Consider the following 461,373-nt stretch of genomic DNA (forward strand, 5'->3'; position numbering starts at 1 on the left):
TGTCAAAATAGCTCTTGTTAATCTACTCTTTGCAGAAGGGCGTAACTTCGAAGCAAAAAAACTAGCTGATAAAATATATGAAGGAAATTTGGATGTTGAAAACGCAAAAAGTTTAGTTGCTTTTGCGCTAGGTTACAAAGAAATTGATTATGCATACTTTCTTTCGAAAAATGCGAGACGCAAATTCCCAAAAAGTATGTTTTTTGATACAGTTCTTGCTGATATTTGTGTTCAAAAACATACATGGCCTCTTGCAGATAAATACTACAAAACGGCTTTAAAGAAAATAATTGATGACAATACAAAAGCAAAAATTTTAATACGCTTGTCGCAAACATCAATGATGCGTAGAAGAGAAAAAGAGGCAGTACTTTTTATAAAACAAGCTTTAGAAATAGACCCATTTGATTTAACTTTTCATCTCGCTTTAGCTAGAGTCTATCTACGCCAACGTAATTTTGAAGAGGCTATACGGAAATACCAAAGTATTCGAAAACTCGTTAGAGAAAAACAAAAACAGCAACAACTTGAATTGCAAATTCTCAATGTTTACACAATGATGAAAGATTGGGAAAGTGTGTACCAAAAATCAAAAGAGTTAATGCAAAAGTTTCCCGGTTTAATCGCAGCACAAGTTACTCATGCTATTGCACACCATCAGCTAGGAAAATCGGAACAAGCTATGATTATGTATAGAAAGCTTGTCGACAAAGCTAATAAAGGAAACAAGGGCATTATCGCTAACAATTTAGCTTCTTTACTTGCTGACAATAAATTAGAATTAAATTATGCTGAGAAGCTTGCAAATTTAGCATTTAGCGAATTAAAAATACCTCATGCTTTAGATACACTGGCTTGGGTATATTATCAACAAGATCGATATAAAGAGAGTAAACAGCTGTTAAAAAAGATATTGCATCTTCTACCTCAGAGCGCATATGTGAATTACCACTACGCTTTACATTTAGTTCGTGAGAACAAAAATGATGAAGCAAAAAAATACTTTACAAGAACGCTAGAGAGAAGCGATGATTCGTTTCAACATTACCAAGAGTGCAGAAACTATCTGGAAAAACTGTAATGTTTTGGAGCCAGCTAAACTCAGAAAACGGAACCTCGTAAAAAGATTAAGGTGTAACCGTATCTTAGAGTTGTTGTCTTTTACTATGGAGACGTAGTTACTGAATCCACTAGATTTTATGTGCAAGCCAGGGTGCCAAAAACTAATTTTTGGCACCCTGGCTTGACTTTAAAAATAAAAACACGATCACATTTTAGAATAGAGATTTTTGCCATCTAGACCAGGTAATTTAAATACCCAAGATAGCATTAATTTAATAATTCTAAGCATTATTCTATTAAATCGCATAAAAATTGTTTGTGGTGATCAATAGCATAAGGATGTTTATTTTTGATATCTCGAAAAAGCCTATCCCCTTTCTTTTTTTCGAAAGTTTTTTTATAGTACAGAGCAAGAATATATTTTGCGTAAGCACCTACTTGTACTCCATCCCCATAGTAACAGTCATTGTAATTTTCTATAGCTTTTAAAAGATACTCTTCTCTTTTTTTTCCTTGGCTCATTTGCGCAAGATATAAAATAGCGCAACCTGCTCGATTGGATTTAGTGTATTTTTTTAAAAGTTGTTTCAAGTTACCATTTGCTTGTTCATTGCGTCGATTCTGATTTGCTTTTTGATAAAGATTTTCAATTTCTTGAAGTTTTTCTGCTGAGTACAGAAGTAAATCTTGACGCATACGTTCTTTTGCCTTGAATTGTTGTTCGCTTATTTTCTGATTACGGACAGCATACCTTGTAACTTGCTCTTCAAGCTTTTTGACTCGCTCTTCAAGCACCTTTACTTTCTTGTCTTGTTTCAGATCTGAATTCCCTTCATCTGCGAAAAGGCAGATACTTGAAATTATAAATCCTAACAATAAAAAATGTGTTTTGTTCATTTTTCTAGAAACTATATAATCAATATTCATAATACGCACTACTCTCCTTTGTAAAAAGCTTTTCTTTTGAGAAAAACTTAGTGTTAAAGATGTTAAAAATATTTTTCGTTGACGTAGAGACGTAAACTCTATCAAAATTCGAGCGTAATCTTTACAGCGATTATCGAAGTATTCAATAGCTAGATCGTCACAAATAAACTCTCTTTCTTGAGAAATTTTTTGATTGATATACCAAACTAATGGATGAAAAAAATAAATTAGCTGAGCTATAGATTGCAACCAAACTATTAACAGATCTTTACGTTTTATATGGGCTAATTCGTGTAGCACAACAGGAGTTAATTTACTTAAGGACCACTCTTGAATTATGTAGTCAGGTAATATAATACGAGGAGATAGAATTCCTACAACGCAAGGACTATCTACAAACTGGTTTTTACTTGACAGAATTCTAATTGGTTTACTTATTCTCATTTTTTGACAGTAATGATTTAGTAATTCATTAAGGTCTTCTCTCTGGCATAATGAACACGAATATATTGCTTTCATTTTGGTAATTACTCTTGTAATGACTAAAGTAATTAAGATTAAAACGATAATCAACCAAATGTAAATTATCGAATTTTCCCTTGATTTCTGAGCTTTCTGAGTTTTATCAGAAAAAAATAAAAACTTTTCTTCTTCTTCTTTACTTAAATTGTCATTGATTTTTTCTTGTATGTCTGCTCTAAATGTTTCTGGAAAAATAGATAAAGAATTTTCTGGAAAAACTTGGTTTATGCTATTAGAAATCGCAACATCAGGAATAAATAGTCGAAGTAATATTACAAACCATAACCAATATCTAAATTTTGCTGAATTCTTGTTAGAAAAATAGCAAATCAATAAAACTAATGCAGAAAAAACAAGAATCTGGCAACTGGTCAACCATAAGTGTTCAAAGATATAAAAAATCAAGTCACTCTCCATTATTTTATTGGTCGTATTCTTCAATTAGTTTTTTTAAAGATTCTAAATCTTCGGAGGGAATTTTTCGATCTTTGGCAAAATACAAAAAAATAGGCATGAAATTATGGTCCAAGATTGTATTCATAAAGTTTTTTATTGCACTTTCTGTTACAGATTTATTTGAAGTACATGGAGTATAAAGGCACAAATTACCAAGTTTTTCAAATTCAAGATATTCTTTCTTGACCAATCTATCCAGCATCGTTTTTACCGTTGTATATTCCCACTTTTTCTTTTTTACCACTTTCTGATAGATATCTCGAGCGGTAGACTTACCTGATATCCAGCAAGCTTTCATGATTAACCACTCGCTATCTGATAGCTTTTGTAATTCATTATTCATATTTACACCTAGAGTTGTTACAAGAGAGTAAAATTATAAATGTTACTTGTTACACATGTAGTAGGTTGTTACATATGTAGTATACTGCTACATTTGTAGTAGTCAAGAAAAAAATTTTATTATGCACATAAATAGACAATGACACTCTTAGAATTTGGTAGACTTTTTAAGTCACTTAAAAAATTCTTCCGTCGAGAATTCGCTTTAGAAATTTAGTGTCGAAATCTTGGTGATTCTTACTACCAAGACGTACGATTACTAGATTTTTAGATGGGATAACATAACAACGATTTCCTAAATGTCCAGCGGCAACAAAAATGTCTTTTGAACCTCGCGGATAAATCGCTGGACCAAACAAAGCGTTTGTTCGCATTCGAAAGAAAAAGCCTAAATGCTTACGATATTTAGCAGGAACTTCGCGGTTGAGCCAAAAACCAAAACCGAAAACTGGCATCACGGGAGTGGGGATGGTACATTGTTTAAGAATTCCTTTGGGGATAACTTGTTTGTTTTTCCATTTGCCGTCATCGCGCATTAAAATACCAAATTTTGCCCATTCTCTCGCTGTTGTCCAACACCCAAAAGGTAAAGCTGGATTACCTTGTGAATCTTTGTACCATCCTGAATAGCGAAATCCAATAGGGGTAAATATTTTTTTCTCCATGTAAGCAAGAGGATTCTGTTGCAGTTTTTTTCGCAAAAAAGCACCTAATACAAGATGGTGGACTCCACCATAAACAAAACGACTACCTGGCTCGTAAATAGCTGGTAATTCTATAGCCGCTTTATATATATCTTTGATTGTTTGTTTTTCTTTCATCATATCTTTAGTTAAGCCAAAGTTGTTTTTCAAACCACTAGTAAAATTCATCAAATGTCGCACTGTAATTTTAGCTTTTAATGAATCGTTTTTGAACTCGGATATTGTGTCTGCAATTTTTTCATCAATACTAATGATACCATCGTTTACAGCACACATTCCCATAGCGCCAGTAAAACCCTTTGTGCCACTCCAAATATGAAGTGGAACTTCAGCAGCATGCCCATTTTGATATTCCTCAAAAACAATGTTGTAACCTTGAATGACAATAAGAGCTTTACCCGCACGTTTTTTAGAAAACTTGGCCGCTAATTGATAATTTTGCAACTGTGCGCTTGTTGGGTATATGTTTTTGCTAAAGGTATTATCGATAGGAATTGTCTTATCAAAACTTCTCATCTGTGCTTGGCAGTTTATTAAAAAGATAATTGTAATAAAAATGCAAATTTGACGAATGAACATGATGTGTCCTTAAAAATTGTAAAAGCGTTCATGTCGATTGATTCGATGATCGACATGAACGCTTTATGTGATTATTACGATATACTGAGATGTTGCTTTTTTAAATTCTTTGTAAGAAGAGAAATATCTTTTACAAACTTTCAACAAACTGCAATATGTCTTGAACTACTTTTTGACGGTTGCTTTCAAAAAAGTTGATTTGGGTAATGGAAAGTTTACTTTTCACTTTATCACGTATTTTATGTGCTTTTGTCAATAAAGAAAGAAGCAGCGGTTGAATTTGATGTTTTTCTTCTTCTAGAATAGCTTTAATTTGTTGTTGTTGGTCAACAGTTAACTGCAAATACTCGAAGCGATAAGGCATAATATTTTCAATAACAAATATGTGCAAATTCTCTAGGTTTTGTGAAATATTTTGCGTTTCTCCACTCCAAATTTTGTGTATAAGTTGTAAAAATTCTACACGATGCTCTTTACTAAATCTTTGTAATAACATTGCAATTTTTTCGCCTTTTGGACGCAAAATAAGTTGGTCTTTGAATTCTAGAGACTGCAAAAGTTGTTGATGTGTCAAAACACCGCGACAACTTTTACGTACACGAATGATATTTGAGCGGAGTTCATCTACCATTGAACGAATTTCTTTACGGTGCCCTTTTAGAAGAACACCTATTTTTAACCTTTGGCGAAAACTCAGGCGCGGCGCATCTTCAAAATAGGTTTTCACTTTGTCTTTAAGAACAGTTATTTTGTCAAAAAGAGATTGCTTTTGTTCGTCGGCAGCGATATAAGAAAGGCTAAAAAAGATAAAAAGAATAGTTAGTTTCTTCATTTTATTGCTCCTTGTTTGTGGGCTGTCGCCCTATATAAAGACGCTCTAATTTCCAGATTAGAGAGTCGTAATTTTGGATTGTAATTTTTTGTTGTTTAAGACTTGTGAGAAGTTGATAGCGTAAGTCTTTAATCTTTTTCATGTACTGAACATTCTTTTGAAAAGATTTAGCTATTATTAAACGTGAATTATGATCTGTGCCAATATTATTAATAGCACGCGAAAATAAAAAATTTACTTTATCCAAACTATTATCTTTTAGTAGTCGAGCAAAAACATTTGTGGGTGTTGTGCGAATATAGACGCGAGAGTTAAAAATCAGTCGTACTCGTAGTAACGGAATAAATTTTGATTCTAACAACTGTTCCGCCTCATCAATGTTTTTAGCTATTTGTTTCATTTCAACAGTAAAACTCTCTCCATATTGGTTGAGTTTTTGATTGACAAATGCTAGTTTGTCAACGTTACCTATTTCTTCGTATATGAGCGCTTCTATTTTTTGCGGAAATTTGACATTTTTATATAAAGTAAATATGTATATCGCGATAAAGCATAATAACGCGCTTGCTGCTACTGCATAAAACGTTGGTATTTTTTTTGATATTGTAGGTGGTGAAGGAACGTAACTTAAAAGATTATTTGTTAGGTTTTGTCCTGTCTCTTGTTCTTCTTTTGATTGATCTAAAAATACCCTACATTTTACACATTTTTGTAAATGTGGTTTCCAAAACTCAACTGTTTCTTCATCAGGCTCGATGAGAATTGTTGCAATTTGTGCACGAAATTTTTTGCATATCTCAGACATTATTTTTCCAATACTAGACCACTAATTTTACGGCGTGCTTCAAAAATACGCCACTTCACAGTACCAACCGATGCATTTTGTAATACAGCAATTTCCTTAATTGACAATTTTTCTAAAGAAAAAAGCAATAAAGCCTCTTTTTGATCTACATTTAATGTTTTGATTGCCTCAAATGTTTTATGTAATTGCTCTCGGATAATTATTTGATATTCAGGCGCTTCACTATGACTGTTTTCAACGAGAGAAACAACGGAACGTTGTTTTCGTTTACGAAAAAATTTCTTACGCTGGCGATGAAAAACGCCGCATGCCCATGCCCACTTATTTTCAGCTGCTTCCCATTTTTTACGCTTTTTCTCTAGAGCATAAAATACTTCCTGGGTTAAATCCCATGCGTCATGGTAATTGCCGAGCATTAAAAAAGCCATACGATAGATATTGTCATATATTTCGTTTTCTTGCAAAATAGCCGCCTTTAAACATTTTTATGAGGTCACTTATGATAGTTTTAAAACATGTTATCCTTTATATGTGTCGCTAGAGCAAAAAAGGTTGGGTTTTTTTTGTTAAATAAAGAAAATTTTTTGTGGTATATTGGGAAAGTCGACATTTATCGTCCTTATAATTTGGCTCTTTTAGAGAGTAAGGCGTGTCATTAATTAAAACATTATGCCTAGCTTTGTTACTTTCTTTTTACAGAACACAGTTCTCAAAGTGCCTCGCTATTCCCTAAAATATTTCATATTATACAAAACTTAAATATCGACATTGCAGAACAAAGATTTGTAAAAAGTCGTTATTTTTTGAGTAAATAAAAGGATCTTGTATGAATAAAGTTATAGATAATGAAAAAAAACAAAACTTAGCTTCCGAGGAAGAAGCGCGAAATGTAGCGGAAGCTGCGCGCGAAAAAAAATGGACTAAAGGTACATTTCTTCGTGAAATTTTTTTAGGTAAACTGCGTTTAAGCTTACTAGAGGAAGCGCTAGACGAAATAAAAGAGCCTCGGGCTGAATATAGTAAATTTTACGATGAAATGCGCTCTTTGTTGGAAGACAAAATAGATTCAGATGCCATAGATCGCGATGCCAAGGTACCGCAAGAAATACTCGAAAAACTTGCGGAGTTGGGCGCATTCGGAATGAAAATAAAAAAAGAATATGGTGGTCTAGGTTTTACCCAAACAGAGTACAACGCGATTTTAGAACTTGTGGGTAGCCAAGACAGTAGTTTAGGGGCCTTGTTGTCTGCACACCAATCAATAGGAGTTCCGCAACCTCTACAACTTTTTGGAACAAAAGAGCAAAAAGAAAAATATTTACCGCAAATTGCTAAGGGTAAAGTTACAGCCTTTGCTCTTACTGAGTCGTATGTGGGGTCTGATCCTGCAAATCTACAAACAACAGTAGAAGAAACAGAAGATGGTTATACTTTAAATGGCGAAAAACTGTGGTGTACTAATGGTACGATTGCCGATTATATTGTAGTTATGGCACGTCATAAAGACAAATCTCTGAGTGCCTTTGTTGTTGAAATGGATTGGGAAGGTGTCAAAATTGAACATCGTTGTCAATTTATGGGGCTTAGAGGTATTGAAAACGGAGTTATTAGTTTCAAAGATGTTAAAGTGCCTAAAGAAAATCTGTTATGGAAAAAGGGCTCTGGTCTTAAACTAGCCCTCATTACTTTGAATACAGGTCGACTGTCGATACCTGCTATTTGTACGGGTACAGCGAAAAGTTGTTTAAAAATTTCTCGTCGCTGGGGTAAAGAACGATTTCAATGGGGACAGCCTATTGGACAGCACGAAGTCATTGGACATAAAATTGCTTCTATGGCTGCAAATACATTTGCAATGGAAGCTGTTAGTAAAGTATCAACATACATGATGGAACATGGTTATGATGTACGCTTAGAAAGCTCTGTAGCCAAAATGTATAATACGGAAATGGGATGGCGTATAGTCGATGATACTATGCAAATTCGCGGTGGTAGAGGTTATGAGACAACAGAATCCTTAGCTGCGCGTAAAGAATCTCCATGGCCAGTAGAAAGAATGATGCGCGATTATCGTATCAATTTGGTTTTTGAAGGCTCAAGTGAAATTATGCGCCTTTTTATTGCACGAGAAGCTGTAGATAAACACCTTTCTGTGGCTGGATCTTTTATTGATAAAAAGGTTAGTATACTCAATAAAATTTTTGCACTGCCAAAAATTGGGATGTTTTACGCTTGGTGGTACCCTACTCGCTGGCTAGGATGGTCACTGTGGCCTAAATATTCTAGATTTGGAAAATTAGCAAAACACATGCGCTATGTTGAACGCACTACACGTAAACTAGCGCGCTCTATCTTTCATGGTATGATGATTCACCAAGCGAAATTAGAAAAAAAACAAGCCTTCTTGTTTCGCATTGTAGAAATGGGATCCGAACTTTTTGCAATGAGTGCAACTATTGTTTATGCACAAAAACAAGGCAATAAAAACGCGGAAAAATTAGCCGATGCTTTTTGCAACGAAGCTAAGCAACGTATTAAAAGTAATTTTAAGGCGTTATGGGGTAATGATGATGCCGCTAGATATAGCCTTGCGCGCGAAATATTGGACGAGAATTATACTTGGTTAGAAGAAGCTACGACTAAGTTGAAAGATAAGTGATTGCCTAAGATAGTGATAAAAGTATAGAAAATAAGCCATAGAGATCATTAAACAAGCTAAGAATATGTCAATTATTTTGCATTAATGCACGAAGTTTGCTTATTAATTTTTACTTTTTTACGTTCTCTGTGGTTTAATTTTAAAGGTTGATTACTAGCTAGTAACCAAAGCGATTAATTGGTGATTGAAATTACCAGAGCTGCCAATTGTTATTAAAAACTTCAAAAGTCCAAATTAATTTAGGTGAGAAATGGCGTATTATATAGACAATTTACTCAAAAATAATCAGCGGTGTGTCTTAGGGAACTATTTAATTCAAGAGCAAATAGGGCGAGGTGGTATGGGAATGGTATACAAAGCTATACACATTCCAAGTAAACAGCAATGTGCAATTAAAACTTTAAAGCCTGGTATGGGAGAAATAACTGTTCAAAGGTTCCAACGTGAAGCGTTCTCCAGTAAGGATTTAGATCATAATCACATTATTGAAGTGTATGATTTTTGCAAAATCAATAACATCTACTTTATCGCTATGGAGTACGTTGTCGGGGAAACTTTAGACAAGTGGATAGAAAAAAATCCATCGTTATCTACGCGACTTACGATGTTAAAAAAAATAACTTTGGCACTTGGTTACTCTCACTCTAAAAATCTAATTCATCGTGATATAAAACCAATGAATATTATGATACGCGAAAACGAAGAGCCCTGTCTGATGGACTTTGGACTAGTAAAAGATGTCAACCAGAAGGAAAAGGACAAATTGACTGCAACTGGCGTAGTAATGGGCACACCAAAGTATATGTCCCCAGAACAAATACGAGCGCAAAATGTAGATAATCGCACGGATATATATTCCCTTGGAGTTATTTTATATGAAATGATTACAAATGCAACGCCCTTTGATGGAAGTTTAGTTGAGATATTGTACGCGAAATCAATGAATCTATTGCTTGATAGTAAAAATATGGATAAAGATCTTTACTTTATTTGTTCCAAAGCGATGGCTTTTCGGCGCAATCGTCGTTATAGTAGTGTTAAAGATTTTGTTGAAGATATAGAGCGCTACCAAAATAGCGAAGCGATTGTAAATCAAAAAAGAGCAAGTTTTCCTTTAAAAAAAGTAGTCCACTTTACGCTAATATTTACAGGCTGCATTGTCTGTTTTTTACTTTTTTTTACGCAAACAAATAACTCTTTGTCTACAGAAATAGAGAGTTCTTCGCCTGAAAAAATAGAACAAACTACCAAATCGCAGAAAAACGAAAAAATCTTATCGACTAAAGATATAGACAAAAACTTACATCGATTGTCACGCCAAGTTCAAAGCAGTGATAATGTAACGCATATAAAAAAGTTGGTTATTTTAAGTGATTCATTGACAAAAGCAATAACGCTTTATGTAAAAAACTTTCCAAAAATGAATTCACTTCAACAAAATAAATTGAGAAATCAATTTGAAATTATTCCTGTACGTATAGCTTCGACTATGCGAGTTACTCCCTATTTGACAAAAGAGGAAGGAAGTTGGCAAAAGATATTTGTGAGCCTAGATGAAATTTTTCCTATTAGCGAAAACCTGTTAGTCAATACAAAGTTTCCGATGAAGTATTTAAAGTTATTAATGAGAATTTATATCGAACGTAAAAATGACATGTTTGAAAGCATTTTGTTAAGAGCAGTAAAAGTTGTGCCTAAAGGTGCAGGGGATAAGGATCTTTATCTTCAAGCGTATTATTTTGCACAGAAGAAGATTCAGCAGCAAGAAGTACGTAGTAATGCGCTTGAGTTTTTTGTTCACAGTTATTTTATGTTGCATGCAAGTAAACTTGTTTTAAGTGAGCATCAAAAGCAAGCTGATTTTATATGGAATCAATGTCTGAAATTCCTATTAAAAATACAGCGCTTTCAGTGGCATCAAATAGCGTTTGATCTTATAAGAAACAAACCTCCAGGTAAAAATTTTCAACAGGGAAGTTACTTGCACGCTTTAGTATTTTTTCAAGAAATACTTACATTTATTAATTCTTTGCCTACTAAAGTAATTGTTGCTTATAAGATTATACACTTTTTTTTATTAGAAAAAGTTGCGGATTATGGTTACTCTTTACAAAATGTAGTTGTCCCCCAGAATATTTTTATGGCACAACAATTCAAAACCGCAAAAGGAAATCGCCGATTTGTTAGTATATGTTGGTCTTTACGAGATAATACTTCGCGTATACTTACAAGCGTGAAAAAACTAGAAAAATGGATTGTAAATAAACAAGTAGCACAATATCTTTTCAAAAGAAGCAAAGCCTCTCTCATCTGGCATCAAAAATGGTTATCTGTTTATTATGGCCAAATAAGTGAAAATAAGAACCCTAATGCCTTGCAAAAAAAAATGATGGCTGTTATAAATCGAGTTAATGGCGCAAATCAGCAATTCTTGTGGTTAAAAAACTACACTTCGTATTACTTGAAAACCAATTAAAGGAGCTAACGTGAGCAGTGATTTTACAACAAATCGTATCTCTGAAAACGACGCTTTGTTAAAAATTACCCAAAACTTTTACAAAGCAATAGAAATAGCTATAGTCGATAATTTTCCAGGGCAAAAAAGCGATTACACTACCTTGAAAATTATTCGTAACGATTGCGAACTACCTTTATGGCAAGTAATAGAAAAGCACCTAGCTTCTTTTATTGCTAGTTGGGATGAATGGCAACAGGTATTACAACCACCAAAAGAAGATAAAGAAGAAGACCATGATGAAGATACAGTGCAAATACCAAAAAAGTTCAAATATTTCGATGAAAAAATTATGGAAACGGTTGTTCAAATACAATCGTATTTAAAAGACATGATTCGCGAAGCGATTATTGCTAGTTTAGAACGTTTTGAAAATCACGAGCCATATGCAAATGCTTGCAAAGAGTTTCGTAGTCACTTAAACATTGACAAGTTAGAGGAAAATCCAGAAGCTTTACCTTTTTTTGATATATGGCATCCCACACGCTTACAAGAAAATATTACTAATGAAGTGTTGCTTAAAATAGAAAAAGAACTCCACTCTATTGTCAGTGTACGTTTTCCATACAATCCTCAAAAAGATTGTTTTTGGAACCTATCGTTAGTAATTCGATTGCAAATTCAAATATTAAAGACGTTGCGTGAAAAAATATTTGGAGTTATTGCGATTGCCGAAGAAAGTTTTCAAGAATTCTTTACTGAAGTGCTCCTTGATGGAGAACTACTTCCTTTAATACGCAATAGCTTAAACAACTACAATTTTATTTCTAGCATTTCGCGGAAATAGTAATCGTAATTAGAATGTTTTATTTTACATCCCTAAATTATTCTTGCGAAAAAAAGAGATGATAGATAAAATAAATACATTTTCCTAAACTTACATTTATAAAGAATATAGCTAGAGGGCCATAAATCATGCCTGATTTAAGATTCTACCCTGATCAAAAAAATGTAATGCTCAATCCTACAGATCCTCAAGGAGATCTCACTTATTTCTTAGAGGGATTTGAAGGGGAGGTCGAGCAAAACGAAATGACCTTAAAGTATGCTTTTCCTGCGAGACTTGATAGCGCATCTCCAGATGTGAAAAATAAAGTTCGCAAAATTCTGATTGATGTACTTGATATTTCTAATTTTAGTGTCGAGTCTGATAATGGTAGAGCAGCTATTAAGGTACCAACTAGACAACTTACAGATGAGTCATTACTTCCAGACGAAGAATCTGTAAAAGTACCTATTCTAGTTAAATTGGTGAAATCTGCAACCGCTGATAGTGAGCAAGCTGAATTTAAATGTCAGCAAGAGCTTGTTCTTGTTATTGAGCGAGATCACTCAGAAGATCCAGGAGACGTTACCTTTGACGATGAAGAAGGCCAAGAAGAAAGTTACGAAGATACAGATTCTTCTTATGAACAAGATGATGAAACAGAAGATGGTCTAGAAGATACAGACGAAAATGAAGACGAAGAGGAAGAAGAAGTAAAAGAAGAGGAACGTTCCGAAGCAGGTCTCTACAGTGGTCTAGTCGCTATTGACTATGGAACAACTAACTCCGCGATTGTTGTTCGTGATCCAAGATTTGCTGCAGAAGAGGTAAGAGGTCAACTAAGCACAGAACAATGGGAGTCTCTGTGTGAGTGGGTTGATACTTGGTTGTCAACACACCTATCAAAAATTGAAACTACAGATACCGATTTGTTCGTTGAAAATTTAACGCGTATAGTTCCTAATGCAGACTTACCAACATGCGGAACACCTGAAGACGAAATTCGCCGTTCTTTGGTTAAAATTGATGATGGCATTCGCGAACAGATACTTCGCGAAACTATTTGTCGTTTGTCAAATTTTTCACAAGAAGGTACAAATGCAAAAATACTAAAAGAAATCGCACCAGAGGTTATGCTCGGTTTCGAATCCGTTATTGACTCAAAGAGTTTAGAGTCTCAAAGATATTTCGTTTTAGAGTTGGATGAGAACGCTGGACCAGGTCCTATCCCAAGTGCTTTACAAGTTGTTTCTGCACCAAGCACTGAAGATTTAAACTTACTCATGGAAGAAACGAAAATCGACATGGGGGCAAGGGTAGGACTTTTATTGCGTAGCGCAGCAAGTGGTGGAGCAGACATACGTCAATTTGTAATATCCATTAAGCGCTACTTCGGTCGCGACGAGGTAATCGAAGTTGTTCCTGCTGACAACACTACTCCTATTCAGTTTCCTGCGGATACGCTTTGTCGTTTAGCTTACCGAGAATTACTAACTCGTGCAGTAGGTGATATACATCGACGTTCGGAAAACGGGCAATTTCAAGATGCCGACTGGCCTTGTTCATTAGTCGCAACATTTCCAACATCTTATCCCGCATCTCTACGCCGTAGTTTGAAAGAAATTCTAACCGATTTAAACATCAAAGAAATTGATACACGTTTTGATGAAGCGACTGCTGCTGCGATTTACTACATTTGGCGCGAAGTAGGTTCTGACCCTGTTTGTGGTATGAATGGGTTAATGGCTCGCTGTCGCAAAGATCCAAATGGACGTTCTTATCAAAATATATTACTATATGACCTTGGTGGTGGTACAACTGACATAGCTTTGATTCAACTTCTATATGAAGAGTTACCTATTTTCGAAGAAGGTGAAGACAGAGGGAACGGTGGGCGCTATTTCCGCATTACACCACGATTGTTAGGAACAACAGGTCACCGTTATATTGGTGGAGACCTTATTACTTTATGGTTATTCCGCCTCATTAAAGCAAAACTTGCCGATTGTTTACTTAGTATAATTACTGAGAAAAATATTGAACCACCAATGGATAGTGAACTTAGTCAACTACTTCTCAACCTCTCAGATCAACTTGTTGAAGAAGGTGCTGATGACGAAGCTCCAACACATTATCGTCGTGGAGCACTATTAGAGTGGACATTGCAGCCGATGCAGCAAATGCGTACTTACAACCACTTAAATGAAACGATTATTGATCCACTTGTACCTACTCGCTTTGCAAACGATTCAAGTAGAATACCTAACTTTTTTACTCTGTGGGAAACAACAGAAGAACTCAAGAAAACTCTTGGTACACCTGTTGTTACTGATTCTGGTAGCGGTCTAGCTATGGACTGGCCTGAAGAAACAGAGATAGATAGTGGGCAACTCTTTAATCTAGTGCAAACAGCACATCCATGGTTAACGGACTCTGGAATGGTACAACAAGATGATTTACGTCTAAGTGTTACCCAAGAAGAAATGACTCTCATCGCGAAAGATCCAATTAAGCAATCCTTAAGTTTAGCGGTAAGTTTATCTAAAGCACGTCTTTTAACGCAAGATCATCGCGATCGTATTGACCGCTTAATTCTTTCTGGACAGTCTTGTAATATGAAGGCCATTCAAGAAGTTGCAATGGATGTATTTCGCGAAAGCGATGGCGTTTTTGATTATGACCCAGCAAATGTTCGTTTTGATCGCGACTCTGCGAAAACATCTGTGGCACTAGGAGCTTGTATTGGTCGATACCTCGAATCTGTACGTATTGATCCGTGGAATCCTAAAACGAGAGAGATGTTACGCGATGGTTATGATCAGATTGAGCTAGTGATTGAAAATCTCTTTACATATTTATCTTGCCGTCTAGCGTATGATTCACTTGTAGCGATGGTAACGATTTTTGACCAAGGTCATGAACTCAACTTACGTTCTTTCACAGATCGTCGACCTGTGGCGCGCACATCAATCAATCATTTACGTCCGGTTCAGGAAAAATTCTGGATATACCGTATTGACTTTGAAGGTGCAGAACCTCAGTATTTAGGTTTGATAAACGCTGAATTAGTTGCAAAAGAATATGGTTTTGATGACTTCCGTAAATTCCGCGAAGAGTATCTTGTTGGCTTTGAGGCTGATGCAGAACTTTTTGTAAGAGCATTTTTCTTACCAAAAGGCCTTAAAACAATCAAATCGGATAATTTTGTTGATGCAGAAAACGGTGGTGAATACCCAGAACTTATCACAAGTGATGGCTCTTTTTCTGTTGAAAACAATACAATTCAAGATGAAGAACCTCAAGAAGAAATTCAGGAAGACATCGAAGAAGAAACATTTGAAGACGAAGAAGAATACATGCCTGCTGGCGATGAAGACGAATATATGCCTGTTGGTGATGAAGAAGATGGAGATCAAGAAGAAATTGGTTTAGAGGATGATTTTGCAGAAGATGAATCAACAGATGAATCAGAAGATGAAGAGGTAGAAAGCGAAGAAGAAGTACCAGCAAAACGCAAACCTCGTAGTTATCGTGAAGCAGAAGAAGAAGAAGGTCCTAAATATTCTCTGGCACAAACTGTTACTTCTCAAGAAATTTTCGATCGCCGCGCGACTATTGTCGCTGGACAACGTCTACAATTTCAAGTTGAGTATCCTGAAGGCACATTTAAATGTGCAATTAGTGAACCGCTTCCTATTCGTGAAAAATACGAATTTTATGTTGAACAACCAACAGAAAACGGACCATTCGATCAGAATCAACCAGTTGACGAAAATACTGCAGCACGATTTAATCTAGACGAGGAAGAAACTGACGAAGCAACACTTGTTTGCGATGAAAGAGGAAAACTACGTATGCTAACCGGCGCTCTATATGACATAGAGATTTGGGCAGACATCGAGTATGTACCTCAAAAAATGGATATCCACTACGATCCATTCTGTGGTCATCACTAAGTAAAACAGGGCTACTTTGTAGCCCTGCTTTACATTCGTTTTTAACTAGGGCACGTTCACCGGATAGAGGGCATGTAGTATTCCCAAAGAGGTCACGCCTCTTAAAGCGATCATTTGCCAAATGTAATATTTGCCCAAATTTTACGAACTATAAGGAAACCTCCTATAGTATTTAGAGCGTAATGACATAAAAAATGTCGACGCGTTCTAATTATGAAAGGCAAACCAATTGACACCTCCACACACACCATTTGAAGATTTAATTAAAAATCTTCTTAAAGATCAAAAAACAAACAGAAAAAGCGTTTTAATTCACTCTCTTAACTTATTGCGAGAAGTATGTACTCTACACGAAGAAGACAACTCTAAATTCGCAAATGAAGCAATACAGGCAATTCGCACGATTGACAATATTCTGGTGGCAACTACAGAAGTACAAATAGATGCTATTTCTATCAAACATGCGAAGGAAATCGAAATTCCACAAAATATTTCCGTAGACACAATTACTCTTTCAGAAAGTGCTATCACTTTTTACGAAGAAAGCGATGAAGATTTTTTACAGAGTGCCTCGCAGGAATCCCAAGTTACTAAAGCTATCGAAAATACAGGTGAAATAGAAATAGACAGTTGGCCTCAAGACAATGGGCAATTGGGAGGAATGGATCACACCGAAGAAACATTGCTTGAAACGCAAGATACAATAGAGATTGAATCAAAAAACTCCTACGAGTATTTGTCAGAAAGATGGAACAAGAAAGTAGATAAATGGTTTTTTATTCACTTGAGCGAAAAAGAAGAGATTGAACAACAGTTAACAAGTTTTGTACTACGTGCTACAGACGTACGCAGTAATTTAGCTAGTGCTTCTTTGAGTATCAAATCTCTTAAAGAAAAACTTCGTCGTTTTGATCGCTATTGGAAAATGTTACAGGAACAAGCTTATCAAGATAGCTACGAAATTTTTCCACAAAAGTATGGACGCATACCTGAAGCACAAGGAAAAGTTATTTACTCATTTCGCCCTAAAGCAAAGTCGCGAGAAAACATACTTATTCGCCCTGGCTTGCGCAAAGATGACAGAGAAATTGTAACGCCAATTACTCTTGTAACACTACCAAAAGAGGGCGATTTACCTGAAGATTATCAAGACCAAGATCTACCACCTCACTGGTGTGGAATTCTTGGGGAGGTAGATATACTTCTTAGTTATCTCGATATTCAGCAGAATGTATATTGCTCTATTGAAACAGTCAATAAGGGCAGTGTTCAACCTCTACAGAGCTGTCGCGAAAACGTTATTACCGAAATAAAAAGACGTCGGGAAGCATTAAAGAATGCTATACGTTCTGAAGAGACAATTTATCGAATAGCAACAAATTATTGGCGTATAGAGGAATGCTTTTGGAGTATTTTCCACGATGATGGTCGTCCAAAAGGCTATTCTTTTTTTGATAGACTACGTCGAAGATTACAAAGCTGGCGTGCATATATACGTAAAGAAAATAATATTTTTGTTCGCGATTTTTCCGCAAATAACGACACACTTACCAGCATCAACAAATATGTAGGAAATGTTATTTTTCAAAATAAAAGAGATGTAGCTCCAGGAACTGTACTTCGCGAAATACGCCCTGCGGTAATTGTGAAAGTAAATAAAGTAACAAGACTCCTCAAGGGAAGGGTTGTATCTACGTAATGACTACGCGTAAAACATACACAACTATTGCACTGCTCTTTACTGCAATGTTTGTGTTTTCAACAATCAAAGTAATGCGAAAAGTAACAGATACCAAAAAGAACAATCGCACCGCATTTGTTCGTTGGTCTGTTTTTTGCAAAAAACTAGATAATAAACAAGCATTATATCATCCGTATCATATTCGCGAAAAACTAGAGATAAAAAGTGAATATCCCAATTTACCAATGATGCTACTGATTTTAAAACCATTTTATAAAATGAACAAAATACTTGGTTCATTATCGTGGATGATATTTAAGTTGCTGTGGGCCATTTTGATTGTGTATGTTGCTCTTCTCTACGCAGAAAAAATTCCAAACTGGGCAAAAATTCTCGCTGTAGCACTGACATTTCGCATTTTTAGTAGCGATATGATCCACGGCAATGTAAACCTCTTTATTGGTGGACTAATTGCGCTGTCTCTACTATGTTTTTACCATGGTAAAGACGCATATTGTGGATTAATAATTGGCTTGGCAAGTGTGTTAAAAATAACTCCACTACTATTTATTCCTTATTTTATAGTAAAAAAGAAGTGGCGGTGTGCTGCGTTTGCAATGATAGGTATCTTTTTATTTTTGTTTGTCGTCCCAAGTCTATTTCTTGGTTGGGAGTATAATAATGAACTTATTGTTGGTTGGGGAGAGCAAATGTTGGCTCCTTTTGTATCCGGCGAAGTCCAACAAATGCAAATCAACCATAACAACCAATCGCTTACAGGTGTTTTTCAGCGGCTATTTACCGATAGCATTGCAATTGAAAGAGGAATGCACAAGATTAATGTACTTTCTGTAAGTCACGCGCAAGTTTCTTTACTTGTTAAAATAGTATGTGTGTTGTTGTTTAGTCTAATTTGTATGTATGCACGTTCCACTAAAGAGCAAAGCCATATTGATTACTTGGGGGAATTTGCTTTAGTATTTTTAGCAATGCTCCTTATGTCAGAAAGAACATGGAAACATCATCAAATCTTATTAATATTTCCTCATGTATTTTTGCTGTCGCACTTTTTCTACAGCAATCGAAAAAAAATACTCTATTTACTTGTTAGTAGCTTTGTCTTACATACCCTTAGTGGTTCATTTCCTTGGGGGAAAACATTAAGTTCATTCTTAGAAGCATATGGTGCTCATTTTTGGGCAAATATAATACTTTTTACTACATGTTCTATGGCTTTAAGGAAAAAAAATGGCTCTGATCAATTGTGATGAATGCAAGGCCCAAATTTCTAGCCACGCAGACGCCTGTCCCCACTGTGGTTATCCAATGAAAAAAAATCAAAACATTAACAATAGTTATAGTAACGACAAGAAAATGGGTGGTTTTGTTTTGTTTTTGTTAACATCTGTTTTTATTATTGCTTTTTCTGCATTGGGTGGATATGGAGCAATTTTTGTGGTTGCAGAGCTAAAAATGAAAGAAATTGGTCTATTAGGAAATTTAGCTCTTATTCCTGCTGGAGCGGTATTTGGCGGTTTCTTAGGTTTCCAAATATCAAAAATTCTGTTTTCGCGTAAAAGGTAGACGAGTGAAGCCAACGCGAAGACCACTCATTCCAATATCAATAATCGCTTTTTTCTATCCTTTCGCAATTATCTCTTTAGGTTGCTGATAATCGCAACATCACTTGAAAATATTATTGCAAGGAGTAGGGCTTGGAATGATGTTGTTACTACTTTATATTTTTTGCCCGTTGTTCTGGAAAAAAAACCAGCAAAGTGATGGTACTTTGTAAAGCAAAAATCCAGGTATGAGGAACTAGGTAAGCAAAGGATAGAAACGTGACTAAAGCTACAAAGATAGAAACTTTTACTGTGGTACAGAAATTTAAAGCAAAAGCAAGGGTAATTTCGATGCAAATAACGAGAATTGATAGTATTTGGCAAATTTGTTTGTTTTCTAAAAAAGATAATAACCACGTTGGGTAATTTCGCCAGCCGATATTCTCAATTTGCCAAAATAAATTATGAAGACTTTCGCCACTGATAAATTGAGCGTTTATTTTGTGCAACCCGGTAAAGAGTAACATCAAAGAAAATTGCCAGCGAATGAGATCTAAATTCCAATATAATTGGGGTTTCTCGCAATTTTTGGGAACAGATAGCCCCACCACAAAAACTTCTATAGCTAATAACAAGCGATGATTTAAAAAACTCACAAGATTGTCAAAAAATAACAGCAATGCCAAAAGTACTGTTGTTAATTGGATCTTTATCCTCAAAAAATAACAGCAAATAAGAGAAATCTCAATCGTTACAACTAGCCAATATAAATTTGTTGATACAGACAAATATTGGCGCCAAGGAAAAAACTCACCGCTGTATATTTTTCCCTGACCTGCAACTATGTCATCGATCAGTTGGCAAACAATCACAACTCCCAATAAGTAGTAAAAACAGAAGTAACAACGATCTGAACGCTTGCGAAAATCTAATACCACTGAATTTCTTGTTTGTTGATCCGAAAATGATGTTCGTTCCATCGGTCAAACTTCCATATCTTAATTTTTCCTTGAAGAGGCAGTCGTTGCGGGTTTTTTGTTGCCCACCATTTTGCGATTTTAGTTACTACAGAACATTGATTAATAGAATAAGCACGATGAGGAAGATAATCACGAATATTTATTTTTTGTCCGTTGCAATCTACAAGTAAATACTCGTAGCGATCCACATTTTTAAACATTTTCCACGCAGGCATATCTCTTACAGCTACGCCAGAAAGACAGTGGATTATAGAGAAAGTCATTATAATAATACAAATAAATTGGTTATTCTCTGTCACTGTGTAATCCTAGAAGTTATTTTCTTTGTTATGGGCCTGTACTCAAAGAGTGCGGATCAAACAAATATATCAACGTGAATAAAAAAGGAAGCGCTCCTCCAATGCAAAATAAAATAGATATGAAAACAATGGAAAATTGATAACCTTTGCTTATATTGCCTCCTTTTTTACTAAAAAGGATAACTAGGGAAATAATCCCAATAGGAAAGAAAAATGCTGTTGATGAGAACATTAAGTACATTATAATTGTTTTAAAAAAACTATAATCATTAGACGCGCTTATAAAAGCAATAGAAATAGCGAAAAAGAATACCCAACAATAGAATTTAACAACGCCATTTTTTCCTTCATTTTTTGGCAAATTCAAGCTATCAAAAAGTTGTCGAGAACAAAGAATAAGAGAATAAAAACAATAGATCCAGATAATGATTTTTAACGCCTCTTCTGAAAAAGTGTTACGATATCTCATCGTAATTTGCATTGGTATACAAAAAACTGCGATTATAAAAAAGCGATTCAATAATAAGGATTCTCTTTCCATTAGGAAATTGCCTTTCTAAGATACTTGCCTGGTATCGCTGGTTTAAGACCAAGATCTAGATTGTCAATGTGCGCTATTTCTTCTATTCAATTAAAATATTACCGCATATTTGAATGTATGTCTATGGACGATGGAGTCTTCACGAAATTAGAAATTAAGAAAGTCGCAAAAAGTTTTTAAGAGCACGCAGCTTGTCTTTGAGTGTCATAGCGGCGTTGAGCCTTCGGTTACATAGCTACAGTTATGTACCTCTCAGGCTGTCCTTCTTTAATACTCAAATTCTACGCTGACTTGAAACGTGCTCAAAAACTTTTTGCGACTCACTTAAAAGAACAAAACTTGAGCGAGTAATATTTTTAGTAATTTGCTTAATGCTTTAATAGGTCCTTCAAATTTGCAAAATTTTGATGTTGTGCATGTTGTTGTAATTTTTGCCAAGTAGCCGTGTAATTTTTTTTGTCTTCTAGGGACTTGTAGCAAATGGCTTGCAAACTTAGTATATGAAAATTAATCTCGGTTTTTTGAGGAATAAAAGCGTATTGTTGCCAGGTTTTCATAATTGCATTTGCATAATCTTGAAGTTGTTTTTGGTATTTCAATTGTTTATTGTGATAAACCAACTTGTATAAATGAGTTAATTTTTGGGCGTGGTCTAAGAAAAATTCGTGAATAAGTTTCTCGAAATAACCTTGGTCGTCTTTTTGTAAGTATTTTAGAAAAGGTTGTTTGTTTATTTTTGCGTACAAGCAAACAGTATAAGCAGCTAAAGATCTTTTTTTAGTGATATTATCTTTGTCGAGATAGAATAATAAATAAGCAAACTTAGAACGCAAAGTCCATGCTTTTTCAGGACATTTTTCAAGTGACTCGACTAATTCTTTACACAAAAATAATCTCTCGGCTGTACTCATTGTTTTTTGAGAAGACAAATTTTCTGAAAATTCTTGGTATTGCTGTTGGTATGTCAGTATTTGTTGTAGTAAAGAACTATATTCTTTTAGGGTTTCTCCACTATATACATCGCGAAAAAAAACTTTTCCCGAGTTTGTCATCATCATTACCGTTGGAACTTCATTGATTTTGAATATAGAAAACCATTTCGTAAATTTTTGCTGTTGCTTTTGACTTTGTGCTAAACGTGGATCAAGAGCGCACAATACGCTTTTTGTTGAAAATACTTTTACAAAGCGATCGCGTTTGACCACCTTGTTTTTAAATTCAGAGCACAAACGGCAATTGTTCTCGTCAGCAAAGTACAGTAATACATACTTGTTCTGCTCTTGTGCTTTTTGCAAAGCAGCGTCTAAATTGTTTTGCCAATTTTCAGCAAAAATACCACAGATCAAAAGCCATAATATAATGTATCTCATAATGTTTCCCGCCGCTCATATTAAAGTGACATTTTTCATAACCTCTTGATACACGTCAGCTCTCTTTAGGGAGAGCTGACGATTAGTCAGTGTGAGGACCGCATATCAAAGAATATATATGTTTTAGAGTTAGCTAAATATTAATGTACTTATGTTTATTCTTTAGTTTTAACTCAAATCTTGCTTTTCATACAATGCTTTATAGGTTGGACTTATATCGATAATTTCTTGGTGTGATCCGAAAGCTTCTATTTTTCCACGATTGAGAACCATTATTTTATCGGCTTTCTCGATAGTAGCAAAACGGTGTGCGATTATTATTGCGGTACAATTTTCTAAATAACTATCTAGTGCTTCTTTGATATAGTGTTCGCTATCTACATCTAAATTCGCTGTCGCTTCATCTAAAATAAGAATATCGGCGTGGCGTGCTATAGCTCTTGCTAATGAAACACGTTGTTCTTGTCCACCTGATAATCCCACTCCGCCTTTACCATATAAAGTATGGTATCCATTTTCCAGTTTTCCAATGAATTCATTTACATGGGTTAACTCCCCTGCTTTTTCAATTTCTTGTTCGTCAGCATTTGTTCCGCATTTGATGTTGTTTAAAATGCTGTCATTGAAAAGAATTGCTCTTTGAGTTACCAAAGAGAAATGGCTACGCAAACTTTTTAAAGTTACATCGTCTATTTTTTGACCATCGACAAGTATAGTACCGTTTGTTGGATCAAAAAATCGCAGAAGTAGCGAAATCAAAGTACTTTTTCCTGCACCATTTTTACCAACAATGGCAATGATTTCACCTTTGTTAATAGAAAAAGATATATCGTCAAGAACTTTTGCATGAGTTTCATAGGCGAAGCTTACATTGCGAAATTCGATTTTTTCTTGGAATTTAGTGATTTCAGTGGCATCAACTTTTTCTTTTACTTCAAACTCATGGTCCATAAATTCAAAAACGCGTTCGCCTGCAGCAATACAGCCATTAATTCGATTGTTTACGTCCGCTAACTTGCGCACAGGATCAAAAATAGCTCCTAAAGCACCGTAGAACAATAAAAAGTCTCCAGAGCTCATATCGCCACTTAACACCATTCTTGCCGAAAAGATGAGTAGTACTATCGCGGCAAGAGTGACAAAAACTTCCATAAGAGGGCTGGTAATTGCTTCTACTTTTGCCAGTTTTAACTTGTAGCGAAATAATCGTTCATTCTCTGCTTCAAATTTAGCAATTCGGTCTTCTTCCATTTGATAAGACTTTATAAGTTTTAAAGCTCTGAAACTTTCCATAATTACTTCTAGTATATCTGCTGATTGTTGTAATTGCTTTTTGGCTCGCTTTTTAACACGTCGCCCAATACTGCGAATAAAAAAATAAGCCACTGGAAAAACTAAAAATATCATCAAAGTGAGTTGCCATTGTAACCACATGCAAATAGCAAGAGAACTTAATGCTTTTAAAGGCTCGCGCATTGCTTTACCAAAAATACTTTTAATGCCTTTTTTCATTGCTTTGGCGTCTGTTGTAAATCGCGAGGACATTTGTTCTAGACCTGTTTTATCAAAAAAACGCACCGAATGATGAATAACCTTGCGATACATTTCGTTTCCTATATCAAGCACTACCTTATCGCTAATATAACATGCTACATAGTCGTGAAAAAACCGCAAAATGCCTTTCATAATAGTTAAGATAGCAACGCAGGCCATTATGAGATACAACGTTGTGTATTTACTGGTAAAAACATGTGCTTTTAAATAAATAGCTACAGACTTTCCTGTGTCTCCAAAAAGCTCTAACTTGTCGTAAATAGTCGCTGTACCATTTTCTTCAAATAAGATATCTCCGAGAGGATTGAGTAGGGCAAGAGAGCCAAACTGTACAATCGAGATTAACACCGACATAACAAAGCAAAGTATCGCTATTTTTAAATATGGTCGCACGTACTTAATAATCCGAATATATATGCCAAAATTCATAGATTCCGATGATTTCATAAACAACCTTCTATAAGAGTCTTATTTAATTTGCTAGAAAATAATGTATTTGGCGTGTAAAATACTATAAAACATAATAAAAAGCAAGCGATAATATAAGGGATGTGGCCCCGTTTAGCCATTGTGGAGGCATCATGGTAAAATCGATTATTATACTGTTATTTATCTTTTTATCTTTATTTTCTAGCGGCTGTGTTACAACAACTTTACTTAGTGTTACAGATCCTCGTCCAGAGACATTCCACAAATATACATCTGCGTGGATAGGACAAGACGAATTAATTATGGCCTACGAAACAGATCGCGGAAACAGATGGACAACTTTCGATTTGAATCAGAATAGGTATACAAATACTTTTTCCGGTTTGATTCCAACTGAAGAAAAACAGTCCAAAAGAAATATTCCGATTACTGTAAGTAGTAGTCAGCATAAATTTACATACCATCGCAGTCGCTTTGAACGTGATTTGGAAGGTGTAAATCAGCTAGGAAAAATCTTTCTTATTGGTGATCCACAGCACTATCATAATACACAACATGAAATACAAATCATTATTGAACCAGTAGGAAATAGTTTTAGACACCAGGACCAAAATATTCCGACCCCAAAAATGTTAGACTACCGACCTGGCTGGACATATCCTGCACGAATAGTTGGGCTTCCTCTTGCGTTTTGTATTGACGTAGTGACAATTCCTTTATGGTTTGTCTCTTATACGTATGTGTCTATTCGCTTTTAATATTTAGAACCTTGCAATGGTTTAAGATAGGAATGATATGTTAACTGCTGAACAAAAAAAATTCGTTTTGTTTTGCATTGAAAATAGCTTTTTTAGTAGAAAAGATGCACAGCAATTACAAGAAAATATAACGCAATACCCGCAAGCTTCTTTTGCTCAAATTCTTGCACAAACACTGTCGTGTTCTATGCCACAAATCCAAAAAATGCGCGAAGCTTATCTCGAACAGGACCACTCTCATAAAAACACCATGCCAATGTACCTTATGAATGATTACAAATGGGCCCAAGAGGTTTTTGGCCGCGGACTCACCGATTTAAAAAATATAAACTCTATACTTTCAGAAAAATATCAAAATAATGACGAGCGCGATTTTCTACAAATTCTTTTGGCGCACCGCGTTATAAACACAAAAAACTTTTTGCTTATTCAAAAAGAAGTGTCTACTGACAAATGGAAGGGCACGCCTTCTGAGTTAGAAATACGTTCGAAAGATCACTCTTACTTTTTCGAACGCAAATCGACAGCAAAAGTACTTGGTCAGTATAAAATCATTCGCGAGTTAGGTCGCGGTGGTATGGGGGTTGTATATGAAGGATATGATAGTAAATTAGATCGAACAGTTGCTATAAAAACAATGATTTCCAATTTAGCTGGAGAAGAACAAAAAGAGCGTTTCTTACGAGAAGCAAAATTGATTGCCTCTTTGAAGCATCCAGGTATTACTCAAATATATGAAATTGGAGTTGAAGAAGATGTTATCTTTTTTGCGATGGACTATATTGAAGGACTATCACTACTTGAGTATATCGAGGTAATGCAGTTAGATATTCGCCAAAAAATAGAATTAATCGTTCGAATAACAGATGCTCTTGCTTTTGCGCACCAGCAAGGAGTTATTCACCGCGACATAAAACCAGAGAATATATTGATTGACTCAAATGGCAAGCCGTATTTAATGGATTTTGGCTTAGCAAAACGTACAAAAGGTAGTGAAGTTCTTACAATGTCAGGAGCCACACTTGGTACTCCTCAATACATGTCGCCAGAACAAGTGGAAGGCAAAAAAAATAAAATAAAAAAGACCTCCGATATTTTTTCCTTTGGCATTGTTTTATATGAAGTATTAGTTGGTAAACCTCCCTTCACAGCAACAAATATCCAAGCAATTTTTGCTGCTATTGCTGTAAAAGATCCTATTGCGCCACGCAAATTAATTACTGATCTTCCTAAAGATTTAGAAACAATATGTATGAAGTGTTTACAAAAATCACCAAGTAAACGCTATCCCAATGCAAAAGCGCTTTACAACGATTTGCAGAATTTTCTTCAGGGACAACATATCAAAGCAAAACCGATCAGTATAAGTGCAAAAGCCGTGCGTTGGGTCCAACGAAATAAATCAATATTTAGTTTAGTTTGTGTGTTAATGGCTTCTATAATTATTTTATCTTATCAGTTTATATTTGCCCCAGGAACTTTATATTTATCTCTTAAAGGCGGAGGCCAGAATTTTTCTCCGAATGTTTTTATTGATGGAGAATATTTTCCTGCTCAAAAAGCATATTCATTGGCGAACGGTTATCATGAAGTGATGATTAAACATCCAAATTACCAAACACTCCAATTTACAATTAAAGTAGCTCCTGGAGAAGAAATAAACGTTGAAAAACAACTAAGTCGCGTGCAAGGAAAAATAACCTTAGAATCATCGGTAAGTGGTGTACAAGTCACATGCATTCATCAGAAAACCCAGGAGAAATTTAGTTTCTTTGCTCCCGTTTATAAGTATGAAATACCAAAAGGTAACTATCTCTTTATTTTCCAAAAAGATAATTATTTCACTCAAAAACGGAACTTACGCATTTCTCCAGATGAAAAATTAAACATAGAAATTGATTTACAACCAATGCTTGTGTGGAAAAAAGAGTTTACAGAAAAAGTACATGATGTAGTAGCTGCAGATATTGATAATAACAATCGTACAGAATTGTATGTAACGAAAGATGAAGGTAGTATTACTAGCTATGATATATTTTCACATGAAGAAATGTGGTCTTACAAAACTAAAATGCGTAGTGTTACAAGAGTTGATTTTCACGATATTAACAAAGATGGTCTTCTTGACATTATGTATATTGCGAAAAATGATTTTACGGTTCTCGATGGTAAAACCTTTGAAGAAGTATTTGTTGAGTCTTCGTGGTGGGGAGGGCTCTACGGATTTTACGATGAAAATAAAGACGGTTATGATGACATCATATTAGCGAATCACTATCACGGTATTCGTTGTATTGATTCGCAAAGCGGTAAAGAGCTGTGGAGAGTACAAATCCCAAAAATAAATGGTGGACTTATTTCGCGATTACATTTTATAAACAAACATTCATTTGTTTATAGGACAGCAAAACAAGTATTTGTATTTGACCTTCTTCGAAAAAAATCACGAAAAATACTCGATGCTGAAAATACTTCTTTTCTTGTTAATAAAATTGGAAATAAGAATCTGATACTAAGCAATGAAAAAGGAGTTTTTTCGGTAAATCCAGTTTCATTTTCAATAAAATGGATATGGAAAAATACTAGTAATCTTATCCCGCAGTTACAACTTTGTGATATTGATCAAGATGGAGAAATCGAAATATTAATAGCGGTAGATTTTTTGTATTGTGTTAATCCTCAAAGTGGTGATATTAAGTGGAAGTCACCGCAAAATTATGCCTTAAAACGTAAATTTCCGCCTGTTGTCGTCGACTTAGATAAAGACAAAAAGAATGAAATTATTTTAGCAGGAGATAATAAGGTTCTTATTCTTGATGATAAAGGGAAAAAACTTAACGAATTAAAATTTTCAAATAAATTGCGAAAAGTAGAGACCGCCGATGTTAGTGGTGATGGTTTTCTTGAAATTATATGTTTGCTTGAAAAAAATATTTATGCAATGAAGCCGATTAAAACCTATAAAAAAACTTACAATAAAGACCTATTTCTTCGACAAGGTGGATTAATTACTACCCAAGTAAATCAAGACAAAATTCACGATATAATTTTGTCAAATAATTTGGGTGATATTTATTGTTTAGATGGAAATAATTTTCAAAAGATTTGGCACAAAAAATTAGCAGAGCGTACACCAATATATTTGCAAAATTCTACAGTTAAAAAACAAATCGTTTTTGCTCACAAAGAAAAAATTTCGTTTTATGATCTACAGGGGAATTTTCAAAAAAACTTAGAGCTTTCACCATATACGCAGAGCACGGAATTACAATTTGTTGATTTAAACAATGATCAAATTCCTGAAATATTATATCCATTTAACGGAAATATATATTGTTTTAGTGATGGTAAATTACAATGGAAAAAACCGTTTCCTCTAAGCCATGGTGTATTAGAATTTTTAGATATCAATGGAGATAACGTAAAAGATATTATCGCTGTCAGCGAGTCTAAAGATAAATTGGGTTACTCATTTGTGGTATGCTTTGAAGGAGGGTCTGGTAGAGTATTGTGGCAAGCACCATTGTTAAGGCCAGGAGGAGATCGTTTAGGTGCTGTTGTTGCTCAAGGAAGTTCTGGTCCTTTACTATTTATTTGTCAACATGCAGGTGCAATTTCTCATATAGATTACCGTAGTGGGAGAGTTATTTGGCAAAAGCAATTGACAATGTCTAGTATAATAAACCATGTACAAGTTGGTAATTTTGATGGTGAGCGAGGAGATGAAGTTATTGCTTTTGGTGATGATGCTGAAATTGTTTCTTTAGATGTAAGAAGTGGTAAGCAAAACTGGATGATATTTAGCGAAAAGAGTTTCCATAATCGCAGTTTTAATAGTTTTATTCTTGATATAGACAAAGATGGTTCTCGTGACTTAGTTACAACGATAAACTTCTCTAAATTTCACATCTTTAATTTAAAAACAGGTAAACATTTGTGGAGCACTAACGAAGCTACTATTCAAGGGAGATCTCATTTTGTAAAAAACGAGCAAAATTATGATTTTATTGCAATGACAGCAAATTCTCAGATTATTAAAATAGAGTCAATAGAGGAATATTTGCAGCGTTCGTTCCAAAAAAATGTGATTTATTCGAAGTACCAAACTCATCATGCAATAGATAGTTCTTACAAAGAGCATAATGATCTTGTGCGAATTGTAGACTCAGTAAAAAACGCCCAATATAATTATGCGTCAAGTCAAATTAAAGCGTATAAAGAAAAATACCCTCGAACATTTCATGCAAAGTTTTTGCAATTAATAATGTCACTAAACGGAGAGTTGCCAGATGCATCCTCGATGGCGGAACAATTGTTAAAAAGATCTGTTTGGGATTTTGAATATTGTTGGCAACAGTATGCAGATTTGATTACAGCAGAAGGTTCAGGACGTTTACACCATCTTTTGTCCGTAATTGCTCCAAGACAAAACTATGCAAAAAAATTAGTGCGTTCTTATGAAAATGCCATTTTTATAAATAGTCGACGACAACAACAAGATCTTCTTGCTCTTTCACTAAAATACGGTAGCAAAAAGATAGATCCAGACTATGAACAAAGAAGGAAAAAATACTTGAGTGAAGTTCGCGTGAAAATAGAAAGAAATTTTACTTTGTATCGTAGACACAAAGGTTATCATATTTTAGAGAGAGCTTTTACCATTCTTCACGAAGATAAAGATCTATATCTCGAAAAAATATATTTGGCACTAGATAGACGTAATTATGTAGAAGTATCTAAGGCTGCAAACAAAATTCTAAAGCAACATCCGCAAAACATAACTGCCCACACTTCATATGTAATAAGTGAAATATTGCAACAACGTTACTCTCGAGCTTTAAAGCATTTGGAGTCTAAAAAAGCAGTATTTGCAAAGCAAAAACAAAAACATGTACGATACATACATCAATTTCTAACACTAATAGCAAAACGCGATAAAAAAACCGCAGCAAAGCTTTTTAAAGAAAAGCTTGATAAGTTAAAAGTCCAAAAAGTATGGCACTATTCTTTGCCCCATCTTTTTTATCGGTAAAAGTGGTTTGGCGATATAAAATTTTCGGAGTAAATTGCAATGATAGAAGTTAAAGCTTTTTATTATTTCCACACTTATGAAGGTCTTATGTTTGGAATTCCTGGACCAGAAGAAAACAAAAAGAAGTTGGAATCGGCAAAAACTCATTTTATAAATATGTGGGGAGAAAAACCGGTGCGTCTTTTGAATCCCGACTGGGAGGCAGCTAGACTACTTCCTAATATTCCTGAAAAAAAAAGAAGAGAAGCGTTTCTTGAGTCTTTGTTACCTGATATGATGTGCTATCTATACCTAAAAATAAATGATAACAAAGGAATAGAGTCTGAATTAGTAGTTGTATGGTGGGATAATCCAGAAGAGTTTTTCAAAAAACCTTTAATTGAGATATTTAATAAGAGAATAGCTGACTTTCAGTCATCAAATAATCAAACCCTACCAATTATTACAGCACAAGAAAGAAAAGCAAGATGGACGAAAAAGGGATTATGTCGAAGCCTGAAGTTCGAAATCCAGTCTTATGATCACAATCTTCGATTAACACGATTTTATTATGAACAAGCTTGTGAGATGACAGAAGAAGAAGCACTTGGCAGAGCTCGTATATTTTTTTCAGGTAATGCACCGTGTTATATTATTCCACAAGAAAAGAAGTTTTCTAATTTTCCTGCACATTCTCGAATTGTTTGTTTTGTAGAGCTAGAATCGTATCATCCTGTAAGAGGAGAAGACAATGATTATTGTTCTTGGCTGGTAGTAATTTGGTTTGCACAAAAAGCTCTTTTAAACGAGTCTATGCCAAAAATTTTAGCGTATAGTTTTCCTGACCTACCTTGGGAAACAGAAGCGCATAATTTTCTATTATAAAGATTAGGAATTAAAACGTGTTATCAATAAAATCTAAATGATAACACGTCTAACTATTACTTACTGCTTTTCATTTTTCGCAGCTTGGCTTTTTTTAGCAAGTGCTTTTACATCCTCTGGTTTTTGTGGTTGTGGTAGAGGCTTTTCTGAATATAGATGTCCTTCTTTGCGGTAGTACAAAGTAAAACCAATCAAAAGACCTAAAGAAAAGTGGTCGTTTCCACCGTACACACCAAGAGAAGGAAATTGAAAAGTCATTCCTCTTTCGTATGTTTGTACACCTTTTCCTTGTAGTCGCATGAAACCTACATCCAATAATTGGTGATCAGGAGAAGCGAAAGCGCCCCCTCCCCATGGTACATTATTCGGTTTACGGTCAGACACAAAGTGAGCATTACATCCAATAGTAAAAGCTAACAAAACGCATAATAGTAATGATCTTTTCATAATAAAACTCCTCTATTTTTTCTTAAATGCAGCAATCGCATTTTTTGTAAAATCAGACAGCACTAATTTGCCACTTATTTCTGCTCTTTGTTCTAATAGTTCGGTCCAGTTTTCAGTACCTTGCCATAGAATTTTTTTCAATTCGCGCATAGCTTCTGGACTTTTTTGAGCAAGGCTTTTAGAAAATTTATCTACTTCTTGGTCTAGTAATTCTACATTTTCAAATGTTTTAGCATAAAGACCGCGCTGCTTTGCCCAAGAAGCATCGCGCCAATCAGCGTCGATTGATAATTCGCTAAAAGCACTTGTTCCCACTTTTCTTTCAACGCAAGGTCCAACGACAAATGGACCAATGCCTATAGCAAGCTCGCTTAGCTTTATTGCCGCGCCAGTTGTAGCCATCGCATAGTCGGCAGCAGCAATAACTCCAACGCCACCACCTACAGCTTTCCCTTGAACGCGAACAATGGTGAATTTCGGACAATTTTTCATGGCTAAGATAACAAGTGCAAAGCCCATAAAAAAATGTTTGCCACTCTCAAAGTTTTCAATCGCGACGAGTTCATCAAACGATGCTCCTGCACAAAAGGGACCATTTTCACCACTCTCAAGAACAACGACATTCACATCATCGTTATTCGCAACTTCATTGATTTTTTCTGCGATATTTCTTAATAATTCACCAGGAAGTGAATTTTTTTTGGGGTGGAAAAAACGCACTCGCGCTACATGGTCAGCAATATTGACCTCTACTTTACCACTCATTGTTTCTCCTAACTCTTTTCACGACGCTCTACCAAAGTTAAAATGGTGTACACTGCAACCATCACTTCTTCTTGGTTAAAAACTTCGACATCCCAATGTACAACCCCTTGCAGTTTTTCATCTTCTCTTTTTTCTTTTTCTGTTTTCTGTTTGCAAGTAAGTTTTACATATATAGTGTCCCCTGGATACACAGGCTCTGTAAATCGCAAGCCTTCTAGACCATAATTGGCAATTACTGGCCCTGGCGCTGGGTGGACAAACAAACCCGCTGCCGCAGATAGAACAAAATACCCATGTGCTACGCGTTTTTCGAAAAAAGAATCCTTTGCTGCTATATCATCAGTATGCGCATAAAAATAGTCGCCGCTAATTCCAGCAAAATTTACGACATCTGCTTCAGTAACAGTGCGACGGTGAGTGGTAAAAGATTCGCCTATTTCTAACTCGTCAAAGAATTTTTGAAATGGATGAATTCTATCTGTTGTTCTCTTTGCACCGCGTAACCATTCATTACATATCTTGCTTAGCGTTGTAGGAGAACCTTGGATTGCTGTGCGTTGCATATAATGCATGACACCGCGAATTCCTCCCATCTCTTCTCCACCACCTGCTCGTCCTGGTCCACCGTGGACAAGATGTGGTAGTGGTGAGCCGTGTCCTGTTGATTCTTTTGCGCATTCATTGTTAATAATAACAAGTCGTCCGTGGTAAGGTGCGACCCCAAAAACGATTTCTTTTGCTACGTTATCATCTGCGGTAAATAATGAACCGACGAGACTTCCTTTTCCCATACGTGCTAATTCAATAGCGTCGGAATTCGATTTGTAAGGAATAACGGTGCTTACTGGGCCAAAAGCTTCTACATCGTGAACTGAAGTATTTGCAAACCCATCTTTACAAAGAAGTAATGTTGGAGGAAAAAACGCCCCTTTATCTTTATCTCCTTGTACCTCAAATTCACCACCGCCATAAACAATTTCGCATTCTTTTTGTAAGGTCGCAACACGCTCAGTCACTTCCTCTACTTGATCGGCTCCAGCGAGAGGTCCCATTCTTACCCCCTCAATTGTAGGGTCGCCAATAGTTGTTTTGGCTAAAGATTCTTTCAAAGCTGTTAATACAGCGTCTACTTGATTTTCGGGAACGATTACGCGGCGAATAGCTGTACACTTCTGACCTGCCTTTACTGTCATTTCACGAGTTACTTCTTTAATGAACAACTTAAACTCTGGCAGATCAGGAGTTACGTCCGAACCTAAAATACAGCAATTTAAAGAATCGGCTTCCATATTAAAGCGAATGGAGTTTTCAACAATCTTTGGATGCGATTTTAGCATTTGGCCAGTAGTCGCAGAACCAGTAAAAGTAACGACATCTTGCTCCATTAAATGTTCAAAAAGATCTCCTGTACGGCCACAAATTAATTGTAGCGCTCCTTCAGGAAGTATATTTGACTCAATCATAATTTTTACCATGCGTTCAGTCAAATACGCTGTTAAACTTGCAGGCTTCACTATTGCTGGTACTCCAGCTAAAAAATTTGCCGCTAGTTTCTCTAACATTCCCCAACAAGGAAAGTTAAAAGCGTTTATATGAAGAGCTAATCCTTCAAGAGGCACGCAAATATGATGTCCAACAAAAGTTCCGTTAGGCGAAACTACTTCCATATTCCCATCGACATAAAATTTTTCATCCGGTAATTCTCGTCGTCCTTTACTTGCATATGTAAAAAACGTAGAGATTCCCCCTTCAATATCAATCCATGAATCGCGACGCGTTGCTCCAGTAGCAAAAGACGTTTCATATAGCTCGTCCTTGCGTTCCATTAAGTATAGAGCCATGCTTTTTAGCATGCGACCACGTTCGTGGAAAGTCATGTTCCGTAAATGCTTGCCACCAATATTCCGTGCATATTCTGCCATTGCTGCAAAATTGAGTCCTTCACTGGTGATTTCGGCGATTTTTTCTCCGCTGACAGCGTGGAATAAATCCTTGGCATTTCCTTGACTACAATACCATTTTCCTTCAGCGTAACTTTCTAATCTCATATTTTTTCCTTTACACTGCTCTTATAATATAATTTTATTATTATGCTATTTAATCTACTATCCGTCTATAAAATTTTATGAGTTTACAAATGAAAAATATAAACTATACACTGAGAAAAATACACTATTGGGGAGCTATCATTGCTGCTATTCCCATTGTTATTGTGATTATAACAGGGATTCTTTTACAAGTAAAAAAACAGTCGACGTGGGTACAACCAAAAACAATAAAAGGTTCAGGTACAGAGCCTCAGCTTTCTTTTGCACAAATTTTAGAAATCGTAGAAAAAACTGATGCCAAAATAAACTCTTGGCAAGATGTGGATCGCCTTGAGGTGCGTCCTGGAAAAGGCGTTATTAAAATACGTGGGAAGAACAGATGGGAAGTTCAAATAGACGCGAGCACTGGTACCGTTTTGCAAATAGCTTACAGACGTTCTGATTTAATTGAAAGTGTTCACGACGGTTCATTTTTTCATAGTGAAGCAAAATTGTGGTTATTTCTACCTAGTGCTATAGTATTACTTATTTTGTGGGTCACAGGAATGTATCTTTTCTTTTTGCCGATTTGGCGACGTTCTCGTAAAAAGCGTAAAAATAAAAAAGCTTAGTATTTTACTTACGCGGTTTTCACGAGATGCAAAAGCTATTTACTCATTTTTCCACTCGATAAATAGTTTTTTGCCTTTGTCGTCTTGCCACTCATAATTTTGTTGCTTAGCCATCGCAGAGATAATCTTTATGTAGTTATTTGTAGAAGTGAATATAACAAATCCATCTTCTAATAGTCCAATCCCCTCTTCTCCTTCTTTAGCATAAGGAATAAAAACAACAAAGCAACCAGTCACCTTTTTTTTCTCTGCTCCATGAGCTGCTATTCCAAAGAGTCCTTCTTGACCAGGATACCACATTAAAGCATAGTCTGCTTCAGGAACAGTATGAGTGTTTATCGAAAAAGTTTTTGGCTCACTACTCTCTATTTCTAAAAGTTCTGGTAGTCCTTTGGTGGGCATTGAAGTTGTGAATTTGAGGTACAATTCTTTGTCATCTTTAAAAAGAGCTGTTGTCGTACCATCTAAGAATCGAACTGTCGACCTCATCATCGGTTCTTCGTCTTTATAAGCGACTTCCGTACGATCGCGATCATTCCAATCAATCGTTGGGTAGTGACGATATAATTCTCCTAAGCGGTTTAGGATTCTTTGCGAACCATATAATAAAGCATTGTTGTACTCATTTTCTGTTAGTAATATTGCACATAAATTATCTTTGTGAGTTGAATAGGTTAACCCCATCCAATCTTCTCTTCCCAAAAAGCCTTTTGTTGGAAAAACAGATATGTTGCGCGCTATAACTTGCTCTTCGTTTGCAATACTTTTGTACAACCATTTTATCATGTCGATAATCTCTGAAGGAACATTATCACTGGTTTCGGTAATCTCCATGCGCAAAATAAAATCAATTTCTCGATGATTATATTTTGCAAGACCTTGGGTTGAAAACTCCCAAGACCAACGATCGTATATTTTGGTTAGATCCAAAAGAATGCGAAAATTACTATCGTCTATTTGAATTCTTGCTGGAAAAACAGTGTCTTTATTGAAGCACTGTGAAGGAATGAAATTTTGCAAAAAATGCGCAAATAAGAAGAAATTTTCTGCGCGAGTAGATATTTTAAACTTGTGATTATTTTGTGTATGGAGAGTAATTCCTATATCGCTTTTTTCAACAGAAGCAATTTCTTTCCAAGGAAAAACAATACTATTTTTAGCTGAACGCTTTATACCGTCTTTACTCAAAATGATGCCACTATTGCGCATAAACAAGTATTCCATGGATAAACGAATTGCTGCAATGGCAAAAGTAATTAGCTTTATTATATTTACGGTATTTACCGCATTTGACCCATCGAGTAACTTTGCAATTCCAAGTAATACGAAAACAGTAGCGCAGAAGGCTAGTAATCCAACTGCAAGGCGCCATTTATGATCTTCAGAAAAAGAGACTGCTTTATTTTGCTCTATCTCTGTGGTGCACCGAGAGAGGATTGCGTGGCCAGTTTCTGAAATTAAATCATTCCATAAATGTTGAATATCTTTTATGGAATGAATTTTATAAAGAATACCGTTGTGTAATTTAAGAGTGATACGGCTATGTTTTTTGGTTTTGTTTAGATGGAAGCTCATTGACTTTATGTCAGTGTACTTAAATTCTTGGCTTTGCTTATAATTTCCTATTTTAAGTGTTGTTGAATCTATAGTGATAAAAAAAGTTGTGCGCTTTCGATAATACCGAAAACACCCATAAATAATTGCCAAAAATAAGATAGCGCTTACTATGTTTAGTATTAGTGACATAGTTTTTGAAAGCTCACCAAACCATTTTTCTATTCCGCTTAAGGTTAGACCAATAGCTATTAGTAATAGAACTGAAAGCGCGCATCCATACACAATGCAGGCAATACATCCACTACTCTTACTCTCAGTAGACATCCGGTATTCTTTAAGTTGCATTTCTGTTCCTTTATACAATTTGTAAATTTAAATCTATACCTATTCTGGTCCGTCCCAACTTCCTTTTTGTTTTGGACCTGCAGGGCCTCCTGTGACAATGGTGTTCCACATCTCTTTTAAAACAGGAGCAACCAAATCAATTGTCCATCTCGGTAGCGTAGGAAAACTTTTGTATAGTAGTTCTTTACTGTACGGAAGGCGCGGCATTCCCCAATCGTAAGGAAAATCTAACCACTGTGGCGGGGAAACATATGATTGAAGTTCATCCCAAGTTCCGATAATTTTTAATTGACCGGTAGCGTCCCATAGAGGACCTTTGTCTGTTTTATTTACAAGTCCAACATTGAGAAAAGCATCTTTGTTTAACCCTATTTTTGGGTAGCTTGCATGACCGTGTTTAGATGAGTAAACAATCGGGTGGCCATTTTTCCATTTGATTTTACTAAGATCAAAAATCCATTCTCCGCCTCCGTGTTGCGAGAAATAAATAGCTTGGACATCACGGGTTACATTGTCAACTCTTACAGTGATATGCTCCCAATCTCCTTCGTGAGCTCCAAAAAGAGAAACGGGAACTATTTCGCCGAAAATAACAAGAGTTCCACTTCCATTGTAAGGATAAAAAAACCAGTACTGAATGTCGGTATAGTCTTGGTAGGCGTTAATTCTTTTAGCGTTTACATACATTGTTGCGGTATGGATATCACCTCTTTTAGCTTCAGTACCTTTTATACTTGGATAATACAAAGCACCTTTTTGAGGAGATTTTATTTTGTAAACTTCTTCTTTAGTATGAGGAGGTTTAGCTACAATAACTTCTTCGCCGCTTTGTTTTTTTACAAGTGAAACTCTGTCTAGTAGCCACTCCACTGATGAAGGGTGAAAACGATCTTCAGAACTCATGTAAACATAAGGAAAGTAACGATCTACCACATCATTTAGTTCTTGCCATGACCAAGATGTTTGTTCAATGGGCTGCAGTAATTCTTCTGACTCGCTAGCAAAAACCGGAGACTCGAAGCGATATATCTTACCACAGGAACTTATTCCCCAAACTTTGCCATTTGAAACAGAAAGTTGACTAAGAGCAGGAGGAAATACTTGTACCCAACTACCGTTTTGTAGACGAAATACATTGTTTTCTACGTCTAAAGCCCATAAATTAGACATATCATCGACAATTATATCCCTAAAATCAGCTCTACTGCGTTGCCACTGACCGTTCGTGAAGAAAGAACTATTGTTTGGTGCGGATGCCCATACAAAGCCGTCGCGTCCCACAGAAACAGACGACACTTCAATAGGATGTTCTATCCATAATTTTTGTAAAGGGTCCCACTCAATAATAGTATTTTGTGCGGAAATTCCCCATATGTGTTTTTTGCTTCCAACGGCAATAAAAATGACTTCGTAATCTGCCATAATATGCCATTTTTTATTGCGCCACCTGTAGGCACGATTATCTTCGCTAATAGCGCAAACAGTGTTGTCTGCACTTGTCGCTACTTGCACAAAAGAGCCTTTTACACGCACCCATTTATCTGCCCAGTAATAAACGTGATTTTTGTAATCTACGCTCCATGCGGTCTTTCCCGACGAAACTTGTTTAAACTTGCCTGAAACTCTTTGTAAATTAGAAATATCATCTGCAAAAATAAATGATGCGAATAAAACAACGAACCATAGTATATTTTTCATTAACCTCTCCCTATCAAAATAAATGATATATTCTTACTCCTTGCTCCTCTAAAAAAGGATCAAGTCTTTTTGCTAATTGCGGTAAGTTATGGCTAGGAACTTGAGGGTATAGGTGGTGTTCTAAGTGATAAGTCAGTCCAAGAAATAGTTCTGAGATAAACCAACCGCGTACTGTTCTACTTTGGTGGATTGAATGGTCTCCAAAATCTTTGTGTAACCAGTACACATTCAACATTGGATATACCCAGCTGCCTACAATTGCCATTGTCGCATAAAAAAGTGGTGCAGGTGTCCACGGTAGAACGAGAATAGAAATAGCAACAAATGCAAAAGGCCATAGCCCTTCTATAATTATCCAGCGCTTTTCTGCAGAGCCTTTTTCGCTATTTTTAAAAGCCCACAACCACAAACGTGGTATAAAAACTGGACCGTGAAGTAAGCTTCCCCAAAAACCTATGTGTGCTGGAGTTCCTTCTAAGTCATCGTGAGCTGGAAAGTTACGGTGATGATAGTGATGAGTTTTACGATATGCATGTCCGCTTTCTAGCAAGATAGATCCCATAATAAAAAGTAGCCACTCCGTTTGCTTTCTAGATAGACCTATGCTATTATGGACAATATCATGTGTCGCTGTTACCACAGATACAAAGATAAGAAATATCAGAAAAGGAAGAGCGTACCACCACTCTAAATAAGCAGCAACAACAAAAACGGCCAATGCTATAAATGGGCGGATGACAATAAGATATTTTTCGAATGACGATGTCTTAAGTAAGTCCTTACCTAAAGTCTCTAGTTTTGGGATTTCAGGATGTGCGTTATTTGTCATATTGTAACTCCGTGCAAAATATGTAGAAAATTATGGTAAAGATGAATGTGACACGCCCTAAACATCATAAAAATAAAAACAAAAAAAAGCTACTGAAAACATAGCATATTGACAAAATAAAGGACAAATTTATGGATTATTACACCATTTACTTATGGGGAGGTGCTGTCGTATTTTTATATGTTACGACAATATGGACTATAAGCCTTCTCAAAAAAGACGCTAGTATCATTGATATATTTTGGGGAATGGGCTTTGTTGTTTTAGCATTTTTTTACCACTTATTTGGCAACTCGTCGTGGCAAGCAAATGCAATTATACTATTGTTGGTATCTGTGTGGGGTTTAAGGTTATCCATATATCTGGCATCTCGAAACTTAGGGAAGCCAGAAGACTATCGTTATCAAGTTTGGCGCAAAAACCACGGTAAAAATTGGTGGTGGAAAAGTTTCTATCGCGTTTTTATGTTGCAAGGAGTGGTAATGTGGATTGTGTCTGCACCTTTGTTATCTGCGTTATATGGTGTAAAAGAAGCATTTACTTGGAATATTTTCGCGATACTTGCTATTGTTTTTTGGACAATAGGCATTGCTTTTGAAGCTGGCGGAGATTGGCAACTAACAAAATTTAAAAAGAACCCAGAAAACAAAGGTAAAGTACTCGATAGTGGTTTTTGGAAATTGACACGTCACCCTAATTACTTTGGTGATGCAATGGTATGGTGGGCTTTTTATTTTTTAGCATGCGCAAATGGAGGATACGCTTGTATTGCTAGCACTCTAATCATGAACTTCTTTTTAATCCGCATTTCAGGTGTTGCTTTATTAGAAAAAAACCTAGTAAAAACAAAGCCACAGTATCAAGATTATATAGAAAAAACCAACGCTTTCCTTCCGTGGTTTCCCAAAAAATAGGAGAATATTATGAAAACTATAGTACTTGTTTTAATTGCATTTTGTATTATTGCAGCTCCCACACACAGTTTAACAGAAGAGTTTACTGTTGATTCTAGTAAATCATTATTGTCTGTTCTTGTACAAAAAGCAGGCGTTGCTTCTTATCTTGCTCACAATCACTTAGTATATGCTTATAAATTTGATACAACATTAAATTATGACCACCGTGACCAAAACCAAACTACTTTTTCTACAAAAATAAAAACCAACAATCTTTATGCGGATTATCAACCACTTTCAGAGAAATGGTACCCTACATTCAAAAAGCTTGGTATTCTTTCTGAAAAATTCACAAAATTATCGGACTCTGACCGAAAAAAAGTACGCATCAACATGCAATCGTCTTCGCAATTAGATTCGAAAAACCATTCTCACATCAGTGCAAAAGTAGTTGAAATAAAGAACAAAGAAACAAAAATAGGTGAAGTTACTTTCACGAAAATGGTAAAGTTATCTTTGACAATAAAAGGCAAAACCATCACTAAAGAGATTCCTGGGAATATGATACTGAAGGACAATGTGTTGTCTGTAAAAGTTTTAGGAAAATATAAATTTAGTGAATTTGGTATTACACCTTACTCTGCTCTTCTCGGAGCTATTCGCAATAAAGATGATTTTCACCTTTACGTAAGTTTACATGCAAAGGGAAATAGTAAGAAATAAGTCGTTGACGTTTGTGATTTGCAACCGCAACATATAACTTTGTGGTTGCAAATTTATCAAACTATTGAAGAAAGAAGAAAAATGAAGAAGATAGGTTTTGTACTTGGTATTTTTTTATTTGCAATTCTTTTATACTGGTCGTATTCTTTTGAAATACCGCCTGAAGGCAGCAAAGCACTTTCTCCGCAAATGATAAAGGTTCTAGCTGTTGCGGTTCTTATGGCTTGTTGGTGGGTGAGTGAAGCAATTCCTATTCCTGCAACATCGTTAATACCTCTTGCAGCTTTTCCACTCCTTGACATCATGGGAACAAAACAAATTGGTCCTGCCTACGGAGATCGTATGGTACTTCTTTTGATGGGTGGCTTTTTTATTGCAACGGTGATAGAGAAAGTTAATTTACATAGGCGAATTGCCCTTAACGTTATTTGTCGCGTGGGAACAAATCCGCGGCAACTTCTTCTTGGGTTTATGATCGCAACAGCTGCCTTGTCGATGTGGATTTCTAATACGGCAACAACCTTAATGATGCTGCCAATTGCTTTGGCAGTTGTAACGCAACTCGAAAAGAAATTCGAACACACTAGTTTAGCAGCGGCTTTTTTATTATCTATTGCATATGCTGCTAGTATTGGTGGGGTAGGTACTCCCATTGGAACACCACCTAATCTAATTATGATGCAAAATTACGAAAAAACCCGTCGCGATTTTTTGCAAATTCGTCCAAAAAATATTATTAATGCCTCTGAATTTCTAAATGGTTTGCAAAAAGACACCGATCCAGCGATAGTCAAATTGCGCGAAAGTCTCACTGCAAAAACACAGACGAATTTACAACAGAATGATCTGCAAGAAAAGCTCGTTTTGTCTATTCTCGTCGACATAAACAAAGTTCTTGCTGCTGAACCTTTGGTATCAAAAGAACAACTTTCATTGTCCGAACAAAAACAATTAGCTGTGTACCTACAAAATGACGCACTTAAGTTTAATCGTTTACTATTAGAAACGCGATATCCTCAGTTTCTCCGTCCTCATAGACAAGTAAAAGAAATCTCATTTGCGAGTTGGATGGCAGTCGGTATTCCTACTGTTATTATTCTCCTTTTTATCATGTGGCTTTATATGATCTACATGTTTAAATTACCTAAATCTAGTGATAAAAGTAGCGAAGAAGTTCTACAAAAAGAAATACAAGACTTAGGAGGGATGAGCCGCGATGAAAAGGCAACAGCTGTTTTATTCCTAATTACATCACTGCTGTGGATTTTCCGCAAAAATATCGATTTGGGATTTGTGGTGATTCCAGGATGGTCTTCTTTCTTTGGTTTACCAAAGTGTGATGACACTACGGTTGCCATTTTTATGGCACTTGTAATGTTTAGTTTTCCAATGGAAAATGGTAAAAAATTACTCGATTGGCCTACAGCTAAAAAAATTCCATGGGGAATGCTACTACTTTTTGGCGGAGGAATAGCTCTCGCAAGAGCTTTCGATCACACGGGTTTATCTCAGTGGTTAGGAGAAAATTTACAACAAATAACCGTACTACCCACAATTGTCGTGATGCTTATTTTGTGTACATTTATGACGTTCCTCACCGAAGTGACTTCAAACACAGCGGTCACTAATGTGATTATGCCTATTCTTGGTATAACAGCTGTTTCTATAGATGCTAACCCAGCCCTACTAATGATGCCAGCAGCGATTTCAGCCTCGTTTGCCTTTATGTTACCGGTGGCAACGGCTCCGAATGCAATTATGTATGGTTCAGAGCGCTTTTCTATAGCAACTATGGCCAAAACAGGGTTCATGTTAAATGTGATAGGTATATTCGTAGTAACCACTTTATGTTACCTATTAGGAACAATATTTATTTTTTAAATTTAACGCTACTTGTGGGTCACAAAATTACAAGTAGCAAATAGGGATGCGGCACAGAATAATATACCAAATTATTCTTTGTCACATCCCTTAATGGAAAGCATCATGAAAAAAATTAGTTTGTTTTTTAAAGCAATCTTGGAAAAATTGAAACGCAGCGATTGGGGAAAAGAAGGTCATTTACTTCTCATCAACCCTACGCAATCTAAGTATATGAAAAAAACCCCAACTGTTATTGTTTATCTACCTCCTGATTACTACTTGGGGATACGTCGTTATCCTGTTCTCTATGCTCACGATGGTCAAAATCTTTTTGATGAAAAAACATCTTTTGTTGGCGAATGGTATCTCGACGACAATGCTAACGCTCTTATCAAACAAAAACTTTCGAATGGTGTAATTATCGTTGGGGTATACAACACTGGAGAACAACGAGTTTATGATTACACTCCAACACCAAGTAACTGCAAATATGGCAATAACGAAGGTGGAAGTTTACGCGCTTACGGGGATTTTATTGTTCGTGAGTTAAAACCATCTATTGATCGCAAATTTCGAACCTTACGCTCGCGAGAAAATACTGGACTTATGGGATCTTCTCTTGGCGGACTTGCTTCTTTTTATCTGTTAGGTTGGTATCCACAAGTTTTTTCGAAAGCCGCTTGTCTTTCTCCTTCTTTTTGGTGGGATCATGTCCGTGTTACTAGTGACATAGAAAGCAAAGATTTACAATTTGCGGACGATTGCAAAATATATCTAGATGGAGGTTGGTTAGAAGGCGATGACGAGGGAAACATGGTATGGTTTATGCGCAAAGTATACCACAAGCTAAAGGAACAAGGGCTACAGGATTTTAAGAACATTTTCTATCATGAAGATCCTCACGGAATGCACAATGAGTCAGCGTGGGCACGGCGTGGAAAAATGCCGCTTTTATTTTTATATGGAAAATTTTGCCAAAAAATAGACGAGATCTCTTATGTCGCAAACCCCAAGAACGATATGCATATTATTCCTCTTGCTAAACTTGCAGGTGATATGATTTTTACACCTTTAAGCGCGGAAATCAAAACCGATAACGATAGTGTAGCTATTATCGATAACAGCACTATACAAATAAAACAAAATGATCGCAGTTTTAAAATTCGCATCACATATCAAAATAAAACAGCCATTATTTAAACAGTATTAATTTTAGAGGTGAAAAATGAAAAAAGTTTTTCAAGCGAAATCGATTCCTGATTTCTTGAAAAAAAAGCAAACTCTCATTAAAAACACAAAACAACAAGTGGTTGAAAGTCCTTATTTGATTCGCAATTTTTTCGCAAATGTTAAAGATCAACCTCTATACTACTTATGCGAATACTTATTATCTCATGCTAATGAAAATGAATACTTGAATGTGTTGTATTTTCTTGATGGGTGTGAGCCTCTACAAATTAAATCTAATCCATACATTCAAGAAAGTTTTCAGCAAACAACGCTTCATTATTTAAATATTTTGCCAAATAGCGCTATATGGAAATCGAGTTTTTTAAAGCGTAATATACATTCGAGCGCTACGTTGATAAATGCTATACAAAAGGCACTGGTGAATAAAGACTTTGAAGAAAACTTTATTGGTGATGCTCTTAAAAGTAATAGTGATTTTGTGATAGAGTATGCTTTATGGTTAGCATTTCGAGCAAATTTATTACCACTATCACTAAAGCAAAAAATTTTAGATATACAGGGTGAATACTTCGAAAATGTTCAACAAAAAATCAGCGCCATTTACGAAGCAGATTTGCTTAAAATAGAAGACCTTTATTCTAGCAACGAGATGGAGGATTATTTATTATCTCTCTATCACTTGTTTGGTAATGAACATACAATAAGTTGGCCATTAGTTCTAGATGAAATTCTTGAAAATAGCACTTATAAAGACTATTTTTTGCACTTAATTGCTAATGTTTTTTCTTGTTCCGTAAATGATCACACAAGAGTTCCTGAGCTTCTTAAAAGTTCTGACCTAGATATCAAAATACTCGGTATACACAAGGCCATCAATAACATTTCTCCTGCTTACACAGAAGCGATACTTGAAAATTTAACAAAAAAATTCTTGGTAGATCCTGGCGAAACTTTTTACCAAAATTTACTATATTTATTATTTAAGATAGGTGATAAACAAGAATTTACCATTAAAGTACTTATTGATTTACTTAACAACAAAAAAATTAATGGTAAAACAAAGCGCTGGTTAATGTCCACAATCGCAGAATTGGGTGCGGAATACAGTATCTCATTTATAGCTCTGCAAGAACAGTCTGTGACTAGAAATGAAACATCACTATATGCGCTCGACACCTTAGGGCAACTTATAGCGAAATACCCTAAAAAATACACTTATTTGTTAAAGATCTTTCCACAAGCGCAAAATCGTGACCGGTTGATTACTTGGATTTTACAGATTAAAAGCTCTGACATTGATTTTATCACTGAGCTCTTAATATACGATAATAAAGAACTTTTTTTCTTTGCTAGCCAGAGAATTTTAGTCTTAGAAAAGATCCCTACCGTTTTAGAGCAATTATTCCTGCAAAAACTAAACAAGTTTATTCAAATATATAACGGTGAACAAATTCGCATTATTTTAAAAGTTGTTTCCCATCATAAAATGTCTCTTAGTGATGAAAATATTAACAATTTATTATTGCTTTTTATGTTCAAAATAAATCCAGGCGATTGGATTCTCTATACTTTTGCTGCAACTAATTCTGTAATAGCATTTGAAAAACTTTATTTATTACACGATGAGTCAGAAAAAATAATGACTTATTTGCTCAATATAAAGCTACCTATTCTTGTAAATGACTTTCTTCGTATAAAAAATGAATTGTCACCACAATTACAGTCTATTGTCAAAAAGAATCTCCAAAATAATAGAGAATACTATTTAGATAAAATAAACAATGCCGATAAACATCTGTATACAGCAGAACATTTGATCACTTGTTTTCAAATGTTAAATGCGCCTATTGAATTAGTAAATGCTATACCCAATTTTTCAGTTGATGACCAAGTAAAGGCAATTAAAGCTCTCTCTCGTTTACCTATTGTTGACGAAGTATCGAAAATCGATAATATTCTTATCAAACATGCCTGTTCTCTACGAGAAGCGTATGAAATTTTATCTGTCATGGCTACCACTCCACAAGAGTCTGTAACAGCAATACTCCAACAACAAATATGTTGTTTGTTGGCTGAGAAAAGTGATATGCCTCAAGATATGCCTAACTGGTTGTTGCAGCAAAATCTCAGCGTTGAACGAAATCAAAAGGATAGTGTGGTCCACATTTCGCAAAAAATTACCTTTGAACAACCCGAATTTTTAGATCAACCTTTATTTTTAGCTCCAGAGTTTACGCCAGAAAAAATATGTCCGCAATTTACTGTTTTTGCATCCGTTCCTTATCCATTTTTACCAGAAAACAAGTGGATTCAGTTACACGAAAAGCTCAACATTTGTTCCCTTAAGGAACCACTTATTTTTGAAGTAGATAAAATACGTGGCAAGTTACAAGTGGAAAAATTTTTCGAAGCAACTGGCATTCTAATTCGTTTTCGTCGTTATTATACGTATTCATATGATTTTGAAAAACTTCCTGGGCGCGAAAATCGTTTGGAATTTATCGCTATCGATATACGCGGAGAAGAAACAAACACCGATTTAGAAAACTGGTTAGAGAATCACATCGATGATCAAATTGCGCGTCTTGGTAATTTTTTCTTTGTTATTCATTTTTATGATATAGAAAATTTCTCGTATGACTTTACGACAAAGTTAGCTCCAGAATACTGTTTGATGATAGCTGCTGATAAAAAAATTCGCCAAAAATATTCGCGATTCACATTTTTCGATAATGAAGAAGAAGCTTTTATTTACGGTAAAAATTCGAAATTGAGTATACATGATAAACGTTCTGTTTATGACTCTATAAAACCTAAACCTGAGCCTGAATCTAAAACAGATTGGATGAAAATGGAGCGAGAACGTGGGATTTCTGCTCCAAGTCTTGGTCTTCCAAAAAGTACTCCGCTTGGATTTTCCGAAGATTCGAAAAAGAAATCTCCACGTAAACAAAAGCCAATATTTAAAAAATTTGCTTCGCAACTAAAAGCACCATCGACTCCTCCTGTACTACCGTCTCCTCCTGCACCACCACCTCCTCCTGCATCACCGTCTTCTTCTGCACCTCCTCCTCCAAAAGCAGTACCATCACGAGAGCCATTTCTAAAAATGCCGGCTTCAGGAGGGATGGCACCGGAAAGTATTGGTAGTATGAACTTAAGTTTCGCTGGTGAAACGGTAGTTCCTGCTCAACGCGAACCTCAACTCAAAAAACCGAAACCGTCGTTAGGAAAAAAGGAAAACAAAATCTCTAGAGATATATCTCAAGAGATAGAACTTAAAACAGAGGAAGTTTCAAAAGAACAGAAAAGAGCGCGAGGTAAAAAGAAAGAAGAATTGCCCATTTCTTCTGTTCCTGTGCAAATAGATACTCCACCATGGTTTGAAAAATGGTTAAGTGATGACGCTGGGCATCCTGGCCCTGTTGAAAGACTCATTGCTCAGTCAACTACAGTTATGAAGTCCATACAGCAGACTATAGGTCTAAGATTTATCATGCTCGCACATTTTGGTGATGTTGTTATTGAAGCAATAACAAGCTATGTACGTGGTGTTTTTGAAACGTGGAAAAACTACAAAACGATGCAGAAGCGTTTACAAATGAAAAATGTAGCACAACAAATTACCGTTATTGAAGAAGATATATGTAAAGCCCGCGAACAATTTAGCCGTGCCTTTTATTTAGTGGGATACAATGTATACGATAGCTCAAATATCGAAAGTACTTTTGCTTTAAAATTAGTTGTTGAGTTGCGTGGTCACCTTGATCAAATGAAGCGTGACCTGGCATTTGTAAATGCCGAAGAGATTCAAAAAAATGTTCAAAATAGCATCATTGATTTTTTCAAAAGTTTTATTCCAAATCCCGTAGAAATTCTTTTACCAATAAAAGACTCTATACTAATAGCTTTTTTCATGAAATATAGTCGCAGCGAAATAGAAAAAATGTATGTAGACATGTTTGTTTCGTACCAGATTTTGCTATTGTGTTTGGTCGAAAAAAACAATTTGCAAAATACGCAAACATTTGAATTACAAAAATATGAAAAGCAACTAGCACAAAACGTAGGCCAAGGCTATACTCCAGAAAATACAGAAGATATTAAGTTATGCATTAGCGAATGCCGCGAAAAAATACAAAAACTCATTCAAATGTCGTGTAACTGCCATTACTTAATTTCTGTAAAAAAATGGAGTAAAAAAGATTTGCTTCTAGAGTATAAGAAATATCAACAGCAAGAGATTATCAATCCGATAATTTTCTTAGAAATGGAAGTTTGGACGCGTAAACTCGCTCAGGAATACATCAAGCGCAAAAACATTAAAATCTCTACACAAGACAAACAACAGCAAATTATAGAACGAAAGCATTTTATGCGTCGTTACAAAATAGCAAAAACACTGCATGAGCAATTCTTACAATAAGAAAGACTTGTTTAGGTGATAACTCTGTAAAGATATAGCATAACCCAAGTTGCGACCTACAAAAGTTATCGTACAGTTTGGTATAATTACTCTTATAAATTCGATGTGCGCAGTTCGAATCTCGCGAGACGCAGTCGTGGCACATGGCACGAAGTAAGGGTAATGCAATGAATTTTAATCATGAAAAATTAGATGTATATCAAGTATCACTAGAATATACAAAAGAAACATTTAATGTGATGGAGAAAATGCCATCAGGTTACAGTTAATATAGCAGAAGGCAATGCCAAATTTAGCAAAAAAGAGAAAGCAAGGTTTTTCTCTATAGAAGAGCATCAGCAAATGAATGTAGTGCAGTATTCGATGTTGCTAAGATAGCCCAAATAATAGACTCAAAAGAAAAAGAGAAAATCAAAAAACTACTCTATAGAATAATTTGTATGCTTTCAAAGTTAATAGTCTAATTTTCGCACATGGAATATCGATCCACGACCACGAACCTCAAAATCGAATTGCACACATCGTTTTTTTATACTGTTATAACGACTCTTCTCTTAAAGTAGGAAAAACAAGAAGGAGAAAGTCATGGAAAAAGAAATTATAATTGTTTTCTGTATATGTGATGAGATAACACAAGCACTCAAGATTGTAGAATATCCTCAAGTTAAAATGACTAATTCAGAAATTATGACAACATTAGGGCGTGTCATCATTCAATACAGATAAAAATATAACGGATTCATTTAATGATACGCCAGTAGTATTGAGCCCGAGCCCGTTTGCGAGCCCGCGCCCGAAAACTTTTTGAGAGCGACAGAAAGTGATTTATTGGTTCAATACTAGTTTTTTGCGATGGAAAAAGAAACTTTGCTTCTTTGATAAATTGTTAGTGAAAGTTTCGGAAACGGGCTCGCAAATGGGCTCGGGCTCGAAAAAAAACACAATATTTTGAATGATGGCACGCCCTAGAACACCGAATAGTTTTATCTGGGTTTGAAGACAATTGATACGCTATGCCACTCCTAGTTGCCCAGAAATTAATACTTTTTAAAATATCTGAGCTTATGAATTCTAAATAAAATCCAAAATTTTAAAAATGTAGTATTTATAAGCACTTGGTGTCTTTCGCTGCTCTGATACTGAAACAAAAGTATTCAGTGTTCTAGTTATATTTTATTTTATTTTTAATCCTTGTAAGTTTTTCTAGTACCGAGTTAACAATGTTTGGCAATTACACACGGAAGTAAGAAAGTTTATGAAAGAAGATAAAGAAATTTTAATGTGGTCTATTCGTCCCTGGGAATTATTTGAAAAAACAAATAAGAAACAAGAAGGCGAATTCAATACAACGCATAATTATGAACAGTTCCAAAAACAAATAGATAATTGGAATAGCGAAATAGAATTTGTCGATCTACAAACATACATATCTAAATCTAAGGGAAAAGTTACGAATTCTGAAACCGTAGATTTAAGAATCTCTTCAGGTGTAAATCAAGGTTTATTTGATCCAAGTATTTTTGGAGAGAGTCGCAAGCAGTGTTTACAGTGCAAAAAATTACTGACTAAAATTGAAAAGTGCAGTTTTTGTCAACACCATGAGATTCTTTTTTATACGCAAAAAGATTATTTGGGTTACATTAAACTATCAACTCCTGTTGTACATCCGTGGTTTTTTGGTACGATTAGTACTTTTTTAGGTAATTTAGAGAAACTTCGCCAACTTCTCTATTACCAAATATATCTTGTTCCGCAATCTGGAGATTTTAGATTTGATTTAGAACATTCTATTTCTTTTTCTGAATATGTCGATTCAAAAAATTCCACAGCTATTTCTGGTGCACATGCTATCAAAAAATTATTACAAAATCTATCCATAGAAAAAATAGGTAACGATCCAATTCTTATTGAAAAATATCAACTATATCAAAAGTATTTTGGGTATTTGATATCTGATGTATTACCCGTTATTCCTACGCGATTTCGCCCTGTAAAATATATTTTTCGCGATAACTCTTGTGGTGAGCAGGATGCAGGAGGAATTAACGGTCTTTATCGACGTGTTATCAATCGTAACAAACGCTTAAATAGATTAAACGAGCTTCAAGCTCCAAAAATTATAATAATTAATGAAGAGAGGATGTTACAAGAAGCTGTTGATGATTTATTTGCAAACACAAAAAATCGAACATACCGCCTCTCAAGAGGAAACAGAAAAATGGAAAGCTTTGTTGATGTACTTCCACCTTTACACAAACTATCAAATGATATAGGGGCAATTTTCATAGAGTCAAAGGATAGTTTCTAAGTGCTAACTCGATTATTAGAAAAACTTAAAAGCATTAAAGGATAAAGAGCGTATAGGTTTAATATCACGCTACTTACTAAGAGTAATTACCTTCACCAAATTCATAAGGAAACCAGCTATGACATGGGTAAGTTATCCTGACATAAAAAAAATTTCAGAGAATAAGCGGTACCTTGCAGAAGCTCGCTCTCCAGATAATAAAACGATCAACAATCAAAATAATTCTCCTCCAAACAAAAATTTATTTGGTTACCAATATCAGCTGGAGCAAAAATGTTTTCGTTAACAACTTATCGATACTAAAACGAAAGACATTCTTTGGGAGAAATGGGAAGAAAAACGCGATCTTTCGCCGAAAGATCTTTTTGTTTCTAATCAAGGATGGGTTGTAGTTTATAAAGAATATTGTATATTGTTTATTTCTCCTAAAGGAAAATACTCATGTACAGTTTTTATCTCGCAGGGAGATCAAATATCAGAAATTTCTGACAATAAAGCAGGCGTAATTTCTGTTAGTAGCAAACATATAACTCACAGTACTGCTGGAATGCACTGGCGACGAGGAACATTAGAGTATTTCGTTTCTATTGATAATAGACCTCATTTTGTATGTTTTACAGGTTGGGGACAAAGAATCATGATCAATTTAGAAATGAATGCATTAGCAACAGTTACCAATAGCACTATTACTTCTTGCCTTCAGAAAGAGCAAAAAATAGTACTTTCTTATATAAAAAAATACTCAAAAAAGATAATTCCATATGATGTTATAACTAAGCCAGCAGCCTTTCCAGATTTATGTGCTGCTATAAAGTAGCAAAAAAACTACACAAAAAATTTTTGCAATAAGAAGCCTCATTTTGAAAATAATAAAAGGGCAATCGCTAAAGAATATAAAAAGTAAAACTCGATATGAAGGATGTAGTTTCTATTGCGATTGGGGATATAAAATAACTCAATCTTCTTTTTATAACTGCAGTTTTAGAGTCGGAGTTATTTTTTTAAACTTATCAAATTGTAATTTTGAAAACTGTAACTTCTCTGAAGAATTTGTGCTAATTTTAGAGTTAAGCTCATGGGGAAAGCGACTTCCTGATATATTTAATATTTCCAAACTTACTCATCTTAGTTTAGAAAATAATAAGCTCACAAAATTACCACCTGAAATAGAAAAGCTTTCGCAACTTGATTGTCTCCAATTAAGCAAAAACAAGCTATCAGAGTTATCTTCTGAAATTGGACGACTTATAAATCTTACTCATCTTGATTTAGAAGACAACGAATTTATAAAATTACCTTCTGAGATAACGGAACTTGAAAATCTTACTCATCTCTACTTAAGCAAAAACAAACTATCAGAATTAACTCCTGAAGTCGGACGACTTGTAAATCTTACTCATCTTGATTTAGAAGATAACGAACTTGAAGAATTACCTCCTGAGATATGGGAACTTTCGACATTGACCTTACTTGACTTACATGAGAACAGATTGCCAGAGATACCTCCTGAAATTGGGCGACTTGTAAATCTTACTTATCTTGATTTAGAAGATAATGAACTTGAAGAATTACCTCCTGAAATTGGAAAGCTTGTAAATCTTACTCATCTTGATTTAGGAATGAATTATTTAGAATATCTTCCATTTGGGCATTTTCCAAAGCTGACTAAATTGATTTTGAATTGTAATTATTTCTCAAGCTTAAAACGAATAAATTTGCCTATAAGTCTTATTGAGTTAGATTTGAGTAGCAATATGTTATTAGAATTAGAAGGAGTAGATCAGCTTTCCAGTTTAAAAAAACTCGATTTAAGCCATAACGACCTAACTGAAATTCCCGTGAATATAGGAAAACTCCAAAATCTTACCACATTGAACTTAGAATGTTGCGGTTTAACAAAGCTCCCTATTGAAATTAAACAACTTTCATTTCTTTCGCAGCTAAATTTAAAAGAAAACAAAATAGATCGAAAAACGCGAAAAAAAATTAAACATTGGCTGCCGACTACAAAAGTGATTTTTTAATAAGAACCTGTGATCATCCAAGGTATTACTTATTTTCAAATTCGACTCCAAGCCTAATTCTATCTAGATTCAACGCTTGGTGGTCTCCTTGCCCTGACACTCAAATTCTACACTGACTTGAAACGTGCTCAAAAACTTTTTGCGACTCACTTAACTCTCACAAAACATAAATATTTTTTTTAAAGTACCACTTTTAAAAGAACGACGGGATATGTCTGTAAGTATAACATTCGTTAATTTTACCAATTTCTAAACGGTAAAGTGGCACATCTTTTATATAAAACTTTATGTTTTAATTTGTAGAGAAGGGATTCTATTGTGATTGTCGATTTGAAAAGGTTAGTAAGAACAAAGTGTTTAATTCTTGTATTTATTGTGTCTACGATTTTCTGTGGTTGTGGAACATTAATAAATATATCATCACCAGTAAAATCAGAAAGCGGATGGCATAGAGTTATAGAGGATGGTGAGTTTAAAACTGCTATTCCACAACGGACAGGTTTTTGGTTAACAAGTTATTATGGAGGAGCTAGATTTGATGTTTCCATAACTAGGTTAGCGCCGTGGGCTATTCCTTTATGTATAATTGATCTACCTCTTTCTTTGGTTTTTGATACAGTTACTTTACCAGTTGTTGCCTTGAAAAAATATCAGGAAAACGCATGGCAAAAATCGCGAAAAAGCACAACTATCGCTACTAATGAAAATCAGCTTAGCTATGAAGTAGAGATAGATGATATTTTTGAAGAGAGTGACTTTGGTTTATCATATAGCGAAAATGGAAAGAAAAAAGTATATGATACCAAAGCCACTATTCTTGACAAAAGAACAGTAGAGTATCACCTAGAAGATGGCTTGTTACATATTACTTTTCCTTTTTCTTTGGATAAAGGAAGTTCGATAACAATTGATTACCTAGCATTTACAAAGAATAAATGAATTATATATTCTAGTGGAAATGTAAAATTTATTTCCACTAATATTGATTGAAAATACGATGAAATTAACTCAAGCAATTTATGATTACAAGCCGTGTCTAGTGCTTTTTTTAAAAAAAATAATCTAGGATATTAATTTAAATCTTCGTGTTTTTAACTAAGAGATGCGGCGGATAGCTTTCTGCGGATTCTTGAAAGCAGGACTAATTTTTTTACTTGTTTTACTAAGTGATTAGGTTCAATTGGTTTTGTAATATAGCCTTCGCAACCAGCATCGTAGGCTTTTTCCTTGAAGTCTTTCGTGGTGAAGGCACTACATGCAATAATTGTAATATCTCTTGTCTCAGGACTCTCTTTTAGCATCTTTGTGGCTTTAAAGCCGTCTACTTGTGGCATGGCTAAGTCCATCAAAATAACATCTGGCTTTATTTTTTGAGCTGTTTCTATACCACTGTGTCCAGAACTTTCTTTATACACTGTATATCCGTTGTTGTTAAAAATACTAGCCACAAGGTCTAAGTTCATTGGATGATCATCTACGACTAATATCGACTTTACATCTCCTAGACACACGCTGTCTAAACAAGATTTCAATTTGTCTTGAAAGTTTTCTTCTAGAGGATCTTTTTTTATAAGAGCTTTTGTTCCTTCTTGTAGTAATTCTTTCTCCTCTTTTGATAAATCTTTCGAAGTACATACAATAATCGGAATTTTTGACCAAGTGCTGTGTCGTTGGATATTGCTTAAAAACTCAAAGCCATTCATCTTTGGCATTAATAGGTCGAGTATAATTGTTTGTGGAAGTGGTTGCGTTTCTAGAAAATGTAGCGCCTCTTTTCCGTTATTTGTTACATATGGAGAGTAACCAGCGGAACCAAGCACTTTTTGATACAATTCGCACTGTGCAGGTTGATCTTCAACAATAAGAACGTTTTCTTTTTTGTGTTTCGATATTCTAAGCATAACTTCAATGAGTTGCTCTAAATCAAAAGGTTTTGTTAAGTATTCGAGAGTGTTCATTGAAATCCCTGAGTTTGCTATATCAGCAGAACAAACGATAATCGGGACTTTTTTTAGTTGAGGGTGGGTTTTTAATTGCGAAACCTTTGTAAATACACCATTATTTGGTCCAATAACAATAGCCCACACAATTTTCTGTTGCGCAAAAACCGTACACTCTTCTATAGAATTTAAGGGACATACTTCCAGCGGTAAGTCTTGTAGATATTTTTGGAGTTCGGCAACTGTTTTTGAATCTGTTAGACATAGCACTGAAGCTTTAATATTTTCCTCAGATATATCACTTGGTTGTTGTGCGAAGCTCAACTTCGCTTTTTCGAGAGTAATTTTTTGAGAATTAGATTGTTCAAAAGGGATTATCAAGAAAAAAGATGTTCCTTTACCTTCTTTACTTTCTAAATCAATTTTAATTCCCAGCATTTCACATAAACTTTTTGTAATTGCTAGGCCTAAGCCTGTACCACCAAATCGTTTTTGAATAGAGCTATCAACTTGTTTAAACGATTCAAAAATCGATGCTATTTTTTCTTCTGGTATTCCACAACCTGTGTCTTTGATTTGTATACAAAGAGCCTGATCTTCAGTCAAAACTTTTATAGAGAGTTCTATGTAACCTTTCTGTGTAAATTTAACAGCATTTGATAGCAAGTTGACTAGTATTTGTTTTACTTTTGTAAAATCACTTTTAATGAATGGCAAATCTTCTATATTTTTCCTGAACTCAATAGATTGACCAAGAAGTAGTCCTTCCGTCGTGATAATACACTCATCAATTACCTCTCTAAAACTAAAATTTTCAATTAAAAGATTTAATTTTCCTGCTTCTATCTTCGAAAAATCCAGAATATCATTGATGAGGTGTAATAGAGTACGTGCTGCCTGCTCCACTCTTCCTAAGCTTTTTTGGTGTACATCAGCCACTTTTCCATTAAGTGCTTTTGAAGTCAAAGAAGTGTAACCAATAATTGCGTTAATAGGTGTTCGTAATTCATGACTCATGTTTGCTAAAAACTCACTTTTATGGCGCGAAGCTTCTTTTAATTTTGCGTTTGCTTCGCTTAATACAATACTCTGACTTCGCAATTCAACAACAATATAAACGACATATGCAAACAATGCTATACACAGTAAGTAGAGGGCTACTTGATATTTATATTTACTTTGCTGTTGAAAGTTGTAGTATTTTGAGTATTCTTCGGAAAACTTATCTAAGCGCTGTTTCAGTATGAAATCTGTTAATTTTGAAACTACTTTGTCAATCAATTCTTTATTACTTACAATAACATTTGCATGTAGTAAAACAATTTTGAGATCGCGGTTATCTTTTTTTTGTAGTTGTTGTATGGACTGAGTCACTTTTGATTTTAGAAATTTTTCTCCGGTAGAATTATAAAGTAATGTTAAACGCAAAAGTTGATTGAGTTCCTTTTGTAAGTTAGAATTTTTTGTAATTAATCTTGTTGTTATAAGTGGAAAATAAGAAACCGAATTGTTAAAAAACGAGTTTGTGGTTTTGAATTCCTCTATTAAAATTTCTTTGTCACTAATGCTTTTTTTGTATTTTTCCCAATACTTACTATAACGGACATTCTTATGTAGTTCGCGATCTAATTTTTTGTGGATTCTTTTTAATTCATTCCAGTTTCTAGGAAGTGAATCATAATTACTCACAAGGCCGTATCTAAGTTTTGTGATGGCGTCATTGACAAGAATATCTAAGTTTTTTGACTGACGTACCAAATACAATGTTTCATTGTGTACTTCTAAATCAGCTCCTCTTGTTTTATAAAACAGAAATAGTAGTACAATAACAAAACTGATTACTTTTACTCCTTGCTTTAAGTTTTTGATTTTCACAAACACTCCTTTTATTTAGAAAGTTTTTTTATGTAATCGGCGGTGCGTTTACGAAATTCATCATCTTTATCACTGTAAGGATTTTTTTCTTTAAAAAAAGAAGCAAATCGTTTCCAAGCTTTTAGCTTTAGAGCTTTAGGAATATTGCGTTTCTGATATTTGTGTACTTTGGTAAATGCGCTATCCATCGCTTGTTGCTTCTTGTCCCAATGGTGTTTTTTTTCTATTAGTATTTGCAAATTTCTGCACTGTTCTTGTGCTTGCTTTCGCATTTGATTGTCTTGTTTTGTTTCTGGTATATCATCTTTAAAAAAACTTAGAAATCTCTCCCAAGCTTTTAGTTTTAACTCATCTTTGATCTTGCGTTTTTGAAAGTTTTGTATTTTGGCAAATCCAGCGCGCATTTTTTGAATTTTTTCTTCCCGCATTTCATACAGTTGTGCTTCTTTTTCAAGATCATCAATCGAAAACTCTTGTAATATTTCTTTTTCTGGGTATTTGTTTTGTTGTAAAATTTCAAGGTTAATGATTTTCTGTGGTGTTGTATTTTCTTGGTTACTGAGAAATTTAGGCTCTAGTGAGTTTCCATGTAATTCACCAACTAGCGAATGAAGAAATTTTACAATAAGTTCAGCGTCATTATCTGGTACTTCAAGTCCTAATTGGTATTTTCCCATAAGCTGTACGGCTTTTTTTAGGCTTTTTATAGAACCATCATGAAAATACGGAGCTGTTAAAGCAGCTGTTCTTAGTGAAGGTACTTTAAATTTATAGCGGTCTCTTTCCCTTTTCGTTACATTAAATAAACCATAATCTACTTTAGATACAGGGGTTTTTCTATCTTCAAAGTAATTGGCCATCTTTCCCATAGCTTGAAACATATTTCCACCAACATTTATTCCTTGATGGCATACGGAACAACCATAATCTTTAAAGAGACGGTAGCCTTCTTTCTCTTGGACGGTTATGGCGTCGTTGTTACCTCTGAGATATTGATCAAAACGCGAGTTTGGTGTGGACAAAGAACGTTCATATTCCGCAATAGCATCTGAAATATTCGAAATCTGAATACTATCTTGGTATACTTCTTGGAAGTCCTTTACATATGTCTCATCATTTTTTAACTTTTCTACAACCTCTGGCCAAGTTGATCCCATTTCTTTGGGGTTAGTAAGAGGGCCTCCTACTTGCTGTTCTAAAGTTTCTGCACGTCCATCCCAAAATTGTTTAAAGTTAAAACCACTATTGAACACTGTCGATGTATTAATATTCCCTTTTTCACCTTCAATGTTCGTAAAATACTGTTGCGCATCTGCTCCTCCTTTTTCAAAATTGTGGCATGTGCCGCAGGACATTTTGTTCCCTTTTGAAAGTTTTTTTTCGAAAAATAACCTTTTTCCAAGGAGAGCTTTTTTTTTATTTATTTGTATGTTAGGAATAGGTTGTATCGGTTCATTGATCATTGGTCCTAAATAATTAGACCTTACAACCCTTTGTTGTTCTTTTATTTGTTTTTGTGGAAAAGTCTTCCATGCTAAAACACTAATTATTGTCATCATTGCTATAATCCACACCGCAACAAAGTGGCTTTTTTTCATGTATTTTCTCCGTTTTTTAGCCAGAAATCAATTGCTATAGAACCACTTCCAAAGGAAATGATTGCAAGAAGCCCCGATAAAATACCTATATCTCTTAGGGCTGTAGGATCTGTAAAGCCTAAAAAAAATACGATGCTAATGAGTATAGAGGAACCAATTACTGCACTTGTACGCGTTAGAAGGCCTAAAATTAGATGAACTCCAACCATAAATTCAACAACCCCCTGAATCCATAGAAATTGCTGGTATGTTAAATTTGCGATTGTTAAATATTGCGATATTTCTTTTGATAAGAAAATTAGCCAGTTATTTGGTCGAACTAACTTATCAAAACCAAAAATTATAAAAATAGAACCTATTCCTAACCTGAGGATAAGAACTGACACATCTGTTTTTTGATTTTTTAAATAAACCCACATAACGAACAAAACCACCAATGAATAAATACGAGTAGAAAGCAAAATTAAATACTTATAATTAGAGCGCATCGGCATTTGAAAAATAACTAAAACAATATAACTTAGCGAGTAAAAATATAGACTACGATCCTTGCTTTAATCTTATTACTCTCTGTATCTCAAAACCGGAACTCATTTTTAAATTTTTCTGATTTGTCTAAGAAGAATCTGTTTTTTAATAAAAATATCGTTTACTTTCCTTACTTTACCATCTTGTAATACACTAGTGGCTTTTTTCACTACTCATGCCAGTGTCTTCCACGACAACCTGTGCAAAATTTTTCAACATTGATTTTCACATTGGCTATATTACTTCGGTTATTATGGTTTTCGTATTGTGGCCTTGGGAGCTATTTTCATGTATAAAAGAAGGATAACATTTTCCAAGAATGGAGTAGATTTTACAGCTCGTTGATCTTTACACAAGCACTTTAAGAAAATAGTATTGGTTTTTGGTGTCTTTTGCTTGTCTAACATTACTAAGTACTATGTTGGCTTCGCTTGATGATTATACTCGTGGGATTAGCGAAATCGTTGGACAGGTTTTTGGGATTAATATAACTAAAGCTCGCAGAGTAGTTTTCCTTGTTGTAACCATTGGGGACTGATAATGACATCACAACTTAAAAATATGATTACTATTATAGGTATTGCGACAACAATATGATTTCTTATGGCACGAATTATTGGTTATATGAATTTACGGCAGTAAATATTGCAAAATCTCTTGAAAAACAGAAATTTAAATGCAGTATTTGGCATATAGTGGTTTGATATTTTTGAGTATTTTTGGGTTTACTTTTATTATTTGATAATTAGGATATTTTGATATTTAGAAATTATACAATATTATTATATTAATAATCTAGGGTTTTTTACATAGTAAAGGAATAAAATGAAGACAGTGGTTATTACAGGAGAAAGTCGAGGTATCGGTAAAAAAAACGGCCCTAGAATTGTAAAAAAAGGTTATCAAATAGTTGTTGATTATCTTGTAAACAAGCTAGAGGTAGAAGAAGTAGTAACGAAAATTAAGTTGACGTTCGCGGTTGTATTTGTGTAGAGCTTATTTAGTAGGCAATCGGCTATAAATGCTATTTTTCAAGAGTTTTTCTATTTTCTACAGATGGTAATGTGCTATCGAAGCCAAGTCTTTAATGGTAATAATAAAAGAGACTTGGATTGTATTTTTATTTAAACTAGTACAAGATATATACACAATTAGACTTCTAACAAAAAAATATCATTTTATGTATATATCTCGATAACTTTATTTTAGTATACCTAAAACATCTTTTTACTACTTTGCACCGGCATTTCGCAATAAATTTACAATGTACGTATTTTTGCTTCTAATGGCGTAAAAAAGCGAAGAATGTCCATCTTTGTCTACTGCATTTATGTCAATGCCTCCTTTAAAAAGCATATCTATAATTGCCAAATTCCCGTCTTGTACAGCTAACATCAAAAGAGACTTTCCGTCAGGGGATTTTACATTTACATCCGCATTTTTGCGAACGAGTTCTTTGGTAATTCGTTCATGTCCTTTAGATACAGCAATAGTAAGTGCGGTGCTACCTTGTCTATTTTTGACATGAACATCTTCACCATGCTCAACTAAATACTTTACCCTTCTTAGATCTCCTCTGTCTGCTGCTAGCATAAGAGGTGTTGAAGAACCAACGCTTTTATTTTTAAATAAGTCACTCATTTCTGGGAAACTAGACGCATAGTATAGTGCTGTTTTTCTTTTTTTATCCACAGCATAAATATCAGCTTGATTTTCTATTAAAATACGTCCTATATTTGTATAGTTTTTTTGTGCAGCAAGCATTAAAGCTGTTTTCCCATCTTTATTTTTAAGATTAATAGCAGCTCCAGCTTTGGCAAGAAATTTAACGGTTTCCAAGTGTTTTTTATTTACCGCTTTCATTAAAGCTGTTTCCCCGAAGTTATCTTGTAAATCTACATCACATCCTTTGTTAATTAGCAATTTAATAACTTCATCAAAACCTTTTTGCGACGCAACCATCAAAGGAGTTTTTCCATTTTGTCCTCTAATATTCACATCGACATTTGTATCCATAAAAGATTGAATCTTTTTTATATCTCCATTCTCAATACTACTCCATAAATCAGCGAAAATAATATTCGAAACAATAAGTAACAATAAAAATATGCGAAATATATACATAATTAAATTCCTTAATAAGAAAATGTCATTTTACGTATAATCCCGGGCACTTTTTATTTTTGGTACATACATTTTTAAATAAAGTAAGATAAAATTTCTATGAATGATGAGTTAGCTATTTACTTGAGATTTATAAAATCATTATAATTTATTTTCATAACTCTTTACAATTTTAGGAATAATTTATGTCTATTCGAATCGGAGACTACGAAGTTTTTGATTGTGACTATAGAGTTAATAACGTGTTTCAAGCTATTAGCGTTGAAGATGAGCATTTGTACGCTATGAAAATTTTTCCACACAAGCGACTACCTAAATCTGAAACAATATTGTGTTTTCAACAGCAGGCAGAGAAATTAATACCGATGCAGCATAAAAATATTATTCGAATTTATGATCACGGAACGTTTAAAAACACTTTATACTATGTGATGGAATATATCGAAGGTACTACTTTGACAAAAAGTATTTATTCGCGAGGACACTTTGAGGAAAAGCAAGCGTTACGTATTGCATTGCAAATAGTAAGCGCTGTACAGTATATGTCGCAGAGAGGTTTTGTTTGTTACGATATAACACCAAGCAATATAATGATTACTAAGAATAATAGTAAAATTTTTAATTTGATTAAAGTAAATCAAAAGGATCATCTAGTGACAGCTTTTGAGGAAGAGTGTGAAGGCGAAATGAAGGAACGCAATAATATTTTTACAATAGGTATGATTTTGTATTATATGTTGACAGCGACATTTACGTCTATTAAAGAAGGTTCTGTTGAATTACTTTCAAATATGAAAGAAAAAAATCCACGAGTTTCAGAGTTGACATGTGAGATAGTAACACGTATGGCGACGGTAGGAAAAAAAGTTCATTATCCAAATTACGCTACTATAATAAATGATTTGCTATTAGCCGTAACTGATGATAAGGAGTAGTATAGTTGTGGGAGAAAGATTTTCGGCTACATCGGAACCTACAAATTACTAAAAGTGAAAGTTGGATTGGTGGTAGAAATGTGACCTTTTTTCATAAAGGAAACTTTCTACCTAAAACTAACACGTTTGTTTTCGACTTAACGCCTTTTTTAGACGATCGTAAGAGTTTTACAATTTCTACACAGAGACATTTTAGATCCATCTGAACTATAGGACTACTGTGATTTTTTTATAGAATTTATTTTTTAGTATTTTTGATTTCCACTCCCATTCATCCCGACAAAATGTATTAAAAGATTGCGAATCTAATTTTATTTCGTTTTTTACACACATGTTAAACATGTCTATAACTCTCTCATACTCTTTTTCGTAAGATATTGGACATTCTTCCCAAAGTTCTGTTAGCTCTGCGGGATAGGAGAAACACTCTTCAGCTTTGATTTTTGAAACAGTTGTAGCCAATTCTTTTTGCCAAAAAGATATTGCTTCATCAAACTCTTTTTTGTGTTTTTTGCAGTTACTTTGTAATCTTTCAATTAAATCTGTTCTTTTGACTGTGATTTCTACGTCAATTTCGTCATTATATTTACCATACATAGCCATGTTTGATTCCTTTGGTTAAATTGATTGATTTTCTTGTTTTTGAGGAACGTTTTATAAAAACGTTTCGATTGATTTTCTCGTTTTTATAAAACATTTTATAAAATGAAAGGTTCGATTTTTCTTGAAAATAACTAGATAAAAATTATTTTACAAAAGAGAATGTAGAGTAGAAAATCAGAGAGCTTACACCAAAACAATTGAAAATTCATTTTGGATGTTAGTAATATTTGGTACATACAATTATGTTTTGTACTGTTGTTAACATAGTTATCTACACAAACAATTCTTAGATTAGAAAGTCTATTTTGAAAATAGTCAAAGGTCAGTCGCTAAAAAAAATTGAAAGTAAAACGCGGTACGAAGGATGTAGCTTTTATTGCGCGCAGGCAAAGAAAGTAAGTAATTCTTCTTTTGATCACTGTAGTTTTCGAACGGGCATTACTTTTTTTAATCCGCGCAATTGTAAATTTGAAAATTGTAATTTTTCTGAGAAGTTTGGGCTGACTTTGAGGTTAAGACCAAGACAACAATTGCCGCTTGATATATCCGAGTTTTCAGAGTTAACTCATCTTGACTTAATGCACAACAAATTAAACAAATTGCCTATTAAAATAGAAAGATTTTCGAATCTTGTTCAGCTTGACTTATGTGACAATGAGCTCACAGAGTTGCCGTCGGAGATAGGACAACTTTCAAACCTTACTCATCTCAATTTGGGAAATAATAGACTTAAAACATTACCTTCTGAGATAGGACAGCTTTTGAATCTTACCTATCTTGATTTAGGATTGAATAAAATTAAAGTATTGCCTCCTGAAATAGGGCAATTTCCAAATCTTACTTATCTTGATTTGGGGTTCAACAATTTTGAAAATTTACCTCCTGAAATAGGGAAACTTTCAAATCTTACTCATCTCGATCTAGAAGATAATGAACTTGAAATGTTACCTCCTGAAATAGGTGAGCTTTCAAACCTTACTCATCTCAATCTAGGTATGAATTATTTAGACAGTTTGCCCGTAAATCAACTTACGAAACTTGTGCAACTAAACTGTTGTTGTAATTATTTGTCGGAATTACAGGGAATAAGTCAACTTACAAGTCTTATTGAATTAGATTTGAGCTCTAATTTTCTATCGCAGTTACAGGGAATAGATCAATTGTCAAATTTACAAAAACTCAATTTAAGTTCTAATAAATTAGAAGTGGTTCCAACGGAAGTGAACAAACTTTCAAATCTCACAGAACTAGATCTAAGTTCTAATGATGGAATCGAATTTTCTGCTGACATAGGCAAGCTACAAAATCTTACGATATTATATTTAGAATGCTGTGGTATAACACAATTACCCACCAAAATAAAACAACTTTCCTTACTTCGCGAATTAAGTTTGAAACAAAATAAAATAGGTGGAAAAATGCGAAAGAAGATTAAATTTTTGTTACCTAATACAAAAGTGCTTTTCGATAAGACTTTTTTTGAATTGTTTACTTCAGAAGAGTAATTATAATTTAAATCTTCTACGTAAATTTAATTATTAAGATTGGGACTTAGATGGGAAAATGTTACTGGAATGCTCTTCTCACTTATTTCCAAAAATTCCAAGAAGAAACACCAAGTGTAGATTTTCTATGGAACAAAAAAAATAAGCAGTTAGTTATACAGAAACAAAAAGGAAGAGAAAATAAGGTTATATTTCAAGCTACACCAAAAGAGATATTTGTGATTTTAAAAGGCGACAAAACAAGATTTTCTTCTTGGTTTTCAGCGTATAAGGCTGTAAACAGAGCTTTTGATTATTGTTATTATAATGTTTGGAGCGGAGGTGAGTGCTTATCGCCTCCAAAACTTGGTAAATACCAGATTTCTGTTTGTCACATTGAAACAAATACAGGTACTGTGCTTACTCTTTGTAATGATTATCATTTGGGTTGGGGAGAAGTTTTTTATATTTGCGAAAATCAAAAGCAAGCGGAAGAATACGCTGCACTACGTCTCCAACAAAGTGATCACATATCTTTTGTTTTACACGATGCTGGAGGAAATGCCATCAAAGAAGTAGGTCCGTTTTAAATAAATCGTTAGAAATACATAATACCAATATTATTTATTTGCCAGAAAAAAGAGGACATTAACAATAAAACACATAGAAGAATGTAAAAAATCCACGATTGGTACTTTATATAAAGATAATGTAAGCCTCCTGCCGTGACCCAATAGATGAAAAATAAAACAAGGGAATAACGCATAGTATTTTTAGATACAATACCCAATAATTGATAAAAAGATAGCGGTAAAGATATTATAGATAAAAGAGGAGTTATTATTAAAAGATCAAATCGCATCGTTTTCCATTTTAGATAAAATGTCACTATTGAAATTAGCAGACATATTGACCACAATCCAATAATTAGAGCAATGCTTTTATGTTTTGATTGCTGCATCTATATCTCCCTATTTATCGTTAGTAAAATCTTGTTTATTTAAACATTTTAGAATATTTTGCGAAAAATGCTTGTGTGACTCTTGGGTGTATTTTACTTGTGTGTATACTTGAGCTAAATTGTCTACTCCAGATTCTTCAATCATTTTTCTGAGTTCTGGTACTGACATGTAACGATCCCAACCTTTTTGTTCGCGATCTTTATAAATATTGAGAATGTCTTCATCACTATATTTAGTATATACTTCTTTATGTACCAAACCTTCTAAAGGTAAACGGTCGCGGAGTTGTGGATTTTCGTCAGGATAGCCCATAACATAACCTGCAACGGGAACTACATTGGGAGGTAGTTCCAGAATTTGAGCGATAGTATCGCAACTAGCCAAAGTTGTTCCCATATAACAAATCCCTAACCCTTTTGCTTCTGCAGCAAGCGCGACGTTTTGCGAAGCAAGTGTCGCATCTATCGCTCCGATCATAAAGCTCATCAGATTGTCAAAATTATCGGGTGCTTCGCGGAGTTTTACCCAGCGACGCATACGGTGAAAGTCACTGCAAAAAGTAAAGAGTAGCGGTGCTTCTAAGAGCATTTCTTGTTCAAAGTGTGCTTTAAATAAACGTTTGCGAATTTCTAAATCACTAGTTATTACCACTGACCATGTTTGCATATTTCCAGAACTCGATGCACGTAATCCAGCATTTAAGATTTTTTCCAATAAATCATCAGCAACAGGTGCGCTTTTATATTTACGGATGGATCTGTGGTTCTCTATAATTTGAAAAATATCAATCACAATTTGTCTCCTAAGAGTCCCTAAGTTATCATTTCGTAGCGAAGTTGATCTAACCACGACTCGATCTCTGGTGTCAGTTTAATTTGAGGAAAAGTAATTTCTTTTTTGGTTTCACCACAAAGTCCAGCAACCATTTCATCTTTAGAAAAGCAAAAATAGACATAGGTGTGTTTTTTTGAAAGTCCGTGATGCAAAGCACGAGAAAGCATTAATGTCCACATTGATTGCCCTGCTCTTAGATATTTGTGATACCCCTTTGTGCGCATCTCATTCATAAAACTAACTACTTCATTATAACAAGGGTGTGATCGATATAAATCTTCTACCCAATTCCAACTATGAACAAATTGCTCTTCTAATCCTTTGAGTTTATCTAGTTTTCCACTGCGCCCTGCGCGGGCATGTAGCTTTTCGTGTAGCTTTTTAACATAGTCCATTTTTTTTCTCTCGCTTTGTGCTAATTGAAAAATATCTAGGGCGTGTCATCATTCAAAATATTGTGTGTTTTTTCGAGCCCGAGCCCGTTTGCGAAACTTTCACTAACAATTTATCAAAGAAGCAAAGTTTCTTTTTCCATCGCAAAAAACTAGTATTGAACCAATAAATCACTTTCTGTCGCTCTCAAAAAGTTTTCGGGCGCGGGCTTGCAAACGGGCTCGGGCTCAATACTACTGGCGTATCATTAAATGAATCCGTTATATTTTTATCTGTATTGAATGATGACACGCCCTAATATAACGATAAGTCATTTAAAAATAAATTGTTAGGCGCCAGAAGGTGAATCTTTACTAAGGTTCACCTCCTGTTTAAAGTAACAAGATGATACTATTGGAACCAAGCTAAAGTTTCGTTAGCTAATCACAATGTGTTCTATCCTGCGGCTAATATCATGAGTTGCCCACAAAGCCACGCACAGTAAGTACCAAGTGCATATCCTAGGACGGCAAGCAATACTCCTACAGGAGCTAATGCTGGATCTACAGCTGAGGCAACAATAGGAGCAGAGGCGGCACCACCAATATTTGCTTGGCTTCCGACAGCAGTAAAAAAGAAAGGGGCGCGAATTAAGTAAGATGTTACAAGAAGTAGAACAATGTGAAAAAAGATTAGTACAAATCCAAGAAAAAATAAATCGGGGTTGCGGAATATTGCAAATAAATCCATTTTCATACCAATTGTCGCAACAAGGACGTACAAGAATACCGATCCTATTTTCGATGCACCAACGCCTTCTAGTTTTCTTGCTTTGGTAAAAGAGAAAATAAGACCGCCTGTTGTGGCAAGTAGTATTGTCCAGAAAAATTCACTTCCTAGATTGATATCAGCTAAAAATTTTACATTATTTTTAATATAAGGTGCGCAAAAATCAGCAGCAAAATGAGATATGGAGGTAATTCCAAAGGCTATACCAACTACGACCATAAAATCGGTTAAAGTTGGTATACGCGAATTTTGTGCGTGAAATTCCTTCATTTGGTCGCGAATGGTTTCAATAGCGGTATTGTCAGCTTTTAGTTTTTTATCCAAGCGTTTGTAATTTGCTGCTCCTAAAAGAAGTAGTGCCATCCATACGTTAGCAACAAGAATGTCAACGGTAGTCATTGCTGAAAAAATTTCATTGTCAACGCGAAAAGTTTCTTTCATTGCTGTTTGGTTGGCTCCTCCACCTATCCAACTTCCAACGAGTGTTGTCATACCGCGAGCAATGTCTTTTGGTTGTATGTCTCTATAAACGTATATGCTTTCGTTTTCTTTTACAACGAGATATGGTCCAACGACAATACGCAAAGTACCTTCTTCTTCGTTGAAGATATCGTAGTTATTGATTTTTATGCCGTGATCTTCTAGCCGTGAAACAAGGGTTTTTCTATCTTCGTAGAAGTCAATTTCTTCTTTTAATTCAATGGTGAAGTTTTTATCAAGAGTTGAGACATATAAAGTAGATTTCTCTTGTTTTATAGCACATTTTTCTTCGGTAATTCGCCAGCTATTTTCATCGATTTTAACAATACGTGCATTTTGGCTAATAGGTCGACGATTTTCGCTAAAAAGTTTGCATAATTCTGGTGAAGGGGAGGAGGTTGTCAACTCGCTTTTTAGCTCGGAAGGCAAACTAAAGGCGTATAACTGTTCTAGTGTTTGAGGAGAAGTAAAACCTATTACCATTATTGTTAACGGTCCTCCTACCACAATACTAAAGGTGGCAACGAAAAACATAATGAGTGCTTTAGGTCCTAGTTGCAGTGTGCTTTTGAGATCTATACTGAGTGTAAGAAGCACCAAACTTGCTGGTAACAAGTAACGCGAGGCTACATAATATAAGTTGGAATCAGATATGTCGACAATTCCTGTTGTTGTCAATATGGAAGGGATAAAATAGCAAAGTAACAAACTTGGCACGTAGGTATAAAACTTTTTCCAGAAACTATTTTTACTTTGGGCAGTATAAAAGATAACAGCAAGTATCACCATTAACATTCCAAATATAACATCATCATTTGCGATGGGAAACATCATAAACTCCAATTCTGTTGTATATTTTCTCTAAGGGCCTAGACTAAAATTAATTTTTTGACATATTTTACAGGTATTTTAATAGCTAGAACATGTCATATATTTAGTAAAATCAATCTCGCTACCAGTCACTTTTAAAAAAAATTATAAATTTTTCTATTTTTAGATGACTATGGTTACGGCTACAGTTGCCATTACGGCTAGGGTCACGGTCATGGTTACTAACTTATGAAATTAAATCTTTGATTAATAGACTCCTTAAATAATGCGCACTGAGAAAATTTTATTTGCATAGATATATATTTTTTATAACATATATAAGTGAATTAAAACGTGTTATCAAATTAAATTTATAGCACTAAATAACTTGGGTGCTACGCAGTTGAAGTCTAGATTTTCAGAAATAAGACTATTTCTATCGTGCTATGCTCCCTAATTTTAGGCATACTCATGCCCTAAACGTACTACGCCTACCGCGATCAAAAGACCTAAGCTCAGCCACATTATAAAATCTTCACTTGTTTCGAACTATGGAATCAGATAACATCGTTTAGAAAGTTTTTAGAGCCCTAAGACTATATTTTTTTTTTGCAAAATTCAAAAAGAAAATGATATTAAGAGCCAAGTGATTGTAAAATATACCACTGGATTATGATTATGAGATGGTTAAAAATATGAATGAGAATACTGAACTTGCTAAAGAATTTAAAAATGCTTTCGAAACTCTAAGTAAAGAAATAGGGAAAGTAATTGTTGGTCACAATGAAATCGTTGAAAATGTATTGATATGTCTTTTTGCTGGTGGAAATGTTTTACTTGAAGGTGTTCCTGGGCTTGGAAAGACAATGCTTGTTCGTACTTTGTCCGAAGTTCTAGATCTACCTTTTTCCCGTATACAGTTTACCCCTGATTTAATGCCTGCTGATATAGTTGGAACAAATTTAATAACAGAAGAACGTCAGTTTAAATTTCAGCCAGGTCCTATCTTCTCTAACATTGTTCTTGCCGATGAAATAAACCGCGCAACCCCGAAAACTCAATCGGCTTTACTCGAATGTATGCAAGAAAAAAGCGTAACTGTAGGTGGAACAATTCATCAACTAGACAGACCTTTCTTCGTTTTAGGGACACAAAACCCTCTAGAAATGGAAGGTACATATCCTCTTCCAGAAGCGCAGCTTGATCGATTTTTATTCAAACTTCTCGTTTCTTTTCCTTCACGAGAAGATTTAAATGAAATTTTATTGCGCACTACCGAAAAAGTAGAAATTACTCCAAAAAAAATTGCGACAAAAGAAGATATTTTAAAGTGGATGAATGTTGTTAGAGATGTTTATATTGCTCCGCATGTAAGAGATTACGCTTCACGGTTACTACTTGCAACACATCCTGGCTCTGACTATGCAAGTGAAAAAACCAATCGTTTTGTGCGATTTGGTTCCTCTCCTCGTGGTGGACAAGCATTAATTCGTTCAGCCAAAATCAAGGCTTTAATTCAAGGACGGTACAATGCTAGTTTTGATGATGTTGCACAAAGCGCTGTTCCTGCTTTACGTCATCGCATGATTTTGAATTTTGAGGGTGAGGCAGAAAGAATTTCTACAGATATAATTGTTGAAGATATTTTACAACATGTAAAAAGAGATGAAAGCTCGAATAAAAAATGAGCGACAAACTTTTAGATCCAGATTTTATGAGAACTTTAGAAAATATGTCTTTTGTCTCACGTAAAATATTCCGCGGTCTTCTTAAAGGAGAGCGGCGTAGCAAAAAAAAAGGTATTTCGATTGAGTTTGCTGATTATCGCGAGTATGTACCAGGTGATGATTTACGTTTTCTAGACTGGAATATTCTTGGACGCCTAAATAAACTTTTATTGCGTTTGTTTCAAGAAGAAGAGGATTTAAATCTTTATTTCTTAATCGACAATTCTAATTCTATGAATTTTGGTTCACCAACTAAATATCTATATGCTAAAAAAATAGCCGCAGCACTTGGTTACATTGCTCTTAACAATCTAGACCGTATTGCCGTTGGAATTTTTGATAACGAATTAAAACATATATATCCTCTTTCTAGAGGAAAAAAGCATATTTGGAAATTGATGAATTTTTTAGAAAACGCTCCACAAGGAGGTGAAACCGATATGCATAATGCATTTAAGGCTTTTCCTATACGTTTTCGCCACAGTGGTATTGTGGTTATTATTTCTGATTTTCTTGATGTGCAAGGTTTAGAAAAAGCATATAAGTTCTTTTCTCCTAGAAATTATGAAGTGATTGCAATACAAGTTCTTGCACAGGAAGAAATAGAACCAACTTTGACAGGCGATATAAAACTTGTAGATTCAGAAAATAATATGACTACTGATTTAAGCATAAGCGCAGACTTGTTACAACGATATCAATTTATTTTAAGTGGCTTTATGCAGCAATTATCAGATTACTGTAGTCGTAATGGTGTATTTTATTTATATACATCGAACCAAGCACCTATAGAAGATTTGCTACTCAGGTATTTAAAGAAGCTGGGCATTGTAAAGTAGGGGCTCCAAATGGAGTGGTTAAAAAAATTAGAAAAAGAGTGTAGTGAGCTCCAAATACAAATAAATCAATTGTATTCTGCTATTGATAAGTTATTGAATAATGGCGCACCGCAAAAAGAAGTTGATAAATTGCAGGGGTTATTTACGGGTTTTATTAGCCTAATTCAAGTAACTTCTTGGGAGATAAAAGGATGGCGTAAATTAATTGATAATGAATACAGTGAAGCTGCAAATTTCTTTTACAAAGGTCTCAATCGCATATACTCAATACAAAATCGCCAAATTCGTCATCAAAAAGAAATGAGTATTTGTTTAGGACTTAGTAAGTGTCATATTATTACAAAAGGTTATGGATCAAAAGAAGTTGAAAAAATTTTTCAACGGATTCTACTTATTGCCAATAATAAGTTAGGGGGAAAATTCTTAGCTCTACGCGGCCTATGGTCTTATCATGTATTTAGATCACAATTAAATGATGGGTACAAAATTTCAAAGCAATTATTTGAAATTGCAACTAAACAAAATCATCCACTTTTAATAATTGAATCACATATGGCTCAAGCGCTTCCTTTATTTTTTATGACTGCCTGGAAACAGGCGAAGCTTCATTTAGAAAAAGCATTGCAGATTTGTATGCGTAACAAAAAGGCAATGCCTAAAGATTTTTCTCTTGAGAATCCTTTGTTATTAATTTTTGGGCTAACGGGGTTTAGCTCCGCATACCACGGTTACCTGGATAAAGCTTTAAAACAAATTGAATTTTCTTATGCATTTGCCAAGCAAATTACAACGCCATATAATGTATCATTGGCTTTGTTTTTCATGGCGCGCATTCATCAAATAAGACGTGATATTCCCAAGACGATAGAGTTTGCTGCAAGAGGTGTCAAATGGTCAAAAAAATACAACATTACTTTGTGGCAGAATATTTCTCAAGTCATTTTGGGGTGGGCTCTTATTCAAAATAAAAACCAAGAACAAGGTTTGCAACTCATTGAAAATTCACTAATAACTCTAGAAGATTTCCATGTTAATCTTTACAAACCTTTTTTATTGTGTATATTAGCAGAAAGCTACCATAAGATGGGACTTTCTGAAGAAGCTTATGGCACTATAGAACAAGCATGTACTTTAATAGAACAAGGAAGCCAGCAAGTATATAAAGTTGAAGCTTTGCACCTAAAGGGAGAAATCTTACTTAATTACAGCGATAAAACAAACGAAGCACTTAATTGCTTTTATGAATCGCGAAAACTTGCCATTGAGAGTGAAATGCGTTTACTTGAACTTCGTTCTTTATCTAGTTTGACAAGACACACTCCTCATGACCAATCAATAAAACTTAAAAAAGAATTACATCGACTGTATATGTCATTTAATGAAGGGTTTGAAACTCTTCATCTAAGAGAAGCGAAAACTTTAATTGACTAGGATCAAATTAGAAGGAAGACAAATGTCTACACGCCCTAGTCCTTAAAGTAATCTAGTATCGTTAAAATAATTCTAGATTTATTGTTAAGGTTTTACGACAGCTCTTCGAAACACCCCTAACAGAATTAGCTTAAATGAGTATATTTCTAAAGTTAGTTATCTTTCTATGTATTTTCACATCTTGTAAAGGAAACAAAGTGGAAGATATTTATGACGATGAAAAAGGCCTACGTATTCAAATTACAAAAAAATGTATCAATGAATCGGAGGCTCTTTTTTTTGAAGTAACAGGTTCTATCGATACACATACGTGCAGTATTCACTTGTTAGATAATGTTATCACTCAAAAAGTGCAGGAAACAGCGGTAAAACACGTTGTTTTTGATTTAGAAAATTTACATCACATCAACTCAACAGGTATTGGATTTCTCATAAAATTTGCTGACGATTTTAGTAAGCAAAATCAAGGTAAAATTTATGTGGTAAATGCCGATGATGAAAAACAACAACTTTTTGATATGCTTGGTTTATGGCCACTTTTTGTAAAAGTTGATAATGGCACAGATATAGCTAGCTATATCTCGTAATTTTACTTTACTCGAAAATACCATGAAATAGAGGTACTAAAAGTGGAAGAATTTGTTGAACTAGAGCATTTTGAATTAGATGCACTTTCTATTCAAATGTTACCCTACGAATTTTGTGTTGATAATCGTGTAGTTATCCTCAATCGTGTTAATAAAAACTCTACAGAGCCAATTACTCTTGGAATTATTGATCATCAAAACGAAGAATTGATTACTCAAATCAAGTCTATGTTAAAACGATCAGTGGAAGTTGTTAGACTCAATGCGTATGAAATTCAAAAAGCAGTGGACATCGGTTATAATATTTACAAAAAAGAAGATTTTGATTACACACTGACTTTAAATGCTATTTCAACAATATCTTACGATCCTGAGGCACCTATAAGTAAAACAATTAACGAAATCTTAGGTAAAGCTGTTTCCTTAAAAGCAAGTGATATTCACATTGAAAGTTATGCTGATGATGTGGATGTTCGTTTTCGTATTGATGGCATACTACACCAGATTAATCACCCCTTAAGTAAAGCAAACATTCGCTCTGCAATTTCGAGACTGCGAATACTCGCGAATTTGGATGTTACCGAATATCGTCACGCTCAAGACGGTAGAATAAATTCTGTATATGAAACAGAAGAAGGTAAACGAGTAGTTGATTTTCGCGTTTCAATAGTACCAGGCCCTTTTGGACTAGATGTTGTTTTGCGTATCTTGGACAGTTCTCAAGCAATTGTGGGTCTTGAGAAACTAGGATTTCCGAAAGACCAAAAGAAAAAATTTGAAGATTTGGTGAGCAGCCCTGAAGGATTGATCCTTGTTGCAGGACCTACTGGTTGTGGAAAGACAACTACTTTATATTCCGCTTTACATCATATCAACACCGATGAAAATAAAGTTCTTACTGTAGAAGATCCCATTGAATATATTTTTGCAAAAACTAACCAAAAGCAAATTACCCCTGATATGGGATTTGCTGATTATGTTCGCTGCTTTTTACGCCAAAACCCCGATGCAATTATGATTGGTGAAATTCGAGACCAAGAAACAGCGGAAGTGGCTTTTCGTGCTGCACAAACAGGTCATTTAGTACTTAGCACTATTCATGCTGTTGATAGTGTAAGAGGGCTTTCTCGGCTTAGGAGCTTGAAAGTAGATTCTAGTATTGTATCTACTTGTTTACTCGCAATTTTGTCGCAGCGACTAGTTCGCAAACTGTGTCCGACTTGTAAAGAATTAAATACTCCAAAAGAATTACATATCCAAAAATTTAATCTACCGGAAAATGAGCAATTTTATCAAGCGGTAGGATGCGAAGAGTGTAAGGAAGTTGGATATAAAGGGCGTACTGGAATATATGAGTTATTTTCTGTCGATGATGTAATTGGAGATCTTATTGCAGAAGATGTTTCAGCTCAGGAAATACGCAAAAAAGCTCGCGAATTGGGGCTGCAATCTTTGTTAGAAGATGCTCTTCCCAAAGCGAGAAAAGGAATCACTAGTTTAGAAGAGTTACTACGAGTAATTCCCTATCGCATTATCTCTCTAGAAAAATAAAACAACAAAAATTACTCTAGAGGTATTATAAATATAAGGCAATGATATTTTAACAACATCTGTTATTCTCTGAATAATCATACGCCTTAATGCTTCAAGATTCATAACTTACTTTATAGAGTACTAAAAAGTACGGAATATACTTAAGTATACAATTCTTAAAAAAATTTAGTTTGCAAACACGCCGGATAGCATATAATATAGCCTAAATGGAGTATTGTGGAATTTGCGATTGTTAATATGAGGAATTTATCATGAAAAAGATAACTTTTTTAGTTATGTGGGCAGCTTTAACATTAGTTATTGGATGTTCGCAAAAAACGCCCGATGTCAAACCTAAAGTAGATGAAAAAATAGTTTACTCTGGTTCAGACAAGCCAAATAGTGAATATGATGAATATTTGCTTTTGATGGAAGACAGTCAAAGAGCTCGTTTTTTTAAATTGACTAGCGATTTACAAAAACAAAGATTTTTACAAGCAGAAGGAATAATCCGCAAAAAAGAGCTGAATGACACTCTCAATGCAAATATGACCACAAATGATGTGGCCCAAGCTCTTGGTTTTCCTAATGACAAAGAAACAAATATGTATGAAGGAATAAAAGAAGTACGTTGGACATATGTAGAGTTTAATAATTATCGCAATATGAAATATACCTTAACGTTTAAAGACGATGCATTAAATGCTTGGTATTTATGGCTAGACTAGCATTTTTATTTCCTATAAGGCATGCAAAGATAAATAATATACCTAATTTTACGGTGCATTATTTATTTCTGCACGTCTAATTTAACGCTTTTAGATTAGAGCGTATTGACATTTAGATTTTATATAATGTAAGTTGTTTTGGAATTGATGATACTCTTTAAAAGCGCAGAGCTGTGTTATGTGCTTGTAAAGTATCTTACTACCTAAAATAATTGAACTTTTCTAAACCTAAACAGGACTCACCTAGGAACACGCCCTAAATAAATTTGCCTTTCTAAGCACTAGGAATAAAATGGCTGAGAAAAAAATTAAGTCAAAGAAACACAAACAAGAATATGACGTCATCAAGTTATTTGCAGAAAGCGTAAACCAAAGTATTGTAGTGACGGATACTAAAGAAAAAATAGTTATCTGGAACTCTCAGATAGAATCGCAGTTTTCTGGAAAAGAACAAGCAATTGGTCAACCGTTAAAAAAAATGTTCCCGCGATTTCGCGAAGAATTTCGGGGTAAGATTCTTGCTGATATTATTTCTAAAGATGTGATTAAAAAAGGAAAAACTCACGAATTTTCGCGTTATCCACTAGAAATAAAGTCGCAAAAAATACGTTATTTTGATTTACAATTTTCGCCTTTCAAAAACAACAATGGTGAAATTATTGGTTGTATTATGACGATGATTGATGCAACTGATAAGATTTATATGGAAAATCAATTATTGCGTAATGCTCGTACTACTTCTCTTGCAAATCTTGGCGCTAGTATTGCTCATGAAATTCGTAATCCTCTCAATTCCATCTCTCTAAATATTCAATTAATTAAAGAAGATATAGAGTCTTCGAACTCGCAAACAGAAACTCTTGAAATTATTGACAATGTATTATATGAGATACAACGTTTAAATAAAATAATTAAGAATTTTTTGAGTTTTTCACGGCCACCAGAACCTAGGTTTATTCTATCTGATATAAATGATATTATTCGCCGTGTTCTCTCACTTCTTAGAGAAGATGCTCGTCAAGCTGGTGTTGAAATTGTTTCAAATTTGGAACGACTTTCTCTTACTCTTGTTGACCCCGATCAAATTTCTCAAGCGGTATACAATATTGCACTAAACGCCATCCAGGAAATGAACAATACAAGTGGGATTTTAGAAGTATCTACTTTGAGTGTAGATGAATATATCTTGATCGAAATCAAAGATAATGGTCCTAGTTTACAAATGGAAGATAAATCGCAATTATTTGATTTATTTTTTACCACAAAGGAAGATGGAACAGGTCTAGGACTACCGATAGCTAATCGTATTATAGAACGCCACGAAGGAAGAATTGTTGCAGAAAATAATCTCGACCAAGGAGCGTGCTTTGGTATTTATATTCCAGTGATAAAAGAATAGGTCTATCGTTAATTAGATGGTCATTCTGACTTTATAATACTGGGAGTAGTATCGAGCCCAAGTCCGAAATTTTCTAGTAGAAAAACAGAACTTTTTGGATGTTGTAACATAAGAATTTTTTTAATTGATGACACGTTCTAATTAGAAAGAAATATATTTTCGTTTTACTCTTTTATAAAAGAGTAAAACTATTGTAACGTCACACTTACGATTAATTAATGACGCGCTCTAGAACATTCAATAATCATTGAGTGCTCTAGTCAACACTTTAGAGGATTTAAATGGGTAATATTCTAATTATAGAAGATGATAAAGGGGCTCGTTTAGCTTTGTCGCGGGCTATCGAAAAGTGGGGATACGACGTTTTACAGGCAGGCAATGGATTAGAAGGATTAAAAAAACTAAAAAGTAAAGCTGTTGATTTGGTGTTATGTGATATTCAGTTGCCTGGGATCAACGGTCTTGAAGTTCTCGAACGCATTCAAAAAGAACATCCTAATGTCCTTGTGGTAATGATGACAGCATTTGGTAGTGTGGAAAAAGCTGTTAAAGCTGTCAAGTTAGGGGCAATAGACTTTTTAGAAAAACCACTTGATTTATCTATTGTAAAAAAAATAATCCCTACTTCATTACAAACAAAAAACATCCAAAAAGATCGAAAGAAATTACTTAGCGAGATTAAACGTACTAATTTTTTTGAGGGAATGATTGGTAGTGGCGAAAAAATGCAGGAGGTTTTTGAAACTATTATCAAAATAGCTCCATCAAGAGCAACAGTTCTTATCACAGGTGAAACAGGAACAGGAAAAGAACTTGTGGCACGTGCCCTTCATCGTTTAAGTAGTCGTACAGGTTCTTTGGTTACAGTAAATTTAACTGCTTTCCCTGATACTCTTATCGAAGATGAGTTATTTGGACACGATAAAGGAGCACACTCTACTGCTTTTAATGATAGAGATGGTCGGTTGGCTGAGGCTGATGGAGGTACTTTCTTTCTCGATGAATTAGGAGAAATTCCTCTTAATATGCAAGTGAAACTTTTGCGTGTTATAGAAGAAAGAGAATTTCAAAGGCTAGGCGCTAATAAAACGCATAAAGTTGATATTCGTTTTATTGCAGCTACTCATGTTAATCTCGAAAAGAAAGTTGCAGAAGGTAAGTTTCGCGAAGACTTGTACTATCGATTAAAGGTACTTAAAATAGAACTTCCTCCTCTCAGAGAACATCGCGAGGATATTCCGAGTTTAGTAAATCACTTTATTCGTCGCCATAGTGAAGAAAACAACAAAGAAATTGAAAGTATTTCAGAAGAAGCACTCAATCTTTTAAGTAGTTATGATTGGCCTGGAAATATACGTGAACTTGAAAGAGCCATAGAAAGTGCTATTGTAATGTGCGAAGGAAATATATTAGAGCCAGAGCACTTTTCTAAAGAAATTCAAAATACCAAGATAAAAGGTGATGTTGTTACTATACAAGTGGGAAGTTCGTCTTTAAAAGAAGTCGAAAAAGAATTAATACGTTGTACTTTTCTTAAAACAGGTGGTAATAAAACAAAGACCGCTAAAATACTTGGAATAGGTATTCGTACTTTGTATCGAAAAATAGATGAATATGATTTGCCTTATAAAAATGAAAAGAAAAATGATGAAGGTTCAGATTAAGGCGTATGGATTGGAAAATAAGCGACGATCAATTTGTTATTAACATTCGTTCATTAAGTAGTTATAAAAAATGGGCGAAGATGACAAGCGTTGTTTTTGTAAGTATTTTTCTTTTTAAAATAGAACACTATTTTTGGCCTGTGATTCCTGAAGAATTGGTACAGATCGTACTAAATATAAAGTATGTGCTTATTGTAATATCAATTTATATTGCTCTACTTTTTATTAAAAAACCACGAAAAATCATCATTGACTTTAATTCAGGAACCTTTCGCTACTTTTATTTTTTGGTATCGCAAAAATACTACTTTGCAGAGGTTGAATCGATTCGCATTACCACTGATATGTCAAAAGCTTTAACAAAATTAAAAAGTAATATGCATCACCTTGTGCATATTAAGTTGCGTAAGCAAAAAGTTTTGTTTCTTGGCGAATCGAATAATGATAATAAAACTGATTTATTTATCGCGGAAATACGCAATATTTTTGATGTTCATGTTGATAAACTCCACAAAGTCGGGCGCAAGATAAGTAAAGAAGTCCGTCTTGGGCGCTATGCTGTAGAAAAAGAGATATCTCGTGGAGGAATGGGAAAAGTATTTTTGGCTAAAGATAAATTTACTCGCAGAACAGTTGCTATTAAAGTGTTGCCCGCAAATTTAGCTCTTAAAAGTGATCATGCTAATAATTTTGCTAGAGAAACGCGTATTTTGCAAAAACTACGTCACCCTAATATAATTCAAATTTTCGATGTTGGGCGCGAAAAAAGCCAAAAAACAGATATATATTTTTATGCGATGGAATGTATTGATGGTAAACCTCTATCGTTTTTCATAAAAGAAAAAACTGTCTCTGCAGAGCAAAGTGTTCGCTATGTAATTCAACTGGCTCTTGCTCTTGATTACATACACTCTCATAAGGTAGTTCATCGCGATATAAAACCGGAAAATATTCTTATACGCAAAGAAGGAAGTTGCGTTCTTATCGATTTTGGAATTGCGCGCGACGTTTCTATTCGTTATAAAAAAATATACAAACGCGTTTTTCGTCACCAACCTGAAATTTCTCATCATGTAGGAACATTGCCTTATATGTCTCCCGAACAAATCTCATCGCAAGATGATATTGATTATCGAACAGACATATATTCACTGGGAATTACCTTGTATGAAATGTTAGTTTTTAAACGTGCTTTTACAGGTAATAGTTCGTCTATCTTACGAGCAATTCCCACTTGGACCCCTCCTTCTCCAAGTAAAAAAAATCCTGGTGTGCCACAAGATCTCGACCATATTGTTATGAAGGCCATTGCTAAAAACAAAAATAAGCGTTATCAAAGTGGCGCTGATTTCGCCTATGATTTACATAATTGGTTATATAATATAGTTGTAGAAAAATCACAGTTAAGCTTATGGCAAAAAATAACAATTTTTTTCAAGGCTAAAACATGAAATCTCATTATCTTCACCTAGTAAAACTAGGTATTACACTTAAATACATAAAGAAAAACCAAGTTGATGATGTATTAAATAAAAAATTGGATTTTACTTATGGACGCCTCCAGGAGTATTTAAAAAAGAGTGAGTGGAATAACCTGTGGCGTATTTACATAGAAAATTCAATTACTAGCTTGTTTGTTAGACATGGACTCCTTGATAAAAAGTTACTTCTTGTGATTATTGATGATCTCATACACAAAGCAAAACAGAAAAAAGCGATAAGTGGTCCGATGGTTGCCGTTCAAAAGAATTTACTTGGGCAAAAGATTGTTGATCGTGCATTCCACAATATACTTTCTAAAAAAGTAAAGCTTCCTAAGGAAATTTATATTGGTTTTCTTAAAGAAGGTTTTCTCACGGAAGATAGTAGTTTATTTGGTTTAGATTTTCTCACAGAAGACCCTGAATTAATAGAAGAAGTGGCGCCTATCGAACAGAGTCCTGTAAAAAAAGAAACAACTATAGTCTCTGATAGTTCGAGTGCAGATCCAACTCGAAAAATTCATTATCCTGAAGACATGCACGAAGATGTATCTCCAGGAGAAGACACGGTCAACATTTATAAAGATAAAATAAATTATACCCAAGAAGTATGCCGGGACCTAGTCGTTGGAACTGCTGAAATGGAGGAGGTTCAAACTTCAAAAAGATTATTACCGTTGATTATTTGTGTGGGAATTATTTTTTGCGTATTAATAAGCTATTACTTGTGGCCTAAAAGTTCTCCACAGTTTGTTATAGCAGAAGTGGATTCGGTAATTGCTCAAGCGAAAACAGAAAAAAAGTGGAATCGTGCTCGCGAAAAATACTGGCAAGCATTGATGTGGTATGATAAAAATTTGAAAAAATTACCTCACGATTTATTCTTATGGAATAGACAACTAAAGCTGCTAACAGAGTTTTTTGAGAGAGCGTTGCAAAAACGTCAGTGGTATTTAGCAAATGCAATTGCAAACGAATGTAAGGTCTCTTTAAAATTGATGTTGGCAAAAGGTTTTATTGATAAAAAAAAATACACTCTTATCGCAGATAAGCTACAGGACAACTTTAATGAAGCAATCAAACAATGATAGGGAAAATATATGAAATATATTGATTGTCACGCACATATTTTTGCGGAAAATGCATTAGACTACAAAGAACAGTGCACAGGATGGCACCAGAATAGTGTTGAAAGAATACTCAACGTATTTTGCTTAGAAACCGATTTAGATATTGCTAAAGAAGTGCTTCAATCACCAAATAAATATCCAAATGTGTATTTTATTGCAGGAGTAACTCCTCACGGAGCAGATAAATTTAATAAAGAGCATGAAGAATTTTTATTTTCGCATTGCGATCAACTTATTGCAATAGGTGAAACAGGGCTTGATTTTCACTACAATCTATCTGATAGAAAACGGCAAACAGAATCTTTTATTCGTCATTTAGAAATAGCGTGTGAACTACAAAAACCTATAGTTCTTCACTTACGAGATGCTGACACCGAAGCTAGAGAAATACTAAAGGATTTCGTTGGCAAAATACCTGGGGTTATGTTGCACTGCTATACATCAGGAGAAGACCTAGCAAAGTGGTCTGTTGAACAAGGTTTTTATATTTCAGCGTCCGGAATTGTTACTTTTAATAAATCACAACCACTGCGAGAAATATTTAAACAAGTTCCTCTAAAACAACTTCTTGTAGAGACAGATTCTCCATATCTTGCCCCTCCTCCTTACCGCGGAAAAACAAATCAATCCGCATATATTGTAGAAACATATAAATTTTTATCTCAAATGTACGACATTCCACTACAAGAACTAAGCGACCAAGTGTGGCAAAACAGCGAAACACTTTTCTCTTTGTCCAAATAAAAGAAAAGTTTTCACTACAAACAATTACTTTAGGAGCATACTATGTTTAAAACGATCATTGCCGTCATTTTTTGCGCATCAATTTTATCTGCCCAAGACAGCACGTTCGAAATTATCTATAAAATAAAATCACTAGAAGACAAAGTAAAGCATCTTGAAAAACAACTTGAGAGAATGGAATATTTAGAGCTACGCGTTTTAGAATTAGAAAAAAGACTAAATACGAAAGTGCATGTTGTTAAACCAAAAGAACCTGTAGAAATCCAAGTTCAGGGAATAAATGCAATTTGTTCGTGGACACCTCGTGGAGCTTTTTATTTCTTCAAAGGTAACAATTATGTAAAACAAGCTCAACAAATGGCTCCAGCAAAAAGTATTTCTGCAAATTGGAATGGCTTATGGAGTGACTTGGATGCTGCAGTAGAGTTTAACAACAACAAAATATATTTCTTTAAAGGAAGTTCATATCGCGCTTATGATATGAAAACTTACAAATTAGGCAAAATAAATAACATCGCAGGAAATTGGAAAGGTGTATGGGGAAGTGGTGTTGACGCTGCCATACGTTGGGGCGACAATGTATTTTTCTTTAAAGGCACTCAATACATCACATATAGCATGAAAACTTACACTTCTAAAGCACCAAAACCTATTGCAGGAAATTGGAGCGGAATTTGGGCAAGTGGAGTAGACGCTGCAGTTTCATGGAGCGATGGCTTTGTATATTTTTTCAAAGGCGATCAATTCATGCGCTATAACAAAAAAACATATAAATCAGAAGGTCCTTGGCCAGTGAGTGGTTGGAAAGGTCTTGATTTTTAAATAATAAAGAATTACGACAAATTACTGTTGTTGTCGCCATAGCCGACCTTGATCAATTTCAAAATAGCCAGGTAGTCCTTGATTTACAGCTATTTTAAATAGATTGAAAAAATTGCGTTTTAAGAAGAACATTTTCGTGCTGGGTTATTTATTTTATAAATAACTCAGCCAAATTCAAAATAGAGAATTTTTGTTGTTCGCAACATACTATTCACGCAGCTCTAAAAGCTTTAATCGTTTCTTGAATTTCTGGTGAAAAATGCGCTCCAATCACAATTCCATAAAAAAAGAACCCTATAAATATTCTAAGGGGATTTCCTGCTAAGGCATTTGATTTTTAAGCTATTATATATGAACTACTACTTTATTAAGTGAGTTTCGTTATGAAGAAAACAATCAGCGGTCTACTTATACTTCCTTTTATTGGTTTGGCGATTACTCCTCTTTTTATGTACGTTAATTTTGAAGATAATATAATACCCATTTTTACTGACGGAACGTGGGAAAGATTGACTGATCCTCTCTCAAAAGATTATAACGAGTATTGGTCATGGTTAATTATTTTCAGAACCTCTTCAGATGCCTTTATCATGTTATCATCTCTTTTTCTTCTCTATTTGTTCTTGCAAAAATCACATCATTTACCACGGTTAATGATAATTTTTATAGCGATGAACGTCATCATTAACTATGTCGAATACAAACTTGCCAAACAGATATCAGAAATGAATCCATCTTTGAATCCTACACTTTTTGCGCTCTTGGGAGCAATTATATGGATTCCGTATTTTAAAATATCAAAAAAAGTGAAGCAAACTTTTTCGAAGCAGAATGAAATTACTTAAACTATCGAGGAAAATATGAAAGCACTTACTTTTTGTGGAAAAGAAAATATCGAATTTCAAGAAGTTTCCGATCCGAAAATTATCAATGCGAAAGATGCTATTGTAAAAGTAAAGCTCACCGCAATTTGCGGTTCTGACCTTCATGTATATCATCAACGAGAAACAGGTTTGGATCACGGCACAGTCATGGGGCACGAATTTGTGGGCGAAGTAGTTGAAATAGGTAAAGATATAAAACATTTAAGCGTCGGAGATATAGTGACAAGCCCATTCACCACAAATTGCGGTGAATGTTTTTTCTGCAATAAGGGTTTAACTGCACGTTGTCTTTCTGGTAGCTTATACGGATGGGTAGAAAATGGCGAAGGACTCCACGGTGGACAAGCAGAGTATGTTCGCGTCGCTCTCGCTGATAGCACACTTGTTAAAATACCTGAAGGTATTACCTTGACCGAAGGCCTCCTTCTCGGAGATATTCTTTGCACTGGTTATTTTTGCGCTGACATGGCGCAAATTTCTCCCGATGGCGTGTATGTAGTTTTAGGTTGTGGTCCTGTGGGACTCATGGCAATTCTAGGTGCGAAAGAACTTGGTGCGCAGAAAATTTACGCTGTAGACTCTGTTCCTCAGCGCCTTGAGCATGCAAAGCGTTTTGGGGCAATTCCGGTTAACTATCAAGAACAGGATATTGTTGCATTTATACGCGAACAAACCAAAGGTATTGGTGTTGATGCTGTACTAGAGGTAGTTGGAAGTACGCAAGCAGAAAGAACAGCTATTGATATTGTAAGGCCAGGAGGCGTTGTTTCTGTTGTAGGAGTGCATACCGCAAATTCTTTTTCTTTCTCTCCAGTAAAAGCATACGATAAAAATTTAACCTATAAAATTGGACGTTGCTCTGTGAGACATTATATTGACAAGCTAATTCCTGTTGTACAGAGCAAAAAATATGACTTCGAATCAGTTATTTCACATACGATGCCTTTGTCTCAAGGTAAAAAAGCGTATAACATTTTTGATAAGAAATGCGATAATTGTACAAAGATAATACTTCAAAACGAATAGGAAACAATATGCCTAACAAATTCTCATGGCAGAGTAGTGGCATTTGGAGAAACTACGTTGCAGTAGGAATGACCGCTTTTACTATCTTGTGTATATTGCGCCCACTGGTTTCTTTGCCTAGCGTCGGAGGAATGGGCTATACTATCCTTTTTGCACCCCTTGTCATCGTACCATTTGTTTTGTCTTTTATCTCCATAGACAACAAACATATCTTGCAACGTATAGCGATTATTTTACATTTACCAGCCGCTTTTTGTGCCGTCGCCTCTTTATGTATAGAAACAAGTACTCTTTCTGCTGTTCTCGCCTTACCATGGCTAATGCAAAACGTTATTATTGCTCTTTATGGTTTCGTATTTTTTCAACATATGAGAAATCACGCGCAATCTTTACTGAAACAATTACCTGTTATTAGTGTATTCATGGGTTGCTTGTATATTCCTATTGCTGGAGTGTGGCTGGTGTCATCAAATATGGGAATTAATTATGGGTTTCGTGCAACAATTGTGCTACTAACTGTAGCTCATTTTCACTACGCAGGTTTCGCGCTTTCTATCCTTGCAGGTCTCGCTGGCTTTTCACTTAACAATAGCAATAATTTTACACATAAAATTTACAACAGTATAGGGTGGATCGTAGTGTTTTGTCCTATCGTTGTGGCAATAGGGATTATTTTTTCTCCTCTACTCGAAATGGTCGCTGCGTGTACTTTAGCGGTAGCTATTATTATTTTTTCAGCGACAATCGCTTTTGGATTTTCGTGTAAAAATATCATCAGTAGATTGTGTTTTACTTTTGCATTTTTGGCAATGATCGCAACGATGATTCTAGCAGCAACTTATGCACTAAGTGAATACTACGAGTGGCATATTATTTCTATCGAAACCATGGCAATGAGCCACGGAGTTGCTAACGCTTTTGGCTTTACATTTTTGTCATTATGTGGCTGGATGGTTGAATCACAATACAAGCAGGAGGAAAAATGAGGGAAGTTGTAAAAGGAAAGAACATCAATGAATTAAGAGATAATACTATTTATAAAGCTTGTGCCATTTATGGTTTTGACGATCAATTTATAGAAGAATATCAATTTACAAAGTGTATTCTTAGTGGCAGTGAGTTCCATAACTGTTCGTTTAGAGGTTTAGTTAGTATAGAAGAGATTCACGATTGTTATTTCGATTCGTGTAGTTTTTTCAACATTGGAATCACGGGAATTGGTAACGACGTTAAATTTAAGAAGTGTAATTTTACAACATTGTATTACACAATGTGCGATTTTGCCTTTTTTGAGAATTGTAAAGTCGATTCACTTGTAAGTGACTGGATGGAGAGAGAAGAAGATCTAAAATACCTACAAAAACTCGGCATTAAAATTTTTAGTATATGTAATAACAGTATATCAGAAAAAGGCGCTAAACTTTTGAGTGCTATTACATCTTTAGAAGAATTGTATTTAGATAGAACGTGGAAAAAAGAGAACGTAAGTTATTTGACAACGTTGTTTAATCTCAGAGTTCTCAGTATGCACAGTGGAATTAATGATGAGAGTCTGGAACAAATAAAAAAGCTAACGAAGTTAAGTTACCTTGATTTGAAATATACACATTTTACTGATAAAGGATTAGAGCACCTACAAGCACTTACTAGCTTAGAGGTTCTCAATTTAACAAGTGTAATAGGAATAACAGAAGAAGGAATAAGAAAATTACAAAAAGAATTACCTGATTGTGAAGTTAAGCGAGACAAATGGTAACTTTTTTTTCTAAGAAATTTTAAAGTACTAGGCCTCATCATCCAAAGTCTTGTTTATTTTAGTTCAATATAGGTAAAATATGTGACATTTGGTTATTATGCCACATATTTTATTAAAATTTAATGACTTGTTGAGCTCACGACTTTACCATCGATAACGACAGCTGTACAGTGACTTGTATATTCAAAAGGATCACCATCGTATAGTGCAATATCAGCGTCTTTTCCTACTTCTAAAGAACCTACACGCGAATCTATTCCTAGAATCTTTGCCGCGTCGATGGTAATAGATTTTAATGCATTGTCAAAACCTAAACCATTAACAGCAGCAATTGCTGCTTCAAAAAGAACAACGCGAGTTTTTGGAACATAACTTTCATAGCCGCTTTGCATTGCTATCGGAATACCTGCTTTTTGCAAAATGCTAGCATTTTCCATCGATAGGTTTTTCTTGTCGCCAAAAGTACGCCACATTGATGGGTGAACAATGACTGGTACATTTGCTTTTTTGATTTCTTCTGTTAGCAAATAAGCTTCACTCGCACCATCTAATACAATTTTAATATTAAATTCTTTGGCAAGTCTTAGAGCTGTAAGAATATCATAATGACGGTTAGCGTAAACAAGAAGAGGTACCTCGCGGTTTAACACTTGTTCTAGTATCTCATCGCGTATATTTCGCGGTGAATGAGTTTTGGCAGTATCGCTTTGCTTAGCTTTTTCGGCTTTCTGCTCCGATTCTTCTCCAGTTGTTTTTGCTTCTGCTTTAGCTTTTTCCTCTGCTTCTCTCTTTGCTTTTTCTGCTTTTTTTCTTGCATTTATTTGATTTTGAATGCGAACAAACTCACTGCGCAACATTGCAATGGCCTTGCCTCTTGTCCCTGGGCTTCCTTTTGAAGTTAAACCAGAATCACCAAGAGTAACAACAACCATTTTTGTTACTTCAATAACTGATTTGTCGACAACAGTACCATAAGTTTTCACAACCATGGTTTGTCCTGAAATAAGCATTCCTGGAGCATGACCGGTATTGACAGTAGTAACACCGAATTGTCTTACCCATTCAACAAGCGGATCAAGAGAATTATATGCATCTACTGCTCTTAACTCTGGCTGCATAGGTGCAGAACGTTCTAATTGATCTTGGTCTTTCGCTTGATTAAAAATACCTCCAAGTCCAACCACGCTACGCGCATCGATAAGTCCAGGTGTTACGACTTTGGCGCTAAGAACGCGGCAATTTTCGGGTATAATTACTTGCTCTGATGAACCAATGGCAGTGATTTTTCCATCGCGAACAACAATAACACCATTCAATATTTTTTCACCGGTCATGGTGTGAATAACTTCACCTTTGATTGCTAATTGCGCGTTTAGGGAAACGGTTAAAAAAACAATCAGTAGTATTATACTTTTTATCATTGTTTTCCCTTTCCATAACAACAATATTCAACAGGACGGTTATCTCCCGCACCATATCCACCCACAGCCCAAAGATAATCTTTGGCATTGCTGCGATCAAAAACTTTCTTGCCATCTATCCATGTTTCATCGATTTTAGTATACACACTTAGTGGTGCGCCCGACAAAATAACCAAGTCGGCGTCTTTTCCAACCTCTAATGATCCAACGCGCTTTTGTAAATCAAGCATAATAGCGCCTGCCATTGTCAGCCCATAAAGAGCTGCTTGTTCTGACATTCCTGCGCGAACGGCAAATGCTGCCGAACGTAAGAATAAACGCGAGTCAGTAATAGGATCATCGGTATGAAAACCAACTACAGCACCTGCTTTTTCCAGAGCAACGCCATTTTTCCAATCAAGATCTCTTGCTTCTAGTTTTCCACCCGGACTATCGATAATAATGATAGAACATGGTGCTTTTGCTGCCGCGATTTCCTTGGCAATTTTCCACGCTTCGCTTACGTGATGAAGAACAACGCGAAAACCAAATTCTTTTTGCAAACGCAGTACAGTCATAATATCATCGTGACGATGAGTATGATGGTGAACAATTCGTTTTCCCTCAAGAACTTCAACCAAAGCTTCCATTCCAAGATCTCTAGGTGGCAATTTACTTTCATCACCTTTGGCATCTATTATTTTTTGACGATACTCTTGCGCTTGAATGTATAAACCACGAACCAAAGCCGCTGATTTTCCGCGAGTCCCAGGAAATGGTGCTTGGCGTATAGAATTTGTTCCGTTTGCCATTTTCATACCGCCCATGAATTTACCTTCTGGGCTTTTGATAACTAAGTCGTCAATAATGCGACCATCGCGCATTTTAATATATATCGTTTGCCCACTCATCAAATGTCCTGAGCCAGGCATCACGTTTGCAGTGGTTACTCCTCCTGCTTGCGCTTTTTGAATCGCAGAATCTAGAACATTAAAAGAATCAAAAACACTTGTTTCAGGATGAAGTGGTTTAGAACTGTCTCCAGCACCACCTCCACCAATATGGCTGTGAGTATCAACGAAACCCGGCATAATTACCTGGCCTGTTGCATCGTGAACTACTGTATTTTTTGGTAATTCAATAGAATCAGTAACGCCAATGGCACTGATTTTACCATCTTGTATAACAATCGTACCTTTTTCTATTGGTTCACCGACAACAGGTATAATACGCGCTCCCACGAAAGCTTGTGGAGGTGCTTTGTCAGCAAAAGTCGTTATTATGCTGGCAAAAATAACAAACATAATCCATTTATTCATTTAAAATCCTAACTAATTTTTGGGACGCGTTGGCATTTATCTTTCTGAGATGAGCTTAGTTACTTTTCTTTTACAGCACACATTTGCGTTTTCAAAGCGTTTCGCTCTTGCTTAAAATAACTAACATTATATAAAAATATAAATATCGACGCGTCCTAAAGAATCCCTCGAAATATGCTCTAAAATTTTTTTTTTGGAACTTTTTTATTTTAATCTTTTCTAAGAGGTTGTTGTTTATGCAAATGACCGAATTTATATACTTGAGGAATTAGCAAACTAACCTATCTAAAGAGTTTGCAATTCTATCGTAAAACATTAAAGGGAAACGCAATGAAAAATATAATTTTTACAACACTGGCTTTTGTACTCATGGTAAGTACTCATGCAAGAATAATTCCCAATATTCCGAACTCAACTACACCGACATCTATCGCACTCTTGCCTATTAAAGCCAAGAAGCATCATGTCAATGTAAACATTAAAAACGGTGTTGCTGTCACTTCTCTAGAAACAGAATATTATAACCCAAATAATCGCCTTTTGGAAGGTACATATCTATTTGCTCTTCCGAAAGGTGCTTCTGTTGCTAATTTTTCACTGTGGATCGACGGCAAGGAAATGCCTGCGGAATTGTTGGATGCCAAAAAAGCGGAAGACTTGTATGTAAGCATTGTTCGCAAGATGATAGACCCGGCTCTTCTAGAATTTGTTGGTCGCGAAACATTTAAAATGCGCATTTTTCCTTTTCCAGCAAATGGAACGCGAAAAATTAAGCTAACTTACCAACAAGTTCTAACTGTTGATAATAACTTAACGCGTTACGAGTACCCTCTGACTGCTGTTGGTAGTGGACACGATGATACGATAGGTGATTTTTCGTGTACTGTAAAAATCGCTTCTCAACATTCTTTGAAATCCGTATTTTCACCAACACACGACGTAAAAATCGAACAACAAGGCAAAAACGCGAGCGTAACTTTTTCTAAAAATCACGTCAATACAGATCGCGATTTTGTTCTTTATACCTCCGATTCAAACAAACGCGTTGATCTCAGCTTTATCCCTTTTGCTAAAAACAATGAAAAAGGGCATTTTTTGGCGATGCTATCACCAAAAACAGAACTTGATGCAAGTGAAATTAATCCTAAAGATATTGTTTATGTTTTAGATACTTCAGGTTCGATGGTTGGCGACAAAATGGACCAAGCTAAAAAAGCATTGCAGTACTGTTTACACCAGCTCAATGAAAAAGACAACTTCAATATCGTTTCTTTTTCTACCGAGGCAAATCTATACAAAGATAAACTAGTAAATGCATCCAAACAAAACGTAAAAAAAGCGCTCGGCTATATCGAAGAAGAAATTTTTGCACGCGGTGGAACAAATTTAGAAGAAGCACTACACTACGCTCTTGATATTGCTCCTAAGAATAGCACGCGTCCATACATGATTATTCTACTAACAGATGGCAAACCAACTATTGGTGTCACAAACCCAGAGCAGATAATCAAAAAAGTACAAAAAGCTTCCCTTAAAAACTTGCGCTTGTTTTCTTTTGGAATAGGCGATCAGTTAAATGCGAAATTACTAGACCGTTTAGCAGAAGAGAACAAAGGTACACGTGAATATGTCAGTGCAAAAGAAGATATTGAAATTAAAATATCTAGTTTTGTCGACAAAGTATCTTCTCCTGTACTTAGCAATGTAAAAGTTAAATTTCCTTCCTCAGAAGAAATACGCATTACCGAAGTATATCCACGAGAAATTCCCGATCTATTTAAAGGCTCTCCTCTGACACTACTAGGTCGATTTTCTGGCAAAGGTGATCAAGTTATTAAAGTAACTGGGATGGTGAATGGCAAAGAGCAGGAATTTGTATACGAAGTTTCTTTTCCTGAACAAAATATAGAAAATGAGCATGTGCCACGTTTGTGGGCAGTGCGCAAAGTCGGTTTTCTTCTCGACCAAATACGTTTGCACGGTGAAAATGACGAACTTAAAAAAGAAGTTGTGCGTTTAGCGAAAAAATTTGGAATTGTAACTCCATACACTTCGTATTTAGTTGTCGAAGATGATCCACAGCCTGTTGCAAACAATAGACCAGTTCCTCCATCAGTATGGGATGAAGTGCGACGTCAAGGCGCAGGTTCTGCTAATAATGAAGACGATGACTTTAGTAGCGCAGAAGAAGCGATGGATACCGAAAGTGGTGAATCGGCGGTTACAGCTTCTAAAGAAATACAAAAAATGAAAAAAGCGGATAGCATTTACGAGAACAAGAAAACAAACACACAAATACAAAACAAAATTCGCAAGGTGGGATTTAAAACATTTTACCTATCTAGTGGTACTTGGTATGACAGTGAAGCAATGAGTAAGAAATCGCAAAAGTTAACGGTAGAAAAAATTACTTACCTAAGCGATGCTTACTTCGCACTACTGAAAAAACATCCAAAAATGGCAAAGTATCTAGCGATCGCCAAAAATCTAAGTCTCGAATGGGAAGGTACTATTTACGAGATTCGCGTAAAATAACAGTGCTAAAAGTATTGTATGTTAGCTAAAAAAGAATCGCATAGTTACTAAATTGCTATTGAGTAAAGGAATTTAGAATAGTACAGAAAGTATTATTTTTCTCAAGATGAAGTATCCCCAAAAGCGAAGTAGTTTCTATTCTTCGCTTTTGGTGAGGAGCTTTACTCTAAAATTTAAAGTATACTTTTTTTAGCTTCTTGTCATAAGTCATATGTTTAAAACTATCGAAAAAACATTGGAGTATATTTATCAAAAGATAACTGTTAAGCAAGAGTCTACTTTTTATAGTATTATATGGCGTTCTGAGACCCCTTTAGCAGATTATAATGAAGAGAATAGGGGTAAAGAGATCAAAGAGGGGGAAAGAGTGCTGAGGGAGTTTTTTGAGCCTCGTAGGTTGGAGGTGGAAGTTGAAGGTGAGATGAGTAAAATTATTTCGCATAAATGTTGGATAGAGATTGTGAGACGCACGAAAAAATTAAAGAAATATATGTGATGAAATTAGAAACCTAAGTGAAATGGGTGTCATGATTTGATTTTTTTTACATAGTTGGGTAATATATTTTATATTACCCAACCGTTGAGGAAGTTTATGAAAACTACACAAGTTATTTTTTCTATTGCGATAGATGGTTTTTCTTATCAGTTTCGGAATCGTTTTTGTGGGAGTGAGAGTTGTAAGCTTTGTTACAAGGATGGATTGAGGAGAGACATAGCACCACCGCACGGTCCTTATTTGGATATAAAGTTTAAGAGAGGAGGGAAGGTTGTGCATATATACATAGGACTTCGTTTGTTGCGTTTATATGTTAAGGGTCATCGTGCTCCATACTACGTACTCCTTCGTTTACTCACATTATAACACTTTCTGGAAAAAGTACACAGTTTGTGGCACACCCTCTATTATTAGAATCCTTCCCCGGATTCTTCTAACTCTTCTTCAATATAGTGGTTATCTATTTCTTCATGAGTTATATGTACTCTATTATTGTTGAGCGGATATAAATTCCAAACAACTTCGTAGTAATAGCCTACCTTGAATTCTATAGAAGCTATATTTTCAGTTGTGAAATAAATATTGATTAATTCAAGTTTGTGGTTATTACCCATTTTTTCCTTTATATCTTTCTTTGCTTTGAGATATGTAGAAAAACATAAAACAGCAAGGACAATAATGGGAATTGCTAAATAAATCATTGTTTTTTTCATAATAATCCTTACATAAGCAAAATAAAAACAAAATGAAAACGCTCATGATGACATATTTCCAGAAGATTTTGTAACTCTATTATTTTTGTTGGAATACTATTTATGTCACCTATTATATCTAGAGAAGAAAGATCTTGTAATCGAAATACATAGTCTGGTATTCGTTTATTTCGCGTTGATAATGTAAAAAGAAATTTCCCCCAAAATCCGCAATTCTTAAATTTGCAATCTTCGAGATCATTAAACTTAGCATCGCTTCGAAACGAACAATTATCAAAAATAGAATTCCGGATAGAATATAGTTTTTCGTCTAAGTAGAAAGCACAGTGTTACTTTCGATTCCTTTAAGCGACTTTTCTTTTATTTTTTCCATTTAGCATTTTCTTTTATAAATTAAATTTATTGGTAAATCGCAATAATCTGTATTGTTCCACCGTACATACAAACGGATAGCCAGTGCTGCCTCTTTTGGTGTTACATTTTCTGTGCGGGTGTACTTCTTTGATTATATCACATCGTCATTTAATTGTTAACAAATGCCTCCAATTCGATGCCACTGAGTAAACGGTCTTTTGAAAAACTAACGTTTCGTGAAATAACCGTAGGTATTGCTGGTCTACATTTTATCGATAAATAGTTTTATATCAAAAAAACTAATGTTTTATTAGCTATCGCTGGTCTAGATACGCAAATCTGGAAGACCCTGAGTACGTAAGTTGCTACTGAGCTGTAAGTCTTATACTTAATCACTTTGTGAAAGACAATGGAAATTTTACAGAATGCATAAAAATCATGCGCAGTGGTGTTCTAGAAATTTTATACAAAAAAAAATTCTAACTTGCATATTTAACAAAACCAGGAGACATTCATGCCAGACTTGTAATAACTTAAAACGTAATAATCATCCAAGATAAGACAAATGTTGTAGTGGCAATAAAAATGATACAAAACACAAAATTATTAGTGCGAAGAAAATTGCTATTTAGGTAGATAAATGTGAAATGTTTTTCTCACTTGAGAGATGGAGACAGACTTTCCTTGTAGGCTATCACTATAAAAAATAGAGGCTAAGTGAATAAGTCAAAATTTAGGTTTTAAATTTCCTTAAACAAGATGTACTCTGATCTAGAGCATAACTTTTACGTTTCTGATAATATTTATGAGAAGTGTACTTAGTGATGACTTCTTTGATAAAAGATTCGGAACCAAAAACTAAACCATAAGTAATTTGTGGTTGTTTGACGAGTAAGCCTCTTTCTCTCATTCTTTCTTCTATCATTGTTATATATTTTTTTTGCCTTTGTTTCATAGTCTTACCAAGGTTCATATAAATTTCGTGATAGTCAATATTGATAAGGCCTTTACCAGTCGCATGTTGACTATAGCTGCTCCACCTCCACTCTTTTGGGTGCTTAGTAACTTTGTTTCTCGTCATGTTAAGTTCAATATAAAATATTGTATTAAGTAGCTGATTTTCGGAGTCAATAATAGTCGAATAGAACCTTTCGCCCCAAAAATGTCCTGTGCGTTTGTGTCTACGGTTGTAGTTTTTTGCGTACTCTCCATTGATATATTGCATTATCTTTGACAGATTGTCTTCTATTGGAGTTGATATTAACAAATGGGTGTGGTTGCTGGTGATACAGTAAGCGTGTAGCTTAAAAGAGTATTTTTCGCGGGCTTTTTCTATTACCTTTAAATATTCTATGAAATCCGCATCTTCTTTAAAATAGAAGTTTTTATTATTGCATCTTGTTGTTATGTGAAATAAACCATTTACCATCGAGATTCTAATCGGCCGCATTTGTTTTCCTTTGCAAAATAACTTTATTTAACTGTGTCATTTTACAAGTTCGTTTGACAAAACACACTACATATGCGATTTTTGTTTGCCGTAAGATACTGATGTGAAACGATTTATTTTTCTTTTCTCTTTGTTTTCTGAGCCTGGCACTGATATTAAATGAGGGTTCTTATGGATCTCCAATTAGTAGTATTAAATAACTTTTATGACTGCTCTTATAATAACTATGCTAAGGTGCACTTTGGCAATATTATTGATCTAAAAATACAAGGTTACAGTACACGGTATAACTACGGCGTACTCCCTTTTAATACTTCTGATTATTTTGCGACTCATTTTTCTGTAGTAGAAAAAAATTCACAAAAAATGTTGATGACTTATAAGACTTTAAGTTATAGTCGTTGTCAACAGTTCAATCAAACATTTCCGGCTCTTGCTCTTGTTATGGAGGAGGAAAACCAAAACCAAAATCATCAAAAAGCTATTCAATCTGCCATTACGGAAGCACAAAAAACCAAGACAGAGCTTTTATACCATGGAGGCTTTACTATCCACCCTGACTACAGACGGAAAAAAAATAAAAAAATTACACATTTGCTATTTCGTATAGCGCAGATGTGTAAAGTGAACTACGCATTAGAAACTTCCTCAAGTTGTGCATTGGTTTTTATTACAGAAGGTAAAAAATTTCACAAATATTTTACAGAAAACAACTACCAAAATTTAGAGTTTGCAGGTGAAAATTTAGGTCCTGTTACTGTGCATTCAATCGCTAGTGAAAAAAGCCGTCCTTATATTTCCAGATGTTTTATACAAAGCGACGAACAAGTAGAGAAATATTGGAATGAACGAATAGTTTTAGCGAAAATGGATCGTTGATTATGTTAAATTCAGAATCATACAATTTCGATAACTTCGGGGAAAAAGAAAGCGCCAACGAAATAGAACGTTTAAAAAAACAGGCCACTGCTTTTCTCCAATTAGAACTAAAATCTCTAAAACGTTTAGGAATAGGACCAAATATGAGATCTCTGGAAATCGGTTGTGGGCCAGGGTTTATTACTTAGGAAATAGCTCAACTGGTTTATCCGAGTAAAACTATAGGCTTAGACTCTAGTGAAAAGCTTCTAAAGATAGCTCAAACACAAACGAAACAAAAAAATTTAAGATTTATCCAGGGCAACGCTTACAAAATAGACTTTCCTGAAAATTATTTTGATTTCATTTACAATCGATTTCTATACCAACATTTATCTGATCCTTTATCAGCTTTACGACAAGCACATCGAATTACTAAAAAAGGAGGAAAAGTTATCATCATGGATGTAGATGATTCTTGGTTCACAATTCATCCAGAATTTCCGGAGTTTTCAAAATTCACAGAACAAGCGGCAGAAGCACAAAAAAATAACGGAGGAGATCGTTTTATAGCTCGGAAACTTCCTCATTTAATGAAAAAGGTTGGATTTTCTCGTATTGAGCATGAGGTGCTCGCAATCTCTTCAATAAATATAGGTCTGAAAAAGTTTATTGAACTGACTACACAATTCAAAGTACTTCAAATTCAGAGCTCAGAAGGATATCGTCTCCTAAAAGCAATTGAAAAAAAAATAGCTTTGCAAGAAAATTATTTTTTCGGGATTGTTGCCGCATTTATCATTGCTGGGACAAAATAAATAAGGTTTTAGTAGGTGGATTTATGAAACATGTAACAATAGATTATCTAGACTACTTAAATGAAGTAACAGTTACTATCAAAAAACGAAGTTATGAGCTAATGAAGATTGTTGAAAAAGGCAGAGTTCTCGATGTTGGATGTGGTCCAGCAACAGACACAATTGCGTTAGCAAAACTAGTGGGAAAATTTGGGCAAGTGGTGGGAATTGATAACAATGAAAAAATGATACAAGAAGCTGAGATAAGAAAAAACAGAGAACAAAAACTTGCTCCAGTTATTACTCATAAAAAATGTTGTGCATATCAAATTCCTTATGAAAACAATTATTTTGATTCATGCCGCAGTGAAAGAGTCCTTCAGCACCTCTCAACGCCAGAAAAAGCAATATCCGAAATGGTGAGAGTTACGAAAAAAGGAGGACATATAGTCGTAATTGATACTGATTTTGCGACAACCTCTGTAGACACAACAGAAAAAGAATTGGAACGTAGTTTAATAAATTGCTATCTTGATTATGGACCTCAAAATGCAGATATCGGTAGGCAATTGTATAGATTATTTAAGCAACAAAACATAGAATTTTCTATAGAAATTCATCCATATATGTTTTCTAACTACCAAGTATTATATAAAACTTTTCTCCAATCATTCTATAAAATTGCCGTAGAAAAAAAAGTTCTAACTGAGAAACAAATTGCCAAGTTCGCAAAAAATCTTAAAGAGTCATGTCAAAAGGATATGCTATTTGCGAGCGTATCTCAATTAGTTATTACAGGACACATTAAATAATTTTAGCTTTATTTGGTTTGATGCTAAAAGAGAAAAAAATGGATTTATCTCAGGAAAACATTCGGATTATCATTTTAAAATCTCCTTATGATTATTGGAATGAACCTCTTGTACAAGATCTCTTCGTAAAAATGGTAAGCAATCACCGCAAAACTAACTCATCTTTTTGTACAAGTTGATTCTTGAAACAAAATCCCTTTGTTATGATTGAGAAATCTACTTCCTAGATATAACAATGTTCTTATTACTAATAATAGTATCTTGGATTATTACATAACAACTTTAAATGGTTGAGTTTTTTTATATTTGGTTGCGGCTATGCCCTGCTATCTAAAGGTTTTGTGTACTCTTAAAAGAAAGGATATAATTTAAGAACTGACATTGGGCGAAACAAGTCAAAAAGTGGCTAACTAAACTGATTTATATAGAAAACAGAATAAATCTACCACTGAAAAAGAAGTAAATATAGAATATAAATTATCTATAAATGGTATCAATATTAATCAAAAACTAAAGATCGTAGATGAAAATATGTTTCTAGGATGCTAGTTTCGACAAGAAAATTTCATACCTCTTTACTTGCTTATCCTTTATTTCTCGTATATTTGACGATTTCTACATTTGCTTCGCTCAATGTCGGTAACAAAGATAATTAGAAAGGAATATTAATGGAGAAAAACATGTTTAATCAAAAAAAGATCACTCCTGAAAAAAGAGCAGAAGGGCTTGCCAAAGGAAATATAGATATAGGGCAACATAATGTATCTTTGGTTAGCCTTGAACAATACGAGGTTTACGAGGGATTATTAGAAGGTTGTCCAACACAGAAAATGAATGATAAAAAAATAAAAATGTTTTTAAAACAAGCTGAAGATAACTACTCATGGTGTAATTGTTATCTAGTAAAACCACAAAGGAAAAAAATTGAGCGTAAAAAAAGCCCTTTTGGAATATCAGAATTATTGCCACAAATAGTATGTATTGGACGATTTTCATCTCTTGATCCGGCCAAAGAAAAAGATTCTGATCTATCAATGCTAGTTATTGTTTGGTTTCAAAATAAATTTGCTCTACCGATAGATTCAAGTGTAGCAATTGATATAGAAAAGATAAACTGGAAAGCTGAAGCGAAAGATATACATATATAGTTTTTATTTAATACTTTGATCTGTAACATAAGATATAGAAAATCTAGTAATAAGCGTCGTAAAAGTAACTTAAGAGAAGAATATGTTGTAATGATAGAATAAGCAATCTATGTACTTTGTTTTATCTATTCTTGATCATCTTCATCCACAATGTTTTTCGACCAAAAACCAGCTTTTTGGTAAGAAAGATTTCGAGTTTTAAGCCAATTGTAAAAGGTTCCTTTACAAACATTAAATTTCTTTGCAATCTGTACATAAGTAACTTTTTTAGCAAGTAGTTGCTCTATTTCTGTGCCTTGTATATCTTCCTTCTCCCACCTCTAAAATTACATCTAAACCATACTTATATCCTTTAATTGATACGAAGCTTTCTCCAAAGATATCTTCAATACTTCGAGATAACTATATTATTGATTTTTTAGAGCTATCATATCCGTATTCAGAAAATGATTTACAAAAGCAATTATTCAGAACCTTAAGATATTTTTTCTTGAATTTGGAAAAGACTTTACCTTTGTTGGTCGCGATTTCTTTATTGATTTACTACTTTTTCATCGAGAATTACGTTGTTTAGTTGCTATTGAACTCAAGATAGATGAATTTCAACCGGAGTACTTGAGGAAACTAAACTTTTACCTTGAAGCTCTAGATCAAAAAATTAAAAAAATACACGAAAATCCAAGTGTAGGAATCATTTTATGTGCAAGTAAAGATAATGAAGTTGTTGAATATAGCCTAAATCGTAATATCTCGCCTGCAATGGTTGCTGACTATCAAACAAAGCTAATAGATAAAAAAGTTTTGCAAGAAAAACTTCATGAATTTTTTTCAATGTCTTCAGAAGAACATGACGATTATTTTCCTAGATTAAAGATTGATGGCAAGTTAATTGAAATACTAGAATTTTGTTGTAAACCAAAAAAACGTAAACATATTTTAGAACGCATTGGGGCAGCCCAGAGTAGACAAAAAATCTCAAAAAAATCAATTTAAGTCTTGAAAACAATATACGGCTTTTGTACTATATGTTATATAAGGATATTAATAACAGAATGTTAAGGAAAAAGGTAAATCCGATGTCAGACTCAGTAGAACAAAATGAAAAAAGTAGATAGTCAATTCGGTGCCAGACTGAGTAGGCGCACACAAGATTAATTCGGTGCCAGAGAATGTCCAGCAAAGCTGTAATGACAATATAACGAGGTACTTTGCACTACTCAGTTCATACCAAAAAAACTAATGCCTCATTAGTGAGTATACAAGTCTGGCACTGAGTAAAAAAAATAAATGACATAAGTATTAAGTACAAATTAATACGCTCTCCATCTTTCCATAGTTGCTTTGCATGTGGTCATGATATGACAATAGATGATTACATTAATGATATTGAAATGGTTTTGGAAATAGCTGACTATGTTGTTTTTGTTGTAGATAGTAGAGAGAAGTGTTTGGATGATAATATCGGAGCATTAAACTTACTTAGAGATGTTGCGCAAAAAAAAGATTTATTATCAAACCGATAAAACTTTCATTTTTTGTATTAAGTTTGCCTCAGCGAAAAAGGTCTGACACCCTTATTTTATTATTTTATTATTTTATTATATGCATGTTGTCTGTAGCTAGAGTATTTCCAATTTTTAGGATGTTTAGTTACGCCGTTTCTAGTCATGTTTAGTTCAACATAAAACAGACAGTTCATGTAATGTTCTTCTGATTCTATGATAGTTGAGTGGTATCTTCCTGTCCAAAAATGCCCTGTTTTTCCACGTTTTTTATTGTATGCCTTTGCAAAATGACCTTGGCTATACTGCATAAAAAGAGATAAGTTTTTGTTCCGTGGTGTACCTAAAATGAAATGAATATGGTTATTTGTCATACAGAATCCATGAATACTTACATCGTACTTCTCTCGTGCTTTATTTAGCATTGTGAGTTGCCAAAAAAGTACTGGCGATTATTACATCGTACAACCACATAATAAACCCCACCAACATAAATTAATTTTGGAGCGCGCATCTTTTCTCCTATTCTTTATTATCGAAATTTTAATTCCTTATTATAGCGCTTTCTTCGACAACTTTAAAAAAAGAAGCAGACTTTTATGAGGAGGGGGTTGATAATATTCTAATGTTATTATAAACAAGGATATTCTAATGGAAGAGAAATCTAAATCGTTAGAAATAATAAAAAATAATACCTCCTACTATGGTTGTGCTTTTTTCTTAAAAGAAGATAAAAAATACAAAATAGATGGGTGCGTTTTTGAAAACTGTAGTTTTCGAACAGATGTTACTTTTAGTAGAATAGAGAATTCTCATTTCATCAACTGTAATTTTTCAAATAAGTTTTGTTTGGATTTAAGTAAAACAGATATAGATATACTCTCAGATGGAATTTTCCAGTTATGCTTTCTTACGGAACTAAATTTAGAACAGGCAAAAATAACAGAGATCCCAAAAGAAATAGGACAACTGTTTTCTCTTGTGGTGTTAAATTTAAATTATACAGAAATAATAGAGCTACCAAAAGAAATAGGGCAACTTACTTCTCTTACTCATTTATATTTGTGGGGTACAAAATTAACAAAGATTCCGAAAGAAGTGGGACAGTTATTTTCTCTTACCCATTTACTTTTGCATAGTACAGAAGTCGTAAAGATTCCAAAAGAAATAGGACAATTATCTACTCTTACCCATTTGCTTTTACATAGCAAAGAGATAATAGGGATTCCAAAAGAAATATGTAGGCTTTCTTCTCTTCTTTTCTTAGGAGTGAGTGGCATAAAAACGACAACATTCTTAAAAGAACTTGTTCAACTATCGTCTCTTGTTGCATTAGAGTTAGATAGTACAGAAATAACAAAAGTCCCAGAAGTCATATGGCAACTTACTTCTCTTGTTTCTTTGGGTTTAAATTGTAGAAAAATAACAAAGTTACCAAAAGAAATAGAACGACTATCTTCTCTTACTAGACTTTGTTTACGAGAGTCAAATATAACAGAACTACCAAAGGAAATAGGACGGCTCACTTCTCTGCGAGAATTAAATTTAAAACATACAAAAATAACAAAATTGCCAAAAGAGATTGGGCAACTTTCTTCTCTTGTTAATCTAGATTTGAGCTGGACAAGAATAGCAGAGTTGCCAAAAGAGATTGGGCAACTTTCTTCTCTTGTTAATTTAGATTTGAGTTGGACAAGAATAACAGAATTGCCAAAAGAAATAGGACAGCTTTCTTTAATTCAGATAAAAAGAAAATAGAGAATAACATGGAATTACTTGACATATCAAACTTATTGAAGGGTGTCAGAGCAAAATTTAAAAAGATAGACAAACCTTGTTGAATTATCCTATGATTTTTGCAAGAGAAAACAACGCACAACCGGTCATCGCCAAACTGGATTGCTTGGCTCGTGATGTTGAGTTTATTTTTCAACTTAAGAATAGTGGAGTTGATTTTAAAGCTCTTGATCTTCCTGATATGACGACACTTACAATCGGTATCTATGCTACGATGGCGCAAAACACGAACGCGAAATCATCTCGAAACGCACGAAATATGCTTTACAAGCGAAAAAGAGACGTGGAGAAAAACTTGGTAACCCACAACATTTCCTGCTATGGCTGCTGGAATTACAGATTATTGCTGGCACTGGAACGAATTATGTAATTTTCGTGTAGTATCGTGAAATTATGTAAGGACACCACCAGATTTTCAGGATTTTTTAAGTAAAGTCCAGCTTGTTCCTTTATGAGCGGATATTCCAAGAACTTCAGCTTCTTTGACCATTTGTTTTCGCAGCTCATTGAGTTTAGTGTTAACCAACTTTACAATATGAAAGTGATCAAAAACAATTTCTGTTAAAGGCATATGTTTCATCAAAGCAGTAATATAAGCTTTCCCTATATCTATTGAAGCAGCTTTTGTCTGCACTCCGTATTTTTTGATTTTTCCGAAAAATGGTTCTAAATTTGAACCTTTTTTTCCGTCCCCAACAAAGACGATTCGTCCTGTTGAGAGATCCGTAACGAATGTTAAAAATTTATGCTTTTTACCGATGTAAAATTCATCTATTGAGATAAATTTTAAACCTTTAGTTTTCTCAGATGAATTACTACTCTCTTTTTTATATTCAGCATGTATATATTGATAGTCTACTGTTTCTAATGTATGATAGCAAAAGCTTGTAGTACTCATTTTTTGTTCCTTTATTGGAATTTTGGTTTTTGAGTACTACACTTTTTTATTACTACTTAGTCAAACATAAAACTAAAAATCTACGCATTAGTCGGATGAACCTAAAAAAGCGTGCAAATGAAACTACACGCTTTTTTATTTCGTATGACAAACATCTCTGATGTTAAGGATATATTTTATATATAGATAGATAAAAATGAGTAGAAGCTAGTTCTATATCAAAAAACTAATGCTTGATTAGCTATCGCTGGCACCAGGTTTACCTAATGTTCTTTTACGAAAGACTAATCACAAACAAACCGCTTTTGCTTTTTTAATTGATAATGATTGTACCATCCATCGCTACTAGTAAACCAAAATTCTCTATCGTTATAGATTAATTCTTTTTTACGAAAACATGCTTTGATCGAAGGTTTTTTCACACCAGAGTATCTTTGAATATTGTTATTACAAACATTCAAAGATCCTGTATGGTCTATTACATAAGCTTGAATCCCTGTTTTACCAATTTTTATAGGCCAAGCATAACAAAGGAAATTCTTATTCTTAAGAGTATCATTTCGTTTCCCAAATGGATAAATATTTTTTTTTCCAGACAGTAGATATATGTAAAAATAGTATCCATGTCTCGCTACAACACCATTTTCACTGCTTTTTATTAGATTCTTGATTAATTTATTTTTTGTCACATGCGCTAATTTATCGAAGTCTAAAAATTCACCTAAAGTTTTACTATGTTTTGTCTGCTCGTCGCGGATACTTCCTAGAATTTCCCAAGCGCAAAACTGATTTTTTAGTATCAGTTCTTTTTTATTGTTACGCTGGACTAAATACCCACCACATATAGCAATAAAAATAAAAAAAGCAATTAAACTTATTAGCTTATTTCGCATAAACATAAGAAATTTCTCTTTACATAAAGTAGGTATACTCCCAATTTAGTATAAATTGGGAGTATACCTGTTATTCTTTTTAAGAACTACTGATTATTTATTTCTTCAATTGCATCGTGAATAAATAACTGGTTTCTACCTGATGTAACAATCATTCCTGCTGCTCCTCCTGGAAATGCTTCATTTCCTGCATAAGTATAATGAGTAACCTCTATTAAATGATTTGTTGTTAGTGTTGATCCAGCATCATGAACTAAGCCTATTGTACCCGTTGATTCTTTATCACTTGAAACGGTTGTTTGAGTCTGTCATGTGCGAGACTTAGTAGGTGCCCAATTACCCAATTTGGTGCTAGACTCAGTAGGAGTGCCCAAGACTAATTCGGTGTGAGGGAGCATCCAACAAATTTGTAATAACAATATAGCGAGATACTTTGCATTACTTTTTTCACTTCGTTTGCGGGTTCAGTTTCTCTGAGCTGTGAAAAAGAATCAGATAGAATAATAAAATAAGTAATAATAAAATATTAAGTGTATTTTCATGATATACCTTTCCTTAACATTTCTGATCTTAATTTAAGATACCAGAGTATAAATTCCTGAAATATATTACCAAAAAAATGACACTCTACAACTAGTAACATTCCATTTTGAAAAAACGTTTCTTAGTAACGATGAGGAAAATAAATGAACATAGAACAGCTGAGAAAAAAGCGCAAGGAATTTATAGCTAAAGAAGATTGGGATGGAGCTCTAGAGGTTATAAATCAATCTATAAAAATAGAAACTACAGCATCACGCCTTTGTGTCCGTGGAAGTATACTTGTGCGCTTAGGACGATTAGACGAGGCTTTAGAAAGCTATTTGAGTGCACAAAAGCTAAAACCAACAAACAAAGACGCAGCAAGTGGTATCGAAAATATCGACTCAATGCTAAAAAATAACGAGAAAGCAGAAAAAACCCTATTATTACAAAAGTTAAGAAAAAAACGAGAACACTTCGCTAGTCAAAACAAGTGGCCAGAGGTGGTTATTGTGCTTGATAAAATGATAGCAATAGAGCCATTATCTGGGAGATTCGTAAATCGCGGTAATACTCTATTACTTCTCAATAAGTATGAAGCAGCAACAAAAAGCTTTGCTACGGCGTTAAAATTAGATCCGAAATCAAAAGGAGCAAAGCAAGGAATAGAAAAAATAAACGGTTTGAAGCAAAAGCAAAAATTTGTTCAACAAACAACAGTAACAACAATCTTATTGCTTTGTATATTGTTAGTAGTCGTTTTAAGTAATAACGTTTCAGTACAAACACAAAATCAAACGTCTGTGTTGGATCAAAAAATTCAATTAAGTGAAAAAACTAATAAATCATTGCAGAAAGATAGCGAAAAAAACCAAGAAGTAGCAACTATTGAAAAGCAAATAGAATATTTGCAGCAAGAAAGTCAACAAGTAAAACAAAATTTATCCAAATTAACCAGCGCAATCAGCAAAACAAGCTTAGAGAAAAAAACTTCTCCGATAGAAAAAGAATTTGAAGAAACACTAACAAACTATTTAAAAAGTTATGTTTCTTACAAAGAAGATGATTTAGCAATAAAAACAGTAGAACAAATAACAAAACAAGACCAAGAAATAGATCTTATAGTAAAGATCCTGACATCTACGGGACAACAAGGGAGTTCTACTATTAAGAAAGCGTTAAAAAATTCAAATTCTTTGGTAAGAAAAATAGCTATAGAAACAGCGGTGAATATTGGCCCTAAATTTGTAAAAGTTGTACCAACACTTAGACAAACATTCTCAGAAGAAAAAAACACTTCTCTAAAAAAGGAGATAGGTAAAGCTCTGGTAATGATTGACAAAACTGCTTTTTCAGTACCAGAAATTAAAGACTTTTTAGAAGAGAAGGCTTTTGCTGAAACAGTAGCAAACTTCGAGCAAGAAGATAAAGCGAAGCAAGAACTACAACAAGCGACAAAGAAAGTATATGATGCAGAAGAACAACTATCACAGAGACATAAAAAACACAAAGAAGCCGCTCTCTTAAAAGCAGAAGCAGAAAAAAAAACAACGAAAAATTGGGAAGCACTAGATTTCAAAATAACTCAGGTTATCTCTGAATTAAAAGAAAAGCTCAACGAAATAACAAATCAAAAAAATCTTGCTGTTGTTGAACACAAAAATGCACAACAAACATTATCTAGAGAGAAAGAATATTTGGTTGTAACGGAGAAAAGAGTAAAAATTGCCAAATCATCGAAAAGTTTAAAAAACAATATCCGTCATTCAACTAAGAGAAATCGTAAAAAAACGCAAGAACTTCTTGAGTTAGCTTTTAAAACAGAAAAAAAAGCAATAGCGCAAAGACAAAAGGCAAAAAGAGAGCTAAGTAAAGGAAAAGGTAGCGAAGAAGAAAAAAATTTAAAAGCCGCACTTAATGCAGCCAAATCACAAGAACAACTAGCTATCAAAGAAAGAAAGCTAGTTAACGATAAACTTGACTTCTTAAAAAAAGAAGTATACGAACACGACAAGGAATACCACATTGCGTACGATTTACTAATCCAAGAAGAAAAGGCTTATGAAAAGGCACTTGTGCTGATAGAAAAAGCAACAAAAAATGTAGAGTTAAAAAAGAAGGAATTGAATTCAATTCAACAGGAAAAAGCAACTCTAACAGAAGAATTAACAATAAAAACCACAGAAAAACAAAACATTCCAATAGAGAAAAAAGCAGCGGAAAAACACTTTTTGGCATGTAAGAAAAAAGAACGAATTTGTATGAATAAATATATCTCTGCAAAAGAAAAACTAGCTACTGCGAAAAGAACGGAAGAAATCGCCACCAGACAAAGAACGTTATTCGCCAAAAGAGCAAATAAAATGTGGATAGCCATTCAAAAAATTAGACAATCGAGAGCCAAACAATGAAAACTACATCTTTTTTCAAACAGAAGAATTTACAAATAGTACTAAGTATTGTTCTAATTATTGTTGTTTTTAGATATCTATATTTGCGAAGTGTGGATTCTCAATATGAAGACTTGCAAAGTGTGGATTCTCAACATCAAGAAACTAATGAGCAAATATTCGACAATACAGCCGTTTCACAAAATTCCTATTCTGAAGAAACAAAAAATAATCGTCTCAAAGTATTGCAAAAAAAGAAAGAAGCGTTATTAGAATCTATCCGAATAGATAAAATGCTTGCGAAACAATTGGAAGCACAGAAGAACGAAAGAAATAAAAACATAAATAACAAACAAACATTAGCAAACTCACAGCGAGAAAAAATTATTCAAAGTTCGCTAATAGCAATTACCTCAAACAGCAAAGCAGTCAAATTAGACGCAATAAAAATTCTAAAAAAACATAAAGCATTAGCCGCAATTCCAGTACTTATAGATCACATTACACATGGTGACAAAAATATAAGACTAGAAGCAACTATAGCAATTGGCAGCTTTGGACCAAAGGCAAACAAAGCAACAGGCACTCTCTTAGAAGTTCTTCGCAATTGGAATTTGTCAGATCGTCAAAAAGCAGGAAAATCTTTAGTCCAAATATCATCATCAAAAAATTTCAAACAACTAAACAAATTTCTTTATGACTCTAACAATACAATTAAAATGTGGGCATCAAAAGCTTTAGCCAAAGTAGGAGAAAAATCTGTACAGTCTTTAATTTCTGCTTTACAAAATAAGAATGACTATACCAAAAAGTATGCAGTGCAAGCATTAGCAACAATAGGTTCGGATGCAGCAAGTGCCGTTCCTCATTTGGTAAATCTATTAAAACAAGTAAAACAAAAAGACAATGACAAAGTTGCGCTGAGAGATAACATAGAAAAAGCTTTGGCCAACATTCAGCAAAACTAGCGTTAAATATTATTGGCTAAAACGCAAATCTCGATTCGGTGCGAGAGAGTGTTTAGCAAGCTGTAATGACAATATAACGAGGTACTTTGCACTTGATTCAGTTCATACCAAAAAAACTAATGCCTCATTAGTGGGGCATACAGTCTGGCACTGAGTAAATTATTGTCCATAATGCAAGTATCAGGCAGACTGTTCTATCAGGCCGCTGGAGCATTGCTCTTAGTCACTGTTTTCTCAAAGGTTGGAAATACTCTATTTCCTTATATCACATCGTCATTTAATTGTTAACAAATGCCTCCAATTCGATGCCACTGAGTAAACGGTCTTTTGAAAAACTAACGCTTCGTGAAATAACCGTAGGTATTGCTGGTCTACATTTTATCGATAAATAGTTTTATATCAAAAAAACTAATGTTTTATTAGCTATCGCTGGTCTAGATACGCAAATCTGGAAGACCCTGGGTACGTAAGTTGCTACTGAGCTGTAAGTCTTATACTTAATCACTTTGTGGAAGACAATGGAAATTTTACAGAATGCATAAAAATCATGCGCAGTGGTGTTCTAGAAATCTTATACAAAAAAAAATCTAACTTGCATATTATAAAAAAGTGCTATATTATTATAAATAATTATGGGTAAGTTTTCCGTATATATTTTGGAGTAAGTTAGATGTCTGAAAATATTTTTGAATATACACAAATGGATAAACAAAACATTTTGGCTATACGTTTTGAATCTTCTCCTGCAGAAATATCAAAGAAGTTAGGAGAATTTTTACCAGCTGTTTATGTTTATGCACAACAAAAAGGTTGTCAACCAGGAAGACCTTTTGCTCTTTACCATGGACACAACGAAAAAAAAGGTACTTTTGACATGGAGGCAGGGATAGAAATAACTGAGGAGGTAGATAGCAAAAACAACATTCGATTTAGTGTTATTCCCGCAGGAACAATGGCAACATATTGGCATATTGGTCCCTACGAAAAACTAGGAGAATCTCATGAAGCTTTATATGGCCAAGTTGCAGATAATGGAAAAGAACCATGTGGTTCGGTGCGTGAAATATATATCACAGATCCAAGTACTGAGCCTGACTCTTCCAAATGGAAAACGCATTTAATTCTGCCCGTCAAAGATAAATAACTATTACGACTTGTTCCAGTTGAAAAAGCTAAATTAGTATACAAATCCTTTCATAGGAAGTAAAGGTTGATGTAACAAGAGATTAAGGAAGCTGGCCATATTAAAAGCAGTGATTTTATCAACAAGAGAATTTATTAATCCTTTTATAGGTCAGCAACTAAATGGCATTTGAAGCCATAATAATGTAATTTTTTAGAAGCAGAAGCCCATCATATTGAAATGGCTGAGAAGAATTTTTCAATCTTTGGATGTTAGATAATTAAGTGGAAAAGAATCAATAAGAAATTCTTTGCCACAGTTAGCACTTGTAAGGTTTACGAGATACTGTTAGAGAAAGCAAGTAGTGTTTTGCAAACGAAAAAATCTTTTTACATATTGTGGACGTTGAGGAATTTGGGGAAATAAATATTGATAATTCTTTCATACATAACAAAACCAGGCAGATTGAGAGTTCTGTCTATCCGATAATATTGATAGTAGTTATTTCATCGTCTGTAAATAGTGGGTTATTGTTGCTAGTTCTAAAAGATTTTTGACCACGGAGATTCCCTAGTAAAAAGATTATAACCATTATCAATGGTTATCTACCATAAGTTGAATTTCTTGAGACGTCATCTTCTTGTAAAAAGTTATCTTTCAATAGCTCTTAATCATTTTCATCATCAAATTTACCTTCCTTAAATTTTATATCTTCATCACTAATTTCATTAAAATAAACATTACAGTTTGGTAGCCAAGACTTGATAAGTTCTTGCTGTTTTTGATTGACTTTATTCCCAATTAAATACAACTGCGAAAGTTCATCCATATTTGCAATTTCTGGTGGTAAAGCCACAAGGTGATTATCTTGAAGATACAACTGCGAAAGTCTTTTGAGCTTTATAATTGTTTTCGGTAGAATCTTAATTTTATTTTTTCTTAGTTGTAGTACCTTTAAAGAAATAAGCTGATTGATTTGCTCGGGGTAAGTGCTAAATTGGTTGGTTGATATGTTTAGATCTTCGATACACTGTAGGTTCTCAATTTCTTGTGGTAAAAAAGATAGTGTATTACCTGAAATACTTAATATCTTAAGCGTTTTGAGTTTACCTATATCTTTTGATAATGCTTGAATATTGTTATTATCTAAAGTTAGATATTTTAAATTGCTCAAATTAGATACAACTTTGGGCATTTCTGAAAAACAATTATCATTTAACAAAAGCCACTCTAAATTACAAAGATTCGCAATATTTTCTGGCAAGTCTACTAATTCGTTGTCCTCTAACAGCAAAATCTTAAGAGATTTTAGATTACCGATACCAATAGATATTTTTTTTAGTTTATTCCTCTCTAAACATAGAACTTCGAGAGAAGTTAACTGACTTATCTCTATGGGCAAATTTTCTATTTGATTATAACTAAGATTTAGACGTTTTAGAGAGGATAGTTTTCCTATTCCAGATGGGATAGTGGTTAGTCCACGAAAATAAAGATCTAAACTCGTAATACCATTGAGATATTCTATATACCTTAAATCTCGAACTCCTAGCTTAGGTTTTCTATCACCGAACAACCTCCATAATGCTGGTTGCCAATCTTCACCATGCTTCCTTACTCCATAAACTGTGAATCCGTAATTAAAAGAAAACGTTCTAACTTCACACTCTGGTCCATATATCTCTTTCATATCTCTGATAGCTTTGAAGTACAAAACTACACCTGCAATGGCAAAAAATGTAGCTAGAATACAAAGGAGTAACATTAATTTTACAAGTACACGATAGAGCTTCATATTTCGTTCCTAGATAAGACTATCTCACTAAAATTGAATTTGGTATTACTGTATCTTTATATGGCGATCATTGATTTCGCTGAGGCTTTATAATACTTGTGTCTCTTGTCTTTCTCGCTCGAAACTCATTTGGTAAATCAGTTTCATAGATTTACCGCAGGAATGGTATTAATTAACAGGGCTTTGTATAATATTTATGAGTTAATCCCAATCCTCATCATCTAATTCCCAGCTTTGATTTTCGATTTCATCATAATCTTTTTTTGCCTCTACCTCTTTTCCCAAAGCTTCATAACTTTTTGCTCTTCCTTCAAGAGCTACAGTATTATCTGAATCTAATTCGATGGCACGACTATAACTTTCAACGGCTTTATTGTATTTTTTTAAGTTGTAATAACAATCGCCACAATCGTGATAAAGATCGCTATTTTTGTGACTTTTTTTTATTGCTATCTCATAGTCCTTAGCCGCTTTTTCATATTCTTTCAATTGAAAATAACAAGTTCCTCTTCTTCGGTAAGTTTCGTCATCTTGAGGTTCTAAGGATAAAGAAATACTAAAATTTTTGATTGCTTTTTTATACTGTTGAAGATAGACATAGCATCTTGCTTTGTAGTAGTGTGTGTGTGCATAGCCTGGATATAATTTTATTGATTGATTGTAATCATCTATAGCTTTTTGATAATTTTTCGAATCAAAATAAATACCTGCTCTTTCAGCATATAACAAATAATTTGTATCTATTGAAATTGCAGTAGTGTAATCTTCAATAGCTTTGGAGTAATTTTTAAAACGGCAGTAACAGTGTGCTCTATGCGTCAATGCATCCCTGTTTCTAGGTTCTATTTTTAATATTTTTGTGTAGTTTTTGATTGCTTTTTTATGTTGTTCAAGATCTAGAGAATATATACTTCCTCTATTTGCTAGGGCTTTTATGTTTCGAGGATCTATTTCCAATATTTTCGTATAATCTTGTATTGCTTGTTGTGGCTGCTCAAGATCAGAGGAATAGCAATGTGCTCTTGTAAAAAGAGCTTGGATATTTTGTGGATCTATTGTCAGAATTTTATTGTAATCCTCTATTGCTTGCTCATATTTTTCTAACTTCCAAGAAGAATAGCATTCTGCGCGTGTAAAAAGTATTTTTATATCGTTAGGATTTGATTTTAGGATATAGCTATAATCTTCAGCAGCATCTTTGTACATCTCAAGAGAAACACGACATTCTGCTCTTTTTTTGTGAGCAATTACATTTGGAGCTATTTCGATAGATTTATCATAATCCAAAAGCGCTTTATCATAGTTGAAATTGCTAAAATGGCTATTTGCTCTTGCAAGATACGCTTGTACAAAACTAGGCTCTAATTTTATAATTTTATCAAATACCATAATAGCTTGTTTGTGATCACCTTGATTTTGGTAGCTAGTACCTTTCTCTAGTAATTTTTGAATCGATATATTCTCTGAATAACTAAAAGCTGTGAGTATCAAAACAAAAATAATTTTTTGAATTTTCATGATGATTCCTAAATAAAAATTGGTTTGTTGTAATTACTTATCAAACATCTTATTCAAAATTTACTATATCACCAGTTTTTGTTTTTTTTCAAAATAAAAACAAAATAAGATCATTATTCTGTTAAAATAAAAAACCATCTTTGTTTATTAACAAAATTTACTTTTAGAATATTTAGAACAAACTAGGGAACGAACAATTCTAGGTTTAAAAGATGTTCGCCAAACGAACTATTCGTACGAAAGTTCATTTTGTATCTGCCGTTCAACACGCAAAGCTTTTCCATTTTGTTCGAAAACAACACAACCGTTTATCGTATATAAAGTAGTTTTTACTTGTTCTATGGTGCGTTCCATCTGCGCTGTAAATTCAACGCAAATTTGCGATTTTTTCTCAATTATCTCAACAACTACTACAGGAAGGCATATTTTTTCTGTGTATTCCTGCATATCTACTTGGGCGTCTGGATTTTGTAAAAGTTCTTGCCATTTTTGTTCATTTTCTTGCTCTATTTTCTTAGAAATTAATTGGTTAATAACGTTTTTAAAGAACAGCGAAACAATTTGATCGTTAGTTTGCAAAAAGAAAAGCAAGGTAGAAAAAGAGCTTTCTATACATATCGTTGCCAGTGCTTGAGCGACTTTTTGTGGGAATAAATGTTTTTTGGTGGTAAGGACCTGCACTGCTTGTTGTGCGTGTAATTTTCCCAGGGTAAATATATACGTTTCAATTAGTTGTACATTCTCACTTGTTTGTAGTTCGCTTATTAATTGAGAAATGGCCTCTCTGTAATTGTATTGAATAAATTGTTTACAAAGTTGTTGACGAACTTTACTATTTGCTCTCTCAAATAAAGAAACTAAAATTTGTCGGCAATAATCAGTATTTATATGTGCTATTTCTTGTGCAAGCAGGCATTGTAATCTTTGGTAAGGGATATTAATAAGTTGTGAGAAAAGGACAAGAGGTTGTGGATAGTTGTTTTTTATTGAAATGATTAAACTATTCATACTCGGAGTTCGCTGATTAAATGTTCTTGCTTTCGCGAAGTTTTCAATTGCGTCTTTGACTTCTGGAAATTCACAAGAAATTTTTTGTAAAATAGGCACTGATAACTTGCCAAAACAAATATCTTCTTTTGCATAAAGAGCAGCTTCTTTTTCGCATTTAGAAAAACTGTTAATATATTTATCTATTTCAGTCAAAACACTTTCTACTTGTAGTTGTCCACACACAGCTATCGCTGAAAGCCTTACATCAATATTTTCATCGTGTAAAAGGTCACAAACAATTGGAATCGCACTTTGTATATTTTCGGAATAGACACTCCACACAGCAGATCTTCTTTTAACCACATCTTTATCACCTAGCTGTAAAATAATATTTCGAAAAAACGCGGTTTGATTTTTGGCGATTTTTTCAATAAGTGGTGGAATACTTAATTGATCTTTTACCATTTCGTTACCTTTAAGGTTTTAAGGTTTATAGGAATTAAGTTTTCTTGATTTCTACTGACAATTTGCTATGATTTTTTCAATTGAATTGAGAGTTGATTATAACAAATTCTACGTAAAAGGAGATATATTTTGAAAACGATTTGTATATTATTGATAGTTTGTAATTTCGCTATAGCCGAAAATTTATTTTCAGCTATTTCCTGGAATAAAGCTGAAAAAGTAAAGGAGCTTCTTGCAGCAGGTGCTGATGTTAATCAAAAAAATGGCTATGGTCAATCACCTCTTATGGCCGCTGCTGAGAAAAAAAATATCGAAATAGTAAAAATACTTCTGGATGCCAAAGCAGATGTTAACTTTGAAGGTGGAAGTAAATACATGCCTGGCACTCCATTAATGAGCGCCGCGAAGGGCGGAAACACGGAAATCATCAAATTACTTCTTGATGCTAAGGCCGACCCTAACATTGTTATTAATGACGAATTTGCTCTCGAGTTTGCTTTAAAAGACTATGATAAAAAAGGGTTTGAGCCTGCCAAAATGCTCCTTGCCGCAGGAGCAAATGTAAATACGCAAGGAACACAAGGGAAAACAGTATTACATTCCGCTTTTTTCAACAATGAAAATGAGGTTATCGCATTTATTTTGGAATATAAACCTGATTTCAGCGTCAAAGATAAATACGGAACAACAATTCTTGGAGAGGCGATAAAATCTAACAATCTAGATATAATACCGACCTTGGTTAAAATGGGCGCTAATATTGATGAGAAAGATAAAAATGGCAATACTTATTTAATTGCTACAGCTAACTATCCTAGTCAAGATAAAGATATAAAAAAAATAAGTACTTTGTTAGAAGCGGGGGCAGATGTCAATGTTCAAAATAGCAAAGGTGATACTGTTTTAATGCAAGCAGTAGGTGCGATGTATTTTCAAAAAGACAATGCCTTAAAAATTATTGACATGCTTTTAAACGAGAAGTGCGATGTAAATATCAAAAATAAAAAAGGCGAAACAGCATTATCACAAGCTTTTTCAAAAAAATACGTTGATATAGCAAAACAACTTATTGCAAAAAGTGCAAATGTTAATGTGAAAAATTCGCGCGGTGATGCTCTAATTTTTTCTGTTTTAGATGAAGCGGAGCTATTAAAATTGCTAGTGGAAAATGGTGCCGAATTGAATGTCTACAATAGGACAGGATATACACCTCTGATGCAAAGTCTCTACTATGAATATAACGACGCAGCAAAATATCTGATTGAAAAGAGTACTGATGTTAATGGTGGAAATAGCAAAAACCAAACAACACCTTTGATTTATGCTATAGAAAATCTTGAATTTATGAAATTGCTACTTGAAAAAGGTGCCAACGTAAAAGCAAAAGATAAATATGGCAATACCGCTCTTCTTAAAGCGTGCTCTATGAAAAACATAGATATCGTTAAACTCCTTTTAGAAAAAGGCGCTGATATTAACCAACAAGATTCTTATGGAAATACTACTCTCATGAATGCCATGAAAAGGCGACGCGTGGAAATTGCAAAGTTGCTTATTGAAAAAGATGTTGATGTCAATGTTGCTGTTCGAAATTTAACAGCCCTTTTTTATGTTGCGCGAATGGGAGACGCAAAGATGATGACTCTTCTTATTGAAAAAGGTGCGAAAGTTAACTTGCAAGACGATGAAGGGCAAACACCTCTTTTTTATGCTGCAAATGTTGAAGTAGCAAAATTACTGCTAAAAGCTGGCGCAGACACTACTATCAAAAACAAAAAAGGAAAAACCGCTGTAGATGTTGCTAAAGGCGAGGTACTTAAGTTTTTACAAAAATAATAAGAGGAGAGATCTTTGACAAAGAATGTAGGTTTTATAGGTTTAGGAATTATGGGCGCGCAGATGGCAGCGCACATACAAAAAGCTGGGTATGCTTTATATGTGTATACTCGTAGTAAAGCAAAAGCAAATGATCTTATTCAGGGAGGAGCAAGGTGGTGCGATTCGCCAATGGAAGTCGCTAAATCTTGCCAAGTAATTTTTACTATTGTTGGTTTTCCTCAGGATGTTCGTGAGATATACTTTGGAAACAATGGTTTAATTGAAAATACGCAGAGTGGCGCTATTCTTTGTGATATGACAACCAGTGAGCCTGCACTTGCCATAGAGATAGCGAAATGTGCTTCACCAAAAAACATTCATGTGCTTGATGCACCGGTGAGCGGTGGGGATACAGGTGCTAAAAATGCAACTCTATCTATTATGGTGGGAGGAGAAAAGCAAGTTTTTGAACAGCTTCTTCCACTTTTAAAGCTCATGGGGAAAAATATTGTTTATCAAGGAGAGTCTGGTTGCGGACAACATTGCAAGATGTGTAATCAAATTGTTATTGCTGGAACCATGATGGGAATGATTGAAGCTCTTCGCTACGCAAAAGAAAGTGGTCTTTGTCAACAACAACTTCTAGCAGCTATTAGCAAAGGAGCTGCGGGAAGTTGGAGTTTAGATAACCTAGCACCGCGAATTGTAAATAACGACACTGCTCCTGGCTTTTTAATAAAGCACTTTTTAAAAGACATGGAAATCGCTGCTAAAGAAGCGCAAAATATTGATTTAAATGTTCCTGTTTTGCAAAAAGCCATTGAATATTATAAGAAAGCCGTTAGTGCTGGCGGAGAAAATATGGGAACCCAAGGTCTTTATGCTTTGTGGGAACAAAACCCACAATGGTAATTTTAAGAAGGTAGCACAAAACTTTATAGTTAGGACGCTGACGCGCTCTAATCATTTATCTCCATTGAAGTAATATTTAGTACCCACGAGTATACATAACATCTGAACGAAGCACGTATTTTCGTCCTGAAACAACCGTAGCGCCTTCGTGAATAATTGCATGCTTAAACAGTAGTGCCATTCCGGTTTGCGGTTTTATAACGAGTTCTTCTTTTTGACCTAATAAAGGCATAAAGAAGAACTTTGTTTCTCCCCCTTCGCAGTCTTCATTTAAATAAATCATAAATGTAAAAATACTACGTTCACCATTTTCTCTAGTGTAATGACCATCGCCGTGAGGAGCAAAGCGTTGTCCCGGATCATATCTATAAAAACGAAACCGTTCATTTAACCCAAGAGATTTTTTTCCTTCGCATTTTTCAGGGACAAAGGGTTTTACGCGTTCCCACAATTTTTTTGCCATCTCTTCATTATCAAACATTACCCGAGTATTATTGCGAATTCCAGGACTCATTACTGGACCCATCGCTGTAGTTATAGGGGCATCGGCAAAACCAATGTTTTCGGTGTAGTCGATATAGTTTTGACACTCTTCTTTGGAAAAAACATTAGTTACTGTAAAAATATTACTAGTCCATTCTTTTTTTTCCACTGTCTTTTCTCCTAAATGTAAATTTAGATTATTGAGTCTTTTTCACTATCTCTATTGAAGTGATATTTATTTAGTATACATAATATCTGAACGAAGTACGTATTTTCGCCCGGTAATAACAGTGGCTCCTTCGTGGATAATTGTATGTTCAAATAATAGAGCCATTCCGGTTTGAGGTTTTATAACAAATTCTTTTTTTCGACCTAATAAAGGCATATAAAAAAATTTTGTTTCCCCCCCTTTATAGTCTTCATTTAGATAAATCATAAAAGTAAAAAGGCTACGCTCTCCATTTTCTCTAGTGTAATAACCATCAGCATGAGGGGCAAAGCGTTGTCCCTGATCGTACTTATAAAAACGAAATCGTTCATTTAGCCCTAGAAATTTTCTTCCTTTATATTTTTCAGGAACAAACGTTTTCACTCGTTCCCACAATTTTTTTGCTATATCTTTATCGTCAAACATCACTCGCGTATTATTGCGAACTTCAGGACTAACGACTGCGCCAGTATTCGTATTTATAGGTGCGTCAGTAAAGCCAATTTTCTCAGTGTGATTGATATATTTTTGGCACTCTTCTTTGGAAAAAACATCCGTTATTGTAAAAACGTTTTTAGTCCATAGTTTTTTTTGCACCGTTTTTTCTCCTAAAACTAAAGCATTAATGTAAATTGCAAATACTATGCTATTATATTTTGCTATAAAATTATACAGCATAGATCATCAACTAGGAGAATAAATGTTAGAAGAATTATTGGCTACGCCGCATCTTTTATTGTGGCAATCTCACTTACAATGAGCTGCATTCTAAAATTACGCATTATTAATCTCGTCGAGCCATTATTTTTGTGATTTACAGACTTCTATTACCAGAATTTATCGCGTAGCATTTGTTAAATTTTAAATAACTTGTGTACAAATACTTAGGGAAGTGGCGGAAAATAATTTACCATTTTACATGCTCTTTTATCCATCAACTTCGTTATTCTTCACTTACAGAACTAAGACTATGCGCGTTCAAAATGCCTAGTTGATAAATAAAATTTCTATGTAAAATCTGGTATATTATTTTCAACCACCTCCCTTACACAAAAAGAATGCTCGAATAAGATTTTTGCAAATAATCTGGAAATAAGACTCGTCTTTGTTAACAACGAGTCTTATTTCTATATAAGAATCTAAATGTCAGTACACCTTAGCAAAGTGAGGAAAGTTATGAAAATAAAAAGAGATTTACAACTAAGTGACAACAAACAGAAAATGGTAGAGTTGCAAAAAAAGTACGCAACAGAGATAAAACATTGTCCAATAAACTCAGATGTGAATTTAGTTGCAGGAGTCGATGTTGCGTATGACGATGATAATAATGAGGCATACACAGGTGTTGTGGTTATCGATATTAGAGATTACTCAATTGTCGAAGAAATAAAATGCATAGGAGAAATTCCCTTTCCTTACCGCTCTGGGTTTTTAGCATTGCGGGAAATCCCGTGCATTTTGCAAGCTTTTGAGCGCTTACAAGTAAAACCAGACGCTATTCTCGTTGACGGTAACGGCCAGCTCCACCCGTATCGTTTTGGTATTGCTTGTCACTTAGGATTATCACTAGATATACCAACAGTTGGTTGTGCTAAAACGAAATTATTAGGAACGCATAAAACTCTACAACGCAATTATGGAGCCAGTGAATTTATTTACCACGATAACGAAATTGTTGGTGCCGCTGTGCGTACACTGCTCAATGGCCAGCCAATATATGTGTCTTGCGGATACAAAATTGATTTAGATACGGCAATTGCAATAACACTCAAATCGACTCAAAACCATCGCGAACCATTTCCGTTGGTGCATGCTCACAATTTAAGCGTAATACAACGTGAAGAACACCAGTGCATTTGGGATGAAGATATGCGTATACAGGTGATGAATTTTATAGCAGGCTTGCAAAAACAAGGTCTTGGCCTGCGTAAGATAGTAAAAAAACTCAACGAAAAACAATTTACAACACCCATAGGTAAAAAATTCAATATGAAAGAATTGCAAAAAATTGTAGATGGTTTTTCACAGTATGATAAAATTTGATTTTGTAGAGGACGAAAGAGTCTATTGTATGTTTATTACAATAGACTCTTTTGGTTGGTGTTCTTCAAATTATTTTAGCAAATAGTAAGACAGAATACTGTCAAAGATTCTCAAAACAAAAGAAGCTAAAAAAGAAACTAAATTTGGAAAGCAGGTACGATTTTCGATTTTGGAGTGCCTGTGCTAACCATTGGTTATGTTTTAAATAGCCTATGATGGCATAATTGCCCCATTGTTAATATCTATACATTGTCCAGTTATAGACATCTGTTGTTCCGACATTAGATAACCAATGAAAGAAGCTATTTCTTGCGGTTCACTCATTTTTCCTAAAAGAACATGTTGCATTTGATTTTTGTGTTCTTCTTCAAATGAAATTCCAGTACTTTCAGCAAATTTCTGTATACCTTCTCTTGCCATTTCTGTATTGACCCAACCTGGACAAACAGCATTGACTAAGATATTTTGACTGCCTAATTCTGCGGCCCAAGAGCGTGTTAAACCCAAGACACCTGATTTTGAAGCACAGTAAGCGCTATAGCCTGGTACACCTAAACGTGCTAATATTGATGACATGACGACAATGTGCTTGTATTTTTCTTTAGAGTTTTGAAGCAAAGGTAAACATTCATTTACAAAACGGTAAGTTCCAGTAAGATTAATATCTATTATTTCAGACCACTGATCTTCTTTTCCATAATGATTTTCCCCTCCCATTGCAGCATTAGCTACAATCCCACAAACATTTTTTTCTTTAAGTTGTAGATTATTAAAACTTTCTCGTAATAATTCGTTATCTCTAATATCTGCGGCAACAACAGCGTGTTTTTCTGGCGAATGAAGCATCTTTTGAGTTTCTTCTAGTTTATCTTTTTTCCGTCCAATCAAAACGATCAAAGAATCAGAAAAATTTGAAGAAATATGAATTGCTATCGCGCGACCTATTCCTGAACCAGCACCAGATATTAAATAAGTTCTCATACAATTTCCTTTATTTGGAGTATTTCGTTGTTGAAAAATTGGTATGCCAATTAAGTGACATTTATTATATTATTTGGTAGAGATAATTTTGAGTAAAATATGTAAATGCTTCGTTGGCAAACGGATTTAGGGCCTGCCGTGATTCAGTGAAGAATAAGAGATGCCGTTTGCAGTTATTTTGGCGTTGTTGCAAAAAATAAGTTCTACATTCATTTTAAGTCATTTATCAATAGCCTGTCCTAAAATTTTTTCCAATAGCACCGTTGTTTTAGAAATCGTCGTCATATTCGTCAAAATTTGCTGGCTCGAATATAATAACGCCTTTGCTATATATTTTAGATTCAACAGATACTTCGTTGTCTTCGCATGTTTCCTCTATCCGTGCAATAATATCGTCTATTGATTCACGCGTTAATAACCATTTTACGCGAAATGAAAAGTAGTCTTTGCCTGCTCCTTGTGAGCCTGGTAAGATTTTCATTGCGGGTCTCCTGCCGAATTTCATGTCGGCAATAGCATCTATGACGCGGCGCTTATTTTTACCTAAATTGACAAATTTTAATTCGTAAACATTTTTTGGAAGTACTGTTTTACGACTGCGAATTTGTGAGCGTATTTTTTTGTATGCAACTAAGGCAGTGTTTTTTATTGCTCTTTGTTGAGCGGCTTTTCGTCCTAAATATTGAACAGCAACGGGTTTGGCTTTTTTACCAGAGACAACTTGGAAATGCCATAATTCTTGTGCCGTTTGTTGCCATACGCCTCTACACCTCAGAGTAGCATATACCATTTCGCCAGCATAAGGGTCACGTTGTATTTGTGTTTTTACGTCCATGTAAATAACAATGTTTACTTGATTGAATTTTCTTGCTACATAACCTGCAGGATCGGCTCCAGCGCTCAACCCTAACATTTGCGCTTCTTTTTTCATTAAATTATCAATAGCACGTAAATCGCGGACCGTCATATCTTGCCCTAGTTTATCTTGTAACGTGTCAAACATAACATCTTGCTGATTATGATAACTGTTTCTTTCAGCGACAAGTGCAACATGCATACCTTTGAGTTTTGAACGAGTCTGATCAAATAAATAGCGGATATCTTTAAGTAATTTATCTTCCTTTACTTCAACGCGAATAGTTATTTTTCGTCCATCGAATTTTTTTACAACAGCAGGGTTATCTATTGATCCCACTGTGTAATCGCGCCAGTTTTTGTATAAATGTTGTTCTATCTCAGAATGATGTGCTTCAAAATCATTGCGATCATAGTTTTTTTGTAGAGACTTTAGCATTGCTTTACGCCAAGCTCTTGCGATGGCTCCGCGGCGAATATTTGCTTTTCCTGTAACAACATAGCCCCTTTGGTGTTGATAATTTGTTGTTTGTTGTTTTTGTTGAAGTTGCTTGCGGAGTTGTTCGATAGTTTCGGATAATAGTTTGTTCTTTTTGAGGAGATTATCGCGCTGTTGTTGCAAATCTTTATAACTTTGTGTTTGAGAGTTGTAGCGATTGTTTGCTTCATTTAACTGTTGTGTGTAATTTTTTTGTTCATTAGCGTATAGATTTTTTAGTCTGTTTAATTCTTGTTCTAAATTCTGTTTCTCGTTTCGCAACTTATCGACAATTGCAATTAGGTCTTCATTATCGCGTTTGGTTTGTTCACAACGTTGATTTGAATCGTTATATTTTGTCTTGTACATTGCTATTTGTTCGCGAAGTTTACTTACTTCTGCAATCAAACTTGCATTATTTTGTTGACTTTGGCGATATAGATTTTCTGTATTGTTGAGATTTTTTTGGAGATCACTGGTTTGGTTCGTAAGTTGACTGATTAAGTGTTGCTGTTTTTTCAATTCATTAGTGCTTAAGTTATAACGTCTTAGTAGTTCTTGGTATTTCATTTTGTACTTTAAATTGTAAGCTAGTAATTCCTTGATTTTTTTATTGATGTTTTGAAAAAACGCTTTTTGAGATTGTTCTTCGCTACTTAGTAGTTGCCAGATATTATTAACCTTGCCTTGCAAATCACTATCTTGTTCTAACAAAATGTCTATTTGTTTTTCTTCATACTTTTCTTCTACTAGTTGTGACCAAGTAAAAGTGCTAATCAACACAAGAAAAATCAATATTCTCATAATTTTTTTCCTTTTAGAAATAGGGCGTGTGGGCATTTAGACTTTATTACATAAATCCTAGCGAAATTATCAAACTTCCAGAATTTGGCTATGCCACGTTTGATACGTCCAACTATGATTTTACAGTGACTTACCCACTAAACAAATTTTAGATGTCCGCATGCCCTAGAAAATGTATATGTTCACTGTACATTGATAGCATTGTTTATAGCGTTAGATAGTTGTTTTTACTAGGGATGATATTCGTCAATGTCGTATCTACAGATAATATTATTTCTGAGCGGATTCGAAGCCGACAAAAGTATTATGTTGTGATTTTTGCGGTATGACAAATTATTAAGTAAATTTTATGAAAGTTTTTCTTCCTCGTCGCGAAAAACTTCATCTATACGGCGAGCACCTTCAAGCAAGAGAGAAGTTATTGATGAATTTATCTGATTTTCTACATCGACTTCTCCGTAGTAAAAAGCAAATTTACCACTTTTCCACGTAAGTGCATTGTATATCGCTTCTTCGTTTTCTAAATTAATATATGTACTAGAAGCTTGATACACTTCACCGTTTACAAGTGAAACTTCTACTTGCTGAGTATTATCGGGGTTGTGTAAAATAAGAATACCTGTTTTTTGTTCGAGATTAATCATTGATAGTACAGATGATAAACCAATTTGTTTTAAACTACCACTAAGTATAGTTTGTACGGGACTTGTTTTTGGTAAATTCTCCATAGCTTCAAATTCGTCGATACTTAGGATTTCATCACTTTCTTCAATATATTGATTTACTTCTTCTTCAGGAAAGCTGTCGTCTTGATTTGTGATGTTGAATTGCGCGCGAAATTCTTGAGATTTTTTTAAGGTATCTATAGTCGCGGTGATGATCTGTTTCGGTGAAAAAGGTTTTTCTATATAAGTATCAGCGCCTAAACGGAAACCTTGAAGCTGATTTTGTTGTGGAGTTACTGCAGATAAAAATATGACAGGAATTAACGAAAAAATAGGATTGGTACGTAGATTTCGAATAAGTTGCCACCCTGTCATTCTCGGCATGTGAATATCTAAAATAACTAGATTGGGTTTTTGCGAACGGATTTTTTCGAGAGCTTCTTGCCCATCAGAAGCTTCTGTTACTGTGCAATTATCACGCTGCAATATCTTTTTTAAAGCTAAGCGAATGATAGGATCATCATCAACAGTCATTATTGTTATTGGTGGCATACTCTACTCTTTATGTTGAATAATCTTTTTGTAAAAATATAACATAGAAGAGGATGTTTGCAAGATTATTTTTATAAAATATAAATCCGCTTTGGATATAAGCGTATACCAACCAATGAATTAAACAGGAAGCACGTTGGATTTCTAGACTTACTTCTTTGGTTTTTTAGGAGATCGTTTTTTCGATTTAGCCGAGAAATGCTTTTTGTAAACTTTGTGACTTTCAATAATCACTTCTAAGGCCGCTTCTTTTCCTCTAAAATCTTCAACAATGACTTTCTTATTTTCTAAGATTTTGTAATCTTCAAAAAAGCGTTTTAATTCTCGAATGCGATGCGATGGCAAATCTTCAAGGTTATTATACGAACAATATTCTGGATCGTGTTCATGAACGGCAATAATTTTGTCATCGGCCTCGCCTTGGTCCAACATATTCATTAGACCTATTGGTTTGGCAGTAAGCATAGTTAAAGGATGAACGGGTTCTTGTCCAAGTACCAAAATATCTAAAGGATCTTTGTCTTCGCAATATGTTTGAGGAATAAATCCGTAATTTGCGGGGTAGTGAATTGAACTATAAAGTACACGATCAACTTTTAGAATACCTGTTGTTTTTTCTAATTCGTATTTATTTTTTGATCCTTTAGGAACCTCAATGATTGCATTGATTAGGCGCGGTAATTCTTGACCTATAGGAATCTCATGCCATGGATGCATTTTGTTTCTTTCAAAAGTTGTGGTTTTAAAACCTTATACAAAAACAACACACTTTTGCATACAATGCAAAAGTGTGTTGCTTACTGAATTTCGAAGCTAAATAAGTTTTATTTTATTATAGTGTTCCTATAATATTTCATAACTAGGAGCACGTTCTACTTTTCTCAAGTTAGTTTTTAGACGCTACAATACCGCTTGGTGCGTCTTACTCAAAAACATACGTCAAAAATTCACTAAGCGCGATGTTGTAAGAGTACTTCCATGAAGACTTTAAAAAGTTCTTGCTCATTCGTCTTCCCACAGTTCCAACAGCCAGTCTTTCTAGCTGATTAAAACGTTGATGTACAAGTTCTTTTCTGAGTACCTTTTTGAAAGATTTCCATGCGATTTTTAGAGCCACTTTCTTTAGCTTAGCTAGGGTGAATTTTTTAGACTCACTTTTAGCTAGATTCACAAAGGCATACCCTGTTGCTTTACCAAATAGCATTTTTCCTGACTGACTAATTAGTTTTGAGTTTCCAAGTGTGTATATTGTGTGTAGATAATCTACTGCATCCCATATTGCCAAACCAACTTCTGCCCATGTCGGTTTTGAACCATACCAAAAATAATTCATGGTAGTTTTTACGAGGTCAGGCATCATATCCTTTGAACCACGGAAGTTAGGAATGCCATACTCATCAAAACCAAATTTGTTTAAGTAATGCTTTCCACGATCATAACCGTCTGATAGCAGTAGACTCATCGCTTCTTGTTTACGTGAGCTATAGGTAATTAACAGCAAGCCTTCTGAAGAGTATTTATCAATAACACTTTCTAATTGTAAGCGTTTTTCTTCGTTTTTAGAATAGTCGTATAGTAGTTTTAATGGAGCTATTCCGTAACGATTTAAAAAACGACATAGAAAAGTTTTGTGTCGTGGATAGTAGTGGTATATAAGCGCTGCAGGAAGGTAGTCTCCCATACGCGCAATAAGCTCTTTTCCATCTTCTACTTCAGAACACAGTGCAAAAGCAAAACTATCAACATAAGTATAATTGAGAATACCTTCTCGGTTCAAAGATTTTACTTGCTGAGTTACAGAAGTTATCCACATCTCATCTGTAGGATCTTGTACGTGCGAAGCTAAGTAGTGTCCGTTTGCATTTAAAAAATCAAGAGCTGCAACAATTCCCATTGTTTTTACGAGTTTTTGGTATAGTTTAGGAAAACGAACAGCAGTTCGCCATCCAACAATAGACGCTTCGTTGTAAGCCTCAATAAAACTCTTACCACCTATTTTAAGTTCTCGTAAAACTTCGCGTCTTTCTCCAGGTTTATAAAAAGTCGCTATAGATGCAACAACATCACCATATTTATTTATGGCATCTATGCCGTCTTCTTTTGTCTCCAGAAGAAAGAAAGCTGCGTGTGGTTTTTCAAGTATTGTTTCGCGAACTGTTGATGAAGCTTGACCATAAAGCTCTATCAGCCTTGAAGCTAATTGTGCTGATTTAGATTCAATGTCGGTAATCAAATGTTCTTTTGCATGCGAATTTGAACGAATTAACAAACCTAGTAACTTCGGTTTGTGTTGGTATCTGTTCAGTTTTTTTGCGTATGTTTTTAAGAAATTTTTATTGTGACTAGTTGCTTTTATAAAACGAACAGCTTCCGCAGCACTTGTTTTTGTGGCTAAATAGTGAAAATAGCCAGGAAAAACTTCCATACTGTAGATTGCTGCAATTGGATCTTCGCTCAAAGCTTCTATCGCAAAAAAACCTTGCCTCTGAGAATAATACTCTGTTAATTTAGGGTATTTTTTATGAATGTATTTTATTAATTTTGCTTTGTTAGGGTTTTTAAATACGATTTTTTGGATATCTCTAGGTATAGAAATTTCACAAATCGCATATGAACCTAAAAATGAAAAGAGTAAAGCTAATACAACCATTGTGTTTTTGAAAGAGCTATTTGCGCGTATCATAAAAACCTCCTTTGGCATAGAATTTGTTTTATAACTATATTTAGCTATATAAATTATACTACGCGATACACGAAATTCGCAATTTTTTTTTATTTAGAGCATTTTTTAGTTGAGCGTAACACAAAAAATAATCTGTATTTATGTCCATTCGACTACTGTTGAATTAAGCACCAAGATGATATTTTTTTGACACCGATATCATCTTGATGCGATATCCTCACTTCGTTTAATTTACAAGCTTTCCTATGATTTATCTCTTTTGTAAACAAAATGTAAACAAAATGGTTGTGAGTAGCGGTAGGTCGGTATATTAAGTTGTGAAATTATGAGACTTTGTTAGTAATTTTTTAGATAAATATTTGGGATATAATTTGTTATAAGGCCTTGGTTATTTCCGATTTAATAGTTGTCGAGGACAAATATGATGAGTTGTGTTTTTTAATTTTCTAGTTCGTCTTCGTTCTCCAGCTGTTTTTTCTTAGAAGACTTTTTCTTTTTCTTAGAAGACTTTTTCTTTTTCTTAGAAGACTTTTTCTTTTTCTTAGAAGACTTTTTCTTTTTCTTAGAAGACTTTTTCTTTTTCTTAGAAGACTTTTTCTTTTTCTTAGAAGACTTTTTCTTTTTCTTAGAAGACTTTTTCTTTTTCTTAGAAGACTTTTTCTTTTTCTTAGAAGACTTTTTCTTTTTCTTAGAAGACTTTTTCTTTTTCTTAGAAGACTTTTTCTTTTTCTTAGAAGACTTTTTGTTATTTTTTTTAAATTGTAGTGTATCTTGAGCTGAGCCAACTGTTTTTTCTAGAGCTTTTAGTTTGTTAGGAAGTAAATACATCGTGTTATTAAATACATAAATCTTTCCCTGGATTCTGTAACGAGAAAATAGATCGACATTTTTTGCTATTTTTTCTAGAGATGGTGATTCAAGTAGAACGAACCATTTTCCATAATCATCATTAGAACCTTTTAATATATATCGATCTCCATAAAAGTGAATATTTCCACTTACTTCTACATCTGTTGAACTGCCTTTCGTTTCCTGTGAATGTAAAAACGATACTGATATGGTTAAGATAAGAGTGACTATAATTGTTTTCATAAATCGTTCCTTAAATTTTTTTTTGAATTTGAATATAACAGTTTTTGAGTAAGCAATAGTCATGCCAAAAAAACAAGGGAACTCTAAGCTACTTATAGATATTGCCTTAGGAAGTTTTTTAGCTGAGTTTAGGAAAAAACAGGTGAGAAAATTGTAGCGCATGTATTTTTTTTTTGTGCAGGTGAGTGCAGGTGATATAATAAAAAAACAAGGAGGTATTTATGAAACTAGTATATAAAAACGAAGGAGAGGAAAAATCTCTCACTTTAGGTAAAGAAGCTGTAACAATAGGTCGTTCTGAAAATAATGTTATTTATCTAAACGATAATAGTTGTTCTAGAAATCATTGTTTGATTGAATATCGCGATAAAAATTATCAAATCGTTGATTTACGCAGTTTTAATGGAATCAAAGTAAACGGAGAAAAAGTAAATTCTCATGTTTTACAGCACGGAGATGTGGTTACTGTTGGTAAAACAGTAATGAAAATAGAAGACAATTATTTGTTTGCAAATGACTGCAGTGTAACAGCGACTCACGTTCGAAAGATTCAAAATGATAGTTTTTTTACTGAGTTATCCAAATGGAGAGAAATACCTTATGCTACTCCTTTTGTTGTTGGACTACTCACTTTATTCTTCATTTCACTTACATTGCGTTTTCGCGAGAACTATGATTTTTATCAAGTAAGTGTTGCTAAATATAAAGAAATTTTAGCTCAAGATCTCGATAGTAAAGTCGCGATTACAAAATTCGAAGAAATTGCTGAAATTGTACAAGGAACATCTTTAGCTAAAACAATCGAACTTACGATAGAGCGTCTAAAACAAAAAAATACATACTACTCTAATGCAAATAGTACCTTGTATTCTGCACGTAAATCTTATCAAACAAGAGACTATTCGCCGCAAAAATATATATATGTTCTTGAAGACTTGAGTAAGATATATAAAGAGCCTGAAATTTATACCGTAATTAGGGCAGAATTAGTTAAAGCTAAAAATGATTATGAGGCTGAAATTGCAGGTGTTTTTGACGGAGTGAAGAACTCTGCTCAGCAAAAAATGGAGCAAGGTAATTTTCAAGCAGGATTAAAGTATTATCACAATTTTAATAAGGACTATCCTCTCAAACATTGGCGAGATAAAGTCGAGTTTGAAATTACTAAAATGTATGCTCTACAACGAGAAGATTGGGTAGCATTTAATCAAAAAATTGATTTTTTACAGAGTAAAAATCGCCTTTTAGAAGCGCGAATGTTAGTGCTAATGAAATATGAAAACTATTTGAATACTCCTTTAGCAAACGAAGCGCACTCTCTGTTAACTACACTACAAAAAATGAAAACGCAAGAAATTGCAGTAGTAAAACCAAAGCAAAATACTTATATTCCAAACATTTCAAATTTTTTAGATCAGTATGATGTAAAAAAATTAATCAAAAATGACAAATGGAACGAAGTCATTAAAAAATTAGCTGGCTTACGTGAAAAAACTAGAAACGGCAAAACGCGAAAAATTATCCAAGAATACGCAAGAGATTTTAAAAGCTTAGCAAGGTTGCAGCAGAACTTTTTTGCTTCGTGGAAAAGTATCGAAGATTTATATATACCTATCGCAAATAAAGAAGCAGTAATAAGAAATATTGAAAATAAGACTTTAGTTCTTGGGTTAAGAGGCGAAATAGGAACAATTCATTTTAAGTGGGGTAGTTTGCCTGCAGCAGTAAAACTTTCCGCTTTGCAAAAACTTCCTTTTGATGAAGAAAGTGGTTTTGGGTTGGCAAGTTTATGCATGGTGTCAGGTCTGGAAGAAGAGGTACACGCTGTGCTTATTTCTATTCTCGACAATATTCCAAGTGCTAAAAATAAAGTGGATCGCTTTTTTTCAAGATGGACTGGAGTTGAAATACCAAAATCCAAGGGATTTATTGTTTTTCGCGATTTGCTAATTCATCCTAAAGAAAAATTACTTGTCGAGTATCGCGAAGAAATCAAAGATTTTTCTCGGGCACAAGTTGTTAAGCCAAACAAATATTTCGCTAGTGAGTTGCAGAAAATTCACAATAAAGTAAAACGTGTGTCAGATCTTGAGATCAAAGATACATTACTTATTGCATTGGGAGAAAACCTTTTTGCTACTCGTAAACAATTGATGCGAAAAATTCAAAATAGTTTTGATTTCGCTGCTGTTAAATATTTACAGCAACTCAAAACTGAATTAGAAAAAAGAAGAAAGCATGCTCTTGCTCTTATTTTCGACGAGAAAACGTATCCTGCAGATGAAACCAAAGGAGCGGCAGCGCAACCAGATGTAGACAAACGTGTTGCAGCTGTACGTGAAATCTGGGAAACTCCTTCAAAGGGAATTGAAAAACTGTCACCTAGAATACTCAAAAGTAAAAAAATTATATTGCAAATTGATACTTTTTTGAAAAAAGAGTACTCTGGCATGTACGAAGTTCCAAGGGAAGATCGTTTAGAATCACTTAATTCGTTTATTGATGGACGTCTTGACATTAAAAATTATGCTGAGTCGCCGCAAGAAAATCAACGTATTCGAGATAGTAAAATTGTGATGGAAGAAAACAATAGTGGAACAAACGACGCAACATCAACAGAAAGGCGGCAGGTGGAAATTACAAATGCTTATCGTCATATGATGGGGCGGTCGGCAGTAAAAATTAATAGTTCTCTTGCTATTGCTGCGAGAAAACACAGCGGGTATTTGCGGGCCAATAAAATTTTTGCTCACAATGTTCCTGGCGAACCAGAAGGAGCAACGCCAGCGCAAAGAGCACGAACAGCTGGCTATACAGGTCGCGGTGTTGGCGAAAATATATACATGGGACGTACTTCTCCGCAGGAAGCGCATAATGGCTGGGTTCATAGCGCAGGTCACCATCGGAATATACTTAATCTTATGTGGAGAGCAATGGGGTCAGGACAGTCAAGCAATTACTGGACACAAAAATTTGGAAGTCAATAATCGATGAGACGTTTTTCAACAAGTGGAATAACTTTAATAGAACTTATGGTCGTTATGGCCATAATTTCTATTGTTTTAGGTATAAGTAGTGCATTTTTTACACAATTCAACAAACGACTAGCGGTTCAAGGAGCCGCGTTTGAAGTACGCAATATGCTTCGAACATCTAAAAATTATGCTGCTGAATCACAGAATAAAAGTGTTATAAATATCCAAAAAGATACTGTCACTTTGGAAGGAAGTCGTTTAGTCGGTTGTTGGCATTTAGAAAAAATTATACAAAACAGTAGTGAAGGTTTTGGCGGAATTATTGAAGTTGATGGTGGCAAGAGTATTGCCGGTCGCGTAGGAAAAGCTATCGGCTTGAGTAAAAGCGGACAAATCCGCTGCGGCACTATACAAAACCTTGGTTTATATAATCCTTTTATTATTTCGTTTTGGGGTTTTTTTTACACTGGCCAAACGGGAAATCGCGTTGTATTCTCCTTAGGAGAAAATGGTAGTTTACAACTGACTCCACAACGTACTCTTGTTTTTAATTGGCAGGGAGAAAGTATTAGGACTACTTCTTCTTTGTCTCTCTTCGAATGGACCCATCTCAAAATTCGCTACGATGGACGCAAGGTCTTTATCTTTGTAAACAATGTTGAAGAAAAAGTACATTCAATTGAGAATTTTTTACCGATAGAAGATTATCAAGCGCAACTTATATTTGCTGAAGAGTCGCAGTTTAATATAGATGAAATAGTTATTGAATCTTTGGTAGAGTTAGAGCGTTACACACTACCAGAGAACCTCTCTTTCGGTGTACATACAACGCCGATTATATTTGATAAAACGGGAAAACTTCATCCTCTATTTCACCAAGGAAAAGCAAATGTTGTGATTGAAGAACAAGCAACAAAAAAAGAATTTGCTGTTACTATTTCTTTGATGGGGCAATTAAAAATAGAGGAAAGTACAGAAAGGCAATAACAAATGGAAAGTACATTGTCTTGCGAAGAAATTGTCGATTACTTTTGTGAAAATGTAAAGCAGGAAAAAGTTTTTCACGCCTCTTTGCTTGTGGGAAGTGATAGTTTGTTGTTGGAAAAAACCTCCGCAAATATTATTGAGAAAATCTTTTGTCCACTAGAGAGTAATTCTACAACGAAACAAAAAATAGCTGAAAAAATTCATCCTGATGTAATGGAAGTTTCTGCGGGTGATAAAAAAAACATTTCGATTGATAAAATTCGCAATGTTATTCAGAATGCTTCTATTAAACCTTGGGAAGCGAAGTATCGAATATTTGTTATTTTGAATATTGAACGAATGAGTATTGAAGCTGCTAATTCTTTATTAAAAGTACTCGAAGAACCTCCCGCCCACGCGTTATTTTTGCTCACAGCAGAAAATATCTATAGTGTTCCAGACACTATACTTTCACGTTGCCAAATTTTTAAGTTAAATAGTTTAGGGATTAGAAGAACTTACGAAGAATTAGTAAATACCCATCAAATACCACTTCATCGAGCTCAAGTTGCTGCTCAATTAGCTGACGGCAATTTACAAAGTGCACTTCTCGTTTTAGAAAACGATTGGAAAGTTCGTGATAGCCTAATTCAAATTGTTTTGCGTAACCGCGATCCATTATCAATCTCAGCAGCGATAATGGCATTTTGCAAAAGTGGTGAAGAAGGACGCCAACAAACAAAAAAATGGATTACTTTTTTGTCTAGCGTTGTTCGCGATATGATGTTGATAAAGTCATACACTGAAATTGAAAGTTCACAAATCATAAATAGTGATTTTTTTGGCGAACTACAACGATCAACATTTTCTTGTACTTATTATGAAATAGCTTCTTTTTTAGATTTTCTTCTCAAATGCTTACATATGACGGAAAGAAATGTTTCCGTAGGATTAATTTGGGAAAATATTTGTATGTTTCTTCATAATAATTAAAAGCTTGTTATTTATTTTATGACAAGCTTTTTAAGAATACTCTTTGTGTAACTTTAGTAGTTAGCTTTAAAATTGTAAGGGTCTGGTTAAACCAATGAAAAGAATTATAGTCTTTTTTTCTTTGTTATTTGCGTTTTGTTACGCACAAAATGCTAAAACATTGTATATTAGTTCTATCGAAATAAACGCAAAAAAAGAAAACGGCAAATCTTGGGATTTTAGTGGCAAGAAGCCTGATGTAAGAATTGAAATTTTCAAGCAAAGTGACATTAAATGGACAAAAGTATTTACTAGTACACTTTACAAGAATAAACAAGAAATTGATCAAGTGATCAATTCAAAAGTGAGCGTTGTTCCTGGAGATCGACTTAAAATAAAAATTGTAGACGTTGATAGTTTTCAAAACGATTTAGTGGGCGAGTATGAGTGGACAATTACTACTAAAGAATCGCAAATATTAGTTTTTGGAAGTGTGAAGTCCTTGTCTTATTTTCTATCTGACTATACTTCATATGCTGAATATCAAAAAGCGTTAAGAAGTTTACCAAATGATAGCGAGACTAAACAGTTAGAATTGATACAAAAAATACAAAAGTTGGAAGAAGAACGTTCGTATCTAAAGCAACAATTAAATAGCAAGACTCCAAGTGTTTGGAAAGATAAGTACGAGCAAAAATTGAATGAATATAATACTGCTAATGCAGAGAAGCTAGAGTGGCAACAAAAAAGTAGTCATTGGAAAGCACAGTACGAGCAAAAATTGAATGAATATAATACTGCTAATGCAGAGAAGCTAGAGTGGCAACAAGAAAGTAGTAATTGGAAAACGCAGTACGAGCGAAAATTGAGCGAATATAATACTGTTAATGCAGAGAAGCTAGAGTGGCAACAGAAAAGTAATCATTGGAAAACGCAGTACAGTCAAAAATTGAATGAATATAATACCGCTAATGCAGAAAAATTAGATTGGCAAGAGAAAAGTAATCATTGGAAAACGCAGTACGAACGAAAATTAAGTGAATACAGTGCTCTTAGCGCAGAAAAATCAAAATGGCTTCAACAAAATAAAGTTCCACCGGTTAAAAAGCCGTTAGCTCAGAGTGCAGCTTTCTCGAAAGAGGAAAAAGAGTTACGGAAAAAACTAGACTCTATTTTTCGTTGGGTAAAATATGCAAACGGCAATGCTGATAAATTAACAGGCTACTACAAGCAGGCGCAACCTCTTGCTGATGGTCTTGCTAAATATCCACAACGCAATAAAGAGTATTTAGAGAAATTTCAAATATTGAAAAATGAGGCCGAAAAAGCCCGAGATGCAAAAATAACTAAAAACATTAAATATGATTTGCGTAAAGTTGAGTATTATCTCAATAAAAACAAGGAGTGGATGAAATACTACAATAACAATCCTGAACGAATTGAGAAATTATCAGATTCAGAAGCACGCAGTATTGTTCAACAGTTTGGTAGTAATATTGAAATGGGCAATGAAAAACTATTTGAAATCGAAAAAAAATACACCTCTCATTCTTTGATTGAGAAATTCAAGGAGGAGTGGACTCTTTCGCAAAAAGAAGTAAATGAATTTACTAGTAATTTAGCAAACACTGCTATTATTAGTGATTTAAAAAAGAGCTTAAATATATTGGCTAAAAGTCTTAATGAACAAATAACAAAACATAAACCACCTTATTTTTCTCCTGCAAGCTTTAAACATTATATGACAGAACTTGATAAACTAAATCAAAAAGCCCAAGTGAGTTTAGGAGCAGACCATAATTTATCTCAAGAAATAGCAAATACTTATTTTTTAGCTAAAAAATGGACAGTGATTGCTTACTGTGATGAAGGTGTAAAAGCTAGAAAAGATAACAATGAGCACTTTATGTCGCAAAGTTTTTCTATGGCGCAAAAAATAGTAGGTAACGACAAAGAGTTGCAAAAGATTTTTGATGAAAAAACAAGCGCTTCAAAAAATATAGAGCTTGTTGATTTAGAACTACGTTCGCTGAAAAAACGATTACTTAAACGTATTGCGCAACAATCGCAAAAAACAACTAAGGATTTCAAACGCTATGGCAGCCATTTTGAGTATATTTCTCCTAAACGTGAAGAAATACTGAACTTATTAGAAGTTCACAAAGGAAAAGCTCTTTCTGGTGCAAGCTTTGACAAGTTAGGTTGGAGTAACAAAGGGTGGTTTTTACAACATGATGGAATGTTTTTCTATGGTTGGGATTCTGATATTTGGAGTAGATTTCGCGAAATAGAACTAGATCATTATAAAATTTTTCGCGGTTTCAGAAAGAAAATTTTAGAAAAATATGGTATAAGCAGCAGTGAAGGCCGTGTTGATTGGGAGTTCCCAGGTTTTTATGATGTAAAGCTCATTGCTGTTGTTGATAAAACGACGACATATGTAGGTAGAAAAAAAGTGCGCGACGCATATGGAAGAGTTGTTGCGCAAGTGGATAGTGATCCTGTGCGTGTCGTTAGTGCTCGCATTATGGGGATAAAAAGTAAATATTTTACTGTATGGTACGACAATGATTCTCACTATGGTCTACAGGTAAATGATTTGTGGACAAAGTAACCGATATTGTTGCAGAGTATAACAACTATTAACAGGTCTTTTTACCCAAGTTTGATAAAAAGTTATGGAAATAACAATTTATGTAGACTACAATATGTATTTACCCGTAATTTAACCGTATATGATGAGAAAAAAATGGAAGAAGACAGATCTTTATCTAAAAATGAACTGGAAGAAGATCAAGAGTTAGAGGCTAGTTTACGTCCACTTCTTTTTGATCAATTTGTTGGTCAAAATCAAGTGCTCAGTAACCTGAAAACATATATTAAAGCCGCTACTTTACGCGAAGAAGTACTGGACCATGTTCTTCTTTCGGGACCACCAGGCTTAGGAAAGACTACCCTAGCTCGTATTATTGCTAGAGAACTCGGAGCACAAATTACAATTACTTCGGGGCCCGTGCTTAAAATCGCAGGAGACTTAGCTGGCATTTTAACAAACTTAGCACATGGTGATATTTTATTTATAGATGAAATTCATCGTATGTACTCGGCAGTAGAAGAATTTTTATACTCAGCAATGGAAGATTTTTCTATCGACATTATGATTGATCAAGGACCTAGTGCTCGTTCTATTAATTTAAAGCTCAAGCCTTTTACTCTTATTGGAGCAACGACAAGGGAAGGACTTCTTACAGCCCCTTTTCGCGCGCGTTTTTTGATACATGAAAAAATGTCGCTGTATCCAGTAGGTGATCTATTTAAAATTATACAGCGCAGTGCAAAAATACTGAATTGTACAATTACGGATCAAGGGGCAATGATGATTGCTGGTCGCTCAAGGGGTACTCCTCGCGTAGCTAACCGCTTTTTACGCCGTATTCGAGATGTTGCTCAGGTTCATACAGAAAACGGAGTAATTGATGAGAAAATAGCAGCTCAAGGGCTAGCAATGTTGGGTGTAGATGAAAGTGGACTTGATAAAACAGATCGTAGAATTCTGCAAACAATTATCGATTATGGTGGTGGTCCCGTAGGATTAAAAACACTTGCTATCGCAGTTGGCGAAGAAGATGATAGCATAGAGTCTGTATACGAACCATTTTTAATTCAAGAAGGTTTTTTACAGAAAACTTCGCGCGGCCGTAAGGTAACTGCAAAAGCATATGATGTAATGGGTGTAAAGACAAACCGCCAAGTTAGTTTGTTTGATGGTTTTGAAAGCTAAGATTTTAAAACAAGAATTTGCTTATGTGCGCAACATGATAACTTTGGAAGGTAAAGCTCGACAACTCTTGAATTGAATTAAGGAATTTCTAATACGGCTGAAAATACTGTATGTATGATTATTGTATTTAGAAATCGCCTATTGCACTGTCATCTCTACGAAAGTAAGAATGCTTTCAATAACATTTGAGTTTCTGCCAATAGTAGTCGAGCTTCACCCTCTTCACATTATCACGTATGATAGAAATTATCTATTTTGAATTTGACTTAGTCTCTCAGCTCAACAAACGAATTCTATTAATAATTTAAAAATAAGTGTTGCTTGAATAGCTCTTGTGTAAAACTCAGTACTTATATTCTATTTGAAAGGCGTTTTTGACGTCTTTTTTGTCTTTGCTCAACGGCTTTTTGTTGTTTCTTCTTAGAAAAAATAATAAATGTAAAAATCAGTAGCAATGCGATAAAAATAATAGCAATTATCCATAGGTAGTTTGCGTTTTGTTGTTTTCGATTTTTATTTTGAGTTACATCATTAAAATTATGATCTAGACCATTCATGGTAAAAGGAGCCCAAAAATAAGGATGTTGGTATTTTTGACTATGTAAAAAAGCTAATTGCGTTTTACGTAGTGATTTTTGGGGGGCGGTCCCTCCTAGAAAACTTTGGTAAAAACGCTTCATAAAAATATTTGTTGCTCTATCATCTAGTATCCATAAAGTTGAGAGCACCGCACCTGCACCCGCTTGTTGAAAAGCGCGCTGCAAACTATACACTCCTTCGCCTTGTTCTACTGATCCCACTCCTGTTTCGCATGCTGATAAAACGACGAGTTGAGTATTTGTTAAATTTAGAGATAAGACTTCAAGTGCCGTCATAATACCTTCATTGTTAACATTAGCATTACTAAATGCTAGTCCGCATTTCAGTAGCGGATTTTCTACTATTGGATTTTTCTTAAGTAGTGCTGGTATATTTGTTGTGCTATTTACATTGGTAAAACCACGATCATTTCCACTGGACTTTGCGTTTGATTCTAAAAAGAAACCGTGGGTTGCAATATGCAAAATTTGTGGAGATTTGATTTTTAATATTTGTTGCTTACTGGCTTTTTCACCACTAAATATATAGGATTTTTTATTGTTACTACGAGCGATTTGAGCTATTGATTCGGCCTCTGTTTGCGTGAAAGGTAGTTTCTGAAACTGCAAATCTATTATGGAACGTTTTTCGCTTGAATTGTTTGCATTCCCATAATCTGGCGCTGAAAAAATAGTGATATTACCGCTAGATGTATATTTTGATTGTTCAACTAAGTTGCGTGCCATTGTCAATGGTTCAATACTTATTTTCTCTATTAAGTATTTTTGGTTGTTATCAATTAAAGCATTGAATGCTAGTAAATGCAGGGCATCGTCGGCGATTAGATATACTTTTGTCGTTGCTGTTAAATATTTTTCTAAAGGCATCCATAAATTTTTATAAATGGTATTACTTGTTTTTTCTATCGGAAGTTGTAAGGTAATTTCTTCATTAAATTTTTTGATATCTTTTTGTAAATTTGTTAATTCGGTGGATGGAATGACGACAATTTCGCTTTTTCGAACAATAATGGTTAGTAAAGTAGGGGTTGTGTCGCATTCAAAAGCTAAAAAATCTACCACTGCTTGGTGATCTTGTAATTGTTTTTGGATATGCTTAGGTTGCACGTATTTATAAGTATTGTAAACAGCTGTTTTTTCCCCTAGTTTTTGTTCTAGCTCTTCTATCTGTTGAGTAGTCTGTTGCACTTGCTCTTGGTATGCCAAAAGATCGAGAGGAGACTTTAAAAAAAGTTTAGATAATAGATTGCGTTTTTGATTTAAAAGTTGAATTTCGTTACGTAGTTTAGGGTTTTCTATAGCTTGTTTATGGGTTTCTTTTGCTGAAAACAATACTAGACTTTTATATAATAGTGAAATTTCAAATATTTTATTTTGCGCTTTTTGACGAATTTCTTTTGGTATTACTTCACTTTGAAGTAAAGAAAAGTAAAATTTTAGAGAGCTTGTTCTAATTAAATCATATTTTTTAAGAAGAGTTAACTTTGTTTGTTCGTTACTTCCTTCAAAAACCCTACGAATAAATATGTGAGTTCTTTTTAAACTCTCATCATATGTTTTCATCGCGATACGATACTTTCCTAAAGATGCGTAACAAGAGGCAAGATTTTTAATTGCTAAAAGTGTTTCTGGGTGCTCAGCGCCAAAAATATTTTGTATTGTTTTTTGTATTTGTTTGTAAATTTTTTGTGCGAGTAAGAATTTGCGATTGGACATATAGATATCTGCTAGCCCTCTTTGAATAACTAAAGCATGGGGGTGATTTTCTCCTACTACTTGGTGTATATTTTGTAGTAGGGTAATATACAATTGCTCTGCTTTTTTAAATTTTCCTAATTGTACATACATCCAAGCAACACTTGTGCCACTTTTTACGGTTGTCGGATGGTGTACACCCCAAACTTTACTTGCCTTGTGATAAGTATCTTCCACTAAATCAGCGTGATTAAGTAAAGAACCCTTACTCAAATAAAGACTGATTAAATTGTGCGCAGAACTTACTGTAAAAGGATGTAGTTCGCCGAGGAACTTTTTACTTATTTTTAGGTTTGATAAATATATTGCTTGTGCTTTTTCTGTATGCCCTTGTTTTAGAAATAAATTGGCTAAGTTATTTTTTGTTGTTAAAGTTTTGATACTATGAGCTCCATAGTTTTGCTCTGTAAACTTTAAGGACTTAATGTAGAATTGTTGCGCTTTATTAAATTGGCTTTTTTCTTCTAAAAGTACAGCAAGGTTATTAAGGGAAGTAAGAGTAGAATTATGTTTATTACCTAAGTAAACTTGTTGCTTTTTTAGAACATAGCGCAATAATTTTTCGCTTTTTTTATAATTTCCTTGGTCTTGGTAACATACCGCTAGATTTGCATAAGACATTAGAGTATCAGAGTGGTTTTCTCCTAGTTTTTTAGAAAAAGAATTTGCGGTGTCTTGGTACATTTTTATGGCTAGTTTGTATTGCCCCATTTCTCGGTATACGCTTGCAAGATTGCTTTTAGCAAAGAGAGTGTGCGGGTGGAAAATTCCTAGTATTTTTTTGCGTTTTTTCCAAGTGTGCTCAAGCATTTTTGCAGCGATAGTAAATTTTCCCATTTTTATATACATGAAAGCAAAATTTGCATATTCGGTCAATGTGTGAGGATGATCTTCACCTAGTAACTGTTTTAAAAGTGCGTAGCACTCGGTATGTAGTTGTTCTGATTTTTCAAATAGTGATAGATCACTGTACAAAGCGGCTAAATTTTGCATTGTTGTTAGTGTATCGGGGTGTGTTTTCCCTAAAATTTGCTGTTGCATTGAGTAAGTAGGTAATAACATAGATAAACTTTTTTGAGGATCCCCTATTTCTTGGTAGAAAGAACCAAGATTATTCATTGCTAACAAAGTCGTTGTGTGTTTTAGGCCGTATTGTCTCTTTTTTATGCGAAGCAACTTTAAATATAAAGTCTCTGCTTTGCGAAATAAACCGCTGTAGTCGTAAGACAAAGCAAGATTGTTGCCAATGGCAAGTGTTTCTATATGTTCTTCTCCGAGCATTTTTTTGCAAGCGTTGTATGCTTTGTTTCCTTTGGAAATAGCTTTTTTGTATTGAGCGTTTTCTATATGTTTTAATACCTCTTCGTTAATTAATCGAATAGTAAATATATCTTCTTGTGCTATTGTGCACAGGGGCAAACAATACGCAAGAATAAAAAACTGAAAAAATTTCATAAGCAAATTCCCTAAAGATTGACAAAATAGTAAGTTATCTTTAAAATGAGATATATTCATACAAGTAGTCAGTTAAAACATTTTCCTTCTTTTGGCTGGTGACATACTTTTATTGTGCTAGGAATAAACATGGAATTGTATATACTTATTCAGTGCCAATTTGCTGACAAAGCGGTGTTGCACAAAGCTTGGCAAATTTACCAACAATACCAAAAAACAATGTCATTCATTGATTTTCTATTAAGTAAGAACATTATCAATTCTAAACAACAGAAGTTAATGCTTAGTGTTCAATCTATTCTACAAAATAAACTTCTTGAACCCAAACATTTGGCAAACTATGTTACAAAATATTTGCAATTACGGCCTTCTGTTTCCCTTTATGATTGGTTAATTCAGCAAAATATTTTACAGCATTCTCCTACAAAATTAATAGATAGCCCTTCAACAGTCGGTCGTTATAAAATTATAAAAAAAATAGGTCAAGGGGGAATGGGAGATGTCTTTAAAGCTTTTGATCCTTATATAAAGCGGCATGTTGCAATTAAGACTATGCATTCTAATCGATCTTCGCAAAGATTTTTACGTGAAATAGAGGCTTGCGGGAAATTACAACATGCTAATATTGTCAATATTTTTGATTGTGGTCAGCAACAAAATATTTGTTATTTTGTGATGGATTTTATTGAGGGGCAGACTCTCTGTGAGTTGATAAAGCAAGATCTTCCTATTGAAAAAGCTTTGATTCTCGTTGAAAAAATAGCGCGAGCTTTAGACTATGCCCATAAAATGGGAGTTATTCATCGCGACATTAAAGCTCAAAATATTTTGATAGATAAAGAACAACAACCGCATATTGTCGATTTTGGTTTAGTTAAGATGGAAAATGCGAGCGAGTTGACTAAACAAAATCAAGTAATTGGTTCCGTATATTATATGTCTCCAGAGCAAATTGATTCAAATTGGGGAGAAGTCTCACCGCGAAGTGATATTTACTCTCTTGGGGTTGTTATGTATCAAGTTCTCGGTGGTATATTACCATTTTCAGGCCAAACGCAAATAGAAGTTATGAATCGCATTATGAATGTGCCTCCCCTTTCACTTCGAAGCATTCAGAAAAATATTAGCGTAGAAATAGAGAAAATTTGCATGAAGGCCATGTCTAAGAAAATTGATGAACGCTATGATAGTGCTGGACAATTCGCTGATAGTATTGCTGCGCTTCGCGATAAACCTCGCATTAGTAAACGGCGCATGAAAAAAGAGCGACCAACAACAAAATATCTAAGCATTGCTTTGGGCGCATTGATTATTATCTCGGTAATATCTGGCTTTTTGATAAAGCATAAAATTGTTTTTCCTGCAATTACATATAGAAATGCTAATATTTTAACGAAAGAACCATATTTTCTAACAGCAAAAGATCAAATTACTATTCGCAATGTTAACAATTCATATATATATTTCTTTGCTAGAAAAAATGGCAAAATTTTTACTCTTGATAACTATTTTGTAACGCCTAAAAATAAAGTATTGCAGATTTCAGCGAAAGAAGTTACCCATCACGAAGATTGGTTAATTTTACCTTCTCACAACAAATTACCATTGAAAAAGATTGAACGAGTAATGAGTTCTTTTGCTACAAGAGGATTAAAAACTAAAAAAATGGGTTCTTATACTTCACAGCAAAAAATCGTGTGGCGTATTTATGGCATTAATGAGAACTTTACGCAAACATTACTAGGAAGTTTTTCTATTTCTCCTGAACCTTTCGCTATTGACTTTATGGTGCGACGAAAAGGGCAGTCTATGTTTGAACCAATCTCAAAAATAGACCATGTTGTTGAAGGAGATCAGTTGCAAATACGAATTTTTGCTCATAAAAAGAATCATCATTTGAGTATGTTCTTTAAAGATAGCAAAGGTGAGGTTGGATGTATTTTTCCTACCGAAAATGCATTACAAACAGAGTCTTTTTCTACATATAGCAAAAACAAAAATATGATTTATATACCTAACAAGTATGAAGGGTTTGAGTTCGACGAACACGTGGGAAAAGAAAACATTCTTTTATTCTACCAAGAAACGGCTATTGATAATCAAAAACTAATTGCCTGGTTACACAATTTGCCTATTCCTCTTTCGAGGGATGACCAAAAATCATTATCAAAATTGTGCACAGATTTTAAAACAATTACGATTCTACATAAGTAAATACAAGACTAAGTGACCGAAGGAAATATTAGTTCTCTGGTCGCCTATTTTATAGGATATACAATGGAAGATAAAAAACAGAAAGCGCGAAAGTTTAAAGGCCATTTGCAAGAATTACTCAAAAACGAAGAGTGGGATCAAGCGCTCGTCATGTTTGATGAACTTATTAAGGTCAGAGCAACGCCTCAAAGATGGTGTAATCGCAGCTTTGTTTTGTTACAGCTCGGAAAAATAGGCTTAGCAATTGAAGGTTACAAAAAGGCTTTAAAAATAAAACCTGATTATGAAATTGCTCACAAGGGTATCGCTAAGGCCGAAGAACTTCTTCGCGACTTAAAGTCAGATGATGAAAGCGAAATTGTAAACACTGGTAGTGAAATAAGTAAAGAAGATATAAATGAAGAGCAACGTTTAGTGCGACAGTTTCAAGATTTCGCTCGCCAAAAAAACTGGAACCAAGCTCTTATTATTCTAGATGGTCTTATTGCCATAAAACCAACTGTCGAAAGATTGTGTAACCAAGGAACAATATTAGCCAAACAAGGTTCGCTTAAAATGGCTTTGGCAAGTTATAACGGAGCTTTGCAATTAAATTCGAATTCAGAAGCAGCTCAGAAAGGAATAAAAAAAGTTCAAAAAATGATTTATGAAGTGCGCGAAGGAACGAAAGAAGAGCCGCTATTAGCTGTACAACTTGTGGAAGATAAATCTTACACTTTAGCTGTTTTTATAGGAGCTGCAATTGTTTTTGTTTTTGTTGTAGCATTAGCACAAAATGCATTGAGCTCAGAAAATCAAAATATTGATGAGAATGCGACCTTCAACGAAATTGATTCTTCTGAAGGTAACTCGGAAAAAGATTATGCGCTTATACAGCAAGCGAAAGGTCTTGTTAAATACAACGATAAATGGATCACTTCTGAAGAAAAACATGCGCTAGAACAAAAAGCTAAAGGACTCGTCAAATACAACGATAAATGGGTCACTTCTGAAGAAAAGTATGCGCTAGAACAAGAAGCTAAAGGGCTTATTCTATACAATAACAAATGGATTACTTCTGAAGAAAAGTATGCGCTAGAACAAAAAGCTAAAGGGCTTATTGAACACAAAGGCAAGTGGATTACTTCAAGTGAAAAATACATTCTAGAACAAAAAGCTAAAGGACTTGTTAAATACAATGACAAATGGATTACTCCGCTCGAAAAATATACGTTCGAGCAAAAAGCCAAAGGGTTAGTTCAGTACAAAGATAAATGGGTTACACCGAGTAAAAAATATGCTCTTGAGCAAAAAGCCAAAGGGTTTGTGCTGTATGAAAATACATGGATTACCAAACAAGAATGGCAAAAAAAGCAAGAAGTGTTACGCAAATTATTACCTAAAAAATTGAAGGATTATTATCGTTATTTACAAAAAGAGTGCTCTAAAGCTTCGAAGGAAGAAGAATTTCAAAAAGCGTACCTTTATATGCAAAATAACATTAAGTCTTTAGATAAATTTCTTGGTATTGATTCGAATAGTAAAATAGTTAAAAAAATACGTAGAAAAATGTCTTTTCAAAAAAGTTATGTTTTTCCGCTACGCTTATTTAAACAACAACAAGAGGTTGCGTGGTCATTTTCTCCAGGAAAAATGGCATCCCTTGGCAGTGAAATCTACCAACTAAAATTAAAGTTTGCGCAAACAATAAATAATAAAGAAACAGCAACATTTGAATTGGAAAATTTAAAAACTAAGATCAATAAGAGTGAACAGCAAATCGTTTCATTAAAGAATAAACTTGCTTTAGTCAATACTCTAACAATTGAAATAAAAGCAATAAAAAAAGAGCTAGAAAAATCGCGAAAAAATATCGCTTCATTAGAAAATAGAGCTAGGCGGATAGATGGAGATATTTCTTCAGCTGAAAATGAAGTATCGAGTTTACAGCATAAACGAAATTCTATCGATGAGCTTTCAGAATTAAGAAGGGAATTGCGCAATAGAGAGAATAATGTTGAAGAAATTAATAATGAAATAAAGCAAATAGATAAAGATATAGATAGGCTAGAGCGGCGAATAAACGAGACGCAAGACGAAAATGAAAAACAAAGGTTAAAGAGGAGTTTGAGTTCTTTAGAAAGCAAACGCAAACAAAGAGAACGAACAGAAAATGATCTTGAACGCGAAGCAGAGTCCGCTGAATATAATCTGAGTAAAACAGAAAATAAATTGCGAGAGCTAGATAATAAGTTGCAGGAGGCCGAAGAAAAAGCAAGGGATTTGCGGAAAGAAAAAGACTCTTTAAAAGATAAAAAACAAGAATTTAGAAACTCGTTATCTAGACTAGATAAACAACAACGACAAAAAGAAGCCGAGCGCGAAGAAGCAAAAACTAGATTACCTGAATGGAAAAGTGAATTGAAAGATTCACGAAAAACTCTTCAGAGTCAAAAGCTACAACAAGAGAATTATGAAGATGATCTACGGAAATACCAAAAAGAATTACAACCGCTCACAAATTTGCAACAACAAAAAAGAGATATATTAGGAGTTGTAGAGAAATACCAACGTTGGTGGACTAACCTCCAGGGAAATAAGAAAATTTTTCAAACGGGAAAAGAACCTGTTAAGAGACCATTAAAGAACATGTTGGTTGCGTTGTTTGTTTTGCATAACTTTCCTGCAGAAAATATTAGAACAAAAGTTCAAAAAGGTTATCGTTCTTTAGGAAGAACAATGGTTTATTTTCGCTAATTTTGTTGCAAAGAAAATATTAATAAACATATTTGTCAAAGACAAATATTCGAGTCGAATCCTATTCGAAGACCAAATTGTTTCGAATAGGATTGTTTGAGAGCCTGTTACCAAAAGTTGAATTGTGAAAAACCAAGGCCAGGTTTTGGGTGAGAGTTTAACAATCAATTTTAAACATGCTGGTCGATCAAAATAGAATTTCCATCGGGATCTGTAATAACGCAGCTTCCAGGACCAGTCGCATTTTCATCTGTTTCTTTATCTAGCTTAATTCCTTCTGACTTTAAGTGCTTTTGAATTTCGCGAACGTCAGCGAAGGATTCTAACTTGTTACAATCTTGATCCCAACCAGGATTAAAAGTTATGATGTTTTTTTCAAACATTCCTTGAAATAATCCAATGGCATGCGCACCATTTTTCATAATTAGCCAATTTTGATTAATGTCTCCGGCAAAGGCTTTGAATCCTAATTTTTCATAAAACTCTTTTGAAACGTTAATATCTTTTACTGTAAGGCTTATTGAAAGACAACCTAACTCCATATTGAAATCCTTAAATTGAATTTGGGTGAGCTGTCAAAATATCAATTTGTATTTCAAACAAATAGTGATTTCCCGCCAGCCCATGTTTTGTTTGAGAACATTTGTATAATTCTAGTATACTTCGTAAATTAACAAAAAACAGTAACAAAACCGTAAATGTGTATTAATTTGTAAAATTAGTCATGAAGTCTCCTGGAGTTTTTTCATCAATATTTTTATCTTCGCAATAAATTTGGTATGTATCAAAACGTATAATCATTTGCCGCGGATCAGGATTATCTCTTTGGAATTTTTCAGTGCGCCTTTCCGAATCTAATTCATTGTATTTGATCGTAGAATCTTTAAGTGGGTCATCAAGACTAATGTGATGTTTGGTAGTGAGAATAGGCATCTTGCTTGCATTGTAAACTACGTTTTCTTGTGATATAGATATATCCAGATAGTTGTCTAAAGAGCGTACCGAAACATCGTTGTAGCCGTCGATACTCATATCATTTGATGTGTCTCCATCAAGATGGCGTATGAGATTGTCGTCGTAGTATTCGCTCACCGAATTGTCGAATTCTCCACGAGTTGAAGCGCGATTTGTCGGAGAGCATTCGTTGGCATTTTGTGGCTTTCGTTTTACATTGGTACGCCGATCAGGAGGAAAAGCTCCTAAATCACTATTATACATGGCAAGAGATTGATCGATTGTGCTTATCATATATTTGGATGATGGTATACGACAGATATATATAGTCTTTTGAATGGCTGGAATAACGATTGACAAAAAAGTTGATAGAATTGTTACCACAAATAGAAGTTCTATTTTCGTGATCGCAATTGTGTTTTTGTTTTTACGCATTGCGAATTCTCCGTTTTGAAATTAGGCATTATGATGAAGTAGCTAGGGCGTGTCATCATTCAAAATATTGTGTGTTTTTTCGAGCCCGTTTCCGAAACTTTCACTAACAATTTATCAAAGAAGCAAAGTTTCTTTTTCCATCGCAAAAAACTAGTATTGAACCAATAAATCACTTTCTGTCGCTCTCAAAAAGTTTTCGGGCGCGGGCTCGCAAACGGGCTCGGGCTCAATACTACTGGCGTATCATTAAATGAATCCGTTATATTTTTATCTGTATTGAATGATGACACGCCCTAGAACACCGAATAGTTTTATCTGGGTTTGAAGACAATTGATACGCTATGCCACTCCTAGTTGCCCAGAAATTAATACTTTTTAAAATATCTGAGCTTATGAATTCTAAATAAAATCCAAAATTTTAAAAATGTAGTATTTATAAGCACTTGGTGTCTTTCGCTGCTCTGATACTGAAACAAAAGTATTCAGTGTTCTAGTTACGTGCTAAACGAGATCTCTTTATTTTCCCAAAAAAATTTTAAAAAAGCATTAGAAATTTAAGACAAAATGATGTCCGCAGAAATCGCTTCTCGATAATCAAAAAAACTAGAAGAATTATACAAGTATATGCATAATTTACTACTCCATACTATACTTGAATGTTTTATGTTGTTATGGTTTGAAAAGTAAAATTTATGTGGATTATGAGAGAAGAATTGAGGTAAATTCTAATAGATAGCATAGAAATCTATTATTCTAATTTACAATGAGGGATCTCTCTAATTGGTAATAACTTTAATAAAGGATAAACGATGAAATATGTTTTGGTGTTAATTTTTTCGTGTTTTACGATGATATATGCAGAAAAAATGACTGTAAAAGATTTAGAGTCATTGAAGAAATCAGGAACTTCGGAAGAGAAAATATTTGATCAAATTAATGAAAATGGCATTGATTTTGAATTGGATGAAAGCGTCCATTCTCAATTAATGAAAAGTTTTTCTTCTGATTTTTTAGAAAGGTTGCGTTTTTTTGGTAAAAATCAAGAAAAAATGATGGCAATCGCAAGTTATAGTAAAGCAATTACTGTTAATCCTAAAGACTGGAATGCTTACCACAATCGAGGAAATGAGTATCACGACTTGAAGCAATACGATAGAGCGATAGCTGATTACACTAAAGCAATTAATCTTAACTCTAACAGTAAAAATTCATATTACAATAGAGGCGATATTTATAGTAGTTTAGAAAAATACAATAAAGCTATCGCTGACTATAGTCAAGTGATTAAGATCGATTCTTCTTCTGCAGATGGGTATAACAATCGGGGTATATGTTATTACTATTTGAAGCAATACAAGAAAGCAATTATTGAGCATAGTAAAGCGATTGAAATCAATTCTCGCGATGGATACTACTACAATAATAGAGGTGATTGTTATCGCAATCTAGAGAAATACGACAATGCAATCGTTGATTACACTAAGGCAATTAAAGTAGATCCTCGCGATGCATACTATTACAGGAATAGGGGAGATCTTTATTCTGATTTAAAGAAATATGTCAAAGCAATTGCCGATTATAATAAATCAATTGAAATTGATCCTGATGATGCAGATCTATATTGCAACCGAGGTTTTGCTTATCAAAAGTTGAATGAGTATAACAAAGCAATGACTGATTACAATAAAGCAATTGAAGTTGATTCTCATGACGCATACTATTTTGGTAAACGAGGCAAGTGTTATAGTGAGCTGAGGCAATATAATAAAGCTATTGCTGATTATAGCACAGCGATTGAAATGGACTCTAGTGACTCATATTATTATCACAGTCGTGGTGATTGTTATTTAGACTTAAATAAGTACAATAAGGCAATTGCTGATTACAATAAAGCACTTGGAATTGATTCTGGTAATGTGTTTATCTTGAGTCGCCGAGGATTATGTTATTTATATTTGAAAAAATACCACAAAGCAATTTCTGATTACAATGAGGTTATCAGAGTTAGTCCTACAGAAGTAGAATATTATAATAGAGGTTTATGTTACCATGATTTAGGTCAGTATAGTAAAGCAATTGCTGATTATACCAAAGCAATAAAAATCAAAAATGATTACGCTAGTGCTTATCATAATCGAGGTTTGTGTTATTCTTCTTTAGGTCAAATTGGCAAAGCCCGAATTGATTTTCAAAAAAATAAGGAACTGAACAATAAATAGTGTTATCCAGTATATGAGAATGGCAAATGCCGCTAAAAATATTGTTCCAGAAAAATTTTTGGCAGTTTTTTCCTCTAAAATTACTCAAATTGTGGATGATTTAGAGAAGCGGTGTAAAGTAATATACTGCATTGAGTATATTATTTTACACTACATTTCTTCGTGGAGATATCCTAGTTATTTTGAAAAAAGTTGCTTTGGTCTTTTGCGTTTTTTTGCATTTCGTTAGAAAAGAAACTATTTTCTTCATCGATAGATAATCCATCATCAGTAGGCTGATAACTAGGCGAGTCCATCGATTGTCCCATTCGTTGACTACTCGGCTTGAGAAGTTCTTCGCGGTTCATCATTTTGATGGCGGTTAAAGGAACTGCAAGTCTTCGTGGTCCCATGGTTAAATGTAAATCTAAGTGTTCTTGTTGTAGTTTGGCAATAAATACGCTACCGTTTTGTAAATAGATACGCCAATTGTTATCACTTTTTTGAAGTTGCGATACTTCAGAGAGAAATGGCACAAAAGTTCCCATTTCATTTGCAAAAATCATTTGCGTTTTCGTGACATCAACAAAAAAATCATCACCTTCGTGAGTAAGAATACGAAAAACGGCTTGCGTGGGCCAAACTTCCTTACTTTGGAATTGCATGCGTTTTAGTTTACTAATTGGAATTTGAATTTGCTGCTTTTTACCGCCTAACTCCATAAGCATATTAATAGATGGTTTTTGCCACAATCCGACAAATTCACTACCATTACGCAACCATAGCCTGACTTTATTTTCTGATTGTTCGATATTTTCGCTGCCAAAAAGTCCTAGTTCTCCGGCATCCGCTGTTGAGAATTTTAGCTCCCCAAGGCTACTGCTTAGAGTAAGTTCTGTGGTTGATAGTAGTCCAACTATTTTTTGTCCATCACTCAGTGTTACTTGGACTTTTGGGTTTTTGTTTTTGGGCACACTAGTGCACCCAAAAACAAAAATGCAAAATATTGTAACTATACATTTTTGCATGATTTATTTCTCTATTAAATTTACAATTTCATTGTCTTCAGGAAAACGTCCTAATTTTTTTTTGGAAAAAATTAGCTCTCCGTTTTTGACTACTTCAAAAACACCACCTCCAGAAGCGATAAGTTTTGCTTCAATGGAAAAATGCTTTTGCAATTCTGCGGCCAAACTGGCCGCTGTAGGGTAATAATTTCACTGTTTACAGTATTCTATCGATATTTTCATGTGTTTTCCTATATAAAATAAGCAAAGCCTAAAATTGTTTGCGCATAAATCATCATCAAATACATATGTTGCCATGATGGATGATTTTCAGTGGTGGTTAGTGAATGTGGATCGCGTAGTATCAAGTATACAACGTAACTTCCCCATAGACATAATGATATACCCAAAAATACAAGCACATAGGCATTTCCATGTAGAACCTCTAAGTATACTCCTAAAGGAAATAATAAAAATGGGATGATAAATGATGGAGAAATTAGCCATGCGCTTTTTGTAACTCCGAAAGCTATTGGCAAAGTAATACAGTCTCCATGTTTATCACCTTCCATGTCAGCATAATCTTTAGTTGATGTTGCTCCTAGCAAAAACAGAGCAAAAATAAGTCCGATGTACCAGGCTTCTACGTACCAAATAGGCAGTAAAATTCCCCACCCTGCGACCTTCATAAGTAAACCACGAGGAATGACGATTGTCATCGTTGCTGACCACCAATAACGTTTAGTACGCAGTGGTGGCATAGAATAAATAAGCGTGCAAAAAGCAGCGATGAATACCATTATTGCGAATTCATAGCTTAAAGAGATTGCTATTAAGATGGAAAGAATATAAAGGGCAATAGACACAATCCATGCTGATTTTAATGTTATTTTTCCCGAAGGTAAAGGACGTTGTGGTTTATTTATACAATCTATTTTGTAATCGTAGATTTGATTTAAGGCATTACTAGCACCATTGAGAATAGCACCTGTAAAACCACCTAAAAGTATTTTACATAAAATCCACCACCACGGATCACTAAATGACTTATACCCAACTCCCCAAGCAACAAACGAACCACTCATAATTCCAATAGCAGGAGCAAGTAGAGTAAAGGGTCTTAGTAGAGTAAAATACGCTTTCATATATAGCTATTTATCACAATTGGTTTGTTATTTTCGTCTATGGCAACATAAACCACCGTAGCTTCTGTTACATCTAATGTTGTTTGAAATCCATCTTTCCAACGATCAACAACTACGCGTACTTGGATAGTGATCGATGTTTTTCCTACTTTGGTTGTTTCGGTATAAAAACTTACAATATCTCCGACAAAGACTGGCGAAATAAAAGTCACTTCTTTTAGAGAAACTGTAACTACTTTTTGAGAAGTGTGACGTCTTGCTTCTATTGCTCCTGCGAGGTCGATATTGCTTAAAATAACACCACCGAAAATAGTGCCCACACCGTTGGTGTCTTTTGGCAACATAGTTAGACGTATACTTGGTTGGTCATTGCGATCCATTTGTTAACTCCAATTTACCTTTAGACATAATCGTTTTGTCGTCAGCGGTGACAGAAGGGTGCATAGCGACAAGATCCCAGTGTAGCGAAGATTTATTTATTCCGCCGTACATTGTATTTTTACCAATAGCAATGTGTATAGAACCTACGACTTTTTCATCGAGTAGTGTATTACCTATTGTTTCTGGAACGTTTGGATTTAAACCAATTCCAAGTTCTGCGATACAGTCCTTATCACCACTATGCATTTTAAGAACGTTTTCGAAAATTTCTTTACCTTCAGTTGCTGTTACTTGAGAAACACGGCCATTAGTAAAGGTAAGTTCTAAGTCACGTATCCAATTACCATTGTGAAATACCTTTTGGAACAATACGTTGCCGTTGGCTGAATCTTCTATAGGAGAACAGTATACTTCTCCGCAAGGTAAATTTTTTGTTAAATCGCCAGCTGCGACTAAATCTTCTGTAAAACAACCAGTATCTACCCATATAGGGCGATCATTGATGGCGAATTCCAATGTTTTACCATTTTCAGAGGTGATGGTAACTTTTTTGGCCCCTTGCAATTTGTTTTTAATAACGGCTGCTTCCGAAGTTAACTTATCAAGATCAGCCCAAAAAGCACTCCAATATATTTTTTCTAATTTCTCTAGAGATATTCCGTATGTTTCCGCTTTGGGAGCTGTAGGCCATTCCATTATCAGTGCTCGCGATTTTCTTTCTTTGTCGTATTGTGCAATACGCTCATTTCGCAAAGCATTTTTCTTTAAATCTTTACGACGGTCTGCGGCTAGCGAATAGTTCGGATAAAGTATAAACTCCACATCTACTTGGTCTTGTAAATCACGTATACCTTTGGGGATTTTCCCAATGTGCTCATCATCTATTTCGTTTATTAAAGCGATGGTTGTTTCGTCGTCACGTATGTCGAGGATTCCATATCCACCGTTTTTGTGAACATAAATTTGTATTTTTGTTAGTAGAGGGTACTGATGTATACCACCGCGGATATTGACAATTTCGTTTGGTTTTACTCTCAGACATTTATTTACTATGTGTTCAGCAACTTTGTCTATGTCTGAAATATGAGGAAAATTAATATTATTCATTTTTTTTAATGCCTTAGTACAAGAACAGCTTTTTAATTGTATATTAACTTGTGTTTGTGTTATGATTATATAGGGCACATTGACATTTGTCTTCCTTATAATTTGGCTATTTTAGAGATTAACTTTGTTACTTTTCAATTGTAATGCATAACTTTATACTTTCAAGTTGCCTCGCTACTCCTTAAAATAACTCGCATTATAAAAATTTAAAATGTCATTAGTCTTGGAAAAACCACGTCAAATAAAAGATGTTACAAAAAAATTCTAGGATACGCGATATTTCAGATCTGCTTCGCGTGTAGTCATAGTTTAAATATAATTTAGACGAACATCCTAATAAAATCCGGCAAACGAAATGCAATCATCATGTATATAGGTAACTACAACAAAAGAGAATTGCTCGAAGTCAATTTACATTATTTGCATTCCCAGGAAAAATTAACAGAAGAAACTGATTTTTTTTTACGACGAATGTACAATTACCCACACAATATATATTCTTTTATAAAAGAAGTGTGGGAAGTGCAAGGGGCAAAAGAAATAAACAGCAACACCAATTCTATTGATAACCGTTATGCTCTTATCTGTAAAACACCTATTGGTAGTGGTGGTATGGGAGAAGTATATCCTTTTTGGGATGCACAGGAAGAAAAGGTTGTTGCTTTTAAAATAGCTAAATTGGTATCTGCTGCTAGTGGCGAGAACAGAAGATTACTTCGAGAAGGAGAAGTTCTCAAAAGGCTACACGAGGTTCACCCTAATGTTGTGAAGTACCAAGATTTACGTATTGAAAAATTCGGCGATTTGTTTCGAGAAGATGCTATATGCCTTATTATGGAATATGTAGAGGGACGTTCGCTAAAAGAATTTGCTTTGCGCAAGGGTTTGTACTGGTATGATATGTGTCGTAGAGAAAATAAAAAACTTGACCAACTTTTGCAAAGTAATGTCAATTATATTTGTACTATTGCAAAAGCACTACAAGCTCTACACAAAAAAGGTTTAGTTCATCGCGATATCAAACCAACAAATATTATCATAAGCAATGATGTGCCTATTTTGATTGATTTTGGAATTGCCCAAAGAATAGAAGCGGAAGGATACTTGCGAACAATTTGTAGTATGGCTTCTAATATTGGAACACCACCGTTTATGGATCCAGGAACTGCTCTATCATTTATTGATCTTTTACATTTACAAAAAGATGTACAAGAAAAGTCTTGGGAGGAGTTTTTACGAAATGCAAGAAAACCTTTACTGGAATATCCCACAAAAATGAAGCCTTTAAGAAAGAAAATCAAACAAATAAAGGCAAAATTATTTTTTGACAAATGGGTGTATCGCAAATCTCAAAAAATAGATAATGAGAGTTGGCAAGAAGTAGATAAAATTATTAATGAAATACGTTTCTGTTCTGATCCAAAAGAAGATGTATATTCGTTAGGAGCGACTCTTTATTGGTGTTTAACTGGGGAAACTCTTTTTTCCAATCCCGAACAAGCAAGAATGTACTATCACAATCCGTCAAAAATTCATTTAGTTAGACGTATGAACATCGTTGATTTTAAACAGCCTAAAAAAATTATTAAAGCCGTCAAAAAATTAGAAAAAATTATTCAAAATACTCTTAACCCAAACCCAGTAAAACGCTGGACTTGTGAAAAACTAATTAAATCTTTAGAGCCATTTGCCAGTAATTTATATAGTCGGTGAGATTATGCTATTTGATGATGAATTATTACCAGAAAATATATTGACGCTTTTTCCAGAGTGTTATCAAAGAACGCAGGTTCTTGCGCAAGGTGGTATGGGTTGGGTATACAGCGCTATTTACCAAGGAAAAAAAGTATGCTTGAAAATTCCTTCCCTATCTTCTAAAAACAAGATGGCGGAGTTTATGATGCGCTTCCAGGTGGAAAGAGATACTGTTTTTAATTTGAGCCATCCGCGGATAGTTAGAGGTATTTCGCGTGGTGAACTCGAGTATGACAAGGATATGACTATTCCGTATTACAGCATGGAATACTGCGAAGGTGGTACACTACGCGATAAATTGAATAAAGATTTTCGTATTGGAAAACATGAAGCTCTCAACATCATTGTTGAAATTGCAAGTGCACTTGATTATTTTCACAAAACAAATTGTGTATACCGCGATTTGAAACCTGAGAATATTTTTTTTGATGGGCATAATAAACCAAAATTAGGCGATTTTGGAACAATAAAAGATCCCGAAATATTTCTAACGCAAAAAGGTGATGTAGTTGGCTCGTTTTATTATTGTGCTCCAGAACAGCTTCTAAATCAAAAACTAGATAAGCGTGTAGATATTTTTGCTTTGGGACTTATTTTATTTGAAATGATTACTGGAAGAAAAATTGGCGATCAAATCACTGACTTCTGGAAAAAACAAAATGCTTTATCCGCGTTACAGTATGACCCGTTTTTATGGGAATTGTGCTCATCTATGCTAGCTGAAAAAGAACATAGGTTACCTTCTATGTCTCAGGTTGTAGACAAAATATACAGTAGTCGTGGTGGAGCGAAGAAGAAGTTTAGTGCACTGAAGTATTATGCCAAAGATTGGTGGTATGGTAAACATTTTCAACGACATTCTTTACATCGCAGTGAGATTATTGGTGCTTTACAAAAGATCACTGATTTGATTGAACAATATTCGATAGAAGATATTGCGGTTGAGATAGTACGCAAATTGAAACCTTTTCCTATACATCTAATTGCTAATGAGATCCCTGGATTTTTAACAGCACTACCGTTACCTTCTAATGAAAAATTAGCAAAAGCACTTTGTTGTACGCGCAATAAAAAATGGTTGAGTTACTTAATTAATCATTTAGTTGTACATTCAGCACATGACGATACCGCAGTACTTCTTACATACATGCTTCTTCTAAATCCAGAAGAACGTGGATTACGTAAAAAAATAGCGAAAGCATTAGAACAAATATGGTGTGAAGAACAAATAGTTGCACTTTTGGATTTATTTGACGGTGATTATAAACACCTGGATTCTTTTTACGGTGAAGAGTATTATGCAGCGTTTCCTATTGTGATAAATGTTCTTAGAACATGTAATGATGTTGCTCTTGAAAAGAGGTGTTTATCTGTACTGGCTTCTGTTTCTCGAGCATTAGAAAGTACTGCTTCTATTTTTGTTGAATTTTTTGATTGTAATGATAGCGATGTACGCGAAATGTGTGCTTTTGCTTTAGGAAAAATGCTACCCTACAGTAATGAGGTACTTCCTTATTTGCTTTCAGGACTCGTTGACTCTGCTTATAAAGTGCGATATGCATGCGCATTTGCGCTTGGCACAAAAAATCGTGGAAGCACAGAGATTTCAGCGCTTATTACCGGACTATACGATGTTCATCCGCTTGTGCGCAAAACATGTGCTAAATCTTTAGGTAAAATAGGGCAACCTATTCCCCAAGTGTTAGATAACTTAGTGGAAAGACTTATTGATCGCGATAGTTCTGTACGCAAAAGCTGCGCCGACTCATTGTTTTCATTGAAGTGGTCTCCCAAAAATAAAGAACAGGCTCTATGGTGGGAAGCAGCAAAAGAAAATTGGTCGTATCTTTCTGAAAACTATCAAGAAGCACGGGACATTGTTGAATATTTATTGTTAGATAACAACAACCGCATTCGCATTGCTTGTATAAAAATCGTAGAAAAAGATAGGGAGTATTTTGATGTTTATCTTCCTCTTTTAATTCTAGGATTAAAGAACATGCGTAGCAAAAAATATCGTCGTATATGTGCAAAAGCACTAAAAAACTTAGAGTGGCAAGCCAATACGCGTGAGAATTACGCTTGGTTCTTAGTTGAAAATAAAGAGTGGGATTTGTTACCTCTTTTGGGAGTAAATTGTATTCCTGCGATTTATCAAAATTTAAAAGATGGAGATAGTGAAACTCGCGTACAGATATTGCGAGCATTGACGAAGATAAATGTTATTGATAGCAAGACAATCGGACTTATTAGTAATGGTTACAAAGAGAAATATCGAGATGTTCGCATTGAATACGCTAATTGCTTGGCGCTTATGAAAATTTTTACTATTAAAGATGCTCTGGAATTCATGAAAACAATTGAAAATTTTGATGAAAATACGCAGCAGTTCTGGAGTATAGTACTTGAAAGTAAGAAAAAAAATCGCAAAAGTTTGGCACAGGTTAGAGACACTAGTATCAGCATGCGTATTACCTATATTAGCTCGATTACCCCTGAGCAACTCGATAATAAACATGTAGAATTTTTACTCAAACAGTTGCAAAGTCGCTATGTTTACTATCAATTGCTTTGTTTGAAAGTTTTGGCGCAAGTACCAAAAACAAATCGCAAAAGCATAAAAAAAATAATAGCTCACTTATTACTTTTACTTAAAAGTAACAATCCAGAACTTCAAGTGGCAAGTGTACAAATTATTAGTACATTTTGTTATGCAGATAAACATATTATACGAACACTTACCCTAACTTTAGCAGACAATAATGATATTGTGAGTTCCGCTGTTGAATTAGCGCTAACAAGATTAAAAGACATCGCTATTCCATTTTTGTTTAGTGAAATAGAAAATTGCACTAATAAAGATGTTTTGAAAAAGGTGTTACTCGTAATTAAAAAAACACACTCAAGTAGTTTGTTGTGCGCAGGTTTAAAACATAGCCATCCACGTGTACGGATGATATGTGGTAAAAGATTACGAGAAGTTGTTTATAGTAAAAAAGAAGCGCTTTTTATTATACCTTGTCTAATGGAGTGTGCAAATAGTTTAGATTTACCATTTGTAGATGTGTGTGTAGATGGACTTCAGCATATAAGTTGTCGTGTTGAAGATGATATTGATATATTTATTGAGTCTTTAGCCCATCCTAATCGCAAAGTACGTAAAGTATGTAAAGCAATTGTTACGCGTAAAGGAAAAAAAGCGACAAATAAACTTATACACTATTTTGTAAATGGACCTTCTTCCATCAGTTACCGCTGCGCAGAAATTTTGGAGCAACTAGGTTCTAAAGCTATTTATAACTTGATGCATTCTGTGGCTAAGGATTTTAATGTACGAGAAATTAACAAAAAAATTACTAGCTCTTATCTGAGTATGCCGCAAAATAAAAAATTACAATTGAAAAAAGAAGATAGCGATAAATATTTTGCTCTTTCCAAAAAGACCACGTCATCTTTTAAGTTGACTAAGCGCATTGATACTAAAGAAATAAGTGATCTTTCTTTGCCTGAAAATAAGAGCATACGCAAAATAGCACCACAATACGCTTTAGGTTTTGAAACGGAGAGTTGTAGCGGTTTACGTTTGACTAGTCGAGATGTTTCCCTTGGAGAAGCTGTCGATGACATGACTTTTTCTCAAGAGAAGGTTATTGAAAAAAAATTACCAGTTCAAGAAAAAAAAAGCTCACAAGTTCGCAGTGAAGATTAAGAGATTCTAAGAAAAAATAAAAAGGAGATAAAAAACTATGTGCTCGTTATTTTCAGAATTTCCATCTGTCTCTAGTGAAGAGTGGAGGAATAAAATTTCCCAAGAATTAAAAGAGCGCGATTTTTCTGAAATTATCTCTCAAGTAGATGACGACATTACTGTAGAGCCCTTTTACCAAAAAACTAGTGATAATTTTAGTCCTTTTTGTCGTAGTAAAGAATCTATGTATCGATCAAGTTCTTGGATTCCGTTTATTCCTGTAAATAACAACACTTCTATTACTTCTTTGCTTGACTACGGGCAGAAAAATATTGAATTGATTTTTGACGACTACTGTGGAAACAATGGTATTGTTATTGAAAAAGATTTGGATTTTTTACTGCAGAAAATAAATTTAAACGAAGCAAATGTATACTTTGCTGGAAATCTTCATGCTATTTCTGTACTTGAATTGATAAAAATATATAAAGAAAAATACGATCTCAATATTTGTGGAAGCATAGACAACGACCCTATTGTCCAGTTACTTTCTCGCAGTGAATTATGTGAAAAAGAAGATTTTTTACGTTGTAAAAATGTTGTTGAAAATACTCTTGATATGCCTAATTTTTTAGGAATCACTATTCAAGGCCAAAGTTTTCAAGAAATGGGATGTAGTTATGTTGATGAATTGGCTTTTTCTTTTGCTACAGCAATTGAATATTGCGATCAATTAAGTAATCTTGGTTTATCTCACGAGCAAATAATTAGCAATATGCAATTTCGTTTTAATGTTTCGGGAAATTATTTTGTGGAAATTGCTAAACTGCGTGCTGCAAAATTATTATGGGCAAATATTGCTTCACAGTTTGATTTGCCAAAATCTTTTCCTGTTAGGATACATGCAACGACAAGTATGTGGAACAAATCTTTAGAAGATAGACATACGAATATTATTAGAACAACAATCGAAGCTATGGCCGCTGTTGTTTCTGGTTGCAGTGCTCTTACTGTTTATCCTTACGATTATCCTGATGCGTCAAACATGGCTGTGCGCGTAGCAAAAAATATACACCATATATTAAAAGAAGAAGCTTTTTTTGATGAATGTCTAAACGCTACGTCAGGTTCTTATTATATTGAATACCTAACTAATGAACTTGCCACTCGTGCTTGGTCTGCTATACAAAAAATAGAAAAAGAAGGTGGGTTTTGCGAAGCATTGCGTCGGAATTACATTCAAGAAAGAATTGCGGCTCAAAGAAAAAAAAAGCAACAAGATATTTTGCTAAAAAAGATGATATTCGTCGGAGTGAATAAATACAGAAAAGACTCAGCAGCTATAAAGAAAAAGGTTGTTGAAGATACACATATCGAAAAAACAATAGGAGATTTGACTTCTGCCAAAGAAGTCAAAAAATCGCTCACTACGCATGATTACAATAGTGTTGCTAAATCACTTTGCTTTACACGTTCTAAGTGTGCAGTAAAGGTTGAAAAAATTAGTGTCACAATGTTGTCGGAAATGGATTGATGAGTTTTGAACAAAGCAAAAAAAATATAGCTCTAGGTTATAATTCTTTGATTATACTTGTTGGTGTCTCTGGATCAGGTAAATCTACTTTTGCGAAGAAAAATTTTTCTGAAAGTACGCGCGTTTCAACAGATGAATGTCGGCGGCTCATTTGTGGCTCGCATTTCAATCAAAGGGTTTCAGACGATGCTTTTGAGGTGTTTTACACTATTATAGATAAAAGACTGAAAAATGGTTATCCTACCATTGCTGACTCAACGGCATTAAAAAGAAAATATCGACAGCGTCTTACTAAATTAGCTGAAAAATATAAATTTAATACTGTTTTAGTTCTATTTGATTTACCGTTACAGGTTTGTATTGACCAAGATAAAAAGCGTAAAAATCGCGCTGTTGGTGAACAAGTTATAACAAGACAACATAAAGATTTGCAAAAAACTAAAGTTCAGTTAGAGCAAGAACAATATGATCAAGTTATCATTTACAACGATGTAGAACAAACACACTCTTCACACTTTCGCTACACTCATCCCAATGTTGAAAAAAATGATTTAGGTCCTTTTGATATTATTAGTAGTATTGATGGTTGTTATAATGAACTGCAAAAATTGTTAGGTCAGCTAGAATACCAAAAAAATCATGAAGGCATATATTATCATTACAAACGAAGAAAAATTGTAATACTTGGTGATATTTGTACTAAAGGACCACATAATATTGCAACCTTCCAGTTAGTATATGATATGTGCCAAAATAATTGCGCTTACTATTTACCGGGAGATGAGTGCGAAAAACTCTATAATTATTTTAGAAATAATGACACTGCAATTCAGAGTAGCTTAGAACCAATGATTCGCGAACTTGAAAAGCTTTCTGATCACCAAAAATCTAAATTTGTGATGCAATTTGAAGAGCTATATGAAAAATCACCAGTGTATTTAATACTTGCTGATGGAGAGCTTGTTGTCTCTCATGCAGGAATTCTAGGGAAGTGGATTGGACAATTAAATAAAAAAATACAGTCTTTTTGTATTCATGGTAGTGCTCACGTTGATGACTGGTATAAAAATTATTATGGAAAATCGCACATTGTATATGGACATCCTCACACAGAAACAGCATGTTGGAAAAATCATACCATAAATATCAATTTAAATGTGGTTTGCGGTGGACAATTATGTGCTTTGCGTTATCCTGAAAAGCAAATTGTTGCCGTAGATGCAAACCAAAAATATTATGAGGCTAAGAACTAGAGAATTACTATGGATACTTTTAACCCAAAAACTATTAAAGAATTTCGATTTCTCGATTGGAAGTTTGACGAAAAAACTTATACAGTATACTTGCGTTACGCTTTTGATAACGACCATATTTTTACAGAAGAATTTTCATTTCCAGTTCCTACATTTGCTTTAACTGATAAAAAACGTGAAGCTTTAGAAGCCTGTTTGAAAAACCTTCACTTGGCAGCAGGCATTAGTTACTATAAAGCAGCGATTCCCAATAAAATTACCATTGAAAACTATGTAATCTCTCCTGAGACCGCTCGTTTTTTTAATAAGTTATATTTGTACGGTTTGGGGGAGTTCGCGTATAAAAATAAAGTAGATTTGCAAGGGCATATTTCTTTTCCGTATGTTAATGAACCTTTTCCTTCTGCTTCCAAAATTGAATTAGGTAATCGTATGGCGGTACCTGTTGGTGGAGGAAAAGACTCTATTGTGACGATTGAAACTCTAAAAAAATTATCCATTCCACTACTGCTTATTTCCGTTGGTAATGCTTCTCCTATTATTAAAACTGCTGAAGTTGCAAAGTTACCGCATATTGTAATAAAGCGTAAAATTTCGCCGCTTATTTTAGAGCTCAACGAGCTCGGTGCTTTAAACGGACATGTTCCTATTTCTGCAATTATTTCTTTTGCAATAGCAGTGGCAGCTGTTCTTTACGATTTTAATTACATTGTTATGTCCAATGAGAGGTCAGCAAATATTGGAAATTTATGGCATGACGGTATTGAAATTAATCATCAATACAGCAAAAGTCTTGAATTTGAAAAAGATATATCTAGTTATCTACAAGAGAATATTCTCGAGAATCTCCGTTATTTTTCTTTTTTACGCCCTTTATCAGAGTTGATGATTTCAAAGGTTTTTTGTGGAAAATGTCAGCCTTATCACGATATTTTTGCAAGTTGCACTACTGCTTTTCGTTTAACTAAATCATTGAGTGATGTAAGGTGGTGTTTAAGTTGTGCAAAATGTCGCTTTGTTTTTGCGATGATGGCTCCCTTTATGTCTAAAGAGAAGCTTATTGATATTTTTGGTAAAAATTTACTTAATGAACAAGAGCAAATATCTGGATTTTTAGAGATTATGGGGTATGGTTCTCACAAACCATTTTCGTGTATTGGAGAATCGGAAGAGACTATCGCTGCCTTTGTTATTCTGAGTAATAAAGTTGAATGGCAAAATGATGTTGTTGTTGCTCATTTCACTCAAGAGATATTGCCAAAACTTACCTTGCCAGATACTTATGTAGAAAATGCTTTGCTATTCTCTGAAAATCACCTATTAGAACCAGATGAAAAAGAGCTGTTGCTAAATAATATTAATTGAGAGTGATTTTAATAAAAAATGGACAATAGAGTACTAAGTTATGATGCCAAATTTATCACAAATTTACGACGATTCTTTTTTTAACGAGTGGGGATGTTATAACGAAAGTTATGTAGCATCTTCGCAGGTTGTAGCTAATATTTTATTAGAACAACTTCAGTTTAAGAGCCTGGTTGATATTGGTTGCGGGTGTGGTACTTACAGTCATTTTTACCAACAAAAAGGAATAGAGGTACTTTCCCTTGATGGTGTTCAACCAGCTTATAAAAACTGTTTTCCCATTAAGATTACGCTTCGGGATTTTACTGTGCCTTTTGAAAATACTTGGGGGGATTTCGATGTTGCTTTATGCTTGGAAGTTGCAGAACACATAGAAGAAAAATTTTTACCACAGTTTTTAGAAAATATTACCCAATTTAGCAATACTTTAATTCTCTCCGCCGCAGATCCATTTCAGGGGGGGCACCATCATGTGAATGAGCAACCTAAAAGATATTGGAAAAAAAAGCTACAAGAAATTGGTTTTGCTTATAATCGTAAAAGGACAGGCCAGTTTTTAGAAAAATTCAAAAAGGTTAAAGCACCTCACATGTGGATGGGTAATAATGTTAGTGTTTATGAAAAAATAGAATAAGATAAGTAAAGTGAATCTCTTTACAGTAGTAGAAGTATATTACTACCGTAAAGAACGTTCATTTTACGTGCTGTCTTCAACTTTTTGTTTTTTGATTGTGGAAGTGAGTTTTTTTTCGCCTTTTTCCCTAGCGACAATTTCAAGATCGTCAACGCGATCAGTTTCGTCTACGATTTCTTTACCCATGAGTTCTTCAAGTATATCCTCTAAGGTTATTACACCTTCAACTCCGCCATATTCATCTAAAACAATCGCCATATGTTGTTGTTGATCCATGAATTCTCGTAGTAGTGACTCTAAAGATTTACTTTTGTATGCAAAAAGAGTGCTTTTACTAAAGTCTTTTACTTGTTTATCTTCATTACCCTCAATAATCGCTGTCATTAGCTCTTGTTTTAGAGCAATGCCTATGACATTGTCGATAGATTCTCCAATAATTGGCATACGACTATGAGGAGATTTGATAATTTTATTTAGACACTCTTTTAATGTATCTTCCGCTTTTAAGTAAGTCATTACTGTACGAGGAGTATCTGATCCACCTACCATTTTATCGTTGAGAAAGAATACGCGTTTGGCTATTTCATATTCGCTATCGTTTATCTTGCCATCGCGATATGCGGCTTTTATTATAGTGAGTACATCGCGCTCTGTCACTTTATTTGCTTGATTACGAGTAATTGCTTCAGTAATTGTGTTTAAAATATAAAGCACTGGTGCCATAACAAAAATAAGAATCTTTAGTGGTCGAGAAATGAGTAAACATACTTTTTCAGAATAGGTATAACCTATCACTTTGGGAATAACTTCGGCAAATAATATGATGAGCATTGTTAGAATACCAGAGCATACACCTAACCAAATTGTTCCCCATGCTTCAATTACAACAGCTGTAACTGTCATACTACCAACTATGTTGATAACATTGTTAAATACCACAATTGTATTTGAAGCACGTCCAATGTCTTTTTTAACTTCGTGTAGTGCCAATGCATCTTTTTTCTTTGTTTCAGCGAGTTGTTGTACGCGAAACAACGAAATGGAAGCCAAAGCTGCTTCAGAACATGAACAAAGTGCAGAACCAATAACAACTAAAAATACGATTATACCTAATTCTATGATTAACATTGCTTACGCATTGTCCTTTTCTTGCTGTTTTTCTCTTCTTTTGCGATCTTCTTCTTCTACAAGTTGGCGCAAGTTTTCTGGAATTGTCATGGCAACTGTTGCAGCTGCACATCGCTCTTGGGTTTTTTCTGAGTTAGACGATACGCCGAATTCACCTAGGTGTGTACCCAGAAAATCTAAACAGCCGCGTTCTGTTTCGAAAAAAGTAAATGGATTAGCGTAATCTTCGATTTTTGCTTTTAAAATCATATTCATCGCACAAAACAAAAAAGTACACTCAGGAAAATTTGTTCGTATTGATTGCGTAAAACTTGCAAATGAGTCACGCGAAATTTGTTTGAGATTTTTCGCTTCTAAGATAAAGTAGCGATTTCCCTCGTTGAATGCCATTTGGATATTTTCAATGAAAGTGTCTACACTTCCTGAATCTAATTCTCCTTGAATTTTGAACAAGCAGACTTTTTCCATTGGACTTTCAACTTCTACAATAAACCCCATGTTGTTCCTTTCTAATGCTAAGCTCTGTCGAGAGCATTGGGTTATTGTTATAGATGAAGGCACACATATATGTGTGCCTTCATTTTTGTACTATAGAGATATAGCTGAAAAATAATATATTATTTTACATGATCTTTTTATTTATTATAGCTGCTATTTTTTATTCACAGAACACTCTAAATAAAAGCTATAAAATTCGATAGATTATTTTTCGCGGCACTCTAAGCTTTCTTTGGTAGAGCTGAGCGGAGTAACATTATAACTACAAGTGCTAATAAACTTACACCTATAAATTTATAAGAGACACCTAAAGAAAGAAGATCTTTTTTACCTGTAATAACAATTGGTATTGCAATAAGAATACCAACAAGGGCTTCGCCTGTTATTAAACCAGAAGCAAACAATAAAGCTCTTGTTTGCGTTGCTTCTCCTTCTGCTTTATCGCTTATTTTAGCAATTGCTTTCTGAGAAATAGCAGCAATAATTCCTCCGATTAAAATCGGAACTGCTAGCTCTATAGGAAGATATATACCTACGGCAACTGCAAGAACAGGAAGACGGAAGTTTGATTTGCGCGATTCTTGAATTTTGTCAAGAATAATGATAACAACAGCAATAGCAGCGCCGATACCGATAAGTAACCATGGTAACCCACCTTCGAAAACACCTTTGGCAACAGAAGCCATTAAGCTCGCTTGTGGTGCGAGAAGAGGATCGGGATGTTCAGCAGTTTTGACGCCTATTCCATAAGCTTTGTCAATTAACATAAGTATAGGTGCAAGAACTAATGCAGCAGAAACAACACCTATCATTTGCATGATTTGCTGCTTCCATGGTGTTGCGCCAACAATGTGTCCGGCTTTTAAGTCTTGTAAGTTATCTCCACCTATTGCTGCTGCACAACATACTACCCCACCGACAAAAATTGCTGCTGCAGGGCCACTTGCGCTATCGGTCATCATATAAGATAAAAGTAGTGATGTAAACAGAATTGTAGCAATAGTAATACCAGAAATCGGATTGTTAGAACTTCCAACAAGGCCTGCCATGTATGCAGCTACAGCTGAAAATAAAAATCCAGCAATTAGCATTACTACGGACATGATTACTGCTGGTATTGGTTCACCGATAACATAGTAATATAAGACAAAAATTGGTATTAAAGATAGCACTAAAGCAAAGGCAACCCAGGTAATTGGTGTATCTTGCTCTGTTCTTGGTAAAACTTCGCCAGCCTTTTTGTTTTTGTACGCTTGTAAGCTGGCATATATACCTTTGGTAATAGGCTTAATTAAGTTTAATAGTGCCCATAATCCACCAACAGCCATTGCTCCAACACCAAGATAACGAGTATGTCCACTCCAAATTTCCCATCCCCAATCTAAGGCGCTTTTATCAGGCAAATCGTGTACGATAGAGAATATAGGGATTGCCCATCCCCAATCGTGAATTGGCCACGGATTCAAAAGTGCAAATGCTGGAATTGCAACGAGCCAGTTGAGAGCACCACCAACAAAGACAAGTATGGCAATGTTGAGCCCGACAATGTAACCCACAGATACAAGAGCAGGTGAAACATTTGATCCGAGATAAAATATACCATTCCCTACCCTACTAGCAATTTCAACTGTGCCACTCCAGGCTTTTAAACCAGTTTCACCGAATTTAAATAGTGCACCGATAATACCAGCGGTGACCATGTACTTTACACTGTCTCCACCTTTATCTCCAGCTTTGAGAACTTCTGCTGTTGCAATTCCTTCTGGGAATTGCAAATTTTCTTCGACAATAAGTGCTTTGCGCAAAGGAACAGTGAATAGAACACCGATGATCCCGCCAAGAGCGGCAATCACAGTTGTTTGCATGTAGTCGAAACCTTGCCAGTGACCTAATATAACAAGAGCTGGCAACGTAAATATAACTCCAGCAGCTAGAGATTCACCGGCAGAAGCAGCGGTTTGTACGATATTGTTTTCTAAAATGTTCGATTCTTTGAACAACTTTAAAATGGCCATAGATAAAACAGCTGCGGGGATAGATGCAGAGACAGTAAGACCTGCGAATAAGCCAAGATATGCGTTAGCTCCCGCTAAAATAATAGATAAAAAGATACCTAAGATCACTGCCTTAAGTGTAATTTCGGGTAGAGACTTGTCATCGTTCACGAAAGATGCCTTTCTAAAAATTAATACCAAAGTGCATCTGGTAGCTTAAATTGAATTTAGATTTGTAATATTCTTATCGCTACCTGATTTGTATTTACAAATTTTACTCTATTCGCTTTTTTCTTTTGCAGAATCTTCTTTTTTTAGAAACTCTACATCATATTCTTCACCAGTCCATTTTTTCAAAACAAAAGCGGCCATTTTTCTTACTGGCAAGACAGGATCATTTAATTTTTTCTTTACTTGAGGAACGAAACTACGGCTTCCAATTTTTCCTAAAGCGCGAATAGAGTTGTAACGAACTGTGGGGTCTTTGTCACTTAGAGTTTTCTCTGCAATTGTACTTGCAGCACTTGAATTTCCAACAATAGCAAGAGCAATAAGTGCATGATTACGTGATTGTGCATTTTTTTCTTCAAGTCCTTTAATTAGAACTGGAAGCGCATCATGATCGTTTTCTTCGGTGACAATACGCGAAAGTGCGAAATAAATCATGCCGCGAACATTATCATTTTGTTCACTACCCAAAGCTCCAAATAGTGCTTCGTGGGGAGTGTCTGCATAACCAATACTTCCAACACTCATCGCTGAATTGCGACGTACTTCTTCATTTTGATCGTTTAAAGCTGATAATAAGTACGGAATTGCGCGTATATCTTCGCAAAATCCCAAAGCAGCAGAGGCAATTATTTTTTGGCCTTCGTCGCCTTCGGATAATCCACCAACTACTTCACTAAAGTGTCCGCGCGTTAAATCGAGTAATCTTTTTTCTGCCGAATGAATGTTTCCGTGATCGCGTAACTTCTGCGCTTTGTTCCATTCGGTTAAAAGTGAATCCATATCTACAAACAGTTTGTTGTTAAAGGAGGCATCATCAAGACCATCTCGGGTAGTTTTAATCTCATCCCATTTGATGTCTTCTTTTTCTGGTTTAGTGTTGCAACCAAACACGATAATACCTAGTACAGCTATAATTATTATATTTCTCATTCGTTTTCCGTGGTTTTGCCACAGCCCCATAAAAGAACCTTCAATCTTAGATGTTGTTGTATGTTAGCATAAGTGATTCGTTGGCGAAAAGGAAAAAACAAAAAATCTAGAACCTGCTCTTTACAACTCGCCAGATCTGTTTACAAGTACCTTGATTTACCTAACACTAGATACAATGTGGTGAAATTGCTAACTTACAACATCAAAAATAATCCTTAATAACTAAGACGCTTTCATTTGTATTAATAGACATTTTTTTTAGGGATACGCCCTACAAAAACTTTCTAACGTTAGGATGTATAATGCTCTCATCTGTATAAATAGACTCCATTTACCTACGTTTGTACTTAATTAATTTTCTTTTTTGTCTATTTTTTTTATAGCAGATAATTCTTTTTTTATTTGATTGCTCCATTGGAGCACTTCTCTGCCACGATTTCCGCGATTGAAACTCCATTTTTGTGCTGCAGTTAAATGGTTTCTCGCTTCGTTGATTTCGTTTTTAAGGATATGAAGCATTGCTTGTGCAATGATAATTGTCCCATCTTTCGGATATTTAGAAAATACGTTTTTAACGTTTTCTTCAAAAATAGAAAAAGAAGCTTTTTTTTGGCGAACTGCATGTTGCCAATAGTTCCATAGACTGTTATCGAAAGGGTTTTTTTGGCAAAAAGCTACGAAATTTTTATCAGTAAGTTCTCGTTTTCCTTGCTTAGCATAAAATATGGCTTTACGTAGAAAGTAAAAACCATAGCCAGGGATGCGTTTATGAAGATCATCTAATATCGAAATACTTTCAAGTACTAATCGCGGAGATTTTTCATAATTAGCGACAAGGAGGGTTCCTAAATTGTGTTGCCATAGCAAAGTATAAAAATCTTGGTAGTATGACGGTTCTATTGTTAGCATTTTTTCCATGCCTTGGTAAGAGTTCGTGCGACTAATTTTTTCAGCATGTTTGTAGTCGCGATGAAATGATGACATGTCCCATATACAAATTTTTATAAATGCAACCAAAAGCATACAATAGGCAATTTGTAAAAATCGTTGTGGTGAATATGAATTTTTGTCGCAGTTGGAGCTTATATGCCAACCAATTATAATTGCCAAAAGAAATTGAATATTTGCAAAAGAAAAAACAATTGATGTTTGACTGTGGATAAAAAGGAATAAAACAATAACGGCAAATAGAGAATGTGTTCCAAAACCTTGTTGACGATGTTTCTTAAATAGACCAATGTAAGTACTGGCAAAAATAGCAACGACAATTGCCGCCCCTAGTACACCTGTTTCGCTGATGGTTTCGAGTAAGTAATTATGAGGGTAATCGATAAAATTAGCACTATAGATAGCTGAAAAACTTTCTGAGGAACGAAATTGTGGAAATACAAAAGGGAAGTTTCCTGTCCCCCAACCACAAACTAAAGAACTCGAAGAATTAAATATCATTGCACAAGTATCTTTCCACAAAAATATGCGAATTTCAATAGAAGGCCACAGTTTTTGTAGAATCGTGGAATAAAAAGGTAAGAGTGCTGCTATAAAAAGAAAGGAGCAACATAATACGGTTTTTTTTCTTGCGGAGATCAAAAATATGCTAAATCCTAATGAAAATAATAATGAGAGTACCGTTGCTTCTGATTTAAGAATAATGAGAAAATAGCTAAGCCATAAAAATGAGAAAATACCGCTAAAAAATAAAACTTTGCTTTGTTGATAGTAACGAACGATGATTCCAATACTTAAAATAATAGCAAATGATATTACCGAAGAACCGAAATTAGGATTGCCAAATGGATAGCAGAATCCGTTCATTACTTTTTGTTGTGTAAAAAAAATATAATAACACACAAGTACTATAAGCAAAGCACATAGCATGTACTCGATAACAAACTTCGCTAGATTTTGATAAGTGGAAAATAAAATAGCGCTGGCAGATACACATAAAAAAAAAGTGCCAACGCGCGCTAAACCACTGGTATAACCTCCAATATCATTAGTCCACAGACCAGACAACATGCTCCATATTAAAAAAAGCATCACAAGAAAACTGCCATAGACAATTTTCTTATGTGTGATTGTGAAAAGTATGTTTACAGTGACAGCAGTGCTAGCAATCCACAGATAGCTAGGTACGTTAGCTAAACGATAAGAGTCACTAAAGCTCAAATATACAGCACAGATAACGAAAATGAAAAGTGCCGCACTAATCAGGTTTTTTCTTATCATCTTTTCCACTTGCTTCCATTACATCCCAATCTTCATCATCTTCATCGTCAAAATCTTCGTCTTCTTCAAAAACCCAATCGTCAAAATTTTCATCTTCCAATTCATCAAATAAATTTTCATCTTCTTCTGTTGGAAGGTCATCGACAAATTCATCTGTTGCTGTCATCCGCATCAGATCGCTACTTTCTGTTTTTACAACGATGTTATTGATTCCGAAAGAGGAAGTTTTTTCTAAAATCTCCATCATTGCTGTTTCTTCATTAACAAATTGATCTAAATCTTCAGCATGTCCACGGCTGAGTATTTCTTTTGTTGATGAGGAAGTATCTACACGGGTTTTGGGTTTGCTAGGAGTAGTTGATTTTGTTGCTGAGTCTGCTATTGTTTTGGCTTGTGCGAAATCTATTTTTTTGTGAGTAGTTGTTCGTGGTTTTTTGGAATCAACTTTAGTTCGTGGTTTATTAGAATCAACTTTGGTACGGGGTTTTGTTGAGTCCGTTTTGGTTTTGGGTTTTGTTCGCGGTTTACTAGAGTCTACTTTGGTACGCGATTTTGTCGAGTCAGTTTTGGTCTTAGTCGAGTCAACTTTAGTTCGTGGTTTATTGGAATCAGTTTTGGTTTTTGTTTTTTTGGCTTTTGGTTTTTGTTTTGGTTTTGGGCGTGGAAATGCCATGTTTTGAGGTTTTGGTTTTTCAGGTTCTTTTTTTACTGTTTTTGTTTCTGCTATTTCGAGCTCTTCAAATTCATCTTCATCAAACTCTTCGCTAAAAGCATCGTTAAAATCATCAAATTCTTTTTCTTCTGGGTTATTTTTGGGCTTTGCTGTGGAGTTGACTCGCGCTTTGGTTTTTGTTACTTTTGGTGTTACTCTTTCTTTTTCTGAGATAGACTTTGTTTTCTTCGGTTTTTTTTCTGCAAGTGGATCGGAAACTTCGTCGACAATTGAAAGAGGAGTACTTGATTTTAAACGTGCGATATTTTCTTCATCATCAAAAAGAACAGAAGTATCTCCTGTGGCTCCTAACTCCATTTCTTTCCATTTTATCGCTATCTCTTGTAAGATTTCATTTAGATCTTGGTAGCGATATTCAGGGTCTATGGATAGACATTTTTCAATAACTTGTGAAAGCCACTGTGGTACATCGGTGTCGTCTTTAATTTCGACGCCTTTTTTCAAAGTATTAAAAATTTTACGTTCCGACATTCCTTTGAAAGGATGTTTACCTAAAGCAAATTCAGCAAGTAACATTCCTACTGTAAATTGATCGCAATTACAACCCACGTTTTCGTATTTTACTTGCTCTGGCGACATGTACGAATTTACACCACAACCAGCTGTGTTTTTAATAAGTTGAAATGCTGTGCTTTCATGATCACTTTTTTCTTTTAGCAAACTGAAGCCGTTTAAATACAATTTTCCTTCTTGTTCTCCCTCTGTTCCCATCCATATTTGTTCGGGGCGTATGTTTCCATGAATCCATCCGTGTTTTTTTAGCCATAGAAGAGAATGTGTTAATTGTGATAGTACTGATAACATGTTTTCCAACGGTAAATGTCTACGCCAAGTATTTACAAAATGAATAAAACTAACATCGGAGCAATATTCGCTAATCACATAGTATATTTGTGGTATTTTGAAGCGATAAGGGAAGAATGCACCTGTTGGTTTACATGTACCTTCGTTTAGGACATTTAAAATACTCTTCTCTGGAGAGTTGACTAAATATTTTTTGTGCTTCTTATCAGTGCTAAATGTTCGTTGAATAAACTCTTCTGGAACCTTGATGTTTTTTTGAGGTAAAAATATAGTGCAATATACAAAATTGCTGTTTTGTTCATCCCAAGCTTTATAAACTTCGACAAAAGAATCATTTACTAAGCGTTTGCGAATAATGTAACGATCTTGAAGAATCGTGTCAAAACGCAGTACATTAAATTTTGATCCGTATTTTCGTAAGGCCCCTTCTGCTTTTGTGGTTTTCCAGGACTTAATACGAACATTTTCACTCCCTAGCCGAGATTCGACCCAACGCTGATTTTCTTGTCCTGGGGCGACAGTTGCAATGAATTCTTCGCAGCCATCCTCATTTAAAACCTGCCACACCTGAGCGCGACGATTAGGCATTGCCTGGTACAGTTCGCCGATTTGTTCTATTATTTTGAGCTTCCCCACGCTCATATTCATTACTTTACTTCTCACTTTGGGGATTGGCAGCGGAGCGAAATCTAATGCGCCATCTTCTTTTGATTTTTTACTAAAAATTTTTTTGAAAAACTTCATAGCTCCCCCAGTTTCTTAAAACTAAATACATTCGTGTGTTTCTGTCACCAAAAATATCAACTACATTTTACGCTAGTTACTAGCTAGCGATCTAGGTTCATTTATCTTCATATCTTTTACATTATCCAGCTACGCAGTAGTCGCGGCCATTCATACAATGCAAACTCTATCAAGTTGTTTTTGAATAAAAAGACCATTAATGTCGCTGATGCTAAATATGGTCCAAAAGGTAAATAGTGATCTTTTGTGACTATTATATTTATGATGCCAAAAAAAGTTCCGATAAAACATGCGGAAAAAAATATCAAAAGTGCACTATCCCATCCCAAAAAACCACCAACAAAAGCCATTAGCATAACATCGCCAAATCCCATGGCTTCTTTACCAAAAACGATTTTACCAAATACACCTGTTACATATAAACTTCCACCACCAATGAATATACCAAACACAGAAGAAATTAGTCCACTTACGTGTATACTGTCGACAACAATTAATTCTGGGTGGAGGTAAGGAAAAAAGAAAGAGACTATTGGAGCTAACACAATTCCTGGATGTGTTAATACCTGTGGAATAATTCGATAATCAATATCAATAAACGTTACAACAATCATTGTCCCAATAAAATAATATGCGATAATAAGGGCAATTATTCGTTGTTGAAAGGGTAAACTATAAAAAGGTGAATTTCCCAAAGGAGTTAAAAATAGGTACTGCATAAAAAATAAAAATAGTGCTGAGCATAGAATTTCAATGAATGTATAACGAAAGCGTATAGGATAACGGCAATATTCACATGCTGCTCCTAGACACAACCACGAAACAATGGGAATGTTACTATACCAAGAAATTCCTTTTCCGCAATGCGTGCATCGCGATCGAGGAGTTACTATAGAAATATGTTCTTTTGGAAGTCTATAAATGCAAACATTTAAAAAACTTCCAACCATTGCTCCAAAAATACCACATGTAATCATAACCAAAAGATACAAGGGTTTATACGATAATATAATATCTATATACATAATGTAGTCTATATCCTAGTGGAACATTGATTTGCGACTCACTTAGAGCATGCCAACACGCCCTAGTAATTTTTAGCAAAACTAACTTATATTTGCAAACTAATTGCTAAAAAACCTTAATCGTGATCCGTGACTCTACATTTTTTCAATTAATTCGTTTTTTGAAATACTGTTTATGCGATAAAGGTTTATCATATTTATAAATATGTGTGCAATAATTGCGCTGGTAATACATCCATTATTTATGAGGGTTATATATCCGAGTATGAATCCCATAATGGTAGCAAAAATTGGGTAAAACAAGAAGTGTTTATTTACAGGAAAATGCAACATTCCAAAAAATAAGCTTGTTATAACGAGCCCATATGTGGGTTGGAAGGCTGCTCTAAACAGAAGTTCTTCTCCAATACCAGAGCAAATAGCTATTATAATGATATCAAAGCTTGTTAAGTTACCAATGCTTTTTTTGATTTCTTGTTCGGCATTTCTTATCCATTTTAATTTAGAACTTCCCACTATAGAAATTATAATTGTGATAACTACAATAATAAGACCTATAGTGATTTGAGAAATCATAGGCACTGTACCTATAATGTAAAATTCCCAAAAACTTTGCTCTAATAAAATGTGGGTTTTGTAGTGAAAACAAAGCCAAATACTTATAACAGTTATAAAAGAATAGGTAGGTAAACACACTGTTCTCAGCGATGTATTTTGTTTCAAATTTTTCTCGTAATTCATATCAAAAATTCTTTTCTCAAATAATATCGACAACGAGAAAACTTACTGATATAATTAGGGCGTATCGATATTTATTGTCATAATAATGTTTTATTTTTTAGACTCATTTAATAAAGGTGCGGCATGACGACGCCAAAAGATATTTTATTATTAAAGAAAATATGGGAGCAAAATCTTGTTAGTCATACTCTATTAGATGCTCCACTCAAAACATTTTGTAGAGAAGTGATTGAAGGGAAACTCGTTTCTCTTGGAGAAGTTTTAGTTCGCTTAGGGGTTATTTCCTCTAAACAACTTCAAGAGTTGGAAGAACATAACCAGCAACTTTTCAGAGAAATTGCTCCACAGCAGTTTACTTCTATACCTCAAAATATAAATGCCAGTCAATGCACCGATTTACAAAAGCTTGGTAATAGCGCTTTGGGAAACACGTACCAAGGTTCTCATCATACGCTAGAAAAGTGCACAATAAAATATATTGAAGGTATACTAGCAACAAATCGTAAGTTTCTCAAAAGATTCTTTTTGCAGATTGAAAAACTTGTTGGTTTATCTCATGAGAACGTGGCTACTACTTATTATACTTCTCATGAAAAATTAGAAATTGTTCGCTCTTACGCTCCAGGAAGTAATGTAAAAGAGTATGTAGAAGAGGCAAGCGTTTCTCTAAGTAAAGCGTGTGATATTATTCTTCAAGCGGCTAAGGGGCTTAATTTTGCTTATCAATATGGTATTTTACATAAAAACCTTAAGCCTACAAATATCATTATATCAGAGAGTGGTAATGTCAAAGTAGTTGATTTTTCTTTACCTCCTACGAGTCCTGCTTATCTATCTCCAGAACAATGTCAAAAACAAAAATCAGATGTTCGTTCAGATATTTATACTTTAGGTCTAATTTTTTATTATCTGCTAACTGATCATCCGGCTATAGAAGCAAGCACAAATAAAGAAGTTATGGATGCAATTATTTCTTCTGACTTTGTAAATAAAAACACTGATCAACTTCCTAAAGAAACTACTGCTGTTCTGCGAAGAATGACAGCAAAACTGCCGCAGGATAGATATTCTAGCTATACAGATTTGATTGCAGATTTGGAAAGTAGCATTCCAAAGAAAAAAATCAAGTTAGAAGATATGGATAGTATGATGCACACAGCAGAGATAGCTCTTAGTGTAGATGAAAAGCAAGAACTGCTTCTCAATACAACAATTGATGCAATTCCTGAAGCATACGACCATGATGAAATGACTCTTGAAGCAGAAGAAGTGCATGATCCGGATGTTACTCATAACAAAGATGACTCGCTTCGGGCTGTAGCTGTTTCAGATGAAGAACAGCATAACGAAGAAAAAATTAGAATTTCAGAACGCCCACTTCCTAGATTTAATGTACAAGAAATTAAAAAAGCACCAGAAGTAAAAATATTTGATTTAGAAGAAACGGAAGATGAACCAGAAGAAGAATCTTCAGAAAATGAGAAGGGTTCTCTACTAAATAAACCAAATAAATTAAAACCATACTTTCTCCGAAATTTACAAAAAAAGGCGGAAGAAGATCGCAAGAAAAAGTAAGATAATACCGGAACTATAAGATTATAGTTCTGTTTTAAAATAATTATGGAATAAAAACGTCCATTGTAGCCACTTAATAGTATATTTGACAGATGATAAATGAGCTTACATAATAAAAGAACAACTGAATACTATAGACTGGTAGACAAATATGCCAATGACCTTTATAAGTTTGCTTACCGAATGTGCGGAGATTCTGAGGCCGCAGAAGATATATTGCAAGAAACATTTTATGAAGCTTGGCGGTCTTTAGATTCGTTAAAAGATAAAAATAAAATAAAAGCTTGGCTATTTCAAATTATGAGATATCGTTATGCTCATTGGGTTAGAGATAAAGTACGGCACTCTAAAGTAAATTTATCTTTAGACCAAATAGAAAATACTTTAGCACTACCTGATCCTAACATATTAAAATCTTTGTCAGATAAAGAGATCTTACAAAAAGCTCTCGGTGGACTTGATGATCGTTATAAGGAACCGTTCTTGTTAGTTTTTTTACAAAGTTTTAGTTGTAAAGAAGCTGCAGAACATTTAGGGATTCCACTGGGAACTGTACTATCCCGTATTCATCGCGCGCGGGTGTTTTTGCGTAAATCTGTCAATAAACTCATGAATACAGAACAAAAATGAAAGTTTATGAATGTCGGATGTTAAAAATATGAGGCAGAGTTCTAAAAAACAAGAAATACGGCATCTTATGGGAGAACTTAATGTTCTTGGATCACAAAACCCACAACGCCGGAAGCTTGAATCAGAAATTGCAGGAAATGATTGGGCTGAACAAGAATGGAAGCTGCTGCAAAAAGAAAAGCATATACTACAAAAAAATATTAATGACGCTCAAATTCCCGCAATACTACACCGAAAATTATTACAAGTTCCGCAAGAGTCGAAAATAAAACGCCATAGAGTTGCGTATAGAGTTCTAGGCAGTTTTGTTGCAGTACTTATACTAGTATTTTTATTTGTACCATCAAAAACGAAGATAACAATTAAAGATCTTGTTTGCGCTTCGGTAGATTGGCATATGGTTGATACGTCCGAAATAAAAACGTCTGACCGAAACGAGCTACGCGAATATTTTATTGCCAATGGTGGAATTGAGCCAGCATGGAAAAAAGTAGATGAGCGCTTTTCTTTATTGGGTGGCGAGGTGCACTTTATGTCACAAGAACCTATTATTTGCTCTGCTTGGGAAACAGTAGTAGGGCAATGTATTCTTGTTCAATTTAAAGCAGATAGTTTTTCTTTACCACAGCAGCTAAAAAAACATGTTTGGGACGCAAAACATTCCCAAAACCATCTAGCTGTAGGAGATTGTCTCTGTATCGTTTGGATTAAAAATGGTTTTGGTCATATTTGGGTAATTAAAGATTCTCCCGAAACACGCGCTTTTTTCAGTTTGTAAAGCAACTTAGATCTTTATGTCGCCCGACTTGATTTGTAAGTTGCTTTTGAACAAGTGAATTCTAGGCGCAAAATATACATAACACACCTTGAAAACCTTATAATTTTGGATAAATCTCAATATGTTCTAGGAAAAAAATATGAAGAAATACATGTGGTTACTCCTTATTATTTTTGCACTTGGTTGCAATCAAAAACCCCAAGACAAAAACACGCAAGCACATTACATCAATCTAAAAACAGTCTCTGAACTACAAAACTATTTATCTTATAAAGAAAAACAACCAGCCTTGGTAAGTGCACATCGCGGTGGACCAATGCCAGGCTATCCTGAAAATGCGATTGAAACATTTGAGAATGCTTTAAAATATGCACCATGTATATTAGAGTTTGATGTCAACAAAACTAAAGACGGCAAACTAATTCTTATGCATGACGATACTCTTGATCGTACAACAACAGGAAGTGGAAATGTAAATGAGAAAACATGGGAAGAATTGCAAAAACTCTACTTGAAAGATGAAAGCGGCAAGATTACCGAATATAAGATTCCGACATTTGAAGATGTTTTAGTATGGGGAAGAACGCGTGCAGTTATGTGTATTGATATTAAAAGAGGGATTGAACCTCAGGAAATTGTAAATATGATTCACAAAACAAAAGCACAAAAACATAGTATTGTTATTGTTTATAATCGTCCAATGTTACAAAAATATCATAAGATAGATTCTTCTTTGTGTATATCGGCTTCAGCAGGAACAGTAAAGTCGATAGAAGAAACACTTGCTCTTGGCGTACCAAGTAAAAATTTGATTATGTTTGTTGGTATCAGTGAACCGAAAAAAGAGGTGTATGAGTTTCTTCATAAAAAAGGGATAAAGGCTATTCTTGGAACTATGCACAATCTCGACAACTCAGCTTTGAAAAAAGGCGACAAAGTATACCAAAAATTGATCGAAAATGGGGCTGATGTTTTAGCTACGGACAATGTAAAACTTGCTACTTCTGCTATAAGAAAAAGAAAATGAATATTGAAATAACAGGTGTTTTTGAAGCTGTCAATATGGTTAATCAAAAGCCAAACCATTATCGCGTTATTTCTATTGCAAGTAAGAAAAGCGTTACTAGGATGATGGTAAACGACATAAAAGGAAGTAAAGAGTTATTGATACTTGAATTTGATGATGCAACTCCCGATGAAGTTCCAGGGTTTGATTTTGCCTCACATGAAGATTGCAAGGAAGCTCTTGATTTTCTGAGCCGTGGGGACAATTGTCTTATCCACTGTCATGCAGGAGTCAGTCGTTCAACAGCCATTTCCTTAGGATATTTGCTTAGTATCTTTGATTATCGCGAAGCTGTAGATCGTTTATTTAATATTAGACCATCTGCACAACCTAACGAGTACGTTATTAAACTAATGTGTGATGTTTTAAACAAACAACATTTGTATTCGGATATTATTGATTATGTTCGTCAAAAGTGAGTAAAAATGAAACCAGAGCAAATTACAATTATTGATGATGATGTTATTAGAGAATATAGTTTAAAACAAGGATTAATCGCCTCATATGTTGAAGCTCAACAAGGTTTAGGTATTACCAAAAAAAACAAAAATTACGCCGCTGAACTTCTCAATATCCCTGTAAGTCTGGCTTTTGCTCTTGAGAATATTGTACGCTCGAAACAGGAGCAAAGTCTTGATTCTATATCCTTTTTTAGTTTGCTCTATGGTTTGTATTTGCCCTTAAGTGGTATGAACGAACAGAAAATAGCACAAACATTCGGCATTTTTTGGAAAAGTCGTGCGGGAAATAACCAGGGCCTAGTAAGTGAATTTTTGCATAAAGATATTGGACTATCTTTAGAAGAAAAAATTAATTTTCTTATGGGAGACCCTTTTTCGGGAAAAGCAGCGCGTATGGGACAAGATACTTTGATTAATGTCCTTGCTTCTATTCGCTTAGTTTCTCATCAATTCTTACGCTCACACTTAAGCCAAATTGCAGATTTTGGTTTGTTGTTTACTGAAGAAGTTAGCAAGATAAAGTCTGACCCTCCTGTTACTGCCAAAGAAGTGATTGTTATTTTGCGGAACCTTCCACGACAAAGAACAAATCGTAAGAAACAAATACTTCGCGATTTGTTAGAAAGATGTGGCAAGTTAGAGCGTTACTTTTTGACACGATTAATTTTGCGGCGCTTACATTTTGGTTATGAGTATCGTAGCTCTTTAGTTCATAGTGTTCTGGCACAACAACACAAAATAAGTGAGGAGATTATAGGTAACAGTATTGCCCTCAGTGATATATTTAACGTTTGCCGTATTCTTGAAACACAAGGTCCGAAAGGTTTAGAGAAATTAGTACTCAAACCTCTTAATCCCGTTAGTCCTGCTCTTGCCGGAACTATCGAAGTAACAAAAAAATCTACCTTTCCTCTATGGGTCGAGTGTAAATATGATGGAATACGTCTTATGTTGCACAAAGATACGAGTATCAATGGTCGTGTAAAATATGCTGCATTTACACGTCGAAAAAATGATTGGATTAATCTTGTTCCCGAATTAGAAATATCGGCCAAATGGCTGCAATCTTATTCTTTTATTCTTGATGGAGAATTACACGGAACATATGTAGATCTAGAGAAAGGTGGTATACGTCCAGCAAATGTTTATGATGTATACCGCTACTTACAAGGTAATTACAATCTCGCAATAAAATTGCAATATGTAGTTTTTGATATCTTGTTTATGAATGGAAAAGACCTAACAAAATTACCTTGGTATAAACGCCGCCAAGTGTTAGAAAAACTAGTTATGCCAACTTCTGGTTATCAAACTAATGTTCCGATAGTTGTTGCAGAAGGTTGGGAAGCTAAAAATTATAGCGAATTTAAGAAATGGTTTAAAAATTTTGAAAATCGCGGTTACGAAGGAGCAATGGCAAAAATTATCAAAGATGGTTATGCTCTTGGTAAGCGCAATAATTCTTGGTTGAAGAAAAAGCCCGCTATATATTTGGATCTAGCAGTTACAGGTGCCTTGTGGAGTACAACGGATCGCGGCCCTAAAATTTTTAGCACATTTCTACTTTCGTGTAAAAATAAAAACAAATATGAGCAAATTGCGCGCGCTGAAGGTCTTGCATACCAACAAAACTATGAAATGTTACAACGCATTACTTATGACGGTTTGCTAACCGGTGAAAATGTTGAAATTCGAACAAGTACCGCAACGAGGTACGGATTTAAATTAATCCCTTCGATTGTCGTTACTATTCGCGTGGATGGGGTTGTAAAAGACAGTGAAGGAATCTATTCTCTAAGAGATCCCAAAATCGTTTGCGTGCGCCCAAGAGGAGATATGATTGCTGAGGATGTAAATACTCATGAAGATATTGTGCAATTATATATAAAAACCCACCTTAAATAAGAATTCAGGAATGACTACTAGGGCGTGTCATCATTCAATACAGATAAAAATATAACGGATTCATTTAATGATACGCCAGTAGTATTGAGCCCGAGCCCGTTTGCGAGCCCACGCCCGAAAACTTTTTGAGAGCGACTGAAAGTGATTTATTGGTTCAATACTAGTTTTTTGCGATGGAAAAAGAAACTTTGCTTCTTTGATAAATTGTTAGTGAAAGTTTCGGAAACGGGCTCGCAAACGGGCTCGGGCTCGAAAAAACACACAATATTTTGAATGATGACACGCCCTAATATCTTAACACTGTAAAACTTACAAAGATATGCGCTGTGGATGAGAATAAAGATATTAAGCAACGAAATGGCTAGGGCATGTCGATACTCTAAAAAGACCAGTAATTTTTGATTGTTTATAATCTCCATGTGTGGTTTAATCTTGTAACAGGCACCTATAAGATTAAATTGAGCGGAGTGATACATAAACATGAACCCAAGAAGACAACGCCTTGTTGAAACCTACTACAACAATAAAATTCCTCATATAGAACTTGTGGTTGATAATTTTGAGAATCCTCATGATATATCAGCAATTGCGAGGAGTGCAGATGGTCTTGGCATCAAAAAAATACATTTATACTATACCTATATTCCCTGCCCTGATATGCAGTGTGTGGGGAAAAAATCAAGTGCAAGTGCTAACAAATGGATTATCTATGAGCAGATTGATGATCTCGCGCAGTTTTATTCTGAAAAACGAGACTATAATTTTGTGGCTATTTTACAACAAAAAAAAGCAATATCCTTGCACGAGTATCAATTTAACAATAAAACAATTTTAGTTGTTCCTTCTCCTGAAAAAGGGCTCTCACCAGAATTAAAATGTGAGCATTTTGTTTCTCTACCACTATTACGAGATGCACTCTATTCTACATCGACAGCAACAGCTGTAACACTCTACGAAATTTTTTCACAACTTGGTAAACATCTTACTCCTTTAAGTTCTTTGATTCCAAGGAGAAAACGTGATTGAGCACACAACAGAAATATTTATAGATAATGCGTGGGATCCACGTAATCATAAAGCAATTCTCAATTTGTGTGTAGGCTTTGGTATAAAGAAAATATACCTGTATCACTCTTACAATCGCTACGAACGCGAAATGTATCTTGCCAATGAAGATCTTAATGTTGAAGATATTAGTGACCTTTCTGAGTTTTATGAGCAAAAAAAACAGCAAGATTTTAAGTTTATTGCTGCAGATTTTAACGAGAGCGCTAAAAAGACATATGATTTTCGTTTTCCACAAAAAAGTATTGTTGTGTTTGGTGCAGAAAAACTAGGCATATCCCCTGAAATAAAAAATCTTTGTGACTACACGATTTACATACCAATGATTGGGTTAGTTCAAAGTTACAACATTTCAGTTTCTGTGGGAATTTTTTGCTATGAAATATTTAAACAAAGGAATCTATAATGGCGAAAAAACCAACGAAAAAAAGAATGAACCTCAATAAAATAGTTCAGGAAATATGTGCCATTCTTATTGGTATTGGTATTGGCTTGTATGGATATGAATCAAAAGCTGCTCTTGTTCCGATGAAATGGCAACTAGAACGAAAAGTGGCTAAAGATATTCATCGGCAACAAGAACAACAAATTTCAAGTGGATCGATATTTGACGTATTTTCGCAAATACCAGAGGTCAATAAATTTTGGGAAAAAACTGGAGCCAATCGTTATATTGCGCATGTGCAAAAATACAACAATGTGATGCAAAAATGGGGAATTACTGGTGATTTACAGCAAAAAATGGATTCCTTGATAAAAAATGGTGTAGAAACGGTTCCTAGTAGGTGGACAACGCCAGAAAATAAACCTTTCTTTATCTTGGGGATTTTGCTTGTATGTATTGCTTTACTTACAAAAATAGCCATATATTCGGGGATGCTCAATTTAAATCGACTTGGTAGTAAACGAGCGAAACGCAAACGCACAAAAGCGAATGTAAATGCAATAGCTAATGAGTTTTCAACTTTTGGATTAAGTGCTATTGGTGGTCTTTATCTCATGCCTGCTATGGAAAACTTTTTACGCAATGAAAGTACTTCTTTTCCATACCCATGGTTAATAGCCGGTACCTTTGTGTTTTTGGTATTGTTAAAAATTGCTTTACGTAGTTCCTTCGTTGATTTTAATAGTTGGCGTCGCGGTGGACGTATGGTTTCTAACCAACGTTTTCAACGTTTTAGTAAAGCTTACAATTGGAATACATTTGCTCACCAAGTGACCACCGCTATACTCGGCATATTTTTAGGTTTTTATGCCTATGAGTCGAACTTAGCACTTTTACCAATGAAATGGCAAGCAGATCGTCAAGTTGGTAAAGAAGTTGCCGGAACTCCTACAACCCAAAAACAAGAACCTGGTTTTTTCGATAAAATTTGGAAAACAGTGAGTCAAGCAGAGCCATATATTCGCGATAGTGGTTTTTGGAAAAAATCAGGAGCAGAGCGCTATGTTCAGCACGCTCAAAAATATGACAGTGCGCTAGAAAAAGCTGGTGTAAAAGGTTACTTAAAGACTAAAGTTAAAAGACTTGCTAGTGGTGGGGTTGACTATGTCCCCGATCGCTGGACACAAAAAGGGAACCTACCTTTCTTGCTTGCGGCGCTCATTTTGTTGGCACTTAGCTTTATAGTTAAATGGTGTTTATATTTTCACATCATCGATTTCAATGACTGGATTAAGCGCCGAAAATTAGTTCGTAAAACAAAGAAAAAACCACCAGTAAACTGGAATGCTATAACTCAAGAAACCGCTTCTATTATTTTGGGAACAATGATTGGTATTTATACTGAACCATTTCTCGACTATTTAGCAGGAGAAGCGAATGTTGCATATCCATATCCTCAAGCGGGACCAATAATTGTCATTGTGTGCATTGCTATCAAAGTTGCTTTGTATATGAAATTGATTAGTTTTAATAAGAAACGTGTCGTAGCGAAGAAAAAGAAAAGAAGATAATTGTATGCAAGTTCTTTTTGTGGTTGCTTTACAAGCAGAAGCAACAGCTATTATTAAATTTTATAAACTGAAGCTTTATCTTGAAGTACCTTTTAAGATATATCGTGGAGAGAACAAATGGCTTGTTGTTTCTGGGATAGGTAAAATAAATAGTGCTGCTGCAACAAGCTATTTGTGTTGTCTTGCAAATGATGATATGCACCAAATATGGCTGAATGTGGGAATTGCTGGGCATATTGATTTGCCGGTAGGAACTGCTATCATTGGACATAAGATCGTTGACAAAGTAACGCAGAAAAAGTGGTATCCTCCTCTTCTTATTGATACAGAAATAACTACGGCAGAGATTATCACTGTTGATATTGCAGAAACAGGATACCCAACGAGTAGTGTTTATGAAATGGAAGCCGCGGGATTTTATAGTATTGCAACTAAGTTCTCTACTAGCGAATTGGTACACTGTTTTAAGATTATCTCTGACAATAAAAAACAAAACATAACAAATATTACCCGTCAAAAAATAGAAACTTGGATTGGGGAAAACGCCGAGAATTTAGATAGTATTTGTTGTCAATTGCAAAAAATTGCCCAAAAACTACCGGATAAGAATCCTAGAGAATGGCAGGAGTTTATCAGTACTTGGTCGTTTACTTCTGCTGGAAAGAAGCGATTGCGCAATCTACTGCAAAAATGGAATGCACTAAACCCACAAAGTAAGCTACTTGATGAGCAAATATCACAACAGTGCCAAAATATGAAACAAGTTCTTGTGTACGTGGAAAAAAAAGTAAAAGAGTTTTCCTGTGGTAGTGGTTTGTAAAGATAGGATATAACTGAACAAACGGTCAAGGTACTTCGCTAGTTCACATAACCATTTTACTTTTTGCAAACAAGATGCAAGTGAGGTAATCGCAGAAAAAAGATTTGTTTTACACAGGACTGCATTTGGATAGAACTTAATGATTGATACAATATATATTGAAGATGAAATCAAAGAGCACCCTCGCACTAAGAGTATTTGTAAGCGTTTTCCATCAGCACGTATTATTTCTTGCGAACGTTATGGAGAAGTGTTTAATCGCAAAGTGCAAAATTTTCGTTTGCAAAAACTAAAGCCAGCTCTTATTTTAGCAAAGAAATTTCAGCATTTTGCGTTAGAAGCTCCTGAAGGTTATGGTATTGGAGCTCAAAAAAATTTTTATTTTTCACATATGCTAAATTGCATTTATGATTGCCGTTATTGTTTCTTGCAGGGTATGTATCGCTCTGCACATTATTTGCTTTTTGTTAATTTTGAGGATTTTGCGCAGTCAATTTCTGAAATTTCACAACAATATGCGCAGCAACCAGTACATTTTTTTTCGGGGTATGATTGCGATAGTCTTGCACTTGATCAAGTGACAAAATTTAGTGATTACTTTGTTCCACTTTTTCCAAAGGAACAAAATGCGTGGTTGGAATTGCGCACTAAAAGTGTAAATATCCGTCCTTTACTTCATATGGCAGATTACAATTGCATTGCCGCCTTTAGTTTTACTCCTCAAATAGTTAGTGACCAGGTTGAGGCAAAGGTTCCTAGCGTTGAGGCTCGTATTTCTGCTATTGAAAAACTACAAGAGCGCGGTTGGCATATTGGTTTGCGTTTTGACCCTCTTATTTATCACAACGATTATCAAAAAACATATTGTGAGCTTTTTCAACAAGTATTTTCTCGAGTAAAAAATATTCACTCTGTTAGCCTTGGACAGTTTAGACTTCCAAAAACAATGTTTAGCAACATCCACAAGCTTTATCCAGATGAAAAACTATTTGCTGGGCCATTATCTGAAAAAAATGGTATGGTTTCCTATGAAAAAGATCTAGGCAAAGAAATGTTTGACTTTTGTAGTGCAGAACTTCTCAAATATATAGATATGAAAACTTTTTTTCCGTGTGAATAAAACACGTGTGTTCTCTGAAACTACATTGCAAAACGAAATATAATATTGAACGTAAATTATCAATATTCAATTGGAGTTATTAGAAATGATTCGCTATTTTGTAATACTTATCTTAAGTTGTGCTTCTTTTTTACAAGCTGATTGGCGAGAAAAAGTTGCTACTTGTCCTGTTTGTTTACGACAAACAGCTTTTTTACAACCATCGCAGTTTTCAAATGAAATATATATGAGACCTTCTCGTTTTCAGTATGTATTTTGGCCATTTACAGATACGCGTTCTATCTATTGCTGCCAAAAATGTTCTTATTCCACTTTTTCTTGGCATTTTCAAAGTTTACCAGCGAATAGGTTAGAAATTGTGACACAAGCACTAAAAGATATGGGTTACTCTCTTGCAGAGTACCAAAATTATACAGTAATACCTATTGCAATTCGCTTGAAAATAGCAGAAAAAATTTATAGATTGTGGGGATTTAGTGATGATCACTTTTGGTGTGAATTTTACAGAACAAAAGCGTACCACCTTGAACAAGAAATTGCTAAACTTAAAAATAATAAAAAGTCTTTAGAAAGACAACAACCACAAGTTTTGAAAAAACGTCAACATCCTGGAGCTATAAGATCAATGCTTTCTGCAATATTTTACCCGGTACTTAAGCTACTCATTAGTAAGCAAACTCAAGATTTTCTCCAACATCATCGCCATAGTCAAATGGCAAATAAAGAAGACGATCTTGTAAAAGATATGATCGAAGCAAGACAGAAAGCTTTGGCTGTTGCCGAAGAAGTTTTAGGTAAGCCTGAGCAGGATCTGCTTACTCACAAAGAGTGTTATTATATAGCAGGTGCGATGTGTTACTTATTAAAAGATAAGAAAAAAGCCGAAGAGCATTTTAAAGAAGGTCTTAAGATCGATTATAAAACAAAACAAATGAGCGCTGGAGAGGCAAAAGAATACAACAAATATTTAAATACATTGTTCCAAGAATATTTGAAAAAACTAGAATAGGGAATTGTTCATATTCTCATAATTCTATACCTTTAAGACACCAATTTCGTTGCTATTATGCACTTTTAAAGTGTCTTACTATTACCTAAAATAATTCGAATTTTACAAAATCTAAATAGAGACACGCCCTAGGAGATATAATGTGAAAAAGAGCGTTGGATTTCTCATCATTTTATTTATAGCTGTTATTGTTGTCAATGCTTGGAGTATCGTATCTCTTCTTGATCAATACAACATATACAATGAAGCATCGCAAAATAATATACTTTCTGTAGAAACAGTTGAAAAAAGTAACGCGCAAATGCAAATGTTAAGTGTTGCTCAACTTATACTTTACTTTTTGGTATTCGTTAGTTTTTGTTTGTGGTTTTATGGAGTGCACGAAGATTTAGAAAGTTTTGGGGTTAAAGATTTGAAATATAGTCACAACCAAACGTTTTGGGGTTTCGTGATTCCAATAGTTAACATTGTACGCCCTTACAAAATAGCAAATGAAGTGTGGATAGAAAGTTCTGTTGATGAAAAGCAGCGGAAAAAATCGCCTGTCGTGCTACTATGGTGGTCGTGTGTTATACTTTCTATGGTATTTGGTTACGCAAGCGGTGTGTTTGTTGCTTTTTCTGATAATGTTGAAATGTTTAAAAATTCAATTTTATTACTCACGGTTGCTGATGGCTTAGTTATTTTGGCATCCATTTTTGCTTTTAGTATGATTCGCAAGATAGAAAAAAAGCAAAAACAGCGCTATGCGGCAAATTGATCTTTTGGTAAGTGCCTAAAAAATGGTAGAATACTTTTAGGATAATTTTTGCCCTTCTTTATGGCAATAATTGCACAGTTTCCTAAGCGGAAAACATGTGACTAATCGTGTGCTTATGTATGCGATAAATATTTGCCTATAAATTTTTTATTTAGAGGACAATTAATGTTAAGAATACTATTTTTTACATTTCTTTGGTGTAGCATTTTGTTTGCTGAAGTTGATTTTCAAGGAAGTGTTGTTTATCAGAACAACGAAGTAATATTTTCAGCAAATATTTACAAAGACAATGTTATTTGCAAAGATATGAATGTTTTTGTCAATGAAGAAAAGATTGCCTATCATCCTGTACTTGGTTACATAAGTGGATTACCAGCGGTAAAACCACAAGACTCTGTTTCGGTGGTAGTAGAAGATTTATCAGGGAATATTGTTTATCAAAAGAGTGTCGTGTTGCCTCCAGTGCCGCAATTTAGATCACCATCTTTAGTGATTGATTCACTCTATTCTACTATATATCAATGGAACGTAGTTAGTTCTTCTATGTATTTCACATACGAAAACAATGGTGAGCAGACTTTTGAAAAGTACTTCAATCATTATGAATCGAGTGTAGAAATACCGAAAACAGAACTAAGGGCAGGAAAAAGCAATATAACTATTTGCGCAATGAGCTGTGATGTGCAAGTAGAAAACCCTTCACTTTTTGCAGCGACAATCACCACGCAAGAAATTAATGTTCGCGGTGAAGAAAAAATAAGCTCGACGAAGAGAGAAGGACTGTCACCGGTTAAATCTTGGAAAGATTCTTTTGAAATCCCTAAAGTGGGAAGACGCACTTTCGATTTAAATGCCTATATGATGCCGCGCGATGGTACTTTCACTGTTAGCGGGCGTAATCGAAGAATGAAGGCCAGTGTTGTTTCCGTCTTTTACAAAGAGCAACCTATTTGGTCGTGGGATCGCGTGTATAAATTCTCAAAAAAAGGATTTTCGCAAAGTTTTCCTCTTAAAGCACAAGAGATTATTGTAGTGGCAACTCATCATGTTAGATGGGGAGTTGACTTTAAGTAGGTATTTTCATAAAAAATGACTCTGAATAAAAATGATTTCTTAGAGGCAACATAACCCTAGGAAAAGTGTTTACCCAATTAGAACTTGTTAAGATGTGCTAATTATTCTAACAAGTTTTAATGGGAAAGTACTTTTGGCAACGATCTAGTTGTGAAGTAGACGTAGTTTACTTTAATCATTTTATATGAAGGAGTTTATATGAAAAAAATACTTTGCGTTTTTTTATTGTTAGTGCCGATTATTATTGATGTTTTTGGCTATCGAGGATTTTTGTTTTACTTTGGACTTTCGAATGTTTCTCCGGAGTCTTTTTCTCGAATGCAAACAGTCTCGCCACCTAATTTTTTAGGTATATTTGAAGTTGTAGAACTATTTATTCTATTTTGCTATATTACGATTTTTCGCAGCAATATTTTTCGCTTAATACTTATTATATTTACCATCGTATTTAGTACACTTGGAATGATTTTGAGCTCTATAGCTAATATATTTGAAAAATCTACGATTTATTCGGTCGCGATTCCCGACTTAATCTCGGTGCAAAAAATATGCTCAATTTCTGCTTGTTTTTACCTTTTTTCGTTGACATTTATGTGTATGAGCAACGTCTTGTTTCGCCGAATATCTTTTTCTAAGATGCTATCTTTAACTTTTATTCTTGGTGGGGCTGTTGGTGTTGTTTTAACAAGATTTAATGTCATTCCTGATCCACGATGCTTGCAAATTACAATGATAAATGACAGTCTTCGTTTTTCGTCATCGGAATTATTTTATTTGTTCGGCTTACAGTTTGCTCTTGTTTGTTATGTTAGCGAATTTATTAAAGCCAACAGTGATAAAATGTTTTGTAAACAATTACAAATTTTACAGCGTCAATACCGCATCGCTGATTACTATTACAGGCGTGTGCGTACAGGAGATATTGAGTATGTTAGTCCAATGTGGGAGAGTATGCTTATTGGTTCTCAACTTGATATAACAAAAGTTGGGCGCCAGTATTATGGAGTTCCAAACCCAAATATAATTAAAGGTAAAATGATTTATTATGAACAGTGTAAGAAGTGGATGCATGTGGTTCCACAAAGCCTGGGAATATTATTCATTATACTTTTAAGTTTGTAAATTAAGTGAGTTACAAAAGTGCTATTGATACGTTATCAGTAGCACTTTTTTCTTTTTCAAAACCTTACGTTGCGGTCTATTGAAAAATTGTGTTGCACTTTTAGAAAAAAACCGCTATACTTGCGAAGTAAATCTCTGTTATTTTATAACTATAACTGGAGGATTTGTGATGATTAATATAATTCAAATTACTGAAGCATCAGCGAAACAAATCCAAAAAATACGCGAAGACGATAGCATATCAGACAATAAATTCCTGCGGGTTTCTGTTGTTGGAGGCGGCTGTTCAGGGTTCTCGTACGATCTTTCATTTGACGATACAAAACGAGAAGATGATATTATTGTTTCTGAGCACGGTGCGCAATTATATGTCGATGCAAAATCTGCTCTTTACTTGAGTGGAACCACATTAGACTACAGCAGTGGACTTAATGGAAAAGGATTTGAATTTACAAATCCAAATGCAGTACGTACTTGCGGCTGTGGTAGCTCATTTGCAATCTAAGGAAACAAATTAAGCAATTTGTTTTACACTTTAGTAGTAATTGCCTAATCATACTTTGCTATTTAGTTTAAGAAACAGAGAATTCTCTTCTCTGTTTCCTTAGATTTTGAAAATTTAACCAATCTATACAACCTCAAAATAATACTAATTTACATACCTCACTATACATCCTATGTATATAGCAGGATACTCTCCTACTTAAAATCTTTTATATCTATACGATAAATCCTCTTGTAATTACTTACCAAGGAGTGGATTATGTCTTCAAATAACTTTAATGCAAAATCAAAATTCCAATCGAACGGTAAAGATTATTGCTTTTAGAATATCACATCTTTGTCCGACAAAGATGTATCGCGTTTACCTTATTCTATCAAGGTATTGCTTGAAAATTTTTTCGCAACGAAGATGGACGTCTTTCCCCACGTTCAGAATTCAAGCTCACTGCTGTAGCTTCTGATAATTCTGTTAAAGAATTCACTACAGTGAGCCGTTTAGATACAGCTAAATCTTAATTTGTAATAACTATTCTTGAAATAAAGCATGCCATTTTTGACATGCCTTATTTTATAAGTGACCTGATAAAAGATTATCATCTGCAAAGGATCTTACTATGAGAACGAATTTTTTAGTTTTACTACTAATTTTTTTAAGCAGTCATTGCTATAGTGAAGCACGTTATATTTTTATCACTAAAGTCAAAGTATCGGATAAAAATGGTGCAAAATATTGGGATTCTTTTAAAGGAGCTCCAGACGTTATTGTGTCAATTTCAAAAGATGGTAGCAAGGTTTTCACTAGTAAAACGCATCAAAATCACCTTGTGTTAGAAGATACGCTTGCTGTTGATTATGAATTTATGGTGGGAGACGAAATTACTATCAACGTCGTTGATAAAGACCTAACGAATAACGATAAGATTGGTAGTTATACTTTTAAAGTAAATTCTGAAGACAAAGAGTACACCACAAATTTTTCGAATGTTATTCAGTTCTCTTATATTTCTACTGCGTATTCTTCTTTAGACGCCAGAAATAGTTTTGCAGCAAAACAGAAAAATCAACAAGAATTAGAAGAGAAGCAAAAACGGCTAAAAAAACAGCAACAAAATAAAGAGAAAATGGCCCAAGAGTTAGAAAAAATAAAAACTAAAATGTTACAAGATCTAATGACTGAACTAGAACAATTGAAGTCTAGTGCAAGTGATGAGATTTTACAACAGCAAATTGCAGCAGATAAAAAGTTAGAATTGGAAAAAGCACAAGCTGAGCAACAAATTGCAACTCAAAAAGCACAAGTAGAACAGAAGCTTGCGGCGAAAAGAGCACAGACAGCAAAAGATATTGCGGAGCAAAAAGCGCAAGCCGACGAAGAGATAGCAGCGAAGAAAGCACAGGTAGCAAAAGATATTGCAGAACAACAAATGAAATCAAAAGAAGAAATTACTACTTTAAAAATGCAATATGAAAAAGAAATTAATGCAAAAATTGCTGCACAAAAAAAAGATTTGGATAGCTATAAAAGTAAAATAAATTCAAGCTCTGAAGCATTAAAGCAGTATCAAAAATTACAAAAAAATATTACAACCGATATTGCCGCTCTAAAATCAGCGAAGCTTTTACTAGAGAATGATATTACAAGCCTAGAATCGAAAAATGCGCAAGAAAAAACATATTCTGAGAAAGCTATAAAATCTCATGAAGAAAAGATGTCTACCCTGAAACTTCAGGAGAAAATGTTAAAAGCAGATATAGAAAATCTTACATCGCAAAAGAAATCATATACTAATAAATTGCATGAACAAATGACATCGCAGAAAACAGAGATGAATTCTAAATTAACGAAACAAGAAGAAATGTTGAAAGCTTATAAGGAAAAAATAGCAAAAAGTTCTAGTGATATGCAAAAATACAAAAATTCTCTACAGAAGCTAGCTAAAGAAGTGGAGAGTTTAGAGTTAAAAAAATCAAATTTAAAAAAGAGCGTTGTTACCTTGAAACAAAAAAGAGACACAGCGAAAAAATTAGCGAAGCAACACCAAGATAGATCTCTTGTTCTTCAAGTACAGAAAAAAAATCTCAAAGAAAAAATCAAGGCACTTAGAACGCAAAAAAATACATATGAACAAGGCAATCAATTATTGAAATTGCAAATGGCACAATTGAAAAGTAGTATTAGTGAATTACAAACGAAAAAAGAAAACAATTCTAAAACGCCAGAAGTAAAAAATGACTACGTTGTTGTTGAGAAGCCGAAAGAAAAACCAGAAGTAAAAAATGACTACGTTGTTGTTGAGAAGCCGAAAGAAAAACCAGAAGTAAAAAATGACTATGTTGTTGTTGATAAACCACAAGAAAAGCGAGTATTATTTCGCGGAGAAACACCACCAAAAATGACTCCGCAAAAGATGAATAGAGCAATGAAGGCTATCGGTTCTGTTTTTCAGTCTGTGGAAAGAGGTATTGACAAAGGTGCTGATGATTCAGCAGAAGATTTTTTCGAAGTGATTAGTGAAGGTGTAAAAGTTTTTACACAAGAATACAAACAACTAGAGAAAATAGCGCAACAGTATTCTAATAAGTAAACTCTGTTGTTGAATTAAGAAGCAAGCATTCTTTTCTGTTATCTCTGCGAAAGATGACTGCTGTCAAACTAAGAAAGTATAATTTTCTGCGATGCCTCACCTCGCTTACTACGCGTGAATCCCCTCCTGCAAGGAGAGGGTTCACGCGTTTATTTTGTAAAAAACAAAATGGTTGTGAGTTGCCAATCTAAGTAGAGTTGATTTTCTTTATTTTTGCGCCTACTGCGTGATAGTCTTGTTCACAAATGCCAGGCAAAACAGATCAAATTTGATACGCAACTCAGTACATTTTGTTTTTACTCAGTATGGCAGAAAATTATGCTCTTAACTTTAAAACTATTGATCTAAGAATATTTTAATCTGAGATACCTATTTTATAAATAATGAAGCTAAATTCGAAATAGAGAATTTTTGTCCTTCGCGATAAATAGGAAGTAAGGTATCATATCGCTAGAAACAAAGACTATATTTGCAGCATTGTTTAAAATAAGTTTTTACGGTAGTTTAAAGATACTATATTTCCACTGATTTCCTTTGATAATCAAATCCATTTTATAGAGAAGACAATGAACGAAAAAGTTTTACTAGAAAGTCAAAGTTTGCGCGAAGAGCTTTGCCAAGATGAAAACACCAATGTTTTAGAACGCGTAGGAGAATTGATTACTCTAAATGAAAATGGATATGCCACGACTTTACAAGTAGCAAGTTTTTATCAGATCCCAGTAAAAACACTGCAAACAAATGTAATAAGACATCGCGAAGAATTTGATCAAGATGGTTATCACATTATTGACGCTAAAACTTTTAAAGAACTCTACGATAAAAAAATCAATACCCGTATGCGCAAAATTGGCATTTTTCCGCGAAGAGCTATTCTAAGAGCAGGAATGATACTAGCAAAATCAGACATTGCTTGCCAGATAAGAGAGTACCTACTAACAACAGAAAAAAGCTCAAGCCCTGTTTTGTTTTCAGTCGCTGGACAGCTTTCCGACCAAGCGCATGTAGTTGCAAATAATGCTTTACAATTAAGTAGGCAATCGAAAATGATTGAACAACATTCCACAGACTTAGCACGGAGCGCACAGCTTTCAAATGAAAACGCCCAGCAACTCATTCTCCAAGCAAATCTTTTAAAAGCAGTTGTCAAAGAAGTCTACGATAACAAGGACCGCATTGTTAAAAATAGCGAACGCATTTCATTTTTAGAACAACAATATTTTAAATTTCAAACCGATTCGATAGCAGAAGAAACAATTGACGCACAGCAAATTCAAATTTTACGCGACAAAGTAAAACGCCAAAAGCAAAAGTCCAATGCTGTGTGGCGAAAATTTAATCGTCATTTTTCAATAACAAGCTATAAATTGCTGCCAAGGTCTCAGTTTTCAAATGCATTATTATGGTTTGAGCAGCTTGGCTAAACTAATAAAGACATTTCAAGTTATTGTTCTGAGGAATGAAGTGGATCTTGCTTGATTTAGAGAAAGGAAAGATATGGGGCTTTTAGTTGAAGGAACTTGGCACGACAAGTGGTATGATACCGAAAAAAGTAAAGGACGCTTTATACGCGAACAAAGTTCTTTTCGCAACCAAATTACTCGAGATGGATCATCAGGATTTAGTGCTGAGCCTGGTCGCTACCATCTTTATGTGTCTTATGCTTGTCCTTGGGCACATAGAACATTAATTTTCCGCGTTTTAAAAAATCTAGAGGAGGCTATTTCTGTATCGGTAGTTGATATATATATGGGAAGTGACGGATGGTCTTTTAGTGAAGAAGATGGAGCTATTCCAGACTTTGTCAATAATAAGAAATTTCTTCATGAAATATATACGAAAGAAAAATCAGATTACACAGGTAGAGTCACGGTTCCTGTCTTATGGGATAAGCAAAAACAAACGATCGTGAACAACGAATCAAGTGAAATCATTCTCATGTTTAATAGTGAATTTTCTTGCACTGATGATAGCATCGACTATTATCCACAAGAACAACGAGAAGAAATAGATGAAGTAAACGACTTTGTATATAAAAATATTAACAACGGTGTATACAAAGCAGGATTCTCTACTTCTCAAGAAGCATACGAAGAAGCATTCACTAATCTATTTAACGCGCTCGACAAAATAGAAAATACTTTAAAACAGCAACGTTATTTAATCGGAGACCAAATCACTATTGCAGACTGGCGATTATTTGTAACTTTGATTCGCTTTGATGTTGTTTATGTAGGACATTTTAAGTGTAACTTACGGCGTCTTGAAGATTACCCAAATATCTCCAATTATGTTCGCGAGCTGTATCAAATCCCTGGAATTGCAGAAACAGTAAATTTTACTCACATTAAACGCCATTACTACGAAAGCCACAAAGCAATAAATCCAACAGGAGTTGTACCTAAAGGACCCGAAGTGGATTTTACTACACCACACAATCGTAGTTAAGGGGTTTTTTTGTATAGAAACCACACTTATAGAGATGCTTGTCGTACTCACAAGGCTGTTTAATATTAGATCTAACAGGAATAACAGGAGTAATTTTTCTCCCATCTAATTTTTGCAGCACATGTTGTTCAGCATAATATGCCTTGTCTGCAAGCAAAGCATCGGTCTGAATACACGGCAACAACTCATCAGCTCCATCTAAATCATGCATTTCACCAGCTGTCAGATGAAAACCTGTTGGGTTGTAAGGAGCATCACATGTTGCATGGATTTTTGTGCTTAACTCTCCAGCACTTTTCCAATTGCCTGGGATTCTCTATTTTTTTTCGTGTCTTGCACTGTGTTGGTGTGCTCTAACTATTGTTGCATCGATTATTGCATACTCATTATCGCTATCTTGCGATAGAATCTCGAATATTTTTCCCCATATCCCTCTTTTATTCCAACGACTAAATCGTGTATAGTAAAGCATGGGTTGATTTAAATCTACCAAATCTAGATGGAAGATCTCTCCATGGAATTCCTGCTCTGTATCTATAGTTCACGAAAACATTATCAAATATTACATTTAATGAATTTTCATTTAAAAAGGAGTGATCCTTTTAGGGAATACTACTATGCCCTCTATCCCGTTAGCAAAAGCATTCGGGATTGCTTTTCGAATAATGTTTGCTGCCCCGTTGATATCAGCATTAAGCAAAATATTTTGTTTAGACCTAAATAGACCTCGTTTAACACGGCGTCCCAAATAATTTTGATGTTTCTTGATCGGTTCACTGTCTAAGAAAGAACATTTAGAAGTGTAACTTTCTTCTTGAATAAGAACTTCAATACCAGCAAGTTGGGCTTTGTAGGTAAGTTGGTTAACAAACTGAGAATGGGAAATAGAAACAAAATTTTGATTATTCCTTTTGCCAATGTTAATCTGTTGCTTCCAATCATCGTTTTTGCCAATAACTAATGTTCCAATACTTTTCTCAACTAGCAATTTAATGATATAGCGACTAGATTGATGAAGGTAGTTGCTAACAACGCAATTTCTTTTGTATGTAAGTTTTTCAATTCTTCTACTAGTTCCTTTGTTACCGATATAAGACATTAAACAAGAACGCTTTTTGTTAAAAAATTGGTTAATCGATTTTAGAGGTCTACCGTTAATCAAGACAGGAGTGAAGTCTTTTTGATTTGAAGTTATAGCCGCTAAGTTGTTTAACCCAATGTCTATTCCAGCGATTTTGTTTTTATCAAGGTTAGGATTAAGAACTTTATGTTTTCCTAATTGTTTGTAACAATCTTCTAATAATAATCTATTGAACTCAAGTAACTTTTCTTCTTTTGGCTTTTGACTTAATATTTGTTTTGTTACTTTTGATAGTGTTACAGAATCAAAAATATCTTTGTTATAAATTTTTGTTTTGATCAAAGAATTCAATTTATCTGCTATTGCTTTTTTTAAAAACTTTGCTGGTTTATCGCATTTGTAGTTTTCTATTTTTTCTTGCAATATTTTTGAACACTTTTTTCTCAAATACAATGATATTGGTGTATCTTTTTGTAGTTCTAAGAGAAATTCCGACGTGATATCTTTTTCTTTGAGTAGATACACTGATTTCTCATAAACAATCTCTATTTTGTACATTCCATATCGAGGAACTATTCTTACCTGTTTGATGTGTTTTTGTTGACATGACAATGTTATGTTACACATTGATAGCTTGATTTTGTTCTTTGTTAATTCTTTTTTGTTTATTGCATCTATTGGGTATAAAACTATATTCCGTCCGTTACTCTTATGTTTATACTTTGGCAATTTTGGTTTTGCCTTGAATTTATTTGGATTGATCTTGTATCCTTCTAACCCTCTAAAAAATGATTCGAAGTTTTTGCACAATACTCTTAATATCTGCTGACTTACTTTTGTTGGTAGTGCGTAATAGTCTGGCTGCTTACTTTGTTGTAGCTCTTTTTGAAGATTTTCGTAACCTATAAAACCTTTTCCTGCGAAAAAATTTTGACGCACTACATACAATCCAGCATTATATAGATTTTTTGAACGGAAACTTAAGTCGTCCAGTTCAAAGTATTTTTTATTATTTTTTGTTATATTATGTTTTTCTACGAGCTTCATAATTTTGCTTAAACTCACTTATTTTTCAGTTTTACTCATTTCTTCTTCTAACTCTTTTATAATTTTCTCTGTTCGCCTCTTGTTTCTTCTCAACCCATATAATCTGGCACAAAAAGAAGTAATTATACTTACGAAATCTGGCATCAAGTCCTCTTTATCACCACTTGTTTTGTTTATTACTTCTATTTTTTTATTTTCTTTTGCTAATAATATTTCAATGTAATTTAATCCAAATCTTGCCAAACGATCTTTGTGCTCTACTATTAAAATTTTCCAATCATCTGATTCTAAAATTTTCTTTAATTTTGCTCTCTTATCATTTAATCCAGATCCTATTTCTTTGACTTCTTTTGCTATTTGATAGCCTCTAGCACTTGCATAATCTCTTAGGCGGTTGCACTGAGACTCTAGATTTTTTTTATTTTCTGATGATGATACTCGTGCATAAATGATCGCGCTTGGCTTTTCTTCCTTAGCTTTTTTTTCCTTTTCGTCGAAAACAACTATTGTTCCTGACGGGAGTTGTTTTCCTTTTATATAGCCTTTTTGCCAATGACGATAAGCTGTTAAATAAGTTATTGAATTCTTTTTTGCATATTCTGATAGTTTCATTACTTTATTATACTTTAGTTTTTCTTTTCGACAAGAACAATTTGATATTTTTTGATAATATTTGATATTGATTTATGTTAAACTTTACTATACTTATTATTTTGGTAGTCCATATCATGTAGTGATGTTTTCTAAAAACTTCTTTTTTGATACAATTTAAAATAAAAAAGTAGTTATCAGAAAAGGAGATATGAATGAGATGTCCGAAATGTGGCTCTAAGAAGTCTATAAAAAATGGAAGCGTGTACGGAAAAACAAAGCAGAAATATAAAGAGTATGGAAAAAAAGTAGTCCTGTACAAGTAAGGTTATCGACTTAAATTTGAAAGAAATATGTCAGTTCAGGGCAACGTCTGATTAAGGATTAAAAGAAAGAGAACTAGTTGTTCTATTTGATTTGTGGTTTCTGTCGTTACAGCTCGTTATATTCTAATATTCCATCAGGAGCGAATTTATTTAATAATACTCTCTGTCACTAAAACTATCTAAGCGTTCAATTGAATTAGACGGTTCGTTAAGGATTGCACCCATTTATTTGTGGAAACGCTAATATATAACAAAACCTTTGACTGTAGATGTAAAAACTTACCAGTGTTGATGTTAACGGCAAAAAAAATAGTAATTGCGAGGATTTCACTATAGTTTTTTAATGTACCTTATGGTAATATTTTACAGTAGAATATTATTGACTATTTTTTGAAAAATTCATATGTTAAAAAATGTGGAACATAGATATTACAAAGCATATCTATATGCGTAACTTTTGGTAAAGTTATACGATACTCTCCCATAAATATATTTTGGAGTTTGTTTATGAAGTTCATTTTATACATATTAGTGTTATCTATTTGTACTTCTCTTACTTTTGCTGATGTTCAAGTTAAGCTAGAAAAAAATACCTTTAAAAATTTTGAAAGTATTGAAGTCAGCTACTCTAACATGCCAGGCGAATCAGGTGAATGGGCTAATGTGATAATCGAAGATGCTGAACTATCTTCTTATGGTCACTGGAAATATACTAGTGGCAAAAAAGGGACACTCACTTTTGATGGACAAAAGGCCGGTAAATATCAAATTCGATTTTTTGATAAAGACAGTAACCTTTTGGTGAAAAAATCAATTGAAATTGTTGTTGCTGAAAATTCGATTTTTGAACTACATAGTGGTATTGAAGTTGCTTCTTTTGCTCAAGTTTTCAAAGGTGGATGGGAAAAATCAGTTTTAGAAGTAACAATTGTAAGAGTAGGTAAAAAAGAAGACCACAAATATCTAGTTCATTTTGGTGGAACAATTGATCACGATTGGAACGGTCAAGTTTTTCCTTATCGTCATAATGTACAATATGCTCGCGGCGAAATTAGCAGAGAGACATACTGGACGGTGATTAATGGAGAACGCCATAATTCAATACAAGGCCGTCGTCATGGATATAGCGGAATGGGATACACCATCTATATACCTGGAGTAGGTAAAGGTATAAAATTATATTTTTCAGAAGAACTTTCCAAAAAAGCAGACCCGAAAACAATCCTAAACAAACATCTTGTTGCTACTGGTCAAAACAGGGCTATTGCGGAAGGAAAAGTAACAGACCCAGCTATACTATATAAAAAAATAAAAAATCTGGAAAATACAATTACTGCCCTTAAAGAAAAAAATACGCGTATTAGCTATCTTGAAAATAAAGCTGATAAGCTAGAAAAAAAACTTGAAAAGCAAAAAAAAGAAAACGAAAAAAAAGCAGAAGAAACTCTTGCTTTACTTGCAAAAGTAAAAAAAGAAAACAGTGAGCTTTCAAAAGCTGTTGACACAGCTAGAAATCAAGCAAAAAAAACACAACAACCTAAACCAACTAATGATGTTAAAATCACCTTATCGCGATTAATCCGATCTAAATCAGATCATTTCCGCTCAAATGGAAATCGTCACGCTATTTATACAGTACAGATTTTAACCAGCAACTATGAAAAAGAAAAAAATGCTGTTGTTGACGCGAGCGTTAAATTTTGGTTAGGCAACAAGTGGGTAGATGGTACATTAGATGATGAAACCCCTATTCCACAGTTTTTACCAGAAAATTCCCCATCTGTTGTTGTTGTTCGTGGTTATGTAAAAACGGAAGATAAAGCATCAAATATAAAAGTTTCTTTAACTTTATTTTCTGGACACACTATCGAGCAAGAATTTGAATTGAAATAGTATTTTATTGTTATAAAGCCTCTACATTATCGTAGAGGCTTTAATATTAATACCTGCAAGACTCGTTGTAAAAAAACACAAGTTTAAAATTTTTATTAGGGCGTGTAATCATTCAAAATATTGTGTGTTTTTTCGAGCCCGAGCCCGTTTGCGAGCCCGTTTCCGAAACTTTCACTAACAATTTATCAAAGAAGCAAAGTTTCTTTTTCCATCGCAAAAAACTAGTATTGAACCAATAAATCACTTTCAGTCGCTCTCAAAAAGTTTTCGGGCGCGGGCTCGCAAACGGGCTCGGGCTCAATACTACTGGCGTATCATTAAATGAATCCGTTATATTTTTATCTGTATTGAATGATGACACGCCCTACTTTGTCAAAAATTATTTGATTTTTTTAACTATTGATTCTGAATACTAAATACACTTGGTAAAAGTACAGGACCATTTTGTACAGAAGCACTCCACCGCTCTTTATCATTTCCTCTAAACATCTCAAATTTTTCTGATATCGTACTTCGAATTTCGTGAGAAGTTACTTTTCCATTTATTCGAAGTAATATAACACTCGCAGGATGGATTTGAAAATCAACAATGGGTGGACTAACATTGTCAACACTTGATATTTTCTTTTCACCGACACGATCTTTGTAAAAAATATCCAGACGGATTCTTTCTCGCGGCCCGCCTTTTATTTGCGATGAGGTATGAGGTTGATGGAAGTTTGTGTATGTGGTGATTCCAGTTACGCGGACAACTTTTACTTCTCGATGCGATGACCAACTGTCTCCATAGTTTAAAATTTCCACTGTGTAATCGCGACTGGGATAGGCATCTAAACTTAGGCCGTTTCGTTTGAATAATTTTAGTTTTATTTCTTTACCAGGCGATCCATCCGCTTGTAGGCTATGAGTTTTTATGTATACCCATTTATTGCCAAAAGGGCATTTGTCGAGAGTTGACCTATCTATGGCAAGGTCAAAACTTGAGTACCAATTTTTTTGGGAAGTGGATTGTGATATTGTTGAACGCTCAACAAATTTTAATAAACCTTGTTGTTGTTCTATTCCTAAAGAATCTTGTTTATTTAATTCATTCCAACGTACCCGTTTTACAGTTACATTATCAAGATTGTTTTTGATATTTTCCTTTAGCTTATTGGCAATAATGTTTACATAATTAGCGTCTATTTTACCACTTTCGTTTGCCAGCTCCTTTGCTTTGCACTGAACTGCAATCCAGTATTCAGATTCGACGACTCTTGATTTTCTAAGTTGTTGTTTATATTTTTTTAATAACTCGTTGAGGTTTTGTTTTTCATATTTGACTTTTTGTAAGTGCTTTTTTAAGACGAGAATTTGATCTTGCAAGTTTTCATTGGTTTTTTGTAAAGTCTTGTAATTTTCATATTTCTCGTCTAGAAAATCTTGTAGGATTTTCTTTATTTTTTGGTCTACATCGTTTGCTATGTGAATGTCTTGAGCAAAAATAACACTTAGCAATAATAGACATGAGTAAATAGTAAAATTTTTCATAAATAGCTCCTTATGTTATCAATAGAAAATGTCTTTGTTTTATATAAGGATCTAGTTTTTTTCACATTTATTCATATTTTCAAAAAATTATCAGTCCTAATTGCTAATCATTGTACTTTTCTGTTTTAACACTAAATGACATTTTCATATTGCCAAGACATTCGTGAAACATTCGTGTCAGGCTCGAATGCCATTCAGTTCTAATTCTAGTTTTTTATATTTATTCATATTTTCAAAAAATTATAAGTAATGTTTATTACTTTTCTTGAAGATCAATCAAAAGGAGTTATAGAAAATACCGAGTAAAACAAGTCGACATTTTCTTGTAAATTATTCTGTGGGCGGCGAGCAATACAAACGCATGCCGTATTGTTGCGGATGGCGCAAAAAACTTGCAGATAAAAATTTGTAGTATTTTCTTCTAGAAAATAGGTTGTCAGTTTACCGTGTAGATCATAAATACGAACGTTTATTTGCCGTTTTCTTATTAATATTCCTTGGTTTAATCTACGAAGAGCAACTTCCGTTGTTTTTAGCAGTTTTTCTAAGTTGTTGCTCTTAGTATACGAAAAGTAGAAAATAGCTTTTCCGTAGCTAGAGCTACTGTGAATTACTCTTGAAAACTCTGAGCTGTTTGTTGTTTTTTGTTGCCAAGAACGCTTTACATGGTAGCGCATCTTAAAGCGTTTATTTTCCCATAGTTCCCATTCTTTTGGATCATACTTGAAGTATCGTAACTGTTGTTGTGAAGGCTGAAGATAAGGGATTTGCCTCTGTGGTATTTGCTTTTTAACTATTTGGGCTTCTTTTTTTGTTTTGTTGGTCATTTGGGGTCTTTTGTCCAATACTTCTTTACTATTTCGACCAACAGCAATTCCTATTGTGAGAAATAATAGAGTAAAAACAGTAGCGCTTACTGTGTGTATGTATTTTCTTTTGTGGCGTTTAATGTGTTGAGAAAATGCATTTGAGCGAATTGAAATGGCTTTTCCTTCTAGAAAAAGACGAATGTCTTTTCTCATATCTTCTGCGTTTTGATAGCGCTCTTCGATACTTTTTGCCATTGCTTTACAACATATTGCCTCTAGTTCGTTGGGAATATTTTTATTGTAAAAATTCATCGGTTTGATTTGTCCATACAAGATATTGTGGATGACTTTAGATTGAGATGTACCTTGAATGGGGCAAACTCCTGTGAGCATTTCATAAAAAATAACTCCAGTAGCATAAATATCTGTGCGTCGATCTATTTTCTTTGTTTTACCTTCGGCTTGTTCAGGGGACATATATTTAAGTGTTCCGAGTAGTTGACCACTGTTTGTTAGATTTTGATCTTCTTTTATGTCTTTTGCTAAACCAAAATCCATAAGAAATAATTTATCTTGTTTTAAAAGTAAATTACTTGGTTTTAAGTCGCGATGAATAATGCCTTGGTTATGTGCATAGTATACTGCTTGGAGAATTTGTGATATCAAATTACAAGATTTGCGAATAGTAACCTTATTGTTTGTTGTGAGTTCTCTTAGCGAAATCCCTGCGATATAGTCCATGACAATATAGGAAATTCCGTTGTCTGTTCCTGTGTCATGAATCTGTACAATATGTGGATGTTCTAATTGTGCCATAGCACATGCTTCATTATGAAAGCGCTGCTTTATTTTAGGAGAAGCATTTTGTAAGTTGATTAGCACTTTAATAGCGACTTCTTTTCTCAGAATAGGATGCTGCGCTTTGTATACTCTTCCCATTCCACCGCTACCGATTAGTTCTAGTATTTGATAGTTGCCTATTTTGGGAAAAGCTTTGGCTTCCTTGGACTCGTCTAAACTATTTAGCCAGCTTTGAATCAATTGATATTCTTTATCAACTAATATCTGGTTTTTGTATAAGTTTTTAGAAACTTTCTGAGCTATACCACGATGAATAAACTGTTTATCAGCATAACTAAGAGAAATATTTTCTGATTCTGATGAATTTAGTTTACTTTGCATTAGGTTCTTAACTTGTATTTCGTTTAAATGTCCATATTGATTTGAACCTTGCAGTAATACATAATAAGCAATTAAAAAATGAATGTAGTTTTTTTGTTGGAGACTTATAACATTATTTTGGTGTAAGTTTTCGAGTAAATCGCTGTTGCTTTGCATAGCTAAGAGTTGTTGTTGCGGGATGATGTTTAGTGCTTGAACGCAATTTACAATCAACGAATTTCTTTTCCCCATATTTTACTCCGTGTTATTAAAAAGCGTTGAGTTAAGAGACTTGTTTTCAGATCACGTATTAAGTATTTTGCGCTAGAAAATTTGAATTTGGGTACAACTTTATGAATAAAGTTGAATGAATTGAAGTCAGTTTCTACAAAAAAAGAATTTACAAATAGAAAATATTTTCGTCGTTTTCTATTTGTAAATTCCCTTTGTTATTTTCCGCAACATTTTTTATATTTTTTGCCGCTTCCGCAAGAGCAAGGCTCGTTACGTCCTACTTTTTTTTCTATCTTTTCTCCCTGTACTGGATTTTGTAGTATTTCTAGTTCGCTTATATCTTCTGCTTTATCTGCATCTAAGTTGATTTTATATGTCCAATTGTTTTCTTCGAATATTTTAGCGACTTCTTCTTTTCTTTTTTCCGTTTGTACGCTAACAGTAGCAGGATTTTTCTTCGATCCTAGTTTGTATTCTTTTTTACCACTAAACATTTTGTCATTAAAATTTGCCATGCGATTATTAAGTCCATTCTACGATAAGAGATGTAAAAAGATTTTCTTTGAAATCTTGGTGTATAAGTATTATTTACTGCTTAAACAGGAACGGTATTATAGAGAGATATTTTCTTTTTTTCAAATGTTACTATTTTATTTTGCTTTAATAAAATTAAAGTATTCCTATTTTATTCGAATAACGATGATTTTTTAAACCGCCGATTAAAGTTTAAATACTTTGGAATGCACTATTACTTATATATTCAATAGAACTGCGATTAATACAAAATTTGGCTTAGTATTTTCATTTACTAAAGGTGGATATCATACAATTTCGTACATTTATTTTCTTATTTTAACTTAAGTTGCGACCTAAAAATAACAAGAAAAAGTGAAAGCGAGAACAAAAAGGACAACTTTTAACTCAAATCCATAAGAGGTAACAGCATGAATATTCTTTGGAAAAAAAGAAGTGATCTGACTAAAAGTAGTTTCAATCCTTTTACGGGTAACCTTTTGAATAAACTCAGTAGCTAAAAAGTTTCGTCCTTTTTCAAAGTTGCCAGAAAAGTAGAGCATAGAAACTAATGCTGTTGTCATAATTTCTGAATTAGTCATTTTAACTTGAGGATCTTCTACAATCTTGAGTGCTTGTGTTATCTCATCACATATACAGAAAACAATTATAATTTCTTTTTCCATGACTTTCTCCTTCTTGTTTTTCCTACTTTAAGAGAAGAGTCGTTATAACAGTATAAAAAAACGATGTGTGCAATTCGATTTTTGAGGTTCGTGGTCGTGGATCGATATTCCATGTGCGAAAATTAGACTATTAACTTTGAAAGCATACAAATTATTCTATAGAGTAGTTTTTTCTTTTGAGTCTATTATTTGGGCTATCTTAGCAACATCGAATACTGCACTACATTCATTTGCTGATGCTCTTGCTATAGAGAAAAACCTTACTTTCTCTTTTTTGCTAAATTTGGCATTGCCTTCTGCTATATTAAGAGGGACTCAAAGCGATGCTCTTTTTAGCTGATCCTTTAAATAGCTGTAACCTGATGGCATTTTCTCCATCACATTAAATGTTTCTTTTGTATATTCTAGTGATACTTGATATACATCTAATTTTTCATGACTAAAATTCATTGGATTACCCTTACTTCGTGCCATGTGCCACGACTGCGTCTCACGAGATTCGAACCGCGCACATCGAATTTGTAAGAGTAATTATACCAGACTGTACGATAACTTTTATAGGTCGCAACTTGGGTTATTTTTAGTAAAACAATGTATACATTCATAACTTTCCCTTTACTTCATGCGATGTGTCACGACCACGTTTCACGAGATTCGCACCGTACATCGAATTTGCAAGAGTTATGATACTAGATCATAGGATAATTTTGATAGACCGCAACTTGAGTTAATAATACTATTTTTTGTAAAAAGTGTTAGATTCAAGTATTATATAGAGAGAATATTTTTTTCAAATGCATTATCTATTTTATCAAAATACCCTATTCATAATGGAAATAAAAAATGGAAAACAAACCCGTATATGAAAAACATTGGTTGTTGTGGGATGGAGACTGAGGTTTCTGACGGCGAATTTCTGTCTGGTTCAGACAGTATGACAAGAAAGAACTATTTGAAGTAGTTGCCTACCAAGAAGCACCTTCGCCACCAATGACTCCAGAGATTTATAAGGCTTGTAGTTGGGCTGTTCATGTTATTAAGAGTGATGGCGAGGTACTTCGTGCGGGAAAGGCTTGTGTCTATTTGTTAGAAGCCTTAGGGTGGAAGTTTTCGGCTTTTTTATTGCGCTTACCACCGTTTATTTGGTTTGTGGAACTTGGGTATTGGATTGTTGCGCGTAATCGTGTTTTTTTTGCGCGATACTTTTTCCGATCTAAGAAAGGTAAATAGTATGAGCAAAGCAAGTAAATTTTTGGTCATCGCGTTTTTGGTTATTTTTGTTCCTGTGTCGTTAGTTGTAACTTTTTCCTTAGTACAAGCTGGATTTAAGCCCTATGTGCGTACAGGAAAATCTTTTTGCGGTGTTTGCCTAGCTTTGAAATATGAAAAAGAATATTCTTTACTAGGTTGTTCGTGGAGTGAAAATATTTATGAGCAAACAGTAGTCAGTGATTATCTTACTTCAGAATTTCCAAAAATATATGACCAGCATTTGCACCAGTGGTCGTATATTTCTAGAGTAGGATCAAGACAGTCACATATATTAGGGCAGGCATCAGAGATATGCGCAATCGGAACATATTACTATGTGTGGGGAAGAATTAACAGTGATCAAGACTGGATACTCCAAGCTTTTAAGCACATGGCGAAACAAGATCGAGCGATAATTCCTTATCTTGCGGTGCTTCTAGGTAAGGAAGATTTACTACAAAAAAATACGATTTCTTATTTACCAGTGGATAAAAAAATAGTTGCTCGAATTAATAAAGCGTTGCGTAGTCCTTATTGTTACGTTTTAAGCCTTAGACCTTTTAAAATAAAGAAGTAACGCTAATTAGTTTATTTTTTCACTTTACGCGTTTTTGCTCTTATAAAATCGCTGGTAAAGTGCTTGAACAAGCAAGGCAATATCGCGATATTCTCTTTGGCTTCTTGTCCTTTACTATGACGATATAATTGTTGAGTGTACCATGCTGCTTCTCCGAGACCACGTAATCCTTTTGATACTTTTATTTTTGGTGCTTTTAATTCTTGGAGCTCTCCATTTAAAAGTTTTTTGCTAACAAAGGGGTCGCAAGCTACTGGTCGTCCTAAACCTATAACGTCAATGTTGCCGCTTTCAAGAGTTTTTTCCATTTGCTCACGATGTCGAAAACCACCTGTTATCATCAGTGGAATTTTTGTTGCTTGCCGCGCTCGTTCTGCAAAACTAACGAAAAAAGCTTTTTCGCCAGCTTTGGGATTCCCTTCCAACATAGCGCTGCTTTCGTATGTTCCTCCTGAGATTTCGATTAGGTCTAGAGATTCTTTGTCTAATAGAATCATTGTTTCGAGGGAATGCTCTTCAGTAAAACCACCTCTTCTAAAATCGCTTGAATTGATTTTAATTCCTATGGAAAAAGTAGGGCCCACTTTTTCGCGTGTTGCGCGAATGATTTCTATCAATAGTCTTGCGCGATTTTCGATAGAGCCGCCCCACTCATCTGTACGTAAATTATTTGCGGGAGATAGGAATTGTCCTAATAGATAGCCATGGGCAGCGTGGAATTGCACTCCTTGAAATCCTGCATTCCTAGCTGTTAGTGCTGCTTCTATGAATTTATGTTTAATGTTTGCTATTTCTTCGGTTGTAAGAGCTCGTGCATTTGCAAAAGCCTTTAGTTTTTGTACAGCAGCGATATCAGATGGAGCAACAGGTTTATTGTTGATGTGTTTGGCTACTTGGCGACCAGGATGGCTTATTTGCACCCAAGTTTGTACACCATCTTGTTGCGAAGATTGTGCCCACTCTTTTAATTTTTCGTGGTTTGAGTACTCTCCAAATACTATGTTTCGTGCTCTTTCTAGAGACTTATAGTCTACCATTACATTTCCTGTTATGAGTAGCCCTGTTTGCCCTTGTGCAAATTTTTCATATAGATAAATTAATTCGCGAGTTGGATTGTGGTAGTGATCAGCTAGTGATTCGCTCATTGCTGATTTTCCTATGCGATTGATTAATGTTGAGCCATTTGGCAGTACAAGAGTATCGTTGAGTTTTGTTTTTTGGGTAGACATAATCATTGATTCCTTTAGCGGTGAATTATTTTGCTGGACAAACTAAAACCACTCCTGCGCTAGTATCTGTAAAGAGATCACTCATTTCTTGTGCAGTTTGTTGTAGGGTCACAGTCTTGCGAATCGAATTCTTTTCTCCTAGAGAACTAGCTATCTTACGTGCTTTTGATAGAGTTAGCATTTTTCTTGGAAAACTTTGCTTATCTAGCCATTCTGGTACTACGAAAGTTTGGTATTTTTGCATTTTTCTCATCATATCTTTTGTCGGGTCAATTTCGACATCGCGTCCAGAAAGATTTCCAATAGAAAAAATAGTAGAATGTTTTGGTAAAGTGCGCATAAGTTTACGAGGTAAGGAACCACCAACAGAATCAAATGCAACGGTTGATTTTAGTTCTGTCGTTAATTGCGAAAGTTTGTCTTCAAAATCTTCGTCTTTTTGATTTAGAATATATTTTGCGCCTATACTTTCTAAAATTTCTCGCTGTTTTTGCGAACGAATTATTGAGATAACATTCATGTTTTTTTGTGGAAAGTACATGTTGACAAAGCGACCAAGGCTACCAGCTGCAGCACTCATCACAATAGACTTAGCGCCTATTTTTTTGGAGACGTCAAGCATGCCCATTGCGGTAATGGTATTTCCGATACTTAACCCATCTTGAGGGACTATATCTCCAATCGGAAAACAAATATTTGCATCGGCAATTGCATATTCAGCCCACGCACCTCCTTTTTCTAGTTTAGCCTCAAAAAGCACTCGTTTTCCCTTGAGAAACTTTCCCATGATTCCACCACCAGATTCAACGATACTACCAATTCCGAATAGACCAGGAATGGCAGGTAGACTGAGTGACTTTATATAAGCATTGCGAATTAGTAAAGAATCTGCAGGACTTAAAGAACTCACTTCTATTCTGATAAGGACTTCACCATTCTCAGGTTTTGGAATGGGGCAATCTTGTACCTCAATGTATTTGAAATTATCGTCAAATTTAGTAATTACGAGAGCTTGCATATGTACTCCATTATTGTAATAGGAAACTATTGTTAAAGACTGGTTTAAAAATAAGAATTACAAATAAGGGAAATCGCTATGTGCATTTTTTCTTTATAATCATTTCTATTTTCACAATACAAACATATACCTTTTGCGGTGTAGAACAATGTTTCAGAAGTTTGTTTTGTGGTAATGCTTGTTTTTTTTGATTTACATTGATCTTTTAATACATCAGTAACAATAGATATAAATTGTTGTTGCTTGGCAAAAACTATATCTCCAATCAAAGAATGTGTTGCATCAATAACTTCTGAAGCGTGTGGATGAGATTTTACTATATTCACATATTGTCCACTCCAGATGTCAAACAAGTTAAGAAGCTTATCTTCTAAATTGATGCTGGCGTCTTCTGATATATTTTTTGATTGCACTAATGATTCTTCTAACATTGCTGCCACAGCTGATTTAAAAAGATCTGTTTTGTTTTTATAGTGTTTATAGAGAGCTTGACGAGATACGCCAATACTTTGCGCAATATCGTCTAAAGATGTTTTTTTGTATCCATAGCGAAAAAATATTTCCATTACTTTGTATAGTGTTTCGTATGTTATTTTTTTTTGTTGTGCCATAAACAGGACCTTTGTTAAAAAAACAACAAAGTTTACACTTTTGGTAATTATTGTAAACTTTGATTTGGCATTGTCAAGAAAATTTGTAATTTATATTCTATCTTTTCTGGCAGTGCTTTCTAAGTTTTTTTGTTTTTTATTTCTTAGATGTTCTCAATTTAATAGTCATAGCGTCTGTGAGTTACGATTACAATTGAATGTGATAATTTTTGCCCTAGCTAAATAGTATTATTTGGACTATTCTTTTAAATGTCGGGAAGCCAATGATAATTTTATTTTAAAAAATGACAGAATCATGACATACCTATGACATAGTAGTTCTATAATAAATCCAAAATGTTTCTGTTATGAAATTGGAGGTATTATGAAAATCTATATTTATATATTGTTTTTTGTTATGGCTAGCTGTTCTCACTCTACAGTATTCCAAAAAGAAACAATTATTCGGTCTGATATCGAAGCTACAAAGGGTTTACAAAAATCGGTTGAATCTATACCCATTACTACAAAAACAAAAATAAATACTGAAAAGACTGAAAATGTACAAATATCAGTCGAACTCACGTCCACAAAAACAAATATTAATTCTTACGCTGAAAAAATTACTTCAAATATTAATGGTACTAAAGAAATTACTTCAAAGAAATTTGAATATAAAATATCGGGTCCTTACACCTATCGGAATTTAACTGTTTATTTACTACATGGTGAAAATACGATTAATTTGAAAAATGTGATTACATTAGAAGAAGCGATGAAAAATGGTAAAGCCACAGTTCACGAAACTAAAATAGTGGGGAAATTGACTATCGAAAACTTAGGTAATAGTCCCATATATGTACACGCAGGCGATATTTTAAAAGGTGGTAAGCAAGATAGAACAGTAGCCCGCGATGTAGTTGTTTTACCGAATAGCGGGCGAAAAGCAATCAAAACTTTTTGCGTTGAATCAGGTCGGTGGAGTAAGAGAAACGATGAAAGTGTAGAGACTTTTCATTCGAATGATTACCAAGTGGCTAGTAAGAAGTTAAAATTAGCAATTAAATACTCTCAAAATCAAAGAAAAGTTTGGAAACAAGTTAAAAATCTTCAACAGAAGCTGTCGGGCAATTTAGGGGAATCTGTTCGTAGTAATGTCTCTAAATCTAGTATGCAATTAACCCTCGAAAATAAATTAATTTATGATAAAGTGCAAAACTACATTGATGCTTTACATGATGTGGCTCATAATAAGAGTGATAGTATTGGTTTTGTATCTGCTATAAATGGAAAAATTAGCCAAGTAGATATTTATGGTTCTCACGATTTATTTCTCAAACTGTGGAGAAAACTTCTCCATTCGTCTTCGGTAGAAGCTTTGTCTGAAAAATCTGTTGCCCATGAAGTACCCGATATTTTAGCTGTAAATAACTGGTTACAGAAAATGCGGAGTGGAAAAAGAAAACGAGTAAAAACTGATACGAATACACAACTTCTATATCAAAGTAAAGATTCTATAGGCGAAGATTTGTTTTACGGAGATGATTCTGATGATTTACTTCACTCTAGTTTTTGTGATTTTGGAGATGATGATGAATCTTTGATCAATGAAGAATCAGAAAATGACGAGGATTACGATGATATATGGAGTGATGACGAAGATTACGAAGATGACGAAGATGACGAAGATGACGAGTATTACGAGGATGAGGATGACGAAGATGATGAGTATTACGAGGATGAGGATGACGAAGATGATGAGTATATCGACGGCTAAGTAGAAGATACTTATTTTTAGATAGTGTTAAGGATACAGAAGAATAATTGTTTGAAACACGATTTGTCATTTGCACAATTTTAAAATAGCTGTTATAAATATAAAATATACAATTTACGATTACAACATTGATGCCTATTATGAAGGGAGATTGGGGTAAATTATATTTAATAGTGAAGTGTTAAATATAGTCCTCATATAACACAAATATGAAAAAATATTTAGTTTTTGTTGTCTGTTGCTTTCTAGTAACTGCTCTTTACGCAGACAATGCAGAATTAGCTAAATGGCAAGGCCTTGTAAAGAAATATGAAGGTTTGGCTAAGAAATTTTCGAAAAACTTTAGCGCTGCTAAAGGTCGTTATGCAAAAGCTAAAAAAAGTGGCGATGCTAACGGAATGAAAAAATGGAAGAGTGTAGCGAAAAAATATCAAAAAAACTTAGGTGTTGCAAAGTCTCGTTTAAAAGCGGCGCAAGCTAAAGTTGCTGGTCTTTCCCAGGGCGGTGGAACAACACCTCCTCCTGCTGGAGGAGGTGCAGAGATTAACTTGACAGCTGAAGACAAAGCGATGCTTAAACTAATTGATAGCCAAAAGCCTTTAAAAACAGACCCTAAAAAAGTAATGACCGCAAATAAATGTGGTAACTGTCATAAAAAAGCTGTAGGGGTTTGGAAAAAAACGCCACACTTTAATACTTTTAAAGAATTGCATAAACGTCCTCGCGCAAAATCTATTGCCAAAAAAATGGGTCTAAAAGGAAGCATTAAGCGCAACGATTTTTGCGCAAGATGTCATTATACACGTCAAGAAGTCAGAGGAAAGCCAAAAGCAATCTCTGGTGTGTCTTGTGAATCATGTCATGGAGCAGCAAGAGACTGGATCAACATTCACAACGACAGAACTAAGGACAGGATGGGAAGACTTAAAGTAGCCACTGGAAAAGGCATGTATAATACTGAAGATATTTACCAAATAGCACAGAATTGCTACCAGTGTCATAGCGTTGGTAATGAAAAATTGGTAAATGTGGGTGGCCATAAAGCAGGAAGCGCTAATTTTGAAGTTGTGGCATGGTCGCAAGGTTTAATTCGTCATAACTTTGTTCGTGGTAATAACACAACCAATGCGAAAAGTGCACAGAAGAGATTACGTGTAATGTTTGTTGTTGGTGCAATGCTCGATTTAGAGTATGCTCTTCGTGGTGTGTCAAAAGCTACCCAAAAAGGAGCGTATTATGATGCAAAAATGAAGCGCACGAATATCGCCTATAAAAGACTTGTTGCGGTGAATAATAAGTCTGGTGGAGTTCCTGAGATTGAAACTTTACTTACTTTATTTAAAAAGTTAAATTTTAAGAATAAAAGCAACCTTAATCAAGCGGCAAATTTTATTACTTTGCAAGCACGAAAATTCACTAAGAGCCATGATGGTGGTAAGTTAGCATCTCTTGATGCTGTTCTTCCAGCTGAAAGCAAGTACAAGTGGAAAGCAACTCCACGTAAGTAGTACATAATAAATTTTGATGCTCAAAATGAGCATCAAAATTTGTGATTTGCTTAGAAATCATTCTCGTGTGGTAGAAAATTCTCCGCGATCATACACCTCACACTTCCTCCACCATACAATTCGATATTTGGAATCGCTATTGGTACTAACCGTACATATTTTTCGAGTTGAGTAATTTGCTTAGAATTTAGAGAATTGAAAGCTTGTTGCGAAATAACTAAAAGGTTTTCTTCTTTCTCATTCCTAATTTCCAGCACATTACCAGCAAAAGAATGTAATTGTGAGTAATCAATATTGACAATTTCCCGCGAACTGTTTTTTAAAGAATTAATAACTCGTTCATGTTCACCTGCATTTTTGATTGATTCTTCGCAAATAACCGCAAATTTATCTCCAATAGACATCATGACATTGGTATGGTAAATAGGGTTACTGTTCTCATCATATGCGTGAAATGAAACGGCTTCATAACCCAGTTTCCGGCAAAACATGTCTAGCACTTCTGAATAACTACGAGAAGAGTAACACATATAGGCTAGTTTATCTTTGCGATCAAGAACAACACTTCCTGTTCCTTCCAAGTATCTGTTTTCGTGTTCTGATAAGCTCAAGTTAGTTATTTCAGAAAACAAAAACAGATGTTTGTTTATCAATGTGTCAAAAATATCGAGACGTCTTTCTTTACGGCGATTTTCTGCTTCTAGAGGATAAAGAACAACTACTCCGCTATCGTGAGTTGAAAACCAGTTATTTAAAAACACTGCATCTGGTTTCTGCGGTAGAGGAGTGTCTTCTATGACAATAACATCAACAGCATTCTTTTGTAAAATTTTAACCATATTTGCAAATTCATTTTGCACTTTCTTTTGTATATTTGCTGGCATAGTTGTTGATGATTGAAAAGCATTCGATTTTCTCGTTTGGTTGTTCGCATTAAAATTAGCTGGTCGTATCATAATGAGCGATTTTGTTGTTTGGTTGTTCATACGTTGTTTTCCAATTAACGTGGTTGATGAAAAGACTGCTTTTGCTTTTTGAAAAAGCGTTTAAAGGCTTTTTTAACTTTCCAGTCAGAGCTAACAAACAAGTAAAAACAAGTTGCAACCCCTAAGCAAAATCCGACTAATAGTATTGTAGTTGTTTGTTTGAATTTTTTCCAAGCATTTGGTTCGCTATTATCTTTCTTTTTTTCGAGGAAAAATTTTAGCAGAGTTAGAACAATTCCAAGAACTGCTGAAATAAGAGCAACAATTTCGGGGTCGTTTATAACTAAAAGCATAGTGTTCTCCTGTGAGATATGGGCATTTTTTCTGTAAAAAAACGCACGAATTGACGGTGCAATTTATTAAATATCACTACTACATCTTAGGTGGTTTTACTTCGCGAACAATCGCTCCGTATTTATCACTTAGGATTAGAATAGAAAACATTTGGACACTGTCTAAGTGATTAGTATTTTTAGAAGAAGTGTAGTCAAAACGACCACGAAGATCCGTGTAGCCATCTTTGTAAAACTCAACAATATTGTCTTTGTGTTTAGCATACACTTTAATATATACTTTGCTTAGCATGTCATTATTGCTTCCATGGCGTACTTGTAGCTGTCCATAGTTTTGTGAAATGTGCAGTTTTAGATTATGAGGATAGTAGGCAAGTGATTTAGTTTTACTTCCTGCCACAATCTCTATTAAAACATTTTTTTCTGTGTATTTTAACGGTAAATTATGAACTAATTTTTTTTGCTTTTTATTTAAAGAAATTTTTTGAGTTATGTTTGGACGTATAATAGAGAATTGTCCTGTGGTACTTTTGACAAAAGGGTTGCGAGAAAACAGTAACTCGATATCCATTGGATAGTAGTTAATTTCGCAATTTTCTAGGTTATGGTAGTTGAGATGAATTTGTTTTTGGTCTACTATAAACTCGAAATCTTCTTCAAGGTCGGCGAACTGTTTTTGTTGATCTTGTACATTCTCGATAATATTACTTTTATTTTCGATTTCTTTTACTTGAGATAACACATTATTAAACATTGTACGCCAGCGTTTTATAGGGTAAGATTCATATTTTCTGGCTATGTTTTTCGCTTTTTGTGGTTGCTCAAGACAAAATGAAATGTAAGCTTGTAAATAATCATATTGAATTTGAGTTTCGAGGTTTTCGTTGTTAATACGATTTACGATTGTGAGCGCATCATCAATTCGATCTTGGGCTAATAAATAGATTGCCCAAGTGAGAAGATCTTGGTCTGTTAGTTGTGGACGATAACGCATATAGGACATAAAAGCATTGTACTGTTCAAAAAAATGATGATTGAGTATTTTGCGTTTTTGACCTAACTGATTTATGCGCATGTTAATTAAAGGCCAGTATTCACGGTGCTGATATTCTTGTTGTTCTACAGAGTTTATGTTGAGAATACTCGCATTAATGTACATGCCACAATATTCAGAATATTCGGTGGTTGCAAGGTAGTCAGCTATATCTTTTGGATTATTGTTGTGAAATAGAGTATATGACCACAATGTGTCATTAAAGACTTGACGTTTTTGCAAAATTGGTAGCGCTCGTGAAAAGAAATTCAATTCTTTCATACGAAAAGCTATTAAGTCAAGATCAATGCGCTGAAGATTTTGTGTGCGTAAGTAATTGATCACTTGGTCTTCTGTGCCATGTTGGGAAATATATTTCCACGATGAAGTGTCTTGTTTTGACAATTGTTTCACAACTTTAAACAAGAAAGGCTTTTCGTGGGCAACGATCTTTTCATTTTCCGAAATGTGTACTGGATAGAGATGATAGTTTCCGGTAAATGGAAAATAGAAATAGTATTCAATAGCTTTTGTTCCATATGCTTTTAATTCAACGTAACGACTATCGGTTTCAAATCCATCTGATACTGGAATAGCTCCTTGTGGAATCTGCATCAACGCATTTACTTTTCTTTTTGCAGAAGTAGGATTGGTTATGATGATCTGACAACCATATACACTACCTATTAGGAATTCATTTTCTACAAATTTTTCTGTTCGTTCATTATTGATATAAGTGTAGCGATCATCGCGTGCAAAGAATCTCTGACGCGTGAGAATTGAATCATTATTTACCGCTGAAGTTTTTTCAATTTCTTGGTGAAATACAATTACATTACTTCCAGGGGACAAGGTCATTTTTTCATTATTGTATTCTACTTGATGATCTTGAGGAGAAAATGGTAAATCAAGTACTGCAAGAGCTATAATCATTTCCGAGAAACTATTTGTTGCTTCGATCAAATTTGTGGATAAAAAAGGACCTTTAGTATGTCGTGCGTAGTCATGCCAAAAATTATTTACTTTGATTAGATTAGCCTGTTTTTCTATTGCAACATGGTAATAGTTGTTTTCAACCCATTCTTCTGTTTGCACTGGTCCACGGTAGAAAGCTCGCACTTTCTTGCGCTGTACTAAACCAATTTTGAAATTTAGTTTCTTAGAAACTAATTGTTGAACACTAGTTGGTTCATTTTCTTCTGTTTCTGCGGATTCATCTTCGATGTAGTCGTCGTAATCCAAGTCTTCGTCACCAAAATCACTACTAATATCGTCATCATCATCACCACCATCACTCTCATCGCCCCACTCGTCATCACCCTCGCTTTTTTCAAAAACTTTACTTTTTGGCAAGGGTTTTCTTACGGTGATTTTATCTACGGCATCTAAAAACCCTATTTTATCTTTATTAGTGAGAGAGCTGAGAGTTACAGCTGTGCGATACTTGTGATTTAAGTCGTCAGTATTTATTTTGCGTAAAGAGTTTAGGTCTTCTATGTGCTGAAACATATTACTGCTGTTTAGGCGTTGCCCTAATAGAATTTGCTCAAATACATTTAATGACTCAAATATGGCTGGAGATAGATATTTTTCTAAACTATTTCCCAATAACCACTGGTCTAGAAATGTTTTATTTTTTTTATTTTTTAAATATGGCTTAATCACTTCTGTAAAAAACTTGTGATCTTTTTTGTAGATGAAAAAATTTAACTCATGACAGGAATATTTAGAATATAAATGATTTTTTTGTACTGTTTTTAGTCTGTTCCAGCGTAAGACAAAGTCAAATTCTTTTAAATTGTCATTTTTAGTTAAAGTCGAGAACAAGTTGTGCACTTTTTCCAAAGAGTCGTATACTTCCACTTTTGCAGTGCTAATGTTACTAACACTAAACAAACGTCCAGATAAAACAGCACTAGTTTTTTGGCGCTGTGTGTAATGGTTCTTTTTATTGAGAACTGTAGTTAGACGTAAATCTTGATAACTTTCTTTCATCTGTGGTAAACTTAATTGGCGATAAACGGTGTCATTATCATCTACGGCTAAAATATGTAAATGTTGGCGTGGTTGTAAAGATGAAATTGATAGAGAAATTACCCCTTTTTTATCAGTTTTGAGATTCGCCAAAATCAATGAAGTATTTTTTAAAAAATTCAAATTACTGTAATCTAAGGTTGCGTTTTCTTTGCCATCAGCGTAGTCAGCACTCATTTTTGTAACAAGTAGTTTCTTATGGCTTTCAACGTTATCCCAAGCTTGCCTTTGATGAAAAAAATGATTATTATTATAGGTGTCGCGCAGTGCCCAAGGATTGAGTAATAAGCTTGGCCGCCGCAAATGATTTCCTGGGTATTTGGGCCCGTACTTGCGGTTTAGAATATAGCGATATTCGTCGCCTATTTTTCTACCGGAAAGATATAGCGATTGAGGCAAATCTATTATCTGTGCTTGTATATCATTTGTTTTTGTTGTTTTAAGAGTATTATAGATATTGTTTTTGGGAACAAAGTGCGTTGCCACTACGTGCACGCGGGTATTTTTTGTGTGGTTACGCAGCTTTATACGTACGGCGTCTTTGTGGCGACGAACGTTTGCGATATGGAGTGAACGCTTGTTTTTATACTGTATATAACGATTTTTTCCTAAAATATAGTTGTGCTTTTTTTGCCCTTGTACAACGCGAATGGCAATATTTTTTTGTGCGCGTTTTAACCATAATGAGTAGTTACCGGCAGCTAGGTTTTTGATTTCTAAAAAACCATTTTTTAATGATACATGATCATTTTTATCATATATAAAATTCCCACCGCGCATCTCTATAAGTGAACAAATGTCGCGAGTATTACTTTTTTTATGAAAGATTGGTAGTGATAAAATCTCACCGACAGCAATATTGTAAGCTTTTAGATAGGAACAGTTATTGTGGCTGAAAGGCCAAGAATGTTTGGCGTTTAAAGTAGAAGCTTCAATAAAACTAATATCTTCTAGCTTACCAAGATACGCGCGTCCTTCTTCATCTGTCTGTAGAGTAAAATGTATAGTTTTTTTATAATTGCGGTGCTTGCATTCTATATTGACAATGCGTTTTTTACATACTTCTCCGGTTTTTCCTAAAATCTGAAGTACGTATTTACCGCCAATATAACGTAAGAAAATGTCTTCTGTACTGTAAGTAGAATCAATACCATTTACTTGTTGCCGTACTGTACTTTTAAGAATATCTTTATTTCCCTTACTGAGATTATCTATTTTTCCTTGTAAGGTAATGGAGAAATTTGTTAGTTGGTTTGGAATTTTGCAAGTGTATATTGTTTCGGAGGTGTCGTGGAGTTTAAAATCCTTTACCTCTTGTATGTTATTAATGCCATTGGCGTCTGTGGTTTTGATCTTTAATACCACATCTTCAAGTAATGACACGCTGATAGAATTACTATGTACATATAGTTTAGGTTGAACGATGATTTGGCATGATCTTTTATTTAACAATTGTTCGCGGTCAATGTATATTTTCGCTTTTAAGTGGTATTTTTCAGATAAATGCTCAAATCTCTTTAACATAGAAAAATGTTCGCTGTTCACTATATAAGATTGTTGGCCAGGACGCCTAGTAAAAGGAATAACCATTTCTCCGCGCTCATCTGCTTTATAAACACGGCCACCATAATAAATTTGTGCTGTTTTTAGCAGTTTTTCATTGTCATCGTACACGGAAAATACATGACCGGCGGAACCTACTCGTTGTAGACAAACAAGATTACCTTTGCGAATTAAAGCTCTACTACTTTTACCGTTGCCAATACATTCTACAATGTATACTCCTGGTTTTTTTATGTGATCTAACTCAAGTTTTTCAATGTGAACAATTTGCGAATCTTGTGGATAGTGAATCACTTGCTCTTTATTTGCCACCAAGCCATCAATATCAATCGCTGTTGTTATTTTTTTGTTGTGCTTTAGATAATAATTTTTGGTGTTAACGAAATATGTTTTTACAACAAGATTTTTGACATTTTTTATCGCAATTTCTAAATTAACTTTGTCTTTTGAGCTAAAGTATTTAGGGTTGTTTTTCGTAAAATTTAACTCTATTCTTTCGGTAATGGTTTTATATTCTTCTGGAGAAAGAAGACTGTACCAATCATTTGCGTCAATACCATTTGTTATTTTGGTTTCGACAAATAGCTTTTTGAGATATTCGTTATCAATGTACGCACTAAACTCTTCGTAATTATCAGCTTTTTTTAGAAAATGCTGTAAATATTGGCGGACAAGTTGTTCATCATTGCCAATATTTTCTAGTTTTGTGTATTGATTGTAATTGGCACGCATGTTTACTTTTTGTTGTGCATTTCTTAAGAACTCCGTGTTAATGTAATTTACTTTGCGCGGTAATTTTATGTAGCGAATAAAAAAATCTTTTGGGTATTTGTCTTCTTGTAAACTAGCGTGTAAAAAGTTATATAAAGTATGTGCTTTGATAGAGTTTTGAGCAGTAGAAAGTTTACTCACAAACTTCCATAGACGGCTGATGTAGTTAATGCGCGCGATATTGTTTTGCTGTTTATGTGAATTGGGATGAAGTTTAAGAATGTAAGTGTGAATGAAGTTGGAATTATGTATGAGCTGTGGCATACGCGTTAAACATTCGTCTAATTGTTTAAGTAAAAGATTCTTGTGTATTTTAAGAGAACCAAATCCGCGACTATTTTTATATTGTAAGTCAGAGATTACTAATATTGGTAAACGTTCGTGGTCAGGACGATTAATATTTTTTAAAAGTGCATGTGTTGCGTCAGGAGAAAGATCTTCGTTTATTAAATTCTCCCAAACTTGTTGTTCTATGTTTTGTAGGTTATTATCATACAGATTTTTTTTCTGTAAAACATCATTAGACAAAAGTTTATTGTCTAAAGTACTTGGGTATTTTGTCTTGGTGTTATTTTGTTTTTTTTGATCATCAAAATAAAGTTCAAGTTCATCAATGATATGATCAAGAGCTTTTTGTGGCTTTTTGTCATAGTCAAAAATAGCTTGCCTATGTTTAATTTCTTCTAATTGCGAAGTCATTTCGTGTTGCTCAGTCCATTTTGATATAATTTCGTGGACTTTGTCATATTGTTTTTGATGTTGATAGTAAAGCGCATGGTAGTAGAAATACTCTTTGGTACCAGGTATGAGTTTTTTTAAAGCTTTTTTTCTGTCTTGTAGATTGAACCACTCATCAAATCCAATTTCATTTGTTAATAACAAGGATGAGCAAAAAAGTAGTAGTAAGATATATTTCATAGTATCCCTTTACTGAAAATAGTAATTATCGATACAAAAACCTGAATATTGACGCGCTCTAGATAGAAAAGGATAGAAAAATTATGTCAATAATATTTAGTTGGAAAAGATTTTGCGATTTGACTTTATATGAATTATATGAAATTCTTAAAGTAAGGCAAGAGGTGTTTGTTGTTGAGCAAAAGTGTTTTTATCTAGATCTAGATGACAAAGACCAACAGTCTTGGCATTTGCAAGGATTTTGCGGTGACGCGTTGGTGTGTTACTTACGAGTTATTGTTTGCCCTGATAAAATTAAAATAGGAAGGGTTCTTACATTGCCAAACATGCGTAAAAAAGGTGTTGCTAGATCCACCGTAGATTACGCTTTACAAAAAATCAATGATCAGTTTTCTAAATTTGCGATAGAACTAGCGGCACAAGTTCACTTGCAAAAATTTTACGAATCTTTTGGATTTAATGCTATCAGTTCTCCATACGATGAAGATGGCATCATGCATATTGATATGAGGAAAGAACAATGAAATACTTACCACTTATTTTGTTTTTGTGTATATCTTGTCAGTTGGCTGATAAAAAATATGACCAGGAGCATGTGTCAGAACAAATTTTAGCTTACGAAGAAGAATTAAAAGCTGTTGTTTCCCTTGAATTGGCAATGAAAGATTACAAAAAAGGTGAAGCGAGTTGGGAAATGTGTAATTATCGTATTGATTTGTACATGTATACTAGAAAAAAGAATAGAAAAAATGACATGCAAGTAGGACCTCCTTTATCACAAAGGCCCACAGAAGAAGAATTTCGTCGCGCAGAGAGCTACTTACTTGATGCTATTCACAATTGGAAGAAAAAACGCAGTTAATGTCATTTGTATCGCTAAATCTTAACAAAATATTAGAGACGACTTTTGCTAATGATTTTTTTATGATACACTTTTGTAATTGGAGCTCAATTTTGTTGAAGCTGTTCCAAAACAACTAGTAGGACAAACTACATGACAAATTTAATATCAGCGGATTTACTAGATGAAATTATTGAATTTCGCCGCGATTTACATAAACATCCAGAACTTAGCTGGCAAGAAAAGCGCACTTGCGCCAAGATATGCGAAAAATTACAATCATGGGGAATTTCTCATCGCGTTGTTGCAGGGACCGGAATTATTGCTGAAATTAATCCTGGTTTAACTAACGAATTTTTGGCTTTTCGCGCAGATATAGATGCTTTACCTGTTTGCGAAGAAACGGGCTTAGAATTTTCTTCTGTAAATAGTGGGGTTATGCATGCTTGCGGACATGATGGTCATACAAGTATGCTTCTTGGAACCATAAAAACATTAGCGTTACAAAACCTACCGTACAGTTTACGCTTTTTATTTCAACCAGGAGAAGAACACGGTAATGGCGCAAGTCGTATGATCGAAGAAGGTGCACTTGAAAATGTTGCCGCGATTTTTGGCGGCCATGTAGATAGACATTATACTCCTGGTGAAATAATTATTTCCAGTGGTGCAGTAAATGCTTCTACCGATCAATTTCACATTACAATAAATGGTCAAGGTGGGCATGGGGCTAGACCACATGAAAGTATCGATACTGTTGTAATTGGTAGCCTCATTGTTATGGCATTACAAACAATAGTTTCAAGAGAAGTAGATCCTGCAAAACCTTCGGTAATATCAGTCGGGGTGTTTTCTGCTGGTACTGCGTCAAATGTAATTGCAGGGACTGCAAAACTCGAAGGAACTATTCGCGCATTAGACAATGATGTAAGATATTATTTGAGAGAATCTATTAAAAGAATAGCCCTCTCTGTCGGTGGGCTCCATGGAGCGAATGTTGAAGTAAATTTTATTGATGGGACTCCACCGCTTATTAATGAAAAAAACATGGCTGATTTGTCACAAGAGGCTGCACGAACAGTAGTAGAAAATGAGCAAATAAAAGGATTGTACACTGCAAATATGGGTGGCGAAGATTTTAGCTATTATCTAGAACATGTTCCAGGTAGTTATGTGCGTTTTGGATCGCAAATAAAAGGAAGAGAAAATTTTCCTGCACATTCAAGCAAATTTGACATTGACGAAAGCGTGTTGGCTATTGGAGCCGCATATTTCTCTGCTGTTGCAAGAATCGCTGGGCAAAAATTCTTAGAGTAAAAATATTTTAGATGCGAAGAACGGAGAACCTCAGATATTTTTATAACAGGCTCTGAAGTACTTGCTAAAATTTATTACTATCAGAAAATGGAGTTTAATTTTGATTGCTCTTAGTCTATCAAAAGGTAATTTGTCTTTAAAAAAAGCCGTTATACCGGAAATAAAACCTCTATATTCACTTGTGAAAATAACTCTTGCTGGTATCTGTTCCACTGATTTACATCTTTTAAAAGGTTATAAAGGTTTCTCTGGGATTCCTGGACACGAATTTGTTGGAACTGTCGTTGAATCAGAAGAGTCTTTTTTACTTAATAAAAGAGTTGTTGGTGAAATTAACATTGGATGTGAAAAATGTGATATGTGTTCGCGACAAATACCAAATCATTGCCGATATCGCAAAGTTCTAGGAATATTAAATTATAATGGCGTTCATGCAGAGTACGCTTTAATTCCCAATAAAAACTTGTATGTTGTTCCATCTCATATAAATGATAAAGATGCTGTTTTCGTAGAACCTTTGGCTGCTGCTTGCCGTATATTTCATCAGCTAAATATTTCTAAAGATACGAGCGTTGCAGTTATTGGTGATGGTAAACTCAGTTTTACTATTGCGACAGCACTGATTGCAAAAGGGTGTTTACCAAAAATCGTCGGAAAATACTCCCATAAACTTAATATTTTTAAGAGTTTAGGGTGTAGTGTACAAAAAAACGATGAACATAATGATTTCCGAAGAACAGATGTCGTCATTGAGTGTACAGGAAGTCCTTCTGGCGTTGATTTAGCTCTTGAAATGATCTGTCCACAAGGAGTGTTAGTTTTAAAAAGTACATACAGTGGCACAACACCTGTTTCTTTGTCGGATATTGTTGTAAATGAAATTAGTGTAGTAGGTTCACGTTGTGGTTTATTTAGCGATGCTTTAAAACTACTTAGTGAACATTCTCTAAATTTTTCGAGTATTGTAGAGAGTATTTTTCCACTGAGCGAAGGAGTTAAAGCTTACGAAGCTGCGCAACGACCGGGAGCCCAAAAAATACTCTTAGATTGCGAACAATAACTAAGTGAGCTGACAAACTAGAAATCTGAAGTGGTGTATTCAACAGGTAACTACTTTTGGGATTACTTATGACCGTAATTCTTCTACTTTCTTTATTATTATTTGCCAGTCTTCTCGTGTTGTAAATGTATGAAAATAATTGAAGTCGAATTTTTTTTTGCGAAATTTTTGCTTATATAAACGTTTGATGATATTAATTTTTAGACTTTCTTCGGAAAATCCACTCCATTTACCTATAACGAAAAATAAATTAGAGTAACATACAGGAGCAACTTCATTGTTATAAATATCATTTAGCATTTGTAAATTGTACTGCGAATTTGCTAAAGTTTGGGCTATGGAGCCATGAAGAAATTCTATGTCAACATCAAGAAATAAATTAGAAATTGCTTTCCAAATGGGTAAGCGTTTATCTAGTTCTAGTGATTCTAATAACTCTAATTCTTTTGCTGTTAGTTCTTTGTTTTTTATAAAACTTTGCCCTGGAAATTCACTAAGAAGTTTATTTTGATGAGAAAGTATCGTTCTTAGATTAGCCCAAGTTAGCGTAGATGCTTGTTTTGTGCTTATTTCAATTTTATGTACGTATCGCTTTGAAATAATAAGAGATAAAATTTGAAAGAAACTTTTTTTTATACTAAAAGGACGTAACGGTACGCTGCGAAGGTTCGCGATATCGATGTATAGCTCCTTATCAGGGATGGCATTTAAAATATAAATACCATTAATATTATCCCAAGCTATGTTTCCCATTCCACCGCTGTAGTCTTTTATTCCTGATTCGTTAGCTATAAGAGCAGGTTGTTTTATTTTTAAAAAAACATGTTCTGCAATCATTAATATATAAAAAAAAGAAATAGTTGTTGTAATAAACAGAAAGACCAAATTAAATCCAGTAACGGCTTTTAAAACCAGTAAATAACTAATAGCACTTGCAAGTATTAAAAAAGCTATGTACCATAGTAATGTAGTTACATAACGATAATTTTTATTTATTTTTATGTTCATCTTTAGTAAGCGAGCATATTACTGTTCGCTAAAACCTTTCATTTAAGATTTTAGGTGACTAGCCCAAGATAGAACTAGGATTTTACTTAGCCACTTATTTGTATGCTTTGATCTTAGGAAATATGATGCGCAAAATAATACTATATATATTTATCATATCACTTTGTGGTTGTGGTACAATTACAAATCTAAAAAGACCTGTTTTGTTCAAAACAGACTACGATACGCCAGAAAAAGGTATAGCTTACTATGGTGGTGTCGGTTTTGATATTGATATGTTAGAAGAAAATATCGCTTTGGGAGTTATTGATATGCCTTTTAGCTTTGTTTTCGATACTTTAACTCTTCCGGCTGTATTTTTTATAAAAAGTTCTGCGCAATTTACAGAATACGAAAGAGAAACTGTTCCACCTCAATCAGTACCTTCTTACTAAAACCCTAGGTTGTTGTGCCTAAAATAATATTTCAAATCCTTATATATTGAACTAAAATAAAAAACTGGTAAAATTTAAAGGTATTGAAATTAGGGCGTATCGACATTTATCTCCTTATAATTTGGTCTTTTAGAGATTAGCTGCGTTACTTTTTAGTTACAGAGCGCAACTTTGCGCTTTCAAAGTGTCTCACTACTCCCTAAAATAACTGACATTATATAAAACCTAAATGTTAGCGCGTCTTACACAAAGTTGTAAATGAAAAAGCAGTCAATTATTTTCGTTACATCTACTGTAGTGCTAGTCCAAGCATTTTCAAAACAATGTTAACCGTTTTTGTAGGTTATTTATTCGTGCTATCTATAATTTGTCCTGTGTACAACGAAGCTGATAATATTGAAAAATTAGTGGAAGAGGTTTGTCAAAAAATACAACTACCTTTAGAACTAATTATTGTATATGATTTTCCTGAGGATAATACACTTCCTATTGTCGAAGAAATATCAGATAATTATAATTTTGCAATTCGTTGTGTACAAAATCATTTTGGTCGCGGCGCACTTAATGCGATTAAGACTGGCTTCATATGTGCTGGTGGTTGTACAGTACTTGTAACAATGGCAGACCTTTCTGATGATCTCGCTGTTGTTGATTTAATGTACAAAAAAATTCATGAAGAAGGCTTTGATATTGTTTGCGGATCGCGCTATATGCGCGGAGGAAAGCAAATTGGTGGACCTATTTTAAAGAAATTTTTGTCGTCATTGGCAGGGAAATCACTATATTGGCTTCGTCGTTTTCCAACGCACGATGTAACCAATAGCTTTAAAATGTATAAAAAACATGTCCTAAAAAATATTACGGTGTTAAGCCAAGGTGGATTTGAAATTGGTATGGAGTTAGTTGTTAAGGCTTTTTTATTGAATTACAAAATCACAGAAATCCCAACAACGTGGATTGATAGAACAAGTGGATCATCTAAGTTTGAAATGTGGAAATGGATGCCTAGTTACTTGCGATGGTATATACACGCTTTTAACAGACGAAAAAAATAATTAGAAAAAGTAGATTATATTATGGATGAAAACATACTTTTTGCACATATTGCTATCTCAAAAAAGTATTTAACAGAAGATCAAGTGAGAAGTGCTATTGGAAAATTACAGCAAAATCCAACCATGAACTTATCATTAATATGTATTAAAAATAAGTGGATTACAAAAGAAATTTTTGATCAAATAAACAATGAGGTCGAACAAAAATTAAATTCGCAGAATGAACAACTAGAAAAGTCTGTGAAAGATTTAAAAGTTAGAGTAACACAACAAATGAAAGTAGTTGAGAAAAAGCCATCGTCATCCATTCTAAAAAAAGTTGCATTAATGCAAGATCGTCCTACGCAAGTGATTCATAAAAGCGAAATAGAAAAAGCCATAGAAACAGTTAACGAAGATAATGTTGTTATTCCACAAAATATCCGTAAAAAAGTAGAAGCCATCCAAGATTATCCAACGCAGGAAATGCAGGCTTTAGATATCGAATCTAGTGATGATTTAGTCACAGATGACATTGTAGTACGCCGGCCAACGCAGACAATGCGCAGTATGTCATCCCAAGGCATTCCCAAAGACTTAACTATAAATAGTTCTGTTTCTTTGCCAGAAAAACAAGCAGAAGATAATAATGATATTCCATCAGAAATTGTAAAAAAAGTCGAAGCAATTCAAGACCATCCTACACAAATTATGAAAAAAGTAGATGTTGAATCGTCTTTGGATCTTTTACAAAATAATAAAGAAGACTTCGTACAGAATCGCTTAGTTATTCCGCAGACAAAGATACTTGAATCTCAAAAGAAAAGCAAAAAACAACAAGCTATGATTCCAGGAAATTTTTTGCAAATGTTCGAGAACCATGAAATTCTAGGTGAAATTGCGCGCGGAGGAATGGGAATTGTCTACAAAGCAAAACAAAAAGACAACAACCGTTTGGTGGCGATCAAGGTAATGAAAAGATTTGACGCCACAAACCCTAAGTATGTTGCACGTTTTCACCGTGAAATAGAAGCTGCAGGAAAATTAAATCATCCAAATATAGTTGCCATTTATGATGCAGGAGAAATAGATGGAACGCCTTACTTTACAATGGAATATGTTGAAGGCTTAACTTTATCTGATTATAGAAAAAAATGGCGTATAAATATGAATGAGTCTGTTCGCATAATGAAAAAAGTGGCTCTCGCGATATCTCATGCGCACCGTCATCATATTATACACAGAGATTTAAAACCTGCGAACATCATAATTGATAATGATGGTGAACCACATATCACAGATTTCGGTCTAGCGAAAGATACTTCGATGGCCATAGATTTAACTCAGAGTGGTATCGTGTTAGGAACGCCCTACTACATGTCTCCAGAACAAGCTCTTGCCAACAAAAATCAGATTGGGGCAGCGAGTGATGTTTTTGCTATGGGTGTAATGCTCTACGAATTACTATCTGAAAAATTGCCGTTTACAGCAGACGATGTATCGCACTTGTATCGCAAAATTGCTTATGATAGACCAAGAAAAATAAAGAAAATAAATCGTCGCGTACCTGCAAATTTAGAAACTATAGTTGAAAAAGCTATGTCAAAAAAACCAGCAAGGCGTTATGAATCAGCAAAAGCTTTTTCTGAAGATTTAGAACGATATTTAAACAATGAACCAATTATGGCGAAACCACCTACAATTTTCCATATCATTACCGATGAAGTAGAACGACATCAATTTGCGGTTCTAGGAGCTTTATTTGTGTTTTTGCTCATATGTGCTTTTTATGTGATTGTTGTTTGGAAACCTTAGAACGCTTATTTGCTTTTTGGCTGATTGTCTGTTATTATTATGGTGTGTTGTCATTTATAATTTAGCTTTTTTAGAGATTAGCTTTGTTATCTCGCTACTCCTAAAATAGTGGCATTATAAAAATCTAGATGTCGACACGCCCTAGTAGATATATTCTTATTTGAAGCTTTTTTTTAGGGGGTGGTAGCGATCTTTTTGTTGCCAAAATTTTATGAATAATACAATAGAACAAGAAATAGAAAAATTAGAGAAAAACTATATTCGAATTCTACACCAGGAAAAATTTGTAGAACCCCAGATTTTAGATAGCATTCTACAAGAGTACAAAAATTTAAAAGCCCAAAATAAAAAGCTCGAACTTCCTGATTTTTTGCTGGAGAAAAATACCATCAACAAAATGCAACATCGCATTATTGTTAAAAAACTCCGAAATCATGTCAAAAATGATCAAAGCTCTAATTCTAACTCTAACTCTGCTCCTGTAAAGAAAAAATCATACAAGTCCTACGGCCCCTATAAAATTATGGAGCGAGTTGCTAGTGGTGCAATGGGAGTTATCTACAAAGCTGAAGATACAAGAGATGGTAGCATTGTTGCTCTTAAAATCATTCGCGATGGTGGCGATGCTAAAAAAATTCGTAAAGAGCGTTTTGATCGCGAAGCTCGTTCCGCACTTATGGTAAAATCTCCAGGAGTTGTAACAATAAGGGATTCAGGAGAAATCAATAACATTCCTTTTCTTGCAATGGATTTTGTAGAAGGATCAACGCTTGATGAATACTGGGAAGAATTAGAAACAAAAGATATAAATGAAGCTATTAGAATAGGAATAATTATCGCACGTGCACTTGCACATATTCACAAAGCTGGTATTATCCATCGCGATGTCAAACCAGCAAATGTGTTAATGGACTGTACGGTAAGTGAACCTTTTCCGATGATCACAGATTTTTCTTTGGCGATGATAACAGATCCTTTAGAAAAAAAACTTACTCAGACAGGTGTTGCTGTGGGGACACCTTATTATATGTCTCCTGAGCAGACCTTTGGAATTCGCGAAGACATTGGTCCGCACACAGATACATATTCTCTTGGTGCTGTATTATACGAAATGCTCTGCGAAAATCCTCCATTTAAAGCAAAATCGATACGAGAACTGTATCACAAAATTCAGAAACAACAACCAGCTTCGTTAATGAAGAAGAATCCAAAAATACCTCCGATACTAGAGCAAATTATATTTAAAGCTTTAGAAAAAAAGACAACTTCTAGATATAAAAATTGCGATGATTTTGCTGATGTAATGGAAAAATATCTCAAAGGTGAAGACGTCGTTTTAGAAAAACCGGGGCTTTCAACACAGGTGACTAAATTTTTTAATAGTCACTATCGTTTTATCCGTAAAGCTACTTTAGCAGCAATGGTTTTGATTATCATTACAATGTCTTTTATTTTAATGTTTGGCAATTCTACCCCTGAGAACAACTCTACTGTTGTAAATAAGAAATCCGATGTTCAACAAAAACTATTTATTCAAGAACTTTCCCAAGCCAAGCGATTCCTTTCTTTTCCGTCTGTAAATGAGAAAGAAAGTAGTGATAACCTTGAAAAAGCACTTAAAACAGTAGGAAATGCTTTTGATATATACACTCCACCTCTTCACTTAGAAAATTTAATTTGGCAAGCAAATGAATATTGGGTTAGTAAAAGTACGAGAGATTTCTGGTCGCAAGTAGAAAAATGGCAAGAATTACCTACTGACGATTTTCTCATTGCTATTAACAAACTAGAGAAAAAAGATTATTTTTCGCGAGCATTAGCCTATTTCCATCTTGGGTATTTAAGTAAAGCTCTTGACTCAATGGATAAATATTATCAAGAAGACGATCTCACAAAATCTCTTCAAGCGCGGCTTCAATGGCTCATAGGTATTCGTCATAAACAAGCGAAAGCTAAACTATCATCTTTAAAGAGTGAAATTTTTACGGACTCTAGAGGAAATTTTCCGTTATTGTTAGTGGCAAATAATCATGTAGTTGAGGCGCACAATCTCGCCTTGAAATTGGTAGATGAAAATCCTGAAAATTCATTATGGAAACTTGTTTTGGGAGTTGTTTACAAGGAAATTGGTCTTTTGCGTTTGGCGGAAGAAAAACTAGGGCAAATTGACTCTCCTGTTGAACTTAAAAATGCTGCTTTGTTTCACAAAGGTCTGTGTTTAAAAAAACAAGCTTTGCACCAAGACGCGATAGATGAATTTCGCAGCATTCTTCAAGAACAGCCATATTCTCCTCAAGCTTTTTATGAATTAATTGCTTGTGGAATTGAGTTAGGCGGTGGCCAGTTAAGTGAAACAATAAAGGGAAGTGTAAAACGCTACGCAGCAAAAAATTTATCGCGGATATCCGATCATTTAAACTATGAGCAAGCCTCTCTTGTTTATCAATTTTTAAACGAAGAACACGGCCAGTATTTTCAAGACTTTCAATCAGTAGAAAACGAATCAAGTAACTTGTATTATCTAAAAGGGCTTATGGCTTTGACGCAAGCTAGAAAAGGGAAAAATAAATATTATGATAGAGCTTTTTCTCATTTTATTAGCGCGTTGGAGATGGAGCCTTCTCATTACAAGGCCGCATATGAAGCTGCAAGAATAAAGAAAACGCAGGAAAAATACGAAGACGCTTTTAATTATTATAGTCATTCATTTTGGTGTGCACCTAATTGGAAAAAGCGAAAAAAAATATACGAAGAATGGATGGAACTTGCTTTTCAACAACAGCAATACTGGCATTTAGGGCAATTTTTGCACATTCTAAAAAGCGAACTTATTTCCAATAAAGCAAGTAAGTTTAAAAACGGCTGGATTGATTTATGTAAAAAAGCTCAAAATGAGCTAGACAATATGTTACCTGACAAATGGTTACAATTACAAAATCGCGCAATTTCTTATTTTTTAAGTACAGCGAGAACAGGTAGCGTTAAGAGCGAACAGTTGTCCGATTATATTGACCAAGACAAGCAAAACAACTTAGAGGCTCTTTTACTCAAGGCGATGCTATTACATCTAGCAGGAAAACATAACAAAGCTTTGCAGTATATAAATGAAATATCAGAGGCAATGCTTGCTAATAAGAGTCGTTTCTTAAAAGATGAAATTGCATTTTTAAAAGTGAGAATTCTTCAAGCAAAGAACAATGAATTAAGCCTTTACGATGAGTACAAAAGTATTTCTTTTGGAAATCCTCTATACCAACAACGAACATCATATATAATGAGTGTAAATGAATTAGCGAAGAAAATGAAGTCGATAGAGCCCGATAAAGCCATCAGTATGTTAGAAGAAACACTGCGTTCAAACCATAATAATGCTCTAAAGCAAAAAGCAAAAGGCTATCTCCTTTTAGGTGAAATTTATCATCGTCAAGGTAATGATGAAAAAGCTATTTTGAACTACAAGCATGCTGTCGGTGAAACTCCTTCTTGGTATAGACCTTATCTTCTTTTAGGCGAAATCTATGAACGTAAAAATGATTTTGTAACATCCTTAAAGTACTACAATTTTGCTTGGCCTATTATTGTTGAGCACGAGCCTAGTAAAGAAGATTTTGTCAGCGCAAAAATAAGAGAAATTGAAGCAAAAGTTAACAATTCAAACTAGTCCTCTATGATGTTAAGGCGTGCCATCAATTAAGAAAAATTCTTATGTTTTGTCAAAGTTCAAAATTCTAAAGAGTTACGACATCATCGTAGCCTATAACCGTGACCTTGGTCGATTTCAAAAGTAGTCCGAGTAGCCTACGATTACAATAAAGGTCACGGTGACTATTTTATTGATGACAAGCGCTAATATTTTTAGCTTAGATTTTTATTTTTGAATATTGTTGTTCTTCTTCTTCTTTAGTGACTTAATTACTACCTTGCCAAGCCTAGTTCAAAAACGAAATACACCATGCTAAAATTAAAACGAACTTTACAACTTAAGCCCAGATCTTTAATCAGCAGGCTTTTCAATGGAAAATATATATCATAAATTATTAGGTGTTGATAAAAATGTTACAACACCTGATTATTACGAAATGCTGAATATTTCTTCGCAAAAATTTAACATCGATATTTTGCAAGAAAATTATAAATTGCAGTTACAAAAACTACAGCGTTTGGGAAATAATCCTAAATATAAAGAAACAATTTTATTCCTCAAAAGTGAATTACGTAAAGCTCGTAGCCATCTTGAAAATACAGAATCGAGAAATGAATACAATCGAGTTTTGCAAAAGAGAAAATTGCAAAAAATATCTGAAACTATAGATCTTTTTCGTATAAAAGGTTATATTGATAACAAAGAGTGGAGTTATTTGCAAAAAGTAGCTTCACAGTACAAAATCTCACAGGCACAATTGAAAACTCTCGTCGGCGAAAGAAAAACGCCAAAAAAACACAACACATATAGAGAGATAATATATATTTGTTTATTGTTAGTTACTTTGCTGTTTTACAATAAAGATTTTCTAACCCAGCAGAAAATACCAACAAAAACATTAGAAGAAAAGCAGCCTGTAGAAACTAGTTTTTCCAAATCCTCAAACATCCCTTCGCATATGATGTACATTCCAGAGGGCTCTTTTTATATGGGATATCCTGAGGGGAGTTATGACGAAAGACCTTCGCGTAAAGTATATTTAGAGGCATTTTATATTAGTAAATATGAAGTGACAAACGCTGATTATTACAATTTTGTTAAAGAAACAAATTATTCTATACCATATGCCAAGAAACAGTTGCCATCAAACCAACGCTTTAATTGGAATCCTCTTGCTAAAAAATACCCTGAAGGGAAAAGTAGCGATCCTGTTGTTCTTGTAAGTTGGGAAAATGCAATTGATTATTGCAAATGGTTATCAAAAAAAATACATTTAAATGTTTCTTTACCTACAGAAGCACAGTGGGAAAAAGCAGCGAGAGGAGAAGCAGAGCTTTCTCAGTATCCCTGGGGACCTTTTGCAAAACCTAACATGTTTTATGCAAATTATAAAACTTCACGAGATGGTTTTGCGGAAATAGCACCTGTAAATTCTTTTATACAAGGATGTTCTCCTTTTGGTTGTTATAATATGTCTGGTAATGTTGCTGAATGGTGTTTAGATAGTTATAGCCCAACAGCATACAGCACACTAGGTAAAACAAATCCGTTATATCTAGATAACAATATACAACGAAAGGTGGTTCGCGGAGGTTCATGGGCAAACAAAATACACAAACTCCGAGTGTCTAGTCGTGCATATCGTAACAAGAAACAACGCGATATTCATACAGGGTTTCGGTATGTTATATTAATTTCGAAATGAGGTATCATATGAGTACATTTACAGAACTATTAAATGTTCTTTCTGAAAAACATTTGTTGGAAACAAGCGTAGAAGTATTATGGTGGGATCAAGAAACATATCTACCTGAAAATGCTTTTCCGTTCCGTGGTCAACAAGTGTCTTTACTTTCTAAATTGAAACACGAAAGATTTACAAGTAAAGAAACAGGAGACATTATCAATCGGTTATACGACGATTTACAAAGTAAACCGGAAAATTTTGATCACGAGCAGAGTGTCATTATAAAAAATGCGCACCGCGATTATGTTAAATCAACAAAATTACCAGCAAGCTTTGTTGTAGAACAAAGTCAAGCTATCTCTAAATCTATGAGTGCATGGCTAAAAGCAAGAGAGAGCAATGATTTTTCTATTTTTGGTCCGCATTTACAAAAGGTTATCGATTTAGCTGTTCAAAAGTCAAAATATATTGATAGTTCTAGACATCCATATGACGTAGCATTGGACGAGTATGAGCCAGGATTTACGGTTGAAAAACTCGATAAGTTGTTTTCTGGTCTAAAAGGAAACCTTATTCCAACACTACAAAAAGTTTTAGCTCATCAAAGTGAGCAAAAAAATATCACTTTAACTGGTTCTTTTGAAGTAGAAAAACAAAAGTTATTCGTGAATGAAATTCTTAAAGATCTGAGTTTTAATTTTTCTTCTGGGCGAATGGACTTATCTGTTCACCCTTTTGCTATTACTTTGGGTCCTGAAGACGTTCGCGTAACAAGTCGTTTTAATAACACGGGAATAGAAGGTATTTATTCTAGTATACACGAATGTGGTCATGCTCTTTACGAACAAGGCCTCAATAAAAAATATCCAGGAACTGGATTAGCCGAAGCCACCTCTATCGGTGTACACGAATCGCAATCGCGTTTCTGGGAAGTTTTTATTGGTAGAGAAAAGCCTTTCATTACTAGGTACTTACCACGTATTCAAGAACTTTTTCCGCATTTGAAACACCTATCTGAACAAGATTTCTATCGCGCAATTAACCATATAAATGCTAGTCCAACACGTATAGGAGCTGATGAGCTGAGTTATCATTTGCATATTACGCTTCGCTACGAAATTGAACGCGACATGTTTAACGGAGACATTGATGTTAAAGATGTTCCAGAGTTATGGCGTGCAAAAATCAAAGACTATCTTGGTGTAGAAGTAAAAGATGATCTTCAAGGAGTGCTTCAAGATATTCACTGGGCACAATCACTACTTGGATACTTTCCTACTTATACAATCGGTAGTATTTATGCCGCTCAGTTCTTACAGACTATGTATCGCGATGTTAGCGATTTCGATCAGAATGTAACTAGCGGAAATTTTCACCCGATATACAACTGGTTAGCTAAAAACATTTTTAGTGCAGGTAAATCTGTAACAGGACCAGAACTTATCAAGAATATAACAGGGGAAGAAGTTTCCGAAAGATATCTCCTTGAGCATTTGCAACGTAAATGGTCAGATGATGTGGAAATTAGTTGTGCCGGTTGATAAATATACGGTTTTAGACAAAGACATGACAAAAGAGGAACTCTCAGCGATAGAGAGGGTTCCTCTTTATTTTGTACTAGATAATGTTCGCAGTGCGTTTAACGTAGGTTCTGCGTTTCGTACAGCAGATGCTGGAAGTATCAAACAAATATGTATTTGTGGTATTTCAGCATATCCTCCAAATAAAAAGCTTGCCAAAACAGCTCTTGGAGCAACTGATTCTGTTCCTTGGAAATATTATGATACAACAGTTGAAGCCATTAAAAATTTAAAATCACAAGGTGTAAATATTTGCATTGTCGAATTGACAAGCCACAGTGAGAATTTTTGGGAACATTCTTTTGCAAAACCAACCGCCTTAGTTTTTGGGCATGAGGTTACAGGAGTGAGTGAAGAAACTCTAGAGTTAGCTGATTGCTTTGTTCATATTCCAATGAATGGCAAGAAGTCTACTTTAAATGTAGCTACATCTGTAGGCGTTGTCATGTTCGAAGCCTTACGTCAATGGCGCAAGTAAATCACCATAGACGTAACGTCAATACAATTGACTTAAGTGAGTCGCAAAAACTTTTTATGACTCACGTAAGAGTCTAAGCTCGAAATTTAAAAATTAAGGTAGAACAATTTCTGTCTAGGGCCCGTCATCAATTAGAAATTCGCGAACGTGAGCGTGACCTTGACCGTATCCGTAATCGTAGCCGAAGTAGCATTTTACAAAGCATAGAAACAATACGGACTAATAAAGTTTTTCCATTTTGCCACTGCTTGGAATCAATGATTTCCATAATTTTCGCAGCATCAAAAATAGCAGTATATTCAGTAGCAGATCCACGAGCAATGTGATAAAATTTAGCTTTGTCTTTTTCTGAAAATTTGCCATTTCCTTCAGTAATATTGAGAGGAATGGATAAAGAAGCACGTTTAAGTTGGTCACTAGGAAAACCATAGCTGTTAGGCATATTTTTGAGAATTTGAAAAGACAAACTCAATAGAAGTTTTATAACGTCAAGTTTCTCGTAATTTAATTGCATAACAAACTCCTTGCAGTAGAAGAAATACGACAACGATTACGGTCAAGGTCACGCGTTACGCTCGCGGTGACGATTATAAATGCAATAGTGACAACTTATGCAAAACATGAAAGAAATCTAATATTTGGCTTTATTAATTTAATTGATGACAGGCCCATGACAGGCCCTAGTATTATTTAAAATTAGATAATAGCTTTGAAAAGGCGGAATAAAATATTATATGGCTTTTTCAGAGCTAAATCTTAAAGATCTTAGTTCTCTGGTCGTGCTCTGGAGCTAATGGCATGATACATGTTCTACGTTCCAATACGTTGTAAAGAGCCTCATTAGATATAACGTAGTCTAATTTTAGATAGTCTTCTGCATTGAGGCATATCATTTTATCGTCCCTTCTAATTTCTTGTTATTTCTAGGTCGCAACTTGAGTCTACATTTATATGAAAAATATACAAACGCGTAATAAGAATCTGGCGTACTGCGCATATCTTTTAGGAATTTCTATTCCAAAGATACAAAAAATCAACAACAATGAATCTTTAGACGAACAGTTGTTACAAAGTAGTGCCATTTCTCAAGAGCAACAACAAGAACTACATATGATGTATGTTTATGTTTGCCTTCTGCAAGAAGCAAAAAAAAGCAACTATTTAAATGACTTTCAAATCGAAAATTTAATTCGTTGTAAAATATCATCGCGCAGTCAAGAAATATTCAATGATGTTGAAAGACAGTTGATTCCAATTGATAGCTGGGAAAGCATTGTTGTTAATGCATCGAAAAAAAACGTCTTCACTTTGACGGAAATGCGCCTAGCTAAATCATGGATAAACAGTAATTCCTCTATCAAAAATAGCACACAGATACAAAACTTTCATTCCATTGGGAAATATAAAATCATCAACAAAATAGGAGAAGGAGGGATGGGCGCTGTTTTTGAAGCTTTTCACCCTGAACTCCAGAAAAAATTTGCCATTAAAGTACTCCAAGGTTCAGGAATTAATCGCAAACGTTTTTTTGCTGAAGCGCAAATAACTGCAAAACTAAAACACCCTAATATTGTAAATGTTTATGATGTTGGTAGTGAAGGTAGTGTTGATTATATCGTGATGGAACTCATTAAAGGAAAACCCTTAGACGATTATTTAAAAGAAACTCGTTTCACAATAAAAAAATCATCAAAAATTATGATAGAAATATTAAGCGCAATGTACTTCTCACATAATGAAGGAGTTATTCATCGTGATTTAAAACCTGGAAATTTGATGATAGAAGACGGTAGCGATCGTTTAATTGTTATGGATTTTGGGTTAGCAAAAAATATCGAGAGTGAAAAAAACATAACCAGAACAGGAGCAGTAATTGGTACACCGCGTTACATGTCTCCAGAACAAGCTTCTGGACATAATAAGCAAATAGATGCTTTGACTGACATCTATGCTTTAGGAACGATATACTACGAGATGCTAAGTGGTAAATTTGCTGTAGAAGGAAAGAATTACTCTCAAGTTATCAACAATGTTATAAATAACAATATCCTACCTCTAAGAGAAAAAATGACTAGGGCACCAAGGGCTTTGGAAGCAATTTGTCGTAAGGCGACGATTAAAGATTGTAGTAAAAGATACCAAACAGCTCAAGATATGTCGCTGGATATTCAGAATTTTCTCGATGGTAAAAATGTTAGCGCTCGTAACTCTTATTTGCCGTATCATATAACTAAAAATCTCAAATTATATATGATAGGCCTTTTCATAATGCTAATTGTGCTCAATAGTATAGTGTTAGGTGTTTATATTGGCAAAAGCAAACCATTACAAGAACCTGAAGTTAAAAAATCCGTCAATAAAGAGTTAGCGGAAAATAATGATAAAAAATTCGCGGAAATGACTTTAGAATCTGCACAAAACGAAAAATGGAGAGTTGTTCGTAATGCCAAATATTCTATAAAGTACCACATCCATGATAATTGGCCTGTAGAACGAGTATACGCAAACGAGCCTTCGTTATTTTGTATATCACATGAAAAAAGAGGAAAGCCTGGCTCTATTATTTTTTATTTTAAGAAAGATTTTGGTGGGGATTTTCAAAAAAGTATAACAGATTTTGAAAATCAGTTATGGAGAGGTAAAATTGTAATCCGCAAAATGGAAAAAAAGCATAGAATTAATTCGCTAGCAGGAAAAAAAGTTTTATACAATTTAAACCATCAATTTCAAGTAGAAACGTTCTTTTGGGTGCACAACAATAATTTTTGTGGGGCGGCAGTTTTCGCAATCAATGCAAAACCACAAATTCTTGAAGAATTTCGACCAGCACTACAATCTATAAAAGTATTACCCGTTACCAAAAATGAGTATATATTGGTAAAAAATTCTAAATTTGGTATTGATTACAATGTTAATAAAGCTTGGAGATCTCAAACTGTAAATTCTAACGGTTATAATATTAAGTATTTCTCACCAGAGAATGAAACTATATCTTTTCATTTTTTACATGCTAGTGGTAGTTTACAAGAGTGGATGAAGCGAAAAGAATCAGCAACCGTTGTTGAGAAATCAGGTAGGCATACGCTTCAAGGAGTTAAAGGAATAATAATACGGTCGTTATTGATAAAAGACGGGCGGAAATTTCACCGAAGATCTTTTTACGCCTTACAAAACAATATTTTTTATCATATATATCATACTGGACCTAGTAGCTCAGATAATCACAATAGAAGATTCTTTTTTAGACTTCTTGGCAATGTAAAATTTCATTAGTGTCTGTAACAAAATTAGTAATTTTGTCATGGATCTTAGGTAGTAGAGTTTAGGAGTATGTAAAATGGAAGAATTTCACCCTGAAAATTTAGGCAACGTATTCCATTTACAACCAGGGCAAGATATTGGAAATTATAATATCTTGTCTGAAATTAGCCGCGGTGGTATGGGAATCGTTTTTAAAGCAATCGAAAAAAACTCTGAACGTATAGTGGCTATTAAAATTATTTTTCAAAACCAAAGTAAAATTGCGAAGAGGCGGTTTTTACGCGAAGCAGAGGTTGCTGCTAAATTACATCATAGTAATATTGCTCAAGTTTATAATGCAGGAGCTGTAGATAGCAATCTTTATCTTGTTATGGAATATGTAGAAGGAGTAACTCTAGACGATTGGTTAGAAAATAGAGATTGTTCTATAAGAGATGCCGTTAACATAACTCTTCAAATTGCAAACGCTCTTAGCTATGCGCATCGTAAAAAAGTAGTTCATCGTGATGTGAAACCTCAGAACATTATCATTCAAAGAGATGGTACTGCAAAAATTATGGACTTTGGGTTGGCAAAAAGCGTTCACGTCGGAGATTACAGTTTAACTAAAACCGGTGATATTATAGGTACACCACGTTACATGGCCCCTGAATTATTCAAGTCTTCTCGAACGCGCGAAATAAATTATCAAGCAGATATTTATTCTCTAGGGGCTATTTTTTACGAACTACTTTCTGGGCAATATATGATGCCTGGACAGACACCAATGGAAATTATATTTAATGTTGAGGGTTTTGAACTTATATCTCTAAAAAATTATGTTGAAGAGTTACCAGATGACCTAGACATTATTCAAAGGAGATCTGTCGCACCTAAAACTCAACGCTACGAAAATATGGAGCTATTTTCTCATGATTTACAATGTTTTCTACAAGGAAAACGGATAGGAACAAAACTTCCTTTTGCGTGGAATAAACTTTATATACCTGTTGCAATCATTTCGACTATTTTTTTTGCGTTTGTTTTATATCGTATGATATTTAGCACACAACAAGCAGAAATAGTTGATGTTGATAATTCATATTTTGAGGGAGCTGTTGCTTTTGAAAACAAACAATATGAAAAAGCTTTTGACTTGTTTAAATCTCTAGATAAAACACGTCCGATATTACTGTTTTATTTAGGAGCTTCGCTATACGAAAGAGGAGAAGTAAAGCAAAAATTTACTGGAAAAAACGATGATAGTAAACAAGCAATTGTGTACTTGAAAAAAGCTTACAAAAAAATACCACAACATCTAGAGACAAATTACTACCTATCTAAAATATTTCGTCAAAAACAAGACTATCTTCAAGCAAAACGACACCTTCAAAAATGTATAGATATAGCTCCAAACGATCCTTTGTACTACATTGATTTTGCTGACGTTTGCTTTCAAATAATAAAAGATAATCCAAAAGCAGCCTCTTTATGCTTTGAAAATCTTCGCAAAGCACTAAATCTTGATCCTGGTAATTTACGAGCAGCAAACTTGCTCTTCAATCTTTCCGTTGTAGCTCCTCATTTTCAAGCAAGCAATTGGTCCTTACTTGATCAAATGTTTTTTTCTCTAAATCATATAAAACGTCCTTTGCTTTTCAAATCGAATGCACAAAAAACAAAAGTAAAGACCTATCCAAAATACATAGAAGGTCTTATAAAACTTGATAAGAGAACAGAGGATTTCTATTTGTATTTAGCAGCAACATCTTATTTGAAGAGTAAATTTATTAGCCAAGGAATTAAAGGTATTGATAGTTTTCAAAAGATTCTTTTAAATACAAAAAAAGATTCTTTTCTTCGTTTTCTTGCAGCACGTTCTTTAGGTGAATTAGGAAAATTCGAGCTTTTAGCTTTGCACTTTAATGAAATGCACCGTAAGAAAGATATTGTGGGGAAAATCATTATTGGGAATATTCTAACCAGCCATCAAATCCCTGTAGATATGAAAAAAGTGCTTAGAAATTTACAGGAAATTTTTTCTTCTAAAGATTCCTTGTTAATGACTCTTGTTGGACAGTGTTGTTATACTTTTCATACCGAATTTTCTAAACCAAAACGAGCTGATGAAGAAGTAAAGTCTATTCTTTTTCAGTTAATGGATAAACAAATGCCTTCTGTTGCTAGACTAGCAGCTTCTGCTAGTGCATTTGCTTTTTCCAATGTAAATAACGATCTTGCGGAAAAAGGTTTTGAAGTTATAAAAACATTTTTAAGTGATAAAAATCCAATCATTCGACAATATGCTTATTGCTATATTTGGAATAGTTGGGATGGCCGCAGAAATAAAGACAGTTATATTTTACTATACAAAAAAGGGTTGAACGATTCGAATGAAGACGTGAATATGATGTGTCTCTCGTTTTTCAATAAATACATGTCAAATCAACCAATAGCAAAAATTGCAAATGATTTGCGGCGGTTAGGTAAGAAAAAAGAATCCCCAGAGTTATCTCTACGCGCTTTATGCTTGTGGAATATTTCAATGCCGCCAGTGGAAGATGTTATTTTATTATTTGAGAAAGATAAACAGATGTCACCGCTAACAAAATGTATGATCACGCGGTTTTTTCTCATATGCCAGTATCAGAGTTTACGCCGCAATATGAGATTTTCAACTCCCGGAATACAAGAAATGCTGTCATACATCGCAAACTCTCAAGATTATGCTTTTCAATCAAATATGTATTTTTTAATGGCTTTTTATAGTCCAAGAATGGTTATGCAAGAACAACAAAGACATTCTACAACACAGGCGGCTAGGATCAATGGCCTAGGTTACTCTGTTGGGAGAAGAGGTTCTCGTCTAAAAGATGTTCTTTCAAACTATCTATATGAACCACAAGGAACCTTAAGACAAGTAACTAATGCAGCCATGGTTACCTTATCAGGAGAAGAAGAAAGGAAAAAGTACTATAACTCTCTGCAAAATAGTCAAGATTCTTTTGTTCTTTTAGGTGCTAGCCAAGGTTTTAGAAGGTTAGTGCAATTACGCATGCGTTTATACGATTTAAGTTTTTCGGCAACGAGGCAATCTATGCGGAAAGCTACTCGTCCACAGCGTTACCAGCCTTATCTTTTTGAAAAGCAACAACACAAATATGAAACGTTTCTCACAAAGTCTACTAAAAACATAAGAGACAATTTAAATGATCTAAACATGGCAAAAAAATTGTATAAAAGATCTGAGTATTTTTATGAAGAAGCGTTAATTCTTATCGCCGGTAAACGTTGGTCAGATGCTAAAAGAAGCTTAAAAGATGCAATTAATATCAATGAACATTTTCATAAAGCCAAAATTACTTTAGCAGAACTACTTTACCAGGAAGGAAGGAAACGAGAAGCTTTTTCCCTTATAAAAGAAATCGCAACAAAAATTCGCGATCCTTTTTTACAGAAAAAACTCGCGCAACTATATGTAAAGTTAGGTAAATATTTACATGCAGAAAGTATTTATAAGCGCTTGTGGACTTTTAACTCTTATAACAAAGATGTTTTATTAGACATTGTCCGTGTTTTTTGTTTACAACAAAAGCAGCAGGAAGCTCTCCAATACGTAAACTGGGGAAGTAAAATCTTAGAACGCAAGTATGTAAAAACAAATAGTTATGATGATATTCTCTCACAAAGCGATTTTGAAGAACAGGACTTTTACTTTATCCGTAAAACTCCAAGTATTCGAAATCTTCCAGAGTAAATCACCGCTAAAGTTTCAGAATTAAAGTTAGAAGAGAGCCGAAATTCTTTAAAAGAACAGCAGCAAAAATTTTCCGAAAATAAATTACGTTTTTCTTGCCGAAAATAAAGTATCTCTAACGATTGGGGAGCTTGTTATTCGGTGAGATTGCGATTATCTTTATACCAGGGCGTATCATCAATTAAAATTGTCGTGACCGTGATCGTAGTACTACGGCTACGATTACGACAACGATTTTAAAGGACAGTGCGACAACTTAGAAAAGAGCGATTGAGTTTTATTACGTGAGGGAAATGAATAGTTTTGCTTTAAACTGAAAATCAGAGCAGAAGATTAGCGATGCCGACGCGCCCTAATTTCCTACTCTGATATTAATTATTCAATATGAAATGCATAATCGAAAGGAAAACTACGAACAAAAAAAGTCCAGAGACGAAAGAGGAGGGAAGTCTATTTGGTATATATACGTTTTTTGAATAGCATATTGGACAATATGCAAGAAAATCTATTTCTTTGGGGCGAAAGTAGCCAGTGTAATCACAATCTATACAATTACTTTGCGGCGCCATAATAAATCCTTTACTTAAATAATAATTTTTCCATTTTTTATTGGTGTATTCATTGCTTTTTTCATAGTGTTATAAGCATGATTATAAGCATTCCTACCGTTTTCAAGACAATAAGGTCCCACACTAGGAAGTGAAGTTAAAACAAGTGTTACCATATTGTTTTTTTGTGGAAGGCGTTTAAAGAAACGAGATTTGTTATTATGTTTACGAGGAAGCAAATGGTGGTAAAACATGCGTTCGTTTTTTTTGATAGATTTCAAACCACCATGGTCGCGAATGCCGCCATCTAAAAAAGGTTTTCTTTTTATCCATACAGGGTGAAAAAGTAAAGGAACAGCACAAGAAGCACGTATTGCTCGAACAATATCTCCTGATTCTAAAACTTTTGTTTTTTGTAGTATTGCGTCGTATGCAGATATAGATATTGGAAAACGGCACTTGCTAAAATCGGTAGTGGGCATAAAACTGCGAAGCCTTTTATCGAAAAGTTGTCCCTTGAGAAGACCGAGACCAAAACTAGGGTCCCAAAAATCTTCTCGCTGCAAAGAAAATAGCTCTTCGCTCATGTTTTTTGCTGCAACACCTGCTCCCCAACAACCAGTAATAAGTGCTCCCGCACTAGAACCGCTGGCACGCTTAGGTGTTAGCTTTTCTTCTTCTAATACGCTTATAATTCCACAGTGAGCGAAAAAGCCAAAAAAGCCTGAAGACATGGCCAAAGAAAATTTTTCTTGCTGTAGCCAATCGCGCAAAGTGATATTATTTGCCGACAAAGTTCGCCTTTCTTTTTTGAACAAAAGCTTCAATACCCTCTTTGCGATCATTTGTTGCAAAACTCTCGGCAAATAAATCAGCTTCAAATTCTATAGCACGCGATATATCCATATTTGTTCCCATGTTGATCGCTTTTTTACACAAAGAGACAGCAAGAGGCGCTTTGGCTGCTATTGTTTCTGCCATCTTCATTGTTTCAGGCATAAGTTCCTCTGGAGCATGAACAGCGTTAGCTAGACCAATACGATGAGCTTCTTCTGCATTAATAGTATTTCCTGTATATATCAGTTCGCGTGCTTTTCCTGGACCTACAGTGCGCGTTAAACGCTGTGTTCCACCAAACCCAGGAATAATACCTAAATTCACCTCTGGTTGTCCAAATTTAGCTTTTTGTGAAGCTAAACGAATATCGCAAGCTAAAGCAAGCTCGCATCCTCCGCCTAAAGCATAACCATTTACAGCTGCAATAACCGGGGCATGAAAATTTTCGATTGTTTGAAAAATAAGTTGTCCGCTACGAGCAAAGTAGCGAGATTGTATAGGAGTCATACTATCCATCTCTTTAATATCTGCTCCAGCAACAAATGCTTTCTCTGACCCTGTAAGAACTACGCAACGTATTTCGCGCGACAAGTGTTCGCTAAAAACGTGATTTAATTCAGTTAGAATTGCTTGATTTAAAGCATTAAGGGCTTTTGGACGTTGTAGTGTTATGATTGCAATATTTTCTTGTATTTCGCATGTTAAATTTTGATATTCCATCGTTTATTCCTGTATATTTAAAAGTTGTTCAAAAAGAAGTTGCAAAGATGGTCTTTGTTCTGGATTTACAGTCAGACACTTTATCAAAAATTCTGAAAAATTTTCGCCGACACCAGCCTTAAGTAGTTTTTCCTTTATTTTTACTTCCAAAGTAAAATGTTGATAGTGAGAGTACAATTCTGAAAAGTCTTGCACTTCTGAAAACAATGTACTGTTCGTTAGCATATAACAACAAATTACAGCAAAAGAAAAAGTATCGACATGAGGAGTCATAGAACTTATATCTGTTAATTCAGGCGCGATAAAGTGAAAACGACCGTTTTTCTTTTGTTTTTCAAGAGTGTCTTTGTCGATTAAAAAGGGATTTTCATTGAGAGGGTAATCTCTAATCTTCACAAGAGTTCCAAAAGGATAAGGAACAAGTAAAATTTTATTCGGATTTAAATTGCAGTGAATAATTCCTCGCAAATGTAAATACTTTATGGCTACCAAAATTTGATAAGCTATGTTTTTGAAAACAGCTACAGCAATCGATTTTTGATTGTTGCGTATAAGTTCCATATACTTTTCTAAAGATAGCCCTGGGTTATATTCATTTACGCGACATAAGAAAGTTTCTCCGTTATGCTCAAAAAGGTGCATGCGGGTTATTTGACTAAGATTGAGGTGACCAATGGCTGCCACTTGTTCCAAAGATTTATGATTATCGTTTGTGATGCTTTCATTGTTTGGATACAAAAATGTTTGTCTTTCAATTTGCAACAAACGATAATTGTGAAACAATTCATCAAGAAGTGCATTTTTGTTTTGAAAACTATGTAGATTTTGAAAAAACTTTTTTACTGTAACTAAGTGATCCCCTGAGTGATCGAAAGCTATATGAGTTTTACCACTAGTTCCATGCCCTAAATTACCTATTAAATTGTATAATAACTCTTGTTTTTCTTTAGGTTCAGCGTAAATGTAATTATTGTTATTTGGGATCGTAAAAATGTAAGGTGTTTCTTCATAAAGGTAGCAATTTGCTTTTTCAGAACAAAATGTCATCTCATGAGTTTTATCTTTGGGAAAGCTAAATGTTGATAAGTTTTGCAATAAGCTAAAATTACACGAGTGTTCATTTACATACATGGTGTTACTATTGTTTTTGTGTTTAATAAACGTAGCGATTCCTTCAATAGGCAAATATATAACCCAGCCTGTACGTCTAGAAACGCGCGGATCAGTAACAGGTAATGCAATGTCTGGTTGTTGAGAATTGTCTTGAGGTAAGCGCCCAAAAGAATAAACGCCATAATGATCGAGTTTTTTTTGCCAATTACTTTTCGATTCTATTGTAGCGGTTAGTTCGTCAAGTAACTGAATTTTATTAGATTCCAACAGAGGAGACTGCGTCAATTTTTGGATCATTTGTGCAAAAAAATCTGAGGTATCTTTACTAAAATGGAAAAGATTTAACAGTTGACCAACCATTTCTGGAAGCTCCAATATTTTATTGAGGAATATGGCGGAAAATAATTTGTTTTATTTTCGCCTTACCCAACTAGGATATGTCGACATTCGGATTTTTATAAGAAGACAAATATCAACACGTCTAGTACTAAACTTTTTGAATAGAAAGCTCTTCTTGCAATTCAACAAGAGATACACCTTTTTTTTCATAAGATTGTAAAAACTGAATTGTTTCTGAGATAACTTCCGCAAGGCGCTTCTTTGTTTGTGCTTCAAATTTATATGTAAATTTAGGTGAAGTTTGTGAAGCTCTTATCAGTAAAAAACTACTATCTTCAAAAACAACTCGAATCCCGTCAACATCAATCACTTCTTTTATCTTTTGTAAAAAAAGTGATTGATGTTCTATTTGCTCGCTAATAACATTTTTTATATCAGAAATAATATCCTCTTTAGCCTTATCTTCATAAGGAGAAGCGCCTCGTACTTCATTCGAAACAGGTCTCCAAGAGATAGCGTTAAAGAGATCGGTAATTTTATAATTATCTTGTGCAACTATAAAATTTTCTTTTGCTTCAAATTCATTTATAGTATCGACAATTTGCAGTAATTTAATTGCTGAAAAAATACCATCGTCGACCATTGCTTCTGGAACTTGTGGGCAAGTAGCATAAAAGAAATGCCCTGATGCTTCTGCAGACGTATAAGTTTTCTTTATGTCTTCTAATTTCTGATTTGTAGCTACATCGCAACTCTCTTGTAGTGATGCAATTTTTTCAATTTGCTTACGCACATAAGAACGATGATTTGGATAACCGCAAGGAATAAATTCACTGATAATACCATAGTTTTTTTGTTCGCGATACTGAGTAATTAATTCACCAACTACTGCTGTACCTCTCACATCTAAAGCTAAACCAACGTGTTCATTTTTTTTATACAAACATTGAAGTCCGTCTTTATTTTCTAACAAAAAGCGTATATAAAAAATAGCAAGTATACGTTCTGGATAAATAACCTGGCCGTCTTCACCTATGACACCCGAACGATCACCATCACCATCAAAAACGGCAGCAATCCATGGTCTTTCACCTGGTTGTAATGAGTTATTGAACTCTTTTACTTTTTCTTGGGCCATTTTGATTCCTTCTTCTTTAGAAGGATCTGCAGGGTGATTGGGAAATTCGCCATGTAAATCAGTAAACATCTCATATACTTCAACACCTAACTCCCGCAAAATATCCACAGCTTTACAACCTAGGCCATTACCTGCATCGAGGACTACGCGAAATGGTGTGGTGAATTTTTTATCATTACCAAGAATGCCAGCGAAATAAGTAACCATTGCACGCTGGTACTCATCATTAACATAATTTACTTGGTTAATGGTACCACCATTTTGATCTTTTTGTACTTGGTTTTCTATGATGTTATAATATATTTTCTTTAAGTTTTTTCCGTACAGAGCCTGTGGAAAACCATTTGTATCGGGGTGATCTTGATCATTTTGCTTACTGGTTATTTTAAATCCATTGTTGTAATAAGGGTTGTGCGAACCGGTGATTTGAATGGCAATATCATAATCGTTTTTTCGCTGTAAAATAGTCCAGCTTGTAGCGCCTGTTGGAACAGGGTCAGTGTTTATATCTACTTTGGCCCCTGCATTTTGGGCACCTTGTGCTAAAGCAGATCTTAAAGCTTCGGATGTTGGACGGTGGTCTGATGTAATAAGAAATCGAGGGGTTTGTTGCTTTAATGTATAGCTTGAAGCAAGAGACTGCCCTATCAAAAAAGCATCTTCTTCACGAAGATTAATCTTGGGACTTTTAGAAGTGACTTGTGCATCTCCTCTAACATCATATCCCTTAAAAATATTAATATCAATCGTTTGCCTTAAAGATTCTGCTCTTTGAGCTAAAGTTTCCAATTTTTTACTCCCTTTTACTTAAGATACACCAAAAGCATTTGATGTATCTCCCTGTTCTGTATTTCCTGATTTTTCGGGTGCTTAAAATTCGCGGACCTCTACTTACTTGAGTCAAGATTTAACTACTAGTGATTTGCAAGTATTTGCTCTAAATTGTTATAGCCTGAAGGTTGCTGAGTCCAGTAGTCAAGTATTTCATCTTGTATTATCCATGCACCGCTATACCCATCATTTGATGAAATGCGCACGAGCAAATCCTGATCATTGAATGTCCACTTGCGACTATCATTGTAGTAGTGTTCTATTTTCATTCCTTGGCGTGTTTTTATATGAAAATTATCCTCGGGCATATCCCAAGATCCATCTACAATAAACTGAATTACCTGGTAAAAATTACCTGATGGCAAGTGCCCTTGTTCAACAGCAATTCCAGAATCGTTTGGAAGCCCAAAAGCAGCACAGTGCTGAAATTTGGTGGCACACTCGTATATTTCTTGTTCTCTACCCCATTCATGGTGTAAGGTGACCATTACATTCGCTGCAAGGGCAAACCCATGAGGATTATCTAAATGATGATCAATTGCTTCAGTAAGGTATTCACACAATTGACTTGCTCCTGCTGAAAATCCAACAGTAAGTTTACCATTACTTGCTCTTTCTTGCAAAATTTTAGCAAATAGGTTTTCATCGTTACAGTAAAGGCGTCCTAGTTCTCGATAGCGTTTTATTCCAAGTAAACTATTTCCCCCTCCAAGAACAACAACTTGCGAACTTCTTAGCTTTTCAAAGAGTACATCTAGGTCTTCCCCAGATAGATTATCATTCCAGAAAAACGGCGAATATTCTAGTCCCCATTGTTTAAATTGATCAAAATACCAACGAAAATTTCCCCAGCTATAATCTTGTTGATGCTGTTCTTTCATTGACATCGGTAATTGTAGAATTGTTTTGTTATCATGACTCTTTAATGCTGGTTCTATAATCCAATTACGGTGTAAATATGGTGAACGGTTATGAGAGCTATATACTAGCGCAGTCGGCTGAAACATGAAAAATCCTTTCTTTGGCCATTATGTTATCTTTACAGTCCACAGCATTATCCATAATTTCACTTACTTTTCAAGAAAGAAAAGCTACATAACAAAGAATGGTTACCCAAAATTATTCCAGTGTGTGCAACGAACGAGTCTTACCAATTGTAAAAACAGTGTCTTTTATGATAAGAATAACAAACTGAGATATCACAAATAAAAGAAAAAAGAGACTACACTTGTTCTATTTAAATATATACTTCTGAGCCTCTAGTTCTGTGGTGTCGGAGTTTTTCGTAATTCGTAATCCAAAGAGAATCTTTGTAATTCTTTCGGGATTTTTCTTTAAAAAGTACTCAATTAAACTTCCTGCAACATCAAGACGAAAGTTAAATGGAGAACGGTTCTTTAGGGGAATTTTTTGGACATTGTTTTGTACCCAAATTGGCAAACGCGTACTGCGTAAGTTTTTTGATTTAGTAAAATTTGTTTTCCATAAGCGAATAGATCCATCTTCGGAAGCTGAAGCTAGCAGTTTACCATCCGGTGAAAAGTCAAGCCAGTAAACAGGGCCTGCGTGTGCTTTTATTTTTCTATTGAGAGTTGCCGTTGCAATTTCCCATAAAAAAATATGGCCATCATAAGACGATGTAACTAAAAATTTTTCATCAGGACTAAACGTTGCAGCGCCAGCACTTGAGTTTGTATTAAATTGTTTAACTTGTTCACCCGTTTTTAAATTCCAAAGCCGAATGCTCTGGTCAACAGAAGCGCTGGCTAATAATGTGCCTGAAGGGTTAAACTTTAACCAGTATCCTGGAGCAACATGTCCGCGCAATTTTTTTACAGGGATTTGCTTTTTGGCATTCCACACACCAATCATTTTGTCGTGGGCAAATGTCGCTATTGTTTCACCATCAGTGGCAATATCTGCAGCATAAACAAAGTCTGTATGCCCTAGTAATATTTTTAGGAGTTTTCCTGTTTGTATATCCCATAAACGCACACTGTGATCTGCAGAAACACTTACGAGTGTACGATCATCGTTACTCAAAGCTATGTTGTATATTTCGCCTTCATGCCCTTGCATCACGTGTATGGGCTCACCAGTTTTTGTATTCCAAATGCGAATGGTTTCATCAGAAGAGCATGAAATAATCTGTGTTGCATTTTCGTTAAAAATGGCTGTTTTAACTCGATCGGTGTGACCTATGAAATATTTTTTGCTCTTGGTTTTTACATTATAGAGACACACTTGATTGTCTCCACCGGCAGAGACTAACCAGTCGCCTGTTTTACTAAACACCGCTGAATATACTTCTCCTTGATGTAAGTTAAGTTTTTTATACGTGTCAGGAAGGTCCATATTCCACAAACGCAGCGTGTGATCTTCGGAACAAGAAACTAGGAAATCGCCTTTCGGAGATATATCAAGATCGACAACGATATCGCTGTGTCCCTTTAATTCACGCATTTGCCGAAAAGCTGTTGTGTCCCACATTTTAATTGTTTTGTCTTCTGACGCAGAGACAAGTACGTCTTTGTTTGGGTGAAAACGTACATCATATACGATGTCCTCATGACCTTTTAGCTCAGCAATTTGTCGTCCTGTTGTGGTTTGCCAAATTTTAATTGTTGTGTCTTCAGATCCAGAAGCAAGTAGAGTTCCTGTACTATTAAAATCTATGCCAAAGACAATATTACTGTGCCCAACAAAGGTCTGTAGTATTTTACCGGTTTTTACATTCCATAATTTAATTGTTTTGTCGTAAGAAGCTGAAGCTAGCGATTTTTGATCTGGACTAAAAATCGCTTTGGTAACTGCGTGTTCGTGTCCAGTGAAAGTAGAGATTAGTTTTTTTGTGGCCACATTCCATAACTTGATTGTTTTGTCTTCAGAAGCAGAAACTAAGTATTTACCATCACCACTAAATTGAACGGAAAGAACTCCTTCTTCATGACCAAGAAAAGTGTGAATATTACTCGCCGTTTTGATATTCCATAGTTTAATAGAATTGTCGTAACCACATGATGCGAGAATTTTTCCATTGGGACTAAACGCGACACAATTGACTTCTCCTGTATGACCTGTAAGAAGTTGATAGTGTTCTCCTGTTGTCATTTTCCATAGACGAATTGTTTTATCATGAGAAGCAGAGGCAACTAGTTCTCGCGTAGGATGAAAGGCAACACTATATACATAGTGAGAATGCCCATGAATGTTATTCTGTTCTTTTTTCGTTTTCATATCCCATAAACGCACTGTTTTATCTAACGATACAGAAACAATGGTATTTCCACTTTTGTTGAAATGAATGTCTGTTACCTCTTCTAAATGTCCTTCAAGTTTTGTGGTTATTTTTTTAGTTGTTAAGTCGGCGATATAAATAGCACTATCTGTTCCTGCCATTGCCAGTATTTTTTTATTTTGATCTATGTTAATATCAGTAATTATCGTACTGTTAGGAATGATATGAATTTCTTTTCCTGATTTTATATCCCAAAAGCGCGTTGTTCGGTCTTGAGAAGCGGAAACGATTGTTTTTCCTTCGAAAATTACATCATTTACCGTCGCAGTGTGCCCAAGAATATGTTGTATTTTTTTATATGTGTTGCTATTCCAAACGCTGATTGTTTTATCTTCTGAGCAAGAGGCAATGAGTTTACCATCCTGTGAGAAATCAATATCTGTTATACGATTTTGGTGTGCTGAGAGCTTTTTGATTTGTTTACCCGTTTGTATGTTCCAAAATGTTATATTGTGGCCATTTGCTGAAGCAAGAATACTTTCGTTAGGAGATATTTCTATGTCGGCGATTTGTTGTTGGGTTTCAATTACACGTAGTAAATTTCCGTTATCACTATTCCAAAAACGAATAGTATTATCTTCAGAAGAGGAAATAAGGGTTCCATTGCTCATAAACACAATGCTTGTCACTCTACCAAAATGGCCTGCGATGTTACGAAGTTTTGTGCCGTCGCGATTCCACAAGGCAATATCTCCGCTTTCAAGTGCCGTAGCTAGAATAGTTTCATCTTGGTTATAAGCAATTTTTGTGGCTGAAATGGCAAAATCGCGCGATTCCCACAATAAACCATAACGAAATAAAGAGGTACGAATATGACTATACGCTTGCTGGCGTATTTTTTGGGCATCTTCACTTTCTAGTTTTTGTGCAATACTAAGTGCTTTTCCTGCTAAAACTCCGCAACGACGCCATGATTGTGATATGGAAGCTTCCCGTGCTTTTGACATCATTATTTTTGCTGTTTGCAACGTCGCTTCTTGTCTTTGAGTTTCACTTTTTTGCCATTGTTCAAAAACGTACCATCCCCAAAAGCTAAGAACAAATAAAACACTTATAGCACTTGTTATTAAAATAGGATGGCGACGACAAAACTTTTTTATTTTAACTATTTGTCCTGGGGGTTTTGCTTGAATAGGACGATGGGCTAAGTAATTGCTCAAATCATTTGCAAATGATTGCGCGCTGGTATAACGCTTGTTTGGTTTTTTCTCTATTGCCTTTAAACAAATAGCCTCAAGTTCTTTATCTATTTCTGGATTAAGAGAACGCACTGAAATGGGATCATCGTGGAAAATTTGTTGTAGAATATTCGCTAAAGTTTTTCCTTGAAAAGGTACACGTCCACCTAAAAATTCATAGAGAAGAATGCCTAAAGAATAGACATCGGTCAAGTGAGATACCTTACTGCCCTCTCCTTGCTCAGGAGACATGTATGCAGGTGTTCCTAATATTTCGTTGGTCATAGATAAGTGATCTTCGGTTTGTGTACTCTTAGCTAAACCAAAATCCATAACTTTGGGGATACCTGTTTCGCCGATAATCATTATATTCTCAGGTTTTAAATCGCGATGTATTACACCTTCTTTATGAGCATAATCTACTGCATTTGCTACTTTAATTAATATTTCTAGAACTTGTTTTTGAGTATGTTTTTCATTTTTTAGGAAAGAGCGTAGTGATTCCCCATCGATGTACTCCATGGTAAAATAATGGTGATTATCGTGAAAACCGGTCTCATACAACGTTACAATATTAGGATGTTTGAGTTTGGCAGTGGTTTTAACTTCGCGGATAAATCTTTGCACCTGTTTTTCGTCGGCAAAATTTCCCGACAATAGAACTTTTAACGCACTGATTCGATCAGTTTGAGGATTATACACTTTGTAAACTAAGCCCATTCCACCACGACCAAGTTCTTCAACAACACGGTAGTCGGCAAATAGTTTTTCTTTTTTCATTTGCTGAATCACCATTGTTTTTTCTTTGTGAAGCTTCTTGTTTTTTTTAGCTTGGGAAGGTTGAAGCTGCATTGTGGCTCCAGAGGCGAATTCTTCTTCGCTTTCTGATGTATCACTACGATCGAAAATAAACGTTTCGTCAGTCAAGAAAACATCTTGGTCTACATTTGAGTGTTGATTGTCGGCAATAGTTTTTTCCGCAAAATTGCTTTGTTGCTGTGACTGATTTGGCTTATCAGAGAGATCTTTTTGTTGCGTTATATATGTTTGGCATTTCTCAATGATTTTTTGAGCTTTTACATTACCAGGGTTTGCAAGAAGAACTTGTTGCATGAAATGTAGAGCTTCTTCATGGCGTTTTAGCTTTAGAAGTAAGGTGCCTTTTTTGTGATGAAAAGCAGATGTTATTTCAATCATGTTTTCAAGGATGGTGAGAGCTTGCGCCCATTCTTTTTTCGCTATATATTCATTAAATTGGGATTTTAATTCTTTTATTTTTTTTAGCTTCATGGCTTTTCTCAACCTCTCAACACACATAGACAATACATTTCGATCTTATATTTTATCATTTGCAAATAACTTTAAAATCTAATAATCTATAAGAAGTATTTGACATTCCCTAAACATATAGATTACCATTTCACTGGATTCTTGTAAAGTGACCAACACATGAAAATTTTGGATCTTGTAAGTCAAAAAATTACCGAAGTACTTCTCTCAGAAAAAGGCAACGCCGACTTAGAAAATATTCCCAATGAGCTCAACTGTATGGGTTATGACAACTGGGGAATGAACCGCGATTCGGTAGCTGTAGCCCTGAGGTTTGTGAAGTATTTGTATAAGTATTTTCGCGTGGAAACAGAAGGCATTGAAAATATACCAAGTGGACGTGTACTTCTTGTCGCAAACCACAGTGGACAGCTACCTATAGATGGGGCTCTTATTTATTATGCTATGGCAACTCAGGCACAGCCTCCTAGAATAGCTAGAGCAATGTATGAACGCTTTGTTCCACGCGTTCCTTTTATTAGCACAATGATGTCGCGTTGCGGCCATGTTATTGGTGATCCTATTAATTGTAAGAAATTACTACTGAATAACGAAGCCGTTCTGGTATTTCCCGAAGGAGCAAAAGGATCAGGTAAATTATATTGGCAACGTTATAAACTACAAAAATTTGGGACAGGATTCATGCGTTTAGCACTAGAAACGCAAACCCCCATTATTCCTGTATCTGTTGTGGGAGCAGAAGAAATATACCCAGCACTATATAACTTTAAATTTTTAGCTAAATTACTTAAATTACCTTATTTTCCAATTACCCCAACTTGGCCACTTCTAGGCCCATTAGGTGCCGTACCATACCCTTCCAAAGTTTCTCTACATTTTGGTTCGCCACTCATTTTCGAAGGAGATTTTGATGGCACAGAGGAACATATCAATGAACTAGTGGATGTTGTGGTTCGTAAAATACAAACTAAAATAACTAACGTTTTAGAAACAAGAGCGTAAAAAAATGGAAAAAGTACTAATCACAGGTATGTCTGGTGGATTAGCGAATTTGCTTGCAGCAAAACTAGCTACTAAATTTACTATTGTAGGTGTTGATTTTAGAAAATATCCAGGTGTTTGGCCGTACCAAGGTGAATTTATTCATCTAGACTACACTAAAAGATCTTTTGGCGATATTTTTCACAAACATAAATTTAAAGCGGTTATTCACCTCGGACGTATAGGTAATCCAACAGAAAAATTTTATAAACGCTATAATTTAAATGTATTAGGAACGGCAAATATTCTAAATTTATGCACAAAACATCAAGTAGAAACAGTTTTAATTTTTTCGACATTTCATATCTACGGAGCTCACCAATACAATCCAGTAAACATTGACGAAGAGGCACCGTTACGCGCAGGGCAAATTTTTCCTGAAATTATAGATGCTGTTGAGCTTGATAACTTAGCAACTTCTTATTTTTGGAAAAACAGAAATGCAAGAACCATTATCCTTCGTCCGTGTAATATTATTGGCAGAGATATCAAAAACACTATGAGTAATTACTTCAGACGCTCGTACGTACCTTATTTGATGGGTTTTAATCCGATGCAGCAGTACATACACCAAGAAGATATCACAAATGCTATTATTCTTGCGATTGAAAATGAGAATATACACGGAGTGTACAATATTACGGGTGGTGAAGCTATTCCTGTTAAAGCAGCCATTAAAATTGCCCAGCAAAAAGGAGTTGCTGTTCCACATCATCTCGCTTATTCACTTGTTCATCGCTTGGCATACTTTGGTTTGGGTTTTCCTCATCATTTGTTGGATTATTTTAGATACCCAGTAATCATATCCGATCAAAAATTTCGCGATGTCACGGGTTTTACTAACCTACACAACATAAAAGAAACTATTGCCCAGTTATAAATATATTTAGAAGATTGCGAACTCTATGAATTTTAATCATACCTTCAAAAAAACACGGAGTTCGCAATTAAATTCTATTTATAAATTAGTGTAAGTAAATCGTACTGCACAGTACGCAATGCTTCCAATGAGTAGCAAAACAGAATACACAAATTGTCCCTTGCGTACTGTTGAAATTTGAACTTGCTTTTTTACCATTACTTTTGCCAAAATAAAACCGCCGAAACAAAATGCAATAGCTGACAACTGGCCTGCAATTGCCCATTCGATAGCCATTTGGGAATAAATAAGTCGGTACAACATTGTCAAAAACATTGTGAAGGTAAACCACAACCAAAACTGTTTGTAGCCTTCAATTTCTTCCGTTGTCTCCCCTTGATTTATATTGCGTAAAGTCGTCAACGAACGATAAAACGCAACCATAATAAAAATATCTAAGAAAAAGAAAACCTCTGTATAGTTGTGCTCTGCTAAAACAAATTGGCTTTGCATAGACAATAAACGCCCAGCTAAGCACAAAATAGAAGCTAAACCCACCGCAAAAGAAAACGAACGAAGTTTTTCTTCGCGAAAAATGCTAAAAGAAAATCCGATAACAATAGAATAAATCGTAATCATCATCTCAATTTTAAATGAATCCATAGTTGCTCCTTTCCAAAAAAATATACTGTTTTACATCTTGAGTATATAATACAATTTTGTGAAATAGCTAAGTAAAATTAAATTGTAAAACAAATGTAACTGCAAGTGAAATTCCGCATATAGCGCGCCAACTGATAAGGAAGTTTGCAAATGACAAAAACAAAATTCACTGCTGCGAACATCAAGCATCCAATTAACCTAACAAATAAAAACTATAATCAAAATAAAAATATACACCACAAATGGCTACGCGAAAATGCCCCTGTGTACAAAGGCAAAATGATGTTTATGAATGCTTATTTTCTATCACGTTATGAAGACTGCCTAAGTTTACTTAAAGATGCTCGCTTTATACGTAACCGTTCAACAGCAACAGGAAAAAGTAGTCCTTTTCCTTTTCCAATGCCTAAATCACTCCGATTATTAAGTAAAAGCATGATCACCGAAGACGGAACAGAACACCGCCGTTTGCGTAATTTAGTCCACAAAGCCTTTACTCCACGTCGTTTAAAAGCACTTAATGGCAGAATTGAAAGTTTGACTCACGAACTTCTTGATAAAACCAAAGGTCAAAAGCAAATTGATTTAAAAACAACTTACGCTTTGCCAATACCAGTAATAGTAATTAGTGAAATGGTAGGTATTTCTGCAGATGAAGTCCCACAGTTTACCGAATACTTAAAAACATTGACCAACGGATTTTCCAGTTGGAAAATCATTTTTACTATGTTTTGGAAAATGCCCAAAACGGTTAAATACGTACGAAACTTAATCAATAAGAAACGCTCTAATCCTCAAGATGACATTCTAACCGGGTTAATAGAGGCTCAGGAAGAAGGTAGTAAACTAAGTGAAGATGAATTAGTGTCACTAGTATTTTTACTAATCATAGCCGGGCACGAAACCACCGTTCACTTGATCACTAACTCTGTAATAACTTTGTTGACTTATCCACAACAACTAGCACTACTCAAAAGTGATATGACTTTAGTAGACTCGACGATAGAAGAAGTATTTCGTTACAACCCTCCTGTACAGACTACAAAGCCAAACTACGCTTCCGAAGATGTAACCTTGCATGGTGTAACCATTCCCAAAGGTTCAATGGTTTTTCCTCTACTAGGATCTGCAAATATGGACCCTGATAAATTTGAAAACCCCGAAACCTTTGACATCGCTCGTACACCAAATAAACATCTGGGGCTGGGCCAAGGGATTCACTATTGTTTAGGTGCACCGCTCGCACGTATGGAGACAAAATCCGCTCTACAAACATTGTTTGAACGCTACCCCAATGTTGAATTAGCGATACCCGCAGATAAACTAGAATTAGAAAAAATGCCAGGATGGCACAGGTACAAAAGTTTGCCTGTGAATTTGAATTGATAAAGCATTTTTAAAGTCAAATTTCTTATGAAAGATAACATACATATGAAAGATTCAGAGTCTCTAAAACATGACTTATTTGAAAAGAAATACTCAGAACTGACTCCTGAAGATATTGAATATTGTAAGACTCTTGATTCATTGGACATGAAATGTATAAATCTTGAAGGTTTATTAGATAAAATTCCGTTTTCTTCTAATTTATCTTATTTAACGTTAATGGATAATCACCTTACGTATTTGTCAGAGAAAATAGGAAATTTAGTTAATTTGACTCACTTGAAAATCATTGATAACATGCTAACATTTGTTCCTCGACAAATAGGAAATCTAAAACGTCTGAATGTACTACATATCGAAAATAGCGGTCTTGTTTCTTTACCCGACGAAGTCAGAAAACTTCAAAACTTACACGAACTCTCTTTAATAAATAATCAAATCGTAAGCATACCACCAGCGGTTTTTTATTTGCGTAATTTGAACGTTCTCCATCTTGCAAATAATAAAATAGCACACATTCCAAAGGGAGTTCGTGATTTAAACTGTTGTAAAGTATTTGATTTTTCAAAAAATCAAATAACAGAATTACCTAGTCAGGTAAGTGAGTTAAAAGAGTTAACACATCTATGGTTAGGCGATAACTGCTTTTCCTTTTTTCCCGAAACTATCTACAATCTCCAGCAATTATCTACATTAGGCCTAGAAGGAAATCAGATTTCACATATTTCGAAAAAAATTGCTCACTTGCAAAACTTAACAGATTTCCGCCTTGACGACAATCGATTTATGTTAATTCCACGAGAAATTGGTCAACTAAAAAAGTTGTACCATTTGGATATTTCAAGAAATCGAATTAGTAAGATACCTGATGAAATTTGTGGGTTAGGGGATTTGCAATATTTTCGTATGAATAATAATGAAATAAAGTCTCTTCCTAAAGATATTGGAAAGTTAAAAAAGTTGCATTCTCTGAATATTTCGGGAAACCAAATAAACTCCCTTCCTAAAGATATTGGGAAGTTAAAAAAGTTGCATTCTCTGGATATTTCGGGAAACCAAATAAACTCCCTTCCGCGATCATTTTCTCAATTACAAAACTTGGAATATTTGAAAATAGATTCTCATAACATTAGAGACTACATCGAGAATCACTTTCAAGATAGGGATATATTTTCTGAAAAGTACGACGCTCGTCAAATTATAGTAAAGGTAACGGTTCGATATGGTGATCGCTGTGTAGATCTTCCAACTATGTTTGGTAAGGATTTTATCTTGGAAACACTAGAGTTAACTTGAAATACAAAAATGAATTTGTGTCTGTTGAGAATTAGTAATGTGATCTATAAATAAGTAAAAAATTGTGATCACAAGCAATAACGGAATGATCGAATACTCTTGGTGTTTTTCTGCGGTAATGTAATTAAATACTACTAGTAAACAAAATACAACAACGTTAACATAGGCGAATTTTTTTACGCTTTTTCAGATTCAATGGTTTTAGTGGTATCCTTCATCACTTTATTTACAAAAGCGATATTATCATTATTATTTTTAAGCATCGATAACAATGTATTTTTTGTCTGGAATGGCGCTACACGACAAAAAGTATCCTTCGGGAATATCGTCTGTATCTACATCATGTGTATAACTAATTTTCCCTTTTATTAAACGTACTAGACAAGTATGACAATTTCCAGCGCGGCAGCCAGACTCTAACTCAATACCATTTTCTTCTGCAAATTCCAGTATATTCTGATTTTCGATATAAAAATTGAGATGTTTGCGCGATTTAGCAAAGTACACATAAAAAAAGTTCTCGTTTACTTCTTCTTCGTAAGGCTTTGTTTTTCTTCGACGAATAATTTGAGTGATTTGCTGCGCTGTGTCTATTTTTGCTCCTTGGCGTAGCAGTGCAGTTTTAACTTCTCTAAGTAAATAGTTTTCTAGCTCTGCAATACAATCTAGATGGCAACCATTCTCTGACCAACTAATCACTTCCCTTAGTAGATCGCTACGAGGCCATTTACGTATAGTAAGAACGTGTTCAGGATTACAAAGTACGCGTTGGATATTGCGCAGTTTTTCTTTGCTGTACAAAATTTGACTTTCAACTGTCTGCGGCAATATTTGTAGTGATGAGTTTTTTGCCAAGATTTCTTCATAATCATTATTAACGAGTGCGTTACTAGTATTCTTTTCAACTATAGGAACTAATTGTTGGTAGGCGTGAACGAAATCAATGTACATCTTTTCTACTTCTTCCCGACGATAACGTATAACAAAAGCAATAAGAAACCAATCTTTGCATGTTGTTACAAATTCGAAAGGATTAGGTATATAAGATAGGACAAACGACAGTATTGAGTTTTTCGTTGTTCGCAAAACTTGTTCATCGGTAAGAAGATCTAAGTCTAAGTACATTTCTTCTAAATGTCTCCGTATTTCAAGAACTTCTTTAATCGCAAAACTTGGTTTTGTTAATTTTTGCCACTGTAATGGCGTGAGTAAATAATGATATTCTTCTAAATCAAAACCGCGAAAACGAAAATTTTTGGACAAAGCCATTCTTGCGAATATTACATCACTTGTCAGTATATTTGTTTTACTCTTTTCTTTATCACGTTTTCGCTTTACTGCCCATAACATTTTCCACGAGTAGTAAATGTTGTAGACGTAACTAGTCACTACTTTAACTATGGTATCAAAAAAATGGATGACAATGATAAAGTACAATCCTATTGTTTGTTGCGCTAACCTTAATAGCGGCACAAAATAAATAACAAGCCACTCTAGTGGTCCTGGTCTACCAGCATCTTCACTTAACCATTCATTTACTTTTTTTTTCTGTTCTTTCCATATTTTTTTACGCACTTTAAGGTCGGAAACAATCTCCTTTAAAAAACCACTCTTTTTATCCCTTTGTAGTTGTGTGGCAATTTTTTTCTTTTTAGGTCTTGTTTTCTTAATTATTGACGCGTATAGTTCGCGATGAATATCTGTTTGGGATACACCGTTTTCTTCAAGATCAATTGCCAACTGTCCGGCCATTTGTGGACTTGCAAAAATATAGAATTTACCAGTAAAAGATGGTAGTGTCTGTGACAATAAATCAATGGTGATTTTACCTTCGTAGTTATAGTCTTTTCCTTCTATATCATCTTCAAAAGGTTCACTGTAGCAAACAATAACCTGTATATTATTATGAGTAGAAAATTGTTGTAATTGATCGCGAAAGATATGTCTGTCGCTGTCACGTGTACCATAAAAAATGCATATATTAGGTATTGAATTTGCAAGCATAAGAGTAGAAACCATTGCCAGGACCGAAGCGATCTGGTCATCGATTGCAATAAAAATGTAAGAATTTGTTGGAAGTAAGTCAATGGAGCTAGGAATAAAAGAAACTTCAACGATATCACCAACCGTAGCACAAGTATTCAAAAAATCAGAAACTGGTCGTTTGCGCTCAACAACAATATGGTAGTAGTAAGGATTAGGTGGACTTGCAATGTGGTACGAGGAGTAATGTGACTTATCCAAATATAATAACATCAATTTACTCAAAGATAAAAACAAAAGCGGTTTGCCATCGCATGGTACTAAATAGAAAGAGTAAGTGTCTTGCGCTTCGCAGACTTTCCGCTGGATATAACAAGCGCGTCTTTTTTTTGAAAAATTCTGATCGCAATTATCTTTTTTTAAAAACAAGTAACGGTGTGCTTTATCAACAGCAGCATTAAATTCTTGGTTTGTCATCGTAAGTTTTTGTCGTGGAAGTTTTACAGTAATTTTACACGGGTGATTAGAAATTTGTTTTTTCACAAGACTATCTATCCGTACACATCCATGTATAAATTTGGATATCTCTTTGTCGCTTTTAGTCGCAAATTTTTTATCTTGAAGAAATTTGTCAGCAAGTAGAGTATAGATTCTCTGTGTTTCTTTTTTTAAGTTAAATGACTGTTCAAACATTTTTAACCTCAAGTGATGTGAGATTAGACATCAAAGGTTGATTTATCCCACAAAATAAGTACCTCAATGTTGAATTAGCGATACCCACAGATAAATTAGAATTAGAAAAAATGCCAGGATGACACAGGTACAAAAATTTGCCTATGAATTTGAATTAGGATGTGTTATCGACGAATAAAAATTCTTATGTTCTGTTAAAGTTCAAAATTCCAAAAATTTACGGTAAATTATTGTAATCTTCGTCGTCGCTCTTAAAACTTTTTGCGACTTGCTTAAAAAGATATATTACATTTTGGTAACCATAATCTTATTTTTTCTTGTTCTTTTTTACTTATTGGGTTTCCTATCAAAGATAGGTAAGTAAGATTAGAGAGTTGCATTATCTCTCTTGGTATTTTTGTTAATTGGTTGTAAGATAAATTAAGGTGATTAAAATTAGGAAGTTGACATATTTCAGGAGGTAACTTTGTGAATTTATTACTCGTTAGATCTAAGTAAGTGAGATTAGAGAGTTTATTTATTTTAAACGGTAATTTAGTTAATTGATTATAACCAAGATATAGAGAAATAAGGTTAGGAAGTTTTTCTATCTCAGGAAGTAACTTTGTAAATTTGTTCCGGTTCAAATTTAAGTGAGCGAGATTAGAAAGTTGTATTATTTCTTTTGGTAACTCTACTAGTTGATTATAGTCTAAATCTAGGTAGGTGAGAAGGGAAAGTTTCCCTATTTTATAAGATAATTTTGTTAGCTTATTACCAGTCAGGTCTAGGTAAGTAAGATTAGAAAGTTGAAACATTTTTACAGGTATTTGTGTAAGTTGGTTGTTACTTAGGTCTAAGTGAGTAATTTTAGTTAGAGTCATAACATGCTGTATGTCATGATTAAAAAAACCTAAATATTGACTACCTTGTAACCTCCATTTTATTGGAACAATACTTTTTTGTTTCTTTGCGGTGCCATATACCGTAATAAAATTACGGTATGAAAATGAAAAAGTCTTAATTTGGATATTTTTTCCATGCATTCTTGTTAGGTGAATTTTAGCTTTGGAATATTGTCTCACAAAAGCGATTAATAAGAATAGTGACGCAATTGATATCAGTAACACACTCCTAAATATTCTTATCCAACACCTTCTTTTTTGTTCTTTCATGATTATGCCTTTTACAAAAGCGAATGTTATCATTTGTTGTTTTTAAGCATCGATAACAATATATTTTTTGTCTGGAATGACACTACATGATAAAAAGTATCCTTCGGGAATATCGTCTGTACAAGGTATTGCTAGTGCCATTGAATCTGTTGGTGCTTTTGTATTGTATCTTCCGCCATACTCTCCTGAGCTTTCTCCTATTGAGAATTGCTGGTCTAAAGTTAAATCTATCTTACGAAAAATAGTTGCTAGAGATGACAACTACTAATAGTTTCTACTATTTTGATTCTTAGGTCTGTTGAATACGCTTTCACACTCCTTTCTCCTAATAATTTAAAGTATTGTAGCAATAAATGTACTTCAAACAAAATCGAAACCTGTAATTTTTTACGACTTGTTCCAATTGAAAAAGCTAAATTAGTATACAAACCCTTTAATACGAAGTAAAGGTTGATCTAACAAGAGATTAACCGAGATTTGGTAAGTCGTTTTTAACGGAGAAAATAAAAAGGAAGGAAGATAAAAGTATTTGGAAAGAAAAAGTTATAATAGTTCCCTGATCCAAGAATAAAAAGCCTTCGGCGAGGAAGGCAACTTTGAAGGGAACTATCAATGTCTAATATAACAATATGCTTACCAATAATGCTATATATTTCTAATTTATTACTAACAAACCAAGAGGAAGTAAACAAATATTTAGAAGGTCCATGTAAATATCTAAAGATTAGAAGAAGAATAGATTTTTTGATGACGTTTTTAGTGATGCATATAACTGGATATCGATGTATTTACGAGTATGAAAAAAGTTATCAAAATGTGAAAAGTATTGGCTTCTCAATATTCGGAGCAGGAAAAGCAAGATCCATTTTGAAATCAATAAGTAATTCAATGCTAAGTTGGAAATTATTACTTTTGCAAAGAGCAATAGTTGAAAAAGTTTGCCCAGAACTCACAAAAGATAAAAAGAAAATAAAAGTAAAAGGCGAAAAAGTAATAGAAGAAACACTTGATATCGATGGGTTTTCAGTTGTCTCATTTTCAGACAAAAGAGAAGGATCTTTGTTGGGTCATCACAGAAGATATCGAGGAAAACCAACTTTGCAATCATCTGTGGCATTTATTGGAAAAATTTTTGTGGATATCAAGTTGTTTGCTGGTAATGTGAATGTTTGCGTTCATTTCCAAAAAGCGGTAAAGAGAGTACGATCTCTAGGTTACGCATTTTCTGCTGTTAGAGCAGATACTGCTTATGGCAAAGTAGAGAACCTGCTGTTTCTTGAAAAGCTTTCTCTTTCTTATGTCTTAGGCATTTGTACCTCTCTTATCTCTTTGAAGAAAGCTAAAGTAAAATTCAAAAAGTTAGCGGCAAAACGATCTGCAAAAATTGTTCATATTGACAAAGGTAGTGCAATTCTTGACTTGGGATTTATTAATGTTGCTTCTGCTAGAAATGAACCTGTTTATCGACGTGTTGTTTTGTGCAGAAGAATACATCGCAAGAAAAAGAAAGGCAAGTGGAAGATTAAAACCTATTTTTATGCACTTGTTACCGATCTAGAGTGGTCTCCGCGCAAAATTTTCTCTTTTTACCATCAACGCCAAAACATAGAAAATGCACTCAAAGAAGCACAACATCATTATTTCTTTGCTAAGCTTTGCTCTCATACTTCTATCAAAGCTAATGAGTTTTGGATGACTACCAAGGTTTTTGCTATGACTATGGCTAAAATTTTTGCTTATTGCATTTTGTCGGTTCGTTTTCAAACGATGTACTTGAGAAGTATTATTCGTAAATTTTTTGCAAATTCTATTCACTATGTTCTAAATTTTCAAGTTCATCTGACTCCCAAATGCAAGCATTTATGGCACATACGGCGAATTTTTGCAAAAATTTGTCAAAATGATATTAACTCTCAAGCTTTTATTATTGCGGCTTAGAAGCCGCACACTAAATCTCGGTTAAGGACACTAGCCATATTAAAAGGAGTGACTCGGTTTTACTCTGGCTCGGTTTTACTGACTCGATTTTTGATGAGCAATTTTCTAAATTTCCAAAGTAAACATCTTCGCGAAAACTACAATAAAAATGACTATTGTTCAACCTATACTCTATTTTGTGTCTAAGAAAAAAGCACAACGAAAATATTCTGTATGATTTTTAATTTTATTGAACGTTTTAGATTTTATTCTGATTTGTAAATAAAATGGCCCTTCTAGTTTTTTCAAAAAGTTGGCTTAATATCGGTGCCAGGGTCTGTCCATTTTTGGAAACTGTTATTTTGTAAATTGGAATTTCAAACACTACCTTAACTTTTTACGTTTTACTGTGTATTAAAATACTATTATGCAGTTTTATTGGAGAAGTTAAGTATGTTATGGGAGAGTTTTGTTTCTGTAATTCAGAGTGTTTTGTTTACTACTGCCCAGTGTTGCAATGGTAGTTTAGGTTTAGGTATTCTTATTGTTTCTGTAGTTTTTAGGTTACTATTTTTGCCTCTAAATTGGAAAATAGCTAAAATGATGGCTTTTCGTAGCGAGAAGTTACGCGAAATACGTCCACAATTAGAATCCATACGGAAAAAATATCGTAATGATCCACGAACGTCAATGAATAAAACTTTTGAGTTATTGAGATCTCACAACGTTCAAGGGTTTTCCTGGCTAAACCTTCTTGGCTTTTTGCAAGTACCATTTGTATTGGCGATTATGTCAGTAGTAAAAAAAGTAGAGGTCAGTTTTCTATGGATTAAAAATATTGCGCGGCCGGATTTCATTTTGGCGTTCGCGATAGGTACTATCTCATATTTATTAGTTCTACTTTCTCCAGAAATGCAGCATAAAGAGGTGCTAGCCACTCTTTTGACTATAGTTACGGTAGTTTCAATGTCTTATGTTGCTGCTGGATTCGCTTTGTATGTATTTGTAGCTAGCTGTTTTTCTTTTGCCGAAAAGCTAGTTTTGCAACGTGTAATAAATAAACGTGAATCGTAAATATTTGTAGTGTGCTGGCTATGTACAAACTCTTTATCATTTTTTATCTTGTAACATGATTAAAACTAAAACAAGTTTGTATACACGGCCTAGCACTTTTTCGTTTTTTATTTTTGGTACTTAGCTACCACTGACACCAAAACTTTTTTGGACAACTCTTTCAATAGAAAAAATTTACTTGTCTCCAGACTCCGAAAAACTTAGAGTAAGTCTTTCCTGACTGTAAACTCCGTTGGTTTGAATATGCTCTGACTCTATTTTGTTCTAAAGCACGCCATAAAAACATACTTTTAAAATTTTAAATTGAACTTAACAAATAACTACTATTATCTATTTAATTCAAAATTAGATTATTTCTGTTATTCTTGAGTTTTTGCTAGTATTGGTTTAATAAAAAATAACGGATAAAAAAGCAAGAATAGATTAGGCATCCACCAAAAAATGTCAAATTCAGCGCGAATAACCCAGAAAGCAATTGCTTGAAGTCCTGAACAAAATGTTAAGACTAATGATATCAAAGCTAACGGCACCCACTTTGAATTATTTTTTTTCCAAAAATAAATACTCGATAGCCCAGTTCCAGAGATAAACAAATCAAGTGGTAAGAAAGACCAATTCCATGCAACGAGTATCGGATTTGAATAATCTTGAAATAAGTATTCACCTGGAATTAATTCTAATAATGTTATTAGCCAGTAGACTATAAAACCAATATCTACAACTAAAAAATAGTTTTTTAATTTTTTCAAAGAAATTCCTTTATTAAGGACGTTTTCGGCTTTGTATGCTAATCATAGAATATTTATCGCAGAAAGAAGTCTTTTATATTGCGCCTAGCTTTACACCGATATACAGAAAAAGCAGAATACTTAAAATTGCGAGAAACTCTTTCACATAAAGTTTTTTTTCTTTTGAAAGAAAAGGAACTTTTGAGCTTAAAACCTTAGAATGCAAATATTTTTTGCTTATCTCTGGACAAAATTCAAGATACTTCTTCTTTGTAATAGCCATCAAAATCGATAGAAAAGTTTCTTTCACTCCTAAATTTTGAGATGTTATTGCAGGAAATTCGTCGAAAATTAATTTATGTTTAAAATTCAAAGATATTTTTTCAGTTGCTAAAACATTCCTGAAATTTTGTTTATTGTATTGCATTACAATAGGGAGCTTATATGCTGCTTTATTTAGATATTCAAACATATTTATTTGACAGTCTAGTAAATGTGTTCTAGAATCAATAACAACAACGACTCCATCAACTTTTTGAGTGATATCTTGAATTGTTTGTTGAGATAAAGATAATGGATTACATATATAAAAACCTATATTAAGTTCTCCAAAATAAGTTTGACTTTTAACATAAAGAACCTTCTCTTTATTAAAGGTGCATAGTATTTCTTCCATATGGGTACCAAAGTATTCACAAAGATGTTCTATATTTTGAGTTCGCCCAGATAGGCAAAGTCCTACATATAGTAAATTTACTATTTTTTGAGTGGTTGGCATTGCGTACTTCCTTAATAAGCAGCACTTTGCGCAAAATAATTTTTTATTTGTTATAAAAGTTGTAGTGCATTTAAATAATATCAAACCGTAATTATATGGGAAATTGGAACTAAAAAAGTAAATTACATTTTTTGTTTGGTTTTATAAATATTTTATGATTATATCTCTCTTTTCGACTAAAAAAAGTATAAATACCGAGTGATTGACAAAGGATGTACTTTAGCTGGTTTCAGCAATTTAATTCTAGGGTACTTTGGCAATTAAGTCTTCTACCTTTTTTTACCCCCACACCTCTGACCGCCAACTCGGTTCTTACTCTGTTAACATAGGAACCGAGTTGGTTGTCAGTAATAATTTTCAAAAGAGACTAACACAGATGTAGAGATATACGTGCCATTTATGGTAAGAAATTGTAGATATTTAGATCGCTGTTACCATTAGCATTGAAAACTATTTTTCTTTTTTAATATAGTAAATATTAACGTACGGCTGAGGAAATTTTCCAGAAAATATCTCGTGGCCACCTCCTATCTCCAGTCTTGCTCGATAACCTCCGTATCCCTCTCCCATTAACCAAGCAAAAGGATTATTATAAACTTTTCCAGTATATGGTTCGATAGTTCTTATATTTTGAAATTCGCTAAGTGGAATAGTTTCATGCGTTTGAGCATATTCTAATAAACCAACATGGTGATTGTATTTTCCTTTAAAGTAAGGTTTAGCGTATGCTGGCGTACCAAGAGGTCTTTCAATGTGTACAGTTTGAAAAGATCTACCCCTTGGTGGATCGATAGTACGCCTAAATCTTAAAGCTCGGTCACAACAACTAAATCCTTTTCCATATTCTTGTAGTGTAGTACTGATCTCTTCATAAGCTGGTGTAGTCCATGATTTTCGACTGGCCTTCCAAGGATGTTTAAAACCATAAGCTTTATAGTGGTTTGCAACCGATAAAGAATTCATTAGTAATGGAGTCATTGATATACCAATTTTTTCTGTATCTCCTTTGTATAGACCACTTCCCAAGTGGTAGGCTGATATTGCCATCCCTGTTGGAGGATAAACCATTGATGAAGTGTGCCCCATTGTTCTTAGATAAACTCCATACCAACTTCCTCCGCTGTTATAATCTGCCAGCATTTCTTGTCCAAGCATACTTACAGGCCGAAATTTATGAGAATAGCATTAATCCAAGCATCAAAACCATTTGTTCCATCTGAAAGAAGATGTAATGGTTCAGCAAATCCCTTAGCCAAACCAATAAGAAAGTTTAGCTCTCTTATTCTTTGATCTAAACCTGCTCTTTTTTCTCTCAAAGTTAATTTTTGGCTTGCTTTTTTTGCTCGTTTAGGGGCAGCATCAATATCTCCTTTATAAAACCTTTCTGTTCCCATAGGATCAATATAATTATAAGGATTTCCACCAAAAGCCTCATAAAGGCCATAACTATCAACGTACCCCAACGGATCTCGCTGTAGCCAACGTCCAACTTCGGGATTATAGTATCGATTTCGAAAGTACATTAATGAAGATTCTTCATCAACACGACGTCCGTGAAATAAATATAAAATCTCAGAAAAGTCAGAAAATTCTTCAAGTTCTTGATCATCCGAAACTAGAAATGGAACACCATAGGTAGAGTACTCAAACATAAAAACTGTATCACCTTGCGAATCAGTGACAGCAACAGTATCATTTCTACTATTTTGATGAAAATATTTTTCTGTAATTATATTTCCTTCTTCATTGTACTCAATCATTTGTAGATGTTCATCTATTTGAGGTCCATCGACAAATTGCCGACTAACAATCTCTTCTCCAAGAAGTTTGCCAACTTCGGCTTTTTGTTCTCTTTCTTCTATAACGCGCCAACCACTGTAAAAAAAACTTCGACGTACATTGTTAAAAATAATTTCGCCTGGTTCGCAACCCACTCTTGCAATATTGGATACACGCGTTTCTTCTAAAAGACCGAAAAAATTCTTATTACCAAGTCTATTATGTTTCGTAGCGTCGAGAAAAATACCTCCAGTAGCATTTTTTACTTTTTGTTGTTCAATACCATTTACAAATAATTTAACAGTTTGCCCATCGTATACTCCTGCTAGATGTACCCAAGTTTGCAATGGAATTTCAACATCACCTTTTACTCTTGTTCTTGTAGTTGTACCATCGATGTTTAGGGTATCAATTACAAATACAGGTTTTCGCGAAGTTTTGTTTATCTTTAAACGATAACTTCCAGCTCTTTTTACTAAAGGGCCTCCAATATTTTGTTCTTCTTCTGGTGTTGCCGGATCTAAAAATACAAACGTTTCTACAGTTAGCTGATCTTGGATATTATTAAAAGTATCTGAGAGAGGAGCTTTCAAACGCCTTCCTTGAATTCGAAGAGCTCTTGTATTAAATAATCCATCGTCTCTACTACTGTTTCTAGTATTGTTAATATCATTATCGTTACTTACAGCATCGATTATTGGACCACTTGCATTGTTATAGTGGTAAAGAATTAAAGTATTTGTATCAGGGCTTGCTTCACCTTGGGCAAAATTACAATTTCCTGCTATTTGCGTTTGAAAATCTTTTTGGATGCGACGATTTAAAAAATCATACTTATATGTTGCAATTATTTGATTATCAGACTTTCGCTCTATCTTTATAATGCGATTTAAAGCGTCATAAGTAAAAATATTTTTGCCATCATCTACAAGATTTCCATTATCATCATGGACGAAAGTAACACCATCAAAAGAATCATATTCATTCATGTTATTGACTTGTTGCTCTTTTTCAATGCCATCAACAGTTGTCTTTGCCCAATTGCCAGTACCGTCTAATTGCCAATCTTGAGACTGTATAGGAGAATTAACAGTCGCATCTTTTGTTTCGTTTAGTGTTCCTCTTTTGAAATCTACTAAACGATAGAGTGAATCAAGTTTATAAAGTTCACTAAACTGCGAATTTTTGAGATTTTCTTTACTGGTTTTAAAACTCTCTCTGTTGTAAGTATATTTGTAACCAACAATGAGCTTGTTATTTTTCAAATGACGCATTTTTGTAAGTCTTTGAGCGCCATCATAACCAACATTTTTATCGCCAGCATTATTCATCATCGTAAGTCTAGTATTATTTTTATACACTCTTTCGAGAAGGCGTGATCCAATATACTTGTAAGAAGCTATAGGACTTTGCCCTTCGTCAGCAATTGTTTTTACTCTATTTAATTTGTCATAACTGTATACAATTTTACGATTATTTGGATATATACATTCCACTAGATCTCCTGACTCGCGCCAGTTCATCGAAATAACTTTTCCATTTTGAATTTCTTCGACTACACGACCAAGAGAATCATATTTTCTTTCAATGATAGAATCGTCAGTGGTATCTTGTGGCAAATTGTTATCAGAAGCTTTTACAAGTCGAGATAAACCATCATATTCAAATTCTTGTATGGTTGTCCCTTCTATATTACTTGCCGGAAAAATTTCTTTCTTTACTAATCGATGGAGTGCATCGTAAGTCATAGTACAAACACTACCATTGTTATCAGTGTATTGAATTAGGTTACTATCTTGATCGAAAACATTGGTAGTTTCTTTTGAATCGGCCCAAATAGTTTTTATAAGTCTATTTAAATTATCATATTCATAGGAAGTAATATTTAAATTATCATCTTGAACAGATTTTACTCTTGAATTATCATCCCAAATAGTGGTTTCTATAATTTTTCCATCTATATTGCTAGGATTACTTAGGTCTATAGGATTTCCTCCCTGCCCATCAATACGTAATGTTTTAATTGTTTGAATGACTCTACCTAAACCATCATGAATGATTTCAGTTGTGTTTCCATCTAAGTTTATAATTCCTTCGCCGATTGCTAAATTTAAATTGGGTTGTGCACCATTAGCATCATTAACGTTCGCAAGTAAATTTAGAGATAAGTCTTCTTGAGCATCACTAGTCTTAACTTGCAAATTACGGCTATCATACGAAAATCTATTAGCTTCACCTACATTATTGATTGTAATAGTCAATCTGTTTAATGAATCGTATACATTTCTCGTTGTAAAACTTTCACTTGGAACATCTCCTTCTGGATTGTTTTCTATTGTTGTTATAGCTACAGGATTAGAATTTGAATCGAACTCTACTGTAACAATATCTCCTTCTGCACTTGTCGTTTTAACCGCTCTATTCACTCCGTCATATTCTATTGTAGTTATTTCTTGTGCTCCCAACGGGCTTGGATCTGTTGTAAATGTGGTTTGTGAATTTCGATTATAATCGATAAATGATGTTAATAAACCATCTGGAGCATTATCATTTTCGTTCAACGTTACTACTCTGTTTGTTGATATACCTTGTGACACAAAAAGTTGCGTTCCAGTTTGGAAAACGCGGGATATTTCATCGTGAGAATATACATTTTGGGATAATAGCACATTTGTATTCGACTGTTCATTAACAACACCAAACAAAGAGGTCTTTGTTACGTTACTTGCTGGATCGTATTTTGTTTCTGAAATATTTCCTATGGAATCGATAATTTTTATTTGTCTATTAAATCCATCATATTCATAAATAATTCCAAATTAGTGTCAGACTCAAACAAAAATAACACAAGTTATTTTATAGCAAGTTCTTACAAGCTGATAAGCAGTATAGATTAAGATGTTTTGTCGAAAGAATCGGTAAAATGATAGGATTAAAAGTCATTTTACAAAGGAGAACAAATGCGTCCGATTCGTATATCTATGGTCAACGGTTTATTTCATATAACAACAAGGTGCAACAATAAGAGCTTTTATTTTCAACAAGATGAGGATTTTATAGAATACTTAAAAGTCATAGAAAAAGCGCGCGAAAAATACTCTTTTAAGCTACACGCTTACTGTATTACCAGCAATCACGTCCATCTATTAATATCGACACCTACAGATGATAATTTATCCAGATTGATGCAGTTTATCAATGGTGAATACGCAAAAAACTATAACCGTAGACACAAGCGTACAGGGCATTTTTGGGGCGGAAGGTTTTATTCAACAATTATTGACTCGGAGACTCAGCTACTTAATTGCATATTTTACATTGAACTTAACATGACAAGGAACAACGTTACCAAACATCCAAAAGAGTGGAAATGGAGTAGCTACAATCGGCACACAACAGGTGAAGGGCTTATCGATGTTGACTATCATGAAATTTATATGAACCTTGGTAAAACCATGAAGCAAAGGCAAAAAAAGTACATTGAAATAATGGAGGAAAGAATGAAAGAAAGAGGGTTACTTACCAAAAAACCTCAAATGACATATGGTTTAATTTTTGGCTCAGAGTCTTTTATAAAAGATGTTATTAGTAAATATACCTCTCATAAATACTACCAAAAACGTAAATGCTGCACTTTAGATCAGAGTACATCTTGTTTGAGAAGATTTAAAATCTAGATCCAGTTTAAATTCAATACTTGATATTTAGATTTTTATAACGATAAGAATCGACTACAACCAAAGTCTGCCTTCATTTCTCAAGTGAGAAAAACACTTCACACTTACTTGCCTTAATTGCAATTTTTTCCGTACAACAGTCTTTTATTTCAAATACTTTTTTTATCACAATTTTAAAATTTCACCTATATCGAAATATCATTGCTTTTTAGACCGTAATGAGTCTGTATAATCTCAGAAAGTAGTATCTGTTTTTAAACGTCGTAAACGTTGGTTATTGTGCTACACATTTTTTGGTAAAGAAAAGTCTGTGCTTTTTAGACCGTAATGAGTCTGTATAATCTCAGAAAGTAGTATCTGTTTTTAAACGTCGTAAACGTTGGTTATTGTGCTATACATTTTTTGGTAAAGAAAAGTCTGTGCTTTTTAGACCGTAATGAGTCTGTCACTGAATAGTTTTCGATTTACAACATGCATAGCCTTTATTTCAAGCGGCAGAAAATTTTCGTTATAACAATACAATTTATGATTTAGTTTGTATCACATATTTTTTGTTCATCTACAACATACTGACTTTTTGAAAGCCATGATTTTATTTGTTTTTGTTGCTTTACTGTTAATTTGACATGTTCTTTATCTAAAATTTTAGGTTCTAGATTACGGAGATGTTCACCATATCCAAGGTTAACATAGAAAACTTCCCTTTGTATTTTCCTTGAACGAATTTATGAGTCTGACACGAATTTATTTAGGTTCTAGATTACGGAGATGTTCACCATATCCAAGGTTAACATAGAAAACTTCCCTTTGTATTTTCCTTGAACGAATTTATGAGTCTGACACGAATTTATATCTGAACGAATTTATGAGTCTGACACGAATTTATAATCTCAGAAAGTAGTATCTGTTTTTAAACGTCGTGAACGTTGGTTATTGTGCTATACATTTTTTGGTAAAGAAAAGTCTGTGTTTTTGTATAACTCACGGTGGAATCTTTCTGGAAAAACGCTTTTTATAATTGCGTTGTCTAAAAATTCGGTTTGCCAATAACTAACTTAACTGCTGTAGTTTTTCTAATGCCATTTGGCGAATGTAATCATCAGGGTCTTGTTTAGCAACTATTTCGATAACGTTTTTATCTAAAATTTTTTCAAGTGCATCCCGTCTCACAGTCCAATCTGGAGCACGTAAAATAACTTGCCCTAAAACTTCAGGAGTATGTATTTGCTGTATCGCTTTTAGACGCACCTTATTTTCTACATCGCGAATAGCTATTTTGGCAAGTATCTTTTGGTTCGTAATTTTTTCCATCGCAGCGTAACGTATATCTGCATCTCTGTCTTCGCAGGCCAACTTATGCAAGACACTAGGATCTATTATTTTAGCTATCACAGCTGAACGAATAACTACGTCTTTATCTTCACAAACAACTTTGTTTAAGATACTACTATCCGTTATTTTATCTAGGACAGCAAAACGTACAGTGTCGTTTTTGTCATGCAAAACAATCTGCTGAAGGATGTGTGGATCAACAACTTTTTTTGCAGCAGCAAGACGCATAGAAACATCAGAATCTTGTAACGCAAGCTTCCCCAACAGATTTTGATCTTCAATATGTTTGACCTCAGAGGGACAAATTGGCCTTGAACCCGAAAATCGAGCTTCTATAATTCTTATTTTCCTCGCGGCGGCCATACGTACAGACACATTAGAGTCTTCGAATGTAAGCTTTTCTAAAATATTTCGATCTTCTATCTGATTTATTGCATTAAGACGCACCGACTTATTTGGGTGCAACCACGGAGAAAGTTCTGATTCCATTTTTGATTCCTTTTAGAAGTCCCTAAGTACAGATGAAAATTTGAGTTATGCTGCGAGCAAGAAAAACATTTATATTTTGTTGCTCTACCATAACAAAAAGAATTGCCAAAAGAGATAGAGCAACTTTTTTCTCTTGATATTGAGCAATAGTTTTAAAACTGGTACTTTAAAATGACATTATTCGTTTAGACAACCGCTATTAATAACGTAAACGTTGAAAAAACGTCATCACTACAGTTGCTAACATTGTCGCATCTCGTGGATTTCCAAATCGACATTTACTTCGCGATGTGTCTTATCAATCAAATAAACCTCACAATTGGGTAACAACTTTGCAAACCCATAGTTTTGTTGCTCGCGTATCTCTTGTCTTTTTTGCATCACTAAAAGCATAGGAGCATCTTCGCGATCCGCGTATTCCGTGGGAGATGCTTTTCGCCATGTATCGTACTTCTCATTTTCTTCTTCCGTACCGAAAGCAACTGCTTGCTAAAATTGGCATTTTTTATAATGCGTAGTACTTCACCTATGTAAAAGGGACTCTTCCGATTGAAAGAAGGTATGTAGCGTTTTGAAAAATTGACCAATCCTTTCCACTTACGAATTAGAGGAATATTTCCCAACCACAAACCTCCTGCCGCAGCATAGCTCGGAGAAATAAGTAGAGTACGCTTGGGGAGTTGATCTCTACCGTCAGGGGCACGATTACGTTTTTTAAAAAACAGGAGGGATATATTTTTTCCCACGAAAAAACACCGTAACTTTATCTTGACTCTTTAAACGTTGTGCTACATGTCCTGCCCATTTCTGAAGAATAGGTACACTTTCATTGTCATGAGACCAAAATAAGATAAGGTGTTCTTTATGCGAATAGATAAAAACCCATCCGATGACCATTTTGAGAACTTTTTCTAAATGTTTGTCTAATAATTTCTTGTTACTAAATTCAAAAACCGTATAACCGGCCTGATCGTTTTCTCCTTTAAGAGAAATGTTGTAAATACGACGAATATTTTTGTTGCCTATTTCGAGCCTAGTGCAAAAATTTTCAAGAACTTTTTTAGGAATAAAACCGGGATTTTTTAACCCTTGTTTTTTTTCGTTGTCAGAAAATTCAATAAGCGTATGTCCTTTGGGAATTTCACTTTTCTCCAAAGTAAAAGGAAACATTTTATTGTCAGCTTTTTGTTCATCAGCATAGCTGAAAACGACGAGTAAACAAAAAATGAACGCTGGTATCTTCATTCTAATTCCTTTCGCTTTTTAATTTTTTAGATCTTACAATGTAAGATTGAAGCTCACCTTCTAAATTGGGTTCAAGATTTAACACCCTATTAAAATCGCGGAGTGCGCGGCAAACATTTTGTTAGGTGTTTTTGTTTTCTGTTTTCGCTCTTTAAGTTCTTTGGTTTCATTAATTTCTTGCCGATTGTCTGTACTTTTCTCATTGTCACGATTACTTTTATTATGACACGAATTTATGAGTCTGACACGAATTTATCAATTTATGAGTCTGACACGAATTTATAATCTCAGAAAGTAGTATCTGTTTTTAGACGTCGTAAACGTTGGTTATTGTTCTATACATTTTTTGGTAAAGAAAAGTCTGTGTTTTTGTATAGCTCACGGTGGGATCTTTCTGGAAAAACGCTTTTTATAATTGCGTTGTCTAAAAATTCGGTTTAAAATTTATCTAAATTTAGTAATATTTTTTTTCTCTTCATTATCAAAAATACAATACCAACAAGCTCCCCAAATAAACAAGTAATTGCTTATAGCAAACAATGCGATTGTTATAATGTTAATCGTAAAGAAACCTTTTACAGAAGATGTTATTACTATACTGATGAAGGACAACATTACAATGTACATTGTAACTTGACATACAAAATGAATGTTATAAAAATGATAGACTTGAATGACTCGTAAAATATTGATGAAGATGAGAGATATTATTGTTGCAAATGCTGCACCATCAATGGACCACCAAGGAATAAAAATATAGCAGCATAGAATGTGAATAAGAGAAGCTGCGAAACTGTTGTATGTGTGCAGGTAGGCTTTATCGGTCATGGAAAGCATCATGCCTACGCCTCCAGTTAGCAAGTGAAATGATTTTCCTAAAATAAGTAATTTTAAAGCAAAAGAGGCTATATGTGCTTGCGTACTAAAAATACTTAGTATATTTTCAGAGAATGAAAAAAGAATTATAGCGGCAGGAAACCCTAACAACACAGATAGTTTGATACTATGAATATAGGCAATATTGATAGCTGCCAAATCTCGCTTTTGATAATGCTTACTTACAATAGAAGAAAACATGCTCAAGGTAATTGCACCTGCACTAGCAACTAAGTTGGCAAGGTAAACTGCTATTTGGTAAGCACCAGTTGTTTCATTGCTTACGATAGCACCGAGAATGATAACATCTAGTAGTTGGCTTGCTTTTAAGAAAACATTGCCGTATAAAAGAGGTAGGCAGTACAGAACAGCTTCTTTTATTTCTTTTATATGGCAGCGAATAATTCTTAAACTATCAAACAAATTATGTGTGGCTATATTTTCCAAACGACAAAGTGTTGTGAATGCATAGACAGCGACAGTGTACATTACAAATTTACGGAAAGCAAAAATGCAGATTATTGCAAATATACCTCCTGGAATATCGAAAAGTACAACTATGGCAAGTCCAATAATTTCAACTATAGGAGAAATTATATCGCGGCCTAGCGAAAGGTAAGCGTTTGTTTCAAAGCTAGTGGTCAATAGTAGAGGTATTTCGGCAGAGCCGAATAAAGGAAATAATAACAAGAAGCATAAAAATATTTGATGTGTATGTAGATCGAGTTGTAAAAAAGAAATAACAATGTACGATAAAATACTGATCACTGTTCCTGTGATTATTGGTAAAAATATACTTGATAGAAATATAGCCCAAAGTGAACCTGAGTTCTTAGAAATGCGATGCTGTACACAGAATTTGACCAATCCCCTTAATCCTATACTTTGAATCATTCCTAATATCAAAATATAGCTTAAACAAATGACAAATAAACCATACTGTTTTAGCCCTAGGTACTTTATTTGCAACATAACAATTACAAATTTAGAGATTCTTTGTAACAGAATACCCAATGTTGCGATTAGTGCTCCGCGACCTATAATGGAAAAATCATCTTTTTTTGACATAGCTCTTTCAGGCAGGTTGGGTTTATGTTGTTGGCGGACAAAGAAAAAAGAATAAGAAACAACATCACAAAGGTATTATTTTACAACTCTGTTCAAAAGAAGAGAAAATAGTAGTTAACTACCAATCTCCAAAAAGTGTTCGTCCTCAAATTCATATCCTATTTAAATCGAGTACACTTTACAATAGAAAACTTTATACTTGCACAGAAACCGAAGTCATGGTTTACGATATTCAGACGCAGAAGTGTGTTTCTTATATTACTCTTAAATGTTTTAATGATTTGCACTGTGTTCTCCCTCTTAATGAAAAGAAATGCTCGTTGTGAACGCAGGTTTAGATATGATATTGAGAATATCTGTTAGTGGAGAAATACTGGAGGAGTGGCCTGTTTTATCAGAAACTTTATGGGCTAGGTTTTCAAAAAATGTTGACTACCGAAAAATCGAAACAAAACCGCACAAATCTCACCCGAATTTCGTTTTTTGTACGCAAAAAAATACATGGGTGACGCGATCTTATCAAAAGGATGCGATTTGTTTGACTGAGCCATACAATAGAATTGCTATAGATATTGGTAATCCCCAATATGAAAGTTAATACCACACTTATTTTTCTTATAGCATTTGTGTATTTGATGAATATACTATTTGGTGGATCTTTAAGTCATTGATATCATAGTAATTTGGTTTCCAATACAAAGTATTTATTCATTGGTATTTGTTCTTTTTTGCTTCTTAGTATTGTAGTTACAACAGTATGCCTTCGTTGCGTCAAATTAGAAAATAAAAGGCCTACACTCAATGAATAACTACTTGTATCGAGTTACTTCGAAATTCAAGAATATGATTTTTGTAGCAACAGTTGTTGAGTTTCCTCTTTCATTGTTTGTACTAAAAGTTGTTCTTGCGAAAAAAATTCTTTCAAAATCGGGTCCAGACCAATTCATACCCAAAAAGGAAGAGCATGAACACTTTCGTAATAGCAAACGTAGTTAATAATCCCTTTAGTTAATGTAGCGGGTCATAACCTGAGTAATCGACATGGTAACTAAATAAGTACCATTAGATATACCTGCTCAACTACGAACACAATCAAAAAACGCTAAGGATATAGATGAATATACTTCAATTAAAAGAAAAATTATCTAAGGGAGAACCTATACTCGCAGTGGACGTTAGTAATATTAGCTTTCGCCACATGTTAAATAAGTTATCTAAAAACGAGTGGTATCAATTATTTGCAATACCAAAAAGAAAGAATATGTCTCCTATATTGTGTGAAACTTTAAGAGTAAAAGAACTTCTCTTAAACCGGATAGCAACAGGGGAAGTTCTTAATGATAAAGAGATACGAGAGTTTATTTATAAAAACATTAACGTATCACATCCGAAAAAATTTCAAAAAAACCCTTCTCATGAGCTATCAGAAATTCTTTTTGAGAAAATACATGTTCAAAAAAAAAGTTTCGATTCTCCTTTACCAGAAAAACAAAAAACAATATTTGATTCATTTCCGATACAAGTCGAATTGGTAAAACGCAACCTTTTGTCTCTACACCAACTATGCATTGCAAAACAACATTGTCTAGAACATAAAAATACATTTCCACGTACTCTGATCGAGCTAGGGTATATTACAGAACAAGAGATTATCAAAATAATAAGCTACCTTGATAATTGGAGTTTGTTTAAAGTAGATATTGAAAATCATCCACATGAATTGATTAAAATTTTGACCTCTCCTTTAGCTAGAATCTACAATTGTTTTCCATTAAAAACGGCATCATCTGTTGTGACTTTGGGAGTAAGTTTAGATTCTTACTGTGAACAAACTAATTTTGATTTAGCTATGTTTTTGGATATTGATGTTAAGCTAGTTATTTTACCAACCTCCGTCATAGAAAAAGCGATAGAATACCACTATGAACCACTTGGTGATGATTTCCTCATAGATGCTTTTAAGTCTGAAAAAAACGATAATTTGGGTGACTCAACAGAAAAAGATATTTTTGATGAAGCGGTTACTATAGAACCTGAGTCTGAAAATATTCCATATGGCTCTTCTGCGAGAAACGATTATCAAGAATTATTCCAAGCTATTCTTGAAGTAAGTAGTTCTCCTCGTTCAATAGGTGAAGTTCACGACGGAACAGCAACAATGGATTGGATGGAGGCTGATTCACCAAAGGTTTCAAATCAAAAATTAGCCACTGAGGAGAAAAAAAAGCCTAAAAAAGGTAGAACAAAGCGATCATCTAAAGTCTTGGTATCAACTCGGAGATCAGCGTTGTTTTTGGAACCCCACAAAGAAAAAGAGTTAGCAAGAATTTCTTTAGATAAGGATGAGTTTGTTCGCGAACACAAAAAAATCGTAGGAGAGGAAATAACTCCAAAAGAAATAAAACAAGAAGAAATAGAATATATCAATGAAGATGACTTAGTTTTGTTTTGGAAAAAGATTATTGTTGATTGTCAAAATTGTGGTGCGCGCGATATTACGGTTCGATCACAACAAGACAAGAGCATCAGTGCTATTATACAAATGGAAAGTTCAGTTGTTGTGCAGCATGATTTGCCGAAAGAGGTTGCTACAAGATTTGTTGATTTTATGAAAATAGCAGCTGATTTAGATATTGAAAATCGAAATATTTTGCAAGTTGGAACAACTGTTTTGTTTTTAGGCGCAAAAAAATTGCATTTACAAACTTCAAGTTTTACTAGTAATCATGGAGAAATGCTTGCATTACGATTTTTACAAGACGATGATGATGAAGCTTGGCAATTGCATATTGCTAAAGAAGCGTTTTGTGAGAAATTGATAAACGAAGAGATTGGTGAGCCTGGTATGTTAGAGCGGTTTATTGCTCAATCTTGTATACTAATGAAAGCAATCAATGCTGTTTTTGGAGTTACTTTTCTCTATGTACTTTGTTGTGTTGATACGATTGTTGGAGTTGTTACTGGTTATATTACTAGTATCCATAGAGCATGGAAAGCTATGCGTTCAGTAAAGAGAAAGATGCAACGGTGTGCTCAAGATAATCAATCTCAGAAGTTAAAAGAAAATTTAAATTACATGGCAGAATCACTTGATCGTATATTTCACTTAAATTTAGAAAATAGTTACTCTAGTAGTAAGCGGACAAATGCACTAACATTGGCGATTGAGATAAGAGGACACCTTGACAACTTGAAACAAGATTTAAATTTCTTAACAGTACATGAAGTAAGACGAACAGTGCAAAAAAATATTAAAGATTTCATTATTAGTTTTATTCCAAACCCGGTGGATTTATACATGCTGTTGAAAGATCTTTTTATTCTTGGATTTTTAATGAAATATTCACGATTACAAATAGAAGGAAAATGTAGACAGTTACTTTGTGATTACAAAAATATGATTGATGCTCTAGAAACAGATGATTTCCTAGTACACGAAAAGACAACTGCAAAAGCGCGCAAAAATTTACAAAATATGTTACAGATTTTGTGCAATCCAGCCGCTTTTATTTATCCCGCTAAGTGGAAAAAATATGACTTATTGTGGGAAGTGAAACGATGGGAAGATAAAGCATTTATGCCTTCTCTCGAACTACATAAATGGTTAAGCAATGAAGTAGAACTGGTATGGAATAGAAAAAATATTTGTCTTTCACTACAGGAAGCAAAGTATTTTGAAGCAGAGAAAAAAGATTTTAAGTATCAGTATACTTTGGGGAAAAAATTTTTTAATTGTTTTTTGTGATAGATACTTTAGTGTATCACTTGCGGTTGTTTAGAGACAAAAAAAACAAGTCATACAAAAACTTAAGAGTAAACAGGGTCACGGCCATTTAATTCTTTTTACTTGATAATTTATAGACCATAATGAGTCTGTCACTGAATAATGTACTCAATCACTGCATAAATTGTTTTCGCCAATCACACGATTTTGTTCTAGCGCGATGAGTGCTTGGGACTTTTATTTGAAAATTGTAATTCAGAGGAAAATATAGGATAAATTGATTGTCTTCTAGTGTTATTTTTCTACATTACAAAACAAATTAAACTTTAGGAATAAATATGGGATTTGAGATAAAACATCTTATGAGAGACACTGTAATTGTAGTCTTTTCTTTTTGTTTGGCTCTTTATTTCGGCTGTAGATTATTTAGTATTCTAGAAGTTAAGTATGACACTGCCAATATTTACGCAGGGCACACGCCAGTTTCAGACTATAATGTTTTTGAAAATTCAACCTTAATGCTTAAAACAAATTAGTTGGCCAGCGTGTAGATCTATTCCCTCCTTTTAAAATACGGCAGTTTTTTAGATTGTCTTTTAATTGATTTAATCCCTCATCACTTATTACTGTCCAACTCAAATTAAGTTCAGTAAGGTTTGTGAGCGACTTTATATGTTTTAATCCCCCATCACTTATTTTTGTATTCTCCAAATTAAGAGAAGTAAGGTTTGTTAGTGACTTTATATGCTCTAATCCCTCATCACTTATTTCTGTATCGTATAAAATGAGTTCAGTAAGGTTTGTCAGTGACTTTATACGCTCTAATCCCCCATCACTTATTTTTGTACCGTACAAATTAAGTTTAGTCAGATTTGTGAGTGATTTTACATGCTTTAATCCCTCATTACTTATTTCTGCATTCCCCAAATAAAGAGAAGTAAGGTTTGTGAGTGACTTTATACACTCTAATGCCCCATCACTTATTCTCGCATTCCATAAATTGAGTTCAGTAAGGTTTGTGAGTGACTTTATATGCTTTAATCCCCTGTCACTTATTTTTGTACCGCTCAAATGAAGAGAAGTAAGGTTTGTGAGTGACTTTATGTGCTCTAATCCATCATCACTTATTTTTGTATCATCTAAATAAAGACAAGTAAGGTTTGTGAGTGACTTTATATGCTTTAATCTCCTATCACTTATTTTCGTATTATCTAGATTAAGTTTAGCAAGGTTTGTGAGTGACTTTATGTGCTTTAATCCATCATCACTTATTTTTGTAACACTCAAATTGAGTTCAGTAAGGTTTGTCAATGACTTTATGTACTTTAATCCCCTGTCACTTATTTTTGTACAACTCAAATGAAGAGAAGTAAGGTTTGTGAGTGACTTTATGTGCTCTAATCCACCATCACTTATTTTCGTACTATCTAAATTAAGTTCAGTAAGGTTTGTGAGTAACTTTATGTGCTCTAATCCATCATCACTTATTTTTGTTCTCCGTAGATTAAGAAAAGTAAGGTTTGTGAGTGACTTTATATGCTTTAATCCATCACTTATTTCTGTTCCATTCAAGTTAAGTTCAGTAAGATTTGTGAGTGACTTTATATGCTCTAATTCACCATCACTTATTCCTGTTTCACTTAAATCAACAATAATTTCACCTGAAAACCCACAATTGGAAAAAATACATTTTTTAATCATTCCAAACGCAACATTAGTCCGAAAACTACAATCATGGAATCCCACATTTTCAAGAACGTATTTACTTTCATTCAAATAGAACACACAACCATTATAGATGGTGTTACTTTCTATATCTTGTAATTGCTCTGATTTAAATTGTTTCACTTTTCACTTTCTAACAAAAATTGTTCGTTTTTTGGTACTATTTGTCCAATATATCTCGTGTCCCTTCGACAAGCAAGGAATTTTGAATTTTTCTCACAAAGAAAAGCAAAATTTGGTATATGTATTTAAGAATAAAAATAAACAAAAACGACAAACTGATTTTAGAAGCGTAAAACTAATGGGCCGAAAAAGAAGAACATAAAGTTGGACACAATCATGAAAGAATTTCGTCTGTGGTTGAAACGACAGTTTGATAAAAAACTTGTTGAGGAGAATTCTGGTTTGGGTAAAGCTATTAACTACGTCCAAAAACGTTGGTCAGAGCTAACTCGTTTCTTACACGTTCCTGGTGCTCCTTTGGATAATAACATCTGCGAACGCGCACTTAAAAAAGCTATTTGCCATCGCAAAAATTCGCTGTTCTATAAAACCGCCAACGGGGCTAGCGTTGGCGATTTGTTCATGTTGATTATTCACACATGCTTTTATGCTGGTGCGAATCCTTTTGAGTATCTCACACAGTTGCAAAGGAATTTATCAAGAGTGATAAAAGCCCCTGCTAGTTGGTTACCATGGAACTATTCTCTGCAATTGAACTACAGTTTTTAATTTCTCGCCAAGTTTCACCTACTTGGGGTTGTTCCCCCAACGCCCCGAAAAAATCGACAAAGCTTCTCTTTAGCTTACAATAATTGATTTACATGTCCATTTGCTATTTTTCTTCTAATAATGGAAGTATTTTTGCCGAAATGTTCCGATTTTTACTATAGAAATGGAACTTTGATTATTTTTAGTCATTTTTCTTGGAAATTTTAATTTATATCGCCTATTTTCTTTCTAAAAGTTCCGACTCGGTTTTCCTCTGACTCGATTTTTAGCTCTGACTCGATTTTTAGCTCTGACTCAATTTTTAGCTCGACTCCCATCTTGCTCTGACTCAATTTTTGCTCTGGCTCAGATCTTTTTTACAGAAATAGATTTTCTTGCTCTGACTCAATTTTTGCTCTGGCTCAGATCTTTTTTACAGAAATAGATTTTCTTGCTCTGACTCAATTTTTGCTCTGGCTCAGATCTTTTTTGCAGAAATAGATTTTCTTTCTTGAAAAATACCAACTGGTTGGTATAATCACTCTGCTTTAATAAATACCAACCAGTTGGTATTTATGCCGTTTTGAAAAAATTAATAAATAAAAAACTGAAAATTAATTGCGCTGAAGGAAGAAATACTTAGGAATTACTAGGGCGTCATTCAGTATGAAATGCTTTGAACCCGTTATCGTCTTCTAACAGATAGCGGTAAACAATTTCAACCATGAACATCTTGATTTTTAAACAATTCTCTAATTTTGTTATCCTTGTAGATAAAATTACAAAGAATTATACCTTTTATAAGTTGTAGTAATGTTTACTCGTTTTATCAAAGCTCAAATAAAAACTTCGGAATGGGCTCCAAAAATAAACAATATTTTGAATGATGACAGGTCCTAAGTAAATGATAGGTTTATGATCAAAATTTCTAGTGGATTTTGTTGCTATTTTTAACTTCATTTAAGCCAAAAATAGCAGAAATACAGCACCTAAACTATATTTAAGACCCAATGCCTATACTAAGTCTATAAGTATTGGGTTTCTTGCCAATTCTAAATAAATGTTTGAGGAAACGTACTATGTCTATTAGACAAAAGATAATAGTTACTTTATTTTTATTCTTTTTGCCATGCCTAATGGGAGATACCTTTAGTCGTGGAGACGATACACGAACAGAAGCTCCAGAAATATACAGCACAAATAATAGCTGGGGTGCAAATTTTTCAATTGGCACAAACTATACAGATGGCAATGTTGATTTTTTTGCATTTTCTTCTAGTGTTTCTGCTTTTAAACATATTGATGACCATTACTTTAACCTTCAGGGTAGTTATGTTTACCGCGAAGTTAATGGTGACGCTATTTTTGATAAATTACAGGCTTTTTTACGTTACGATTACTTTCTAAGTGATTTATGGCGTATTTTTGTATTAAACACTCATTCGCGTAATCAATTTCTCGATTTGGACTATAGAGTCACTATTGGAGTAGGAGTTTGGTACGATATTTTTCTTAATGATACCATCCAGAATGGTATTAGTTTTGCACCAATTTACAACTATGAACAATTTGCTGGTGACATCGATGATGAAACTATCGAACTTAGCTTTCGCAATATTTTCAAGTGGCACATTGGTGAAGGCGTGGAGTTTGTAGCTGACGTTTTTTTCATTCCAAATGCTAACAATTTTGATGATTATCGCTTTTTTGGGCTTTTTTATTTTGAAACCAAAATTTATAGCGACACTCTTTTTCTACGTGTTAGCCTCCAAGAGGAATACGATAGCAAACCACAAGATGACATAAAACACAGTGATGTTATTTTTACAACTTCATTAGTTTTTAAATTTGGTAGTGAGGGGTAATTATGAAACATTTATCGATGGTTATCATTACTACAATACTACTAGGTTGTACCAGTAAACCACTACATATGAAGCAGACAAAACTATTAACGAAGTTACCGGTGGATAAGGCAATAGTTTGTGTTCATCGTCCTTTTGCCTTCGCTCGCGGGAATTTTGAAATTTGGAATGGCTTGAAATTCGTTGGTTATCTACCAGTAAAAAGTATTTTACAAGTCGAATGTGAACCAGGTAATCAAAAATTTATTGCTATAGGTGAAAACAAATCTATTGCTTTTTTACAAGTAGAAGCAGGTAAAGTTTATCATTTAGTGTGTGAGTCGAAACAAGGTTGGGTAAACGCAAGAGTAAATATTGTGGCTGTAGATCAGGATTCAAAGTACCAAGAAAAATTAGCAGAACTTTTAACAAAAGAATCTCCGATTACAATTAGTGATGACACACTTACGCCAAATAACGATGACAAAAATGTAGTAACAAGTATAAATCATTCGCAACAAATTTTGAATAATGGTTTTGCAGAAAATGTTTATCTTGAACAAATAGGAGAGAAGCCTAGTTTTAACCAAGAAATAGAAATGCTTATTGAAGTACTTAGCTGGGTAAAACCTGAAATTGCAGCAAATTACAAAAAGCGTTTACGCAAAATAAAAACTAGAGGCGAATTAGAGGAAATCAAAAAACAAATAAAAAAACAAATTCAGGACAAATAGGTGTGTTTTGACTTGCTCTCTTAAGGTGCTAGAAAGAGGTAATCTTCCTAAATCGATTCAATAACAACATTCCATTTTGGAAGATTAAGAGCAATTTAAATAGAATTCAAATCTTTTTTCTCTTGTTGACGAAGAGAAAAAAGATTAACGTTTAAACTTACTGAGTTTGGTAGCAACGTATTTTTTCTCCGAATCATCAAGACTATAGCGTGTAAAAGCTACGATATAAATCAAAAGAGCACTGCATTCGTAGATGGCAACCAGCCATAAATTTGATGCTGGATATAGAAATTGTACTATATACAGAAACATAATAAGAATGATACTCGGAAGTAATGATGGTCCACAGCTTTTCGCGTAAAAACGAAAAATATTCATTTCATATATTGCACATGCTTTTGATTGGATAAAGAGAATATAAGTGATCGCTGTGCTTGCTAAAGTTGCAAGGGCAACACCTTCTATTGACCATAGACCTATGAAAACTATAGATAATACAAAATTAAGTATTTGTCCAAAAATAGTGATTTTAGCGAAGTATTTTTGTTGGTCGCACATTGAAAGAATAATATTAGTGTTGCTGTGAATAATTGTTATAAAGATGGCGACAATGAGTATTTGGCAGGAGAGAGTGGCGTTAGCAAAGTCATGTCCTGCCCATGATGTTATAATGGGTTCTGATAGAATAAAAAGTCCGATTAAAAGTGGTGCGGAGAATGCGGTTGTGTACTTGCTGCCTTGTAACCACACTTTAGTTAATTTTTGTTTTTGTTTTGCCCCGTGTAATTCTGAAATAACTGGGGTTAGGGTTTTGGCTATTTGAGTACAGAATCTTTGGGCTTTGTCGGTTATGCGCATGGCAATGGAATATAATGCTACCATTTCAAGGCTTAGATATTTTTGGATAATAAGTGTATCTACACGCGTGTAGATTAGCGTTGAAACTTGAATAATGAAGAAATATATCGAAAAGGAAGACATGCTTTTTACCATTGACAAGTCGATATTACGAGGATGGATAGATATATTTTTGTAGAAAATTTTCAGATGAATAAACATCGCGAAGAGTGGGAGAATACCGATGGCGGCATTTACCAGAGCTAATGTTTGTAAATTGGGAGCATAGTTTAAAAAAACTATTGCACCTATTAAGTAAAGAATACTACCAACGATTTTGTAACTATTTGCTATTTTGTACTGATGATAACTAATTAGAACTCCGCGAAAAAGTTCTAGGGGCATACATAATGCTGCGCGAAATCCTAGAATAAGGAGAACATGCCTTGCTGTTTGTTGCTGGTGTTCGGGAATATCAAATAGTGAGTTAAAAAAAAATGCGCAAGTGGCAACGCTTAGAAAAAGAATACTACCTAACACGATGTAAATCCAGAATAATGTGGATATTGCTTTTTGTTCTTGTGCAGGGTCCTGCTCTCCACGTGCTTTACCTACGTATTTGACAACTGAAGGACCAAAACCAAAATCAAGAAGTGCAAATACACTTACGAATGCCCAAACTAACGACCACAACCCAAAGGTTTCTTTTCCTAAAGTATGAATAATAAACGGTATTAGATACAAAAAAACAGCCACATCTAGAATATCGCGCCCGTAGTTGGTAATTGCATTGACTAGAATATTATATTTTTTACTCAATATTACTCTCTTTTCTTATCATTCGACCTTCAAAGAATTTTCGTTTTAATGATGGACTTTCGCTGGAAATTTCTAGAGATTTTGTTTCAATGATAATGTTTTTGTTATTCAGTTGCAGGTTTTTTCGTTGTACAAAAATACTGACAACAACGCCAGATAAAAAATGAAACAAGTAGTAAACCTGTGTCTGACGATATACCCACTCTAAAAATCCCTGTAAATGTAACGTGGTAAACCCACATAGCAAACCAATAACAATAGCATTGTAAAATGGCATTTTTCTAGTGTATAAAATTAGATAACTATTAACGAGCATAAATAAAGCGATTAGCAATATAAAAATATACATACTTATCCAACCGCATTCACTAGCCCATAGTAAATAAATATGATGGCAATTACCAAGACGACTTACTGCCCTGGCATTGTCTGGATCTCGAAATGCTTCGCGATCATCATCTTCGACATCTGGATAAACATACCAATAGTACTCTGTATTTGCAAGGGAGTATGAATAACTGTTGATCCCTATTCCCCAAAAATAGTCATCGGCCATTGCTCTTGCAGCACTATTAAAATAATGCCTTGTCTCTGCTGATTCTTTGGGGGCTTTTTGAAAGCGCTGAATAATTTTGGGAGCGGCTAAACTACCAAGTATAGATACGACAACGAGTCCCAAAAATAAAATACGCAACTTTTGAAACGAGACTTTTAGCATCGTTGAGATGCCTGCAGCCATAAACAAGCCACCGAGCATAATGATAAGACCACCACGTGATTTGGTAAAAACAATAGCTATCATTCCTAAAACAAGAGCAAAAGAGTAGTACAATGTTTGTTTTTTTGATTTAGAAACGAGTATCATACATAACAAGGTTGGCAGAATTAAATTTAAATACATTGCAAGCGAATTGGGGTGCGGGAAAGTGCCAACAGAACGCACAACGACGGTTTTAACAATATATTTAGCGTAGAATACTATAACACCTTGAAAAATAACTGAAAATGCCAAGGCGTTTATCACTGTTGTAAAATCGTCTTTTGATTTTAAAATGTTTACGGTTATCCAGTACAGAACAGCACCACGTATCATTTTGTGAATGGTAAAGAGTCCATAATACGGATTAATGGAGTTTGATAATGAAAACAAAGCGCATACTACGAGAATCCACATGAGCACGATGTTCAAAGGAAGCCATTTACGCACTTCTCTAACATTAAGCAGTAACCACAAAAAATAACCGAAGAAAAAAAAATCGCACATCGTGATTCCAAATCCGCGGTCGACGCCCCGATACTTTTCAAAAAACAGTTCCATGTAAAACGGTTTTTTTACATGACACATCCAAAAAACCATAAGCGATAGAAAAATTTTGTGCAAGTTCGGACGTAAAATTAATAAAGCAGCAATGGTGGGTACAATACAAAAAAAAGCTCCTATCCATACCGGATTTTTTAATGGATTAGCAAGTATATACATAGTGTTAGAATGGCCTTTGGATATTAGACACACACATCCCTAGTATCGCGCTTTTTTCTTCTATAAGAATACTCTTGGTATGAAGATAGTGCCAAAAAGGATATAAACCAGCTTCCATCAATAAAATACTTCCTTCTGCATACCTAGCACATAAACGAAAACTCGCAGTGTTATCTGCAGTAGGCGGGATTAGTAAAATAATTTCGTATTGCGATTTTGCCTTTTCTAGAAAAAGTTGAAATTCTCGTTCTTTGATAACTTGCTTTTTGCTAACAGGCATGTGTGTATAGGCTATTTTCTCCGTTTTACACAGGTTTTCTGGAGAAAAACGACTCTGCTCTTTAGGAATCATGTCAACAGCTAATACTTTATAACCCATTTGATGCAAATAGTAAATAACTCCCGTGCTAACGCTGTGCAAATGATCAATACTATTTTCTTTAATATCGCAAAGAGCAATTGTCCAACCTTTTTCGCCTTGAATGTGCGCTGAGATTTGGCTAGACATTGTATAAAAATTATTGCCGTCTTCTAGGTAACTAGGCAAATGCGTTTGAGTGATAAATGATTTTTTAAAAAAAGGCAAAATTCTGCGTAGTAAGCGCTTGAGAATACCAGGATATCTTTTTTTTGATGGATTGCGAAATTCTCCAAGGATTTCTATTCCCAAACGGGCGTGTGCTTCGCCCCCTGACCGGCAAGACAAAGAAATAAGAGCATATATTATCGGAATAGCAAAAGCAATCATCAAAAACAAGGCAAATACGAGGACTGCGATAATCTTTTTATTTGATTTAGAAGCGCGTCCTGGTAACTTAGGTGGAGAAACAATTAAAAAATCTGGCTGTTTTAATTTACTCACTAAGTCCGCTGTTTCAATCATCTTACGGTATTGTTTGACAACGGAAGCACTCAATTCTATCGTTCTTTCTAAACCATTGTACTCTTCTTGTAAAAAAGCAAGTTTATCGAGATGCTGTTGATTTTCTTTTACGTTATTTTGTATTTTAAAAACGCGATCTTTTGCGGCAACTTGCTGTAATTGCAAATTGAATGTTTGTAATAAAATATCTTTTAATATAAGTGAAGAAGGGGTTTCACCTTCGTCTTTAGGAACAATAAAACTATCGAGCTTGTCTATTTCTTTTTTCCACACTTTAATTTGATCTGTGTCTTTTAGCTTTGCTTCAATAGAAAGAATCAACGCTTTTGCTGCTGAAATTTGCTGATCGGAAACAATGTTTTGGCTCTTCATTTGCGCAAGTCGTTTTAGATTTTCTTTTGCAGTGCCGAGCTCAGTAGTTAAAACTTGCCTATTTTTTGCTTCAGAAATAAGCTGACGTAAACGTTCTTTACGAATGGACATATCGGTGAGGGACTCTTTTTGTCCCATTGATATTTTTTCTTTTTTAGCTTTTTTTTCTAGCTCTTGTAAAATTGATTGCATCTTATTTAGTTTGATACCAGTCGACGAAAGATCTATCTTGGCATGCTGCAATTCAATTTCAATGCTCACTATTTTTTCTAAGTACCACTGCTTTTCCTTGGAAATATCGACAATCTTATTTTTTTTAATGAATAACTGCATTTCTTCTTGCACCTTGCGCAGATTTTGCAAAGCTTTTTGGTATTGGCCATTAAATGCTGTTATATATTCTTGAGCATGAGAGCGACGCTTTTCAATTTGTGATTCGATAAAAACTTCGGTGACAACTTTCATCGTTTCATAGGCTGCTGTAGCAGATGGAGCCTCAACCAAAAATGTTAGCATTCCTTCTTTTTTACCAACAGCAATATCAAATGATTGTGCTGCGCTTTTCGCTGAAATTCCCAGACGTTGTGCCATGATTTCTAGGTTGGTAGGAAGTTTTATTAAGCTAACATGTGTTTCAAGTGACAAAGCACCAAATGTGACCATTTCGGGAATATTTTTTGGTGAATAAAGATAAATTGTGCGACAACGATACACTTGTTGGCTAAGTGATATCGCAGCAATAATAGAAATAAATACTCCTAATACAACAGTAAGTGTGGCAAACCACCACAGTATCATAAAAGCTTTTATGGTTGTAGGTATATGAATGGGGAATGGCTTTTTTTTGGTGTCAGACATCAAACTATATCCACGAGAAACGTTGAGCGTTTTGCCAAACATTTACTAAAGCAAATGGACTTTTACTATTTATATTGAGCATTAACCATCGGTAGTAATGAAAAGCATAAAAAATGTTTTTAACTTGTGGGGATATAGCAAGTTCCCCTACGCCTTCATGTATCGCATTTAAAATATGTTTCTTCCATTTTTTGGAAATAAACATATTGTTAATTGCAATGGTAAAATTAATGAGATCGTTAATAATATGACCGCGATGATTGCTATTCGCAAAATCTATGAGTCCAACACTACTATCACTTATATGAATGTTCGCTGGAACAAAGTCACCATGAGAAAATGAAATGGTTGATGTTTTTATTGAAGGAACTTTTTTTATTTTATAACGTTGAACAAGATATTTGCGTATTCCGTGAACTTCACCTAGTTTTTGCTGACAATACTCTATATATTCATAAAAAAAATTGTCTATAGAGCCTACAGTTTCCGTAGAAGAATACAGCAAGCGCAATAATTTTCCCAGCGAGAAAATGTTTTCTAACATTTGTTCTTTTTGCGTTTTATCACTTCGATAAATAAATTGAGAGAGAGAAATCCCAGGAACAAAACTCATGATCAAAATGCCATATTGTGGAAAAGATTCTAAAACGCGGCAATCTAACCACCTGTCATTGATCGTTTCATGGTATAGTTTAATAGATTTTGCTTCATCTATGAGTAAATTTTGATGTTGCAAGGCGTACTGCTTCACGATAACAAGCTCGTCACTGCTTTTGGCTTGATAAATATCGCAGTATGGGTTTTTTTTCAATAGCTTGATGTCGCTAAAGGACATGGAGCTTATTTCCATAAATTTTGTGTTGAGCATTTCTCTAGAATCTTTATTTTTCAACAGTAGACTTCATAAGTGAATATAGATCATCCAAACGCTGAGGTGGATTTTCCAAATCGTAATTACAACAAAACATAGCAGTCGAGTCTTTATCGTTAGCACAATAACCATGCATACCTTTTAACGGCTTATCTCCCATAAAACTAGGGCAAATTAACACTCCAGGCTCCATAAGGAAAAAAAGTTCACCATAGCGATAATCATCAAAATAACATCCGTAGTTACGTAAATCCTCTTCGCTAAGTACGCGACCAGTCTTACATTTTTCTAGGGCTTTTGTCACTTCATTGCGCACATCATCGTTAAAAAACCAAAAGCGTGCCATCGTTGAGTCATAAACGGCGACATAGTCTTTTGCAAATTTATATGGTAAATTATTGACTACTGACATCAAATCAAATGTCTCACGCACATTTGTCATGCCGTGATCGGAAAAAATGTGTAATTTTACATCATTATAGTGCTGTTTTGCTAGTGTTAGTATACCCTGCAGTTGCTGACTATACCAATCAATTTTTTGCGCCACGAGTTCGTGGTCTGTACCATACTGGTGCAAGGTTGCGTCCATGGCAGCTAAATACAAATAACCGAAAGGAACTTGGTCTTTGTTTATTGTACTGCGCAGACTTTCTAAGTTTTGTTGTTCGCTATGCCGCCAATCAGAAAGGTAAAAAGGAATATTTTGTTCGCGTAGATAGTCGAATATATTTGGACTACCACTATTGATTCCCTTAGGCTGGTAAATATCTCTCTTTTCAGAATAGTCAAATAAATGTAAATGGCGAAATGGCATGTTGTAAATCTGAAAATAGCCGGTAAATCCATAATAGCGCACTAAAATCTTGCTCAATAAGCGCCTAACACGGCCGCGCTTAGTAAAAAATTTTGGAAACAAATCAAGTAAGCGACATATTCGAAAAGGAGATTTGCTAGGATTGTAATAAAAGAATGAAAAATGTCCGTGTTTTTCTGGCATTTCACCTGTCAATATTGTCGGATCGCAAGTACAGCTATACCCAAGAACGGTGTCTAATTTTTTTTTGGTTTGTAGAATATCATTTAAGAATGTGTGTTTATTTAAAATTTCCCAACCAAAAGCATCGATAAACACAAATAAGTTAAGAGTTTTTGGCATTGTGATGTTCCTTAATTACACTATTGTACAAATTGATAAGATCACTAGTTACTTTTTCCCAACTATATTTTCTCTGAGCTTCACAAAAACCATTTTCAGCAAGTTCTTTAGCATGGCAAGAATTTGTTAGTAGTGTTTCTATACTGCGAAGAAATTGTTGTTCATTATTAACATCACAAAGTATAGCATTTTTATCCGTAGTAACAAAAGACGGAATACCACCAACATTGCTCGCCACAACCGCTTTTTTAGCGGCCCACGCTTCTAGGATAACAATACCAAAAGGCTCGTGAATAGAAGGAAGCAAGAACAACTGACAATCGCGATATGCACTTAATAATTCAGAGCTTCTAGCTGGCAATCCTTGGACAATGGTTATGTGTTTTTGTAGATTATTTTGTTCAATATAATTTTCAATTTCGGCAAAATAAAGGTGGTCGTTTACTGGCCCGATTAAAACCATGTGAACATTGTGTTTTTTTCGTATTTTTTTTAAGAGTTTTAATGAAAACATCTGATTTTTTTGTGGTGTAATACGTCCTACTTGTAAAATAATTTTTTTGTGCGCACAAATGTGGTATTTTTCGCGAAAAGAGAGGTTCTCAGACTTTTGGAAGTGTTGTAAATCAACACCATTAGCTAAAAATAAAGTTTTCTTGTTTGGAAAACGCTTTTGTACTTCTTCATGTTCTTTGCGACCAACGCAAATAATGGCTGCTGCATTCTCAAGAACACTACGCGACCCCACCCATAAACCAAGTATTTTACCCCATTCAATGGTACCTTTTGTAGGCGAAGTCCAACTTTGTCTCTCCTGCTGTGGAACATCATAAACCCCACCATGGAGCGAAATCACATAAGGAATATTTCGTTTACGAGCTATATAGCTTGCTATTCCGCCGATTCTTTTTCCTGTATGTAAATGTAGTATATCAGCGGATAGCCTTCTAAGTTCTCGCATAAGCGCGAACGAAAAAATATTTCCACCGCGTTTATCGAGTATTTTTCGCGCATCTTGATTTAAACCGTAGTAAGGATAAAAATAAGGTACGCGCTTGACATGAATTCCACTTATATTTTCTTGTCGCTGAGTTGCGAGAATATTTGGACATATAATTTGAGTGCTGTGTCCTCTAGCTACAAGACATTTACTAGTTTCGAGGATTACGGTTTCTGTTCCTCCCCAATCTTCTTTTACAAAACGCCTTGGTATTTGTACAATCTTCATTTTTACCTCTTTGTTTGACACGCATGTAAAAAATCATGTAATTGCGTAGTGTAAGCGTGAATGGTTAATTTTTCTTCAACAATCTTTCGTGCGTTACTAATAATCTTAGTAGTAAGTTTGGGATTATCAATCACTTCAGTAATTTTATCTGCCAAATCACCAGGATTGTCTTTGGCAAAAATATAAGAATTTTCATGGTGTTCTAAGAATTCTCCATGTCCACCGTCATTCGTACTAATTACAATTGTTCCTGATGCCATAGCTTCGATATGAGTCAATCCATAAGGCTCTGGCCAGATAGAAGGAAATATGAATATATCATGATTGCGATATATTTCTGGAATCTTCTCATGAGGTATTTTACCGAGAAACTTGACGTCTAAATTTTTTGCTTCGTTACGCAACCTATCTTTATAATCTTGTGGACCATCACCGACAATAGAAAGCTCTAAATTTAAATTTTTTAAAATAGCAAGTGCGGCAATAATCGTATGTACTCCCTTGTATTCATGTAGTTGACCAACATAAAGTAATTTAGGTTTTAGATTTATATTTTGCCGCTTTTTCTGTGGGAACCGTTCTATAGGTATACCTTGATTAATAATGCGTGAATTTTGAATAGGAACGTGCTTTTTAATAAGAGTGTCTTTTACGGTATGACTAATACAAGTTGTGTAACGAAGGTCTAATCCATGAAGTGTTATTTGTCTGAAGAGTATATTATCGAGAAAAAAACGCACAAGAGGCCGAAGTTTCAATGAAAATACACTAGGACTATAACCACTTATGTGATAATCATTAAAAGTATACACAACTGGTATTTTTAAATCCTGAGCTGCTCGTGCAGAGCCTAAAGTTAAACGAAGTTGGCTCCATACAAAAACAATATCAGGCTTTTCGGTATTTAAAAATTTTTTAGTTGTGCTATAATTATGTTTGCTAGTACGCAGTCGTTGTCTACGCATTAGTTTTGCTGCCTGAGTAAATGGGATGTACAGCTCTAGCTTACGGTGTATCTGAAAACCTTGATTTTCTATACATTCTTGTTCTGTACCATGTTGCGAAGTAAGTACAACTATTTCTAAACCTCGTTTAGATAGTTCCTCACAAACTTGCGCGCACAAAATTTCATAGCCTCCAAGATAGTAAGGAGGATACAAATTAGAAATAATAGCTATTTTCATAAAAGAATTATCCTAAAGAATTATTAGGGATACCTAAAATCGATTTGTACTTGCTTCCCATGTTTTATATTAACAGTTCTTTGTGTGAAGTATATTTAAAAATCAAATATTTGGTTGTGAGTAAACATATGCATATAATGTGGATTAATGAGCTCGTGGATTTTACTGGTGGTTGTGAACAGTATATTTTTCAAACAGCGCAAAATTTACAAAAAAACGGTTACAAAAATACTATTTTATACGATGTCGATAGTGATATATCGCCAGCATTTCTAAAAGTTTTCGATGGTGCTTATCCTATGGTTGATATTGCCAGACAAATCAAGGAAGCAAAACCTGATATTTTATATATACATCGATTGGCAGAAAAAAAAATTCAGACCTTTCTCAAAAGTGGTGTTCCAACAGTACGATTTTTCCATGATCACAAATTGTTTTGTTTGCGTGAACATAAATATCGTACTTTTTCGCAACAGACGTGTAAACAGCCGATTGGTTTACGGTGCTATCCGTGCTTAGGTTTTGTGCACCGAGACTCCAACCCTTTTGGAGTAAAATTTAAAACATTAGGGTCATTAAAAAGAGAGCAACGCTTAAATCATAAAGTGTCTTTTTCTGTTGTGGCATCTGGCTATATGAAATCGCATTTAATTGCCCACGGCTTTTCAACGGATAGAATCAAAGTTATTCCCTTATACGCGAGACCTCCGCAAAAAGAACAGCACTTTACTCGTGATACACAAACATTACTTTTTGTTGGGCAATTGGTTCGAGGAAAAGGGATTGATATTTTATTGCGAGCACTAACACTACTCAAAAGTAAACCACAATTGTTGATTATCGGTGATGGTCGCCAGAAAACAATGTTTGAAAAACTTAGTCAGGAATTAGGTCTTAGTGAACAAGTTCGATTTTTAGGGAAAAAATCAACGGTTGAAGAATACTATCAAAAATGTACTTGTGTTGTATTACCAAGCCGCACACCTGAAACATTTGCACTCATTGGCCCAGAGGCAATGCGCTATCAAACACCTGTTGTTGCTTGTGATGTTGGTGGAATAAGTGATTGGTTACGTCACGAACACACAGGTTTGTTAGTTCCACCAAACGATGCTAAAAAATTATCAGAAGCTCTAGACGTTATTTTGAATGATAAAAGTATGCGCGAAAAGATGGGACAAGAAGCTCAAAAAGACTACCTAGAAAAATATACTCCACAACAACATACAAAAGCACTAATGAGTTTTTTTGAGGCGTGTAAATAACTATGTGGGGAAAATTTACAATAAAAGGTTCTAGTGAACTTGAAAGTAAAATAACAGCGATTATGAAAGAAGTGGTTTCTACTCTTAAACCACTCCTTCCCCCAAAAAACTACAGAGCCCTTATTCTTATAGGTGGTTATGGTCGCGGAGAAGGTGGTGTTGAAATACAAAATGGAGTGCAAAAACCTCATAATAACTTTGATTTTTTATTACTTACTAAAAATCTAAGTGATAACCAAAAGCTAAAAAATGCTTTAGACAGTGCTGTTGTTCCTTTAGTTAAAAAATATGATATTGGCATGGATATTGGTATGATTGACTACCAAAAACTGCGTCGTTCTTCGCGTTTGGTAATGTGGCATGACATGTATTTTGGACACAAAGTTATTTTGGGTGCCGAGGATTGTATTTCTAGTTTAAAGAAATTCGCCAGCAAAAACATCGTTCGTCAAGATATAATAAATTTACTCGTCAATCGCGGAACGCTGTTACTGATTAACGAACTTCTTTTACAAAAATGTTCACTAGAAGATGAAGTTATTCGCAGACTTATCATCAAGCACACGGTAAAAGCTGTTATTGGCTACGGTGATGCGTTGTTATATTTTCGAGGCGCATATAGTTGGAGTTATGCTGAAAAACAACGACTTATGCAGTCACAGTCTGTAGATAGTGTATTTAAAAAATTATATGATGAGATGATAAATTTTCGTTTTCAACCGCAATATGAAAATTATCTACAGTTAGATTTAGGCAAGTGGATAGATGGTTTATTGCCGCAATTGGCAAACGTTCATTTACTTTGCGAACAAAAGCGTTTAAAAAAGAATATTACTTGGGAAAACTATTTGCAAAACGCGTTTACTCATACCTTTTCTGCTAATATTTTCTCACCACGTACGACAGTAAAAAAGTTCATTCACTTTACCAAAAGTAAACCAAGAGTTTCTTTTGGCAATTTATTTGCAAATTTAGGTTATCGTTGTTGCGATCCACGACAAATATTAACCATTATTTTTCCAATAGTAGCCTATAAAATATATGATGGTGACGCGCGTATTATTGAAAACATTCTTGGTACTCAAGATAATAAATTATTGATCCCGTATTTAAAGCAGTGGTCTATATGTGGTGATAGCAATTTTGTACATTTTCTCAAGCGCTATAACATCGAATTAGTGCATTAGGGGTTACTTTATGATTTGTCTTACAGGTGATTTACATCACATGAGTTTAGAAACGGGAAATCAAAAACACTGTGATATTACCGAAGTGGAAACAGCACACCTTTTTCTTAAAATGATCGAAGAAGCCGGAGTTAAGGCTACTTTTTTTATTTCGGGCAAATGTTTTGCTGAGGAGTGGGAAAACACTGAAAAGGTGTGTTACAGTGATTTAATTGAAATCGGTGGCCACAACTATTCGTGCTTTACTCCAGTTATTGTTCATCGCGTATGGAATAAATTACTTAAAAGTTACAATGGCCCTCTCTGGTACCAAAAGCAGGACGCCAAAAAAACAATGGCGATTATTGAAAGCAAAACAGGCTATAAAATAAAAAGCTGGCGTAATCATATGTATATGCATGGTCCATTTACCGAAAAAGCCCTATACCAAAGTGGTCTTAAAATTTGTTCCGATGGAGTAAAAAAAGATAGTAATGGTCCGATACTACATGAAAGCGGCCTTTACAATTTCCCCATCAATGTTATGCCGGATCATGAGCATTTATTTCACGCGGAGAGAACACCTGAATATGTCGAATGGTTTAAGAAACGTTATAATTGGTCGGATGACTATGGGTCAGACTCTTATTATATTGAAGAATGGACAGAGCGGGTTATTGATGAACTCAAGGCGCACGAGCGCGATGGAATTATTTCCAATATGATTATTCACCCTATTACTATGTATTTATGTGATAAATTTGCTTGTTTTGGCAAAATATTGGATTTTATTTCTGGCTGCGAAACGGTATTTGTGTCAGAGATATACGATAAAGAAATACAAGAAAGTGGAGAAAAAAAATGACAAAACCACGTGTGTCGGTCATTATGCGTTGCAAGAACTCTGATTGGGTAATAGCGCAAGCACTGGCAGGCTTGTTTTCGCAAACATTTCGCGATTTTGAGTTGATAGTAGTTGACTCTGGGTCTACAGATAAGACTCTCGAAATTGTAAAACACTACCCTTGCAATTTGATTGAAATAGAGGCAAAAGCTTACTATCCTGGAAAAGTACTTAATATGGCAATTGAACATGCACAAGGAGATATCATCGTATTTCAAAATTCAGATTCTGTTCCTTTGTGTGAATATTCTCTTGAAAGATTGGTTGCTGCTTTTGATGATGCGCAAATTAAAGGGGCTTTCGGAAGGCAAATACCTCGCCCTGAAGCAGTTACTTGGGTAAGAAGAGACTACGAAATAAGTTTTCCTGTTTGTGGAGAAGCGCCGCCATGGATTACTTTATCTTTACCTCTTGCCGCTATTCGCAAAAGCATATGGAAAGAGCATAAATTTTATGTTGATGCGTGGGCTTCAGAAGATACTGAGTGGGGTAATTGGGCGCGCAATAACAACCATGCAATTAAATATGTTGCTGATGCAATTGTCATGCATTCACACAACTACAATCTTAAGGAAATATATGGTCGGAGATTTGTAGAAGGTGAAGCCGACGTTTTTATTTATAACAATCGTGATAATGTATTTAAAGTGTGTAAACGATTTTTAGTTTCAACATTACGCGATACTCTTTATCATATACGCCAAGTTGAATTTATTGAAATGCTAAAAATACCAGCGCGACGTTTTGTTTATCAGTGGGCGTATTACAAAGGAAATAAACTAGGCACAAAGCGTAAACTTCGTGGAAATGACGACACTAGTGTTGGACAACAAATTGTATTAAAACACTACGGAAGTGAAAGAGAAATATCATGAAAATAGGGATAACCACTTTCGGAGGTGATGGTGGAAAATCGGGAATCAGTCGTTATATTATCATGTTGCTAAAAGAACTCAGCGACTATTCTAGTGAACATTCTTTTGAAGTATTGACTTACGAGAGCGAAAAATCTATTTTTATTCCTGAGAATAGTGGGTTAACAAGTAACTGCTTTTCAGAAAAATGGCGCAGCCCAGTGAAAAATATTTTTTGGCACCAAGCTTGTTTACAGAAACAGGCGAAAAAATATGACATTTTATTTTTACCAGCAGCAAACAGACGATTACCAATGATTTGTTCTACAAAAACTGTTGGCACAGTTCACGACTTTTCAAGCATTCACATTGCAGGAAAATATAACTTTGCTCGCGATTTTTACATCAAGAAAGTTTTGCCTTTTTTAGTAAGAAGACTTGATTATGTTTTAACAGTCAGCGAAAGCAGTAAAAAAGATATTATCGAATTTGCTAAAGTTCCCGAAGATCGCATTACGGTAACACCGCTTGCTGCTGATCGTGATATCTACAAACCCATAGATAAAGATATTGCGCGCGCAGAAGTTGGGAAACATTACCCTTTGAATGATTCACCATATATTTTATATATTTCGCGAATAGAACACCCTGGAAAAAATCATGCAAATTTAATTCGCGCTTTCGAACTTTGCAAAGAAAGACATGATATTCCACATAAATTAATTCTTGCAGGAAGCGACTGGTCACGAGCAGACGAAGTTAAAGAAATAGCTCAAAAAACTAAACACAATAGCGATATTATTTTTACTGGTTTTGCAAAAGATAGTCTTTTGCCTTTTCTGTACAATGGTTGCGAGTTATTTGTCTTTCCTTCTCTCTATGAAGGTTTTGGTTTGCCTGTTTTAGAGGCAATGAACTGTAAAATACCAGTGGTGTGCTCGAATATTTCTTCATTGCCAGAAGTTGCTGGTGATGCTGCTATTATGTTTGATCCATATGATGTAGAAGATATGTATAAAAATATTTATGCTGTTATTTCTCAACCACAGCTAAGAGAAAATTGTATTACTAGAGGTTGGGAGCAATCACAAAAATTTAGTTGGTCTATTACAGCAAAAAACACTCTAGACGTTTTTACTAAAGTCTTCGCGGAGAGATAATTATGATGAGCCAAGATTTTGAAGAGTTATACCAAAGATATGCAAAAGACAGTGGTGTCTTCCGTAAAATTAAATTCTATCGTAAAAAATACGCGTGGATGATTATTGTCGGTGGAACAAAATTCGTAAAACGTTGTATTGATGTCGTTGCCAGTTTGTGTGCGTTGCTGCTTCTGTGGCCTTTGTTTTTAACAGTAGCCATATGCATTAAGCTGACTGATCGCGGTGCTGCTCTTTTTTGGCAAAAACGAGTTGGGCAGTGGGGAAGAGAATTTCCTTTTCCCAAATTTCGTTCAATGGTTGCTGATGCCGAAAAATTAAAGAAACAATTAATGGAACAAAACGACCACGAAGATAGCATTACTTTTAAAATGAAAAAAGATCCTCGTATTACTTGGATTGGAAGAATAATTCGCAAACTAAGTATAGATGAGTTACCACAATTATGGTGCGTTTTAAAGGGAGATATGTCACTTGTTGGGCCAAGACCTCCTGTTCCTTCAGAGGTAGAAAAATATACTTTGAGTGATCGTCGTCGTTTAGATATAAAGCCTGGGCTTACTTGTATATGGCAAGTAAGTGGACGAGGTGATATTCCTTTCAAAGAGCAAGTAGAACTCGATGTTCGGTATATCGAAAGTCAAAGTTTATGGCTTGATATTAAAATATTATTACTCACTGTTCCTGCTGTTCTTACAGGAAAAGGAGCGTATTAGTGAGCGATCCTCAAGTAGAAGAGTTGTATAGGCGCTTTTCGCGAAAAGGTATAGTCAAACAACGATTAGTTAAATGGCTACGCAGTCTGAGTTGGATATTTACCATACAAATATTGGGGAGTTTAAAAAGGATAAGTGACATAGTTATTTCGTTATTATTTCTTATACTTTTTTCTCCGGTAGTATTACTTTACTGCCTCTGTTTCCTTAGTTTACCTAATATTAAGAAAATCGAACGTCTTGGTAGATGGGGAATCATTTTTCACGAATTTAAATTTGAACTACCTACAAATATAGCTGGGAAATTGCTAAGTGTGATTCGTTTTCACCGTATACCTGCGTTTTGGAATATATTTAAAGGAGAAATGTCATTTATTGGACCAAGCCTTGTTTCTCCGCAAAAATTGACTTTGCACCAAGAAAAAGTAAGACGTCGTTGTAGTGTACGGCCAGGTTTTATTTGTTTGTGGTGGATTCGTAAGCGCGCAAATATTGATTACCAAAATGAGCTAGATGTTGACAATGAGTACATCGAAGAACAGAGTTTGCGCAGTGATTTAGGTATTGCACTTCGCGCTATACCAGCAATGATATATGGTCAAGGAGTTAAAATAAGCAAGAATTATATTGATATTTTTGGCATTATGATCAATAACGTTACAATGGACGAGGCTCTAGAAGAAATCAATAATTCTTTAAATGACATTGAAAAAAAGCAAATATGCTTTGTAAATCCAGATTGTGCCAATATTGCTTACAAAAACAAAGCGTATTTTGATATTCTTAAAAATGCAAACTATGTTCTTGGCGATGGTATTGGAATTAAAATAGCTGGTAAGCTTCTCGGCAACGAAATCAAGCAAAATGTAAACGGCACTGATTTATTTCCGCGTTTATGTGAGGAACTAGAACAAAGTCAAAAAAATCTTTTTTTGCTAGGAGCACAAGAAGAGGTTATCGTTGGTGTTGTAAACTGGGTCAACGAAAACTATCCGCGATTAAACATCGTAGGTTACCGTAATGGCTATTTTGATGAAGAAGAACAGACGCGGATTATCGAACACATAAATGCTGTTGGTAGTGATATTATTTTAGTAGCTTTTGGAGCTCCCAAACAAGAAAAATGGATTGCTGCAAATTTACCCCATCTTGATGTTAAGGTTGCAATAGGTGTCGGAGGGCTATTCGATTTTTATTCGGGACGTTTACCACGAGCTCCACAGTGGATGCGAGAAATAGGGATGGAGTGGTTATTTCGTCTATATAATGAACCACGAAGATTGTGGCGTCGTTATGTTATTGGGAACGTTGTTTTTTTATATAGAATTATGAAACAAAAGATAAGAGGGACTACAATATGAGGGCTGTTATCGTTGCACCGGGATACTCGGAAAAAATGCCTTTACTCAACGAATATTATCCGATATCAATGGTACCTTTTTTGGGAAAACCTTTTTTACAACACATTATTGAGTCAATCATTAATTTAGGAATACAAAAATTCGATTTTGTTCTTACTCATTTACCTGAAACAATTGAAAATTTCTTTGGCGATGGTAAGCGTTGGGGATGCGAATTTACTTTTCATTTAGTTAAATCGGTAGAAAATGCATACCAAGTACTCGATCTCGTTGATTTTAGTGAAGAAGAAACTATTTTATTGGCACATGAAGCGTACTTACCACAAATTCAACTAGAAGATACTCACGTGTATTGTATCAACAGTCAAGATAGGACGGCGTGGTGTGGCTGGGCATGGTTGAACGCGGAAAAAATGCCTGATATCGCTAAATTACATGGTTTTGAAAAAATCCATGAGCATTTGATAGATATACCACATTCTACAATAACTAAATATTTAAGTATAATTTCCTATGCTGACTTGTTAGACTCTGCAAAAAAAGTTCTCAATAAAGATTTTGAATCATTACTTATTAATGCCAAAGAAATAGAGCCTGGTATATGGCTTTCGCGAAATGTTGTTCTGCCATCGAGCACTAAAATCAAAGCGCCAGCGTACATCGGAGAAAATTGTCGATTTGACCAAAATATTCACGTAAATGGTAATGTTGTTATCGAAGAAGGCTGTATTATAGAAGAAAAATCAACTATTGAAAATGCAGTAGTTTTTCCGAAAAGTTATATAGGAGAAGCTTTAGATTTGAAAAATGTTATCGTTGATAAAAATCGTTTAATTAACACTGAATTTGATGCTGAAATCGAAATTGTCGATGACTTCATTCTCGGAAATTTGAATAATAATGTGTTAAAGAAAACATTGTTGCGTGCATTTTCACGAGCACTTGCTCTTGTTCTGTTTTTGTTTTGTGTACCTTTGTTTTTGACAACAATATTGGTTTTGAAATTATTCCGCAAAGGCCCGGTTTTTTTCCGCAATAGCTATGTTTTATTACCAACTAAACGCGACGAAAATTTATGGCAAAGCTGTAAATTAACTAGTTTTTGCCCAAAAGAAAGTATAAACACATTATCAGCGCAAAGTCACTTTTTTTTACTTTTTGTCCCTAGTTTATGGCAAGTGGCCAAAGGAAAAATGCATTTTGTAGGTGTACCACCACGTAACAAAGATGAAGTAAAAAATCTTCCGAAGGATTGGCGTAGTCTATATACAAGTAGTAAATGTGGTGTTATAACAGAACAGTATGTTAAATCCTTAGCGAATACAAAAGAAGATATTTACGCTTCAGAAGCATTTTACGCTGTCTCTGCTGGTTTTAAACAAGACTTACGTCTTGCAATCAAGTACCTAGGCCAGGTTATTTTTTTTCGTAAATAAAAATACCAAAAAATAAGTGATGATCTACACATTACTAAAATAATTTTAGGAAAGTTATTATGTTTACAACAGAAACCAACAATGATATTTTGCTAATTACACTTACTGTCGATGTTCTAGACGCTAGTAATAATAATGATTTCAAAGACCAAACTAGCGAAGTTGTCAAACAACAACCCAAAGTGCTTATAGACATGAGCGCTCTTACATTTATCGATAGTTCAGGTTTAGGAGCTATTCTTTCTTGTCTACGTAATTGTAATGAAAACAAGGGGAAATTGAAATTATTTGCCATATCAAAAACAGTACGTACACTTTTTGAACTTGTTCGTATGCACAAAGTCTTTGATATATACAATACCAAAGAAGAAGCTCTGGCCTCTTTTGGCGCAAAATAGGAAATACTCAATGAAAAATATTACTATTTCGTTTGAATCAATCAACATGCTTTTTCCTCTACACATTGTATTGGATGATAAATTACATATTGTTAGCACAGGTTCCAAGTTAAAACGGCTATATGAAGATATATTGGAAGGTGAACTTTTAGAAAAGTATTTTATTATTCATGGCACTCGTAGTTTTTGTTATACAACCATTTGCGAAAATACTAACCAAAGTTATATTTTACAATTACGAGATAGCCACATTAAATTAAAAGGGCATTTTGTAAAACAAGAGTCCATGTGCATATTTTTATGTCAATTGTTTGTTGAGAGCGAAGAATATAAACCTTTGTCGTTAAAAGCAACAGGAGATTTTCTTCTAAATATTAAATCATATGAGAAAAAAATAGATGACTTTATTGAACTTAAGAAATCACTAGAAGAACAAGCAGAAGTCATTAAAGAAAAAGAACGAGCACTTGCAGAAGAAAAAGAACGCAGTCGCATCGATAAAGAAAAACATTCGCGAAGTCGCAAAGAAATTGGCTTTAAAATTCAAAAAGCCTTACTTCTTGGACGCTTACCAAAACGAGATAACCTTACGATTGAAGTTTTAAATATTCCCTCACAAGAAGTATCCGGTGATTTTTATGATTTTTTTAACCACGATACAAAATGTATGGATCTCGTTATTGGCGATGTTATGGGAAAAGGAATTGCTGCTGCTTTAGTGGCAGCGGCTTTAAAAGGAGTACTTATTCGTTCTGCAAGTAAGAGAAATCTCACAACACGAGGGCAGGTAACTCCGCCGCAAAAAATTATGAAAATGGTAGACGAAGATATTACTCCTGAACTTATTGCTTTGGAAACTTTTGCAACATTATCTTATAATCGTTTTGATCTCTTTACTCATAAACTAACATCTGTTGATTATGGGCATACCAATATTCTTCATTATATTTTCATGACAGAAGAAGTAAATCGTATTGCAGGCCAAAATTTACCACTAGGAGTACAACAACAACCGCAATTGGAAATCACTATTGAAAGTTTTGATGACAATGATGTATTCTTGTTCTATTCCGATGGGATTCTTGAGGCTCAAAACAATGAAGGCGAAATGTTTGGGGAAGAAAGACTGATCGAAACACTCAAAAAAAGCAGTAGTAAATCTTCAAGTGAAATTGTCCAAACAATAAAAAGCGATCTTATGCGATTTAGCGAAGGAGAATTCAAAGATGATGTTACGTGTATCGCCGTTAAAATAGAAGAAACTTTTAGCCAAACAAAAATATATAATGTAATGTTGATAACAAGCCGCCTTGATGAACTAAAACGCGTTCGCAATTACATTACAGAAACAGCATCAAAAATAAGTTACTTTCAAGAAGAGAAAAACTTAAACGACTTATTATTAGCAGCAACAGAAGTTGTGTCAAATATTATTCGTCATGGTTATAATAATGATCCTGGTAATGTAATTCGTATCGAAGTTTCCGTTTCATATTCGTGGATTCGCGTTTGCTTTGTCGATAAAGGAATTCCTTTTTCAATGGCTAACAAAGAAAATGTAAATGACATACAGGAAATCACTGATGAATCGCTCAAGGAAATGGAGGGTGGTTTTGGCCTGTATATTATTCATAGTTTGGTTGATAAAGTGAACTATCGCCGCGATAGCAAAGGTAATAACTACCTCGATCTTATAAAAAACTTCCAAAAAGAAACATCGCGCATTTCTAGTTCTAATTTAGATGAAAAATAGTAATATTTGAAAATCTAAAAATCTAAAAGCTTTTTTTAATTTTTAACACTCTTTCTATCCTATTTCGAGTCTAAAATTTATTGTTGATCAATTTTAAATTTTATAATTGTTTTTAAAATTGGCATTTCAGCTTTATCAGAAGGAAATAGCTTTGAAAATTTTCTGTATAAAATTTGTAGGTCTTGGCTTTTTTGCTGACGTTGTTTTATCAGATATTTAAAATTTTTGGAATTATGTAAAGAACTAAAGCCTGGATCGACCAGCGTATAATCCAAATTTTTCCACCGTTCCTATTTAAGCTAAAAAATCTAAAGCTTAAAATAATACATCATGTTCGAAGGATTCCAAAGATGGTACCTTTAAAAGAATTAAAACTCTTTTGTACGACTTTGGAAGAGATGGAAACAGAGTGAATCCAGCCCTTCAAATAATGAATGTGACCACCGCAATTGGTTGTAGCAGTGGCGTCCTGACAGAACAGTGAATCAGGCAAACGAGTCTTCTTATAGACGACTGTTTTTGTACATTTTTTGAGATTCTTTTTGAAAATAATTTTACGAGCGATATTCAAGCATGCAATATAGTCGCGATCAGCAGAGAATTTGCAATTTTGGCAGTAAAACCAGGAATGAGATTTATGCTTTTTGCATGTGCTATCAGAAGCCTTGAGGTGTTGTCCTTTGTGAGAGCATTTAGGACAAATAGAACTAGTTCCAGCTGGATGAATAGGTTTCTGTATAGATATGCCAGATAAGGCTGCTTTATAATCAACAAAGCTAATAATTTTTTGACGAACAGTGGTATTTATTTGGCGATTTTTATTTCGAGAATGACTACGAGATTTTAATGATCTTAGATCTTCATAGTAGATTTTTGAGCAGTTGTAATTCTTAGCAAAAAAGACAATGATATTTGCTGCAGTGTGAGAAATTTCTTTGTTGATAGCTGAAATTTTATTCCATCTTTTTGCAATCTCTCTATTACATTTTTTGAACAATGAGTTTTTATAAAGAAGCTTATCGCGTTTACTTTTCCATATATCTATATCTTTGTAAATTCTCTCTAGCTTTTGTTGTATTCGATTGAAATTGGTAAAATGCGGTTGTGAAAGTTGCTCACCTTTGTTATTGAAAACGCATAGCGTTATAAGCTTGCGTACTCCCCAATCAATAGTGATAAAATTCTCATTTTTTTGCTTTTTAGGTTTTGGAATAGTAACTTTAAAGTCAAGAACTGGCAGATAATCTCCACGAATACAATCAAATCGAATATCTGGAGATGTTATTTGCTTATCTTCAAGGAAAGCTGGAAGTTTTATGATTGTTTCTAGCCAAGACCACTTTATTTTCGTACCTTTGCGATTTATTACTTTGAAGCTAAGTTTTATTTTGTTTTTGTGTTTATTGATTTTTATCGCTTGACCATCATCGGGTGCATAAGTCAGTATTTTTTTCTTTATCTTTGGTGGCTTTTGTAGAGCATAGAAATCTTCGGGGACATTTCTATATTTTCGCTTGTAGTTAACTACTTGCTCTTTGATGTTTTTGACATAGTGTGCTTTTTCAAATATTTCATTTTTGATGAGCAGCTTGTTTGTCCACTGTTTCGGGTCAGTTGTTTCATTCATTAGCAAGTCAAACACTCGCATTCGATCTCGTATTTGACGCATTGTTCGGCCAACAATCTCTAATACTCCGCGATTGATTCTGCTTGGCATTTTGCTTTCTTTGTATAACTTTACAAATATCGGCTCTAGCACTTTATATGAGTATTTACTTTTGTTCTCATCAAATATACCATACAGTTTGTTTTTATGTGCAAATTCAAGATACTCATTCGCTTTTTCTTGAACATAAACTAATGTTTCGCGTAATTTTTCCACCACTTCCTTATTTTTTATTGGAATTGGAAACGCCAACACTTGTCCGTTTTTTATCTTGTCTTTTTTTTCTTCGCTCATGAGATCGCTTCCCATAAATTTTTGCACAATAAACAGTTAGAACTGACAAAACATCTTCTACTACTATTTCTTCGAATTTTTTTTCTGGTCTTTCATTCAGCACTATTATTTCTACATTTTTTGCCGCGCAAACTTGCTCTAATATCTGAGTGGCAAAACGCATCAATCTGTCTTTATAAGACACAACTGTTTTACACTTCCGAGTAATATTAAGTTTAGTAGTTTTTTTAGACCTCGCTTTTTATAGTTTAGTCCAGAACCTATTTCTGATATCTGTATTACATTTGTTATTTTTTGTTTTTCGCTATAATTTATTAATTCTTGCTTTTGTCTTACCAAGTCTTCTTTTTGATCATGAGCACTTACTCTTGAGTACAATACTGTTTTTCTATCCTTATCTTCAATACCAAGTTTTTTCTCTATTTCTCGCAAGTTATATCGTCTGTGTCCACCGAATGTTCGTATTGCTTCTAGTTTTCCTTGTTTCCTCCAATCGCGAATTGATTGCGATGTTACTCCAAAAAGTTTTGCTACTTTACCAATACTTATCCATGTCATTTTTTTTCTCCTGACACGGCATTTTACTTGTTTTACACTATCATACTCCATAGTAAAACAATATTCAACAAGAAAAAGTATGTTTTCCGTAAGTTTTGTTTTGGCTTAGAAACTTACTTTAGATTTTTATAATTTAATGCACGACTGTAGTGTGCCCTAACTCAATGGAAATAAATAGCTCTAATAGAGCTGATTTTTCTCGTTTCTCTTTGGCTAAAATTGTCGACAATACATAGTGCGCAGGCATAAAAGATGGTTTTTGCTTGATTGCTTTTTGCAAATTAGTAATTGCGGGCTCGTTTTGATTTTTAAATAGTGTGCTAACGTCTTGATTTCGTTGATATTGAGAAATGAACGATTAGAGGGATGGAGTTTATTTATACCGTTAATATTGAAATGATGTCTTGTGATAACTGTTCTTCAAAATTTTGTTCTTTTTTCTCATGAATTACAACTAAAGATATTCCTCTTGATAAGCATATTTCTTCTATTATTTCTCTGCCAAACCTTATCAATCGATCTCCATAACTGATTATTACTCGCTCAATATTTCCTACTAATATTAAACGCAACAGTAAGGATCATAACTGATTAACACTTGAAATTAATATTTGGTTTTGATACTGTAAAAATACGGTTGTTACAAAGGATGCTTAAAAGACAGTTTTAGAGAGCAATGATAGATAAAGAAATGACAGAAAATACACTTACTCAAAAGAAACATAAAAGAATGATACCTACTTTAATTTTAATGCTTGGTTTATCTTTTATTACTTGGTTTTTCTATCAACTTGAATGGGATAAAGTTTTATTATTTCTCGCGAAAATAGATCTAGGTGAAATAAGTATTTTAGTTGCGATAAATCTACTTTTATTTTTCTTGTTTTGTTTACGTTGGTGGATAATTTTTGTCAGAATCGATAGCAATATTTCTTTCTCAAACCTCGTCAAAAATCGTTTGATTGGTTTTGCTATTAGTTACATTACTCCAGGACCTCTCGTTGGTGGCGAACCTCTGCAAATTTTTTTATTAAAAAAAATAAATAATATTCCTGCTACACACTCAGTATCAGCACTATTTATAGATCGTTATGTTGATTTCTTAGCAAACTTTACTTTTGTAATTTTTGCCACCTGTTTTTTGTTTTGGAATGATATATCGACACTTTTATCGCTAGTTTTGATTACTGTTTTTTCTATTTACGTAAGTGTAATTTTCTTTTATATAAAAAAAGTTGCTGTTTTTTCATACATTTTAGAAAAAATTCCGTACCTACAAAAAATATATCGCTTTTTATACGAAGTAGAATTGCAGGTAATAGAATTCTTTCATTCATCGACAAGCGCGTGGTGGCAAATTTTTGCTTTATGCATCACAATATGGGGAATCACTATTTTTGAATTGTGGTTTACACTTTACGCTCTAGATTTAGAACCATCACTAATAGATGTTCTTACTGTATTACTTACTCTACGGCTTGTATTATTAACTCCTTTTCCTGGAGGTATTGGTATACTAGAAACAAGCCAAATGTGGGTAGTTAATTATCTTGGATTTAACAGAAACATCAGCGCAATAACAACTTTGCTAATACGTGGTCGCGATGCTTCATTTACTCTTTGCGGTTTATACCACTGGCAAAAATATTCACAACAATTCAAAAACCAGAAGAAATAATTTGTAGTAAATAAATTCTTTCTAGGAATAAAGAATTTAGTTTAAGTAGGTGTTATTTAAATAATAAATGAAATCTATAGAAAACACTTTAAAATAAATTTTTTATTCTTGTTCTTTAATTAGAATTCTCATGTGATGAGCTTCTTTACTATAGACTATATGTTTGTGCATTTCATTTTCCAAGACAAGAATACAATTAAAATCTTTTTTTATTTGTTGGGTAATTTTTTTTACTAACTTTTTGCCCATAAGAGAAATATCTGCTTCAATTTCAATTTCATATTTATCATTGCCTTTTTCCTTAACAAATGTTGCTATCCTACTTATTGTATAATTATCATAACTAACAATTTCTTCATATGGAATTACTTTTGACCAAGTGAACATAATACTGACTTTTTTTCTTTTGTAAGAAACGGGAAATACTTTTCTTATGGTATAAGCAACATAATCATAACTGAAGCCTGTAAAGCATAATTGTTTTTGATTTCTCAGAAATTGTTTTATTTTTTCGTCTGGATTCATTTTTATTTTTTTTAGAACTTTTTGATTCCTATCAACGCTTGCATTCTTTACTTTTTTAGGCAAAAATTGTGTTGCTAAAAGTTCTTTGTTTAGAAAATCATACCTAACAGTATTGTGTTTTTTTTTATTAATTACACGTTTTTTATTCAACCCAAAATCAAGATTTCTAATTAGAGAAGGTTTTGCTAAATAAAAGTTAGGTCCAATTTGAGTTATTGATTTAAAAATTAAAAAAGTATATTCATCACTAAATGCATTTCGAATGACTTCTTCCTTCAGCGGTTTTAACTTGCTTTCGTGCTTTGAACTAAGAAAAAATACATTGATAAAAGATTTATTTTCCTGTCCTCGAGAAAATACATCTTGTCTCTTTAAATAATCAATTTGAAGTTTTTGGTATTTTTGATTAAGTTCATCATAGCGTTTGTTAAACAGTTGCTTAATCTCTAACACAGCCAATTTTTGGCAAATATGATAAGACAAAACAAGATTTTCATTCTTTATACTTTTTATATAAGTTTTGTGCAAATTTTTGTATTCTTTAATTTTTATTTTTGGACAATTTTCTTTTTTTAACTTTTCAACGGTAGTTTTCTTCTTGAATTGAAGAACTGATATGAAATGATTCTTGTTTATTAACTTGTGGTATGTTTGAGAAAGTATGCAAATAGCGATTATAGCGATTATAATGGCCAAAAATTGGAAAATTTTTTTTCGGCTGAACGTAGAAGTTTCGAAATGAAATAATTTTACTTCTGTTCTTTTTAAATATTTATCAACAAATGTCAGTTCTTCTTTTCTAAACTGGATGAGCAAAGCTTTTAGCTGATTTCGGCGTTGCAAGTATCTAATAACATTACAATGATACATTACAATGTTATCTGATTGGCGAATTTTTTGGGAAGACACACCAATTGCCATCAAATTTAATTCTAGTGTGTCTTTAGTAATATTATCAGCAAACTCTTTAGCAAGTTCGACTATTTTTATTGACTTCATTGTTTTTTGCCTCCAACATTACTTTTCTAGAGCTAAATCTTTAGTTTTAAAATATTCGTATCCTATCAATTTTAATCGAATTAATCGCAACTTTAAAGTATTCATTATCCTTCTTTATCTAACTCGTTTGGTCCTCCAAAACGATAACGCACTGTGAAATAAGCAATATGAGCAGACGTGGTTTGCTCTGCATCTAAAAAAGCAGCGTTTTTACTTGTTTTTGTACTTGGTAATTCGTAATCGTATGAAAAGTCAAAAGACCAGTTACCCATTGTAAGTCCGTAGCCAACAGTAATATGATGTTCGATAATCGCGGAAAGCGTAGGAGTTATACTAACACGCGCTGCAGCATTTTCTCCATAGTTATAACCAACACGAAAAGTATGCTCTTTACAAGTGTACTCTACACCAATAGCCATTGATAACTGATTACGCCAATCGAGAGGTGCTACCAAGGGATTGGGATTTACTGAGTTATCGGAATTATCGCGTTGAAATTTTAGGTTATTAAAAGCATCGTCCCACAAATAATAAGAGAAATCGAGGCCTATTGTCAGATTATCTGTTACGGCGTGGGCTATCCCTAGGTCGAAAACATGAGGTATTTCAAAACCAAGTATTTCTAAATCTTGTTTATCATCACCTTCTTCAAAATCCCCTTCAAAGCGCAAAGTCATTTTTGTGGTATACACAAAACCTATTGAAGTGCGAAATAATTGATAAAAAATACCAAATTTACCACCATAAGCAACAGCATCTGCCTCTAGCTTATGCCCGCCAATAACATCTAATTCGGAAAAGTTATCTGACTCAATTGTAGAATAGCCTATTTCAAAAGTGGCACCAATAGATAAATTATCAGTAAGGTGTATTGCCATTGTTGGTGCTGCTTTGACAAGAACAAACTGCGATTCGAGTGTTGCTTCCAGTCCACCTCCAACGTCAAAATCCTTGTATTTAGCTCCTGCTCCCACAATAGGATAAATACCAAAACCAAAGGAAACTGGCCAATCGTGGATACGCTGTGCGTAAGCCAGGGCTCCAAGAGGGTAAACTTCAAATTCAGAACTTTGTGTATCGCCGTTTGATTCAACATCGGTAAAAGAAGTTGTTACTCCTAAAGTTCCCGAAAATGTTTGATAATGTATTGTTGTAATGTTTGCCGGATTAGAAAAAATAGCAGTGGCATCACCAGGAATAGCGATTTCTACTCCTCCCATACCACCACCTCGCGCATTTACACTAATATTATATATAGAATTGCCTGCTGAGAGCGTACTCATGTAAATCAAAAAAAATAAAATAGAAAATAATTTATTCATCGAAGTTCCTACTTTTTTAATGTTAATGGACCACTATGATTCTGAGTGAGTCACAAGTGTATGTAATTTTTAAATATATTATTTTCGATTTTAATCATGCTTTGATCCTTATTTTGTCGGATATGTTTTTATACTATATTTTATTGGTACTAATTTGGTTTACGGTGTAATTCCATGCCATTAACACCTACAGTTTCGTTTAGTAATAAACTATTTTATCAAGGAGATCGTTTATGAGAATCCTAGTATATACAATATCCATTGTCGCTCTTTTTCTTTTAGGGTTTTTTATTTGCTTACATTGTTGTTATCCGCAGAAGTGTCGATGTATTGTACCTTATATTAAAAATATGAAAAAAGGAAACCTTAAACAAAAATATTGTGCTGTGCAAAAAATTTACGAATTGCGTAAATGTGCAAAGCCTTTTATTGAGGAGCTATCGCCTATTCTCTACTCTGCAGAGGATCCGTTAATAAAATCTTTCCTTCTTGATACCTTCGCTGACTGTAACTATAATGATCAACGCTTGTATACTTTTCTAGAAGATCATTCTGGTGATGTACGCGCTTCAGCAATAGGAGTTCTTGCAAAAGACTCTAATGCTAGCTCAAAAATTTGTGAATTAGCGATTAGTGATCCTGATTCATTTGTAAGAAAAGTGGCAACTAGTTATCTTACAGATATAGTCATAGACCATAAAAAACGTTTAGACACTATATTGCTCAAATGTAATGATGAAGATGATAGTGTACGTTCCACAGCAGTTCAAATTTTTACTAAAGTAGAACTTGGCATACATTACAAAAAAGTAATAAATAAACTAATGTATTTAGCGCTTCACGATAACGGAGGCACACGCTACACAGCTATAAAAGTTTTGGGGCATTTTTCTCAATCTCAAACACTTAGATTTATTATAAAGTTTCTCAAATACAGTGACACCAGGCCGTACGCTCTAGATGCGCTTGCGACAGCAAGTAGTAGTTCTGAGATCCTTGCCTTTGAAATATATCAATTTTTACAAAAGGAAAACATGCTTCATTTTGTTGCAAAAATTATAAAGAAGAATAAAACACAAAATCGTTTTTTATTGAAAACGGTTATTAAAAATATAGATTGCAAGCAACTAAGCGAGGAAGTAATGCAAGCTTTAGTAATGGAAAGACGGTACATTTTAGCATACATTAATAGGTTGCTGCAAAGTGAAAGTGACATTTCTCAGTGTTTAAAATATGTACAAAAGAAATTACAATAGAGGAGTGACAATGGTTTCAGAAATATTCGATCAGGATAAGTGGGAAGAAATTTCTCCATTTAAATTCACTGATTTAACATATCATCGTGCTAAAGACCAAGGGACAGTCCGTATAGCTTTCAATCGTCCAGAAGTTCGAAATGCTTTTCGACCACAAACAGTAGATGAACTTTATACAGCTCTTGATCATGCACGTATGACGAGCGACGTTGGCACAATTCTTCTTACGGGCAACGGACCTTCTCCTAAAGATGGAGGATGGGCTTTTTGTTCTGGAGGTGATCAGCGTATTCGCGGTAAAGATGGGTATAAATACGAAGGAAATGATGGCAAGGCAGATGCTGCGCGACTAGGTCGTTTGCATATTTTAGAAGTGCAACGCTTGATACGGTTTATGCCAAAAGTTGTTATGGCAGTAGTCCCAGGGTGGGCTGTTGGTGGAGGACACAGTTTACATGTAATTTGTGATCTTACAATTGCCAGTGAAGAGCATGCAATCTTCAAACAAACGGACGCTGACGTTGCGAGCTTTGATAGTGGTTATGGATCAGCGTATCTGGCAAAACAAGTTGGCCAAAAACGCGCACGAGAAATATTTTTCTTAGGGCTCAATTACTCCGCACAAGAAGCTTATGAAATGGGAATGGTAAATAAAGTTGTTCCTCATAAAGATCTTGAAGAAGTTGCTTTGTTATGGGCGAAAATAATGAATAATAAAAGTCCAACAGCTATACGCATGCTAAAGTTCGGTTTTAACCTAATTGATGACGGGCTTGTGGGTCAGCAAGTTTTTGCTGGCGAAGCAACGCGACTTGCCTATGGAACAGAAGAGGCCAAAGAAGGTCGCGATTCTTTTTTAGAAAAACGCGAGCAAGATTTTACTAAGTTTCCGCGACATTTTTAACAGAGAGAAAAACTTTATGAAAATCATTTTTTGGGGGACGCCAGACTTTGCAGTTCCTATTTTGCAAGCATTATGTGATTCCGAGCATGACGTGGTCGCAATAGTAAGCCAGCCCGATAAAACAAAGGGACGCAAGAAAACACCTGTACCTCCAGAGGTGGCACAATATGGACACAACAATAACATTCCCGTTATGCAACCGCTTAAACTCAACAAGGAATTTCGCGAAAAGCTACAAGGTTATGAACCTGATATTATGATTATTGTTGCCTATGGACGAATTTTACGCCAAAAAATACTCGATACCCCCAAGTACGGTTGTATCAATGTCCACTTCTCTCTTTTACCTAAATACCGCGGGGCTTCTCCTGTAAACTCTGCTATTTTAAATGGCGACAAAGAAACAGGGATTACCATTATGAATATGGTGCGCAAAATGGATGCTGGACCTATTCTTTATCAATGTACAACCCCAATAGGTAAGGAAGATTCTACAGGAGAAATTCTCGATCGTTTGGGCAAAAATGCTGGACCTTGTGTTCTTGAAGTTTTGCAAAAGTTCGAGAATGGCTCCATCGAGCCACAGCCACAAAATGAAACGCAAGCAACATACTGCGGAATGATTAGTAAAAAAGATGGTGCGATTAATTGGAATGCTTCTGCGGAAAACATAAGGCGTTTTATCTATTCTATGTCACCTTGGCCTAGCGCTTACGCAAATCTTTCGCGTGGCGAGAAAACAGATCGTATTATTTTTCATAGTGTAGAAGTCGACACTAAAAGTACTGAAGCAAAACCTGGAGAAGTAATTGCTGTCGACAAAGAATATATTTGGATACAAACACAAGTTGGCTCTCTGAAAATTAAAATGATTCAAAAATCGGGCAAATCAGTTCTTAAAGTCAAAGATTTTTTGCTAGGTACTCCAATAAAACAAAGTGATTTTTTTTCTTAGAATGCAAATCTTTGTAAGAAGTTCCTCAGTAAATCCACTATTTGAAGAATATCTGAACAATACACACTTTCCGGAGCTTGGTGATATGGATATATCGCGGGCTCTAGTGCAATGCTAGGAATATTGTGATCGTTATTTTTATTTAATGTAAGACCATATTCAATGTAATCGTTATTTGCATTACTTTCTAGTATATAAGGATTTGCTTCTAGAAAAAATTGTTTCATTTTTATTATCTTATCCAACAATACCGACGAAGGAACAAAAGATGGATGCATATGCCAAAAACGATCATAAAAAGCAATTCCAGGTTGTTCTTTAAACTCAGGAGTTGTGTCTATGGTAATTACACACGAAGGAAGTTGCTTACGGCATAAAAGATGTTCGGCTAAGCGAACTGCTCCTATTCCTGGATATAGGTTTTGTTTATTTTTCAGTAAATGTGGGTGAGTGCTTTCTTCCATTTCTGAAAGTAAGATAAAAAGCGGAGGAAAAGAGTATTTTATACTCTCAAATATCATAAATAAACATATCCCTAAGCCAGCAGCATCGTCCATTTGACCTACAATCTTTGACGATTCAATTTTGCATGGTAAAGATGGTGGATAATTTCCGCCCCAGTGATTTATTTTATCTAAGTGAGCTGTAAGAGCGACAGGTAAAGCATCTTTTTTGCCTGGCACATAAATAAATAAATTATTGTCTTTCACTTGGGAAATCTGAGCATTGGTAGTGGCGCAAACTTCGTATATAATAGAGTGTATACGTTCTTCGTAAGAGCTAAAACTCGGGCTTTGCGCGCATTTTTTTATTAAATCAAAAACATTCATATTCTACTCATTCGGTTATGGAAATTAAATACGACTCACAAATATTTGATGCATATTTTATGCAGGAGTTGATGCAGTTACGATTGCTAATTAAGAAAAACCTAGGAACTGCTGATCACGGTAATATCTCTTCGAAATTCCGGGGCACAGGAAATGATTTTGACGATCATTCTCCGTATAATCCTGGCGATGATTTCAAAGATATTGATTGGAATATTTATGCGCGAACAGAACAACTATTCGTAAAAAAATATCTACAAGCTAAGTATTTCTCACTAACAATTTTTATAGATTTATCTGCCTCAATGTTGTGCGGGAAACCTTCAAAATCCTCTGCTGCTAAAAGACTTGCAGCAGGTCTAGCTTATTTGTTTTTGCACAATGGATGCTCTATACAAATTGGCATTGTACAAAATAATCATATTTTGTATAGTAAACAATACCGTCATTACAAGTATATAAAAGATATCTTAAATTTCTTATCGCGTCAGAAACCACAAGGGCAACAAAATTTAAAGACTGCGATAAAAAAAATTACAAAGAAATCGCAATTGTGCATTTTATGTAGTGACTTTCTCCATGCTAAAGATTCTTTCGCATTCATTCAACAACTAGCGATAAAAAACAAATGCCTCCTTTTACACATTTTATCACGAGAAGAAGTAACAACACCTTTTAATGGTAAATTAGTCTTAGAAGATATTGAAAATCGCGAAAAAATCACCATTAACATCGATAATGATGTTCGAAAAAAATATTTAAAAGAAGTGCAAGATTTTCGCCAAAATTGGCAATCTTTTGCAACGAGAAATCGTATTCCTTATTATTTCACTTTAAACGACAAAAGTATCGCGCGTACGATTGTAAATAGCTTACAAATGGCAAAATTTCTGTCCACTGATTAGGAACCTTTTTATGAGCATATCACAAGAAAAAACGATAGGCAACTATCAAATTATTGCTATTCTTGGACAAGGGGGTATGGGGAAAGTATATAAAGCGTGGGATGCAAACTTAAAAAGAATCGTCGCTTTAAAGACAATCTTACCAAATCAGATGAACGAATCTGCCATTTCTCGTTTTTATCGCGAAGCTACCGCAGTATCTAAATTACATCATCCATTTATAGTTAAAGTTCACACCATTGGTGAAGAGAATGGGATTCATTATTTCACTATGGATTATGTGGAGGGTGTTCCACTCACTGAATATGTTGAAGAGCACAAGCTGATTCCAAATAAAATTGCTAGCTTAATGCGCAAGGTTGCCAAAGGAGTTCACTACGCACACACCCAAGGTGTTATTCATCGAGATTTAAAGCCTGACAATATTTTAGTTGATAACAGTGGTGATCCTCATATTATGGATTTTGGATTAGCAAAAGTAGACAGCGATTATCAATTGACAAAAACGGGAGATACGATTGGTACACCTTTTTATATGTCACCAGAACAAGCAGAAGGGCGCCACAAAGATATCGATGCACGCAGCGATGTTTTTGCTTTAGGAGCTATTTTTTATCAACTCCTCACTGGAAAATTTGCTTTCCATGCCCTTACTTTTATTAGTCTTGTACAGAAGATACTTATAGAGGACCCAATTCCTCCAAAAGAAATCAATCAAAAAATTCCGCAAAGTTTAGAAAATGTTTGTTTAGTAGCACTAAGCAAAGACAAAAAAAATCGTTACCCTTCGGCCTTAAAATTCGCAGATGATCTGGGAAGGTCTTTGCGTAACCGTTCTGTCGCCAAAGTAAAGAAAACTTCCAACAACTTACAGCTCTTTATAGCGGCTTTAGTTTTTGTAGTATTCCTTATTCTTTTTTATAATTTTTATGCTAGCCGCGATCAAAAAAACATTGATATCAATAATATTGAAACAGCTATATCAAAAGCGCAAAAGATATATATCGAAGCAAGTGAAAACATTGTTCAGGAAGACTACGACAGAGCTATACAACTGCTAAAGAGTATCCAAAAGAAACGACGAAACACCACTGAAGTGAGAGAAAAATTGTTTTTGTGTTATGCCAAAACGGGGCAATATGCTTTAGCGACCAAACAATATGAGAAAATGAAGAAACAAACTGCAATGACTCACTTTGAAATGGCAAAACTTTATAAACAGCAACAACAAACGCAAAAAAGCTTAGATCTTCTCAGCAAAATAGAAAAATCTAGTCGAGTCTATAACAATGTATTACTGTACAAAGGCAATCTGCTACTAGATAAAAAGAATTATCGCGAAGCATTAAAGTGTTTTAGGCAAATTTCGAACTTAACACCAGTTGTTCCTCTAAACAGAGGAATATGTCTTTTTTATTTGAACGAGCACGAGAAAGCCAAAAAAGTACTCGATAAAGCACAGCAAAACTTACCCGGTAATAGCAATGTATTAAACTATCAGGCTAAAGTTTTTTTTGCAACAACGAAGTATCGGCAAGCTTTGGGAAAAATACAACAAGCAATAGAACTTGCGCCAGAAAAGAGTAGCTATTACATTTTGCGCGGACAAATTCAACACCAACTTAGGCTTTTCGATGCAGCAAAAGCATCGTTTATTGAAGCTTTAAAATTGGACTCTTTTAATATCCAAGCGATTAGTAACTTTATGGAACTTGCTGTAGGGCTCCCCGAAATTGAGAACGATTTTTTTTGGACAATTTCTTATTATGTAGGACAACTCGCGAGAACAAAGCGCCCCGATGTATTTTTACAGAATTTTGAAGAAATTTTTGTTAAGTACAAACAGCATTATACTGCTTGGAGTAATGTTCAGCATAGCAATGGTAGTCCAGAAACTTTTATAAAATCGCTTCGCAACAAAGATTCTCAAATTTATAATCAAGCACTAAGTGGTATTTTAAGTATGCGTTACCACAATGAGTGTGAAACTACACTTAATAGTGCTATTCGCAACAATCCTAAGAATAAACAATTCAAAAAAGCATTGTTAGTTCTTCAAGAGAAAAAAAACAAAGAGCAACAACAAGTACTCGGGTATTTTTTAGTGGATTGGTATTTACATAAAGACTTGAGTACCTTAAAAATACTACAAAATAAAAAGCCATCTATAAAACTAGTACTAAAGGACCGTTCTGAAATTCTAATGCTTCGCTACGCCGCTGGTTATGCATTAGCCCAATTAGGAGAATTTTCAGTTCTAGAGCAACTAGCAGAAAATGATGATGCACAAATTGCAGCAATATGTCGTTGTGTATTGCGTGATTTTGGAAATTTTATAGAAATAGCTATTCCAGATATCATAGATCGTATTAGCGATCCCTTCCTCATTGCCAAAATTTGTCACTCAATGAACTTTCCTTTAGAAATGAACGTTTTTAAATCAACTTACAAACAACGAATATTTTATTTGCAAAGATGGCTAGAAAGTGAAATCCCTGAAATCAAAATATATGCAGCAGGAAATCTATCTAAATTACCTCTTGTTACAGGAAATAGGCATTTGCGCAGCCGAGCAACATCTATTTTACGAGAGTATATGTCGCACGAAAATCCTAGTTTTCGAAATTGTGCTCATTATTATTTTTGGTATGCTGCCTCTTGGCGAGATTTTTCACGGTATAAGCATTTATTTGTTCGTGCCTTGAATGATCGCAATCAAAATGTGGTATCAGGCGTATTATTTTTTTCGTACAAGTTTGATATGAATCTCATTGTAGATTCTCTTATTTCTCTCATACAAAAAAACAAGAGTTTGCCTATTAAACTTCCTGCCGTTTATGCTTTAGCAATGGCAAATCCTAGTCACCCTTTTTTGAATAAACTATTATCAGATAATCGAAATTCTTTTTTCATTCGCGTTACTGTCGTTGTTTTTAGTAATTATGTACGCTTTAAGAAAATGATACGAAACCCTACACAAGCGCTACAGTTGATGCAAGAAAGTACAAAAACGACACAACAACAAATTAAAATTATTTCGCAAGACCCTCAAGAATCTTTACGCATTTTTGTTTATTTTTGCAATTCGTTTATCTTTAGCGAAAACCCTGTACATCTTATTGATAAAGAAACAAGCAATGTAAAAGCTCACTTGATATTAAATAGTGTTGGTGGTTATACAATTCCAATGTTTTCCTTTCTAAAAAAATCAAAAATATCTATCATGGACAAACGCAAGTTAATAAAAAAATATACGAATAGTAAAAATAAAAAAGTAAAGGAAAACGCTATCGCTGCTTCCTTAGCATTAGCATCTACATCACAGCGCAAAAAACTACGCAAGAAATATCAAAAACAAGATTCCTTGGCGCGCAAAGGCGCTGCAAAAGGCTACTACACCTTACTTTATTTAAATATGCTCAAAAAATTTCAGATTTATCACGCTGTAGATCGTGCGTTACCTAATAAACGATACCAAAACTACCTTCTGTATTTGCGTAGTATTAAAAACAAAAGTGAAATGGAAAAATATACAAGATGGTTGTCTCAGGCCATTGAGCTTTCACCACAAAATAGATACATGTATGAACGGGCCATTCTCTATCGCAAGCAAAATAATCTACTACTAGCAGAAAAAGATTTGCAAAAAATATTGAAGAGTTCGCCGCAAAACAAATTATATCTCTTAGAACTAGTCGAAGTTTGCCTAGCAACTAATCGTCTATCACGAGCAAAACAAAAATTACAAGAATTAGAAAAGCTAAATATCGGATATGACACATCACTAGATGTAGGCAAACTTTATTGGCGTTTGGGCGAAAGAGAAAAAGCTAAACAGTTTTTTTATAAATGTTTGACTAATAACAAGGAAACCTATCATATGATAGCTTATTTAGATACACTGAAAGCAAACATCTATTTAGCGCGCATTTTTGCTGTTGAACGTGATTACCCAAAAGCAATCAAATATTTACAATACTACGATAGCATTTATCGTCGTTTGTACGATATATCCAAGAGAAATCATAGCCCACTTACCAAAACTTTGATTATGCAATACCCCGAATTCCGTGTGCTATTTCAAAACAAATGGATTCAAGCCTTGCCAAAATAAAACAAACTCTAAGAGGATTTTATATGAAAATATTTATTGATGCCGATGGATGTCCAGTAAAAAAAGAAGTTTACCGTGTAGCACAGCGCTATGAGTTAGAAGTAACTCTAGTAGCAAACGCATGGATGAAAACACCTGATTGGACAGAGTTTATTTTAGTGAATGATGATCTTGACGCTGCTGATAATTGGATTGCCGAACATGTAGAAGAAAACGATATAGTAATTACTGCTGACATTCCCCTAGCTTCACGTTGTCTTAATAAAGAAGCTTGTGTAATAGGCTCTCGTGGACGTTTTTTTACCGACGACAACATTGGCAACGCTTTAGCAACACGCGAACTTCAATCACAATTGCGCGATGCTGGTATCATGACTAAAGGACCAGCACCTCTACAAAAAAAAGACCGCTCCAAGTTTTTGCAAAGTCTTGATTTAGCCATTCAAAAGATACGTAGAAAAATAGCTAAAGGCGAGTAAAGAATCGCAACAACAATAACGATAGAAAACAAAAATGTATCAGATAAGAAAAGTAGATAGAAATGATAACAATGCAGTAGATCTCATCACCAGACGTTGTATGGAAACAGTACTCGAAACAATTCCTGAATTTCAAGGTGACCCACAAATTGCGCGCAGGACATTCTCTAATTTTACCTTCGAAGAAATGCGCAACATGTTAGTTACAAGTCTAACAAAACCAGAACATGAAATTCTAGTTGCGATAAAAGAAGACGTGCAACAAATAGTTGCGCACTCTATTTTTTCAATAAAAAAAGACAATAAAAATATATCATATGGTTTTTGTTATTCGCGTTACGTTAACCCAGACCATCGTCAACAAGGTCTAGGAAGTCGCTTGTTAAAAGAACAAGAAAATTGGTGGGTCCAAAGAAATGCAAAATACGCGGTAGCTCAAACTCATACAACAAATATAAAATTGAAAAAACTTTTTGAGAAGCATGGATTTATAGCTTCTAAGCCGCAACAAGGAACATTTTCCCATATTGTATTAACAAAACGGTTTATGACATAGACGAGTTTTAGGTTTTTGTGTAATGTCTTTTGCTTCCTAATTGAAACAACATTTTACTTTGTTTTGAGTATCATTTTTTAGGCGCCTAGTATGAATGTAGTCTTTTTAGAATCAAATCTTGTGTGTATAAAGTGGCAAGAAAAGACAAACGAGGATGATTTAGAGTTGTGTTTTAGCAACTTAAAAAACCAGGAACGATATTATGTTGTTTGCGATTTTGAGGTATGCAATTATATTAGTCCGCAAATACTAAAAAAATGGCTCGATTACAAAGAATTTAACTGTGCCAAAAATGGTGATGTTAAATTTTGTGCAAATGAAAATATTAAAAATATCTTTCGATTTGCTGGATGTTATGAAGAACAAATGTTTGTGAAAGATGTTTATCAGTTTCAAAAAAATCTACAAAAACGCCCTTATTTACCTACAATAAAGAAGCAAAAAAATGCATTATACACGTCTACTGTTCACAATTTATCTAAATCAAAAATAGAGAACAAAACCATTAATTCGAATAGACAGGACAGTTCTCTACAACACACAACAATCCTGGAAGACCCTCCCCAGCAAATTTGGCAAACAATTGTAGATATCAAGAATACCTATAAAGGCGAACGTCATCTTAGCTCAAGTAAATTAGATGACAGCGTCCATAATGAAGCACTTAGCGCAAATTGCGAGAGCAATGAACCACGGATTTCTTTTTATGAAGAAATTGCTCGCGGTGGAATGGGAATAGTGTTACGTGGTTCACAAAACAGTTTGCAACGCGAAGTTGCCGTCAAAAAATTATTGCGAAAAAAAGGTAAAAAACTTTTTGTTTCGGAATCAATGATCACCGCTTATCTCGATCATCCTAATATCATACCAGTATACGATTTTGTTCAACAAGACGAAGAAGTTCTTTTAGCCATGAAACTCGTCAAAGGAAAATCTTGGGATGAGTTTATAAGACAAAATAGTCTTCAAGACAATTTACATGTCTTATTGCAAGTGTGTAATGCTATTGCGTTTGCCCATAGTAAAGAGATTATCCATTGCGATTTAAAACCTGAAAATATAATGATTGGTGAATTTGGAGAAGTGACAGTGATGGATTGGGGATTAGCAGTGAGTATGTCTCCGTCGATTATTGCTTCGCATAAAGACACAATAACTGCTCCTATGGGTACTCCTGCTTATTTTTCACGTGAGCTAGCTAATGGAGAAGGCCAGAAAATAGGCCCATGGACTGATACCTACTTGTTAGGTGGTATTTTATATGAAATTCTATGTGGAGAAGCTCCTCATAATAAAGAAACGACTATCATGGCCTTTCGATCTGCTACTTGTGGCGAATTACCAGAATTTCCGGTAAATGTGTCACGAGAATTAAAAGACATTTGTTGTAAAGCGCTTTGTGGAGATGAAAAGAAACGTTATGTAGATGTTCGTGATTTTCAAAAAGATGTACATAATTTCTTAAAGCACTGCGAAAGTATTTTACTCTCAGATCAATCGCAAAAAGTACTACGAGATTGCAGAGAAGAAAAATACAACGAATTTACCTATGATAACTTATCGAAAGCCTATTTTGGTTTTCAACAAGCACTTGAATTATGGCAAGAAAATACTACTGCCAAACAAGGTATTATCGACTCTTCTGTTGCTTATGCAAAAACAGCTATTGATAGAGCTGACTTTAGTCTTGCAGAGTTACAATTAAAAAAGCTTAACCAGGATCATGAGCAAGTGCAAAAACTTAAAAAAGAAATACAAATAGCACAAAATTTTAAAAAGGGCCATGATGTATCAAAAAGCTTGTTTAAACTTAATCTCTTTTTTTTGTTACTTGTGTGTATTCGTTTTACTATGGTTCATACACTTCCTGTCACTATTGACGACCAAGTAGCGTTACAAATTCCTTTAACAGTGAAAGGAAGTATTATTATTTTTTTCTGTACGTTTTTTTATCTATTCAAGAATAAAAACTTCAATGAAAAAACGATAATTTATACTGCGATGGTATATGAAATAATAGGTTCTTTTTTGATGGTTATAGGTCTGTTCTTTATAAAAATAGAAGCTAATATTGCAAGCTTAGGGATCTTTCCTTCTATTATTTGGATTCTCTTTATTAATATGCTTGTTCCATATAACTGGTGGCAATGTCTTTTTTGCAAAGTATGTATTTTATCAGCACTTCTATTTTCAACAATTGTAGGTCATTATCTTTCAAATTTGCCTCCTAGTGAGATTTTAGCCAATCTTTTTTTTCAAACGGGAATAGTATCCACAGTATGTATATTTGTGGCTGCTCAAAAAGGAAAGAAATTAGGACGCACTGTACTTTAAATATTCGCAACCGCAAACTATTATAAATCTAGCTCAATTACTTTCTAGGTACCACTTTTTATTGATGTACAGCAACAAAATTTAAGGTTGTTTACTAGTAATTATTATTATAACATTTGCTAATAAATATTAAAAAGGTTAAAATGGGAGTGAAAAAGGGGTAAAAAATGCAGTGGGTACCAAGTCGAGTAGCTTGCGAAATATTAGGAGTGCACGCAAATACTTTAAGAAACTGGGACAAAAAAGGACTTATCAAAACAATACGCACAAAATCAAACCAATGAAGATACAATTTGGAAAGTATATTAGGTAATAAAAAGCCAAAGAAAAAAGTATGTTATTGTCGCGTATCGAGCAGTAAGCAAAAGACGACTTGGAAAGACAAAAGAAGTTTATGAAGGAAAAGTATCCAAATCATGAAATCATCACCGACATTGGGTCAGGGCTCAACTTCAAACAAAAAGGGCTGCTCAAAGTACTGGAACAAGGACTTAGAGGAGAAATCGAAGAAGTACTTTGTACCCACAGAGACAGACTTAGTAGATTTGGATATCGACTTATCCAGTGGATTATGGAAATCGGTGGTGGGCGAGTCGTGGTTCTCGAAGAAGATAAAAGTAGTGCACAACAAAAGCTCACAGAAGATCTTATGTCGATCATACACGTATTCTCGTGTAAACTTCACGGAATGCGAAGGTATAGCAGTAAAAAGAAGCAGGAAAATAAGATTCTAAGTAACCTGCCAAAAGTATTTACCCATTGGCATTTTGTTCTTTAATTTTCTAGCTTTGTTGCTCCTCTGTTACGCAGCTACGGCTGCGCGCCTTCGTCGCGCCGCGCTATAAAAATAAAGCCCTGCATTCAACGGGTAACTACTTTTGTCAAGTCACTTATCCAAACAAAAAACAGCGGCAACTTCTACGTAACTGGTTTGGTTGCGCTCGGTTTGTTTACAACAAAACGATTCACTATTTAAAACAGCCAAATACAACTGCAAGCTGGATGAAAATCAAGAAACAAATACTTGATGATCTACCTGAGTGGTCAAAAGAAACTCCTTTTCAAATCAAATCAATTGCTATTAAAGATGCGTGCAAAGCTGTACAAAATGCCAAAAAGAAGTTCGCAAAAACTGGTAAAGTGCAGGAAGTGAAATTCAAAAGTCGCAAAAAACGCGATGAGTGCATCTACATTCCAAAAAGTGCTGTAAAGCAAGATTCCTTTTATAAACGCAAAATGGGAAAATTGTTACTTCGCGAAGTTGTTGGTAAAGCTTATTTTGATTGCCGCGTTGTTTTCCAACAAGGACGTTTTTTTCTTGTTAAGCCTGAAGGCAAACCTGTCATGAAACCTGAAAACCAAAGGAGTGACATCGTTGCCTTAGATCCAGGAGTTCGATCTTTTCAAACTTTTTACACCAAACACAGTTGTGGCAAAGTCGGCTGTGGTGATTTTGGTCGTATTGTGCGACTATGTCATCATCTCGATCAACTTACCAGTCGCATATCGAAAGCAAAATCACGACGTAAAAAGCGTATGAAAAAAGCCGCTGATCGCATGCGATGGAAAATCAAAGATCTCATCAGCGAAATCCATCACAAAACTGCCAATTTCTTGTGCAAACATTTTGAAATTATTATTATACCACCTTTTGAAACCAGCCAAATGGTGCTACGTTCAAAGCGAAAAATACGCTCAAAAACAGTCAGAGCAATGCTCAACTGGTCGCACTTCAAGTTCAAAAATACTTTGAAGTCTAAAGCTGAGCTCTTGTCTTCTATTGTTATCGAACAAAACGAAGCATATACCTCCAAAACTTGTAGCTCTTGTGGCTATGTTAAAGAAAATATCGGTGGACACAAGTTTTTTAATTGCTCTTCTTGTAAGAAGCGTATTGATCGCGATTTTAATGGAGCGCGTGGAATCTTTCTACGTACATTGGGAGATAACCCCTGGCTGCATTCTTTGTAGCTTGCATTTGTTAGCATTTGTTAACAAAAATTTATCGGCTGTACAACGTACGCAGTTGATTTAAACGGTAATGCTTACATGATTATTTCATGTCTTTTGTTATTTTTTACACTACTTTTACATTCAATTTACGCACAATGTAAAGAGTTCTATATTCAAAAGGTTTTAGACCAAATATCGATAGCTGAATTAAGGCGGTGACAAAATAGCCTTGGCAAAATGCCAAGGCTATTTTAAATTAGTCAGTTACTTCAATAAGTTGAGGTTGTGAAAGAGCGCGAACATCAGGAGAGTAATATTCATAAGCAGTACTCTTTGGTGTTTTTGCTTTAAGCGGATATTTAGCTTTGAGATGATACACAAAACTAAGTTCATCTTGAGGATTGACATCTCCTAAATACAATGTCACTTGCGAAGAAGTAATGCTATAGCGTTTAATGGCATTACTTCCTAGAAATTCAGCAAAATCACCGCGGTCAACACTAAATCCTGGGGGAATTCCCAAGTCAATAATCACCATATATGTCGGATTATTACCACTATATTTAAGTTTAGCTGTGGCAATTATAGTGTCATGACGGGATAAAGTGGTGCGGTCGTACACTACATCAAGATCAATTACTGGTTTTTGTGGTTTATCCGAGTCGGCCCAAGGTTCATAGTGGCGCGTTACTACTTGGTACATCACATTTGGATTGCCAGTTACCTGTAACTGTAAATCATTTTTTCCTACTTGGGTGTACTGAGCAAGGTCAATAATTTGCATAACATCGCGATTACTATCGTCAAGTTTCCACACATCTATGTTCTTGCCATTTAGTACAATGTCAATTTGCGCTTCACCACCAGAAGATGCTAGGGCATCACTAGAAACTAAGCACTGCAAGGCAAGAATAGTCGACTGAGTTGATCCCCAGGTACCACCACTTTGTCGCGATGAAGTAATGTACTTTAAGGCTTTATTTGCAACATCAGCGTGTTTTCCTGCTTCGATCATTGCTAGTATAGCCAATGCTGTTATCTCTACATTAGCGGCGTCTCCATATGCATAACTCGCTGTTTTTCCTGTTGCTTTCCAATATGCATTGCCTTGTTCTTCGACCACTAAATTGCATAATTGCTGCAATAATTCTAGCCCTATGTTATCGTTTTTATTTGCAGACAATAACGCATTTGCTGTTAAAGACAATAGATATGGATTGTTTTTTGCTTTGTCCACATTGTTGCGTAAATAGCCACAACTAAAATTAGCTTGCTCTTTATAGCCTGCTTTAGCTAAAGACCAAACGACATAAGAAGTTAAAGCTAGTTTAGGGTGCGCAACATAAGAAATTGTTTCACTATGAGTACCACCAATATTTCCCCAAGAGCCATCACTTTGGCGCTTGGATAACAAAAATTGTTGCGCACGATCAATTACAGCGGTATCGATTTCTTTGACTTTTGACAGAGCGTTTAGTTGTTGTACACCGTATGCTGTTAACCATACAAGAGCGGGGTCACGTCCCCACCAATCGAACCCACCACCTGGGCGTTCAAAAGTAAGAATTTTTTGATAACCAACATTTAATACACTTTCTGCTTTTAACATAATTTGAGGAGAAGCCGAACCGGTTCTCTTTAAGTAATCCATCACCAAAATGTTGGGAAATGATGTGGACGACGTTTGCTCGAATCAGCCACCAGGAAGTCGTAGCATACCTTCAAGACCTTCGACGAGTATCGAAGTAATTCCTGGATAGCATTTCACTATAATTTTACTAGCTTCATCAATAGAGTTTTCTGGAATTGTACATTGATGAGTAGTTGTTTGATCGAGTGAACCATTAATGACTGTTTCCATCTTCTTGCCATCAGGTTCGATAGTTACAGAGCGACGAACAGCATCATCCATTTTTGAACCATAAGCGAATACTGTTAATTGTTTTGCCCCTACTTTTTTAGCACGTATGCGAAAATACGCAACGCTGACATTGTTAGCAGGAATTGTCAATTGTTTCTCTACCTCATCAAGACACTCAAACCATGGCTCCTTTTCCATAACTAATTTTATTTGTTGTTCTGTTTTCAGATAATTGTATATCTGGATTGGTACAGTAACTATGTCGTTTTGAGTAAGAGCCACTGGAAAATCAATATCTACAAAGAAATCTTGAAAAACACGGATACCTGTTGTTGTTGAACCGAGATTTCCGTTTTTATCAACTCCTTGGCATACCATACGAAAAGTCGTGATCGAATCTGATACAGGTATTTTAATCTGGGCTTTTCCATCATTTGTAAGAAGTTGCGGATTCCAGTATAGTGTTTCGGGAAAATGCTTGCGAATGCGAACTTGGCGTTTACCTGTTTGTGGAGAGTTTTGCGATTTTTTCATAGCAAGCACACCTCCACGATCTTCTCTAGTGTTTTCAAAAAAAACGTTTTGTTTGGCAACCTCTAAAAGCCTGATATTTTTTTCTCCAACACTTGAAAGAGTTGGCAGTGTAAACATTACAGCCAAAAGAAGTGCGCTAGGTGAAATACTTTTGAATAAGGTTTTTACGCTGACTTCGTGCAAAAAACTGCGCAAATATGTCGAAAATAATGGGGCTAAAAACAGCACAACAAAGCCACTAGTTATGAATGCTAGTTCAATGTTATCTCGCCCAATGTAGTAGCGCAAAGAATAGTTTTCTTCCACAATAAAGAGCGATAATACACTTAAGGCACAACACACAAGAAAAGAAGTCAATAATCCCAATACCAAGTGCGATTGTCTTAACCTCTCTTTATGTAAGAAATATCGCACCATATAACCGAGAGTCAACAACAATGACTTTCCAAGAACAATACTACATAAAATAGCAATTGCTTCTTGAATTTCGCGTACATATCTCCAGCGATTTGAACCACTAAAACCAAATTCAATCATCATCATTGTCGTAGTAATTATAGCGCAAACTAGCCAACCACGATGAAGCCTTCCATGATCTTTTTTGCTAAGAGAAAATAAACCTACAAATATTGCGCAGCATATCGTAAAGACAATAAGTGCTGGTAATTTACCGCGCACAACCTCCATTGCAAACATACTTAACGCAAAAAATATTAACGATGTTAAAAACACCTTGTAATGCAAATATATAAATGCGAAAGTTTTTTGGGCAGGTGTTGTTTCTTTGTAATAAAGTGATTTTTTGGCAATAACTTTGTAAAAGATAATAATTATCGCGAATAGACAAATCAATCCATTTGCTGCGAAAGGGATACTGACAAAAAACGTTCTTAGTTTTTTGAAGTATAGATCTTTACTTTCTTGTATTTTTTGCAATTTAGGTTGATAACTATCGTTATGTTGTGTGTAGGTCTCTACTCCACTTGCGATAGCGAACATTACACGCGCTGCCTGATCTTTGTTTTCATGGGTTTTGTTCTTTGGCGCGATACTAACAATCTCTGCCGCTGAAACCGGCGGTGCGTAGCGAATTTGGTAACGAGGTTTAAGAAGCTCACTATGCAACATAAAGTAAACTTTTTCTAATCCCGGCTGCATCTCTTGTAAGGCAAAAACACTTTCATCAACTATCGACAGAGATAAAGCAGCTTGCGCAGAATTTGTTGAAAAATCAATTGTTGCTTTTTCCCCTGGACGATACACATCCTTGTCTAACTTCGTGGTAATCTCTAGGTCTTGCGCTGGCGACACAAATAACAAACGCGTGTCACGCTCAATAAGATTTGCTTCGCTGCTTTTATAAATATTAATCGCCAAGGTTCCTGTTATGCCTTGAGGTAAAGTAAACTGCAATCTATGCTTGCTTTCTACTGCAGTTACAATGTGGCTTGCAATTGCCTGCCCTTCTTTGACAATATCGACATAAAAATTTCCTCGATAACCAGAGGAAAGAACATCTAAAGTGACTTGTTCCCCCGCCTTATAAGTTGCGCGATTCAGTACTCCGAGAAATGTTCCTTGTTTATTTCCCACGCGAATTCTTTTTTCTATACGGTTTCCTTGAGAATCTTGGCCCGCAACTTGAATAGAAAACGGAGCATCTTGCGGAACTGTTTTCCATACCCCAATCCCCAATTCGTTAGTAACGACCATTTCGCCGTTTACGGTAATCTCTGTTGCTGCTGGTAGGCCATTTGGGTATGTTGTACATAGAAAAATGGTGTTTGTAACACCTTTAACAATATGACGGCCTTCAGGAATAGCAAATATATTTAAGGTATCTTTGCTTACCGTAATATTTTTAGTAATTTTTTGGCTATGATTCGCAGTATCTGTTACCGTGATATTTGCGGTAACCATTGCACTACCTTTGGTTAATGCGCTACCGTAAAGCTTCTGCGGAAGAGAGAATTCAATGGCGCATTTTCCATCATCACTAGTTTTTCCTTTCCACGACAACAATTTATTGAAATTAACATCAAATGTCGATACATCTACAACAACATTCGCATTTGCTACAGGTTTGCCGAAAAAATAACGACTGTCTATTTTTCCTTGAACGTTTTCTCCTGGCATATAGTAACTTTTTGAAAAGTTAGCTTCTACTTTGAATTTAGGAAGAACATAACGTTTGACATTCAAGTTTTTTTGTTCACTAAATTTTCCGCAAGTCGCTTTTAAAATATAAGCACCTTCGTTGATTTCTGACGCTAATTGAAAATCACAAGCGGCAATTCCAAATTCAGAGCTAGTTAGCTCTTTTTTGAATACCTTGTTGCCTTTAGGATCTTGAATTTCAATGAGGATATTTTCTTTTGCAACAGGTCCATTATTAAAACAATCCATCATTAAGGTACGAAGATGGATTACTTGACCAGGCTGGTACAAAGGTTTGTCTGTGCTTAATAAAATTTTATAGTCTTTCTTAATCGCGACATTAAGTTCTTGAACATCGCGCCCAATATCTGAAACCGTTGTAACCTCCAATTTATAATTACCGTCTACGATCTTGGGAACAACAAACTCTATTTGTGCATTGCCCTTGCCATCAGTAATTGTTTCACCTAAGCTGATCTTCTCTTTTGAGGAAACGAGTTTCGCGCTAACTTGCGCTTTTTCGATAGGTTTATTTTGCGAATGATCTTTCACCCACAAACGCAAAACACTTTTGCTTTCAGAAGACAGTTTTTTCGGTGCAAGTAACACCGTTTGTTGTCCGTCTGCTACCATTGTTTCGATATGCCAAGAATATAGAACTATTCCTACAAAAATGGCCACGAAACAAGCAATAATAAAGAGTATTTTATTTTTTGTCACAAAAACCTCCATGAATAAAAGTGAACTACAATATTAAACCTACATTTAACGCTTATTTTTAACAGTTTTTTACGTAAAACATATCTTTGGGCTAAGCTTTTCTTGCAGACCAGCTTAAATGTGCTTGTTTATCCATTCCTCAATATTGCTTAAGGTAAAAAGATAAAGCTCGATTCTATCATGTCACTTCTGGTTCTGCCTGTGCTACTATTCTTGATCCTGTTCATATTATATAATTTCTCGATTCTCAATAATGGCAAGATGAAAAACTTTTGTTTAACTCGTATTGTTTCTATGCTCTCCAAAATGTTATAATTATTGATCTACGATAACGATTACGGTCAAGGTCGCAGTGAGACCTTTTTATTGAATGAGGATAGACCTTAGCTAAATCATATTATTTTCGTTACTTTATTAAATGTCGACCATCCTAATGGTTAATAAAATATAAAATTTTCTCTGAGGAATGTAGGTTAAAATATTAGAGTGTTGTTTTAGGAAAAAGTTCCTAAAATATTTTAGCAAAGTATAATACGAAAAAAGCAAAAGAATGTGAGATTCAATGAAGGAAGAAACACCAGAAAAACTACAATTAGGTAACAGTTTTGTTATCCAAGAAAAAACAAGTTTCCACGAGCCCAAAAAAACAGATTATATCAGGAAATCCAAATTGGATCTTCCATTGGAAGATATACTATTGAGAAGGAATTAGGTCGGGGAGGGATGGGAATTGTTTACAAAGCTTATGATAAAGCTCTTGAAAACTATCTACGCGCCATAGCTATTAATCCTAATAATTATAAAACATATCGAGAACTAGGAATTACGTATGATAAACTCCAAAAATATTTATTAGCAATAAAAAACCACGATAAAGCTATTTTATTGAATAAAAACAACTCTCGTTCTTATTACAACAGAGGAGTTGCCTACTATAAACTACAAAAATATAAACAAGCTATAAACGACTACAAAAAGGCTTTGGTTTTAGGTTCTCCACGAAAAAAGGACTTAAAAAATAAAATTAAGATAGCGATGGATAAAATCAATAAATAAGGAGTAAAGACGAAATGGGAAAGCTTTTTTGCGCAGTTAGTGGAGTACTCATATTTAAAGCATTTATTTTTGGTGGTTGGCACTATTTATGGTTATGGCCCGCTATTAGTTTTGCGGTTATTGGGATTTCCTATATAAAAGCGACAGTTAAGTTTTTTGGAAAAAAAGCAAATGGACGCATAGATTTTAAGGCGATGATTATTTTATTTCCTTATTTAGTTCTTTTGTGGATAATTTGGCATGTAGTGCGATTTGTTCAAAAGGAAAAAGCCTACCACACAATTAATGATAATATTATTATTGGTAGGCGTTTATTAGATTATGAAATTCCTGTAGGAATAGATAATATCATTGATCTGACATGTGAATTTCAGGAAAGCAAATACATTATAGAAAATTTCAATTACAAGTCTTTTCCAATACTTGATGCTTCGATTACCGATCAAAAAAGATTCATTACTTTTCTCGAAGAATTAGCCTCCTACCAAGGCTGCACATATATACATTGCGCTCAAGGTCATGGGCGAACAGCAACAATTACATCTCTACTACTAATTTTAACAAATAAAGCTTCCAATCCGACAGAGGCGATGGCAATTATTCACAATAAACGTCCTTTAGCAAAAATGAAAAAATCGCAGTGGAAGTTTGTCAACAACTGCTTTTCACAAATAAGAACTGATGGCACCTCTTAAAGATATCCTAAAGAGCAAATTAATTTGAGAAAAATATGCTGCGGTCAATTGTCAAAATGCAGATTGGATTGATCAAAAGAACCTCCCAAAATCTTGTTTTTTAAAGGTTAAGGTTAAGAATTTCTTGAACCTACAGATTACTCAATTATAGCGTATATAAAGAAAAGAAGAAACGGTATGGATCAAAGCAAAGAGAGGGGGTAAGCAAAGATATGTTTTGCAATGGGAGGGCAAAAGAATCGTATTCATGCATCTATCGAACAACGAAGAGCTACTAGCTGTTCATTACCTGGATGGTAAGATTGGTTTATGGGATTTAGAATTCGGGCGTTTGGTGCGTACTTTTGACGCATTAAAAACGTGCCATCAAGGAATGTTTAGTGCGGATGGCAAAACACTCACAACTGTATACCATAGCGGAATAAAAAAATGGCGTGTTTTTTACCGCCACCGTTTATATACAATAAACATAGACAGAAAAGGGCTTGTCAAACTCGATGTAAATTACAACGGCAGAATCTTCGCCTCTAGGGATGATAGCAATATAGTGCAATTATGGAACGCTAGTAGTGGTAAAAAAGTTGGAATACTAAAACACCAATACCCGACACTAGCAATGTCTTTTCACCAAAAAAAAGATATACTTGCAGTTAGCTGCAGTAATCATCGCATATATTTGTGGGATATCAAAACGAAGCAACAGCTTTATTCTATTGCCGCTGCAAACATCGAAGTTATGAAATTTTCGCCTATTAAAACAAATATTCTTACCTATGCTAGCCATAACAAAAATTTTTTTTATGATATTGACGCAAAAAGAAACACCAAGGTACTAAAGTGTAATAAAATTATCACCGCTATTGCTTATTCACAAAAGTTCTTTGGTGCAGCAACTGCTAAGAGTGTAACACTTTGGAATCTTAGCGATTATAGTTTGTATAAGCATATGGAGCGCAATGTATTTCACAATAAAAATAGATTCCCTTTTAGTAGTATTTTCTTAGACAAAAAAGGCAATCTATTAGCAAGAGCTGAACGTGATATTTATGTGCTTGACATTTCGACAACAAAAATAAAACTACATGTTCCAGATCTAACTTTCCTACATATATACCGCATCTTGATTGTTTTCACTTAGGAAATACAACAGTTGATCCGTGGACAGGAAAGAAAAATTACCTTTTTACAAACGGCTGGATAGGCAGTACTGATATAGTGTTTACTCCTAAAGGCGTATGCATTTATGCAGACACCAGTATCCATGCCACTCAACTCCCTCATCCTCCTAGTTATAAATATAATCATCTACCACAATGGAGTAAGCAATTCCCTAAATCTCATCACAAGAAACAACGCACGTCCTTCTTTGATGTACGTCCAGATGTAGCAGGGTCGTTTATCGAATCTGCGCTGGAAGAAGCTCCGCAAAATATTACTGAAAAGTTATTTGAATTGAAGGTAAAAGATGATTTGTTGTTAGATAGACTTCCCTAGTGTAATTTTCATAGCAAATTCTGATCTAGCCCAAAATACTTTTTCTCGTATAATCGACCGAAAAATAGTAAATAAACTTAAGGTAGTTTACCACCAAATATTTGTAGAGTTCAGGTTTAGGATCTGATTGCAATATTTATATAGAAGCCACTACTTTTTGAGCATATCTTATGGTATCGATAATAGAAACACCTTCGCGATAATTCCCGATTAACCGTAGATCATGGTATTTCTGTTCAATATGCGCGAATGCTTTTTTACAATCGCCATATCCGATTTCGTATTGAGGAATAGACTTTTCCCATTTTGTAAAATGTGTATATGTTGGTTGCCCGGTTACTCCCAAGTAGCGGTTTAGATCATAAATAGTGCTGCTCACTACTTCTCTCTTTGTTTGTAATGCGTGTTGTGGTTGTCGTGCTCCACCAATAAATACTGTCAGAAGAACATGATCTTTTGGAGCTCTGTTGTTAAAAAGACTTGAAGAGAAAAGAGTACCGAGCACAAATGCCTGTTCTTTTTCGGGAACTAAAAATCCAAATCCGTTTAAACTATGCTTGATATCACTTCTTTTAAATCCCAGGCACAGAACAGTTACTGGCGGATAATAAACTTTATCGAGAATCGGAAAATCAAGTGGCTCTTTGTTTATTTTTATATTGCGCAAACCATAAGCTGTTCCAGCGTATATTATTTTAGAAGCTTGATATTTCTGATCAACAGTTTCTATTTCTACTTTACCACTTTTATCAAAATTAATATTCTCAACTTTTGCATTCAAATATACATTTTGTGGGTTTATTTCTTTGTACATCGCTTGAGGAAATTCTTCAAGGCCATTCGGAAACGAAATGATCTTCGGTGGCTTTCTTCCCGATTTTTTCATTTGTATTTGTCCACGAATTACACTGCCATATTCTTTTTCTAAATTGTGTAGTTTTGGAAAAGCATGCTCTATACTCAGTTTATCCGGTCTTCCAGCATAAGTCCCCGCAACAAATGGGTTAATAGCATAGTCTAATATTTCTTTTCCCAAACGCCTTTTTACGAATTGAGAAATAGTTTCTTCTTTTCTCGATTTTCGCGATGGAATAAGCGGCTCACAAAGTAAGCGAAATTTCGCTCGCGGAGGGAATAAGTTACTCTTGAGAAATGCAGGTGGTGACATTGGCAAGGCAACTAATTTGCCGCGGCAAACTATATAGCGAATTTTGGCGCAGTTTTCAGGATATACTTTACGATTTTCTAATCCCAGGCTGTTAAAGAATTCAGATACTTCAGGGCTACTTTCCAAAATAGTATTTGGTCCAAACTCAGCAAGATATTCACCTTCTCTAACAGATCGCATTACACCACCAACATTTGTTCCTTGTTCAAAAACGCGAATATCATAACCTCGTCTTTTTAGTAAACACGCTGCCGTTAATCCTGCAATACCAGCACCAACAATCGCTATTTTTTTCATGTTTTATTCCTCTTTTTAATTGAGACCTCTTACTGTTGCAATTAATCTTTCGACGCACTCAATTTTAGCTTGTGGATGGATTCCATGACCTAAATTAAATATATGCCCCTTGCGATCACCAAAACCTTCGAGAATTTTTTTAGTTTCGCGCTCAACTACATCTGGGTGAGAATTCATAAGAGATGGATCAATATTTCCTTGTACAGCAAATTTTCCATCAAAAGTATCATAAAATTTTTCTAAAGGAATGCTCCAATCCAAACCAAGAACATCAGCATTCATTTTTTCAAGAGCCTCAGGCCAAATGTGGCATCCTTTTGCATAAGCTATCACTGGCACTTCTTTTCCAATATTCTCGATAATTTTAGCAATGTATTTTCCTGAAGCTTCCCAGTAGGTACTTTCACTAAGTATGCCACCCCAACTGTCAAAAATTTGAACACAGTCTACTCCCGCTTTTATTTGCATTTTCAAATAATTACTTACCGCAACAGTTATTTTATTCATCAAGCTATCGAATAATTCCGGTTCCGAATAGAAAAGCGTTTTTACCTGCGAATAATTCTTGGAGCTTCCTCCTTCGACCATATAAGTGGCTAAAGTCCAAGGAGCTCCGCTGAAACCAATAAGAGCTGTTTCTCCTTTTAGTTCTGACTTCACAAGATGTATAGCATCTGCAACATACGACAATTTTTGTTCAATATCTGCACTACACAACTTGGCGATATCATCAGCACTTCTGATAGCTCCCTCCATTTCAATGCCACCTACATCACGAAATGAATAAGGCTGCCCCATCGCCTCGGGAATAACAAGTATATCGCTAAACAAAATGGCTGCGTCAAAAGCAAAACGTTTGATTGGTTGCATAGTAACTTGCATCGCAAGTTCAGGTGTTTTTACCATCGTTAAAAAGTCATACTTTTTCTTTAATTCTCGATATTCTGGTAAGTAACGTCCAGCTTGTCTCATTAACCAAATCGGTGGGTAATCTAAACTTTCGCGTTTGCAAGCAGCTAAAAATCTTTGTCGTGAATTCATATTTATTTCCATATTATAGAATAGTTCGTACTTAGTGACTCATTGGAAAAGTCATACTTATTTTTAGTTTAAATAACACAAATATTACTTATTTGCAAATGTTTTCTTCTTGTTTAAAATGAAGTATCTTCATTGGTTTTCTTTAGTTTTTTACGAGGATCTCTTACCCAATAAACAACTAAAAAGAATAGGGATTTTTCAAAAGTGGTAACGGTGTTGATAGCATTTTCTGAAAATTTGGTAGTCGTTTAGGTGATTCCTTACAATGAGAGGCAATAAAAGGTTTGCTGGGAAACAAAAGGCAAAATATCGAAAGGCACATTGGTGCGAATTAGTGTTTGTTGCTCTTTAATTTTATTATTTTTTCCTTCAATAATTTTTCTTGAGGATGATTTAGGAAAATTGCTGATTTCCAATCTTTTATAGCCAATTTGTATCGCTCTTTGTGATAGTGTAAATCGCCTCTATTTTTATATGCGTATGAATTTTGCGAATTGAGAAAAATAGATTTATCATAGTGATGCAAAGCTTCTTTGTATTTTTGTAAATAAAATAAGTTTTCGCCTTTGTTGTTATAAGCAAATGCATTATCTGGTTTAAGCTTAATTGCTATATCACAATCTTTTAACGCTAACTTATATTTCCCTTGTTCTTTGTAGACTTGACTTCTGTTTTGATAGGCGTAATAAAGTTTTGGTGACAAATCAATGATTTTGTTGTAATCGATTAGAGATTTTTTGTACTCTTTCATCTCTTTGTATAAAAAAGCTCTATTGTTCAAAGCTTTTAAATTCTTAGGATTTCGAAGTATAGATTTGTCATAGTCTTTGATCGCTTTTCCATATTGTTTTTGTAAAGCATGAATACGGCCACGACTATTGTAAGCTCTTGAATTGTAGTCGTTTATTTCAATCGCTTTGTTGTAGTCACTTAGAGCTTCTTTATATTTTTTTAAACGAAAATACACAATTCCTCTATTAGTGTAGATGTCGCTATTCGAATTTTTTTGTATTTCTTTAGTATAATCTAATATTGCTTGGTAAAGATGTTCTACTTCTTTACTTTGTCCAAGAATTAATCCTCTTAAGAACTTATATTCTTCTGCTGTTTTCAAATATACAGATTGCGAAAAAACGACAACAAGTGGTTTCACAATTTCTTCCGTTGCTAGTACACTATGATAAGAACTCTGTTTGATATTTTTGACAAATTCGATCATCGCACTATTGAGTGATTTGATTTCTAAATTACTTTTTTGTAAAGACTTCCAGTTTTTTTCTGCTTCTTTTCGCGCAACGTTAGTTTTTTGTTGTTGTTCTTTGACTGTTTTGAGTGCAAAAACCGCAATAACTAAACAAGATATCAAGCTGATGAGAGCAATAGCAAGACTACCACAAATGACTCGATGTTCGTTAATAAAATGACCAACACTATCCCAGACGCTATATTTTCTCGCAAGTATGGGTCTCTGGTGTTTCAAGTTTTTGAGTTCCAAGGCAAGAGCTCTAAAACTTTCGTATCTACGGCGCTCTTTTTTGGCAAGACATTTTAAACAAACAGCTTCTAAATATACAGAAATATCCGGGTTCAAATGTCTTGGAGGGATAATCTCTTTTTTCAGTATTTGGAACAAAATGCTTTGGTAAGAATTACCGCTGTAAATGCTACGATTTGTTAAAGCTTTGTACATTGTAGCACCTAAAGCGTAAATATCGCTTTTTTCGGTGGCTTTACCATTTAGCTGTTCAGGTGCCATATACCCTAGTGTTCCTAGTACATCACCTGTTTTTGATAATTCTTGCTCATTTATAATTTTCGCTAAGCCAAAATCCATAACCTTAGGATTACCATCTTTTGTAATCATAATATTTGATGGTTTTATATCACGGTGTAAAATTTTATTCTTATGCGCATGCGCTAAAGCATCGCAAACTTTGATGAGTAAATTGATCAAAAATAAAGGCTTTATTTGCTTTTGTGCAATAAGAAAATCTAAACTAACTCCTTTGATATACTCCATCGTGAGGTGCGGTGTGGGTTTCTCTTCGAATTCATACAAGCGAATAATATGAGGATGATTTAACTGGGCCATTGCGAAAGACTCATGCATTAATCTTTTGGTATCGCTAGTTTTAATTCTCAGCATAACTTTAAGAGCAACTGTTCTTTTAAATTTGGTATCGTAAGCCTTATAAACAACCCCCATTCCACCGCGTCCAAGTTCTTTTTCTATATTATAACGTCCAAATTGCGCACTAAGTTGTTCTTGAGAATTGTTTGAATTCATAGTATTTTCTTTCTGTATCTACAAACACACACCGCAAAATTGTCAGCAAATATAATATTCTATTTATTGTTATAATATCAATATGCAAATGTCTTCGGCATCTTTTTCTGTAATTCTTATATACCAAGAGTTTTTGTTCAGCAATTTTGCAACGGTAGAGAAATATCTAGCTCCAAGGCATTTAGTCTGACTCAAACGTTATTCAGAGCCAGTCATAACACAACACATAGAACAAGATCCAAACCTTGTTCTATGTGTTGTGTTAAATATCAACACCCATGGCTTTTTACTTTTGCGCACTTTTTTGCATGCTGTTATTACTAACTACCATGCTATTTCTCCACATTTATGTTTATACAGCAACTTTTATAGATCGCAACTTGAGTTATTATATGCAATCTAATACCATCTATTTCCTTCGAAGAGCTTGTGATTTTTCGTAATCCTCTATAGATTTTTTAAAATATTTGCTGTTAGTTTCTAATAATCCCTTCTCTCTGTATATCTTAGATCTTTCTGCATATGCATCAGCATAGTTCTCATCTAAATCAATAGCTATATTTATATCAGAAAGTGCTTGGTCGTAATTCTTTAATGCGCGGTAAGATCGACCACGTCGAACATATATTTTAGGAGGTTTAATATCCATATTTATAGGTCTATTATAACTAACAATTGCTTTGTTATAATTCTTACCAGCATAGTAAATGTCTCCTATTATGACATAGGCATCTATAAAATTTTTATCAACAGTAATGCATTTTTCAAATTGGACTATCGCTTTTTTGACTTTTTTATCGCGGACTAACTGCATGCCTTCATTGTAATACTGTTCAGCAGTTGTTTTTGTTTTTTTTAACTTTGATCTTCGATCTCGTATTGAGTTCTGCGGTGATATTGCGTTGAATAAAAAGGCTAGTAGGATAGATAATACACATATTGCGATAAACGTTGGCCAAAAGTCCATTTGTTTTTTGTCTTGTTTTTTTAATCGGGATCGTCGTAAGCTAGTTCGAACTCCGTCCGAGACTTCCTTATCAGGATTATTCAATGATTCGAAAAACTTTTCTGTGTTTTTACTATTTGCGTGAATACAATATGACTTTGCTAATATGTCATGAAAAGCTCTTGTATGAAAATCAAAAAAAGCCACCCAACAACCTATTCCAGCAAACATCATTAAAGAATTTTCAATTAGTGTCGAATCTACATAAAATATCTGCGCCATTACTAACCATGGTATTACTAGAAAAAAAGGTAGTGCACGTAAACAAACTCTTGCAAAACCTAAAGGGCCTCCATCTTTACCAACAATTTTTATTTTCACTATTTTTTTACCTATAGTAGCCCCAAATAATGTATGCATAACTACTAAATACAGAACAAATAAGGTATGAGAGGTTACAAAATTGTATGGTAATTGAAAAAAAAGCATACCTTCTTCTATTAGGTAAAATAAAAATCCATCAATCGAAAACGCAACTATTCGCGTCATGTAATTTGCAATGACTACTCTTCGCTCTTCTCGTTGCGATTTCTCCAACTCTTCTCCTCCAGAAAATAAAAACCCTGTAAGCATAAATCCAACTACTTGATTCATAAAACTTGTGGTTGTTTTTCGTTCTCGCAACGATCTTTTTCGTGCTTGCGATAGCGATCTTTTTTTAGGCTTTTTGTCAGTCTTTTCATTTTGCTCACTAGAATGTTTTTTGTTCGCATTTGCACTATTATTTTGTTCTGGTTTTGATATGTTTTCTTTACTTAGAATGAAAGATTTTTTACATCCTGAGCACTTTTTCTTTTTTCCTATAGGATTAAGTCTCGTTTTTACACTGACAGGTCCACTACAAAATGGACAATTGAATATATAGCTAAACATGAATGCGCTCCGTAGTGTTCAATATATTGAATTTGCGTAAACGTAATTTAAAAGATAATGTAGGCAAATTGTCAAAGTACATAGAATCTTTGATATTAAACGATTTATTCTTCTTCTTGGGTTTATTCATTTCAGTATTTGCAATTTCTGTTTTTTATGTATTGGAAAAATAAACAATAGCGTCCTAAAAAAAAAATATTTTGGTTATGAACAAGAAGCGATAAAGGAAATAAAATCACAATAATTCGGTCTTGAAAAGATTTGAGATATGCATGCTAGTGTGAGGTATTCATGTGAGAGTGAGATTAGGAAGTCGGTATATTTAAAATTGTAAGATTTGTTGTTTTTTTACAGTGCTCTACAAAATTTGAAGTAGATATTTTTTTGAGTTGTGAGTAAGTTGTGAGTCTGGCACTTTTAAAGTGAGTTGAAGTAGATATTTTTTGGTTCATGGCCACTTTTGGTGAAACGTGGAAATAAGATAAAAAAATCCGCTATTTTTGATAAAATAAAAGGAAAAAGGAAGAACAAAGATGTTAAAATTTGCCTCTTTTTTCCCAGATGACTTTAAAATAAATACAGCAGAAATTGATAAAGGAAAAATTTCTTTAGAGATATCTTCATTTCAGCGACACTCCTTCTGTCCACTTTGCAAAAAAAACTCAAGAAGAATACATAGTTATTATTACAGGAAACCAATGGATTTACCAATATTAGGCAATGTAGTATATTTGATATTTTATGTGCGTAAATTTTTTTGTGATAACGCTAATTGTGAAAGGCACATATTTGAAGTAGATATTTTTTTGAGTTGTGAGTCTGGCACTTTTAAAGTGAGTCTGGCACTTTCAAAAATGTCAATTATTATTTAATATAAATAAAACATATGGCTTGCGCTAGTTGAAATATAATTCAATGTCAGACTTGAGTCTGGCAAAGAATTAATTCGCAGCGGAGCTCTGTAAGAAGAAATGTATAGGGACGGTGGAACCGTCGACAAGACATTTCGAAAATGAATGATATAAAAATGCGATTTTGTGAATGAATTTTGGAGTATGTGATGAAAAAACGTGTAAAAGGCAAGTCGTTGAAAGAAATAGAGCCCAATATGACGTATATGGGTTGTACGTTTTATTTAGATTGTGTCGATGGCGAAGACTTTATGGGAACAGAGTTTGACAACTGTTCTTTTCGCGGAAGTTTTTGCGATTGGGGCCGAGATGAATATGGCTTGTGGATGGGTATTACTTATAAAGATGTGCGTCAAGTAATGAGGTGGATCAGACCAGGAACGTTTATGATGGGCTCTCCAGAAACGGAAGAAGATAGATACGAAAATGAAGTTCAGCATCAAGTAACGATTAGCAAAGGGTTTTGGTTGGCAGAAACAGCGTGTAGTCAAGCATTGTGGGAAGCAGTGATTGGGGATAACCCAAGTCACTTTAAGGGGAAAAATTTGCCGGTAGAGATGGTAAGTTGGGATGATTGCAAGGCGTTTACTGAAAAACTAAACGAGCAAATGAAAGAATGGCAATGTTGTTTGCCAACAGAAGCGCAGTGGGAATATGCATGTCGTGCAGGAACAACAACAGCGTTTAGTTTTGGTGACAGGATTACCAAGGATCAAGTAAACTATGATAAAAATGGGGTAGTAAAAATAAAATCGCTACCACGCAACAATTGGGGACTATATGAGATGCATGGCAATGTATTTGAGTGGTGTAGTAATTGGTATGGCGAATATGATATTTCCATAACAGTAGATCCTGTTGGTCGTAATGGTGGTTCTCTCCGTGTCGTACGTGGCGGTAATTGGAGGAATCTTTCGCCTAGGTACGTGCGCTCTGCGTCCCGTGATGGGCTCGGTCCCGACTATCGCTACCGCGGCATTGGTTTTCGGTTTTGCCTGAGGTCACAGTAGAGAGCAGAGCTCTGCAAGAGAAATGTATAGGAGACGGTGGTAAAAAATCAACTACCGAATCGGAGATGTGTTCTTTTTGGTGAAGTTTATGAATAAAAGTATCTAAAACATTTCTGGTTCGATAAGTCTGGCACGAGTCCAAATTAGCTCTTCACGAGTTTTTACTTCCAGATTACACATACATACGCATCCTTCCCATATATAAACGCCATGATAGTTCATATGATGGAAGAACAAGTCAACATCAAAAGGAATGAAAAACCCTTTGATTTCGCGTGGTACAAAGCGAAATATAGGTGCACAGTTCACTACTTTAATCGGAACATTGTTCTCTTCTAGATAGGCGTTTAGCTCTGACACTAATTCACAAACGCCAATATTAACTAGATAGCTCTATAATTGTCATTTTTGTTAATTGTTCAATAAAATAAGAAAGAACTCTTATTTTGTTATTTTTAAGTTTAAACTAGGTATAAAAAACGAAAATATTGGCAGAAAAAATCTAAATCGATTATTTATTGAATGGCATGTAATTCAAATAAAATAAAGTGAATAGATGTAGTTACTTTCGCAAAGCTTTTATTTACTGTCTTTACAAAGACTACTTTCTTGCAATTATTTTAAATTAAGCCTTACAGTATTGTTTACTGACCCTGGTCTGACACGAATTTAGCACTTTTCGTCCATACAATTTTAAGACAAATCAGCACTTTTACTTCATTTATCGTTTTATTTTTTGTATAGCTTGTAGTACAGCATTACGCACATCTTCATGTTTCTCATTCTGCATCTTTTCGATTATTGGCAATCCTGAAATCGCATCTTTCCCCATGTTCCCCAATGATTTGATGATTGCTTTTTGTAGCCCTTTTCCAAGGTAATGTTCTAGGGAAACGTTTAGTATTGCTGTTCCACAACATCCTCTTGACAAATCGTTAGGAGATAAATAGTTTTTTTGGCATTGTTCCTTCAATACTGCAATAAGTGTAGGTATTGCTAATTTGGCATTCAATTTACTGAGGATCTCAGCTGCATAGTAGCGTCGATCTTGATGAAGTTGTTCCTGTTCCAATACTGCCATAAGAACAGGTGCAAGGTTGGTTTTTCGGTGCCAGACTTAACCATAGTTACCATAAGTTATTTAGTAGTAGTATCTTTTGGAGTTAATAATAATTCAAAAGAGTGTTTTGTCGGAATTGCTTTTTCGGTGCCAGACTTAACCATAGTTACCATAAGTTATTTAGTAGTAGTATCTTTTGGAGTTAATAATAATTCAAAAGAGTGTTTTGTCGGAATAGTAGGTAAAATGATAACATTAAAAGTCATTTTGCAAAGGAGAACAAATGCGTCCGACTCGTATATCAATGATCAATGGTTTATTTCATGTAACAACAAGGTGTAACAATAAAAATTTTTACTTCCAACAAGAAGAGGACTTTGTAGAATACTTAAAAATTTTAGAAAAAGCGCGTGAAAAATACTCTTTTAAGCTACACGCTTACTGTATTACGAGCAATCACGTCCATCTACTAATATCGACACCTACAGATGATAATTTATCCAGATTGATGCAGTTTATCAATGGTGAATACGCAAAAAACTATAACCGTAGACACAAGCGTACAGGGCATTTTTGGGGCGGAAGGTTTTATTCAACAATTATCGACTCGGAGACTCAGCTACTTAATTGCATATTTTACATTGAACTTAACATGACAAGGAACAACGTTACCAAACATCCAAAAGAGTGGAAATGGAGTAGCTACAATCGGCACACAACAGGTGAAGGGCTTATAGATGTTGACTATCATGAAGTTTATATGAACCTTGGTAAAACCATGAAGCAAAGGCAAAAAAAGTACATTGAAATGATGGAGGAAAGAATGAAAGAGAGAGGGTTACTTACCAAAAAACCTCAAATGACATATGGTTTAATTTTTGGCTCAGAGTCTTTTATAAAAGACGTTATTAATAAGTATACCTCTCATAAATACTACCAAAAACGTAAATGCTGTACTTTAGATCAAAGTACATCTTGTTTGAGAAAATTTAAACCTAAATTTAGTTTAAATTCAATTTCGAATTTAGATTTTCTATAGCCATCACAACCAGCTAAAATCGAAGTCTACCGATGTTTCTCAATTGAGAAAACACTTCACATTTACTCGTTTTAATTGCACTTTTTTTCCACGTAACAACTCTTTGTTTCAAACACTTTTTTGTTGCAATTACAAAACTCCATCGAAATTGAAGTTTCATCATGTTTTAGAGCATAACAGTCTGGCGCTCGTTCGTTTTCCAGTCTGGCGCTCATTTTCTTTCACAATTTCTGTTTTTTATGTATTGGAAAAATAAACAATCGCGTCCTAAACAAAACTCCATCGAAATTGAAGTTTCATCATGTTTTAGAGCATAACAGTCTGGCGCTCGTTCGTTTTCCAGCGTTCGTTTTCCAGTCTGGCGCTCATTTTCCTCATTTTCTTTCACACAGTCCGGCGCTCATTTTCCAATTTCTGTTTTTTATGTATTGGAAAAATAAACAATAGCGTCCTAAAAAAAATATTTTGGTTATGAACAAGAAGCGATAAAGGAAATAAAATCACAATAATTCGGTCTTGAAAAGATTTGAGATATGCATGCTAGTGTGAGGTATTCATGTGAGAGTGAGATTAGGAGGTCGATATATTTAAAATTGTAAGATTTGTTGGTTTTTTTACAGTGTTCTACAAAATTTGAAGTAGATATTTTTTTGAGTTGTGAGTCTGGCACTTTCAAAGTTTTAACAAAGCCAATCAAACAACATTTATTGTTAAACCATATAAAAAACTGCGTTACCAAGAAAGAGAAAGAAATACAATTACTACATATTGGTAGTAAACAAAACTTTGAACTTTTGGAAAAACATCTTTTTGAAATGAACTGCACAATCGAAAACTACTCTTGTTTGAGTTCTTTACCTGAATTTACAGGAAAAAGAATACCTGATGTTATCATTCTTAGTTTTTTAAGTATTAATGATAAAAAAAAGGAATTTATTCGTAGTATAAAAAAGAAATTTCAACATATTCCAGTGATTGTTTTAACAGACGATCCATTACGAAAAAATATTGAGCAAATAGACGGTGTTCTAGTTAAAAGCGGCTTGAGTTCGCAAAAGTTAATAAAGATAATTTGTGAAATAACGGAAGATAAAAAAAATGAATCGTAAAGTTTTAATAGTCGAAGATAATAAAGATAATAGCCAACTTGTTGAAAAGATTCTAAAATTTTATGGTTATCAAACGCAAATTTTAGAAAATGGAGAAGATGCTATAGAGTGGTGTAAAAATAATAATGCTGATATGATACTTATGGATATTCACTTACCACAAAAAAGTGGTCTGGAAACCACAAGTGAGGTACGCAAAATGGACACATACCGAACAATACCAATAATAGCCCTCACTGCCCATGCAATGAAAGGGTGGAAAGATAAATGTTTGCAAGCAGGTTGTACAGACTATATAACGAAGCCATTTCGACCACAGACATTGATTGAGTGTATGAATTCTCATTTTGAACCAAAATTAAATAACTAAACTACCATCCTCGTTAAATTGAAAACTATCAGCATATGCCACTTCCCACAAATAACCGTCGGGATCAGAAAAATATCCGCTATAGCCTCCCCAGAAAACATCTTGAGCCGCTTTTTCTATTGTACCACCACTTTGTTGTGCTAGCTGTAAAACAGCATCGACATCTTGGCGTTTTTTTGTATTATGAGCAAATGTAATTCCTCGAAATCCTGTATGTTGTTGTGGAAATTCAATACCAATGTCCTCTTCTAACTTCTCAAAGGGATATAAAGCTAATCTTGTTCCTTGTGTTTGGATAAAAAGAATGCCATCTTTAATATCACTGTTTGTAGGGAACTTTAAGCCACGACAGTAAAAATCATAAGAACGCTGTAAATCTTTGACACCTAAAGTAACGATAGTTATTCGCGGTTCCATAAATATTTCCTTTATTGTATGAGTTAATAATGTACGGTTTTGTTACTGTGAAATATTATCATTATTTTCGTTGTTTTTAAAGAGAAAATTCTTGTTTTAAAAATATTTCCAATCTTATAATAGGGCGTGTCGACATTTCGGTTTTACAAAACCACTTTTATAGAAAGAAATTATATGCACAAATTACTATTGTCAATACTACTAATCTGTCTTTCTTATGGAGATGATTGGCCTCAATGGCGAGGAGCTAAAGGCGATGGTATTTCTTTGGAAAAAAATATTCTAAAAACATGGCCAAATCAAGGACCCAAAAAATTATGGGATTTCTCACTCGGCGAAGGATTTTCCGGTGTATCTATCTCTCAATCGATGGCTATTACTATGTACGGAGACTTACCAGGTGGGCCAAAGAAAAAGAAACCTGAAACTCCAACAGCAAAAAAAATGCACAATGGTTATAATTTTGATATTCCCATAGAACAACAAGAGCAAAATAAATACGAGTATGTCGTTGCTATTAATGTGAATACTGGGAAACTCATATGGAAAACCAAAATCAATGAACTGTACTACAATCAAATGGGCAATGGGCCGCGGGCTACTCCAACTATCGATAATAATAGAGTTTATACTGTTAGTGGACAAGGATATCTCTCATGCCTTAGCTTAGAAGACGGTCATAAAATTTGGCAAAAAAAACTTTTCCTTGATTTTCAAAGTGATAATCTGTTATTTGGAATATCTTCATCTCCAATTATTTATAACAATTGGCTTATTTATCAAGTAGGGAAAGGTAAAAATGCGATAGTCGCTTTTGATAAAATGTCAGGAAATGTTGTGTGGCAAATGTCAGGAAAAGGCCCCTCGTACGCAACCCCAATACACGCCAATATATTTAATAAATCCCAATTGATTTTTTTTAATAGAGATGGTCTTGTAAGTATTGATCCGCAAACTCAAAAATACATTTGGCACTACCCGTGGACGACCTTTGAACAAATACATGCTTCTACTCCAATAGTAAAAGATAACTATATCTTTATTTCCTCTGGATATCAAACAGGGGCAGCGGTAATTGAATTGCAAGAAAAAGAAGGTGTGATTTTACCTAAATTATTATGGAAAACGCCTCGTATGAAAAACCACTTCTCCTCTTCTGTTTTGTTAGGAGACTATATTTATGGTTTTCACAATCGCATTTTAAAATGTATGAATTTTTATACAGGAAAAGAAAAATGGCAAACTCGTGGATTTGCAAAGGGATCGATTATTGCGATACCTGAACAGCTCATAGTATTAGGAGAAGGAGGAAATCTTGCTCTTATAGAGGCCTCCACTGAAAAATACAGCTTAAAAGCAGAGTTTAAGCCATTCGCTAAAAAAACCGTATGCTGGACAATACCTAGTATTGCAAATGGTAAATTATTTATACGGAATAAAACTTCATTAATATGCTTTTCATTGCAGGAGTAAGGCGCTCTTAGTAGGAAGTGTATTTTAAATTGGAATACCTTATCGTGAACTTGGTTTTGACTACACTAATTTTTAAAAAACCGATTTCACGAACAAAATTCATTAGATTTTACACGAAAATTAAGCTAAAGTATTTTTCTCTTAGGATTATACATACAAGCTTTAAAAGTATTTAGTAATTATATGTCAATACATAGGGCGTGTCATCATTCAATACAGATAAAAATATAACGGATTCATTTAATGATACGCCAGTAGTATTGAGCCCGAGCCCGTTTGCGAGCCCGCGCCCGAAAACTTTTTGAGAGCGACAGAAAGTGATTTATTGGTTCAATACTAGTTTTTTGCGATGGAAAAAGAAACTTTGCTTCTTTGATAAATTGTTAGTGAAAGTTTCGGAAACGGGCTCGGGCTCGAAAAAACACACAATATTTTGAATGATGATACGCCCTAATACTCTTTGCTAAATAAAATCTGAAAGGTAAGAAATGACACCAGAATTAATGATTTTTGTTTGCGAACACTGTCAAAAAGAGATAAAGGTAACCAAGGACCAAAATCCTTTGGGCAAACAATTGGTTTGTAGTGGTTGCAATAATGTAATTACGTTAAACGAAAATATACTCAAGAAACCATCGAAACTAATTACTTTTATTTGTCCTTCTTGCAAATATAATGCGCTTGTTCAAGAGAATGCAAATCTTTTTGGAAAACAGATGGTATGTGGTGGATGCACAAACCCTTTTATTTTAAGTGAAGCTAACTTAGAACAAAATCAAAAATCCGACAACTTATTGACAGAAAAAGATACAGAGGGAATTCCAATAGAGTTTAGTGGTTACAAACTTCTAAGCCTTTTAGGCAAAGGAGGTATGGGAAAAGTTTTTAAGGCATTTGATAGTAGTCGCAATGAAAACGTTGCAATGAAAGTAATGATGTCAGACCTGCAAGAGGACAACAAAAATTCTCAGAGATTTCTACGAGAGGCGAAAGCAACAACAAGTATCGATAATCCGAATATTGTTAAGATATATGATGTTGGTGTTATTGATGACATGTATTACTTTACAATGGAAATTATAGAAGGAAATACTTTTGACAAAGTAATTAATGAGAATTTGCTTTCTTTACAAATGCAGACTTATATACTCATAAAAGTAATTTATGCTTTGGGAATTGCTCACTCTCAGGGAATTGTACACCGCGACTTAAAACCATCAAATATTATTGTAAATAACGATGGTGAACCAAAAGTAATGGATTTTGGATTAGCTAAGTTTACTGAAGATGTCAATGCTCTCACCAAATCTGGCGATGTTCTTGGGACAATTGATTATATGTCACCAGAACAAGCTGGCGGAAGAATTCACGATATAGATCATCGTACAGATTTGTATGCCTTAGGCGTAATCTTGTATGAAGTACTGACTAAAAAGATTCCATTTAAAGCGAAAGTTCCTGTAATGCAGCTTCTTAATATTTCTAAGAAGCCACCCGTTCCTCCACACGAAATCAATAACACAGTTCCTTTAGGATTGTCTCAAGTATGTGTGAAGGCTTTGGCAAAATCAAACGAAGATCGCTATCAGCATGCAGGAGAATTTATAGATGCTATTCAGCCTTATCTTTCCTCTTTGCCCGCAACTTAGGTGATGCTGCATCCCATATTTTTAAGAACGTTGATTTTCCTTTGTGTTCTAAACTTTTACTATCGCAGGTTATTAATATTCGCTTATCAATGTCAAAAGCGTAGGAATTTAAAACAGCTGATATTTTCATGGAAAAGTAAGGTTTTAATTCTAATAATTGCTTATTTTGTTTTGGCATTTTCCAAAAACGTATAAATCCATTTTCACCAAAACTCACCATACGTTCTTTGGTAATGTGGAAACTTCGAATGCTATTTGTATTGCCGTGAAATTTAACAAGGGGCACTAATTTTCTGTTTTTAATTTGGTATTTTACGATAGTCTTTTCTTCTTTGTTTTTAGCGATAAAAACGTGGTGCTCTTCAGTGTTTTCGTCAAATGTTAGTATACATTTTGTTGCCTCTTCTTCGATCGGAATAATATCGATAACTTTTTCTTCGCGAACGTTTATCAAATATAGGAATGGAATATTGCCAACAACAGCAGCAGTATCTTTACCATCCCAAGATATGTGTTTTAAATTGATTTGATCAGGTTTTTTGGTTATGTTTGCCAACAAAGCTTTTGCGGAATCTACAACACATTCATTTATTTTAGGTGAATTTGATTTTTTTGTTTTAATATCGATAAAAGAAATGTGTGATTTTCTTCCAACAGCTATTATTTTGGTCTTTTTTTCGGTAAATATAAAGTGCTCTATCGGTGGAGACGATGAGAAGCTCATGCTTCCTATTTTGTTCATGTTATCAATGTTCCACTGATTAATTTGTCCATCGTATCCTGCGGTATAGAGTATACCTTTTGCATCAAAATCTCCGTGAGAAATACCACTAAAGTGTGCTCTGGTTAATTGTCTTGTTTTGTTTTTCGTGATTTTTTTCCCTGTTGTTGTATCAATTAGCATAATAGCTCCCGTTAGAATTGGTGATACAGCAACAATATTTTGGGTTGGATGAATGACACAGAGATGCGAAACAAATGCTAGAGGTATATTTTTGGGGTTTTGTTGTATTTTATTTTCCCATACTGTAATACCTTTTTTCCCAGAGCTGTATATTTTGCGCCCATCATATGAAAAAAAACATTTGGAAATGTGATATTGTCCGGTTAGTTTACCAGATTTCTTAAAACGGTCTTTTTGGATGTCAAAGATATAAAGAACGCCACTTTCTCCACCAGCGATTATTCTCTTTGCGTTGGGGCTAATATCACAACTGTTAATTTTCTCTGTAAAGTTTAAGACTTGTTTTGCTTTATTTTTTCGATCAATAATTGTAAGAGATTCTTCTTTAAGCGCAAGAATATACCTACCTTGTTTACTTACTCTACACTGTCCTAATGAAACTGGAGATCTTTTAAGAACAGTGAGACTTTTAGAGGATTCGGTTTTCCACATATAAACATTTTGATTTTCTCCTGTAGCAACGATATATTTTCCATCTGGGCTAAAATCGCAATAAACAAGGTCGTTGACTACAGTATCATAATCGTTTTTGTTATAAGAAATTCGTTTTGTAATCTTTTTATTGTCTACATCAAAAAAGATAAGTGATTCAAATAAACTAGAAAAAATATTTTTTTCTGAATTCGCAGTGTTTCTTGCGATAACAATTATGTTTTTATTAGGATGAAAGCATATATCACGTGGTTGCTGATGGTCGTGAGCAAATGCTCCACTATGACCTTGAGGTTTATCAACGCGAATACTTTCGACGTGAATCTCTTGCAACACTTCTGACTTAATATCCCAAACATGAATCGAGCCGAAGTATCCTCCAACAACAACGTATTTAGCATCTGGGCTAATTGCACAGCAAGTCCATTCCCAGCCAACGTAATTTTCTTTTGTTAGAAGTTGTTTTAGTTTTTTGCCTTGTGGATCAAAGACGATAATTTTCCCATCGTGAATCGCAACAACATGACCATCGCGGCTTACATCCATATCTTTGACTTGTTTTTTGTACGAAGCAAACATTGGTAATTCAGCATGTTTACGATTTTTTTGCCAGCGATATTCCCATGCTTTTTCTACTTCAGGTTTAATTTTTAGAATATCTTTTAATGCACGATCAGCATCTTCAAGTTGGTTGTTGTTGTTAGATTTGTCAGCAACCAATAGACTTGCGCGGTATAAAGATTCTTGTAGTTGGCCGTTTGCTTTTACTGCTTCTTCTTTGCTTATGTCTGCGATTTTTTGCGCTTCTATAGCAGCTACTGCAGCCTTTTTGGCTTTTTCTTCAGCTTCTAGAGCTGTTTTTTTTTCTTTTTGTAATTGAGTATTGTTACGGTTTTGTATAGTAACAATTCCCCCTAAACTCGTGATAATAACAAGTATTAAAACGGTAAGTAATTTATTACGTGCAATCGATTTTTTTAAGCGTATCCATGTTGTAATGGGTTGCGCATTTACTGGTTTTTTTTGTAAAAAATTCATCAAATCTTTACTGAGTTCTGCTGCTGAAATATAACGTTTTTCTGGTTTTTTCTGCAAGCATTTCAGACAGATGGCTTCTAAATCTTTTGGTATATCTGGATTAAGTATACGTGGCTCAATAGGGTCTTCGTTGAAAATTTGTTGCAGCAAACGCATTGATCCTTGCCCTTGGAAAGGAGGTCTTTTTGTTAATACTTCGTATAAAGAGGCGCCTAATGAATAAATATCCCCTCTCACGTCGACTTCCTGACCATCGGCCTGTTCAGGAGACATGTAAGCAGGTGTACCAATAACATCTCCTGACTTAGAAATCTTACTGTCACTCTTCATATCTTTAGCAAGGCCAAAATCCATAATCTTTGGTTCGTTATTTTCTTCCATCATAATATTCGATGGTTTTATGTCGCGGTGAATAATTCCTTTTCCATGTGCATATGTAAGTGCATTGGCACATTTGGCTATAATAATAGCAGCTCTACGAGAAGTAAGATTTTTGCTACGTAATAATGAAGACAATGACCGACCTTCGACAAGCTCCATCGTAAAATAATTTTGCGGAATTTCTCCTATTTCATACACTTCAACTATATTTGAGTGCTTCAATGAAGCTGTTGCTCTTGCTTCTTGTAAAAATCGCTTAACTTGTTTTCCACCTGGTTCTCCAAGAATAATTTTGAGCGCTATACTACGATCTAATTTTTGATCGCGTACTTGATATACTGCACCCATGCCTCCTTCACCAAGCTTTGTTTCTATAATGTAACGACCAAAATTATCTCCCATTTCCAAACTAGATCTACTTTCACTACCTGTAGTACTAGTTGTAAATAACTTGGTCATATTGTGGTGGCCTGTTTTCATTTCTTGCACAAATGTCGATCTTGCTTGTTCAATAGCATTAGCAAACTCTTCTGTAGTTTGATAACGATCTTCAACTCTTTTTTCTAGAGCTTTTAGACATATTTTGGACAAAGCTTTGGGAATTTTAGAATTTATTTCGTGTGGAGGGATAGGAGAATCTTCGAGTATTTCAGAAAGGAGTTTCATACGCATTTTTGAAGTAAAAGGAAGTTGTTCTGTTATAAGCTCATAAAAAATAGCTCCCAAAGAGTAAATATCACTCCTTTCATCTACACGACTTGTATCTGTTGCTTGTTCTGGAGGCATGTATTGTAATGTTCCAAGAACCATTCCTGTTTGTGATAGTACTGAGCTACTTTGTAATAGTTTTACGAGACCGAAATCCATAACCATTGGCTCGTTTGCTTTGTTTAACATAATGTTAGCTGGTTTAAGATCGCGGTGAATCATTCCTTCGTTGTGTGCGTAACCTACTGCTTGAATAATTTTTATCATCACCAGTAGCTTTTCTTGTAAAGAAACCGAGTTGCTAATCCAATCTTTCAAACAACCGCCGTTTACATAATCCATTATGAAAAAAAATTGTTCGTTATCGTAACCTATATCGTAAACAGACACAATATTTGAATGGTTCAATTTTGCAATAGAACGAGCTTCGCGAAGAAAACGTTTTGTGTATGTATCTGAATCGTCATCTATTTTCATTAGTTTTATGGCAACTTCTCTGTCAAGATGAGGATCATAAGCTAAACATACTTTCCCCATCCCTCCCTTTCCTAACAGACTCTTTATGACATATCTACCGAATTTCTCTTTTCCAGAAAAATCTTGGTTAGTTTCCAAAAGTTGGTGTTTTGATGTACCCTCTTTTTGACTTGAAGTATATTCTTGTGGTTTTGTTTGTGTGTCCGATTCAATATATTCTTGCGCGAAGTTCACTGCTTGCGTTTCTGCAATCTGATTAGGTTGTTTCGTTTCGATATATTCTTGTGCAAAATTAACTGCTTGTGTTTCTGCAATTTGCTGATGAGGTTGCGGTTCGATATATTCTTGAACAAAGTTAGTCGTCTGTGTTTCTGCAATTTGCTGATGAGGTTGTTGTGGTTCGATATATTCTTGTGCAAAATTAACTGCTTGTGTTTCTGCAATTTGCTGATGAGGTTGCGGTTCGATATATTCTTGCACTAAGTTGGTCGTTTGTGCTTTTACAGAGGTTTCGCCATTGAGCTGTTCTGTAGATATAAAGTTGTTTGAAGGTTGCACTGTTTGCTTTTTCTTCAAAGCTGTTTTTATTGTATTTATTTGCTCTTCATTTAAGAATTTTAATTTTGTCATGACCTCAAGAATTGAAACTTTTTTCCCTTGATGGGTAGATTGTTTTTGGATTAAATAGCAGTTTTTTAAACGTTTTTTATCAATAAACCCAAGTTCTAGAGCTTTGCTGCCAAATACAAAATCGTTATGATCGACCATGATTACCTCATTTAAACGGCTAGGTTTTTAGTATAGAATTCCCTAATTGCTAATAATACATTTTTTCAATTAACTCATGTAGGGACGAATATTTGTTTGAATTACATTATAAAATTAGATAAATATTTTTCCCACCACACCTGAGAACTTTCTAAAGACCAGTTTTTTTCTAATTTTATATTTTCTAAACGTTGCCTTATCTCTTTTATTGACGGTCTTTTCTGCGGCTTTTTTTGTAAACATTCGACGATAAGATCATCAAGTTCTTGAGGAATTTCGAATTTAGATACTTGTGACAACGGTTTGGGGTTCTCGTTAACATGCTGTGTAATAAGTGATAAAATGTTTTTACCATGAAAAATATATCTACCGCTAAGCAACCAGTATGCGGTACAACCAAACGAGTAGACATCTACTTTTATATCTATTTCTTCTGAAATAGCCAACTCTGGAGCCATAAAGTATGGAGAGCCGACAATGTTATCTCCTGTTAGATTTGAAATATCTCCTTGACGTTTAACAATGCCAAAATCTAATACTTTAATAAAATCAAATTGCGCACCAAGTTTACATAAGAATATATTTTGTGGTTTAATATCACGATGAATTATTCCAAAAGAATGAGCTTCCATTAAAGATAAACATATTTGTGATAATAAATAAATGGTGCGTTCAGGAGGAATAGCGCCAAACTTGGTCACCAATTCTTGTAAATCCATACCATGGAGCATTTCCATTACATAATAAATCGTATTTTCTTGGTGTATACCAAAATCATAAAGAGTAATAGTATGCGGGGACTGCAACTCTGCTATTGTTTTTGCTTCTAATTGAAAGCGTTTCAAATTTATTTCTAAGTCTTCTTCGTGTGTATCTTCTCTAATAAGTTTTATCACAACAGGACGCTCTAATGTATCGTGTTTGCCTTGCCAAACTTCTCCCATTCCGCCTTCGCCAATTTTATTTATTAGATGGTAGTTATTTAAGGTACGAGTTGGTTTTGTTTTCGGTTGTTTAATATTAAGTTCTTGCTCCTGCGGTGGTGTTTTTTCTACATAATCTTGGATAATTTTTTTTAGTTCTGTTAAATCACTAGACCAATCGTGCTGTGTTAAAAATTTTTTCGACTTTTCATTGATACGAGAAATTTGTTTATTGTCTTGTTTTCCGTAGTAACAAGCATAAGCTTCTGCCAAGGCTATAATATCCTCTTTGCGTTCTGATAGAGTTGGTACTTGTATGATATTTTTTGAAAAAAAGCTATTGATATTGAAAGATAATTGCGCAATAGAATCTTTACAGCAATAGCAAATTGCATTAATATCAGGTGAAAATTTCGTTAGAACACTATGCAACGTATTTTGTTCTTTGTCAGAAAGCATGCCAATATTCTTTAAATAAACACTTCCCTTTACGGTAAGTGAAATTTTTGGGGTAATCTGATTTATTTTATTTCCGCTTTCAAGGGTAGAACAATCAATTGTTGTAAATATTCCTTGGCAATTAGAGTTTTTATGAATCGAATAAGCAATCGCATCTTCTCCACAACTATCTTTTCCTAAAAGAAGAGTAGATGAGTTCTCTAGAGAAATACGTAATATTTGCTGATGCACTGTGGATATTTTTTGACTATGCCCCAAGAGAGCGATCTCTGATTCGTTTTCTGGATGTATTTTAAGTATACTTGGCAAAGACCTCTTTTGTGTCACAGCGTACTTTTCTCGGTCCATGCGCTGTGTCGATTCGACTTTCACAGTTTCATCGTGTTCTTCTATTTCTTCTTTTGACAATGAACATGTTACAATATTTTCAATGTAAAAATTTTTTATTGTAGCAGCATACGAGCTTGCTTCTCGTGCTAAAAATTCATTTAACGCAGTACTTACATCGTCTAAAAAAATTTCTTCTTCTTTACAACCAGCATAACGAAAAACACCTTTTAGTATATCAGAAACGTTAACAAAAAAGATATCTCCACCTTGCTGACGTATTAATGATAATTTGCTTAGAAGTGTTGTTAAAATATTTGGACTAATGCTATTTAAACCTTTTAAACTACACACTATTTTGAGAAACCCTTGTTGCGAAATTTCATCAAGACAATCTTGCAGCGTTTTTTTTTCTAAAGATTCCTTTGTTAACTCGACAAACATAATGTCCTTATGTAGGACGGCCGTGTTTATCCTCATATATTGTCTCCAAACCCTTTAAAAGAATTTTCCTACTCATTTACAGGGCTCCATTCACAAATAAAATAATAATTAGAGCTAGGTAGGTCTTGGTCCCAGTAAAATTTTTTTCCTTTTTTAAAGAGAATATTCTCGTTGCTTTTTGTAGGAAAAAAAGTTTTGCCGCCGGTCCAATATTTTTGTTGTTCTTTCATAAGACTCATTATGAAACCCTCTTCTTTTTTGTTTGTAATGGTAACAAGGTGTCCTTTAAATGTTTGGCAAAGCGTTTTTGCTTCTTGTAGATTAAAATATTTATGTATTACAAGGTACTGATGTTTGTTGAATGTTTTTATTTTATCGTAAGATTTTTTGCCATAAGAGCTATTTGCATCAAGATAGTTGTACACTTCTTTGATACTTGATATTCTTGTACCTACAGACGTCGAAGAAGACAAAATCAACCACGCGGCGATAACTGTTATTATATATCCAAAAAATAACGAAGGTAGTGTTTTTTGTCTTAAATTTTTAAATTGTGATTTTCGTTTTGTCTTTAATGGTTTTCCATTTATAAATCTTTCAAGCTCAGCAGCTAATTCTGTGGCATTTTGGTAACGATTTTGGCTCTTTTTTTCTAAGCATTTTAAACAGATGATTTCTAATTCAGCAGGCGCTCTTTTTTTGATACGTGATGGCGGAACTGGATTTTTGGTTAATATATCTCTAATTATCTGTGTCGAGGATCCGTTGCCAAAAGGTAATCGACCAGATAAAGCCTCATATAGAATAACTCCAATCGAGTATATATCTGTGTGCAAGCTAATTTTACTTCCTTTTGTTTGTTCAGGAGACATGTACTGAATGGTTCCCATCATCGCTCCACTTTTAGAAAGGCTCTGAGAATGGCGACTAGTACGAGCTAATCCAAAGTCAACTATTTTGGGCTCCTGATTACAAATCATTATATTTTCAGGTTTTAAATCGCGGTGTATTACTCCATTTTTATGAGCGTATGCAATTCCTTTAGCAACTTTGGCTAATATTTCTGCGATTCTGCGCATAGATGGGTGTTCTTGCTCCATAAACTGATAAAAATCGACGCCATCTAAATACTCCATAGCAAAGAAAGGATGTCCGTCTTTCTCTCCTGAGTTAAAAATATTGACAATATATGGGTGTTTCAATTTTGCGGTTGTCTTAATTTCTCGTAAGAAGCGTAAACGCGACTGCTCATCACCTTCTTGCATCACTTTAAGAGCTACTTTACGTTTGAGGTGAATATCTATAGCACTATACACTCGCCCCATGCCACCTTCACCTATTTGGTTTTTGATTTGATAACGTTCGAATTTTACTGTTTCACGTTTTTGTACGGAATTCATATTTACCTCGTTGAGTATAAAGATATACCTTTAATAACTCCACCACCTCTACTAGTGTAAGGATTCAAGCGAATTTGAATTCGATTAAGTCCTTTTTTTATGGCTTGCGAAATGTCATAGTATAGAAATGATGGGTTTGCTATAGTTACTTGATAATTCTCTACAATTTGTACATCATTTACATAAATATCGTAGTATGTAAATGATTGATGGTTGATGAAGGCCGCAAAAGTATTTAAGCCGATAAAAACTTTACCTTGGCTGATAGATGTGAGTGTCGATTCAAATTCAATAGGAATATTAGGATTGTATAACCACCACCCACCCATATTTGCGTTGAAATACTTAGTTGTTATTCCAAAACTATCCTGAGGTCGATTATAGTATACTTGAGCAATTATATTGCGTTCTTTGGAAGTAACTTTACTACGTCTTTTTTTTCCCCATTCGCAAATCACGAACGCTGCAGCTTTGTTAGATAAAGGCCACCATGATAACTTGTTATCGCCCGCGATATGAGTTGCAATTATCACTTCTCGCGATATTTTGTCAAATATACTGTGGTCCAGATATTTAGACGAATGAGAAAGACGTTCTTTTGTACACAATCTAAATTTGTTAGGATTTTTTTTGCTATTAAATAAACCCATCCAATGGAGGCCTTCAAGCTTGAATGAAGCAATAAAATCACTTTCTTTTTGACTGGTAATCGTTAGAGGATAACCTCCGAGATCCTTGCAAAGTTCTTGAGCTTTTGTATATGTGTGGGCTTTTTTTATAACAAGGTAATCGTGTTTTCCAAAATGTTTGATTTTGCCATGCTTTATACCTTGTTTACTTAGAATTTTGTATATTTCCTTGTTGCTGAGCGATCTTTTTTGAGTTTTAAATTTAAGTTTTTTAGTCCATTTAGTTACAACTTTTGGCGGATCAACTTTTGGCGGATCAACTTTTGGCGGATCAACTTTTGGCGGATCAACTTTTGGTGGATCAACTTTTGGAGGATCAACTTTTGGTGGATTAATATTCTCTTCTTCTGTAGGCTTTTTATTGGGAGGGGCAACAATTTTTTCAGAATTTTTTTGTTGTTTATTGGTATTTTGCATTTTAGTTATGTTGATTATTTCTCTCTCTGATTCTTCTATTTCGGTTATAGAACGATCATCAATCAAAAGCTGATGCTTAATTTTTTGTGGAGAGTTAATTATTCTAAAGGTGATTGCTAAAATTAGAATACAGCTCATAATTAACAGATGCTTATATTTGTTTAGCATCTTTCTAGCGCGATTGTATACAATGCTTTTCGAAGATACTGACAATGTAGATCTTCCAGCAAGAAATTTTTTCAAATCGCGAGCAAGAGCACGAGCACTATCATAACGATTTTGTGTTTTTTTCTCTAATGCTTTTAGGCATATGCTTTCTAAATCTTTAGATATTTTTTTGTTCAATTGAGAAGGAGGAATAATGGTTGATTTCATCATTTGTAACATGAGGTTCGCAAAATTAGTTGCTTGGATTGGTAGCCTACCGGTTAGTAGTTCATACAAAATTACTCCTAATGAATATATATCAGAACTAGCCGTTAATTTCTCTCCGGCAACTTGTTCAGGTGACATATAGTTTATGGTACCAATGATTTGATTAGTTTGCGATAGTTTTTGTGAAGCAGCAGATACCTTTGCTAAACCGAAATCCATAACTTTGGGAATATCTCCTTGTAAAAGGATATTGTCGGGTTTTAAATCGCGATGAATAACTCCATTTTTGTGAGCGTAATCGATAGCTTCTACTACTTGGCACATGATATTTACAATTTTGCGTATAGAAGGTTGGCTTCGCTTTAGATCTTTTAACGAACATCCTTCAATAAAAGGCATTACAATAAAAATAATTCCATCATCAACACCTGATTCATAAACTTCAAGAATATTGTCGTGATTTAAATTTGCCATCGTTTGTGCTTCGCGCTGGAATCGTTTCAAGCCCGAATTTGTTTTTTTGTCGAGCATTACTTTTAAAGCAACAATACGCTGCATATTGGTATCCAAGGCCTTGTAAACCTTCCCCATACCACCTTTTCCTATTACTTCAAGCAATTTGTACTGCTTAATCATTTTCTCTTGAGAGTTTCTACCTCGCATTAGATTTTCTATCACGCCAGAGCTATCCATGAGTACTCCACCAACTGAACTAGAATTGTTATTTGTAGACTTAAGATTATATGGAAGCAAATTCCATGCCGAAATTACAACATGAAGTGAATGCTTACTGCTTAGACTTGAATAGCTTTTACGCACATTATGTGGATAATGTGCGCACATTGTTGCAAAATGTGCGCACATCACAATGTTTTGAAAAGTAGATTTCTTCGAAAAATCGTAAATGGTGGGATGGTGCAATGTCTTGACTTAGGCATAAAGTACAGTATTTTAAAATTATACAAAAGAATATATTGGGAAATTTACTAGAAGGTTTGACGATTTTTGTGTATGGATATCCGTTTTAGTTGTTGGGGGGAAAAGAGCAAAGAAGATCGCTATTTATTTGACTCTGAGAAAACCACTTGATACCAGGGCGTGTCATCATTCAAAATATTGTGTGTTTTTTCGAGCCCGAGCCCGTTTGCGAAACTTTCACTAACAATTTATCAAAGAAGCAAAGTTTCTTTTTCCATCGCAAAAAACTAGTATTGAACCAATAAATCACTTTCTGTCGCTCTCAAAAAGTTTTCGGGCGCGGGCTCGCAAACGGGCTCGGGCTCAATACTACTGGCGTATCATTAAATGAATCCGTTATATTTTTATCTGTATTGAATGATGACACGCCCTGGTATCATCAATCTTGACAAAATTAATCTACTTTGAGAAGATAAAATTCGCACACGCCCTAAGGCAAAACTTGATATTTAGACAGAATCAATAATCTTCTCTTGAGTAGACCGGACAAATAAACGCCAAAGGTTTCTCAAAACCGTTGTTAGACAGGTCAAAAAGCTCTGGGAAAGCGTAGAGAAATCAGAGCTCCGAGCTCGTATACCAGGTAGCAAAGGGTCCCCAGAGAACAACACTCAGTGAGAAAGGTATTTCATTCATAAGATAAGGAATAAAAAATGTCAGTTCTCACAGTAGGAATAGATGTAAGCCAAGACAAATTGGATGTCGCAATAATAAATAAAAGTCAGGATAAGCCAACAGATCTTGGAACATTCTCCAACGCAAACAAAGGTCATAAAAAGTTATTAAAACAGTTAAAGAACATAATAAAAAAACATGAGTTAGAAAAAATACGAGTAGTAATAGAGCCAAGCGGTGGATATGAGCAACCAATAGCAAGATTTGCTCTCGACCACGAATGGACTGTAAACATGGTCAACCCATTTAAAGTAAGAAAGTGGGCTGAATCAGAAGGCATAAGAGCCAAAACAGATCGCATGGATGCAAGATTACTTGCTAATTTTGCTATTGCAAAAGGCACTTTACCACAGTGGCAACCTCAAGAAGAACACATTGCTCAACTTGACGAAATGCTCAAACGTAAAGAAGAGTTACAGCAATCGCTTTTACGTGAAAAAAATCGCCTTAATGCTTTACTTCTCAAACTAAAGTTCGAAGGTTCTGCCCTTGCTAGTATCAAAAGATCTATTGAATGGATTCAAGATGAAATCAGACGCCTTGAGAATGACATCAACAACCACATTGGGAAGCATACTGACTTAAAAGAACAAGTCAAAAAGCTCAAAAAAACTCCTGGCGTTGGTGATAAAAATTCTCTTTACTTTCTTGTTCTGTTTCATCGTTGGACTTCTCTTACTCAAGGTCTTGGTTCTGCAAAGCAACTTACTTCTTATGTTGGTCTTGATCCAGTTCCTCGATCTAGTGGTTCTAGCATTAAATGCCACGAAGCTATTTCTCGTAAAGGTAATCCTTCTTTACGTAAAATGCTGTATCTTGGAGCTCTCGGAGCTGTTTACGGAACTACAAAAGGTCCTCTTCGCACCTTTTTTAATCGTCTTGTTTCTCGTGGCAAGCACAAGAAGCTTGCTCTTATTGCTTGCGCTCGTAAAATTCTTATTTGGGCTTGGACTACTTTTCATAAAAATACGTCTTTTGATCCTTTAAAATTTACTTCTTAACCTTATTTTTTATAGCTTCTTTACTGTTCTTTGAAAATTTTAATTTTACTGAGTTTTTGACTTGTCTCGATGAGAGAAATCTAAATATAGTGCAAAACAAATAGTGATGCGTTTAATCGTAGCCCAATCGTAGTCGTAACCGAAATAAACCACTAAATATTTTACATAAACGTCTATAATATCCGGTCACAACTACAGTATACGTACGGCGGCTACGGGCTACGGTAACGACAAGGATTACGGTGATTGTCGTTACTCTTTAAAACTTTGACAAAACGCAAGAATTTTTCTCAATTGCTAAAATTATTTTTCTTCCGCTTTTTCTTCGGCTTTTTCCTCGACTTTTTCCTTGGCTTTTTCTTCGGCTTTTTCTTCCGCTTTTTCTTCCGCTTTTTCTTCTACTTTCGGATATAGAAAACCACCATTGGCTTCGATAATAGCCTTTGCTCCCACTTGAGCGAGAGTCTGTTCTTCACCACGTAACTTATCCGTTGAGCTTAACTTAATAGCCTTATAGGAAAAACTAGCGCGTTTAAATCTTTTTTTAATAATGTTACCTTCAAAGTTAGAATAAATTGCGCTAATAGTTTCTCCACCTTTAAAAGTGTAAATAATATTAGCTCGCGCCTTTAAAGAATTATTTTTTTCAATGAATCTCTCAAAAGTGGATTGAATGGCAACAACATCTGCCATTGGTAGTTTTACACCCAGTAAATTACTTTTATGTTTGTTTTGCACGGCATCTGTTAAGAATAAATGACACAAACTATTAAATCTTTCATATTTTTGAGCCACTTGTTCTTCTGTTAGTTTTGCGTATTTTTCCCAAATATCTTCGACCTTCACCCCACTTTTTAGCGACTTAACAGGACCAAGATCATTTTTAGTTGTCGATATTTTCTTCGTACCTTTACGGTGAGCTATTTTCTGCACATTTTTATTAGTGATAGTCACAATAGGATAGGATATCTTAGTTTCTATTTTTGTTTTATTATAGTTGAGAACTTCATATTTTATTATCATTTGTATTTTTGGAGATAAAGCATCTTGTGGTTTGCTATCTGGTGCAACAGTAAATGATATTATTTTGATAGGGTCTTCTCTTTTGATCCATTTTTCCCAATTGCTTTTAAAATTTTCTATGGCAACTTTTAACATTTCGTCACTTGAATACTCAGAACCTAAAACTATATTTAATAGTAATAAGCTAATTATTAATGCTCGTAATTTCATACAACACTCTCCTATAAATAACTGATTAGTTTTTATCTCGTTAATTTATAAATACAAGAAATGCCATCAGACAACCCTGCAACATACATTATAATAAGAGAACTATAGACAAAGTAAAGATTATATGGAGCAAAGAAAGGAAAAAATGGAAAAGAAAATGCAATAGGTATGATTATAATAAATAGCGGATAACGATAAGGTGAAGGCAACTTGGCAAGATGTGACTTGACTAATTTGCCACAAAAAATCATGTTGATTGCCACAATAAAAGCAACAATAAATGTGATATCGAGCATTTGATAAAAACTCCAAAGCCCGACGGCTAACATTGCTGCGATAAAAAGAATAATATCAATAAATTGTTTTTTTACACGTACTAGGCAACCAATTGTAGTAAAACAACTTCCAAGGATAGCCATTGCTAGTAGAAAAAACGCTATGTTGTATTCTCCGTTGTAAACTAACCATGAAGTGTCAGGAAGAAAAAATAAAATTGTATATATTATTATATAGATAAGCATACTTTCGTTGCTGCCTAAATGGCCACTTACAAAAACGCCAGTATAGTGATGCTCCCACATGGTAACGTAGAAAGCTAACGTCATTGTCGCAATGTAAATAAAAAATATTTCTCCTTCAAAACCTAAGCAAAAGGCGATACAAGCATTAACAAGAACAAAAGATATTGAATCAAGCCAATGATCGAGAAATTCGCCAAGTTTTGATGTTTGGCCTGTTGACCGTGCTAAAATCCCGTCACTGTTATCACAAAGCATATACAAAAAAGTACTGATTGCCGTTACAAGTAAACCCCATTTTTGTCCTAATGCTAACATGTATACACCAAGAACCATGGTAATAACAAACGCTACTCCAGCGTAGGTCAGCATATTTGGTGTTACTCCGCGAGGAAGTATATTTACAAAGGGTTGCCAAACCCATTTTATCATAAAATCCTGAGTTAAAGATTTTTCTACAACGTTGTATTCGTAGTTTTCCATAATAATTTCCTAATAAAAAAAGCGGAAGTACAAATTTATGTACTTCCGCTTTGTCAGGTGTCATTTTCCAAAAAAAATTCGAATTTGGTAAAATTTACTGATTCCTATTTTGGCATTTTGTCAAAAGTTATTTTTTGCTCTGAGAAAACAACCTCTACTTTGTCGATCATTTTTTTTATGTTTGTGTGAAACTCATTGGTAATTTTTTCTTGCACAAAATACAAATCTATACTGAGTTCTTTTTTCTTTGTTCTTTCGATGATTTTTGAAAATTCGTTTTCACTAATTTCTTTTTTACCTTGGTAAATAGTATTGTCGCAAAAATAAAATGTGCGAATTTCTTCAGTTGGAGGCATTACAACTGCTGCTCCCCACCCTTGACCACCGCTACCACCGAAAGCAATTATTCCAAAGTGATGTAGAAAATAGATCGTACAAATAAAAAATGCCACAAAAACAAATGTCATTAATTTTCTCATCATGCCTTTTTTCTTTTTAGCCATTAAAAATTCCTCAACTATTCCGACTTAACTAGAAGATGTACATCGTATATCACCTTCATTTTTTTTAATTCTGCTTCTAACCAAGTGCGGCGATTTAAAATAGAGTCTGGCTCCATTAGTATCAAAAAAATACTTCGACTAGGATCAATATGCACTGAACGTGGTACTTTTTCTTCTAAGAATTTAACAAGTTCTTCTTGAGAATTACACTTCTGAACATCAGTAGTTCCGGAATGAGTAATTTTAAATTGACTATCTTTTTTAATCACAATTTCAAATATATTGTAATTTTTTTGTAAAATATGTGCACGTTGATAAATTTTTACAATATTGTGATTATCAAATTCTTTGTTAAACTCTTGCCACATTTTGTCATATTGTTTTTGGAGAGCAGAGTTAAATATTTTTTGCTCTTGTACCTTGAGTTTGTTCTGACGAATAGATTCTTCTTTTTCTTTAATCTCTATACGAGTCGATTCCAACTCTTTGCTTAAAAACGTTTTTTCTTCTTCTAGATCTACAATTTGCGATCGAAAACTTTCGATTTGCTGTTGTAGTTTCTTGAGATCTTTATCCAAATCTAGTTTTTGTTCTTCTAATTTCTTTAAACTATTTTTGAGTAAATTTCTTTCCGTCTCTAGTAATTCCTTTAGCTTTACTCTCTCTGCAATTTCTTTCGCTAGTTCTAACTTCTTTTTTTCTAGCTCTTCTTCTACATCTTCAATCTTATTTTTTAAAGATTTTTGATTTTTTGCTAAAGCATTTTTTTCATTTAGTAATACTTTTTGCTGCGAAAGAAGCTTTTCTATTTTTTGATTTAATTTTTCTTTTGCAGAAGTAGCTTCATGTATTTTTTTACGTAAACTAGTTACAAATTGTTTGTTTTTTTCTAATTCTTTTTGCAAAGATGTATGCTTTTCTTGGAGTTCTTTGCTTATTTTATCTTGATTGGCTAACTGCTCCTCAAGCTCTGCAATATTTTTAATAGTGCTTCGTAACTTTGTAAGTAACGTTTTTTCTACTTTGTCTTTATCGGCGAGTACTTTCTTTAATTCTGTTATTTCTTGTTGAAGAGATTCTTTGCTGCGTTTCATCAAGTCAACTTGTTCGTTTAACTGTTCGTGCTTTTTTTTTCCGCGCTCAATCTCAGTTTCCGCAACTTCTGACTGGCTTCCGATAACAACAAATAGTATTACAAAAAGTACATCAATAAGAGGCGTTAGATTTACAGTTCCTCTGCGCATAACTATATCCTACCAAGTAAAGAGTGTTGTTCTAAATAACTGTAAACGAAACACTCCAGAGTAAACCTTAATCAATAAAGTGTTCCATTGAAATTTCTTGAGTTGTCGCTGGTGACTTTTCTGGATCAAGTAATTGCGGCCATCTTTTTAGCCAATCTTCTAGCAAACGAAAGCCTTCATAGTTTGTCATTATTTTTTCTAAGGCATTTTGCTGTTCGCTAAAATAATCAAACAAAGCTAATGTGTCCGCTTCGTGAGTTTTCTTAAGGTTAATTAAATAAGACAACGCAAATATAGTACTTGATGCTGCTAAAAAGAAACCAATTCCGCTAACATTAAACGAGAATTGATTGGTAAAAAAAGATATCGCAAAACCAACAAGCGTCCCAATAATTCCCATAAATGGCAGCGTTTCGATTTCTACACGGCCGCGTTCAAGTAGATGATATATTTCTTCTTTTTTTTCTAGGAGCTTTCTTTGAAAAGTAATGCTCTTACTTTCCTTGTTTGGTTGGACACGTAAATTGTTGTAAAGTTCCCAAATGGCAATGCGCATTTTGCGATCTTGTAGTCCAGGATTACATACACTCTGTCCAGCGGACTCAACTCCAAGTATAATTTCGGTGTAAAGTTCGCTTTCTGATCTTAATCGTTTTTTGACTTCTTGAAAATCTCTTGCGCTTTTTTTAGCAAAAAAGCGAATAAAGGCTAGGGTAATAATAACAACCACTAGATTGACTATCAAATCTAGTGGTATAATAAAAGCTAATAAATTCATTACAATTGTCCAAATAATTTCAGCTGTTTTTGTTCTGCTTCTGTTAGTTTAATTTTAGATGATTTTTCTCTTTTGTTGGTACTTTTGGGTTGGATATCATCGAGAAATTCTCGCACATAACGTTTTGTTGTTCGATTTACACCTTGATCTTGTATTTCTCGATCCATCATTTTTTCTCGAAGATTTTGCCATAGCTTATTGATCTCTTCGTCAGTACGTCTTTCTGAAAAGATTTTTTGCGAATCTTTAATGAATAAATGAATAAGTTTATTGACATCAGACTCATTCTCTTCATCTGAATGTTCCAACTGATGAAGAAAATCTTCGGCAAGGTCTTCTACCCGAGCAACGTAGTCAGCATGTTCTTCTTCTCGTTCAGAATTTTCCATAAAAACCTACTTCTTTAAAAATAGACTTGCCTATTTATTAGGGTGTCCTAAGTACTTTTGAACACTCGCGATATTTTAAAGGTGTATAACACAGTTATACACCTTCAGAATGCCGCGCTATTATTCGAAATAATTCGAATTTTTTTAATCTAAGTAGGGCACCTAATCGTCCTCATTAGGATTTTCATTTACCGATTTAAGTTTATCTTGTTCATCTTTACTTAGTACAAATTCTTTTGTACTTTTATGGTTTTCATCGTTTGTTTTTTGTGAATCAGCATTTTCCGGTTTAGAGAGCTTTCCTGAAAAAAGCTTAACATCTTGCTTCGATTTGGTGATGGTTCTTCCATCGTTTTCTTTTTGTTTATCATCTTCTTTTAGTTCATCGAGAAAACCGAAAAGAATCCTACGAGTAGAAGCACCTATATTGTATATATCTTTATCTTTGTCTGCCATTAGGAAATCTCCTATTGTTTAATAATTAGCAACAAATGCGAAAGTAATACGCGTTTCAATTGTCGCCTATATTTTTGAGTTTTTCAAGTTAAAAATAGGTGGAAAAAGATGCTTGAAGTCTTCCTATCCAATCTTCGCTACCGTTTACAAACTTGCGAATATGATTGTACTCAACTTTGAAAACGGCTTTTTCAACAGGACGGAAGTTAATCCCTATAGTATAGATGCTTTGATCATCTAATTCAGAGGCACCTTTTTGTGAAGAATCAAATTGTAGGTGGTCGTAGCGCAAAGACAAAGCAAATTGACTTTGGTCGTTAAACAAAAAGCTTTGGCCTCGCCACTGTTCTGGGAAAAAAAAGTAATCTACTTGAATATAGTGTCCAGACATAAAAGAAGCAATTTGTGGAAAGAGTTGTACGATGCGATCATCACTTTCAATATCAAATTGTGCATATTCTCCTGATATCTCAATATAGTTGTGATCTCCTATTAGCGAAAAGCTACCTATTCGCAAATTGCCATCAACTGCAAGTCCAGCATACTGATTGTTTCCATTATCATCGAATTCACCAATAACCCCAGATAATCCAAAAACAAACCCAAACGGTAATAATGAAAGATGAGGAATGAATCCAATACGACCACTAAACTGTTTATCTGCGTTGTTGTCGACATTAAAATCTTGTCTTGCATCGCGATTTCCTTCCACGATGTCAAAACCCCCTTCTCCTAAACCGTTTGATATCAAAAATTCGTATGTCAATGTTAACGGAGAGAAATTATCAATTTGTCCGTAAACAGAAACCCCAGGTTCAGACCAAACTGTTGGTATCAGAAATTCATTGACAAGAGGAATAGAAGTTAGTTCATTTCCTGGTGGAGGATAAAATGAATTATATTGACCAAATGGAACAATAATAAGGCCTGCTTTGATATTGAAAATAGGAGAGAGCAGTATATTAAAGTGAGCATAAGAAATTTCAAGATCAATGTCGTCTTCAATAGCAATTTCTGCTTGAAAACTTAACCAGTCCTGAATCGAAGATCGCACGCGTAAAGCAAAACGCGAAAATATAAATTGAGGATCTTTTTTTTCTTCCGCTATAAAAATGAGCTCGCTATATCCTCCTATCTGCAAATGAGAGTTTAATACATTTAGGTAATATGTCTGGTCTTTGTTGTAGGAAAGATCTTCTTCTAGCTCTTTTATAATCTCTTCGTATGGAAGTGTTTTAGGATGTACTATTTTTTTAGCATTTTGTTCGATTACTTTTTGTTGGGTTTGAATTATTTCATGTAAATTAGTGACTTCATTGATAAGCGTTTCTACTTGTTTTTCTAGTTTATTAACTTTTTCTTCTAGATTTTGTTCTTGTGCTGTTGTTGGAATAATAAATAATAGTAACCACCACAAATGAAAAAAGATAAGTTTGTTTAAAGCTATACTTTCTAGCCAGTATCTCGTATACGAAATTATTTTTTTTATCACAATATTTTTATCTTTTTTCATTTGTATAACACCAAAAGTTATAGCGTGGTATAGATTATTTGTTAAGTAGCTTTACAACCTGTTTTGTCACATCAAGAGCTTGTTTCCAATACAAAACGTTACGCATATCAATTTTTTGCTTTACTTGAGCAGGATCCTGTGCTCCGAAAAAATCAGCTTCTTCTACTTTTAGGATCAAAGCAAAACCATTTTCTTTTGCGTATTTCTCAATAGCTTTTGCAATGTCATGATATACTGTTTCTGTACCATTACGTAATTTTAATGCCATGAAGTATTTCGCACGCTCAGATTGGTTTTTAGCTTTAAAAGCTGTTTCTGCTAACTCATTTTCTAATCTTTGGCGGATATCACTACCTGCACGATATAGAGGGATTTTTTCTTTGAGTTTGTTTGCTTTTTCTTCTAATTTTTTAATAGTCAACGTTTCTTGTTGGTACTGTTGGCGTACTTTTTCTTTTTCTTCTTTTGCCTTTGAATATTGGCTAAAAATCTCAGGTATATCAACAAAACCTATTTTGAAGTTAGTCTGAGCTTCTACATGATTATTATTAGTCAGTTGTAGAACAATAAAAGATGTGAGTAACAAAATGATAATATATGATATATGTTGTCGCATGTTTATTCCTTAAATCATTCATAGATAAAATTGCGTATACCACAAACAAAGCGTAATACGCAAAATCTATATTTTCATAAATGGGAGTAATAGAATAAATCAATTACTAACAAAAGACAATAAAAAAAAGCTCTCTTTTGAGAGAGATTAACCTAGTACTCCATAAAGTTAATTATGAATCCTTTAGTTTGTTCTTTCGTTTTTGAACGTTATTACTCTTTAGTTACAGAATTATAATTGCGTGCTTCAAATGAAGTTGCGTTTTTTCGATATCTGTAAACTTCCAATGTGAAGACATTGGTTTATTTCGAATAGTCGTTTTATTGAATTATTTGTCATTTTACTAGAATGTCAAGTTTAAAGTATACGTTTAAAGAATTTTAAAACCATACCAATATGTACTGGAGCGTCCTACTCTTCACTACAAAGCTCAGTTAAGACTCCAAAAGTAGATTTTGGATGCATAAAAGCTATTTTTTTATTGTCAGCTCCCTGCTGAGGTGTTTCATTGATAAGTCTTATTCTTTGTTCTTTAGCATTGTCTAAGTCGTTTTGGATATTGTCCGAGTGGTAAGCAATATGATGTATTCCTTCACCTTTTTTAGCAATAAACTTTGCAATAGGACTGGTTTCACTTGTTGCTTCTAGAAGCTCAATGCGAATTTCTCCCGCCTGAAACATAGCTACCTTCACTTGTTGATTTTGAACCTCTTCTTCGCCGACAAAGGGTAGGCCTAGTATATCGCGATAATAAACAAGCTGCTCTGAAATATTATTGACAGCAATTCCAATATGATCAATTTTTTTTATCATTGTTATCTCTTTCATTGTCGAAATTATTACCCACTTTAGTAAATTGCATTATATTTAGTTGTTCTTTTAAATGTTGGCAGGTCTTATTTTAATAGTATTAACCCAAGTTGCGACCTATAAAATTTGTCGTATAGTCTGGTATAATTACTCTTACAAATTCGATGTGCGCGGTTCGAATCTCGTGAGACGCAGTCGTGGCACATGGCACGAAGTAAGGGTAATGCAATGAATTTTAATCATGAAAAATTAGATGTATATCAAGTATCACTAGAATATACAAAAGAAACATTTAATGTGATGGAGAAAATGCCATCAGGTTACAGCTATTTAAAGGATCAGCTAAAAAGAGCATCGCCTTGAGTCCCTCTTAATATAGCAGAAGGCAATGCCAAATTTAGCAAAAAAGAGAAAGTAAGGTTTTTCTCTATAGCAAGAGCATCAGCAAATGAATGTAGTGCAGTATTCGATGTTGCCAAGATAGCCCAAATAATAGACTCAAAAGAAAAAACTACTCTATAGAATAATTTGTATGCTTTCAAAGTTAATAGTCTAATTTTCGCACATGGAATATCGATCCACGACCACGAACCTCAAAAATCGAATTGCACACATCGTTTTTTTATACTGTTATAACGACTCTTCTCTTAAAGTAGGAAAAACAAGAAGGAGAAAGTCATGGAAAAAGAAATTATAATTGTTTTCTGTATATGTGATGAGATAACACAAGCACTCAAGATTGTAGAAGATCCTCAAGTTAAAATGACTAATTCAGAAATTATGACAACAGCATTAGTTTCTATGCTTTACTTTTCTGGCAACTTTGAAAAAGGACGAAATTTTTTAGCTGAACATGGCTACATCAAAAAAATGCTAAGTAAAAGTCGTTTCAATCGCCGCATACGTGCTATTGGTGAAAGTGTATGGCTTTCTCTTTTTCATTTGTTTGCTGAAATTAGTAAGCGAAACAATCTGCGAGATTATATCATAGATACTAACTTAAGTTGCGACCTAAAAATAACAAGAAAAAGTGAAAGCGAGAACAAAAAGGACAACTTTTAACTCAAATCCATAAGAGGTAACAGCATGAATATTCTTTGGAAAAAAAGAAGTGATCTGACTAAAAGTAGTTTCAATCCTTTTACGGGTAACCTTTTGAATAAACTCAGTAGCTCAGGAAAAAGCCCTTTTAGAATTTTTCTTTCTCTGAGGTAAGATAGAGACATTAAGAGCATCAGAAACAATATCTTCGAAAGAGTAATCATTGTAAGATTTATCAGCAAAAACAAAAGAGTTTTCAGGGATATCTAATTGAAATTGTTTGAGAACACGACAATCATTGCAGCCACCAGGAGCAAGCAAAAACTCAACTGGTAAACCAGTTTTGGTGACGAGCATATGAACCCGCAAACCGAAAAAATAACGACGTTTGCTTGCAACACAACTCCGATGATCTTGTGTATTGTATATTTCGACTAATGCGAATATTGTCACAGACCGGGAAACTATTACTATTTATCAAATGATTTTTTCTCATTCTTCAAGCGAATAAAGTATTGATAGCTTTGGGGCAGTTTTGAATCTTTTGGACGTTCTAGTTTTTCAGATTCTACTACTTGTAGTGCATCATCTTGAGGGTCTATCCACGATTTATTTTTGAGATGGAGTTTAAAAAGGTCAAGACAAACATCATCGTTGGTACGTCCATAAAAATTAATTTCATTTTGATTCATAAAAACGCGATCAATAACAAGATAATGACGCCTACGAATTTTGTCAGCAACTTCAGACACTTGATTCCATATATTTACCATATCATAAGGAAGTGGATATTGTGGACCGACTATTTGGTCCTGCATTTTTTGTTTAATCTTGGAAATTTCTTGCCAATATTTTGCTTTCAATTTAGTGGTTAAATTGCGTTTGTAAATTTTTCGGGCGTTGTTCTGTAAATTTTCATAACTTTTTCGTTCGATATTTGTTTGTTGTGAGTAATAAAAACTAATCGTAGTTATGAAAAGAGTTACAAAAAACAATAAAACGGCAAGCGGCATTCTCAAAAGATTTAAAGCATTCTTATAAGCAAACTGTTGTTTGCGAAAATTAAATCCTTCTACTTGCTGAATAGCTCTCAATGCCAAACCTGTTGCGGCAACAACATCGGAAGTATCTTCGTTTATTTTGGATTTTATCGAGTCACTTACTTGCCACCGGTAGCATTTTACTTTCAATTTTGTTGATGTACGTTCGCATATTTCACTACATATATGTTTATCGCCACAAAAATAGACACCTTCTACGACATTCATTGTTAAAAAAGTCTTTTTTAATTCGCGTATGAGCCGTTGTGAGTATTTTTGCAAATCGATGCTTTGAGAACCTATTTTTTCTACATTAATTTCGGTAGTGATTCCCATGGAAGAATTGTCAGTGGTCAACCAGCTACTTGCCATATTTAGCTTGCGTACATCGTGAACTCTCCCATCTTGTACCACTAAAAAATTACAAGTATTTTCACGTAAATGAACTAAAATACAATTTTTTTGTTGCCGCTTTGTCGTTGTTAAGAAGTAATATAGACCAAAGAGGTCTATGTCAATAATAAACGGATGAACACCACATTCGTCTATTAATTGTAATTGCTTAGAAATAAGAGCTATCGGAACAGCAGCTACTGAGAGTTTTGTTTTTTGTGGTTCTTGGTTTAAAATCACATAATCAACGATAAGATCTTCTATTTCTTTGCTGTGGATGTAGTTTTCAGTTTCATAGTGAATAATTTGGTCTATTTGTTGTCTACCGCTAAAAGCGACGCTAAATTTTCGAAGTATCGTATTTTTTACAGGAATAGAAATAGCAACATTATGTTTCCAAGAACGATGATTTGAGAAAAATTTCTTGAGTTCATTTTTTAATTCGTGTGTATCCGAAAAATATATAGTGTTACAGTACTCTAGAAGCAGAGAAGAACCTTTTTTGCTAATTGCAGCGATAAAAGCTCGATCGTTTTGTAACTCAATACCAAGACCAAATTGCATTACGTGTTCCTAAATATTTTTTCAGATGCGTATGATAGATGCGCTGTAAATTGCGCTATTACATGGTATATTATATAATATAGTACGACATGTGCTAGTTGAAATAAAAATACGATTCTGAGCCTGATCCTGTTCCCGTTCCGGAAATTTAACTAACGAAACAAGTAAACATAAGTACGAACTTACACCAAGATAATTGAAAATTGATCTTGGTATTACTAATATTTGATACGTAAAATTATGTTTTTGCCTATTGGCAACGTACTTGGAGTACGTTGTATTTATACGGAATCGGGAATGTAAAAATAGCAAAATATCACTAATGAAAATCGTAATATAATCGTAATATAAAAGATAATCACTTACAAACCAACACTATTCAGGCGAGTATTCTTAAATGAAAAAAAGTTTTGTAATTATTCTTATTTTAATATCTGTTGCGTTTTCGCATGCGCAAGATGCCAAAGTTTCGATGGAATTTTCAGGTGTGAACTTTGATGTATTTTTAAAGTGGTTTGCCAATTTTACTAATAAAAAAATTATCTACGGTAACCTCAGTTCTGGTTTACAGCAAAAGAAAATTCACTTTGTTTCACCGCAACCAGTGTCAGAAGAAGCGGTCGAGAAAATTTGCATGTCTATCTTGGAAAGTTACGGTCTTACTCTTGTGAAAGTGGGTTCAGGAGCAAGTGAGGTATATAAATTAATAGAGGCAAGTGCTGCGTCGTCAAAACCGATTGCCTTGTATTCGATCGATGATTTAGAAAAAATGGGCGACGGAGATTATTATGTTTCACAACTTATTGTCATCAAATATCTTAAAGCATCGCATATCATAAACTCTATTCGCCAAGCAAAACTATTTGACTCCAAATCTGGTAGCATTGTTGAAATCAAAGGTGCTAACTCTATTATCATTAGCGACTTTGTTCCCAATGTAAAAAGAATTGTCAAAATTATTCGAATGTTAGATAAACCACCACCGGTGATTACAATGGCGTTTATTAAACTGCGTTATGCCGATGCCGCTGCGGTTAGCCAAAAAATTAATCAGTTATTGCAAAACCGTGCACGTGAACGATCAGAGTACAACGTACCTGAGACAATTACCGTAATACCTGATAATCGCACAAATTCTTTAACAATTCGCGGTACAGATGCTGACATTGAAGAAATTAAAAAAATCGTTTCTAAATACGATGTAAAAATAGAGTCAAAGCGCATCGTAGCAAGAATCTATTATCTAAGACATATTACTACTGACAAAATCTTACCGACGTTACGCGAATTTACGAATACACGGTTATTCAAAGAATCAATAACCCCAGGTGTAACCGCTTCGGGGAATAATATCGATATCTCAATTACTGTTAACGATCATACTAAATCGCTTATAGTAGTAGCACCAATGAGTGCACATCGCATGATTAACAAATTAATTCGTCGTATCGATGTTCGCAGACCACAAGTGATGATCCGCGCTATTATTTGTGAATTTACACCTACGGATGTACTCAATCTTGGCATTGAGCTTATGGCAATCAACGATTCAGGAGGATTTCGACCACAAGCCTTAACTTCTTTTGGCTTATCTTCTGTTGTAGATGAAGTGGGAAATCCAGTTACGGGTGATAATTCAAACCCTATTGCTGGACGTGCAGTTGGTCCTGGAGCAGGATTGACCGCTTTTTTTGCTAAGGATAAAAATGTTCCATTTATTATTCGCGCACTTCGTTCTGTTTCACACACCGAAGTACTCGATATCCCGCAAATTATCACTGACGACGGTGAACAAGCAGAAATACGCGTAGAACAAGAAGAACCTGTTGCAAGTATTGATGCGCTTAACAGTTCAACTACATCTACTTCGTTTAAGGAATTTGTTTCAGCAGGAACGGTGTTAAAAATCAAGCCCCACATTATACGCAGTAAATGGCTCAAACTAGAAATAGAACAAAATGTCGACGCATTTCTAGGAGCAGCTCCGGGTGTTGGTATTCCACCACCGAAAAGCAGTCGTTCCATAAAAACGACAGTTACTGTTCCCAATAACAAAACCATCATACTCGGTGGATTAAATGGAAGACGTGAAATAGAAGCGATAGATAAAATTCCTATTCTTGGAGATATTCCGCTGTTAGGGTATTTATTTCAAAACAGATCAAAATCAGTCACGAAAACCAATCTTTATATATTTATAACACCAATTATACTAAATGATGATTTTCACAGGCTAGAAAGTATTTCGCGAAATGAATATAAAAAGATGAACAGACTACGTGCCAAGAAACACAGACGAAAAAGATCTAAAAAATGACCCCAAACCAAGCGCAAAAAATAGCAATCATCATTCAAGTTTTTAATATGGTGATTGCTTTGTCTACTATTACCGGTATTATTATGCTTGTTGTTGATCAAGTAGTGGCCACTCCACAAGTTTGGAATGAAAAAATTCCTGAGCGGTTGGTCACTAAATACCAAGACAACTCGCTAAACACTTTTCGTTTTTTTTGGCAGGCAAGTATACTCCCCAATAAACCGCGTACAATCATAAAAAGACCTAAACTTGTTGTAAAAAAAACGACTCCTAAACCACAAGTGATTCCCAAACCGCCTATTACTTTTAAAGTAATTGCAACGGTAACCCATTCTGATGATAATAGGGCTCATGCTATCCTCGAAGATACCCGCGCTCGTAAACAACTTCTCGTGCGCAAAAATGATTCATTACCTAATAGTAAATATAAAATTGCGCAAATAAAGCAAGATCAAGTGCTATTTTATTATAAGGAGTGGATAATTACCGTTAATAAGGAAGTAGGGAAAAGTCAGAAAAAATCAACCGAATCAACGACAAAACCGCAAAAAGGCATCGAAATAATTGGCGATAAAATAATTGTTGCCGACAACCTTGCAGCTTCAATTAACAATTTGAAAAATGGCGATCAAATCATTAGCGTAAATGGTTCACCTGTGCAAACCATAGAACAATTCTATTCCAAAATCAATGCCTCGCGTTTTGCAAAGATTTTAGTCATGCGAAATGGCGAAAAAGTATCCGTATATGTTCTTAAGTGAGATCAAAATTGAAAATAACTAAAGACCAAGCAACTTTTTTAGAAACACACTACCAAAAATATAGCGATGCCAAACTTGCAAAAGCTATGCAGCAAAATAAAAACTGGGTATACCTCGCGATGAGCGAATTACAATTAGAACGAAGTGGAAAAAATCGCGTTTATATTCAACAACACGCCAAAAAAACACCACCGACTTTTATAGAAAAAACTAATGTCCTTCATATAACCATAGCAAAAAATTTCGCAAAAACAAAAGAGCTAGCTATTTTTATTGCTTGTATAGCCGCGATATATATGGCCACGATTCCTAATTTTCCAGCAGGTATATATGGCGCAGAATTGGCTGTATGTGCTACTGATTACGGACTTTCATCTACGGCTTCACCACTCTATCTCTTTGTAGGAAACGCATTCTGTTATTTCTTTGGAACTAGTGCATGGCAGCTACAGCTTCTTTCCGCTCTTTGCATGGCAATTACATGTGGATTTTTAGCGATGATTTTTTATCGTTTTTGCAATCATTTTGGTTTAGCAATTACCTTAACTACCTTGTTTGCTTTCTCCACAAATGTTTGGACAAACGCAATCACCGTTTCTCCTGTTTCATTCGCAGTGATGTTTTTTAGTGTAAGTTTGTATTTCTGTGTTCGTTGGTATGAGTCGCCACAGGAAAATCGCGTAGTAATAATCGCAATCTCGCTTATTGCTTCTGTCATCTCGCACCCTTTTTTCGCCATTTTCGTACCCGCTATTTTGTTTTTCCTATTTGTAGCACATCGTGACTACAAACTTTCAAAAGAAACGATATTCTCTATTTCGATACTATTATTTTTAGGACTAAACGTTTTCCTGGTGATTCCTTTTGCCTCATGGAACCACGCGCCATCAAATGCTCCTCAAGGTTTTTTAGATAGCATACAATTTGTCATTCAACCTGTTAGCGAACTGGAATTCACCCAATTTTCGCTAACTAAGTACTCCACTATAATAACTTCGCCTTTTGGTTTTTTGAGTGGTAATATCTTTATTGGTTTATTTATAACAATATCAGTATTGCTATTGGTTTTTTATGGCAATAAACAACTTCGTGAATCAAAACCCGCTTTTGCGAAATTACTTATGTTCATTACCATAACATTCTTTGTTATTTTTGTAGTTGCCGCAACCACGAACATATCGCGCGATGCGATTCAAACTCTTGGCTATTTATCCTTGCCACTTATTATTATCATTGGTCTTGTAATAACTCAAATAGAAACAAAATATAAATATGTGCTATGTACAACTGCTATTGCAGCACAACTTTTTATAAACCCAGTTTCGGTAGTGAATGACAACTTTATTCATACTTACAGCAAACATATATTGCAAAATGCACAATCGACAATTATTGCTGACACAAATATCTATTGGCCACTTGTATACAATAATAAAAATCCAAAAACGAAAATCATTCTTGCTACAGATATCAAACACAAACAGCAACTTATAAGACAAAATCCCAATGCAACTTGTACATACGTTGATCCAATATCTTCAAACAATAGACGTTACAGAAATGGTCTATTATGGCAACCACTACAAAAGAAACAAGACGTACCACAATGGTCGCCAACGACAAAGATAAAAAGCAATATGCAACAAAACTTGGTATCTCAATATCATGTCATTAATGCCATGCATTTTTTGCAAAAAGATAGCCTTAATGATGCAATACTCCAAGCCAACAAAGCAGTGCAACATCAAAAAACAGTTGTAAAACTACTCACACGTTACGCGCAGCAAATCGCTGCAAAAAAGAAATATGATAATGTAATCACTATATATGAGTATCTACAAAGTCTTTTTCCAACAAACGCCAATTATTTAGTAGCCGTTGCGCGCGTGAAAAATATCCAAGGCAAAACAACTGAGGCAGAAAAATACTATAAAGAGGCACTGCAAATTGCTCCACGTAATTTTTACGCTAGTATAGAATTAGCCAAGATATACGAAAAAACGAAACGTATACCACAAGCGCAACAAATCTACGAACAATTAACAAAGTTCTATCCTAAAAATCCTTACGCTTATAAAAAATTAGCGCAGATCTACGCACAAAACAAACAAACGCAAACCAAAGCCGCTGAAATGCAAAAGAAAGGTGAACAGCTAGACAAAAACAATACGTCTAAAAAACCACAAACGCCAGCAATACCAAAAGTAACAGATCCCAAAAGTATGCTTCCGAAATTGCCCAAAATACCACAACCACAAGACTTTTATCCAAAAATACCGAACCCAATACCAGGAAGGAAACAACAATGATAAAACTACTCATGCTAATCTCACTACTATGTGTAAGCTGCGCTTCCAAAGCGCTCATTGTCAAAGAAGTGATTTCAGCTGACACCATAGTACTCAATGACGGAACGAAAGTGCGCTATGCAGGAGTTGTTGCTCCAAAAGCGAATGATGCGTGGTTTGCTGCGTCGAAAGCCGCTAACGAGTTTTTGATACTCAATCATAAAGTTTCTATAGTGAAAGAACCGAAACTCTCCACTGATAAAGTTGTGACCGCTTACGTGTATACACCTATTGGCGACAAAGGAACAACAAAACAATTATTTGTCAATGCCGAGTTGTTGAAATTTGGTTATGCAAAATGTCCAGAAAATGATAATGGAGTTGAGAATAAAGCGCTGTGGAAAAATTTAAAAAAAATGGAAACAGAAGCACAGCAATATAGTGTAGGTGTGTGGTCAAATCAACCGCCGCAAGTACCGTAAAATTAATCTTATTTACAATATGATTTTATACAAGGAGTAGACGATGGTGAGCTATTATTGCCATTTATGTAAGCAACTTTTAAATGCACAAATGATTGGTATTAAACAATGTCCACAATGTAAAAATTATCTGTGTCCTCAGTGTACAAAATGCCCCTGTGCAACAAATTCTTTTTCTCCACAAAACAACCCACAACAAACAAACACAAAACGATTAAGACAAACACGGCATTTAAATGCTAATAATTCTAAAAGAAGACATCCAGCAACAACTCGCCGTACACAAAATTCTAAAAATATGGCAAGTTCTACAGTAAGAAGAACACAGCGTATGGAAAAAGCCAAGTTGCAAAAACAAAAACAACAAAAAGTTTTCATGATTGGCGGTGGAATCGCTATGTGTCTTGTGATAATCATTGTTGTTGTAAGTTTGAGCGGTGGCCAAAAAATACACCGCAAAAAAAAGACTGTTGTTAAAACCCAACAACAGCCTGTAAAACAACAAAAGCGCTCAAAAAAACCACAACAAAATCCAGTAGTAAAGAATAAACCTGTAAAACAAGTCACAATACCGCCAAAGAAGCGTTATCCCAAAGCAAAATTTTCCGATAATTCTTCGCGACCAATTATAAACGGTAAAATAAATAAAACGTACATACAGAAGAAAATCACCGATTTAAAAAACGCCAAAAAATTACCAAAGTGTGTATTTGTTACACCGCTAGTTGATGAAAATGGAGAATATTCTGATTTAGGAAGTTTTCTATCTATTGAAAGTAACTATCTCGCTACATTTTCTCCAAAGAAAATGGTCGATTTCACTTTTGGAAGATACTTAGAGTTTCTAATAGACTGGCTTTCTTATAAAGACAACAGTTTAATTCTGCCTGAAAGGACGCAACAATATTTTTGCGCTGACTCTGTTATTACAGGGGTGATTTCAGAACGTAATAATGGATATCACCTAACAATATCATTTACTTCTGGCGAAAAACGAGAAAAGCTATTCGCATACACAGATACCTATAAAATTTCATCATGGATTGCCTTAGAAACGCGTAAATACTTGAAGTTAGATCCAGCGATACCCGCTACTTCACCATTTTCAGTAGACGAACTAAAATCTTTAGCAAAAGATTATTGTCATAGTTTGCGTTGTGAAGGCTACTCAGATTCCCTACTTTGGCGCAATTGGGCAAACAAGTACCCCTCGAATATCCTCATTCAAGATATGTATGGATTTAATTTATTACGACAACAAAAATTTTATGCAGCTACACCGCATTACAGCAAACTATACATCAAAAACAAGAATAACGATTACGCAAAATACTCGTGGATGAGAAGACTTTCTTCTACATATAAATACGACAAAGCACTCTCTCTTCTTTTCGATTTGTTACAAGAAGATGCTGGTAATATTCAACTATATGATCATTTAGAATATATTTTGCAAAAATATAGTGCCTGGGAAGAAATGGAAAAAATCTTAACTTGGTATCGAGAGCAAAATTTTGATTATAGAGCATTATATCGTAGTGGATATTTTTATGTAGAGTATGCTTGGCATGCTCGTGGATCGGGTTGGGCATCGACCGTATCAGAGAACGGCTTTCGTTTATTCAAGAAACGTTTGCTTTTAGCACATGTGTACCTAGAAGAAGCCTATCAACAATGTGCTTACGACTGGTTGATTTCATGGCGAATGCTAACGGTGTGCAAAGGCATTGGAATGGACCTTTCTGAAATAAATAAATGGTTTCGTCGTGGTGAAATTGCAAACAAATACAAAGTTGATCTTTACTATAACAAGTTGGAATACATAAAACCGAAATGGCATGGTTCTGTAGAGATGATGTTTCAATTCGCCTCTGAGACTATCGACAAGTATGGATTAGGCTCCCCTCAGAGTCTTATCATGATTGGTGTGCATGAAGAGCTTGGTGAGCAACATAATTTTGGAGAAGATTACTATAAAAAACCTCGCGTATGGGAAAGCGTGCAGGAGATCTTGAATGCCTACCTTAAAAAATATCCCAACAAAAAATTATGGAGGCAAAAATTTATAAATTTTTCCATTATTAATGGAAAGAATGACTTAGCAGCACAACACTATTTGCATATTGAAAAACAGTCCAATGAACCAGGCATAGTGGCTTCATATTCTGGGAAGCCAGAGTTCTTTTTTGCTTTAGCAAAAGCATACAATAAAAACAATCAAAGAAATTTTGCCATCAAGAGCCTAGGAAAAGCTCTCAAGAAAAAGCCAGAAGCTTATAAGTATCAATTAATTTGTGCGCAACTTTTGATAAAAGAAAAGCAAATTTTCCAAGCCAAAAAGCGTTTAGAAATAATTATACAAAAATGTAGTGATTCAAATATTGTAAGTGAAGCGAAAAAAGCATTACGTAAAACTACAAAGTAGATATCTATAAATCGGCAAAAAAATTTTTCTTTGCCGCTTTTTTCTTTTTAAGCGTTTTATAAAGTAAAAGCATCAAAGATGCTTAAAAAATTTTCATTAATAAAAAAAGAAGAAATAAAACGCATTCTTTTATTTAAAGCTGAAAGGATAAAATGCTACTACGAAAAATTATACTAGCGGTACTGATGTTGTTGATTTGTGCTGAAGCCGTGTATTTGTACCAACAACAGGCAACCCTACAGTCACTTCAAAAACAAAAAACACAAGAATCAAAATAAGGGACGAGTTTTGAAAACCAAAAAGAAAAAATTACTCTATGATATTGCTATCAGCCTAGGTTTAATTTTTTATGTTTGCTTAACAACCTTAATATTCATCAATCATAAAAGAATTGTGCAATTGAAAAAGCAAATAGAAAACGTAGCGGCAAGTAACAGTTCATCAAACAACACGATATCTAAAAAACAGAAGAATGTTCCTTCGCAGAATAAACAAAAAATTGAACATTTAGAAAAAAGTATCAATGATATGGATATCGACGGACATTTCAAACTAGGTGTTCATTTCCTGAGCAAAACAGGTAGTGAAAAAAAAGCCATTGCTTACTTTGAAAAATTACTACAGATAGATCCAAATAACAAAAACAAAAAAAATATTGAGCAGTGGCTTGTTACTTTGAAAAAGCGTAATAAGAGAAATCAATTACAACTCTTGACAAATTTACAAAACTTGACCAAATTTATAAAAGAAAATCCTCAACATTATTCTGTGGGCTTAAAGAAAAAGCAAATAGAGATAATAAAAACTCAATTAGAGAGGAAACACAGTAAATGAACAAATATTTAAAGTTATTTTGGGTAATGTTGCTGTTTACAGCACCAGCATTTGCACAAAAAGAGTGGAAAGGCGAAACGCAAGCCTTTGCAACACCAGATATTCAGAAAAAACAAGTGCTCTTTACTGGAGACACTACCGCAGTTGCGACAGTCGAGCAAAGCGGTAGTGCTGGCTTTGTTATTTTTGACGGAACAAATTTTGGTAATTTTAACCTTTTGTCACCAATAACAAATGCTAGTGTATTCTCAAATAAAAGCAGCTCAGGAGAAATAACCGCTATAGTACAAGGTTCAAATATCGCCTCATTATTTCAATTTCAAAATGGCAGCTTTGTTCCTCAAGGTGACATTCCAGCGATGAGTGGTGACATAGAAGTAAAGAATTTCTTGGTAACTGACGCTGGCAACGGTGTTGCGATATATAAAAAGTTTGACAGTAATTCAGGTAAAGATCAATTGTTTGCAGCATTTGGTCCAATTGGCGATCCTGCGAATTGGCAAGAGTCGTCTCCTATTGGAGATGTAAACCTTGACCTCCTTTCTTCCTTTAATGTCAACTTTGAGGATAGTGGTGATGGATCAATATCAGCTGTGTTCAAGCAAAGGACGCAAGTGGTAATGATCGTTTGCAAGCGCAAGTTTCTTTTGATGGTGGAGCAACGTGGGTTGGTTTTCCGATTGATACAGGAGTCGGATCAGTACTAACTTACCGTTTATCACAAGATGGGCAAGCGATTATTTTTGGTCAACAAGGAACAGATGGACTTTTTCATACATTTTTTAGCTCAAAACTTACTATTTTCACGACACCAATTATCGTAGATGCCAACAATGGATCAAGCACTGTAGGTGCTGAATTACAAAACATAGGAACAGAAAGATATCTTGCAATAAACTTTGATATTGCGACAGGAGATTTTAACGCAATTACTATCCAAAGCGGACAAAGAGTTTCGGAAGAAATATTAGTTCCTGGTGGAAATAATGAGTTTATCGAAAGTTTCACAGTAAACGAACAAAATGAAGGTGTCGCGGTCTCAGTGGCGGTTAATAACGGTGTAGAAGTGATTAACGCCAGAAACTTTGAAAACGATGCATTCTTACCAGTAGAAACAATTGCAAATCCGCAAGAAGCAACAACAGGTGGAATAGCAATAGATATCAATGATATTGGCAACATTATTGCGATGTTTGGTCAAACAACAACGAACCCAACTTTTAATTGCTATAGAGAAAATCAAAATCAAGGCGGTGGACTTGACCGCGAAGTAAAAGAAAATGATGGTAGTGTTGTGACAACAGAACATCCATACCACAATCCAGCAGTGAATAACCCAAGTTGCGTAACAGTAGCAATGAACAAGACTGGAAATTCAGCAAACTGTGGATGCAGTACTTGTAAATGCTTTAACGCAAGCACCTCTTCCGGCGTAATCACAAGTGGCACAGATGCAAACGCTGGAGACCCAATTATTCTGAATTCGCTCGATTACATTATGGGTATGAGTGTTCTTGATATAGCAGGTAGAGGTTTAGACTTTGAATTTCAATTAACATATCGTTCACGCGTTCAATTTGAAGGGCGTTTTGGAAACAACTGGTCTGACAATCACTCGCGAAGAATAGTACCACAACAAGATGGCTCGGTTGTACTTTACAGTGGTCGATTACGCGGAGATCAGTATGAAGTTGTAAACAGTGAATTTGTATCTCCTGATTTCCATTTTAAGAGAATGATAGAGGACGACGACAGTTTTGTATTGTTGCGCGAAAGAGACGGTATGATTTATCGCTTCTTCCCAATAGACGGATCAGCGAAAGAAGGTTTACTAGAATCAATAACAACACCTTGTGGTAACAAAATTACTCACTCTTACACCAACGAAGGAGTAATTGAGTTTTCGTTAGACAGTCTCTCACGTAGAATTGATTACACAACAGATGACAGAGGTCACATAACTCAGATCAAAGACTTTATTCAAAGAGAAGTCAATTTTGTATATGATGACAACAATAATTTAATTAGTATTACAACGCCAGCCGTTACCGGAACAGGTTTTAATGATTTTCCAAACGGCAAAACAATGGAATTCACTTACTCAGAAGGTTTTAATGACGAGAAGTTGAATAACAACATGCTAACAGCAACTTTTCCGAATGAAGTAGCAAACAACGGTCCTGCAAGAGTGATCAACACTTTTAACGCAAACGATGAGATTCTAACGCAGCAGTGGGGCGGAACAAATGACAGTGGTGTAGCAGCAGGTGGAACAATTACCTACGCAAAACAAATAATAAACGTAAATCCACAAGACAACACTGAGATAAAAGAAGAAACAACAGTAATTGATCGCAATGGCAATGAAACTGTGTTCTCATACAACAACGAAGGGCTACTTTTAAAGAAAGAAGAAAAAACCCGAGGAATCCGTCCTGGAGACCCAGCGTCTTTCATTACGCTTTACGAATACAATGACATACAGCTAAATACAAAAATAACAATGCCAGAAGGTAACTCAGTTCAATTTGTGTACAATGATGGCTCGCAAGATCAATTCCAAAAAGGAAATCTATTAACAGTAATAAAAACACCCGACGCAGCAAGAGGTGGTGACCAACAATTTATTCGTATAGATTACGAATACGAACCGGTTTACAACAAAATCTTACGCGTAAAATCTCCAAGGGAATTAGATCCGCAGTACCAACCACAAAATGGTGGAGCAAACGCTGAAGGACGATACACAACAGAATCAATTCCAGATTACTTTGAAGCAGACCTTGATACTACGGGCTGTGCATGTGGATTCACTCTACAAGACCTTATAGATAAATTCGGAGTAGATATTAGTTCGGTACAAGATCGAATCAATTCTGGCGATTTAAATGGCGATGGTCGCGTAGATAACATATGTGGGAACACTATAGTTGTGCGCCAACCAAATGTAAATCTTTTAAGTGGATCACTGCAATCCGGAGTAGAAGGCAGCACAATTCAAATAATCGAATCGCGTATGGCCTACAATAAATTTGGTCAATATGTATTCACGGAAACACCTGAAGGTGAAGTAACGACGTTTAGTTATTTTACTGAAGGGGACCCCGATGGTGATGGAGCAAATATCCTAACCGGAAACAACAACGACAACAAACCTTTCGATACCCAAATAGGTGGATATTTAAAGGAAATGATAACCGACGATTCGCACAGCACGCGCTATCGCGGAAACTCAGCTCCGACGCAGATAAAAACACAATTTGGTTATGATCGCGTAGGGAATCGTACTTCGATCATAGATGGCCGGGGAATAAAGCACACAATGGTCTTCAACCAGTTAAATCAACTAGTAGAAGCCACAAAAGCCGCTGATGTTTCCGCAGCAACAGAAGCAAATCTCGTAGCTTTCGCCTACAAGTCAAGAATTCTCTACGACGCAAACAACAACGTAGTAGAAACCCAAGTAGAAATTCGCGACGATAATAACCCCGATCTCCCCAATTTTCTGCCATCAACCATAAAATACGACATCCTAGACAATCCTATCGAAATGCAACAAACGATTAGTAACTCGGAAGTTACAATAACCCAAATCTCTTACGATGCAAACGAAAACGTAATACTAAGCAAATCTCCCGAATCGGTAAACGGCAACCAGGAAAACAACACAATGTCCTGTGTTTTAGATGAAAGAGATCTCGTATTTACAAAAACTTCTGGTGCTGGATCAGCTGACGAGCGTACCTTTACTTTCAACATTGACAACAACGGAAACATAACAACAACGATCGATGCTGAAGATAATAACGGTGACGGTTCAGGAGAAGTGACTACGATAATTTTTGATGGTTTTGACCGCGTAAAACGCACCATTGATTCTGTCGGAAATGAGTCGATAGTAACTTATGATCCAGATAGTAACGCAATTTTAGCTGAAACGTTTGGCCCAGTAGGCGGAGCAAGTCGCAGCAGCAACAGCACCGCAGGCAACGTTCTACTAGCCAAAAGTGAAATGCTGTACGACGAAATCGGCCGCGTATTTCAAACCGATACTCACTTGTTCGTAGCAAACGGCGTAAACACCGTAAGGCCAGTAGTCCTAGACGACAACGATGCTAATCCAAATGATGGCAAAGTAACCGCTCTCGTGGACTACGATCGCAACTCAAGAGTAACGTTCACCACCAGTCCAAGTCCACAAGGTGCTAGAGAAACAAGCTCCTTCGAATACGATGGTGCCCAAAGACGCATCCGAGTGGTCGATGCTGAAAACAACGAACAAAATATAGTATATGACAATAACAGTAACCCAGTTCGTATAACGAGAACCGATGTAAACCCTGCTGGAAGAATAGCCAGCGAAACCTTCGAGACAATCAACGTTTTCGATGCGCTAAACCGCGTAGAAAGAACCACCAACAACATCGGACAAACCACCTACTTTACTTACTCCAGCCGAGATCTCTTAATTCGTACTGCCGATGCTCAAGGCCCAGAAATAGTCGACCCACTAGGACTATTTGCAGGCAACATCAACAGCGAAGGCAACATCTCCGAAACCAAATACGATGGTCTGTCGCGATCATTCGAAAGTACTCGCGAACTGCGCGTAGACGGCGAAGGAGGCAACCCACTAGATTTATCAAACCCGTCCAATACCGACGGCAAGATAACCGAATTCACCACCTACGATCAAAATTCGCGCGTAATAAATGTCTCTGACGACAACGGCAATGCCACTATTTATGAGTACGATAACCTAAATCGTCTCACCAAAACCGTCTACGCCGATACCCGCGAAACTACCGTAGAATATGACAAAGACAGCAACGTAATTCGCACCACCGACAACAACGGTAGTGTCTGCGACTATGTATTTGACGGTATTCACCGCACCACAACGAAGAACATAACCCGTGCTGCGAACATCGAAGGCACAACCCAGCAAACCTACGAATACGATGGACTGTCGCGTTTAACCAAAGCCACCGACAACAACAATCCAAACGACGCGCAAGACAACACTACAGTAACAAGAAATTACGATTCGTTAAGTCGCTTAGTAGAAGAACAACAAAACGGCAAAGTAATTTCGATGAATTGGCGTGAAAGTGCAGATTTGGCAGATTGTACCTATCCAAACGAACGCGTAATTGAATACACCTACGACAAAATAAATCGTGTAGGCGAAATCAAAGATGCTGCATCAACAACTGCGATCGCAAGCTACGACTACATCGGAGCGCGCGTCATCGAAAGACTCTATAAAAACGGTACTAAATTCACTACTCTAAATGACGAAGGTGATAGTAACATTGGCTACGACGATTTGCCACGTGTAACACAAATGCGTCACCTCCGCCCAAACGGAAAACGCATCCAAGAGTACGAATATCAGTACAACAGAGTCAACTTCAAAACCCAAAAGAAGAACCTACGCAAGAACAAGTTTAGCGAAACATACGCACTAGACTCACTGTATCGCGTAGTAGACTTCAAACGCGCCAAGATAAAAGACAACAACACCCTAGGCAACACCTCACAAAGCCAAAGTTGGCAATTAGACGGTGTAGGCAACTGGGCAAAAACCACCATCGACGGCGAAGAAAAAACCCAAACCGTAAACGAAGTCAACGAATACGACGCATTCGGCGGCGTAGTCTTTGTTCACGATGACAACGGAAACCTAACCGACGATGGCGAAAGGCTGTTCACCTACGATGCACTAAATCGCATCATTCAAATCAACAACAAAGCGAACAACGAAGTAATAGCCACCTACAAATACGACTTCGCCAATCGCCGCACATCAAAAGAGTTTGAACGTCAACAACTTGACACCTGCGACACCTCGCAAGGCGAAGCCGTAGCAGACGCTAACACTCTAGCACTTTACCGCTACAACAACGAAAATGGTCCAATAATAGACAGCTCCGGCAACGGCAATGACATAGCGAATCCGAAGAACACAACCAGAGAAGACGGACTGTTCAACACCCGCTCTCTAAGCTTCAACGGACAACGTTTAAAAATGCCACTGTCAACAACCTTAGACAACATCCAGGACCAGTTGACCGTAGAAACATTTGTGTTCGTAGACGCAAATGACATCGAAAACCTAGGCAGTTCGCTAGTAAAAAGAAAAGGCAGCTTCAACCTCAAAATAAACGGTAACAGACTAAAACCTGTGTTCGCCATCCATACCCTAGACGGCGCAAATCAGCCAGTTACCACCAGAGTAAGAGGAAATATCGCGATACCGCTATCAACATGGATTCACATCGCCGGAGTCTACGACGGACAAAGCGTAAAAATCTTTGTAAACGGCAACCTATTAGCCGAAAAACCCCTCACTGGAAACGTCGTAATCGACCCAACAGTAAGAACTTTTTTAGGCGCAAATAACTTCGTAGGCAACCTAGAAGAAACAAGAATTTCAAATATTGCCCGTGTCGGATGCGCTCCAGGTGGTATAATTAACAAAGACGTGCGTCGCTCATTTTTCTATAGTGGCTGGCGTGTAGTCGAAGAACGTGAGCAACAGCGTGAAGCTGGGCAGCCGTTTGGAGACGAAGTTATAACACGACAGTTTGTAGATGGTCTCGGAATCGACGAGCATTTGCAGATGGCTATATACGACGAAACTGGTAGTGCTATTTCCGAAGAGAGATATTTTCATACCAACCATCGTGGCGACACTACTGCGATTACCGATATCGCTGGAAATGTTGTATTTCGCTTCGAATTGACGACCTACGGCGGGATCTTTGTGGTGAATTCCGATAATGATTTAGAGGAATTTGCTGATTTTGAAGAGATCGTTTATGGCTTCCAAGGCCGACGACTTGACGAAGAGACTTCGCTGATGTACTTTCGCAATCGCTACTATAATCCTGAATTTGGGCGCTTTATTCAGCGAGATCCTTTGGGGTATATTGATTCTCTTGGGCTTTATGAAGCTTTAGGTGGAAATTCTTATAGATATAAAGATCCTTTTGGAACTGATATTAGAAGCGACAGTGACGGAGCAGGAAATGACACAACTAGAATCAACATTGATTATAGATTAGAGCATTCTGAATTTAAAGCATGGCACCATCTAGTTCCTGCAGGTAGTTCGATAAAAAAGGAAGCGGAAAAAATTGCAGACGAAATAGTAAACAAAGTTCAAGATGCAGTAGATAAAGGATTTAAAAATGTAGAGTTTGTTTATATGTCCCATCATGGTTCGCTTGTAGTTGAAAGAGATAAAAAAACAACAGAAGCATTTGGAGATTTTTTTATTAATCAAGTCTTACCTGTTTTGCAATCTCGTGATGATTTTAATCAGTTAAAAGAAAAAATAAATTTTCATTGGTTTTATTGGCAGGCATGCAATAGCAGTAGTAGAAGTGCAAGTGATTACAAAGAAATTTTTAACACATTTAATATGGATTATTTATACGTTAGAAATACTTTAACAGGAGTTGGTACTCCAGGAATTGTCAAAGATTTAGGTACCGACACCGATGATTTTTGGCAAGCTTTATTTGAGAGGCAAGGTTCTCTCATAGAGATTACTGATACTAGTTTAACTACACGACTAAATAACGAAAATGCTGATGCTAACCATGCACCTATGCCTTGTTACGAAAGAAGAGTATCTTTACCAAAAGGTGTAGATTTGAAAATTAGTGAAGTAATTGAACAGTTACGATAATGGTAGTTAATTTTTTCAGTATAGTTTATTAAAACTATACTGAAACAATAAGGAATTTATTAAATGAAATTCAAAAAAATTTTCCTTTACATTGTTTTTTTTATATTACTTCTTGTAATATTTTTGATTCAGAAAAGGGTTAAAGTAGCTTTTTTAACGATAAATAGAACAAATACTTATAAAGTAGTTACTACTTTACGTTTTAATATGAAATTGTTCCAGGAAAAATGCTATTTAGATCAGAATAAAAACAATTTAGGAGAATACCCTTCTTTCTCTTTACTAAAAAGCAAAAAAATGTTACCAAAAGATTTACAACTTATAAAACCAAATATTTTAAAAGCACATGGATATTATTATACTCTCTATTTACCAAAAGATATTACAAATCAAGAAAACTTTTTTATTGTGTATGTTTGGCCAGCAGAATATGGTGTTACAGGTGATTTTATTATGCATGTAAATCAAACAAACACTAAATTGTCAGGCAAACTAAAAAATTCAGGTATTAAACAAATACCAAATATTGATGCTGCCTATATAAAGCAAGGAAAAAACTTTAAATTTAGTGGAAAAGTAAAAAAAGATTGGAGTGTATTAAGTAAGTAATTGAAAAAATATACATAAAGTTCCTCTGACATCTTTAGATTTAGAATGTGAACTCGATGAATTTCCTTGTCAAATTTTGGAGATATGAATATTGATGGCAGACTCAATGAATGAATATTGATGATAGAGTGTCTTTAAATTTAATATTGATGATAGAGTGTCTTTAAATTTAAAAGCGGGACAGACCTTTATCGCAGAGATAAACTTATGGGTTAAATCCAACATTTAATATCGGTGTCAGACCTTTTTCACGGAGACAAAATACCCTGTACGCTTGTGTCTACGGTTATTGAATATTGATGGCAGACTCAATGAATGAATATTGATGATAGAGTGTCTTTAAATTTTAAAGCGGGACAGACCTTTATCGCAGAGATAAACTTATGGGTTAAATCCAACATTTTATACAAAAAAAATGAAGGTTTTGTATAATCTTCATGTCAGACTTACCCCAAAACTAAAAGCGCACAAACAAATGTGCGCTTTTCTAAATTAAAAAGGGGGACAGACCTTATCGCAGAGACAAACTTATACAAAGAAATGAAGGTTTTGTTGGTTTGATAGAATAACAGAGAAAATAGTAATGTAAATAAGGGTGTCAGACCTTTTTCACGGAGGCAAACTTATATATACAAATAAAGACTTCAAATATAATAAGGGTGTCAGACCTTTTTTACGGAGACAAACTTATACATACAAATAAAGATTTTGTGGATGAATAATCAATGGAATTTAAGAAAAAGAGAATAGTAGCGAAAATAGTAGTTGAATAAAAATTCAATTATGAGGAAATTGTGTGCAGAAGATGTGACATTAAGGAGTTATTGACAGACTTTGAGCATTGTCGATGTTCGCAATCATTTTGCTCTGGGATTACAGTAGAACAGCTTACTAACGGGCGCATGTAACAAAAGAGGGGGGACTCTTTAAGTACGGTTCTAAAACGATATAAATACGTTAAAATAAGAAAATGAAGAAATTGATTTTGAGAAAGTTGCTTTGACAGAAAACGAATATTGAAAATTAAAGAGATAAGAGAATTGTTATGCTGGGAAAAAAGAGAGGAAAAAGAACAGGTATGACTATGAAAAAAGTTGATCAAAACGTTGATTAACCCAAGCTAAACGAAGGGAAAGCAAATGATCGAAACCAGAAAAAGACCAACGCATACCAGAGCCTTTGAAACGATGTTGAATTAGCCATTTACAAGAAGATTCGACCATGCCACTGCCAATAGGTAAGCCAAGAGATTTAAAATGATGATAATCGACATGTTCAATGTGCTGAAGAAGGTAAGAAGAAAGATTATTGTAAGATTTACGAAGCTCAGATTCAGTGTCGGATTGTAGTATTTTTTCGGGATCAATAGAATAAGAAATAGCAGCGACATCACCTGATCGTAGAAGACTGCGAGCAGAAGGAAACCATTGTTTTGCCGAAGCGGTACGTCCATCAAGCCATATTTTAGCAAACTTCCACAGATATTGTGCAGCGTGATAGAAATCGAGAATGCCAAGGATAGAAGAAAAATTTTTTTGATACGTTCCCCAAAACCCGGTCCCACCATCGCTGATCCAAGCAGCTGTTTTGGCATTTTTCAATTGTTGTTTATTTACAAATGGTGACAGAGCAATGCGAAAAGCAACAGGTAGATTTTTGCGAATACCATTTCACAAGAAGAAATGCTCGTGAATATAGTAACTGGAGCGACTTCCAGGTACGCACTCACCTCAACCGACTAGTGGAAATGGAGTACATACTACTTGTCTCTGGAAACCGTGGTACAAGGCAAAGCTACGAATTACTCTACACCGGACAAGGTGAAAATAACAAAAACTTCATCCTTGGACTAATCGATCCGCAAAGCCTTAAAAATCAACAGGGTGAGCATCGAAAACCAAAGGGTGTGCATTAAATTTGCAAGGGTGTGCATTAAAAAGCCAAGGGTGAGCATAGGTTGTGCATGGGTTGAGCCTAGGGTGTGATCTGTTCTACGCCAATAACTACGAAGGCTACATGGCGATTTTTTACTTTTGCTCGATTTTGCACACTGGTTCCTCCTTTTTTTTGTTCATCAATTCATCAACTCATCGAGGATAAAATGACAAAATCTCATACCATAATAAATTTCTGGAAAACAGCCTCTAAAAAGAAAAGAGCTGTAACCACTTTAATTCGCAAGTATCTCAAGTCGCTGACTATCAAAGGTTATTCGCAGCAAACTTATAATTCCAGACACTACTATCTTTCTCGTTTTGCGATGTGGTGTTCGCAGCGTTCGATTATTGAAATGGACGACATATCAAAACAAGTGATTGCCAGCTATCAACTTTATGTCTCTCATCAAAAAGTAAAAAGAACTGGTAAAACACTAAGTATTAATACTCAAAGACTATATCTTTTAGCTGTTAACCTCTTTTTTTGTTGGCTAATCAAGAACCGCGAAATCATCTACAATCCAACAGCTGCTTTAGAACTCCCTAAACGCACAACATATCTACCGCGCAACATCCTAAGCCAGCAAGACGCTGAAGCCATTATCAACCAACCCAACATCGAAAAACCCCTAGGACTAAGAGACAGAGCAATTCTCGAAACACTTTATTCCACAGGAATGAGAGCGTCAGAACTAATCAATCTTGCTCTCGAAGACTTAGATAAACAACGCGGAACCATCCTTATTCGTCAAGGTAAAGGACAAAAGGATCGCATCGTTCCCCTAGGAGATCGCGCTCTACTGTGGATCGAAAAATACCTGATCCAGGTTCGTCCACCATTACTGCAAAGCAAAAAACAAAACACACTTTTTCTCACAAAGTACGGTAAACCCTACTCCTCAACGCAAGCCTTCACCGGACTAATAAAACAATACATCAAAGCCGCCAACGTCCATAAATCTGGTTGCGCACATTTATTTCGTCACACCATGGCAACGCTAATGCTAGAAAACGGCGCTGATATCACCTACATTAAAGAAATACTAGGCCACGCCGACATTGGTACTACTGAAATTTACACCCATGTAACCATCGCCAAACTAGCACAAGTTCACGCCCTAACCCATCCCGCAGAAATCCACTGGCAACCTGACGAGGAGCAATAACAATGGCAAGAAACGACGTTAATCTTTTCTGGAAAACACCACCACAAACCCAAGACGATTTTTTAGCGCTAGGTAACAAGTTTTTCCGCTACTTAAAACAAATAAACTACTCGCAGCAAACCATAGATGCTTACCGCATCCATTTACGCCTTTTTGTTCTATGGTGCAACAATCGCTCGATCTTCACTCCCAAAGAAATCAACCATTTTACAATGGATATCTACCAATTAATAAGGGTGCAGACCTTTTTCATTTTAAATAAGGGTGTCAGACCTTTTTCACGGAGGCAAGCTTATATATACAAATAAAGACTTTGTTGATTGGATAATCAATGGAATTTAAGAAAAAGAGAATAGTAGCGAAAATAGTAGTTGAATAAAAATTCAATTATGAGGAAATTGTGTGCAGAAGATGTAACATTAAGGAGTTATTCACAGACTTTGAGCATTGTCGATGTTCGCAATCATTTTGCTCTGGGATTACAGTAGAACAGCTTGCTAACTAGTATCGATATTCATTTTTCTGAGAGTATATATTTCCTTTTCTTCCGTCTTGTAATTTTTTCGTTTTTCATAGTATTTATGATTGGCATGTTCTTGAATAATATTTTGTACAAATTGTTTTGAGCCGTATATGATGCCATAAGTGAGTGGCTGTTGTTTTTTCAGTAAGCCTTTTTCTTCCATAGCTGATTGCATTATTTGGCGGTATTTTTTTTGTCTTTGTTTAGGTGAAGAACCTAGCTGTAAATATTGCTCATGGTAATCTATTTTTAAAATACCTTTTCCATATGCATGTTGTCTATAACTAGAGTATTTCCAATCTTTAGGATGTTTAGTTACGCCGTTTCTTGTCATATTTAATTCAACGTAAAACAGACAGTTCATGTAGTATTCTTCTGATTCTATGATAGTTGAATGGTATCTTCCTGTCCAAAAATGCCCTGTTTTTCGATGTTTCTTATTGTATGCTTTTGCAAAATGACCTTGGCTATACTGCATAAAGAGAGATAAGTTTTTGTTTCGCGGTGTACCTAGAATCAAATGAATATGGTTACTTGTAATACAGAATCCATGAATACTTACATCGTACTTATCTCGCGCTTTGTCTAGTATTGTGAGGTAAAGATCAAAGTCTTCATTCTCGTTAAAAAAATACTGGCGATTATTACATCGTGCCACAACATGGTAGACTCCGCCAACATAAATTAATCTTGGAGCACGCATTTTTTCTCCTATTCTTAAGTTATCGAAAATTAATTCTTATTATATTGCATTGCTCGACAACTTTAGATAGCGTAGCGTAGATTTTAAACGTTAGAAAACATTCGGAAAAGATGATTGAAAGACCTCAAAAGCATATATTTAGATTTATGCTTTTGAGATCTTTGTCGAATCAATTAGCTCTGACACAACTGAATGACATTCATGCCAGCGGTAGCCAATAAAGCATTAGTTTTTTTGCTCTGACACAATTTTGCTCTAGCACTAGGAAGGATAAGGATTAACAAGGAAGAAATTGATAAAATCAATAAAATTATAGAACGTAGAATGCAATTTCTTCAGGAGAGCAATGTCGATGCATTTTGCGAAAAGGTTTCTGATTGGCCTACCACATCAAATTTAATATCGTTTGTTGGCACATTAGGAATATCTATATATGTTTTTTCCAAGGCAACAGCAACTTCGGTTATTAAAAAACGCTTAGTTGGTATTAGCTTTGGTTTCGCTATTTGGTATGGGATTTTCGGTAGAAACACTGCGGGTGCAATTGATAAATTACCTCAATTAAATAGGGAAGATGTGAACATTATACCTCGTGAAATAGAACTTCGCCCAAGAATTTTTCCTGCTAGTGCAACTGAAAAGAAAGATCATTTTTCATACAGAAATAATTAGAACAGTATTTTCATTAGGAGCAGAAATGACAAATACAAGAAGTTTCACACTGATGCAAATTAGCATCGTTGTTTCTATTGTCTCTACAACTATTGCAATATTTTTACCACCTTCTGTGATGTCCTTAATTTATATTGATTCAGCAAAAATAAGAACAAGGGCAACTATTTCAAAAAATTGTCACCAAGTATTTATGTATTTTAGAAAGTATAATCGATTACCAACCTCTTTAGATGAATTATCTGTAAATATACAAGATGAGTGGGGAAACAAAATAACTTACAAAATAATAGACAAAAAAAAAATATTAATGCAAAGTTTAGGTTTGAATAACAAAAAAGGAGGAGAAGAAAACAATAAAGATATTATAGTTATTTTTGATTTAGAGTTTCATAGCTACAATTGGCAGTAAATAAAGATAATTAAGATAAAGATTAAAATAAGGGTGTCAGACTTTTTTCATGGAATTAAAGTATGTCAATCAGGAGAAAGGTATGAAGATTACAAAAGGAAAAACACTAAAAGAAGTAGAGCCGTACACACAGTATAAGGGCTGCACTTTTTATCTTGAAGGTGAACTTAATCTTAATCATTTTGTAGGAACTACGTTTGATAACTGTTCGTTTCGTGGTGGAGAAACGCGTATTAATCTGAGTAACAGAGAATTAACGAAAATTCCTAATATGGTTTTTCAAATATCTTCTCTTGTATGGCTAAATCTACGTAGCAACAATATAAGTGAAATACCAAAAGAAATCGGACGACTTTCTTCTCTTAAAAATTTATATTTATATGGTAACAATATTAGCGAAATACCAGAAGAAATTGGACAACTTTCTTCTCTTGAAATACTAAATGCTCAGAATAATAATATAAGTAAAATATCAAAAAAAATTGGGCAACTTTCTTCTCTCAATACCTTAGATCTACAGAGTAATAAGATAAGTGAAATACCAAAAGAAATCGGACAACTTTCTTCTCTCAAAAATCTACATCTAAACAACAATTGGATCAACAAAATACCAAAAGAAATCGAACAACTCTATTCTCTTAGGAACTTATATCTACAGAGTAATAAGATTAGCGAAATACCAAATAAAATTGGACAACTTTCTTCTCTCAATACCTTAGATCTACAGAGTAATAAGATAAGTGAAATACCAAAAGAAATCGGACAACTTTCTTCTCTCAAAAATCTACATCTAGGCAAAAATCAAATTGACGAAATACCAAAAGAAATTGGACGACTTTCTTCTCTTGAAAGTCTACATCTAAACAACAATCAAATTAGCGAAATACCAAAAGAAATTGGGCAACTCTCTTCTCTTGAAGAGCTATATCTATGCGTTAACAATATAAGTAAAATACCAAAAGAAATTGAACAACTTGCTCCTCTCAATATTCTACATCTAGGCAGTAACCAAATTAAAAAAATACCAGGTTGGCTAAAAAGAGACGAGTTTTCCCTAGATATACATTAATTTTGGTGCCAGAGAGCGTCCAGTTCATAATAAGGGTGCCAGACCTTTTTTGCGGAGACAAACTTTTTTTAAATAAGGGTGTCAGACCTGAATGTCATTCAGTTAAGCTTATGAGCGAGTAAAAATTAGGTATACAAAGGTAATTGAAAAAAGAAATCTTTCTTCCTAAAATGGTTAAATCAGAAAAAACAAAAACCAAGAAGGAAGAAAGAGATGAAATTATACAGAAGAAACGCCTTTGAAAAAATAGAAAAAAAATTTGCAGAAGAACAAGGCTTACCATTCATAAAACTACTAAGAAAAAATTTAATAGAAGAAGTGATAAAAGAAGAGAAAATCAAGTATCGAAGTAGAGTATTTACACCAGCAATAACATTGTGGGCATTTCTATCGCAAATATTATCAGATAACAATAGTTGTGAAGAAACGGCGGGAAGAGTGAGGGCATTTTTTACGAAACAAAATAAGAAAATGAGTTCAATATGCGCAAGCGCTTACTGTCAAGCAAGGCAAAGGCTACCTAAAAATTTGATATCGAAATTAGTGAGTAAAGTTGTCGCAGAAACGAGGGAAGAACTACCAAAAGAAAGATTATGGAGAGGACGGCGAGTAGCGATAGTTGATGGCAGTTGTATCAATGCACCAGATACAATTAAGAATCAAGAAATGTATCCTCAAATCAAAAGCCAAAAAGAAGGTTGTGGCTTCCCAATTATCAGAATAGCAGTGGCTTTTTGCTTAGCAACAGGAATGGTAATTAAAATTCGTTTTGCCAATTATTCTATTCATGAAAGAGTTTTATTTCGCCGTTTATATGAAAACCTTGAACAAGGAACAGTTGTTTTAGGTGACAGAGGATGTTGTTCTTATTGTGATTCTGCCTACCTTCAATATCTTTATAAGCATGATTTTGTTTTTCGTGTTAGAGGTAAAGCCAATACTCGCTTAGCAAATACTACTTATATTGTTGAAAAACAAGAAATAAAAAAATGGCATCGCCCTAAGAGACTACCTGATTGGGTTGAAATGCCATATTTAATTCCTGAATCAATGGAAGTTCGCCTTGTTCAGTACAAAGTTAATACTCCTGGCTTTCGTTCCAAAGAGTTTATCATAGTCACTTCTCTACTTGATTTTGACGCATATACTTTTGGAGATATTGCGCAGTTGTACTTTCTTCGATGGAATGCAGAGCTTTATCTACGTACTTTGAAAACTAATATGTGCATGGAAAAACTAAAAGGCAAAACGCCTGATATATTGTATAAAGAAATCTATGCCTATGTTTTAGCCTACAACCTTATCCGTCTTGTTGTTTTTCATACTGCTGTTGCACACAACCATATTCTTTATTTAGTTAGTTTTAGGCATTCTCAATACTCAATTCTTTCTTTCCTTGAGCAGATGAGATCTAGTTCTATCGCGGCGCAAAACTTTTTGTTTAAAGCACTTATTTTGGATATTTCAAAAAAGCTTTTACCTGTCCGTACTACTATGCGTGTAGAACCTCGTCGGATTAAACAACGAATGAAGAGATTTACTTTACTTACTAAGCATCGTAACGAGTACAAAGTCCTTATTATTCAAGGGATTAGTACTGAAAAACCTTAGCTTAACTGAATGGCATTAGTGTCAGACCTTTTTCACGGAGGCAAGCTTATATATACAAATAAAGACTTTGTTGATTGGATAATCAATGGAATTTAAGAAAAAGAGAATAGTAGCGAAAATAGTAGTTGAATAAAAATTCAATTATGAGGAAATTGTGTGCAGAAGATGTAACATTAAGGAGTTATTCACAGACTTTGAGCATTGTCGATGTTCGCAATCATTTTGCTCTGGGATTACAGTAGAACAGCTTGCTAACTAGTATCGATATTCATTTTTCTGAGAGTATATATTTCCTTTTCTTCCGTCTTGTAATTTTTTCGTTTTTCATAGTATTTATGATTGGCATGTTCTTGAATAATATTTTGTACAAATTGTTTTGAGCCGTATATGATGCCATAAGTGAGTGGCTGTTGTTTTTTCAGTAAGCCTTTTTCTTCCATAGCTGATTGCATTATTTGACGGTATTTTTTTTGTCTTTGTTTAGGTGAAGAACCTAGCTGTAAATATTGCTCATGGTAATCTATTTTTAAAATACCTTTTCCATATGCATGTTGTCTATAACTAGAGTATTTCCAATCTTTAGGATGTTTAGTTACGCCGTTTCTTGTCATATTTAATTCAACGTAAAACAGACAGTTCATGTAGTATTCTTCTGATTCTATGATAGTTGAATGGTATCTTCCTGTCCAAAAATGCCCTGTTTTTCGATGTTTCTTATTGTATGCTTTTGCAAAATGGCCTTGGCTATACTGCATAAAGAGAGATAAGTTTTTGTTTCGCGGTGTACCTAGAATCAAATGAATATGGTTACTTGTAATACAGAATCCATGAATACTTACATCGTACTTATCTCGCGCTTTGTCTAGTATTGTGAGGTAAAGATCAAAGTCTTCATTGTCGTTAAAAAAATACTGGCGATTATTACATCGTGCCACAACATGGTAGACTCCGCCAACATAAATTAATCTTGGAGCACGCATTTTTTCTCCTATTCTTAAGTTATCGAAAATTAATTCTTATTATATTGCATTGCTCGACAACTTTAGATAGCGTAGCGTAGATTTTAAACGTTAGAAAACATTCGGAAAAGATGATTGAAAGACCTCAAAAGCATATATTTAGATTTATGCTTTTGAGGTCTTTGTCGAATCAATTAGCTCTGACACAACTGAATGACATTCATGCCAGCGGTGGCCAATAAAGCATTAGTTTTTTTGCTCTGACACAATTTTGCGTAGCTAATATCTAAAACCTCGCTATATTTTAATTTGTTTTCAAAGGAACAGTAGATAGCAATAAAGTGGTACATAGAGCAATACCATCAATTTAAAGAAAATTCAGTATTTATAAGGGCCAGATAACCAAAGTAGGTTTTCACTCCTTAAAAATGCTGAATTTGGAAAATAACTTAATAATTCTAACCAATATTAACGCTTTTGTCCTAGTTTTCGATTAGATAAATATCAAGATCGTTATATTTTACTATTTCACAACGTCGTCTTTTCAAAAGCGATAGCTTTACTTTGGTGCTGTTCCTCCTGAAAACGTTAGATGTATCTTAAGTTGATGGTTATTAGGCGCATAGGAAAGAGATGGTCTAGAGTATTAACAACAAAAATAAAAATCCTCTGAAATGAAAAATTTATAAGTTATCCAGTATTTGCAATTTAGAGATATCTTTATCTATAAATGTTTTAAGTAAATAGGAATTAAAATGAACATAAGTTTAGAAACACTAAATAATTATTTTGAAAATCATTATAAATTTATATGTACAAGGCAAACTATTAAGAATCAAAGCCTAGACATAGAAGTTGCAATTAATAGAGTATGGGGTTTGGAAGTTTTTCCTAGTTTTTCAAATCATTTTTGTTTTGCTGTATACGAAAGTAATGAATATTCTGTAATTTCAATGTTAATAGAAAAAAAATCACTAAGTGAATATTCACAGGATATTGATATAAAAGATTTTTTAGATAATCCAGATAAGTATTCAAGAATACGTGATAAGTCAGATTTTATTTTCGAACAAGTAGTTGTTTCTTCATCATATATAAGTGATATAGGTAAAGCTCTTACTAAAATTAACTTATCTTTTTCTAAAAAAAATTATCTTGCAATGGATGGAACAAGCTATTTGTTTAAAGTGCGTTTAAATCAAGAAGAACTAAATTTATCGTTTCACAGTGCTGCTTTAACAAAGTATAAAAAGTTATTGGCTACATGCGCCAATACAATAAAGCATGTGTGTCAAAATTCAAGTTCTCCGTTAGTGAAAAATAGGATTTCTGAATGGATAAACACATTTTAAGAATAGGGGAGCATAAAAAACCGAGGACACACCTGTGAAATTCTAGTACCAGACTCAGTAACTGATGACACTAAGGTTTTTCTTCGTAGTTGTTTATGATAAATAATGCGTTGGATTTAGTGACGTTATTTCTGAAAAAAATATATATTAGTATTAAATTTTCAAACTAATAAAAAAGTGTGCAATTTAATTTGCACGCTTTTTTATTTATAGAATGCTAAATTTACTATAAGGGTGTCAGACCTTTTTTACGGAGACAAACTTATATATACAAATAAAGATTTTGTGGATGAATAATGGCATTATGGCATTCGTGTCAGACCTTTTTTACGGAGACAAACTTATATAAAAAAAAGGGGGACAGACCTTTTTTAAACTAAGGGTGTCAGACCTTTTTCACGGAGGCAAACTTATATATACAAATAAAGACTTTGTTGATTGGATAATCAATGGAATTTAAAATAAGGGTGTTATTGTAACTTGTCAGACTAGTATTATTTCGTCGTACAGCGGATGTCAGATCGCATTCTGACTATTGCACATAAATTTACGTATCCTAGTATTTTGTTAAGTTGGTTGTTACAAATATATACGGTTTTATTAGGGGCAAAAATGTCAAAAAACAAATTTTCTCTTACTCATTTACTAATAGTCGTTTTTATTGTATTTCTGTTTTTAACTCTCAGTTCACATTTGTTACTAAGTTCACTTGTGACAACTGTCGACTACTTTGCAAATACAAAAATTAGAATACAAGAAAATTGTAAAATTATTAATATATTGTTTGAAACAACTAAAACGCTCCCAAATGGTTTAGATGAAATTCCTCATGAATATCTTGAAAAATATCTTCGATTCAAGCGATTCGATTGTTGGGAAAATAAGTTAATTTATAATAAAATTGACGATAATCGATATACAATGAAAAGTTTAGGAGCTGACAAAAAGTTAAGTGTAGATGATATTGAATTTGCTGTTAATGCCCAGCTAGGTACGATTAAAATTAACAAAAAAAAATAGAATGTTTAAGTTGGGATTGTGGTTATTACGAGTCTGGCATGAATGTCATTCAGTTAACGATAAGTCGTTTAATATAAAAATCTTATGTTGATCAGCGAACATCTTTATTGTCGTTTTCCACTTGACCCTAAATTCAGTACACTGATACAGCAGAGGAATTTCTTACTCTTATGAAAGTTCTCATGTATATTTTAAATTTATACTTCGCTCTAAATATACATTAAATCCGAAACAAGAAAATAATGTAAGTATAAGTAAATCAATACATTATAGAATTATCTTTTCTCTTAACTGAATGGCATTCAGTTAACCGAGATTTGGTAAATCGTTTTTTTATAAGGGTGTCAGACCTGAATGCCATTAAGTTAAGTTAACGTCCGTCGGCGTGAATCCCTTGACAAATGAGCTTTCTATAGTAATTTCGATTCTGCGTGAGAAGGGTAAATCTCTTCATGCGGCGTTTGATTCTTCGAGGCTCCACGCGAAGCATAGTTTAAAATAAGGGTGTCAGACCTTTTTCACGGAGGCAAGCTTATATATACAAATAAAGACTTTGTTGATTGGATAATCAATGGAATTTAAGAAAAAGAGAATAGTAGCGAAAATAGTTTAAATAAGGGGGTCAGACCTTTTTCGCTGAGGCAAACTTAATACACAAAATGAAAGTTTTATCGGTTTGATAATTTACAAGATACAGGAAAAAGAGAATAACAGAGAAAATAGTAATTGAATTTTTATTCAAAATAAGGGTGTCAGACCTTTTTCATGGAGACAAACTTATAAAGTTTAATTATATACAAATAAAGATTTTGTGGATTAAAATAAGGGTGTCAGACCTTTTTCATGGACGCACATACTCATCCAAATGGAAATTTTTCACCGAGTTCAGCTGATATAAATACCTATATTGATCATATATTGTTGACCGGTAAACCACAAACACTAAATATATATGCTAGAAGATTAGAAGACTGTGTGCCTACTTTGAAAGAATATTCTTTCCAAGAGATTCTTCAGTATACGGTATTTCTTGGACTAAAAGATGTTGACCTTAAGAAGATGAATGAAGCTGCAAAAATTATTAACAAATAAAAAATAAATACTATAAATGTTACTGTTTGTGAATGAAAATGTAACAGTAACATTTTCCAAGAGACAACCAACATAAAACTTAAACAACGAAAGTATACAATATGAAAATAGGATTTGATTTACTAACTAATTATTCTAATGAAAGTTATCCTTTCTCATGTGCGAAAAGAGTTATTAAAAACAAAAATAAAAACATAGAAGTATATTTTTATCGTATATGGGGAATAGAAGTATCTCCTAGTTTCTCAAATGCGTTTTGTTTTGTGGTGTATGAAAGTGATAAATATTGTGTATTGGCTATTCTGATGGAGAAAAAATCATTGTTTGAACGCAATAAAAATTTAGATCTTATGGAACTTATAAAAAAATCCGATCTTAAAATAGACTTAAATAATATTGATAATATTCTCGAAAATCCAGAGAAATACTGCTTAATAAAGCTTACTAAAGATGATTTTATCTTTCAACAATATGTAGTTGATTCTAAAAAAGTTGAGGATATAAGTTCAACTTTCTTAAAAACAAATCTGTCTTTTGAACCTAATAATAAAGTTGGAGAAGATGGGATTTATTATAACTTTAAGATGTGTCTAGTTAGGGAGTCAATTGATTTATCTTTTCATAGCTGCAATATTAGTAAATATGAACCTTTACTAAATCAATGCATAAAGATAGCTAAATTAATTAGTGAAAGATCTAAGAATACAACTGTTAAAATGCAACTTAAAAATTGGATGAATTTATTCAAAAGGTCTTCTGTATAAAAATAAAAGTATGCGATATCGCATACTTTGAGAGAGTAGAATAAATATGAAGTCGACGCGACACGCCTTCTAACCGTTGCCAGCTAGAAAATAAGGGTGTCAGACTTTTTTCGTGGCATATAATCTTCATGCCAGACTCACCCCAAAACTAAAAGCGCACAATGAATATTGATAGAGTGTCAGACCTTTTTCATGGAGACAAACTTATAAAGTTTAATAAGGGTGCAGACCTTTTTCACGGAGGCAAGCTTAAATGACATTCGAATGACATTCGTGTGACATTCGTGTCAGCGGTAGCTAATGAGGCATTAGTTTTTTTTGACATGAAACTGAATCACAATAGAATAGTTAGTGCAAAGTACCTAATATAAGGGTGTCAGAATATAAGGGTGTCAGACCTTTTTTACGGAGACAAAATTATATATACAAATAAAGATTTTGTGGATGAATAATCAATGGAATTTAAGAAAAAGAGAATAATAGCGAAAATAGTAGTTGAATAAAAATTCAATTATGAGGAAATTGTGTGCAGAAGATGTAACATTAAGGAGTTATTGACAGACTTTGAGCATTGTCGATGTTCACAATCATTTTGCTCTGGGATTAGAATAACTTACTAACTAGTATCGATATTTGTTTTTCTTAGAGTATATATTTCGTTTTCTTGCGTCTTGTAATTTTTTCGTTTTTCATAGTATTTATGATTGGCATGTTCTTGAATAATATTTTGTACGAATTGCTTTGAGCCGTATATAATGCCATAAGTGAGTGGCTGTTGTTTTTTCAGTAAGCCTTTTTCTTCCATAGCTGATTGCATTATTTGACGGTATTTCTTTTGCCTTTGTTTAGGTGTAGAACCTAGATGTAAATATTGTTCATGATAATCTACTTTTAAAATACCTTTTCCGTATGCATGCTGTCTATAACTAGAGTATTTCCATTCTTTAGGATGTTTAGTTACACCGTTTCTGGTCATATTTAACTCAACGTAAAACAGGCAGTTCATGTAATATTCTTCTGATTCTATAATAGTTGAATAATATCTTCCTGTCCAAAAATGCCCTGTTTTTCCATGTTTTTTATTGTATGCTTTTGCAAAATGACCTTGGCTATACTGCATAAATAGAGATAAATTCTTGTTTCGTGGTGTACCTAAAATCAAATGAATATGATTACTTGTCATACAGAATCCATGAATATTTACATCGTACTTATCTCGCGCTTTGTTTAACATTGCGAGGTAGAGATCAAAGTCTTCATTGTCGTTGAAAAAATACTGGCGATTATTACATCGTGCCACAACATGGTAGACTCCACCAACATAAATTAATCTTGGAGCACGCATCTTTTCTCCTATTCTTAGTTATCAAAAATTAATTATTATTATATCACCTTGCTCGACAACTTTAGTCAGAGTAGACTTTAGATATTAGAAAGCGTTCGGAAAAGATAATTGTTTGGTAAAATTTGGGACCAGACTCAATAATAGTGATTACAATACGACTTATCAATCAAGAAACTTACAAGTAAAACGTTAATTTACAGATGATTTTTTCGATCCTGAACCAGAAATAGAGTTACCCCCTCTGGCTTTTCCGGTATCTTTCCAAATACAAGCATCAAAATTTCCTTACATTATGATATTATCAACAGGAGAAAGAGGAGATATACATACTATGGGAATGATAAAATATAGAATGATCATCCATCTTGGGAATTATGCGTGAATAAAAAAAGAAATCAAATTATCGAAGTGTTAAATAATTTACTGAAAGAACTTATTGCAGATTATAAATTTAATTTAGACTCTTGCAGTACCGGAAGTATGGGTGAATGGTATGCTCTGTTTACAAACGAAGAGTTATCCCTTGAAGTTTTTCATGATAGAGGTGATTGTGAGTATATTCAAGTAAAATCAAAGATAAGACGCCGGCCAAGAGCACATTTACGTGGATTCTCTCTAAGTCATATTAGAGGGTTTTTGGAGGGAAAAGAGGATCATTATGTTTTTGAAAGTTTAGAAGAAGAAGTTAAGTGGCTTATCAAAAATAAAGAAAAAGTACTAGATCCTAGTTTTATTAATCTAGATGAGCTAAATAAGTGGACGATAAAAGCTGCTCGAAAGTTACTTGGATAGAAATCTAAAAGAAAATATAAGTTCTGTCGCAAATTATATTTTTAACAAAATAATGAGGAATAAATAATTGTTGTAATTCTAAAATAACACTATGAAGAAAATGAGCGTCAGACTGTTAGAGAAAACGAGTGCCAGTGTAATTCTAAAATAACATATGAAGAAAATGAGCGCCAGACTGTTAGATAAAACGAACGCCGGACTGAAAAAATAACTTAAGAAATTATTTCCCACATAGCGAATGCAACCAGTACCAAACGAATGCAGGGAAAATGAGTGCAAAATGAGCGTCAGACTGTTATAAAACGAGCGCCAGACTGAAAAAATAACTTAAGGGATTATTTCCACAATGTTATTTATAATACGTTTAGTATTATTTTTTATATCAATAGAAAATATAGCGTCTTGCCCCATTTGAATATGACTATCTGTGTGAAATGTACTTTTAATTCTTGGGAATATACATAGCTTATAGTTAGTAAAAATATCATATAATCTCGTTTAATTTTCCTTTACTACCGATAACTATGAATTGTAGGTTCTATTTCTTTCGTAATAAGTCATCGTGATCAATAAGTACTTCAACAATTTCTTTATTGTCACATTCTCTTGCATATTGCAAAGCTGTTCCTTAGTTCAAAACACGTTTTTATGTTTTGGCTCGATTCATTAAATAAATTTTTGTATTCTGCGATTTTTGCTTTTCTTGTACTTTACGAATCTGGTATTTATTGTGAACATATCTGTACAAACAATGAATCAGTGGCAGCGAAACTAGTTTCCTCTAAAAAGCCCCATCTCATAAAGCCAATAAACACAATATCCTTTTTTGGATAGACAAATTGAGATAGTATTAGGACCCTGTTTCATGTATGCTGTAATGTCAAATTCATCGCAGTGCGAACTTGCTGGACCAGGATTAAAATCTTCAACAGCTAATAAATCATTCACGTAAATGTTTATAGGAGCATAATCTTTTCCACTGTGATGTGCAGACAAATGCCTGAGCCCTAAAATACATGGGTCATACTTTTTTTGGGTATTGACATTCATTGAAAAATGATATTCAAAGTTGTTTATAGGTAAGTAATCTTTTTGCGAAGATATTGATTTTTTTATAACGGTACCGGTCTTTTTATCGACAAGGTCACAATTTACAATTTCAACTCCTACAAATGCGCGATCCCAATCTAGAGACTTAACTGATTTTATCTTCACTGCCGGCTTTCGTTTTTCAGCCACAGGCTTCGGTTTTTCAGCCACAGGCTTCGATTTTTCAACCACAGGCTTCGATTTTTCAGCCACGAGCTCAGATTCAGGTGTTTTTGCGATATTATCATTTGATTGTGATGAATAGATTCCTATCGTTAGCGCAAGCAAGAATCCCATAAACAACACGAATATAGCGTTAACAACCATAACACTGTTGTTAGTTTTCTTTCTCTTTCTTTCCAGAGATTTCGCTCTTGTCCTTCGAGTAATGTTACTACTAGTTTTGGGACGTTTATTCTGTAGCTTCTGTAGCTTCTGTAAGTCATTTGCCATTGTTCGGCAACTTTGATAGCGATAATTCTTTTGCTTTGAGAGCGCTTTTTTACATACCTCTTCAAGCTCTTTAGGTATTTTACTATTGATTTCGCACAATGGAACGGGCTGTTTGTTGAGTATATAGTTAAGTAAAGATAAATGACTTTTTACGCTAAAGATAGGTTGCCTAGCCAGGAGTTCATAAAGAATAGCACCTATAGAATATTGATCACTTTGCGCTGTTGTCGCAGAGTGAAGCCCCTCTACTTGTTCGGGAGCCATATAACGTAAAGTCCCCATCATAACCCCAGTTTTTGATAACTGTTCACTTGTTTCCTCTACCTTTGCAAGACCAAAATCCATTATAATTGGTTTGCCGTTATCAATCATTATATTTGCGGGCTTTAAATCGCGATGAATAACGCCTTGCTTATGAGCATAATCCATAATCTCACATATTTGTACCACAATTTGCATACTTTGTTTTATAGTAAGTGGATTTTTTTGTAGTAGTTCTTTTAAGGATACTCCACATACTAAATCCATAGTAAAAAACATTCGCCCTTCGTAGTTACCAATATCGTACGATTTGACAATGCCAGGATGGTTCAATTTGGCCATAGTTTGCGCTTCACGCTGAAAACGTTTGGCCATTTCAGATGTCACTTCGCCTACTGCGTTTAGTTTTAGCGCTATTTCTACTTGCATATTAGGATCAAAAACTTTGTATACTTTGCCCATACCTCCTTGCCCAAGCACGGAAATAATTTTATAACGACCAATGTATTCGGGGTTTTTGGGGAACTTAAGTAATTGAAAGGTGCTATGGCTCACTTGAGTGTTGTTTTGCGCCACAACATTGGGCGTATCTGTCGCCATGGTTAAGGAGTTGCCATTAACTTGTAAATTACGACACTGCTTTGCATGTTGGCTAATTTTATTGAATTGGTTTTGATCAATGTATTTTTTATAAAGTAACCATTGAGAATACAATATATGATGCTGGGAACATTCAATAAGATACTCTTTTAAATAATGTTCTTGCAAAATACCATTGCGAACGCCTATTTCATTGAAGGCAATATTCTGATTTTTATACACGCTGAATTCCTTAATACAGCTATAATACAATTTACTACATCACACTCTAAAATGATCCTATCTATAACATTACAGTGTAAATTGTAAATATTCTAGTATTATAATTTTTTTACAAAAGTACATTTTCAATTAAATTTTTCAAAAGTACCCAGTTGTCCAAATATCTCTTGCTTTATTCGTAATGTAACTTCCGTATCCATGCCAAAAACAATCTCGACAATATCATGGAATAATAACCATTCATACGCGATGCTTTACTACCAAACGAACGGATTATTGGAGAATTAAGTTTTATAGGCTCTCAATAATGCCTTTCCAATTAGTCATAATTGATACTATAAATAAAACAATTAACTAGAAATAGTTGAGCGCGATAGCAACATGTCAAAACTATAAACTAGTTGGTAGGCCAAGATCTTTGATTAATAGAATTATAATATATGCAAGAAATGTTGAAAAAACAGCTACATTCAACATCGTTCATGTTGAATGTAGCTGTTTTTTCAAATTATGGGTTTATGGTGAACAGAATTATCATCTAATTGATGACAGTTCTAATTTGTTTTCCATACACGACTATTACGAGAATATACTCCATTGTTAAATTCATCGAAAAAATAATCCATTAAAGGATTATTTACCGGTTTTGGAGAAATATCTAACATCAGGTTATTTTGCGGGATATATGTGTTTTGGTATGAGTTGTGAACAAGTATAGAATACCAAGGCTGTGAACCAAGGTAAATATCTGGCTTTGTATTGTTTGGTTGTAGATCTAAATCGACAATCACGCCTCGGTAGCCGTATTTTTTATGAGTAATTACTTGTCCAACATGAAATAATACTTGCGAATGAACTATTTTTTGGGGAACAATATTTAATTGTTCAAGGTAAAGTTCGTAATCATTCATAAAATGTAGTATTTGTCGCCGTTTTTGCCAGTGCTTTTTATTTTCGTATGTAACAAAAAGTTGTTGCAATATTTTTAGAATGATTGTGTCAATAGTAATGAGAAAACGATCATTTTGTAGTTTATGTTTTTCATAGAAATTCTCTATTGTTACTATATTTCCTAAATCAGAAAACTCAACGATCTCATTATCAGTACAAGCAAAAATATTTCCATTCAAGTATCCACCCTTAACTTCGAAACCCAATAAGTGAGCAACGAGTATGTATAGAGCTAACAAACCAATAGGACTCCCCACTTTATTGTTTATGATGGTATGGATATTTTCTAATTCAGGATTGTCAAAGTCGCAAGAAGCGTACTGTATTTTACGTTTTGTAAATAAATATTTGGCAAGTGTTTTTGCATTCACTTCTTTTTCTGCATTATCAAATTGACGACATATCTTAGCAAGTGCTTTTCGTAAGTCGTTTTGTTGTTCTTGATGATAAATGATAAATTGACAAAATTTGATTAAACGCTCGATATCTTTTTCCGTACGCAGAACACTTAGCCACTGTTTTTGAATGTTGGGAAGAGATGTTATTTTTTTTGCGAATAATGTTTCTAACTTGCGGTAATTTTTTTTAGATATTTCTATTTTCTGTTTAGTAATTTCATCGAGCACTTCATTACCAAGTTGCAAAATTTTATCTATAATTGTTCGCCGAATAGTGGGTGACTCATCATCCATTAGTTTAATTAAATAAGGTAATTGAGACATGTTTATTTCTTGCATTACTTTATCTCCGTAACACAACGAAATCCCAAATCACTTCGGCGAAAATCAGCATGAACTGGTTGATGAAACCACGTTGTTATCATAAATTCACTACTATTAAAACTACCACCTTTTGTCATTCTATAATCTGCCGATTTAGAAAAACGGTGTGAAGCAGTATTTACACACCATTCCCATACATTACCAGCCATATGAAAACATCCGTAAGGTGAACGACCATTCGGAAATGAGTTGGTTTTTTGCGGTTTTAATAAAGGATATTGCTTATTGAAATTGTTAGGTGTTGGAGGGACAGAAGCGTTTACTATGCCTAAATATGGTTGCTTGTTTCCCCATGGAAAGTTATAAGCTTCTTTCCCTCGAGCAGCTTTCTCCCACATAATATCAGAAGGTAAACTTCTTTTACTCCACAATGCGTAAGCCATTGCATCTTTCCATGAAACATTTACCACTGGATAATCTAATGAATCTAAAAGATAATTTTCTTGCCACCACGGGTTAGGAGGATAAGGGCGTGAAGTCTCATTACAGAAACGTAAATATTGTTTATTTGTAATTTCGTGAATGTCAATATAATAACCTTTGGTTTCGTGAGTAACTTTTGCAAAAATTCCATACATATGTTTACGTAGCTTTTGTAATTTATCGAGATAATCAATTTCTTGTTGTAGTTCCTTGAGTTTTTTGCGAGCAATCTGCAAATCGCGATAGCATTTTCTCAAAATAGATTGGGAAGTTCTGTAATAAATATGCTCTTTTATATGTTGTTCTATAGCGACACCTAGAGGTAATTGAGGTTCATCAATTTCAGGCTCTTTCTCAAGTCCCTTTATTTGTCGAGAAATAGCTGTCATTCGTTTGTTCACTTTTAGAATAGAAATATTAGTTTCCTGTAGAGTGTTACTTAAAATTACTTTTAGTTTTTCTTCATCTGCAAATAACGAAGAGTAGAGCTGTAATTCCTCTTTAATTAGCGGTAATTCTTTTTGTAAAAGTCGTAAATTTTTTTGTATAGTACCCGTTACCGACTTACCTTGTGGTATATAAACCATGGCGCTATCATCTATTTTCCAGCGATAAAAGCCATACTTATTTGATTTTTCCATACCATGTGGCATAATTTCCTCATACCAACCGCGTTCAATTGTATATTTGGGCTCAACATTTATTTGGCTATTACTTATAACAAAAGAATTTCGCCCTCTTACAATTGGGTGTTGTGAGTATCCACAAAAACTCAAGGACCAAGATAAAAAATTAGCCAATTCTGAAATAGTGATTTTTTGATCATTATTGTAATCAGCTTTACGATGTAAATATTTTTTTCCTAAAATTGCAACTTCAAAAAAATAATTAAAGATACTACGTCCTTGTCGTGCATGGCTTTGTTTGTAGTAACTTGAGGATTCAACAGCGCAAATGTTATTGGAGATGTTTTTAAAGTAGCTTTGGAAATGATGCTGTGGTTTTCCAAGAGAGCTTTTACTGTAGCGGGCATCACTACAAATAAATATATTTTTTGCTTTTAAATATTTCTTTATTAAAAAAGTTAGTTGTTCCAAAGAAAGAGCAGAACGCTGTATTTCATCTTTTGAGCTGTTGTAGAGTAGCCAGTGGGTTTCACTGTTGAGGTGAAGACTGTGTCCTGTAAAATAGATAAACACTAAATCACTTTTTTTAGCCTGCGATAAAAAATCGCGAAACGCGCGATGAACGTTTTGAATATCAGCATTGTGGTTTACAAGAGAAAGAATTTTTTCTTTGGGAAAATTACAAAGTTCAAGTGTTGTTGTTGTGTGGTGAATATCATTCTCACAATGAGTAAGTTTAGGCATACTAGAAATTTGAGGATAATGATCAATTCCTATACACAAAGCCCATTTCTCCGCATGTAAGTGGCCAAGAAAAATAATAGATATGATCCAAAATGATTTTATCATAACCAAACTCCTATTGTAGTTTGCGTTTAACACGTTGGCGAACTGGCTTCACTTCACCATCCCAAATAAAAACATTGTTATTTTCTTTTGCTTTTTTGATACATTTGAGCAAAGAAATGAGTATTGCTCTTGGACTTGGTTTCTTTTTTATCTGAACTTTGCGAACGGCAATTGCAATTTTCGGAGAAACATTGTCATTTTGAATTGTATAACTTTCTTGAGTGAGTTTGCGGTATATTTTTTCAGCTTCTGCACTTTCTGAACTAATTAGTTTTGTAGAAACTAGAAGAAAAAAATCTTGCTGTCCTACATAAAAGAGCGTACTACCTGTTGGTTTAAATGATAGTATATTTTTCGTTAATATATTGTGTATAGACTCAATATGTTCTAGATATTCAAGTAAATCATTATCGAAGCTGCGCCAGTGAATTTGCATAATACAAAAATCTTGTTCTGTAGACATTTTGGCCTGGATTTCTTTGTGAAGTAACTTAATACCGTGATGTGATTGTACGTTAATCTGTGAGTTAGATTGCATATTATACAATAGTAAACCAATGTATTGGGCTAAACATTCAACCAGGTCAGCATGTGATTGTATGAGGTTTTTGTTTGCTTCAATTAAAGATCTTTCTTTTTCATTAAGAAAAATTTGCAATACACCTTGATTTTCATTTTCAGAGGGAATAGCGACTGTAATTTCACCTGTGTCTTCAATAAATATTTTTTTCTCTCCACGAAAAACTTGTGCTAGTTTATGTTGTTTTTGTAGATGGAATCTTTGGAGAGGTTGCGAAGTATTAGAATATTTAACTTGTAAAAAATCGCCTTCAATTAAAAGAATATTTGCAGAGGCATATTGTAAACCACTACTGTGACACATCAGATGCACAACTTTTTGTACCAATGTATCAGTTTCTTTACATTTGCGAATTTCTCTAAGAAAAACAGGAGCAACATGTATCTTTTCAAGAAAAAGTCGATTGCGAATAATCCCTTTTACTGTTTTTACTGTTTTTTCATGTTCTTCTTGGATTTTATTACGAAGATTACGGTCACTTTCCTTGAAACAACTAATATCATGAAAAGTACACAGGAAATACATTTTTTTGTTGTGAGAAATTTTGCGAATAACTATTTCTACATCTTTACATGATTTCCCTCTACTTAGAATACGGAGCTCTTCATAAACATAATTATCTTCAGCTAAACAATCGATACGCCGCACAACTTTCAAAAAGTCTTTTTTATATATCAAATCTTGCAATAAAGCATTTTCTATTTGGTCCTGAGAGTACCCTACGAGCTCAAAAAAAGCATTGTTAGCTATAGCAATTTCTTTTTCCTCTAAAGTAAGAAGGCACATCGCAATAGGAGACAGAGAAAAAATTTTATTTAGTAGTGCTGCTGGCGCTTTTTTCATGTATCACCTCTATGGTTTGTTTTCTTTACTTTCAACTAACAAAATAACTACTTTTATAAAAGTAGTTAACTTGACTTATGCTCTTTTAAAAGTTTTTTGAGTACCATAACAATTTCATATTTTGTAACAAGATTATGTTTTTTATTTTCGCGAGCGCCTAGCATATGAAAAATTCGCGATATTCTTCCATAAGAAAACTTTACAACTAAATGCAAAATTTTTAGCTGATGCGTATAACTCTTTACGAGTAACGTCATAGTTTCTTCTGTATACTCAGGACCTATTAGGTTTAATATTCGTCGACATAAGGTAGATATTTCTTTTGCTAGTTGTTTTTTAAAAACCTTAACCTTACTTTCGTGTTCAAAATCAATGTAGTACAACTTATCCTCGTAAAGAATAATGTTATCGAGATTCATATCGCGATGAATGAGTTCTCTATCTAAATTTTGTAGTGCTTGGGTATGTCTTTTTGAACATGAAATAAACAGCTTTTCGATAAGTTTTAACTTATAATCGTAAGAAACCGTTTCATCACTAAATATTTCAGCCAATGTTTTTCCAGATAAGAACTGCATAACTAAATAAGGTTGAGAAAGCTCCAATTCAAAGTCATCGTAAAAAAGTGGAACATGATAACCACTTTCTTTCCAATACTTTAACATTCTTTTTTCTCTTGAATATCGTTCCTCTGCATTTTTCTTATAGTGTTTAACAAGGTATGTTTTTTGAGAACGTTCTAAAATATAAAACGCACTATCTGTATTTCTGCTAGGATGAAAAGCTTCTAACTTACTCAATTGTTTTTTTATCCTTGTGGCATAGGTAAAGTTTACGTTTCTTTTGTTTAGCATCATCATCAGAAGTATTGCTTAACAACGTTACTTGTGCATATTTCGTTTCTAAATATGCTTTTTGCTCTTCTTGTTTTTCTTGCTTTCCGTTTGATTCGAATATCATTTTGTCAGAGACAGCAAAACAAAAATCAACAACTGCTTTCCAATTTGGAATCCACATGCAAATAGATAGCAGGAGACACACATCTACTTTTTTAACCAAGAAATCATTAATAATCTCTAAATTTTCTTTTGCTAGATCAAAAACATAAAAATCTAGATTATCTTGTGATTTGTATCTCTTAATACGATTTGCAGTATTAATCATTCGTGAATCAAAATCAATCCCTACTCCATGTCCTATTTTGTCAGCAATAGCAAAGAGCATTCCTCCTTGATTACAACCAATATCAAGAACTGTTTTTCCTGTGAAATCTATATCCACTTTTTCAAAACGTTGTTTGGGATCTCTTTGCCCTTTGAATTTTTTGTTATTAAAATCAAAAGAATGGTATCCTACATCGTAAAGACCACCATCGTAAGCAACACCACTCGTCTTAGTATAGTTTAAAAGATTTAAGACTTTACGAGTTTCAATATCCAAACCGTCTATTTCATCTTTAACGATGTCCAAGCGTGGTATGGGAGTTTGTTTTTTTTGTTTTTTGCTTTTAAAAAGCTTTTTTAATTTCATTTACCTTTTACCCTAAAAAAGATACTCTATAAACCTTACTTTTTTTCAGATTATAATAAAAGGTTTTTAAAAAGCAAAATGAATTTGAAAAGAATACTCTTTGAAGAGCCTACAACAAAAAATATCGTTTATCTAGAACATATCCGCTAACGAGGGTGTATCATCAATCAAAATTTTCGATTTGAAAACGATTGATTCCAGCTGTCACAATGATCATAGCCGTAATAATAACCAAAATAAACTATCATGTATTTTACAAGAAATACCGACAATATTTAGTTAAGATCACGGTTACAGCGTTACAGCTACGATTAAGATAGTTGCTAATAATTAATGATACCAAGGCGTGTCATCATTCAGTACGACAATTTCATTATTACATGGTTTTATTTTCGATGTAATAAAGATAATCGAGCATACAATTAAACCGTACACCTAAGATCAAATTCTTTTTTCAAAACCAGAAATTTCAAATCCAATATGAATTATCATTCCCAATTGAACAGAGGAGTATCAAGTGGATATGAGCGTTGTTGCTAAATTACAAAATGACTATGAGATTCTATCCCAAATAGGTCAAGGAGGAATGGGAGTTGTATACAAGGCGCGCCAAAAAAATCCTAACCGTTTGGTCGCGATCAAAATTATAAAAACTAGTTATACAAATGCTCGTCGTTTCCAACGAGAAATGGAAATCATTTCTCAACTTAATCATCCTTGTATTGGTAAAGTTTATAGTGCAAATGCTGAAGATGGTTGTAAATACCTTGTTATGGATTACATACGTGGTGAGTCACTTAATTCTTACTTAGAAAAAAACTCGATATCCCTAAAACAAAAATTGAAAATATTTCTCAAGATAGCTGAAGCTCTTAGTTATGCTCACAAAAAAGGGGTTATTCATCGTGATATTAAACCAGATAATATAATGGTGACAACCGAAGGAGTTCCTGTTCTCATCGATTTTGGTTTAGCGAAGCGTATGGACAGCCGCGAATTCGACCTTACAAAAACAGGAGAAGTTATGGGGTCGCCTCATTACATGTCTCCAGAACAGGTCTCAGGTAAACGTTCGGCTATAAATCATCGTACTGATATTTATTCTATGGGAACGATCCTTTATGAGCTCATTTGCGGACAACGAATGTTTTTAGGTGAAAGTACCATTGAGGTTCTTTTTAAGATCCGCCACGAATCACCAAAAAAACCTTGCGAAATCTTAGGTGATATTGATAAAAATTTACAAAATATTTGGAAGAAGTCGGTCTCTTTTCGGCAAGAAGATCGTTATCAACACACTACTGATCTTATGAGCGATATAAATGATTTTTTACAGGGCAAAAAAATCAAATCTTATTACAGCAAAAAATTAAGAACAGCAATGCTTTTGACAATTTCACTCATTACTTTGATTCCTTTTGTTGTATGGAAATTTTTTGGCCATAAACAAAAGGATTTATTGAAATATTCACTTGTCGAAAAACAAGAAAATGAGCATCTAAATCGAATATTAGAAGAGATCAAAAACAATACTTTTACCAATACAGAGAACAATAAATTGTTACAATTTAATCTAACAGAGAAATTACAAATAGCAGAGGCACTTTATCATAAAAAAAAATACTTTACGGCGCAAAAAATTATCGATAACTTATCGAAACAAAAGTTTAAGATCGCTAACAACAAAAGCGTTATTAACTATCACCAAGCATTGATCTACTACCATCAAAAAAACTATGCGCAAGCCCAGATATTTCTTGAAAAATTAACAGATAAAAAAAGTAATGCAAAAGTAAACTACTACCTTGGAGTTTGTTGTTTAAAACAAAATAATCTTGATCGAGCAATTACCTGTTTATCGCAAGCAGAAAAGTATTTTGAAAATGATCTTCGACTTTTAGAGTACCTTGCCACAGCTTACTTAAAGAAAAATAATTTAATTGATGCAAACAACTATCTACAGCGTTGCATAAAATTGGCTCCAAAAGTGGGGAAATATTACAAAATATTAGGCGAAATTCAATTCAAAGGTAAAAAATATTACAAAGCATTTAGTTACTTTAAAAAGGCGACATCTTTTGATCGCGATTTTTCTTTGGGCAAACTGATACACGATATTCCTTATTATGAACCTCGATTACGACGATGGTGTTACCAAGCGCTCATATACAATCTCATAAAAGAAAAACGTTACGCTGTTTTTGATCTATTTACAGATAAATGGTCTTCTATTCAAAAGGACTATCGTCCAAATTATCTTTCTTGGCAAGAAGGGATCAAAAACATCAAGGCTGATATTGATGTTTTTTTTAAACCAATTGCTGACAAAAAATTTAGTGATATAGTCAGCGATGGATTGTTAAACGGAAGATATAACCCTGAATTTATCAATAAAATGAAGAAAGCATTACAAAATAAAAAACTTATGCCATACTCAGGTTTTTTTCGTTCCATACATGAAAAATGCGAGGAAAGAAAACGAAATGAAGTGACAGCAAGAATTTACTATCAACTTTCATCTATGCATCTACAAAATAGCTGGCAACAGGAAAGCTTAGAAGATATTGATGGCCCAAATTTTTTGAAGATCTTCGATCGAGAAGACAATCCTTTTTTAAAATATTTGCTCATAGAAGGATACTTACATTTTTTTGGTTTTGCAGCAATTGTCGATATTGCAAATGATCCTGACTCTTCGATGATAAATCGGATTATTTGTTGCGCTGTATTGCGAAAAAATTATCTTCCTGTAAAAATAACGTTTTTACAGCATTTGAAAAATGCAGGACAAAGTTTATATTCAGGTGAAAATCTACATTTTGTACAAACTCTATTAGCGCAAATGATATATGTTTACCATGGATTTAAAACCCTTGACCTTTCACATAGATCATTTAATGGACGCTCGTATACTATAGCCAATCACGAAAAAGAGCTTTTATTATTTTTATTTGAACAAAAATCAAAAAAGGTATCCTTATCTGCCGCCATTAGTCTGCATGAATTGTTTGATAAAGAACAGTTAACAGATAGATGGGAAAAAATTTGCAATAAAATATTCAAAGCAATGACGTTTTCTAATATCGAAAGTTACTATTTACATTCCATTTTTTGGGGAAGTTTGAATAAAAAAAGAGCTTCTTTATATTTTCATAAATACAAGTTGACTTTAAAACATCCAAGTAACATTGTTCGTAGAATTGCTTTTTCGTTCATAGAAGTTTTTAATATTCAATCTACTGAAATTTCTGATGAACTAAAAGCTGCTTTAGAACAGAAACAAGATCAACGATTGCGTTTTTATGCTCTATTTGCAATGATTTTTACCAATAATAATAAAACATCGATATTTGATGATCCACTATACAAGCAAAACAGTTTTAGTCCTTTGGAGCACAGTTATTCGGTACTGCTTTCCTTATATAGATTATTAGATTTAAAAGAAAAAGGACAAAGAAGCGCTTTGAATGTGATTGTTTATTTAAAAAAGAACTTGCACACATTTCCTTATACTTCACAGTGTATGATTTCTTACATTTTATCTTCTATTGGAATTCACCCTTCTCTACAAGATTTTCGACAACAAGATTCACATTTACAATCCTTCTTCATATATCAGTTACACCAAGAAATTTCTCCCAAAAATGACATCCTTCCCTTAGCTTTTTTACAAACATCAAAAGCAGATAAAAAGTATATCGCCAAAGAATTTCTATCTGAAGAAAACAAAAAAATAAGAACTTCTGCTGTAAGTAGTTACTTTACCTTTGCGTCAAGGAAAGAGCAAAAAGAAATGCTTAGCCAAGCTCAATCTTCTCAAAACGATTCTTTAAAAAAAGGTGTAGCATTAGGACTCTATTTGTTTGTACAAAATCAGTGGATTTTATATGAAAAAGACAAAACCAAAAGCATCACATTTTTTGATTTGTTAGCAAGTGATCCTCTCGAATTTTTATTAAGTAAAGATTTCAATAATATGAAACACTTTATTTTGAATTCTGATAAAGTAAATTTTTATAAAACTTGTATCATAAATGCACAAAAGTTAGACCAAAACGAATGTTTATATCCTTTTGCTTTGGGTTTTTGTTTTAGAGAAGAAGAGACTAAAAATATTCAACAAGCGCTCGAACTCAATAATGCTAATAATGCTGGGCATTTTCATGAAATTTTTACTCAAAAGCTTTTTGATAGTTATAATAAAAGCGAAAAAAAAATAGCTATTGATAAGTATGTGCGTTCGCAACAAATTTCATTCTTTTCCAATTTAAATCTCGCGCGAACCTATTTTGAATTAAACGAGTATTCCAAATCTTTAATGATGTATGAAAAGAACTTTCTTAGTAGATTCCTTAATCTCGCTCCTTTCGACAATGACAGTTTAATGAACCATCACATACAAATTGCGCGCATTTATGTGAAACAAAAAAAATTTAAAACGGCAAATGCCTTCATCGAATTGTTTTATCAACTTCATCGTCGCATTTTTTGGAATTTAAATGATTCAAAAAATGCATTTTTAGATAAGATTGTTTCAATCTATCCTGATATAGAAACTAAGTGACAGATACCAAAGCTGATCTTAGAAAAATCTAGAAAACCGATAAAAAAGGTATACTTAGAACAAACAGTTTATTTCTAATTTTGTTTTTGGTATTATTTATACGAAAATAGTTCTCTTTAATTCCTCATTTTAAGAATAAGAAATGTTATTTAACTCACTTTCATTTATTGTGTTTTTTGTTGTTTTTTATACAGCATATCGATTGTGCAATCATAAAAAACAAAATATTTTACTATTAATTAGTAGCTATATTTTTTATGGCTGGTGGGACTACCGTTTCTTAGGAATTATTGTTCTTTCAACGGCGGTAGATTTTTACTGTGCGAAAGCTTTAGTTAAAACAACAACTAATCGTAAAAGATATTTGTGGATTAGTATACTTTTTAATATGGGAACACTTGCTTTTTTCAAATACTACAATTTCTTTTGTGCATCCTTACAAGAATTACTACACAGCATTGGTATTGAACCATACTTTCTGCACTTAGAAATTGTATTACCTGTTGGAATTTCATTTTACACATTTCAGACAATGAGCTACACTATTGATGTTTACAATAACAAATTAAAGCCTAGTGATAATATTGTTAATTTTGCTGTTTTTGTTGCCTATTTTCCTCAGCTTGTTGCAGGACCTATTGAAAGAGCAACGCGTCTATTACCGCAAATATGCTCTCCCCGATCTATAAACCAAGAAATGATAACTACAGGGACTAAACTGATTATCTGGGGATTTTTTAAAAAGATTGTTATTGCTGACAACATGGCAATACTAGTAAATCAAATATTCTCGATGCCATATGACTCACTACATTTTTTTTACATTCTTTTAGGGTGCTATGCTTTTGCTTTTCAGATCTATGGTGACTTTTCTGGGTATTCCGATATTGCAAGAGGAATAAGCAAGTTCATGGGTATTAATTTGATGGTAAATTTTCGAGCACCTTATTTTGTTAAGAACCCTGCCGATTTTTGGCGACACTGGCATATTTCACTTTCCCAGTGGTTACGTGACTACTTATACATTCCACTAGGTGGTAACCGCTTAGGAAATTGGCGTACAAAGATAAACTTACTTGCCACTATGATGTTAGGAGGGTTATGGCACGGAGCATCGTGGAATTTTTTGCTTTGGGGGTTATACCAAGGAATTTTATTAATGATTTGGCGCGGTAGTAGTGGTGAAGAGACAAAACTAAAGGTGCTATGGCAGTATTTTTTTACTTTTCATTTAATTTGTATAGGCTGGTTAATATTCAGGGTAAAAAGCGGAGAACAACTTACCGCGGTATTTTCAGCTCTTCTTAATATTGATTATAGTTTTTTAACTTATGCTATTATTCTTAAGTTTATGGGCGTTATATTTTACGCATTACCTATCTGCTTAGAACAATATAACAAACATCTTTACGATAATGAACTAGCCTTCGAAAATCACTCTATTTTGAAAAAACAAGTGATTTACACGTTTTTACTTGCGAGTATTTTCTTTTTGGCAGCACCTTATGGGGAAGATTTCATTTACTTTCAATTTTGAGAATTTAAATATGAAATGGAAAAAATATTGTATGCTGTTTTTCCTTATCTTTGTAGGAACAGAAGCTATACTCTATATACACTCAATTATTACATTTTCTGGTAATATGGTACACTTACCTAATACTAAGTCAGTACGTATTCCCCAAGGTTTTTTTGGAATAGAGGGAAAATCAAAATACACGATAAACTCTATAGGCCTAAGAGGAAAACTCCCCTCAAAAAAACAGCGCTTTATTATTGCTTTTGGCAATAGCACCACTCAATGTTCTTATCTTGATGATACAGAAACTTGGGCAAGTGTAGCAGAAAAAATACTGAAAGAAAAGCACAAACAAGACACTGCTTTTAACATTTGCGCACGCGGAGGGTTGGCTGCCGCCCATAATGTTGAACACCTCAAAGCTCTTATAAATCAAGGCGTCAAGTTTGATACCGCTGTTTTACTTACTGGTATATCGGAATTGAATAGTTGGGCAAATGGTTACCAATTTAAACAACTTAGTAAAGCACAGAAACGCAAGGCGTTTAAAGAAGGTGTTTTTCGATGGAAGTATTACCCTAAAAAATTTAGTGAATTGATGATTGCTCAGTATGCAAAAAAACAGTCGAAAACAATTACAAACAATATAAAAACTCTTTTTGCTATAAAAAAACGTACTTCAAAATCTCTTACTAAGAAACAAAAGACATATCAACTTGCAAAAAAAGTAGATTTTGTTTCTGTCCAGCAAAAAGAAAACCTAGTAAAAGCACTTCGTAGCTTACAGAAAGAAATACGATTATTTGTTCGCATCTGTCGCAAAAACAATATAAAAGTTATTCTTTTAGCTCCAACAACAATGTACTCTCCGCAAATGTCAGAAGCAGCGCAAAAACTTTATGTCACTTGGTCAAAACCAGATTTGACACCAAGGTTTTTTCATGAAATTATACGCCTATGCGCCCAAAAAATAATGACAATAGCAAACGATTTAAATATTCCATGTGTGGATCTAAACGATATTGAAAACAGAGAAAAATTATACTATGATCAAATTCATTTCAACGAGTATGGTGCTACACAAGTAGGAAGAATACTTGCTGAGTATTTAGTTAAGGTTGAAAATGATAATTAAAAGACATGTCATAGTAATACAAGAGAGGTTTTGGTTATGAAAAAATTTATTCGCAGCAAGTTTTTAATTCCCATAAGTGATAAAATTGGTCGAGCAACAAGAATTAAAGATGGTTATGTTCTTTTTGAAGGAGAAAAAATATTAGAGGTTGGAGCTTTCAATGAAGAACTAGGAAGAAATCTCCTTGAACGTTATCCAAATCATATTGAAGTAGTTGGTAATAACAATAAAACTGCGAGGTCATTAGATGACTTCATTCGTTTGGAAGGGGTTTTGTTACCCGGTTTTATTAAAGCACACGGTCATGATCATGAATCCCCTTTGATTGGTATCGTTAAAGATGCTCCCCTAACAGAATGGCTAGATGGTGCTGTCAATATTTTTGGAAAGTTTATGCAAGAAAATCAAAAGCAACTTGCAGATACTTTGGGAATACGCCCCCATTTAGCCACTTATCTAAAAGCGCGCGTTGATGATATTTATTATGGAATTACCAGCTCTATGGTGCATCACTGTAATTACAATAAGTATTATGTGGGCGATATTGTCGAAGCAAATGAAATAGCTGGTACAAATATGATTGTAGCTGTAGGAAGCCAGGATCGACACTACTACGATGCGATTTTAGATTCACCACAAGATGCAGTAAAACGCTTAGATGAAAATGTAGAGCGTTTTGGAAAACTAACGAGAACTCGAGTTGTACCTGGGCCAGATCAATTTTTTTCTAATGGACCAGACTTACTGAAAGCTCTAAAAGGATGGGCAGATAAAAACAGCTCTCTTATCCATATTCACAGTTCGGAAGAATTCAATACAACGGAGTGGTTTAAAAAAGAATACGGTATGACGCCGGTTGAGTATGGAATGAAACTTGGATTTTTGGGGCCAAATACTGTTTTAGCTCATCAAGTACAATGCACAAAAAGAGATTTGGAAATTTTGAAAGATACGCAAACAAAAATTGTTCATAATCCTTTAGCAAATACAATACTTGGCTCAGGAATTCCACCAGTCATAGAAATGTTAGAAAGCGGTATCGATGTCGTTATTTCTACTGATGGTTCAGGAAGTGCTGATAGTCAGAATATTCTTGCCGCTGCAAGATTAGCTTCACAGTATCAGAAAGCTTTTCACCAAAATGCACGCTTAATGCCTGCCCAAAAAATAATGGAAATGATTACCATTGAACCAGCTAAATTATTAGGTATTAATGCTGGATCTCTTGAATGTGGCAAAGACGCTGATATGGTTTTCATGGACACAACAAGACCAAATTTAACTCCTTCAAAAATAAACAATGTACTTGAGAATTTAATATGGGCTTCCGATGGTAGCGAAGCGCGTTATGTAATCGCTGGTGGTAAAGTAGTTAAAGATAATTATCAGTTTACGACCTTAGACATGTCAAAAGTTAATGAACAAGTACAACAATTATCTGAAATGTTTGAAGACTATCGCGAAGAACAACTCAAATTAAAGGGAACAGGAGCACATTGCTAAGTGAATCTTCCAACAGTGGAAAAATTTGACGAAGCGTATCAAAATATTAAAGATGTCATTGTGCGCTCTCCTATAGTTGCTTGTGAAGCTGATGTGTTTTTAAAACCAGAAATTCATCAAGTAATTAACTCCTTCAAAGTACGTGGTGTTTTTCATGCTGTTTCACAGTTAAGTGAAAAACAACGTCAAAAAGGAATTAGCACAGTTAGTGCTGGAAATACAGCACAAGCACTTGCGTGGTGTGGTCGTTTCTTTAGTGTACCAGCTTACTGTATTATGCCTACAACAGCACCACAAACCAAAATAGATAGGGTGAAAAAATACGGTGGTACTCCGGTTCTCGTAAGTATGGAAGAAGTTTTTAAATATTTGCAAGAACATCTGTGGAACAATGATCCGTATACCTTTATTCATCCTTGGACGAGTAAGGATGTGATGACTGGGCATGGAAGTATTGGCATTGAAATTTGGCAAGATTTTCGCGAAATCGAATCTATTTTTGTTCCTGTAGGAGGAGGAGGTCTTATTGCGGGTGTTGCCGGTTATCTAAAACAGGTAAATCCCGAGATCAATATTTACGCAGTAGAACCCCTAGGATGCCCAGCATTATACACAAGTATAAAAAATGGATGTGCAAGCGCTGTTGAGTGCAACACAATCTGCGATGGTGTTGCGGTTCCCTACATAACATCAGAAATGTATCCATTATTAGCTGAATTGGTTAGCGAAGTGGTGCTTGTCTCCGAAAAAAAAGTAAAGAAAGCTATTCATGCTTTAGCGACAAAATATAAAATGGTGGTAGAACCTTCAGGAGCTTTAGCAATGGCTGCGGCTTTTGAAATGCCAAGAAGTAAGCGGGGAAAAAGCGTATGTATTGTTAGTGGTGGCAGCATAGATATTGATAAATTTATAAAAATATTACAAGATGAAAAAAAATAAACATGCCCATGTGGGCATTTTTATTTTTTATACTTATTCACTAAAGTATTTCTCTGTTTTTTCTAGCCAGTGTTGATAACTTTTTTCACTCACATCACCCATTAGCATACGTATTTTGAGTACTTGTATTGCCGCAGGTATATCAGAAACTAAAGAATGAGAAATTTTCTTTTTATTTTTACGATCGAAAATCATTTGCAGATTAATTATATTAAAAACGCTCTGCCTCAATCTTTTAGATAAAGATAATTTATGCTTGGTGTCTTCTAGAACGGTTTCAAAAAAATCATAAGACATTTTACGATCCTTTTGATTTTTATGAATAAAGATACTCCAGCATGGTATTGTAAAAAGAGTTTCATCCATTAGTTTAGTGCGATCAGAATCAGCAAGAGCATCAAGAGCACGAAAGTAACGATGCAGTAAACGATATTCTTCGGTACGAGATTGGTGTAAAATTTTTGCTAAGTCCGGTGAAATTATAGCTAAAGCACCACTTTTCAAAAGAGAATCAAAGCAAAAATACACTTTTCTTGTTCTTAGTACTTTGAGCATCTCAAGTAAGATGCGCGCAGGAGGCGTTCGTTCTAAAAAATGAGAACATTGCAATACTGCTTGGTACAAATCAGGTGTCATTTCAAAACCAAGACACGCAGCAAATTTTATAGCGCGTATAATTCTGACAGGATCTTCTGCTAAACGGATTTTAGGGTCCCCTATCGTACGAACTTTGCCATATTGTAGGTCTTCAAGACCATCCGTATAATCTACTACCATGCGTTCTTCTGGACAATAAAAAAGCGCGTTGATTGTAAAATCACGACGCATCGCATCCTCTTCGTCGCTTCCAAAAAAATTGTCATTTTGAATAAGCAACTTTTTTTGATTGTCCGGTTCACCATTTTCCCAAGGTGTTTTACGAAAGGTCGTTACTTCGATAACTTTTTTGCCAAAAAAGACATTTACTAGGCGAAAACGACGACCAATAATACGACTGTTGTGAAATAGTCGCCTAATTTGTTTAGGTCTTGCAGATGTAACAATGTCAAAATCTTTAGGCGGATTTCCTAACAACAAGTCGCGAATACATCCTCCCACAAAATATGTAGAAAAACGATTGCGCCTTAGACGATAATATACTTTTAAAGCGTCTTCATCAAACAATTCGTGTGGAAGTGGTTTGACTAATTGAAATTTTATTTCATTTTTATTTTGCATTTTTTACGCTTACGTTTGAAGTTTGCTTAGGGGAGGCCCTAAAAGTTACTGCGAATTGTAGTTTTTCGATGTGTGTTTCTCAAAATTATATATTTGAGAAACACAGTTTACAGTGTTGATCACTACTTAGAGATTTCGCTTTTTAGTTGTTCTAGTATAGATTCCGCTTTTAATATTCTCAAGTAAATGAGAGAACGACCATCTTTTGGAGCACTGCCATAAGCATATTCAATATTGCTATCAATTGTCTCTAAAGTTTTGCAAATTCTGGTTAATTGACCAGGGTCATTTGCCACATCTACTTCTACTAAATCATTTTCTACAACTAATACACCTGCTTCACCTAGTAGATGAATTGCTTTTTTAGGCTCATCGACAACTAATCTCACAACAGCGTGATCTACAGTGTCTGATACAGAAATAGCAAGTATGTTGATTTCGTTTTTAGCTAAATCTTCGGTAACACGAAGTAGTGCACCCGGTTGGTTTTCTAAAAAAACAGCAAGTTGTTTTACAATTCTCATGAAATTTTCCTCATTATAGATGCATTTTGTCACATGCACTCAATTTAAGTGTATAATTTGGCAGTATAATTTTTTCAGTAAGTTAGTATAAATTTGCCTAGATGTCAAGTATTTTTGGAAATGAAAGCAAATATATTCAAGCGGCACCAAATTTGCATACAAAATCGTGCATAAATTATCGTTACTATCACTTGTGTTAGTTAAAAATAGACTTCAATCTCGAATTCTTCGAGTTCTACAATTCGTGTAAGGCGTCTATTCACTAAAACCCTGCAAGGAGACTTTATGAACTCATTAACAAAATCTTTTTACTTAGGACGAATTTGGGGAATAGATGTATTTATCCACTCACTATTTTTTGTATTTTTTGGTTTGCTTGGCTTAATGCATATATTATCCTCTGGTATTTTATCTGCTGTTGTTTTTCTATTTTTCCTGACACTTGTTTTTGGGTGCGTACTACTTCATGAATATGGGCATTGCCTTGTAGCAAAACATTATAAAATTCCCGTTCAAAACATTACTTTGACACCTATTGGTGGAGTTGCAAGTATTGGAGCTATCACCAATCCCGATATTGAGCTTAAAGTCACTATCGCTGGTCCACTTGTTAATTTCGTAATTGCCTTAATTTTACTACCTTTAGCAGTAGTTTCTTCCTACGTATGGAATAACGATTTTTGTATGTATTTAGTGACAGTAAACGTTATATTAATGGTCTTTAATTTAATTCCGGCTTTTCCTATGGATGGCGGTCGTATACTTAGAGCTCTACTGAGTAAGAAAATGAGTTTAGTGCGTGCAACAGAAAAAGCTGTTGAAGTAGGTACCTGGGCGGCAATCATAATGGCCATTACTGGTGTTTTCGTAAACCCAATGCTAATATTCATTGCCGCATTCGTTTATTTGGCAGGTAGAGCGGAGTTAAAGATGATATCATCGCAAGCTTATGTACACTTTCCACATGATAATACTCGTACTCAACATTTTTATGCACAGGATCAACAAGAACTCATAAACAACTTGCGAAAGATTTTTTATCGTCGTTAGGCTTTTCTATCTATTTTCAATACTGTTGATATAATAACATCACATCTATTGAAAATAGATAACCTTCGTTTTGTAAAAACTTATCATTCCTTGGTTAAGCGAGTTTTCCAAAATGCAAATACTCACAAGTAAACGCTTGATTCTTCGACGTTGGAAACCTGAAGATTATCGACCATTTTTTCTATTAAACAGTGATCCGCAAGTTATGGAATTTCTACCTAAGGTTTTATCGCAAGAAGAAAGCAACGCAATGATTTTAAAAATTGAGAATCATTTTGAACAGCGCGGGTTTGGTTTTTTTGCATGCGAAGAACAACAATCACAGTCATTTATTGGTTTTGTCGGTTTATCTGTTCCTCAATTTTCATGCGATTTTACACCATGTGTCGAAATCGGGTGGCGTATTGCAAGAGAATATTGGAACCGAGGTTATGCTACCGAAGCTGCTAGTGAGGTGTTATTGTATGCACGTAACACTCTTAAACAAAAAGAAATAGTCTCGTTCACTGTTCCGAACAACCTTCCTTCACGACGTGTTATGGAAAAAATAGGGATGACTTATGTAAAAAACTTCTACCATCCTGCACTCAACAAAGATCACCCTCTCTGCCAACATGTTTTATACAAAAAACATTTAAGAGATATTTAAAGTGTATCAACATTGGATACAATGTGAGTTATTTATAGAGCAACGAGACACTTTATTGCGTTTGATATCTAACAAGGATTAAAACATGCAAAATGATTCAAAAAAAATTACTTTTAGAACAGCCAAATTTGACGATTTATCTCGGATCGTAGAGCTACTGGCAAACGATGATCTCGGCGCAAAAAGAGAATCTGCAGAACCATCACTTCCCAAGTCTTACGAAGAAGCTTTTGCAGCAATAAATGAAGATCAGAATAATATTCTAGTCGTGGCCATTATTCAAAATATCATTGCTGGTGTTTTACAATTGACTCTGATTCCTTCCTTGACATACAAAGGTGGTTGGCGTTCTCAGATAGAAGGCGTACGCGTTGCTAAAGAATTTCGCTCCAGAGGAATCGGACGTGAAATGTTTGAATGGGCAATTGACTATTCTCGCCAAAAAAATTGTGTCATGGTACAATTAACAACCGACAAACAGAGGCCAAATGCTATCAAATTCTACCAGGATTTAGGATTTAAAGCAACACATGAAGGATTCAAATTTCATCTACTTTAGCTATTTTGTCGGTAGTGCATATCATGTAGTGATTGGTGCTGTTGAGGAATTGTTGTTATTAAGACAAAGTGTATCTTCCAAAGAGTGGTGTTTATTTGACGATTTTTACTACGAGAATAGCTTGAAGATTTAAGTGATTTTAGGTTTTCATAATAGATTTTTGAGCAGTTGTAATGCTTGGCAAAAAACACAATAATATTCGCTGCTGTATGAGAGATTTCTTTGTTAATCAAAGAAATTTTATTCCATCTTCTAGCAATTTCTCTGTTGCATTTTTTGAATAATGAGTCTTTATAGAGTAGTTTGTCGCGCTTACTTTTCCAGTGGTTAATATCTTTGTATATTCGTTGTAGCTTGTTTTGTATATCATAAAAATTAGCAAAATATGGTTGCGAAATTTGTTCACCTTTGTTATTGAAAACGCAAAGAGTGATGAGTTTATGTGCTCCCCAATCAATGGTAATAAAGTTTTCACTTTTTTGTTTTTGAGGCTTTTGGACAGTGACTTTAAAGTCTAAAATTGGCAGATAATCACCGTGGATACAGTCAAAACGAAGGCTTTTTATTCTTGGGTTAGGGAACTATTATAACTTTTTCCTTCCAAATACTTTTACTCTTTCCTTTTTATTTTCTCCATTAAAAACGATTTATCAAATCTCGGTTAATTTTCCAGTCAGTTTCTCTCTTTTCCTCAAGCAACGCTTTTTGGGCAGTATCACAAGCCAGTATTTTCACCTCATTAAAATTCCACATATTTGTTTGATTTTCTAAAACAGCCATTCTTTTTAGTAAACAAACTTTCGAAAAGCTCGTATATATAAATGTTAATCCATTTATGTATTAAGACTCAGCGAAAAGTTTTTTACCTATTCTAACTTGCTCTTTCGATGAAAAGAGTTAGGATTATTTGGTGACAGAAAATTTTAAAATTTAAATATGAACAACAAATGTCTTTAACAAGGAGTATTTTATGTTTCTAAAAAGTTTATGCATGCTTAGTTTTTTTTTATTGTTAAATTTTGCATGTGCTCAAAATATTGATGAACTTGAAAAAAAAATAAAAAAAATCGAATTTCAGATAGTTGAATTGCAACAACAACAAACAAAAGCAAAACAAACATTACAAAAAATACAAGCATTACTAAGTGATTTAAACCCACAAAAAAAATCTCTTGTAAAGGAATTAAAATTAGAACAAACAAACATAGAAACGTTGTTAAAAAATACCCAAGAAGTTAAAGGAAAATTAAACGTTGAGTATGAAATTTTAAAACAAGAACTGCAAAAAGGAATGCCTAACCGACTAAAGCCTGCACCAGTAAAAGAGTATGCTTTACAAATATTGACTGATTTTTATGTCGCATTGAGTAAAAAAGACTATAAAAAAGCAACTAGCTATCAACTCTTTGGTAAAAGAATGAATAGAAAAACATTCATATCGATATTACAGGAGGAGGGTTTACACAATAACGTCATTAGTCAAGAAGGTATCAACGCACTAGAAAAACTCGGCAAATGGGGAACATTTGAGGAGGTATTTGGAAAAAAAAGAAACAACCTCTTCTTTCTCCATGAATTTGAAATTTCAATAGAGGATTGCTACGGACTTAATTTAGAAAATGCAGAAGCAAAATTTCATTGGAATGGAAGTGATCTCAAAATAATACATTGCAAGAATATTGCAAAAGTAATACTTCCTATCGATCAAAAATCTATACTCAAAGAGGTAGATTTTTTTATAAAAAAAACCTATACTTTTCTAGAAACAGAACGTTATGATAAATTCTTTTCCGAATGCATTCACCCTAGAGACATGGAAGAAGTTTTAAAACAGGAAAAACTAGAAGACTTAGCGGCAGAATTTTCTTCAACAAAATCAAGTCAGCTAAAAAAAATATTGGATATTCTGTTGACTATTGAGCCAAATAAAATAGAGAGTTATCGTGTAATTTATAATCATAGTGAATTCTTTAAACCATTCAAATTAGAAAAATTTGAAGGAAAATGGTATATTAGCAATTAAATGTCCATTTAAAGGTTACATCTCCTTACCGATCAAGAATTAGGCAGAGCTGTGCGGACTATATTTTTACTACGTTATCTTCCTGATGTTGAGTTGCGGAAAACGATCCAAGCTGCTACTTGTAAGAGTGAGGCATTTAATAATTTTGTTCAATGGGTGTTCTTGGCTGATAGCGGTATAATTTCTGAGAATCGTAGATACGAACAACAGAAAATCATCAAGTATAAATACCTTGTTGCCAATCTACTTATTCTGTACAACGTAAATTCCATGAGCCTCGCGAAAAAGAATGAGGAGATTATTCTATACATTAAATATTTTACGATGTAGGGCGTCTCATCATTCAGCATGAAATACTTGAGCCCGTACTTGTGAATGATAAAAGCCTCAAGAAGTAAAATGCATCGTTTAAGAGTAACAAAGCATTTTGATTTCTTCTTGAGGAAGTTTTCTAATAGTAAAGTAGTTTACTACTTGTTTCCAACTCTACGATGTTTTTTTAATCGTCTATTTTTGCGATAAGAATATCAAATAAAAGTATAGGTGCTTCACTTACAGAAGCTGTTATTTTTCCTACCATACTAATGGTTCCATCGTTTTTATCAAAAGAAGAGCATACTGTTCCAGATTCTGTTTCATCTGAAAAGAATTGTTGTGATTTGCTTTTATTTGTAGTGATTATGCTCAATTTAGTTAATTTTTGATTGGCAACAATAGCTAAGAGATAGTTATGACTAAATACAGGTGGAGAATTCAATATATCTTCTTCAAATGTTCCTTTAAACTCAATTGCTTCCCCTTCAAATTCATATTTTATATTATCAGTTTGAAAAGAAACTACAACCTGTTCACTCTCCTCGTTAGAGATATTTCGACAATGAATCACCAAAGCGTTATCTTTAATTTTTTCTTTCGAAAAAATTTCAACAGTAAACTTCTCTAAATTCAAAAATACTAAAGTTTTATTACCAAGACCTCTCGCGCTTAAAAAAAGAAACAGCTGGTCATTTAAAATCATAGCGCTTCCTGATTTCAATTTTGAAATATTCTTTCGATTCCACTCGATTTCTTCATCTCGAAACGTTTCAAAATTGTAATTCATTGTTAATTCCCATAAGTCAGATAATGCATGGGCACCATCTCTAAGTTCTGATTTTTTTTCTAAGTCTGTAGCAATATTAAATGCATTAACATACATTTTTTCCAAATCAAAATCAGCACAAATAATTGAAGTAAAAAACAAACCAAATACTATATATTTCATTGAAAAAATCCCTAAATAAAAGCTTGTTGTCAGTTTTTGTAAACAGAAAAAATGAAATTTTAATTTCGTTTCATACCTATAGACTTTAATCAGCAAAAAAAAGAAAATTTTTCTCAAAAAATATAATGAATAATTCAATTAAGAAGACTCCTCATAACCTTAAACAATAGACTTTTCCTCATTGAAATTTTTTCTTAATTGATTCACCAAACCTCTAATTTTACGAGAGTGTTCTTGTTTTTTATGCCCTGTAAAATAATGTAAAAAGCAGTGTCTTTCAAAACTCTAGGGCGTGTCATCATTCAATACAGATAAAAATATAACGGATTCATTTAATGATACGCCAGTAGTATTGAGCCTGAGCCCGTTTTCGAGCCCGCGCCCGAAAACTTTTTGAGAGCGACAGAAAGTGATTTATTGGTTCAATACTAGTTTTTTGCGATGGAAAAAGAAACTTTGCTTCTTTGATAAATTGTTAGTGAAAGTTTCGGAAACGGGCTCGCAAACGGGCTCGGGCTCGGGCTCGAAAAAACACACAATATTTTGAATGATGACGCGCCCTAATTTATAAAAAACATTTGACTTTTTTGTAGGAGCTGCTGATAATAAGATTAAATACCTCAACAAACTTCAAAAACCTTTTTTTTAGGATTGGGATAAAATGAAACTTTTTCATACTTTCAAAAACATTCACCACAATATCCTCTTAACTACCCAATCCAATAATTGGGCATAGCCCTACTTAAATTTCCCCTCAATCTATATACTACTTCCAGGAAATTGGTCTGTTAACTTAGTAAAACTATTGTTTTTATTTTACTTCGTGGCATACCTTCAAAAGTAAATCACTTTTATCGTCTTTATGTGCAAACGCACATTAAACCTCAAGGCGTTATATTTCTCTGCGCAATTTCAAAGTGTCTTGCTATTTGATCAATGTCTCATACTGTCTATTATTTCCTGAGAATGAATAGTTATCATTTAAGTCGTTTAAACATTCTTCTACCTAGGTAAACAATCTTTACTTTTGAGGAGATATTTGCGATCTAAGAAATCATCTTTCGAAATTTTGAAATTCTTTTTCTCTACTCGATGAGGTTTGTCATGAAAAAATATCCATTGCACTGCCGTGTCAAAAAAATTCTAGCAGACACAGTTACTCCTGTTAGCATTTATTTGCGTTTACGTGATTTATATTCGCATTGTTTTCTACTAGAAAGCGTTGACTTTCAACCAAATAAAAAAAGTTTTTCATATATTTGTTGTGACCCTATTGCCGAGTTTAAAGTACATCGTGAAAAAATTACCCAGAGATTTCCCGATGGTTCAACCACAATTAAAGACATCAACGAACGAACGCAGGTGTCAAAGTCGCTTCAAGATTTTATCACACATTTTTCTTGCACTATGCCTGAAGCGTATTCATTTATCGACAATGGCTTGTTTGGATACACAGCTTACGATGCTATTCGCTATTTTGAAACAATTGATGTTCAACATAATAACGATATACCAGATATGATTTATCACGTTTTTCGTTATGTAATTGCGATTGATCACCATCGCAATGAAATGTTTATCGTCAGTAATGATGAGAATAGCGATCTAGCCTCTTTTGTTTACACTCTTACTTTCAAAGATTTCCCGCAATATGCTTTTCGTAAAGAGGGTCCTGAAACATCAAATTTAAGTGATGAAGAGTTTATTGATTGCGTCTGTAAGTGTAAACAACATGTTAAGTACGGCGATGTTTTTCAGATAGTTCCTTCGCGGCGTTTTGCTCAAAAATTTTCAGGAGACGAATTTAACGTTTACCGAGCGCTACGCTCTATCAATCCTTCTCCATATTTATTTTATTTTGATTATGGTAATTTTAAAATCTTGGGCTCTTCTCCAGAAGCACAGCTGACAGTTAAAGATGGTAAAGCATCTCTGTATCCAATTGCTGGAACATATCGTCGGACAGGAGATGAAAAAGCCGATTTAGAAGCGGTAGAAAAATTGCGTAGCGATCCGAAAGAAAATGCTGAGCATGTGATGCTTGTCGATTTAGCGCGCAATGATCTCAACAAACACTGTGAAAAAGTTGAAGTTGAAAATTATCGTGAGGCTCAGATGTATTCACATGTTATTCATCTTACTTCTAAGGTCAGTGGTCGCGTTAAGAACGCAACAGTTTTAGATATTCTTCATGATACTTTTCCAATGGGAACACTCAGTGGTGCACCAAAATACCGAGCCATAGAGTTAATCAATACTTACGAAAATGTACCGCGCCACGCTTACGGTGGTGCTATTGGTTGCTTGGGATTTAATGGTAGTTGTAATCATGCTATTGTAATTCGTTCGTTCGTCAGTTACCAACAAACGCTTTATTTTCAAGCAGGAGCAGGTATCGTTGCCGACTCTGTTCCAGAAAAAGAGTTGCAAGAGGTCAACAACAAACTGGGAGCACTCAAAAAAGCACTTGATATGGCGGAGGAGATATCAAATGACCAAAATACTTGTACTCGATAATTACGACTCTTTTACTTACAACCTCGTACATTTGTTCAAAGAAAATGGCTGTAATAATATAGTTGTTAAACGCAATGATGAGATTTCAGTAAAAGAGGCAGAAGTTTTCGATAAGATTGTTCTTTCTCCTGGTCCAGGTATTCCACAACAAGCTGGAATTATGCTTGACTTGATAGCAGAATACTACAAAACCAAAAGCATCTTAGGTGTATGTTTAGGTCATCAAGCAATTGCTTGCGCACTTGGCGGTAAATTGCAACAAATGGAACGTGTGGTTCATGGTCAACAAACAGCAATAAATATTGTACAACTGTCGCATATTTTTGGTGGTTTACCACAAAGAATTGACGCCGGTAGATACCATTCATGGATCGTGAAGCGCCAATCATTGCCCCATTGTCTTCATATTACTGCTGAAGATGATGATGAAAACATTATGGCTTTTTCTCATAAAGATTATGATGTACATGGACTTCAGTTTCACCCCGAATCGATTATGACCTCAACGGGAAAACAAATAATTGGCAATTGGATACTAACTAAGGAGGAAAGTCAATGAAAGTACTTCTCGATCAATTACTCGTTAATAAAACAATTTCACGTTCACAAGCGTGTCAAGTACTCAAGGATATTGCGCAAAATAAATACAATGACCATCTTGTCGCCGCTTTTTTAACTGTTTTTCGCATGCGTCATATTACAGTCGAAGAATTAGGTGGTTTTCGCGATGCAATGCGTGAATTGTGTATACCCGTTGATTTAAAAGCTTATTCCCCTATAGATTTGTGTGGAACCGGAGGTGATGGGAAAAATACATTTAATATTTCGACATTAACCGCCTTTGTAGTTGCAGGTAGTGGTATAAAAGTAGCAAAACACGGTAATTATGGTGCTTCATCGCGTTGTGGTTCCTCAAATGTTCTCGAATCGCTTGGTATAAAATTTACTAATGATATTACTCAACTACAACAATTGATAGAAGAGGCTGGATTTTGCTATTTGCACGGACCGATGTTTCACCCTGCAATGAAAAATGTTGCCCCAGTGCGTAAAAATTTAGGCATTCGTACTTTTTTTAATCTACTAGGACCTCTTGTTAGTCCTGCATTTCCTAAAAAACAAATGATTGGTGTTGTTAACCTCGAAGTAGCGCGTCTTTATTCTTATCTTTTACAAAATGAAGACATTGATTACGTTATCGTTCATTCTCTTGATGGCTACGACGAAATATCACTCACTGGTGCCTTTAAAAAAATAGACAAAAGAGGCGAGCAAATTATTTCTCCACAAGATTGCGGCTTCGAACAGGTCAATGCCGAAGACCTTTACGGCGGAGATAGTATCGAGGAAAGTGCCGCTATTTTGATGAAAATTCTCAAGGGGAAAGGTACAGCAGCGCAAAACCAAACAATCATTGCTAACGCAACATTTGCTATTCATTGCGCTTTTCCACAGAAAAGTTTAGATGAATGCAAACACCAAGCAACAGAATCTCTTAAATCAGGAAAAGCATTACAGGTGCTGACAAAAATAATCGCAATCAGTAAAACAATGAAGGATTGAAAATGAGCATATTACAAAAAATTGTTGGGTCTAAACGCACCAGTGTGGAAAAGGCAAAAGAATTATATCCTACAAAACTATTAGAACAGAGTATTTATTTTCCCACACCATGTGTGTCACTTAAAAAATATCTACAACGTCGCGACAAGGTAGGCATTATCGCTGAAATAAAACGTCGTTCGCCTTCGAAAGGAGATATCAACCCTTACATTGACGTTGAAGATCTTTCTATCGGTTATATGCAAGCTGGTGCTTCAGCCTTGTCTGTTTTAACAGACAAAGAATTTTTTGGTGGCAGCAACAACGATTTACAAATAAGTCGAAAATTCAATTTTTGTCCGATTTTGCGCAAGGACTTTATTATCGATGAGTATCAAATTGTCGAGGCAAAATCCATTGGAGCGGATGTCGTATTATTAATAGCAGCAGCACTATCACAAGCGCAAATCAAGGAACTTTCTCAATGTGCAAAGAACCTTGGTATGGAAGTGTTACTCGAAATTCACGAACACGAAGAATTAGATTATCTCATTCCACAAGTTGATATTGTTGGTGTCAATAATCGTAATTTAAGTGATTTTTCCGTGTCGTTACAGAAATCTTTTGATATTGGAAGCCAAATACCACCCACATTTTTGAAAATATCAGAAAGCGGAATCAGTAAACCACAATCTATTTGCAAACTAAAACAAGCCGGATTTGATGGATTTTTGATAGGTGAAAATTTTATGAAACATAGTTACCCACAACAAGCATGTGCACAATTTATTTCCATGGTACATAAAGAAATGGCTAAATGTGATGCAGATTAAAATTTGCGGAATGCGTTGTACTAAAAATATTGCGGATATTACAGGTAAACAACCAGACTACCTTGGATTTATTTTTTATGAGAAATCACCGCGGTTTGCACAAGCAGATATTGCGAATTTTGTGAGATCAAGCGTTCCTAACGAAATAAAAAAAATAGGCGTGTTTGTCAATGAAGTAAACGAAAAAATAAGTCAAAGAGTCACAGAGTTTCAATTACAAGGCATTCAAATGCATGGCGATGAAACAATAGAGCGCTGTCGCGAAATTCGTAAGCTTTTTCCCAACCTACTATTGTCAAAAGCTTTTGGAGTGGATGACAAGTTTTGTTTAAGTGAAGTTAATGCGTATGCCACGCATTGCGATTACTTATTATTCGACACCAAAACTAAAAATTATGGTGGTTCAGGAAAGACTTTTTCTTGGAATATTTTACGTAATTACTCTCTGACAGTACCTTTTTTTCTAAGCGGTGGCATTGGTTTAACAAATATCGACGAAGTAATAAGATTTTCACGTGATATACCACAGTTAATGGGTGTGGATGTAAATAGTAAGGTAGAACTCCAGCCGGGCGTTAAAAATGTAAAGGTTGTACAAGAAATGATTGAAAGGGTTCGCAATGGCACATCTTGTAGATGAAAATGGTTTCTTTGGAATATACGGTGGGTCGTATGTTCCTGAAATGTTACGTCCGAATATAGAAGAGCTACAGCACGCTTTTAAAGAATGTATCTCTGACCACTTGTTCATACAAGAATTTAAACAATTGCTCGCTGATTATGTAGGACGACCTACACCATTGTATTATGCGCAAAGATTGTCACAAGAGGTCGGAGCAAATATTTATTTAAAACGCGAAGACCTCAATCATACCGGTGCACATAAAATTAACAATGCTGTCGGACAAATTTTAGTTGCAAAAAAATTAGGAAAAAAACGCATCATCGCCGAAACAGGTGCTGGACAACATGGTGTAGCAACAGCAACTGTTTGTGCGCTAATGGGAATTGACTGCACTGTATATATGGGAGAAATCGACATGGCGCGTCAGCGTCCAAATGTTGAGCGTATGAAAATGTTAGGCGCAAAAGTCTATCCAGTTGTCAGCGGAAGCAAAGTTCTCAAAGACGCAACAAATGAAGCCTTGCGAGACTGGATTGCGAATCCTAGTGATACTTACTACTTAATTGGGTCTGTAGTTGGCCCTCATCCTTTTCCATCAATGGTTGCTTACTTTCAATCGGTAATTAGTGAGGAAATAAAACAACAAATAGATCATATCGATTATGTTATTGCCTGCGTTGGCGGTGGTAGTAATGCAATGGGAGCGTTCTATCATTTCTTGGAAAATAAAAATGTTAATTTAATTGGCGTTGAGGCCGCAGGTGCAGGATTAACATCTGGTAAAACCGCAGCGACAATTGCTCTTGGAAGTATAGGGATTTTGCATGGTTGTAAGTCACTATTACTACAAAACGAAGACGGACAAATATTGGAAGCGCACTCAATATCTGCTGGATTAGATTACCCTGGTATTGGTCCGCAACATGCGCATCTTCATCACCAAAAAAGAGTTACATTTGCTAGTGTTACCGACAAGGAAGCTATCGCTGCTGGAAAATTACTTACGCGTATAGAAGGAATTCTACCTGCTCTAGAAACATCTCATGCAATTGCCTATTTGCAAAAATTAGATATTTCTAGCGAAAAAAATATAGTTTTATGTCTTTCAGGACGCGGGGACAAGGATCTTCATACCTACCTACAAGGAGAATAACATGCGTAATCGAATCATTGAATTATTTGAGAGTAAAGATAAAATACTCTCACTGTTTAATACCGCAGGTTTTCCTCATTTGAATGATACTTTACCTATTTGTCAAATGTTACAGAACGCTGGCGTCGATATGATTGAACTAGGTTTTCCCTTTTCAGATCCTATTGCTGATGGAACAACAATACAGCACAGTAACCAAACCGCTCTTGCAAATGGAATGAGTCTTCGCGTATTGTTTGAACAATTACAAGAATTACGCAGTGGAGTCACGATACCAGTACTACTGATGGGATATCTCAATCCTGTATTGCAATTTGGAATAGAGCGTTTTTGCGAAAAATGTTCACAAGTTGGTATTGATGGTGTAATTTTACCTGACCTTCCTTTTGAAGAGTATTGCCAAAAATATAAAAATATATTTCGTAAACATAATCTCAGTAATGTTTTTTTGATCACGCAAAGAACTTCAACGGAAAGAATTCGAGCTATCGATAACGAAAGTAACGGTTTCATTTATGCTGTATCTACAGCTTCTGTGACGGGAAACAATTTACAAATAGCCTCTGATCACCAAAGCTATTTTTCGCGTTTACGTGCTATGAATTTGAAAAACCCTTTTGTGGTTGGTTTTGGGATTTCAGATAAACAAACCTTTGATAATATTGTTAGTTACGCCAATGGCGCAATTATAGCAAGTGCTTTTATCCGCGAATTGAATAATAGCTTAGAACTATCTACCACAACTACACAATTTGTTAATAAAATAAGGGGAATACAATGATTGTTCAGTTACAGGAAAATATACTAGCAAACGATCTCCAAACTATTTGTGAACATATTCAGAGTATAGATTATCAAACATCGCGAGTAAAAACACAGCGAGGTGATTATATTGTTGCCATCGGCAAAAAAGAGTTCGATATTCGCAAAATAGGTGGCCTCAATGGCGTAAAAGACATACATCGCGTATCTGATACTTATAAATTAGTTTCCAAAAAATGGAAAGTGGATTCTACTTATATTGACTTAGGTGATGGAGTGACAATTGGTAATGAACTAACAATCATAGCTGGCCCATGTTCTATAGAAGGCGAAGAACAAGTACGCAAAACAATCGACCACTTGCGGCAACATAATGTCCGTATCATGCGTGGTGGTGTGTTTAAGCCGAGAACATCTCCTTACTCTTTCCAAGGGATGGGGTTAGATGGCCTAAAAATGTGGTCACAAATCGCACGCGAAAACAATATTAAAATTATTAGTGAAATACTCGCTGTAGACCAAATAGAAAAAATGCACGAATATGTAGATATTTTTCAAGTAGGTGCGCGTAACTCGCAAAATTTCACTTTACTACACGAATTGGGAAAAGTAGATAAACCGGTTATGCTCAAACGCGGTATATCGGGTACTTTGGATGAGCTCTTACACTCGGCAGAATATATATTTTCCAATGGCAATGAGCGCCTTATTTTGTGCGAGCGTGGAATTCGCACTTTTGAAAAAGCTTACCGCAATACACTAGACTTAAACGCAGTACCAATACTAAAAGAAAAAAGTCACTTACCAGTAATTGTCGATCCTTCACATGGAATCGGCGTTCGGCGTTTTGTTAAAGACATGGCATTGGCAGGTCTAGCTGCTGGTGCAAATGGAGTTATAATTGAAATCCACGAGCAGCCTCAAAAAGCTATATCAGACGCACAACAAACAATAGATTTTCGCAATTCCACTGTTCTAATCGAACAATTGCACAAAATGCACGCTCTATTAAAGTCTTTTTAAAACTAATTTCCCATCGTAAAGAATAGTAAGCAATAATTTTCTCAGGTGTAAATTCAAGATTGGAAGAAAGAAGGAACTTAACTGGAATAAGGTGCAATAGTTGGCTAAGAGATTTTAATTTATGAGACATGACAACGTTAGCATCGCCAAGAGTAGAGATACGTAGTTGCTTTTTAGCATATCCATAAAAATGCGTAATTGTTGAGATTGCAACTTTAACTGACTCCTTAAGTTGATTCCTGTATGAGTTACAAAATATGGTTGCCTAGCTTTGTTGTGCTAGGCAACCATATTTTTATGTATCTAAAACAGTTATATATAATTGCTAAATTCCTACAGGTAAATAGGGCCTGTCATCATTCAAAGTATTGTCTATTTTTTCGAGCCCGAGCCCGCTTGCGAGCCCGATCTCGTCTAGCAATTTAAGTCTTACGTTTTTACTTGAATTTTGACCAAACGAGTAAGCATTGCTACAACTCGCAAAAGAAATTCTCGTCCGTTGGCCAGAACATTTTGTTTTACTAGGGCGTGTCATCATTCAATACAGATAAAAATATAACGGATTCATTTAATGATACGCCAGTAGTATTGAGCCCGAGCCCGTTTGCGAGCCCGCGCCCGAAAACTTTTTGAGAGCGACAGAAAGTGATTTATTGGTTCAATACTAGTTTTTTGCGATGGAAAAAGAAACTTTGCTTCTTTGATAAATTGTTAGTGAAAGTTTCGCAAACGGGCTCGGGCTCGAAAAAACACACAATATTTTGAATGATGACACGCCCTAGTTTTAAACATCGACAGATATCAATAATAGAAGCACATTCAGTAGTAGATCGGGAGCAGATATTCTATTACCTTCTATCAAAGCTAAAGCGCTACTTGCTGACAAAGCTTACTATGCAGAAGAACGCGTTATTCAAAAATTAGAACAAAGAGATATTATTGTTGTGATTCCTCCGAAATCTAATATTAAAAAGCCAAAAGAATGCGATAGCCACCTTTATAAATCTCGCCATCTGATAAAAAATCTATTCTGCAAACTCAAGCAATATCGAGCTATTGCTACGCGGTACGACAAAACTGCTCAGAATTTTTTAGCGGCTGTATACTTAGTTTCTTGCATTATTTGGCTTCATTAGCTTGAATGATGACAGGCCCTAATTTAAAAATTTACTTTATATTAAAGTCATAGTAGAACTTTAGCAAAAGTCATAGTGAAAAAAATCAAGCTAAATATCCCGAATTGATGGAATTATTGTAAAGCGAGCCAACATAAATAAATATTCTTTCGTACATTACAATAAATATACAAAATTAAACCTACAAATAAAGGAATAATGTAATGATAATGAAAGAAGTTTTTGCTTGCATGATTATCACAACACTATGCTTATATCTAGCATTCCGTTTACAGCACAAAATAAACAACTTCTTTAGAATTAATATAGTTCTTAATGAAGGAAATGCTGTATTCTGGATGGCTGGAATTTTCCCTTTTATTTATATTTTTCCATACGAAGTGAATCTCTGGTTTCCTGTAATTATGATGTATTGGTATTGTTGCACGAATCACAGTGAGGCAAAAAAAGAACAGATAGTAGAAAAAGTTTAAATTAGATCCTATCTTTTTCTGGCGCTGTTGTAAAAAAGACATGCTCCATTCATTTTAGGTTTTTCTATAATAGAAATTCCAACAAAACCTAATTAAAAATGGATGGAGCAATCAATGAGCGACTTTAAATGGCGTCACTTTCAAGGTGAAATAATATTATTGTTACGCCTTGAGATCGAAAATCGTAACACATCGCGTTTTCAAAATCATGTTATAATGTGAGCACGAAATTGCGATGAATGGCTCTTAGCCACTTTTGGTGAACGTCTACGAAGGTTATATTGGAAGGATATTTGAGAGGATTTCACTTCCATCTTTATAACAAAAGGCGTTGTATTGTTGCCATAATTGAACGTATAATGTACGCGATAAACTGATTGTTTTCTTTGTAAGAAGCTTCCTCCACATTTATTCTGAATCTCTGCTTCATTTTCGTTTATTATTTTTTTAGGCACGGCATTTTTTGATTCCTTTGTTTGTAATCAAACTAGGATATCATTTTATATTGTGTTCTCTTTCACGGTAGTTATTACAAAGCATTGGCACTGTCTAACAATTTATTGAGCTGCTGTACTTTTACTGTGCATCCCCACTTCTTATAACATGCGATGGATTCTTGCATGTACATTTTTGCTGTATCGTTTATTCCTAGTTGAATGTACAGCTTTGCAGCTAACTCGTTTGCTATAGCTTCTTGATGGACAAAACCATTTTTTTTTGCCATTGCAATTACTTGCGGATAAAGCTTCATTGCTGCGACAAAATTGTGTTGAACTCTAAGTATTTCGCACTTGACGATTAAATATTTATGTTCAAAGTTTTCCGAGCAGTTATTTTTCCAAGTTGTTAATTTGGCAAAATTCCTTTTGATTCTCCTGCTCAAACGTCTTCGTGGCTTTTCCTGCGAATAAAGAGCTAATAATGATAAAGTAAAGTAGTAATAATACTCTGGTTTCATAATTTGACCAAAAGCTCCGTCTATATAAGGAAGAGAGTTTGCGGCCAGGTTGATTGCTTCTTGATAGTTGTTTTGTAGATAAAGTTTTTTTAGCTCTAAAGTTTCCAACCATATGATTCCTGTAGTATTTTTTATTTTTTGTTGTTCATTTCTGTAGTCGCTCGAAGTTAGGTTTTTACGAATTTTTGAAGGTGAAACATCACTCATGTCGACAATGAATTTTTGTAGCCCGATGGGAAAAAACTCTTGTGAGGTAAATCCTGCTTTTTCTAAAAAATCTTGGCGAATATTAGTCTCTTCAAATAGCTCTTGTAAGTTTTTTCCAGAGAAAAAATAGACTTGTAAAGGGTGAACAGCAGCATAAGAAGCGAACATCAGATCTCCACCCTGTAGACTATACTTTTTCGCCTTCTGCAAATAATGTAGATTTAATTTGAATTCTCGCGTCCAATGATTAACAACTGCTCCAAAGGCAAAATATACGCGACCAGTGTGTAGAGGGTTGTCGTATTTTTTACTTAGTGTAATTGCCCACTCCATAAAATTACGCCCTAAATCATAACTACCTAGTGTTTTTAAATGCCCCAATAACATGGCAAAATACGCATAACCATTTGGCGAATCCACAGTGAAGCCATTTTCTATTGTGATGTTTACCATTTTTAGAGCGGTTAAAAATGCATATAATTTGCCACCATGGTAAGTAGTGTACATGAATATAGATAGTAGTTGTAAAGCAATTTCTTGTTCCTCGTCTTGTAATTTACGCATGTTGACAAAATAATCTGGTGTGGTTTTTAACTTATGTAAATTTCTTTTAATGCGGAAAAATTCTTTGAATAAAGTGAGTAATACACTTTTTGATGACCAGTTAATTCCAAGATAACTGAGACCTTTTTTTCCTACTTTGAAAGATTGATCCCAGTCGCCTATACGAGTATAGAGAACAACAAGGTAAACGTGAATCTGAGCAATTTCTACTTTGTCTTTTGTATTATCGATCATTTGCATGAACAGTTTTTCTGCTTTGCTAAAATCACCATTCAAGTAAGCTAATTCGGCTTCTTGTTGATAAACTTGAGACATAAATTTAGCTTCAAGTTTTATCTGTTGAGCAATTTTTTGAATATGTTGAATGTGCATAAAAGCTTTTGCGTATGATGCAGCATTTTTTGCTTTTATTGCTGCTTGAAAGTTGAATTGTGTCAGTTGTTTTTTTTCTTCGTCCTTCAATTGTGGAATACAATAATTCCAGTTGACTGCTACTTTAGAAGGGGATAGGTCATCTTGTTGTTTAAAGTAGTATGAACCGATATCGTAATGGATTTGAGCTTTTGTTTTTTCGTCTATTGATGTATAGATACTTTGGAGTACTAAATCATGGGTAAATTTATAAGTATGCTCTATGAATAAAGAATTCCACTGGTTTTGTGTTGCCACAATGTAATTTTGTTGAGTCGCTTCGTTGATAAAGTCTGTTATACAATCTTCGTATTCACAAATAATACTACCTAACATTTCTGCTGAAAAATTTTCGCGTAGACACGAGCATATTTTTAGCAATTTTTGGTATTTCTCAGGTAATAATGCCGTTTTTTTACACAAGGAATCCAAAATATCACTACTGAATTCAAATTTTTCAATAATGGATAAATCCCAAGACCAAGTACAGGTTTCTTTTTCAAAGTAAAGCAGTTTCTCTTGGTAGAGAACTTGTAAAAATTGTTTAATAAATAATGGATTCCCCATCGTTTTTTGAAAAATGAGAGAGCTTAAAAGCTTAATGTCATTTGGTGTTGGAGAAAACAAATGTGTAAGAATTTTTTCTACAGAGATTAACGGAAGATGAGAAAGAAATATTTTGGTTATTTTAATATCTTTAGTTGTGATGAGTTCTTTTAAATGCGCTGTTTTTTTACAATTTGTTTCACTGTGGCGCGAAGCAAAGATAAAAAATAGTTTTTGAGGATATTTCCCTAAAAATTTACCGATAAGTAATAATGATGCGTTATCCATCCACTGAATATCATCAATAAATACAGTAATTTTATTGCTATTGATAACAATAACGTCCAATAACTGTTCCATAACCAGGTAAAAACGATTACGAGATTCTTCGGGCGGAACAAGAGACGAAGGTTCTTGTTTTCCGACTAAATTATCAAAATCTGGAACTACTTCGGCGACGACACGTACGTTAGTACCAAGTGCATCAATAATCATGTTCTTCCACTTGGTTATATTTTGTGAGGAACTGGATAAAATTTGCCTGCAGAATTTCTGTAGAATTTCTATCCAAGCATTGTAAAATGGTTGTTTGTTGTTTTGTTGGTATTTTCCTGTAAAGAAAAAACCCCCTTTTTCAAGTACATCGCGTAGTAAACTATTAACGAAATCCGTTTTGCCGATTCCAGGCATTCCGTAAACCATAACAATTTCGTCATTACCTTCGAGAAAATTTTGCCATGATTGTTGTAATTGTTGATACTCTAACTCTCTTCCGTACATTTTTCTTGGAAAAACCAAAGTTTCATATGCATCAGTAGTTACTTGCACAGCGTTCGTGTTTTTATAGGCTGCCAAAAGTTGCGCAATTTGTGCAACACTCTTGTATCTATCATCAGGGTTTTTTGCGAGCATCTTCATAATAACGTTCGAAAGTACTAAGGGAATTTGCGGAAAAAGATCGCGAGGCGGAATCACCTTTTGAGAAACATGCGCAACTATAAATTCATAAACATTTTCTGCACTAAAAGGAAGTTTTGTCGTAAGCATTTGATAAAAGATAACGCCTAGTGAATAAATATCTGTACGCTGATCTAGGTTCACATTGTAATAATCCGTTTGTTCTGGAGCAATATAGGTAATAGTCGATTCTGGGTTGACTAGAGCAATGGACATGGCTTCTGTTGGAGGAATCAAATCTACATGTGAATTCCCAAGAGGCAAAGTTATACAATTAAGGGTCAAATGTTTATATATCCTGTTTTGCTTGTGAATATTTGACAACTGTAAAGCTAACTGCTCTCCTTGTTGTACAAATTGTTCTATGTTTATATTCGACTTAGGTTGTTCTGAAGTTTGATATTTGCTGCGAATGAACCAATTGGGAAAAAATTTTGCAATTAAATCATCTAAGTTTTCAATGGGAACAATGACAATTTTTTCGTCTTGAGTTTCAATATCAAAATAGTTATCTTTTGGTATCAAAAAGTATTCTATAAACGGTTGATCACAAACAGAATTTGCCTGCGATATAACTTCGAGTTTTGTTTGGATGTAGGCAATCTTTTTTGTGGCAATATTATTATATTTTTTTGGAGTCAGTGATTCGTCTGGTATTTGGTCTCTTACAAATGCACCACTTGCTACCATATTTGATGGTAAATTTAGGTGATGCGGTTCTATTTCTTGATGACTCTCGTGGTGATAAACATCTAATATGCCCTGTTCACATAATTTGCGTAATGAAGAGATAAAAAAGAAAATAGTAAATGCAAAAGAAAAACTTTGCCCTGTGACAGGACGATTTTTAAATTGAGAGAGTAAGGAGCTTCCCCATTCTACAGCCCAAAACTCCAAGTTTTTATCTACTTCACTTGTAGGTAACTTGTATTTTGCTTGCCAGTAGTACTTTATAATTTTTCGGGCATCATCTAGACTACGCGCTATAGATGTGTCGTATTCACTTCCTTGAATACGTTGATAAGGAAGAGGATTGTATGAAGACATGCGCAATGAACTTAAAAGACCTACATTGTTAAACGCAACAACGAAATATGCTCGAAGTTGTCCTTGCGTAATGTTATCTTTCCAGTAGCGATAAGTATTTGACAATTTTGCCAAGCACTGGTTTTGCCATTTAGAGATATTATCAGGCACACCTTGCAAACAAGATTCGTCCCCTTCTAACAGAGCAATTAAATTTTGTGTATGATTGTCTGCAACAAAGTCAACGTATTTTTTTGTATACGGAACTTCAATTTCAGAGGAAAGAGCGTATAAAAGACTAAAACTCTTGTCTAACTCATGAATAAGACGATCTTTAACAAGAGAATTTTTTGTCTCTAAGTATACTACTGCATCAGCGACAATGTTAAGAAAAGTTTCAGCTAGTTTCAAGAGGAATCACCCAAAATAAAATTTGTTTATAGAGGCAGAACTAAAATTTTTTGCAAACGAAATTGAGTCATTTGATCGTACGAATCAATAAACGTAAAAATTTTTGTATATTGCACTTACAACTGACTTCCTTGCTTGCTAGTCAGTCTTTTGTCATATCTATATTTTAGGAATTTCCTAATTAATGGCATTCCTCTAATCTAAAGTTTATTGAATTTTGACTTGTTACCCTCAAGTAAATCTGAACCAAAATTTTCCGCAACTATTTTTGTAAGAGTAACAAATGAAATTGGTTTTTCGTACAAAGACAACTGCAATTCTTTTATCTTTTTTATTTGTTCTTCGCAAACACTACTAGAGATAAATATGAAATTTTCTGCTAACGATGGATGATGTTTTTGAATTTGTGAAAAAAACTCTAGGCCGTTTGTTTCAGGCATATTCACATCAGAGATGATAAAGTTTATACAAGTTTCTGCTAAAATTTCTAGCGCCATTTTAACAGAGTTGGCACATTGAACTTCGCACCCTAAAACAATTAACATTTCCTTTAGATACATAATAGTCAAATAACCATCACCTACCACTAGGACATTAATATTCATTATTATCCTTTTCTGAAACCAATAGCACTTTGCAATAATTCGATATTATCTTTAAAATATAATTTTTTCTTAATCTGTTCTCGAAAAAGTATGATTTTTTTTGCACTTAGATTGAGTAATCTTGCTATGGTTTCGATAGGACATCCATCTCCAATAAAGTTGTAGACCTTCTGTTCTTCTTCTGTAAGAATAACTTTCGGAGAGAAAACTGATCGCGAGCCACTCATGAAAAACTTTTTTATTATTTCTAGTTTTAGCTCTTCATCAATGTATATTTGCCCGTTTAATAGATTTCTAATAGCGTTTAACAATGTGGATGTTTTTTCTTTTTTCGGAATGTATCCTTCGATTCCCGCACCAACGCACTGTTCGGCATAGGATATACCTTCATAAATACTCAAAACTAAGATAGGAAATGTGTAACCGGCCCGCCGAATATTTTCGACAAAAGCTACTCCACCTATTCCTTTAAGGAAAATATCTGCGATCATTAAATCTGGTTTTACGGAAGGAAGGAACTTTAGAGTCTCTTCAGAAGAGACAGCCTTTCCACAAATTTTCAGGTCATTCTCAAATTGAAAAATATTTTCTAACCCGTCTTGAATAATAGGATGATCAACAATAAAAATTTGTTTTGCTTGGAGAGTATCCATAGTTTTAATCCTCATTTTTGTTTGAGAATACCATAGTTTAATCCTCATTTTTGTTTAAGAATAACTTTCTTTAGGCAAACATATCTATTTGTAACGTTTTCTATTTTAGTAGAATTTTTTTTTTATGAAATAGGGAATTACCTACTTTTTGCTGCAAAAAAATACTAAAATTACCCTGGAAATTTCTGATGCTTATCCTAAATCTTGGCTCTGTACCCATTGAATAGCACTTTGTAGCAATTCAGTACCATTCTTTAGATTTAATTTTTCCTTAATTCGCGCGCGATATGAATCAACTGTTTTTATACTTATGCACAAATCATCGGCTATTTTATGAGGAGAAACTCCCTGGCCAATTAGTTGGTAAACTTCTAGTTCTCTATCAGTAAGACGATCCAAAGGCGAATCAGAGGTGGGATTCTTATCAAAAAACTTGTACATGATACTATCACTAAGTTCACGGCTAACATAAATTTTGCCTTGGAGAATTTGCCTTACCGCCTTTATAACCTCTTCTGTTCTTTCCTGCTTCATAATGTAGCCCTGCGCACCTGCGCGAATAGCTCTTTCTGCATAAAAAGATTCATTGTGAATAGAAAGAACCAAAATGGGAAGTTTGTGTCCTTTTTTTCTAAGAGTCTTGATCAAATCAAGACCTCCCATTCCTTGAAGAGATAGATCCATAACAGCCACATCAGGTTTTAGTTTTTTTATGACCTCCAATCCTTCATAATAATCAGAAGCTTCTCCACAAATAACTAGGTCATCTGTTTGCTGAAAACTTATGGCTAAACCTTCGCGAACTACGGGATGATCATCTATTAACACTACTCTTGTTGAACTCATTTCTTCTCCTTCTTTCTTTTAAAAAGAGCATATAATGTAGGTATTTTTCTTTTTTCTTTCAATTTGTAAATCACCACCTAAAACACTCGCACGATATTTCATAATATTTAACCCCATTCCACTGTTAATATGATCAGGGAAACCTTTTCCATTGTCCCTTACATAAAGGATATTTTTGTCATTTTCTTTTTTAAGTGAAATAAAAATATTTTTGGCTCTACCATGTTTAACCGCATTGTTAAGCGCCTCTTGTGCGATTCTATATAATTGGTTGGCAACAGCAGGGTCTTTTATTTCTATATCAGTATCATGATTAAATTCACAAGAAACGCGTGGTATTTTACTTGTATTGTGTGCCAATTCACTTAGAGCCACTGTTAATCCGTTACTTTGCAGAATCATTGGATAGAGTCCTTTGGCCATTCCGCGAGTAGAGTTAATTGCCTCTGCCACGAGTTGAGAAATTCTTTCCATTTTAGTGGCTTCCTCTAAAGATTTTTGGGATAAGCTTCTTGCCAACGCTTCACTGATATACTTAATTCCTGTAAGTTGTTGTCCGAGTCCATCATGTAAATCCTGTGCTACACGTTGTTGTTCTCGAGAGCTAATTTCCAAAACTTCTTTTTCTAAACGCTTGCGCTCTGTAATATCGCGAATAATTGTTTGTATTCGTCCATCAGAAATGAGTTTCATGTTAAAGTCTGCTGGGAATAAATCTCCATTACCACGCTTCATTTGCAGTTCCCCGCCCGTTGTTTTTCCAGATTCTAATTCTGAGATATTTATAAATCTTTGAGGGAAGAAGTGAGATAATTGCAATTGCAAAAATGGTGTTTTTTCATAACCAAATATTTCACAGGCTCTCGAATTGACATCAAGATAATTTCCTTCTTTATCAGATATTAAAATGGCATCCGATGCTTGCTCCATCAGCAACCTGTATTTTTTTTCGCTTGCTTGTAGTTCTCTTTGCGTTTGTTTCATACCTTCATAATATTTAGCATTTTCTATAGAAATAGCAGATTGAGTAGAGATCATCTCAAGCACTTCCAGGCGATCAGAAGTAAAGACATCAGGAGTGAGATTATTTTCTAAATAAAATATTCCTAAAAGCTCATTTTGCTTCAAAATAGGAATACATAAAACAGATTTTAATTTCTTCGTGACAACGTAAGGATCTGAATTAAACCCACCTTCCTTAAACGCGTTTTGGAGAACAACTTTTTCCATTGTTCTTTTGACAAAATTCACAATTGTAATAGGAATTTCATTGCAATCATCAATAGGCATAGATTGTAACACTGCTTTACTCTGATCAGTACTTTGTCTTACTTCTACAAAAAGTTGATTGCCTCTATTTAAAATTAAAAATCCTCTCTCTGCTCCGGCATTTTCTAGTGTGATTTCCATCAGTCTTACTAGTAGCTTATCTAATGATATTTCTCGCGAGATTGCACGAGAGGCTTTAATAACCGTATTTATATTTAAATGTGACAAGTGACCGACCATTGTAGAAACAGTTGTCTCAATTTCTTGAGAGCGAAGTGTAAAATTGTTACTGTCTTTTTTTGGTAGTAGGGAAGTGTGCTTTCTTGTTAAATCCATTACTTTGCCAACAGCTCCCCATTTATTGTAACTGTAACATGCCTCTTCTAAGTACACTCTGGCAATTTTTGTTTTTCCTTGTGTTAAAAAAAACTTAGCTGCCAACTCACAAGCAATGGCTTTATTTTGCGTGTATTTGGTTTCATCCGCTTTGTGAATAGCTTGATCGTATAGCTCTATAATTTTCTCTTTTTCATAGTTGCTGATACGAGCTATTTCTGCCTCTACTAGGAAGTATTTGTGAGAAAAATTTTGTGGGCAATTTTTCGCCCACTTTTTCATTTTCTTTTGATTTTCTTGTAATGTTTTTTTGAATACGCGCTTATTGGTATGCGATTGTTTGTGATAAATAGCAGTTAAAGTCAAGCTATGATAAAAGTTTTGTACAGGAACTTGCATAGTACCAAATGAAATACTAAGCATTTCTTGAGACTTTTGCGCCATCTCTAAGGCCTGCGAATACCGTTCAAAAATGAAAAATACTTGCAATTGATTGATATAATGCCAATGCAGAGGCATTTGGTTTGTCGCGGTTTGCATTTCTTGAAAAGTATTCTCTGCTTCTATATTTTGCATAGAGGCATTTTCTGGTACGTCCTGTAGGTTTTTGATCATTTGTTCAATTCCCCAGTATACGCGCACAGCGTCCTGGAATTTGAGTTGATCAAAAAAACGAGAATAATCTTTTATTTTTTGGGAAACTTCGTCTAGATTTTTTCCGGTTATGACCATTTTGTTTACCACATAGGTTAGAGAAAAACAAGCAAACATCAAGTCGCCACATTCTAGTCCTCTATGGTAAGCCTTTAGAAGATAATCAATGTCATCATTTGCATGTTGTTGCCAATGTCCAACTAAAGAACCGAATAAATTAAAAGTCTTAGTTTTTAAATGAAGATCTCCATATTTTTCTGAAACTTCTATAGCCAATTTACCAAAGTCATAGCCTCTTTTATAATCTCCTGATCCTGAACCGACAATAATTCCATAGCAAACATAAACAAAAGCAGAGATGGGGGTGTTTCCGTACTTCAAAGTAAGGTGAAGCATTTTGAGTATGCCCCAAGCCCAAAGATTTGTGCTTACAAAAAACGTAGAAGCGCTTATGCTCATTAGTAATTTCATAGCTGCTAACGCATTGGGATCTACCATTTCCGGTAAATGGAGTAGTTTCTCTGTTTTTTTTCCACGTAGAAGCCACTTGATTTTGAGAACCTCTTGTAAAAGAGTTCCTTTGCCGGGAAGTTTTGGCACCTGTATGTCAAAAAATATCAGGCCTTCTTTACCCAGATCCAGAGCCTGTTGATGTTCTCCTAAGTTTGTATGAAAAACAATTTTAATGTTGTATATATCTGCCCGCTCTACGTTGCTTTTAACATGTAATAGTGACAGGGAAAATAATTTTTTAGCATTTTCAAAATTACCATTTAGGTGTTCGCATTCTGCTGCTTTGGTATGGACAGATAAAGTTAGAGAGTAGTGCTTTTTCCAGGCATTCTTTGGCAGTAATGTTCTTCCTGCTATAAAATATTCACATGCCGAAGAATAGGCTGCAGATGACATCGCTTTTTTACCAGCCTGTAGATTGTATTCTACGAGTTGGAGTTTTTCACTTTGAGAAAGTAAATCCATTGCTAAATTCATATGATAAACAAGTTGAAAGATCATTTCTGGCGATTTTTGCGCTATAATCTTACCAATAGAAAGATGAATATCTTTTATGTCCTCTTTTTCTATCAGAGAGTACGCTGCTTGTTGGATTTTGTCGTGGGCAAATCTAAATGAAATTTCTTCGAGAAATTCATCGCTTACAAAGGTAATATCAAAACTCCCCATAGGAAAAATAAACCCTTTTTTTACAAGTTCTTCTATATCATACTTTATTTCAGTCATATTTTGATTAAGAACAGTGGCGAGAAGTTGCCATTTAAAAGTATTTCCAATTGTTGCTGCGATTTTTATAACTTTTAAACTGGAAGAGGAAAGTTTTGATAGTTTTTCGGCCATAAATGCAACAACATTCTCAGCAACATCCATTTGCTGGATTTCTTCTAGTGGAGCTTGCCAGCAATTCGTTTTGTCATCAAAGATTAATATACCGTCTTGGTATAAAGTAGTGATAAATTGTTTCACAAAAAAAGGATTTCCTGTCGTTTTGCGAGAAATTAATTGTGAAAAAGATTGTGATTTTTCAGAAGATGTATTTAGAGAATCTGCGATCCATTGATTTAAAGAAGGAAATGTCAATGGCGAAAGAGATATTTTTTTTATTAAATATTTTTGTTCTATACTTTCTAAAGTCATAGTAAGAGGATGGGAGCCATCTATTTCATTGTCGCGATATGCCCCTAGTAAGAAGAGATACGGTAAACTATTATCTACAAGTAACTTTAACAAATTCTGCGTTCCTGAGTCACTCCATTGTAAATCATCTAAAAAAATAACAAGCGAGCTCTCTTGTTGAGCAAGTACACGTATAAAGTTGATAAAAACAACATTGAAACGATTTTGTGACTCAGTACCAGGGAGTTTTTCTAAAGGAGGTTGCTTCCCTATAATAAGTTCGATCTCTGGGATAAACTCGACCAGCACTTGTCCATTATCAGCAAATGCTTTTCGAAATTTTTCGCGCCAAAGTGAAATGATATCCTCATTCTCGCCTAGAATCTGAACAATTAATTTTTTTAATGCCGATTTAAAGGCACTGTAGGGAACATTTCGTTCTTTTTGATCGAATTTCCCATCAATAAAATAACCTTTTTTGGCCAGCACCGACTTGTAAATTTCGTGGATAAGAGTTGATTTACCTGTTCCTGCATGCCCACAAACCAGAAGAGTCTCCATGCGGCCTTTGTTTACCTCATCAAAACTACTTAGGAGTACTTCAAGTTCCTTCTCTCGCCCATATAGCTTTTCAGATAGTTGAAATCGGTCTGATACTTCAGAATTCCTGGGAACAAAAAGATGAATTTCGTTATCTTTCCATTTAGAGAAACAATCTTCTAGATCTAATAAAAGACCGCGAGCACTTTGATATCTTTCCTTTACTGTTTTTGCCATAAGTTTATCGACAATCAGAGACAGTGAAGGAGGTATATCTTCTATTTTATGAGGAGAAGAAGCTACCTTAGCAATTTGGGCATGCATTAGCTCCAGGGCATCTTTACCAAAAAATGGCAAGCGATTTGTTAGCATTTCGTAAAAAGTAATACCGAGGGAATAAAAATCTGTGCGATAGTCCAGGCCACGATTTATCCACCCTGTTTGTTCAGGAGACATATAGGCCAAGGTACCTTCTAGTAATTTAGGATTGCGAATTTGAGGTGCTTCTCGCGAAAGAAAAGTTGAAATACCGAAGTCGGTTATTTTGACGTCGAAATTGTCACAGTTAACAATGATATTACTTGGTTTGATATCTTTGTGGATGAGGTTACGCTTATGAATATTTCCCAAAATTTTTACAACTGTAATTACAATTGGGAAAAAAATATCAAGAGTGATTTTTTTAGCTGCGATTACTTTGGAAAGAGAAACGCCACCAAAATCTTTTAGCACCATAACCAGACTATTTCGATATTCTACTAGATCAACTACTTCGACAATTCCTTCTATGTCCAAGTTTTTTACGATTTCATATTCTCGTCTAAATCTAGTCAAGGCTCTTCTTGAAGGATACTCCCCTTTTAGTAATTTAAATATCAACGCTTGTTGATCTTTGTATCCTTTGAAGACGTCTGTTTCTCTTCCTTCATAAATCCTTTCTATTATTTTGTAGCCTTGAAGAGTTAACATAATAATGGATTCCATTTATTGTAATTAGATTTCTTACCAGGTTGAAAACACATACAAAGTATAAGTGATTAACGAATAAAAGATTATACTGTATTTATTTTTGAAAATAAATACAGTAAATGTTCGGGATGTGTTTCAATTCAAATTGAAGGATTGTTAGTTGCTGGTAAAAAATGGCTGTCAAGGTAGGCTTTTATGAAAATGAAATATTTTAGATGAGTTACACTCCTGATTTCGATCCTGCTCCCAAAACTTTATAAGTGAATGGCTAATTCTTTATCAAACTTCACATAACAAATGTGACGTTTGAAGGGATCAGGATCAGGAGCAGGGTCGAAATCAGGAGCGTAAAAAGTTATTTCTGTGCACTAATAATCTGATACCTCCACAATCCAAAATCCAGGGCGATTTTTTGAAATAAACATGCTTCTACATGTTTAATTTGTACAATACTTTTCTTTTTGCTGATTAAATCATCAGGATACCCACTTTTACCACGTTGGTAAATTTCCTGGGCTGAGCCCATTATATTTTCTGTAATGTCTCGTACTTTGACTTTTTCAAAACTACAATTCTTTAGGTTTTCGGTAAACCCTTTTGTGGAAGCTAGATTGTCAATGGCAAAACCATCTAGCCATTTTTGTAGTGCGTGTTCTTCTATTTCTGTCAACTCTTCTCGTACTAAAAAAGTATCACCGACAACAATGCGACCATTTGGTTTCAATATTCGCCAGGCTTCTTTGATAAAATCTTTTTTATCAATAGCATGACAGATGCTTTCTAATCCCCAAACAACATCGAAATGATTATCGGGAAAATTGGTTTTGGTATAGTCCTGAACCGAAAAATCCACCTGTGACTCTAGTTTATGCTTGTTCATAAACTCCTTGGCTTTTTCAACTTGCAAAGGAGAAATTGAAATTCCCGAAACAGTAGCATTAAAGTTTTTCGCCAGCCAAATCACACTAGCTCCTACTCCGCAACCAGCATCTAAGATTCTATCTCCCTTTTGGATCTTTGCCTCTTGCGCTACTTCTTCATTCATACGAATGAGAGAAGTGTGGTGGTTGTCTTGTGGGTAGTCTCTATAACCATAGTGTAGTTCGTAGACAGAGTTGCCCCAGTTCTGGTATGATTTATCAGCTTCACTGTAATATTCTGTAATTTTGTTCTTTTTTTCTTGTGATAACATAATTTCATTCCCCAATTGATATTTCAGCATTTTGTTAAAGTTCATGTGTAGATCATGGACTTCACGTAAATCTTCTATATACTTTTCCAGACTAAAGGTGCTGACTCTAGAACGCAAACTTTGGATAATAGAAAGTTTTTCTTCCATCTTTTTGGCAAAATCAGATATACAAACACTTTTATTAATTTTTTGTTTTGCATGCGGGACATCGTTCAGTTCTTCCTTGCTGAGTATGCTATTATTTAATGCCCACAACACAACTCCACTGGTGTAGTCGTTTTGCTCAATCTCTACTTCCCAAGTGGAAAGCCAGTTACTCATTGCCATAAATTGCTCCCCTTGGTATAGCGAGGAAACAATTGCTTCTCGTTCCTTGTATTCTAATTCTTCTATTAGCATTAGGTTAAAAATGCCATAAATAAATGTGTGAATTGGTGGAGACATTTCAGTGACATACTTTTCAAAGTTCCAATTAGATGTTTTGCTTTTGTGAAAAGATTGATTAAAATAAAGACTGCCAATCATTGCTGTTTTAAGTCGCCTGATAAAAAATACTAGATCAGAAATCCATAATGTGTATTGTGGCCATGTTTTAATTGTTTCATTCAGGTGATTTCTTATGTCCATTAACAAGGATAAATACATTTGCCATTCTGGAAATGAATGCAATATACCATGACGGTCTTGCCCTGTTTCTAAAATTTCAAGAGTTCCATGTAGAAGCTTTTCATCCAGTATCATGTCGGCAATGTCATCAATCATAACATTGAGAAGCACTGCAACCACATTAGTGTTGTACAAGATTTCATGGCTAATTTCCGGGACACTATCCAAAACGAGTTGTCGGGATCCTTCATATGTCCAAATAAATAAATTTTCACTTCTTGCTTGAAAAGAATCTATTTGGGGAAGAGATTGATAATATCTATGAATAAATTCATTTGTTGTCGGATGAAAAGTAATTCCCGTAAATTTTTCTTGTTCCATCAACCTCATAATCACTACTCCCAATAAAAAAAGATAACTTACCAAACGCGCGTTATTTTGGAAACCGGGAGATTCTTAATTATGACGTGGGAGTTTTCATATTCATCTAGTAGGGAAATTTCGGCGCAGTATGTAGGGGAATTTCGTTCAAGAAATCAGGTTTCCATTTGTGACCAAGATTGTTACTATAAAAACACTACAAAAAACTTTTAGAAGGGGAGATAAATGGAAGTAAATACAATGGATTTTATGCAAGCATATAAAATTGCTAACAAAGAAGGATGGATAGTGTATTTCGATATTCGGTTGAAACATTGGGGAATCGGCCGTTCTATTATCGGAGATGAACGCATTTGCTTTTATCCTGGGAAGAGTATTGCAGAACTAAGAGATTTATTCATTGTTCTCTGCGAGATGAAAGGCATAAAAAATCCCCAGATGTATTTGTAAAATATTTTATTTCAAATGTTTAGAAATAAAACCTGTGTTAGTAATCTACTATGATACCATTTTTTGTAAAGATTCCGAGAGGAGTATTTACGAATAGCGGCAAATTGAAAAATAGAAATGAATATCTCAAAAACTACCTGCAAAACTAGAAATGGAAGGAAGTTGATCATCCAAGTATGCAAACCTCTGAAGATTCAGATGGTAATAGCATTGAGATCGTTTGGCTGGTAGAAAAAGAGACAGAGCCTAGTAATTCTTTTTGTTTTGTTACTTGAAAATCAGGCGCAAAATTCTCGATTTCTATTTGGTTTGCAATTGTAATTGTAATTCTTCGCGCAAAAAATATGTGATATATTTTAGTTTCCTGCAACTTACCCTTCCTTAGCATAAACGACAGTGGCACTTTTCGATTTCCTGTATTACATTAAAACTTATCTGTTATCCTTGCGCATAAAATTGTAGAGTATTTACCAAAAGGCCACTCTCACCTTTCTAATCAACTCCAGCGTGTTGCTTTGTCGATTTCTTTAAATATAGCAGAAGGTGCTGGTGAATTTAGTTCTGCCGAGAAAGCTCGTTTTTATAGAATTGCTCGCCGATCTACTACTGAATGTGCTTCTATTATTGATATCTGTCGATGTTTAAAACTAAGTGACTTGACAAAAGTAGTTACCCGTTGAATGCAGAGCTTTATTTTTATAGCGCGGCGCGACGAAGGCGCGCAGCCGTAGCTGCGTAACAGAGGAGCAACAAAGCTAGAAAATTAAAGAACAAAATGCCACTGAACTTAAATTTGTGTTAGCTATTCGAACAAACAGGACAATTCATAATGAATGCTTTACTATACTCACTATTTTGCATAAAAGATTTCTCTTTCGTTTGTTGGTTCGATTTGTAATTTAGCAATTGTCAAGTATTTAGCATTACCTGACAATTGTTCCAGCTCTATATTGTATTTCCCTTCCATAATATCTGCTTTTAATGGAAAAATAATTAATTCTCCATTATCAAGTATTTCTTTAGAATGCAAGCTATAGCATTGTTTTTTTTGATTTGGCTTTACTGAAAAAGTACGACGATAAAATGTCCAGTCATTCTTTATTTGATATGCTTGTTGTTGACTTTTTATGCTTACACGAAAAATTGACCGTCGCTTTTCTCCCCACAGATGATAAACGCGAATAAGAATATTTTCTTCATTGAGGTTTTTTGTATATACAAATTGTAAATTCTTATTGAGCTTTATTGCCATTTGTTTTCGCAACATCGAAGTTTTACGATGAGTATAGTTTATATAAAAATTTATATTTTGCGCAGTGCGTATATCTAGTAACTTTTTGCCGACTGCAATAGGTGGCAAAGTAATTTGTCCTATAGTAGAAAGTAATCTATTGCTATAAATAAGAGTGTTGTCAATGTATATTCGAATAGGAGAGAATCTCTTTTTTTGTCTATTGTGATAAAGAAGAGTGGGATTTACTTGTTGTTGTTGGTAGTCAGCATAGAAAGAAATAGCATTTTTACTGTTACTATCAATTTTATAATATTGAAATGGTAATTTTTCTTTGCTGGAGTTTATTTCCTCTACCTCTTCTGGTATTAAAATATATTGTCCTGTCCATTTATCATTAGGTTGATATGTTTCCCAACTTGGTGCTTGTTCTGTTGTAATATTTGGATTTTCTTTAGGTTTTGTTTGTAACGAAATTAGCTTTGTTTGTTGTTTTTCAACTAATGTATAATAATTAGAAGGCGATAGTAAAAACCAACTAGGATTATTTTTTTTATCATAGTCAATGTAATAATCTTCAGGAACACTTGTATGTTTTATTAGTGTAGGAGGTCGATTGTATAAGTTAGTAACTAATCTACTTGTGTTAGATTTAATCATCAAATAATAAGCGTCATTCGGCACTTGAAAATAATGGCTTTGCGGTTCACTTGTATAGTATTTTTGTTGTTTTTCCCAAATTATAGCGTAATTAGAAAGTGAAAATGCAGTTTTTAAAAGTAGTTTTTGTAAAAGTTTTTTTTGTTTTGTCAATATGTGACATTCTACTAAGCGAGGTTTTTTTGAAAGAAATCTTTTTTGCGAAAAATAACGTACATCCAAACGTATAGGTGTTTTGCGATTTTGTTCATGAAACAAACGATAAATGATTGGCTTTTTTTGGGATGCGAAACTTCTAATATATTTTTTGGTATCAAGAAGGTTAATCCATCGATCTTCTACTTGTATTTTTCCATTTAGCAACAATGGTTGTA

The 461,373-nt window shown here is 34.5% G+C and carries 355 protein-coding genes and 8 pseudogenes (2 of these 363 cut by a window edge); 207 read left to right on the top strand and 156 right to left on the bottom strand.

Annotation, left to right across the window (positions count from 1 at the left end):
- On the top strand, positions 1 to 1,081 hold the 3' portion of the coding sequence (locus tag UABHE_RS05625) for a tetratricopeptide repeat protein (protein ID WP_372369274.1). The gene continues 890 nt to the left of window position 1, outside the view; 1,081 of the gene's 1,971 nt are visible here — the last part of the coding sequence; its start codon lies off the left edge, out of view; its stop codon occupies positions 1,079 to 1,081.
- Between the two features lie 269 nt (positions 1,082 to 1,350).
- On the opposite strand, the gene UABHE_RS05630 is transcribed toward UABHE_RS05625, so the two are convergent.
- From UABHE_RS05630 to UABHE_RS05655, 6 genes are all read right to left on the bottom strand, one after another.
- Positions 1,351 to 2,916, bottom strand: coding sequence for a M56 family metallopeptidase (locus tag UABHE_RS05630; protein ID WP_372369275.1), 1,566 nt, complete (start codon positions 2,914 to 2,916; stop codon positions 1,351 to 1,353).
- A 16-nt stretch (positions 2,917 to 2,932) separates the two neighbouring features.
- Positions 2,933 to 3,310, bottom strand: a complete 378-nt coding sequence (locus tag UABHE_RS05635; protein WP_372369276.1) for a BlaI/MecI/CopY family transcriptional regulator — start codon at positions 3,308 to 3,310, stop codon at positions 2,933 to 2,935.
- A 175-nt stretch (positions 3,311 to 3,485) separates the two neighbouring features.
- Complete coding sequence (locus UABHE_RS05640) at positions 3,486 to 4,592, bottom strand: serine hydrolase domain-containing protein (RefSeq protein ID WP_372369277.1); 1,107 nt, start codon at positions 4,590 to 4,592, stop codon at positions 3,486 to 3,488.
- A 130-nt stretch (positions 4,593 to 4,722) separates the two neighbouring features.
- A complete protein-coding gene (locus tag UABHE_RS05645) occupies positions 4,723 to 5,424 on the bottom strand; it encodes a hypothetical protein (protein ID WP_372369278.1) in 702 nt (233 codons plus the stop codon).
- A gap of 1 nt (position 5,425) precedes the next feature.
- Complete coding sequence (locus UABHE_RS05650; RefSeq protein WP_372369279.1) at positions 5,426 to 6,229, bottom strand: hypothetical protein; 804 nt, start codon at positions 6,227 to 6,229, stop codon at positions 5,426 to 5,428.
- Entirely contained in the window at positions 6,229 to 6,693 is a 465-nt protein-coding gene (locus tag UABHE_RS05655; protein WP_372369280.1) for an RNA polymerase sigma factor, read from the bottom strand. Before UABHE_RS05655 ends, UABHE_RS05650 begins: the two co-directional genes overlap by 1 nt.
- Before the next feature lie 362 nt (positions 6,694 to 7,055).
- Here UABHE_RS05655 and UABHE_RS05660 point away from each other — a divergent pair, with 362 nt between their 5' ends.
- The 7 genes from UABHE_RS05660 (at position 7,056) to UABHE_RS05690 (ending at position 19,390) form a co-directional block, all read left to right on the top strand.
- The gene (locus UABHE_RS05660; RefSeq protein WP_372369281.1) at positions 7,056 to 8,888 is read left to right on the top strand and encodes an acyl-CoA dehydrogenase family protein; all 1,833 of its coding nucleotides are present in this window, start codon (positions 7,056 to 7,058) and stop codon (positions 8,886 to 8,888) included.
- A 250-nt stretch (positions 8,889 to 9,138) separates the two neighbouring features.
- Entirely contained in the window at positions 9,139 to 11,364 is a 2,226-nt protein-coding gene (locus UABHE_RS05665; RefSeq protein ID WP_372369282.1) for a serine/threonine-protein kinase, read from the top strand.
- 10 nt (positions 11,365 to 11,374) lie between these two features.
- Positions 11,375 to 12,190, top strand: a complete 816-nt coding sequence (locus tag UABHE_RS05670) for a hypothetical protein (RefSeq protein ID WP_372369283.1) — start codon at positions 11,375 to 11,377, stop codon at positions 12,188 to 12,190.
- A gap of 128 nt (positions 12,191 to 12,318) precedes the next feature.
- Positions 12,319 to 16,125, top strand: coding sequence for a hypothetical protein (locus UABHE_RS05675; protein WP_372369284.1), 3,807 nt, complete (start codon positions 12,319 to 12,321; stop codon positions 16,123 to 16,125).
- Positions 16,126 to 16,354: 229 nt separating this feature from the next.
- Positions 16,355 to 17,824 (top strand): hypothetical protein, encoded by a 1,470-nt coding sequence (locus UABHE_RS05680; RefSeq protein WP_372369285.1) that lies wholly within the window; start codon positions 16,355 to 16,357, stop codon positions 17,822 to 17,824.
- On the top strand, positions 17,824 to 19,074 hold the full coding sequence (locus UABHE_RS05685; protein ID WP_372369286.1) for a glycosyltransferase family 87 protein: 1,251 nt from the start codon (positions 17,824 to 17,826) through the stop codon (positions 19,072 to 19,074). Before UABHE_RS05680 ends, UABHE_RS05685 begins: the two co-directional genes overlap by 1 nt.
- Positions 19,055 to 19,390: a hypothetical protein gene (locus UABHE_RS05690; RefSeq protein WP_372369287.1), complete on the top strand. Its 336-nt coding sequence runs from the start codon at positions 19,055 to 19,057 to the stop codon at positions 19,388 to 19,390. The genes UABHE_RS05685 and UABHE_RS05690 overlap by 20 nt, the downstream gene beginning before the upstream one ends.
- 148 nt (positions 19,391 to 19,538) lie before the next feature.
- On the opposite strand, the gene UABHE_RS05695 is transcribed toward UABHE_RS05690, so the two are convergent.
- From UABHE_RS05695 to UABHE_RS05715, 5 genes are all read right to left on the bottom strand, one after another.
- Positions 19,539 to 20,348 carry a hypothetical protein gene (locus tag UABHE_RS05695; RefSeq protein WP_372369288.1) on the bottom strand — a complete coding sequence of 270 codons (810 nt, stop codon included), beginning with the start codon at positions 20,346 to 20,348 and terminating at the stop codon, positions 19,539 to 19,541.
- Complete coding sequence (locus tag UABHE_RS05700) at positions 20,297 to 20,647, bottom strand: hypothetical protein (RefSeq protein ID WP_372369289.1); 351 nt, start codon at positions 20,645 to 20,647, stop codon at positions 20,297 to 20,299. Before UABHE_RS05700 ends, UABHE_RS05695 begins: the two co-directional genes overlap by 52 nt.
- Before the next feature lie 28 nt (positions 20,648 to 20,675).
- Positions 20,676 to 21,116, bottom strand: a complete 441-nt coding sequence (locus UABHE_RS05705; RefSeq protein WP_372369290.1) for a hypothetical protein — start codon at positions 21,114 to 21,116, stop codon at positions 20,676 to 20,678.
- 440 nt (positions 21,117 to 21,556) lie between these two features.
- Positions 21,557 to 22,558: a thioredoxin family protein gene (locus UABHE_RS05710; protein WP_372369291.1), complete on the bottom strand. Its 1,002-nt coding sequence runs from the start codon at positions 22,556 to 22,558 to the stop codon at positions 21,557 to 21,559.
- A 168-nt stretch (positions 22,559 to 22,726) separates the two neighbouring features.
- Complete coding sequence (locus UABHE_RS05715; protein WP_372369292.1) at positions 22,727 to 24,559, bottom strand: ABC transporter ATP-binding protein; 1,833 nt, start codon at positions 24,557 to 24,559, stop codon at positions 22,727 to 22,729.
- A 134-nt stretch (positions 24,560 to 24,693) separates the two neighbouring features.
- On the opposite strand from UABHE_RS05715, the gene UABHE_RS05720 reads away from it, so the two are divergent.
- Genes UABHE_RS05720 through UABHE_RS05730 form a run of 3 tightly spaced genes read left to right on the top strand, consistent with a single transcriptional unit; the run spans position 24,694 to position 31,195 of the window.
- Complete coding sequence (locus tag UABHE_RS05720; protein WP_372369293.1) at positions 24,694 to 25,299, top strand: hypothetical protein; 606 nt, start codon at positions 24,694 to 24,696, stop codon at positions 25,297 to 25,299.
- 37 nt (positions 25,300 to 25,336) lie between these two features.
- Positions 25,337 to 30,331 carry a protein kinase gene (locus UABHE_RS05725; protein ID WP_372369294.1) on the top strand — a complete coding sequence of 1,665 codons (4,995 nt, stop codon included), beginning with the start codon at positions 25,337 to 25,339 and terminating at the stop codon, positions 30,329 to 30,331.
- 39 nt (positions 30,332 to 30,370) lie between these two features.
- On the top strand, positions 30,371 to 31,195 hold the full coding sequence (locus UABHE_RS05730; RefSeq protein WP_372369295.1) for a hypothetical protein: 825 nt from the start codon (positions 30,371 to 30,373) through the stop codon (positions 31,193 to 31,195).
- A 60-nt stretch (positions 31,196 to 31,255) separates the two neighbouring features.
- On the opposite strand, the gene UABHE_RS05735 is transcribed toward UABHE_RS05730, so the two are convergent.
- From UABHE_RS05735 to paaZ, 3 genes are read right to left on the bottom strand one after another with little or no spacing between them, the layout of a single operon-like run.
- Positions 31,256 to 31,642: a hypothetical protein gene (locus tag UABHE_RS05735; protein WP_372369296.1), complete on the bottom strand. Its 387-nt coding sequence runs from the start codon at positions 31,640 to 31,642 to the stop codon at positions 31,256 to 31,258.
- 12 nt (positions 31,643 to 31,654) lie between these two features.
- Entirely contained in the window at positions 31,655 to 32,407 is a 753-nt protein-coding gene (locus UABHE_RS05740) for an enoyl-CoA hydratase/isomerase family protein (RefSeq protein ID WP_372369297.1), read from the bottom strand.
- Positions 32,408 to 32,415: 8 nt separating this feature from the next.
- Positions 32,416 to 34,455 (bottom strand): phenylacetic acid degradation bifunctional protein PaaZ, encoded by a 2,040-nt coding sequence (gene paaZ / locus UABHE_RS05745; RefSeq protein WP_372369298.1) that lies wholly within the window; start codon positions 34,453 to 34,455, stop codon positions 32,416 to 32,418.
- Positions 34,456 to 34,544: 89 nt separating this feature from the next.
- On the opposite strand from paaZ, the gene UABHE_RS05750 reads away from it, so the two are divergent.
- Entirely contained in the window at positions 34,545 to 35,066 is a 522-nt protein-coding gene (locus UABHE_RS05750; protein ID WP_372369299.1) for a PepSY domain-containing protein, read from the top strand.
- A gap of 39 nt (positions 35,067 to 35,105) precedes the next feature.
- Here the strand turns inward: UABHE_RS05750 and UABHE_RS05755 are convergent, their stop codons facing one another.
- From UABHE_RS05755 to UABHE_RS05765, 3 genes are read right to left on the bottom strand one after another with little or no spacing between them, the layout of a single operon-like run.
- The gene (locus UABHE_RS05755; RefSeq protein ID WP_372369300.1) at positions 35,106 to 36,968 is read right to left on the bottom strand and encodes a hypothetical protein; all 1,863 of its coding nucleotides are present in this window, start codon (positions 36,966 to 36,968) and stop codon (positions 35,106 to 35,108) included.
- Between the two features lie 39 nt (positions 36,969 to 37,007).
- Positions 37,008 to 38,666 carry a Vps62-related protein gene (locus tag UABHE_RS05760; protein WP_372369301.1) on the bottom strand — a complete coding sequence of 553 codons (1,659 nt, stop codon included), beginning with the start codon at positions 38,664 to 38,666 and terminating at the stop codon, positions 37,008 to 37,010.
- Between the two features lie 13 nt (positions 38,667 to 38,679).
- Positions 38,680 to 39,495 (bottom strand): fatty acid desaturase, encoded by an 816-nt coding sequence (locus UABHE_RS05765; protein ID WP_372369302.1) that lies wholly within the window; start codon positions 39,493 to 39,495, stop codon positions 38,680 to 38,682.
- Positions 39,496 to 39,626: 131 nt separating this feature from the next.
- Here UABHE_RS05765 and UABHE_RS05770 point away from each other — a divergent pair, with 131 nt between their 5' ends.
- From UABHE_RS05770 to UABHE_RS05820, 11 genes are all read left to right on the top strand, one after another.
- On the top strand, positions 39,627 to 40,409 hold the full coding sequence (locus UABHE_RS05770) for a DUF1295 domain-containing protein (RefSeq protein WP_372369303.1): 783 nt from the start codon (positions 39,627 to 39,629) through the stop codon (positions 40,407 to 40,409).
- A gap of 9 nt (positions 40,410 to 40,418) precedes the next feature.
- The gene (locus UABHE_RS05775) at positions 40,419 to 41,114 is read left to right on the top strand and encodes a hypothetical protein (RefSeq protein ID WP_372369304.1); all 696 of its coding nucleotides are present in this window, start codon (positions 40,419 to 40,421) and stop codon (positions 41,112 to 41,114) included.
- An 81-nt stretch (positions 41,115 to 41,195) separates the two neighbouring features.
- Positions 41,196 to 42,995, top strand: a complete 1,800-nt coding sequence (locus UABHE_RS05780; RefSeq protein ID WP_372369305.1) for an SLC13 family permease — start codon at positions 41,196 to 41,198, stop codon at positions 42,993 to 42,995.
- A gap of 105 nt (positions 42,996 to 43,100) precedes the next feature.
- A complete protein-coding gene (locus tag UABHE_RS05785; protein WP_372369306.1) occupies positions 43,101 to 44,177 on the top strand; it encodes an alpha/beta hydrolase in 1,077 nt (358 codons plus the stop codon).
- Positions 44,178 to 44,202: 25 nt separating this feature from the next.
- The gene (locus UABHE_RS05790) at positions 44,203 to 48,594 is read left to right on the top strand and encodes a hypothetical protein (RefSeq protein WP_372369307.1); all 4,392 of its coding nucleotides are present in this window, start codon (positions 44,203 to 44,205) and stop codon (positions 48,592 to 48,594) included.
- 585 nt (positions 48,595 to 49,179) lie between these two features.
- On the top strand, positions 49,180 to 49,320 hold the full coding sequence (locus UABHE_RS05795) for a hypothetical protein (RefSeq protein WP_372369308.1): 141 nt from the start codon (positions 49,180 to 49,182) through the stop codon (positions 49,318 to 49,320).
- Between the two features lie 529 nt (positions 49,321 to 49,849).
- Positions 49,850 to 50,902, top strand: a complete 1,053-nt coding sequence (locus tag UABHE_RS05800; protein WP_372369309.1) for a hypothetical protein — start codon at positions 49,850 to 49,852, stop codon at positions 50,900 to 50,902.
- Positions 50,903 to 51,020: 118 nt separating this feature from the next.
- Positions 51,021 to 51,188: a hypothetical protein gene (locus UABHE_RS05805; protein ID WP_372369310.1), complete on the top strand. Its 168-nt coding sequence runs from the start codon at positions 51,021 to 51,023 to the stop codon at positions 51,186 to 51,188.
- A gap of 126 nt (positions 51,189 to 51,314) precedes the next feature.
- Positions 51,315 to 51,719, top strand: a complete 405-nt coding sequence (locus UABHE_RS05810; protein WP_372369311.1) for a hypothetical protein — start codon at positions 51,315 to 51,317, stop codon at positions 51,717 to 51,719.
- Positions 51,720 to 51,762: 43 nt separating this feature from the next.
- Positions 51,763 to 52,926, top strand: coding sequence for a leucine-rich repeat domain-containing protein (locus UABHE_RS05815; RefSeq protein WP_372369312.1), 1,164 nt, complete (start codon positions 51,763 to 51,765; stop codon positions 52,924 to 52,926).
- A gap of 318 nt (positions 52,927 to 53,244) precedes the next feature.
- Positions 53,245 to 53,865, top strand: coding sequence for a YceK/YidQ family lipoprotein (locus tag UABHE_RS05820; protein WP_372369313.1), 621 nt, complete (start codon positions 53,245 to 53,247; stop codon positions 53,863 to 53,865).
- A 152-nt stretch (positions 53,866 to 54,017) separates the two neighbouring features.
- Here the strand turns inward: UABHE_RS05820 and UABHE_RS05825 are convergent, their stop codons facing one another.
- The 3 genes from UABHE_RS05825 to UABHE_RS05835 are packed head-to-tail and all read right to left on the bottom strand — an operon-like array spanning position 54,018 to position 58,758.
- Positions 54,018 to 56,741, bottom strand: coding sequence for a response regulator (locus tag UABHE_RS05825; RefSeq protein WP_372369314.1), 2,724 nt, complete (start codon positions 56,739 to 56,741; stop codon positions 54,018 to 54,020).
- An 11-nt stretch (positions 56,742 to 56,752) separates the two neighbouring features.
- A complete protein-coding gene (locus UABHE_RS05830; RefSeq protein ID WP_372369315.1) occupies positions 56,753 to 58,339 on the bottom strand; it encodes a cytochrome-c peroxidase in 1,587 nt (528 codons plus the stop codon).
- Positions 58,336 to 58,758: a DoxX family protein gene (locus UABHE_RS05835; RefSeq protein ID WP_372369316.1), complete on the bottom strand. Its 423-nt coding sequence runs from the start codon at positions 58,756 to 58,758 to the stop codon at positions 58,336 to 58,338. Before UABHE_RS05835 ends, UABHE_RS05830 begins: the two co-directional genes overlap by 4 nt.
- A 934-nt stretch (positions 58,759 to 59,692) precedes the next feature.
- Here UABHE_RS05835 and UABHE_RS05840 point away from each other — a divergent pair.
- On the top strand, positions 59,693 to 59,860 hold the full coding sequence (locus UABHE_RS05840; protein WP_372369317.1) for an SDR family NAD(P)-dependent oxidoreductase: 168 nt from the start codon (positions 59,693 to 59,695) through the stop codon (positions 59,858 to 59,860).
- Positions 59,861 to 60,097: 237 nt separating this feature from the next.
- Here the strand turns inward: UABHE_RS05840 and UABHE_RS05845 are convergent, their stop codons facing one another.
- Positions 60,098 to 60,991 carry an ankyrin repeat domain-containing protein gene (locus UABHE_RS05845; protein WP_372369318.1) on the bottom strand — a complete coding sequence of 298 codons (894 nt, stop codon included), beginning with the start codon at positions 60,989 to 60,991 and terminating at the stop codon, positions 60,098 to 60,100.
- A 185-nt stretch (positions 60,992 to 61,176) separates the two neighbouring features.
- On the opposite strand from UABHE_RS05845, the gene UABHE_RS05850 reads away from it, so the two are divergent.
- Positions 61,177 to 61,926, top strand: coding sequence for a serine/threonine protein kinase (locus tag UABHE_RS05850; protein ID WP_372369319.1), 750 nt, complete (start codon positions 61,177 to 61,179; stop codon positions 61,924 to 61,926).
- Between the two features lie 207 nt (positions 61,927 to 62,133).
- Here UABHE_RS05850 and UABHE_RS05855 read toward each other — a convergent pair whose 3' ends face one another.
- The gene (locus UABHE_RS05855) at positions 62,134 to 62,529 is read right to left on the bottom strand and encodes a hypothetical protein (protein ID WP_372369320.1); all 396 of its coding nucleotides are present in this window, start codon (positions 62,527 to 62,529) and stop codon (positions 62,134 to 62,136) included.
- Positions 62,530 to 62,834: 305 nt separating this feature from the next.
- On the opposite strand from UABHE_RS05855, the gene UABHE_RS05860 reads away from it, so the two are divergent.
- Positions 62,835 to 64,034 carry a leucine-rich repeat domain-containing protein gene (locus UABHE_RS05860; protein ID WP_372369321.1) on the top strand — a complete coding sequence of 400 codons (1,200 nt, stop codon included), beginning with the start codon at positions 62,835 to 62,837 and terminating at the stop codon, positions 64,032 to 64,034.
- A 50-nt stretch (positions 64,035 to 64,084) separates the two neighbouring features.
- Complete coding sequence (locus UABHE_RS05865; RefSeq protein WP_372369322.1) at positions 64,085 to 64,603, top strand: hypothetical protein; 519 nt, start codon at positions 64,085 to 64,087, stop codon at positions 64,601 to 64,603.
- Positions 64,604 to 64,611: 8 nt separating this feature from the next.
- Here UABHE_RS05865 and UABHE_RS05870 read toward each other — a convergent pair whose 3' ends face one another.
- The 4 genes from UABHE_RS05870 to UABHE_RS05885 all read right to left on the bottom strand — a co-directional run bounded on the left by UABHE_RS05870 (position 64,612) and on the right by UABHE_RS05885 (position 68,284).
- A complete protein-coding gene (locus UABHE_RS05870) occupies positions 64,612 to 64,974 on the bottom strand; it encodes a hypothetical protein (protein WP_372369323.1) in 363 nt (120 codons plus the stop codon).
- Positions 64,975 to 64,984: 10 nt separating this feature from the next.
- Positions 64,985 to 65,767: a nitroreductase family protein gene (locus UABHE_RS05875; RefSeq protein WP_372369324.1), complete on the bottom strand. Its 783-nt coding sequence runs from the start codon at positions 65,765 to 65,767 to the stop codon at positions 64,985 to 64,987.
- Between the two features lie 20 nt (positions 65,768 to 65,787).
- Positions 65,788 to 66,204: a hypothetical protein gene (locus UABHE_RS05880; RefSeq protein WP_372369325.1), complete on the bottom strand. Its 417-nt coding sequence runs from the start codon at positions 66,202 to 66,204 to the stop codon at positions 65,788 to 65,790.
- 433 nt (positions 66,205 to 66,637) lie between these two features.
- The gene (locus UABHE_RS05885) at positions 66,638 to 68,284 is read right to left on the bottom strand and encodes a DUF819 domain-containing protein (RefSeq protein WP_372369326.1); all 1,647 of its coding nucleotides are present in this window, start codon (positions 68,282 to 68,284) and stop codon (positions 66,638 to 66,640) included.
- Positions 68,285 to 68,955: 671 nt separating this feature from the next.
- On the opposite strand from UABHE_RS05885, the gene UABHE_RS05890 reads away from it, so the two are divergent.
- The 16 genes from UABHE_RS05890 to UABHE_RS05965 all read left to right on the top strand — a co-directional run bounded on the left by UABHE_RS05890 (position 68,956) and on the right by UABHE_RS05965 (position 86,011).
- Positions 68,956 to 69,948 carry an AAA family ATPase gene (locus UABHE_RS05890; RefSeq protein ID WP_372369327.1) on the top strand — a complete coding sequence of 331 codons (993 nt, stop codon included), beginning with the start codon at positions 68,956 to 68,958 and terminating at the stop codon, positions 69,946 to 69,948.
- Positions 69,945 to 70,826: a DUF58 domain-containing protein gene (locus UABHE_RS05895; RefSeq protein ID WP_372369328.1), complete on the top strand. Its 882-nt coding sequence runs from the start codon at positions 69,945 to 69,947 to the stop codon at positions 70,824 to 70,826. Before UABHE_RS05890 ends, UABHE_RS05895 begins: the two co-directional genes overlap by 4 nt.
- Before the next feature lie 9 nt (positions 70,827 to 70,835).
- Positions 70,836 to 72,257, top strand: coding sequence for a hypothetical protein (locus tag UABHE_RS05900; RefSeq protein WP_372369329.1), 1,422 nt, complete (start codon positions 70,836 to 70,838; stop codon positions 72,255 to 72,257).
- A 197-nt stretch (positions 72,258 to 72,454) separates the two neighbouring features.
- Positions 72,455 to 72,844 carry an STAS domain-containing protein gene (locus UABHE_RS05905; RefSeq protein ID WP_372369330.1) on the top strand — a complete coding sequence of 130 codons (390 nt, stop codon included), beginning with the start codon at positions 72,455 to 72,457 and terminating at the stop codon, positions 72,842 to 72,844.
- A gap of 42 nt (positions 72,845 to 72,886) precedes the next feature.
- A complete protein-coding gene (locus UABHE_RS05910; RefSeq protein ID WP_372369331.1) occupies positions 72,887 to 74,395 on the top strand; it encodes a GspE/PulE family protein in 1,509 nt (502 codons plus the stop codon).
- Positions 74,396 to 74,649: 254 nt separating this feature from the next.
- Positions 74,650 to 75,105 (top strand): hypothetical protein, encoded by a 456-nt coding sequence (locus tag UABHE_RS05915; protein WP_372369332.1) that lies wholly within the window; start codon positions 74,650 to 74,652, stop codon positions 75,103 to 75,105.
- Between the two features lie 292 nt (positions 75,106 to 75,397).
- Positions 75,398 to 76,504 carry a nitrogen regulation protein NR(II) gene (locus UABHE_RS05920; protein WP_372369333.1) on the top strand — a complete coding sequence of 369 codons (1,107 nt, stop codon included), beginning with the start codon at positions 75,398 to 75,400 and terminating at the stop codon, positions 76,502 to 76,504.
- 281 nt (positions 76,505 to 76,785) lie between these two features.
- Positions 76,786 to 78,168: a sigma-54-dependent transcriptional regulator gene (locus UABHE_RS05925; RefSeq protein WP_372369334.1), complete on the top strand. Its 1,383-nt coding sequence runs from the start codon at positions 76,786 to 76,788 to the stop codon at positions 78,166 to 78,168.
- Between the two features lie 5 nt (positions 78,169 to 78,173).
- Complete coding sequence (locus tag UABHE_RS05930; protein ID WP_372369335.1) at positions 78,174 to 79,619, top strand: serine/threonine protein kinase; 1,446 nt, start codon at positions 78,174 to 78,176, stop codon at positions 79,617 to 79,619.
- Complete coding sequence (locus UABHE_RS05935; RefSeq protein WP_372369336.1) at positions 79,616 to 80,737, top strand: hypothetical protein; 1,122 nt, start codon at positions 79,616 to 79,618, stop codon at positions 80,735 to 80,737. Before UABHE_RS05930 ends, UABHE_RS05935 begins: the two co-directional genes overlap by 4 nt.
- A gap of 12 nt (positions 80,738 to 80,749) precedes the next feature.
- Entirely contained in the window at positions 80,750 to 81,523 is a 774-nt protein-coding gene (locus UABHE_RS05940) for a TatD family hydrolase (protein ID WP_372369337.1), read from the top strand.
- Between the two features lie 42 nt (positions 81,524 to 81,565).
- Positions 81,566 to 82,345, top strand: coding sequence for a hemopexin repeat-containing protein (locus tag UABHE_RS05945; RefSeq protein WP_372369338.1), 780 nt, complete (start codon positions 81,566 to 81,568; stop codon positions 82,343 to 82,345).
- Between the two features lie 383 nt (positions 82,346 to 82,728).
- The gene (locus UABHE_RS05950) at positions 82,729 to 83,190 is read left to right on the top strand and encodes a DUF2569 domain-containing protein (RefSeq protein ID WP_372369339.1); all 462 of its coding nucleotides are present in this window, start codon (positions 82,729 to 82,731) and stop codon (positions 83,188 to 83,190) included.
- 15 nt (positions 83,191 to 83,205) lie between these two features.
- Complete coding sequence (locus tag UABHE_RS05955) at positions 83,206 to 84,255, top strand: alcohol dehydrogenase family protein (protein ID WP_372369340.1); 1,050 nt, start codon at positions 83,206 to 83,208, stop codon at positions 84,253 to 84,255.
- An 8-nt stretch (positions 84,256 to 84,263) separates the two neighbouring features.
- Positions 84,264 to 85,241, top strand: coding sequence for a YndJ family transporter (locus tag UABHE_RS05960; RefSeq protein WP_372369341.1), 978 nt, complete (start codon positions 84,264 to 84,266; stop codon positions 85,239 to 85,241).
- A complete protein-coding gene (locus UABHE_RS05965) occupies positions 85,238 to 86,011 on the top strand; it encodes a hypothetical protein (protein ID WP_372369342.1) in 774 nt (257 codons plus the stop codon). Before UABHE_RS05960 ends, UABHE_RS05965 begins: the two co-directional genes overlap by 4 nt.
- Before the next feature lie 119 nt (positions 86,012 to 86,130).
- Here UABHE_RS05965 and UABHE_RS05970 read toward each other — a convergent pair whose 3' ends face one another.
- Together UABHE_RS05970 and UABHE_RS05975 are read right to left on the bottom strand one after the other, a co-directional pair.
- Entirely contained in the window at positions 86,131 to 87,432 is a 1,302-nt protein-coding gene (locus tag UABHE_RS05970) for an amidohydrolase family protein (protein ID WP_372369343.1), read from the bottom strand.
- Positions 87,429 to 88,730, bottom strand: coding sequence for an amidohydrolase family protein (locus tag UABHE_RS05975; RefSeq protein WP_372369344.1), 1,302 nt, complete (start codon positions 88,728 to 88,730; stop codon positions 87,429 to 87,431). The genes UABHE_RS05970 and UABHE_RS05975 overlap by 4 nt, the downstream gene beginning before the upstream one ends.
- A gap of 330 nt (positions 88,731 to 89,060) precedes the next feature.
- Here UABHE_RS05975 and UABHE_RS05980 point away from each other — a divergent pair, with 330 nt between their 5' ends.
- Entirely contained in the window at positions 89,061 to 91,265 is a 2,205-nt protein-coding gene (locus UABHE_RS05980) for a VIT domain-containing protein (RefSeq protein ID WP_372369345.1), read from the top strand.
- A gap of 592 nt (positions 91,266 to 91,857) precedes the next feature.
- A complete protein-coding gene (locus tag UABHE_RS05985; protein ID WP_372369346.1) occupies positions 91,858 to 92,127 on the top strand; it encodes a hypothetical protein in 270 nt (89 codons plus the stop codon).
- A 44-nt stretch (positions 92,128 to 92,171) separates the two neighbouring features.
- Here UABHE_RS05985 and UABHE_RS05990 read toward each other — a convergent pair whose 3' ends face one another.
- Together UABHE_RS05990 and UABHE_RS05995 are read right to left on the bottom strand one after the other, a co-directional pair.
- A complete protein-coding gene (locus UABHE_RS05990) occupies positions 92,172 to 92,474 on the bottom strand; it encodes a hypothetical protein (RefSeq protein ID WP_372369347.1) in 303 nt (100 codons plus the stop codon).
- 1,087 nt (positions 92,475 to 93,561) lie between these two features.
- On the bottom strand, positions 93,562 to 94,278 hold the full coding sequence (locus UABHE_RS05995) for a transposase (protein ID WP_372364955.1): 717 nt from the start codon (positions 94,276 to 94,278) through the stop codon (positions 93,562 to 93,564).
- A gap of 171 nt (positions 94,279 to 94,449) precedes the next feature.
- Here UABHE_RS05995 and UABHE_RS06000 point away from each other — a divergent pair, with 171 nt between their 5' ends.
- The 8 genes from UABHE_RS06000 (at position 94,450) to UABHE_RS06035 (ending at position 99,416) form a co-directional block, all read left to right on the top strand.
- Positions 94,450 to 95,157 carry a hypothetical protein gene (locus UABHE_RS06000; protein WP_372369348.1) on the top strand — a complete coding sequence of 236 codons (708 nt, stop codon included), beginning with the start codon at positions 94,450 to 94,452 and terminating at the stop codon, positions 95,155 to 95,157.
- Positions 95,158 to 95,159: 2 nt separating this feature from the next.
- The gene (locus UABHE_RS06005; protein ID WP_372369349.1) at positions 95,160 to 95,345 is read left to right on the top strand and encodes a hypothetical protein; all 186 of its coding nucleotides are present in this window, start codon (positions 95,160 to 95,162) and stop codon (positions 95,343 to 95,345) included.
- A gap of 12 nt (positions 95,346 to 95,357) precedes the next feature.
- Complete coding sequence (locus UABHE_RS06010) at positions 95,358 to 95,954, top strand: methyltransferase domain-containing protein (RefSeq protein WP_372371573.1); 597 nt, start codon at positions 95,358 to 95,360, stop codon at positions 95,952 to 95,954.
- Positions 95,955 to 95,977: 23 nt separating this feature from the next.
- Positions 95,978 to 96,745 carry a methyltransferase domain-containing protein gene (locus tag UABHE_RS06015; protein ID WP_372369350.1) on the top strand — a complete coding sequence of 256 codons (768 nt, stop codon included), beginning with the start codon at positions 95,978 to 95,980 and terminating at the stop codon, positions 96,743 to 96,745.
- Between the two features lie 38 nt (positions 96,746 to 96,783).
- Complete coding sequence (locus UABHE_RS06020) at positions 96,784 to 96,924, top strand: hypothetical protein (protein ID WP_372369352.1); 141 nt, start codon at positions 96,784 to 96,786, stop codon at positions 96,922 to 96,924.
- A 501-nt stretch (positions 96,925 to 97,425) separates the two neighbouring features.
- Positions 97,426 to 97,893, top strand: coding sequence for a hypothetical protein (locus UABHE_RS06025; RefSeq protein ID WP_372369353.1), 468 nt, complete (start codon positions 97,426 to 97,428; stop codon positions 97,891 to 97,893).
- A 480-nt stretch (positions 97,894 to 98,373) separates the two neighbouring features.
- Complete coding sequence (locus UABHE_RS06030; protein WP_372371574.1) at positions 98,374 to 98,886, top strand: PDDEXK nuclease domain-containing protein; 513 nt, start codon at positions 98,374 to 98,376, stop codon at positions 98,884 to 98,886.
- 365 nt (positions 98,887 to 99,251) lie between these two features.
- Positions 99,252 to 99,416 carry a hypothetical protein gene (locus UABHE_RS06035; protein WP_372369354.1) on the top strand — a complete coding sequence of 55 codons (165 nt, stop codon included), beginning with the start codon at positions 99,252 to 99,254 and terminating at the stop codon, positions 99,414 to 99,416.
- A gap of 59 nt (positions 99,417 to 99,475) precedes the next feature.
- On the opposite strand, the gene UABHE_RS06040 is transcribed toward UABHE_RS06035, so the two are convergent.
- Positions 99,476 to 99,820, bottom strand: coding sequence for a transposase (locus tag UABHE_RS06040; RefSeq protein WP_372369355.1), 345 nt, complete (start codon positions 99,818 to 99,820; stop codon positions 99,476 to 99,478).
- Positions 99,821 to 100,046: 226 nt separating this feature from the next.
- On the opposite strand from UABHE_RS06040, the gene UABHE_RS06045 reads away from it, so the two are divergent.
- On the top strand, positions 100,047 to 101,153 hold the full coding sequence (locus UABHE_RS06045; RefSeq protein ID WP_372369356.1) for a leucine-rich repeat domain-containing protein: 1,107 nt from the start codon (positions 100,047 to 100,049) through the stop codon (positions 101,151 to 101,153).
- Between the two features lie 91 nt (positions 101,154 to 101,244).
- Positions 101,245 to 101,562 (top strand): hypothetical protein, encoded by a 318-nt coding sequence (locus UABHE_RS06050; protein ID WP_372369357.1) that lies wholly within the window; start codon positions 101,245 to 101,247, stop codon positions 101,560 to 101,562.
- 45 nt (positions 101,563 to 101,607) lie between these two features.
- Here UABHE_RS06050 and UABHE_RS06055 read toward each other — a convergent pair whose 3' ends face one another.
- Positions 101,608 to 102,090 carry a transposase gene (locus UABHE_RS06055; protein WP_372369358.1) on the bottom strand — a complete coding sequence of 161 codons (483 nt, stop codon included), beginning with the start codon at positions 102,088 to 102,090 and terminating at the stop codon, positions 101,608 to 101,610.
- A 284-nt stretch (positions 102,091 to 102,374) separates the two neighbouring features.
- Complete coding sequence (locus UABHE_RS06060) at positions 102,375 to 102,989, bottom strand: DUF2950 family protein (protein WP_372369359.1); 615 nt, start codon at positions 102,987 to 102,989, stop codon at positions 102,375 to 102,377.
- 680 nt (positions 102,990 to 103,669) lie between these two features.
- Here UABHE_RS06060 and UABHE_RS06065 point away from each other — a divergent pair.
- From UABHE_RS06065 to UABHE_RS06075, 3 genes are all read left to right on the top strand, one after another.
- Positions 103,670 to 105,916 (top strand): hypothetical protein, encoded by a 2,247-nt coding sequence (locus tag UABHE_RS06065; RefSeq protein WP_372369360.1) that lies wholly within the window; start codon positions 103,670 to 103,672, stop codon positions 105,914 to 105,916.
- Positions 105,913 to 106,863 carry a HEAT repeat domain-containing protein gene (locus UABHE_RS06070; protein ID WP_372369361.1) on the top strand — a complete coding sequence of 317 codons (951 nt, stop codon included), beginning with the start codon at positions 105,913 to 105,915 and terminating at the stop codon, positions 106,861 to 106,863. The genes UABHE_RS06065 and UABHE_RS06070 overlap by 4 nt, the downstream gene beginning before the upstream one ends.
- A gap of 670 nt (positions 106,864 to 107,533) precedes the next feature.
- Complete coding sequence (locus tag UABHE_RS06075) at positions 107,534 to 108,007, top strand: GyrI-like domain-containing protein (protein WP_372369362.1); 474 nt, start codon at positions 107,534 to 107,536, stop codon at positions 108,005 to 108,007.
- A gap of 646 nt (positions 108,008 to 108,653) precedes the next feature.
- Here UABHE_RS06075 and UABHE_RS06080 read toward each other — a convergent pair.
- The 3 genes from UABHE_RS06080 to UABHE_RS06090 form a co-directional block, all read right to left on the bottom strand.
- Positions 108,654 to 109,781: a leucine-rich repeat domain-containing protein gene (locus UABHE_RS06080; protein ID WP_372369363.1), complete on the bottom strand. Its 1,128-nt coding sequence runs from the start codon at positions 109,779 to 109,781 to the stop codon at positions 108,654 to 108,656.
- Positions 109,782 to 109,982: 201 nt separating this feature from the next.
- Positions 109,983 to 111,299, bottom strand: coding sequence for a tetratricopeptide repeat protein (locus UABHE_RS06085; RefSeq protein WP_372369364.1), 1,317 nt, complete (start codon positions 111,297 to 111,299; stop codon positions 109,983 to 109,985).
- Between the two features lie 228 nt (positions 111,300 to 111,527).
- On the bottom strand, positions 111,528 to 112,754 hold the full coding sequence (locus UABHE_RS06090) for a HEAT repeat domain-containing protein (protein WP_372369365.1): 1,227 nt from the start codon (positions 112,752 to 112,754) through the stop codon (positions 111,528 to 111,530).
- Between the two features lie 129 nt (positions 112,755 to 112,883).
- Between UABHE_RS06090 and UABHE_RS06095 the strand changes: the two genes are divergently transcribed.
- Together UABHE_RS06095 and UABHE_RS06100 are read left to right on the top strand one after the other, a co-directional pair.
- Positions 112,884 to 114,590: an ankyrin repeat domain-containing protein gene (locus UABHE_RS06095; protein ID WP_372369366.1), complete on the top strand. Its 1,707-nt coding sequence runs from the start codon at positions 112,884 to 112,886 to the stop codon at positions 114,588 to 114,590.
- A gap of 15 nt (positions 114,591 to 114,605) precedes the next feature.
- On the top strand, positions 114,606 to 115,484 hold the full coding sequence (locus UABHE_RS06100) for an NAD(P)-dependent oxidoreductase (RefSeq protein ID WP_372369367.1): 879 nt from the start codon (positions 114,606 to 114,608) through the stop codon (positions 115,482 to 115,484).
- Positions 115,485 to 115,560: 76 nt separating this feature from the next.
- On the opposite strand, the gene UABHE_RS06105 is transcribed toward UABHE_RS06100, so the two are convergent.
- Together UABHE_RS06105 and UABHE_RS06110 are read right to left on the bottom strand one after the other, a co-directional pair.
- Entirely contained in the window at positions 115,561 to 116,136 is a 576-nt protein-coding gene (locus UABHE_RS06105) for a 2OG-Fe(II) oxygenase (RefSeq protein WP_372369368.1), read from the bottom strand.
- 66 nt (positions 116,137 to 116,202) lie between these two features.
- Entirely contained in the window at positions 116,203 to 116,772 is a 570-nt protein-coding gene (locus UABHE_RS06110; RefSeq protein ID WP_372369369.1) for a prolyl hydroxylase family protein, read from the bottom strand.
- A gap of 579 nt (positions 116,773 to 117,351) precedes the next feature.
- Between UABHE_RS06110 and UABHE_RS06115 the strand changes: the two genes are divergently transcribed.
- Positions 117,352 to 118,218, top strand: a complete 867-nt coding sequence (locus UABHE_RS06115) for an endonuclease V (RefSeq protein WP_372369370.1) — start codon at positions 117,352 to 117,354, stop codon at positions 118,216 to 118,218.
- Between the two features lie 210 nt (positions 118,219 to 118,428).
- Here the strand turns inward: UABHE_RS06115 and UABHE_RS06120 are convergent, their stop codons facing one another.
- The 6 genes from UABHE_RS06120 to UABHE_RS06145 all read right to left on the bottom strand — a co-directional run bounded on the left by UABHE_RS06120 (position 118,429) and on the right by UABHE_RS06145 (position 126,328).
- The gene (locus UABHE_RS06120; RefSeq protein ID WP_372369371.1) at positions 118,429 to 119,199 is read right to left on the bottom strand and encodes an SDR family oxidoreductase; all 771 of its coding nucleotides are present in this window, start codon (positions 119,197 to 119,199) and stop codon (positions 118,429 to 118,431) included.
- Between the two features lie 268 nt (positions 119,200 to 119,467).
- Positions 119,468 to 121,336 (bottom strand): hypothetical protein, encoded by a 1,869-nt coding sequence (locus UABHE_RS06125; protein ID WP_372369372.1) that lies wholly within the window; start codon positions 121,334 to 121,336, stop codon positions 119,468 to 119,470.
- 347 nt (positions 121,337 to 121,683) lie between these two features.
- Positions 121,684 to 122,553, bottom strand: coding sequence for a response regulator (locus tag UABHE_RS06130; protein ID WP_372369373.1), 870 nt, complete (start codon positions 122,551 to 122,553; stop codon positions 121,684 to 121,686).
- Between the two features lie 150 nt (positions 122,554 to 122,703).
- Positions 122,704 to 123,270 (bottom strand): inorganic diphosphatase, encoded by a 567-nt coding sequence (locus UABHE_RS06135; RefSeq protein WP_372369374.1) that lies wholly within the window; start codon positions 123,268 to 123,270, stop codon positions 122,704 to 122,706.
- 205 nt (positions 123,271 to 123,475) lie between these two features.
- Positions 123,476 to 125,236 (bottom strand): hypothetical protein, encoded by a 1,761-nt coding sequence (locus UABHE_RS06140; RefSeq protein WP_372369375.1) that lies wholly within the window; start codon positions 125,234 to 125,236, stop codon positions 123,476 to 123,478.
- Between the two features lie 438 nt (positions 125,237 to 125,674).
- On the bottom strand, positions 125,675 to 126,328 hold the full coding sequence (locus UABHE_RS06145) for a hypothetical protein (RefSeq protein ID WP_372369376.1): 654 nt from the start codon (positions 126,326 to 126,328) through the stop codon (positions 125,675 to 125,677).
- 221 nt (positions 126,329 to 126,549) lie between these two features.
- Between UABHE_RS06145 and UABHE_RS06150 the strand changes: the two genes are divergently transcribed.
- The 5 genes from UABHE_RS06150 (at position 126,550) to ruvB (ending at position 135,022) form a co-directional block, all read left to right on the top strand.
- The gene (locus tag UABHE_RS06150; RefSeq protein ID WP_372369377.1) at positions 126,550 to 129,315 is read left to right on the top strand and encodes an FHA domain-containing protein; all 2,766 of its coding nucleotides are present in this window, start codon (positions 126,550 to 126,552) and stop codon (positions 129,313 to 129,315) included.
- Between the two features lie 3 nt (positions 129,316 to 129,318).
- The gene (locus UABHE_RS06155; RefSeq protein WP_372369378.1) at positions 129,319 to 130,290 is read left to right on the top strand and encodes a prepilin-type N-terminal cleavage/methylation domain-containing protein; all 972 of its coding nucleotides are present in this window, start codon (positions 129,319 to 129,321) and stop codon (positions 130,288 to 130,290) included.
- A 3-nt stretch (positions 130,291 to 130,293) separates the two neighbouring features.
- Complete coding sequence (locus UABHE_RS06160) at positions 130,294 to 131,262, top strand: ATP-binding protein (RefSeq protein ID WP_372369379.1); 969 nt, start codon at positions 130,294 to 130,296, stop codon at positions 131,260 to 131,262.
- 94 nt (positions 131,263 to 131,356) lie between these two features.
- Positions 131,357 to 133,855 (top strand): hypothetical protein, encoded by a 2,499-nt coding sequence (locus tag UABHE_RS06165; RefSeq protein ID WP_372369380.1) that lies wholly within the window; start codon positions 131,357 to 131,359, stop codon positions 133,853 to 133,855.
- Positions 133,856 to 133,990: 135 nt separating this feature from the next.
- Entirely contained in the window at positions 133,991 to 135,022 is a 1,032-nt protein-coding gene (ruvB, locus tag UABHE_RS06170; RefSeq protein WP_372369381.1) for a Holliday junction branch migration DNA helicase RuvB, read from the top strand.
- A gap of 350 nt (positions 135,023 to 135,372) precedes the next feature.
- Here ruvB and UABHE_RS06175 read toward each other — a convergent pair whose 3' ends face one another.
- Positions 135,373 to 138,831 (bottom strand): tetratricopeptide repeat protein, encoded by a 3,459-nt coding sequence (locus UABHE_RS06175; protein WP_372369382.1) that lies wholly within the window; start codon positions 138,829 to 138,831, stop codon positions 135,373 to 135,375.
- A 129-nt stretch (positions 138,832 to 138,960) separates the two neighbouring features.
- Here UABHE_RS06175 and UABHE_RS06180 point away from each other — a divergent pair, with 129 nt between their 5' ends.
- Both UABHE_RS06180 and UABHE_RS06185 read left to right on the top strand, forming a co-directional pair.
- Positions 138,961 to 141,045 (top strand): protein kinase, encoded by a 2,085-nt coding sequence (locus UABHE_RS06180; RefSeq protein ID WP_372369383.1) that lies wholly within the window; start codon positions 138,961 to 138,963, stop codon positions 141,043 to 141,045.
- A gap of 63 nt (positions 141,046 to 141,108) precedes the next feature.
- Positions 141,109 to 143,781: a hypothetical protein gene (locus UABHE_RS06185; RefSeq protein WP_372369384.1), complete on the top strand. Its 2,673-nt coding sequence runs from the start codon at positions 141,109 to 141,111 to the stop codon at positions 143,779 to 143,781.
- Positions 143,782 to 143,951: 170 nt separating this feature from the next.
- Here the strand turns inward: UABHE_RS06185 and UABHE_RS06190 are convergent, their stop codons facing one another.
- Both UABHE_RS06190 and UABHE_RS06195 read right to left on the bottom strand, forming a co-directional pair.
- A complete protein-coding gene (locus tag UABHE_RS06190; RefSeq protein WP_372369385.1) occupies positions 143,952 to 144,323 on the bottom strand; it encodes a VOC family protein in 372 nt (123 codons plus the stop codon).
- A gap of 163 nt (positions 144,324 to 144,486) precedes the next feature.
- Positions 144,487 to 145,170, bottom strand: coding sequence for a hypothetical protein (locus UABHE_RS06195; protein ID WP_372369386.1), 684 nt, complete (start codon positions 145,168 to 145,170; stop codon positions 144,487 to 144,489).
- 809 nt (positions 145,171 to 145,979) lie between these two features.
- Here UABHE_RS06195 and UABHE_RS06200 point away from each other — a divergent pair.
- On the top strand, positions 145,980 to 147,389 hold the full coding sequence (locus UABHE_RS06200) for a tetratricopeptide repeat protein (protein WP_372369387.1): 1,410 nt from the start codon (positions 145,980 to 145,982) through the stop codon (positions 147,387 to 147,389).
- A 173-nt stretch (positions 147,390 to 147,562) separates the two neighbouring features.
- On the opposite strand, the gene UABHE_RS06205 is transcribed toward UABHE_RS06200, so the two are convergent.
- From UABHE_RS06205 to UABHE_RS06225, 5 genes are read right to left on the bottom strand one after another with little or no spacing between them, the layout of a single operon-like run.
- Positions 147,563 to 148,396 (bottom strand): hypothetical protein, encoded by an 834-nt coding sequence (locus UABHE_RS06205; protein ID WP_372369388.1) that lies wholly within the window; start codon positions 148,394 to 148,396, stop codon positions 147,563 to 147,565.
- Positions 148,397 to 148,399: 3 nt separating this feature from the next.
- Positions 148,400 to 148,618 (bottom strand): SelT/SelW/SelH family (seleno)protein, encoded by a 219-nt coding sequence (locus tag UABHE_RS06210; protein ID WP_372369389.1) that lies wholly within the window; start codon positions 148,616 to 148,618, stop codon positions 148,400 to 148,402.
- Positions 148,619 to 148,626: 8 nt separating this feature from the next.
- Positions 148,627 to 149,520, bottom strand: a complete 894-nt coding sequence (locus UABHE_RS06215) for a UbiA family prenyltransferase (RefSeq protein ID WP_372369390.1) — start codon at positions 149,518 to 149,520, stop codon at positions 148,627 to 148,629.
- Positions 149,517 to 149,900 carry an acyl-CoA thioesterase gene (locus tag UABHE_RS06220; RefSeq protein WP_372369391.1) on the bottom strand — a complete coding sequence of 128 codons (384 nt, stop codon included), beginning with the start codon at positions 149,898 to 149,900 and terminating at the stop codon, positions 149,517 to 149,519. Before UABHE_RS06220 ends, UABHE_RS06215 begins: the two co-directional genes overlap by 4 nt.
- Positions 149,887 to 151,008: an aminopeptidase gene (locus UABHE_RS06225; RefSeq protein ID WP_372369392.1), complete on the bottom strand. Its 1,122-nt coding sequence runs from the start codon at positions 151,006 to 151,008 to the stop codon at positions 149,887 to 149,889. The genes UABHE_RS06220 and UABHE_RS06225 overlap by 14 nt, the downstream gene beginning before the upstream one ends.
- A gap of 366 nt (positions 151,009 to 151,374) precedes the next feature.
- Between UABHE_RS06225 and UABHE_RS06230 the strand changes: the two genes are divergently transcribed.
- The 6 genes from UABHE_RS06230 to UABHE_RS06255 are packed head-to-tail and all read left to right on the top strand — an operon-like array spanning position 151,375 to position 161,237.
- Positions 151,375 to 152,721 (top strand): serine/threonine-protein kinase, encoded by a 1,347-nt coding sequence (locus UABHE_RS06230; protein WP_372369393.1) that lies wholly within the window; start codon positions 151,375 to 151,377, stop codon positions 152,719 to 152,721.
- A gap of 4 nt (positions 152,722 to 152,725) precedes the next feature.
- Complete coding sequence (locus UABHE_RS06235) at positions 152,726 to 156,472, top strand: HEAT repeat domain-containing protein (RefSeq protein ID WP_372369394.1); 3,747 nt, start codon at positions 152,726 to 152,728, stop codon at positions 156,470 to 156,472.
- A gap of 37 nt (positions 156,473 to 156,509) precedes the next feature.
- Complete coding sequence (locus UABHE_RS06240) at positions 156,510 to 157,985, top strand: methylmalonyl-CoA mutase family protein (protein WP_372369395.1); 1,476 nt, start codon at positions 156,510 to 156,512, stop codon at positions 157,983 to 157,985.
- Entirely contained in the window at positions 157,985 to 159,238 is a 1,254-nt protein-coding gene (locus UABHE_RS06245) for an AAA family ATPase (protein WP_372369396.1), read from the top strand. The genes UABHE_RS06240 and UABHE_RS06245 overlap by 1 nt, the downstream gene beginning before the upstream one ends.
- Before the next feature lie 9 nt (positions 159,239 to 159,247).
- Positions 159,248 to 160,603, top strand: coding sequence for an endonuclease domain-containing protein (locus UABHE_RS06250; RefSeq protein ID WP_372369397.1), 1,356 nt, complete (start codon positions 159,248 to 159,250; stop codon positions 160,601 to 160,603).
- 40 nt (positions 160,604 to 160,643) lie between these two features.
- Positions 160,644 to 161,237: a class I SAM-dependent methyltransferase gene (locus UABHE_RS06255; protein WP_372369398.1), complete on the top strand. Its 594-nt coding sequence runs from the start codon at positions 160,644 to 160,646 to the stop codon at positions 161,235 to 161,237.
- Between the two features lie 63 nt (positions 161,238 to 161,300).
- On the opposite strand, the gene UABHE_RS06260 is transcribed toward UABHE_RS06255, so the two are convergent.
- From UABHE_RS06260 to UABHE_RS06295, 8 genes are all read right to left on the bottom strand, one after another.
- Positions 161,301 to 162,365, bottom strand: a complete 1,065-nt coding sequence (locus UABHE_RS06260) for a hemolysin family protein (RefSeq protein ID WP_372369399.1) — start codon at positions 162,363 to 162,365, stop codon at positions 161,301 to 161,303.
- Positions 162,366 to 162,368: 3 nt separating this feature from the next.
- On the bottom strand, positions 162,369 to 162,863 hold the full coding sequence (locus UABHE_RS06265; protein ID WP_372369400.1) for a hypothetical protein: 495 nt from the start codon (positions 162,861 to 162,863) through the stop codon (positions 162,369 to 162,371).
- 221 nt (positions 162,864 to 163,084) lie between these two features.
- On the bottom strand, positions 163,085 to 165,028 hold the full coding sequence (locus tag UABHE_RS06270; protein WP_372369401.1) for an OPT family oligopeptide transporter: 1,944 nt from the start codon (positions 165,026 to 165,028) through the stop codon (positions 163,085 to 163,087).
- Positions 165,029 to 165,136: 108 nt separating this feature from the next.
- Entirely contained in the window at positions 165,137 to 166,018 is an 882-nt protein-coding gene (locus UABHE_RS06275; protein ID WP_372369402.1) for a HEAT repeat domain-containing protein, read from the bottom strand.
- Positions 166,019 to 166,369: 351 nt separating this feature from the next.
- Positions 166,370 to 168,247 carry an O-antigen ligase family protein gene (locus UABHE_RS06280; RefSeq protein ID WP_372369403.1) on the bottom strand — a complete coding sequence of 626 codons (1,878 nt, stop codon included), beginning with the start codon at positions 168,245 to 168,247 and terminating at the stop codon, positions 166,370 to 166,372.
- Positions 168,225 to 170,528: a protein kinase gene (locus tag UABHE_RS06285; RefSeq protein ID WP_372369404.1), complete on the bottom strand. Its 2,304-nt coding sequence runs from the start codon at positions 170,526 to 170,528 to the stop codon at positions 168,225 to 168,227. Before UABHE_RS06285 ends, UABHE_RS06280 begins: the two co-directional genes overlap by 23 nt.
- A 116-nt stretch (positions 170,529 to 170,644) precedes the next feature.
- The gene (locus UABHE_RS06290) at positions 170,645 to 171,553 is read right to left on the bottom strand and encodes an A24 family peptidase (RefSeq protein WP_372369405.1); all 909 of its coding nucleotides are present in this window, start codon (positions 171,551 to 171,553) and stop codon (positions 170,645 to 170,647) included.
- A gap of 135 nt (positions 171,554 to 171,688) precedes the next feature.
- Complete coding sequence (locus UABHE_RS06295; protein ID WP_372369406.1) at positions 171,689 to 172,294, bottom strand: lysostaphin resistance A-like protein; 606 nt, start codon at positions 172,292 to 172,294, stop codon at positions 171,689 to 171,691.
- A gap of 123 nt (positions 172,295 to 172,417) precedes the next feature.
- Here UABHE_RS06295 and UABHE_RS06300 point away from each other — a divergent pair, with 123 nt between their 5' ends.
- The 19 genes from UABHE_RS06300 to UABHE_RS06390 all read left to right on the top strand — a co-directional run bounded on the left by UABHE_RS06300 (position 172,418) and on the right by UABHE_RS06390 (position 193,172).
- Complete coding sequence (locus tag UABHE_RS06300; RefSeq protein WP_372369407.1) at positions 172,418 to 173,869, top strand: serine/threonine protein kinase; 1,452 nt, start codon at positions 172,418 to 172,420, stop codon at positions 173,867 to 173,869.
- A 99-nt stretch (positions 173,870 to 173,968) separates the two neighbouring features.
- Positions 173,969 to 174,499 carry an RNA polymerase sigma factor gene (locus tag UABHE_RS06305; protein WP_372369408.1) on the top strand — a complete coding sequence of 177 codons (531 nt, stop codon included), beginning with the start codon at positions 173,969 to 173,971 and terminating at the stop codon, positions 174,497 to 174,499.
- Positions 174,500 to 174,509: 10 nt separating this feature from the next.
- The gene (locus UABHE_RS06310) at positions 174,510 to 175,277 is read left to right on the top strand and encodes a hypothetical protein (protein ID WP_372369409.1); all 768 of its coding nucleotides are present in this window, start codon (positions 174,510 to 174,512) and stop codon (positions 175,275 to 175,277) included.
- Positions 175,278 to 175,416: 139 nt separating this feature from the next.
- Positions 175,417 to 176,304, top strand: coding sequence for a glycerophosphodiester phosphodiesterase family protein (locus UABHE_RS06315; protein WP_372369410.1), 888 nt, complete (start codon positions 175,417 to 175,419; stop codon positions 176,302 to 176,304).
- A complete protein-coding gene (locus tag UABHE_RS06320; protein ID WP_372369411.1) occupies positions 176,301 to 176,762 on the top strand; it encodes a dual specificity protein phosphatase family protein in 462 nt (153 codons plus the stop codon). The genes UABHE_RS06315 and UABHE_RS06320 overlap by 4 nt, the downstream gene beginning before the upstream one ends.
- 6 nt (positions 176,763 to 176,768) lie before the next feature.
- On the top strand, positions 176,769 to 178,709 hold the full coding sequence (locus tag UABHE_RS06325; protein WP_372369412.1) for a hypothetical protein: 1,941 nt from the start codon (positions 176,769 to 176,771) through the stop codon (positions 178,707 to 178,709).
- Between the two features lie 480 nt (positions 178,710 to 179,189).
- A complete protein-coding gene (locus tag UABHE_RS06330) occupies positions 179,190 to 179,735 on the top strand; it encodes a TrmH family RNA methyltransferase (RefSeq protein ID WP_372369413.1) in 546 nt (181 codons plus the stop codon).
- On the top strand, positions 179,728 to 180,180 hold the full coding sequence (locus UABHE_RS06335; RefSeq protein WP_372369414.1) for a TrmH family RNA methyltransferase: 453 nt from the start codon (positions 179,728 to 179,730) through the stop codon (positions 180,178 to 180,180). The genes UABHE_RS06330 and UABHE_RS06335 overlap by 8 nt, the downstream gene beginning before the upstream one ends.
- Positions 180,180 to 181,730, top strand: coding sequence for a hypothetical protein (locus UABHE_RS06340; protein ID WP_372369415.1), 1,551 nt, complete (start codon positions 180,180 to 180,182; stop codon positions 181,728 to 181,730). The genes UABHE_RS06335 and UABHE_RS06340 overlap by 1 nt, the downstream gene beginning before the upstream one ends.
- Before the next feature lie 4 nt (positions 181,731 to 181,734).
- Positions 181,735 to 182,550: a hypothetical protein gene (locus UABHE_RS06345; RefSeq protein WP_372369416.1), complete on the top strand. Its 816-nt coding sequence runs from the start codon at positions 181,735 to 181,737 to the stop codon at positions 182,548 to 182,550.
- A 139-nt stretch (positions 182,551 to 182,689) separates the two neighbouring features.
- A complete protein-coding gene (locus UABHE_RS06350; RefSeq protein WP_372369417.1) occupies positions 182,690 to 183,670 on the top strand; it encodes a radical SAM protein in 981 nt (326 codons plus the stop codon).
- Between the two features lie 85 nt (positions 183,671 to 183,755).
- A complete protein-coding gene (locus UABHE_RS06355) occupies positions 183,756 to 184,679 on the top strand; it encodes a hypothetical protein (protein WP_372369418.1) in 924 nt (307 codons plus the stop codon).
- Between the two features lie 142 nt (positions 184,680 to 184,821).
- Positions 184,822 to 185,439: a DUF4328 domain-containing protein gene (locus UABHE_RS06360; protein WP_372369419.1), complete on the top strand. Its 618-nt coding sequence runs from the start codon at positions 184,822 to 184,824 to the stop codon at positions 185,437 to 185,439.
- Positions 185,440 to 185,604: 165 nt separating this feature from the next.
- Positions 185,605 to 186,513, top strand: coding sequence for a hypothetical protein (locus tag UABHE_RS06365; protein WP_372369420.1), 909 nt, complete (start codon positions 185,605 to 185,607; stop codon positions 186,511 to 186,513).
- 198 nt (positions 186,514 to 186,711) lie between these two features.
- Positions 186,712 to 187,635 carry a hypothetical protein gene (locus UABHE_RS06370; protein ID WP_372369421.1) on the top strand — a complete coding sequence of 308 codons (924 nt, stop codon included), beginning with the start codon at positions 186,712 to 186,714 and terminating at the stop codon, positions 187,633 to 187,635.
- A 169-nt stretch (positions 187,636 to 187,804) separates the two neighbouring features.
- Positions 187,805 to 188,140: an iron-sulfur cluster insertion protein ErpA gene (erpA, locus tag UABHE_RS06375; RefSeq protein WP_372371575.1), complete on the top strand. Its 336-nt coding sequence runs from the start codon at positions 187,805 to 187,807 to the stop codon at positions 188,138 to 188,140.
- A gap of 613 nt (positions 188,141 to 188,753) precedes the next feature.
- Positions 188,754 to 190,724 carry a hypothetical protein gene (locus tag UABHE_RS06380; RefSeq protein ID WP_372369422.1) on the top strand — a complete coding sequence of 657 codons (1,971 nt, stop codon included), beginning with the start codon at positions 188,754 to 188,756 and terminating at the stop codon, positions 190,722 to 190,724.
- A gap of 566 nt (positions 190,725 to 191,290) precedes the next feature.
- Positions 191,291 to 192,148: an ORF6C domain-containing protein gene (locus UABHE_RS06385; RefSeq protein ID WP_372369423.1), complete on the top strand. Its 858-nt coding sequence runs from the start codon at positions 191,291 to 191,293 to the stop codon at positions 192,146 to 192,148.
- 73 nt (positions 192,149 to 192,221) lie between these two features.
- Complete coding sequence (locus UABHE_RS06390; RefSeq protein WP_372369424.1) at positions 192,222 to 193,172, top strand: glutathione S-transferase family protein; 951 nt, start codon at positions 192,222 to 192,224, stop codon at positions 193,170 to 193,172.
- 25 nt (positions 193,173 to 193,197) lie between these two features.
- Here UABHE_RS06390 and UABHE_RS06395 read toward each other — a convergent pair.
- The 3 genes and pseudogenes from UABHE_RS06395 to UABHE_RS06405 all read right to left on the bottom strand — a co-directional run.
- Positions 193,198 to 193,711 (bottom strand): annotated as a pseudogene (locus tag UABHE_RS06395) (IS5 family transposase); the annotation flags it as partial.
- 44 nt (positions 193,712 to 193,755) lie between these two features.
- Positions 193,756 to 195,300 carry an RNA-guided endonuclease InsQ/TnpB family protein gene (locus UABHE_RS06400; RefSeq protein WP_372369425.1) on the bottom strand — a complete coding sequence of 515 codons (1,545 nt, stop codon included), beginning with the start codon at positions 195,298 to 195,300 and terminating at the stop codon, positions 193,756 to 193,758.
- 18 nt (positions 195,301 to 195,318) lie between these two features.
- Positions 195,319 to 195,912 carry an IS607 family transposase gene (locus tag UABHE_RS06405; protein ID WP_372369426.1) on the bottom strand — a complete coding sequence of 198 codons (594 nt, stop codon included), beginning with the start codon at positions 195,910 to 195,912 and terminating at the stop codon, positions 195,319 to 195,321.
- An 812-nt stretch (positions 195,913 to 196,724) separates the two neighbouring features.
- On the opposite strand from UABHE_RS06405, the gene UABHE_RS06410 reads away from it, so the two are divergent.
- A complete protein-coding gene (locus UABHE_RS06410; protein WP_372369427.1) occupies positions 196,725 to 198,110 on the top strand; it encodes a hypothetical protein in 1,386 nt (461 codons plus the stop codon).
- A gap of 396 nt (positions 198,111 to 198,506) precedes the next feature.
- Here UABHE_RS06410 and UABHE_RS06415 read toward each other — a convergent pair whose 3' ends face one another.
- The 6 genes and pseudogenes from UABHE_RS06415 to UABHE_RS06440 form a co-directional block, all read right to left on the bottom strand.
- The gene (locus tag UABHE_RS06415) at positions 198,507 to 199,640 is read right to left on the bottom strand and encodes a hypothetical protein (protein ID WP_372369428.1); all 1,134 of its coding nucleotides are present in this window, start codon (positions 199,638 to 199,640) and stop codon (positions 198,507 to 198,509) included.
- Positions 199,641 to 199,912: 272 nt separating this feature from the next.
- Positions 199,913 to 201,862: a serine/threonine protein kinase gene (locus UABHE_RS06420; protein ID WP_372369429.1), complete on the bottom strand. Its 1,950-nt coding sequence runs from the start codon at positions 201,860 to 201,862 to the stop codon at positions 199,913 to 199,915.
- Positions 201,863 to 202,059: 197 nt separating this feature from the next.
- Positions 202,060 to 202,362: pseudogene (locus UABHE_RS06425) on the bottom strand (PBPRA1643 family SWIM/SEC-C metal-binding motif protein); the annotation flags it as partial.
- Positions 202,363 to 202,713: 351 nt separating this feature from the next.
- Positions 202,714 to 203,043, bottom strand: coding sequence for a hypothetical protein (locus UABHE_RS06430; protein ID WP_372369430.1), 330 nt, complete (start codon positions 203,041 to 203,043; stop codon positions 202,714 to 202,716).
- A gap of 156 nt (positions 203,044 to 203,199) precedes the next feature.
- Entirely contained in the window at positions 203,200 to 203,346 is a 147-nt protein-coding gene (locus UABHE_RS06435) for a four helix bundle protein (protein WP_372371576.1), read from the bottom strand.
- Between the two features lie 12 nt (positions 203,347 to 203,358).
- Complete coding sequence (locus UABHE_RS06440; protein ID WP_372369431.1) at positions 203,359 to 203,493, bottom strand: hypothetical protein; 135 nt, start codon at positions 203,491 to 203,493, stop codon at positions 203,359 to 203,361.
- Between the two features lie 462 nt (positions 203,494 to 203,955).
- On the opposite strand from UABHE_RS06440, the gene UABHE_RS06445 reads away from it, so the two are divergent.
- Both UABHE_RS06445 and UABHE_RS06450 read left to right on the top strand, forming a co-directional pair.
- Positions 203,956 to 204,273 (top strand): DCC1-like thiol-disulfide oxidoreductase family protein, encoded by a 318-nt coding sequence (locus UABHE_RS06445; RefSeq protein ID WP_372371577.1) that lies wholly within the window; start codon positions 203,956 to 203,958, stop codon positions 204,271 to 204,273.
- Position 204,274: 1 nt separating this feature from the next.
- Positions 204,275 to 204,871: a hypothetical protein gene (locus UABHE_RS06450; RefSeq protein WP_372369432.1), complete on the top strand. Its 597-nt coding sequence runs from the start codon at positions 204,275 to 204,277 to the stop codon at positions 204,869 to 204,871.
- 11 nt (positions 204,872 to 204,882) lie between these two features.
- Here the strand turns inward: UABHE_RS06450 and UABHE_RS06455 are convergent, their stop codons facing one another.
- From UABHE_RS06455 to UABHE_RS06465, 3 genes are read right to left on the bottom strand one after another with little or no spacing between them, the layout of a single operon-like run.
- Positions 204,883 to 206,100: an NADH:flavin oxidoreductase/NADH oxidase family protein gene (locus UABHE_RS06455; RefSeq protein WP_372369434.1), complete on the bottom strand. Its 1,218-nt coding sequence runs from the start codon at positions 206,098 to 206,100 to the stop codon at positions 204,883 to 204,885.
- Positions 206,101 to 206,125: 25 nt separating this feature from the next.
- Positions 206,126 to 207,118: an alcohol dehydrogenase catalytic domain-containing protein gene (locus UABHE_RS06460; protein ID WP_372369435.1), complete on the bottom strand. Its 993-nt coding sequence runs from the start codon at positions 207,116 to 207,118 to the stop codon at positions 206,126 to 206,128.
- A 44-nt stretch (positions 207,119 to 207,162) separates the two neighbouring features.
- A complete protein-coding gene (locus UABHE_RS06465) occupies positions 207,163 to 207,729 on the bottom strand; it encodes a TetR/AcrR family transcriptional regulator (protein ID WP_372369436.1) in 567 nt (188 codons plus the stop codon).
- Between the two features lie 364 nt (positions 207,730 to 208,093).
- Here UABHE_RS06465 and UABHE_RS06470 point away from each other — a divergent pair, with 364 nt between their 5' ends.
- Both UABHE_RS06470 and UABHE_RS06475 read left to right on the top strand, forming a co-directional pair.
- Entirely contained in the window at positions 208,094 to 209,485 is a 1,392-nt protein-coding gene (locus UABHE_RS06470; RefSeq protein WP_372369437.1) for an ARPP-1 family domain-containing protein, read from the top strand.
- Between the two features lie 209 nt (positions 209,486 to 209,694).
- Entirely contained in the window at positions 209,695 to 210,993 is a 1,299-nt protein-coding gene (locus UABHE_RS06475; protein ID WP_372369438.1) for a cytochrome c family protein, read from the top strand.
- Between the two features lie 50 nt (positions 210,994 to 211,043).
- Here the strand turns inward: UABHE_RS06475 and ctlX are convergent, their stop codons facing one another.
- From ctlX to UABHE_RS06490, 3 genes are all read right to left on the bottom strand, one after another.
- The gene (gene ctlX, locus UABHE_RS06480; protein WP_372369439.1) at positions 211,044 to 211,979 is read right to left on the bottom strand and encodes a citrulline utilization hydrolase CtlX; all 936 of its coding nucleotides are present in this window, start codon (positions 211,977 to 211,979) and stop codon (positions 211,044 to 211,046) included.
- A gap of 14 nt (positions 211,980 to 211,993) precedes the next feature.
- Positions 211,994 to 212,272, bottom strand: a complete 279-nt coding sequence (locus UABHE_RS06485) for a hypothetical protein (protein ID WP_372369440.1) — start codon at positions 212,270 to 212,272, stop codon at positions 211,994 to 211,996.
- 79 nt (positions 212,273 to 212,351) lie between these two features.
- The gene (locus tag UABHE_RS06490) at positions 212,352 to 218,591 is read right to left on the bottom strand and encodes a hypothetical protein (RefSeq protein ID WP_372369441.1); all 6,240 of its coding nucleotides are present in this window, start codon (positions 218,589 to 218,591) and stop codon (positions 212,352 to 212,354) included.
- An 83-nt stretch (positions 218,592 to 218,674) separates the two neighbouring features.
- On the opposite strand from UABHE_RS06490, the gene UABHE_RS06495 reads away from it, so the two are divergent.
- The 4 genes from UABHE_RS06495 (at position 218,675) to UABHE_RS06510 (ending at position 221,809) form a co-directional block, all read left to right on the top strand.
- Positions 218,675 to 219,115 carry a GNAT family N-acetyltransferase gene (locus UABHE_RS06495; protein ID WP_372369442.1) on the top strand — a complete coding sequence of 147 codons (441 nt, stop codon included), beginning with the start codon at positions 218,675 to 218,677 and terminating at the stop codon, positions 219,113 to 219,115.
- Positions 219,112 to 219,453 carry a hypothetical protein gene (locus UABHE_RS06500; protein ID WP_372369443.1) on the top strand — a complete coding sequence of 114 codons (342 nt, stop codon included), beginning with the start codon at positions 219,112 to 219,114 and terminating at the stop codon, positions 219,451 to 219,453. Before UABHE_RS06495 ends, UABHE_RS06500 begins: the two co-directional genes overlap by 4 nt.
- 132 nt (positions 219,454 to 219,585) lie before the next feature.
- A complete protein-coding gene (locus tag UABHE_RS06505; RefSeq protein WP_372369444.1) occupies positions 219,586 to 220,749 on the top strand; it encodes a M20 family metallopeptidase in 1,164 nt (387 codons plus the stop codon).
- A 100-nt stretch (positions 220,750 to 220,849) separates the two neighbouring features.
- Positions 220,850 to 221,809, top strand: coding sequence for an alcohol dehydrogenase catalytic domain-containing protein (locus tag UABHE_RS06510; RefSeq protein ID WP_372369445.1), 960 nt, complete (start codon positions 220,850 to 220,852; stop codon positions 221,807 to 221,809).
- A gap of 66 nt (positions 221,810 to 221,875) precedes the next feature.
- Here UABHE_RS06510 and UABHE_RS06515 read toward each other — a convergent pair whose 3' ends face one another.
- Positions 221,876 to 222,817, bottom strand: a complete 942-nt coding sequence (locus tag UABHE_RS06515) for a hypothetical protein (RefSeq protein ID WP_372369446.1) — start codon at positions 222,815 to 222,817, stop codon at positions 221,876 to 221,878.
- A 122-nt stretch (positions 222,818 to 222,939) separates the two neighbouring features.
- Between UABHE_RS06515 and UABHE_RS06520 the strand changes: the two genes are divergently transcribed.
- From UABHE_RS06520 to UABHE_RS06550, 7 genes are all read left to right on the top strand, one after another.
- Entirely contained in the window at positions 222,940 to 223,251 is a 312-nt protein-coding gene (locus UABHE_RS06520) for a YceK/YidQ family lipoprotein (RefSeq protein WP_372369447.1), read from the top strand.
- Between the two features lie 353 nt (positions 223,252 to 223,604).
- Positions 223,605 to 224,306 carry a glycosyltransferase gene (locus tag UABHE_RS06525; RefSeq protein WP_372369448.1) on the top strand — a complete coding sequence of 234 codons (702 nt, stop codon included), beginning with the start codon at positions 223,605 to 223,607 and terminating at the stop codon, positions 224,304 to 224,306.
- A gap of 21 nt (positions 224,307 to 224,327) precedes the next feature.
- Positions 224,328 to 226,100, top strand: a complete 1,773-nt coding sequence (locus tag UABHE_RS06530; protein ID WP_372369449.1) for a serine/threonine protein kinase — start codon at positions 224,328 to 224,330, stop codon at positions 226,098 to 226,100.
- A gap of 211 nt (positions 226,101 to 226,311) precedes the next feature.
- The gene (locus UABHE_RS06535; protein ID WP_372369450.1) at positions 226,312 to 229,761 is read left to right on the top strand and encodes a protein kinase; all 3,450 of its coding nucleotides are present in this window, start codon (positions 226,312 to 226,314) and stop codon (positions 229,759 to 229,761) included.
- A 352-nt stretch (positions 229,762 to 230,113) separates the two neighbouring features.
- Positions 230,114 to 231,448 (top strand): formylglycine-generating enzyme family protein, encoded by a 1,335-nt coding sequence (locus UABHE_RS06540; protein ID WP_372369451.1) that lies wholly within the window; start codon positions 230,114 to 230,116, stop codon positions 231,446 to 231,448.
- Between the two features lie 8 nt (positions 231,449 to 231,456).
- Positions 231,457 to 232,971, top strand: coding sequence for a carboxypeptidase M32 (locus UABHE_RS06545; protein ID WP_372369452.1), 1,515 nt, complete (start codon positions 231,457 to 231,459; stop codon positions 232,969 to 232,971).
- Positions 232,961 to 233,488, top strand: coding sequence for an RNA methyltransferase (locus UABHE_RS06550; RefSeq protein WP_372369453.1), 528 nt, complete (start codon positions 232,961 to 232,963; stop codon positions 233,486 to 233,488). The genes UABHE_RS06545 and UABHE_RS06550 overlap by 11 nt, the downstream gene beginning before the upstream one ends.
- Before the next feature lie 127 nt (positions 233,489 to 233,615).
- On the opposite strand, the gene UABHE_RS06555 is transcribed toward UABHE_RS06550, so the two are convergent.
- Positions 233,616 to 234,002, bottom strand: coding sequence for a four helix bundle protein (locus UABHE_RS06555; protein ID WP_372369454.1), 387 nt, complete (start codon positions 234,000 to 234,002; stop codon positions 233,616 to 233,618).
- 437 nt (positions 234,003 to 234,439) lie between these two features.
- Between UABHE_RS06555 and UABHE_RS06560 the strand changes: the two genes are divergently transcribed.
- Positions 234,440 to 236,761, top strand: a complete 2,322-nt coding sequence (locus UABHE_RS06560) for a serine/threonine-protein kinase (protein WP_372369455.1) — start codon at positions 234,440 to 234,442, stop codon at positions 236,759 to 236,761.
- Between the two features lie 64 nt (positions 236,762 to 236,825).
- Positions 236,826 to 240,485, top strand: a complete 3,660-nt coding sequence (locus tag UABHE_RS06565) for a protein kinase (protein WP_372369456.1) — start codon at positions 236,826 to 236,828, stop codon at positions 240,483 to 240,485.
- 583 nt (positions 240,486 to 241,068) lie between these two features.
- On the opposite strand, the gene UABHE_RS06570 is transcribed toward UABHE_RS06565, so the two are convergent.
- The 6 genes from UABHE_RS06570 to UABHE_RS06595 form a co-directional block, all read right to left on the bottom strand.
- Positions 241,069 to 241,827: a patatin-like phospholipase family protein gene (locus UABHE_RS06570; protein WP_372369457.1), complete on the bottom strand. Its 759-nt coding sequence runs from the start codon at positions 241,825 to 241,827 to the stop codon at positions 241,069 to 241,071.
- Positions 241,814 to 242,590 (bottom strand): enoyl-CoA hydratase-related protein, encoded by a 777-nt coding sequence (locus UABHE_RS06575; protein WP_372369458.1) that lies wholly within the window; start codon positions 242,588 to 242,590, stop codon positions 241,814 to 241,816. Before UABHE_RS06575 ends, UABHE_RS06570 begins: the two co-directional genes overlap by 14 nt.
- A 3-nt stretch (positions 242,591 to 242,593) precedes the next feature.
- Positions 242,594 to 244,063, bottom strand: a complete 1,470-nt coding sequence (locus tag UABHE_RS06580) for a protein kinase (RefSeq protein ID WP_372369459.1) — start codon at positions 244,061 to 244,063, stop codon at positions 242,594 to 242,596.
- A gap of 127 nt (positions 244,064 to 244,190) precedes the next feature.
- On the bottom strand, positions 244,191 to 245,969 hold the full coding sequence (locus tag UABHE_RS06585) for a hypothetical protein (protein WP_372369460.1): 1,779 nt from the start codon (positions 245,967 to 245,969) through the stop codon (positions 244,191 to 244,193).
- Positions 245,970 to 246,094: 125 nt separating this feature from the next.
- Positions 246,095 to 247,018 (bottom strand): Type 1 glutamine amidotransferase-like domain-containing protein, encoded by a 924-nt coding sequence (locus UABHE_RS06590; RefSeq protein WP_372369461.1) that lies wholly within the window; start codon positions 247,016 to 247,018, stop codon positions 246,095 to 246,097.
- A 226-nt stretch (positions 247,019 to 247,244) separates the two neighbouring features.
- A complete protein-coding gene (locus tag UABHE_RS06595) occupies positions 247,245 to 251,777 on the bottom strand; it encodes a protein kinase (protein ID WP_372369462.1) in 4,533 nt (1,510 codons plus the stop codon).
- Positions 251,778 to 251,936: 159 nt separating this feature from the next.
- On the opposite strand from UABHE_RS06595, the gene UABHE_RS06600 reads away from it, so the two are divergent.
- Entirely contained in the window at positions 251,937 to 252,779 is an 843-nt protein-coding gene (locus UABHE_RS06600; RefSeq protein WP_372369463.1) for a lysophospholipid acyltransferase family protein, read from the top strand.
- A gap of 4 nt (positions 252,780 to 252,783) precedes the next feature.
- Positions 252,784 to 253,698 carry an NAD-dependent epimerase/dehydratase family protein gene (locus tag UABHE_RS06605; RefSeq protein WP_372369464.1) on the top strand — a complete coding sequence of 305 codons (915 nt, stop codon included), beginning with the start codon at positions 252,784 to 252,786 and terminating at the stop codon, positions 253,696 to 253,698.
- 78 nt (positions 253,699 to 253,776) lie between these two features.
- On the opposite strand, the gene UABHE_RS06610 is transcribed toward UABHE_RS06605, so the two are convergent.
- Positions 253,777 to 254,340 (bottom strand): hypothetical protein, encoded by a 564-nt coding sequence (locus tag UABHE_RS06610; protein ID WP_372369465.1) that lies wholly within the window; start codon positions 254,338 to 254,340, stop codon positions 253,777 to 253,779.
- 150 nt (positions 254,341 to 254,490) lie between these two features.
- Between UABHE_RS06610 and UABHE_RS06615 the strand changes: the two genes are divergently transcribed.
- Together UABHE_RS06615 and UABHE_RS06620 are read left to right on the top strand one after the other, a co-directional pair.
- A complete protein-coding gene (locus UABHE_RS06615; RefSeq protein WP_372369466.1) occupies positions 254,491 to 255,726 on the top strand; it encodes a cytochrome P450 in 1,236 nt (411 codons plus the stop codon).
- Between the two features lie 45 nt (positions 255,727 to 255,771).
- A complete protein-coding gene (locus UABHE_RS06620; protein WP_372369467.1) occupies positions 255,772 to 257,022 on the top strand; it encodes a leucine-rich repeat domain-containing protein in 1,251 nt (416 codons plus the stop codon).
- Positions 257,023 to 257,277: 255 nt separating this feature from the next.
- Here the strand turns inward: UABHE_RS06620 and UABHE_RS06625 are convergent, their stop codons facing one another.
- Both UABHE_RS06625 and UABHE_RS06630 read right to left on the bottom strand, forming a co-directional pair.
- Complete coding sequence (locus UABHE_RS06625; RefSeq protein WP_372369468.1) at positions 257,278 to 259,698, bottom strand: flavin reductase family protein; 2,421 nt, start codon at positions 259,696 to 259,698, stop codon at positions 257,278 to 257,280.
- A gap of 272 nt (positions 259,699 to 259,970) precedes the next feature.
- Positions 259,971 to 260,807, bottom strand: coding sequence for a leucine-rich repeat domain-containing protein (locus tag UABHE_RS06630; protein ID WP_372369469.1), 837 nt, complete (start codon positions 260,805 to 260,807; stop codon positions 259,971 to 259,973).
- 205 nt (positions 260,808 to 261,012) lie between these two features.
- Between UABHE_RS06630 and UABHE_RS06635 the strand changes: the two are divergent.
- The 3 genes and pseudogenes from UABHE_RS06635 to UABHE_RS06645 all read left to right on the top strand — a co-directional run.
- A pseudogene (locus tag UABHE_RS06635) lies at positions 261,013 to 261,105 on the top strand (transposase); the annotation flags it as partial.
- 359 nt (positions 261,106 to 261,464) lie between these two features.
- Positions 261,465 to 262,790, top strand: coding sequence for a transposase (locus UABHE_RS06640; RefSeq protein ID WP_372369470.1), 1,326 nt, complete (start codon positions 261,465 to 261,467; stop codon positions 262,788 to 262,790).
- 432 nt (positions 262,791 to 263,222) lie between these two features.
- Complete coding sequence (locus tag UABHE_RS06645) at positions 263,223 to 263,843, top strand: YidC/Oxa1 family membrane protein insertase (RefSeq protein ID WP_372369471.1); 621 nt, start codon at positions 263,223 to 263,225, stop codon at positions 263,841 to 263,843.
- A 359-nt stretch (positions 263,844 to 264,202) separates the two neighbouring features.
- Here UABHE_RS06645 and UABHE_RS06650 read toward each other — a convergent pair whose 3' ends face one another.
- The 4 genes from UABHE_RS06650 to UABHE_RS06665 form a co-directional block, all read right to left on the bottom strand.
- A complete protein-coding gene (locus UABHE_RS06650; protein ID WP_372369472.1) occupies positions 264,203 to 264,592 on the bottom strand; it encodes a DUF5360 family protein in 390 nt (129 codons plus the stop codon).
- Between the two features lie 73 nt (positions 264,593 to 264,665).
- Positions 264,666 to 265,247 (bottom strand): hypothetical protein, encoded by a 582-nt coding sequence (locus UABHE_RS06655; protein ID WP_372369473.1) that lies wholly within the window; start codon positions 265,245 to 265,247, stop codon positions 264,666 to 264,668.
- 552 nt (positions 265,248 to 265,799) lie between these two features.
- Positions 265,800 to 266,489 carry a hypothetical protein gene (locus UABHE_RS06660; RefSeq protein WP_372369474.1) on the bottom strand — a complete coding sequence of 230 codons (690 nt, stop codon included), beginning with the start codon at positions 266,487 to 266,489 and terminating at the stop codon, positions 265,800 to 265,802.
- 17 nt (positions 266,490 to 266,506) lie between these two features.
- Positions 266,507 to 269,689 (bottom strand): RHS repeat-associated core domain-containing protein, encoded by a 3,183-nt coding sequence (locus UABHE_RS06665; protein ID WP_372369475.1) that lies wholly within the window; start codon positions 269,687 to 269,689, stop codon positions 266,507 to 266,509.
- A 399-nt stretch (positions 269,690 to 270,088) separates the two neighbouring features.
- Between UABHE_RS06665 and UABHE_RS06670 the strand changes: the two genes are divergently transcribed.
- Positions 270,089 to 270,805 (top strand): transposase, encoded by a 717-nt coding sequence (locus tag UABHE_RS06670; protein WP_372369476.1) that lies wholly within the window; start codon positions 270,089 to 270,091, stop codon positions 270,803 to 270,805.
- Positions 270,806 to 271,855: 1,050 nt separating this feature from the next.
- Here the strand turns inward: UABHE_RS06670 and UABHE_RS06675 are convergent.
- The 3 genes from UABHE_RS06675 to UABHE_RS06685 form a co-directional block, all read right to left on the bottom strand.
- Entirely contained in the window at positions 271,856 to 272,626 is a 771-nt protein-coding gene (locus tag UABHE_RS06675) for a hypothetical protein (protein WP_372369477.1), read from the bottom strand.
- 714 nt (positions 272,627 to 273,340) lie between these two features.
- Complete coding sequence (locus UABHE_RS06680) at positions 273,341 to 273,871, bottom strand: hypothetical protein (RefSeq protein WP_372369478.1); 531 nt, start codon at positions 273,869 to 273,871, stop codon at positions 273,341 to 273,343.
- 444 nt (positions 273,872 to 274,315) lie between these two features.
- Entirely contained in the window at positions 274,316 to 275,815 is a 1,500-nt protein-coding gene (locus tag UABHE_RS06685) for a polysaccharide biosynthesis C-terminal domain-containing protein (protein WP_372369479.1), read from the bottom strand.
- Positions 275,816 to 276,128: 313 nt separating this feature from the next.
- On the opposite strand from UABHE_RS06685, the gene UABHE_RS06690 reads away from it, so the two are divergent.
- The 3 genes from UABHE_RS06690 (at position 276,129) to UABHE_RS06700 (ending at position 279,560) form a co-directional block, all read left to right on the top strand.
- The gene (locus UABHE_RS06690; protein WP_372369480.1) at positions 276,129 to 276,413 is read left to right on the top strand and encodes a hypothetical protein; all 285 of its coding nucleotides are present in this window, start codon (positions 276,129 to 276,131) and stop codon (positions 276,411 to 276,413) included.
- Between the two features lie 203 nt (positions 276,414 to 276,616).
- Positions 276,617 to 276,811 carry a hypothetical protein gene (locus UABHE_RS06695; protein WP_372369481.1) on the top strand — a complete coding sequence of 65 codons (195 nt, stop codon included), beginning with the start codon at positions 276,617 to 276,619 and terminating at the stop codon, positions 276,809 to 276,811.
- A gap of 118 nt (positions 276,812 to 276,929) precedes the next feature.
- Positions 276,930 to 279,560, top strand: a complete 2,631-nt coding sequence (locus UABHE_RS06700; RefSeq protein WP_372369482.1) for a hypothetical protein — start codon at positions 276,930 to 276,932, stop codon at positions 279,558 to 279,560.
- A gap of 501 nt (positions 279,561 to 280,061) precedes the next feature.
- Here UABHE_RS06700 and UABHE_RS06705 read toward each other — a convergent pair.
- Complete coding sequence (locus UABHE_RS06705) at positions 280,062 to 281,387, bottom strand: leucine-rich repeat domain-containing protein (RefSeq protein WP_372369483.1); 1,326 nt, start codon at positions 281,385 to 281,387, stop codon at positions 280,062 to 280,064.
- Positions 281,388 to 281,603: 216 nt separating this feature from the next.
- On the opposite strand from UABHE_RS06705, the gene UABHE_RS06710 reads away from it, so the two are divergent.
- The 3 genes from UABHE_RS06710 to UABHE_RS06720 all read left to right on the top strand — a co-directional run bounded on the left by UABHE_RS06710 (position 281,604) and on the right by UABHE_RS06720 (position 284,553).
- Positions 281,604 to 281,996, top strand: a complete 393-nt coding sequence (locus tag UABHE_RS06710; protein ID WP_372369484.1) for a transposase — start codon at positions 281,604 to 281,606, stop codon at positions 281,994 to 281,996.
- 1,058 nt (positions 281,997 to 283,054) lie between these two features.
- Positions 283,055 to 283,840 (top strand): DUF481 domain-containing protein, encoded by a 786-nt coding sequence (locus UABHE_RS06715; RefSeq protein WP_372369485.1) that lies wholly within the window; start codon positions 283,055 to 283,057, stop codon positions 283,838 to 283,840.
- Between the two features lie 2 nt (positions 283,841 to 283,842).
- Positions 283,843 to 284,553: a hypothetical protein gene (locus UABHE_RS06720; protein WP_372369486.1), complete on the top strand. Its 711-nt coding sequence runs from the start codon at positions 283,843 to 283,845 to the stop codon at positions 284,551 to 284,553.
- Between the two features lie 144 nt (positions 284,554 to 284,697).
- Here UABHE_RS06720 and UABHE_RS06725 read toward each other — a convergent pair whose 3' ends face one another.
- From UABHE_RS06725 to UABHE_RS06755, 7 genes are all read right to left on the bottom strand, one after another.
- Entirely contained in the window at positions 284,698 to 286,209 is a 1,512-nt protein-coding gene (locus UABHE_RS06725) for a flippase (protein WP_372369487.1), read from the bottom strand.
- Positions 286,202 to 287,473, bottom strand: coding sequence for an O-antigen ligase family protein (locus UABHE_RS06730; protein WP_372369488.1), 1,272 nt, complete (start codon positions 287,471 to 287,473; stop codon positions 286,202 to 286,204). The genes UABHE_RS06725 and UABHE_RS06730 overlap by 8 nt, the downstream gene beginning before the upstream one ends.
- 220 nt (positions 287,474 to 287,693) lie before the next feature.
- Positions 287,694 to 289,802: a hypothetical protein gene (locus UABHE_RS06735; RefSeq protein WP_372369489.1), complete on the bottom strand. Its 2,109-nt coding sequence runs from the start codon at positions 289,800 to 289,802 to the stop codon at positions 287,694 to 287,696.
- Between the two features lie 4 nt (positions 289,803 to 289,806).
- Positions 289,807 to 290,694 (bottom strand): phosphotransferase, encoded by an 888-nt coding sequence (locus UABHE_RS06740; RefSeq protein WP_372369490.1) that lies wholly within the window; start codon positions 290,692 to 290,694, stop codon positions 289,807 to 289,809.
- Positions 290,684 to 291,829: an alkaline phosphatase family protein gene (locus tag UABHE_RS06745; RefSeq protein WP_372369491.1), complete on the bottom strand. Its 1,146-nt coding sequence runs from the start codon at positions 291,827 to 291,829 to the stop codon at positions 290,684 to 290,686. Before UABHE_RS06745 ends, UABHE_RS06740 begins: the two co-directional genes overlap by 11 nt.
- On the bottom strand, positions 291,813 to 293,057 hold the full coding sequence (locus UABHE_RS06750; protein ID WP_372369492.1) for a glycosyltransferase family 4 protein: 1,245 nt from the start codon (positions 293,055 to 293,057) through the stop codon (positions 291,813 to 291,815). Before UABHE_RS06750 ends, UABHE_RS06745 begins: the two co-directional genes overlap by 17 nt.
- Positions 293,058 to 293,059: 2 nt before the next feature.
- Positions 293,060 to 294,241, bottom strand: a complete 1,182-nt coding sequence (locus UABHE_RS06755) for a glycosyltransferase family 4 protein (protein WP_372369493.1) — start codon at positions 294,239 to 294,241, stop codon at positions 293,060 to 293,062.
- Positions 294,242 to 294,369: 128 nt separating this feature from the next.
- Between UABHE_RS06755 and UABHE_RS06760 the strand changes: the two genes are divergently transcribed.
- From UABHE_RS06760 to UABHE_RS06805, 10 genes are read left to right on the top strand one after another with little or no spacing between them, the layout of a single operon-like run.
- Positions 294,370 to 295,506 carry a glycosyltransferase family 4 protein gene (locus tag UABHE_RS06760; protein WP_372369494.1) on the top strand — a complete coding sequence of 379 codons (1,137 nt, stop codon included), beginning with the start codon at positions 294,370 to 294,372 and terminating at the stop codon, positions 295,504 to 295,506.
- 2 nt (positions 295,507 to 295,508) lie between these two features.
- Positions 295,509 to 296,693: a hypothetical protein gene (locus UABHE_RS06765; RefSeq protein ID WP_372369495.1), complete on the top strand. Its 1,185-nt coding sequence runs from the start codon at positions 295,509 to 295,511 to the stop codon at positions 296,691 to 296,693.
- 10 nt (positions 296,694 to 296,703) lie between these two features.
- Complete coding sequence (locus tag UABHE_RS06770) at positions 296,704 to 297,537, top strand: hypothetical protein (protein WP_372369496.1); 834 nt, start codon at positions 296,704 to 296,706, stop codon at positions 297,535 to 297,537.
- A complete protein-coding gene (locus tag UABHE_RS06775) occupies positions 297,534 to 298,451 on the top strand; it encodes a glycosyltransferase family 2 protein (protein WP_372369497.1) in 918 nt (305 codons plus the stop codon). Before UABHE_RS06770 ends, UABHE_RS06775 begins: the two co-directional genes overlap by 4 nt.
- The gene (locus UABHE_RS06780; RefSeq protein ID WP_372369498.1) at positions 298,448 to 299,590 is read left to right on the top strand and encodes a glycosyltransferase family 4 protein; all 1,143 of its coding nucleotides are present in this window, start codon (positions 298,448 to 298,450) and stop codon (positions 299,588 to 299,590) included. The genes UABHE_RS06775 and UABHE_RS06780 overlap by 4 nt, the downstream gene beginning before the upstream one ends.
- Positions 299,591 to 299,592: 2 nt before the next feature.
- The gene (locus UABHE_RS06785) at positions 299,593 to 300,306 is read left to right on the top strand and encodes a sugar transferase (RefSeq protein WP_372369499.1); all 714 of its coding nucleotides are present in this window, start codon (positions 299,593 to 299,595) and stop codon (positions 300,304 to 300,306) included.
- Positions 300,306 to 301,667 carry a WecB/TagA/CpsF family glycosyltransferase gene (locus UABHE_RS06790; RefSeq protein WP_372369500.1) on the top strand — a complete coding sequence of 454 codons (1,362 nt, stop codon included), beginning with the start codon at positions 300,306 to 300,308 and terminating at the stop codon, positions 301,665 to 301,667. The genes UABHE_RS06785 and UABHE_RS06790 overlap by 1 nt, the downstream gene beginning before the upstream one ends.
- Positions 301,664 to 303,103: a hypothetical protein gene (locus tag UABHE_RS06795; protein ID WP_372369501.1), complete on the top strand. Its 1,440-nt coding sequence runs from the start codon at positions 301,664 to 301,666 to the stop codon at positions 303,101 to 303,103. Before UABHE_RS06790 ends, UABHE_RS06795 begins: the two co-directional genes overlap by 4 nt.
- 59 nt (positions 303,104 to 303,162) lie before the next feature.
- Positions 303,163 to 303,501: an STAS domain-containing protein gene (locus tag UABHE_RS06800; RefSeq protein WP_372369502.1), complete on the top strand. Its 339-nt coding sequence runs from the start codon at positions 303,163 to 303,165 to the stop codon at positions 303,499 to 303,501.
- Positions 303,502 to 303,511: 10 nt separating this feature from the next.
- The gene (locus UABHE_RS06805) at positions 303,512 to 305,254 is read left to right on the top strand and encodes a SpoIIE family protein phosphatase (protein ID WP_372369503.1); all 1,743 of its coding nucleotides are present in this window, start codon (positions 303,512 to 303,514) and stop codon (positions 305,252 to 305,254) included.
- 328 nt (positions 305,255 to 305,582) lie between these two features.
- On the opposite strand, the gene UABHE_RS06810 is transcribed toward UABHE_RS06805, so the two are convergent.
- The 3 genes from UABHE_RS06810 to UABHE_RS06820 form a co-directional block, all read right to left on the bottom strand.
- Entirely contained in the window at positions 305,583 to 307,214 is a 1,632-nt protein-coding gene (locus UABHE_RS06810; RefSeq protein ID WP_372369504.1) for a zinc ribbon domain-containing protein, read from the bottom strand.
- 162 nt (positions 307,215 to 307,376) lie between these two features.
- Positions 307,377 to 307,772 (bottom strand): recombinase family protein, encoded by a 396-nt coding sequence (locus tag UABHE_RS06815; protein ID WP_372369505.1) that lies wholly within the window; start codon positions 307,770 to 307,772, stop codon positions 307,377 to 307,379.
- A gap of 377 nt (positions 307,773 to 308,149) precedes the next feature.
- Positions 308,150 to 308,287 carry a hypothetical protein gene (locus tag UABHE_RS06820; protein ID WP_372369506.1) on the bottom strand — a complete coding sequence of 46 codons (138 nt, stop codon included), beginning with the start codon at positions 308,285 to 308,287 and terminating at the stop codon, positions 308,150 to 308,152.
- 161 nt (positions 308,288 to 308,448) lie between these two features.
- Here UABHE_RS06820 and UABHE_RS06825 point away from each other — a divergent pair, with 161 nt between their 5' ends.
- Positions 308,449 to 309,450, top strand: coding sequence for a lysylphosphatidylglycerol synthase transmembrane domain-containing protein (locus UABHE_RS06825; RefSeq protein ID WP_372369507.1), 1,002 nt, complete (start codon positions 308,449 to 308,451; stop codon positions 309,448 to 309,450).
- Positions 309,451 to 309,552: 102 nt separating this feature from the next.
- Here UABHE_RS06825 and UABHE_RS06830 read toward each other — a convergent pair whose 3' ends face one another.
- Both UABHE_RS06830 and UABHE_RS06835 read right to left on the bottom strand, forming a co-directional pair.
- On the bottom strand, positions 309,553 to 310,974 hold the full coding sequence (locus UABHE_RS06830; RefSeq protein WP_372369508.1) for a hypothetical protein: 1,422 nt from the start codon (positions 310,972 to 310,974) through the stop codon (positions 309,553 to 309,555).
- 104 nt (positions 310,975 to 311,078) lie between these two features.
- Entirely contained in the window at positions 311,079 to 312,296 is a 1,218-nt protein-coding gene (locus UABHE_RS06835; protein ID WP_372369509.1) for an OmpP1/FadL family transporter, read from the bottom strand.
- Between the two features lie 233 nt (positions 312,297 to 312,529).
- Here UABHE_RS06835 and UABHE_RS06840 point away from each other — a divergent pair, with 233 nt between their 5' ends.
- Genes UABHE_RS06840 through fmt form a run of 3 tightly spaced genes read left to right on the top strand, consistent with a single transcriptional unit; the run spans position 312,530 to position 315,411 of the window.
- Positions 312,530 to 313,552: a HEAT repeat domain-containing protein gene (locus UABHE_RS06840; RefSeq protein WP_372369510.1), complete on the top strand. Its 1,023-nt coding sequence runs from the start codon at positions 312,530 to 312,532 to the stop codon at positions 313,550 to 313,552.
- Positions 313,553 to 313,562: 10 nt separating this feature from the next.
- Positions 313,563 to 314,456 (top strand): 1,4-dihydroxy-2-naphthoyl-CoA synthase, encoded by an 894-nt coding sequence (locus UABHE_RS06845; protein ID WP_372369511.1) that lies wholly within the window; start codon positions 313,563 to 313,565, stop codon positions 314,454 to 314,456.
- A 16-nt stretch (positions 314,457 to 314,472) separates the two neighbouring features.
- Positions 314,473 to 315,411, top strand: coding sequence for a methionyl-tRNA formyltransferase (fmt, locus tag UABHE_RS06850; RefSeq protein ID WP_372369512.1), 939 nt, complete (start codon positions 314,473 to 314,475; stop codon positions 315,409 to 315,411).
- Here fmt and UABHE_RS06855 read toward each other — a convergent pair.
- On the bottom strand, positions 315,408 to 316,241 hold the full coding sequence (locus UABHE_RS06855; protein WP_372369513.1) for a hypothetical protein: 834 nt from the start codon (positions 316,239 to 316,241) through the stop codon (positions 315,408 to 315,410). The genes fmt and UABHE_RS06855 overlap by 4 nt on opposite strands.
- Before the next feature lie 71 nt (positions 316,242 to 316,312).
- Between UABHE_RS06855 and UABHE_RS06860 the strand changes: the two genes are divergently transcribed.
- The 8 genes from UABHE_RS06860 to UABHE_RS06895 all read left to right on the top strand — a co-directional run bounded on the left by UABHE_RS06860 (position 316,313) and on the right by UABHE_RS06895 (position 326,600).
- Complete coding sequence (locus UABHE_RS06860) at positions 316,313 to 317,146, top strand: DUF58 domain-containing protein (protein ID WP_372369514.1); 834 nt, start codon at positions 316,313 to 316,315, stop codon at positions 317,144 to 317,146.
- A 10-nt stretch (positions 317,147 to 317,156) separates the two neighbouring features.
- On the top strand, positions 317,157 to 321,260 hold the full coding sequence (locus UABHE_RS06865) for a protein kinase (RefSeq protein ID WP_372369515.1): 4,104 nt from the start codon (positions 317,157 to 317,159) through the stop codon (positions 321,258 to 321,260).
- Between the two features lie 23 nt (positions 321,261 to 321,283).
- On the top strand, positions 321,284 to 321,739 hold the full coding sequence (locus tag UABHE_RS06870) for a YaiI/YqxD family protein (protein ID WP_372369516.1): 456 nt from the start codon (positions 321,284 to 321,286) through the stop codon (positions 321,737 to 321,739).
- A 34-nt stretch (positions 321,740 to 321,773) separates the two neighbouring features.
- A complete protein-coding gene (locus tag UABHE_RS06875; protein WP_372369517.1) occupies positions 321,774 to 322,295 on the top strand; it encodes an N-acetyltransferase family protein in 522 nt (173 codons plus the stop codon).
- Positions 322,296 to 322,385: 90 nt separating this feature from the next.
- Positions 322,386 to 324,629, top strand: coding sequence for a serine/threonine-protein kinase (locus UABHE_RS06880; RefSeq protein ID WP_372369518.1), 2,244 nt, complete (start codon positions 322,386 to 322,388; stop codon positions 324,627 to 324,629).
- Between the two features lie 167 nt (positions 324,630 to 324,796).
- Positions 324,797 to 324,913, top strand: a complete 117-nt coding sequence (locus tag UABHE_RS06885; RefSeq protein WP_372369519.1) for a MerR family DNA-binding transcriptional regulator — start codon at positions 324,797 to 324,799, stop codon at positions 324,911 to 324,913.
- 89 nt (positions 324,914 to 325,002) lie between these two features.
- Positions 325,003 to 325,407, top strand: coding sequence for an IS607 family transposase (locus UABHE_RS06890; protein WP_372369520.1), 405 nt, complete (start codon positions 325,003 to 325,005; stop codon positions 325,405 to 325,407).
- Positions 325,408 to 325,484: 77 nt separating this feature from the next.
- On the top strand, positions 325,485 to 326,600 hold the full coding sequence (locus UABHE_RS06895; protein WP_372371578.1) for an RNA-guided endonuclease InsQ/TnpB family protein: 1,116 nt from the start codon (positions 325,485 to 325,487) through the stop codon (positions 326,598 to 326,600).
- Between the two features lie 238 nt (positions 326,601 to 326,838).
- Here UABHE_RS06895 and UABHE_RS06900 read toward each other — a convergent pair whose 3' ends face one another.
- The 3 genes and pseudogenes from UABHE_RS06900 to UABHE_RS06910 all read right to left on the bottom strand — a co-directional run bounded on the left by UABHE_RS06900 (position 326,839) and on the right by UABHE_RS06910 (position 331,854).
- Positions 326,839 to 327,366 (bottom strand): hypothetical protein, encoded by a 528-nt coding sequence (locus UABHE_RS06900; protein ID WP_372371579.1) that lies wholly within the window; start codon positions 327,364 to 327,366, stop codon positions 326,839 to 326,841.
- A gap of 117 nt (positions 327,367 to 327,483) precedes the next feature.
- Positions 327,484 to 328,260, bottom strand: a pseudogene (locus tag UABHE_RS06905) (hypothetical protein); the annotation flags it as partial.
- 15 nt (positions 328,261 to 328,275) lie between these two features.
- Positions 328,276 to 331,854: an MG2 domain-containing protein gene (locus UABHE_RS06910; protein ID WP_372369521.1), complete on the bottom strand. Its 3,579-nt coding sequence runs from the start codon at positions 331,852 to 331,854 to the stop codon at positions 328,276 to 328,278.
- 723 nt (positions 331,855 to 332,577) lie between these two features.
- On the opposite strand from UABHE_RS06910, the gene UABHE_RS06915 reads away from it, so the two are divergent.
- The 4 genes from UABHE_RS06915 to UABHE_RS06930 all read left to right on the top strand — a co-directional run bounded on the left by UABHE_RS06915 (position 332,578) and on the right by UABHE_RS06930 (position 335,099).
- Entirely contained in the window at positions 332,578 to 332,910 is a 333-nt protein-coding gene (locus tag UABHE_RS06915; protein ID WP_372369522.1) for a tetratricopeptide repeat protein, read from the top strand.
- Between the two features lie 14 nt (positions 332,911 to 332,924).
- Positions 332,925 to 333,605, top strand: a complete 681-nt coding sequence (locus UABHE_RS06920; RefSeq protein WP_372369523.1) for a dual specificity protein phosphatase family protein — start codon at positions 332,925 to 332,927, stop codon at positions 333,603 to 333,605.
- A gap of 247 nt (positions 333,606 to 333,852) precedes the next feature.
- Positions 333,853 to 334,743: a WD40 repeat domain-containing protein gene (locus UABHE_RS06925; RefSeq protein WP_372369524.1), complete on the top strand. Its 891-nt coding sequence runs from the start codon at positions 333,853 to 333,855 to the stop codon at positions 334,741 to 334,743.
- 77 nt (positions 334,744 to 334,820) lie between these two features.
- Positions 334,821 to 335,099 (top strand): hypothetical protein, encoded by a 279-nt coding sequence (locus tag UABHE_RS06930; protein ID WP_372369525.1) that lies wholly within the window; start codon positions 334,821 to 334,823, stop codon positions 335,097 to 335,099.
- A gap of 136 nt (positions 335,100 to 335,235) precedes the next feature.
- Here UABHE_RS06930 and hemG read toward each other — a convergent pair whose 3' ends face one another.
- The 4 genes from hemG to UABHE_RS06950 form a co-directional block, all read right to left on the bottom strand.
- Entirely contained in the window at positions 335,236 to 336,564 is a 1,329-nt protein-coding gene (hemG, locus tag UABHE_RS06935) for a protoporphyrinogen oxidase (RefSeq protein WP_372369526.1), read from the bottom strand.
- A 15-nt stretch (positions 336,565 to 336,579) separates the two neighbouring features.
- Positions 336,580 to 337,605 carry a uroporphyrinogen decarboxylase gene (gene hemE, locus UABHE_RS06940; protein ID WP_372369527.1) on the bottom strand — a complete coding sequence of 342 codons (1,026 nt, stop codon included), beginning with the start codon at positions 337,603 to 337,605 and terminating at the stop codon, positions 336,580 to 336,582.
- Between the two features lie 331 nt (positions 337,606 to 337,936).
- Entirely contained in the window at positions 337,937 to 339,892 is a 1,956-nt protein-coding gene (locus UABHE_RS06945) for a protein kinase (RefSeq protein ID WP_372369528.1), read from the bottom strand.
- A 409-nt stretch (positions 339,893 to 340,301) separates the two neighbouring features.
- Positions 340,302 to 341,771 carry an RDD family protein gene (locus UABHE_RS06950; protein WP_372369529.1) on the bottom strand — a complete coding sequence of 490 codons (1,470 nt, stop codon included), beginning with the start codon at positions 341,769 to 341,771 and terminating at the stop codon, positions 340,302 to 340,304.
- Positions 341,772 to 342,304: 533 nt separating this feature from the next.
- Here UABHE_RS06950 and UABHE_RS06955 point away from each other — a divergent pair.
- Together UABHE_RS06955 and UABHE_RS06960 are read left to right on the top strand one after the other, a co-directional pair.
- Complete coding sequence (locus UABHE_RS06955; protein ID WP_372369530.1) at positions 342,305 to 342,643, top strand: transposase family protein; 339 nt, start codon at positions 342,305 to 342,307, stop codon at positions 342,641 to 342,643.
- A gap of 188 nt (positions 342,644 to 342,831) precedes the next feature.
- On the top strand, positions 342,832 to 343,692 hold the full coding sequence (locus UABHE_RS06960; RefSeq protein ID WP_372369531.1) for a formylglycine-generating enzyme family protein: 861 nt from the start codon (positions 342,832 to 342,834) through the stop codon (positions 343,690 to 343,692).
- A 102-nt stretch (positions 343,693 to 343,794) separates the two neighbouring features.
- On the opposite strand, the gene UABHE_RS06965 is transcribed toward UABHE_RS06960, so the two are convergent.
- A complete protein-coding gene (locus tag UABHE_RS06965) occupies positions 343,795 to 344,052 on the bottom strand; it encodes a hypothetical protein (RefSeq protein WP_372369532.1) in 258 nt (85 codons plus the stop codon).
- Positions 344,053 to 344,413: 361 nt separating this feature from the next.
- Positions 344,414 to 344,773 (bottom strand): hypothetical protein, encoded by a 360-nt coding sequence (locus tag UABHE_RS06970; protein ID WP_372369533.1) that lies wholly within the window; start codon positions 344,771 to 344,773, stop codon positions 344,414 to 344,416.
- Positions 344,774 to 345,035: 262 nt separating this feature from the next.
- Here UABHE_RS06970 and UABHE_RS06975 point away from each other — a divergent pair, with 262 nt between their 5' ends.
- The 3 genes from UABHE_RS06975 to UABHE_RS06985 all read left to right on the top strand — a co-directional run bounded on the left by UABHE_RS06975 (position 345,036) and on the right by UABHE_RS06985 (position 347,270).
- The gene (locus UABHE_RS06975; protein WP_372369534.1) at positions 345,036 to 345,791 is read left to right on the top strand and encodes a transposase; all 756 of its coding nucleotides are present in this window, start codon (positions 345,036 to 345,038) and stop codon (positions 345,789 to 345,791) included.
- Between the two features lie 650 nt (positions 345,792 to 346,441).
- A complete protein-coding gene (locus UABHE_RS06980) occupies positions 346,442 to 346,900 on the top strand; it encodes a hypothetical protein (RefSeq protein ID WP_372369535.1) in 459 nt (152 codons plus the stop codon).
- The gene (locus UABHE_RS06985; RefSeq protein ID WP_372369536.1) at positions 346,890 to 347,270 is read left to right on the top strand and encodes a response regulator; all 381 of its coding nucleotides are present in this window, start codon (positions 346,890 to 346,892) and stop codon (positions 347,268 to 347,270) included. Before UABHE_RS06980 ends, UABHE_RS06985 begins: the two co-directional genes overlap by 11 nt.
- On the opposite strand, the gene UABHE_RS06990 is transcribed toward UABHE_RS06985, so the two are convergent.
- Positions 347,259 to 347,687, bottom strand: coding sequence for a VOC family protein (locus UABHE_RS06990; RefSeq protein WP_372369537.1), 429 nt, complete (start codon positions 347,685 to 347,687; stop codon positions 347,259 to 347,261). The genes UABHE_RS06985 and UABHE_RS06990 overlap by 12 nt on opposite strands.
- A gap of 174 nt (positions 347,688 to 347,861) precedes the next feature.
- Between UABHE_RS06990 and UABHE_RS06995 the strand changes: the two genes are divergently transcribed.
- Together UABHE_RS06995 and UABHE_RS07000 are read left to right on the top strand one after the other, a co-directional pair.
- The gene (locus tag UABHE_RS06995; RefSeq protein ID WP_372369538.1) at positions 347,862 to 349,160 is read left to right on the top strand and encodes a PQQ-binding-like beta-propeller repeat protein; all 1,299 of its coding nucleotides are present in this window, start codon (positions 347,862 to 347,864) and stop codon (positions 349,158 to 349,160) included.
- Between the two features lie 488 nt (positions 349,161 to 349,648).
- Positions 349,649 to 350,809, top strand: a complete 1,161-nt coding sequence (locus UABHE_RS07000; protein WP_372369539.1) for a serine/threonine protein kinase — start codon at positions 349,649 to 349,651, stop codon at positions 350,807 to 350,809.
- Here the strand turns inward: UABHE_RS07000 and UABHE_RS07005 are convergent.
- The 4 genes from UABHE_RS07005 to UABHE_RS07020 form a co-directional block, all read right to left on the bottom strand.
- A complete protein-coding gene (locus UABHE_RS07005; RefSeq protein WP_372369540.1) occupies positions 350,772 to 355,577 on the bottom strand; it encodes a WD40 repeat domain-containing serine/threonine-protein kinase in 4,806 nt (1,601 codons plus the stop codon). The two genes, UABHE_RS07000 and UABHE_RS07005, sit on opposite strands and share 38 nt — an antisense overlap.
- Positions 355,578 to 355,678: 101 nt before the next feature.
- Positions 355,679 to 357,766, bottom strand: a complete 2,088-nt coding sequence (locus UABHE_RS07010; protein ID WP_372369541.1) for a protein kinase — start codon at positions 357,764 to 357,766, stop codon at positions 355,679 to 355,681.
- A gap of 32 nt (positions 357,767 to 357,798) precedes the next feature.
- Entirely contained in the window at positions 357,799 to 359,130 is a 1,332-nt protein-coding gene (locus UABHE_RS07015) for a protein kinase (RefSeq protein WP_372369542.1), read from the bottom strand.
- 2 nt (positions 359,131 to 359,132) lie between these two features.
- A complete protein-coding gene (locus tag UABHE_RS07020; protein ID WP_372371580.1) occupies positions 359,133 to 360,197 on the bottom strand; it encodes a lectin-like protein in 1,065 nt (354 codons plus the stop codon).
- On the opposite strand from UABHE_RS07020, the pseudogene UABHE_RS07025 reads away from it, so the two are divergent.
- Positions 360,103 to 360,309 (top strand): annotated as a pseudogene (locus UABHE_RS07025) (hypothetical protein); the annotation flags it as partial. The gene UABHE_RS07020 and the pseudogene UABHE_RS07025 sit on opposite strands and share 95 nt — an antisense overlap.
- Positions 360,310 to 360,500: 191 nt before the next feature.
- Here UABHE_RS07025 and UABHE_RS07030 read toward each other — a convergent pair.
- Positions 360,501 to 361,475: pseudogene (locus UABHE_RS07030) on the bottom strand (serine/threonine-protein kinase); the annotation flags it as partial.
- A 767-nt stretch (positions 361,476 to 362,242) separates the two neighbouring features.
- On the opposite strand from UABHE_RS07030, the gene UABHE_RS07035 reads away from it, so the two are divergent.
- Positions 362,243 to 363,265, top strand: coding sequence for an IS110 family transposase (locus UABHE_RS07035; RefSeq protein ID WP_372365710.1), 1,023 nt, complete (start codon positions 362,243 to 362,245; stop codon positions 363,263 to 363,265).
- 303 nt (positions 363,266 to 363,568) lie between these two features.
- Here UABHE_RS07035 and UABHE_RS07040 read toward each other — a convergent pair whose 3' ends face one another.
- The 10 genes from UABHE_RS07040 to mce all read right to left on the bottom strand — a co-directional run bounded on the left by UABHE_RS07040 (position 363,569) and on the right by mce (position 371,811).
- A complete protein-coding gene (locus UABHE_RS07040) occupies positions 363,569 to 364,498 on the bottom strand; it encodes a hypothetical protein (protein ID WP_372369543.1) in 930 nt (309 codons plus the stop codon).
- 32 nt (positions 364,499 to 364,530) lie between these two features.
- Positions 364,531 to 365,499: a CDP-alcohol phosphatidyltransferase family protein gene (locus tag UABHE_RS07045; RefSeq protein ID WP_372369544.1), complete on the bottom strand. Its 969-nt coding sequence runs from the start codon at positions 365,497 to 365,499 to the stop codon at positions 364,531 to 364,533.
- Between the two features lie 104 nt (positions 365,500 to 365,603).
- A complete protein-coding gene (locus UABHE_RS07050) occupies positions 365,604 to 366,002 on the bottom strand; it encodes a hypothetical protein (RefSeq protein ID WP_372369545.1) in 399 nt (132 codons plus the stop codon).
- Between the two features lie 14 nt (positions 366,003 to 366,016).
- Positions 366,017 to 367,246: a hypothetical protein gene (locus tag UABHE_RS07055; RefSeq protein WP_372369546.1), complete on the bottom strand. Its 1,230-nt coding sequence runs from the start codon at positions 367,244 to 367,246 to the stop codon at positions 366,017 to 366,019.
- 67 nt (positions 367,247 to 367,313) lie between these two features.
- Positions 367,314 to 368,024 carry a hypothetical protein gene (locus UABHE_RS07060; protein WP_372369547.1) on the bottom strand — a complete coding sequence of 237 codons (711 nt, stop codon included), beginning with the start codon at positions 368,022 to 368,024 and terminating at the stop codon, positions 367,314 to 367,316.
- Positions 368,024 to 368,413, bottom strand: coding sequence for a hypothetical protein (locus UABHE_RS07065; protein ID WP_372369548.1), 390 nt, complete (start codon positions 368,411 to 368,413; stop codon positions 368,024 to 368,026). The genes UABHE_RS07060 and UABHE_RS07065 overlap by 1 nt, the downstream gene beginning before the upstream one ends.
- A gap of 162 nt (positions 368,414 to 368,575) precedes the next feature.
- Positions 368,576 to 368,869, bottom strand: a complete 294-nt coding sequence (locus UABHE_RS07070) for a hypothetical protein (RefSeq protein WP_372369549.1) — start codon at positions 368,867 to 368,869, stop codon at positions 368,576 to 368,578.
- Positions 368,870 to 368,957: 88 nt separating this feature from the next.
- Positions 368,958 to 370,382: a hypothetical protein gene (locus UABHE_RS07075; RefSeq protein WP_372369550.1), complete on the bottom strand. Its 1,425-nt coding sequence runs from the start codon at positions 370,380 to 370,382 to the stop codon at positions 368,958 to 368,960.
- Between the two features lie 34 nt (positions 370,383 to 370,416).
- Entirely contained in the window at positions 370,417 to 370,998 is a 582-nt protein-coding gene (locus UABHE_RS07080; protein ID WP_372369551.1) for an OmpH family outer membrane protein, read from the bottom strand.
- Positions 370,999 to 371,409: 411 nt separating this feature from the next.
- On the bottom strand, positions 371,410 to 371,811 hold the full coding sequence (gene mce, locus UABHE_RS07085; RefSeq protein ID WP_372369552.1) for a methylmalonyl-CoA epimerase: 402 nt from the start codon (positions 371,809 to 371,811) through the stop codon (positions 371,410 to 371,412).
- Between the two features lie 225 nt (positions 371,812 to 372,036).
- Here mce and UABHE_RS07090 point away from each other — a divergent pair, with 225 nt between their 5' ends.
- From UABHE_RS07090 to UABHE_RS07100, 3 genes are all read left to right on the top strand, one after another.
- Positions 372,037 to 372,171, top strand: a complete 135-nt coding sequence (locus UABHE_RS07090; RefSeq protein WP_372364459.1) for a hypothetical protein — start codon at positions 372,037 to 372,039, stop codon at positions 372,169 to 372,171.
- Between the two features lie 12 nt (positions 372,172 to 372,183).
- Complete coding sequence (locus UABHE_RS07095) at positions 372,184 to 372,330, top strand: four helix bundle protein (RefSeq protein WP_372371576.1); 147 nt, start codon at positions 372,184 to 372,186, stop codon at positions 372,328 to 372,330.
- Positions 372,331 to 372,486: 156 nt separating this feature from the next.
- Positions 372,487 to 372,870, top strand: coding sequence for a hypothetical protein (locus tag UABHE_RS07100; RefSeq protein WP_372369553.1), 384 nt, complete (start codon positions 372,487 to 372,489; stop codon positions 372,868 to 372,870).
- A gap of 111 nt (positions 372,871 to 372,981) precedes the next feature.
- On the opposite strand, the gene UABHE_RS07105 is transcribed toward UABHE_RS07100, so the two are convergent.
- Positions 372,982 to 373,302 (bottom strand): transposase, encoded by a 321-nt coding sequence (locus UABHE_RS07105; protein ID WP_372369554.1) that lies wholly within the window; start codon positions 373,300 to 373,302, stop codon positions 372,982 to 372,984.
- A gap of 17 nt (positions 373,303 to 373,319) precedes the next feature.
- Positions 373,320 to 374,846, bottom strand: a complete 1,527-nt coding sequence (gene pilM / locus UABHE_RS07110) for a pilus assembly protein PilM (protein ID WP_372369555.1) — start codon at positions 374,844 to 374,846, stop codon at positions 373,320 to 373,322.
- Positions 374,847 to 375,243: 397 nt separating this feature from the next.
- Between pilM and UABHE_RS07115 the strand changes: the two genes are divergently transcribed.
- The 9 genes from UABHE_RS07115 to UABHE_RS07155 all read left to right on the top strand — a co-directional run bounded on the left by UABHE_RS07115 (position 375,244) and on the right by UABHE_RS07155 (position 392,261).
- On the top strand, positions 375,244 to 377,163 hold the full coding sequence (locus tag UABHE_RS07115) for a secretin N-terminal domain-containing protein (protein WP_372369556.1): 1,920 nt from the start codon (positions 375,244 to 375,246) through the stop codon (positions 377,161 to 377,163).
- Positions 377,160 to 377,924 carry a hypothetical protein gene (locus UABHE_RS07120; RefSeq protein ID WP_372369557.1) on the top strand — a complete coding sequence of 255 codons (765 nt, stop codon included), beginning with the start codon at positions 377,160 to 377,162 and terminating at the stop codon, positions 377,922 to 377,924. The genes UABHE_RS07115 and UABHE_RS07120 overlap by 4 nt, the downstream gene beginning before the upstream one ends.
- 8 nt (positions 377,925 to 377,932) lie before the next feature.
- Positions 377,933 to 380,233: a tetratricopeptide repeat protein gene (locus tag UABHE_RS07125; protein WP_372369558.1), complete on the top strand. Its 2,301-nt coding sequence runs from the start codon at positions 377,933 to 377,935 to the stop codon at positions 380,231 to 380,233.
- Entirely contained in the window at positions 380,230 to 380,694 is a 465-nt protein-coding gene (locus UABHE_RS07130; protein WP_372369559.1) for a thermonuclease family protein, read from the top strand. Before UABHE_RS07125 ends, UABHE_RS07130 begins: the two co-directional genes overlap by 4 nt.
- 43 nt (positions 380,695 to 380,737) lie before the next feature.
- Positions 380,738 to 383,119: a hypothetical protein gene (locus UABHE_RS07135; protein WP_372369560.1), complete on the top strand. Its 2,382-nt coding sequence runs from the start codon at positions 380,738 to 380,740 to the stop codon at positions 383,117 to 383,119.
- Between the two features lie 288 nt (positions 383,120 to 383,407).
- Positions 383,408 to 383,953: a hypothetical protein gene (locus UABHE_RS07140; protein WP_372369561.1), complete on the top strand. Its 546-nt coding sequence runs from the start codon at positions 383,408 to 383,410 to the stop codon at positions 383,951 to 383,953.
- On the top strand, positions 383,950 to 384,660 hold the full coding sequence (locus UABHE_RS07145) for a hypothetical protein (RefSeq protein ID WP_372369562.1): 711 nt from the start codon (positions 383,950 to 383,952) through the stop codon (positions 384,658 to 384,660). The genes UABHE_RS07140 and UABHE_RS07145 overlap by 4 nt, the downstream gene beginning before the upstream one ends.
- Positions 384,582 to 391,652: an RHS repeat-associated core domain-containing protein gene (locus UABHE_RS07150; RefSeq protein ID WP_372369564.1), complete on the top strand. Its 7,071-nt coding sequence runs from the start codon at positions 384,582 to 384,584 to the stop codon at positions 391,650 to 391,652. Before UABHE_RS07145 ends, UABHE_RS07150 begins: the two co-directional genes overlap by 79 nt.
- Positions 391,653 to 391,715: 63 nt before the next feature.
- Positions 391,716 to 392,261, top strand: coding sequence for a hypothetical protein (locus tag UABHE_RS07155; protein ID WP_372369565.1), 546 nt, complete (start codon positions 391,716 to 391,718; stop codon positions 392,259 to 392,261).
- 1,082 nt (positions 392,262 to 393,343) lie between these two features.
- Here UABHE_RS07155 and UABHE_RS07160 read toward each other — a convergent pair.
- Positions 393,344 to 393,862, bottom strand: coding sequence for a hypothetical protein (locus UABHE_RS07160; RefSeq protein WP_372369566.1), 519 nt, complete (start codon positions 393,860 to 393,862; stop codon positions 393,344 to 393,346).
- Between the two features lie 17 nt (positions 393,863 to 393,879).
- On the opposite strand from UABHE_RS07160, the gene UABHE_RS07165 reads away from it, so the two are divergent.
- From UABHE_RS07165 to UABHE_RS07175, 3 genes are all read left to right on the top strand, one after another.
- Positions 393,880 to 394,176 carry a hypothetical protein gene (locus UABHE_RS07165; RefSeq protein ID WP_372369567.1) on the top strand — a complete coding sequence of 99 codons (297 nt, stop codon included), beginning with the start codon at positions 393,880 to 393,882 and terminating at the stop codon, positions 394,174 to 394,176.
- 186 nt (positions 394,177 to 394,362) lie between these two features.
- The gene (locus UABHE_RS07170) at positions 394,363 to 395,364 is read left to right on the top strand and encodes a tyrosine-type recombinase/integrase (RefSeq protein ID WP_372369568.1); all 1,002 of its coding nucleotides are present in this window, start codon (positions 394,363 to 394,365) and stop codon (positions 395,362 to 395,364) included.
- A 2-nt stretch (positions 395,365 to 395,366) separates the two neighbouring features.
- Positions 395,367 to 395,672 carry a hypothetical protein gene (locus tag UABHE_RS07175; protein ID WP_372369569.1) on the top strand — a complete coding sequence of 102 codons (306 nt, stop codon included), beginning with the start codon at positions 395,367 to 395,369 and terminating at the stop codon, positions 395,670 to 395,672.
- Between the two features lie 189 nt (positions 395,673 to 395,861).
- Here UABHE_RS07175 and UABHE_RS07180 read toward each other — a convergent pair whose 3' ends face one another.
- Positions 395,862 to 396,590: a transposase gene (locus tag UABHE_RS07180; protein WP_372369570.1), complete on the bottom strand. Its 729-nt coding sequence runs from the start codon at positions 396,588 to 396,590 to the stop codon at positions 395,862 to 395,864.
- Positions 396,591 to 396,914: 324 nt separating this feature from the next.
- Here UABHE_RS07180 and UABHE_RS07185 point away from each other — a divergent pair, with 324 nt between their 5' ends.
- From UABHE_RS07185 to UABHE_RS07200, 4 genes are all read left to right on the top strand, one after another.
- A complete protein-coding gene (locus tag UABHE_RS07185) occupies positions 396,915 to 397,262 on the top strand; it encodes a hypothetical protein (RefSeq protein WP_372369571.1) in 348 nt (115 codons plus the stop codon).
- 25 nt (positions 397,263 to 397,287) lie between these two features.
- A complete protein-coding gene (locus UABHE_RS07190; RefSeq protein WP_372369572.1) occupies positions 397,288 to 397,674 on the top strand; it encodes a hypothetical protein in 387 nt (128 codons plus the stop codon).
- Between the two features lie 82 nt (positions 397,675 to 397,756).
- Complete coding sequence (locus UABHE_RS07195; RefSeq protein ID WP_372369573.1) at positions 397,757 to 398,743, top strand: leucine-rich repeat domain-containing protein; 987 nt, start codon at positions 397,757 to 397,759, stop codon at positions 398,741 to 398,743.
- Positions 398,744 to 398,956: 213 nt separating this feature from the next.
- A complete protein-coding gene (locus UABHE_RS07200; RefSeq protein ID WP_372367193.1) occupies positions 398,957 to 400,354 on the top strand; it encodes an IS4 family transposase in 1,398 nt (465 codons plus the stop codon).
- Positions 400,355 to 400,605: 251 nt separating this feature from the next.
- On the opposite strand, the gene UABHE_RS07205 is transcribed toward UABHE_RS07200, so the two are convergent.
- The gene (locus UABHE_RS07205; RefSeq protein WP_372369574.1) at positions 400,606 to 401,334 is read right to left on the bottom strand and encodes a transposase; all 729 of its coding nucleotides are present in this window, start codon (positions 401,332 to 401,334) and stop codon (positions 400,606 to 400,608) included.
- Positions 401,335 to 402,068: 734 nt separating this feature from the next.
- On the opposite strand from UABHE_RS07205, the gene UABHE_RS07210 reads away from it, so the two are divergent.
- The 4 genes from UABHE_RS07210 to UABHE_RS07225 all read left to right on the top strand — a co-directional run bounded on the left by UABHE_RS07210 (position 402,069) and on the right by UABHE_RS07225 (position 405,541).
- The gene (locus UABHE_RS07210; protein WP_372369575.1) at positions 402,069 to 402,665 is read left to right on the top strand and encodes a hypothetical protein; all 597 of its coding nucleotides are present in this window, start codon (positions 402,069 to 402,071) and stop codon (positions 402,663 to 402,665) included.
- 612 nt (positions 402,666 to 403,277) lie between these two features.
- Positions 403,278 to 403,685, top strand: a complete 408-nt coding sequence (locus UABHE_RS07215; RefSeq protein WP_372369576.1) for a hypothetical protein — start codon at positions 403,278 to 403,280, stop codon at positions 403,683 to 403,685.
- Between the two features lie 843 nt (positions 403,686 to 404,528).
- Complete coding sequence (locus UABHE_RS07220; RefSeq protein ID WP_372369577.1) at positions 404,529 to 404,777, top strand: hypothetical protein; 249 nt, start codon at positions 404,529 to 404,531, stop codon at positions 404,775 to 404,777.
- A 101-nt stretch (positions 404,778 to 404,878) separates the two neighbouring features.
- Complete coding sequence (locus UABHE_RS07225; RefSeq protein WP_372369578.1) at positions 404,879 to 405,541, top strand: hypothetical protein; 663 nt, start codon at positions 404,879 to 404,881, stop codon at positions 405,539 to 405,541.
- A 616-nt stretch (positions 405,542 to 406,157) separates the two neighbouring features.
- Here the strand turns inward: UABHE_RS07225 and UABHE_RS07230 are convergent.
- A complete protein-coding gene (locus UABHE_RS07230; RefSeq protein WP_372369579.1) occupies positions 406,158 to 406,886 on the bottom strand; it encodes a transposase in 729 nt (242 codons plus the stop codon).
- Between the two features lie 378 nt (positions 406,887 to 407,264).
- Here UABHE_RS07230 and UABHE_RS07235 point away from each other — a divergent pair, with 378 nt between their 5' ends.
- Positions 407,265 to 407,678 carry a hypothetical protein gene (locus UABHE_RS07235; protein WP_372369580.1) on the top strand — a complete coding sequence of 138 codons (414 nt, stop codon included), beginning with the start codon at positions 407,265 to 407,267 and terminating at the stop codon, positions 407,676 to 407,678.
- Between the two features lie 771 nt (positions 407,679 to 408,449).
- Here the strand turns inward: UABHE_RS07235 and UABHE_RS07240 are convergent.
- From UABHE_RS07240 to UABHE_RS07265, 6 genes are all read right to left on the bottom strand, one after another.
- The gene (locus tag UABHE_RS07240; protein WP_372369581.1) at positions 408,450 to 410,303 is read right to left on the bottom strand and encodes a serine/threonine protein kinase; all 1,854 of its coding nucleotides are present in this window, start codon (positions 410,301 to 410,303) and stop codon (positions 408,450 to 408,452) included.
- Positions 410,304 to 410,857: 554 nt separating this feature from the next.
- Positions 410,858 to 411,991 carry a heat shock protein HspQ gene (gene hspQ / locus UABHE_RS07245; protein WP_372369582.1) on the bottom strand — a complete coding sequence of 378 codons (1,134 nt, stop codon included), beginning with the start codon at positions 411,989 to 411,991 and terminating at the stop codon, positions 410,858 to 410,860.
- Positions 411,991 to 413,934 carry an SUMF1/EgtB/PvdO family nonheme iron enzyme gene (locus UABHE_RS07250; protein ID WP_372369583.1) on the bottom strand — a complete coding sequence of 648 codons (1,944 nt, stop codon included), beginning with the start codon at positions 413,932 to 413,934 and terminating at the stop codon, positions 411,991 to 411,993. The genes hspQ and UABHE_RS07250 overlap by 1 nt, the downstream gene beginning before the upstream one ends.
- Positions 413,935 to 413,944: 10 nt before the next feature.
- Entirely contained in the window at positions 413,945 to 415,357 is a 1,413-nt protein-coding gene (locus UABHE_RS07255; RefSeq protein WP_372369584.1) for a PAS domain-containing protein, read from the bottom strand.
- 65 nt (positions 415,358 to 415,422) lie between these two features.
- Positions 415,423 to 416,157, bottom strand: a complete 735-nt coding sequence (locus UABHE_RS07260; RefSeq protein WP_372369585.1) for an RIO1 family regulatory kinase/ATPase — start codon at positions 416,155 to 416,157, stop codon at positions 415,423 to 415,425.
- Positions 416,150 to 416,887 carry a class I SAM-dependent methyltransferase gene (locus UABHE_RS07265; protein WP_372369587.1) on the bottom strand — a complete coding sequence of 246 codons (738 nt, stop codon included), beginning with the start codon at positions 416,885 to 416,887 and terminating at the stop codon, positions 416,150 to 416,152. The genes UABHE_RS07260 and UABHE_RS07265 overlap by 8 nt, the downstream gene beginning before the upstream one ends.
- Positions 416,888 to 417,410: 523 nt before the next feature.
- On the opposite strand from UABHE_RS07265, the gene UABHE_RS07270 reads away from it, so the two are divergent.
- The 5 genes from UABHE_RS07270 (at position 417,411) to UABHE_RS07290 (ending at position 426,547) form a co-directional block, all read left to right on the top strand.
- Positions 417,411 to 421,451: a protein kinase gene (locus UABHE_RS07270; RefSeq protein WP_372371582.1), complete on the top strand. Its 4,041-nt coding sequence runs from the start codon at positions 417,411 to 417,413 to the stop codon at positions 421,449 to 421,451.
- 142 nt (positions 421,452 to 421,593) lie between these two features.
- The gene (locus UABHE_RS07275; protein WP_372369588.1) at positions 421,594 to 422,988 is read left to right on the top strand and encodes an MBOAT family protein; all 1,395 of its coding nucleotides are present in this window, start codon (positions 421,594 to 421,596) and stop codon (positions 422,986 to 422,988) included.
- Between the two features lie 10 nt (positions 422,989 to 422,998).
- The gene (locus UABHE_RS07280; RefSeq protein ID WP_372369589.1) at positions 422,999 to 424,105 is read left to right on the top strand and encodes an SGNH/GDSL hydrolase family protein; all 1,107 of its coding nucleotides are present in this window, start codon (positions 422,999 to 423,001) and stop codon (positions 424,103 to 424,105) included.
- Between the two features lie 36 nt (positions 424,106 to 424,141).
- Entirely contained in the window at positions 424,142 to 425,608 is a 1,467-nt protein-coding gene (locus UABHE_RS07285; protein ID WP_372369590.1) for an amidohydrolase family protein, read from the top strand.
- A complete protein-coding gene (locus UABHE_RS07290) occupies positions 425,609 to 426,547 on the top strand; it encodes a threonine/serine dehydratase (RefSeq protein WP_372369591.1) in 939 nt (312 codons plus the stop codon).
- 33 nt (positions 426,548 to 426,580) lie between these two features.
- Here UABHE_RS07290 and pcnB read toward each other — a convergent pair whose 3' ends face one another.
- Together pcnB and UABHE_RS07300 are read right to left on the bottom strand one after the other, a co-directional pair.
- Positions 426,581 to 427,765 carry a polynucleotide adenylyltransferase PcnB gene (gene pcnB, locus UABHE_RS07295; RefSeq protein WP_372369592.1) on the bottom strand — a complete coding sequence of 395 codons (1,185 nt, stop codon included), beginning with the start codon at positions 427,763 to 427,765 and terminating at the stop codon, positions 426,581 to 426,583.
- A gap of 122 nt (positions 427,766 to 427,887) precedes the next feature.
- Entirely contained in the window at positions 427,888 to 428,289 is a 402-nt protein-coding gene (locus UABHE_RS07300; RefSeq protein ID WP_372369593.1) for an ACT domain-containing protein, read from the bottom strand.
- Between the two features lie 285 nt (positions 428,290 to 428,574).
- Between UABHE_RS07300 and UABHE_RS07305 the strand changes: the two genes are divergently transcribed.
- The 3 genes from UABHE_RS07305 (at position 428,575) to UABHE_RS07315 (ending at position 430,547) form a co-directional block, all read left to right on the top strand.
- Positions 428,575 to 429,339: a site-2 protease family protein gene (locus UABHE_RS07305; RefSeq protein ID WP_372369594.1), complete on the top strand. Its 765-nt coding sequence runs from the start codon at positions 428,575 to 428,577 to the stop codon at positions 429,337 to 429,339.
- A 112-nt stretch (positions 429,340 to 429,451) separates the two neighbouring features.
- A complete protein-coding gene (locus tag UABHE_RS07310) occupies positions 429,452 to 429,988 on the top strand; it encodes a GNAT family N-acetyltransferase (protein ID WP_372369595.1) in 537 nt (178 codons plus the stop codon).
- A gap of 85 nt (positions 429,989 to 430,073) precedes the next feature.
- The gene (locus tag UABHE_RS07315; protein WP_372369596.1) at positions 430,074 to 430,547 is read left to right on the top strand and encodes a GNAT family N-acetyltransferase; all 474 of its coding nucleotides are present in this window, start codon (positions 430,074 to 430,076) and stop codon (positions 430,545 to 430,547) included.
- Here UABHE_RS07315 and UABHE_RS07320 read toward each other — a convergent pair.
- Positions 430,544 to 430,780 (bottom strand): hypothetical protein, encoded by a 237-nt coding sequence (locus UABHE_RS07320; protein ID WP_372369597.1) that lies wholly within the window; start codon positions 430,778 to 430,780, stop codon positions 430,544 to 430,546. The genes UABHE_RS07315 and UABHE_RS07320 overlap by 4 nt on opposite strands.
- A gap of 737 nt (positions 430,781 to 431,517) precedes the next feature.
- On the opposite strand from UABHE_RS07320, the gene UABHE_RS07325 reads away from it, so the two are divergent.
- Both UABHE_RS07325 and UABHE_RS07330 read left to right on the top strand, forming a co-directional pair.
- Positions 431,518 to 432,570, top strand: a complete 1,053-nt coding sequence (locus UABHE_RS07325) for a hypothetical protein (protein WP_372369598.1) — start codon at positions 431,518 to 431,520, stop codon at positions 432,568 to 432,570.
- A 33-nt stretch (positions 432,571 to 432,603) separates the two neighbouring features.
- Positions 432,604 to 432,867, top strand: a pseudogene (locus UABHE_RS07330) (Tn3 family transposase); the annotation flags it as partial.
- Positions 432,868 to 433,069: 202 nt separating this feature from the next.
- On the opposite strand, the gene UABHE_RS07335 reads toward UABHE_RS07330, so the two are convergent.
- Positions 433,070 to 433,834 carry a hypothetical protein gene (locus UABHE_RS07335; protein WP_372369599.1) on the bottom strand — a complete coding sequence of 255 codons (765 nt, stop codon included), beginning with the start codon at positions 433,832 to 433,834 and terminating at the stop codon, positions 433,070 to 433,072.
- 1,104 nt (positions 433,835 to 434,938) lie between these two features.
- Here UABHE_RS07335 and UABHE_RS07340 point away from each other — a divergent pair.
- The 10 genes and pseudogenes from UABHE_RS07340 to UABHE_RS07385 all read left to right on the top strand — a co-directional run bounded on the left by UABHE_RS07340 (position 434,939) and on the right by UABHE_RS07385 (position 443,898).
- Positions 434,939 to 436,351, top strand: a complete 1,413-nt coding sequence (locus UABHE_RS07340; protein ID WP_372369600.1) for an anthranilate synthase component I family protein — start codon at positions 434,939 to 434,941, stop codon at positions 436,349 to 436,351.
- Positions 436,326 to 436,910, top strand: coding sequence for an aminodeoxychorismate/anthranilate synthase component II (locus UABHE_RS07345; RefSeq protein ID WP_372369601.1), 585 nt, complete (start codon positions 436,326 to 436,328; stop codon positions 436,908 to 436,910). The genes UABHE_RS07340 and UABHE_RS07345 overlap by 26 nt, the downstream gene beginning before the upstream one ends.
- The gene (trpD, locus tag UABHE_RS07350) at positions 436,907 to 437,914 is read left to right on the top strand and encodes an anthranilate phosphoribosyltransferase (protein ID WP_372369602.1); all 1,008 of its coding nucleotides are present in this window, start codon (positions 436,907 to 436,909) and stop codon (positions 437,912 to 437,914) included. The genes UABHE_RS07345 and trpD overlap by 4 nt, the downstream gene beginning before the upstream one ends.
- Before the next feature lie 2 nt (positions 437,915 to 437,916).
- Positions 437,917 to 438,726 (top strand): indole-3-glycerol phosphate synthase TrpC, encoded by an 810-nt coding sequence (trpC, locus tag UABHE_RS07355; RefSeq protein ID WP_372369603.1) that lies wholly within the window; start codon positions 437,917 to 437,919, stop codon positions 438,724 to 438,726.
- On the top strand, positions 438,716 to 439,366 hold the full coding sequence (locus tag UABHE_RS07360) for a phosphoribosylanthranilate isomerase (protein ID WP_372369604.1): 651 nt from the start codon (positions 438,716 to 438,718) through the stop codon (positions 439,364 to 439,366). Before trpC ends, UABHE_RS07360 begins: the two co-directional genes overlap by 11 nt.
- Positions 439,347 to 440,504: a tryptophan synthase subunit beta gene (gene trpB, locus UABHE_RS07365; RefSeq protein WP_372369605.1), complete on the top strand. Its 1,158-nt coding sequence runs from the start codon at positions 439,347 to 439,349 to the stop codon at positions 440,502 to 440,504. The genes UABHE_RS07360 and trpB overlap by 20 nt, the downstream gene beginning before the upstream one ends.
- A gap of 1 nt (position 440,505) precedes the next feature.
- Positions 440,506 to 441,285 carry a tryptophan synthase subunit alpha gene (gene trpA, locus UABHE_RS07370; protein WP_372369606.1) on the top strand — a complete coding sequence of 260 codons (780 nt, stop codon included), beginning with the start codon at positions 440,506 to 440,508 and terminating at the stop codon, positions 441,283 to 441,285.
- Positions 441,282 to 442,289 (top strand): bifunctional 3-deoxy-7-phosphoheptulonate synthase/chorismate mutase, encoded by a 1,008-nt coding sequence (locus UABHE_RS07375; protein WP_372369607.1) that lies wholly within the window; start codon positions 441,282 to 441,284, stop codon positions 442,287 to 442,289. The genes trpA and UABHE_RS07375 overlap by 4 nt, the downstream gene beginning before the upstream one ends.
- 833 nt (positions 442,290 to 443,122) lie before the next feature.
- Positions 443,123 to 443,425 (top strand): annotated as a pseudogene (locus tag UABHE_RS07380) (transposase); the annotation flags it as partial.
- Between the two features lie 203 nt (positions 443,426 to 443,628).
- A complete protein-coding gene (locus UABHE_RS07385; RefSeq protein WP_372369608.1) occupies positions 443,629 to 443,898 on the top strand; it encodes a hypothetical protein in 270 nt (89 codons plus the stop codon).
- Between the two features lie 529 nt (positions 443,899 to 444,427).
- Here UABHE_RS07385 and UABHE_RS07390 read toward each other — a convergent pair.
- The 6 genes from UABHE_RS07390 to UABHE_RS07415 form a co-directional block, all read right to left on the bottom strand.
- On the bottom strand, positions 444,428 to 448,978 hold the full coding sequence (locus tag UABHE_RS07390; RefSeq protein WP_372369609.1) for an AAA family ATPase: 4,551 nt from the start codon (positions 448,976 to 448,978) through the stop codon (positions 444,428 to 444,430).
- Between the two features lie 200 nt (positions 448,979 to 449,178).
- Entirely contained in the window at positions 449,179 to 449,583 is a 405-nt protein-coding gene (locus UABHE_RS07395; protein WP_372369610.1) for a response regulator, read from the bottom strand.
- 2 nt (positions 449,584 to 449,585) lie between these two features.
- Complete coding sequence (locus tag UABHE_RS07400; RefSeq protein ID WP_372369611.1) at positions 449,586 to 450,236, bottom strand: response regulator; 651 nt, start codon at positions 450,234 to 450,236, stop codon at positions 449,586 to 449,588.
- Between the two features lie 192 nt (positions 450,237 to 450,428).
- Positions 450,429 to 451,082, bottom strand: a complete 654-nt coding sequence (locus UABHE_RS07405) for a response regulator (RefSeq protein ID WP_372369612.1) — start codon at positions 451,080 to 451,082, stop codon at positions 450,429 to 450,431.
- Between the two features lie 18 nt (positions 451,083 to 451,100).
- Complete coding sequence (locus UABHE_RS07410) at positions 451,101 to 456,479, bottom strand: AAA family ATPase (protein ID WP_372369613.1); 5,379 nt, start codon at positions 456,477 to 456,479, stop codon at positions 451,101 to 451,103.
- Between the two features lie 355 nt (positions 456,480 to 456,834).
- On the bottom strand, positions 456,835 to 458,667 hold the full coding sequence (locus UABHE_RS07415) for a methyltransferase domain-containing protein (RefSeq protein WP_372369614.1): 1,833 nt from the start codon (positions 458,665 to 458,667) through the stop codon (positions 456,835 to 456,837).
- Positions 458,668 to 458,883: 216 nt separating this feature from the next.
- Between UABHE_RS07415 and UABHE_RS07420 the strand changes: the two genes are divergently transcribed.
- Positions 458,884 to 459,108, top strand: coding sequence for a hypothetical protein (locus UABHE_RS07420; protein WP_372369615.1), 225 nt, complete (start codon positions 458,884 to 458,886; stop codon positions 459,106 to 459,108).
- A gap of 166 nt (positions 459,109 to 459,274) precedes the next feature.
- Here UABHE_RS07420 and UABHE_RS07425 read toward each other — a convergent pair whose 3' ends face one another.
- The gene (locus UABHE_RS07425; protein ID WP_372369616.1) at positions 459,275 to 459,478 is read right to left on the bottom strand and encodes a hypothetical protein; all 204 of its coding nucleotides are present in this window, start codon (positions 459,476 to 459,478) and stop codon (positions 459,275 to 459,277) included.
- An 85-nt stretch (positions 459,479 to 459,563) separates the two neighbouring features.
- Between UABHE_RS07425 and UABHE_RS07430 the strand changes: the two genes are divergently transcribed.
- Positions 459,564 to 459,788, top strand: a complete 225-nt coding sequence (locus UABHE_RS07430) for a four helix bundle protein (protein WP_372371584.1) — start codon at positions 459,564 to 459,566, stop codon at positions 459,786 to 459,788.
- A 170-nt stretch (positions 459,789 to 459,958) separates the two neighbouring features.
- Here UABHE_RS07430 and UABHE_RS07435 read toward each other — a convergent pair whose 3' ends face one another.
- A protein-coding gene (locus UABHE_RS07435; RefSeq protein ID WP_372369617.1) for a hypothetical protein crosses the window boundary here: on the bottom strand, positions 459,959 to 461,373 show its 3' portion. The gene runs 1,027 nt beyond the window's last position; only the last 1,415 of its 2,442 coding nucleotides appear in the window; the start codon falls outside the window, past its right edge — the gene reads right to left on this strand; the stop codon is at positions 459,959 to 459,961.

Origin of the sequence: Candidatus Uabimicrobium helgolandensis, from assembly GCF_041508025.1 — a bacterium.
GTDB lineage: Bacteria > Planctomycetota > Uabimicrobiia > Uabimicrobiales > Uabimicrobiaceae > Uabimicrobium > Uabimicrobium helgolandensis.

What these genes read in the sequence shown, in the direction of transcription:
- UABHE_RS05635 (WP_372369276.1), bottom strand. Translation starts at nt 3,310, where the DNA reads ATGAATAATGAATTACAAAAGCTATCAGATAGCGAGTGGTTAATCATG.
- UABHE_RS05640 (WP_372369277.1), bottom strand. Translation starts at nt 4,592, where the DNA reads ATGTTCATTCGTCAAATTTGCATTTTTATTACAATTATCTTTTTAATA.
- UABHE_RS05645 (WP_372369278.1), bottom strand. Translation starts at nt 5,424, where the DNA reads ATGAAGAAACTAACTATTCTTTTTATCTTTTTTAGCCTTTCTTATATC.
- UABHE_RS05650 (WP_372369279.1), bottom strand. Translation starts at nt 6,229, where the DNA reads ATGTCTGAGATATGCAAAAAATTTCGTGCACAAATTGCAACAATTCTC.
- UABHE_RS05660 (WP_372369281.1), top strand. Translation starts at nt 7,056, where the DNA reads ATGAATAAAGTTATAGATAATGAAAAAAAACAAAACTTAGCTTCCGAG.
- UABHE_RS05665 (WP_372369282.1), top strand. Translation starts at nt 9,139, where the DNA reads ATGGCGTATTATATAGACAATTTACTCAAAAATAATCAGCGGTGTGTC.
- UABHE_RS05675 (WP_372369284.1), top strand. Translation starts at nt 12,319, where the DNA reads ATGCCTGATTTAAGATTCTACCCTGATCAAAAAAATGTAATGCTCAAT.
- UABHE_RS05685 (WP_372369286.1), top strand. Translation starts at nt 17,824, where the DNA reads ATGACTACGCGTAAAACATACACAACTATTGCACTGCTCTTTACTGCA.
- UABHE_RS05690 (WP_372369287.1), top strand. Translation starts at nt 19,055, where the DNA reads ATGGCTCTGATCAATTGTGATGAATGCAAGGCCCAAATTTCTAGCCAC.
- UABHE_RS05695 (WP_372369288.1), bottom strand. Translation starts at nt 20,348, where the DNA reads ATGGAACGAACATCATTTTCGGATCAACAAACAAGAAATTCAGTGGTA.
- UABHE_RS05705 (WP_372369290.1), bottom strand. Translation starts at nt 21,116, where the DNA reads ATGAGATATCGTAACACTTTTTCAGAAGAGGCGTTAAAAATCATTATC.
- UABHE_RS05710 (WP_372369291.1), bottom strand. Translation starts at nt 22,558, where the DNA reads ATGAGATACATTATATTATGGCTTTTGATCTGTGGTATTTTTGCTGAA.
- UABHE_RS05715 (WP_372369292.1), bottom strand. Translation starts at nt 24,559, where the DNA reads ATGAAATCATCGGAATCTATGAATTTTGGCATATATATTCGGATTATT.
- UABHE_RS05720 (WP_372369293.1), top strand. Translation starts at nt 24,694, where the DNA reads ATGGTAAAATCGATTATTATACTGTTATTTATCTTTTTATCTTTATTT.
- UABHE_RS05725 (WP_372369294.1), top strand. Translation starts at nt 25,337, where the DNA reads ATGTTAACTGCTGAACAAAAAAAATTCGTTTTGTTTTGCATTGAAAAT.
- UABHE_RS05730 (WP_372369295.1), top strand. Translation starts at nt 30,371, where the DNA reads ATGATAGAAGTTAAAGCTTTTTATTATTTCCACACTTATGAAGGTCTT.
- UABHE_RS05735 (WP_372369296.1), bottom strand. Translation starts at nt 31,642, where the DNA reads ATGAAAAGATCATTACTATTATGCGTTTTGTTAGCTTTTACTATTGGA.
- UABHE_RS05740 (WP_372369297.1), bottom strand. Translation starts at nt 32,407, where the DNA reads ATGAGTGGTAAAGTAGAGGTCAATATTGCTGACCATGTAGCGCGAGTG.
- paaZ (WP_372369298.1), bottom strand. Translation starts at nt 34,455, where the DNA reads ATGAGATTAGAAAGTTACGCTGAAGGAAAATGGTATTGTAGTCAAGGA.
- UABHE_RS05750 (WP_372369299.1), top strand. Translation starts at nt 34,545, where the DNA reads ATGAAAAATATAAACTATACACTGAGAAAAATACACTATTGGGGAGCT.
- UABHE_RS05755 (WP_372369300.1), bottom strand. Translation starts at nt 36,968, where the DNA reads ATGCAACTTAAAGAATACCGGATGTCTACTGAGAGTAAGAGTAGTGGA.
- UABHE_RS05760 (WP_372369301.1), bottom strand. Translation starts at nt 38,666, where the DNA reads ATGAAAAATATACTATGGTTCGTTGTTTTATTCGCATCATTTATTTTT.
- UABHE_RS05765 (WP_372369302.1), bottom strand. Translation starts at nt 39,495, where the DNA reads ATGACAAATAACGCACATCCTGAAATCCCAAAACTAGAGACTTTAGGT.
- UABHE_RS05770 (WP_372369303.1), top strand. Translation starts at nt 39,627, where the DNA reads ATGGATTATTACACCATTTACTTATGGGGAGGTGCTGTCGTATTTTTA.
- UABHE_RS05775 (WP_372369304.1), top strand. Translation starts at nt 40,419, where the DNA reads ATGAAAACTATAGTACTTGTTTTAATTGCATTTTGTATTATTGCAGCT.
- UABHE_RS05780 (WP_372369305.1), top strand. Translation starts at nt 41,196, where the DNA reads ATGAAGAAGATAGGTTTTGTACTTGGTATTTTTTTATTTGCAATTCTT.
- UABHE_RS05785 (WP_372369306.1), top strand. Translation starts at nt 43,101, where the DNA reads ATGAAAAAAATTAGTTTGTTTTTTAAAGCAATCTTGGAAAAATTGAAA.
- UABHE_RS05790 (WP_372369307.1), top strand. Translation starts at nt 44,203, where the DNA reads ATGAAAAAAGTTTTTCAAGCGAAATCGATTCCTGATTTCTTGAAAAAA.
- UABHE_RS05795 (WP_372369308.1), top strand. Translation starts at nt 49,180, where the DNA reads ATGGAAAAAGAAATTATAATTGTTTTCTGTATATGTGATGAGATAACA.
- UABHE_RS05800 (WP_372369309.1), top strand. Translation starts at nt 49,850, where the DNA reads ATGAAAGAAGATAAAGAAATTTTAATGTGGTCTATTCGTCCCTGGGAA.
- UABHE_RS05805 (WP_372369310.1), top strand. Translation starts at nt 51,021, where the DNA reads ATGACATGGGTAAGTTATCCTGACATAAAAAAAATTTCAGAGAATAAG.
- UABHE_RS05830 (WP_372369315.1), bottom strand. Translation starts at nt 58,339, where the DNA reads ATGAAAAAAAGCCACTTTGTTGCGGTGTGGATTATAGCAATGATGACA.
- UABHE_RS05835 (WP_372369316.1), bottom strand. Translation starts at nt 58,758, where the DNA reads ATGTGGGTTTATTTAAAAAATCAAAAAACAGATGTGTCAGTTCTTATC.
- UABHE_RS05840 (WP_372369317.1), top strand. Translation starts at nt 59,693, where the DNA reads ATGAAGACAGTGGTTATTACAGGAGAAAGTCGAGGTATCGGTAAAAAA.
- UABHE_RS05845 (WP_372369318.1), bottom strand. Translation starts at nt 60,991, where the DNA reads ATGTATATATTTCGCATATTTTTATTGTTACTTATTGTTTCGAATATT.
- UABHE_RS05850 (WP_372369319.1), top strand. Translation starts at nt 61,177, where the DNA reads ATGTCTATTCGAATCGGAGACTACGAAGTTTTTGATTGTGACTATAGA.
- UABHE_RS05855 (WP_372369320.1), bottom strand. Translation starts at nt 62,529, where the DNA reads ATGGCTATGTATGGTAAATATAATGACGAAATTGACGTAGAAATCACA.
- UABHE_RS05865 (WP_372369322.1), top strand. Translation starts at nt 64,085, where the DNA reads ATGGGAAAATGTTACTGGAATGCTCTTCTCACTTATTTCCAAAAATTC.
- UABHE_RS05870 (WP_372369323.1), bottom strand. Translation starts at nt 64,974, where the DNA reads ATGCAGCAATCAAAACATAAAAGCATTGCTCTAATTATTGGATTGTGG.
- UABHE_RS05880 (WP_372369325.1), bottom strand. Translation starts at nt 66,204, where the DNA reads ATGGACTATGTTAAAAAGCTACACGAAAAGCTACATGCCCGCGCAGGG.
- UABHE_RS05885 (WP_372369326.1), bottom strand. Translation starts at nt 68,284, where the DNA reads ATGATGTTTCCCATCGCAAATGATGATGTTATATTTGGAATGTTAATG.
- UABHE_RS05890 (WP_372369327.1), top strand. Translation starts at nt 68,956, where the DNA reads ATGAATGAGAATACTGAACTTGCTAAAGAATTTAAAAATGCTTTCGAA.
- UABHE_RS05895 (WP_372369328.1), top strand. Translation starts at nt 69,945, where the DNA reads ATGAGCGACAAACTTTTAGATCCAGATTTTATGAGAACTTTAGAAAAT.
- UABHE_RS05900 (WP_372369329.1), top strand. Translation starts at nt 70,836, where the DNA reads ATGGAGTGGTTAAAAAAATTAGAAAAAGAGTGTAGTGAGCTCCAAATA.
- UABHE_RS05915 (WP_372369332.1), top strand. Translation starts at nt 74,650, where the DNA reads ATGAAAAAGATAACTTTTTTAGTTATGTGGGCAGCTTTAACATTAGTT.
- UABHE_RS05920 (WP_372369333.1), top strand. Translation starts at nt 75,398, where the DNA reads ATGGCTGAGAAAAAAATTAAGTCAAAGAAACACAAACAAGAATATGAC.
- UABHE_RS05925 (WP_372369334.1), top strand. Translation starts at nt 76,786, where the DNA reads ATGGGTAATATTCTAATTATAGAAGATGATAAAGGGGCTCGTTTAGCT.
- UABHE_RS05930 (WP_372369335.1), top strand. Translation starts at nt 78,174, where the DNA reads ATGGATTGGAAAATAAGCGACGATCAATTTGTTATTAACATTCGTTCA.
- UABHE_RS05935 (WP_372369336.1), top strand. Translation starts at nt 79,616, where the DNA reads ATGAAATCTCATTATCTTCACCTAGTAAAACTAGGTATTACACTTAAA.
- UABHE_RS05940 (WP_372369337.1), top strand. Translation starts at nt 80,750, where the DNA reads ATGAAATATATTGATTGTCACGCACATATTTTTGCGGAAAATGCATTA.
- UABHE_RS05945 (WP_372369338.1), top strand. Translation starts at nt 81,566, where the DNA reads ATGTTTAAAACGATCATTGCCGTCATTTTTTGCGCATCAATTTTATCT.
- UABHE_RS05950 (WP_372369339.1), top strand. Translation starts at nt 82,729, where the DNA reads ATGAAGAAAACAATCAGCGGTCTACTTATACTTCCTTTTATTGGTTTG.
- UABHE_RS05955 (WP_372369340.1), top strand. Translation starts at nt 83,206, where the DNA reads ATGAAAGCACTTACTTTTTGTGGAAAAGAAAATATCGAATTTCAAGAA.
- UABHE_RS05960 (WP_372369341.1), top strand. Translation starts at nt 84,264, where the DNA reads ATGCCTAACAAATTCTCATGGCAGAGTAGTGGCATTTGGAGAAACTAC.
- UABHE_RS05965 (WP_372369342.1), top strand. Translation starts at nt 85,238, where the DNA reads ATGAGGGAAGTTGTAAAAGGAAAGAACATCAATGAATTAAGAGATAAT.
- UABHE_RS05970 (WP_372369343.1), bottom strand. Translation starts at nt 87,432, where the DNA reads ATGATAAAAAGTATAATACTACTGATTGTTTTTTTAACCGTTTCCCTA.
- UABHE_RS05975 (WP_372369344.1), bottom strand. Translation starts at nt 88,730, where the DNA reads ATGAATAAATGGATTATGTTTGTTATTTTTGCCAGCATAATAACGACT.
- UABHE_RS05980 (WP_372369345.1), top strand. Translation starts at nt 89,061, where the DNA reads ATGAAAAATATAATTTTTACAACACTGGCTTTTGTACTCATGGTAAGT.
- UABHE_RS05985 (WP_372369346.1), top strand. Translation starts at nt 91,858, where the DNA reads ATGAAAACTACACAAGTTATTTTTTCTATTGCGATAGATGGTTTTTCT.
- UABHE_RS05990 (WP_372369347.1), bottom strand. Translation starts at nt 92,474, where the DNA reads ATGAAAAAAACAATGATTTATTTAGCAATTCCCATTATTGTCCTTGCT.
- UABHE_RS05995 (WP_372364955.1), bottom strand. Translation starts at nt 94,278, where the DNA reads ATGCGGCCGATTAGAATCTCGATGGTAAATGGTTTATTTCACATAACA.
- UABHE_RS06000 (WP_372369348.1), top strand. Translation starts at nt 94,450, where the DNA reads ATGGATCTCCAATTAGTAGTATTAAATAACTTTTATGACTGCTCTTAT.
- UABHE_RS06005 (WP_372369349.1), top strand. Translation starts at nt 95,160, where the DNA reads ATGTTAAATTCAGAATCATACAATTTCGATAACTTCGGGGAAAAAGAA.
- UABHE_RS06015 (WP_372369350.1), top strand. Translation starts at nt 95,978, where the DNA reads ATGAAACATGTAACAATAGATTATCTAGACTACTTAAATGAAGTAACA.
- UABHE_RS06020 (WP_372369352.1), top strand. Translation starts at nt 96,784, where the DNA reads ATGGATTTATCTCAGGAAAACATTCGGATTATCATTTTAAAATCTCCT.
- UABHE_RS06025 (WP_372369353.1), top strand. Translation starts at nt 97,426, where the DNA reads ATGTTTAATCAAAAAAAGATCACTCCTGAAAAAAGAGCAGAAGGGCTT.
- UABHE_RS06035 (WP_372369354.1), top strand. Translation starts at nt 99,252, where the DNA reads ATGACAATAGATGATTACATTAATGATATTGAAATGGTTTTGGAAATA.
- UABHE_RS06040 (WP_372369355.1), bottom strand. Translation starts at nt 99,820, where the DNA reads ATGCTAAATAAAGCACGAGAGAAGTACGATGTAAGTATTCATGGATTC.
- UABHE_RS06045 (WP_372369356.1), top strand. Translation starts at nt 100,047, where the DNA reads ATGGAAGAGAAATCTAAATCGTTAGAAATAATAAAAAATAATACCTCC.
- UABHE_RS06050 (WP_372369357.1), top strand. Translation starts at nt 101,245, where the DNA reads ATGATTTTTGCAAGAGAAAACAACGCACAACCGGTCATCGCCAAACTG.
- UABHE_RS06055 (WP_372369358.1), bottom strand. Translation starts at nt 102,090, where the DNA reads ATGAGTACTACAAGCTTTTGCTATCATACATTAGAAACAGTAGACTAT.
- UABHE_RS06060 (WP_372369359.1), bottom strand. Translation starts at nt 102,989, where the DNA reads ATGTTTATGCGAAATAAGCTAATAAGTTTAATTGCTTTTTTTATTTTT.
- UABHE_RS06065 (WP_372369360.1), top strand. Translation starts at nt 103,670, where the DNA reads ATGAACATAGAACAGCTGAGAAAAAAGCGCAAGGAATTTATAGCTAAA.
- UABHE_RS06070 (WP_372369361.1), top strand. Translation starts at nt 105,913, where the DNA reads ATGAAAACTACATCTTTTTTCAAACAGAAGAATTTACAAATAGTACTA.
- UABHE_RS06075 (WP_372369362.1), top strand. Translation starts at nt 107,534, where the DNA reads ATGTCTGAAAATATTTTTGAATATACACAAATGGATAAACAAAACATT.
- UABHE_RS06080 (WP_372369363.1), bottom strand. Translation starts at nt 109,781, where the DNA reads ATGAAGCTCTATCGTGTACTTGTAAAATTAATGTTACTCCTTTGTATT.
- UABHE_RS06085 (WP_372369364.1), bottom strand. Translation starts at nt 111,299, where the DNA reads ATGAAAATTCAAAAAATTATTTTTGTTTTGATACTCACAGCTTTTAGT.
- UABHE_RS06090 (WP_372369365.1), bottom strand. Translation starts at nt 112,754, where the DNA reads ATGGTAAAAGATCAATTAAGTATTCCACCACTTATTGAAAAAATCGCC.
- UABHE_RS06115 (WP_372369370.1), top strand. Translation starts at nt 117,352, where the DNA reads ATGAAAATAAAAAGAGATTTACAACTAAGTGACAACAAACAGAAAATG.
- UABHE_RS06120 (WP_372369371.1), bottom strand. Translation starts at nt 119,199, where the DNA reads ATGAGAACTTATTTAATATCTGGTGCTGGTTCAGGAATAGGTCGCGCG.
- UABHE_RS06125 (WP_372369372.1), bottom strand. Translation starts at nt 121,336, where the DNA reads ATGAGAATATTGATTTTTCTTGTGTTGATTAGCACTTTTACTTGGTCA.
- UABHE_RS06130 (WP_372369373.1), bottom strand. Translation starts at nt 122,553, where the DNA reads ATGCCACCAATAACAATAATGACTGTTGATGATGATCCTATCATTCGC.
- UABHE_RS06135 (WP_372369374.1), bottom strand. Translation starts at nt 123,270, where the DNA reads ATGCATCCATGGCATGAGATTCCTATAGGTCAAGAATTACCGCGCCTA.
- UABHE_RS06140 (WP_372369375.1), bottom strand. Translation starts at nt 125,236, where the DNA reads ATGATACGCGCAAATAGCTCTTTCAAAAACACAATGGTTGTATTAGCT.
- UABHE_RS06145 (WP_372369376.1), bottom strand. Translation starts at nt 126,328, where the DNA reads ATGAAAACAATTATAGTCACTCTTATCTTAACCATATCAGTATCGTTT.
- UABHE_RS06150 (WP_372369377.1), top strand. Translation starts at nt 126,550, where the DNA reads ATGAAACTAGTATATAAAAACGAAGGAGAGGAAAAATCTCTCACTTTA.
- UABHE_RS06155 (WP_372369378.1), top strand. Translation starts at nt 129,319, where the DNA reads ATGAGACGTTTTTCAACAAGTGGAATAACTTTAATAGAACTTATGGTC.
- UABHE_RS06160 (WP_372369379.1), top strand. Translation starts at nt 130,294, where the DNA reads ATGGAAAGTACATTGTCTTGCGAAGAAATTGTCGATTACTTTTGTGAA.
- UABHE_RS06165 (WP_372369380.1), top strand. Translation starts at nt 131,357, where the DNA reads ATGAAAAGAATTATAGTCTTTTTTTCTTTGTTATTTGCGTTTTGTTAC.
- ruvB (WP_372369381.1), top strand. Translation starts at nt 133,991, where the DNA reads ATGGAAGAAGACAGATCTTTATCTAAAAATGAACTGGAAGAAGATCAA.
- UABHE_RS06175 (WP_372369382.1), bottom strand. Translation starts at nt 138,831, where the DNA reads ATGAAATTTTTTCAGTTTTTTATTCTTGCGTATTGTTTGCCCCTGTGC.
- UABHE_RS06180 (WP_372369383.1), top strand. Translation starts at nt 138,961, where the DNA reads ATGGAATTGTATATACTTATTCAGTGCCAATTTGCTGACAAAGCGGTG.
- UABHE_RS06185 (WP_372369384.1), top strand. Translation starts at nt 141,109, where the DNA reads ATGGAAGATAAAAAACAGAAAGCGCGAAAGTTTAAAGGCCATTTGCAA.
- UABHE_RS06190 (WP_372369385.1), bottom strand. Translation starts at nt 144,323, where the DNA reads ATGGAGTTAGGTTGTCTTTCAATAAGCCTTACAGTAAAAGATATTAAC.
- UABHE_RS06195 (WP_372369386.1), bottom strand. Translation starts at nt 145,170, where the DNA reads ATGCGTAAAAACAAAAACACAATTGCGATCACGAAAATAGAACTTCTA.
- UABHE_RS06200 (WP_372369387.1), top strand. Translation starts at nt 145,980, where the DNA reads ATGAAATATGTTTTGGTGTTAATTTTTTCGTGTTTTACGATGATATAT.
- UABHE_RS06205 (WP_372369388.1), bottom strand. Translation starts at nt 148,396, where the DNA reads ATGCAAAAATGTATAGTTACAATATTTTGCATTTTTGTTTTTGGGTGC.
- UABHE_RS06215 (WP_372369390.1), bottom strand. Translation starts at nt 149,520, where the DNA reads ATGAAAGCGTATTTTACTCTACTAAGACCCTTTACTCTACTTGCTCCT.
- UABHE_RS06220 (WP_372369391.1), bottom strand. Translation starts at nt 149,900, where the DNA reads ATGGATCGCAATGACCAACCAAGTATACGTCTAACTATGTTGCCAAAA.
- UABHE_RS06225 (WP_372369392.1), bottom strand. Translation starts at nt 151,008, where the DNA reads ATGAATAATATTAATTTTCCTCATATTTCAGACATAGACAAAGTTGCT.
- UABHE_RS06230 (WP_372369393.1), top strand. Translation starts at nt 151,375, where the DNA reads ATGTATATAGGTAACTACAACAAAAGAGAATTGCTCGAAGTCAATTTA.
- UABHE_RS06235 (WP_372369394.1), top strand. Translation starts at nt 152,726, where the DNA reads ATGCTATTTGATGATGAATTATTACCAGAAAATATATTGACGCTTTTT.
- UABHE_RS06240 (WP_372369395.1), top strand. Translation starts at nt 156,510, where the DNA reads ATGTGCTCGTTATTTTCAGAATTTCCATCTGTCTCTAGTGAAGAGTGG.
- UABHE_RS06245 (WP_372369396.1), top strand. Translation starts at nt 157,985, where the DNA reads ATGAGTTTTGAACAAAGCAAAAAAAATATAGCTCTAGGTTATAATTCT.
- UABHE_RS06250 (WP_372369397.1), top strand. Translation starts at nt 159,248, where the DNA reads ATGGATACTTTTAACCCAAAAACTATTAAAGAATTTCGATTTCTCGAT.
- UABHE_RS06255 (WP_372369398.1), top strand. Translation starts at nt 160,644, where the DNA reads ATGATGCCAAATTTATCACAAATTTACGACGATTCTTTTTTTAACGAG.
- UABHE_RS06260 (WP_372369399.1), bottom strand. Translation starts at nt 162,365, where the DNA reads ATGTTAATCATAGAATTAGGTATAATCGTATTTTTAGTTGTTATTGGT.
- UABHE_RS06265 (WP_372369400.1), bottom strand. Translation starts at nt 162,863, where the DNA reads ATGGGGTTTATTGTAGAAGTTGAAAGTCCAATGGAAAAAGTCTGCTTG.
- UABHE_RS06275 (WP_372369402.1), bottom strand. Translation starts at nt 166,018, where the DNA reads ATGAGAAATATAATAATTATAGCTGTACTAGGTATTATCGTGTTTGGT.
- UABHE_RS06280 (WP_372369403.1), bottom strand. Translation starts at nt 168,247, where the DNA reads ATGATAAGAAAAAACCTGATTAGTGCGGCACTTTTCATTTTCGTTATC.
- UABHE_RS06285 (WP_372369404.1), bottom strand. Translation starts at nt 170,528, where the DNA reads ATGAAGTTTTTCAAAAAAATTTTTAGTAAAAAATCAAAAGAAGATGGC.
- UABHE_RS06290 (WP_372369405.1), bottom strand. Translation starts at nt 171,553, where the DNA reads ATGTATATAGATATTATATTATCGTATAAACCCTTGTATCTTTTGGTT.
- UABHE_RS06295 (WP_372369406.1), bottom strand. Translation starts at nt 172,294, where the DNA reads ATGAATTACGAGAAAAATTTGAAACAAAATACATCGCTGAGAACAGTG.
- UABHE_RS06300 (WP_372369407.1), top strand. Translation starts at nt 172,418, where the DNA reads ATGACGACGCCAAAAGATATTTTATTATTAAAGAAAATATGGGAGCAA.
- UABHE_RS06305 (WP_372369408.1), top strand. Translation starts at nt 173,969, where the DNA reads ATGAGCTTACATAATAAAAGAACAACTGAATACTATAGACTGGTAGAC.
- UABHE_RS06310 (WP_372369409.1), top strand. Translation starts at nt 174,510, where the DNA reads ATGTCGGATGTTAAAAATATGAGGCAGAGTTCTAAAAAACAAGAAATA.
- UABHE_RS06315 (WP_372369410.1), top strand. Translation starts at nt 175,417, where the DNA reads ATGAAGAAATACATGTGGTTACTCCTTATTATTTTTGCACTTGGTTGC.
- UABHE_RS06320 (WP_372369411.1), top strand. Translation starts at nt 176,301, where the DNA reads ATGAATATTGAAATAACAGGTGTTTTTGAAGCTGTCAATATGGTTAAT.
- UABHE_RS06325 (WP_372369412.1), top strand. Translation starts at nt 176,769, where the DNA reads ATGAAACCAGAGCAAATTACAATTATTGATGATGATGTTATTAGAGAA.
- UABHE_RS06330 (WP_372369413.1), top strand. Translation starts at nt 179,190, where the DNA reads ATGAACCCAAGAAGACAACGCCTTGTTGAAACCTACTACAACAATAAA.
- UABHE_RS06340 (WP_372369415.1), top strand. Translation starts at nt 180,180, where the DNA reads ATGGCGAAAAAACCAACGAAAAAAAGAATGAACCTCAATAAAATAGTT.
- UABHE_RS06345 (WP_372369416.1), top strand. Translation starts at nt 181,735, where the DNA reads ATGCAAGTTCTTTTTGTGGTTGCTTTACAAGCAGAAGCAACAGCTATT.
- UABHE_RS06350 (WP_372369417.1), top strand. Translation starts at nt 182,690, where the DNA reads ATGATTGATACAATATATATTGAAGATGAAATCAAAGAGCACCCTCGC.
- UABHE_RS06355 (WP_372369418.1), top strand. Translation starts at nt 183,756, where the DNA reads ATGATTCGCTATTTTGTAATACTTATCTTAAGTTGTGCTTCTTTTTTA.
- UABHE_RS06365 (WP_372369420.1), top strand. Translation starts at nt 185,605, where the DNA reads ATGTTAAGAATACTATTTTTTACATTTCTTTGGTGTAGCATTTTGTTT.
- UABHE_RS06370 (WP_372369421.1), top strand. Translation starts at nt 186,712, where the DNA reads ATGAAAAAAATACTTTGCGTTTTTTTATTGTTAGTGCCGATTATTATT.
- erpA (WP_372371575.1), top strand. Translation starts at nt 187,805, where the DNA reads ATGATTAATATAATTCAAATTACTGAAGCATCAGCGAAACAAATCCAA.
- UABHE_RS06380 (WP_372369422.1), top strand. Translation starts at nt 188,754, where the DNA reads ATGAGAACGAATTTTTTAGTTTTACTACTAATTTTTTTAAGCAGTCAT.
- UABHE_RS06385 (WP_372369423.1), top strand. Translation starts at nt 191,291, where the DNA reads ATGAACGAAAAAGTTTTACTAGAAAGTCAAAGTTTGCGCGAAGAGCTT.
- UABHE_RS06390 (WP_372369424.1), top strand. Translation starts at nt 192,222, where the DNA reads ATGGGGCTTTTAGTTGAAGGAACTTGGCACGACAAGTGGTATGATACC.
- UABHE_RS06400 (WP_372369425.1), bottom strand. Translation starts at nt 195,300, where the DNA reads ATGAAGCTCGTAGAAAAACATAATATAACAAAAAATAATAAAAAATAC.
- UABHE_RS06405 (WP_372369426.1), bottom strand. Translation starts at nt 195,912, where the DNA reads ATGAAACTATCAGAATATGCAAAAAAGAATTCAATAACTTATTTAACA.
- UABHE_RS06410 (WP_372369427.1), top strand. Translation starts at nt 196,725, where the DNA reads ATGAAGTTCATTTTATACATATTAGTGTTATCTATTTGTACTTCTCTT.
- UABHE_RS06415 (WP_372369428.1), bottom strand. Translation starts at nt 199,640, where the DNA reads ATGAAAAATTTTACTATTTACTCATGTCTATTATTGCTAAGTGTTATT.
- UABHE_RS06420 (WP_372369429.1), bottom strand. Translation starts at nt 201,862, where the DNA reads ATGGGGAAAAGAAATTCGTTGATTGTAAATTGCGTTCAAGCACTAAAC.
- UABHE_RS06430 (WP_372369430.1), bottom strand. Translation starts at nt 203,043, where the DNA reads ATGGAAAAAGAAATTATAATTGTTTTCTGTATATGTGATGAGATAACA.
- UABHE_RS06440 (WP_372369431.1), bottom strand. Translation starts at nt 203,493, where the DNA reads ATGAATTTTAGTCATGAAAAATTAGATGTATATCAAGTATCACTAGAA.
- UABHE_RS06450 (WP_372369432.1), top strand. Translation starts at nt 204,275, where the DNA reads ATGAGCAAAGCAAGTAAATTTTTGGTCATCGCGTTTTTGGTTATTTTT.
- UABHE_RS06455 (WP_372369434.1), bottom strand. Translation starts at nt 206,100, where the DNA reads ATGTCTACCCAAAAAACAAAACTCAACGATACTCTTGTACTGCCAAAT.
- UABHE_RS06460 (WP_372369435.1), bottom strand. Translation starts at nt 207,118, where the DNA reads ATGCAAGCTCTCGTAATTACTAAATTTGACGATAATTTCAAATACATT.
- UABHE_RS06465 (WP_372369436.1), bottom strand. Translation starts at nt 207,729, where the DNA reads ATGGCACAACAAAAAAAAATAACATACGAAACACTATACAAAGTAATG.
- UABHE_RS06470 (WP_372369437.1), top strand. Translation starts at nt 208,094, where the DNA reads ATGAAAATCTATATTTATATATTGTTTTTTGTTATGGCTAGCTGTTCT.
- UABHE_RS06475 (WP_372369438.1), top strand. Translation starts at nt 209,695, where the DNA reads ATGAAAAAATATTTAGTTTTTGTTGTCTGTTGCTTTCTAGTAACTGCT.
- ctlX (WP_372369439.1), bottom strand. Translation starts at nt 211,979, where the DNA reads ATGAACAACCAAACAACAAAATCGCTCATTATGATACGACCAGCTAAT.
- UABHE_RS06485 (WP_372369440.1), bottom strand. Translation starts at nt 212,272, where the DNA reads ATGCTTTTAGTTATAAACGACCCCGAAATTGTTGCTCTTATTTCAGCA.
- UABHE_RS06490 (WP_372369441.1), bottom strand. Translation starts at nt 218,591, where the DNA reads ATGAAATATATCTTACTACTACTTTTTTGCTCATCCTTGTTATTAACA.
- UABHE_RS06495 (WP_372369442.1), top strand. Translation starts at nt 218,675, where the DNA reads ATGTCAATAATATTTAGTTGGAAAAGATTTTGCGATTTGACTTTATAT.
- UABHE_RS06500 (WP_372369443.1), top strand. Translation starts at nt 219,112, where the DNA reads ATGAAATACTTACCACTTATTTTGTTTTTGTGTATATCTTGTCAGTTG.
- UABHE_RS06505 (WP_372369444.1), top strand. Translation starts at nt 219,586, where the DNA reads ATGACAAATTTAATATCAGCGGATTTACTAGATGAAATTATTGAATTT.
- UABHE_RS06515 (WP_372369446.1), bottom strand. Translation starts at nt 222,817, where the DNA reads ATGAACATAAAAATAAATAAAAATTATCGTTATGTAACTACATTACTA.
- UABHE_RS06520 (WP_372369447.1), top strand. Translation starts at nt 222,940, where the DNA reads ATGATGCGCAAAATAATACTATATATATTTATCATATCACTTTGTGGT.
- UABHE_RS06530 (WP_372369449.1), top strand. Translation starts at nt 224,328, where the DNA reads ATGGATGAAAACATACTTTTTGCACATATTGCTATCTCAAAAAAGTAT.
- UABHE_RS06535 (WP_372369450.1), top strand. Translation starts at nt 226,312, where the DNA reads ATGAATAATACAATAGAACAAGAAATAGAAAAATTAGAGAAAAACTAT.
- UABHE_RS06540 (WP_372369451.1), top strand. Translation starts at nt 230,114, where the DNA reads ATGGAAAATATATATCATAAATTATTAGGTGTTGATAAAAATGTTACA.
- UABHE_RS06545 (WP_372369452.1), top strand. Translation starts at nt 231,457, where the DNA reads ATGAGTACATTTACAGAACTATTAAATGTTCTTTCTGAAAAACATTTG.
- UABHE_RS06555 (WP_372369454.1), bottom strand. Translation starts at nt 234,002, where the DNA reads ATGCAATTAAATTACGAGAAACTTGACGTTATAAAACTTCTATTGAGT.
- UABHE_RS06560 (WP_372369455.1), top strand. Translation starts at nt 234,440, where the DNA reads ATGAAAAATATACAAACGCGTAATAAGAATCTGGCGTACTGCGCATAT.
- UABHE_RS06565 (WP_372369456.1), top strand. Translation starts at nt 236,826, where the DNA reads ATGGAAGAATTTCACCCTGAAAATTTAGGCAACGTATTCCATTTACAA.
- UABHE_RS06575 (WP_372369458.1), bottom strand. Translation starts at nt 242,590, where the DNA reads ATGGAATATCAAAATTTAACATGCGAAATACAAGAAAATATTGCAATC.
- UABHE_RS06580 (WP_372369459.1), bottom strand. Translation starts at nt 244,063, where the DNA reads ATGGTTGGTCAACTGTTAAATCTTTTCCATTTTAGTAAAGATACCTCA.
- UABHE_RS06590 (WP_372369461.1), bottom strand. Translation starts at nt 247,018, where the DNA reads ATGTTTCAGCCGACTGCGCTAGTATATAGCTCTCATAACCGTTCACCA.
- UABHE_RS06595 (WP_372369462.1), bottom strand. Translation starts at nt 251,777, where the DNA reads ATGAAGCTAAAAAAAATAAAAGAATTAAAATCCCAATTTAATGAATAT.
- UABHE_RS06600 (WP_372369463.1), top strand. Translation starts at nt 251,937, where the DNA reads ATGAAAATTTTGGATCTTGTAAGTCAAAAAATTACCGAAGTACTTCTC.
- UABHE_RS06605 (WP_372369464.1), top strand. Translation starts at nt 252,784, where the DNA reads ATGGAAAAAGTACTAATCACAGGTATGTCTGGTGGATTAGCGAATTTG.
- UABHE_RS06610 (WP_372369465.1), bottom strand. Translation starts at nt 254,340, where the DNA reads ATGGATTCATTTAAAATTGAGATGATGATTACGATTTATTCTATTGTT.
- UABHE_RS06615 (WP_372369466.1), top strand. Translation starts at nt 254,491, where the DNA reads ATGACAAAAACAAAATTCACTGCTGCGAACATCAAGCATCCAATTAAC.
- UABHE_RS06620 (WP_372369467.1), top strand. Translation starts at nt 255,772, where the DNA reads ATGAAAGATTCAGAGTCTCTAAAACATGACTTATTTGAAAAGAAATAC.
- UABHE_RS06625 (WP_372369468.1), bottom strand. Translation starts at nt 259,698, where the DNA reads ATGTTTGAACAGTCATTTAACTTAAAAAAAGAAACACAGAGAATCTAT.
- UABHE_RS06640 (WP_372369470.1), top strand. Translation starts at nt 261,465, where the DNA reads ATGTCTAATATAACAATATGCTTACCAATAATGCTATATATTTCTAAT.
- UABHE_RS06645 (WP_372369471.1), top strand. Translation starts at nt 263,223, where the DNA reads ATGTTATGGGAGAGTTTTGTTTCTGTAATTCAGAGTGTTTTGTTTACT.
- UABHE_RS06655 (WP_372369473.1), bottom strand. Translation starts at nt 265,247, where the DNA reads ATGGAAGAAATACTATGCACCTTTAATAAAGAGAAGGTTCTTTATGTT.
- UABHE_RS06660 (WP_372369474.1), bottom strand. Translation starts at nt 266,489, where the DNA reads ATGCTGGCAGATTATAACAGCGGAGGAAGTTGGTATGGAGTTTATCTA.
- UABHE_RS06670 (WP_372369476.1), top strand. Translation starts at nt 270,089, where the DNA reads ATGCGTCCGATTCGTATATCTATGGTCAACGGTTTATTTCATATAACA.
- UABHE_RS06675 (WP_372369477.1), bottom strand. Translation starts at nt 272,626, where the DNA reads ATGGAATCAGAACTTTCTCCGTGGTTGCACCCAAATAAGTCGGTGCGT.
- UABHE_RS06680 (WP_372369478.1), bottom strand. Translation starts at nt 273,871, where the DNA reads ATGAAGATACCAGCGTTCATTTTTTGTTTACTCGTCGTTTTCAGCTAT.
- UABHE_RS06685 (WP_372369479.1), bottom strand. Translation starts at nt 275,815, where the DNA reads ATGTCAAAAAAAGATGATTTTTCCATTATAGGTCGCGGAGCACTAATC.
- UABHE_RS06690 (WP_372369480.1), top strand. Translation starts at nt 276,129, where the DNA reads ATGCTCGTTGTGAACGCAGGTTTAGATATGATATTGAGAATATCTGTT.
- UABHE_RS06695 (WP_372369481.1), top strand. Translation starts at nt 276,617, where the DNA reads ATGAATAACTACTTGTATCGAGTTACTTCGAAATTCAAGAATATGATT.
- UABHE_RS06700 (WP_372369482.1), top strand. Translation starts at nt 276,930, where the DNA reads ATGAATATACTTCAATTAAAAGAAAAATTATCTAAGGGAGAACCTATA.
- UABHE_RS06710 (WP_372369484.1), top strand. Translation starts at nt 281,604, where the DNA reads ATGAAAGAATTTCGTCTGTGGTTGAAACGACAGTTTGATAAAAAACTT.
- UABHE_RS06715 (WP_372369485.1), top strand. Translation starts at nt 283,055, where the DNA reads ATGTCTATTAGACAAAAGATAATAGTTACTTTATTTTTATTCTTTTTG.
- UABHE_RS06720 (WP_372369486.1), top strand. Translation starts at nt 283,843, where the DNA reads ATGAAACATTTATCGATGGTTATCATTACTACAATACTACTAGGTTGT.
- UABHE_RS06730 (WP_372369488.1), bottom strand. Translation starts at nt 287,473, where the DNA reads ATGTGCGATTTTTTTTTCTTCGGTTATTTTTTGTGGTTACTGCTTAAT.
- UABHE_RS06735 (WP_372369489.1), bottom strand. Translation starts at nt 289,802, where the DNA reads ATGTCTGACACCAAAAAAAAGCCATTCCCCATTCATATACCTACAACC.
- UABHE_RS06745 (WP_372369491.1), bottom strand. Translation starts at nt 291,829, where the DNA reads ATGCCAAAAACTCTTAACTTATTTGTGTTTATCGATGCTTTTGGTTGG.
- UABHE_RS06750 (WP_372369492.1), bottom strand. Translation starts at nt 293,057, where the DNA reads ATGAAGATTGTACAAATACCAAGGCGTTTTGTAAAAGAAGATTGGGGA.
- UABHE_RS06755 (WP_372369493.1), bottom strand. Translation starts at nt 294,241, where the DNA reads ATGAAAATAGCTATTATTTCTAATTTGTATCCTCCTTACTATCTTGGA.
- UABHE_RS06760 (WP_372369494.1), top strand. Translation starts at nt 294,370, where the DNA reads ATGCATATAATGTGGATTAATGAGCTCGTGGATTTTACTGGTGGTTGT.
- UABHE_RS06765 (WP_372369495.1), top strand. Translation starts at nt 295,509, where the DNA reads ATGTGGGGAAAATTTACAATAAAAGGTTCTAGTGAACTTGAAAGTAAA.
- UABHE_RS06770 (WP_372369496.1), top strand. Translation starts at nt 296,704, where the DNA reads ATGATTTGTCTTACAGGTGATTTACATCACATGAGTTTAGAAACGGGA.
- UABHE_RS06775 (WP_372369497.1), top strand. Translation starts at nt 297,534, where the DNA reads ATGACAAAACCACGTGTGTCGGTCATTATGCGTTGCAAGAACTCTGAT.
- UABHE_RS06780 (WP_372369498.1), top strand. Translation starts at nt 298,448, where the DNA reads ATGAAAATAGGGATAACCACTTTCGGAGGTGATGGTGGAAAATCGGGA.
- UABHE_RS06785 (WP_372369499.1), top strand. Translation starts at nt 299,593, where the DNA reads ATGATGAGCCAAGATTTTGAAGAGTTATACCAAAGATATGCAAAAGAC.
- UABHE_RS06795 (WP_372369501.1), top strand. Translation starts at nt 301,664, where the DNA reads ATGAGGGCTGTTATCGTTGCACCGGGATACTCGGAAAAAATGCCTTTA.
- UABHE_RS06800 (WP_372369502.1), top strand. Translation starts at nt 303,163, where the DNA reads ATGTTTACAACAGAAACCAACAATGATATTTTGCTAATTACACTTACT.
- UABHE_RS06805 (WP_372369503.1), top strand. Translation starts at nt 303,512, where the DNA reads ATGAAAAATATTACTATTTCGTTTGAATCAATCAACATGCTTTTTCCT.
- UABHE_RS06810 (WP_372369504.1), bottom strand. Translation starts at nt 307,214, where the DNA reads ATGAGCGAAGAAAAAAAAGACAAGATAAAAAACGGACAAGTGTTGGCG.
- UABHE_RS06815 (WP_372369505.1), bottom strand. Translation starts at nt 307,772, where the DNA reads ATGACATGGATAAGTATTGGTAAAGTAGCAAAACTTTTTGGAGTAACA.
- UABHE_RS06825 (WP_372369507.1), top strand. Translation starts at nt 308,449, where the DNA reads ATGATAGATAAAGAAATGACAGAAAATACACTTACTCAAAAGAAACAT.
- UABHE_RS06830 (WP_372369508.1), bottom strand. Translation starts at nt 310,974, where the DNA reads ATGAAGTCAATAAAAATAGTCGAACTTGCTAAAGAGTTTGCTGATAAT.
- UABHE_RS06835 (WP_372369509.1), bottom strand. Translation starts at nt 312,296, where the DNA reads ATGAATAAATTATTTTCTATTTTATTTTTTTTGATTTACATGAGTACG.
- UABHE_RS06840 (WP_372369510.1), top strand. Translation starts at nt 312,530, where the DNA reads ATGAGAATCCTAGTATATACAATATCCATTGTCGCTCTTTTTCTTTTA.
- UABHE_RS06845 (WP_372369511.1), top strand. Translation starts at nt 313,563, where the DNA reads ATGGTTTCAGAAATATTCGATCAGGATAAGTGGGAAGAAATTTCTCCA.
- fmt (WP_372369512.1), top strand. Translation starts at nt 314,473, where the DNA reads ATGAAAATCATTTTTTGGGGGACGCCAGACTTTGCAGTTCCTATTTTG.
- UABHE_RS06855 (WP_372369513.1), bottom strand. Translation starts at nt 316,241, where the DNA reads ATGAATGTTTTTGATTTAATAAAAAAATGCGCGCAAAGCCCGAGTTTT.
- UABHE_RS06860 (WP_372369514.1), top strand. Translation starts at nt 316,313, where the DNA reads ATGCAGTTACGATTGCTAATTAAGAAAAACCTAGGAACTGCTGATCAC.
- UABHE_RS06865 (WP_372369515.1), top strand. Translation starts at nt 317,157, where the DNA reads ATGAGCATATCACAAGAAAAAACGATAGGCAACTATCAAATTATTGCT.
- UABHE_RS06870 (WP_372369516.1), top strand. Translation starts at nt 321,284, where the DNA reads ATGAAAATATTTATTGATGCCGATGGATGTCCAGTAAAAAAAGAAGTT.
- UABHE_RS06875 (WP_372369517.1), top strand. Translation starts at nt 321,774, where the DNA reads ATGTATCAGATAAGAAAAGTAGATAGAAATGATAACAATGCAGTAGAT.
- UABHE_RS06880 (WP_372369518.1), top strand. Translation starts at nt 322,386, where the DNA reads ATGAATGTAGTCTTTTTAGAATCAAATCTTGTGTGTATAAAGTGGCAA.
- UABHE_RS06885 (WP_372369519.1), top strand. Translation starts at nt 324,797, where the DNA reads ATGCAGTGGGTACCAAGTCGAGTAGCTTGCGAAATATTAGGAGTGCAC.
- UABHE_RS06900 (WP_372371579.1), bottom strand. Translation starts at nt 327,366, where the DNA reads ATGCAAATTATTGACCTTGCTCAGTACACCCAAGTAGGAAAAAATGAT.
- UABHE_RS06915 (WP_372369522.1), top strand. Translation starts at nt 332,578, where the DNA reads ATGGGAATTGTTTACAAAGCTTATGATAAAGCTCTTGAAAACTATCTA.
- UABHE_RS06920 (WP_372369523.1), top strand. Translation starts at nt 332,925, where the DNA reads ATGGGAAAGCTTTTTTGCGCAGTTAGTGGAGTACTCATATTTAAAGCA.
- UABHE_RS06925 (WP_372369524.1), top strand. Translation starts at nt 333,853, where the DNA reads ATGCATCTATCGAACAACGAAGAGCTACTAGCTGTTCATTACCTGGAT.
- hemG (WP_372369526.1), bottom strand. Translation starts at nt 336,564, where the DNA reads ATGAAAAAAATAGCGATTGTTGGTGCTGGTATTGCAGGATTAACGGCA.
- hemE (WP_372369527.1), bottom strand. Translation starts at nt 337,605, where the DNA reads ATGAATTCACGACAAAGATTTTTAGCTGCTTGCAAACGCGAAAGTTTA.
- UABHE_RS06945 (WP_372369528.1), bottom strand. Translation starts at nt 339,892, where the DNA reads ATGAATTCAAACAATTCTCAAGAACAACTTAGTGCGCAATTTGGACGT.
- UABHE_RS06950 (WP_372369529.1), bottom strand. Translation starts at nt 341,771, where the DNA reads ATGTTTAGCTATATATTCAATTGTCCATTTTGTAGTGGACCTGTCAGT.
- UABHE_RS06955 (WP_372369530.1), top strand. Translation starts at nt 342,305, where the DNA reads ATGTTAAAATTTGCCTCTTTTTTCCCAGATGACTTTAAAATAAATACA.
- UABHE_RS06960 (WP_372369531.1), top strand. Translation starts at nt 342,832, where the DNA reads ATGAAAAAACGTGTAAAAGGCAAGTCGTTGAAAGAAATAGAGCCCAAT.
- UABHE_RS06970 (WP_372369533.1), bottom strand. Translation starts at nt 344,773, where the DNA reads ATGGCAGTATTGGAACAGGAACAACTTCATCAAGATCGACGCTACTAT.
- UABHE_RS06975 (WP_372369534.1), top strand. Translation starts at nt 345,036, where the DNA reads ATGCGTCCGACTCGTATATCAATGATCAATGGTTTATTTCATGTAACA.
- UABHE_RS06985 (WP_372369536.1), top strand. Translation starts at nt 346,890, where the DNA reads ATGAATCGTAAAGTTTTAATAGTCGAAGATAATAAAGATAATAGCCAA.
- UABHE_RS06990 (WP_372369537.1), bottom strand. Translation starts at nt 347,687, where the DNA reads ATGGAACCGCGAATAACTATCGTTACTTTAGGTGTCAAAGATTTACAG.
- UABHE_RS06995 (WP_372369538.1), top strand. Translation starts at nt 347,862, where the DNA reads ATGCACAAATTACTATTGTCAATACTACTAATCTGTCTTTCTTATGGA.
- UABHE_RS07000 (WP_372369539.1), top strand. Translation starts at nt 349,649, where the DNA reads ATGACACCAGAATTAATGATTTTTGTTTGCGAACACTGTCAAAAAGAG.
- UABHE_RS07005 (WP_372369540.1), bottom strand. Translation starts at nt 355,577, where the DNA reads ATGGTCGATCATAACGATTTTGTATTTGGCAGCAAAGCTCTAGAACTT.
- UABHE_RS07010 (WP_372369541.1), bottom strand. Translation starts at nt 357,766, where the DNA reads ATGAGGATAAACACGGCCGTCCTACATAAGGACATTATGTTTGTCGAG.
- UABHE_RS07015 (WP_372369542.1), bottom strand. Translation starts at nt 359,130, where the DNA reads ATGAATTCCGTACAAAAACGTGAAACAGTAAAATTCGAACGTTATCAA.
- UABHE_RS07035 (WP_372365710.1), top strand. Translation starts at nt 362,243, where the DNA reads ATGTCAGTTCTCACAGTAGGAATAGATGTAAGCCAAGACAAATTGGAT.
- UABHE_RS07040 (WP_372369543.1), bottom strand. Translation starts at nt 364,498, where the DNA reads ATGAAATTACGAGCATTAATAATTAGCTTATTACTATTAAATATAGTT.
- UABHE_RS07045 (WP_372369544.1), bottom strand. Translation starts at nt 365,499, where the DNA reads ATGGAAAACTACGAATACAACGTTGTAGAAAAATCTTTAACTCAGGAT.
- UABHE_RS07050 (WP_372369545.1), bottom strand. Translation starts at nt 366,002, where the DNA reads ATGGCTAAAAAGAAAAAAGGCATGATGAGAAAATTAATGACATTTGTT.
- UABHE_RS07055 (WP_372369546.1), bottom strand. Translation starts at nt 367,246, where the DNA reads ATGCGCAGAGGAACTGTAAATCTAACGCCTCTTATTGATGTACTTTTT.
- UABHE_RS07060 (WP_372369547.1), bottom strand. Translation starts at nt 368,024, where the DNA reads ATGAATTTATTAGCTTTTATTATACCACTAGATTTGATAGTCAATCTA.
- UABHE_RS07065 (WP_372369548.1), bottom strand. Translation starts at nt 368,413, where the DNA reads ATGGAAAATTCTGAACGAGAAGAAGAACATGCTGACTACGTTGCTCGG.
- UABHE_RS07070 (WP_372369549.1), bottom strand. Translation starts at nt 368,869, where the DNA reads ATGGCAGACAAAGATAAAGATATATACAATATAGGTGCTTCTACTCGT.
- UABHE_RS07075 (WP_372369550.1), bottom strand. Translation starts at nt 370,382, where the DNA reads ATGAAAAAAGATAAAAATATTGTGATAAAAAAAATAATTTCGTATACG.
- UABHE_RS07080 (WP_372369551.1), bottom strand. Translation starts at nt 370,998, where the DNA reads ATGCGACAACATATATCATATATTATCATTTTGTTACTCACATCTTTT.
- mce (WP_372369552.1), bottom strand. Translation starts at nt 371,811, where the DNA reads ATGATAAAAAAAATTGATCATATTGGAATTGCTGTCAATAATATTTCA.
- UABHE_RS07090 (WP_372364459.1), top strand. Translation starts at nt 372,037, where the DNA reads ATGAATTTTAATCATGAAAAATTAGATGTATATCAAGTATCACTAGAA.
- UABHE_RS07100 (WP_372369553.1), top strand. Translation starts at nt 372,487, where the DNA reads ATGGAAAAAGAAATTATAATTGTTTTCTGTATATGTGATGAGATAACA.
- pilM (WP_372369555.1), bottom strand. Translation starts at nt 374,846, where the DNA reads ATGCAATTTGGTCTTGGTATTGAGTTACAAAACGATCGAGCTTTTATC.
- UABHE_RS07115 (WP_372369556.1), top strand. Translation starts at nt 375,244, where the DNA reads ATGAAAAAAAGTTTTGTAATTATTCTTATTTTAATATCTGTTGCGTTT.
- UABHE_RS07120 (WP_372369557.1), top strand. Translation starts at nt 377,160, where the DNA reads ATGACCCCAAACCAAGCGCAAAAAATAGCAATCATCATTCAAGTTTTT.
- UABHE_RS07130 (WP_372369559.1), top strand. Translation starts at nt 380,230, where the DNA reads ATGATAAAACTACTCATGCTAATCTCACTACTATGTGTAAGCTGCGCT.
- UABHE_RS07135 (WP_372369560.1), top strand. Translation starts at nt 380,738, where the DNA reads ATGGTGAGCTATTATTGCCATTTATGTAAGCAACTTTTAAATGCACAA.
- UABHE_RS07145 (WP_372369562.1), top strand. Translation starts at nt 383,950, where the DNA reads ATGAACAAATATTTAAAGTTATTTTGGGTAATGTTGCTGTTTACAGCA.
- UABHE_RS07155 (WP_372369565.1), top strand. Translation starts at nt 391,716, where the DNA reads ATGAAATTCAAAAAAATTTTCCTTTACATTGTTTTTTTTATATTACTT.
- UABHE_RS07165 (WP_372369567.1), top strand. Translation starts at nt 393,880, where the DNA reads ATGGTGACAGAGCAATGCGAAAAGCAACAGGTAGATTTTTGCGAATAC.
- UABHE_RS07170 (WP_372369568.1), top strand. Translation starts at nt 394,363, where the DNA reads ATGACAAAATCTCATACCATAATAAATTTCTGGAAAACAGCCTCTAAA.
- UABHE_RS07175 (WP_372369569.1), top strand. Translation starts at nt 395,367, where the DNA reads ATGGCAAGAAACGACGTTAATCTTTTCTGGAAAACACCACCACAAACC.
- UABHE_RS07180 (WP_372369570.1), bottom strand. Translation starts at nt 396,590, where the DNA reads ATGCGTGCTCCAAGATTAATTTATGTTGGCGGAGTCTACCATGTTGTG.
- UABHE_RS07185 (WP_372369571.1), top strand. Translation starts at nt 396,915, where the DNA reads ATGCAATTTCTTCAGGAGAGCAATGTCGATGCATTTTGCGAAAAGGTT.
- UABHE_RS07190 (WP_372369572.1), top strand. Translation starts at nt 397,288, where the DNA reads ATGACAAATACAAGAAGTTTCACACTGATGCAAATTAGCATCGTTGTT.
- UABHE_RS07195 (WP_372369573.1), top strand. Translation starts at nt 397,757, where the DNA reads ATGAAGATTACAAAAGGAAAAACACTAAAAGAAGTAGAGCCGTACACA.
- UABHE_RS07200 (WP_372367193.1), top strand. Translation starts at nt 398,957, where the DNA reads ATGAAATTATACAGAAGAAACGCCTTTGAAAAAATAGAAAAAAAATTT.
- UABHE_RS07205 (WP_372369574.1), bottom strand. Translation starts at nt 401,334, where the DNA reads ATGCGTGCTCCAAGATTAATTTATGTTGGCGGAGTCTACCATGTTGTG.
- UABHE_RS07210 (WP_372369575.1), top strand. Translation starts at nt 402,069, where the DNA reads ATGAACATAAGTTTAGAAACACTAAATAATTATTTTGAAAATCATTAT.
- UABHE_RS07215 (WP_372369576.1), top strand. Translation starts at nt 403,278, where the DNA reads ATGTCAAAAAACAAATTTTCTCTTACTCATTTACTAATAGTCGTTTTT.
- UABHE_RS07220 (WP_372369577.1), top strand. Translation starts at nt 404,529, where the DNA reads ATGGACGCACATACTCATCCAAATGGAAATTTTTCACCGAGTTCAGCT.
- UABHE_RS07225 (WP_372369578.1), top strand. Translation starts at nt 404,879, where the DNA reads ATGAAAATAGGATTTGATTTACTAACTAATTATTCTAATGAAAGTTAT.
- UABHE_RS07230 (WP_372369579.1), bottom strand. Translation starts at nt 406,886, where the DNA reads ATGCGTGCTCCAAGATTAATTTATGTTGGTGGAGTCTACCATGTTGTG.
- hspQ (WP_372369582.1), bottom strand. Translation starts at nt 411,991, where the DNA reads ATGCAAGAAATAAACATGTCTCAATTACCTTATTTAATTAAACTAATG.
- UABHE_RS07250 (WP_372369583.1), bottom strand. Translation starts at nt 413,934, where the DNA reads ATGATAAAATCATTTTGGATCATATCTATTATTTTTCTTGGCCACTTA.
- UABHE_RS07255 (WP_372369584.1), bottom strand. Translation starts at nt 415,357, where the DNA reads ATGAAAAAAGCGCCAGCAGCACTACTAAATAAAATTTTTTCTCTGTCT.
- UABHE_RS07265 (WP_372369587.1), bottom strand. Translation starts at nt 416,887, where the DNA reads ATGAAATTAAAAAAGCTTTTTAAAAGCAAAAAACAAAAAAAACAAACT.
- UABHE_RS07270 (WP_372371582.1), top strand. Translation starts at nt 417,411, where the DNA reads ATGAGCGTTGTTGCTAAATTACAAAATGACTATGAGATTCTATCCCAA.
- UABHE_RS07275 (WP_372369588.1), top strand. Translation starts at nt 421,594, where the DNA reads ATGTTATTTAACTCACTTTCATTTATTGTGTTTTTTGTTGTTTTTTAT.
- UABHE_RS07280 (WP_372369589.1), top strand. Translation starts at nt 422,999, where the DNA reads ATGAAATGGAAAAAATATTGTATGCTGTTTTTCCTTATCTTTGTAGGA.
- UABHE_RS07285 (WP_372369590.1), top strand. Translation starts at nt 424,142, where the DNA reads ATGAAAAAATTTATTCGCAGCAAGTTTTTAATTCCCATAAGTGATAAA.
- pcnB (WP_372369592.1), bottom strand. Translation starts at nt 427,765, where the DNA reads ATGCAAAATAAAAATGAAATAAAATTTCAATTAGTCAAACCACTTCCA.
- UABHE_RS07300 (WP_372369593.1), bottom strand. Translation starts at nt 428,289, where the DNA reads ATGAGAATTGTAAAACAACTTGCTGTTTTTTTAGAAAACCAACCGGGT.
- UABHE_RS07305 (WP_372369594.1), top strand. Translation starts at nt 428,575, where the DNA reads ATGAACTCATTAACAAAATCTTTTTACTTAGGACGAATTTGGGGAATA.
- UABHE_RS07310 (WP_372369595.1), top strand. Translation starts at nt 429,452, where the DNA reads ATGCAAATACTCACAAGTAAACGCTTGATTCTTCGACGTTGGAAACCT.
- UABHE_RS07315 (WP_372369596.1), top strand. Translation starts at nt 430,074, where the DNA reads ATGCAAAATGATTCAAAAAAAATTACTTTTAGAACAGCCAAATTTGAC.
- UABHE_RS07325 (WP_372369598.1), top strand. Translation starts at nt 431,518, where the DNA reads ATGTTTCTAAAAAGTTTATGCATGCTTAGTTTTTTTTTATTGTTAAAT.
- UABHE_RS07335 (WP_372369599.1), bottom strand. Translation starts at nt 433,834, where the DNA reads ATGAAATATATAGTATTTGGTTTGTTTTTTACTTCAATTATTTGTGCT.
- UABHE_RS07340 (WP_372369600.1), top strand. Translation starts at nt 434,939, where the DNA reads ATGAAAAAATATCCATTGCACTGCCGTGTCAAAAAAATTCTAGCAGAC.
- UABHE_RS07345 (WP_372369601.1), top strand. Translation starts at nt 436,326, where the DNA reads ATGACCAAAATACTTGTACTCGATAATTACGACTCTTTTACTTACAAC.
- trpD (WP_372369602.1), top strand. Translation starts at nt 436,907, where the DNA reads ATGAAAGTACTTCTCGATCAATTACTCGTTAATAAAACAATTTCACGT.
- trpC (WP_372369603.1), top strand. Translation starts at nt 437,917, where the DNA reads ATGAGCATATTACAAAAAATTGTTGGGTCTAAACGCACCAGTGTGGAA.
- UABHE_RS07360 (WP_372369604.1), top strand. Translation starts at nt 438,716, where the DNA reads ATGCAGATTAAAATTTGCGGAATGCGTTGTACTAAAAATATTGCGGAT.
- trpB (WP_372369605.1), top strand. Translation starts at nt 439,347, where the DNA reads ATGGCACATCTTGTAGATGAAAATGGTTTCTTTGGAATATACGGTGGG.
- trpA (WP_372369606.1), top strand. Translation starts at nt 440,506, where the DNA reads ATGCGTAATCGAATCATTGAATTATTTGAGAGTAAAGATAAAATACTC.
- UABHE_RS07375 (WP_372369607.1), top strand. Translation starts at nt 441,282, where the DNA reads ATGATTGTTCAGTTACAGGAAAATATACTAGCAAACGATCTCCAAACT.
- UABHE_RS07385 (WP_372369608.1), top strand. Translation starts at nt 443,629, where the DNA reads ATGATAATGAAAGAAGTTTTTGCTTGCATGATTATCACAACACTATGC.
- UABHE_RS07395 (WP_372369610.1), bottom strand. Translation starts at nt 449,583, where the DNA reads ATGAATATTAATGTCCTAGTGGTAGGTGATGGTTATTTGACTATTATG.
- UABHE_RS07400 (WP_372369611.1), bottom strand. Translation starts at nt 450,236, where the DNA reads ATGGATACTCTCCAAGCAAAACAAATTTTTATTGTTGATCATCCTATT.
- UABHE_RS07405 (WP_372369612.1), bottom strand. Translation starts at nt 451,082, where the DNA reads ATGAGTTCAACAAGAGTAGTGTTAATAGATGATCATCCCGTAGTTCGC.
- UABHE_RS07410 (WP_372369613.1), bottom strand. Translation starts at nt 456,479, where the DNA reads ATGTTAACTCTTCAAGGCTACAAAATAATAGAAAGGATTTATGAAGGA.
- UABHE_RS07415 (WP_372369614.1), bottom strand. Translation starts at nt 458,667, where the DNA reads ATGAGGTTGATGGAACAAGAAAAATTTACGGGAATTACTTTTCATCCG.
- UABHE_RS07420 (WP_372369615.1), top strand. Translation starts at nt 458,884, where the DNA reads ATGGAAGTAAATACAATGGATTTTATGCAAGCATATAAAATTGCTAAC.